The sequence below is a fragment of the Labrys monachus genome, assembly GCF_030814655.1.
GTDB lineage: Bacteria > Pseudomonadota > Alphaproteobacteria > Rhizobiales > Labraceae > Labrys > Labrys monacha.
This window is the reverse complement of record NZ_JAUSVK010000001.1, coordinates 4626531-5082093: the sequence shown is the minus strand read 5'-3', so window position 1 is coordinate 5082093 and position 455563 is coordinate 4626531. Positions and strand designations below refer to the sequence as shown.

412 protein-coding genes, 2 tRNA genes and 10 pseudogenes (2 of these 424 only partly in view) are annotated in these 455563 nt (G+C 66.5%); 254 read left to right on the top strand and 170 right to left on the bottom strand.

Annotated features, from left to right (window positions below):
- The 8 genes from araD1 to J3R73_RS23230 form a co-directional block, all read left to right on the top strand.
- On the top strand, window positions 1-488 hold the 3' end of the coding sequence (gene araD1, locus J3R73_RS23265; RefSeq protein ID WP_307432742.1) for an AraD1 family protein. Its footprint begins 508 nt before the window's first position; the window shows 488 of its 996 coding nt (coding positions 509-996); its start codon lies off the left edge, out of view; its stop codon occupies window positions 486-488.
- A gap of 72 nt (window positions 489-560) precedes the next feature.
- Window positions 561-2624 carry a hydantoinase/oxoprolinase family protein gene (locus J3R73_RS23260; protein ID WP_307432738.1) on the top strand — a complete coding sequence of 688 codons (2064 nt, stop codon included), beginning with the start codon at window positions 561-563 and terminating at the stop codon, window positions 2622-2624.
- A 12-nt stretch (window positions 2625-2636) separates the two neighbouring features.
- Window positions 2637-4400, top strand: a complete 1764-nt coding sequence (locus J3R73_RS23255) for a hydantoinase B/oxoprolinase family protein (protein ID WP_307432735.1) — start codon at window positions 2637-2639, stop codon at window positions 4398-4400.
- Window positions 4401-4577: 177 nt separating this feature from the next.
- The gene (locus J3R73_RS23250; RefSeq protein WP_307432732.1) at window positions 4578-4916 is read left to right on the top strand and encodes a hypothetical protein; all 339 of its coding nucleotides are present in this window, start codon (window positions 4578-4580) and stop codon (window positions 4914-4916) included.
- Between the two features lie 115 nt (window positions 4917-5031).
- Window positions 5032-6498, top strand: coding sequence for a multicopper oxidase family protein (locus tag J3R73_RS23245; RefSeq protein ID WP_307432728.1), 1467 nt, complete (start codon window positions 5032-5034; stop codon window positions 6496-6498).
- A gap of 678 nt (window positions 6499-7176) precedes the next feature.
- On the top strand, window positions 7177-7794 hold the full coding sequence (locus J3R73_RS23240) for a Spy/CpxP family protein refolding chaperone (protein WP_307432724.1): 618 nt from the start codon (window positions 7177-7179) through the stop codon (window positions 7792-7794).
- Between the two features lie 214 nt (window positions 7795-8008).
- Window positions 8009-10231, top strand: a complete 2223-nt coding sequence (locus tag J3R73_RS23235) for a copper-transporting P-type ATPase (RefSeq protein ID WP_370879988.1) — start codon at window positions 8009-8011, stop codon at window positions 10229-10231.
- Between the two features lie 9 nt (window positions 10232-10240).
- A complete protein-coding gene (locus J3R73_RS23230) occupies window positions 10241-10372 on the top strand; it encodes a hypothetical protein (protein ID WP_307432721.1) in 132 nt (43 codons plus the stop codon).
- 27 nt (window positions 10373-10399) lie between these two features.
- Here the strand turns inward: J3R73_RS23230 and J3R73_RS23225 are convergent, their stop codons facing one another.
- On the bottom strand, window positions 10400-11305 hold the full coding sequence (locus tag J3R73_RS23225; RefSeq protein WP_307432718.1) for a LysR family transcriptional regulator: 906 nt from the start codon (window positions 11303-11305) through the stop codon (window positions 10400-10402).
- Between the two features lie 118 nt (window positions 11306-11423).
- Here J3R73_RS23225 and J3R73_RS23220 point away from each other — a divergent pair, with 118 nt between their 5' ends.
- The 7 genes from J3R73_RS23220 to J3R73_RS23190 all read left to right on the top strand — a co-directional run bounded on the left by J3R73_RS23220 (window position 11424) and on the right by J3R73_RS23190 (window position 17774).
- A complete protein-coding gene (locus J3R73_RS23220) occupies window positions 11424-12266 on the top strand; it encodes an oxidoreductase (protein WP_307432716.1) in 843 nt (280 codons plus the stop codon).
- Window positions 12263-13039, top strand: a complete 777-nt coding sequence (locus tag J3R73_RS23215; protein ID WP_307432712.1) for an SDR family oxidoreductase — start codon at window positions 12263-12265, stop codon at window positions 13037-13039. Before J3R73_RS23220 ends, J3R73_RS23215 begins: the two co-directional genes overlap by 4 nt.
- Before the next feature lie 467 nt (window positions 13040-13506).
- Window positions 13507-13980: a MarR family winged helix-turn-helix transcriptional regulator gene (locus J3R73_RS23210; protein WP_307432709.1), complete on the top strand. Its 474-nt coding sequence runs from the start codon at window positions 13507-13509 to the stop codon at window positions 13978-13980.
- Window positions 13977-16046 (top strand): FUSC family protein, encoded by a 2070-nt coding sequence (locus J3R73_RS23205; protein WP_307432706.1) that lies wholly within the window; start codon window positions 13977-13979, stop codon window positions 16044-16046. Before J3R73_RS23210 ends, J3R73_RS23205 begins: the two co-directional genes overlap by 4 nt.
- A gap of 9 nt (window positions 16047-16055) precedes the next feature.
- Window positions 16056-16265, top strand: a complete 210-nt coding sequence (locus J3R73_RS23200; protein ID WP_307432702.1) for a DUF1656 domain-containing protein — start codon at window positions 16056-16058, stop codon at window positions 16263-16265.
- The gene (locus tag J3R73_RS23195; protein ID WP_307432700.1) at window positions 16262-17152 is read left to right on the top strand and encodes an efflux RND transporter periplasmic adaptor subunit; all 891 of its coding nucleotides are present in this window, start codon (window positions 16262-16264) and stop codon (window positions 17150-17152) included. Before J3R73_RS23200 ends, J3R73_RS23195 begins: the two co-directional genes overlap by 4 nt.
- A gap of 148 nt (window positions 17153-17300) precedes the next feature.
- Window positions 17301-17774 carry an NUDIX hydrolase gene (locus tag J3R73_RS23190; RefSeq protein ID WP_307432697.1) on the top strand — a complete coding sequence of 158 codons (474 nt, stop codon included), beginning with the start codon at window positions 17301-17303 and terminating at the stop codon, window positions 17772-17774.
- A 14-nt stretch (window positions 17775-17788) separates the two neighbouring features.
- On the opposite strand, the gene J3R73_RS23185 is transcribed toward J3R73_RS23190, so the two are convergent.
- From J3R73_RS23185 to J3R73_RS23170, 4 genes are all read right to left on the bottom strand, one after another.
- Window positions 17789-18409: a uracil-DNA glycosylase family protein gene (locus tag J3R73_RS23185; protein WP_307432692.1), complete on the bottom strand. Its 621-nt coding sequence runs from the start codon at window positions 18407-18409 to the stop codon at window positions 17789-17791.
- Between the two features lie 121 nt (window positions 18410-18530).
- On the bottom strand, window positions 18531-19487 hold the full coding sequence (locus tag J3R73_RS23180) for a serine hydrolase domain-containing protein (RefSeq protein WP_307432688.1): 957 nt from the start codon (window positions 19485-19487) through the stop codon (window positions 18531-18533).
- 185 nt (window positions 19488-19672) lie between these two features.
- Complete coding sequence (locus J3R73_RS23175; RefSeq protein ID WP_307432686.1) at window positions 19673-20095, bottom strand: VOC family protein; 423 nt, start codon at window positions 20093-20095, stop codon at window positions 19673-19675.
- Between the two features lie 25 nt (window positions 20096-20120).
- Window positions 20121-20567, bottom strand: coding sequence for an EF-hand domain-containing protein (locus J3R73_RS23170; RefSeq protein WP_307432683.1), 447 nt, complete (start codon window positions 20565-20567; stop codon window positions 20121-20123).
- A 192-nt stretch (window positions 20568-20759) separates the two neighbouring features.
- Between J3R73_RS23170 and J3R73_RS23165 the strand changes: the two genes are divergently transcribed.
- From J3R73_RS23165 to J3R73_RS23150, 4 genes are all read left to right on the top strand, one after another.
- Window positions 20760-21488: a response regulator gene (locus J3R73_RS23165; protein WP_307432680.1), complete on the top strand. Its 729-nt coding sequence runs from the start codon at window positions 20760-20762 to the stop codon at window positions 21486-21488.
- Window positions 21489-22835 (top strand): ATP-binding protein, encoded by a 1347-nt coding sequence (locus J3R73_RS23160; RefSeq protein ID WP_307432677.1) that lies wholly within the window; start codon window positions 21489-21491, stop codon window positions 22833-22835. It abuts the gene before it with no gap.
- A gap of 115 nt (window positions 22836-22950) precedes the next feature.
- Complete coding sequence (locus tag J3R73_RS23155) at window positions 22951-23256, top strand: hypothetical protein (RefSeq protein WP_307432672.1); 306 nt, start codon at window positions 22951-22953, stop codon at window positions 23254-23256.
- A gap of 1650 nt (window positions 23257-24906) precedes the next feature.
- The gene (locus tag J3R73_RS23150) at window positions 24907-25206 is read left to right on the top strand and encodes a helix-turn-helix domain-containing protein (RefSeq protein WP_307432668.1); all 300 of its coding nucleotides are present in this window, start codon (window positions 24907-24909) and stop codon (window positions 25204-25206) included.
- A 243-nt stretch (window positions 25207-25449) separates the two neighbouring features.
- Here J3R73_RS23150 and J3R73_RS23145 read toward each other — a convergent pair whose 3' ends face one another.
- Window positions 25450-25899 (bottom strand): translation initiation factor 2, encoded by a 450-nt coding sequence (locus J3R73_RS23145; protein ID WP_307432662.1) that lies wholly within the window; start codon window positions 25897-25899, stop codon window positions 25450-25452.
- Window positions 25900-26375: 476 nt separating this feature from the next.
- The gene (locus tag J3R73_RS23140) at window positions 26376-27200 is read right to left on the bottom strand and encodes a DeoR/GlpR family DNA-binding transcription regulator (protein WP_307432659.1); all 825 of its coding nucleotides are present in this window, start codon (window positions 27198-27200) and stop codon (window positions 26376-26378) included.
- Window positions 27201-27647: 447 nt separating this feature from the next.
- Here J3R73_RS23140 and J3R73_RS23135 point away from each other — a divergent pair, with 447 nt between their 5' ends.
- The 4 genes from J3R73_RS23135 to J3R73_RS23120 all read left to right on the top strand — a co-directional run bounded on the left by J3R73_RS23135 (window position 27648) and on the right by J3R73_RS23120 (window position 31564).
- Window positions 27648-28640: a sugar ABC transporter substrate-binding protein gene (locus J3R73_RS23135; RefSeq protein WP_307432656.1), complete on the top strand. Its 993-nt coding sequence runs from the start codon at window positions 27648-27650 to the stop codon at window positions 28638-28640.
- Between the two features lie 80 nt (window positions 28641-28720).
- Complete coding sequence (locus J3R73_RS23130; protein WP_370879986.1) at window positions 28721-29635, top strand: ABC transporter permease; 915 nt, start codon at window positions 28721-28723, stop codon at window positions 29633-29635.
- A complete protein-coding gene (locus J3R73_RS23125; protein ID WP_307432649.1) occupies window positions 29632-30417 on the top strand; it encodes an ATP-binding cassette domain-containing protein in 786 nt (261 codons plus the stop codon). The genes J3R73_RS23130 and J3R73_RS23125 overlap by 4 nt, the downstream gene beginning before the upstream one ends.
- A 67-nt stretch (window positions 30418-30484) precedes the next feature.
- Complete coding sequence (locus tag J3R73_RS23120) at window positions 30485-31564, top strand: Gfo/Idh/MocA family protein (protein ID WP_307432647.1); 1080 nt, start codon at window positions 30485-30487, stop codon at window positions 31562-31564.
- 144 nt (window positions 31565-31708) lie between these two features.
- Here J3R73_RS23120 and J3R73_RS23115 read toward each other — a convergent pair whose 3' ends face one another.
- Entirely contained in the window at window positions 31709-32953 is a 1245-nt protein-coding gene (locus tag J3R73_RS23115; RefSeq protein ID WP_307432644.1) for a M24 family metallopeptidase, read from the bottom strand.
- Between the two features lie 20 nt (window positions 32954-32973).
- Entirely contained in the window at window positions 32974-33270 is a 297-nt protein-coding gene (locus tag J3R73_RS23110) for a hypothetical protein (RefSeq protein ID WP_307432641.1), read from the bottom strand.
- Between the two features lie 99 nt (window positions 33271-33369).
- On the opposite strand from J3R73_RS23110, the gene J3R73_RS23105 reads away from it, so the two are divergent.
- Window positions 33370-34122 carry a TetR/AcrR family transcriptional regulator gene (locus tag J3R73_RS23105; RefSeq protein ID WP_307432638.1) on the top strand — a complete coding sequence of 251 codons (753 nt, stop codon included), beginning with the start codon at window positions 33370-33372 and terminating at the stop codon, window positions 34120-34122.
- A 170-nt stretch (window positions 34123-34292) separates the two neighbouring features.
- Here J3R73_RS23105 and J3R73_RS23100 read toward each other — a convergent pair whose 3' ends face one another.
- Together J3R73_RS23100 and J3R73_RS23095 are read right to left on the bottom strand one after the other, a co-directional pair.
- Window positions 34293-34637, bottom strand: a complete 345-nt coding sequence (locus J3R73_RS23100; protein ID WP_307432636.1) for a HigA family addiction module antitoxin — start codon at window positions 34635-34637, stop codon at window positions 34293-34295.
- Window positions 34603-34890, bottom strand: a complete 288-nt coding sequence (locus J3R73_RS23095) for a type II toxin-antitoxin system RelE/ParE family toxin (RefSeq protein ID WP_307432633.1) — start codon at window positions 34888-34890, stop codon at window positions 34603-34605. Before J3R73_RS23095 ends, J3R73_RS23100 begins: the two co-directional genes overlap by 35 nt.
- 357 nt (window positions 34891-35247) lie before the next feature.
- Here J3R73_RS23095 and J3R73_RS23090 point away from each other — a divergent pair, with 357 nt between their 5' ends.
- Window positions 35248-35655 (top strand): hypothetical protein, encoded by a 408-nt coding sequence (locus tag J3R73_RS23090; RefSeq protein ID WP_307432630.1) that lies wholly within the window; start codon window positions 35248-35250, stop codon window positions 35653-35655.
- Here the strand turns inward: J3R73_RS23090 and J3R73_RS23085 are convergent.
- The 4 genes from J3R73_RS23085 to ertD form a co-directional block, all read right to left on the bottom strand.
- A complete protein-coding gene (locus J3R73_RS23085; protein ID WP_307432627.1) occupies window positions 35650-36441 on the bottom strand; it encodes a class I SAM-dependent methyltransferase in 792 nt (263 codons plus the stop codon). The genes J3R73_RS23090 and J3R73_RS23085 overlap by 6 nt on opposite strands.
- A gap of 541 nt (window positions 36442-36982) precedes the next feature.
- Entirely contained in the window at window positions 36983-38344 is a 1362-nt protein-coding gene (locus J3R73_RS23080) for a UbiD family decarboxylase (protein ID WP_307437638.1), read from the bottom strand.
- 5 nt (window positions 38345-38349) lie between these two features.
- The gene (locus tag J3R73_RS23075) at window positions 38350-39852 is read right to left on the bottom strand and encodes an aromatic amino acid lyase (protein WP_307432624.1); all 1503 of its coding nucleotides are present in this window, start codon (window positions 39850-39852) and stop codon (window positions 38350-38352) included.
- On the bottom strand, window positions 39849-41219 hold the full coding sequence (gene ertD / locus J3R73_RS23070; RefSeq protein ID WP_307432622.1) for a hydantoin-5-propionate amidohydrolase: 1371 nt from the start codon (window positions 41217-41219) through the stop codon (window positions 39849-39851). The genes J3R73_RS23075 and ertD overlap by 4 nt, the downstream gene beginning before the upstream one ends.
- Window positions 41220-41339: 120 nt before the next feature.
- Between ertD and J3R73_RS23065 the strand changes: the two genes are divergently transcribed.
- The 4 genes from J3R73_RS23065 (at window position 41340) to J3R73_RS23050 (ending at window position 46225) form a co-directional block, all read left to right on the top strand.
- Window positions 41340-42533 (top strand): LysR family transcriptional regulator, encoded by a 1194-nt coding sequence (locus J3R73_RS23065; RefSeq protein ID WP_307432619.1) that lies wholly within the window; start codon window positions 41340-41342, stop codon window positions 42531-42533.
- A gap of 53 nt (window positions 42534-42586) precedes the next feature.
- Window positions 42587-42829, top strand: coding sequence for a hypothetical protein (locus J3R73_RS23060; RefSeq protein ID WP_307432615.1), 243 nt, complete (start codon window positions 42587-42589; stop codon window positions 42827-42829).
- A gap of 522 nt (window positions 42830-43351) precedes the next feature.
- Window positions 43352-44719, top strand: coding sequence for a group II intron reverse transcriptase/maturase (gene ltrA, locus J3R73_RS23055; RefSeq protein ID WP_307424710.1), 1368 nt, complete (start codon window positions 43352-43354; stop codon window positions 44717-44719).
- Between the two features lie 1215 nt (window positions 44720-45934).
- Window positions 45935-46225 (top strand): GNAT family N-acetyltransferase, encoded by a 291-nt coding sequence (locus J3R73_RS23050; RefSeq protein WP_370880110.1) that lies wholly within the window; start codon window positions 45935-45937, stop codon window positions 46223-46225.
- A gap of 16 nt (window positions 46226-46241) precedes the next feature.
- Here the strand turns inward: J3R73_RS23050 and J3R73_RS23045 are convergent, their stop codons facing one another.
- Both J3R73_RS23045 and J3R73_RS23040 read right to left on the bottom strand, forming a co-directional pair.
- Window positions 46242-46646: a DUF1801 domain-containing protein gene (locus tag J3R73_RS23045; RefSeq protein ID WP_307432609.1), complete on the bottom strand. Its 405-nt coding sequence runs from the start codon at window positions 46644-46646 to the stop codon at window positions 46242-46244.
- Between the two features lie 369 nt (window positions 46647-47015).
- A pseudogene (locus J3R73_RS23040) lies at window positions 47016-47246 on the bottom strand (transposase); the annotation flags it as partial.
- Between the two features lie 557 nt (window positions 47247-47803).
- Between J3R73_RS23040 and ltrA (J3R73_RS23035) the strand changes: the two are divergent.
- A complete protein-coding gene (gene ltrA / locus J3R73_RS23035; protein ID WP_307437198.1) occupies window positions 47804-49123 on the top strand; it encodes a group II intron reverse transcriptase/maturase in 1320 nt (439 codons plus the stop codon).
- A gap of 610 nt (window positions 49124-49733) precedes the next feature.
- Window positions 49734-51101, top strand: coding sequence for a group II intron reverse transcriptase/maturase (ltrA, locus tag J3R73_RS23030; RefSeq protein ID WP_307432607.1), 1368 nt, complete (start codon window positions 49734-49736; stop codon window positions 51099-51101).
- A 36-nt stretch (window positions 51102-51137) separates the two neighbouring features.
- Here ltrA (J3R73_RS23030) and J3R73_RS23025 read toward each other — a convergent pair whose 3' ends face one another.
- Window positions 51138-51938: an AraC family transcriptional regulator gene (locus J3R73_RS23025; RefSeq protein WP_307432604.1), complete on the bottom strand. Its 801-nt coding sequence runs from the start codon at window positions 51936-51938 to the stop codon at window positions 51138-51140.
- Between the two features lie 217 nt (window positions 51939-52155).
- Here J3R73_RS23025 and J3R73_RS23020 point away from each other — a divergent pair, with 217 nt between their 5' ends.
- Both J3R73_RS23020 and J3R73_RS23015 read left to right on the top strand, forming a co-directional pair.
- Window positions 52156-52902, top strand: a complete 747-nt coding sequence (locus tag J3R73_RS23020; protein ID WP_307432601.1) for a siderophore-interacting protein — start codon at window positions 52156-52158, stop codon at window positions 52900-52902.
- 44 nt (window positions 52903-52946) lie between these two features.
- Window positions 52947-53116, top strand: a pseudogene (locus J3R73_RS23015) (transposase); the annotation flags it as partial.
- A 116-nt stretch (window positions 53117-53232) separates the two neighbouring features.
- On the opposite strand, the gene J3R73_RS23010 reads toward J3R73_RS23015, so the two are convergent.
- From J3R73_RS23010 to J3R73_RS23000, 3 genes are all read right to left on the bottom strand, one after another.
- Window positions 53233-53649, bottom strand: a complete 417-nt coding sequence (locus J3R73_RS23010) for an SRPBCC family protein (RefSeq protein WP_307432597.1) — start codon at window positions 53647-53649, stop codon at window positions 53233-53235.
- A complete protein-coding gene (locus J3R73_RS23005; protein ID WP_307432595.1) occupies window positions 53646-53969 on the bottom strand; it encodes an ArsR/SmtB family transcription factor in 324 nt (107 codons plus the stop codon). Before J3R73_RS23005 ends, J3R73_RS23010 begins: the two co-directional genes overlap by 4 nt.
- A gap of 82 nt (window positions 53970-54051) precedes the next feature.
- Entirely contained in the window at window positions 54052-55221 is a 1170-nt protein-coding gene (locus J3R73_RS23000; RefSeq protein WP_307432592.1) for an alanine racemase, read from the bottom strand.
- Between the two features lie 147 nt (window positions 55222-55368).
- On the opposite strand from J3R73_RS23000, the gene J3R73_RS22995 reads away from it, so the two are divergent.
- The 8 genes from J3R73_RS22995 (at window position 55369) to J3R73_RS22960 (ending at window position 64886) form a co-directional block, all read left to right on the top strand.
- Window positions 55369-56916, top strand: coding sequence for an ABC transporter substrate-binding protein (locus J3R73_RS22995; protein ID WP_307432589.1), 1548 nt, complete (start codon window positions 55369-55371; stop codon window positions 56914-56916).
- A gap of 301 nt (window positions 56917-57217) precedes the next feature.
- A complete protein-coding gene (locus tag J3R73_RS22990; protein WP_307432586.1) occupies window positions 57218-58159 on the top strand; it encodes an ABC transporter permease in 942 nt (313 codons plus the stop codon).
- 3 nt (window positions 58160-58162) lie between these two features.
- Window positions 58163-59050 carry an ABC transporter permease gene (locus tag J3R73_RS22985; RefSeq protein WP_307432583.1) on the top strand — a complete coding sequence of 296 codons (888 nt, stop codon included), beginning with the start codon at window positions 58163-58165 and terminating at the stop codon, window positions 59048-59050.
- Entirely contained in the window at window positions 59047-60063 is a 1017-nt protein-coding gene (locus J3R73_RS22980; RefSeq protein ID WP_307432580.1) for an ABC transporter ATP-binding protein, read from the top strand. Before J3R73_RS22985 ends, J3R73_RS22980 begins: the two co-directional genes overlap by 4 nt.
- A complete protein-coding gene (locus J3R73_RS22975) occupies window positions 60060-61091 on the top strand; it encodes an ABC transporter ATP-binding protein (RefSeq protein WP_307432578.1) in 1032 nt (343 codons plus the stop codon). The genes J3R73_RS22980 and J3R73_RS22975 overlap by 4 nt, the downstream gene beginning before the upstream one ends.
- A 21-nt stretch (window positions 61092-61112) precedes the next feature.
- On the top strand, window positions 61113-62420 hold the full coding sequence (locus J3R73_RS22970; protein ID WP_307432575.1) for a peptidase C69 family protein: 1308 nt from the start codon (window positions 61113-61115) through the stop codon (window positions 62418-62420).
- A 31-nt stretch (window positions 62421-62451) separates the two neighbouring features.
- Window positions 62452-63126: a helix-turn-helix domain-containing protein gene (locus tag J3R73_RS22965; protein ID WP_307432572.1), complete on the top strand. Its 675-nt coding sequence runs from the start codon at window positions 62452-62454 to the stop codon at window positions 63124-63126.
- Window positions 63127-63326: 200 nt separating this feature from the next.
- Window positions 63327-64886, top strand: a complete 1560-nt coding sequence (locus J3R73_RS22960; RefSeq protein WP_307432568.1) for a D-aminopeptidase — start codon at window positions 63327-63329, stop codon at window positions 64884-64886.
- A 10-nt stretch (window positions 64887-64896) separates the two neighbouring features.
- On the opposite strand, the gene J3R73_RS22955 is transcribed toward J3R73_RS22960, so the two are convergent.
- Window positions 64897-66387, bottom strand: a complete 1491-nt coding sequence (locus J3R73_RS22955) for a lysozyme inhibitor LprI family protein (RefSeq protein WP_307432565.1) — start codon at window positions 66385-66387, stop codon at window positions 64897-64899.
- Between the two features lie 321 nt (window positions 66388-66708).
- Here J3R73_RS22955 and J3R73_RS22950 point away from each other — a divergent pair, with 321 nt between their 5' ends.
- Window positions 66709-67830: an N-acetylglucosamine-6-phosphate deacetylase gene (locus J3R73_RS22950; protein ID WP_307432562.1), complete on the top strand. Its 1122-nt coding sequence runs from the start codon at window positions 66709-66711 to the stop codon at window positions 67828-67830.
- Between the two features lie 19 nt (window positions 67831-67849).
- On the opposite strand, the gene J3R73_RS22945 is transcribed toward J3R73_RS22950, so the two are convergent.
- The 3 genes from J3R73_RS22945 to J3R73_RS22935 all read right to left on the bottom strand — a co-directional run bounded on the left by J3R73_RS22945 (window position 67850) and on the right by J3R73_RS22935 (window position 70858).
- Window positions 67850-68803: a bifunctional helix-turn-helix transcriptional regulator/GNAT family N-acetyltransferase gene (locus J3R73_RS22945; protein WP_307432559.1), complete on the bottom strand. Its 954-nt coding sequence runs from the start codon at window positions 68801-68803 to the stop codon at window positions 67850-67852.
- 509 nt (window positions 68804-69312) lie between these two features.
- On the bottom strand, window positions 69313-69639 hold the full coding sequence (locus J3R73_RS22940) for a hypothetical protein (protein ID WP_307432556.1): 327 nt from the start codon (window positions 69637-69639) through the stop codon (window positions 69313-69315).
- Between the two features lie 247 nt (window positions 69640-69886).
- Window positions 69887-70858 carry a GlxA family transcriptional regulator gene (locus tag J3R73_RS22935; RefSeq protein ID WP_307432551.1) on the bottom strand — a complete coding sequence of 324 codons (972 nt, stop codon included), beginning with the start codon at window positions 70856-70858 and terminating at the stop codon, window positions 69887-69889.
- 75 nt (window positions 70859-70933) lie between these two features.
- Between J3R73_RS22935 and J3R73_RS22930 the strand changes: the two genes are divergently transcribed.
- The 31 genes and pseudogenes from J3R73_RS22930 (at window position 70934) to J3R73_RS22775 (ending at window position 106762) form a co-directional block, all read left to right on the top strand.
- Window positions 70934-71617 carry a DJ-1/PfpI family protein gene (locus J3R73_RS22930; protein WP_307432548.1) on the top strand — a complete coding sequence of 228 codons (684 nt, stop codon included), beginning with the start codon at window positions 70934-70936 and terminating at the stop codon, window positions 71615-71617.
- A 236-nt stretch (window positions 71618-71853) separates the two neighbouring features.
- On the top strand, window positions 71854-72864 hold the full coding sequence (locus tag J3R73_RS22925) for a substrate-binding domain-containing protein (RefSeq protein WP_307432546.1): 1011 nt from the start codon (window positions 71854-71856) through the stop codon (window positions 72862-72864).
- Window positions 72865-73400: 536 nt separating this feature from the next.
- Window positions 73401-74921 (top strand): sugar ABC transporter ATP-binding protein, encoded by a 1521-nt coding sequence (locus tag J3R73_RS22920; RefSeq protein ID WP_307432543.1) that lies wholly within the window; start codon window positions 73401-73403, stop codon window positions 74919-74921.
- A complete protein-coding gene (locus J3R73_RS22915; protein ID WP_307432541.1) occupies window positions 74918-75874 on the top strand; it encodes an ABC transporter permease in 957 nt (318 codons plus the stop codon). Before J3R73_RS22920 ends, J3R73_RS22915 begins: the two co-directional genes overlap by 4 nt.
- Before the next feature lie 33 nt (window positions 75875-75907).
- Window positions 75908-76873 (top strand): ABC transporter permease, encoded by a 966-nt coding sequence (locus J3R73_RS22910; RefSeq protein WP_307432538.1) that lies wholly within the window; start codon window positions 75908-75910, stop codon window positions 76871-76873.
- Window positions 76874-76927: 54 nt separating this feature from the next.
- Window positions 76928-77734 carry a 5-deoxy-glucuronate isomerase gene (gene iolB, locus J3R73_RS22905; RefSeq protein ID WP_307432535.1) on the top strand — a complete coding sequence of 269 codons (807 nt, stop codon included), beginning with the start codon at window positions 76928-76930 and terminating at the stop codon, window positions 77732-77734.
- A 44-nt stretch (window positions 77735-77778) separates the two neighbouring features.
- Window positions 77779-78807, top strand: a complete 1029-nt coding sequence (locus tag J3R73_RS22900; RefSeq protein WP_307432532.1) for a LacI family DNA-binding transcriptional regulator — start codon at window positions 77779-77781, stop codon at window positions 78805-78807.
- A 554-nt stretch (window positions 78808-79361) separates the two neighbouring features.
- Window positions 79362-79901: a transcription termination/antitermination protein NusG gene (gene nusG, locus J3R73_RS22895; protein ID WP_307432528.1), complete on the top strand. Its 540-nt coding sequence runs from the start codon at window positions 79362-79364 to the stop codon at window positions 79899-79901.
- Window positions 79902-80087: 186 nt separating this feature from the next.
- Window positions 80088-81146: a UDP-glucose 4-epimerase GalE gene (gene galE / locus J3R73_RS22890; protein WP_307437635.1), complete on the top strand. Its 1059-nt coding sequence runs from the start codon at window positions 80088-80090 to the stop codon at window positions 81144-81146.
- Between the two features lies 1 nt (window position 81147).
- Window positions 81148-82047: an ABC transporter permease gene (locus J3R73_RS22885; RefSeq protein WP_307432525.1), complete on the top strand. Its 900-nt coding sequence runs from the start codon at window positions 81148-81150 to the stop codon at window positions 82045-82047.
- A gap of 10 nt (window positions 82048-82057) precedes the next feature.
- Window positions 82058-83365, top strand: coding sequence for an ABC transporter ATP-binding protein (locus J3R73_RS22880; RefSeq protein WP_307432522.1), 1308 nt, complete (start codon window positions 82058-82060; stop codon window positions 83363-83365).
- A gap of 176 nt (window positions 83366-83541) precedes the next feature.
- Entirely contained in the window at window positions 83542-84399 is an 858-nt protein-coding gene (locus J3R73_RS22875) for an FkbM family methyltransferase (protein WP_307432519.1), read from the top strand.
- Between the two features lie 300 nt (window positions 84400-84699).
- Window positions 84700-85655 (top strand): IS630 family transposase gene (locus J3R73_RS22870; protein WP_370879838.1). Its coding sequence is split into 2 segments (ribosomal slippage): window positions 84700-85048 and window positions 85048-85655, totalling 957 coding nucleotides; the frame shifts between segments, so codons are not numbered across the junction.
- 687 nt (window positions 85656-86342) lie between these two features.
- Entirely contained in the window at window positions 86343-87473 is a 1131-nt protein-coding gene (locus J3R73_RS31580; protein ID WP_370879984.1) for a glycosyltransferase, read from the top strand.
- Between the two features lie 879 nt (window positions 87474-88352).
- Entirely contained in the window at window positions 88353-89417 is a 1065-nt protein-coding gene (locus tag J3R73_RS22855; RefSeq protein WP_307432513.1) for a glycosyltransferase family 2 protein, read from the top strand.
- Window positions 89418-89459: 42 nt separating this feature from the next.
- Entirely contained in the window at window positions 89460-90620 is a 1161-nt protein-coding gene (locus J3R73_RS22850; protein WP_307432509.1) for a glycosyltransferase, read from the top strand.
- A gap of 34 nt (window positions 90621-90654) precedes the next feature.
- Window positions 90655-91485, top strand: a complete 831-nt coding sequence (locus J3R73_RS22845; RefSeq protein WP_307432506.1) for an FkbM family methyltransferase — start codon at window positions 90655-90657, stop codon at window positions 91483-91485.
- Window positions 91482-92702, top strand: coding sequence for a glycosyltransferase family 4 protein (locus tag J3R73_RS22840; RefSeq protein WP_307432503.1), 1221 nt, complete (start codon window positions 91482-91484; stop codon window positions 92700-92702). The genes J3R73_RS22845 and J3R73_RS22840 overlap by 4 nt, the downstream gene beginning before the upstream one ends.
- Window positions 92699-93877, top strand: coding sequence for a glycosyltransferase family protein (locus tag J3R73_RS22835; RefSeq protein ID WP_307432499.1), 1179 nt, complete (start codon window positions 92699-92701; stop codon window positions 93875-93877). Before J3R73_RS22840 ends, J3R73_RS22835 begins: the two co-directional genes overlap by 4 nt.
- Complete coding sequence (locus tag J3R73_RS22830) at window positions 93874-94599, top strand: class I SAM-dependent methyltransferase (RefSeq protein WP_307432494.1); 726 nt, start codon at window positions 93874-93876, stop codon at window positions 94597-94599. Before J3R73_RS22835 ends, J3R73_RS22830 begins: the two co-directional genes overlap by 4 nt.
- 153 nt (window positions 94600-94752) lie before the next feature.
- Entirely contained in the window at window positions 94753-95982 is a 1230-nt protein-coding gene (locus J3R73_RS22825; RefSeq protein WP_307432491.1) for a glycosyltransferase family 4 protein, read from the top strand.
- A 176-nt stretch (window positions 95983-96158) separates the two neighbouring features.
- Complete coding sequence (locus tag J3R73_RS22820; RefSeq protein ID WP_307432488.1) at window positions 96159-97541, top strand: hypothetical protein; 1383 nt, start codon at window positions 96159-96161, stop codon at window positions 97539-97541.
- A 31-nt stretch (window positions 97542-97572) separates the two neighbouring features.
- Entirely contained in the window at window positions 97573-98877 is a 1305-nt protein-coding gene (locus J3R73_RS22815) for a glycosyltransferase (protein WP_307432485.1), read from the top strand.
- 12 nt (window positions 98878-98889) lie between these two features.
- Entirely contained in the window at window positions 98890-100068 is a 1179-nt protein-coding gene (locus J3R73_RS22810; protein ID WP_307432482.1) for a glycosyltransferase, read from the top strand.
- Between the two features lie 40 nt (window positions 100069-100108).
- Window positions 100109-100744 carry an LbetaH domain-containing protein gene (locus tag J3R73_RS22805; protein WP_307432480.1) on the top strand — a complete coding sequence of 212 codons (636 nt, stop codon included), beginning with the start codon at window positions 100109-100111 and terminating at the stop codon, window positions 100742-100744.
- Window positions 100741-101622 (top strand): glycosyltransferase family 2 protein, encoded by an 882-nt coding sequence (locus J3R73_RS22800; RefSeq protein WP_307432477.1) that lies wholly within the window; start codon window positions 100741-100743, stop codon window positions 101620-101622. The genes J3R73_RS22805 and J3R73_RS22800 overlap by 4 nt, the downstream gene beginning before the upstream one ends.
- Window positions 101623-101650: 28 nt before the next feature.
- On the top strand, window positions 101651-102634 hold the full coding sequence (locus tag J3R73_RS22795; protein ID WP_307432474.1) for a UDP-glucuronic acid decarboxylase family protein: 984 nt from the start codon (window positions 101651-101653) through the stop codon (window positions 102632-102634).
- 483 nt (window positions 102635-103117) lie between these two features.
- Complete coding sequence (locus J3R73_RS31610) at window positions 103118-104356, top strand: hypothetical protein (RefSeq protein ID WP_307432471.1); 1239 nt, start codon at window positions 103118-103120, stop codon at window positions 104354-104356.
- Between the two features lie 410 nt (window positions 104357-104766).
- A pseudogene (locus J3R73_RS22785) lies at window positions 104767-105291 on the top strand (transposase); the annotation flags it as partial.
- A gap of 244 nt (window positions 105292-105535) precedes the next feature.
- Window positions 105536-105743: pseudogene (locus J3R73_RS22780) on the top strand (integrase core domain-containing protein); the annotation flags it as partial.
- Window positions 105744-105937: 194 nt separating this feature from the next.
- A complete protein-coding gene (locus J3R73_RS22775) occupies window positions 105938-106762 on the top strand; it encodes an IS5 family transposase (RefSeq protein ID WP_307432469.1) in 825 nt (274 codons plus the stop codon).
- Between the two features lie 30 nt (window positions 106763-106792).
- Here J3R73_RS22775 and J3R73_RS22770 read toward each other — a convergent pair whose 3' ends face one another.
- Window positions 106793-107503, bottom strand: coding sequence for an FkbM family methyltransferase (locus J3R73_RS22770; RefSeq protein WP_307432467.1), 711 nt, complete (start codon window positions 107501-107503; stop codon window positions 106793-106795).
- 1294 nt (window positions 107504-108797) lie between these two features.
- On the opposite strand from J3R73_RS22770, the gene J3R73_RS22765 reads away from it, so the two are divergent.
- A complete protein-coding gene (locus J3R73_RS22765; protein ID WP_307432464.1) occupies window positions 108798-110384 on the top strand; it encodes a hypothetical protein in 1587 nt (528 codons plus the stop codon).
- Window positions 110385-110421: 37 nt separating this feature from the next.
- Here J3R73_RS22765 and J3R73_RS22760 read toward each other — a convergent pair.
- Window positions 110422-111182, bottom strand: a protein-coding gene (locus tag J3R73_RS22760) for an IS5 family transposase (protein ID WP_307432460.1) whose coding sequence is annotated in 2 segments (ribosomal slippage) — window positions 110422-110867 and window positions 110867-111182 — 762 coding nt in all. Because the reading frame shifts where the segments join, the coding sequence is not laid out codon by codon here.
- A 195-nt stretch (window positions 111183-111377) separates the two neighbouring features.
- Window positions 111378-111560: pseudogene (locus J3R73_RS22755) on the bottom strand (IS3 family transposase); the annotation flags it as partial.
- Window positions 111561-111607: 47 nt separating this feature from the next.
- Between J3R73_RS22755 and J3R73_RS22750 the strand changes: the two are divergent.
- The 7 genes and pseudogenes from J3R73_RS22750 to J3R73_RS22725 form a co-directional block, all read left to right on the top strand.
- A pseudogene (locus tag J3R73_RS22750) lies at window positions 111608-111991 on the top strand (transposase); the annotation flags it as partial.
- Between the two features lie 202 nt (window positions 111992-112193).
- Window positions 112194-113375, top strand: coding sequence for an acyltransferase family protein (locus J3R73_RS22745; RefSeq protein ID WP_307432457.1), 1182 nt, complete (start codon window positions 112194-112196; stop codon window positions 113373-113375).
- Between the two features lie 90 nt (window positions 113376-113465).
- Window positions 113466-114092 (top strand): class I SAM-dependent methyltransferase, encoded by a 627-nt coding sequence (locus tag J3R73_RS22740; protein WP_307432454.1) that lies wholly within the window; start codon window positions 113466-113468, stop codon window positions 114090-114092.
- 227 nt (window positions 114093-114319) lie between these two features.
- Window positions 114320-114859 carry a DUF1269 domain-containing protein gene (locus J3R73_RS22735; RefSeq protein ID WP_307432452.1) on the top strand — a complete coding sequence of 180 codons (540 nt, stop codon included), beginning with the start codon at window positions 114320-114322 and terminating at the stop codon, window positions 114857-114859.
- 68 nt (window positions 114860-114927) lie between these two features.
- Window positions 114928-115746 carry a CDP-diacylglycerol diphosphatase gene (locus J3R73_RS22730; RefSeq protein WP_307432449.1) on the top strand — a complete coding sequence of 273 codons (819 nt, stop codon included), beginning with the start codon at window positions 114928-114930 and terminating at the stop codon, window positions 115744-115746.
- Window positions 115747-115821: 75 nt separating this feature from the next.
- Window positions 115822-115977: pseudogene (locus J3R73_RS31570) on the top strand (putative DNA modification/repair radical SAM protein); the annotation flags it as partial.
- Window positions 115965-116138, top strand: a pseudogene (locus J3R73_RS22725) (UdgX family uracil-DNA binding protein); the annotation flags it as partial. The pseudogenes J3R73_RS31570 and J3R73_RS22725, both read left to right, overlap by 13 nt.
- 180 nt (window positions 116139-116318) lie before the next feature.
- Here J3R73_RS22725 and J3R73_RS22720 read toward each other — a convergent pair.
- From J3R73_RS22720 to J3R73_RS22680, 9 genes are all read right to left on the bottom strand, one after another.
- Window positions 116319-117158 carry an amidohydrolase family protein gene (locus J3R73_RS22720; RefSeq protein ID WP_307432445.1) on the bottom strand — a complete coding sequence of 280 codons (840 nt, stop codon included), beginning with the start codon at window positions 117156-117158 and terminating at the stop codon, window positions 116319-116321.
- 100 nt (window positions 117159-117258) lie between these two features.
- On the bottom strand, window positions 117259-118410 hold the full coding sequence (locus J3R73_RS22715; RefSeq protein ID WP_307432441.1) for an ABC transporter substrate-binding protein: 1152 nt from the start codon (window positions 118408-118410) through the stop codon (window positions 117259-117261).
- Window positions 118410-118865 (bottom strand): MaoC family dehydratase, encoded by a 456-nt coding sequence (locus J3R73_RS22710; protein WP_307432438.1) that lies wholly within the window; start codon window positions 118863-118865, stop codon window positions 118410-118412. Before J3R73_RS22710 ends, J3R73_RS22715 begins: the two co-directional genes overlap by 1 nt.
- A 297-nt stretch (window positions 118866-119162) precedes the next feature.
- A complete protein-coding gene (locus tag J3R73_RS22705; protein WP_307432435.1) occupies window positions 119163-120122 on the bottom strand; it encodes an ABC transporter permease in 960 nt (319 codons plus the stop codon).
- Window positions 120119-121102 carry an ABC transporter permease gene (locus J3R73_RS22700; protein ID WP_307432432.1) on the bottom strand — a complete coding sequence of 328 codons (984 nt, stop codon included), beginning with the start codon at window positions 121100-121102 and terminating at the stop codon, window positions 120119-120121. The genes J3R73_RS22705 and J3R73_RS22700 overlap by 4 nt, the downstream gene beginning before the upstream one ends.
- Complete coding sequence (locus J3R73_RS22695; RefSeq protein ID WP_307432429.1) at window positions 121099-121860, bottom strand: ATP-binding cassette domain-containing protein; 762 nt, start codon at window positions 121858-121860, stop codon at window positions 121099-121101. The genes J3R73_RS22700 and J3R73_RS22695 overlap by 4 nt, the downstream gene beginning before the upstream one ends.
- The gene (locus J3R73_RS22690; RefSeq protein WP_307432426.1) at window positions 121850-122590 is read right to left on the bottom strand and encodes an ATP-binding cassette domain-containing protein; all 741 of its coding nucleotides are present in this window, start codon (window positions 122588-122590) and stop codon (window positions 121850-121852) included. Before J3R73_RS22690 ends, J3R73_RS22695 begins: the two co-directional genes overlap by 11 nt.
- A gap of 155 nt (window positions 122591-122745) precedes the next feature.
- On the bottom strand, window positions 122746-123948 hold the full coding sequence (locus tag J3R73_RS22685) for a substrate-binding domain-containing protein (RefSeq protein ID WP_307432423.1): 1203 nt from the start codon (window positions 123946-123948) through the stop codon (window positions 122746-122748).
- Window positions 123949-124041: 93 nt separating this feature from the next.
- Complete coding sequence (locus tag J3R73_RS22680) at window positions 124042-125232, bottom strand: CaiB/BaiF CoA transferase family protein (RefSeq protein ID WP_370880108.1); 1191 nt, start codon at window positions 125230-125232, stop codon at window positions 124042-124044.
- Between the two features lie 95 nt (window positions 125233-125327).
- On the opposite strand from J3R73_RS22680, the gene J3R73_RS22675 reads away from it, so the two are divergent.
- The gene (locus J3R73_RS22675; RefSeq protein ID WP_307432417.1) at window positions 125328-126134 is read left to right on the top strand and encodes an IclR family transcriptional regulator; all 807 of its coding nucleotides are present in this window, start codon (window positions 125328-125330) and stop codon (window positions 126132-126134) included.
- A gap of 42 nt (window positions 126135-126176) precedes the next feature.
- Here the strand turns inward: J3R73_RS22675 and J3R73_RS22670 are convergent, their stop codons facing one another.
- Window positions 126177-126749, bottom strand: coding sequence for a TetR/AcrR family transcriptional regulator (locus J3R73_RS22670; RefSeq protein ID WP_307432413.1), 573 nt, complete (start codon window positions 126747-126749; stop codon window positions 126177-126179).
- Window positions 126750-126846: 97 nt separating this feature from the next.
- On the opposite strand from J3R73_RS22670, the gene J3R73_RS22665 reads away from it, so the two are divergent.
- The 4 genes from J3R73_RS22665 to J3R73_RS22650 all read left to right on the top strand — a co-directional run bounded on the left by J3R73_RS22665 (window position 126847) and on the right by J3R73_RS22650 (window position 130043).
- Entirely contained in the window at window positions 126847-127317 is a 471-nt protein-coding gene (locus J3R73_RS22665) for an SDR family NAD(P)-dependent oxidoreductase (protein ID WP_307432410.1), read from the top strand.
- 189 nt (window positions 127318-127506) lie between these two features.
- On the top strand, window positions 127507-128385 hold the full coding sequence (locus J3R73_RS22660) for an aldo/keto reductase (RefSeq protein ID WP_307432409.1): 879 nt from the start codon (window positions 127507-127509) through the stop codon (window positions 128383-128385).
- A 324-nt stretch (window positions 128386-128709) separates the two neighbouring features.
- Complete coding sequence (locus J3R73_RS22655; protein ID WP_307432403.1) at window positions 128710-129237, top strand: sigma-70 family RNA polymerase sigma factor; 528 nt, start codon at window positions 128710-128712, stop codon at window positions 129235-129237.
- Window positions 129234-130043, top strand: a complete 810-nt coding sequence (locus J3R73_RS22650) for an anti-sigma factor family protein (RefSeq protein ID WP_307432399.1) — start codon at window positions 129234-129236, stop codon at window positions 130041-130043. The genes J3R73_RS22655 and J3R73_RS22650 overlap by 4 nt, the downstream gene beginning before the upstream one ends.
- A gap of 90 nt (window positions 130044-130133) precedes the next feature.
- Here J3R73_RS22650 and J3R73_RS22645 read toward each other — a convergent pair whose 3' ends face one another.
- The 4 genes from J3R73_RS22645 to J3R73_RS22630 form a co-directional block, all read right to left on the bottom strand.
- Complete coding sequence (locus J3R73_RS22645) at window positions 130134-130391, bottom strand: BrnA antitoxin family protein (RefSeq protein ID WP_307432396.1); 258 nt, start codon at window positions 130389-130391, stop codon at window positions 130134-130136.
- Complete coding sequence (locus J3R73_RS22640) at window positions 130388-130567, bottom strand: BrnT family toxin (RefSeq protein ID WP_307432391.1); 180 nt, start codon at window positions 130565-130567, stop codon at window positions 130388-130390. Before J3R73_RS22640 ends, J3R73_RS22645 begins: the two co-directional genes overlap by 4 nt.
- A gap of 331 nt (window positions 130568-130898) precedes the next feature.
- Window positions 130899-133289 (bottom strand): glucan 1,4-alpha-glucosidase, encoded by a 2391-nt coding sequence (locus J3R73_RS22635; RefSeq protein WP_307432388.1) that lies wholly within the window; start codon window positions 133287-133289, stop codon window positions 130899-130901.
- Window positions 133286-134047 (bottom strand): ROK family protein, encoded by a 762-nt coding sequence (locus J3R73_RS22630; RefSeq protein ID WP_307432385.1) that lies wholly within the window; start codon window positions 134045-134047, stop codon window positions 133286-133288. The genes J3R73_RS22635 and J3R73_RS22630 overlap by 4 nt, the downstream gene beginning before the upstream one ends.
- 338 nt (window positions 134048-134385) lie before the next feature.
- Between J3R73_RS22630 and J3R73_RS22625 the strand changes: the two genes are divergently transcribed.
- Window positions 134386-134550 carry a DUF1127 domain-containing protein gene (locus tag J3R73_RS22625; protein ID WP_307432382.1) on the top strand — a complete coding sequence of 55 codons (165 nt, stop codon included), beginning with the start codon at window positions 134386-134388 and terminating at the stop codon, window positions 134548-134550.
- Window positions 134551-134610: 60 nt separating this feature from the next.
- Here J3R73_RS22625 and J3R73_RS22620 read toward each other — a convergent pair whose 3' ends face one another.
- The 3 genes from J3R73_RS22620 to J3R73_RS22610 all read right to left on the bottom strand — a co-directional run bounded on the left by J3R73_RS22620 (window position 134611) and on the right by J3R73_RS22610 (window position 137987).
- A complete protein-coding gene (locus tag J3R73_RS22620) occupies window positions 134611-136089 on the bottom strand; it encodes an MFS transporter (RefSeq protein WP_307432378.1) in 1479 nt (492 codons plus the stop codon).
- An 85-nt stretch (window positions 136090-136174) separates the two neighbouring features.
- Window positions 136175-136729, bottom strand: coding sequence for a YIP1 family protein (locus J3R73_RS22615; protein ID WP_307432374.1), 555 nt, complete (start codon window positions 136727-136729; stop codon window positions 136175-136177).
- Between the two features lie 94 nt (window positions 136730-136823).
- Window positions 136824-137987, bottom strand: a complete 1164-nt coding sequence (locus J3R73_RS22610) for a dihydrodipicolinate synthase family protein (RefSeq protein ID WP_307432369.1) — start codon at window positions 137985-137987, stop codon at window positions 136824-136826.
- A 230-nt stretch (window positions 137988-138217) separates the two neighbouring features.
- Here J3R73_RS22610 and J3R73_RS22605 point away from each other — a divergent pair, with 230 nt between their 5' ends.
- From J3R73_RS22605 to J3R73_RS22525, 17 genes are all read left to right on the top strand, one after another.
- On the top strand, window positions 138218-139273 hold the full coding sequence (locus J3R73_RS22605; protein ID WP_307432364.1) for a LacI family DNA-binding transcriptional regulator: 1056 nt from the start codon (window positions 138218-138220) through the stop codon (window positions 139271-139273).
- Window positions 139273-140283, top strand: a complete 1011-nt coding sequence (locus J3R73_RS22600) for a Gfo/Idh/MocA family protein (protein ID WP_307437628.1) — start codon at window positions 139273-139275, stop codon at window positions 140281-140283. Before J3R73_RS22605 ends, J3R73_RS22600 begins: the two co-directional genes overlap by 1 nt.
- A 1-nt stretch (window position 140284) precedes the next feature.
- A complete protein-coding gene (locus J3R73_RS22595; RefSeq protein WP_307432362.1) occupies window positions 140285-141874 on the top strand; it encodes an acyl CoA:acetate/3-ketoacid CoA transferase in 1590 nt (529 codons plus the stop codon).
- 483 nt (window positions 141875-142357) lie between these two features.
- On the top strand, window positions 142358-143131 hold the full coding sequence (locus J3R73_RS22590) for an enoyl-CoA hydratase/isomerase family protein (RefSeq protein ID WP_307432358.1): 774 nt from the start codon (window positions 142358-142360) through the stop codon (window positions 143129-143131).
- 20 nt (window positions 143132-143151) lie between these two features.
- On the top strand, window positions 143152-144657 hold the full coding sequence (locus J3R73_RS22585; RefSeq protein WP_307437625.1) for an aldehyde dehydrogenase family protein: 1506 nt from the start codon (window positions 143152-143154) through the stop codon (window positions 144655-144657).
- Between the two features lie 52 nt (window positions 144658-144709).
- The gene (locus J3R73_RS22580; RefSeq protein ID WP_307432354.1) at window positions 144710-145990 is read left to right on the top strand and encodes an ABC transporter substrate-binding protein; all 1281 of its coding nucleotides are present in this window, start codon (window positions 144710-144712) and stop codon (window positions 145988-145990) included.
- Window positions 145991-146194: 204 nt separating this feature from the next.
- Window positions 146195-147148 carry a carbohydrate ABC transporter permease gene (locus J3R73_RS22575; protein WP_307432351.1) on the top strand — a complete coding sequence of 318 codons (954 nt, stop codon included), beginning with the start codon at window positions 146195-146197 and terminating at the stop codon, window positions 147146-147148.
- Entirely contained in the window at window positions 147145-148083 is a 939-nt protein-coding gene (locus tag J3R73_RS22570) for a carbohydrate ABC transporter permease (RefSeq protein ID WP_307432348.1), read from the top strand. Before J3R73_RS22575 ends, J3R73_RS22570 begins: the two co-directional genes overlap by 4 nt.
- A 6-nt stretch (window positions 148084-148089) precedes the next feature.
- Window positions 148090-149202, top strand: a complete 1113-nt coding sequence (locus J3R73_RS22565) for an ABC transporter ATP-binding protein (protein ID WP_307432345.1) — start codon at window positions 148090-148092, stop codon at window positions 149200-149202.
- A 273-nt stretch (window positions 149203-149475) separates the two neighbouring features.
- Window positions 149476-150963 (top strand): FAD-dependent oxidoreductase, encoded by a 1488-nt coding sequence (locus J3R73_RS22560; RefSeq protein WP_307432342.1) that lies wholly within the window; start codon window positions 149476-149478, stop codon window positions 150961-150963.
- A complete protein-coding gene (locus tag J3R73_RS22555; protein WP_307432339.1) occupies window positions 150960-151721 on the top strand; it encodes a 3-ketoacyl-ACP reductase in 762 nt (253 codons plus the stop codon). The genes J3R73_RS22560 and J3R73_RS22555 overlap by 4 nt, the downstream gene beginning before the upstream one ends.
- A 259-nt stretch (window positions 151722-151980) precedes the next feature.
- The gene (locus tag J3R73_RS22550) at window positions 151981-153591 is read left to right on the top strand and encodes a GMC family oxidoreductase (RefSeq protein WP_307432336.1); all 1611 of its coding nucleotides are present in this window, start codon (window positions 151981-151983) and stop codon (window positions 153589-153591) included.
- Window positions 153592-153613: 22 nt separating this feature from the next.
- Entirely contained in the window at window positions 153614-153922 is a 309-nt protein-coding gene (locus tag J3R73_RS22545) for a Dabb family protein (protein ID WP_307432333.1), read from the top strand.
- 255 nt (window positions 153923-154177) lie between these two features.
- Window positions 154178-154885: a TetR/AcrR family transcriptional regulator gene (locus tag J3R73_RS22540; protein WP_307432330.1), complete on the top strand. Its 708-nt coding sequence runs from the start codon at window positions 154178-154180 to the stop codon at window positions 154883-154885.
- Window positions 154872-156206 carry an efflux RND transporter periplasmic adaptor subunit gene (locus J3R73_RS22535; RefSeq protein WP_307432327.1) on the top strand — a complete coding sequence of 445 codons (1335 nt, stop codon included), beginning with the start codon at window positions 154872-154874 and terminating at the stop codon, window positions 156204-156206. The genes J3R73_RS22540 and J3R73_RS22535 overlap by 14 nt, the downstream gene beginning before the upstream one ends.
- An 11-nt stretch (window positions 156207-156217) precedes the next feature.
- Window positions 156218-159370, top strand: a complete 3153-nt coding sequence (locus tag J3R73_RS22530; protein ID WP_307432324.1) for an efflux RND transporter permease subunit — start codon at window positions 156218-156220, stop codon at window positions 159368-159370.
- Window positions 159371-159378: 8 nt separating this feature from the next.
- Entirely contained in the window at window positions 159379-159663 is a 285-nt protein-coding gene (locus J3R73_RS22525) for a hypothetical protein (protein ID WP_307432322.1), read from the top strand.
- Window positions 159664-159726: 63 nt separating this feature from the next.
- On the opposite strand, the gene J3R73_RS22520 is transcribed toward J3R73_RS22525, so the two are convergent.
- Both J3R73_RS22520 and J3R73_RS22515 read right to left on the bottom strand, forming a co-directional pair.
- Complete coding sequence (locus tag J3R73_RS22520; protein WP_307432318.1) at window positions 159727-160482, bottom strand: metallophosphoesterase family protein; 756 nt, start codon at window positions 160480-160482, stop codon at window positions 159727-159729.
- The gene (locus J3R73_RS22515) at window positions 160479-162290 is read right to left on the bottom strand and encodes an ABC-F family ATP-binding cassette domain-containing protein (RefSeq protein ID WP_307432315.1); all 1812 of its coding nucleotides are present in this window, start codon (window positions 162288-162290) and stop codon (window positions 160479-160481) included. Before J3R73_RS22515 ends, J3R73_RS22520 begins: the two co-directional genes overlap by 4 nt.
- 184 nt (window positions 162291-162474) lie before the next feature.
- Here J3R73_RS22515 and J3R73_RS22510 point away from each other — a divergent pair, with 184 nt between their 5' ends.
- From J3R73_RS22510 to dhaK, 9 genes are all read left to right on the top strand, one after another.
- Window positions 162475-163230: a L,D-transpeptidase gene (locus J3R73_RS22510; RefSeq protein WP_307432312.1), complete on the top strand. Its 756-nt coding sequence runs from the start codon at window positions 162475-162477 to the stop codon at window positions 163228-163230.
- A gap of 189 nt (window positions 163231-163419) precedes the next feature.
- Window positions 163420-164478, top strand: coding sequence for a sugar phosphate isomerase/epimerase family protein (locus tag J3R73_RS22505; RefSeq protein ID WP_307432310.1), 1059 nt, complete (start codon window positions 163420-163422; stop codon window positions 164476-164478).
- Window positions 164479-164556: 78 nt separating this feature from the next.
- Window positions 164557-165729, top strand: a complete 1173-nt coding sequence (locus J3R73_RS22500) for a Gfo/Idh/MocA family protein (RefSeq protein WP_307432307.1) — start codon at window positions 164557-164559, stop codon at window positions 165727-165729.
- A gap of 385 nt (window positions 165730-166114) precedes the next feature.
- Complete coding sequence (gene dhaL, locus J3R73_RS22495; RefSeq protein ID WP_307432304.1) at window positions 166115-166726, top strand: dihydroxyacetone kinase subunit DhaL; 612 nt, start codon at window positions 166115-166117, stop codon at window positions 166724-166726.
- A 124-nt stretch (window positions 166727-166850) separates the two neighbouring features.
- Window positions 166851-167234: a dihydroxyacetone kinase phosphoryl donor subunit DhaM gene (gene dhaM / locus J3R73_RS22490; RefSeq protein WP_307432301.1), complete on the top strand. Its 384-nt coding sequence runs from the start codon at window positions 166851-166853 to the stop codon at window positions 167232-167234.
- Between the two features lie 11 nt (window positions 167235-167245).
- On the top strand, window positions 167246-167536 hold the full coding sequence (locus J3R73_RS22485; protein WP_307432299.1) for an HPr family phosphocarrier protein: 291 nt from the start codon (window positions 167246-167248) through the stop codon (window positions 167534-167536).
- A gap of 39 nt (window positions 167537-167575) precedes the next feature.
- On the top strand, window positions 167576-169198 hold the full coding sequence (locus J3R73_RS22480) for a putative PEP-binding protein (protein ID WP_307432293.1): 1623 nt from the start codon (window positions 167576-167578) through the stop codon (window positions 169196-169198).
- Window positions 169191-169637, top strand: coding sequence for a hypothetical protein (locus J3R73_RS22475; RefSeq protein ID WP_307432289.1), 447 nt, complete (start codon window positions 169191-169193; stop codon window positions 169635-169637). The genes J3R73_RS22480 and J3R73_RS22475 overlap by 8 nt, the downstream gene beginning before the upstream one ends.
- A gap of 78 nt (window positions 169638-169715) precedes the next feature.
- Window positions 169716-170705: a dihydroxyacetone kinase subunit DhaK gene (dhaK, locus tag J3R73_RS22470; RefSeq protein WP_307432287.1), complete on the top strand. Its 990-nt coding sequence runs from the start codon at window positions 169716-169718 to the stop codon at window positions 170703-170705.
- A 111-nt stretch (window positions 170706-170816) separates the two neighbouring features.
- On the opposite strand, the gene J3R73_RS22465 is transcribed toward dhaK, so the two are convergent.
- Entirely contained in the window at window positions 170817-171419 is a 603-nt protein-coding gene (locus J3R73_RS22465; RefSeq protein WP_307432284.1) for a TetR/AcrR family transcriptional regulator, read from the bottom strand.
- Between the two features lie 76 nt (window positions 171420-171495).
- Here J3R73_RS22465 and J3R73_RS22460 point away from each other — a divergent pair, with 76 nt between their 5' ends.
- On the top strand, window positions 171496-172767 hold the full coding sequence (locus J3R73_RS22460; RefSeq protein WP_307432282.1) for an MFS transporter: 1272 nt from the start codon (window positions 171496-171498) through the stop codon (window positions 172765-172767).
- Window positions 172768-172886: 119 nt separating this feature from the next.
- Window positions 172887-174332 carry an aldehyde dehydrogenase family protein gene (locus J3R73_RS22455; protein ID WP_307432279.1) on the top strand — a complete coding sequence of 482 codons (1446 nt, stop codon included), beginning with the start codon at window positions 172887-172889 and terminating at the stop codon, window positions 174330-174332.
- Window positions 174333-174383: 51 nt separating this feature from the next.
- On the opposite strand, the gene J3R73_RS22450 is transcribed toward J3R73_RS22455, so the two are convergent.
- Window positions 174384-175415, bottom strand: a complete 1032-nt coding sequence (locus tag J3R73_RS22450; RefSeq protein WP_307432276.1) for an extensin-like domain-containing protein — start codon at window positions 175413-175415, stop codon at window positions 174384-174386.
- A 155-nt stretch (window positions 175416-175570) separates the two neighbouring features.
- Here J3R73_RS22450 and J3R73_RS22445 point away from each other — a divergent pair, with 155 nt between their 5' ends.
- Window positions 175571-176179, top strand: a complete 609-nt coding sequence (locus tag J3R73_RS22445) for a nucleotidyltransferase family protein (RefSeq protein ID WP_307432274.1) — start codon at window positions 175571-175573, stop codon at window positions 176177-176179.
- A gap of 356 nt (window positions 176180-176535) precedes the next feature.
- Complete coding sequence (locus tag J3R73_RS22440) at window positions 176536-177711, top strand: fumarylacetoacetate hydrolase family protein (protein ID WP_307432271.1); 1176 nt, start codon at window positions 176536-176538, stop codon at window positions 177709-177711.
- Between the two features lie 159 nt (window positions 177712-177870).
- On the opposite strand, the gene J3R73_RS22435 is transcribed toward J3R73_RS22440, so the two are convergent.
- Window positions 177871-178776 carry a metallophosphoesterase family protein gene (locus J3R73_RS22435; RefSeq protein WP_307432267.1) on the bottom strand — a complete coding sequence of 302 codons (906 nt, stop codon included), beginning with the start codon at window positions 178774-178776 and terminating at the stop codon, window positions 177871-177873.
- A 553-nt stretch (window positions 178777-179329) separates the two neighbouring features.
- Here J3R73_RS22435 and J3R73_RS22430 point away from each other — a divergent pair.
- Window positions 179330-179770: an NUDIX domain-containing protein gene (locus J3R73_RS22430; protein ID WP_307437621.1), complete on the top strand. Its 441-nt coding sequence runs from the start codon at window positions 179330-179332 to the stop codon at window positions 179768-179770.
- Between the two features lie 167 nt (window positions 179771-179937).
- The gene (locus J3R73_RS22425; protein WP_307432264.1) at window positions 179938-180435 is read left to right on the top strand and encodes a GNAT family N-acetyltransferase; all 498 of its coding nucleotides are present in this window, start codon (window positions 179938-179940) and stop codon (window positions 180433-180435) included.
- Window positions 180436-180476: 41 nt separating this feature from the next.
- Here the strand turns inward: J3R73_RS22425 and J3R73_RS22420 are convergent, their stop codons facing one another.
- The 4 genes from J3R73_RS22420 to J3R73_RS22405 all read right to left on the bottom strand — a co-directional run bounded on the left by J3R73_RS22420 (window position 180477) and on the right by J3R73_RS22405 (window position 183464).
- Window positions 180477-181688: a CCA tRNA nucleotidyltransferase gene (locus J3R73_RS22420; RefSeq protein ID WP_307432261.1), complete on the bottom strand. Its 1212-nt coding sequence runs from the start codon at window positions 181686-181688 to the stop codon at window positions 180477-180479.
- Window positions 181689-181690: 2 nt separating this feature from the next.
- The gene (locus J3R73_RS22415) at window positions 181691-181948 is read right to left on the bottom strand and encodes a DUF6111 family protein (protein WP_307432258.1); all 258 of its coding nucleotides are present in this window, start codon (window positions 181946-181948) and stop codon (window positions 181691-181693) included.
- 274 nt (window positions 181949-182222) lie between these two features.
- On the bottom strand, window positions 182223-182891 hold the full coding sequence (locus J3R73_RS22410) for a CoA pyrophosphatase (protein WP_307432255.1): 669 nt from the start codon (window positions 182889-182891) through the stop codon (window positions 182223-182225).
- A gap of 3 nt (window positions 182892-182894) precedes the next feature.
- Window positions 182895-183464 carry a DUF1285 domain-containing protein gene (locus J3R73_RS22405; RefSeq protein ID WP_307432252.1) on the bottom strand — a complete coding sequence of 190 codons (570 nt, stop codon included), beginning with the start codon at window positions 183462-183464 and terminating at the stop codon, window positions 182895-182897.
- Window positions 183465-183648: 184 nt separating this feature from the next.
- Between J3R73_RS22405 and J3R73_RS22400 the strand changes: the two genes are divergently transcribed.
- From J3R73_RS22400 to J3R73_RS22385, 4 genes are read left to right on the top strand one after another with little or no spacing between them, the layout of a single operon-like run.
- Window positions 183649-184650 (top strand): AAA family ATPase, encoded by a 1002-nt coding sequence (locus tag J3R73_RS22400; protein WP_307432249.1) that lies wholly within the window; start codon window positions 183649-183651, stop codon window positions 184648-184650.
- Window positions 184651-184652: 2 nt separating this feature from the next.
- On the top strand, window positions 184653-185576 hold the full coding sequence (locus tag J3R73_RS22395) for a DUF58 domain-containing protein (protein WP_307432246.1): 924 nt from the start codon (window positions 184653-184655) through the stop codon (window positions 185574-185576).
- Window positions 185573-188389, top strand: a complete 2817-nt coding sequence (locus J3R73_RS22390; RefSeq protein WP_307432243.1) for a DUF4159 domain-containing protein — start codon at window positions 185573-185575, stop codon at window positions 188387-188389. The genes J3R73_RS22395 and J3R73_RS22390 overlap by 4 nt, the downstream gene beginning before the upstream one ends.
- Window positions 188389-190461 (top strand): hypothetical protein, encoded by a 2073-nt coding sequence (locus tag J3R73_RS22385; protein WP_307432241.1) that lies wholly within the window; start codon window positions 188389-188391, stop codon window positions 190459-190461. The genes J3R73_RS22390 and J3R73_RS22385 overlap by 1 nt, the downstream gene beginning before the upstream one ends.
- Before the next feature lie 89 nt (window positions 190462-190550).
- Here the strand turns inward: J3R73_RS22385 and J3R73_RS22380 are convergent, their stop codons facing one another.
- Entirely contained in the window at window positions 190551-191108 is a 558-nt protein-coding gene (locus J3R73_RS22380; protein WP_307432238.1) for an NADPH-dependent FMN reductase, read from the bottom strand.
- Between the two features lie 232 nt (window positions 191109-191340).
- Here J3R73_RS22380 and J3R73_RS22375 point away from each other — a divergent pair, with 232 nt between their 5' ends.
- Window positions 191341-191583 carry a hypothetical protein gene (locus J3R73_RS22375; protein ID WP_307432234.1) on the top strand — a complete coding sequence of 81 codons (243 nt, stop codon included), beginning with the start codon at window positions 191341-191343 and terminating at the stop codon, window positions 191581-191583.
- 121 nt (window positions 191584-191704) lie between these two features.
- Here the strand turns inward: J3R73_RS22375 and J3R73_RS22370 are convergent, their stop codons facing one another.
- The 4 genes from J3R73_RS22370 to J3R73_RS22355 form a co-directional block, all read right to left on the bottom strand.
- Window positions 191705-192265 (bottom strand): sugar O-acetyltransferase, encoded by a 561-nt coding sequence (locus tag J3R73_RS22370; protein ID WP_307432231.1) that lies wholly within the window; start codon window positions 192263-192265, stop codon window positions 191705-191707.
- Window positions 192266-192347: 82 nt separating this feature from the next.
- Window positions 192348-192971, bottom strand: a complete 624-nt coding sequence (locus J3R73_RS22365) for a glutathione S-transferase family protein (protein WP_307432228.1) — start codon at window positions 192969-192971, stop codon at window positions 192348-192350.
- A 40-nt stretch (window positions 192972-193011) separates the two neighbouring features.
- The gene (hemF, locus tag J3R73_RS22360; protein ID WP_307432225.1) at window positions 193012-193944 is read right to left on the bottom strand and encodes an oxygen-dependent coproporphyrinogen oxidase; all 933 of its coding nucleotides are present in this window, start codon (window positions 193942-193944) and stop codon (window positions 193012-193014) included.
- A 31-nt stretch (window positions 193945-193975) separates the two neighbouring features.
- Window positions 193976-194455, bottom strand: a complete 480-nt coding sequence (locus tag J3R73_RS22355; protein WP_307432222.1) for a tRNA (cytidine(34)-2'-O)-methyltransferase — start codon at window positions 194453-194455, stop codon at window positions 193976-193978.
- A gap of 275 nt (window positions 194456-194730) precedes the next feature.
- On the opposite strand from J3R73_RS22355, the gene petA reads away from it, so the two are divergent.
- The 7 genes and pseudogenes from petA to J3R73_RS22320 all read left to right on the top strand — a co-directional run bounded on the left by petA (window position 194731) and on the right by J3R73_RS22320 (window position 202164).
- Window positions 194731-195312 carry a ubiquinol-cytochrome c reductase iron-sulfur subunit gene (petA, locus tag J3R73_RS22350; protein WP_307432219.1) on the top strand — a complete coding sequence of 194 codons (582 nt, stop codon included), beginning with the start codon at window positions 194731-194733 and terminating at the stop codon, window positions 195310-195312.
- Window positions 195313-195322: 10 nt separating this feature from the next.
- Window positions 195323-197529, top strand: a pseudogene (locus tag J3R73_RS22345) (cytochrome c1).
- A gap of 139 nt (window positions 197530-197668) precedes the next feature.
- Window positions 197669-198214: an adenine phosphoribosyltransferase gene (locus tag J3R73_RS22340; RefSeq protein ID WP_307432215.1), complete on the top strand. Its 546-nt coding sequence runs from the start codon at window positions 197669-197671 to the stop codon at window positions 198212-198214.
- 180 nt (window positions 198215-198394) lie between these two features.
- Window positions 198395-199069 carry a 50S ribosomal protein L25/general stress protein Ctc gene (locus J3R73_RS22335; RefSeq protein ID WP_307432212.1) on the top strand — a complete coding sequence of 225 codons (675 nt, stop codon included), beginning with the start codon at window positions 198395-198397 and terminating at the stop codon, window positions 199067-199069.
- An 85-nt stretch (window positions 199070-199154) separates the two neighbouring features.
- Window positions 199155-199763 (top strand): aminoacyl-tRNA hydrolase, encoded by a 609-nt coding sequence (gene pth / locus J3R73_RS22330; RefSeq protein WP_307432210.1) that lies wholly within the window; start codon window positions 199155-199157, stop codon window positions 199761-199763.
- A gap of 115 nt (window positions 199764-199878) precedes the next feature.
- On the top strand, window positions 199879-200976 hold the full coding sequence (gene ychF, locus J3R73_RS22325) for a redox-regulated ATPase YchF (RefSeq protein ID WP_307432207.1): 1098 nt from the start codon (window positions 199879-199881) through the stop codon (window positions 200974-200976).
- A 147-nt stretch (window positions 200977-201123) separates the two neighbouring features.
- Window positions 201124-202164 carry a LacI family DNA-binding transcriptional regulator gene (locus tag J3R73_RS22320; protein WP_307432204.1) on the top strand — a complete coding sequence of 347 codons (1041 nt, stop codon included), beginning with the start codon at window positions 201124-201126 and terminating at the stop codon, window positions 202162-202164.
- A gap of 16 nt (window positions 202165-202180) precedes the next feature.
- Here the strand turns inward: J3R73_RS22320 and phnN are convergent, their stop codons facing one another.
- From phnN to phnG, 9 genes are all read right to left on the bottom strand, one after another.
- Window positions 202181-202786, bottom strand: a complete 606-nt coding sequence (gene phnN, locus J3R73_RS22315) for a phosphonate metabolism protein/1,5-bisphosphokinase (PRPP-forming) PhnN (protein ID WP_307432200.1) — start codon at window positions 202784-202786, stop codon at window positions 202181-202183.
- Window positions 202783-203934: an alpha-D-ribose 1-methylphosphonate 5-triphosphate diphosphatase gene (locus J3R73_RS22310; protein ID WP_307432197.1), complete on the bottom strand. Its 1152-nt coding sequence runs from the start codon at window positions 203932-203934 to the stop codon at window positions 202783-202785. Before J3R73_RS22310 ends, phnN begins: the two co-directional genes overlap by 4 nt.
- A gap of 17 nt (window positions 203935-203951) precedes the next feature.
- Window positions 203952-204665, bottom strand: a complete 714-nt coding sequence (gene phnL / locus J3R73_RS22305) for a phosphonate C-P lyase system protein PhnL (protein ID WP_307432194.1) — start codon at window positions 204663-204665, stop codon at window positions 203952-203954.
- On the bottom strand, window positions 204662-205438 hold the full coding sequence (phnK, locus tag J3R73_RS22300; RefSeq protein WP_307437618.1) for a phosphonate C-P lyase system protein PhnK: 777 nt from the start codon (window positions 205436-205438) through the stop codon (window positions 204662-204664). Before phnK ends, phnL begins: the two co-directional genes overlap by 4 nt.
- A gap of 2 nt (window positions 205439-205440) precedes the next feature.
- A complete protein-coding gene (locus J3R73_RS22295) occupies window positions 205441-205917 on the bottom strand; it encodes a GNAT family N-acetyltransferase (RefSeq protein ID WP_307432191.1) in 477 nt (158 codons plus the stop codon).
- Window positions 205918-206254: 337 nt separating this feature from the next.
- Entirely contained in the window at window positions 206255-207178 is a 924-nt protein-coding gene (locus J3R73_RS22290) for an alpha-D-ribose 1-methylphosphonate 5-phosphate C-P-lyase PhnJ (RefSeq protein WP_307432189.1), read from the bottom strand.
- Complete coding sequence (locus J3R73_RS22285) at window positions 207175-208269, bottom strand: carbon-phosphorus lyase complex subunit (protein WP_307432186.1); 1095 nt, start codon at window positions 208267-208269, stop codon at window positions 207175-207177. Before J3R73_RS22285 ends, J3R73_RS22290 begins: the two co-directional genes overlap by 4 nt.
- Window positions 208270-208271: 2 nt before the next feature.
- Window positions 208272-208874 carry a phosphonate C-P lyase system protein PhnH gene (gene phnH, locus J3R73_RS22280; protein WP_307432183.1) on the bottom strand — a complete coding sequence of 201 codons (603 nt, stop codon included), beginning with the start codon at window positions 208872-208874 and terminating at the stop codon, window positions 208272-208274.
- Window positions 208874-209311 (bottom strand): phosphonate C-P lyase system protein PhnG, encoded by a 438-nt coding sequence (phnG, locus tag J3R73_RS22275; protein WP_307437615.1) that lies wholly within the window; start codon window positions 209309-209311, stop codon window positions 208874-208876. Before phnG ends, phnH begins: the two co-directional genes overlap by 1 nt.
- Before the next feature lie 111 nt (window positions 209312-209422).
- On the opposite strand from phnG, the gene phnF reads away from it, so the two are divergent.
- Window positions 209423-210175 (top strand): phosphonate metabolism transcriptional regulator PhnF, encoded by a 753-nt coding sequence (phnF, locus tag J3R73_RS22270; protein ID WP_307432179.1) that lies wholly within the window; start codon window positions 209423-209425, stop codon window positions 210173-210175.
- Window positions 210176-210202: 27 nt separating this feature from the next.
- Here phnF and J3R73_RS22265 read toward each other — a convergent pair whose 3' ends face one another.
- Window positions 210203-211249 carry a lysine-2,3-aminomutase-like protein gene (locus J3R73_RS22265; protein ID WP_307432174.1) on the bottom strand — a complete coding sequence of 349 codons (1047 nt, stop codon included), beginning with the start codon at window positions 211247-211249 and terminating at the stop codon, window positions 210203-210205.
- Window positions 211250-211441: 192 nt separating this feature from the next.
- On the opposite strand from J3R73_RS22265, the gene J3R73_RS22260 reads away from it, so the two are divergent.
- Window positions 211442-211687: a hypothetical protein gene (locus tag J3R73_RS22260; RefSeq protein WP_307432171.1), complete on the top strand. Its 246-nt coding sequence runs from the start codon at window positions 211442-211444 to the stop codon at window positions 211685-211687.
- 24 nt (window positions 211688-211711) lie between these two features.
- Here the strand turns inward: J3R73_RS22260 and phnE (J3R73_RS22255) are convergent, their stop codons facing one another.
- From phnE (J3R73_RS22255) to phnC, 4 genes are all read right to left on the bottom strand, one after another.
- Window positions 211712-212581, bottom strand: coding sequence for a phosphonate ABC transporter, permease protein PhnE (gene phnE / locus J3R73_RS22255; RefSeq protein WP_307432168.1), 870 nt, complete (start codon window positions 212579-212581; stop codon window positions 211712-211714).
- A complete protein-coding gene (gene phnE / locus J3R73_RS22250; RefSeq protein WP_442358291.1) occupies window positions 212578-213513 on the bottom strand; it encodes a phosphonate ABC transporter, permease protein PhnE in 936 nt (311 codons plus the stop codon). Before phnE (J3R73_RS22250) ends, phnE (J3R73_RS22255) begins: the two co-directional genes overlap by 4 nt.
- A 94-nt stretch (window positions 213514-213607) precedes the next feature.
- Window positions 213608-214543 (bottom strand): phosphonate ABC transporter substrate-binding protein, encoded by a 936-nt coding sequence (phnD, locus tag J3R73_RS22245; protein WP_307432162.1) that lies wholly within the window; start codon window positions 214541-214543, stop codon window positions 213608-213610.
- Between the two features lie 66 nt (window positions 214544-214609).
- Window positions 214610-215431: a phosphonate ABC transporter ATP-binding protein gene (gene phnC / locus J3R73_RS22240; protein WP_307432159.1), complete on the bottom strand. Its 822-nt coding sequence runs from the start codon at window positions 215429-215431 to the stop codon at window positions 214610-214612.
- Between the two features lie 371 nt (window positions 215432-215802).
- Between phnC and J3R73_RS22235 the strand changes: the two genes are divergently transcribed.
- The gene (locus J3R73_RS22235) at window positions 215803-216258 is read left to right on the top strand and encodes a MaoC family dehydratase (protein WP_307432156.1); all 456 of its coding nucleotides are present in this window, start codon (window positions 215803-215805) and stop codon (window positions 216256-216258) included.
- Window positions 216255-216737, top strand: coding sequence for a MaoC family dehydratase (locus J3R73_RS22230; protein WP_307432154.1), 483 nt, complete (start codon window positions 216255-216257; stop codon window positions 216735-216737). Before J3R73_RS22235 ends, J3R73_RS22230 begins: the two co-directional genes overlap by 4 nt.
- Window positions 216738-216985: 248 nt before the next feature.
- On the opposite strand, the gene J3R73_RS22225 is transcribed toward J3R73_RS22230, so the two are convergent.
- The gene (locus J3R73_RS22225) at window positions 216986-217654 is read right to left on the bottom strand and encodes a class I SAM-dependent methyltransferase (RefSeq protein WP_307432150.1); all 669 of its coding nucleotides are present in this window, start codon (window positions 217652-217654) and stop codon (window positions 216986-216988) included.
- Window positions 217651-218928 carry a BtaA family protein gene (locus tag J3R73_RS22220; protein WP_370879983.1) on the bottom strand — a complete coding sequence of 426 codons (1278 nt, stop codon included), beginning with the start codon at window positions 218926-218928 and terminating at the stop codon, window positions 217651-217653. The genes J3R73_RS22225 and J3R73_RS22220 overlap by 4 nt, the downstream gene beginning before the upstream one ends.
- Window positions 218929-219094: 166 nt before the next feature.
- On the opposite strand from J3R73_RS22220, the gene J3R73_RS22215 reads away from it, so the two are divergent.
- Both J3R73_RS22215 and J3R73_RS22210 read left to right on the top strand, forming a co-directional pair.
- On the top strand, window positions 219095-220168 hold the full coding sequence (locus J3R73_RS22215) for a succinylglutamate desuccinylase/aspartoacylase family protein (RefSeq protein WP_307432148.1): 1074 nt from the start codon (window positions 219095-219097) through the stop codon (window positions 220166-220168).
- The gene (locus J3R73_RS22210) at window positions 220165-221118 is read left to right on the top strand and encodes a threonine ammonia-lyase (protein WP_307432145.1); all 954 of its coding nucleotides are present in this window, start codon (window positions 220165-220167) and stop codon (window positions 221116-221118) included. The genes J3R73_RS22215 and J3R73_RS22210 overlap by 4 nt, the downstream gene beginning before the upstream one ends.
- Before the next feature lie 88 nt (window positions 221119-221206).
- On the opposite strand, the gene J3R73_RS22205 is transcribed toward J3R73_RS22210, so the two are convergent.
- The 4 genes from J3R73_RS22205 to pgeF all read right to left on the bottom strand — a co-directional run bounded on the left by J3R73_RS22205 (window position 221207) and on the right by pgeF (window position 225022).
- On the bottom strand, window positions 221207-222175 hold the full coding sequence (locus J3R73_RS22205; protein WP_307432143.1) for a ribose-phosphate pyrophosphokinase: 969 nt from the start codon (window positions 222173-222175) through the stop codon (window positions 221207-221209).
- 269 nt (window positions 222176-222444) lie between these two features.
- Window positions 222445-223593, bottom strand: a complete 1149-nt coding sequence (locus J3R73_RS22200) for a M24 family metallopeptidase (RefSeq protein WP_307432140.1) — start codon at window positions 223591-223593, stop codon at window positions 222445-222447.
- Between the two features lie 29 nt (window positions 223594-223622).
- On the bottom strand, window positions 223623-223874 hold the full coding sequence (locus J3R73_RS22195; protein WP_307432137.1) for a tyrosine-protein phosphatase: 252 nt from the start codon (window positions 223872-223874) through the stop codon (window positions 223623-223625).
- 356 nt (window positions 223875-224230) lie between these two features.
- Window positions 224231-225022 (bottom strand): peptidoglycan editing factor PgeF, encoded by a 792-nt coding sequence (gene pgeF / locus J3R73_RS22190; RefSeq protein WP_307432134.1) that lies wholly within the window; start codon window positions 225020-225022, stop codon window positions 224231-224233.
- A gap of 172 nt (window positions 225023-225194) precedes the next feature.
- Here pgeF and J3R73_RS22185 point away from each other — a divergent pair, with 172 nt between their 5' ends.
- Window positions 225195-225851: a DUF992 domain-containing protein gene (locus tag J3R73_RS22185; protein ID WP_307432131.1), complete on the top strand. Its 657-nt coding sequence runs from the start codon at window positions 225195-225197 to the stop codon at window positions 225849-225851.
- A gap of 164 nt (window positions 225852-226015) precedes the next feature.
- Here the strand turns inward: J3R73_RS22185 and J3R73_RS22180 are convergent, their stop codons facing one another.
- Entirely contained in the window at window positions 226016-227086 is a 1071-nt protein-coding gene (locus tag J3R73_RS22180; protein WP_307432128.1) for a class I SAM-dependent methyltransferase, read from the bottom strand.
- Entirely contained in the window at window positions 227083-227901 is an 819-nt protein-coding gene (gene lgt, locus J3R73_RS22175) for a prolipoprotein diacylglyceryl transferase (protein WP_307432126.1), read from the bottom strand. Before lgt ends, J3R73_RS22180 begins: the two co-directional genes overlap by 4 nt.
- Before the next feature lie 105 nt (window positions 227902-228006).
- Here lgt and J3R73_RS22170 point away from each other — a divergent pair, with 105 nt between their 5' ends.
- The 3 genes from J3R73_RS22170 (at window position 228007) to proC (ending at window position 229782) form a co-directional block, all read left to right on the top strand.
- Entirely contained in the window at window positions 228007-228261 is a 255-nt protein-coding gene (locus tag J3R73_RS22170; protein ID WP_307432123.1) for an accessory factor UbiK family protein, read from the top strand.
- 139 nt (window positions 228262-228400) lie between these two features.
- Window positions 228401-228901 carry a type III secretion system chaperone family protein gene (locus J3R73_RS22165; RefSeq protein WP_307432120.1) on the top strand — a complete coding sequence of 167 codons (501 nt, stop codon included), beginning with the start codon at window positions 228401-228403 and terminating at the stop codon, window positions 228899-228901.
- Between the two features lie 53 nt (window positions 228902-228954).
- Window positions 228955-229782, top strand: a complete 828-nt coding sequence (gene proC, locus J3R73_RS22160; protein ID WP_307432115.1) for a pyrroline-5-carboxylate reductase — start codon at window positions 228955-228957, stop codon at window positions 229780-229782.
- A gap of 18 nt (window positions 229783-229800) precedes the next feature.
- On the opposite strand, the gene J3R73_RS22155 is transcribed toward proC, so the two are convergent.
- The 3 genes from J3R73_RS22155 to J3R73_RS22145 form a co-directional block, all read right to left on the bottom strand.
- Entirely contained in the window at window positions 229801-230181 is a 381-nt protein-coding gene (locus tag J3R73_RS22155) for a COG4315 family predicted lipoprotein (protein WP_307437611.1), read from the bottom strand.
- Between the two features lie 151 nt (window positions 230182-230332).
- Window positions 230333-231745, bottom strand: a complete 1413-nt coding sequence (locus J3R73_RS22150) for a YncE family protein (RefSeq protein ID WP_307437609.1) — start codon at window positions 231743-231745, stop codon at window positions 230333-230335.
- A gap of 56 nt (window positions 231746-231801) precedes the next feature.
- Window positions 231802-232278, bottom strand: a complete 477-nt coding sequence (locus J3R73_RS22145; protein WP_307432110.1) for a DUF305 domain-containing protein — start codon at window positions 232276-232278, stop codon at window positions 231802-231804.
- A gap of 241 nt (window positions 232279-232519) precedes the next feature.
- Between J3R73_RS22145 and J3R73_RS22140 the strand changes: the two genes are divergently transcribed.
- Entirely contained in the window at window positions 232520-233272 is a 753-nt protein-coding gene (locus J3R73_RS22140; RefSeq protein WP_307432108.1) for a TetR/AcrR family transcriptional regulator, read from the top strand.
- A gap of 3 nt (window positions 233273-233275) precedes the next feature.
- Window positions 233276-233635: a tRNA-binding protein gene (locus tag J3R73_RS22135; RefSeq protein WP_307432106.1), complete on the top strand. Its 360-nt coding sequence runs from the start codon at window positions 233276-233278 to the stop codon at window positions 233633-233635.
- Between the two features lie 62 nt (window positions 233636-233697).
- Here the strand turns inward: J3R73_RS22135 and J3R73_RS22130 are convergent, their stop codons facing one another.
- Window positions 233698-234186, bottom strand: coding sequence for a MarR family winged helix-turn-helix transcriptional regulator (locus tag J3R73_RS22130; protein WP_307432104.1), 489 nt, complete (start codon window positions 234184-234186; stop codon window positions 233698-233700).
- A 60-nt stretch (window positions 234187-234246) separates the two neighbouring features.
- Between J3R73_RS22130 and J3R73_RS22125 the strand changes: the two genes are divergently transcribed.
- Both J3R73_RS22125 and J3R73_RS22120 read left to right on the top strand, forming a co-directional pair.
- Window positions 234247-235206, top strand: coding sequence for a quinone oxidoreductase family protein (locus J3R73_RS22125; RefSeq protein ID WP_307432102.1), 960 nt, complete (start codon window positions 234247-234249; stop codon window positions 235204-235206).
- Window positions 235207-235612: 406 nt separating this feature from the next.
- Entirely contained in the window at window positions 235613-237379 is a 1767-nt protein-coding gene (locus J3R73_RS22120; RefSeq protein WP_307432099.1) for a M23 family metallopeptidase, read from the top strand.
- Between the two features lie 99 nt (window positions 237380-237478).
- On the opposite strand, the gene J3R73_RS22115 is transcribed toward J3R73_RS22120, so the two are convergent.
- The 3 genes from J3R73_RS22115 to J3R73_RS22105 form a co-directional block, all read right to left on the bottom strand.
- A complete protein-coding gene (locus J3R73_RS22115; protein ID WP_307437606.1) occupies window positions 237479-238822 on the bottom strand; it encodes an ATP-binding protein in 1344 nt (447 codons plus the stop codon).
- 65 nt (window positions 238823-238887) lie between these two features.
- Window positions 238888-239601, bottom strand: a complete 714-nt coding sequence (locus J3R73_RS22110) for a response regulator (protein WP_307432096.1) — start codon at window positions 239599-239601, stop codon at window positions 238888-238890.
- On the bottom strand, window positions 239598-240140 hold the full coding sequence (locus J3R73_RS22105; RefSeq protein ID WP_307432092.1) for a MarR family winged helix-turn-helix transcriptional regulator: 543 nt from the start codon (window positions 240138-240140) through the stop codon (window positions 239598-239600). Before J3R73_RS22105 ends, J3R73_RS22110 begins: the two co-directional genes overlap by 4 nt.
- Before the next feature lie 286 nt (window positions 240141-240426).
- On the opposite strand from J3R73_RS22105, the gene J3R73_RS22100 reads away from it, so the two are divergent.
- Both J3R73_RS22100 and J3R73_RS22095 read left to right on the top strand, forming a co-directional pair.
- A complete protein-coding gene (locus J3R73_RS22100) occupies window positions 240427-241323 on the top strand; it encodes a branched-chain amino acid aminotransferase (RefSeq protein WP_307432089.1) in 897 nt (298 codons plus the stop codon).
- A gap of 124 nt (window positions 241324-241447) precedes the next feature.
- Window positions 241448-241882 (top strand): cupin domain-containing protein, encoded by a 435-nt coding sequence (locus tag J3R73_RS22095; protein ID WP_307432085.1) that lies wholly within the window; start codon window positions 241448-241450, stop codon window positions 241880-241882.
- A gap of 78 nt (window positions 241883-241960) precedes the next feature.
- Here the strand turns inward: J3R73_RS22095 and J3R73_RS22090 are convergent, their stop codons facing one another.
- Complete coding sequence (locus J3R73_RS22090) at window positions 241961-242266, bottom strand: YciI family protein (RefSeq protein WP_307432082.1); 306 nt, start codon at window positions 242264-242266, stop codon at window positions 241961-241963.
- An 85-nt stretch (window positions 242267-242351) separates the two neighbouring features.
- On the opposite strand from J3R73_RS22090, the gene J3R73_RS22085 reads away from it, so the two are divergent.
- Window positions 242352-243257, top strand: coding sequence for a LysR family transcriptional regulator (locus tag J3R73_RS22085; protein ID WP_307432078.1), 906 nt, complete (start codon window positions 242352-242354; stop codon window positions 243255-243257).
- Window positions 243258-243399: 142 nt separating this feature from the next.
- Here the strand turns inward: J3R73_RS22085 and J3R73_RS22080 are convergent, their stop codons facing one another.
- Window positions 243400-245658: a heavy metal translocating P-type ATPase gene (locus J3R73_RS22080; RefSeq protein ID WP_307432075.1), complete on the bottom strand. Its 2259-nt coding sequence runs from the start codon at window positions 245656-245658 to the stop codon at window positions 243400-243402.
- 71 nt (window positions 245659-245729) lie between these two features.
- Between J3R73_RS22080 and J3R73_RS22075 the strand changes: the two genes are divergently transcribed.
- Window positions 245730-246158, top strand: coding sequence for a MerR family transcriptional regulator (locus tag J3R73_RS22075; protein WP_307432071.1), 429 nt, complete (start codon window positions 245730-245732; stop codon window positions 246156-246158).
- Window positions 246159-246175: 17 nt separating this feature from the next.
- Here the strand turns inward: J3R73_RS22075 and J3R73_RS22070 are convergent, their stop codons facing one another.
- Window positions 246176-247390 carry a type III PLP-dependent enzyme domain-containing protein gene (locus J3R73_RS22070; protein ID WP_307437603.1) on the bottom strand — a complete coding sequence of 405 codons (1215 nt, stop codon included), beginning with the start codon at window positions 247388-247390 and terminating at the stop codon, window positions 246176-246178.
- Window positions 247391-247649: 259 nt separating this feature from the next.
- Between J3R73_RS22070 and J3R73_RS22065 the strand changes: the two genes are divergently transcribed.
- The 5 genes from J3R73_RS22065 (at window position 247650) to J3R73_RS22045 (ending at window position 251443) form a co-directional block, all read left to right on the top strand.
- Entirely contained in the window at window positions 247650-248093 is a 444-nt protein-coding gene (locus J3R73_RS22065; RefSeq protein ID WP_307432067.1) for a hypothetical protein, read from the top strand.
- Between the two features lie 25 nt (window positions 248094-248118).
- Window positions 248119-248469: a cupin domain-containing protein gene (locus tag J3R73_RS22060; protein ID WP_307432064.1), complete on the top strand. Its 351-nt coding sequence runs from the start codon at window positions 248119-248121 to the stop codon at window positions 248467-248469.
- Window positions 248470-248549: 80 nt separating this feature from the next.
- Window positions 248550-249746: a low temperature requirement protein A gene (locus tag J3R73_RS22055; protein ID WP_307432062.1), complete on the top strand. Its 1197-nt coding sequence runs from the start codon at window positions 248550-248552 to the stop codon at window positions 249744-249746.
- The gene (locus J3R73_RS22050; protein ID WP_307432059.1) at window positions 249743-250609 is read left to right on the top strand and encodes a 23S rRNA (adenine(2030)-N(6))-methyltransferase RlmJ; all 867 of its coding nucleotides are present in this window, start codon (window positions 249743-249745) and stop codon (window positions 250607-250609) included. The genes J3R73_RS22055 and J3R73_RS22050 overlap by 4 nt, the downstream gene beginning before the upstream one ends.
- A 222-nt stretch (window positions 250610-250831) precedes the next feature.
- Complete coding sequence (locus J3R73_RS22045) at window positions 250832-251443, top strand: biotin transporter BioY (RefSeq protein ID WP_307432056.1); 612 nt, start codon at window positions 250832-250834, stop codon at window positions 251441-251443.
- 88 nt (window positions 251444-251531) lie between these two features.
- Here the strand turns inward: J3R73_RS22045 and J3R73_RS22040 are convergent, their stop codons facing one another.
- From J3R73_RS22040 to J3R73_RS22015, 6 genes are all read right to left on the bottom strand, one after another.
- Complete coding sequence (locus tag J3R73_RS22040) at window positions 251532-252344, bottom strand: ATP-binding cassette domain-containing protein (protein WP_307432053.1); 813 nt, start codon at window positions 252342-252344, stop codon at window positions 251532-251534.
- Window positions 252341-253426 carry an ABC transporter permease gene (locus J3R73_RS22035; protein WP_307432050.1) on the bottom strand — a complete coding sequence of 362 codons (1086 nt, stop codon included), beginning with the start codon at window positions 253424-253426 and terminating at the stop codon, window positions 252341-252343. Before J3R73_RS22035 ends, J3R73_RS22040 begins: the two co-directional genes overlap by 4 nt.
- Before the next feature lie 126 nt (window positions 253427-253552).
- The gene (locus J3R73_RS22030; protein ID WP_307432047.1) at window positions 253553-254575 is read right to left on the bottom strand and encodes a sugar ABC transporter substrate-binding protein; all 1023 of its coding nucleotides are present in this window, start codon (window positions 254573-254575) and stop codon (window positions 253553-253555) included.
- Between the two features lie 167 nt (window positions 254576-254742).
- Entirely contained in the window at window positions 254743-255996 is a 1254-nt protein-coding gene (locus J3R73_RS22025) for an ROK family protein (RefSeq protein WP_307432045.1), read from the bottom strand.
- Between the two features lie 471 nt (window positions 255997-256467).
- Window positions 256468-256941 carry a hypothetical protein gene (locus J3R73_RS22020; RefSeq protein ID WP_307432042.1) on the bottom strand — a complete coding sequence of 158 codons (474 nt, stop codon included), beginning with the start codon at window positions 256939-256941 and terminating at the stop codon, window positions 256468-256470.
- 214 nt (window positions 256942-257155) lie between these two features.
- A complete protein-coding gene (locus J3R73_RS22015; RefSeq protein WP_307432039.1) occupies window positions 257156-257872 on the bottom strand; it encodes an outer membrane protein in 717 nt (238 codons plus the stop codon).
- 1239 nt (window positions 257873-259111) lie between these two features.
- Here J3R73_RS22015 and J3R73_RS22010 point away from each other — a divergent pair.
- A complete protein-coding gene (locus tag J3R73_RS22010) occupies window positions 259112-259378 on the top strand; it encodes a type II toxin-antitoxin system HicB family antitoxin (RefSeq protein ID WP_307432037.1) in 267 nt (88 codons plus the stop codon).
- A 146-nt stretch (window positions 259379-259524) separates the two neighbouring features.
- On the opposite strand, the gene J3R73_RS22005 is transcribed toward J3R73_RS22010, so the two are convergent.
- The 3 genes from J3R73_RS22005 to J3R73_RS21995 all read right to left on the bottom strand — a co-directional run bounded on the left by J3R73_RS22005 (window position 259525) and on the right by J3R73_RS21995 (window position 261106).
- Entirely contained in the window at window positions 259525-259851 is a 327-nt protein-coding gene (locus J3R73_RS22005; RefSeq protein ID WP_307432034.1) for a hypothetical protein, read from the bottom strand.
- A 410-nt stretch (window positions 259852-260261) separates the two neighbouring features.
- Window positions 260262-260738: a ferritin-like domain-containing protein gene (locus J3R73_RS22000; RefSeq protein ID WP_307432031.1), complete on the bottom strand. Its 477-nt coding sequence runs from the start codon at window positions 260736-260738 to the stop codon at window positions 260262-260264.
- Window positions 260739-261029: 291 nt separating this feature from the next.
- Window positions 261030-261106: transfer RNA gene (locus J3R73_RS21995), tRNA-Pro, on the bottom strand.
- 129 nt (window positions 261107-261235) lie between these two features.
- On the opposite strand from J3R73_RS21995, the gene J3R73_RS21990 reads away from it, so the two are divergent.
- From J3R73_RS21990 to J3R73_RS21980, 3 genes are all read left to right on the top strand, one after another.
- Window positions 261236-261310 (top strand) — tRNA-Gln (locus J3R73_RS21990).
- A gap of 209 nt (window positions 261311-261519) precedes the next feature.
- A complete protein-coding gene (locus tag J3R73_RS21985; protein WP_307432027.1) occupies window positions 261520-261813 on the top strand; it encodes a hypothetical protein in 294 nt (97 codons plus the stop codon).
- 1319 nt (window positions 261814-263132) lie between these two features.
- Window positions 263133-263669, top strand: coding sequence for a Ros/MucR family transcriptional regulator (locus J3R73_RS21980; protein WP_307432024.1), 537 nt, complete (start codon window positions 263133-263135; stop codon window positions 263667-263669).
- Between the two features lie 299 nt (window positions 263670-263968).
- Here the strand turns inward: J3R73_RS21980 and J3R73_RS21975 are convergent, their stop codons facing one another.
- Entirely contained in the window at window positions 263969-264430 is a 462-nt protein-coding gene (locus J3R73_RS21975) for a Ros/MucR family transcriptional regulator (protein WP_307432021.1), read from the bottom strand.
- An 899-nt stretch (window positions 264431-265329) separates the two neighbouring features.
- On the opposite strand from J3R73_RS21975, the gene J3R73_RS21970 reads away from it, so the two are divergent.
- Window positions 265330-266271, top strand: coding sequence for a sulfotransferase family protein (locus tag J3R73_RS21970; RefSeq protein ID WP_307432018.1), 942 nt, complete (start codon window positions 265330-265332; stop codon window positions 266269-266271).
- Between the two features lie 60 nt (window positions 266272-266331).
- Here the strand turns inward: J3R73_RS21970 and J3R73_RS21965 are convergent, their stop codons facing one another.
- Window positions 266332-266835 (bottom strand): acyloxyacyl hydrolase, encoded by a 504-nt coding sequence (locus tag J3R73_RS21965; RefSeq protein ID WP_307432015.1) that lies wholly within the window; start codon window positions 266833-266835, stop codon window positions 266332-266334.
- A 165-nt stretch (window positions 266836-267000) separates the two neighbouring features.
- Window positions 267001-268287, bottom strand: coding sequence for a hemolysin family protein (locus J3R73_RS21960; protein ID WP_307432012.1), 1287 nt, complete (start codon window positions 268285-268287; stop codon window positions 267001-267003).
- A 177-nt stretch (window positions 268288-268464) separates the two neighbouring features.
- On the opposite strand from J3R73_RS21960, the gene J3R73_RS21955 reads away from it, so the two are divergent.
- Window positions 268465-269793: an NAD(P)/FAD-dependent oxidoreductase gene (locus J3R73_RS21955; protein WP_307432008.1), complete on the top strand. Its 1329-nt coding sequence runs from the start codon at window positions 268465-268467 to the stop codon at window positions 269791-269793.
- 256 nt (window positions 269794-270049) lie between these two features.
- On the opposite strand, the gene J3R73_RS21950 is transcribed toward J3R73_RS21955, so the two are convergent.
- The 4 genes from J3R73_RS21950 to hutI are packed head-to-tail and all read right to left on the bottom strand — an operon-like array spanning window position 270050 to window position 274270.
- Window positions 270050-270637: a HutD/Ves family protein gene (locus J3R73_RS21950; protein WP_370879982.1), complete on the bottom strand. Its 588-nt coding sequence runs from the start codon at window positions 270635-270637 to the stop codon at window positions 270050-270052.
- Window positions 270637-271479: an N-formylglutamate deformylase gene (hutG, locus tag J3R73_RS21945; RefSeq protein WP_307432005.1), complete on the bottom strand. Its 843-nt coding sequence runs from the start codon at window positions 271477-271479 to the stop codon at window positions 270637-270639. The genes J3R73_RS21950 and hutG overlap by 1 nt, the downstream gene beginning before the upstream one ends.
- Window positions 271476-273026, bottom strand: coding sequence for a histidine ammonia-lyase (gene hutH / locus J3R73_RS21940; protein WP_307437594.1), 1551 nt, complete (start codon window positions 273024-273026; stop codon window positions 271476-271478). Before hutH ends, hutG begins: the two co-directional genes overlap by 4 nt.
- A 2-nt stretch (window positions 273027-273028) precedes the next feature.
- Window positions 273029-274270 (bottom strand): imidazolonepropionase, encoded by a 1242-nt coding sequence (hutI, locus tag J3R73_RS21935; protein ID WP_307432003.1) that lies wholly within the window; start codon window positions 274268-274270, stop codon window positions 273029-273031.
- 105 nt (window positions 274271-274375) lie between these two features.
- Between hutI and hutC the strand changes: the two genes are divergently transcribed.
- From hutC to J3R73_RS21905, 6 genes are all read left to right on the top strand, one after another.
- Window positions 274376-275113: a histidine utilization transcriptional repressor HutC gene (gene hutC / locus J3R73_RS21930; protein ID WP_307432000.1), complete on the top strand. Its 738-nt coding sequence runs from the start codon at window positions 274376-274378 to the stop codon at window positions 275111-275113.
- A gap of 126 nt (window positions 275114-275239) precedes the next feature.
- Entirely contained in the window at window positions 275240-275410 is a 171-nt protein-coding gene (locus J3R73_RS21925) for a DUF3311 domain-containing protein (protein WP_307431996.1), read from the top strand.
- A complete protein-coding gene (mctP, locus tag J3R73_RS21920) occupies window positions 275407-276954 on the top strand; it encodes a monocarboxylate uptake permease MctP (protein WP_307431992.1) in 1548 nt (515 codons plus the stop codon). Before J3R73_RS21925 ends, mctP begins: the two co-directional genes overlap by 4 nt.
- Before the next feature lie 201 nt (window positions 276955-277155).
- Window positions 277156-278184 (top strand): L-glyceraldehyde 3-phosphate reductase, encoded by a 1029-nt coding sequence (gene mgrA, locus J3R73_RS21915; RefSeq protein ID WP_307431988.1) that lies wholly within the window; start codon window positions 277156-277158, stop codon window positions 278182-278184.
- 168 nt (window positions 278185-278352) lie between these two features.
- The gene (locus J3R73_RS21910) at window positions 278353-278721 is read left to right on the top strand and encodes a YnfA family protein (protein ID WP_370879981.1); all 369 of its coding nucleotides are present in this window, start codon (window positions 278353-278355) and stop codon (window positions 278719-278721) included.
- Between the two features lie 22 nt (window positions 278722-278743).
- The gene (locus J3R73_RS21905; protein ID WP_307431985.1) at window positions 278744-279490 is read left to right on the top strand and encodes a copper homeostasis protein CutC; all 747 of its coding nucleotides are present in this window, start codon (window positions 278744-278746) and stop codon (window positions 279488-279490) included.
- A 70-nt stretch (window positions 279491-279560) separates the two neighbouring features.
- Here J3R73_RS21905 and J3R73_RS21900 read toward each other — a convergent pair whose 3' ends face one another.
- From J3R73_RS21900 to J3R73_RS21875, 6 genes are all read right to left on the bottom strand, one after another.
- Entirely contained in the window at window positions 279561-280553 is a 993-nt protein-coding gene (locus tag J3R73_RS21900; RefSeq protein WP_307431981.1) for an ABC transporter permease, read from the bottom strand.
- Window positions 280554-280557: 4 nt separating this feature from the next.
- The gene (locus J3R73_RS21895) at window positions 280558-281538 is read right to left on the bottom strand and encodes an ABC transporter permease (protein ID WP_307431978.1); all 981 of its coding nucleotides are present in this window, start codon (window positions 281536-281538) and stop codon (window positions 280558-280560) included.
- The gene (locus J3R73_RS21890) at window positions 281535-283085 is read right to left on the bottom strand and encodes a sugar ABC transporter ATP-binding protein (RefSeq protein ID WP_307431975.1); all 1551 of its coding nucleotides are present in this window, start codon (window positions 283083-283085) and stop codon (window positions 281535-281537) included. The genes J3R73_RS21895 and J3R73_RS21890 overlap by 4 nt, the downstream gene beginning before the upstream one ends.
- A 355-nt stretch (window positions 283086-283440) precedes the next feature.
- Window positions 283441-284559, bottom strand: coding sequence for a sugar ABC transporter substrate-binding protein (locus tag J3R73_RS21885; protein ID WP_307431972.1), 1119 nt, complete (start codon window positions 284557-284559; stop codon window positions 283441-283443).
- Between the two features lie 464 nt (window positions 284560-285023).
- Window positions 285024-286169, bottom strand: coding sequence for an N-acetylglucosamine-6-phosphate deacetylase (gene nagA, locus J3R73_RS21880; protein WP_307431969.1), 1146 nt, complete (start codon window positions 286167-286169; stop codon window positions 285024-285026).
- A 58-nt stretch (window positions 286170-286227) separates the two neighbouring features.
- Window positions 286228-287112 (bottom strand): glucosamine kinase nucleotide-binding domain-containing protein, encoded by an 885-nt coding sequence (locus tag J3R73_RS21875; RefSeq protein WP_307431964.1) that lies wholly within the window; start codon window positions 287110-287112, stop codon window positions 286228-286230.
- On the opposite strand from J3R73_RS21875, the gene J3R73_RS21870 reads away from it, so the two are divergent.
- The 6 genes from J3R73_RS21870 to J3R73_RS21845 all read left to right on the top strand — a co-directional run bounded on the left by J3R73_RS21870 (window position 287111) and on the right by J3R73_RS21845 (window position 297123).
- Complete coding sequence (locus tag J3R73_RS21870; protein WP_307431960.1) at window positions 287111-287311, top strand: hypothetical protein; 201 nt, start codon at window positions 287111-287113, stop codon at window positions 287309-287311. The two genes, J3R73_RS21875 and J3R73_RS21870, sit on opposite strands and share 2 nt — an antisense overlap.
- Window positions 287312-287408: 97 nt before the next feature.
- Window positions 287409-289919, top strand: coding sequence for a glycogen/starch/alpha-glucan phosphorylase (locus tag J3R73_RS21865; RefSeq protein ID WP_307431957.1), 2511 nt, complete (start codon window positions 287409-287411; stop codon window positions 289917-289919).
- A gap of 411 nt (window positions 289920-290330) precedes the next feature.
- Window positions 290331-292481 (top strand): 1,4-alpha-glucan branching protein GlgB, encoded by a 2151-nt coding sequence (gene glgB, locus J3R73_RS21860; RefSeq protein ID WP_307437589.1) that lies wholly within the window; start codon window positions 290331-290333, stop codon window positions 292479-292481.
- Between the two features lie 110 nt (window positions 292482-292591).
- Window positions 292592-293863, top strand: a complete 1272-nt coding sequence (glgC, locus tag J3R73_RS21855) for a glucose-1-phosphate adenylyltransferase (protein WP_307431954.1) — start codon at window positions 292592-292594, stop codon at window positions 293861-293863.
- A gap of 128 nt (window positions 293864-293991) precedes the next feature.
- Complete coding sequence (gene glgA, locus J3R73_RS21850; RefSeq protein ID WP_307437586.1) at window positions 293992-295425, top strand: glycogen synthase GlgA; 1434 nt, start codon at window positions 293992-293994, stop codon at window positions 295423-295425.
- 69 nt (window positions 295426-295494) lie between these two features.
- Window positions 295495-297123 (top strand): alpha-D-glucose phosphate-specific phosphoglucomutase, encoded by a 1629-nt coding sequence (locus J3R73_RS21845; protein ID WP_307431951.1) that lies wholly within the window; start codon window positions 295495-295497, stop codon window positions 297121-297123.
- Here J3R73_RS21845 and J3R73_RS21840 read toward each other — a convergent pair.
- Window positions 297050-298003, bottom strand: a complete 954-nt coding sequence (locus J3R73_RS21840) for a lysophospholipid acyltransferase family protein (protein WP_307431948.1) — start codon at window positions 298001-298003, stop codon at window positions 297050-297052. The genes J3R73_RS21845 and J3R73_RS21840 overlap by 74 nt on opposite strands.
- 198 nt (window positions 298004-298201) lie before the next feature.
- Between J3R73_RS21840 and glgX the strand changes: the two genes are divergently transcribed.
- On the top strand, window positions 298202-302053 hold the full coding sequence (gene glgX, locus J3R73_RS21835) for a glycogen debranching protein GlgX (RefSeq protein ID WP_307431945.1): 3852 nt from the start codon (window positions 298202-298204) through the stop codon (window positions 302051-302053).
- A 110-nt stretch (window positions 302054-302163) separates the two neighbouring features.
- Window positions 302164-302973, top strand: a complete 810-nt coding sequence (locus tag J3R73_RS21830) for a class I SAM-dependent methyltransferase (RefSeq protein ID WP_307431942.1) — start codon at window positions 302164-302166, stop codon at window positions 302971-302973.
- 48 nt (window positions 302974-303021) lie between these two features.
- Here J3R73_RS21830 and gbd read toward each other — a convergent pair whose 3' ends face one another.
- On the bottom strand, window positions 303022-304158 hold the full coding sequence (gene gbd / locus J3R73_RS21825) for a 4-hydroxybutyrate dehydrogenase (protein WP_307431937.1): 1137 nt from the start codon (window positions 304156-304158) through the stop codon (window positions 303022-303024).
- A 254-nt stretch (window positions 304159-304412) separates the two neighbouring features.
- Here gbd and J3R73_RS21820 point away from each other — a divergent pair, with 254 nt between their 5' ends.
- The 5 genes from J3R73_RS21820 to J3R73_RS21800 all read left to right on the top strand — a co-directional run bounded on the left by J3R73_RS21820 (window position 304413) and on the right by J3R73_RS21800 (window position 307970).
- A complete protein-coding gene (locus J3R73_RS21820) occupies window positions 304413-305030 on the top strand; it encodes a CDP-alcohol phosphatidyltransferase family protein (protein WP_307431934.1) in 618 nt (205 codons plus the stop codon).
- Window positions 305031-305086: 56 nt separating this feature from the next.
- Window positions 305087-305272 (top strand): hypothetical protein, encoded by a 186-nt coding sequence (locus J3R73_RS21815; RefSeq protein ID WP_307431930.1) that lies wholly within the window; start codon window positions 305087-305089, stop codon window positions 305270-305272.
- Complete coding sequence (locus J3R73_RS21810; protein ID WP_370879980.1) at window positions 305272-305937, top strand: lysophospholipid acyltransferase family protein; 666 nt, start codon at window positions 305272-305274, stop codon at window positions 305935-305937. Before J3R73_RS21815 ends, J3R73_RS21810 begins: the two co-directional genes overlap by 1 nt.
- Window positions 305937-306875 carry a phosphatidate cytidylyltransferase gene (locus J3R73_RS21805; RefSeq protein ID WP_307431925.1) on the top strand — a complete coding sequence of 313 codons (939 nt, stop codon included), beginning with the start codon at window positions 305937-305939 and terminating at the stop codon, window positions 306873-306875. The genes J3R73_RS21810 and J3R73_RS21805 overlap by 1 nt, the downstream gene beginning before the upstream one ends.
- A 78-nt stretch (window positions 306876-306953) precedes the next feature.
- A complete protein-coding gene (locus tag J3R73_RS21800) occupies window positions 306954-307970 on the top strand; it encodes an aldose epimerase family protein (RefSeq protein WP_307431922.1) in 1017 nt (338 codons plus the stop codon).
- 118 nt (window positions 307971-308088) lie between these two features.
- Here J3R73_RS21800 and J3R73_RS21795 read toward each other — a convergent pair whose 3' ends face one another.
- Entirely contained in the window at window positions 308089-309093 is a 1005-nt protein-coding gene (locus J3R73_RS21795; protein WP_307431919.1) for an asparaginase, read from the bottom strand.
- Between the two features lie 181 nt (window positions 309094-309274).
- Between J3R73_RS21795 and J3R73_RS21790 the strand changes: the two genes are divergently transcribed.
- Both J3R73_RS21790 and J3R73_RS21785 read left to right on the top strand, forming a co-directional pair.
- Entirely contained in the window at window positions 309275-310738 is a 1464-nt protein-coding gene (locus J3R73_RS21790) for an NAD-dependent succinate-semialdehyde dehydrogenase (protein WP_307431915.1), read from the top strand.
- Between the two features lie 215 nt (window positions 310739-310953).
- Window positions 310954-311994, top strand: coding sequence for an alpha/beta hydrolase (locus J3R73_RS21785; RefSeq protein ID WP_307431912.1), 1041 nt, complete (start codon window positions 310954-310956; stop codon window positions 311992-311994).
- A gap of 150 nt (window positions 311995-312144) precedes the next feature.
- Here J3R73_RS21785 and J3R73_RS21780 read toward each other — a convergent pair whose 3' ends face one another.
- Complete coding sequence (locus J3R73_RS21780) at window positions 312145-312537, bottom strand: DUF2780 domain-containing protein (protein ID WP_307431907.1); 393 nt, start codon at window positions 312535-312537, stop codon at window positions 312145-312147.
- A 239-nt stretch (window positions 312538-312776) separates the two neighbouring features.
- On the opposite strand from J3R73_RS21780, the gene J3R73_RS21775 reads away from it, so the two are divergent.
- From J3R73_RS21775 to J3R73_RS21760, 4 genes are all read left to right on the top strand, one after another.
- Window positions 312777-314249: a helicase HerA-like domain-containing protein gene (locus tag J3R73_RS21775; protein WP_307431904.1), complete on the top strand. Its 1473-nt coding sequence runs from the start codon at window positions 312777-312779 to the stop codon at window positions 314247-314249.
- A gap of 196 nt (window positions 314250-314445) precedes the next feature.
- Window positions 314446-314904, top strand: a complete 459-nt coding sequence (locus tag J3R73_RS21770; protein ID WP_307431901.1) for a DNA-binding transcriptional response regulator — start codon at window positions 314446-314448, stop codon at window positions 314902-314904.
- Between the two features lie 245 nt (window positions 314905-315149).
- Window positions 315150-316535, top strand: coding sequence for a dipeptidase (locus tag J3R73_RS21765; protein ID WP_307431897.1), 1386 nt, complete (start codon window positions 315150-315152; stop codon window positions 316533-316535).
- Window positions 316536-316551: 16 nt separating this feature from the next.
- Window positions 316552-317592, top strand: coding sequence for a zinc-dependent alcohol dehydrogenase family protein (locus tag J3R73_RS21760; protein WP_307431894.1), 1041 nt, complete (start codon window positions 316552-316554; stop codon window positions 317590-317592).
- A 33-nt stretch (window positions 317593-317625) separates the two neighbouring features.
- Here the strand turns inward: J3R73_RS21760 and murJ are convergent, their stop codons facing one another.
- From murJ to msrB, 4 genes are all read right to left on the bottom strand, one after another.
- Window positions 317626-319146 carry a murein biosynthesis integral membrane protein MurJ gene (gene murJ, locus J3R73_RS21755; RefSeq protein ID WP_307431890.1) on the bottom strand — a complete coding sequence of 507 codons (1521 nt, stop codon included), beginning with the start codon at window positions 319144-319146 and terminating at the stop codon, window positions 317626-317628.
- 587 nt (window positions 319147-319733) lie between these two features.
- The gene (locus J3R73_RS21750; protein WP_307431886.1) at window positions 319734-320333 is read right to left on the bottom strand and encodes a superoxide dismutase; all 600 of its coding nucleotides are present in this window, start codon (window positions 320331-320333) and stop codon (window positions 319734-319736) included.
- Between the two features lie 307 nt (window positions 320334-320640).
- Window positions 320641-322752, bottom strand: a complete 2112-nt coding sequence (locus J3R73_RS21745; protein WP_307431883.1) for a S9 family peptidase — start codon at window positions 322750-322752, stop codon at window positions 320641-320643.
- 157 nt (window positions 322753-322909) lie between these two features.
- Window positions 322910-323317, bottom strand: coding sequence for a peptide-methionine (R)-S-oxide reductase MsrB (gene msrB / locus J3R73_RS21740; RefSeq protein ID WP_370879978.1), 408 nt, complete (start codon window positions 323315-323317; stop codon window positions 322910-322912).
- A gap of 649 nt (window positions 323318-323966) precedes the next feature.
- Between msrB and J3R73_RS21735 the strand changes: the two genes are divergently transcribed.
- Window positions 323967-324386, top strand: a complete 420-nt coding sequence (locus J3R73_RS21735) for a Ros/MucR family transcriptional regulator (protein ID WP_307431880.1) — start codon at window positions 323967-323969, stop codon at window positions 324384-324386.
- Between the two features lie 191 nt (window positions 324387-324577).
- On the opposite strand, the gene J3R73_RS21730 is transcribed toward J3R73_RS21735, so the two are convergent.
- Both J3R73_RS21730 and J3R73_RS21725 read right to left on the bottom strand, forming a co-directional pair.
- A complete protein-coding gene (locus J3R73_RS21730) occupies window positions 324578-325012 on the bottom strand; it encodes a SufE family protein (protein ID WP_307431876.1) in 435 nt (144 codons plus the stop codon).
- A gap of 74 nt (window positions 325013-325086) precedes the next feature.
- Window positions 325087-325383 (bottom strand): hypothetical protein, encoded by a 297-nt coding sequence (locus tag J3R73_RS21725; protein ID WP_307431873.1) that lies wholly within the window; start codon window positions 325381-325383, stop codon window positions 325087-325089.
- A 365-nt stretch (window positions 325384-325748) separates the two neighbouring features.
- Here J3R73_RS21725 and J3R73_RS21720 point away from each other — a divergent pair, with 365 nt between their 5' ends.
- The 9 genes from J3R73_RS21720 (at window position 325749) to J3R73_RS21685 (ending at window position 337142) form a co-directional block, all read left to right on the top strand.
- The gene (locus J3R73_RS21720) at window positions 325749-327539 is read left to right on the top strand and encodes a sensor histidine kinase (protein ID WP_307431870.1); all 1791 of its coding nucleotides are present in this window, start codon (window positions 325749-325751) and stop codon (window positions 327537-327539) included.
- Window positions 327532-328353: a peptidoglycan-binding domain-containing protein gene (locus tag J3R73_RS21715; protein WP_307431867.1), complete on the top strand. Its 822-nt coding sequence runs from the start codon at window positions 327532-327534 to the stop codon at window positions 328351-328353. Before J3R73_RS21720 ends, J3R73_RS21715 begins: the two co-directional genes overlap by 8 nt.
- Window positions 328350-328697 (top strand): DUF1491 family protein, encoded by a 348-nt coding sequence (locus J3R73_RS21710; protein ID WP_307431864.1) that lies wholly within the window; start codon window positions 328350-328352, stop codon window positions 328695-328697. Before J3R73_RS21715 ends, J3R73_RS21710 begins: the two co-directional genes overlap by 4 nt.
- Before the next feature lie 124 nt (window positions 328698-328821).
- Window positions 328822-329073 carry a hypothetical protein gene (locus J3R73_RS21705; RefSeq protein ID WP_307431862.1) on the top strand — a complete coding sequence of 84 codons (252 nt, stop codon included), beginning with the start codon at window positions 328822-328824 and terminating at the stop codon, window positions 329071-329073.
- An 809-nt stretch (window positions 329074-329882) separates the two neighbouring features.
- On the top strand, window positions 329883-330431 hold the full coding sequence (locus J3R73_RS21700) for a DUF995 domain-containing protein (RefSeq protein WP_307431858.1): 549 nt from the start codon (window positions 329883-329885) through the stop codon (window positions 330429-330431).
- Between the two features lie 1528 nt (window positions 330432-331959).
- A complete protein-coding gene (locus tag J3R73_RS31565) occupies window positions 331960-332424 on the top strand; it encodes a PqqD family protein (protein ID WP_370879977.1) in 465 nt (154 codons plus the stop codon).
- Between the two features lie 10 nt (window positions 332425-332434).
- Complete coding sequence (locus tag J3R73_RS21695) at window positions 332435-333517, top strand: ATP-grasp domain-containing protein (RefSeq protein WP_307431855.1); 1083 nt, start codon at window positions 332435-332437, stop codon at window positions 333515-333517.
- Complete coding sequence (locus tag J3R73_RS21690; RefSeq protein ID WP_307431853.1) at window positions 333514-334938, top strand: alanine racemase; 1425 nt, start codon at window positions 333514-333516, stop codon at window positions 334936-334938. The genes J3R73_RS21695 and J3R73_RS21690 overlap by 4 nt, the downstream gene beginning before the upstream one ends.
- Entirely contained in the window at window positions 334938-337142 is a 2205-nt protein-coding gene (locus tag J3R73_RS21685) for an urea transporter (protein WP_307431851.1), read from the top strand. The genes J3R73_RS21690 and J3R73_RS21685 overlap by 1 nt, the downstream gene beginning before the upstream one ends.
- A gap of 69 nt (window positions 337143-337211) precedes the next feature.
- On the opposite strand, the gene J3R73_RS21680 is transcribed toward J3R73_RS21685, so the two are convergent.
- The 3 genes from J3R73_RS21680 to J3R73_RS21670 are packed head-to-tail and all read right to left on the bottom strand — an operon-like array spanning window position 337212 to window position 340524.
- Complete coding sequence (locus J3R73_RS21680; protein ID WP_307431845.1) at window positions 337212-337754, bottom strand: DUF1254 domain-containing protein; 543 nt, start codon at window positions 337752-337754, stop codon at window positions 337212-337214.
- The gene (locus J3R73_RS21675) at window positions 337751-338353 is read right to left on the bottom strand and encodes a DUF1214 domain-containing protein (protein WP_307431839.1); all 603 of its coding nucleotides are present in this window, start codon (window positions 338351-338353) and stop codon (window positions 337751-337753) included. Before J3R73_RS21675 ends, J3R73_RS21680 begins: the two co-directional genes overlap by 4 nt.
- The gene (locus J3R73_RS21670) at window positions 338350-340524 is read right to left on the bottom strand and encodes a transglycosylase domain-containing protein (protein WP_307431837.1); all 2175 of its coding nucleotides are present in this window, start codon (window positions 340522-340524) and stop codon (window positions 338350-338352) included. Before J3R73_RS21670 ends, J3R73_RS21675 begins: the two co-directional genes overlap by 4 nt.
- Before the next feature lie 229 nt (window positions 340525-340753).
- On the opposite strand from J3R73_RS21670, the gene guaD reads away from it, so the two are divergent.
- Complete coding sequence (gene guaD / locus J3R73_RS21665) at window positions 340754-342097, top strand: guanine deaminase (protein WP_307431835.1); 1344 nt, start codon at window positions 340754-340756, stop codon at window positions 342095-342097.
- Window positions 342094-342588, top strand: a complete 495-nt coding sequence (locus tag J3R73_RS21660) for a YcgN family cysteine cluster protein (protein WP_307431832.1) — start codon at window positions 342094-342096, stop codon at window positions 342586-342588. The genes guaD and J3R73_RS21660 overlap by 4 nt, the downstream gene beginning before the upstream one ends.
- Window positions 342589-342622: 34 nt before the next feature.
- On the opposite strand, the gene J3R73_RS21655 is transcribed toward J3R73_RS21660, so the two are convergent.
- Window positions 342623-343420 carry a S1 family peptidase gene (locus J3R73_RS21655; RefSeq protein WP_307431828.1) on the bottom strand — a complete coding sequence of 266 codons (798 nt, stop codon included), beginning with the start codon at window positions 343418-343420 and terminating at the stop codon, window positions 342623-342625.
- Window positions 343421-343487: 67 nt separating this feature from the next.
- Window positions 343488-344219: a S1 family peptidase gene (locus J3R73_RS21650; protein WP_307437580.1), complete on the bottom strand. Its 732-nt coding sequence runs from the start codon at window positions 344217-344219 to the stop codon at window positions 343488-343490.
- A gap of 200 nt (window positions 344220-344419) precedes the next feature.
- Between J3R73_RS21650 and J3R73_RS21645 the strand changes: the two genes are divergently transcribed.
- From J3R73_RS21645 to J3R73_RS21610, 8 genes are all read left to right on the top strand, one after another.
- Window positions 344420-344749 (top strand): PepSY domain-containing protein, encoded by a 330-nt coding sequence (locus J3R73_RS21645; protein ID WP_307431825.1) that lies wholly within the window; start codon window positions 344420-344422, stop codon window positions 344747-344749.
- 8 nt (window positions 344750-344757) lie between these two features.
- Window positions 344758-345432 carry a response regulator transcription factor gene (locus J3R73_RS21640; RefSeq protein ID WP_307431822.1) on the top strand — a complete coding sequence of 225 codons (675 nt, stop codon included), beginning with the start codon at window positions 344758-344760 and terminating at the stop codon, window positions 345430-345432.
- Entirely contained in the window at window positions 345429-346817 is a 1389-nt protein-coding gene (locus J3R73_RS21635; protein WP_307431818.1) for an ATP-binding protein, read from the top strand. Before J3R73_RS21640 ends, J3R73_RS21635 begins: the two co-directional genes overlap by 4 nt.
- A gap of 116 nt (window positions 346818-346933) precedes the next feature.
- Window positions 346934-347308 carry an RT0821/Lpp0805 family surface protein gene (locus J3R73_RS21630; RefSeq protein WP_307431804.1) on the top strand — a complete coding sequence of 125 codons (375 nt, stop codon included), beginning with the start codon at window positions 346934-346936 and terminating at the stop codon, window positions 347306-347308.
- Between the two features lie 135 nt (window positions 347309-347443).
- Window positions 347444-348559, top strand: coding sequence for a c-type cytochrome biogenesis protein CcmI (gene ccmI, locus J3R73_RS21625; RefSeq protein ID WP_307431794.1), 1116 nt, complete (start codon window positions 347444-347446; stop codon window positions 348557-348559).
- A complete protein-coding gene (ccmE, locus tag J3R73_RS21620; RefSeq protein WP_307431788.1) occupies window positions 348556-349011 on the top strand; it encodes a cytochrome c maturation protein CcmE in 456 nt (151 codons plus the stop codon). The genes ccmI and ccmE overlap by 4 nt, the downstream gene beginning before the upstream one ends.
- Entirely contained in the window at window positions 349008-350996 is a 1989-nt protein-coding gene (locus J3R73_RS21615) for a heme lyase CcmF/NrfE family subunit (RefSeq protein ID WP_307431784.1), read from the top strand. Before ccmE ends, J3R73_RS21615 begins: the two co-directional genes overlap by 4 nt.
- A gap of 2 nt (window positions 350997-350998) precedes the next feature.
- The gene (locus tag J3R73_RS21610) at window positions 350999-351457 is read left to right on the top strand and encodes a cytochrome c-type biogenesis protein (protein ID WP_307431777.1); all 459 of its coding nucleotides are present in this window, start codon (window positions 350999-351001) and stop codon (window positions 351455-351457) included.
- A gap of 144 nt (window positions 351458-351601) precedes the next feature.
- On the opposite strand, the gene J3R73_RS21605 is transcribed toward J3R73_RS21610, so the two are convergent.
- Entirely contained in the window at window positions 351602-352111 is a 510-nt protein-coding gene (locus J3R73_RS21605) for a Dps family protein (protein ID WP_307431768.1), read from the bottom strand.
- A 331-nt stretch (window positions 352112-352442) separates the two neighbouring features.
- Here J3R73_RS21605 and J3R73_RS21600 point away from each other — a divergent pair, with 331 nt between their 5' ends.
- The 3 genes from J3R73_RS21600 to J3R73_RS21590 all read left to right on the top strand — a co-directional run bounded on the left by J3R73_RS21600 (window position 352443) and on the right by J3R73_RS21590 (window position 356221).
- On the top strand, window positions 352443-353975 hold the full coding sequence (locus J3R73_RS21600; protein WP_307431760.1) for a Do family serine endopeptidase: 1533 nt from the start codon (window positions 352443-352445) through the stop codon (window positions 353973-353975).
- A gap of 193 nt (window positions 353976-354168) precedes the next feature.
- Window positions 354169-354849 carry a response regulator transcription factor gene (locus tag J3R73_RS21595; protein ID WP_307431757.1) on the top strand — a complete coding sequence of 227 codons (681 nt, stop codon included), beginning with the start codon at window positions 354169-354171 and terminating at the stop codon, window positions 354847-354849.
- Entirely contained in the window at window positions 354833-356221 is a 1389-nt protein-coding gene (locus J3R73_RS21590; protein ID WP_307431753.1) for a sensor histidine kinase, read from the top strand. Before J3R73_RS21595 ends, J3R73_RS21590 begins: the two co-directional genes overlap by 17 nt.
- A gap of 20 nt (window positions 356222-356241) precedes the next feature.
- On the opposite strand, the gene J3R73_RS21585 is transcribed toward J3R73_RS21590, so the two are convergent.
- Entirely contained in the window at window positions 356242-356859 is a 618-nt protein-coding gene (locus J3R73_RS21585; protein ID WP_307431751.1) for a glutathionylspermidine synthase preATP-grasp family protein, read from the bottom strand.
- A gap of 35 nt (window positions 356860-356894) precedes the next feature.
- On the opposite strand from J3R73_RS21585, the gene J3R73_RS21580 reads away from it, so the two are divergent.
- Together J3R73_RS21580 and clpS are read left to right on the top strand one after the other, a co-directional pair.
- Window positions 356895-359825 carry a bifunctional [glutamine synthetase] adenylyltransferase/[glutamine synthetase]-adenylyl-L-tyrosine phosphorylase gene (locus J3R73_RS21580; protein ID WP_307431746.1) on the top strand — a complete coding sequence of 977 codons (2931 nt, stop codon included), beginning with the start codon at window positions 356895-356897 and terminating at the stop codon, window positions 359823-359825.
- A gap of 118 nt (window positions 359826-359943) precedes the next feature.
- Window positions 359944-360249 (top strand): ATP-dependent Clp protease adapter ClpS, encoded by a 306-nt coding sequence (gene clpS / locus J3R73_RS21575; protein ID WP_307431742.1) that lies wholly within the window; start codon window positions 359944-359946, stop codon window positions 360247-360249.
- A 37-nt stretch (window positions 360250-360286) separates the two neighbouring features.
- On the opposite strand, the gene J3R73_RS21570 is transcribed toward clpS, so the two are convergent.
- Window positions 360287-362479 carry a PAS domain-containing sensor histidine kinase gene (locus J3R73_RS21570; protein ID WP_307431737.1) on the bottom strand — a complete coding sequence of 731 codons (2193 nt, stop codon included), beginning with the start codon at window positions 362477-362479 and terminating at the stop codon, window positions 360287-360289.
- A gap of 527 nt (window positions 362480-363006) precedes the next feature.
- On the bottom strand, window positions 363007-365628 hold the full coding sequence (gene pepN / locus J3R73_RS21565; RefSeq protein ID WP_307431732.1) for an aminopeptidase N: 2622 nt from the start codon (window positions 365626-365628) through the stop codon (window positions 363007-363009).
- A gap of 218 nt (window positions 365629-365846) precedes the next feature.
- Between pepN and J3R73_RS21560 the strand changes: the two genes are divergently transcribed.
- A complete protein-coding gene (locus J3R73_RS21560; protein WP_307431727.1) occupies window positions 365847-367241 on the top strand; it encodes a glycerophosphodiester phosphodiesterase family protein in 1395 nt (464 codons plus the stop codon).
- A 129-nt stretch (window positions 367242-367370) separates the two neighbouring features.
- Here J3R73_RS21560 and J3R73_RS21555 read toward each other — a convergent pair whose 3' ends face one another.
- The 4 genes from J3R73_RS21555 to J3R73_RS21540 all read right to left on the bottom strand — a co-directional run bounded on the left by J3R73_RS21555 (window position 367371) and on the right by J3R73_RS21540 (window position 369318).
- On the bottom strand, window positions 367371-368183 hold the full coding sequence (locus tag J3R73_RS21555) for a transglutaminase-like domain-containing protein (protein ID WP_307431724.1): 813 nt from the start codon (window positions 368181-368183) through the stop codon (window positions 367371-367373).
- A gap of 220 nt (window positions 368184-368403) precedes the next feature.
- A complete protein-coding gene (locus tag J3R73_RS21550) occupies window positions 368404-368646 on the bottom strand; it encodes an RNA-binding protein (protein WP_307431722.1) in 243 nt (80 codons plus the stop codon).
- A gap of 112 nt (window positions 368647-368758) precedes the next feature.
- A complete protein-coding gene (locus J3R73_RS21545) occupies window positions 368759-369058 on the bottom strand; it encodes a hypothetical protein (RefSeq protein WP_307431719.1) in 300 nt (99 codons plus the stop codon).
- Window positions 369055-369318 carry a hypothetical protein gene (locus J3R73_RS21540; RefSeq protein ID WP_307431717.1) on the bottom strand — a complete coding sequence of 88 codons (264 nt, stop codon included), beginning with the start codon at window positions 369316-369318 and terminating at the stop codon, window positions 369055-369057. Before J3R73_RS21540 ends, J3R73_RS21545 begins: the two co-directional genes overlap by 4 nt.
- A gap of 510 nt (window positions 369319-369828) precedes the next feature.
- Between J3R73_RS21540 and J3R73_RS21535 the strand changes: the two genes are divergently transcribed.
- Window positions 369829-370143 (top strand): co-chaperone GroES, encoded by a 315-nt coding sequence (locus tag J3R73_RS21535; RefSeq protein ID WP_307431713.1) that lies wholly within the window; start codon window positions 369829-369831, stop codon window positions 370141-370143.
- A gap of 47 nt (window positions 370144-370190) precedes the next feature.
- Entirely contained in the window at window positions 370191-371825 is a 1635-nt protein-coding gene (groL, locus tag J3R73_RS21530; protein ID WP_307431708.1) for a chaperonin GroEL, read from the top strand.
- An 84-nt stretch (window positions 371826-371909) separates the two neighbouring features.
- Here the strand turns inward: groL and J3R73_RS21525 are convergent, their stop codons facing one another.
- Window positions 371910-373703, bottom strand: a complete 1794-nt coding sequence (locus tag J3R73_RS21525) for a thiamine pyrophosphate-requiring protein (protein WP_307431705.1) — start codon at window positions 373701-373703, stop codon at window positions 371910-371912.
- 981 nt (window positions 373704-374684) lie between these two features.
- Here J3R73_RS21525 and J3R73_RS21520 point away from each other — a divergent pair.
- Together J3R73_RS21520 and J3R73_RS21515 are read left to right on the top strand one after the other, a co-directional pair.
- Window positions 374685-375215 carry a Ros/MucR family transcriptional regulator gene (locus J3R73_RS21520; RefSeq protein ID WP_307431703.1) on the top strand — a complete coding sequence of 177 codons (531 nt, stop codon included), beginning with the start codon at window positions 374685-374687 and terminating at the stop codon, window positions 375213-375215.
- 313 nt (window positions 375216-375528) lie between these two features.
- Complete coding sequence (locus J3R73_RS21515; RefSeq protein ID WP_307431696.1) at window positions 375529-375690, top strand: hypothetical protein; 162 nt, start codon at window positions 375529-375531, stop codon at window positions 375688-375690.
- A 33-nt stretch (window positions 375691-375723) separates the two neighbouring features.
- Here the strand turns inward: J3R73_RS21515 and J3R73_RS21510 are convergent, their stop codons facing one another.
- From J3R73_RS21510 to recQ, 3 genes are all read right to left on the bottom strand, one after another.
- Window positions 375724-376302 (bottom strand): TetR/AcrR family transcriptional regulator, encoded by a 579-nt coding sequence (locus tag J3R73_RS21510; protein WP_307431694.1) that lies wholly within the window; start codon window positions 376300-376302, stop codon window positions 375724-375726.
- Window positions 376295-379813, bottom strand: coding sequence for an acyl-[ACP]--phospholipid O-acyltransferase (locus J3R73_RS21505; RefSeq protein WP_307431692.1), 3519 nt, complete (start codon window positions 379811-379813; stop codon window positions 376295-376297). Before J3R73_RS21505 ends, J3R73_RS21510 begins: the two co-directional genes overlap by 8 nt.
- A gap of 203 nt (window positions 379814-380016) precedes the next feature.
- Window positions 380017-381900 carry a DNA helicase RecQ gene (gene recQ / locus J3R73_RS21500; protein WP_307431688.1) on the bottom strand — a complete coding sequence of 628 codons (1884 nt, stop codon included), beginning with the start codon at window positions 381898-381900 and terminating at the stop codon, window positions 380017-380019.
- A 335-nt stretch (window positions 381901-382235) separates the two neighbouring features.
- Between recQ and tal the strand changes: the two genes are divergently transcribed.
- Both tal and J3R73_RS21490 read left to right on the top strand, forming a co-directional pair.
- Window positions 382236-383210, top strand: coding sequence for a transaldolase (tal, locus tag J3R73_RS21495; RefSeq protein ID WP_307431684.1), 975 nt, complete (start codon window positions 382236-382238; stop codon window positions 383208-383210).
- The gene (locus tag J3R73_RS21490; RefSeq protein ID WP_307431681.1) at window positions 383207-383719 is read left to right on the top strand and encodes a GreA/GreB family elongation factor; all 513 of its coding nucleotides are present in this window, start codon (window positions 383207-383209) and stop codon (window positions 383717-383719) included. The genes tal and J3R73_RS21490 overlap by 4 nt, the downstream gene beginning before the upstream one ends.
- Here J3R73_RS21490 and J3R73_RS21485 read toward each other — a convergent pair.
- Entirely contained in the window at window positions 383709-384770 is a 1062-nt protein-coding gene (locus J3R73_RS21485; RefSeq protein WP_307431678.1) for an SDR family oxidoreductase, read from the bottom strand. The two genes, J3R73_RS21490 and J3R73_RS21485, sit on opposite strands and share 11 nt — an antisense overlap.
- Window positions 384771-384874: 104 nt before the next feature.
- Here J3R73_RS21485 and J3R73_RS21480 point away from each other — a divergent pair, with 104 nt between their 5' ends.
- A complete protein-coding gene (locus J3R73_RS21480) occupies window positions 384875-385246 on the top strand; it encodes a winged helix-turn-helix transcriptional regulator (protein ID WP_307431674.1) in 372 nt (123 codons plus the stop codon).
- Window positions 385247-385294: 48 nt separating this feature from the next.
- Here J3R73_RS21480 and bfr read toward each other — a convergent pair whose 3' ends face one another.
- Window positions 385295-385777, bottom strand: coding sequence for a bacterioferritin (bfr, locus tag J3R73_RS21475; protein WP_307431671.1), 483 nt, complete (start codon window positions 385775-385777; stop codon window positions 385295-385297).
- Between the two features lie 311 nt (window positions 385778-386088).
- Between bfr and J3R73_RS21470 the strand changes: the two genes are divergently transcribed.
- The 6 genes from J3R73_RS21470 to J3R73_RS21445 all read left to right on the top strand — a co-directional run bounded on the left by J3R73_RS21470 (window position 386089) and on the right by J3R73_RS21445 (window position 391566).
- Window positions 386089-386352: a (2Fe-2S)-binding protein gene (locus J3R73_RS21470; protein ID WP_307431667.1), complete on the top strand. Its 264-nt coding sequence runs from the start codon at window positions 386089-386091 to the stop codon at window positions 386350-386352.
- 103 nt (window positions 386353-386455) lie between these two features.
- On the top strand, window positions 386456-386959 hold the full coding sequence (locus J3R73_RS21465) for an RNA polymerase sigma factor (RefSeq protein ID WP_307431664.1): 504 nt from the start codon (window positions 386456-386458) through the stop codon (window positions 386957-386959).
- Between the two features lie 26 nt (window positions 386960-386985).
- Window positions 386986-387816, top strand: a complete 831-nt coding sequence (locus J3R73_RS21460) for an anti-sigma factor family protein (RefSeq protein WP_307431662.1) — start codon at window positions 386986-386988, stop codon at window positions 387814-387816.
- Between the two features lie 269 nt (window positions 387817-388085).
- Window positions 388086-389441 carry an NAD(P)-dependent oxidoreductase gene (locus J3R73_RS21455; RefSeq protein WP_307431659.1) on the top strand — a complete coding sequence of 452 codons (1356 nt, stop codon included), beginning with the start codon at window positions 388086-388088 and terminating at the stop codon, window positions 389439-389441.
- 12 nt (window positions 389442-389453) lie between these two features.
- Complete coding sequence (gene preA / locus J3R73_RS21450) at window positions 389454-390773, top strand: NAD-dependent dihydropyrimidine dehydrogenase subunit PreA (protein WP_307431656.1); 1320 nt, start codon at window positions 389454-389456, stop codon at window positions 390771-390773.
- Window positions 390774-390897: 124 nt separating this feature from the next.
- A complete protein-coding gene (locus J3R73_RS21445) occupies window positions 390898-391566 on the top strand; it encodes a hypothetical protein (protein ID WP_307431652.1) in 669 nt (222 codons plus the stop codon).
- 80 nt (window positions 391567-391646) lie between these two features.
- Here J3R73_RS21445 and J3R73_RS21440 read toward each other — a convergent pair whose 3' ends face one another.
- The 3 genes from J3R73_RS21440 to J3R73_RS21430 form a co-directional block, all read right to left on the bottom strand.
- Entirely contained in the window at window positions 391647-392699 is a 1053-nt protein-coding gene (locus J3R73_RS21440; protein WP_307430101.1) for an IS110 family RNA-guided transposase, read from the bottom strand.
- Between the two features lie 291 nt (window positions 392700-392990).
- A complete protein-coding gene (gene rutR, locus J3R73_RS21435; protein ID WP_307431648.1) occupies window positions 392991-393659 on the bottom strand; it encodes an HTH-type transcriptional regulator RutR in 669 nt (222 codons plus the stop codon).
- 37 nt (window positions 393660-393696) lie between these two features.
- Complete coding sequence (locus J3R73_RS21430) at window positions 393697-394248, bottom strand: cupin domain-containing protein (RefSeq protein WP_307431645.1); 552 nt, start codon at window positions 394246-394248, stop codon at window positions 393697-393699.
- 288 nt (window positions 394249-394536) lie between these two features.
- On the opposite strand from J3R73_RS21430, the gene aptA reads away from it, so the two are divergent.
- The 7 genes from aptA to J3R73_RS21395 all read left to right on the top strand — a co-directional run bounded on the left by aptA (window position 394537) and on the right by J3R73_RS21395 (window position 403443).
- On the top strand, window positions 394537-395862 hold the full coding sequence (gene aptA / locus J3R73_RS21425) for an omega-aminotransferase AptA (RefSeq protein ID WP_307431642.1): 1326 nt from the start codon (window positions 394537-394539) through the stop codon (window positions 395860-395862).
- A 29-nt stretch (window positions 395863-395891) separates the two neighbouring features.
- Window positions 395892-397388 (top strand): CoA-acylating methylmalonate-semialdehyde dehydrogenase, encoded by a 1497-nt coding sequence (locus tag J3R73_RS21420; protein WP_307431639.1) that lies wholly within the window; start codon window positions 395892-395894, stop codon window positions 397386-397388.
- A 603-nt stretch (window positions 397389-397991) separates the two neighbouring features.
- Complete coding sequence (locus tag J3R73_RS21415) at window positions 397992-398828, top strand: ABC transporter ATP-binding protein (protein ID WP_307431636.1); 837 nt, start codon at window positions 397992-397994, stop codon at window positions 398826-398828.
- Window positions 398818-399747 carry an ABC transporter permease gene (locus J3R73_RS21410; protein WP_307431632.1) on the top strand — a complete coding sequence of 310 codons (930 nt, stop codon included), beginning with the start codon at window positions 398818-398820 and terminating at the stop codon, window positions 399745-399747. The genes J3R73_RS21415 and J3R73_RS21410 overlap by 11 nt, the downstream gene beginning before the upstream one ends.
- Window positions 399744-400856 carry an ABC transporter permease gene (locus tag J3R73_RS21405; protein WP_307431629.1) on the top strand — a complete coding sequence of 371 codons (1113 nt, stop codon included), beginning with the start codon at window positions 399744-399746 and terminating at the stop codon, window positions 400854-400856. The genes J3R73_RS21410 and J3R73_RS21405 overlap by 4 nt, the downstream gene beginning before the upstream one ends.
- 33 nt (window positions 400857-400889) lie before the next feature.
- Complete coding sequence (locus tag J3R73_RS21400) at window positions 400890-401885, top strand: ABC transporter substrate-binding protein (protein ID WP_307431626.1); 996 nt, start codon at window positions 400890-400892, stop codon at window positions 401883-401885.
- Between the two features lie 316 nt (window positions 401886-402201).
- On the top strand, window positions 402202-403443 hold the full coding sequence (locus tag J3R73_RS21395) for a Zn-dependent hydrolase (protein ID WP_307431623.1): 1242 nt from the start codon (window positions 402202-402204) through the stop codon (window positions 403441-403443).
- Between the two features lie 159 nt (window positions 403444-403602).
- Here the strand turns inward: J3R73_RS21395 and J3R73_RS21390 are convergent, their stop codons facing one another.
- The 7 genes from J3R73_RS21390 to J3R73_RS21360 all read right to left on the bottom strand — a co-directional run bounded on the left by J3R73_RS21390 (window position 403603) and on the right by J3R73_RS21360 (window position 411137).
- The gene (locus tag J3R73_RS21390) at window positions 403603-404433 is read right to left on the bottom strand and encodes an ABC transporter permease (protein WP_307431620.1); all 831 of its coding nucleotides are present in this window, start codon (window positions 404431-404433) and stop codon (window positions 403603-403605) included.
- Between the two features lie 4 nt (window positions 404434-404437).
- A complete protein-coding gene (locus tag J3R73_RS21385) occupies window positions 404438-405331 on the bottom strand; it encodes an ABC transporter permease (protein ID WP_307431618.1) in 894 nt (297 codons plus the stop codon).
- Window positions 405332-405338: 7 nt separating this feature from the next.
- Entirely contained in the window at window positions 405339-406409 is a 1071-nt protein-coding gene (locus J3R73_RS21380; protein ID WP_307431615.1) for an ABC transporter ATP-binding protein, read from the bottom strand.
- Window positions 406410-406680: 271 nt separating this feature from the next.
- Window positions 406681-407868, bottom strand: coding sequence for an extracellular solute-binding protein (locus J3R73_RS21375; protein WP_307431612.1), 1188 nt, complete (start codon window positions 407866-407868; stop codon window positions 406681-406683).
- 39 nt (window positions 407869-407907) lie between these two features.
- Window positions 407908-408672 (bottom strand): glucosamine-6-phosphate deaminase, encoded by a 765-nt coding sequence (locus J3R73_RS21370; RefSeq protein WP_307431609.1) that lies wholly within the window; start codon window positions 408670-408672, stop codon window positions 407908-407910.
- 2 nt (window positions 408673-408674) lie between these two features.
- Window positions 408675-409700, bottom strand: coding sequence for a LacI family DNA-binding transcriptional regulator (locus J3R73_RS21365; RefSeq protein WP_370879973.1), 1026 nt, complete (start codon window positions 409698-409700; stop codon window positions 408675-408677).
- A 276-nt stretch (window positions 409701-409976) separates the two neighbouring features.
- Complete coding sequence (locus tag J3R73_RS21360) at window positions 409977-411137, bottom strand: M20 aminoacylase family protein (RefSeq protein ID WP_307431603.1); 1161 nt, start codon at window positions 411135-411137, stop codon at window positions 409977-409979.
- A 123-nt stretch (window positions 411138-411260) separates the two neighbouring features.
- Between J3R73_RS21360 and pgi the strand changes: the two genes are divergently transcribed.
- Window positions 411261-412916, top strand: coding sequence for a glucose-6-phosphate isomerase (gene pgi, locus J3R73_RS21355; RefSeq protein ID WP_370879972.1), 1656 nt, complete (start codon window positions 411261-411263; stop codon window positions 412914-412916).
- Window positions 412917-413287: 371 nt separating this feature from the next.
- Window positions 413288-415657 carry a patatin-like phospholipase family protein gene (locus J3R73_RS21350; RefSeq protein ID WP_307431598.1) on the top strand — a complete coding sequence of 790 codons (2370 nt, stop codon included), beginning with the start codon at window positions 413288-413290 and terminating at the stop codon, window positions 415655-415657.
- A 479-nt stretch (window positions 415658-416136) separates the two neighbouring features.
- On the opposite strand, the gene J3R73_RS21345 is transcribed toward J3R73_RS21350, so the two are convergent.
- The 5 genes from J3R73_RS21345 to J3R73_RS21325 form a co-directional block, all read right to left on the bottom strand.
- Window positions 416137-416850 carry a carbonic anhydrase gene (locus J3R73_RS21345; protein WP_307431595.1) on the bottom strand — a complete coding sequence of 238 codons (714 nt, stop codon included), beginning with the start codon at window positions 416848-416850 and terminating at the stop codon, window positions 416137-416139.
- A 96-nt stretch (window positions 416851-416946) separates the two neighbouring features.
- Complete coding sequence (locus tag J3R73_RS21340; protein WP_307431592.1) at window positions 416947-417246, bottom strand: hypothetical protein; 300 nt, start codon at window positions 417244-417246, stop codon at window positions 416947-416949.
- Between the two features lie 10 nt (window positions 417247-417256).
- Complete coding sequence (locus tag J3R73_RS21335) at window positions 417257-420472, bottom strand: error-prone DNA polymerase (protein WP_307431588.1); 3216 nt, start codon at window positions 420470-420472, stop codon at window positions 417257-417259.
- Complete coding sequence (locus J3R73_RS21330) at window positions 420469-422256, bottom strand: Y-family DNA polymerase (protein ID WP_307431585.1); 1788 nt, start codon at window positions 422254-422256, stop codon at window positions 420469-420471. The genes J3R73_RS21335 and J3R73_RS21330 overlap by 4 nt, the downstream gene beginning before the upstream one ends.
- Window positions 422171-422959 (bottom strand): ImuA family protein, encoded by a 789-nt coding sequence (locus J3R73_RS21325; protein WP_307431582.1) that lies wholly within the window; start codon window positions 422957-422959, stop codon window positions 422171-422173. The genes J3R73_RS21330 and J3R73_RS21325 overlap by 86 nt, the downstream gene beginning before the upstream one ends.
- Window positions 422960-423081: 122 nt before the next feature.
- Between J3R73_RS21325 and J3R73_RS21320 the strand changes: the two are divergent.
- Together J3R73_RS21320 and J3R73_RS21315 are read left to right on the top strand one after the other, a co-directional pair.
- Window positions 423082-423442, top strand: a pseudogene (locus tag J3R73_RS21320) (type II toxin-antitoxin system RelE/ParE family toxin).
- Complete coding sequence (locus J3R73_RS21315) at window positions 423432-423752, top strand: helix-turn-helix domain-containing protein (RefSeq protein ID WP_307431579.1); 321 nt, start codon at window positions 423432-423434, stop codon at window positions 423750-423752. Before J3R73_RS21320 ends, J3R73_RS21315 begins: the two are co-directional and overlap by 11 nt.
- Before the next feature lie 368 nt (window positions 423753-424120).
- On the opposite strand, the gene J3R73_RS21310 is transcribed toward J3R73_RS21315, so the two are convergent.
- From J3R73_RS21310 to J3R73_RS21280, 7 genes are all read right to left on the bottom strand, one after another.
- The gene (locus J3R73_RS21310; protein ID WP_307431575.1) at window positions 424121-425803 is read right to left on the bottom strand and encodes an ABC transporter ATP-binding protein; all 1683 of its coding nucleotides are present in this window, start codon (window positions 425801-425803) and stop codon (window positions 424121-424123) included.
- Window positions 425800-426744, bottom strand: a complete 945-nt coding sequence (locus J3R73_RS21305) for an acetamidase/formamidase family protein (RefSeq protein WP_307431572.1) — start codon at window positions 426742-426744, stop codon at window positions 425800-425802. Before J3R73_RS21305 ends, J3R73_RS21310 begins: the two co-directional genes overlap by 4 nt.
- A gap of 227 nt (window positions 426745-426971) precedes the next feature.
- A complete protein-coding gene (locus tag J3R73_RS21300; protein ID WP_307431569.1) occupies window positions 426972-428591 on the bottom strand; it encodes an ABC transporter substrate-binding protein in 1620 nt (539 codons plus the stop codon).
- 29 nt (window positions 428592-428620) lie between these two features.
- Window positions 428621-429541 carry an ABC transporter permease gene (locus tag J3R73_RS21295; protein WP_307431566.1) on the bottom strand — a complete coding sequence of 307 codons (921 nt, stop codon included), beginning with the start codon at window positions 429539-429541 and terminating at the stop codon, window positions 428621-428623.
- Between the two features lies 1 nt (window position 429542).
- Complete coding sequence (locus J3R73_RS21290) at window positions 429543-430391, bottom strand: ABC transporter permease (RefSeq protein WP_307431563.1); 849 nt, start codon at window positions 430389-430391, stop codon at window positions 429543-429545.
- The gene (locus J3R73_RS21285) at window positions 430391-430975 is read right to left on the bottom strand and encodes an ANTAR domain-containing response regulator (protein ID WP_307431561.1); all 585 of its coding nucleotides are present in this window, start codon (window positions 430973-430975) and stop codon (window positions 430391-430393) included. Before J3R73_RS21285 ends, J3R73_RS21290 begins: the two co-directional genes overlap by 1 nt.
- Window positions 430972-432111 (bottom strand): transporter substrate-binding protein, encoded by a 1140-nt coding sequence (locus tag J3R73_RS21280; protein WP_307431558.1) that lies wholly within the window; start codon window positions 432109-432111, stop codon window positions 430972-430974. The genes J3R73_RS21285 and J3R73_RS21280 overlap by 4 nt, the downstream gene beginning before the upstream one ends.
- Window positions 432112-432426: 315 nt before the next feature.
- On the opposite strand from J3R73_RS21280, the gene J3R73_RS21275 reads away from it, so the two are divergent.
- Entirely contained in the window at window positions 432427-433362 is a 936-nt protein-coding gene (locus J3R73_RS21275) for a 3-hydroxyacyl-CoA dehydrogenase NAD-binding domain-containing protein (protein ID WP_307431553.1), read from the top strand.
- A complete protein-coding gene (locus J3R73_RS21270) occupies window positions 433349-434074 on the top strand; it encodes an aspartate/glutamate racemase family protein (RefSeq protein WP_307431550.1) in 726 nt (241 codons plus the stop codon). The genes J3R73_RS21275 and J3R73_RS21270 overlap by 14 nt, the downstream gene beginning before the upstream one ends.
- Window positions 434075-434108: 34 nt before the next feature.
- Here the strand turns inward: J3R73_RS21270 and J3R73_RS21265 are convergent, their stop codons facing one another.
- Window positions 434109-434819 carry a 2OG-Fe(II) oxygenase gene (locus J3R73_RS21265; RefSeq protein ID WP_307437577.1) on the bottom strand — a complete coding sequence of 237 codons (711 nt, stop codon included), beginning with the start codon at window positions 434817-434819 and terminating at the stop codon, window positions 434109-434111.
- A gap of 217 nt (window positions 434820-435036) precedes the next feature.
- Window positions 435037-435510, bottom strand: a complete 474-nt coding sequence (locus J3R73_RS21260) for an ester cyclase (RefSeq protein WP_307431547.1) — start codon at window positions 435508-435510, stop codon at window positions 435037-435039.
- 232 nt (window positions 435511-435742) lie between these two features.
- Between J3R73_RS21260 and J3R73_RS21255 the strand changes: the two genes are divergently transcribed.
- The 3 genes from J3R73_RS21255 (at window position 435743) to J3R73_RS21245 (ending at window position 438605) form a co-directional block, all read left to right on the top strand.
- On the top strand, window positions 435743-436564 hold the full coding sequence (locus J3R73_RS21255; protein WP_307431544.1) for a carbon-nitrogen hydrolase family protein: 822 nt from the start codon (window positions 435743-435745) through the stop codon (window positions 436562-436564).
- A 181-nt stretch (window positions 436565-436745) separates the two neighbouring features.
- Window positions 436746-437405, top strand: coding sequence for a peroxiredoxin (locus J3R73_RS21250; RefSeq protein WP_307431541.1), 660 nt, complete (start codon window positions 436746-436748; stop codon window positions 437403-437405).
- Window positions 437406-437717: 312 nt separating this feature from the next.
- Complete coding sequence (locus tag J3R73_RS21245) at window positions 437718-438605, top strand: polysaccharide deacetylase family protein (RefSeq protein WP_307431538.1); 888 nt, start codon at window positions 437718-437720, stop codon at window positions 438603-438605.
- A 61-nt stretch (window positions 438606-438666) separates the two neighbouring features.
- On the opposite strand, the gene J3R73_RS21240 is transcribed toward J3R73_RS21245, so the two are convergent.
- Window positions 438667-439980 (bottom strand): type I glutamate--ammonia ligase, encoded by a 1314-nt coding sequence (locus tag J3R73_RS21240; protein ID WP_307431535.1) that lies wholly within the window; start codon window positions 439978-439980, stop codon window positions 438667-438669.
- Window positions 439970-440824, bottom strand: a complete 855-nt coding sequence (locus J3R73_RS21235) for a MurR/RpiR family transcriptional regulator (RefSeq protein WP_307431532.1) — start codon at window positions 440822-440824, stop codon at window positions 439970-439972. The genes J3R73_RS21240 and J3R73_RS21235 overlap by 11 nt, the downstream gene beginning before the upstream one ends.
- A gap of 171 nt (window positions 440825-440995) precedes the next feature.
- Here J3R73_RS21235 and J3R73_RS21230 point away from each other — a divergent pair, with 171 nt between their 5' ends.
- From J3R73_RS21230 to J3R73_RS21190, 9 genes are all read left to right on the top strand, one after another.
- The gene (locus tag J3R73_RS21230) at window positions 440996-441799 is read left to right on the top strand and encodes an N-formylglutamate amidohydrolase (RefSeq protein ID WP_307431528.1); all 804 of its coding nucleotides are present in this window, start codon (window positions 440996-440998) and stop codon (window positions 441797-441799) included.
- Entirely contained in the window at window positions 441796-442443 is a 648-nt protein-coding gene (locus J3R73_RS21225) for a cysteine hydrolase family protein (RefSeq protein ID WP_307431525.1), read from the top strand. The genes J3R73_RS21230 and J3R73_RS21225 overlap by 4 nt, the downstream gene beginning before the upstream one ends.
- Window positions 442440-443750: a M20 family metallopeptidase gene (locus J3R73_RS21220; RefSeq protein ID WP_307431522.1), complete on the top strand. Its 1311-nt coding sequence runs from the start codon at window positions 442440-442442 to the stop codon at window positions 443748-443750. The genes J3R73_RS21225 and J3R73_RS21220 overlap by 4 nt, the downstream gene beginning before the upstream one ends.
- 33 nt (window positions 443751-443783) lie before the next feature.
- Entirely contained in the window at window positions 443784-445019 is a 1236-nt protein-coding gene (locus J3R73_RS21215; RefSeq protein ID WP_307431519.1) for an ABC transporter substrate-binding protein, read from the top strand.
- Between the two features lie 193 nt (window positions 445020-445212).
- The gene (locus J3R73_RS21210; protein WP_307431516.1) at window positions 445213-445947 is read left to right on the top strand and encodes an ABC transporter ATP-binding protein; all 735 of its coding nucleotides are present in this window, start codon (window positions 445213-445215) and stop codon (window positions 445945-445947) included.
- A gap of 10 nt (window positions 445948-445957) precedes the next feature.
- Window positions 445958-446680, top strand: a complete 723-nt coding sequence (locus J3R73_RS21205) for an ABC transporter ATP-binding protein (protein WP_307431514.1) — start codon at window positions 445958-445960, stop codon at window positions 446678-446680.
- Entirely contained in the window at window positions 446680-447543 is an 864-nt protein-coding gene (locus tag J3R73_RS21200) for a branched-chain amino acid ABC transporter permease (RefSeq protein ID WP_307431512.1), read from the top strand. Before J3R73_RS21205 ends, J3R73_RS21200 begins: the two co-directional genes overlap by 1 nt.
- The gene (locus J3R73_RS21195; protein ID WP_307431509.1) at window positions 447543-448502 is read left to right on the top strand and encodes a branched-chain amino acid ABC transporter permease; all 960 of its coding nucleotides are present in this window, start codon (window positions 447543-447545) and stop codon (window positions 448500-448502) included. Before J3R73_RS21200 ends, J3R73_RS21195 begins: the two co-directional genes overlap by 1 nt.
- Window positions 448503-448719: 217 nt before the next feature.
- Window positions 448720-448974, top strand: coding sequence for a hypothetical protein (locus J3R73_RS21190; RefSeq protein WP_307431507.1), 255 nt, complete (start codon window positions 448720-448722; stop codon window positions 448972-448974).
- Window positions 448975-449077: 103 nt separating this feature from the next.
- On the opposite strand, the gene J3R73_RS21185 is transcribed toward J3R73_RS21190, so the two are convergent.
- Entirely contained in the window at window positions 449078-450121 is a 1044-nt protein-coding gene (locus tag J3R73_RS21185) for an aldo/keto reductase (RefSeq protein ID WP_307431504.1), read from the bottom strand.
- Window positions 450122-450245: 124 nt separating this feature from the next.
- Between J3R73_RS21185 and J3R73_RS21180 the strand changes: the two genes are divergently transcribed.
- The 5 genes from J3R73_RS21180 to J3R73_RS21160 all read left to right on the top strand — a co-directional run bounded on the left by J3R73_RS21180 (window position 450246) and on the right by J3R73_RS21160 (window position 454851).
- On the top strand, window positions 450246-451145 hold the full coding sequence (locus J3R73_RS21180; protein ID WP_307431501.1) for a LysR family transcriptional regulator: 900 nt from the start codon (window positions 450246-450248) through the stop codon (window positions 451143-451145).
- Between the two features lie 86 nt (window positions 451146-451231).
- Window positions 451232-452503, top strand: a complete 1272-nt coding sequence (locus tag J3R73_RS21175) for a cation:proton antiporter (protein WP_307431498.1) — start codon at window positions 451232-451234, stop codon at window positions 452501-452503.
- Between the two features lie 95 nt (window positions 452504-452598).
- Entirely contained in the window at window positions 452599-453978 is a 1380-nt protein-coding gene (locus tag J3R73_RS21170; protein ID WP_307431495.1) for an FAD-binding oxidoreductase, read from the top strand.
- A 298-nt stretch (window positions 453979-454276) separates the two neighbouring features.
- A complete protein-coding gene (locus tag J3R73_RS21165) occupies window positions 454277-454486 on the top strand; it encodes a cold-shock protein (protein WP_307431491.1) in 210 nt (69 codons plus the stop codon).
- Between the two features lie 119 nt (window positions 454487-454605).
- Window positions 454606-454851: a hypothetical protein gene (locus tag J3R73_RS21160; RefSeq protein WP_307431488.1), complete on the top strand. Its 246-nt coding sequence runs from the start codon at window positions 454606-454608 to the stop codon at window positions 454849-454851.
- 1 nt (window position 454852) lies between these two features.
- Here the strand turns inward: J3R73_RS21160 and J3R73_RS21155 are convergent, their stop codons facing one another.
- Window positions 454853-455563 carry the end of a hybrid sensor histidine kinase/response regulator gene (locus J3R73_RS21155; RefSeq protein ID WP_307431485.1) on the bottom strand. It continues 1305 nt past the right edge of the window, so only the last 711 of its 2016 coding nucleotides appear in the window; the start codon falls outside the window, past its right edge; the stop codon is at window positions 454853-454855.

Genomic DNA, 455563 nt, shown 5'->3' with positions numbered 1-455563 from the left:
CCGAGATCGTCGGCCTTTATCTGATCGGTCCCGACGGCAACCCGTGGCGGCTCGGCTTCGCGCTCGGCAACGAGTTCTCCGACCAGGTCACCGAAGCGCTCAACTATCTCTATCTCGCCCATTCGAAGCTGCGCGATTGCTCGATCGGGCCGGAACTGCTGGTCGGCGACCTGCCCGACGACACCCGGGGCGCGATCCGCGTCGTCCGTGACGGCCGGATGCTGTGGGAAGGCGAATTCCTCAGCGGCGAACGCAATATGTCGCATTCCGTCCGCAACCTCGAACATTACCATTTCCGCTATGACATGTTCCGCCGGCCCGGCGACCTGCATGCCTATTTCTTCGGTGCGCCGCTCCTGAGCTGCGCCAACGGGATCGAGACGCAAGCGGGCGATCGCTTCGAGATCGACGTCCCCGCTTTCGGCAGGCCGCTGCGCAACCGCATGGTCGCCGCCCCGGCGCCGGACTTCGTCGTGCGTTCGCTCTAAGACCGAGGGGCGTCGGTCTCCAGTCCGGACCTTCGCTCCGCCGCGCCTTCCCCTGCATTCTGGAACCGAACCATGGGCCTTCGCTTCGCCGTCGATACGGGCGGCACATTCACCGACCTGATGGTCGCCACCGACGATGGCGTGCTCAGCATGCACAAGGCGTCGACGACCCCCTCCGACCCGGTCGCCGGCGTCATCGACAGCCTGCGCATCGCGGCCGAGGCGGCCGGCGAGGACCTGAAGGCCTATCTCGGCCGCGGCGAGATCCTCGTCCACGGCACGACGCATGCGATCAACGCCATCGTCACCGGCTCGACGGCGCGCACCGCCTTCCTGACCACGCAGGGCCATCCCGATACGCTCGTCTTCCGCGAGGGCGGGCGCATCGAGCCCTTCAACTTCACCGTGCCCTATACCGAACCTTATGTTCCGCGCGCGCTCACCTATGAGGTGCCGGAGCGCATCACCGTCAGCGGCGCCGTCCGCACGCCCCTGGACGAGGCTGCGGTCATCGCCATCCTCGACCGGATCGAGGCCGCGGGTGTCGAGGCGATCGGCGTGTCGTTCCTGTGGTCGGTGGTCAATCCCGCGCATGAGCTCGCGGTCGGCGCGCTCATCGAAAAGCGCCTGCCCGGCCTTCCCTACACGCTGTCGCACCGGATCAACCCGTCGATCCGCGAATATCGCCGGGCCTCCTCGACCTGCATCGACGCGTCGCTCAAGCCGGTCATGGGCGCCTATATGCATGGGCTGGAGCGGCGCCTGCGCGAGGCCGGCTTCCATGGCCGCGTGCTGGTCGTGACCTCGCAGGGCGGTGTGATGGATGCCTCGCGCGTCGCCGAGGCGCCGGTCCATCTGATCAATTCCGGGCCCAGCATGGCGCCGGTGGCGGCCAAGGCCTATGGCGCGGCGGATCCGGCCGAGACGCTGATCGTCGGCGATACCGGCGGCACCACCTTCGACGTCTCGCTGGTGCGGCGCGGCCGCATTCCGCGGAGCCGCGAGACCTGGCTCGGCCAGCCCTTCCGCAGCCACATGACGGGCATGCCCTCCGTCGACGTGAAGAGCATCGGCGCCGGCGGCGGCTCCATCGCCTGGGTCGATGCCGGCGGCCTGCTGCATGTCGGCCCCAAGAGCGCGGGCGCCGTGCCCGGCCCGGTCTGCTACGGCCGCGGCGGCAGGCGGCCGACCCTGACCGACGCCGCCGTCGCGCTCGGCTTCATCGATGCGCAATTCTTCCTCGGCGGCAAGATGGCGCTGGACAAGGCCGGCGCGCTCGACGCCATCCGCACCGACGTCGCCGCGCCGCTCGGCAAGACCGTCGAGGCAGCCGCCGAAGCGATCGTGGCGCTCGCGACCGAGCACATGGTGCAGGCGATCATGGACATCACCGTGAACCAGGGCATCGACCCGACCCGCGCGACCTTCGTCGCCGGCGGCGGCGCGGCCGGCCTCAACTGCGTCGCCATCGCGCGGCGCCTCGGCTGCAGGCGGGTGCTGGTCACCGAAGCCGGTGCGGCGTTGTCGGCCTCAGGCGCGCTGATCTCCGATCTCACCTCGCATCAGCAGGCGATGTTCCATTCGCGCAGCGATGCCTTCGACATCGACGGCGTCAATGGCGTGCTCGCCGGCCTGAAGGCGTCCTGCGACGCGTTCGCCGCCGGTCCCGGCGCCGGCGCGAAGGCGGTCGAGATCGACTGGTCGACCGAGGCGCGCTACATGGACCAGGCCTGGGAGATCGAGGTTCCGCTGCGGGTGCCGGCCTTTGCCGGCGACGGCGACGTGCGGGCGCTGGTCGCCGATTTCCACCAGATGCACCAGGACATCTTCGCCGTCAGCGACGAGGGCGCCGACATCGAGACGGTGAGCTGGAACGCGGAGGTGCGCTGCCGCATCGGCTCGGGCACGCCGGGGCGCCTCGCCGCCGACGGCCGTCCCGCCAGGCTGATGTCCCGTCCCGTGCATTTCCTCGGCGCCGGCTGGATCGACGCCGATGTCTGGCGGCTGGAATCGATCCCCGAAGGCCAGGTCATCACCGAGCCGGCGATCGTCGAATCCGATTTCACCTCGATCGTCATCGATCCCGGCGCGAAGGCCTGGCGCGATGCGTCCGGCAACCTCGTCATCGAAGTTTGAGCGGAGAGACCCATGTCCGACGTCAAAACCATGGACGGCTCGACCCTCGCCGTGCTGACCGCCCGTTTCGAAGGCATCGCCCGCAAGATGGCGAACACGCTGCACCGGACCGGGCGCTCCGGCATCCTCACCATCGCGCGCGACTTTTCCTGCGTGGTGCTGACCGCGAAGCACGAATTGCTCGCCACCGCCGAAAGCCTGCCGAACCATGTCCTGCGCGGGCCCGACATCATGTCGCGCACCATGACGGACAATCACCCCGTGCTGAAGCGCGGCGACGCCTTCCTGCACAATTCGCCCTATCACGGCTGCACCCATCCGGCCGACCATTCGATCCTGATCCCCATCATCGACGAGGAGGGCGTGCATCGCTTCACCGTGCTCGCCAAGGCGCACCAGGCCGATTGCGGCAATTCGCTGCCGACGACCTATATGGGCGCCGCCGTCGACGTCTATAACGAGGGCGCGCTGATCTTTCCGGCCGTCAAGGTCCAGGACGATTACCAGCATGTGATGGACGTCATCCGCATGTGCCGCATGCGCATCCGCGTGCCCGACCAATGGTGGGGCGACTACCTGGCGACGCTGGGCGCCGCCCGCGTCGGCGAGCGCGAGATCCTGGCGCTCGGCACCGAGATCGGCTGGGACCGGCTGGAAGACTATTCCCGCCAATGGTTCGACTACAGCGAGAAGCGCATGATCGAGGTGATCCGCGCGCTGCCCCGCGGCCGGGTGACCCGCACCAGCACGCATGACGCCTTTCCCGGCACGCCGGCCGAAGGCGTGACGATCAAGGCGACGGTCGAGGTCAAGCCGGAGGAGGCGATGATCGAGGTCGACATGACCGACAATCCCGACTCGATGCCGAACGGCCTCAACCTCTCCGAGGCCTGCTCGCTGTCGGCGCCGATGATCGGCATCTTCAATTCGATCGATCATACCGTGCCGAAGAACGAGGGCAGCTTCCGCCGCATCAGGATCCATCTGCGCGAGGGCTGCGTCGTCGGCCGGCCGCGCCATCCGACGTCCTGCTCGGTGGCGACCACCAACATCGCCGACCGCGTCGCCAATCCCGTCCAGGCCGCCATGGCCGAACTCGCCGACGGGCTCGGACAGGCCGAGACCGGCGCGCTGATCCCGCCCTCCTGCGGCGTGGTCTCCGGCGTGCATGACGGCAAGCCCTTCGTGAACGAGGTCTATCTCGGCTGCACCGGCGGTGCCGGCACGCCGTGGACGGATGGCTGGCTGACCATCCTGCATGTCGGCAATGCCGGCATGTGCTACCAGGATTCGATCGAGATCGACGAATTGCGGCACCCGATCTTCGTGCATGCCCGCCGGCTCATCCCGGACTCCGAAGGCGCCGGCCGCTTCCGCGGTGCGCTCGGTGCCTATTCCGAATTCGCGCCGGTCGATTGCGCCATGACGGTCGCCTATGTCAGCGATGGCAACGTCAATCCGGCGCTCGGCACGCGCGGCGGGCTGGCCGGCGCCCGTTCGGCGCAGTTCCGGCGCCTCGCCGACGGATCGCTCGAGCCTGTGCCGGCCTGCGCCGAGGTGGTGATCGGCCCCGACGAGACCATGGTGTCGATCAGCGGCGGGGGCGGGGGCTATGGCCATCCCCATGAGCGCGATCCGGCCCGCGTCGTCCATGACGTCCGCGAGGGCTGGATCAGCCGCGAGCGGGCCGAAGCGGTGTATGGCGTCGTCCTGACCGAAGACGGCCGCCTGGACGAGGAGGAGACCGCCCGGGCGCGGCGCGCCGCCGCGGTTTAGCGCGAGTCCCGTCCGGAAACCGTCCTGCCATCCCCTCGCCGCCGAACAGACGTCGCATCGATCGGCCATGCGGTGTATGGATGGATGTCGCCGGCCGCTTGCCGGCACGCCTGGGGACGGAAGCACGGTGAACGGCATATGAGGGCAAACGGGCCGGCGGATCGATGGGCAAGGGCGTTGCTGGCCTTCGTGGTCGCGATCGCGCTGCTCCTTGCCCCCCTCGGCGTCGCCGGTGCCGCGCCGTGCCCCCCTCGCGCCGGCCCCTGCGCGGTCCTGTCGGAACATCCCGCCGGCGCCGCGGCGCATCATCATGACGGGTCCCGCGACAGCGGCGGCATGGCCGATCACAAAGCCTGCTGCGGAAGCGCCTGCGGCCTGTGCTGCGCGGCCATCGCCGCGGAGAGCGCCGTGCCTGCCCGTCTCGCCACCGGCAGCCGGCGCCTGGTCTGGCACCATCGGATCGTCGAGGGCGTGGCGTTCCCGCCCGCGCTCGATCCGCCCCGTCCCATGGTCTGACGAACCGGTCTGCCGCCCCCATCGGCGGCGGACTGCCGTTTCGTGCGCGCCCTCCGAGGCGCGCGCGCCAGACCGATGCGTCGGCACCGCCGACACGGGAACGAGGACCGATCCCATGAATCGTCGCGATTTTCTCAACACCCTGATGGCCGGCGCCGCGGCGCTCGGCACATCCGCCGCGCTCCGCCCGGGCCATGCGCGCGCGCAGGCCGGCAGCAGCGTCCTGAGAGCGCTTGCCATCCGCAACCGCATCCTCGATATCGACGGCAAGGCCGCGCGCGTCTTCGGGCTGGCCCAGCCCGACGGCACGCCGGGCCTGACCCTGGAAGCCGGAACCGGCTTCGACGTCATGCTCGCCAACGATATCGACACGCCCACCCTGGTGCATTGGCACGGCCTGACGCCGCCCTGGGCGATGGACGGCGTGCCCGGCAATCCGGCCGCGCCGCTGCAGCCGGCCGAAACCCGCCGCTACACCTTCCCGATCGATGCCGGCGGCACGCATTGGATGCATGCCCACACCCTGCAGGAGCAGAACCTGCTGGCGGCTCCGCTGATCCTGCGCACCGCCGGGGACCTGCAGCGGGACGAGCAGGAGGTCGTCATCCTGCTGCACGATTTCTCCTTCACCCCGGCGGAAGAACTGCTCGCCCGGCTGAGGGGACGCGCCCCGGCCGCCGCCATGCCCATGGACCACGGCGCGATGGATCACGCGGCGATGGCGCCCGGAGCGATGGGGCATGGCGACATGATGGGCGGCATGATGAGCGGCATGGGGCCGATGGACCTCAACGACATCGATTATGACGCCTATCTCGCCAATGACCGCACGCTCGGCGACCCCGAGATCGTCAGGGTCGAGAGCGGGGGCCGCGTCCGCCTGCGCATCATCAACGGCGCGGCCGCCACCGCCTTCACCATCGCCACGGGGAGGCTTTCGGGAGAACTGGTCTCCGTCGACGGGCAGGCCGTCCGGCCGGTCGGGGGCCGGGCCTTCCCGATCGCCATGGGCCAGCGGTTGGACATCCGCCTGTCCCTGCCGAAAGGCGGCGGCGCCTATCCGATTCTCGCCTTGCGCGAGGGCGCCCGCGAGCGGACCGGCATCGTCCTGGCGACCGCCGGCGCGAGGATCGGCCGGATTCCCGCGCTCGGTCGAGGCAAAGGCCCCGTTCTCGGGCTCGATCTCGAACAGCGGCTGCGCGCGGCCGCCCCTCTCGCCGAGCGGCCGGCCGACCGCCGCTTCGCGCTGACGCTGGCCGGGGACATGGCCGGCTACAGCTGGCGCATCGAGGGCGGCGACGCACTTCGCGCCAGGCGCGGCGAGCGGATCGAGATCGCCTTCCGCAACATGTCGATGATGGCGCATCCGATGCATCTGCACGGGCACCGCTTCCAGGTGATAGGCATCGCCGGCGCCAAGCTTGCCGGCGCGGTGCGCGACACCGTCCTGGTTCCGCCGATGGCGAGCGTCACCGTCGCCTTCGACGCCGACAATGCCGGGCGGTGGCCGCTGCATTGCCACCACCTCTATCACATGGCGACCGGCATGATGGCCTATGTCGCCTATGAAGGCATCGGCTGAAGCGGCACCGCACGAACCGTCGCGCCTCTTGACGTGCATCAAGGCCCGCCGGCCGCAGGCGTGGCTCCATGCGCCGGTAGGAGGCAGGAGGGCGAAGACGATGTGGATCGGCGCGACCAGTCTCTTCAGGGCGGCGGCGGCAGGGCTGATCCTGCTCGCCGTGCTCGTTCTGAGCGTGACGTCGGCGCAGGCCTGCAGTGACGATCGCGAAGCTGACGCCATGGTCCCCGGCGGCATCGGGAGTTCGATGCTTCGTCCGGCCGGTGCCGCCGTCGCGACGGCGGCCGCGGTCGCTGCCGAGCCTGTCGGATGGCAGGACATGGACGGCGCCGGCGATCCGAAGGGATGCCGCACCGGGCATTGTCCCTGCTGCAGTTCGCACGGACCGGGCAGCGCGAGCGGCATCGTTTCTCCGCTGGCGGCAGACTTCCCCTCTCCCTGTGCTTCTTCTCCTCCACGGGCTGCATTCGATTCCCCTCGTTGTGGGTTGCCCGTATCGCCCGGTGAGCGGCCTCCGCGCCTGACTTGACCGGCGTCGCGGCGCTGCCCGATTTCGGCGGCGCCGTCATCGCGCGCTCCTCGCCGGAAAGCGCATCCGGATCAGGCCCTTCAATGAATTCACATCACAGTGCGGCACGCGCTTCGCGACACCGCACGCGACCTCAAGGAACTTCCGCTATGTCGATCATCCGTCGTTTTTCCATTCCCGCCCTTCTCCTCGCCTCGGCCGTCGCCGCCTGGCCGGCCGCCGTCGTCGCCCAGACCATGCCCTCGCCCGGCCAGTCGGACGAGGAGCACGACACCGGCCGTCCCGGCCCCTGCGCCGCCGGGCCGCTCGCCGATTCGCCCTCCGGCGGAATGCCCGGCACCATGATGGGGAAGGGGCAGGCCCGCATGATGAACGGCGACATGATGCAGATGATGTCGATGATGCGCGGCATGATGACGATGATGAGCGCCGAAAGCGGCATGATGTCGTCCCACGTCGAAGGCCGGATCGCCTCCCTGAGATCCGACCTCGGCATCACCGGCGCCCAGTCGCCGCTGTGGGACCGCTTCGCCGAGGCCCTCCGCGCGACGGCGAAATCCATGAACGGCATGTATGGCCAGATGATGCACGCCAAGGGCGCGTCGACCCTGCCGGCACGGCTTGAGGCGCAGAAGGGCATGCTCTCCGCCCACCTCGCCGCGATCGCGGCGCTGAAGGACGCGCTGGATCCGCTCTATGCCTCCTTCAGCGACGAACAGAAGAGGCGCGCCGACGGGCTGATGATCGGCCCCATGGGTATGATGTGACGGGCGGAGGCCGCCCGGCTTCGTTCCGGCGCCGGCGTGTGGGAGTGTGGATGCCATGCCTCTCGGGGCTGGCTCCCGTCCCGTATCCGGCCGGATGCCGGACCGGCGGCCGCGCTCACCCTCCGATGGGGCGCTCGGTGTTCCGGCGGCGGGCGGCACACCCGGCGCGCGGGATTTCTCTTTCTGGTGGCGGCCGATCCGCCGGAGTTCATCCATGAACATGTCCGACCATCACGAGCACGATCACAGCCATCACCACGCCGGCCCGGCGGCGGCGGCGGCTGCGAAGCCGCAGGGCGCCGCTCCGCAGCCGGGATCGCCGCAAGGCGTGATCTATACCTGCCCGATGCATCCGCAGATCCGCCAGGTCGGACCCGGCCATTGCCCGATCTGCGGCATGGCGCTGGAGCCGGCGGTCACCACGGCCGAGACCGGTCCGAGCGCCGAACTCGCCGACATGACGCGGCGGTTCTGGATCGGGCTCGCTTTGGCCCTGCCGGTCTTCGTGCTCGAGATGGGCGGCCATCTCGCCGATCTTCACGGGCTGATCGGCGCCCCTCTGTCGAACTGGATCCAGCTCGTCCTCGCGACGCCGGTGGTGCTGTGGGCGGGAGCCCCCTTCTTCGAGCGGGCCTGGGTCTCGCTCGTCAACCGCAGCCTCAACATGTTCACGCTGATCGCGATGGGGACCGGCGTCGCCTGGACCTACAGCCTCGTCGCGACGGTGGCGCCGGGCCTCTTTCCGGAGACGTTCCGCACTGCCGACGGGTCGGTGGAGATCTATTTCGAGGCGGCGGCGGTCATCACCGTGCTCGTGCTGCTCGGCCAAGTGCTGGAATTGCGGGCGCGGGAGCAGACCGGCGGCGCCATCCGCTCCTTGCTCGATCTCGCGCCCAAGACGGCGCGCCGCGTGCGAGACGACGGCTCGGACGAGGATGTCGGCCTCGATGCCGTCGGGGTCGGCGATCGCCTGCGCGTGCGTCCCGGCGAGAAGGTGCCGGTCGACGGCGAGCTGACGGAGGGCCGCAGCGCCATCGACGAATCGATGATCACCGGCGAATCGATGCCGGTCACCAAGGAGGCCGGCGCCAAGGTGATCGGCGGCACGCTCAACCGCAGCGGCAGCTTCGTCATGCGGGCCGGCAGGGTCGGGCGCGACACCATGCTGGCGCAGATCGTGCGGATGGTGGCCGAGGCCCAGCGCTCGCGGGCGCCGATCCAGCGCCTCGCCGACCAGGTGTCGGGCTGGTTCGTGCCGGTGATCATCGCCATCGCGGCCCTGGCCTTCGCGGCCTGGAGCCTGTGGGGGCCGGAGCCGCGCTTCGCCCATGGCCTCGTCGCCGCCGTCGCGGTCCTGATCATCGCCTGTCCCTGCGCGCTCGGCCTGGCGACGCCGATGTCGATCATGGTCGGCGTCGGCCGCGGCGCCCGCCTCGGCGTGCTGATCAGGAATGCCGAGGCGCTGGAGCGCTTCGAGAAGATCGACACCCTCGTCGTCGACAAGACCGGCACGCTGACCGAAGGCAGGCCCAAGGTCACCGCGCTGAAGGCAGTGGGCGGCTTCGGCGAGGACGAACTGCTGAGGCTCGCCGCCAGCGTCGAGCGGGCCAGCGAGCACCCGCTCGCCGCGGCGATCGTCGCGGCCGCCGGGGAGCGCAATCTTCCGCTCGGCGAAGTGCGGGATTTCGACAGCCCGGTCGGCAAGGGCGTGGTCGGTACGGTCGAGGGCCGCAGGCTCGTCATCGGCGGCCCTCGCATCCTGGCGGAAGCGGGTATCGATGTCTCCGCTCTTGCCGCGGAGGCCGAGACCCTCCGCGAGGGCGCGACCGTCATCCATGTCGCCGTCGACGGCAAGGTCGCGGGCCTCATCGCCATCGCCGACCCGATCAAGCCGACGACGCCGGCGGCGGTCCAGGCCCTCCGCCAGGCGGGCGTCCGCGTCGTCATGCTGACCGGCGACAACAGGATCACTGCCGAGGCGGTGGCGCGCCGGCTCGGCATCGACGACGTCGAAGCCGAGATCCTGCCCGAGGACAAGGCCAGGGTCGTCGCAAGGCTGCGCAAGGAGGGGCGCATCGTCGCCATGGCGGGGGACGGCGTCAACGATGCGCCGGCGCTCGCCGCCGCCGATGTCGGCATCGCCATGGGCACCGGCACGGACGTCGCCATCGAGAGCGCGGGGGTGACGCTGCTCAAGGGCGATCTCCAGGGCATCGTGCGGGCGCGCCGGCTCAGCCGCGCGACGATGGGCAACATCCGCCAGAACCTGTTCTTCGCCTTCGTCTACAACGCGGCCGGCGTGCCGATCGCGGCCGGCGTCCTCTATCCGGCCTTCGGCCTGCTGCTCTCCCCGGTCATCGCCGCCGCAGCCATGGCGCTGTCGTCGGTGAGCGTCATCGCCAATTCACTGCGGCTTCGCCGCATCTCGCTGGAATAGGAGCAAGCCATGGTCGGAGACGGTGGAATGATGGGCGTCGGCGGTCTGGGCATGGGCGGCATGGGCGTGCTCGGCCTGCTGTTCCTCGTCCTGGTCGGGCTCGGCATCGCTGCGCTGGTCAAATATCTGCGCAGCCCGTAGCCAGACGCCGCCGGCTGGCGAACGCGGTCATGATAGCCGCAAGGTCCGGCGCAGCGTGTCGATGAAGGCCCTGAGCTTCGGAACGCCGGACGAATTTCGTGGGAAATACAAAAAGAGGCCCGGCTCCTCGATGCTCGCGGCCGGCAGCACGCGGCGCAGGCGGCCGGCGCTGAGATCCTCGCGGACCAGCGGCTCGAAGACATAGGCGATGCCGACGCCCTGCAAGGCGAGCTCGCGGGCATAGAGGGAATCGGTCACCCGCACGCTGCCGCTCACGGCGACGGAGACCGCGCGGCCGTCTTCGTCCTGCAGGTCCCAGGCATAGGCGGCGCCGGACGAGATCAGGCGGTAGCCGATACAATTGTGGCCGGCCAGATCGGCGATCGCGTCCGGCACGCCCCGTTCTTCGAGATAGGACGGCGCGGCCACCGTCACCGCCTGGAAGGGTGGCGTCAGCCGCACGGCGATCATGTCCTGCGCGATCATCTCGCCGAGGCGGATGCCGGCGTCATAGCCGTCGGCGACGATGTCGACGAGGCTCTCATCCGCGGTGATCTCGATGGTGAGGTCCGGATAGAGGCGGCTCATCGCCACGATGGCCGGCGTGATCGCCAGCGGCAGGGCGAGGCGCGGCATGTTCAGCCGCAACAGGCCGGCGACCTGTCCCTTGGCGGAGCGGACCCGCTCGACGCTTTCCTCGACCGTCGCCAGCGCCGGGCCGACCGAGGCGACGAAGCTCGCTCCCGCCTCGGTGAGCGCGACGCTGCGTGTCGTGCGGACGAACAGAGGCTGGCCGAGGCGGTCCTCGACGGCCTTCACCGCATGGCTCACCGCCGAGGGGCTCATGTTGAGCGCGGCGGCGGCCGAGGCAAAGCCGCCCCGGCGCGCGACGGTCAGCACGATGGGCAGATGCGCGAGGAGGTCTCGGTCCATTGATGCACCCTATCGAAAGGCTACCTCGATTTGAACCGTCTAGTGTGGGAATGAGCGGTCGGCCAGACTGTGCAGGCGTTCATTTCGACCATCCGGTCACGGCAGAGGAGACAATCCCATGACCGCCAAAACCTGGTTCATCACCGGCTCTTCCTCCGGCTTCGGCCGCGCCTTCGCCGACCATGCGCTCGCCCGCGGCGACACTGTGGTGGCGACCGCCCGCCGGGCCTCGGCCCTCGCCGATCTCGCCGAGGCGGCGCCGGAACGCCTCCTCGCCCTCGCGCTCGACGTGACGCGCCCCGCCGATGCCGAGGATGCGCTGGCGGCGGCCGTCGCCCGCTTCGGCCGCATCGACATCCTCGTCAACAATGCGGGCTATGGCGTCGTCGGCGCGTTCGAGGAGACGCCGGACGCCGAGTTGCGGGCGCTGATGGAGACCAATTTCTTCGGCGCGATGAATGTCACCCGCGCGGCGCTGCCGATCCTGCGTGGGCAGAGGAGCGGCGCGATCGTCAACATATCGAGCCTCGGCGGGCAATTGTCCTTCGCCGGCTTCAGCGCCTATTCGGCGACGAAATTCGCCCTGGAGGGCGTGAGCGAGGCCCTGGCCCTGGAGGTCGCGCCCTTCGGCATCAAGGTGCTGATCGTCGAGCCCGGCCAGTTCCGCACCAATCTCGCAGGCCCGAGCATGCGCCACATGCCGGTGATCGACGCTTATCGCGACGTCGTCGGAGGCACGCGCGCCTTCGCCCACGATATGAACGGCACGCAGGACGGCGATCCGCGCAAGGCGGCAGCCGCGATCGCCGCGGCCCTGGACGCGCCGGACACGCCGCTGCGGCTCCAGCTCGGCGCCGACGCGGTCGAGGCCGTCCGCAGCCACGGCGAAGCGCTGCTCCGGGACCTCGCGGCCTGGGAAACGCTCGCGCGGGACACGGCTTTCGACCGGAAGACGGCGTGAACGGCTTCGAGAGACGGGAGATCCGCGCCATGGCATCGGGCAGATTGGAGGGTCGGGTCGCACTCGTGGCGGGCGCCTCCTCGGGCATCGGCGAGGCCACCGCGCTGGCGCTCGCGGGCGAGGGCGCGAGGGTTGCGATCGCCGCGCGGCGCCTGTCGCGGCTGGAGGGCGTCGCAGCCCGGATACGCGCCGCCGGCGGCGAGGCGCTGGCGATCCGGGCGGATGTGGCGGACGAGGCGCAGGCTTCGGGGATGGTCGAAGCCGTCCTGCGCGACTATGGACGGCTCGACATGCTGCTCTGCGTCGCCGGCGTCGGGGTGGCCGCGCCGTTCCGGAACACCACGACCGAAGAGTATCGCCGCATGGTCGACGTCAATATTCTCGGCGTCCTCTACGCGATCCATGCCGCTTTGCCGGCGATGACGCGGCAAAGGGAGGGGCACATCGTCGTCGTCTCGTCCGGGACCGGCCGCTATATCCATCCCTCGACGGTCTATTCGGGCACCAAGCATGCGGTCGGCGCCATCGCCGAATCGCTGCGCCGCGAGGTCGGCAAGGACGGCATCCGCGTCACCAGCATCGAGCCCGGCGCGGTGCGGACGGAATTCACCGCGCAGATGCGCGCGGAGGTCCGGGAGAGCGTGGAGCGGCGCCTGGGTGACATGGAGCAGCTTGAGAGCGAGGATGTGGCCAATGCCATCCTCTACGCCGTGACGCAGCCGCGGCGCGTGAACGTCAACATCCTCACCCTGTATCCGACCGGGCAGGCATAGCTCGTCCCCGCGACGGGCCTTATGGGCCACGACAGCAGGAAGAGGCCCAGTATTGTCCTATCCGGGGCTGGTCCCGGGTATCCAGACTCCGTCCGGAAGGAGGGACGGCGGCCCGGCCATATGCGCTAACATAAGGGAAATACCCGCCTTCTCCCTGTTCGGGAGAAGGTCCCGGCAGGGGGATGAGGGTCTAAACTTCAACGCAGATAGCTCAAGGGTCGCGCTGGAATTGCAGAAGTCCAGACCCTCATCCGGCGCTTCGCGCCACCTTCTCCCGCATGGGAGAAGGAAAATCGCGCTATGGTCGGCAAAGTTAGCGCATATGGGCGGCCCGGCTGGATTGCCGGGACAAGCCCGGCAATGACAAATCCCGAACCGTTGGAGGCCATAGGCGCCTTGTCCGGCACAGGGGAACGCCCTCGCCAATTAGATTGCATGCTATTAATTCGTATGCTATCCAATAAGCCATGAACGATCTCGACATCCTTCGCCGCACGGTCACCACCACGACCAACCAGATCGGCCGTCACTGGCGGCGGCTGGCGCACGACATCGTCGTCGCGCATGGCGTTTCGGATGCCGCGGCCCTGCCGCTCATCACCATGAGCCGCCTCGGCGACGGCGTCCGGCAGGGCGCCCTCGCCGAAGCCGTCGGCCTGGAGGGGCCGTCCCTGGTCAGGGTGCTCGACCAGCTCTGCGCCGACGGCCTGGTGGAGCGCCGCGAAGATCCGCTCGACCGCCGCGCCAGGATGCTCTTCCTCACCAGGGAAGGGCGCCGGGTCACCACGCTGATCGAGCAGGAACTGATCAGGCTGCGTGCCCAGGTGCTCGGCGGCGTCAGCCGCGAGGACCTGGAGGCGACGCTGAGGGTGTTCCAGGTGATCGAGGAGGCGGCGGCCCGGGCCGAAGCGCCGTCGGTGCCGGTCGGGGCGGAACCATGAGCCGCCTGATCCTGCCTGCTTCCTGGCCCGCCTGGCTGTTCTCGGCCAAGACGTTCCTCGCCTCGATGCTCGCCCTCTATGTCGCGCTCGCCGCCGGCTTCGAGCGTCCGTATTGGGCGATGGCGGCCGTCTATGTCGTCGCCAATCCGCTCTCCGGCGCCACCACCTCCAAGGCGCTCTATCGTGCCCTCGGCACGCTGCTCGGCGCGGCCGGCTCGGTCCTGCTGATGCCGCTCTTTTCCGATTCGCCCGAACTGCTCTGCCTGGCCATGGCGCTGTGGACCGGCGTCTTCCTGTTCGTCTCGCTGCTCGACCGCAGCCCGCGCAGCTATGTCTTCATGCTCGCGGGCTACAGCCTGCCGCTGATCGCGCTGCCGGCCGTCACCGCGCCCGGCACCATCTTCGACGTCGCGCTGGCGCGCACCGAGGAGATCACGCTCGGCATCGTCTGCGCGAGCCTGGTGCATGCCCTGGTGTTTCCGGTGCGCATCGGCCCGGCGCTCGGCGCGCAGGCGGCCGGATGGCTGCGCGATGCCGGCCTGTGGGCCGGCGCGATCCTGCGCGGGGAGACGGATGCGCGGGCGACCCTGGAGCGCCAGCGCCTTGCCGCCGACATCCGCGCCATGGACATGCTGATCAGCCAGCTCGCCTATGACACCGCGGTCGCCGGCACGACCCGGCTCGCCCGGGAACTCCGGGGCCGCATGGCCTTGCTGCTGCCGCTGCTGCCGTCGCTGGCGGACAGGATCGAGGCCGTTCGCGCCGCCGGCCGCGAGCCGGACGGCTTCGAGGCTCTCCGCCGGGACGTCCTCGCCTGGATCGAGGCGGGACCCGGCGCCGACGCTTCGGCCGCAGACCGGCTCAAGGCCGCCATCGCCGCGCTCGAGCCGCAGGGGGCCGAGGCGGAGCATTGGGACGGCCTCGTGCTGTCGAGCGCGCTGGAGCGCCTCGGCGAGATCGTCGACGTCTGGCAGGATTGCCGCGCGCTGCAGGCGCAGATCGCCCTCGGCGACACGGCGAAGCCGTGGAAGCCGGTCTTCCGCCAGCGCCGCGTGGTGGCACCGGCCCGCCACTATGATTTCGCCCTCCTGGCCTTTTCGGTCACGTCCGTGGTGCTGGCGATCCTCGCCGCCTGCGCCATCTGGATCGCCACCGGCTGGGCGGAGGGCGCCGGCTGCGTGATCATGACCGCCGTCGGCTGCTCCTTCTTCGCCGCCCTCGACGATCCCGCCCCGCAGATCCGCGGCTTCACGGTGTGGATGCTGGTGTCGGCCGCCGTCTCCGGCGTCTATCTCTTCGCCATCCTGCCGCTCGTGCATGATTTCCTCGGCCTTGTCCTCGTCTTCGCGGTTCCCTTCCTGCTGGCCGGCCGGCTGGTCGCCCGGCCGCAATTCACCATGCTCGCCATGCTGCTGGCGGTGAACACGGCGTCCTTCGTCGGCCTCCAGGCCAGTTACAGCGCCGATTTCGCGGGCTTCGTGAACGGCAACATGGCCTCGGTGGCGGGCGGCGCCTTCGCGCTCGCCTGGACCCTGCTCACCCGCCCGTTCGGCGCGGCCTTGGCTGCACGCCGGCTCGTGCATGCCGGCTGGGCGGATCTTGCCGCCACCGCCCGGGGCAGGCGCAACGACAATGCCGAGCATTTCGCCGGGCGGGTGCTCGACCGGCTCGGCCAGCTCGTGCCGCGCCTCGCCCAGGGCGTCGCCGACGACGTCGCGGCCGCCGACCTGCTGGCGGAGCTGCGCATCGGCATGAACATCCTCGACCTGCAGCGGGCGCGGCCGGGGCTGCCGCCGGCGCTGCGCGCCTCGATCGAACCGGTGCTCGAAGCCGTCGCCGCGACCTTCGGCGAGCGTGCGGCCGCGGGGAAGGCAGGCGCGCCGGTCCCCCGGCTGATGGGCTCGATCGACCGCGCCCTGCAGACGCTGGCTGCAGTGCCGGACCATGCGTCGATGCGGCCGGCCCTGCAGGGGCTCGTCGGCCTCAGGCGGGCCTTCTTTCCGGGGGAGCCGGCGCCTTCGGGGCTGGCGCAGGCCCGCTTCCGGCCGGCGATCGCGGCGGAATAGGAGGCGGCAATGGTCATCGATCTCGATCTTTTCGGCGTCTACCTGCCCGGCCTGCTGGTCCTGGCGGTCGCCGCCTTCGTGCTGGTCCACATCGTGCATCGGGCTCTCGCCACGGCCGGCCTCTATCGCCTGGTCTGGCACCCCGCTCTGTTCGACGTCTGCCTGTTCGTGATTTTTCTCGGCGGCCTCACGGCGCTGAGTGAAAGGCTTTTATCGTGAAATCCTTTTTCGGATCTCTGGGGCGCATCGGCGTCACCCTCGTCGTTCTCGTCGTCGCCGCCGGTTTCGGCTGGCGCCTGTGGGACTATTACATGAACGCGCCCTGGACGCGCGACGGCCATGTGCGGGCCGATATCATCGGCGTCACGCCGGACGTGTCGGGCCTCGTCCAGGACGTGCTCGTCCATGACAACCAGGCCGTCCGCAAGGGCGATCTCCTGCTGCGCGTCGACCAGAAGCGCTTCACCCTGGCGCTGCAGCAGGCCGACGCCGCCGTCGCGGGCGACAAGGCCTCGATGGAGCAGGCCGAGCGCGACAGGCTGCGCTACCAGAAGCTCGGCAAGGACGTCGCCTCGCAGCAGAAGATCGAGCAGGCGCAGCTGGCCGAATCCGTCGCCGAAGCCGCCTACCGGCAGGCCCTCGCCAATCGCGACGTGGCCAGGCTCAACCTCGAACGTTCGGAGATCAGGGCCTCCGCCAACGGCGTCATCACCAATATGGCGCTCAATCCGGGCGACTATGTCAGCGCCGGCAAGCCGGTGATGGCGCTGGTCGACAGCGACAGCCTCCATATCGAAGGCTATTTCGAGGAGACCAAACTGCCGGGCATCCGGCCGGGCGCCCCGGCCGAGATCCGCCTGATGGGCCAGCCCGCGGCGATCCGCGGCCATGTCGAAAGCATTGCCGGCGGCATCGAGGACCGCGAAAGGGGGGCCGGCTCCAACCTGCTCGCCGACATCAACCCGACCTTCAGCTGGGTCCGCCTCGCCCAGCGCATTCCGATCCGCATCGCCCTCGACAGCGTGCCGGACGGCGTGCGGCTGGTTCCCGGCCAGACGGCGACCGTGATGGTGAAGCCGGATACGACCGTCGCCGACCTGCGATAGCAGTGCATTTGGAGGGGCGATCACCGATCGCCCATCTCTGCGACGCAGAGCCTGCCGGAGAGGAAGAGGCCGATCGGTGATCGACCGTCCATCCTGCGCTCATCCCGGCCGGGTTGCGGAACAAGCGCGCCGGCCGCAGGATGCCCGTATGTCGAAGCGAAGCGCCGGCCTGCTGATCCACCGCGAGACGAAGGACGGCGTCGAGATCCTGCTCGTCCATCCCGGCGGCCCGTTCTGGGCGCGCAGGGACGAGGGCGCCTGGTCGATCCCCAAGGGGCTGGTCGAGCCGGGCGAGGACGAACTCGCCGCCGCCCGCCGGGAAGCGAGGGAGGAGCTCGGCGTCGCGGTCGAGGGGCGGTTCGAGCCGCTCGGGGACTATCGCCAGCCCGGCGGCAAGGTCGTCGTCGCCTGGGCGGTCGAAGCCGATCCCCTCTTCGATGCGGCGGCCGTCGCCGGCAACACCTTCTCCATGGAATGGCCGCCGAAGTCCGGCGTGATCCGGGAGTTCCCCGAGGTCGACCGCGCGGCCTGGTTCGCCGTCGCCGAAGCCGGACGCCGCATCCTCAAGGGCCAGGCCGCCATCCTCGGGGACTTTTTGGCGCGGCGGGTGCGCGATGGCTGACGGGCCGGCCCGGCTCAGGCGAGAAGGCGCCGCATCTCCGCCTGCAGGATCGGGACGACATCCGCCTCGAACCAGGGATGGCGCTTCAGCCACCCGGTGTTGCGCCAGGACGGGTGGGGCAGCGGCAGCATCCGCGGCCTGGCCTGCGCATCATAGATCTCGCGCCATCGTTCCACCGTCGCGGTGACCCCGCCGGCCGCCCGCCGGCCGAGATGCCATTTCTGGGCGTATTGCCCGACGAGGAGCAGCAGTTCGATGTCCTGCAGCGGTGCGAGGAGGCGCTCGCGCCAGGTCTCGGCGCATTCGCGGCGCGGCGGCAGGTCGCCGCCCTTGGCGTCGAGCCCGGGAAAGCAGCAGCCCATCGCCACGATGGCGATCCGGTTGGGATCGTAGAAGGCCTCCTCGCCGATGCCGAGCCAGCCGCGCAGCCGGACGCCGGAGGCGTCGGTATAGGGGCGGCCGGAGGCGTGGGCGCGCGCGCCCGGCGCCTGGCCGGCGATGCAAATGCGGGCCGTGCCCGCGGCCTGGATCACCGGGCGCGGCTCATGCGGCAGCGGCGGCCCGTAGCGCGGCGCATCCCGGCACAGCCGGCAGGCCCGCAGTTCGGCGATCACCAGGTCGAGGGCTGTTTCCAAGCGGGGTGCCTTCTGCCGGATCGAAAGGACGAGGCCCAGCCTATACGCGCCGGCCGCGATGTTCATCAAGGCCGCGGGGGCTGCGGGGCACGAACGGCGGCGATTGGGCAGCGCGGGCCTCTCATCGGGACGGGCCGCCCGAAGCCGCCCGGACGATGATGCGGCGGGCGGCGCGGATATCCTTTTCGACCAGCGGCAGGCGGCGCTGCATGAAGAAGAGGCCGTAGAGATCGTGCCGGCGGTCGATCCAGGGATAGGTTCCGAAGGCGCCGGGGCTGGAGACGACGCTGCATCGGCTGCCGGCCTCCACGACTTCGCACCAATTGCCGAGGCCGTATTGCAGGCCGGCCGCCGTGGCGCCGGCGGGAACGAAGGCGATCCTGGCCCCGCGTGTCTGGACGCTTTCCATCCGGGCGACGGACGCCGCCGACAGGATGCGCCGTCCGGCATGGCGGCCGCCCGCGTCGAGCATGGTGAGGAACCTGCCGTAATCCTCGGCTGTCGTGACGAGGCCTCCCTGCAGGTTGGGATTGTGGATGTCGGCGGGCGGCATGTCGGGCCACAGCGGGCTTCCCCATGTCGTGTGCGCCAGCCCGAGCGGCCGGCCCAGCCTCTCCTCGAACAGGCGGGCCCAGCTCTTGCCGGTCGCCTGCTCGACCAGCGCCCCGGCGACCTGCAGGGCCGGGCTGCCATATCGGAAGACCGCGCCGGGCTTGTCCTCCAGCGGGCGACGGGCGATCGCGCGGGCGGATTCGGCGAGCGACAGGCCGGGGTCCTGGCGCAGGTCCACCAGGCCCGCCAGGCTGCCCTGTCCCGAGGTGAAGGACAGGATCTGCCTGAGCGTGATCCCGGCCGCCGCGCCGGTGAAGGCGGGAAGGCGCCGGCCGATCGGTTCGTCGAGCGAGAGCAGGCCGTCGTCGACCACGCTCATCACCAGCGCCGCCGTCAGCCATTTGGAAGCCGACGCGACGGGAAGCCGGGCATCCCGTGCGATGTCGCCGGCGTCGACGCGATAGAGCAGATGGCCGTGCCTGAAGACGAGCACGGTGACGCCTCGCGCACCATCCTTCGTGACCATTCGATCCAGAACGGTTTGCAGTCCCGCCGGGGCCTGCGGCGGCGCAGAACAGGCCACGGCCGGCGAGAAGATCGCGGCGGCGACGCCGAGAACGATCAGGGGCAAGGGGCGGCGTCCGCGCGACGGCGAGGGGCGCCGTCCGGAGGCATCGGAACATCGGAAGAGCGCGAGCATGGTTCGATCCCCTATGAAGCGATGCCGCCCCAGTCCTCGGGCGCCACATCCGCGATCGACTGCGAGAACGTCCAGACATGGCCGCCGACATCGCGGCAGGAATATTGGCGCTCGCCATAGGGATAGTCGGCCGGTGGACGCAGGAGCCGCGCTCCTTCCCGCATCGCCTGCTCGAAGTGGCGGTCGAGATCGTCGACCCGCACCGTCACGGCGAAGGACCGTTCGATCGCCGGCGGGCATGCGCCGTCCCACGCCGGCGTTTCCCTGGCGATGACGGTGCCCGCGCCCCGGACGAGCTGGACGCGATGGCCGGGTATCCTGAGCCGCACCGTGAAGCCGAAGGCGGCGCAGAGCCATTGCGCGGCCTCGTCGACGTTCCGGTAGCCGAGCTCGGGGATGATGGTGCTGGCCGGCATCGAGCGGTTGGATCGCATGGCGCCTCTCCTTCGCAGGCCTGGGTCACGACGCCCCGCGTGCCGCGACCGCGGCGCGGAAGGCCGCCAGTTCCCGTGCATCGATCACGCCGTCATGGTCGGTGTCCGCACGGTCGAACAGCAGGCCGGGACCGGCGACGAACTCGTCCCGGCTGATGCGGCCGTCGCCGTTCTTGTCGAGCAGCGCGATCGCTTGCGCGAGCCCGCCTTCCCGGCCGCCGATCCGGGCGGCAAACCGGCCGGGCACGTCGTCGCTGCCGAGATAGCCGTCGCCGTTCCTGTCCAGCCGGGCGAACAGCTTGCGCCGAGCGTCGGCATATTCGGCGCAGGTGACGACGCCGTCGCCGTTCTCGTCGGCGTTCTGCAGCATGCGGGCGAGGTCCGGCTTGCGGCCGGACATCGCGCCGAGGGCGGTGGTCGCGCAGCCGGCGGCTGCCAGAGCGAGGAGGGGAGCGAGGACGACGAGGCGCATGGATCCATCCGATCATGAGAGGAGGCGCTGGGCCGGATCGTCGATCGCCGCGATCGGCGACCTCCGCAGCCCGCATCTCCTCCTGCGCCGCTGCCGTATGCGCAGCATCTGCCGCCGGTGACCGTCTGTAACAAAATGTATCGCCGGCGCTTTTGCGCTTTTCCGGCGCCCCGGCCTCTGGGATCCTGGGGCATGAACCCGCCAACGCTCATCGCCGTCGTCGAGGACGATCCGGAGATCCGCTCCCTGGTCGGCAGTCTGCTGTCGCGGGAGGGGTTCGAGGTGGTGCTCTGCGGCAGCGGCGCCGATCTCGACCGCGCGATCGAGCGCCGCCGGGTCGACCTCGTCGTGCTCGATCTCATGCTGCCGGGCGAGGACGGGCTTTCCATCTGCCGGCGCCTCCGGAGCACCCCGACGAGCACGCCGGTGCTGATGGTCACCGCCAAGGGCGACGACCTCGACCGCATCATCGGGCTGGAGGTCGGCGCCGACGACTATCTGCCCAAGCCCTTCAATCCCCGCGAGCTGGTGGCGCGCGTCCGGGCGATCCTGCGCCGCACCCGCGGCGTGCATCACGTCGCCTCCACCCCGCCGTCGGAGGTCTACCGCTTCGCGGGATGGAGCCTCGATGCCGCCTCGCGCGAACTGCACGACCCGGAAGGCCGCGCCGTCGACCTGACGGGCGGCGAATACGACCTCCTGATCGCGCTGCTCACCCATCCGCAGCGCGTGCTGAACCGCGACCAGCTGCTCGACTGGACGCGCGGCCGCAGCGCGGCGCCCTTCGACCGCACCATCGACGTCCAGCTCAGCCGGCTGCGGCGCAAGCTCGGCGACGATTCCCGGCCGCCGAGCGTCATCAAGACGGTGCGCGGCGGCGGCTACCTGTTCGCGCCCGCCGTCGAGCGCGGGCGCGCCTGAATGCGGCACATCCTCGGCAGCCTCGTCGTCCGCGTCGTCCTCGTCTTCCTCGCCGGCCTCGTCCTGCTCCTGCTCGCCATCGCCGTCGCGATCATCGGCCCCGACGGGCGCTTCGGCGTGCTGCGGCTGGTGTCGCCGCGCGAGGCGGCGGCGGTGGCGCGCGCGCTCGAGGCGACGTCGGCGCAGCAGCAGGCGCTGGTCGTCGCGGCGCTGGATGCCGGGCCGCTCATCGTCCGTCTCCAGCCCGGCTTCCCGCCGGCTCCCGACGGCGACGCCGCCTGGAGGGCGCCCTATCTGGAACGGCTCCATGCCGACTATGCCGCGGCGCTCGAAGGGCGGCCCTTCCGCATGGAGGCGCGCGGCGCGGGCGCTGAGGAGGCGCGGGACCGGATCCCCGGCGGCGTGCGGCTGCTCGTCGGGCTGCGGACCGGCGAGGTGCTGGCCATCGAGCGGGCGCCGGTGCTGCTCGAGCGGCTGGCGGCGCGCTTCGCCCTCGTCGGCGGGGCGGCCGGGCTCATCCTGCTGCTGGTGATGCTGTTCTGCATCCACCAGATGGTGCTGCCGGCACGGCGGCTGGCGCGGGCCTCGCATCGGCTCGCCGCCGATATCGGCATGCCCGATCTGCCGGCGAGCGGACCGGCGGAGATGCGGATGCTGGCCTCGGCCTTCAACGAGATGAAGCACATGATCCGCGGCTTGATGGACGAGCGCACGCGCATCCTCGCCGCGATCGCCCATGATCTCAGAACCTATCTCACCCGGCTGCGCCTGCGCGCCGACTTCATCGGCGATGCCGACCAGCAGGCGCGCGCCGTCCGAGACCTCGACGAGATGAGCCTGCTGCTCGACGACACCATGCTGTTCGCCCGGCAGGCGACGGCGCCGGCGCTCGGCGGGACGGAGACGGTCGACCTCGGCCGCGAGATCGAGGCCTTCGTCCGGATGCGCCGCGAGATCGGCGATCCCGTCGACTGGCAGGGGACCGACGGGCCGCTGGCGGTGCGTTGCGCCCCGCTCGCCTTGCGCCGCATGCTGGCGAACCTCACCGACAATGCCGTGCGCTACGGCAAGGCGGCGCATCTCGCCGCGGGCCGGACGGACGGGGTGGTCGAAATCATCGTCGAGGACGAGGGCCCCGGCATCCCCGCCGACGCCATCGCCGGCCTGATGCAGCCGTTCCGGCGCCTCGAACCCTCCCGCGGCCGCCAGACCGGCGGCGCCGGGCTCGGCCTCGCCATCGTCCAGGCGCTGGCCCGGGGGCAGGGCGGCGACCTCGCCGTCGAGAACCGCCCCGGCGGCGGCCTGAGGGCGAGGATCCGGCTGCCCGCCGCCGACAAGGGGCCCTGATACGGTCCGTTACGCTTTGATCCCATGCGGACACGCCGGGGCAACCGGCGGCCTCCAGGCTCCTCCCATCGCGCGTCCCGGACGGATGCGCATGGATGCCTTGAAGGAGACCCCCATGAAATTCGCCATCGCCACCACCTTTGCCACCGTCCTGTCGCTCGCCGCGGCCTCCGACGCCGGCGCCTGGACCCGCAGCGGGTCCGTCACGACGCAGAACGGCACCTATTCCCGCACGGTGGACGGCAGTTGCGGCGGGCACAGCTGCTCGCGCTCGTCCACGGTGACCGGCCCCAACGGCCACACCGCCACCCGCTCGGGAAGCATCACCCGCACCGGGCCCTACCGCTACGGCTATTCCCGCACCACCACCGGCCCGCGCGGCAACAGCGTCACGCGCCGGGGCTGGTTCCGCCGCTGGTAGGGATGCTGGTCATATTCGCGCTCGGCATCTTTCCTGGGAGCGCGGGCGTCTCGCCCGCCCTGGAAACGCCGCGCTCGAAGGTTGAGACGTGGCGCTTGGGTCGGCGAGAGCGGGCGAGACGCCCATATGCGCTAACATAACAGAAATACCCGCCTTCTCCCGGTTCGGGACACCGCATTTCCTTTGGAAATGCTTGGGGTCCCGGTAGGGGGATGAGGGTCTAAACGTCAACGCAGATAGCTCAATAGTCGCGCTGGAATTGCACAAGTCCAGACCCTCATCCGGCGCTTCGCGCCACCCCCAGCATTTCCGCAGGAAATGCGAAGTCCCGCATGGGAGAAGGAAAGTCGCGCTATTGTCGGCAAAGTTAGCGCATATGGGCGAGACGCCCGCGGTCCCAGGGAAGAACACCAAACCGGCGGCGACGCCGTAGTCATCCCGGACGCGGTGCTGTCATCCGTGATGCATCGCAGATCCGGGATCGCGCGTAGAAGGAACCTCATCCTGCACGCGGTCCCGTGTCTGCACCGCACCCCTGCGGGGTGCCGTGCGCACGGGATGACGGTGATGGCTCTGCAGACATGCGTCTTCGTCGCCGCGCCCTGAACGGGCCGGATTGTGCAAGGGAAGATCGGGGCGACGACGGCTGTTCTCGTGTCAGCCGTGGTGCAGTATAGGATCGTGGTCGTGAGGAATCGTGGCCTCGCATGTTGTGCAAGGCCGCCGTCGCCCCTTTCCCGCCGGGCCGGGACGCGCCAACAGGCAACGCGCCGGGGCTCGGCTCTTTCCCATCGATCCGGATCAAGCCTGCGACCTGAACCGGATTGCCGGATGGGAGGCATCGCCGGCGCCGGAGGGCACGGTTCCCTCCATCACCAGCCACGCCGGACAGGCCACGCACCCCGACACGGCTTCCAGGCCAGGGAAGCCAGTCGGGACGCAGGCCTCACCCACGGAACGGGCGGGACAGGGGCCTTGGCGGACGGCTTATGTCTTCGCCGCACCCCGCCGGCCGGGCAGCCGGGTCCCCGTGCTGCCGCGGCCGCGGACGCTGCGGGCCGGGTTTGCCGGCCGCCGGCGTCCGACAAGGCGATCCGGCCTGGATATGCCCGCTGTCCCATCCTCGCGGACGGTTCGGCCGGCGGCCGGCGCCTCTCCTGTCTCGCGCGGGATCGAGGGCAGGCCCGAAGGCGGCCCGATCCCGGCAAGTTCCTCATCGAGCCCCGTGTGCAGACCTGACGGCCGGGTGATCGCACACCCGGCGCTACCGGATGTCGGCGGTCCCGGCATCGCGCCTGAAGAAGACGCAATGGGGCGGTCTGCAACGATCCCTCTCGGCGCCGGCCCCGTCCTGGTTTCCAAGCCAGGACGAAATTGGACAGGCGCGTCGATGCGGCTGGCGCGCCGCAGGCGAACCGGGATCGGCCGGAGTGGGTGGAAGGCACGGGGCGGTATCGCGAACCTTGGCCCCGCCGCGCTTCGTTTCTGAGGGAAATTAGGCCATGGGAAAGGGCGTTTGTCAAGGTTTGTGCGTGTTTTGTTCCGGGCGCCCCTTCTTTGGAGAACAAGATCCTTGGCATAGCCGGCTTGGTGGAGTTTCGGGAGGATGCCAAGTAAATGCACCGGTACTGTAATTCCCAAGGAGGTCGGATGACCAGGATGAAAGATCTTCATACCGAGTGGATGAAGGATGCCGATTATCGGAAAGCCTATGACGCCCTCGAAGACGAATTCGTCCTGGCCGAGGCAGTGATCAAGGCTCGGCTGAACGCAGGGTTGACGCAGGAAGAGCTGGCGCAGCGCATGGACACGTCTCAGAGTGCCATAGCCCGTCTCGAAAGCGGGAAGATCAAGCCCTCCGCCAGAACGCTGGAGCGCTTCGCCAAGGCGACGGGAACGCATTTGCGTATTACGTTCGAGCCAGCAGGAACCATCGGCTCCACGCGTTAGAAGATTGAACCATTCTCAAGCTTAGTTGCGATAACGGTCGCAGTTATGAGAGCAAAGATGGCTTTTGTCGGGGTCTATCGAGTGATGGAAACTTGGAGGGGATAGCTCCGCTATCCCCTCAATGCCGAGCAAAGGTGATGAACAATTTACCCGTGACGCCGTGACAGGGCGGACGCGTCTTCCCTGCGGCCTGCAAGGCCTTCTTCGCCATCCGAAACCTGATGGCGCAAGGAAGACACAGGGTCAGGACGACGGCGCAGGCTTCTTCGATCGCGAATCAAGCCTCTTCTTCGCCGGCTCGTTTTGCGGCAAAGGAACCAGCGTAGCAGCCACCGGGTTCGGGTAATGATCCAGAGTTGCACCGGTAGCTGCATCCGCGACGATGCCAACCACGCCCCCAAGAATAATATTTCCTGCCATGCCGGCCGCGCCGCCACCTGAGACCTTGGTGGATACGGGAATATCGAGGCGCTGATATCCTTCCTTCTCGAAGCTCGCGATGAACTCCATCTTACGTGACATTTCGATTGAACACGGCGTTGCTGTGCATGTGATGCCGGCGGTTGTCGTTACCTGCGCACCCGCCGGCACTGAAACAAACTGTACGTGTTCGGTTGTACCTCGGGTCACACTTGCGCAGCCGGCAAGCATTATTGCCCCCGCCATTGCGAGCGCGGTCTGTCTTAACTTCATTGAGTTGCCCCCTGGCCTCCATGACCATTGCATTGAGCAACATATTGGGTTACCACGACATGTCCAGCGGCTAATCTTAATTTGCACACCGTAAAACCACTCTTCGTTTGCCGCTGAGATTCCTACTTTTTTCATTAAAATTACGAGAGATTTTTCTCGGTTCTAGATTTTAAGGCCAGAGTATTGTATAATTGTCACATCAGGTGGGTGAAATGAGATTTATTTTCACAAAGTTTAAGTTATTAATACAATTTAGATCCCTTGTTTTGTAATTTTCGCCTAATTTTTAAAGTATAATTCCTTCAGAGGCGGAAATGAATGCGCAATTTTGTGAATTATAATCAGGTATTGTGATAGATAAACGGTGACCCGGTATTCTATTCTGGCATAACAGCCCGTCACCGTTATTCGTATTTCACACGTTCCCGATGCGGAGCACCCGGCCAGGGCGGCGCAAAACCAGGCCGGTATGGCTCTCACGCCGGGCAGACCAGCACCTGCACGCCGGCCCGGCTCAGGGCGGCGCCGATGTCGTCGGGGGGCTCCCGGTCGGTGACCAGATGATGGATGCGATCGAAGGACGTCACGGTGGCGAAGGCGCTGACGTTGAACTTGCTGCTGTCGATCAGGGCGATGGTTCTCTTGGCGACGCCCATCATGCTCACGGCTTCGGCGGCTTCCTCCAGCCGCGCCACCGAGAGGCCGCCCGGGGACAGGCCGGTCGCGCCGATGACGGCGGTATCGACGCTGATGCCGGTGACGGAGGGAAAGCCGACCGTGCCGATGGTGACCTGCGAGGTGCCCCAATAGAGGCCGCCCAGGATGTGGATGGAGCGCACGCAGGCCTCCGGCATGATCGGCGGCAGGCGCAGATTGTTGGTGACCACGGTGAGATTGCGCCGTTCGCCCAGGGCCGCGGCGAAATAGCAGGTGGTCGAGCCGCCATTGACGATCAGCGTCTCGCTGTCGCGAACCAGTTTGGCTGCCGCCACGCCGATGCGGCGCTTGGCCTCGACATGGGCGTCCATGCGCAGGCCGAGCGTGGTATCGACCTGGACGAGGCTGCTGTTGTCGACGGCGCCGCCATGGGTGCGCACCAGAAGGCCGCGCTGCTCCAACAGGTCGAGGTCGCGGCGGATGGTGTCCCGCGACACGTCGAACAAGGCGACCAGTTCCGCCACCGTCGCCTGGCCGCGTTCCTGCAACAGGGCGACGAGCCGGCTCTGGCGCAGGGCCGGAAGCGTATTCGAATTGCTTTCCACCTCCGGCGTCGCACCGTTCGGACTATCGGTATTGGCCATCTCGACCCGCTTTTTGAAGAAGACGGTCACGATCGGCCCGACAAGCGGCCGTCATCCGTCTGCGGGGACATCTGCCCCGTCGGCGCCGCAAAATCAACGCCTGCCGTCGGCGTCGCCCGCCGTCCCGCGCACCGTCTTCGGGCAAAGGAGCGGGCCAAGGGAAGCATCCGCTTGAGATTTGATGAGAGACGGTGCGCTTAAATGCGCCGTTATCGAATTTAAAAATGCACAATGACGCATAAATGCGCGCCGGGCGGATTGACGGATTCCGGATTTTGATGCACGAATTGGGAAATCGGCGGATTGAATCCCAGGCTATTTCATAAGAAAAAATCGGTCCGGACTCGCTGGAAAACGGGCCCGAAGCCGTTGAGATCAACGAGAGAGGAACAATTAACCGGCCCGATAGACGATAAAATATCAAAAAAATCAAACAGGGAGGACAAAATGCGCTGGACGCATCTGATTATTCTGGCTTCTTCAGCCCTCGTTTCAGCCACTGCGGCCAACGCCGCCGGTTCGGATACTGTCGCCGCCGTCATCAAGGGATTGGACAATCCCTTCTTCCAATATATGCGGCAGGGCATCGACGAGCAGGCCAAGGCGCTGAATGCGAGCGTCTCCATCCAGGCGGCGGCCAATATGGGTGACGCCACCGGCCAGGCCGACAAGCTGACGGCGATGGCGATGCAGGATTACGGCTGCTACCTGGTCAACCCGATCAGCGTCAGCAATCTGGTCCAGGCGCTGGTTCCCGTCGCCCAGAAGCACAAGCCCATCGTCAACATCGACAGCACGATCGATGCCGACCAGGCCAAGGCCGCGGGCTTTGCGGTCAGCACCTATATAGGCACCGACAACGTCTCGGCCGGCGAGCTTGCCGGGCAGGAAATGCTGAAACTGGTGCCCCAGGGCGGCAAGGTGGCTCTCATCGCCGGCATCGTCGGCGATGTCGGCAGCAACGCCCGCATCAAGGGCTTCAAGCAGGCCGTCGCCGGCAAGCTCGAGGTCGTCGTGATGGTCAGCGCCGATTGGGATCGGGAGAAGGCCCTGACGGCCGCCACCGACATCCTCAGGGCGCATCCGGATCTCGCCGGCTTCTTTTCGGCGAACGACGTGATGGCGCTCGGCGTGCAGCGCGCGGTGGAGACCGCGGGGCTGCAGGACAAGGTCAAGGTCATCGGGCTCGACGGCGTCGAAGACGCCCTGAAGTCGGTCGCCGCGGGGGAGATGGCGGCCACCGTCGCCCAATACCCCTATGTGGTCGGCGCCATGGGCGTGGAAGCCTGCGTCGCCGCGGCGAAGGGCAAGACGCTTCCCGCCAACGTTCCCGCTCCCGTGCTGCTGATCACCAAGGACAATGCGGAGGCTTCGCTCAAGAATTTTCCGCGGCCGGGCGGTGACTATCCCGATCCCTTCCGCGAGATGCTGAAGCCGTGACGAACCCATCGATTTCGCCCGGAGGCGAGTCGAGCGCCGGGTCCCGGAGCCGCCCCGCGTGGCGGGCGGCTCTTTTCGACGTGTCGTTCTGGGCCGACTGGGCGTCGGTCGTCGGCCTCGCCGGCCTCGTCGTCATCTTCGGCGTGACCGAGCCGGTCTTCCTCAGCCTCGCCAACCTGCAGGCCCTGCTGCTGGCGTCGGCGATCCTGATCGTCATCGCCGTCGGCCAGACCTTCGTCGTGGCGACCTCCGGCATCGATTTGTCGATGGCCGCCTCGATCACCTTCGGCGCCGTCGTCCTCGGCAGCGTCTATGCCGCCGGATGGGGCATTCTGCCGGCTTGCGTCCTTGCTGTCGCCGTCACCAGCGCGATCGGATTCGTCAACGGGCTCATCATCACGCTGGGCCGCATTCCCGATTTCGTCGTCACGCTCGGCACGCTCTCGGCCATCACCGGCCTCGGCCTGATCCTGTCGGGCGGCGAACCGACGATGGTGTCCAGCACCTTCCTCCTGCAACTGGCCTCCCGGTCCTTCGGCCCCTTCGGCTATCCGGTCTGGGTGGCGATCGCGGTTGCGGCCTGCGCCCATATCGTCCTCTTCCATACCCGCTTCGGCGTGCATCTCCTGGCCGTCGGCGGCCAGGTCGAAAGCGCCCGGTCGCTCGGTATCCGCACCGACCGCATCAAGATCGCGGCCTATACGATTTCCGGTTTCTGCGCCGGCATCGCCGCCATTCTGCTCGTCGCACGCATCGGATCGGCCGAACCCTCGATCAATACGAGCCTGCTGCTCAATTCGGTGGCGGCGGTGGTCCTGGGCGGCGTCAGCCTCTTCGGCGGGCGGGCGAGCATCCTGGGGCCGGCGGTCGGCGCCCTGATGCTGACGGCGCTCGTCAACGGGCTGACGCTGCTGAGCGTCTCGGCCTTCTACCAGCCCCTGGCCGTCGGCATCATCGTGGTGCTCGCCGCCTTGATCATGCGGTATCAGCGATGACCGTCTCTCCCATCCTGCCGCACGCATCCGACGCGACCGATCCCGACGCCATCATCGCCTGCCGGGACCTGAGCAAGTCGTTCGGCGGCGTGCGCGCCTTTTCCGGTGTCGGGTTTTCCGCACGGCGCGGCGAGGTCACCGCCGTCATCGGCGACAATGGCGCCGGCAAGTCCACCCTCATCCGCTGCCTCGTCGGCGTCCACAGGCCGGACGGCGGGCAGGTCTATTTCGACGGACGGGCGGAGCCCTTCGCCGATCCGGACGGCGCCCGCCGGGCCGGCATCGAAACGGTGCATCAGAACCTGGCGCTGATCGACGAGCTGACCGTGGCGCAGAACCTGTTCCTCAACCGGGAGATCGTGCGCCGGCTGGGTCCGTTCGCCTTCCTCGACCGGCCCGCCATGAAGAAGCGGGCCCAGGAAATGCTGTCGCGCCTGTCGATCAACATGCCCTCGGTGACCCAGCGCGTCAGGCGCCTGTCCGGCGGCCAGCGGCAGGCCATCTCGATCTGCCGCGCCGTCGGCGCCGGCGCCAAGCTGGTGGTGATGGACGAGCCGACGGCCGCTCTCGGCGTGCAGGAGACCGCCAATGTCGAGGCCCTGATCCGGCGCCTGCACGAGCAGGCGGTCAGCGTCATCCTGGTCAGCCATAATTTCGATCAGGTCCGCCGTCTGTCCGACCAGATATGGGTGATGCGGGCAGGGCGGATGGTGGCGACGGTCCGGTCCGCCGAGACGACCGGCAACGAACTGGTCGCGCTCGTCACCGGCGCCGCCGAATAGACGATATCGATATCTTTCAGGCGGCCGTCCTGCCGGGTGTCGCGGCATCGGCCGCGAGGAGCTTGCAATGTCCGTGATCCGTGTCGGCCTTCTGGGCCTCGGCGAAGTGGCCCAGTCGATCCATCTGCCCGTCCTCAGCGACCAGCGCGACCGCTGGGAAATCGCCGGCGTCTACGATGTATCGCCGAGCCTGGTGGCGATGTGCCGCGCGCGCTATCCCACCGCCGCGGCCTTTTCGTCCGCGGAAGCGCTGATCGCCTCGCCGGATATCGATGCCGTCTTCGTATTGTCGTCCGACGACACCCATGCCCGTTTCGTGCATGCCGCGGTCCGGGCCGAAAAGCATATCCTGCTGGAAAAGCCGGCCTGCCTCACGGTCCGGGAGATCGACGAGCTCATCGCCGCGACGCAGACCTATCCGAAGACGATCTTCGTCGGCTATATGCGGCGCTACGCCCCGGCCTATCTGGCGGCAAAGGCGGAGCTGCCGGCTTTCCAGGACATCACCCATGTCCGCATCTTCGACCTGATATCGGAAGGACGGCATTTCCTCCAGAAGAGCCAGGCGATCCTCTACCCCTCCGACATCGACCCCGCCGTGCTGGCTGAGGGCGCCCGGGAGCGCGAAAGGCTGATCCGCGAGGTGGTGGGCGCCGATGCGCCGGCCGATCTCGTGCGGGCCTATCGCGGCTTGACGGCGCTGAGCTCCCACCACATCTCCGCGATGCGCGGCCTGCTGGGCGAGCCGGCGCGCGTGGCGGCGGCCCACCGCACCCATGGCGGCGCCAACACCAGCGTCGTCTTCGACTACGGGCATTTCGCCGCCAACTACGATGCCGTCGTCGACGATCTCGGCCTGTTCGACGCCATGATCGAGGTCCGGTCCAACACCCGGCGCGTGCGCATCATCTACGACACGCCCTATATCCGCAGCCTGCCGACACGGCTCGAAGTGACCGAGGCGGGCGACGGCGGACCGACGACCCGGACCTACGGCCCGCTCTATGCCGACGCCTTCTCCAACGAATTGGCGATTTTCCACCGCCATATCCACGAGGGGACCAGGCCGGCGACCGATCTGCCCGATTCCCGCCGGGATCTGGCTTTGATGGCCGATATCATCGCGGCGATGAAGAAGACGGGGTGAACGCGCGGCGGGCCGCGGACGGCCGGAGTGCCCGGCGCTCCGGTCGGCAGTCGGGACTATCGGTGACGGAGGAGATCGGCGCCGGGGCGGGTGCGCTATGCGGCCGCGTTTCCGGTGCCGGCGTCTCATCCCCTTTCCCCACCACTAGGCATGCATTAATCGGGTCGAATTGCTGTTGAGTTCGATGCCACCGTTCTCGCCGACGATGACGGTCCCGCCGAGATTGATCATGCGCCGGCCGATGCCGCAATTCGGTTCGAGTGCAAACACCGTTCCGGCTTCGAGCACCCGGTCGGTGCCCATCGACGGGAACGGAAGCACTTTGCCGTAATGGGCCATCTCAGGCAGGTCGGCGAGCCGTTCGCCAGCTCCGATCATCGTATAGGGTGTCAGCGAATGGACGAGGGGATGGACCTGCCAGCAGCCTCGATCGCGCATCGGCGCCCGCATCGCCTCGACGACATCGGAGAAGACCGTTCCGGCCTTGAGCGCCTTGACGCCTGCCTCATACGAAGCCCGCGCCAAGGCTGCGGCATCGTGGAAGTCGGCGTGGACATTGCCGACGGCGATAGCCGGCTGGTGCTGGGTTTCAAGCATGCCGAATGAAGAGAAGACTTCCGACAGGACGACATCGCCCTCCATGATGGTTCGCGGCGTCTGCGGCCGGTAGAGCCAGGCCGGTTGCCCCCATCCGACGAACTCCAGGCCTGAACCGAGCAGGATCTGCCCGCAATAGCCGACATTGCGCGCGGCGGTGTCGAGGGCCGCCGCATAGATTTCATGCTCTCCCACGCCCGGGCGGGTCGCATCGCGCATCGCCGCGCATATTTTCTCGCCGACGCCCGCCGACCATTTCAGGACGGCGATCTCCTCGGCGCTCTTGGCGGCCATGCGGGCGAAGAAGTCGCTGCCGACCATCTCGAAACACGCGTCCGGCAGATCCTCGACGATCGACTTCCAGGTGTTGTATGGCACGACGCCATCGAAATAATAGGGCGGATAAGGCTCCAGGCCGACGACGCCGATTTTGCACTTGTCGAGGCCGTGATCCTCGATGATCTCGACGACGTTCGTGCCCATTTTTCCGGCATAGATGTTCTCGGGCCTGATCCAGCTTCTGTAGCCTGTCGCCGCCGCCTGGATGTGATCCTCGATGACGGTCGTCAGAAACACGATGGCGATCGGTTCCTCGCCCTTCGGAAAGACGACGATCGAGCCGGGACGCTCATTGGTGAGCCATGTGTCCGGCGCATAGAAGGCGGGAAACGCGCCCTCTCGGTCGCCATAGACGAGCAACGCGTCGAGACTGCGTGCTTCCATCAGTTCGTTGGCGAGCGACCATCGCCGATCGCGTTCGAGGAACGAATAGGTCGGGACGACAGCAGACATGGTTTTTCCTTTCTCGGCGGTCATATCCGCACGCCTTCGATTTTCGCTGTCCCGAGCGGCAGTTTCGCCGAGGCGATCAATCGATCGTCCTCGACCCTTCCTGCGATATCGGCGTGGATGCGTCCGATCGGCGTGCTGATACGGGCCGGAAAGCGGAATTCGTTTCCATCGACACTGCCGCCGGAGAAGTCCGAGCGCCCTTTGACGTTCTCGATGGAGCCGGAAAGCGCCGAGCCTTCGGAGCGGAGTGTCAATTGCGCTTCCTGCGGTCCGAGCGGTGTCTTGACCGTGATTTTGTAGGTTCCTTCGACGGACATATCACCCACCTCGCATGCGTCCTTAAATTAATGACCTTAAGGTCATTATCTAGGTGATCGCGGGTCTCGTCAATAAGTTAGCAACCTAAAAGTCATTAAATGTTGCAGGCACCCGATCCCGATGCACGGAAGGGCGAGGGCGCGGCGCAATCCGGGGGAGGCATTGAATCGATGGGCGAGGGGGCATCCCGGGCGGCCGGCCGGCGACGGCGCAAGGAGGCACGACCGCAGGAAATCATCGCTGCGGGGGTGGCCGAATTTGCCGAACATGGCTTCGAGGCGGCTCGTCTGGAAGACGTCGCAGCCCGAGCGGGCATCGTCAAAGGCACGATCTACCGCTATTTTGAAAGCAAGGAGGCGCTCTTCGAAGCGGCTTTGTCATCGGGCGTCGCCCCCGCCTTCGAGGCATTGCCGCAGATCGTCGAGACCTATGACGGCTCGACCCTGGATCTTCTCGCCCTGTTGATCGAGCGGCTCTATACGACCTTGTTTACCCCGGAGGTCGAACTCCTGGCTCGGATCATCATTTGCGAGGGGCGGCGCTTTCCGGCAATCTCGGAACTCTACCATCGGCTTCTCGTGAGCAAGGGCCGCGACATTCTCCATCGGGCCATCGAGCGCGGCATTGCGCGCGGCGAACTGACGCCATCCCCCTTGAGCGCGACGCCGGAGGCACTGATCGGCCCCATGGTCATGGCGCTCGTCTGGCACATGCTTTTCGATCGTCTCGATCCGATCGAGCCCGCCCGGTTTCTCGAGGCGCACCTCCATATGCTGAAACAGATTCTGGCTGGGGGAAATCGTCACGACGGCATGCTGCCGGCCTCGCCCGGCGACACCGTGCAAAGCTGAGCGGAGCGACCGATCCCATCCATACGCGCGGAATAACAATGACAGGGAATAACGCCGATCATGCATTTAATTCTGTCATCGTTTACCTATTCAATGAATGCGCTCCGTGTGCATAGCGTCACCCCCATGGCCGAATGCCGGCTCCCCTCCTTTCGACTGTCTCAAGCCGATCAAGCGGCGCGCAGCGACTTCAGTTCGTCGATCGCCCGGCCCGCCGCCGCTCGCGCCGTGAGCAGGTCATAACGGGCCTGCAGGGTGAGCCAGAACTCCGGCGAGGTGCCGAGCACCTTGCCGAGCCGCAGGGCCGTATCGGCGGTGATGCCGGTCTCTTCCTTCGCGAGACGCTCGATGCGGGTGCGCGGCACACCGGCCGCGGCGGCGACCTTGCCGGCGGTCAGGCCCAGCGGCACCAGGAACTCCTCGCGCAGCATCTCGCCGGGGTGCATCGGCGGCAAGGTTGCAACGATCTCGGTCATGACATCAACCTTCATGATAATCGACGATTTCGACGTCATCGACGCCATCATCCGACCAGCGGAAGCAAATTCGGAACTGGTCGTTGATCCGGATTGAGTGCTGACCCCTGCGGTCCCGTTTCAACTCTTCAAGGCGATTGCCCGGCGGGCTGCGCAGGTCTCCCAGGACATGGGCGGCATTGACGGCTTCCAGCTTGCGCCTAGCGACCATCGCGATGTCGGCGGGGAAGCCCTTCGGCACTTGCCGGTTGAAGATCGACTCTGCCCACTTGCCCCTGAACGACCGGATCATGCCACCCCCGCGAGGATGAAAAATGTATCATCCATTGATACGGATGACAATGATTAAGTATCAGGAAATGATACATGACAAGCGAGAACGCTGGTCCGACTGATTGGCCCTAATGGCAGTCAGAAGATCCATAGGCGCCGAGACAGGCCGCTTCTGCCGGCGGCGGTTCGAGATTTGTCATTGTCGGACTCGTCCCGGCAGCCCGGCGGCGTCGGGGCCATCGAAGAGAACGGTGCATGCCGCCTTATAACAGATGGTCCAGGCTTGTCCTCCGGAGGCAGGCCGTGAATTCATAGCGCTGGCAAGATTGTTTCCACGCCGGTCGTTGGCTTCGATTGCGATAGGGAGGTGTGTTCGATGCGGCTCTTGATCGGTATCGGCGCTTCCATCGCTCTGACGTTTTCGGCGGCAGCCCAGGATCTTTCGTGCACACAGCGCGGCTGCAAGCAGATGGGCAATTGCCGGGAAGCGGTCTGGCGCTTCGATTATTGCAGCGCATCCAATCTCGACCGCGACAATGATGGCCTGCCCGGCGAAAACCTGTGCAGGACCGCCGATGATGTCAGCCAGGCGCGCGCGGCCAACGCCGCCGCGCGGCCTGAACTTCCGATCGACGGATCCGGTACCGGCGCCGGGGGAGAAAATGCGGGAGCTGACAACGGCAGCGGACATCGAGCTTTGCGGCTGAGGTGTGCTGCATCTATACTTAAAAAATATAAGTTAAAATTCCTATATGACAGAAATCGCAGTCAATATATATCATGATTTTTGAAATATAACGATATTCGGTGCGTAAGCCCAGATTGAATACGCGGGAAGGCTATTAATTAATTGACATGTTTTCCCCACGCCAGGAAAATCGTCCACGTCGTGCATCGCGATGAAGCCGTTTGCCGCGACCTTTGGAGACCATGCGCAGAAATCAAACCAAGAATTGCTGAAATCATGGACAGCATCAATAAAAAGTAACGAAATATCTCCTTTGAAATCAACCGCAGCAGAGCCAGACGGCAAACGGATATGATTTATATTGGAGATATTTCGCGTATTCCTCTCAAAAATATTGTAGTCTTCGTCCGCTCCCCCATATCCCATAAACGGGTCAACTGCATAAATCGTCTTCGAGGTTTCACTTGCGAGGTGAGCCGTCGTTACGCCTCTATAGCTTCCAATTTCGACAATATACCCGTCCACGTTTGCCGATGATAAAACCGACAATTGTAAAAGTTCGAGTTGATGTGCCGTTACAGCAGTATCAACAAGAGATTCTCCTCTATCGTATCTTCTATGTCTACTACTACGAAGTGCAGACTCATCGAATTTAAACGGAAATGTTCGAGAATTTCGTTCTAAAACTCTACTATGCAGCGTCCATATCGATCTATACGGATGCCATTTAGGAATTTTCTTAAATTCAAAAGGATCAATTTTTCCTTCTGTCGAGAATGGATGTAACATCGCATGAGAAAGAGTAAAAATATTTATCATAATTGCCCCACCCCGCTTTTTTGTCAGCCGGGACAGTATAAACCATTTTGATGTCACGCGCATGGGAAGAGAGACATATTTTTGTCAGCCCAAGATATGACGACCTTCGTTATACCGGTCACTCTGGTCATTTTTCCCGATATGAAAATTCCGGCGCAACAGTTAATTGTAAGTACAATGGGTATTAGTTTCTCTAAGTAAGTTCGTATTTTTATTTTTCATGCCTCATTTGTGCCGATTCGATGAGATTGGAGATCTCTCAGAACAGCATCGAGGATATAAAGCATATGAGTATCGGGAGATAACCGTGGGAGATCCGAATGTACGAGGCAAAAGATCTTCTGATGTAGACTGTTGAAGCCAACCCACCACTATCGTTTTTTTCAATTCGCATCGCCCGACTCGTCCGTCGCTTTTCTCAGTACCCCGGCGGAGGGCTGCCGCATGATGGGGGAGGAAGGGACATCTCAGCGTCCGACCCAAAAAATCGCGTGCTGGCAATCTGAATTTGCCGCCCCGGCATTGCCGGAGGCGGATTGTCTGGAATAGCGCGGTGGCCGCCCTCTCGCCCTGCGCGGCATCGCCGGGGCCTCGTCCTGCCCCCTCAATAGTCCCCGAGCTGCGCCCTGACCCGCGCCAGCACCTCCGCCGGGGCCGTCGCGAATTCCGAGCGGCTGCCGCGCTCGCCGTCGCCCGGGCGGGTGCAGGCGACGAGGCCGATCTTGGTGACTGTGAGGTTCTCGTGCACGGGGTCGCAGCGGTCGGCCTTCAGGCCGGGCAGGACGACGAGGTCCTCGTCGCCGCGGAAGCGGGCGGCGAGCGACCATTCGACCTGCGTGGCGTCCTCCGGGTCGATGTCGTCCTCGACGACGATCACCAGCTTGAGGAGGTTGATCTGGCCCATGGCGAGGATGACGGCGCGCTTGCCCTCGCCGAGGCGCGGGCGGTGCATGGCGATCACCGCATGCAGGCGCCCCATGCCGCCATCGGTGACGAACACGCGGCGCACCGCGGGGATGACGCGCTGCAGCGCCGCGCAGCACACCGCCTCGATGGCGAGGGCGCCGAGCAGGCAATGTTCGGGCGCATAGCCCGGCAGGATCGCCTGGTAGACCGCATCGGGGCGATGGGTGACGCAGCCGATGGTGCCGCCCGTCCCCGGCCCGTAATCGACATAGAAGCCGTGGAACTCGGAGACGGAACCCTCGGCGACGAGGTCCGCGGCGTCGATGGCGCCTTCCAGCACGATCTCCGCGCCGGCGGGCACCTCCAGCGGCACCGTCAGGCAGCGGACCAGCTGCAGGGGTTCGCCGAGCAGGGCGCCGGCGATGTCGTATTCGTCGTCGCCGAGGCCGAGATACATCTGCGAGCCGAGCAGCACGGCGGCGTGGTTGCCGATGGCGACGGCGATCGGCAGGCTCTCGCCCTGCGCCCGCGCCTTCTCGGCCAGCACATTGAGGTGATGATTCCTGGCGATGCCGACCATGACGCGCCCGCCGCCGTCGAGCCGCAGCCGGGCGATCGAGACGTTGCGCCGCCCGGTCTCCGGATCCTTGGCGACGATCACCCCGGCGGTGATGTAGGGGCCGGTCTCGTGCTCGAACCAGGTCGGCACCGGCAGGAGGCAGGCGAGGTCGAGCGGCGCGCGGTGGACGACGGCCTGGACCGGCGCGGCCTCGACGAGGACGGGCGGGACCGGCGAGGCCAGCGCTGCCAGGAGGCGGCCGGGCAGGGCGGCCTTGTCCGTCCCGAGCAGCCGGGCGACGCGCTCCCGCGCATTCATGACATTGCCGGCGATGCGCATGGCATGGCCGGCGACGGAGGCGAAGAGCTGGGCCGGCCCGTGCCGGCGCAGCGACATCACCGCGCCGAGCTCGAAGCGCGGATCGACCGTCCGGCGGACGGTGTGCAGGTCGCCGCAGGCGTCGAGACGCGCGAGCATGGTTCTGAAGCTCTGGTCCTGCATCGCCGTCACGCCTCCTCGCCGCGGGATCCGGACGTCGCCCGCACCAGCTCGACCAGCGGGCCGAGATCGAAGATCCGGCGGCCTTCCGTGCCGATCGGCAGCAGTGCCAGCATGCCCTCGGCCAGCGGCCGCACGCCCTCGCCGAGATCGGCCGCCGCCAGGCCGCGGCGATGGATGGCCCAGACGGCGCAGGCGATCTCGATGGTGACGACGTTCCAGGCCGGCACCAGCGAGCGCACGGTCTCGGCCACCGATTGCGGCGCATTGCCGGCGACGTCCTCGACGCCGTCGTCGAGCTGGCCGGAATAGTTGAGGAGCGCCGGATGGGCGGCCTGGCGCACGGCGCCGACATTGGCGCCGGCGAGATGGCCGAGATTGAGGAACTGCACGCCGCCGATGGCGCCCGGCTCGGCCGCCAGGCTGGTCGGCAGGCCGGTGAAGCCGGGCCACTGGATCTTGTGGATGCGCTGGCCGGAGGCCTCGATCACCTTGGCGAGCGCCTGGCGCAGCATGTCCATGGCGAGGCAGCAGGCCGTGGTCTCCATATTGCCGTGGGAGATGAAGGCGCCGGAAGCGGTGTCGATCAGGGGATTGTCGCAGGCGGCGGAGAGTTCCGTCTCGAAGATCGCATGGGCGAAGTCCCAGGCGGCCTCGGCCGCGCCGTGGATCTGCGGGATGCAGCGGAAGCTGAGCGGATCCTGCAGGAAGCGGGCCTCGCCGGCCTGCCACAGCCGGCTTCCGGCCAGCGCCCGGCGCAGCGCCTCGCCGCTGCGCGACTGTCCCGGCTGGCCGCGGGCCTCGTCGACCTCGCGGCGCCAGGAGCGCAGATTGCCGCGGAACCCCTCCATCGACAGGGCGCCCGCCAGCGTCGCCGCGTCGAGGAGGGCGCGGACCTCGGCCAGCGCCAGCGCGGCCTGCGCCAGCATCAGGCTGTTGGAATTGAGGAGGGAGATCGCCTCCTTGGCCGCCAGGCCCGGCAGGGGGGCGGGGCCGCCGCCGCCCGGCGCCACACCGTCCCGCCCGATGAGGGGAAGGGCGAGCTGGCTCATCGCCACGATGTCGGACGCCCCGACCGAGGAGCCGAGCCGGGCGGCCGGCAGGTCGTCGGCCTGCAGGCGGGCGAGCAGGCTTTCCACCAGCTCCAGCCGGACGCCCGAGCGCCCCCGGGCGAACAGCGAGAGCTGGATCGCCAGCGCGGCGCGCACCACCGCCGGCGAGGCGTTCGCGCCCGGCGCCATGGTGGCATGGGCGGTGATCATCAGCTCGTTGTAGCGGGCGATCGCCTCGCGGCTGACGCCGAAATCCTTCTGGCTGCCGACGCCGGTGGTGATGCCGTAGGCGGGGATCGCCTCGTCGACCAGCCGGTCGACCACGGCGCGGGCGCGGACGACCGCGTCGCGTCCGGCCTCGGAAAGGCCGATATCGGCCTCGCGGCGGGCGATCGCCGTGACGTCGCGCAGCGTCAGCGGCGCCTCGCCGAACGCGACGAGGGGGCGAGCCGTACTCATGCCGCCGCGCCGGCCCGCGGCGGGCGGACGAAGCGGCCATGGCCGGGCTCCGCCGTCACCGCCGTGCCGTCGAAGACGCGTTCGCCGCGCAGATAGGTCGCGCTGACGCGCCAGGGTATTTCGAGGCCGTTATAGGGGCTCCAGCCGACGACGTTGTGGCCGCTCGCCGCCGCGTCGTAGATCCGGGGCTCCGGCGTCAGCACGGCGATGTCGGCATCGCGCCCCGGCGTCAGCGCGCCCTTGCTGGCGTCGATGCGGAAATGCCGGGCCGGATTTTCCGCCATCAGGCGCGCCGCCGCCGTCAGCGGGATGCCGCGGGCGAGCGCCCCGGCGACGAAGAGCGGCACCATCACCTCGAGCCCCGGCACGCCCGAGGCGTTGGCGAGCATGTCGGGATCGGTCTTGCGGTCCTCCGACCAGCTGACGTGATCGGTCGAGACCAGCGTGACATTGCCGGCGGCCACCTGGCGCCACAGGCCCTCGACCTCGGCGCGCGGGCGGAGCGGCGGATTGATCTTGGCCTTGCCGCCAAGGCGGCGGACATCGTTCTCCTCGTCGAGCACGAGATAATGGATGCAGGCCTCGATGGTGGCGGCGAAGCCCTGGGCGCGGTAGGCGGCGGCGATGTCGTAGCCGCGTGAAAGCGAGCAATGCACCACATGGGCGGGGCAGCCGGTGGCGGCGCCGATCTCGTAGATCGCGAGCATGGCGAGCAGCTCGGCGATCGGCGGCCGTGACAGGCCGTGCGCCCGCCAGTCGGTGATGCCGGCCGCCCGCGTGCGGGCCGTATAGGCCTCCACCGTCTCGTGGTCCTCGTTGTGGACGCCGGCGGCGAGGCCGTGCGGCGCGATGGCGGCGAAGCAATCCATCATCAAAGGCGGGGGAATGCGGGGAAAGCGGGTCGGATGGGTGCCGAAGGTCGAGAATTTGAACGAAGAGACGCCCGCCTCGACCATTTCGCCGATGCGCGCCGCGCCCTCGGCGGGATCGACCGTGCCGTACAGCGCGAAATCCACGCGGGCGGTCGCTTCGCCATGGCTCGCCTTCGCCGCCACCGCCGCCCCGGACGACACCACCTGCCCCTCGTCATAGGGCATGTCGACGATGGTGGTGACCCCGCCGGCGGCGGCCGAGCGGGTCGACCACTGGAAATCCTCCTGGCCGCGCTGCGACAGCGAATGGACCTGGGCGTCGATCGCCCCCGGCAGGATCAGGGCCCGGCCGAGCCGGTGGCTTTCGCGCGCCGCGGGCGGATCGCCCTCGCCGACGAGCGCCACCTTGCCGCCGGACACCGCGACGAAGCCGCCCTCGACGACGCGGGACGGCAGGACGATGGTGCCTTGAAGGACGAGGTCGAAATCTCCCATCGCCGCTGTTCCCTTCGCTCCGGAGCCGACAGGCGGCCAGTCTATTGCCGGCGCCCGGCCGGCGGTATATGTCAAAAACCGGACAGCCGATGCTTCCGCCCCGCCTGCGGCAGGACGATCATGAACACCGCCACCATCGCCATGGCCCTCGCCGTCCTGCAGGAAGGGTCGGTGCGCGGCGCCGGCCGGCTGCTTGGCTGCGCCCCCTCGACCGTCGCCGACGCCCTGGAACGCTTCGAGGCGGCGGTGGCGATGACACTGGCCCACCGCGCCGAGGGCGGCCTGACCCTCACCCTCGCCGGCGAGACGCTCCTGCGCGCCTCGCCCGGCCTCCTCGCCGGCCTCGTCGCCCTGGCCGCCGCCGGCGGAGCGCCGCCGGCCGACGCGCTGGGCTGGGCCGCCCGCGATGCCGTTCCCCTCCCGGCGCTCGCCCGCTTCGGCGCGGTGGCGAAGGCCGGCAGCATCCGCCGGGCGGCGCGCACCCTCGGGCTCGGCCAGCCGCATCTGTCGCGGCAGATGTCCCGCCTGGAGGCGGCGTTCGGCTCTTCCCTGCTGCGGCGCACAAGCGAGGGCTGCGAGCCGACGCCGGCCGGCCTCAAGGTCGAGGCGGCGGCGCAGCTGCTGGTCGAGGCGATGGCGGCCCTCACGGCGCCGGCCGGGCGCCGCTTCGCGCGGGACAGGCGCAGCGTGGCCTTCGGCACCGTCGCCCCGATCGGCCATGAGAGCCGCCTGGCCGCCCGCCTCGCCACCCTCGTCTCGGACTGGCGGCGCCAGCGGGCCGGCCAGGACCTGCTCGTCAGCAGCACCACGGCCGAGGAGCTGATGGCCGGCCTGCTCGCGGGCCGCTTCGACGCGGCCCTCACCGATGCGCCGATGCGGCACAGGCGCTTCGAGAGCCGGGAGCTGTTCTCCTCCGAGCTCGTCCTCGTCGGCCCGCGGGACGTCGTCGGCACCGGCACGCCGCTGCAGGCCCTGCTCGCCGCCCGGCCGATCGCCGTGCCGAGCCTGCGCAGCGGCCTGCGCCAGCGCATCCGCGAGATCCTCGATCCCCTTACGGAACGAGGCGAAGCCGCCGCCGGCCCGATCTTCGAGATCGACGCCCTTCCGATCATCGTCAACCTCGTGCTCGACCATGGCTGCCTGACGGTGCTGCCCCTCGATTCGATCGCCTCGCTCGGGCACAAGATCGGCCATCGCCCGCTGCCCGGCGCGCCCCGCATCGGCTTCCATCTCGTCTGGCCGAGAACGATGGCGGCGAAGGCCGTCGCCGGCATCATCGAGGCCTCGCTGGCCGCGCCCGCCGCTCCGGCCTGAGGCGGCCGTTCCCCGCGATTGCAAAGGCGGCGCGCCGACGCCATGGTCGGGGCATGTCGAACGCCTGCTTCCCCATCGCGCCTGCGCGGACGCCGGACGATCTCCAGGCGGCCGCCCGGCTCTTCAGCGCCTATGCCGCCTCGCTGGACGTCGATCTGGCCTATCAGGACTTCGCCGCCGAACTGGCGGGCCTGCCGGGCAAATATGCCGCGCCGGCGGGCGAGCTGTTCCTGGACTTCAATAACGGTGACAACGGACTCTATTTGTCCAATCGGTCATGGACTGTAACCGAATAAGGTGCACTCCAGCACTGTCACCGCAATTCGTGCGCCCCGACGGTGTACATCACCAGTGGAGGAAGATTCCACCCGGACAGTTGTCGATTGATCCGGTAGCAGACGAGCGGCTTGTCCGGGTAATTGGGCGGGCCGGAGCCTCGTGACAAAGGCCGCCCTGGGCGGTTGAGCGAGCCGGTGGGCCGTAATGTGAGTAAAGCCTGAGCAGGCCTCGAAAGTCGAGATGTGAGCGCCGACCCGCCGGATTACCGGGGAAGGCCGCGCGGAGGGGGAAGCAATCGACATCTGCACCCGTCCGGTTCACCGGGGTAGTGGGCACGGCACGCCGGCAAGGTGGTGGGCGTAATCGGGGGAGACCCGTTTGGTGCGGGGGTCGCGTCCTCAACGCTGTCATTCAGGACAGCGGCATCGGGCGGGAGTCGGACAGGGGCGTAGTACTGTCGAGACCGGGTAATGCCGGTGGAGGGAAGGCCCCTGACTTGTGGTGTGCTTTCGGCAAAGATGAGGTGGAGGCGATTGACGATGCGTCTAGCAACGCCCGAACGGATCCGGATTCTTCAAAGAAAGCTGTATTGCAAGGCGAAGGCGGAGCCTGCCTTCCGCTTCTATGCACTGTACGACAAGATCTACCGTGAAGACATCCTGCACCATGCCTGGTTGCGTGCCCGTGAGAATGGGGGTGCATCGGGTGTTGACGGGATGAGCTTTGCGCAGATCGAGGCGGGCGGTGTCGAGAACTGGCTGGCGGCATTGGGTAAGGACCTCGCTTCGAAGACGTATCGGCCGCAGGCTGTACGGCGGGTGATCATCCCCAAGCCGGGAGGCGGTGAACGCCCGCTCGGCATCCCGACGATACGGGACCGGGTTGTTCAGACCGCCGCCAAGCTTGTGCTCGAGCCGATCTTCGAAGCGGACCTGGAAAGGACTGCTTACGGCTATCGTCCCCAGCAGGGCGCCGCCGAGGCGATCCGGCAGGTGCACCAGCACTTGCTTGGAGGGTATACGGATGTGGTGGATGCGGATTTGTCGAAGTACTTCGATACGATCCCGCACCCTGAACTGATGAAGTCGGTATCTCGTCGTACCTGTGACCGGCATGTGCTGCATCTGATCCGGATGTGGCTCAAAGTGCCGGTCGAGGAACAAGGCGAGGATGGAACCCGGCGCAGGATGGGTGGCAAGCGCAACCGGCTCGGCACGCCGCAGGGTGGTGTCGTCAGCCCGTTGCTGGCCAACCTCTACATGAACCGGTTCCTGAAGCACTGGCGTCTTGCTGCTTGCGGCGAGGCGTTCAGGGCGCATGTCGTCAACTACGCCGACGACTTCGTCATCCTCAGCCGCGGCCACGCGGCAGAGGCGCTGGCGTGGACGAAGGCGGTGATGACAAGGCTCGGGCTGACGATCAACGAGGCGAAAACCTCGGTGAAGGAAGCTCGAACCGAGCGCTTCGACTTCCTCGGCTACACGTTCGGTCCGCATCGTCATAGCAAGGATGGCCGCCTTTATCTCGGCGCCAGTCCGTCCGCCAGGAGCCTGCAACGGTTGAAAGGCAAGGTGAGCGATCTGCTGGTGCCCGGCAACAAGGGATCATGGCCCGACGTGCGGGATCGACTGAACAGCCTTCTGGCTGGCTGGTCGGCCTACTTCGGCTATGGCTCGCTGTCGCTGACGTATCAGGCGGCCGATCATCATGTCGTTGACCGCGTGAGGCACTTCCTCGCCAAACGACACAAGGAGCAAAACAGCGGCACATCAGCGTTCTCGCGAAGCACCATCTTCGCCGAACTCGGTGTGCGCCAGCTCAGACGCGTGCATCCTGTGTCCCGTCGTGGGCCTTACAATGAAGCCACCCGGAAAGCCGGATGCGGGAAATCCGCACGTCCGGTTTGATGAGCGGGGAAGGGAAACGGGGCGTTGCCGAATGGCTCAAGCTACCGCGCCCTTCCTCGACTCTACCGCCTGTCCGGCGTACTCTGGAAGGTAATCACTCGGGCGTCCGGTCTTTTTCAATGACCCCAGCGTGACACAAGGACTTTGTTTAAGGCAACATTGTTCACTGTGGCGGATGCACGGTAGGGTAACCTTACCGCGTAATCTGTATTCCCGGAGCGGCGCCGCCGTCGCCGATGCACGCTACTGCGTTCATGCGCTGTGCGTGGGACGCATATATTTTTGCCAACTGGCGCGATATTACAAAAAAACCTGCGGAGGACGGTGGAGATAAACCACTATGTCCCTGTGGAATCGTCTTGCGTCTGGTAATGTCGGGCTAAGGAGATGTCTGGCTCTGATTCGCGGCGCTCATGCTCGCCCATTTTTGGAACGAGCTTCGGGCCGAGCAAGTCGCCGAAGGAGCGCGGGCTTACCCCCGCTACGTTTCAAGGGAGCCAACCATGGCTGTCTGTGCGTGGCCAATGCCGGTATCCGTTCGTGAATACGACAGGTTCCGGTTTGGAAAATGGGAACATGTTCGTTCCCACTGTCGGAGCCTGCCGCGCTCGTAAGAGCAGGCAGGCCCCAAGCATGGTGTGTGGAGTACCCGTCGGCAAAACTGGCTCCCACCCAAGTCGCCGCCGTCCCCACAAGGGGCGGCGGTTTGCTTTTTGCGCCTATCGGCGCGAAACAGTCATGTGGACGAGGGGTCTACGAACGGATGGTGTCCATTCAGCTCTTCAACGGTTAACAACCCGTTAGAGTTTCGCCCGTTGTCCTCCCCGACCAACTCACTCGGTGCGTTTTCGCTTAATAGCCCCTTGACAGGGGCCGAGTGGCTTTCATTAAGAACTCTTTTACGCGCTTAATTATGCAGGTCAAGAGTCAGGGAAATTTGCCAGATTTTACAGATCTGTAGAAAACGGTCTAGACCCGTTTGCAGCAGACCTGTCTATTCGTGCTCCGCCGTCAAGTCTGCCTGCTCCTGATTCGAGCCCAATCCACTGCATTATATGGGAGGAATTTTGATTCTCCCCACTATCCACAGGCTACCATTTATGCTGACGCGGCCGACCCCATGACGTCCTCGCGCCGCAGGAGGATGCGACGGGCGTTGGTGGAGTCACGTTCCTTTCTCCGTCCGTTCTTTGCGGCCAGGAGCGAGATGTTGGAATAACGGTGACAGGTCACCGTTATTCCGAAGGCTGCTGCGAGGTGAAACGGCTCTATGTCCTCCCGCAGGCGCGCGGCCTCGGCCTCGGCAGGGCGCTCGTCGAGGCCGTCATCGCGCAGGCGCTGCGCATCGGCTATCGCGACATGCACCTGGACACGCTGCCGACGATGACCGGCGCGATCGCGCTCTATACGGCGGCAGGCTTCGCACCGATCCCGCCCTATTACGACACGCCCGTGGACGGCACGATCTTCCTCGGACGCCGGCTCGGGGAAGCTGCGCAGGGGTAGGGCGGCGGCGCGCCGGTCATTTCGCCTTTCGGGCCGACGAGCCGTTCAGGGTGACCGCGGCGCGAATGAGCGCCTTAAAGGCGGCCTCATCGATGTCGTCACCCTCGTGGAGATCGATGGCGCGCCGGGCATTGCCCTCGAGGCTGGCATTGAACAGGCCTGAGGGATCTTCGAGCGAGGCGCCCTTGGCGAAGGTCAGCTTCACCACGCCCTTATAGGTCTCGCCGGTGCAGATCAGCCCATGGTGAGACCACACGGGAACGCCTCGCCATTTCCACTCCTCGACCACGTCGGGGTCGGCCTGCCTGATGAGGGCGCGGACATGGGAAAGCATGCGGCCCCTCCAGTCGCCCAGGTCCGCGATCCTCGCATCGATCAGCCGGGAAGGGGATTCGCCGTCCGGCGCTGCGCTCTTCTTCATGCCGTTTCCTCCCTGTCCGGCTGCGGCAGGCCTCAGTCCCATATGCGTTAACCTTAGATTGTTAAGCGTGACATTTGGGGCCCCCTCCCCCTTGCGGGGAGGGAATAGAAGGGTGGGGGTCGGGACAACAATTTCTTCGAAATTACGGTGACAGTGCTGGAGTGCACCCCGTAGGTGAGACACGCTAATTTCTGTGCCAGGTTATATGCATTCTGATTTTAGGGTGTTTTGGCTAGGACGAAGTTGGTTTCAAATTCAATGGGCGTGCGGTAGCCGAGAGAGGAGTGGAGGCGCTCGGTAGATAGTGTCCCAATGCGTGGTGTAACTGATCGAGCGTCACGCCATTTCCGGCCAGAGCCGGCGGGTTGATCAGCTTGCCAAAGCGGTCAAGCTTGCGAGGGGATCATCGCCCAAAGGAGCGATGGTTTCCAGCGTCATGTAACGAGCGCGCTGAACGGCCCATTCGTCGTTCTGTTCCAACAAGATAGCACCGACGAGACGGCGAATGGCTTTCTCGTTGGGGAAGATGCCGACGACATCGATTCGACGCTTGATCTCGCCGATGGGCCGTTCGATCGGGTTGGAGGAGTGGAGCTTGGTTACAGTGACAGTGCATTTTATTAAACTGCTGCCCTGCGCCGAGGGCTATCAAATAAATGCCCTGTCATCGTGTGCGCCCTGTAGGCGTGTTTCTCTAGTGGAGGTAGGTTCCACCCGGATAATAGTCGATAGGTTCGGTAGCTGACGAGCGGCTTGGCAGGGTAATCTGCTGGGTCGGAGCCTCGTGACAAAGGCCGCCTTGGGTGGCTGAGCGATCCGACGGGCCGTAATGTGAGTGAAGCCTGAGCAGGCCTCGAAAGGTGCGATGCGGATGCCGACCCGCCACGGTGATGGGGAAGGCAGTACGGACAGGGAAGCCATCGACACGTGCACCTGTTTGATCCGCCGGGGTATTGGGCACGGCACGCCGGAAGAGAGAGACGGGTCATCAGGGGAGACCCGCTGGTCGAGGATGATACCTCGCGCCGTCGCAGGGCGGTGGACCGAGCGGGAGTCGGAGAGGGGCGTAGTACTGTCGAAACCGGGTAATTGCGGTGGAGGGAAGGCCCCTTGCTTCAGATGCGCTTGTGAAGAAGGTGAGGATAGGGTGATTGGCGATGAGCCTGGCAACACCGGATAAGATCAGGAACCTTCAGAGGAAGCTGTATTGCAAGGCGAAGGCGGAGCCTGCCTTCCGCTTCTATCTGCTCCACGACAAGATTTGTCGCGCGGACATTCTGGCTCATGCGTGGGCGTGTGCCCGTCACAATGGCGGGGCTCCGGGCGTGGATGGAGTGCACTTCGAGGACATTGAGCGGTCGGGGGTGGAGAAATGGCTGGCAGCCTTGCGGGAGGACCTTGCCTCGAAGAGGTATCGGCCCGAGCCGGTGCGGCGGGTGATGATCCCCAAGCCCGGTGGCGGGGAGAGGCCCTTGGGTATTCCCACGATCCGGGACCGGGTGGCCCAGACTGCTGCCAAGCTGGTGCTGGAACCGATCTTTGAGGCAGATCTGGAAGACAATGCCTATGGCTATAGGCCCAAACGAAGCGCGCTCGATGCCATCACGCAGACCCATCGGCTGATCCGACAGGGGTATACGGATGTCGTCGACGCCGATCTGTCGAAATACTTCGACACGATCCCGCATGCGGAGCTCCTCAAATCGGTGGCTCGCCGTATCGTTGACCGGCATGTTCTGCATCTGATCAAGATGTGGCTTCGTGCTCCGGTCGAGGAGCGGGATGGTGGTGGTATCCGGCGCATGAGTGGCGGCAAGAGCAACAAGCGAGGCACGCCGCAAGGCGGCGTTGTCAGCCCGTTGCTTGCCAACCTCTATATGAACCGGTTCCTGAAGTATTGGCGGAGGCAAGGATGCAGTCGGGCGTTCCGTGCGCATCTGGTCAACTATGCCGATGACTTCGTCATCCTCAGCCGCGGGCATGCGCCTGAGGCTCTCGCGTGGACGAGGGCAGTGATGATCAGGCTTGGGCTGAGCATCAACGAGGCGAAAACCTCGGTGAAGGATGCCGGCGCGGACAGCTTCGACTTCCTCGGCTACACGTTTGGTCCGAAGTTCCGGAAACGGGATGGCCAGAGGTATTCGGGCGCAAGTCCCTCCAGAAAGAGCGTGAAACGGATCAAGACCAAGATCGGTGACCTTCTGGTGCCAGGCAACAAGGGAGCATGGCCAGACGTGCGCGACAGGCTGAACGGTCTTCTGACTGGCTGGTCGGCGTATTTTGGCTATGGCACCCGGGCTGCGGCCTATCGGGCCATCGATCGGCACATCTGTGATCGCGTCAGACGCTTCCTCGCCAAGCGGCACAAGGAAGGTGGACGAGGAACGCGGCCCTTCCCCTGGAGAGAAATCTTCGGGACACTCGGGGTCAAGCAACTCACCACGACGCCGAAGGCAACCGCCGTGAGCCTGCAATGAAGTCTGTCGGAAAGCCGGATGCGGGAAATCCGCACGTCCGGTTTGATGAGCGGGGAAGGGAAACGGGGCGTTGCCGAACGGCACAAGCTACCGCGCCCTTCCTCGACTCTACAATTCGTGCGCCCCGACGGTGTACATCAGCAGTGGAGGAAGATTCCACCCGGACAGTTGTCGATTGATCCGGTAGCAGACGAGCGGCTTGTCCGGGTAATTGGGCGGGCCGGAGCCTCGTGACAAAGGCCGCCCTGGGCGGTTGAGCGAGCCGGTGGGCCGTAATGTGAGTAAAGCCTGAGCAGGCCTCGAAAGTCGAGATGTGAGCGCCGACCCGCCGGATTACCGGGGAAGGCCGCGCGGAGGGGGAAGCAATCGACATCTGCACCCGTCCGGTTCACCGGGGTAGTGGGCACGGCACGCCGGCAAGGTGGTGGGCGTAATCGGGGGAGACCCGTTTGGTGCGGGGGTCGCGTCCTCAACGCTGTCATTCAGGACAGCGGCATCGGGCGGGAGTCGGACAGGGGCGTAGTACTGTCGAGACCGGGTAATGCCGGTGGAGGGAAGGCCCCTGACTTGTGGTGTGCTTTCGGCAAAGATGAGGTGGAGGCGATTGACGATGCGTCTAGCAACGCCCGAACGGATCCGGATTCTTCAAAGAAAGCTGTATTGCAAGGCGAAGGCGGAGCCTGCCTTCCGCTTCTATGCACTGTACGACAAGATCTACCGTGAAGACATCCTGCACCATGCCTGGTTGCGTGCCCGTGAGAATGGGGGTGCATCGGGTGTTGACGGGATGAGCTTTGCGCAGATCGAGGCGGGCGGTGTCGAGAACTGGCTGGCGGCATTGGGTAAGGACCTCGCTTCGAAGACGTATCGGCCGCAGGCTGTACGGCGGGTGATCATCCCCAAGCCGGGAGGCGGTGAACGCCCGCTCGGCATCCCGACGATACGGGACCGGGTTGTTCAGACCGCCGCCAAGCTTGTGCTCGAGCCGATCTTCGAAGCGGACCTGGAAAGGACTGCTTACGGCTATCGTCCCCAGCGGGGCGCCGCCGAGGCGATCCGGCAGGTGCACCAGCACTTGCTTGGAGGGTATACGGATGTGGTGGATGCGGATTTGTCGAAGTACTTCGATACGATCCCGCACCCTGAACTGATGAAGTCGGTATCTCGTCGTACCTGTGACCGGCATGTGCTGCATCTGATCCGGATGTGGCTCAAAGTGCCGGTCGAGGAACAAGGCGAGGATGGAACCCGGCGCAGGGTGGGTGGCAAGCGCAACCGGCTCGGCACGCCGCAGGGTGGTGTCGTCAGCCCGTTGCTGGCCAACCTCTACATGAACCGGTTCCTGAAGCACTGGCGTCTTGCTGCTTGCGGCGAGGCGTTCAGGGCGCATGTCGTCAACTACGCCGACGACTTCGTCATTCTCAGCCGCGGCCACGCGGCAGAGGCGCTGGCGTGGACGAAGGCGGTGATGACAAGGCTCGGGCTGACGATCAACGAGGCGAAAACCTCGGTGAAGGAAGCTCGAACCGAGCGCTTCGACTTCCTCGGCTACACGTTCGGTCCGCATCGTCATAGCAAGGATGGCCGCCTTTATCTCGGCGCCAGTCCGTCCGCCAGGAGCCTGCAACGGTTGAAAGGCAAGGTGAGCGATCTGCTGGTGCCCGGCAACAAGGGATCATGGCCCGACGTGCGGGATCGACTGAACAGCCTTCTGGCTGGCTGGTCGGCCTACTTCGGCTATGGCTCGCTGTCGCTGACGTATCAGGCGGCCGATCATCATGTCGTTGACCGCGTGAGGCACTTCCTCGCCAAACGACACAAGGAGCAAAACAGCGGCACATCAGCGTTCTCGCGAAGCACCATCTTCGCCGAACTCGGTGTGCGCCAGCTCAGACGCGTGCATCCTGTGTCCCGTCGTGGGCCTTACAATGAAGCCACCCGGAAAGCCGGATGCGGGAAATCCGCACGTCCGGTTTGATGAGCGGGGAAGGGAAACGGGGCGTTGCCGAATGGCTCAAGCTACCGCGCCCTTCCTCGACTCTACCAGGCGACGCGTCGCATGATCGAGGAAGGCGGTGGGGGTCATGTTGGTGACCTGCCGGAAGGCAAAGCAAAATGCCGCCGTGCTGGCGAAACCGGCATGAACAGCCACCTGGGAGATCGCGTTTCCCGCGGAGAGCTGGTCGATAGCGAGGACGATCCGTGCCCGTTGCCGCCAGGCTTTGAAGGTGAGCCCCGTCTCGGCAGGAAACAGACGGCTGATGGTCCGAACCGAAGTGGCGGCGCGGGAAGCGAGTTCGCCGATGTCGAGTTGGCTTCGAGGATCAGCAAAAACCAGGTCGGCGACGCGCCTTCCGATCGCGCTCGCCGGCAGCGGCACGAAGGTCGGCGCATCCGGCGTCTCGGTGAGCTCGTGGAGAATCAATCTGACGACGAGTTCGGTCCTCTCGGGCGTGGCGTTCGTCCCGAACGCTGCAAAGATCAGCTCCCGTAGAAGCGGAGTGACTTTCAGGGCGAACGCGCGATTGAGGGAATCGGACGGCGCCCACTCCTGCGATGCCGAGGGATCCCAATAGATCATCCAGAGTTCGGCGTCGGAGAGCACGTCGGTCCAATGTGGAACCCCGGACGGCACCCAAACGGCAAGCTGCGGTGGAACGAGCCAGCGACCGGACTTCGTGTAGACCTGCATCGTGCCGGAAGCAGCAAAGATCAACTGCGCTTCGTCATGAGCGTGCAAAGCGACGGCTGCCCCTCGCGTCTGGGCGGCCCGCAGCGTTCGGAACAATGGATGCCCGGCTGGTTGGCGTTTCATCGATATCATTTGGCGCTACATCGTAAAGGCACCTTGCTATCTTACAGCACGTTCGGACGTACCGTGAAACAGCGAGAGACGAGCCCTGAAGACAACGGGAAACATGACACCGGCGGCCCGCTTCCGCGCACACGCGCCCGCGGCGAGCGATCGGCCGAGCGGGACCGTCTTTGCGAGGCCTCGTTCGCCGCCGCCAACCCTGCCCGAGATCAGCACCATGACTGAAACTGCATCAGAATCACGACCCGGCAGGCTTCCTGCGCATCGCGTCACCGTCACAGGGATCGAGTTCCTGACGCCCAATATGCGTCGCATAACTTTCCAGGGCGACACGCTTGCCACTGTGAGCGTGCCTTTGCCGGCCCAGTGGTTGAAAGTGGTCCTGCCCGTACCAGAAGAAAAGGGCCGGGCAAATCGGGCCTATACGATCCGGCACTTCTACCCCGGATGGCGCACGATGGACATTGACTTCGTCCTGCATGGTGATAGGGGCCCCGCTTCGGCATGGGCCCGGTGCGCTATGGTTGGCGATGTCGTGCATCTCGGAAATCCAAGGGGCGGGCACCGGATGGAGCCAGATGCTCGGTGGAGATTGCTCGCCGGCGACGAAACCGCACTGCCGGCGATTGCCAGCATTCTGGATGCACTTCCCATCGACGGGATACCGACCTGGGTGGTCATCGAAGTGCCGTCCATGGACGACGCGCAGCCGTTGCGACGCTCCGAGACGACCGAGGTCCATTGGATAGCCCGGGATGGAAATCACGGCCCGCCGGGTTGTTTGCTGGAAGACAGGATTTCCAGCCTTTCGCTTTCGGGCGAAGAGGGGCAGGTCTTCCTTGCCGGCGAGGCGGCCGCCGTCAAAAAAATAAGACGGGGCCTCGGTCGGCGCGTTCCACAGGCGATCATGGATGCGAAAGGCTACTGGCTGCAGGGACAGGCAGACCACAGGGACAAGAGCTGAATGGAGAACGAGAAGTTTTGGAGGCAAGCGGCCGACGAGCTTGTAGAGCCGGCCGCTTTACCAAATCGCGCAATGTCGGTGCCCGTCTGGGGCTGACCTCACGGCGGGACCAGTCCGGGGGGGCGATATCCTCGGGCGCATCTCCCATTGCGGCGATGGTCTGATGCGCCATTACCTTTACGAGGCGGCGGGTGTCATGCTGTTCCGCTGGCGCGGCTCGGTAGGGAAACGACGGCCTTGAGAGCAAGCTCGCGCTGCTCTGGATCAGCCTACCATGGGTAAATCGGTAGGGAAACCACCGTGCCGAAGCCGCGCAGGGCCGGAATCTCGTCAGCCCGCCAGGGGCCGCGCCAGCACCTGCTCCAGCCGGTCGAGGAAGTTCGGCCATCCCTGCCGGGCGCCCTGATAGGCCTGCTGCTGGTCGGGCCGGAAGCCCGACTGTTCCATGCGCAGGCGGGTTCCCGCACCCGTCGGGGTGAGGGTCCAGGTGACGACGCTCTCCAGGCCGTAGGCCGCCCAGGTGTAGGAAAGCCGCCTGTTCGCCTCGACGGCGACGACCCGGCAGTCGACCGTGCCCCAGTCGGCACGGAGATCGAAACGGTGGTCCAAGACGGGCTTGAAATCGTTCTTCATCAGCCATGCCTCGATCAGATGCGGCTGGGTGAGCGCGCGCCAGATCTTCTCCGGCGCAAAGGGGATCTCCCGTTCGACGACGACGCTCAGCGTCTCAGTGGCGGTGCTGCTCATTGGTCCATCCTTTTCAGCAGATCTTCGAGATCGTCGAACCGGCTCTCCCAGAACCCGGCCATCCGGCTCGTCCAGTCGATCAGCGGGGCGAGGGCGCCGAGCTGGGCCGAATAATGCGTCTGGCGGCCTTCGTGGCGGTCCCGCACCAGCCCGGCCTGCTTCAGGAGGCCGAGATGCTTGGAAACCGCCGGCTGCGAGACGCCGGCGCGGGCGGTGAGGGCGCTCACCGTCTGCTCCCCGTCGCGGCACAGCCGCTCGAAGATCGCCCGCCGGGTCGGGTCGGCGAGGGTCCTGAAGAGCATGTCGTCGGCGTCCGGCATCGCAATCGATAACTCACTGGTTATTGATTGACGTATAACCGTTCGGCTATGTATGCGTCAAGGGGGAAGCCGGCGGCGGTCCCTAGGACACGCAGGCCCGGGCGTCGACGGGCCAGGTCTCGATGCCGCCCTCGATGCCCCCTTGGCCGGCGACGACGAGGTTCCGCGCCAGGTTGACGACGGTGCAGGCGTGGTTGGGCAGGAGGCGCAGCCGCTCGCCGATGGCCGGGCGCCGGCCGCCATGGGCGACGAAGCCGTGCTCCTCCGACAGGCTCGCCACCGGCATGTCGGCGCCGTCGGCGTCGCCGAGGCGGCGCGCCACGCCATAGCCCGCCAGCCGCGTCGATCCGTGCGGGCCCCGGTCGCTGCTCATCACCTTGGAGCCGGCATCGACGATGGCATAGGTGTCGTTGCAGCTGATCACGGTGGCGAGCACGCTCAAGGCGAGGTCGTCGCGGGTGGCGACGCCGAGCGAGACCTGCGTCAGGTCCATGAAGACGTAATTGCCGGGCCGGATCTCGGAAATGCCGTCGAACCGGTCTCCGAGCCAGACCGTCGGCGTGCTGCCGACGGAGATGCAGGGCACGCCGATGCCGGCCCGGACGAGGGCGTCGGCGACGCCGAGCATGGCCTGGTGCTCCTGGCGGGCGATCACCGTCACCGCTTCCGGCGTCGGCGCCGAATAGGCATGGCCGGCATGGCTGAGGATGCCGGCGAAGCGCAAGGCGGCGTCGTCCGCGATCAGGCGGGCCAGCCGCACGGCCTCGCCGCCGGCGGGGCTGACGCCGCAGCGATGCAGCCCGACATCGATCTTGACCTGCACATCGGCCCGGACGCCCTGCGCCGCGGCCTCCGCCGCCACGGCGGCGATGCCGGCATCCGAATCGGCGATCAGGGTGAGGCGGGCGCCGCCGTCCCGTGCGGCGGCGAGCAGGCGGGCGATCTTGCGCCGGTCGACCAGCGGCTGGCCGACGGTGATGTCGCGGAAGCCGGCTTCGAGAAAGACCAGGGCCTCCGAGCCCTTGGCCACCGTGAGGCCCGCCGCGCCGGCCTCGATCTGCATCCGGGCGAGGGCGACCGATTTATGGGTCTTCACATGCGGGCGGAGCGCCACGCCGGCCGATCGCGCGCGGGCCGCGGCGGCCGCGATGTTCCGGCGCAGCAGCGCCGCATCGACGATCACCGCCGGGGTTTCGATCTCGGTGAGGATCCGGTCGGAACCCGACCAGCGGAGGGGCGCTTCGTCATGCATGCCGAATCTATAGCGCAGGAAATTTTTCTCCCAAAAGAAAATATGCGGTTGACAAGAAAAGCCGGCTGCTGCCGAATGAGCCTTGCCCATGAATTTATCAGTTCCTGAAACGCACAAAGAAGCGGCAACAGACCGAGGGGACAATCCATGAAGACCCACCTTCTTCGCAGCGCAGCGCTCGGCTTCACGGCGCTGTTCGGCATCACCGCCCTGTCCGGGGCCGAGGCCGCCGATGCGGTCCGCGGCGGTACGCTCACCATCGGCCGGCCGGACGAGCCGCTGACCTTCGATCCGTTCATCCCGTCCGACAACGGCTCGATCTACGCCATCGCGCAGGTCTGCGAGCCCCTCGTCCTCGCCGATGCGCCGGGCACCGGCCTGGAGCCGGGCCTCGCCACCGCCTGGACGGCGGCGCCGGACGGGCTGAGCTACACCTTCACCCTGCGCGAGGGCGTGACCTTCAGCGACGGCAAGCCGCTGACGCCGGACGACGTGGTGTTCTCGCTGCAGAAGGTGATGGATCCGGCGGCCGCCTACGGCTTCGCCTTCGGGCCGGTCAAGTCGGCCGAGAAGGTCGACGACAGCCACGTCAAGGTGACGCTGAAGACGCCCTACACGCCGCTGCTCTCGGCGCTCTCGCTGTTCTCCGCCTCGATCGTCGAGAAGGCGGTCTACCAGGCCGGCGCCGACGCGTTCGGCACCAAGCCCGTATGCACCGGGCCGTTCATGGTGCAGAGCTATGAGCGCGGCAGCCAGGTCGTGCTGGTGCCGAACCCGCATTACTGGGCCAAGGGCACGGACGGCAAGCCGCTGCCCTATCTCGACAAGATCGTCCTGCGCTACATGCCGGATTCCAACTCCCGCGTGCTCGGCCTGCAGAACGGCGATCTCGACGCCGCCATCGCCGTGCCGCTCAACCAGGCCGCCGCCGTCAAGGCCATGGACGGCACCGCGCTCGAAGTCACCCCGTCCTACCGCCTCGACTATGTCTATCTCAACCACGCCAAGAAGCCGTTCGACGACAAGCGCATCGCGCTCGCCGTCAACTACGCCACCAACCACGATGCGCTGATGAAGGCGGTGTATTTCGGCTATGGCGAGGTGCCGAATTCCTTCATGCCTAAGGTCAATTACTGGTCGAAGGACGTCGCGCCGATCCCCTACGACCTCGCCAAGGCCACGGCGCTGGTCAAGGAAGCCAAGTATGACGGCACGCCGATCCAGCTGATGGTCGACACCGGCAACGCCGCCTCCCGCCAGGTCGCGACCATCCTGCAGGCCGCCTGGACCAAGATCGGCCTCAAGGTCGAGATCGTCGAGTTCGACAACGGCACCGCCTTCGGCATGACGCAGAAGGGCGACTACCAGGCCTATGTCAGCTATATCACCAGCGACATCAACGACAGCGACGAGCTCGCCACGCTCGAAGGCGACCATACCGGCTCGACCAACGCCTTCTTCTCCAACTACAAGAACGACGACGTCGTCGCGCTGCTGGCCCAGGCCCGGCAGGAGAGCGACAGCGCCAAGCGCGCCGCGCTCTACGCCAAGATCCAGGATGTCGTCTATCACGACGGCTACAGCGTGCCGCTGAACTTCCTGCCCTATGTCAACGGCTACAAGACCAAGGTGCAGGGCTGGTACAACATCGCCGTCGGCTGGTGGTGGCTGAAGAACATGTGGATCAAGCCCTGAACACGCGTGAGGAAAGTGCGGTCTTCGGATCTGTTCGCGCTGCGATAGGCAGTCAAGACGCCTTCTCCCGGTTCGGGACCCCGCATTTCCCCGGGAAATGCTCGGGGTCCCGGCAGGGGGATGAGGGTCTGAACCTTGATAGAAGGCGCTCGAGTCGCAGCGCTCTGACGATCGATGGTCAGGCCCTCATCCGGCGCTGCGCGCCACCTTCTCCCGCACCGGGAGAAGGAAATCGCGCGGTCTTCTGCAAACCAGCCCCCATGAACGACCCGCTCATCCCCCGCCGGGCGGGGAGGTTGCCATGATCTATCTGCGCTATACCATCGCCCGCCTGCTGCACGCCGTTCCCGTGGTGATCGGCGTGACCCTGTTCTGCTTCCTGGCGATCCAGTTCGTGCCGGGCGATCCGATCCGGATCATGATGCATGGCCATGTCAGCGATGCGGAGGTGGCGAAGATCTACGCCCAGCTCGGCATGGACCGGCCCCTGGCCGTGCAATATGCGGGCTTCCTGGCGCGGGCCGCCGTCGGCGATCTCGGCCAGAGCATCATCCAGCACGCGCCGGTCGTCGAGCTCATCGTGGAAAAGCTCGCGCCGACGCTCTGGCTGCTCGGCACCGGCACGCTGCTTTCCATCCTCGTCGCCCTGCCGGTGGCGCTGATCGTCGCCGCCCGTCCGGATCGGCCGGTGGACCATATCGTCCGCGCCGCCAGCATGATCGGCTTCGCCATGCCGCCCTTCTGGATCGGCCTGCTGCTCATCCTCGGCTTCGGCATCGGGCTCGGCTGGCTGCCGATCTCCGGCTATGGCGAGGGCGGCCTGGACCATCTGCGCCACATGATCCTGCCGGGGCTCACCATCGCCTTCTTCCTGACGCCGATCCTGGTGCAGTCGCTGCGCGCCTCCATGCTCGATGTGCTCGCGACCGACCATATCGAAGTGGCGCGCGCCCGCGGCCTGCCGGAATGGCGCATCCTGTGCAAGCACGTCCTGCGCAACGCCCTCATCCCGACGCTGACCGTGCTGGCGGTGAACATCTCCTGGCTGGTCAGCGGGGCGGTGGTGGTGGAATCGGTGTTCGCCCTGCCGGGCCTCGGCTCGCTGCTGATCCGCTCGGTGGGCTATCGCGACTATCCGCTGATCCAGGGGCTCGCCCTCGTCTTCGCGGTGATCGTCGTCGTCGTCAACCTCCTGGCCGATCTCAGCTATGCGCTGGTCGATCGCCGCGTGATGAGGGGCTGAGCCATGGCGGCCGTCGAGCTGGAAACGCAGATGGAGGCTCGGCCGGGCCTTGCGGCGCGCATCGGCCAGGAGATCGGCTCCTGGAGCGCGACGCTGAAGATCGGCCTGGTCCTGATGGCGATCATCGTGCTGCTGGCCGTCTTCGCGCCGCTGGTGGCGCCCTTCGATCCCGACATGCAGGATTTCGACGCCATCCTCGAGCCGCCGGGGCTCGTCCACCTCTTCGGCACCGACAATCTCGGGCGCGACATCTTTTCGCGCGTGCTGTTCGGCTCGCGGCTCGATCTGCTCGCCGGCCTGATCATGACCTATGTGCCCTTCGCCTATGGCGTGATGATCGGCGCCTATTCGGGCTATCGCGGCGGCTGGGTCGACGCCGTCGTCAACACCGTCATCAACGTCGCCATCGCCTTTCCCTTCCTCGTGCTGATCATCGTCGTCGTCGCCGTGCTCGGGCCGGGCATCCACAACATCTACATCTCCGTCTTCCTGCTGGCCTGGACGATGTATGCGCGGCTGGCACGGGCGGAGATGATGGTCGAGCGCGCCAAGGACTACGTCCTCGCCGCCCGCGTGCTCGGCTTCCCGACGCGGCGGATCCTGCTGCGGCATGCGCTGCCCAACATCATCGGTTCGTCGATCGTGTTCTCGATGTCGGATTTCGTGCTCAACATCCTGCTGCTCTCCGGCCTCAGCTTCATCGGGCTCGGCATCCAGCCGCCGATCCCCGAATGGGGCGCCATGATCGCGGAGGGCAAGGAATTCATCCTGCAGGCCTGGTGGATCTGCACCATGCCGGGCCTCGCCGTCGTCCTCACGGGCACGGCGCTCAGCCTGATCGGCGACGGGCTGGCCCGGCGTCTCGGCGATCGCCATACGGGGCTGACATGACCGCCTCTGCCGCCGCATCCACGGTCCCGCTGCTCGAGGTCCAGGATCTCACCGTCAGCTTCGCGACGCGGCGAGGGCCCGTCCTCGCCAATGACGGCGTCAGCCTGTCGGTGATGCCCGGCGAGACGCTGGGCATCGTCGGCGAATCCGGCAGCGGCAAATCGGTGTTCTGCCGTGCGCTGCTGCGCCTGGCGAAGGGCGAGGTCTCGGCGCGGCGCCTCGCCTTCGAGGGGCGGGACCTGCTGGCCCTGCGCGAATCCGAGATGCGGCGCCTGCGCGGCAGCGGCATCGCCATGATCTTCCAGAGCCCGATGAGCAGCCTCGATCCGGTCTGGACCATCGGCGACCAGATCGCCGAGACGCTGCGCCTGCACCAGCGGCTCGACCGCAAGGGCGCGCGGGCCGGCGCCGTCGCTTTGCTCGACCGGGTCGGCATTCCCTCGGCGCAGCGGCGCGTCGATGAATATCCGCATCAATGGTCGGGCGGCATGCTGCAGCGCGCGGTCATCGCTCTGGCGCTCGCCGGCCGTCCGCGCCTGATGCTGGCGGACGAGCCGACCACGGCGCTCGACGTCACCATCCAGGACCAGATCCTGTCGCTGCTGCTCGGGCTGCAGCAGGAGACCGGCATGGCGCTGATCCTCGTCTCGCACGATATGGGCGTGATCGCCGAGACCTGCGACCGCGTCGCGGTGATGTATGCCGGCCGCATCGTCGAGACCGCCCCGGTGCGGCAGATCTTCGAGGCGCCGGCCCATCCCTATACCGCCGGCCTGCTCGGCTCGATGGTCTCGGCGGAGCGCGCCACCGGCCGGCTCGAACCGATCACCGGCCAGCCGCCGGACCTGACCCGCCTCGGGCCCGGATGCGCCTTCGCGCCGCGCTGCAGCCGGGCGAGGCCGGCCTGCACGCAGGGGCCCGTGCCGCTGCAGGCGCTCGCCGCCGATCACGCCGCCGCCTGCCTGTTCCCGTTCGCGGCGGGCGCGGCGCCGCAACTGGAGGCAGCCCGATGACGGATCGCACGGATGCCGGGCCGTTGCTCGACCTCCAGCCGGCGGCGGCGCCGCCGCCGCGCCTCGCCGTCGAGAACCTCACCGTCGAGTTCCGGGCGGGCCGCTCCCTGATGTCCCTCCTCGCCGGACAGCGGCCGCCCTCGGTCCGGGCGGTCGACGACGTCAGCCTGTCGATCGCCCCGGGCGAGACGCTGGGCCTCGTCGGCGAGAGCGGCAGCGGCAAGACGACCGTGGGACGGGCGCTGCTCGGCCTCAACCGGCCGTCCGCCGGCCGCCTGTGGCTCGACGGCCGCGACCTCGCCCATATCGGCGAGGAGGAGCGCCGCGCCTTGCCGCGCCAGGTCCAGATGGTGTTTCAGGACCCCTATGGCTCGCTCAATCCGCGCCTCACCGTTCGCTCGACCCTGGCCGAGGTGCTCTCCTTCCACCGGATCGTCGCGCCCCGCGAGATCGAGGCGGAGGTGCGCCGGCTGATGGACCTCGTCGGCCTCTCCGCGGCGCTCGCCGATCGCCGGCCGCGCCATCTCTCGGGCGGGCAGAGGCAGCGCGTCGGCCTGGCGCGGGCCCTGGCGGTGCGTCCCTCGGTGCTGGTGCTCGACGAGCCCGTCGCGGCGCTCGACGTCTCGATCCAGGCGCAGGTGCTCAACCTCCTGCAGGATCTGCGCCGCCAGCTCGGCCTCACCATGCTGTTCATCGCTCACGAACTCGGCGTGGTCAGGCACATCTCCGACCGCGTCGCCGTGATGTATCTCGGCCATGTCATGGAGACCGGCACGGCCGACGAGATCTTCGAAGGCGCGCGCCATCCTTATACGGCGAGCCTGCTCAAGGCGATGCCACGCCTCGTGCCGGCCAAGCGCTCGCGCCCGCCGGTGCTCCAGGGCGACGTGCCGAGCCCCTTCGCCATTCCCTCCGGATGCCGGTTCCGTACGCGCTGCCCGATGGCGCAGGCCGTCTGCGAGACGACGCCGCCGGAGATCCGGCTCTCCCCCACCCATGTGGCGGCCTGCCACTTCGCCATATCCTGACCAGCAGAGGAGACCGAGCCCATGTGCGATACGTTCGTGGCCCTACCCGGTGTGACGGCGACGGGAGGCGTCCTGCTCGCCAAGAACGCCGACACGGAAGTGAACGAGGCCCAGCATGTCCTGAAGCTGCCGCGCCGCCGTCATCCGTCCGGCGCGCAGGTGCGCCTGACCCATCTCGTCATCCCGCAGGCCGCCGAGACCTATGAGGTGATCCTCGACAAGTCGTTCTGGCTCTATGGCGGCGAGATCGGCGTCAACGAGCACGGCGTCGCCATCGGCAACGAGGCGGTGTTCTCCAACCTTGCCTCCAAGGGCGACGGCGTCATCCTGATCGACCTCCTGCGGCTGATGCTGGAGCGCTGCCGCGACCGCCACGAGGCGGCGGCCCTCGTCGCCGACATGCTGAAGACCTATGGCCAGGGCGGCAATTGCGAGATGCGCGGCAACAGCCATTTCGACGGCAGCTTCATCGTCGCCGACCGGACGGGCGCCATCGTGCTGGAGACCGCCGGTCCCGAATGGAGCTGGCGCGAAGTGAAGGATTTCGCCTCGATCTCCAACGGCTATACCATCCATGCCGACTGGACGCGCTCCTCCCTCGACAAGGGCGACAGCGTCCGGGGCGACAGCGTCCGGCCCGATTTCGGCGCCCTGGTCGGCGACCGCGACAAGACCTTCGCCTGCGGCGCGCCGGAGCGGCAGGCGGCGTCGCAGGGCTATCTCGCCCGGCATGCCGGCCACATCTCCGTCCGCACCATGGCGGACCTGCTGCGCTATACCGGCGAGGAGGCCGATTATCACCCCGTCGACGGCGACCGGCCGACGCGGGTCTGCATGCATGCGGCGCCCCATGACGCCCGCCTCTGGCAGGCGACCGGCGCGCTCATCGCCGACACGCGCGGCGACGACGTCATGGCCTGGGTGACGGCGACCTCCGGCCCCGACGTCTCGATCTTCAAGCCGGCCTTCTTCGGCGCCGACCTGCCGGACCTCGGCCCGATGCCGCGCGAGACCGACACGCCCGGCGCCTATTGGTGGCGCCACGAGCGGCTGCATCGCCGCGCCATGGCCGACTACAGCGCCGTGGTGCCGGAGATGCGCAAGGCGTTCGAGGCGATCGAGGACGGCTTCCTCGCCGCATCCGAGACGGTGCGCAAGGGATCGGCGGCCGAGAAGGCGGCCTTCGTCGCCGAGTGCTGGCGGGTGGCCGACGAGGCCGAGGCGCGCTGGCTGGAACGCCTGGAGGCGAAGAGCTACAGCATTGCCCATGAGGGCTACCGTGCTATGTGGTCGCGCTTCAACGACGCCGCTTCGCTGGAACTCGCCTGACGGCGTGGCCCCCTGTTCACGAGAGGATCGCATGGACCTGACGAGCGCCCAGATCGGTGAACGCCTGCGCGTCCTGCGCAAGGAGCGGGGCTGGACGCTGCAGGAACTCAGCCGCCGTGCCGGCGTGTCGCTCTCGGCCGTGTCGAAGATCGAGAACGCCCAGGTGGCGCCGACCTTCGACACGCTGGTGAAGGTGGCGCGCGGGCTCGGCCTGGGGTTCGACGCGCTGCTCGATCAGGTCTCGACCGGCGAGGCCAATGCGCCCGCGCGGGGCGGGGGGCGGCTTTCGGTGACGCGCAAGAACGATGCCGTCGGCTTCTCGACCGCGATGTACGAATACAACGTCCACGCCTCGGGCCTGCGCCGCAAATATATGACGCCGCTGATCATGGCGGTGAAGGCGCGGCGGGAGAGCGACGCCACCGCCTGGAGTTCGCATGAGGGCGAGGAGTTCATCTTCGTCATCAAGGGGCGCATCGCCCTCTACACCGAATTCTACGAGCCGGTGAAGCTCGACCAGGGCGACAGCGTCTATTTCGACAGCAGCATGTCGCACATGTTCCTCAATATCGGCCGCGGCGAAGCGCTGATGGCCTCGATCTGCTACTCGAACGCGATCGACCGGCCCATGCTCGCTGCCGGGACGGGCGGCCAGTCGATCCTGATTCCGGGCACGGCCGACGCCATGCTCGACGAGGAAACGTAGGAGGCGATGCCTTGCGGACGGAGCGCGGCGTCATTCCGGGGCGCCCGAAGGGCGAGCCCGGAACCCATAAACACAGTCCTGCCGAGGCCATGGTTATGGGTTCCGGCCTTCCGCTTCGCTTCAGCCGGAATGACGATCACCCGATCCATCTGAAACACCAAACTTCGATCTTCTCCCTCCTCTGCAACAGCGAGACGATGATGACGGACAAAGCTGCCTCAGCCCTCGACAAGGCGATCAAGGACCTGCCTGCGCTCCATCCGGGGCCGGGCGGAGCGGTTGCGGTGGTGCGGGACGGCGCCGTGCTGGTGCGCCATGCCTGGGGCTTCGCCGATCTCGAGAAGCGCGTGCCCTTCTCGCCGTCGACGCTGATGCCGATCTGCTCGATCACCAAGGAATTCACCTGCGCCGTGCTGCTCGACCAGGCGGGCGATCCGGCGGTGCTCGACGAGGCCGTCGCCAGCTGGCTGCCCGCGCTCAAAGGGGGGGTGCCGCGCACGGCGGACCTTTGCAACAACCAGTCCGGGCTGCGGGACTATTACGCGCTGACGGTGCTGTGCGGCGCGGCGCCGGACGGCGATTTCCGGCCCGCCGACGCCCGCAGCCTGATCGGCCGGACGCGCTCGCTGCATTTCGCGCCGGGGAGCCAGTATTCCTATTCCAACGGCAATTTCCGCATCCTCGCCGGAGCGGTCGAGGACCATGCCGGCCGCTCGATCGGCGAACTGATCGCCTCGCGCCTCTTCGGACCGGCCGGCATGGAGACGGCGAGCTTCTGTCCCGAGACAGGCGAGATGCCGGGCGACGCCGTCGGCTATGAAGGCAGCACGGCGTTCGGCTTCGTGCCGGCGGTGAACCGCATCCACTGGTCGGGCGATGCCGGCATCAGCGCCTGCCTCGACGACATGATCGCCTGGGAGGCCTTCATCGACGCGACGCGCGACGACGCCGACGGGCTCTACCGCCGCATTTCCCGGCCCGTCAGCTTCGCCGACGGCAGGCCGGCGCAATACGGCTTCGGCCTCGTCCGGTCCCGGCATGACGGCGTCGAGGTCACCGGCCATGGCGGTGCCCTGCGCGGCTGGCGCAGCCACCGCCTCCATGTCGCCTCCGAGCGGCTGTCGGTCGTCGTGCTGTTCAATCATTCGGCCGACGCCCGCGCCGCGGCGATGCACGTCCTTTCGGCCGCGCGCGGCGAGGCGCAGGCGTCGCCGGCCCGAACCTTCTTCGATCCGGCCTGGAACGGCTGGTATCACGATGTCGGCACCGGCCTCCTGCTCGGGGTCGAGGCGCAGCCCGGACGCGTCACGGCGCGGTTCGCCGGTCCGGACGTGCTCGACTGGGACGAGGACGGCGTGGCGCGGTCGGCGGCGATGATATTGCGGCGCGACGGCGACGGCCTGGCGATGGAGCGTCCGGGCGACAATCTGCGTACGCGCCTGGCGCGGGTCGACGGGGCCGCCGCGACGGATATCGACGGCGTCTACCGCTGCACCGAGCTCGATGCCGACTTCACCTGCTACGCGGCGGGAGGGGCTTATTTCGGCGCCTTCGACGGCTTCCTCGGCAAGGGCGCGCTCCACGCCATGCGGCCGGCCGGTCCGGACCTGTGGCTGCTGGCCTGCCAGCGCTCCATGGATGCCCCGGCGCCCGGCGACTGGACCGTGCATTTCCGTCGCGACGAGGCCGGCCGCATCGCCGGCGCCACCATCGGCTGCTGGCTCGCGCGGATGATTCCGTTCGAGAAGGTGCCGGGATGATCCGTCCGGCCTATCTGGACGGCGCCGCCAGCGGGAAATAGGTGCCCTCGACCGAGCCGTTGTAGCCGCAATAGCCGGGGGTCCAGCCGCGCCGGTTCTGTGGCCCGGCGGCCTCGATCTTCAGGGTCTGTCCCGTCCGGCTGAGCGTCAGCCTCGAGCCGTCGTCGACGATGTCGATATCGAGCACGTCCCCTGCAGGCTTGCCGGTGCCGCCGGTGCTGCAGACCCAGCGGGCGCAGACCGGATCGGCGGCGTCGATGGCGACGTCCAGGGTGCCGTCCTTGCTGCTCTCGACGGTGATATCCCCGGTGAGATTGCCCCAATGGCCCAGGAGGGTCGCGGGCGGGGCGACGCGGACCCGATCGAGGAACTTGATCCGCGACGTCAGCAGGCCGAGCAGGGACTCGGCAGGATCGCCATTGCCGAACCCAAAGGCGTCGTCGCGCGTTTCGAGGAAGCGTTTCTGGTCGGCGGCGAGTTCGGAAGCCGCCGCCGCGTCCAATTGGAGGCGAAGCTTGCGATAGGACTGCGCCACCGCGCTATCCGCCTCGGCGAGCGCGCTGTCGCCGCAGATCGCCTTCTCGACATCCGACACCGCCTTGGCGCAATCGAAGGAAGGCTTGACGGCAATGGTCGAAGAGCCGGCCGCCGGTGCGTCGGCCGGCGGCATCATGATCAGCGAAAACAGGTCGTGGCCGGGATCGTTCGGATCCGCCTCCAGGCCCGGCGGCGGCGCGTAGCGGCCGGCGCCGAAATGCAGCACGAAATGCTTGCCGGCGCCGGCACTGTCGATCGCCTTGCAGTCGTCGCCGACTTTCGTCGTGACTTCGTCCGTCTCGGTCTGGTCGACCAGCAGGTCGCGATAGCCCCCGGGGCCCGCATCCCCGAGCGAGACGGTGCGTTCGATCCTGCTCGACGTGCCCTGGCAATCGCCGTTGTTCTCGCCGTGCCGGCGCGAGACGACGAGGCCGTCGAGGATCCTCTCGATATGCCCCTTCTTGAAGGTATAGAGCCAGAGCGCCTGCTCGCCGGTCGGATCGACGCGGGAACTGGCCTCCTGCTCCGTGCGGACGCCGAACGCGCGCACGCCGTCGCCGATGTCGTAGCGCGCGGTGTCGAGGCTGAGGTCGCCGAAGCGGTAGGCGTCGGAATCGGCCATGCCCTTCTCCAGCCGCCGGGCGAGAGGCTTGCCGGTCGCGCTGTCGGCGACGATGATCTCGACGTCGCCGCGGACGTCATCGGGTTGGGCCGGGTCGGCTTCGACGAGCGGTACGGCGACCAGGGTCAGGCCCGGCTCGGCCGGCCAGGCCTTGCAGGCGACCGCCTCCGGGCTGATGAGCCGGGCATAATCCCCCTCGATCTTCCATCCGGCGGAACCGGCCGCGGAACTCGGATAGGCTTTCGCGAGCAGGGCATCGGCATGGTCGCACGCCGCCAGGGCCGGGGCGGACAGCGCCGCGCAGCCCATGATCGCGGTGCAGAAGGCGATGTGTGTCTTCACGAGGGGACTTCCGGTTGCATGTCGATGGATAAGGGAAGGACGCGAAGCTGAACAGCGGATAGAACATCGCGCAGGATCTCCCGTCGACGCCTGAGGCATTCGCGCGAGGCACAGCCGGCGAGGTCCGGTCGCGGAGAAGCTACCATACTACCTTGCCGGGCGGACAAAAGCCATCGGCTGTCCGTTATCGCAAGGTTCGGCCCATGGCGGCGGGCGCAGGCCTGTGCTCATCTGCGGCGGACCGCGGAGAGAGAGAAGGCGAAGGCCCGGCTCCCGTCCTCCGCAGGAAGGTCCAAGGCTCGCAAGGAAGGGATGGAAGCCATGTCTCAATCGCCGCAGACCTCGCCCACCGGCCATGTCCTGACCCCCTCCGGCTGGGTGAGAGGCCATGTCGTCGCGAGCGAGGGACGCATCGAGCGCATCGAGGGGACGCCCGTCCGCCGGCCGGACGATCCCGGCCTGCCCTACATCCTGCCCGGCTTCGTCGATCTGCATGTGCATGGCGGCGACGGCGCCGATTATGCGGGCGGCGAGGAGGGCATACGCCGGTTCATCCGCTTCCACGCCAGGAGCGGCACCGTCGCCATGGCGCCGACCACGTCGACCTCGCCGGTCGAGGTGATCGAGCGCGCGCTGGCCGACATCGAGAGGGTGCGTCTGTCGCCCGAGGCCGAGGAGCCGACCATCCTCGGCGCCCATCTCGAAGGCCCCTTCATCAATCCGGGCAAGCTCGGCGCCCAGCGCGACATGACGCTCGCCGGCGATCCGGCCCTGGCGCTCCGCTGGGCCGGCCTGTGCCGCCTGGTGGTGGCGACGGTTGCGCCGGAGATTCCCGGCGGCATCGCGGTGATCGAGGCCCTGGCGGGCAGGGGGTGCCGCGTGCAGGCCGGCCACAGCCTGGCGACGGCGGAGGAGACGGCGCTCGGCTTTGCCCGCGGCCTGTCGGGGTTCACGCATCTGTTCAACGGCATGTCGGGCCTCGACCACCGCAAGCCCGGCGTCGCCGCCTATGCCCTGGCGGAGGGGCGCTATGCCGAGCTGATCTGCGATCTGACCCATGTCCATCCGGCGCTGCTCCTCGCCGCCTACCGGGCGATCCCGCGCCTCTACGCCATCACCGATGCCACCACGGCCGCCGGCTGCCCGGACGGCACCTATCGGTTCGGCGATCACGCCATCGTCAAGGCCGGCCTCGTCATCAGGCTCGCGGGCCGTGAGACCCTGGCGGGCAGCGCCATCACCATGCTCGACGCGTTCCGCAATCTCGTCTCGCTCGGCCTGTCCATCGTCCAGGCCTCCGATCTGTGCGCCACCCGTCAGGCCGACTATCTGGGCCTCGACCATCTCGGGCGCCTCGTCCCCGGCGCGCTCGCCAGCTTCGTCGTCCTCGACGCCGGCCTGCAGCTGGAGTCGGTATGGCTGAAGGGCCGGCGCGGCCCCTGATGCCCGCGCCGCCCGCCCGTCACAGCGCGAGGTTCCAGTTCTGGCCCACCAGATCCTTGCCGAAGGCGTGGTGGCGCTCCTCGTCCGCCAGGGTGAAGCCGGCCGACTGGTAGATATGCCGGGCCGAGGCGAGGACGTCGTTCGTCCACAGCGTCAGCGTGCCGTAGCCCTTCGCGCGGGCGAAGCGGATGCATTCCTCGACCAGCCGCTTGCCGATGCCGAGCCCGCGGGCGGAGGGTTCGACATAGAGGAGGCGCAGCTTCGCCACCGCGTCGGATTGGCGCACGACGAAGACGGAGCCGACGACCTCGCCCTCGCGCTCGGCGATCCAGGACCGTTCGCGGGCCGGGTCGAACGACTTGACGAAGGCGCCGAGGATTTCGGCGACGAGAGCCTCGAAACTCTCGTCCCAGCCATATTCCTGCGCATAGAGGAGGCCCTGGCGATGCGTGATCCAGCCGATGTCGCCGACCTGCAGCGGGCGCAGGAGATAGGGAACCGCCGGCCTGGAGCCTTCGCCGAGGAGATCCTGCACCACGGCCATCGCCTTCACCAGCCTGTCGCGCGCGGCGGGCGCCAGCCTGCGGAGCAGCGCCGATGCCTGCCGGTGCGAAGCCTCGTTCAGGGGCGCGAAGGCCTCGCCCCCCGCTGCGGTCAGTGCGATCTCCGACTGCCGCGCATCGGCCGGCGAGGCCGTCCGCGCGATCAGCCCGCGCTCCTCGAATTTCCGGAGCAGCCGGCTGAGATAGCCGGCATCGAGGCCGAGATCCCGTCCGAGCTCGGCGGCCGTCGGTCCGTCGCGATGGGCGAGCTCGTACAGCACGCGGGCCTCGGTCAGCGAAAACGGGCTCGCCAGCAGGCCTTCGTCGAGCAGGCCGATCTGCCGGGTATAGAACCGGCTGAAGGCGCGGACCGCATCGACCTGGCTATCGAGATCGACCTGGCCATGGGGCGGGCTGGGAACGGTATCCATGAAGCATCTCGTCGGGCACTGTCGGAAAGAATGACAGCGTCAACGATATGGTTGATTTAGTCAAGTAGTTCCGCGCCGGTCCACCCGTGAGCGCCGACATTGGGTCCTGCAGCGCAACGTTGGCCGCCTCCCTCTCCCTTGTGGGGAAGGAATAGAAGGGGGCGACCCTGCAAGCCCGCAAGGAGGCCCGAATGTCGCGCCACCTCCCGCAGAGTCGGCGCTCATGGGCGGTCCGCCCATAGGTGCTAACGTAAGGGCAAGACCCGCCTTCTCCCGAGCCGGGACTTCGCATTTCCTTTGGAAATGCTTGGGGTCCCGGCAGGGGGATGAGGGTCTAAACGTCAACGCAGATGGCTCAATAGTCGCGCTGGAATTGCAGAAGTCCAGACCCTCATCCGGCGCTTCGCGCCACCCCCAGCATTTCCGCAGGAAATGCGAAGTCCCGCATGGGAGAAGGAAAATCGCGCTATTGTCGGCAAAGTTAGCGCCTATGGGCGGTCCACCCGCGCTCAGGAGGCGGCGTCCACGCCCAGCCGGCGTGCCTTGCGTTCGAACTCCTCGCTGATGTCATCGAGGGTCGGCAGATGCAGGTGTCGGAGCGCGGCGTGCACCTTCTTCGTCGCCGGCGACTGCAGGTCGCGCCTGAAATTGGCGACGACCTTTTCGTCGGAGTCATAGCCGCGATAGCGCTCGATCTCCGATCGCGCGATCTCCTGGACCTGCGCCAGCGTGCGGCGGTCCGCGTCGGACCTGTCCCCCATGCGGGCCTTCAGGACCGGTTCGAATGTCCTGCGGACGACGAAGTCGGCAAGTTCGTGCTTGTTGTCGGCGGCCATGGCAGCTTCTGTCTCGATTTCCTGGCGAATCGCCCAACTAACCCCGCGGTGCCCGGAAGGTTCATGCACCGGCGACCTTTTTCTGCGCCGCCTCTCCCCGCCGGCATCGCGGTCTCGCCGGCCCTCGGCCGGAGAGCGCCGGTCGGGGGACCGGCACACCACGGTGGGCGGGTCCCCGACCCGCCGCGTCCCCCTCGCGGCGCATTCCCGATCACGGTCTCCTGCGGACGGGGAGCCTCCGCCTCCGTCAGAAGCGCTCGCGATAGGCCTGCGGATGGATGCCGACGAGGCGCTGGAAGCTGCGCCGCATGGTTTCCTCCGAACCGAAGCCGCAGCGGACGCAGGTGCGGCCGACCGAGACGCCCTGTTCGAGCAGCCGGCGCGCCGCTTCGACGCGAAGGTCCTCGACCGCCCGGGCCGGAGTCCGGCCGGTGGCCCGGCGATAGTGCCGCGAGAAGCTGCGCGGGCTCATATGGACCTGTCCGGCGAGGGCCGGCAGCGACAGGTCGCCCCGGAGGTTTTCGACGATCCAGGCATGGAGGCGATCGAAGCGCGCGTCGCCGGCCTGCAGGGCGAGCGTCGCGCTGAACTGGGCCTGGCCGCCCGGCCGTTTCAGGAAGACGACGAGCTGGCGGGCGATGGCGAGGGCGAGGTCCCGTCCGAGATCGGCTTCGACCAGCGCCAGCGAGAGGTCGATGCCGGCGGTGACGCCCGCCGAGGTCCAGATGTCGCCGTCGCGGATGAAGATCGGATCGGGCTCGAGGCGGACCGAAGGGAAGCGCTGCGAGAAGTCGGGGCAGCGCTGCCAATGCGTCACGGCGCGACGGCCGTCGAGGAGGCCGGCCGTCGCCAGGAGATAGGCGCCGCTGCACACGGAGGCCGTCCGCCGCGCGCCGCCCGCCCGCGCGCGGATCCAAGCGACGAGATCGCGATCTTCGCAGGCCGCATCGACGCCCCATCCGCCGGCGACGAGCAGCGTATCCGGTGCGTCGCCCGCAGGCAGCGGCGCGGCGTCGAGCGCGAGGCCGGCCGTGCTCCGCACCCGTCCGGCGCGCGCCACCACCGAGGGTGCGTAGGGATGCGCATCGCCCGCGGCGGCCGACAATTCGTTCGCCGTGGTGAAGACCTGGAGCGGACCGGCGACGTCGAGGATCTGCACGTCGGGGAAGGCGACGATCTCGATGCGGCGGAGCGGCTTCGGCGGATGGGATTTTGGCATGAAACGAGGGGTGATTGGCGATTGCGCCAGACTCTTGTCGGGTAAGGTCCGTCCTGTCAATCACGGAGACCGGCCATGGCCCATCGTTTCGGCATTCTCGTCTTTCCCGACGTTCAGCAGCTCGACCTCACCGGTCCCTATGAAGTCTTCGCATCGGCGCGGGGGGCGGAAGTCCACCTGCTCTGGAAGGACAGGACGCCGCTCCGATCCTCGACCGGCCTGTCGCTGCAGCCGACCATGACCCTGCACGAATGCCCGCCGCTCGACGTGCTCTGCATTCCCGGCGGCAGCGGCGTCAACGCGCTGCTCGGCGACGAGACGGTGCTGGACTTCATCCGCCTCCAGGCCGGCAGGGCTCGCTACGTCACCTCCGTCTGCACCGGCGCCCTCGTGCTCGGGGCGGCGGGGCTGCTGCAGGGCAGGCGCGCGACGACACATTGGAATGCCCACGACTTCCTGGCGGATTTCGGCGCCATTCCGGTGGAGGGCCGCGTCGTGCAGGACGGCACGCTGATCACCGCGGGCGGCGTCACCGCCGGCATCGATTTCGGGTTGACGGTGGTCGCCGAACTGCTGGGGCGGGCCGAAGCCGAAGGCATCCAGCTCGCGCTGGAATATGCGCCGGCGCCGCCGTTCCGCGCGGGCACGCCCGCCGAGGCGCCGCCCGCGGTGCTGGAGGCGACGAGGACGCGCCTCGCCGGCTCGCGGGCGGAACGCGAGCGCCTGATCGCCGCATGGCGGCAAGCGGGCAGGACGTGAACCGCCCGGGCGGAATTCTGCGTCCCGCCGGAGCCCTCAATTACCATTGACGTTCGCAGGGACTTCTGCAACGTTGCTGCATGTTGCAGCGACGAATGCAAAAATGCAGGTCGCGGCAATCGTCGCCGGGAAATTCGTTTCCGGGCGGCGCTGGCACGAGACGGGATCCAAAGTCCCGCGTCGCGTTCGGGGAGAGCCGGTCAGGCCCCCCGCCATAACGAATGGAGGGAATTCCGATGGAGCGCTTGATCGCGCTGGGCGCCGCTGCGGCCGCGCTTGCATTCTTTGCACAAATTGCACCCGCGTCGGCCGAGGATGCGCCGCTGGTCGCCTTCTCGCAGGAGGGGCTCTACAACAGCTGGCGTACTGCCAACAATGACAGCATCCTCGCCGAGGCGAAGAAGGCCGGCCTCAGGATCCAGTGGGTCCAGGCCGATGGCGACCAGTCCAAGCAGGTCGCGCAGGTGCAGAACCTGCTCAAGCTGAAGCCGAAGATCCTGATCCTCGAACCCGCCGAGCAGCAGGCCGCCACCCCGATCGCCGCCATGGCCGACGAGGCCGGCGTTCCCCTCATCGTCGCCGATCGCGGCCTCGGCGTGCCGCCCGGCAAGGGCCAGTACAAGATGCTGATCGAGGTCGACTGGAACGCCGTCGGCGTGAAGCTGGGCGAGGCCGCGGTCGAGACGCTGAAGAAGAAGAAGGGTTCGCCCGCCGGCAACATCGTCGAGATCGTCGGCACCGTCGGCTCGACGCCGCAGATCGGCATGGATGCCGGCTTGAAGTCGGTCATCTCGAAATATCCCGACATCAAGGTCGTCGCCACGCAGGACGGCCACAACGAGCGCGGCCCCGGCCTGTCGATCATGGAGAACTTCCTGACCGCCTATCCCCAGGGCCAGATCGACCTCGTCTTCGCCCAGAACGACGAAATGGCCATCGGCGCGCTGAAAGCCATCCAGGCGGCGGGGCGCGACGAATTGCTCGGCGCCATCATCAGCAAGGACGGCCAGCTCGAAGCGGTGAAGGAGGTCGCGAACGGGAACTTCGCCGCCGACTGCACCAACACCCCTTATTTCGGGCCGATCCTGATGCCCTATGTGAAGGACATCCTCGACGGCAAGGCGGTTCCGGCCTCCCCGCCCAAGCCCTTCGTCTGCATCTCCAGCGTCACCGACCAGGGCAAGCAGGAAGCCCAGGCGCTCCTGAAGGAGATGCAGGACCAGAAGATGGCCTTCGCGCCGCGCTGAGCATTCCTTGGCATAGGCGTCCGGAGAGTCCCGCACTCTCCGGGTCCTGGCCATGGCGGCCGTATCTCGGCAGCGCGGGTGCCCCGCCATAAGGGCTCACTCTGCCAGGCAAGGCGCGACGATGGAGGGGCGATCACCAGATCGCCGCTCTTGGAAACGCGGAGCCAGCCGGAAAGGAAGAGGCCGATCGGTGATCGACCTCCGATCGCGGGTCTAAGTTGGCGCATAGAGGCGGCACGCCCATATGCGCTAACATAACAGAAATACTCGCCTTCTCCCGGTTCGGGAGAAGGTCCCGGCAGGGGGATGAGGGTCTAAACGTCAACGCAGATAGCTCAATAGTCGCGCTGGAATTGCACAAGTCCAGACCCTCATCCGGCGCTTCGCGCCACCCCCAGCATTTCCGCAGGGAATGCGAAGTCCCGCATAGGAGAAGGAAAATCGCGCTATTGTCGGCAAAGTTAGCGCATATGGGCGGCACGCCCGCGCTCCCAGGACCTCGGCACCCGTCATGTGTTTCAGGAAGGAGAGACGAAGTGGCGGCCTTGCTGGAAGCCAGGAACCTGACCAAGCGCTATCCGGGCACCATCGCCCTGCAGGACGTGTCGTTCGACCTGCAGCATGGCGAGGTGCATTGCCTCATGGGCGAGAACGGCGCCGGCAAGTCGACCCTGATCAAGATCCTCGCCGGGGCGACGGCGCATGATTCCGGCCAGATCCTGATCGAGGGCCGGGAGGTCGGGCACACCCAGGTCCGCCAGAGGCGGGATCTCGGCATCAGCGTGATCTACCAGGACCTCAACCTCGTGCCGCAGCTGACGGTGGCGGAGAACATCTTCCTCGGCCACGAGCCGCGCACCGCGGCAGGCATGGTCGATGCCAGGAGGATGGAGCGTCTGTCGGCCGAGCTGATCGCCATGCTCGGCGTGTCCTTCCCGGAGACCGCGAAGGTCGGCGATCTGCCGATCCCGCTGCAGCAGCTGACTGCGACGGCGCGCGCGCTGTCGCTGAACGGCAAGGTCCTGATCATGGACGAGCCCTCCACCGTGCTCAGCGGCAAGGATCTCGAGATCCTGTTCGACGTCGTCAGGCGCCTGCGCGCCGGCGGCATCGGCATCGTCTACATCTCGCACCATCTCGAGGAGGTCTTCGCGCTCGGCGACCGCGTGACGGTGCTGCGCGACGGCCATTTCGTCGCCACCAGGGCGGTTGCCGACACCTCCAAGGACGAATTGATCCGCATGATGGTCGGTCGCTCCCTCAACGACCTCAACAAGCCGATGGGCGGGCGCGCCGTGGGGGCGGAGAGGCTTCGCGTCACCGCGCTGTCCCGGGGCAAGGTCCTGAAGGACATCTCCTTTTCGCTGCATCGGGGAGAGGTGCTGGGCGTCGCCGGCCTGGTCGGCGCCGGGCGCACGGAACTCGCCCGCGCCATCGTCGGGCTCGACCGCTTCGACAGCGGCGCCATCCATCTCGACGGGCAGCCGCGGAGGATCCGCAATCCCAACCGGGCGGTCGCCCTCGGCATCAGCCTCGTGCCGGAGGACCGCAAGGCCGAGGGCCTGGTATCGGTGCTCACCATCCGCGCCAACGCCTCGCTCAGCGTCCTGCCCCGCATGACGCGGTTCGGCTTCATCCGCTTCCGCCGGCTGCGCGAGAAGATCGACGCCCTCGCCAGGACCATGGCGATCAAGGCGCCGCGGCTCGACGCCCTCGTCTCCGGCCTCAGCGGCGGCAACCAGCAGAAGGTGGTGCTGGCCAAATGCCTCGCCACCGACTGCAAGGTCCTCATCCTCGACGAGCCGACCCGCGGCGTCGACGTCGGTGCCAAGGTGGAGATCTACCGGCTGATCGACGGGCTGGTGCGCGAGGGCATGGCGATCCTGCTGATTTCCTCCGAACTGCCGGAGATCCTCACCCTGAGCGACCGCATCCTGGTGATGTCGCAGGGCCGCATCGCCGCCGAGCTCGACGCGAAAGGGGCGACGCAGGAGCAGATAATGGCCTATGCGGCCCAGAGCGCGCATCGTGCCGAACCGGCGGGAGCGACGCCATGAGACCGATCTCCGTCGCCACGGCCGGCACGGGCCGGCGTTTCGGCCTTCGGGCCGCGGCGATCGAATACAGCACCTGGCTCCTCCTCCTCGCCCTCGTCGCGGTCGGCACATGGGTGACGCCGCTGTTCCTTACCATCGGCAATTTCAACGACATCCTGCAGCAGTCCTCCATCGTCGGCGTGATGGCGATCGGCCAGTTCCTGGTGATCCTCACCGGCGGCATCGACCTCGGCGTCGGCTCGATGCTGGCGCTGTCCGCCATCGTCGGCGCGCTCGGCGTCTCGGTCGGGCCGATCGCCGGCATCGCCGGCAGCCTCGCCGTGTGCGGCGCGATCGGCGCCGCCACCGGCATCGTGGTCGCGCTCGGCCGCATGCCACCCTTCATCGTCACCTTCGGCGTGCTCGCCATCGCGCGCGGCGTGGCGCTGACCATCACCAGCGGCAAGCCGGTGAACCTGGCGCCGTCCTGGTTCCTCGACATCGGCACGGGCCTCTGGCCGCAGACGATCTGGGCCGGGGTGATCCTCATCGCCTTCCTCATCCTGGCGAAGCTTCCGACCGGCCGCCATATCTATGCCACCGGCGGCAATATCGACGCGGCACGCGTCTCCGGCATCGACACGACGGCGATCCTGGTGCTCGTCTACACGCTGTCGGCCCTCTGCGCGGCGATCGGCGGGCTGATCTTCACCGCACGCTCCACCGTCGCCCTGCCGACCTATGGCGCCGGCTATGAACTGCAGACGATCGCCGCCTGCGTGCTCGGCGGCACGGACCTGTTCGGCGGCACCGGCAAGCTGTCGGGCGTCGTGCTCGGCGTCATCATCCTCACCATGCTCAGCAACATCCTGGACCTGACCGGCGTGAACCCGTTCTGGAACTTCATCGCCGTCGGGGCGGCGCTGTGGATATCCGTCTCGTTCCGGTCGCGGCTGACGGCGTCCGGGCGTTGAGGCGAAAGGACGGACCATGAAGAGAGACAGGCGATGACCGATGTCGTGGAAGGAAGGCAATCCGGCGCCATGCCCTGTCGGAAAGTCCTCAACGCGCGCGTCCTCATCCTCGTTCTCCTGGCGGCGCTGCTGGGGGCCGCCGAGATCGCCTCGCACGGCGCCTTCATGCAGGTGCGCAACCTCGTCAACATCCTCGCCCAGAACAGCATCACGGGTACGCTCGCCGTCGGCCAGACGCTGGTCATCCTCAGCGGCGGCATCGACCTGTCGCTCGGCTCGATCACGGCGCTGAGCTCCATCGTCGCGCTGTCGCTGCAGGATTACGGCCCCGAGGTCGCCCGGCTCGGCGCCCTCGGGGTCGGCCTCGGCTGCGGGCTCGCCAACGGGCTCCTCATCGTCGTCGGCCGCGTGCCGCCCTTCATCGCCACGCTCGGCATGATGCAGGCGGCGCTCGGCCTCGCCTATGTCATCAGCAACGGCTATCCCGTCTATGAGAACGATCACGCGACGCTCCTGTTCGGCGTCGACCAGGTGGCGCATCTGCCGCTGATCATCATCCTCTGGCTGCTGGTCGCCGCCATCGCCTGGGTGCTGCTCGCCTTCACCCGCTTCGGCGCCTATGTCTATGCCATCGGCGGCAATGAACGCGCGGCGGTCGCCTCCGGCGTCCATGTCGGCGGCGTGAAGATCCTCATCTATGCCATTGCCGGCCTGTGCGCCGCCGTCGCCGGCATCATCTCGATCAACCGGCTCGGCTACAGCCAGCCGACGATCGGCGCTTCGCTGACGCTCGATTCGATCACGCCGGTCGTGCTGGGCGGCACCAGCCTGCTCGGCGGCGTCGGCGGCGTGTGGTCGACCGTCGGCGGCGTTCTCGTCGCGGGCGTCCTGAACAACCTGATGGTGCTTCTCGGCGTCAACATCTATTTCGAGCAGGTCGTGCAGGGCGCGATCATCCTGCTCTTCGTCTTCTTCTTCCTCCGGTACCAGCGCGGATAGCGGCGGCATCGGACGGCGCGCCCGCGGGCGCGACAACGCAGACCAGGGGCACGCATGACCGATCTTCTCGTCAAGCCGAACCAGCCGGACGCCGATGGGCGCATCCTCCACATCACGCCGCAATCGGCGGGCTGGGGCCATGTCGGCTTCGACCTGCATCTGCTGGCGCCGGGGCAGACGCTGCAGCGTGGGCCGGAGGCCATGCCGGGCCGCGAGATCCTCCTCGTCCTCGTCGGCGGCCTCGGCGCCGTGAGGGCCGGGGGGCTCGACCTCGCCTCGGTCGGCGGCCGGATGACGCCCTTCGACGACGCCCCCCATTCGGTCTACCTGCCGCCGGGAACGGGTTTTGCCGTGACGGCGCTGACGCCGCTCGAACTCGCCGTCTGCAGCGCGCCGGCCACCGGCCTCTATCCGCCGCGGCTGATCCGGGCGGAGGAGGTGGAGAAGCTCACCCGCGGCACCGGCACCAACACGCGCCATGTCCGCAACATCCTCCCCGAAACGGCACAGGCCGAAGCCCTGCTGGTGGTCGAATCGGTGACGCCCGGCGGCCATTGGTCGAGCTATCCGCCGCACAAGCACGATACCGACGACCTGCCGCGCGAAAGCCGGCTGGAGGAGACCTATTACCACCGCCTCAGGCCCGAGCAGGGCTACGCGCTGCAGCGCGTCTACACCGACGACCGCTCGATCGACGAGACGATGGCAGCCTATGACCGCAACGTCGTCCTCGTCCCCCGCGGTTATCATCCCGTCGCGGCGCCCTACGGGTTTGACCTTTATTATCTGAATGTTATGGCAGGTCCGGTACGGACGTGGCGCTTCCAGACGGAAGCGTCGCACGCCTTCCTCATGGCCTGAACGGGCCTTCTTGCGAACGGGAACGACATGCGGACGATGATCTGGTGGATATCGCCGCCGCGACGCGGGGTGCCTTCGCCGTGAAACGCTCAACGCCCCTGGCGGCGATCGCCGCCAGCCTGGGTCTTTCCACCTCGACGGTGTCCCGCGCCCTGCGCCGCCCCGAACTCGTCAAGCCGGAGACGCGCACCGCGATCATGATCGCCGCCAAAAAGGCCGGCTACAGCGTCGATCTCGAGCGCCAGCCGCCGAAGGCGCGCATCGGGAGCATCGGCCTCGTCGTCCCCGACATCGAGAATCCCTTTTTCTCGGTGCTGCTGAAGTCGGTGCTGCACGAATTGCGCCGCCACGGCGTGAGCCTCGTCCTGGCCGACACCAATGAGGAGCCGCTCGGCGAGAGCGAGATCATCAGCACGATGCTGCCCCGCGTCGATGGCCTGATCCTGGCCTCGTCCCGCCTCGACGAGGCCGAGATCGTCGAACTCGTCCGCAACAAGCCCCTGGTGCTGGTCAACCGCGAAGTCGAGGGCATTCCCTCCGTGGTGATCGATCCGTCTTCCGGCACCCGGCAGGCGGTCGAGCATCTCGCCGCCCTCGGGCACAAGCGGATCGTCTATGTCGAGGGGCCGGTGGCCTCGCTGTCGAACCGGCAGCGCCGGGACAGTTTCCGGGAGGCGATGCAGGCGCTCGGCCTCGATGCCGCCGGCATCGGCCCCTATGCTCCCCGTTTCGAGGGCGGCGTCCAGGCGGCGGACATCGCGGTGGCGCGCGGCTGTACCGCCATCATCGCCTATAACGACCTCATGGCCTTCGGCATCATGTCGCGGCTGGCGAGCCGGGGCGTGAAGGTGCCCGACGACATGAGCGTGATCGGTTTCGACGACGTCCCGGCCGCATCCATCTGGTCGCCGCCGCTGACATCCGTCACGGGATCGACCACCGAGACCGGCAAGATGGCGACGCAGTCGCTGATCCGCCTCATCGGCGGCAAGGCGCGCGAGCCGCATGTGTCGCGCCGCGTCCTCAGCCAGCTGGTGGTGCGCGCCTCGACCGGCGCCTGCCCCCTCGGCTAGCGGAGCGCCGGGGAGGCTGACGGCCGGGCTCGTTCGAGAAGCAGGCGGGAGGGAAGGCCGTAGGTTCCCCCGCCAGGGCGGAAAAGGCCGCGACTCCTCGTCGCATTCCGCCGGTTCGGGAACAGGGGAGGTGCGGCGCGGAACCGAAGAATATGCGCCGGAAATCTACCGTCGCAGCCGCCGACGGTACCCTATTGCTCGCTGCAAGCCGCTCGAACATTGTGTGTATAACATAATAAATATTGATCAGCGACGATAGCGCTGGCCTGTGGAAGGCCGATGCGTTATTCCGAAGACCTGAGCATGGCGATATCGAGATAAGCACCACCCGGGCGAATGCAGGACACCCTGAAATGACCTCATGCAAATGGCCTGATCGCTGTTTCTGTCCCGCTGATTCGGGAATAGACTGGATCGCGAGCCGCGGATGCGTTCTATCGTGAAGGACAGGCTGCCGTTTCGTCGTTCATATATTTGTCTTGAACGCGGTGTTTCTTTCGCATGCCAAACATGCAACTTTTAGATCGATGACCGATTCTCTTGCAACTTCTTCGATGCAGGCTCCCTCTCGCGACGGAAGCAGCCCCGCCCTGACCGGGGAGCGGCGCTGGTATGCCGTGCAGACACGGGCCTATTGCGAGGTCGGCGCCGATCAGCAGCTGCGGAGGCAGGGATTTGTGTGCTTCCTGCCGCAGGTCGCCAAGACCGTGCGCCACGCCCGCAAGCTGCGAACCGTCCGCGCGCCGTTCTTCCCGGGCTACCTGTTCGTTGGCCTCGATCTTGCTTTCGATCGCTGGCGTTCCGTCAACGGCACGTTCGGCGTGGCCCGCCTGGTGATGGTGGGCGACCGGCCGATCGCCGTGCCCGCCGGGGTGGTGGAAGCCCTGCGGGACCTGATCGACGAGACGGGCCTCGTCCGCCTCGACGGCGGGCTTCGCATCGGGCAGAAGGTGGAGGTGACCGCCGGGCCCTTCGCGCAGGCGCTGGGAGAACTCGAGCGCCTCGACGGTGCCGGCCGGGTGAGGGTGCTGCTCGACATCATGGGCGGCAAGGTGCCCGTGATCATCGACCGCGCGCAGCTGCGGGCGGCGTAAAGCCTGTCCGGGCGGTCAAGCCCGGACACTCATGGACGCTGGCAGTCCGGTGACATCCGAGTCACCCGGACTGCGGTAGCTTGGGAAAAGGCCGGTTTCGGCAGCGGTGAGACCTTTCCGCGCCGAGCCAATTCCTTCTCAGCCGGTGTGGAACTTACAGCAGTCCTGCTGTTCGGATGTGTGATGATGAATGATCGTACCGTCCTCGTCACGGGGGGCGCGGGCTATATCGGGTCCCATGCCTGCAAGGCGCTGCGCCGTGCCGGCTACCTGCCTGTGAGCTTCGACAATCTTGCCTATGGCCACGAATGGGCCGTGAAATGGGGGCCTTTGGAACGGGGCGACCTCCTGGACAAGGCGCGCCTGTCGGAGGTCATCCGGGCCTATCGGCCGCTCGGCGTCCTGCATTTCGCGGCTTTCGCCTATGTCGGCGAGTCCGTGGTGGAGCCGGCCAAATATTACCGCAACAATGTCGTGGGCTCCCTCAATCTGCTCGAGGCGATGCGCGAGGAGGGCGTCGGCACGCTGGTGTTTTCCAGCACCTGCGCCACCTACGGCATTCCCGCCGGCCTGCCGATCACCGAGGATACGCCGCGCCATCCGATCAATCCCTATGGCGCGACGAAGCTGCATGTCGAACGGATGATCGCCGATTTCGGTCCGGCCTACGGCCTGGCGAGCCTGTCGCTGCGCTACTTCAACGCGGCGGGCGCCGACCCCGAGGGCGAGATCGGCGAGGACCACGATCCGGAGACCCATCTGATCCCGCTGGTGCTCGACGCCGCGGCCGGCCGGCGGCCCGACGTCTCGGTGTTCGGCGCCGATTACGACACGCCGGACGGCACCTGCGTCCGCGACTATATCCATGTCACCGACCTCGCCGACGCCCATGTGCGGGCGCTCGACGCGTTGCGGAAGGGGGTCCCCTCGGGCGCCTATAATCTCGGCAACGGCCTCGGTTTCTCCGTCCGGGAGGTCCTGAGCACGGTCGAGCGCGTCACCGGCCGCCCGGTGCCGTTCCGGGTGAGCGAACGCCGGCCCGGCGATCCCGCCGCTTTGGTGAGCGATGCCTCCAAGGCGCGGGCCGAACTCGGATGGGAGCCGCAAATGCCCGCACTCGACGATATCGTCAGGACCGCCTGGGCCTGGCACCAGCGAGGCGCATCGGCGCCTTCCGACGCAGGGCGGGCGCCTTCGGTGCCGCACGCCCCGCTCCTCGTCAATCCCCTGCGCATCGAGGCCTGATTTGACTGCGATTGCCCCGGACATCCGGAAGCCCGTCGACCCCCCCGAGACTCCGCCGCCATTCGAAGGCGGCAACGCCGAACGCCTGCTCATCCTGGAGAAGGGCCGCGCCGAGCGGAATTACTGGTCGGACCTGTGGCATTATCGCGAGCTCTTCGCGATCCTGGCCTGGCGCGACGTGTCGATCCGCTACAAGCAGACGGTGATCGGCGTGGCCTGGGCCGTCGTCCGCCCGCTGATCACCATGGCGATCTTCACCATCGTGTTCGGACGGCTGGCGAAGCTGCCCAGCGACGGCTCGGCGCCCTACGCCATTCTGGTCTTCGCGGGCATGCTGCCCTGGTTCCTGTTCTCCAGCATCCTGACGGAGGCCTCCAACAGCCTCATCGGCAATGCGAACCTGATCAGCAAGGTCTATTTTCCCCGCATCATCGTGCCGTCGTCGGCCGGCGTGGTGGCCCTCGTCGATTTCGCCGTCAACCTCGTCATCATGTTCGGGCTGATGGCCTGGTACGGCTTCATGCCGAACCTGCGCATCCTGCTGCTGCCGGTGTTCATCGCGCTCGCGGTGTTCGCGAGCCTCGGGCCATCGCTGTTCATCACCGCGCTCAACGTCAAATACCGTGATTTCCGCTATCTCATCCCCTTCGTGGTGCAGTTCGGGCTCTATGTCTCCCCGGTCGGCTTTTCGAGTTCGGTCGTACCGGAGAAATGGCGCTTCTGGTACAGTCTCAACCCCATTGTCGGCGTGATCGACGGCTTCCGCTGGTGCCTGCTCGGCGGCGAAAGCCAGCTCTATTGGCCGGGCTTCTTCGCCAGCCTCGTCGTCGTCGTCTTCTTCATGTGGTACGGCATCCGCTATTTCCGGCGGACCGAACGCACCTTCGCCGATCTCGTCTAGAAGCAGTCCCATGAGCGATGTCGTCATCCGCGCCGAAGGCCTCGGCAAGAAATATCTGATCGGCCACCAGGCCGGCCGCGAGCGCTATACGGCGCTGCGCGACGTCATGGCCCGGACCGCAAAAGGCTTCGTGCGCTCCCTGCGCGACATGAGCCGCGGGCGCGAACTGGTCGACGGCGACGAGATCGAGGAATTCTGGGCGCTGAAGGACGTCGACTTCGAGATCCGCCGCGGTGATGTCGTCGGCATCGTCGGCCGCAACGGCGCCGGCAAGTCGACGCTGCTCAAGGTGCTCTCCCGCATCACCGAGCCGAGCGAAGGGCGCGTCGAGATCCGCGGCCGGGTGGCGAGCCTGCTGGAAGTCGGCACCGGCTTCCATCCGGAACTGACCGGCCGCGAGAACATCTATCTCAACGGCGCCATCCTCGGCATGACGCGTGCCGAGATCCGCCGCAAGTTCGACGAGATCGTCGCCTTCGCCGAAGTGGAGAAATTCCTCGACACGCCGGTGAAACGCTATTCCAGCGGCATGTATGTCCGCCTCGCTTTCGCGGTGGCCGCCCATCTGGAGCCGGAAATTCTGGTGGTTGATGAGGTGCTGGCGGTGGGGGATGCCGAGTTTCAGAAAAAATGCATAGGAAAGATGAAGGATGTGGCGGGTCATGGGAGAACCGTCTTATTCGTAAGTCACAACGTAGGAGCGATTACGGAACTTACCGATAGGTGTGTATATCTCGAATCTGGCCAAGTTAAGCGCATCGGTGAAAGCAGAGAGATTGTAGAACTCTATCTTCGTGGAGGAGACTCTCCGCAAGGGATAGTTCGTAAGAATATTGACAGTTACCGACGTGGAAGGGAGCAAACCGGCTCTTTGAAAATACAATCTGTCTTCATATATGGGTACGGCCAGGACGAAGTACCTAATATACCTATAGGTAAATCTATAGTAATTCAAATGAACGTTGAGTTGTTTCGCCAGGTTAGCTGCCATGTAAATTTGACGCTATACGACGGTCAAGGCAACGCGGTGGGCGTAATAATGTCCTTGGATCAATCTTTTATGCTTTCTGGTGATTCCGGAATGTATTCTGTCAAAATTGAAGTTGAACATCCTTGTCTGTCCCCGGGATTATACTCCGTCGACTTAGGAATTGGCCCTTCAATTCATGCCACCGCTTTCGATGTGCTCCTAAAGTACCCGTTGTTTTGTGTTGAAAACACCGGTCAGGTTGTTCACTGGCTGGAGAGGCCGTGGGGGTCAATTCATTATAACGCCATTAGATGGAAACTTCAGGTTGCGGGAGACGAAGCAGCATAATAATAGACGTGTGTCGGTCTGATAAGATGAGTTGGAAACCGACATAGAAACGCCGCCTACTTATGCGTATTCGGAAGCGGGCTCTCCCGAAATGAATGACGAAAGTGCGAGTCATGATTTAGCCCGAAGGACAGTGACCGTCCCTATCACGTCAACTTCGTGAGAAACCTAATAAGATGTATGAAAAATTCGAACTTACTTCCGAGTCTCTTGCTAGAATAGAAATACATAAGGTTTACGAGCCGCTGCAGCCGTATTTTCTCATGGAAGTGTGTCGCGCTTTCAAGGTGAGTTTATTTATCGATGTAGGAGCCAATGTTGGTCCGTATACACTTCTAATGGCGTCGCTTCCTGCGGTAAATAAAGTGCATTCGTTCGAGCCAAGTCCGAAAGCTTTTGAGCATCTCCAATCTAACATCGTGGCAAATAAACTTGTACAGCGAGTGGTTTTGCACAAGAAGGCCGCTTCCAGTAATATTCATGCAGCGAGGTTCGGAATCGCAAATGATTTATCTGGCACAAATAGTATAGTCGATACCTCGATTCACAGCCTTCAGTCATTCTCTAGCCAAATAGACGTGGATTGCGTCACCTTAGATGAGGTAGTAAAGGAATCTGGCCGAGTCATAGGGCTGAAGATAGATACGGAGGGCCACGACCTTGAGGTCCTTATGGGTGCCAAGTCGATATTAACGAATAATCGATGTATATTGCAGATCGAAGGATACGACGATACTGCTGCTGAGATCATGGAGCTTCTCCAGCCTTTGGGATATAGAAGAATAATCAAATTTGGACCTGACTATTATTTTAGCAATTTACCAGAGTTCCAGTTTCCAGAAACGGTTCTCAATTTAGTCGAAATTTCAATTTCGACAATGATAGAAGAGAGAATTTCTCAGCCTAGTGCAAAGCCGTCGTCTCCGGCAGCGCGTATGAATTTTGGCGGGATATTTACTTTAGAACTGAATGGCGCCCTCGGATCGTACGCCAGATATATTCGCTCTAGACTCCGAGGTCGTGGGGGTAAGTGAGCGACGTGGAAAGCGCGAGAGATGAGCGCCGTGCCCGCTAAGATAGATAGGACGCACGGGATGCACCCCAGCGGCAGCATAGCTGCGGAGATCTTGTGTTCATACACCCTTCGCTCGATAAAACGCCGAGCTGATGCGTCTTTCAAATTCAAGTATTGTGCCCAAGCTGCAGGAGCCATTAAGTGTCTGATCGAGAAAAAATAGGTGCTAGAGCGGAATTTGTCTGAGTGGAATCGGAAGGGATTCCACTGGATGGCTTAGTGTGATTCATAGGTTTCCGGGCTATTCCGGAGATGAAGCATGACGAAGCGTGGTGAAGCCTATTCGCAGGATTTGCGAGATCGTGTGCTTGGGGCGCTGGATAGCGGGATGTCGGCGAGCACAATCGCACCAATCTTCAGGGTGAGTGTGTCCTACATCTACAAGGCGGCCGCGCGGCGGCGCGCGACGGGGGAGGTCAGTGCCCGCCCCCAGCGCAATCATGTTCCGCTCAAGCTTGCCAAGCATGAAGAGGTTCTGCGGGCCAAGGTCGCGGCTGATCCGGATGCGCGTGTCGCGGATCTGCGGGCCTGGGCGGAGGAAGAATTGGGGGTCAGCATCAGCCATGCCCCGATGTGGCATATGCTCAAGCGGCTTGGGCTGACATATAAAAAAAGACGATCCACGCCAGCGAGCAAAAACGCCCCGATGTCGCGGCCGCTCGCCGCAAATGGCACAGCAACCAAATCTGGCTGAGGCCCTCGCGTCTGGTCTTCATTGACGAGACCTGGGCCTCGACCGCGATGGCGCGCCACTACGGCAGGTGCAAGCGCGGACAGCGCCTGATCGACTACGTGCCGCATGGCCATTGGAAAACCACGACCTTCATTGGCGCTCTGCGCAGCGGGGGATTGACAGCTCCCTGCGTGCTCGACGGCCCAGTCAACGGCGATTGCTTCAAGGCCTATGTCGCGCAGATCCTCGTTCCCACCCTCAATTACGGCGATATCGTCATCATGGACAATCTGAGCAGCCACAAAGTCCCGGGTGTGCGCCAAGCCATCGAGGCCGCAGGGGCGGAACTGCTTTACTTGCCCGCCTACTCCCCCGATCTCAATCCGATCGAGAACCTCTTCGCAAAGCTCAAAGCTCTCCTGCGCGCGGCTGCAACCCGATCCATCCACGATCTCTGGGACGAAATCGCCAAAACTCTCCCGCGCTTCTCCCCGTCCGAATGCAGAAATTACTTCTCTAATGCTGGATATTCTACAGTCTGAACAATTTCGCTCTAATGTACTGGCAGGCATAAAGCACACGCTCGTTTCCCGATTCGAACGGCTTATGGGAACGAACTTTCCAGGGACCGCAGAATATTGGGACAGGCGGTATGTCTTCGGTGGGAATTCGGGCAGCGGGTCGTATGGTAATCTCGCTGAATTTAAAGCGCGGTTCATAAATGGATTTATTGAGGAGCACAGAATTAGTTCTGTCATAGAGTTTGGTTGCGGCGACGGCAATCAACTATCGCTTATGCGTTATCCGACTTATGTCGGGATTGACGTTTCAAAGGCGGTAATAGAACACTGTCGGAAGAGGTTTTCGGGAGATTTTACAAAAGAATTCTGCCTGTCGACAGCTTGGAAGGGGCGGCGACGGTTTGAGCTGTCCCTATCTATGGACGTCATATTTCATCTGGTCGAAGACAGGATCTACCAAGACTATATGGCGAATCTGTTTGAATCGAGTTCGAAGTTTGTTGTTATATATTCAAGTAACTTACCGGAGAGTAAGTTCGAAGAATCCTATCCTGGAGTTCAATCCCCCCATGTCCATCACAGACGGTTTACAGATTGGATAGAGAGGTATCGTCCAAATTGGTCTCTCTGCCGGACAATAGAGAACCCGTTCCCATTTGATCCCGGACGTCCGGACGTAACTTCGTTTGCGCAGTTTTACGTGTTCAAATGTTCGCTATAGCCGCTCCATCATTTAACGCGCCTTCGGAGACTTTTATCCGCGATCATGTACGGCTAATTGCGCCCGGCCGAACTGTGCTGATCTGCCGAGAGGGAGGGGAGGAACTGTTCGACTGTCCTGTTCTTTCTGGCATTTCCTCCTGGTCGCCGCCTAGAACTTTGTTCGATCGTGTCACTAATGCGGCGCGGCAGCGGTGGAGCCGCTATATCGATAGGTCATTGTTCTTCGATGACCATTGTCGAGTTGTGGATTTCCTGCGTAGCAATCGTGTCGAGGTTCTGTTGGCGGAATTCCTCAATACGGGAGTCCAGTACATCCGGGCGTGCCGGGAGGCTGATGTTCGCCTGTTCGTCCATGCTCACGGTTATGATGTTAATATCCTGGCAGAGGATTGGTCCTGGCGCAGGGCATATCGACGACTGTTTCGGACAAATGCGACTATTATAGCCGGGTCACAGTTTCTCCGCAGGAAGATAATAGATCTTGGAGCTGCACCGAGCCAAGTGATCTATAGCCCCCTTGGGGTCAACCTATGTCGGGAGATGCAGCCACCATGCCCGGCCGAGCCTTTGATTCTCTGCGTGAGTAGATTGATTTTACAAAAGGGAGTGGATCTTTCGATCCGAAGTTTCAGCAGGATACTTCTCAAATACCCAAATGCTCGGCTAGAAATTGTTGGTGACGGCCCTTGCCGTTCGCAACTGGAGAAACTCGTCGCGGATTTGGGCATCGGCGGTTCCGTTATTTTTTTCGGAAGTCGTCCTCATGAGTTTGTGTTGGAGAGATTAGGCAGAGCGTCTGCTTTAGTGCAACATTGCATAACATTGCCTGGACAGGGTATTGAATCTTTTGGCTTATCGGTGGTTGAAGCCATGGGCGCGGGCTTGCCTGTCGTGGTGACGAAGCATGGTGCTTTCGCCGAGCTTATTGCCGATGGCCAGACTGGTTTCCTTGTCGGTGAGGGGGATATAGAAGCAATGACGGATCGGGTGGTCGGTCTACTGGCAGACCCCATAAGAGCTCGCGCAATCGGCGACGCTGCCCGCAAATATGTTTTGGCCCATTTCACTCAAAGGCACGCAAGCGAGAGATTGCGGTCCGTTTTGGGACTGACGTAAGGGGACCAAAGGAGAGGCGCCGTCCGGTAGGCTCTTTGTCTGGATTGTGCGCCTCCAGTTAAATGGACGCGCGGTAGGCTCCATATGAAAATGTGTGCATGTTGGTTGGAGCGAGTTTTACTTGATGGAGCTCAAGGACGGTGAGGCGAGGCGACCTGACAAGTATACCTACACCCGTAAATATGAGTCAGGCATCGAGAATGACCTGCGTTTTCTCAAGCATTGCAATCCTTCGGGTTGTCAGTTGGGCCGATGCTGCCAGGAGCCACACTGTTCATTGGTGGCGGTCTTTCGAAGTCTTGGTGAGTCTGCGGGTTCCATTGCGCTAAGTAAAGATCCTCTCGACGACCCTGCGCCTTGGCACAAGCTCGAAACCTTGTGCTGTGTCGGATCGCTTGATGATTCGATCGTCCAGTAGCTTTTGTCACCAGCGTAGCCGCCGTCGGCGGACATATGACGTAGCATGGCTGGTGCGAGCGAATTCTGGCCAGCACTCGCACAGCTCCAGCGCGGCCTTGAATACTGGCGGGCGGACGCCGCCGCCAGAGACCGACGGGCGTTGGTCAGGATATGACAATTGCGACCCTTGATTTTCTTGCCCGCCTCATAGTCGCAGGGTCGTCCGTTTTCACTGGTTTTTGCTGATGGGCTGCCAATCACATCCGCCGTGGGGACTGGGCGGTGACTCGTTGTCTCGTCTGCCTGCATGACCAGCATCCGGTTGCTCGTCAGCCACGAACCGCTGTGTCGCCGCATATAGAATTATCGTTGAGCGGCCGAAACCGACGGGAAGTCCTTCGGTCGCGTCCGCTAAGTGGCCCTGCCGGCGCAGCCGCTTAAGCTTTAGCCTTTCTGTACAGAAGCTATTATGGAATAATCATGAGACATGCCGATACCATACGCATGTGCTGGCCAGAGAATTCTGTCGGGCAATGGATGAGCGGCGAAGGAGAGAAGCATCTCGTTAGCGTAGTGCTGCCGACACATAATCGCGGAAGTCTTTTAGGAAGGGCCCTGGATTCTATCAAGGCGCAAACATATCGGCCAATACAGATTGTAGTGGTCGATGACGGCTCGGGTGACGCGACACCTTCGATAGTCGAGGAATGGATGTCATCCAATGTTGAGGTCGGGCTTACCTGCGAATTTTTTAGGCGTGACAATGGAGGCGCTCCATCGGCCCGAAATTTCGGGCTGGTTCGATCCAGAGGGGAGTTTATTCAATATATTGACTCTGACGATGTGCTTCATCCGCAAAAGATAGAAATTCATACGAAAGCACTTTTACAGAAACCGCATGTTGATTTTGTTTGGTCGGAGCATTCGACGTTTGTCGGAAACGTAGAAGACGCAAAGTTTTGCCATATTGACGTCGAGGAAAAACTGAGAGACGGTAGATTTATTGCAGAGGTTGATATATTTTCTACGACTGGAAATGTATGGTCCGGCTTATATAGGCGCGCGGCGCACGCCGCTGCTGGCCCATGGAATGAGACGTTAGCCCGTTGGCAGGACGTCGAATTTAATATCCGATTTACTGCTCTTGGGCCAAATTGCATTTATATCCCAGGATGCTTGCACAGTATGGGGCTGGATGCTGCGTCGCGGATACAGAATTTGTATAGGGAGCGTCGAGGCGTAACGGAGGGCCTTCACACTCTCAGTGTTATTGATGGTACGCTATCCAAGCTAAATCCACCGTTTGGAAGCAACGTGCGGCGTTCGATGGCAACCTTCTACCTAGGCCTCGCTAAGAAGGCACTGGAATTTGAAGATCGAGAATTAGCGTTGTCGGCGTTCTCCGGTGCATTACAGCATCGACGCGACGTGATGTTTCGACTTCGTGTAGGCGTTATACGTATACTCCTGAGAATGAAACTGAATCGGGTAGCTGCGGATCTCATGTCAGTGTATAGCAATATAAAATCAAAAAATGTGCTGTAAATGTTAATTCTAGCACTTATGCATGAGTGTATAGGATGATTCGTGGCTATTCATCTCTTCGCTGACGTCCTGTCGGGCTTCGGCGGTATCGAAACCTATCTCGATGCGCTTGCCCGCCGGCTGGCGGCCGATGGCTGGCCCGTTCGGATCGAAGTCTCGCTCAATGGGCCGGCGCCTTTTCTCGATGCCGTCGAGCAACTCGGCGTGCCCGTCTACCGGCAGCCTTATGTCCCGGGGGACCGGTGGCAGGTGAGGCAGCGCCTCCTCATCCGTCATCTGGCGCGGCGGCTGCGTCCGGGAGACTGGGTCTATTGCGTTCGCCAGCCGATGCCGGAGATCTATCTGGCGCTCGTCCGGGCCGTGCACCGGCGGGGCGCCAAGCTGGCGGCGAGCTGGATGTTCGCGCCGGAATTCCTGCCGCCGCCGCCGGGCGCCCTGGGCGAACGGTTTTGCAAGGCCGTCCGCGAGACCGATGTGCCCATCTCGGTCGCCGAATGCACCAAGGGGCAGTTCAGGGAGGTCTACGGCTATGAAAGGCCGGTCTCCGTGGTGCGCTATCACAATGTGGAGCTCTTCGACGCGCCCGTTCCCCTGCCACCTGGGCCGCCCTACCATATCGGCTATATGGGGCGCATCGCGATCGAGCAGAAGAACCTCGATACCATCCTCCAGGCGTTCAAGCGGCTGACCGCGCGCCGGGGCGACGTCATCCTCAATATGCATGGCGGCGGGCCGGACAGCGAGCGGCTCCAGGCGCTTGTCGAGGAACTCGGCCTCACGGAGCAGGTCGTCCTGCATGGCCGCTACGAACTGCGCCGGGATCTCCTCGATATCGTCAGCAGGAACCACCTCTTCATCTACACCTCGCGGTTCGAGGGGGGCCCGTGTTTCTCCCTGATCGAATTGCTGCAGGCCGGGCGGTTTGTGGTGACATCGCCGGTCGGCGGCATTCCGGATATCTATGGGGGGCGGCCGGAAATCGGAGCGATGGTGCCGCCGGACGAACCGGAAGCGATTGCCGACGGCCTCGACCGTGCCATCGATCTGATCGAGGCGCACGGAGCCGACCCGCACCGCATTCGGGCGCGCTACGTCGAAGAATTTCACGACGAGATAGCCCATCGCCAATGGCTCGCTGCACTCGGCCTGGAGCGCACTTCCTCATCTGTTGCAGTTCCGCTCGCCGACGGTTTGAGCCGTTGAAGCTGCACGCCTGGATATGTCGGATGACAAATATATGAAGCGTCTTGGCCGGAATCTAACGGCGGCGGTCCGAAAGCCGAGCCTTGGCATCGAATATGTCGGCTGGTCGCTCCAGCGCGCCCTGCGTCGCGGTGGACCGGTACGCCGGATTGGGCAGATCGAGCTGGGTAGCTTCAACGGTTTCTCGGAATATCATTCCGTCGTGCAGGGTGTGTCCGATGCGGAAAACCGCTTCATTCAAACCTACGCCTTCGGGCAGGGAGCGATTGTCGATGTCGGCGCCAATCTCGGTATCTTCAGCCTGCTGATGAGCAAGAGATTTCCCGAGCGGGTGATTCACGCATTCGAGCCGGGCCCCACGACATTCCAGGCTTTGGAGGCCAATATTGCCCGCAACCGGGCGGCCAATATACGGGCATACCGGATGGCCGTCGCCGATCGCAATGGCAGCGTATCCTTTGTTGCGCGCGAGAGCGCCCGCGCAAACTCATCGATCCAACTGGATGGAGAAGCGGTCACGCCATCCGCCGTTACGGTCAGTTGCACGACGCTCGATACATTCGCTTCAACCGCGGGCCTTGAGCGGATTGCCCTTTTGAAGGTGGATGTCGAAGGCTATGAAGACGCAGTCTTCAGGGGCGCGGCGCACCTGTTTTCCGCGTCCAGGCCTCGCATCATCTATTTTGAAGTGTGCCCGCAGCTTGCGACAGGGGCCGGGGCCGGTGCCGGCGATGCCGCGCATTTCCTGACGGAACGAGGATATGCGCTGAACCGTGTGGCCGACAATGGCTCTCTCGTGCCGGTCGATCCTGCTGATGCCCGTGACGTCGTGCTCGACAACTGGGTAGGGGTCGATATCCGTTGACACCAAGTCCTGCCCGCGCGCTTAGAATAACCTGGCTCTGTCCCGACGACAGAGGAGGGGGGGTTGTTCCTGTCGCCCAGGCCTGTTGCCGCCAAGCCGCCGCGGCGGGACACGATGTGACCCTGCTGCTGGCAACGCCTCCGACCGGCCATGCCGACGAGTTCGGCGGTTTTCGGCTCGCAAGCCTTCAGTCTCTGCCGCCCTACAGGGATATTCCGGTTCGCCTCGTCGACTGGCTCAGGCAGAATCCGCAGGATGTGCTGGTTTTCAACGCGTGCGACGAAGCGGACGCGGCCATTCCCTTCATCCCTTCCGATACGCGTATAATCTATGCGGTACATGATACGGCCGAGCGCTATTTCAGCAAGGCGCTCCAGCGTGAGGGCGAGATTGATGCGATCCTTGCCGTCTCGGACGCTGTCGCTGCCCGGTTTCGCGAGCGCATTCGCAGTCCGGCCAAGCTGAGCGTCGTATGGAACGGCACGGTGTTGCCCTTGGCGATCGATGTCGTCCTGGCATCCAAACGCGCGGACGACCTCATTTTTCTGGGAGGAGATGCCGCAGCCAAGGGGGCCTATGACGTGCTTGAATTGTGGAAGGGGCTGGCCGAGCACCGATATGCCGGCAGACTTCACTGGTTCGGGGACATGGGCGAGGCGTTCCGGGCCCGTATCGCCGCCCTCCCGGGTGCCGGCCAAATCGCCGTCTATGGCCGCCAGCCGCGCCGGGCGATATTCGAAGCGGCCAGCCGCTCAAAAGTCATGCTCATGCTGAGCCGGGTGGAGCCGTTCGGCATGGCCACAGTGGAATGTGTGGGGATGGGTTGCATTCCTGTTGCGTGGGACATCGAGACCGGCACGAAGGAGATCGTCGGCGCCGATGAAGGGCTCTTTGTTCCGCTGGGAGACTATGACGCCTTGGCAGCGTCTGTTCGGACCGCCGTGGACGTGCATTCGACCCGCTTCCGGGGTATTGCGACTCGTGTTCGTCGAGACTTCAGTGAGGAAGCGATGTGGGGCCGCTATGCTGCGATCCTCGACGGATTGTCGACGCGCCAACCTGCCATACGGCCTCTGGCAGGGCATACGCCGCCACCTTATCGGCGCCCCGTGCGACTCTATCAGTTCATCCCTGCTCGGCTCAGGAAAGGAATTCGCGTGATGATCGGAAAGTCGCCGCGCCTTGGCTACCTGCTCCGGGATTTTAGGGGGCGATGACTAAAGTGTCGTCACATCGAGGCTTCCTCGTCCTCGCTGCCAGCACGCCATGGGTGTACGCTCTCGCGCAAAGCCTCGCCGCCAGCGGGCCGGTAACGGCTGTGCGGTTTTATGACTGGGCGAATTATCGCCGCATCAAGCCGCAATGGCCGGAAACGAGGAGCGATGTGCACCGCGTCTCCGTCTGTATGCCGCAAGGCTATGCCGGCTCGTTGGAACCTGTCTTCCGACCGCTGATGCGGCGGATCATCGACCGGGAGAGAGTCAGGCTGCGCCGGATTACCGGCGCTGAGCCGGTCATCGTCTGCCCCTATCCTTATCTCGCCCCGTGGGTTCGTCATATCCGAGAAAGCGCGGTCGTCTATTACAATCTGGACGACTACGTCCTCTACGATCCCCCACGCGCCACTCGTATTACCGCACTCGAAGATGAGTTCCTGGCCCGTGCGGACCTCACTCTGTGCCTCTCGGCCCACCAGGTCGCGACGCTGCAGGCGCGGAGACCCGATCGAGCCGCTCATATCGCGCATTTTCCCCTCGGCGTCGTCGAGGACTTCCTCAATCCGGCGCCGGAGACCCCGCCTTTGCCCGACGCGGTCGGTTACGTCGGCAATCTCGGCGACCGTGTGGATTGGGCCTTCGTTGCGGCCGTCGCGGAACGTCTTTCGGCAACGAGGTTTCATATCGTCGGGAGTTTGGGGCAGAACGGCGGGGCGACGCAGTGGGAAACAGCCCGTCGGCGTGCATTGGCGCTGCCGAATGTCGTCTATGAAGGCGAGGTCCCTCAATCGCAGGTGCGTGAGCATTATTGGCGCTATGCGGTGAACTGGATGCCTTACGATCCACTTCATCCCTTCAACATCGCCGCCTGCCCGACCAAGATCATGGATGCGCTGGCCAGCGGCCGTCCCTTCCTCAGCACGGATGTCCCGGAGGTGCGGCTCTATCCGGATCGTATCGGGATCGTGCGGACGCCCGACGAAGCGGCGCAGGCGCTGCAGATATTGCTTCGCGAGGGCTCCTCCAGCGCGCGGGAGCAGGTTGCCTATGCATCCGGCCACACATGGCCTCATCGCGCCGCGCGTCTGCACGAACTGCTCGAAAATATCACCAGCATTGGGTCATCCCGGATGGATATGGCGGCATCACACCTTGCCTTGAGGGAGCAGACATGACCGACGCCGTTGCCCGCCAGCGGGCCTATTACGAGGCGACCGCTGCAAGCTATGATGCGGCCCACATGGAGCGCGAGCACCTCGTGGCGCTGCACCTGCTGTCCGCTTTCATCGAGATGGCTGGAATCCGCAGCGTTCTGGATGTGGGGGCGGGGACCGGGCGTGCCATGCGATTCCTAAAGGCCCGTTTTCCGGATCTCCTGATCAAGGGCATAGAACCGGTCGCGGGCTTGAGACGCCAGGGGCACCTGCAAGGTATTCCGGAGGAGGACCTCATCTTCGGCGACGGCGGCGCTCTTCCTTTTGAAGATGGCAGCTTCGATCTCGTATGCGAATTCGGAGTGCTGCATCATGTGCCGAGGCCGCAGGTCGTGGTGGCCGAGATGATCCGGGTGGCAGCGAAGATGGTTGCCATATCGGACTGCAACTTCATGGGACAGGGACCATCCTGGCTTCGCACCATCAAATGGATGCTGTGGCGCGCGCGACTATGGCCACTCGCGGACTGGCTTAAAACGAGAGGAAAAGGCTACACCTACAGCGAGGGTGACGGTATCGCCTACTCCTACTCCATCTTTCAGAACGTCGAGCAATTGCGCGCCACATGGAAAGAGGTCGGCGTCATCGCAACCGCTCCGAACCACGCAAAGGATGCGGGACCGATGAAAGGCGCCAGCCATGCCTTGCTGATCGCACAGTCGCGCCTCCGTGAGCCCTCATAGCAATGACGTGTAATGGGGCGGGCGGGGACCGATGTCGAGTTCGACACGCAGTTTTCCGTTGCCGCGGCAAGTCGCTCCAAATCCCGCCGGCGCCCTGAAAAACTTGCTGGGACGTATACAGCTGTGTCGAAAATCGTGTCTCAAGAGGAGATCATGCATCCCAGGCCGAACTTGCTGCCCCGCGTCCTCGTCGTGCAGATGGGTGCGAGACGGGGATATGAGCTTGCCGAGATGCTCCATAGACGAGGCGCCCTGGCGGGTCTGCTTACCGACCTGGCTTTCGTGCCGGAAAGTCCGATCCGCGCCTTGCTCTATCGGATGAAGGGGCGTCGCCCGGCTATTCAAAGGCGGACCCTGCAATCTCCGTTAAGTAGCTATCTTCGGAGCACATGGCTCCCGAACATCGCGGGTTTTCTCTTATCGAAATTCGGTATTCATACGGAGAGAAAGTACCGCATCGAAGATTATATTCTCGGCCTTAAGGGTAGAATTCATGGCCTGGGTGAAGCAAATATCATATTGAACTCCGCAGGGAATGGCGGATATGGCTTTTTGAAATGGGCGAAATCTCAAAAAGCACTGATAGCAACGGACTTTATAATTACACCTCTTCAATATGACATCGTCATGTCCGAGGCGGCCCGATGGCCAGCTTGGGGAATGGCAATTAATCCAAAAGATAAGTCTTCCTACAATAAATATGTAAAAAAAATCGTATCGATTTCCGACTTAATCATCTGCCCTTCGCAGAGAGTTTTGGAAGATCTGAAGTGTATACCCCAATTTGACCAAAGAAAAGCAATTGTACTGCCATATGGTCTTGGACGTACCGCGCCCGGCGAAAATTTCCCGGAGCCCATGAGAGTGTTTTTTGCCGGTTCGGATCCGATCCGCAAAGGACTTCCATATTTAGCGCAGGCGGCCAGCCTTCTGAAGGCGCGAAATCCGAAATATGAAATACGGGTGGCGGGTCGAATAGAGCCCCATATCATGGCCATGGAGGAGTGCAGAGACGTGATATTTCTTGGCCATCTCTCCGAGCGGGGGATGGCTGAGGAATTTTCTTCCGCCGACATCTTTTGTCTGCCCTCTCTCGCGGAGGGCTCGGCCAGTGTTGTGCTAGAGGCGTTGGCTCATGGGGTGCCTTGCGTGGTGACCCATGCAGCCGGCGCCCCGATTTCCGATGGGGTCGAGGGGAGAGTGGTGGAGGAGCGCTCTGCGTCTGCAATAGCGGATACTATCGAGAGCATCGCATCAGATCGCGTCAAGCGGGACTCTATGTCGAAAGCCGCCATCGAACTTGTGAAAGCCAACGGATGTGAGCGCCTTGGAGGCTTGCTCTATGAGAATATGTGTAAATTGCGTTTGTTTAAGGAAGTTTAGGGATTCAATCTATCGCTTGTGACAATTTGTGCAGAGGTTCTGCCGTTTTGATAACTCAGGCTTCGAATTACAGTGAGCTTGTCCCTGATGACGGTCCTGTCTTTTCTCTATTTAAGGCGCGGTAAGATGCAATCCGGGCCTTGCAGGCGTCGTGGAACAAGTCGGCGTGCTTGGTCATGATAGAGTTACCTACCTCCTATTATTTGTCGATAATGACGTTCGCCGGCCTCATGCTTTTCGGAGCCAGCCAATGGAGCCGGCCTTGGGCCCTTCCTTATATTACAGTGTTGGGGACCGTGGCGGCATGGTATTTTCTTGAACCATTCTACTTCCCGGATCTCTTCGCGTTATTCGAGAGTGAATATATAGATACTGCATATCGAACGGTTCTCATCTTTCTCATCAGTTTCGCCGTTATAACGCCATTTGCCGCAGTGCACTTGCGTCCGAAACCGGGCCTGTTGAAAAGAGACGACGCTTTCGTTTCGGCAGAACAGGTGTTCCTGGCCGTAACCTCTTTGTGGTTGTTTCTATTGGCCTACGGTACCCTACGCATGAGAGGAGATCTTCTGGGTGCTTTGTTCCCACTGGGGGGGCGTAGCGCCGGCCAGATGTGGTCCCGTGCGGCGGGGGCGGACGCGGGTTCCGACGGATTCATCATTTCGACGGCGGGATATCTCTATGGCCTATGTATTGCTGCGTTTGGTCTTCTGTATTTCTTCTTGCCGTCGGGGCGTTATCGTGCTCTGGCTATCGTTCTCATTTTAATTTCGTGGCCTTATGCTTTCCTCCAAGGATCTCGAAATATTACGCTGGCGACTGTACTCCCTGGGATTGTTTCTTATGTTCTTTTCTCCCGTCAATCTTTCTGGGTAAAGATTCCGTGCATCTGTATAGTTTTCATGGCGCTGGATCTCGCATTTAAGATCATGATTGAGTATCGCAATGTCGGGTTTGGCGACGTCAATCTGAGTGACGCTGAGGGCGCGCAGCACCAGGGATTGAATATGGCCTCGGAACTGGTATATGCAGTCAAATTTTTGAACGAGGGAACGCTCCAGTTGAATCTGGGCTCGGACTATTTTGCGGAAGTCGCAAATATTGTTCCCCGTGCCATTTGGTCAAACAAGCCTTTGATCGGGATTGACTATGCCATCGCGCGGGGCTTTGGCGGAGGCGATAGCGATATCGGTGTCTTCGCGACGATTGCATTTGGGCTGATCGGTCAGGGGGTCCAGGCCTTCGGCATTTTTTTAGGACCCATCTTCGTGGCCCTTCTGATGAGTATTTGGGTGGGAGTGCTGGCACGTTTTCGAACTCAGCACACGCCGCTGCGTCTCTCACTATATCTCATCGGCCTTGGGCTCACCTTCAATCTCGGTCGCGGCTTCACCCTGCTGGTGCTCTGGCCGTTGGTGTTCGGCTATGCCGGCGTTCGCGTGATCGAGTGGCGCGCGCGCCAAAAAGCCAGTGCCCAATCGTCTGGATTTGGTCGGCAGCGATCTGCGCGGCACGCTTCGCCGGTACGACCTGGGCAGAGAATACCCCCTCGTGACTGAGATTTGGTCGTTTCTCATGAGGGCTAAACCCATGGCGGGGGTTCATCGCGCCGCGCCGCAGCCTTGTGGAATCGATGCCGCGCCGCCGACGCCTGGCATAGTGAACCGTTCCGATCGAGATCCTTCGATCGCTGTTCTTACCCAGCAGATCTCCCATTACCACGCGGCGCGGTATCGGGCTTCCGCGGCGGGTTTTGGCCGTCTGACCGTCCTTTCGGCCATGAACGATGCGGATTTTCGCGAGTTCCTCAGCAGCGATGCCGGCGACATCGAGGCGAGCCGTCTCTTCGACGGTCGGCAGGCCTATATGGCCGCCGTCTCCTCGGGAGATGTGTGGTCCCGTACCCGGTCCGTCCTCGACAGGCTGCGTCCGGAGGTCGTCGTCATTGCGGGCTGGTCCTTTCCGGAAAGCGTCGGCGCGATCGCGTGGGCGCATGACAATGATGCCCGCATCGTCATGATGTCCGAGAGCCAGGAACAGGATGGTCCGAGGCATCGTCTGCGGGAAATCGCAAAGTCGCGTATCGTGCGGATCTGTCATGCGGCGCTCGTCGGTGGGCGTCGGCACAGCGGCTATATCACCCGCCTGGGCATGCCCGCGGAGCGCGTCTTCCACGGCTATGACGCGGTCGACAATCGCCATTTCTCGGATGGTGCCGACCGCGCCCGGGTCGATGCTGTCTTGTGGCGGCAGAAGCTGGGCCTGCCGGATCGCTATCTCCTGGCCTCCGCGCGCTTCATTCCGAAGAAGAATCTGGAAGGCCTCGTCGCGGCTTTTGCCCAGGCGGTCGCCGCTGCCGATGTGCCGCACGCCCTTGTCATCCTCGGCGATGGCGAGGGACGGGGCGCTCTCGAGGCCGCCGTCGCCGCCGCGGGCGTCCAGCACCGTGTTCTGCTCGCCGGCTTCAAGGGGTATGACAGCCTGCCGGCGTTTTACGGCCTCGCCGACGCCTTCGTGCATGTCTCGCTCGCCGAGCAATGGGGGTTGGTCATCAACGAAGCCGCCGCGGCGGGACTGCCGCTGATCGTGTCGCATCCCTGCGGTGCAGCACCGGAACTGGTTGCCCCCGGAGCCAATGGTTATCTGGTCGAGCCTGCCGATATCGGTGACATGGCCCGCGCCCTGGCGGCCTTGATGACGGCAACCGACGAGGCGCGCCACGCCATGGGCGACGAAAGTCGTCGGATCGTGGCCGACTGGGGGCCGGAGCGCTTTGCCCGAGGCCTGCGGGACGCGGCCGACGCCGCCTTGGCAAGCCCCGTCCGGTGGCTGGCGCCTTGGGACAGGATGCTCCTGCGCATGCTTTCGCGGCGCTATATCTCCACGGTATCCTGACGGGACGCTTGCGTGACGATCGACCAAACACCCCTATCAATCGGCATCGTCTGCGCGAGCCTTTCCCGCGCCGCCGGAGGCATCCTGCCGATCATGCAGGCCCATGCCAGCCAGTTCACGGCGCGCGGCAACCAGGTGGTTGCGTACGGCGTGGAGGACGCCTGCTCGGAAGCGGACCGTGCCTCCTGGGCGCCGGTCTCGCCGCGCATCGCCGCTCCCATCGTGAAGCGCTTCGCCTATGCCCCGGCGATGGCGCGGGATCTCGATCAGGCGTCCCACCATATCCTGCACCAGCATGGCCTGTGGCTCTATCCCTCCGTCGCCGTCTCGCGCTGGCGGCGGCGGACGGGGCGGCCGGTCGTGATTTCGACGCAAGGCATGCTGGAGCCCTGGGCCCTGGCGAACGCGCGCGTGAAGAAGAAGGTCGCGGCCGCCCTCTTCGAGCGGGCCAACCTGTCATCAGCGGCCTGCATCCATTGCTCGGAGGCGGAAGTGCCGGGCATCCGCGCCTTCGGCCTTCGCAATCCGGTGGCGGTGATCCCGAACGGCGCCAGCCTTCCCGACCCGACATTGCGCCGCCCCCGCCCGGCATGGCTGCCCGACGACGGGAAGCGCACGCTGCTGTTCCTCGGCCGCCTGCATCCGAAGAAGGGCATCAAGGAGAGTCTGGACGCATGGTCGGTCCTTCGGACGCAGGCTCCGCACGTCGCGGCGAACTGGCGTCTCGTCGTGGCGGGCTGGGATGACGGCGGCCACGCCGAGGCCTTCATCGCGCATGCCCGCGCTCTTGGCCTTTCCGACGTGATCTTTCCCGGCGCGGTCTTCGGCGAGGCGAAGGAAGCGGCCTTCGCCCATGCCGACGCCTTCCTGCTCGGCTCCTATTCGGAAGGCTTTCCGATGGCGGTATTGGAGGCCTGGTCCCATGGACTGCCGGTCTTCATGACGCGCGAATGCAACATACCCGAGGGATTCCAACAGGGCGCCGCGGTCGAGGTGACGACGGCTCCCGCCTCGCAGGCCCATGTGCTGGCCCAACATCTCGCGGGTCCGGACCTGCCGAAAATCGGCGCACGTGGCAGAGCGTTGGTTGCCCGGCGTTTTTCCTGGTCGTCCGTAGCGGATGAACTCCTGTCGACCTATGCATGGCTTTTGGGCGATGGGAGCCGGCCGAGCTCCGTCACGCTCGATTGAAGATGCAGTTGTCAGCTTCGGCGATGCGGAGGATCTCGGCATGAGGGTCGACGGGGGAGGGCCGGTTGCAGACCAGCCGGCGGTGCCGGGCGGCGGACCGATCGATCGCCCCGCGAGCTATGTGCTCGATATCGCGGCGAACCGGCGGGAGCGCAAATGGTCGCGTGGGGAGATGGCGCGCCGCATCCTGTGGGAGATCCTGAGAGGCCCGTTTTTCGCCTGGACGCCGCGGCCGTTCTGGGGCTGGCGGCGCGGCCTCCTGCGCCTGTTCGGTGCGCAGGTCGGACGCCATGTCTGCATTCATCCCACGGCGCGCATCGCCATTCCCTGGAACCTGCGGATCGGCGACATGGCTTCGGTGGGGGATCGCGCCATCATCTACAATCTCGGGCCGGTCGACATCGGCCGGGCTGCCACGATCTCGCAGAACGCTCATCTGTGTGCCGGCACGCACGACTATCGCCGCGCCGACATGCTGCTGCTGAAGATGCCGATCGTCATCGGCGAGGGAGCCTGGATCTGCGCCGATGCCTTTGTCGGGCCGGGAGCGACCGTCGGAGCGTTCTCCATCGTCGGCGCGCGTGCCGTCGTGCTCAAGAGCGTTCCTGACGGCGTGATCGTCGCGGGCAATCCGGCGCGGTTCGTGCGCACACGCCCTCCCATGGTCCAGTCATGAAAGCCTCCGTCCTCATCCTGACCCACAACGAGGCCGCGAACCTGCCGGCGTGTCTCGATGCGCTCTCCTGGTGCGACGACATCGTCGTCATCGATTCCGGGAGCACCGACGAGACGGTCGCGGTGGCCAGGCATCATGGCGCGCGGGTGCTGGTCCGGAGCTTCGACGACTTCGCGGGCCAGCGCAATTTCGGACTGGAGCAGGGCGATTTCCGGCATGAATGGGTCGTCCATCTCGATGCCGATGAGGTCGTCACGCCGGCGTTCGTCAGGCATCTGGAACAGCTGCGTGCCCAACCCGGCATCGACGGCTACCGCGTGCCCTCGAAGCTCATGCTGTTCGGCGGATGGCTGCGCTATGCCGGCATGTACCCGACATATCAGGTGCGGCTCGGACATCGCGACCGGCTGCGTTTCCGCCAGGTCGGCCATGGCCAGCGCGAGGATCTTCCGGCGGACAGGATCGGCGTCTTCCACGAGCCCTATCTTCACTATTCGTTCTCGCACGGCATGAAGCGGTGGCTCGAAAAGCATGTCCGTTATGCTCAGGACGAGGCGGACCTGATTTTGTCAAGACGGGCGGGCGCTGGCGGGCCCCGCATCTCGATGTTCGCCGACAACGCCACGGAGCGCCGTCGCGCGGCGAAGGCCATGGCCGGGAAGCTGCCGCTGGCGCTGCGCCCAGGCCTGCGCTTCTTCTACGTCTACTTCGTCCGTCAGGGATTTCGTGACGGACGTTCCGGATTCGCCTATGCCCTCATGATGTCGATCTATGAAGGCATGATCGCCGTGCTCGCCTACGAGAAATTGTTTCAGGAGAGACGGGGCGCTTCAAAAATATCCTCCGTCGGGGCGCAGGCCGCGCCGCCGGGAAAGTGAACGTTCTCTTGCAGCCAGGAAAGTTGGAATGAGTATTGGAAAGCGTGTTCTCGTGACGGGCGGCGCCGGCTTTCTCGGCTCGCATCTGTGCGAGCGTCTTCTGGATCGCGGCAACGAAGTCATCTGCGCGGACAACTTCTTCTCCTCGACCAGGCGCAATGTCGAGCACCTCATCGGCAACCGCCGCTTCGAGCTGATGCGGCATGACGTGACCTTCCCCCTCTATGTCGAGGTGGACGAGATCTTCAACCTCGCCTGTCCGGCATCGCCCGTGCACTACCAGTTCGATCCGGTGCAGACGACGAAGACGAGCGTGATCGGCGCCATCAACATGCTGGGGCTGGCCAAGCGGGTGAAGGCCAAGGTCCTGCAGGCATCGACATCGGAAGTCTATGGCGACCCGACGATCCATCCGCAGCCCGAATCCTATTGGGGCAATGTCAACCCCATCGGGTTTCGTTCCTGCTACGACGAGGGCAAGCGCTGCGCCGAGACGCTGTTCTTCGACTACCGGCGCCAGCACAACCTGCCCATCAAGGTGGTACGCATCTTCAACACCTACGGGCCGCGCATGCATCCCCATGACGGGCGCGTGGTGTCGAACTTCATCGTTCAGGCGTTGAAGGGGGAGGATATCACCGTCTATGGCGACGGCTCGCAGACGCGGTCGTTCTGCTACGCCGACGATCTCGTCGAGGCCATCCTGCGCATGATGGACACGCCGCACGAGGTGACCGGCCCGATCAATATCGGTAATCCCAACGAATTCACCATTCGGGAACTCGCCGAACTCGTGATCGAGCTCACCGGGTCGACATCCCGCATCATCTCCGAGCGGCTGCCGTCGGACGATCCCAAGCAGCGTAAACCCGATATCGGGCAGGCCCGCTCGGTTCTCGGCTGGGAGCCGCTCACGCAGCTCAGGGAAGGGCTCGGAAAGACCATCGCCTATTTCGATCAACTTCTCGCGGAGGGCGAGACCTTCAAGCGGAAGCGGCAAGGGGTGATGTGAGGCGGCGAAGGATTCGTCACACCGCGTCCGAGTTTCGCCGGAAGCGAGTTTGACGTTGCTGGCGCAATTGGCAGGATATGACGTTTGCCAGCGGGGGCCTCGTCGGGGCGTTCATCGACCTCTTCGATAAGGGATGAACGATAGCGAATCCATACGTCTATGGCTCCGCGCGGCTTTTCGGCAGGACGGTCAGTAAGCGATTGGCCGATATTGGTGCGAACGACCGCGCTGGCTTCGCTCCACGGCTCGCTGGGAGGTCTGCGGGGCCAATGGGTCGAACAAGATGAGATGGGCTGCGACCCTGCCTCGGCGTTTGATGGCTCCGTGGGGTCGCGTCGGTGCCGTGTTTTACTCAAGTGCTCGCTCGCGGAGTATCCGGGCGGAGCCTGATTTCGGCTATAATGTCAAGCTTTGATCCTTTGCCCCTCGATCGATGTGCAAAGGAGGGTGTTGCCGCTTCGATAGAAGATAAGGAATGGTGGAATGGTCGAGTTCGGCATCGAGAGCGGCCGTATTTCAATCAAGAAATCCCCTTATGAGCGGCTGATCGGGATTTTGGGCTATGCCTCTCTCGCCATTTACGTCGCTGCAATTTTATTGAGTCGAAAAGAATTTACATATGATGAACCGTGGTATTTAGGCACTATCGATACCTTGAGAAAATACGGTCTATCTATTCAGTTTCTGCAGAATCTTCCTGGACCCGCAGGTCCATTATACACGATTGTTCAGTGGTCCGTCAGTCCATTGACTAATTTTATTCCATTTTACGTCAGGTTGGTCAATGTTATTCTCCTGTTTGTCTCGATCTTATTTATGGCTGTCTATGCGTCTCGGCGAGGATATTCAGTAGACGTCGTTTCTTGTTTCGCGTGTCTGCCCACCGTCGGGGTGTCGGCTTGCCTTGCGTTGACGGAAATGCCCGCCGCTGTTTTTTTGTGTGGAGCAATATTGGGATTGAGCGTTCTTTATTTCGAGCGAATCCCGAGGGGCGTCGGAATAATCATCGCTGCCATATCGGGGCTCTCACTTGGATTCGCCATCCTGGGAAGGCAGCCTTATCTGACGGTACTTTTTGTTCTTCCTTTATTGTTGCGTGGAGTGAATATCGTTCTGATTACGATATTCGCTATGGCCGCTTTGATTGTGACTGTCCCTGTCTTTTATATTTGGGGTGGCCTCGTTCCTCCGTTGACTGCTTGGGCAGGGAACGGCTTTTCTCTGGAACACGGCGTGCTGAGCTTTTCTTATATGTCCATTATATGCCTAATAATATTTCCGGCCGACGTGGTTCCGAACGTCCGAATTACTTCTGCGCTCGCGGGTTTCGGCGGGCTGGCAAATGAAATATTTCACGTTGTTTCATTCACGCCGATTCAGGGACTCGCTCATTTCCTTCCAACGGATTTGAGTTACATCTTTGTACGGGTATGGTCGGATATTTCCGTTTTTTTGGCGATTCTGTTGATATATTATGTAATAAGAAGAATTTTTTCATCTGGTGTATTGTCGTTTGATGGGTTTCTATTGGCCGGCATAAGTTTGAATCTGGCTTCAGCGGCGAAAATTACGCACCAGTTTAGCTCTCGATATGTTTTTTCAGCTCTTCCCATATTGTTTTTTTATCTGACACCTCGGCTTCCGGTGGGGCTATTTCTGCTGATTCGGCTGGCTATTGCCCTCCTCGTTAGCTTGATGCAGGTTCGGGGGTACCTTTTCTAGCGGACTGCGCAAATTCACGATATCGGGGGCACCTGATCTGATTCGATGGGTAGCTTGGATAGTGGATCCGATACGGGGAGACGGACGAACAGACTGGGTCTCCTTTCAGCTATCAAAACTCTGAGTCTCTGGTGCCGACGAGCATCGCTCGGACTACGGTGTTGAGCCGATCTGCAAGATCTTGGTCCCCGCGTAGACGGGGATTACCCCTTCGACATATTGGGAGCATGCGCCCCCGCCAGGCCGATCCCGCGCAGATACCCGAGCGGGATCGGCAGGACGCGCGGCGCTGAGTGAAGAAATAGTCCGGGCCCATGTCGGAAACCTGTTGGTCTAACAGGCTGCGGAAAAAGTCTTCCTCGAAGCGTTCCATGCTGATTCACTGCTGGTGCATGAACGGGAGGGGATCGATGCGCGGAGTTGATGTTCGAACGGAGAGTCTGTTCTCGTATGTGAGCTGCGAAGCTCGGGTTCCTGCGGATCATCCGCTGCGTGCGATCCGTGCGATTGTCGACGAGGCGCTGGAGGCGCTGTCGCCGGAGTTCGACAAGCTGTATTCGCGGCATGGGCGTCCTTCGATCCCGCCGGAGAAGCTGCTGCGTGCGCTGTTGCTGCAGGCCTTCTTCACGATCCGCTCGGAGCGGCAACTGATGGAACAGATGGATTACAATCTGATGTTCCGCTGGTTTGCCGGGCTGTCGATGGATGCGCCGATCTGGGATGTGACGGTGTTCACCAAGAACCGCGAGCGCCTGCAGGAAGGCGATATCGCCGCCAAGTTCCTGGCTGCGCTGCTGTCCCAGCCGCGGGTGACGGCTTTGCTGTCGGAGGATCATTTTTCGGTGGACGGCACCCTGATCGAGGCCTGGGCGAGCATCAAGGGCTTCAAACCCAAGGCCGATAGGGCCGACAGCCCGGATAAGGGCGATGATGGCGGTTCGGGCAGCGTCCCGCCGGCTTCCGGTGCGGCTCCGGCGGCGGCCTGCAATCTGATCCGATTGCCCAAATTGATCGAAATCAAAGGATAACTGCGCCAAAATGTCGGAAAACGCATCCAAAATGCTGTTTTGGCAGCGGTCATTGCATGAAAATCGGCCACCAAAATCAAACCGAGCCCAAAAAATCAGGCCCTCAGCCAAAATATGCGGCCACGCAACGCGTTTTTCCGCAGCCTGTTAGGTCGGCAGCGTCGGCGACAGTTATGACAATCCTCTGGCCGAGACCATCAATGGCCTCTACAAGGCCGAGGTGATCCATCGCCGTTCCTCGTGGCGCACCATGCGAGGTCGAGTTGGCCACTTTCGAATGGGTCGACTGGTTTAACAATCGAAGGCTGATCGAGCCGATCGGCAACATTCCGCCGGCGGAGATTGAAGCGCGATATTGAGCGCAAGAATCCGAGTTCGCCAAAGCGGCGTGACTCAAACGAAACTGCCTCCGGCAAACCCGGCGCGGTTCAAATCCGTCGTCAATCTCGCCATAGGCCTATGCTTGATCAAATTCGTCTACGCGACCTTAGCGGCTGTTTGGAAACGCGGCGGAGGGGTTCCATTGGGGATCTGGATGTGATTCACGATAAGGATGTGGACAGCAGAGAGCCGAGGGCGAATGACCGCCATATCGAAGAAGACGAAGCGCTACCCGTCTGATCTGACGGACGAGGAATGGGAGCGGATCGCGCCGCTGATGCCCGCGCCCGGTCGGACGGGGCGTCCCCGTGAGGTGGAGTTCCGGGAGGTCGTCAACGCGGTGCGCTATCTGGTGCGCTCGGGCTGCGGCTGGCGCATGCTGCCGGTGCATTTCGGCCCTTGGCGGACGATCTACGGCTGGTTTCGCGAGCTGGCGCGCCGCTTTCTGTTTCAGACCATCCACGACGTCGAACTGATGCTCGATCGCGAGCGGAGCGGGCGCGAGGCGAGCCCCACGGCGGCGGTCGTCGACAGCCAGTCCGTCAAGGCACCTCATGCCGAAACAAGGGGTTACGACGCAGGCAAGAAGATCGTCGGGCGCAAGCGGCACATCGCGGTCGATACCGACGGACGGCTCTTGATGGTGCACTTGACGCCCGCCGACATCTCCGACAGCGCCGGGGCGCAAATGATCCTGGATGCGATCCGCAAGCGCTGGCCGTGGGTGAAGCATCTCTTCGCCGACGGCGCCTACGACCGGCTGAAGCTGATGGACAAGGCCGCCTATCTCGACTTCGTCCTGGAAATCATTCGACGCAGCCAAGAGCAGGCAGGCCTCCAGGTTCTGCCCCGCCGCTGGGTCGTCGAGCGCACCTTCGGCTGGATGATGCGCTGGCGACGCCTCGTCCGCGACTACGAACGCCGCACCGATGTCTCGATCGCCATGATCCACGTCGCTATGGGCGGCATTCTCATCAGGCGAAACGCCCATCCTTGAGTTTCCAAACGGACTCTAAGCAGGTATAATTTACCGCGCCCGAAAGGAAAGTTTCCGTCGAAATATCCTCATAAGCCCGCGGACATTTCTTATTACGAAATTCAATATAATGTAATTAAAGATTGAAATGCAATCTTTTCTAACAAATAAAACATTACCATTCCCTCTCGAAAAATTTATTCTATAGTAACCTATACGTTTCATTCGAGCAAAAAGAATGTTTATGTCATCTATCATGGAGGGATCTATAAAATCATGGAATTCTACCGAATATTGTTTAGATCTTCTTATAATATAATCTGAGGCAAAGCCAAATAATTCAATCTCTGATCCTTCGATATCAACTTTTACCAGCGAAATTTCTTTGTCGGTAATCATAGAAAAAACTCTTTCTAAAGAATATCCATCTACCGTTTCGTCCCCAAGGGACTCTTCAGTAAGCTTAAATTTCGAACTTGCGTCTGTTCCAAGCGACTTATGAATAAGAATTTCTTTTTCTTCACCGCCGACTGCCCCATGTACAACTGTAAGCCCCCTGCCAGTGGGCCGTGCATCGAACAATTCCGAGACGGGCTCAAAAGCTAACACCTGACATCGGTATAAATTCAAGACGTGCAGTGAGAATAATCCCCTGTTAAATCCAAGATCTATAACGAGGCTATCGGAATCTAAATGATCATCCAGAAATGTGTGCTCCTGTATATGTCTAAGCTGAAAGCTTCTTCTTATTCTGTTAAACATGCCATGATCGCCCTTCTTTGAGGAACAAGTGGATCTCCCGCACAATAAGGCCCCTCACGGTGACAGCCAAATGAGCTGCTTCCCCATCGTTTGGACAGTTGGCAGCTTCATCGGGCTTTTCCCCGCTTCGTTTATGTCGCCGGTACGATTGATTTTGTATCCGCGGCATACGATACGGAGCGATTTCGTCGATCGATAGGCCGCGTCCCACTGCGTCGACTCTTCGCAGAGTTCCAGGCCGGGATCAGAAGCTTGCCGATAGAAACATTCGTACTTCATCGACCGCTACTGCCGCTCGATAAAGACATAATCTATCCCGCGGAAGCCGCTTCCAGAAGCAGGAGATGCAAAAATACCGCGTCCATTGTGTTGGACAGCCGTCACGCAGATACATTGCGACCCGCCCAATCGGTTATCGCCGCCAGATACAGAAGGCCTCGACACATCCCGATATTTGTGATGTTGACGCATCAAACCTGCCCCGGCTCCAAGCACGACACTGTGCGGATAGATATTTGTTAACTGCAGGCACTAGATGGGACCCTCACGCGCAGGTTCGATCATCAGTCGCCTCCGATGCTTACGAACCGAATGCTTTCGGCAAAAATCTCCCTCGACCACAACTTAGCCGATCTTTTCAGCATCGCAATTCGCTCGCCGCTTGAGTCGCCTCCGCCTTGCCCGAAAATGTCGCCATCATCCCCTCGACCGCCTGCTTTTCCAGGCCGCGATCATTGTCTGGTGAATGCCGTGTCGCGACGCGAGTTCCGCCAACGTCAATTCCCCTCCCATCAGCTCCAACGCGACCTTCGCTTCGAACTCGACTGTGGTATCGCTTCCCCTTAACCTCGCCCCACAAAACAGTCCTTCTCTCAAGCCGGAATAGCTAGCCGACTGATAGATTTTCCGGGGCCACCTTACCAAGATTTCCCGCTGCAGACTGGATCTTGATGAGACAGGCGCTGTACGTTCATAATACCAATTTCGCAGACATTACTCAAACGTTGACCGTAGGCTCCAGATCAGGTCTATTTCAATCGGCCCATTCCGGCGGCGGCATAGCATGGGCTGATATCCACATCGCTCGCTCGGCCAATTCACCTTGATAAATCAAGTTGGATATACGGAATACAACCCCTACATTACCCAAATCTAAATGTTTTATACGCATATTGGGCGAAACGGAGTGCACATGGGAAATCTACCAATCCTCAGGTTCATAAAAATTCTTTCCGTTAACATGATAATATTGCTTATCACATGCGGGTATTTAGACGCGCGGTCGAGTAATGGTTTGCAGATCCGTCTTGGTGAACATGGACTTTCGTCGTTAATCTACGAGGGTCATGAATTTTTACTCTCGGCTCGGAGCGGAGAAATTCTGCCGGTTAATTACACGCCTCGTCTGTCGCGAGGAAATGATAGCATACAGGGATCGAGCAATCCAATATCAGTATTTGTGGACAACAAAAAATCAACGGTTAAATATACATATCCGTGGTCTACCATTATAGTGAATTACACGATAAGAGATGATAATTTATTGATAAGTATAAAAATTAAAAATACGGATAATTACTATTCAATAAGCAATTTGACGCTCGGCGTCGCTCAATTAACTTTTCTCGAGGTGCCTACTGGTAGAGTACTTGAGGCGGGCATGTGGGGAACTGGTGGTATTCTACAGCCCTTGCATATAAGGCCTCAGATGGTCGCTCCAGATCAAGCTCCACCTATTGTCGAGATCCGGACGTCAAATATAGCGGCCGTCTTTGCCAGCGACGATATCCCTACCGAGAAGCGGCTGCAATCCATAGGCATTCCATTTACGACAGATCGAATGGACAAACGATCCTATCCCCTCTGGATCACAATCAAGCCGCTGCCGCCCGGCGCGGATCTAACCGTTAATGTATCGCTTCGATTTGGATCCGCCGCTTCCGATTTGCAGAGCCTTGCCGGCGATGTACTGCAGACCTATAGAAGAAGTTATCCTTATGAGTTGACTTGGCCATCGCATGCTCCGATTGGGGCGCTGTTTTTGGCGACATCGCAGCCCCATCCACTAAAGAATCCGCGAGGCTGGTTTCTAAATGCAAAAGACGTTGACGTGACTACGCCTGCCGGCCTGCAGAATTGGCACGATCGCCTGATGGCATTTGCCGACAGAAGCATCCGTGTTCTCCAGGATATGGGTGCCCAGGGAATGATCACTTGGGATCCTGAAGGGCAGGAATTTCCCAACGCAACCTTCTACGGCGCGCCCCAACTTACATCAAAACTCGCTCCCGAGACCAACTTTGCATCTGCGGGCACACTTGAAACCATCGACGAATATTTCGCCAAATTCCGAGCGGTCGGCCTGCGGACTGGCGTGACGCTCCGGCCTCAGCGTATCGTCTTCCACCAGGGTATCCCTGTCCAGGAGTTCAGTGAAGACCCATTCTCGGAACTCCTTGAGAAGATCCGCTATGCCCGAAAGCGTTGGGGATGCACCTTATTTTACATCGATTCGACCTACGATATGTCAGGCCCTCTTTCGGCCGATATCATGAGATCCTTGCGGCAGGCGAATCCCGACGTGCTCCTTATCCCGGAAAATGAGGATTTTCGCGATTTCGCATATACGGCTCCACTCAATTCATTCAATCACTTCGGTGTCACGCAGACTCCGTCGTCGGTCCGAGAGGTATATAAAGACGCCTTCAGCGTCATTTTCGCGTCTCTACCTCAGCGAACATCGACGGCTTCAATTGAGCGTTTAGTCGACGCCGTTAGGAATGGAGATATTCTCCTGGTGGGCGGCTGGTATCCCGGGCCGCATGTCGAATATGCAAAACAAATATATAAGGAGGCTCGTGAAAAGAAGTCGAGCCACTGAATTGCAATTCCAGATTTCATTAATTTAGGTCGTCGACTCATAAATCCTTGAGCCAGATGCGGACGGAGACGAGCTTGAGAGCGGCGAGATAGTTGTCATCGAGCTTGTCGTATCGTGTAGCGATGCGCCGATAGTGCTTGATCTTGTTGAAGAAGCGTTCGACCAGATTTCTCTGGCGATATAGGTATTTGCTGAAGCAGATCGGGTCTTTGCGATTGGCCTTGGGCGGAATGTTGGCCCAGGCTCCCTGTTCGTTGACGCTCTGGCGCAGAGCATTGGCATCATAGCCCTTGTCGGCCAGAAGCATTGCTCCCTTCGGCAGATCACCGATCAGCTCTTGCGCCCGGGCGATGTCGCTTTCCTGGCCGGCGCCGAGGAGGAGGCGGATGGGGCGGCCTTTTTTGTCGACGAGGGCGTGGATCTTGGTGGTGAGGCCACCTCGGGAACGACCCACACATCGATCTCGATCCCCCTTTTTGCCGCCGCACCGTGCTGGTGGACGCGAACGATGGAGCTATCGATCATCTGGACCTGGCCGTCATGGGCCGCGACGATGGCGTCCATCAGTCGGTCCCAGATGCCGGCTTTGCGCCAACGCTGGAAGCGATTGTAGATCGTGGTCACCGGACCGTAGCGTTCGGGCAGATCCGACCAGCGCGCTCCCGAGCGCAGAATCCAGAAGATGCCGTTCAACACACGCCGATCGTCAACACGAGCAACACCCCGCACTTTATTGGGAAGGTGAGGCTTGATCGCCTCCCATTCCTTGTCCGTCAGATCGAAGCGACCCATGCTCAAACTCCAAAAGGAGCTTGAATCACACTGAAATCAGATTGAAAACCCTCAAATTTTATGAGTTTTCAACCTAGCCCTTCCAGCCCGAAGTTTTGAACTAAACGGATGGCCGCGTTCTGCTTCATATGACTGAAAATGAGAATCCCAGCGATATTTCTGGCAGCGAGACGGCTCGGCCGTGGTCGGCTCAGGCCGCTCGCCGGCATAACGCTCGGCCCGCCGGACCCAGCCGAAGCGTCTCCGCTGTGCAACCGATCTTCAGGCTATCGAACTGATTGCATCCCAGTGCGACTTGTAGTCCGACGCATGCTCTCTCACCACCCGCACCGCTCGCTTGCGCACTTCTGGTGAATAATTCGCCGTTGGCTTCTTGTCCGTCATCGCTCTACTTTCTCAAAAGTCGCAGCCTCCGGCAAACCGGGCGCAGTTCAGTCGATACCGACGGACGGTTCCTGATGGTGCACCTGACGCCCGCCGGCATCTCCGACAACGCCGGGGCGCAGATGATCCTGGATGCGATCCGCAAGCGCTGGCCGTGGGTGAAGCATCTCTTCGCCGATGGCGCCCGCGACCGGCTGAAGCTGATGGACAAGGCCGCCTATCTCGACTTCGTCCTGGAAATCATTCGACGCAGCCAAGAGCAGGCAGGCTTCCAGGTTCTGCCCCGTCGCTGGGTCGTCGAGCGCACCTTCGGCTGGATGATGCGCTGGCGACGCCTCGTCCGCGACTACGAACGCCGCACCGATGTCTCGATCGCCATGATCCACGTCGCTATGGGCGGCATTCTCATCAGGCGAAACGCCCATCCTTGAGTTTCCAAACGGACTCTCAGATCCGCGGCTTCATCGACGTCGATTCCGCCGTCTCCGCCTACAAATCAGTTAAATCGCTGAAATTTTGGAGTTGGGACGCTGGATATAGATGCAGTATTGAGGGAAGAGGTGGTTGTAGGATATGCTTTTGGATGACTCTTAAAGTCATTTTCTATGCTCGTTCATTTAGAGGTGGATTTCAATGCCAACTGCTTCCTTACCGACGAAATCACCTCAAATTGTTAGAGAATCCGCTTTGAGTGAGATTGATGTGTATCGTGGAGTTGCGGCCCTTGGAGTCGCGGCACTGCATATACGGGAGCTTACGTGGATTGGCGTACAAAAATTTTGGCACCTGCATGGAATGGAACTTAGACCAGGAGCAGTTATTGGCTACATGACATTTCCGCTGGTATGGGGATCCATTGGAGTGCCAGTATTTTTTGTTCTCAGTGGGTATTGTATTCATCAGAGGCAGGCGGTGGCTCGGAGTCAATATGGATCTTTTTGCCTGTCCCCGGGTAATTTTCTAGCAAGGCGTTTATTTAGAGTATATCCCGTTCTTATCGCTGCACTATTTCTAACTTTAATTTGTGATTACACGAGTGGCGGATTTTATCCTGGCAGTGATAAGCTGGGAGATATCGGATTTCGGTCTTTTATTGTCAATATTTTTTCTCTTCAAGGGGCGGTGGGTCGAACGTATGGCTCCAACGGGGCATTATGGACGCTTTCTGTTGAAGTTCAATTTTATATACTATATCCGTTGCTGTTGGTTGTGATGTCGCGATGTGGGATAAAAATCACAGCAATAGCACTTCTATTTGGTAATATTCTCTCATATTTCTTGTTTGAGCGTTTAGGATTCGTTGTATTTTCGTCTTATTATTTTTCATGGTACCTAGGCGTCCTGTTGGCGGAGGGGCGCGCGATCGGTTTTATGTCTAAAGAGCTTTCCTTTGTGAAGTTTAGATTTTTTGTATATACGCTCAGTGCAGTCCTTTTAGTTTCAGGATGTTTGGTGTTTTTTGTATCTCAATATATATCGTTTCAAATTTGGGCATTCTCATGCTCTATTTTTTTACTAGCGAGGTTAAATAATGAAGATATTAATTTTGGTCGATTAAAGAGAACGATGGCATGGATCGGAGCTTTTAGTTTCTCCCTCTATATTACTCATCTGCCCGTTAGCGTTCTTGTGTGTTCAATTTTATTTAGATCGGAGCGTCAAATGGACATATATCCGTTTTTCTTATGCCTGGCGATTGCTGTTTTGTTTGGGTATATATTTTTCCTCGTTTTCGAGCGGCCCGCTTTGGGTCTTTCTCGACTATTCCGGGGAGGCCAGGTCCATTCGGCTTCCGCTACACGTTGGGGGGCGTAATCGGACTATGCTCTACGTCTTGTGACGCGACCTAAGTAAGTATCTCTAGTTTCGGAGCGTGTAAGAGCGTCTCGTGGGGTGATTTTAAGAATGCAAAGCCGCAAGGAATATGGTTACAACAGCTCGGGTGAGCTCGGTCATCATCACGACTACCTCCTGCCGTCCCTTTTGAGGGCGGTAAAGGATGAGGGGCAGGGGCGGCCCACTCGAATTTTTGACCTCGGCTGCGGAAATGGATCCGTTGCGGGCGTCCTGGTCTCAAAGGGGCACCAGGTCGTTGGGGTCGATCCTTCCGAATCCGGCATTGCTGCGGCTGCCGGTCGGAGGTCCGAAGGGCTTCGGCTTGAGGTTGGATCGGCTTACGATCCACTAGCGGAGAAGTTCGGCACGTTTCCCATCGTCATCAGTCTGGAGGTGGTGGAACACGTCTATTCTCCCAGGGAGTTCGCCAAGAGCCTGTTCGATCTGGTGCAGGAAAATGGTTTGGCTGTGGTGTCCACGCCCTATCACGGTTACCTGAAGAATCTCGTCTTGGCGCTGACGGGGGCGATGGATCGTCATTTCACCGCGCTGTGGGATCATGGACATATCAAGTTCTGGTCGCCGAGAACCTTGTCGGCATTGCTTCTCGAAGCCGGCTTCAAATCGGTGGAGATCCAGCGCGTCGGCCGTGTGCCGCCTTTGGCCAAGAGCATGATCGCGTTGGCGCGGAAGTGAAGGTGGTGTCCGCCGGAGGGGGACGTGATGCCTTTTGCGAAGCCGCAACCCGCTGATGCCAGATCCCGGCGGAGAGCGAGGTCCGCTCCTCAGCACGGCAGCGGCGGCTTATTGCCCCTCCGGAAACGGGCCGATCTTCCCCCGACATATGATAGCATTCTTGGCGTGGCATGGATGACACGGCCTCGTCCGTTGCGCCAGACGCCTTCCCACCCAGGAGCACTCCCATGAGCGATCTTGTCTTTATCGCCTTTCCCACCGAGCAGAAGGCGGAGGAGGTCCGCGACCGGATTCTCGCGCTGCAGAAGGAATATCTCATCGAGCTCGCCGATGCGGTCATCGCGGTCAAGGACGACAAGGGGCGGGTGAAGCTCAACCAGATGGTCAACATGACGGCGGCAGGCGCCTTGTCCGGGGCGATCTGGGGCACGCTGGTCGGCATGATCTTCCTGGCGCCGCTGGTCGGCACCGCGCTCGGCGCCGCGTCGGGTGCCATCGGCGGCAGCTTCACCGATATCGGCATCGACGACACCTTCATGAAGGAGGCGGCGCAGGCGCTGTCGCCCGGCAATGCCGGCCTGTTCCTGCTCATCCGCAAGATGACGACCGACAAGGTCCTGGCCGATCTCGAAGGCGTCGGCGGCACGGTGATGCGGACGTCGTTCGACCAGGCGCAGGAGCAGAAATTGCGCGATGCCCTGGCCGGCCATGCCGCCGCGGCGGCGCAGCAGGCCGCGGACGGCGCCTCGGCCGACCCCGGACTCTGAAGCGCGCGCCCCCGAAAGGCGGGCCTTTTGGGGGCCGGCTCCGGCTGTCGCATCCCTGCCAGGGAAAGGTGATACGCACGTTCGGCCGGCGAGCGACCGGCACGGCGATGGGACGGGCGATGCTGCGCAGCTTGATGAATGCCGGACGGGTCTTCGTCGTCCAGGCCGCAACGGTGCTGGCTCTCCTCCAGCCGGCGTTCGCCGCGGATCCGGACGCCCTGTGGAAGATCGTCCATGGGCAATGCGTGCCGGACCAGCAGGCGAACGGCAGGCCCGCGCCCTGCGTTGCCGTCAGCCTCGAGGGTGGCTACGCCGTGCTGAAGGATATCGTCGGGGCCAGCCAGTTCCTGCTGATCCCGACGGCGCGGATCACCGGCATCGAGAGCCCGGCCGTGCTCGAGGCCGCCACGCCGAATTATTTCGCCGCCGCCTGGGCCGCGCGGTCCTGGGTCGAGACGGCGCTCCACCGTTCCCTGCCGCGTGAGGACATCGGCCTGGCGATCAACGCGGCCTCCGCCCGCAGCCAGAACCAGCTGCACATCCATATCGACTGCCTGCGGCCCGACGTCGTCGACACGCTGCGGCGTCATGCCGATGCGATCGGGGAGAACTGGTCGCGCCTGCCGGTGCCGCTCGGCCGCCATGCCTATCTCGCCCGGCGGCTGGACGAGGCGGCGCTCGCGGCCGACAGCCCCTTCCGGCTCCTCGCGGCCGGCGTGCCGGCAGCCGGCGCCGACATGGCGGACCAGACCCTCGTCGTCGCCGGCATGACGTTCGGCGGCGACAAGGCCGGCTTCGTCCTGCTCGACGGCCATGTCGATCTCCTCGCCGGCGATCTCGCCCATGGCGAGGACCTGCTGGACCATGACTGCTCGGTGGCGAAATAGGGCCGGACAAGCACTGTCCGGCCTTCCGGTTTCAGAAAGGCATTGATTTGGAACAAATAGTGAACATAATGCCCCATGGATCTTGCCCGCAAACTCGCCATCCTCGCCGATGCCGCGAAATAGGACGCCTCCTGCGCTTCCAGCGGCACGAAGCGGCGTGATTCCGTCGGCGGCCGGGGACTCGGCTCGACCGAGGGCGCGATCTCGATACGGCCATGCCGGTCGGCAGCAATCGCGGCCGGCTGATCGAACGGGGCGAAGGCAAGGCGCCCGCGCTCGTCACCGTGCACCCGTCCTATCTGCTGCGGCTGCCCGACGAGGCGGCGAAGGCGGCCGAATATGAAAAATTCGTGGGGGATCTGCGGTTGTCGCGGGCGTTCTTCGAGGCGTGACGCCGGCGCATCCGGAATACGGAGATCTTGGTTGACTGCAGTGAAATAAGAGCGATTGGAGGGTCGATCACCGATCGACCTCTTCCTTTCCGGCAGGCTCTGCGTTTCCGAGAGGGGCGATCGATGATCGCCCCTCCATCGTCGCGTCCTGCTCGGCAAATTCGGCTTCGATGGGCAGGCTCATCCCTCCGCCGCCAGCCTGTAGATCCGCGTCGCGTTGCGGCTGAGCAGCGCGATCTTCTCGTCCTCGCTGGTGCCTTCGAGCAATTGATGCGTCGCCGCCACCCATTTCGCCAGGTCGGCGGTCAGCGTGCATACCGGCCAGTCGCTGCCCCAGACGACGCGGTTCCAGCCGAAGCAGTCGATGGCGTGCTCGACGAAGGGCCTGAGGTCGTCGACCGTCCATTCGGTCCTGTGACCATAGGCGATGACGCCCGAGATCTTGCAGGCGACGTTGGGCAGGGCCGAAAGGGCCTCGATGTCGGCCCGCCACGGGTCGAGCTCGCGGTCCCGCACATTGGGCACGCCGCAATGGTCGAGCACGAACTGCACGTCGGGCGCCTGCGCGGCGAGGCGGGTGATGATCGGCAATTGCCGCGGCAGGCAGCACAGGTCGTAGGAGAGGCCGTAACGTGCCAGCAGGCGGATGTTGGCGGCGAAATCCGGCTGCTGGGGCAGGGCGTCGGGCGTGAAATGGAAGGTGCGGCGGAGGCCGCGCACCTTCGGGTTGGCGGCCAGCCTTTCGATCTGGGCCGGGAAGGTCTCGTGCTCGGGGCGGCAGCAGGCGATGGCGCCGATGACGCCGTCGCCGAGCGAGGTGACCCAGTCGGTCTCCTTCTGCTGGTCGGCCTCCGCGACGTCGACTTCCATGTGCAGCATCGCCTCGATGCCGGCCGGCTCCGCCTGCGCCTTGTACTGCGCCAGCGTGAAGCTGTGCTTGAGCGCCGGCTCGCCGTCGAGCCAGGGATAATGCAGCCGGTCGAGGTCGATCAGGTGCAGATGGGTATCGATGATCCGCATGGTGCCTCCGAGACTCGGAACGCGTGCAAACAATGGTCGTCTCTCCGTCATCCCCGGCGAGCCGCGCTCGCCGGGGATGGGGCGGTCTGCCGACAGTCTCTCAGAGCTTCGCCGCCAGGGCGATGACGGCGTCCGCGGCGGCCGTCCCGTCCGCGCCGGCCCGCAGCGCTTCGGCGACGATGCGCCCGGCGTCGCGCTGGAACTCCGGATAGCCGGGCCGGCGCGGCCGCACCCAGGCCGTCTCCATCGAGCTCAGCGCGGCGGAATAGAAGCCGTTGAAGCGCGCGTCGTTGTCGGCGCGCTGCCAGGCGGAGAGGAAGGCGGGCTGGCCGTGATGATTCGGGATGAGGCGGTCCTGCGTGTCGGCCTCCAGCATATGGGCGACGAAGGCGAGCCCCGCCTCCTTCTCCCGCGAGAAGCTCGATATTCCCATCGCTGTGCCGCCGATCATCGAGCCGGCCTCGAAGGGCGCGCTCGCCCCCGCGAAGGGGGCGAAGCCGAGCCGGCGGCGCTGGTCGGCCTCGCCATAGGTGGCGTAGCCGTAGACGATCGGACAATAGGCGACGTCGTCGCGCGCCACCATCGCCTCATGCACGTCGATCGAGTTCCAGCCGAGCGTCTCGGGCGGGCAGAAGGCGAGCAGCGCCCGCAGCCGGCCATAGGCGGTGAGGAAGGCGTTGCGGTCGATATGGAAGGGCGCCGCGACGTCAGTGTGCCAGGGGCGGCCGGCATTCGCCATCAGCGAGGCGATGACGGCGAGCGCATGCGGGGTCTCGATGCCGATGCCGAGTTTCAGTCCCCGCGGCGCCAGCCTTTCGCCGAGGGCCAGCGCCTCATCCCAGCTGCGGGGGACTTCCTCGCCGAGCGGCTGCAGCAGGTCGCGGCGCACCAGCGCATGGGGCGTGGCGGCGTCGATCGGCGCGCCCCAGACATGGCCGTGCAGCCGGTAGGTGTCGAGGCTCGGCCCGACATAGAGGGGATCGGCATTCGGGCCGAGCAGCGCCGGCAGGTGCTCGTCGAGCGGCAGGAACAGGCCGCCTTCGGCGATGTCGCCGCAGAAGGGATGGTCGAAGATGACGAGGTCGTAGCTGCGGGCGACGCCCGCCATGCCCTGGTGCTCGAAATCGCTCAAGGGACGCACCTCGACGGCGATGTCGATATCGGGGCGCTTGGCGCGGAACGTCTCCTTCGCCGCCAGCAGGGGATCGGTGGCGCGGCGGTGGCCCCACGAAATCAGGCGCAGGCCCGGCATCAGATGTCCTCCACGCCGGGACGGCGCTCGACGAGATGGAGATGCTCGCAGGTGAGCACGAGCTCGCCGGTCTGCTTGGTGACGTCGACCTTCTCGACCAGGATGCCGTGGCTCGGGCGCTTGAAGTCGCGCTTGTCGACGATGGTGGTGGTGACGCGGATGGTGTCGCCGATGAAGGTCGGCTTGATGAAGCGCAGCCGGTCATAGCCGTAGGACATGCTGCGCGGATTGATGACATTGGCGGCCATGCCGATGCCGACGCTGAAGATCAGCGTGCCATGGGCGATGCGCTGCTTGAAGGGCTGGGTGGCGCACCATTCGGCATCCATGTGGTGCGGGTAGAAATCGCCGGTCTGGCCGGCATGCAGGACGATGTCGGCCTCGGTGATGGTGCGTCCGATGCTGACGCGTTCCTCGCCGATCTCGTAGTCTTCCAGATAGCGTTCGTCGCTCATGCTTGGGTCCTAAGCTCTGATTCCAGATCGTTGTGAGTTTGCGTTCTCGGGGGGCGGACCTCTCGTCCATAGGCCACCGACACACGGAGAGGGGCTTCCTTCTCCCGGGTCGGGAGAAGGTCCCGGCAGGGGGAAGAGGGACTGAACATCGACCGGATGGCTCGACAGTCGCGTGAATTGTGGGAGTTCAGGCCCTCATCCGGCGCTTCGCGCCACCTTCTCCCGCTCGGGAGAAGGAAAATCGCGCCGTTTCTTTCAAACTCGGCGCCGCCGAAGGGTCTCGCGCCCTGTGGCATGCTAAATCGTCGTCCTGACATGCGGCTCGCGTCCGTAGAGCGAGACCAGCGCGATGATGACGAGGCCGAGCGCCGCCTGCACCAGGGCCGGCGTCAGACCGAGCCCGATGAGCAGCGTGTTGATCTCGGTGAGGACGAGGGCGCCGGCGAGCGAACCGAGGATGCCGCCGCGCCCGCCCACCAGCGTCGTGCCGCCGATCACCACCGCCGCGATCGTCTGGAACAGATAGGGCTGGCCGACATCGCCATAGGCCGAGCCGGTGAAGCCGAGGAGGAGCACGCCGGCGAGGGCTGCGAACAGGGCGCTCAGCGCATAGGCGGCGGTGCGGATCCAATGCGGGTCGATCAGCGCGAAGGGGGCTGCGGCCGGATTGCTGCCGACGGCGTAGAGGCGCCGGCCGAAGGCCGTGCGGTGCAGGACGAGGCCGATGACGACGGCGAGCATCACGAAGGACGGCACCACCCAGGGTACCGGCAGGGGGCCGGCCGTGCCGCCGATCGAGACGAACTCATTGATGGCATCCGGCGCCGAGCCGGTGGGGAAGCCGGCGGTCCACAGCAGCACGGCGCCCTGCACCGCCGTGCCCACGCCGAGGGTGATGATGAGCGGGTGGACCTGGAGGCGGGAGGACAAGGTGCCGTTGAGGGCGCCGATCGCCAGGGCCAGCACGGCGACGATGAGCGAGACAAAGAGGAACGGCATGCCCTCGCCATAGAGTTGCGCCGCCACGACATTGGCGAAGCCGATGACGAAGGGGATCGAGAGGTCGATGCCGCCGAGCAGGACGACGAGCGTCTGGCCGATCGAGGCGACGCCGAGCAGCGTCGCCAGCACCAGCATCGAGCGCACCGAGAATTCGGCGCCGTAGCCCTCGATCAGCGCCGTGCCGATGAGATGCAGCACGATGGCGATGGCGAAGGCCGAGAGGGCCCGGCTCATGCCCTTGAGGGTCCGGCTCATGACCGCGCCTCCCGGCCGCGTGCGAGGAGGGCGGGCAGCGCGTTCAGCGAGACGGAGAGCACGAGGATCACCCCATAGGCGACCTGAAGCACGAAGGGCGACAGGTTGAAGAAGGTCAGCGCGTTCTGCAGCAGGAAGATGTCGACGGCACCCAGCGCCGCCGCGAGGAAGCCGCCCCGCCCGCCGGCGAGGCTGACGCCGCCGAGCGCGACGGCGGAAATCGTCACCAGCGTATAATTGGGGCCGACATTGGGGTCGGCCGAGCCGATCAGCGCGGTGAGGGAGAGGCCCGCCACGCCGGCGAACAGGCCGCCGGTCACATAGGACAGGAACCGCACGCGCAGCACCGGCACGCCGGCGGTGTAGGCCGCCCGGTCGTCGCTGCCGACCGCCATCAGCGCATCGTGGAAGGGCAGGCGCTTGAGGGCGACCCACGCCGCGGCGACCAGGAGAATCGGCAGGATCGACCAGGTGCCGGCGAGATCCTTGATCCAGGGGGGGACGCTGCCGATGGGGGAGGGCACCAGGGTCAGCGTCAGGCCGGACAGCAGCAGATAGGTGCCGAGCGTGGCGACGATCGGCTGGATGCGCAGCATGGTGGCGACCAGGCCGTTGAAGATGCCGATGCCGATGCCGGTCAGCAGCGCGGCGGGCACGATGAGCCACGGCGTTTCGAGGCCGAGATCGAGGATGAGCACCTGCACGATCACGGCGTTGACGAAGCCCATGGCCGGGCCGACCGAGACGTCGATGCCGCCGCGCCCGCCGAGGATGGCCGGCATCGCCGCGACGGCGCCGACGACGAGCGGCGCGGCGAGGCCGATGGTGCTGCCCCAGTTCGCCGGCAGGAAGCGGGCCGGATTGAGCAGGAAGTTCAGCACCAGCAGGACGACGAGCAGTAGCACGGCGAGGCCGGTCTCGCGCCGCTCCCGGGCGAAATGCGACAGCCGGCGCGAAAGGGGGGCGGATGGCATGCTCATGCGGCCTGTCCGAACATGGCGGCGATGACGCTGTCGTTCGACATCCGGACGCCGGAAAGACGGGCCGAGACTTCGCCGTCGCGGAAGACGAGCACGCGGTCGCACAGGCGCAGCACCTCCTCGATCTCGGTGGAGAGGATGACGAGCGACAGGCCCTGCCTGCGCGCGAGGTCGCGGAACACCGCATAGAGGATCTCGCGCGTGCGCTGGTCGACGCCGCGCGTCGGATCGTTGAGCAGGAGGATGCTCGGCCCCAGCGCCAGCCAGCGCGCCAGCAGCACCTTCTGCTGGTTGCCGCCCGAAAGCGCGGTGATCGGCGCGCGCGGATCGGGGGCGACGATTTCCAGCCGCTCGCGCCAGGTCTCGTAGCGTGCCCGCTGGATATCCCGCCCGATCAGGCCGAACCGCGTGTCGCGGCGCCACGACACCATCGAGAAATTGTCGAGGATCGAGAGGGCCGGGAAGATGCCGTGCAGGCGCCGGTCGCGGGCGAGATAGGCGATGCCGTGGCGGACGGCCTGCTTGAAGCTGCCGACGGCCTCCCGCCTGTCGCCGTGGAGGGCGAACACCCGCCCGGCGGCCGGACGGCGGAGCCCGGCCAGGATTTCCAGGAACTCTTCCTGGCCGTGGCCGTCGAGGCCGGCGACGCCGACGATCTCGCCCGGCACGAGCCCGTCGTCGAGCCGCGCCGCGCCCGGGCGCACCGCCACGCCTTCGAGGAGGAGGCCGCCAGCCGCGGCCGATGCGTCAGCCGGCATGGGCGAGCTCCTTTGCGGCGGCGGGCGCCATCAGGCGCAGCAGGGCGTCTGGCGACGTGTCCCGGCGCGCCAGCGTTTCGACCAGCCTGCCGTTCCTGAGGACGCTGATGCGGGCCGCCAGGCGCATGACTTCGTCCATGCGATGGGAAATGAACAGGATCAGGCCGCCGTCGGCGGCGAATTTTTCCATGGTGCGGAACACGGCCTCCCGGTCGCCGAAATCGAGCGCGGCGGTGATCTCGTCGAGGATGAGCAGGCGCGGCCTGCGGGCGAGCGCGCGGGCGAGGACGATGAGCTGGCGGATCGCCAGCGGCAGGTCGCCGGCGGCGGCATCGAGGTCGATCGGCGTCGCGGTGATGCGGGACAGCGCCTCCGCTGCCACGTCGCGCCGCCGGCCGCGGGGAATGTTGCGCTTGAGCAGGCCGTCGCAGCCGAGGAGGATGTTGTCCGTCACCGTCCGGTCGGGCGCCAGCAGCACTTCCTGGAACACGGTCGCAAGGCCCGCCGCCTGCATGGCGGCGGGCGTGAAGGCGGTGAGCGGCCGCCCCTCGACGAGGATGCGGCCCCGGCTCGGCATCACGATGCCGGACAGAAGCTTGACGAGCGTGCTCTTTCCCGAGCCGTTCTCGCCGAGGACCGCGTGGATGGTGCCCTTCTCGAAACCGATCGACACGCCTTCGAGCGCGCGGGTCTCGCCATAGTTCTTGGACAGGTCCTGGACGTCGAGCATCGATCCGTTCCGGGGGAGGGATGGAGGGGACCGGCGGGAAACCGCTGTCATCCCTGGCGAGCGTAGCGAAGGAAGGGGATCCGTGGGTTCTCCTCCCTCTGCCTCCACCCTCGCCGAGAGCGACGGCGAGGGCGGTTTCCAGGCCGGCTGCAGGCCTATTGCGCCGCGCAGGGATCCGGCGTGTCGGCGTAGCTGTAGCCTTCGACCGGCGCCGGCTTCCTGAAATAGGCGTCCATCAGGCTATCGGGCATCGGGTCGCTCGGCGCGATCGGGAAGATCGACGTCGAGGCCGGCGTCATGCAGGAGCGGTACCATTTGCCGAGGTCGGCCTGCTTGACCACGGGCAGGGGCGTCATCATGGTGCCGACGCGCGGCTGCTGGCCCTCGAGGATGCGCACGCCGACGCGGAACAGCGTCTGGGCCATCCAGGACGGCCCGAGCGCCGTGCCGGAGAAGCGCAGGTCGGGATGCTCCTTCCAGTAGCCGAGCATGTCGCCGGTGAGCGAGCCGGTGATCAGAGGCTGCGGCCGATGGGCCTGGGCGAAGTCCTCGGCGATCACGCGCACCTCGCTGCCCGAGGTCCAGACGGCGTCGATCTTCTGCGGCGAGGTGGCGAGCGCCTGCAGGACCACGGATTTGGTGACGTTGGCCGTCCAGTTGCCGTTGACGGTGCGGACGATCTTGACGCCCGACTTGGAGAAGACGCTGTTGGCGCCCTGGCGCTCCAGCGCGTCGATCGGCTGTCCGGGAATGCCGGCGACCATGAGGACGTTGCCCTTGTTGCCGAGCTCGTCGACGATGGCCTGCGCCATGTCGGCGCCCCAGCGCACATAGTTCTGGTCGACATTGATGGCGTAGGGGCTCGTCACCGATCCCGTCTGCGTCACGAAGGGGATGCCCGCCTTGTAGGCGGCCTCGATCGCGTCGTTCAGGCCCGTCGAGGAGCCGGCGATCGAGGTGATGATCGTGCATTTCTTGTCGATGAAGGCGCGGATCTGGGCGATCTGCTGGCTGGCGTCGTTGTTCGAATTGGAGACTTCGAAGCTGGAGATGAGGCCCTTGGCCTTGTAGCCGTCGACGAGCCGCTGCAGTTCCTTGGTCACCGCCACGCGCCAGGGATTGCCCTGGTAGGATTCGGAGTGGCACCACTTCCAGGGCTTGGGAGGCAGCTTGAAGTCGTCATAGGCGGACGGCTTCAGATTGTCGGTCGAACCCGTATAGAGTTCCTGGAGGGCGGGCGGCAGCGGCTTGAGCAGGTCCTCGTTCGCCGCCCGGGCGGGCATGGCGAGCGACAGGCCGATGAGGCAGCCGGCGGCGAGAAGGCCGGGTGCGGGTCGATGATGTGCAGGCTTGTTCATATGGTTTCCTCCCTTTCAGATTGCCGCCGCTGTTCGAATGCTTGTCGGGCGGGTGGTTTTCGTCATGCCGGCGGCTGCGCCGCCGGGCCGGCTTCAGGGGGCGATCGCGTCCTCTCCCGCCGGTTCGGACAGCGCGAATTCGCGGCGGATCGCCGCCGAATGCTCGCCGAGGCGGGGAGCCGCCCGTGAAACGGGGGGCCGATGGCCGTCGACGCGGATGGGCGAGCGGGTCGTCGCGACCGCGACGCCGTCGCCGCGCTTCACCGTCTGCAGCATGTCGAGCGTCCGGAAGCCGTCATTGGCGAGCAGCTCCGGCCATTGCAGCACCGAGGCGCACCAGATGTCGGCGGGATCGAGCAGCGACAGCCAGTGCTCGGTCGTGGCGCCGGCGAGGAAGTCGGCCAGGACGCTCTTGATCTCGTCGCGATGGGTGAACCAGCTCTTGGGGTGGTCGCGATAGGCGTCGAGGGCGCGCAGGCCCAGCACGTCGGCGAGCTTGCCGATCGGCGTCATCGCCACGGCCAGATAGCCGCTCTGCGTGCGGTAGACGCCGTAGGGCGCCGCCAGATAGGCATGGGCGCTGTTGACGGCGGAGCGTTTCGGCAGCCGGTTGCCGTCGTTGAGATAGGTGGTGAGCACCTCGAACTGCACGTCGACGAGCGCTTCGAGGAGGCTTGTCTCGACATGGCTGCCCCGGCCGCTGATGCTGCGCCTGACGAGCGCGGCGAGGATGCCCTGCGCGACGGCGGCGCCCGCCAGCATGTCGCCGACGGCCAGGCCGAAGGGCACCGGCCCCTGGCCTTCGTCGCCGTTGAGCCACATCAGGCCGGACCGCGCCTGGGCCAGCAGGTCCTGGCCGGGACGTTTCACCCAGGGGCCGTCATTGCCGTAGCCGGTGATGCTCGCATAGACGAGGCGGGGGTTGATCTTCGAGGCCTCCTCGTAGGAGAGGCCGAGGCGTTCGATCACGCCCGGACGGAAATTCTGGATGAGGACGTCGGCTCGGGCGATCAATGTCTTGAGCGCCTCGATGTCCCCGGGGTTCTTGAGGTCGAGCGCCAGGCTTTCCTTGTTGCGGTTGATGGCGTGGAAGAGCGTCGAATCGCCGTCGATGTCGGTGTCCGACAGATAGAGCCGCCGGCACAGGTCGCCGCCGTCGGGACGCTCGATCTTGATGACGCGGGCGCCGAGATCGTTCAGCCGCAGCGACGCATAGGGCCCCGACAGGAACTGGCTCATGTCGACGACGACGAGACCTGCGAGAAGCCCGTCCTTGTTTGCGATGACCTGGTCTTCCACTCTGAGCCTTCCACCCTTGCCATCGGCCGCATGCCCGGAGGCGTCGTCGACTTGGATTGCATATTTGTTGTTTTAATTTTATGGGTGAAATCATGATGGCTGTCAATGAACGATCGAGCGGAACGCCGGGGCCCAGTGCGCCAGCCCTCGAAAAGGGGTTGGATCTGATCGAAGCGCTGGCGGAGGAGCCGGCCGGCCTGACGCAGAAGGCCATCGCCGACCGCATCGGCCGCTCGGTCGGCGAGATCTTCCGCATGCTCGGCGTGCTGGAGCAGCGCGGCTACGTCACCCGCGATGCGCCGAGCGGGCAGTACCGGCTGACGCTGAGGCTGTTCGAGCTCGCCCACCGGCATCCGCCGTCACGTCTCCTGCTGCAGGCGGCGCAGGGCGAGATGGACCGCCTCGCCAATGCGATCGAACATCCCTGCCATCTCGCCACCCTACACGGGGATCGCTTCATCGTCATGGCGCAGAGCCAGCCGGAACATCAGCTCGCCGGCTGGTCGGTGCGGGTCGGCGCGAGCTTCCCGCTGTCGCCCGCCTATGCATCGGCGCGCGTGGTCTGCGCCTTCCAGCGTTCCGACAGGCGCGCGGAGCTGGTGGCCAGGCTGCACGCCAACGACTCGGACGGCGCTTCGGAGGAGGAGATCGCCGCCCGGCTGGACGGCATCGCCGCGCGCGGCTTCGAGATGGCGCCGAGCCGGCTGGCGCAGGGCGTCACCGATATCAGCGTGCCGATCATCGATCATTTCGGGCAGGCGATCGCCACCGTCACCATACCGGTGATCGTCAAGCAGGACGACCGGCCCCTCGACGAGATCGTCGCCCTGGTGCGGGAGGCCGCGCGCGGCATTTCGCAGGCGATCGGCGGGGGGCAGCAGCCATAGGTCCCGCCGCGGCTGGGGGCCGGCCCCGGCCCCGCGCGATGGTCAGCGGCAGAGCAGCCGGACGGCGATCGCAATTCTCCGGGCGAAGTCCTCCCTGGACTGCGCCATATATTTCAGTCCGCCGCCGCAGCTGGAGAGCGTCTGCGCCAGGTCCAACGGCGTGAAGCCGAGCTTGCCCAGCGTCTCGGCGAGGGGCGAGGCGGCGATGGCCTCGGCCAGCCGGCCCTGGAAGGCCGCGCCGTAGTCGGTGAACATCGTGCCGAGCAGCGCGCCGTTCTTCTTCTCGAAGATGTCCGATGCGTCGCCGCTGAAGGCGCCGATATTGCGGCCGACCCATTCGTCCATCGCCCCGGCCAGCCGGGTCTCGATCGGCAGGTCCGGCGCGGCGAGCCGCGCCGTGGCGGCGCTCAGCTTGTCCTCCAGCCATTTGCGCATGGCCTCGCGGAAGAGGTCGTCCTTGCTGCCGAAATAGAAATAGAGGCCCTGCCGCGAGATGTCGGCGGCGCGGGCGACCTCGTCCATCGAGGTCTTCCGGAATCCGAAGCGCCAGAACGTCTCCTGCGCGGCGTCGAGCACGCGGCGGCGGCGTTCCGGTTCGGCTATTGACGAATCCATATCCATTGCTCATACTAGACACTGTAAATACAGTTTGTAAAGCCTGCGCAGTTGATGGTCCTGGCGGTTCCGTCCTGCTCGGATGGGGAGCATAGCAATGAAATCAGCACTCATCATCGACGTTGACAAAGGGGCCGGCCTGGCAACCGCCAAGGCCTTGGGACAATTGGGTTACAAGATCTGGATCGGCGAGCGTTCGCAGGAGCGGGGCCTCGCCGCAAAGGCCGAACTGGTCTGGGAAGGCTACGAGGCGGAATACCTGCCGCTCGACCTCGCCGACGGGGACACCATCCTGGCGGCCGCCGAGACGATCGCCGCCTCCTCGCCCTGCCTCGATATCCTCGTCAACAATGCCGGGGACCATTCGTTCCATGCGGGGACGGCGGGCGGCTTGCGCCAGGCGGCGGTCGTCGACGGCTTCGGCGCCGCCGCGGTCACCCGGGCCATGCTGCCGCTGCTGCGCCGCAGCCCCGTCGGACGCGTCGTCAACGTGTCGAGCCCCCTGGGCACCTTCGGCCTGGAAGCGAGCGAGGCCTTTCCGTGGGGGCCGCTCCTGGCGCTGTGCTGAGGCGCTCTGCGCCGCGGCAGGCTCGGAAAGCCCTTCGCCCTATCACCCCTTATCCTGCGGGGTGTCGATCCCCAATTTACCGGTACGCCGCGGCGCCGACGGGTACGCTGCGGCGAATATTGTTTCGCGCGTTCATCGCTTCATTTCGAGCCGGCGCCCGTTTCGACGCGGCGCCGCAAGGAGAATTCCATGGCAAATCTCGATGCCGGCAAGTCCGGAACCTTCAAGATCGGTGGGGACATCGAAATCAATCGGCTCGGCTTCGGCGCGATGCGCATCACCGGGCGGGGCATCTGGGGGCCTCCGGCCGACCATGACGAGGCCATCCGCACCCTGAAGCGCCTGCCGGAGATCGGCGTCGACTTCATCGACACCGCCGATTCCTACGGGCCCGACGTCTCCGAGCGCCTCATCCGCGAGGCGCTGCATCCCTATGACGACGTGGTCGTGGCGACCAAGGCGGGGCTGACGCGGTCCGGCCCCGATATCTGGGCCCCGAACGGGCGGCCGGATTATCTGCGCGGCCAGGCCAAGAAGAGCCTGGAGAAGCTCGGCGTCGAGCAGATCGACCTCTGGCAGCTGCACCGCATCGATCCCAAGGTGCCGCGCGACGAGCAGTTCGCCGCGGTGAAGTCGCTGCTCGACGACGGCACCGTCCGGCATGCCGGGCTGAGCGAGGTCTCGATCGAGGAGATCGAGGCGGCCTCGAAAGTCTTCAAGGTGGCGACGGTCCAGAACCGCTACAATCTCATCGACCGCACCAGCGAGGACGTGCTCGACTATTGCGGGCAGCACGGCATCGGCTTCATCCCCTGGTTCCCGCTTGCGGCCGGCGACCTCGCCAGGCCCGGTTCGATCCTCGACCGGATCGCCAAGGCCCATGGCGCCTCGCCGAGCCAGATCGCGCTCGCCTGGGTGCTGAAGCGCAGTCCGGTGATGCTGCCGATCCCCGGCACGTCGAAGGTGGCGCATCTGGAGGAGAACGTCGCGGCCGTCGACATCGATCTTTCGGACGAGGATTTCGCGGCGCTCGACCGCGAGGGCAAAAAGGCCTTCGGCGCTGCGTGAGGCGCCGGCCGGCCCGTGCGCTCGGGTCGATCCCCGATCGACCTCTTCCTTTCCCGCAGGCGCGGCGTTTCCGTGTCGATCGGGGATCGACACTCCACGTCTCGATCGCGGCGCGAGCGGAGGGGTCGATCACCGATCGACCTCTTCCTTTCCCGCAGGCGCGGCGTTTCCATGTCGATCGGGGATCGACACTCCACGCCTCGATCGCGGCGTTGAAGGGGCCACCGGTGCTCGCCCTTTCGCGATTTTCGTCGGTCGGCGGAATAAACCTTGGGCCGCAGCGTCCTTAGCTGCGACGGGGCAGTGGGAAACGGGACGGTATCCATGAAAGACATGATGCGCCTCGTCGAGCCGCAGATACCGGCGCTGCGCCGCTATGCGCGGGCGCTGCTCCGGGACCGCAGCGCGGCGGACGATCTCGTGCAGGACTGCCTGGAACGGGCGATCGGCCATTGGCACCAGCGCCGGCCGGACGGCGACGCCAGGACCTGGCTGTTCGCCATCCTGCACAATCTCGCCGTCAGCGGCATGCGCCGCAGGACGCGGCGCGGTGAGCACGCGTCGCTCGACGAGGTGGACGAGCGCGTGCTCGCACAGCCGCCCTCGCAGGATGGACGGCTGCTGCAGCACGATATCCTCAAGGCGCTGGAGAAACTCCCCGAGGAGCAGAGAAGCGTGCTGCTGCTCGTCTCGGTCGAGGAACTCAGCTATGCCGAGACGGCGCGTGTCCTTTCCATACCCCTCGGCACCGTGATGTCGCGCTTGGCGCGCGCCCGCGAAAAGCTGCGCGAGATGATGTCGGGCGACAATGTCGTCGCCCTCGACCGATCCCTGTTCCGGAGGCAGAAATGAGCACCCAGCGTCCGGTCACGGAAGACGATCTGCAGGCCTATGTCGACGACGTGCTGGCGCCCGCCGAGCGCCGGCGGATCGAGGCCTATCTCGATCAGCATCCCGATGTGGCGCAGCGCATCGGCGACTATGCCGGCCAGCGCGATGCCCTGCGGCAGGTGCTGGGCGGCATCGCGGCGGAACCGGTACCGCCCGAATTGAGCCTTGCGGGGCTCATCGAGGCGCATCAATTGCGGGAGCGCGAGGCGCGCAAGGCCGGTGCCGTCCGGCGCAGCGATTGGCGGCAGGCGGCGGCGGGTCTGGCGCTGCTTTTCGCCGGCGGCGGGGCAGGGTGGGCCCTCCACGGCGTCGAAGCGGCACCGACGGGCGGTGCGGCCGTCCTGGCGCAGGAGGCGGCCGACAGCTATGCGGTCTATGCGCCGGATCATGTCCGGCCGGTCGAGCTCAAGGCCGAGGCGAGCGCGGAGCTCGTGAATTGGGTGTCCGGCCGGCTCCGGCATCCCGTCTCGGTGCCCGACCTGTCGCAGGCCGGCTACCGCTTCATGGGCGGGCGCCTGGTGGCGACGGCGCATGGGCCGGCGGCCCTGTTCCTCTACGACGACGATCGCGGCACCCGCCTCGCCATGCTGGTGCGGCCGATGGCGATCGACAAGGACATGCCGATGTCGGAGCATGCCATGGGCACGACCGGCGGCGTCGCCTGGGCCGAGAAAGGCATCGGCTACAGCCTGGTCGGCTCCGCGCCGGCGAGCGCCCTGCATCCCCTGGCCGACCAGGTCCGCCGGCAGATCGACGGCGACGCGTGAGAGGCCGGCGTCGGCGCTGCCATCATCCGGTGACCCGGATCATGGAGAGACCTGGATCATTCGGAGATTTGGCCGGCGGAGATCCAGCGTTCATGCTGCGTTTTTCGATAGCCAGTCCCTCAGCGCATCGTTGATGCGGGATTGCCAGCCGGGACCTTGGGCCTTGAAGCGCTCTATGACGTCCGGGTCGAGCCGGATCGTCGTCGAGATCTTCGTCGTCTCCGACCTGGGGCGTCCGCGGCGGACTGCGGCAGCGGCGAATTTCTTCTGCCACTCGGGGGAGGAAAGGTCCGGCGCATCGTCGGGGTCAAACCAGTCGGGGGCCGTAAATGGCTTGTTCTCGCTCATTTGCCTTCCTCAAGCTGATGATGCGGCGTGCCGCGCCGCGCCGCGCAGAGTCCAGACCAAAACGACCATGCGTCCACGGAGAAAACCAACGTGATCCAGCGGGTTTCACCATAAGCCCGCCGAGTGTCTTCGACCGATAGCGGATGGCCGCCGAACACCTCGACAGCGTGGGCCATGTCGAGCCCGCGATTTTCGAGAGTGGCCTAGCGTTTCGCAGGGTCGAATTCGATCGGCATAGATTATTGTTACTACAATAAATCAGCGGCAGCAATTGTCGAGATGGAATCCGCCCCGAATGGGAGGGGGCGGAACCATGGGCCGGGATAAGCGGCGGAGGATGCGGCTCGTTCTGTCCGGGGCGGTCACGCTCATCGCATTGGCCTTCCTCGGAAGAAAGCGGCTCGGCCGGCTTGCGGAGACAGGTCGGGCGATGACAAATCTCGAAGCGTTGCGTGCGAAAAGGAACAGGCCGTTCGCCCGCAACGGCGAAAGCCTCCGTGGCGCCTCCTACCCCATCACGGTCACGCCGAAATCCGGATCCTGCCAGGGACCGCCGATCTGCGCGATGCGGAAGCGGATCTCCGTGCCGGCCGGGAGCGTCTCGGCGGGAATGTCGACATAATAAAGGGCGAGGCCCGTATCGGCGGTCGCGGTCTCGCTGGTGCCGGCCCATCCGTCGAAGCTCCAGCGCACCGCCGAGGGCTCCAGCAGCTCGATGCGGAGCACCTGGCCCGCCCGGATCGTCCGGCGTTGGTGGTTGATGCGCCAGAACCGCCGGTTGCTGACGACGCCCTGTTCGAGATAGCGCTCGACGGTCTGCGGCGGCGTGTCGAACACCTTGCCGTCGCGCAGGGAGCGCAGCAGCTTGATGTGCTCGCCATGGGCCCAGACCAGGGGCATGGCGCTGCCGGTGGGCCCGCCGAAGAACAATTCCCGGTCCGGCAGGTCCTCGCCGTCCCAGATCTGTTCGGGCAGGAGCCCGCCGGGGCCGGCCGAGGCCTCCAGCGCCTTCAGCAGGCGCCGCGCCTCGTCGGGCCGGCCCGCGGCCAGCTCGAAATGCGCGCGCTCGCCGGTCAGCAGCGGCCAGAGCCGTCCGACGCCGGTGCCGTCGAAGGCCGAGCCGTCCTCGTGCTCGCCATAGCCGTCATTGTTGTAGCGGTACCAGTAGGGGCCGTCGGGCAGGTCGCGCCTGAGCAGGTCGTCGATGGCCTTCACCGTCCCGACCATGCGCGGATCATCGGCGCTTCGCAGGCCGAAGCGGACCAGAGCGAGCGCGTCGGGGCTGAGCAGCATCTGCGCGCTGAGGGCGGCCTGCTGCGGCGAGCGATTCTTGATCGGCACCACGCTTCCCAATGCCGCCCCGTCCGGGTTGTCGCCCGGGCCGATGCGGACGTAATAGCCCGCGATGCCGAGCTTGGCCGCCAGGTCGGTGCCGGACGCGAAAGTCCAGTCGTCGAGCTCGGCATGCCAGCCATCGGCGGTCTCGCGCAGATAGGTCGCGGTCTCGGGCCGGCCGGAAGCGTCCATCGCGTCGGCCGCGGCGAGAAGGGCGGCGATCTCGACGGCGAGCGTGAACGGCGAATAGCCGGCATCCTCCTCCCAGCGGTCCTCGTCCGTCACCGGGCCCTGCCGCACCACGAAGCTGGCGGCCTTCTGCAGCATGGGGAAATAGCGTTCGTCATTGCCGTCCGCGAAGGCGCCGGCGCGGCGAAGCATGTCGTAGAGCAGGATCGGGAAGGCCGTCTCATCCATCTGGATGCCGTCCCAATAGGCGTGGCCGTCGATCCAGTTGTTCTGGGCCCAATGGCCGTCGCCTTCCTGGATGGCGGCGAGATAGTCGAGGATGCCGAGGGCGTCGGCCGTGCTTCCCGCAGCCAGGAAGCCGCCCGCCGTCTCGACGAGATCGCGCGGCCAGACGAGATGATAGCCGCCGAGGTCGTCGTCGCCCTTGTTGAAGCCCCAGGGCGTCGACAGGCTGGCGATCGCCCCGCCGGTGAAGGCGCCGGTGCGATGCACGGCCAGCACCGCGGCGCTGGTGCGGTAGCTCGTCCGCTCGGTCTCGCCGAGGTCGTCGAGACGCTCGAGCCCGGCATGCCAGCCGCGCCAGATCCGCCCGACCTCCCCGATCGCGGAGGCCGTGCCCTGCTGCAGGCTGGCGATGGCGTTGAAGGCGGCCTCCTCCGGCTTCAGGCCGAGGCCGAGCGAGAGCAGGACATGGCCCGCCGCGCTGAGGTCCAGCGTGCCGGTGAGCGCGACATTGCCGTTCTCCGCCCGGTCATAATCGGTGTTCACGCCTTCGCCGCGCCGCAGCGTCTGCCAGCCGTCCGACGTGCCGACGAAGCCGGCCGACCGCGCCAGCCAGGGCACGGAGGCGGCAAGGGCGAGGGAAACGCCGTTGGTCCCGCTCGCATGCAGAAGGCCGTAGCCCTTGTAGTCGTCGATCCATGCCGTGTTGCCGCTGCCGCGATTGACGAGATGCGGCGCGAGCAGGACATGCACGGCATAGTCGCTCCACTCCCCGTGCAGCGCCTCGAAGCGGATGTCCTGCAGCACGCTCTCGCGGAAGGGATCGGCGAGGATCGTCTTGGAGATGCGGTAACGGCCGTCGCGGGCGGTGTTGACGAGGCGGAAGATCGGAACGCCGTCCTCCGTCATGGCGAGGGCGGGGTCGGCGTCGCGCTTTTCCTCGGAGAAATAATCCGTGGCCGTGACGAGAAGGCCGAGGTCGCGCAGGCAGGCAAGGTCGATGCGCGGATAATAGACCTCGTTGAGGATGCCATGGCTGACGGCGAACCACAGCCGGCTGGAGGGCGAGCCCGACGTGCCGACGCCGCTCTTCGCGCTCGAGGTCCAGCGCGGGTCGAGGCCCGGCGCGCCCGGCGGCACCGCGCCGCTCACGGCTTCGCCCCGGCGACGCCGGCCGGCGCCTCCTCGCTGGTATGGAAGGATTTGAGCCGCCACAGGGCGGCGCCGCCGTCCAGCCCCGCATCGTTGGAGCCGACGACGACATTGTCGGGCAGATCCGCCTTGACATGCTTGGTGTTGCCGCCGCCGAGATAGAGGCGATCGTAGTGGAACAGCACGAACAGCAGCTCGGCGACGTGCTTCACCCGCTTGTTCCAGCGCTTGTTGCCGATCTTCTCCCGCGCCGCGTCGCCGATATAGTCGTCATAGGTCTTCGACTTGGAGACGGGATGATGCGCCAGTTCCATATGGGGCATCAGCTCGCCGTCGCGGAACACGCCCGTGCCCGCTCCGGTGCCCAGCGTCAGCGTGATCTCGATGCCCTTCCCCGAGATGAGGCCGAGGCCCTGGACCTCGGCATCGTTGATCAGGCGCACCGGCTTGCCGCCGAGCCGGGCAGACAGGGCCTGCCCGAGCGGAAAGTCCTCCCAGCCGTCGGGGCCGATATGCGGCGCGGTCAGGATCAGGCCGTGCCGGATCACGCCGGGAAAGCCCACCGATATGCGTCCATAGGCCGGAAGCGGAGCGACGAGATCGGCCAGCGTATCGACGAGGAGCTGGGGCGGGCAGGGATGCGGGGTCGGCACGCGGACGCGCTCGCCCTTCATCTTGCCCTCGATGTCGATAATGGCGGCCTTCAGGCCCGTGCCGCCGATGTCGATCGCCAGAATATCCGATGCGTCGCGCGCCAAAGCCGGCTCCTTACCTGTAGGGGGCGAGCCGCGGTCTTGCGGCCTGTTCCATTGCGGCACCCCGCAAGCCGCGATCGGACCGCCCGATTGTGGCGCGGATTTGTTGGCCCAGCAAAAAGGCGGGGCCGCGAGGGCGGACCGGCGCCCGCGAGGCCACTTTCCACGCAGCGCCGCCCAGAATCGCAGCGCTCTTTTGCATATTTATTAAGCGAGGCGCATTAAATCTATGCAGGGCTTGCATGGCGGGCATACGCTGGCATGCGAGCGATTTTTTACCGTTCGGTGCAACTTGGGCGTATAAACCAGACCAACAAATCACCCCCGCAGGAAGTTGTGTCATGGTTCTCTCCAGTTTCATCTCAAGCATCACCGCCCGCCTTACGGCTTATCGCAACTATCGCCGTACCCTCCAGGCCCTTTCGGCCCTGGACGATCGTGAGTTGTCGGATCTCGGTATTTACCGTGGTCGTATCGACGAGATCGCTCGCGGCGCCGCACGCTAAGTAAGTTTGCCCCAACGGGCTTCGAATAGTATGGCCGCCGGGGTTCGCCTCGGCGGTCTTTTATTTTTGCGGCTGTCCTTGCTTGCCCGGCAGCAGGGCCCATGAAATCGCGGCGCTGACGAAGGAAAGCACGGCCGTCACGCCGGAAACCGCGATAAAAGCGGCGATGAGCGCGTCCGCGCGCATCAGCCGCGCGGCCTCGCTCTGCAGGGCGAGAGGTTCGCCATAGCCGCCGGAAACCAGGGCGGGGTCGATATCGAGCCGGTAGGCGAGCGAGGCGACGACGCCGAGCCCCGCCACCGCGAAGAGGCCGGCGATTCGCGCCACGCCGTTGTTGACCCCGGAAGCCGTGCCGGCGAGAGCGTCGTCCGCCGCCGTCATCACCGTCGTGGAGAGCGGCGTCACCACCAGGCCCATGCCGATTCCCATCAGCACCATCGCCGGAACCACACCCGGCAGGAAAGCCCTGGCGCCGATTGCGGCGGCGAGCGCCAGGAAGGAAAGGCCGGTGACGGCCGAGCCGAGCGTCAGGGGCAGGCGCGGGCCGATCCTGTCGCTCAGGCCGCCGGCATAGCGGCTCATCAGCGCCATGGCGACGGTGAAGGGCAGGAAGACCGAGCCGGCCTGCGCCTCCGGCAGGCCGAGCGCTTCGATCAGCGTGATCGGCAGGAAGAACAGCGTGCCGGCAAGCGCGAAATAGAGGAAGAATGTCAGCAGGTTGGCACCGTTGAAGACGCGCAGCCGGAAGAGCTGGCGCGGCAGCATCGGCGAGGGGACCTGGCCCTCCCAGACCCAGAAGACGGCGAGCGCGAGGACGCCGAGGGCGAAGCATGCGGCGATGCGGGCGATTGGCGGAGCGGGCTCGCTCGCATAGGTCAGCCCGAGGGCGAGGCCGCCCAGCCCGACCGTCACCAGGGCGGCGCCGACGAGGTCGAGCCTGCCGCCGGCCCTGGCCGGCAGGCGCGGCGTCCATCCGTAGAGGAGGGCGAGGGTGGCCAGCCCGACCGGCAGATTGATCCAGAAGATCCAGCGCCATGCCGGCGGACCGCCGGCGTCGATGAGATAGCCGCCGAGGATCGGACCGAGCGCCGCCGCGACGCCCGACGCCATCGACCACAGGCCGATGGCGCGTCCCCGCGTGGCGGACGGAAAGGTCCGCGCGATCAGCGCCAGGCTTCCCGGTACCATGAAGGCGGCGCCGGCGCCCTGCGCGGCACGCCAGGCCAGAAGGTCGCCGGCCGAACCCGCCAGCGCGCAGCCGACGGAGGCGAGGCAGAACACCAGGATGCCGCCGGCATAGGTTTCGCGCTGGCCGAAGAGGTCGCCCGCCGCTCCGCCGACGAGGATGAGCGCCGAGAGCAGCAGCATATAGCCGTTGGACAGCCACTGGACCTGCGTGAAATCCGCACCGAGATCGACGCGGATCGCGGGAATGGCGACCGGCAACACCGAGCCGTCGATGAAGCCGAGCGATGAAGCCAGGATCGCCGCCGCAAGGACGGCGCGCGGGGCGGCAGGGGAGGCGGATGCTGGGGACATCGGGTTCTGGCCACTTTCGCGCCGTGCGAGATCGGTTCCCCGGCGGCGGAGCCGGAGCCGTTTCGTCTCCGAGAGGCGGCCTCCTTCACATGCGAAGGAAGAGATGGCGGAGGATCGCCCCGGCGATGGCCTGGACGACGACGCCCGCCACCACGACGGCGACGGTGTAGATCAGCGACCGGCTTGCCGGCGAGCGCATCAGCACGGGCGCGCCGATATAGAACAGGTAGATCGAATAGAGGCTGAGCAGCAGGCCGAAAATGCCGAGGATGGGCACGAGGGCGAAGATGCCCGCCACCCAGGCGGCCGTCATGCTGTAGGCCGTCAGCTTGAAGGCGTCGAGGAAGCCGGGCCTGCCTTCGAAGCTCGGCGCCAGCGCATTGACCACCAGCGCCATGACATAGACGACGAACAGCGAGAGGACATAGCTGGCGACGGCCCAGAACAGCGTGCCGAACACCCCGAACGGGCCCAGCAGCGACAGGCCGACGAAGCCGGCGACCGGCGGCACGGCGGCGAGATAGACGACATAGTCGCGATAGATGGTCTCGACGCTCGTCGCTTCCGACGCGATCACGGGCCATTCGGCTGCCGGCCTCAGAAGGATGTTCCTGGCTCGCTCGACGATGTCCACATCCATGCCCCATGCGCTCCGGTTGCCGACAGGCTAGCGCAAGCCGCCGTCAGCGCAAGGAGGATTGCGGTCCGACGGGGCGGCCGCCGACCGCCCCCGCCTATCCGACGCCGTTGATCCGGCAGAGGAGCTGCATGCGATGGGCCGCCTGGTCGGGGTCGGCCAGCAGTCCCGCCTGGTCGGCGAGGCGGAAGAGATCGGCATAATGGACGATGCCGCGCGCCGATTCCGCGCCGCCCACCATGCGGAAATGGTCCTGGAAGCCGTTGAGCCAGGCCAGGAACACCACGCCGCTCTTGTAGAACTGGGTGGGCGCCTCGAAGAGGCGTCGCGAGAGGGCGACGGTGGGGTCGAGGATGGCGCGGAAGCCGCCGGTGTCGCCGGCACCGAGGAGGTCCAGCGCCGCCGCGGCCGCCGGGGCGATCGGGTCGAAGATGCCGAGCAGGCCATGCGAGAAGCCCTGCTCGTCGCCCTGCATCAGCTCGGCGTAGTTGAAGTCGTCGCCGGTATACATCGCCACGCCCGCCGGCAGCAGGCGCCGCATGGCGATCTCCTTCCGGGCGTCGAGCAGGGAGATCTTGATGCCGTCGACCTTGTCCGCGTGGCTGCGGATGAGCTGCAGCACCGTGTCCATCGCCGGCTCGAAGGCGGACGAGCCCCAATAGCCCTCCAGCGCCGGGTCGAAGGCCTCGCCGAGCCAGTGCAGGATGACCTTGTCGCGGGTCTGGCCGATCAGGCGGCCATAGACCGAGAGATAGTCCTCGCTGCCTCGCGCGGCGCGGCAGAGCGCCCGGCTCGCCATCAGGATGACGCGTCCGCCATGCTTTTCGACATGGGCGATCTGCTCCTCATAGGCGGCGGCGACGTCGTCGAGCGAGGCCGGCCGGGTCGGGTCGAGCTGGTCGGTGCCGGCGCCGCAGGCGAGGTCGGCGCCGGGAACGGTGCGGGCCTCGGCGAGCGCGCGTTCGATCAGCTCGGCGGCGGCCGGCCAGTCCAGCCCGAGGCCGCGCTGGGAGGTATCCATCGCCTCGGCGATCTTGAAGCCGAGGCGCCACAGATGATGGCGGAAGCGCAGGGTGGCGTCCCAGTCGACGGCAGGCTTGCGCCAGGGATCGTCGAGGCGGAGGGGATCGGCCACGACATGGGCGGCGGCGTAGACGGTGCGCGGAAAGGACCCCGAATGTGTCATGGCATAGGGCGAAGCCGGACCCGGCACATAGGATTCCAGCCCGCCCTCGGGGGTTGGCAGCAAAAGCGCGCTCATCGCCGTCTCCTCCTTCTTCTCCCCGCATTGCGGCGCTTGACAGCGGCGCGGGGTTGCGCCACAAAACAACTGGAACGTTCCAATGTCAAGGAACTTTGGTGCAGGCGTAAGTTTTGCATAGTGTTATCAATAGGTTGCGGGAGTCGCGGCTTGGCGGTAAATAAAAATATGGGAACGTTCCAATTAGTGTCGTGAGCCGGCCCGGCAAGAGGCCGGCAGAGGAAATGCCGATGAACGGGGCGAAGCGCGGCGCGAGCCGTGCGACGACGATTATTGACATCGCGAAAGTGGCCGGCGTGTCGAAATCGACCGTTTCGCTGGTCCTCAAGGATTCGCCTCTGGTCAAGCCCGGCACGCGGCAGCGCGTGAACCAGGCCATCGAGCAGCTCGGCTATGTCTATAATCGGTCCGCCGCGAGCCTGCGCACCTCGAAGTCCAGCTTCGTCGGCATGGTGATCTCCGACCTGATGAATCCGTTCTTCGCCGAGCTCGCCGTCGGCATCGAGGACGAACTGAACGATTTCGGCTTCGTGCCGATCCTCGCCAACACCAATGAGAACGTCGACCGTCAGGCCCGCGTGCTGCAGTCGCTGCTGGAGCACGGCGTGGCGGGCGTGATCATGAGCCCCGCCAACGGCACCGATGCCTGGACGCTTGCGGCGACGCTGCCGCGCAGCCTGCCGGTCGTGCTGACCATGCGGCGCGTCGAAGGCAGTCCGTTGCCCTATGTCGGCCCGGACAACCGCACCGGCGCCTGCCGGGCGGTGCGCCATCTCATCGGCCTCGGCCACCGGCGCATCGCCTTCATCGGCGGCTTCGGAACGATGACGACGCAGAGCGAGCGCCTGTCCGGCTATTTCGATGCGCTGCAGGAAGCCGGGCTCCAGCGGGACGAGACGCTGATCTTCGACGCCGCGCCGACCCGCAATGGCGGCATGGACGCCGCCGCCCGCGCCCTGGCCCATTCCGGGCGGCCCACTGCCGCCTTCTGCTTCAACGATATCGTCGCCATCGGCGTGACTCGGGCGATCGCCCTCAGGGGACTGCGCGTCGGAGCCGACATCGCGGTCATCGGTTTCGACGACGTGGTCGGGGCCGAGCACAATCTGCCGCCTTTGACCACGGTCAGCGCCGACACGCGGCTGATGGGCGCCCGGGCGGCGCGCGGGCTGCTCGGCCTCATCGAGGGGGCCGACCCGGCGACAGCCTCCTTCACCGGCGAGACGAGGCTGGTGATACGCGAATCCTGCGGCGCACAGCAGGAGACAATCGGAGGAACGACATGATGGTGGCACGGCCCGTCAGATGGGGCATCGTCGGCGCGACGACGATCGCCCGCGAATGGATGATCGGCGCGATCCGCGAGGCCGGCGGCGACGTCGTCTCGGTGATGTCGAGCGATGCCGAGCGCGGCAGGGCCTATGCGGCCGAGAACGGCATCCCGGATGCGACGACCGATCTTTCGGCGCTGCTCGGCAAGGATCTCGACGCCGTCTACATCGCCACCACCAACGAAAAGCACAAGGACCAGACGCTGGCCGCCGCCAAGGCGGGCGTCCACGTCCTGTGCGAGAAGCCGCTCGCCCTCACCCTCGCCGATGCCCGGGAGATGGTGGCGGCCTGCCGCGCGGCGGGCGTGACGATGGGCACCAACCACCATCTGCGCAACGCCTCGACCATCCGCGCCATCCGCGATGCGGTGGCCGGCGGGCGCATCGGCAAGCCGCTGTTCGCCCGTGTCTTCCATGCCGTCTACCTGCCGGTCGGCCTGCAGGGCTGGCGCATCAAGGATGCCGGCGCCGGTTCCGGCGTGGTGATGGACATCACCGTGCACGACGCCGACACGCTGCGCTTCGTGCTCGGCGAGGAGCCTGTCTCGGTCACCGCCTTCACCCAGCAGGGCGGCATGGGCGGCGACGGCATCGAGGATGGCGTGATGGGCGTCGTCCGCTTCGGCGGCGGCCTGCTCGCCCAGTTCCACGACGCCTTCACCACGAAATACGCCACCACAGGCCTCGAGGTGCACGGCTCGGACGGCTCGGTCATCGGCATCGGCTGCATGACGCAGAAGCCGACGGGCGATGTCCTGCTCCGCGACGCCTCCGGCGAGCGCAAGCTCGAGGTGGTGCCGGAAAACCTCTATGTCCGCAGCGTCACCGCGTTCCAGAACGCCCTGCGGGGCGAAGGACGCCCGGCCGCCACGGGCGAGGACGGCGTGCGTTCGATGGCGCTGGCGCTCGCCGCCCTCGAATCCGCGCGAACGGGCCGCGAGGCCATGGTCGAGCCGGGGCTCTGAAATGGCGTTTCCGAAAGTCCTCACCGCCGACGAAGCCGCCGCGCTCATCCCCGATGGCGCGGTGGTGACGGTATCGTCCTCGTCCGGCCTCGGCTGTCCCGATTCGGTGCTGGCCGCCCTCGGCCGGCGCTTCGAGGCCTCCGGCCATCCGCGGGCGATCACCACGCTGCACCCGATCGCCGCCGGCGACATGTGGGGCGTCAAGGGGATCGACCATATCGCCCGGCCGGGCCTGCTGGCGAAGGTGCTGGCCGGATCCTATCCCTCCGGCCCGTCCTCCGCCGAGCCGCCGGCGATCTGGAAGATGATCACCGGCAACGAGATCCCGGCCTACAACATTCCCTCCGGCATCCTGTTCGACATGCACCGCGAGGCCGCCGCCAAGCGGCCCGGCGTGCTGACCAAGATCGGCATGGACACGTTCGCCGACCCCGCGCGGCAGGGCTGCGCCATGAACGCCGCCGCCGCTGCCCTGCCGATCGTGCGCCGGGTCGAGTTCGACGGCGAGGACTGGCTCTATTTCAAGGCGATCATCCCCGAGGTCGCCATCATCCGCGCCACCACGGCGGACGAGCGCGGCAACCTCTCCTACGAGCATGAAGGCGGCTATCTCGGCCCGCTCGACCAGGCCCTCGCGGTGCGCAACAATGGCGGCATCGTCATCGCGCAGGTCAAGCGCCTCGCGCAGAGCGGCACCCTCAAGCCGCAGCACGTGCTGGTTCCCGGCATTCTCGTCGACGCAATCGTCGTCGCGCCCGATCAGATGCAGACGACGCAGACCCCCTATGACCCGGCGATCTCCGGCGAGGTCTTCCGCCCGCTGTCGAGCTTCGAGGTCCCCGAATTCGGCGTCTCCAAGGTGATGGCGCGCCGGGTCGCGCAGGAATTGCGCTATGGCGACGCCGTCAATATCGGCTTCGGCATCTCGGCGAACGTGCCGCGCATCCTCATCGAGGAGGGCCGGCACGGCGACGTCACCTGGATGATCGAGCAGGGGGCCGTCGGCGGCGTGCCGCTGCTGGACTTCCAGTTCGGCTGTGCCACCAATGCCGAGGCGATCGTGTCCTCGCCCTATCAGTTCACCTATTTCCAGGGTGGCGGCTTCGACGCCTCGCTGCTGTCCTTCCTGCAGATCGACCGCGACGGCAGCGTCAACGTCTCCCGGCTCGGCGCCCGGCCGCATGTGACGGCGGGCGCCGGCGGCTTCGTCGACATCACGGCACGCGCGAGGCGGATCATCTTCTCCGGCTTCTTCACCGCCGGCGCCGGGCTCGCCATCGACAATGGCGCGCTGTCGATCACCCGGGAAGGCAAGGTGCGCAAGCTGGTGGAGACCGCCGAGCACGTCTCCTTCTCCGGCCGGCGCGCGGTCGCCCAGGGCCAGGACATCACCTATGTCACCGAGCGCTGCGTGATGAAGCTGACCGACAAGGGCCTGCTCGTCACCGAGATCGCGCCGGGCGTCGACCTGCAGCGCCACGTGCTCGACCAGGCCGAGTTCGCGCTTCTCGTCGCGCCGGACCTCAGGTTGATGGACGGCGCCCTGTTCCAGGAGGCGCCGATCGGCCTCGATATCGGGGGGCCCGCATGATGATGCATGTCCTGGGACCGCGGACGTCTCGTCCGCCCTTCCATCCCACCGCTGCGGCCTTTCCAGCAATCCTCGTGTTTCAAGAGGCGGGCGGGACGCCCATATGCGCTAACTTTGCCGACAATAGCGCGATTTTCCTTCTCCCATGCGGGACTTCGCATTTCCTGCGGAAATGCTGGGGGTGGCGCGAAGCGCCGGATGAGGGTCTGGACTTGTGCAATTCCAGCGCGACTATCGAGCTATCTGCGTTGACGTTTAGACCCTCATCCCCCTGCCGGGACCTTCTCCCGAACCGGGAGAAGGCGGGTATTTCTGTTATGTTAGCGCATATGGGCGGGACGCCCGCGGTCCCGGGAAGCGCGCCCGTCCTGGGACCGCGGACGTCCCGTCCGCTCTTCCATCCCGTCGCTGCGGCCTTTCCAGCAATCCCCGTGTTTCAAGAGGCGGGCGGGACGTCCGCGCACCCGGGAAGGGAGTACGTGCATGTCTGACCCCATCCGCCTGGAGATCGACGGCGCGGTCGCCATCGTCACGCTCGCCCGTCCCGAAAAGCTCAACGCGCTCGACGAGGCGATGATCGCCGGGCTCGCCGCGGCGGTCGAGGCCATCGAGGGCCATGGCGGCATCCGCGCCGCGATCCTCACCGGCGAGGGCAAGGGCTTCTGCGCCGGCGGCGACATCGCGGCCTGGGGCAGGCTTTCGCCGCTCGAAATGGGGCAGGGCTGGGTGCGCAACGGGCATTTGGTCTTCGACCGGCTGACCCGCCTGCGGGTGCCGCTGGTCGCGGCGCTCAACGGGCATACGCTGGGAGGCGGGCTCGAACTCGCGGCGACCGCCGATTTCAGGATCGGCGAGGTCCAGGCCAAGTTCGGCCTGCCCGAGACCGGCATCGGCATGGTGCCGGGCTGGTCGGGCACGCAGCGGCTCGTCGCCCGCTTCGGCGCCGGCGTGGTGCGGCGCCTCGCGCTCGTCGGCGAGATCGTCACCGCCGAGCGCGCGCTGCAGCTCGGCCTGATCGACGAGCTTGCCGAGACGGGCGGGGCGCTTGAGCTGGCACGCGCGCTGTGCGCGAAGATCGCCGCGCGGGGGCCGGTCGCCACCATCCTCGCCAAGCAGATGATCAATGCGGCGGAAGGCGAGGACGCCGCCGCCGCCATGGAGATTCTGGCCGGATCGCTGGTCTCCTACACCGCCGATCTCAAGGAAGGCGTCGCCAGCTTCGCCGAGAAGCGCACGCCCCAATTCAAGGGTTTCTGAGCGTGACCATCGCCATTCGCCTGAACAGGACCCGCCTCGCCGAAACGCTCGCCGGCGTGCCGAAGGCCCACGAACTCTTCATCGGCGGCCGGTTCGTGCCCGCCGGGAGCGGCCGGACCATCGAACGGACCAGCCCCGCCCATGGCGTGACGGTCTCGACCTATGCCGAGGCCGGGGCCGCCGATCTCGATGCCGCGCTGGAGGCGGCCCGCGCCGCCTTCGACCGCGGCCCGTGGCCGTCGATGACCGGCGCCGAACGCTCGCGCCTGCTGCACAAGGTCGCCGATCTCGTCGAGGCGCGCCTCGAGGTCTTCGCCACACTCGACACGCTGGAATCGGGCAAGCCGATCAGCCAGGCGCGCGGCGAGATGGCCGGCGCCGTCGACATCTGGCGCTACGCCGCCGGGCTCGCCCGCGATCTCCATGGCGAGAGCTATTCGACGCTCGGCGCCAGCAAGCTCGGCCTGGTCGTGCGCGAGCCGATCGGCGTCGTCTCGATCATCACGCCCTGGAACTTCCCCTTCCTGATCGTCAGCCAGAAACTGCCCTTCGCGCTCGCCGCCGGCTGCACGGCGGTGGTGAAGCCGAGCGAGATGACATCCGGCTCGACGCTGCTGCTCGGCTCCGTTCTCGCCGAAGCGGGGCTTCCCGAGGGCGTCGTCAACATCCTCTCGGGCTACGGGGCCGAGGTGGGCGCGCCGATGACCACCGATCCCCGTGTCGACATGGTGTCGTTCACCGGCTCGACCCGCGTCGGCAAGGCGGCGATGGCCGCCGCCGCAGCGACCCTCAAGAAGATGTCGATGGAGCTCGGCGGCAAGAATCCCCAGATCGTGTTCCCGGATGCCGATCTCGACGCCGCGCTCGATGCGGCGGTGTTCGGCGCCTATTTCAACGCGGGCGAGTGCTGCAACGCCGGCAGCCGGCTGCTGGTGCACCGCGATATCGCCGGGCAATTCGAGGCCGCCTTCGTCGAACGGTCTAAAAAGGTCGTGATCGGCGATCCGCTCGATCCGCAGACCCTTGTCGGCGCGCTGATTTCGCCCCAGCATCTCGCCCTCGTCGAAGGTCATGTCGCCCATGCGAGGACGGACGGAGCCGACATTGCGCTGGGCGGCAGCCGTCTGGACAGCGAAGCCGGCCAGTTCATGGCGGCCACGGTGGTCGCCGGGGCCTTGCCCTCGATGGCGATCGCGCGCGACGAGGTCTTCGGCCCGGTCGCCACCATCATGCGCTTTTCGTCGGCGGACGAGGCGGTGGCGATCGCCAACGGCGTCGATTACGGTCTTTCCGCCAGCGTCTGGAGCCGCGATTTCGACACCGCCGTCGGCACCGCGAAGCGTATCCGCGCCGGCACGGTGTGGACCAACACCTTCATGGACGGTGCCGCCGAACTGCCGTTCGGCGGGTTCCGGCAATCGGGCGTCGGGCGGGAACTGGGGCGCCACGCCGCTGCCGACTACACCGAGGAAAAGACTTTGCACCTTCATTGCGGACCGCGGACGGCCTGGTGGCTGCCGCGCTAGGCATTGAAACGTCGCCGGAACGTATCCGGCTGGTCACGGGAGGAAGTAAACGATGACCCTTCATATGAAACTGATCGCGGGCGTTGCGCTCGCCGCCGCCAGCGTCGGCCTGGCAGGTTTCGGCACGGTCGGCGCCGCCCAGGCGCAGACCAAGGAAGTGCAGATGCTGCATTGGTGGACGTCGGGCGGCGAGGCGGCGGCCCTCAAGGTCATCAAGGACGCCCTCGCCAAGCAGGGCTATGGCTGGAAGGACGTCCCGGTCGCCGGCGGCGGCGGCAATGCCGCCATGACCGCGCTGAAGGCCATGGTTGCCGCCGGCAACTACCCGACGGCGTCGCAGATGCTCGGCTACAACGTGCTGGACTATGCCCAGGCCGGCAAGCTCGCCGATCTCACCGAGCTCGCCAAGTCGGAAGGCTGGGACAAGGCCATTCCCGCCCCGCTGCAGAAGTTCTCGGTCTATGACGGCAAGTGGGTCGCCGTTCCCGTCAACGTGCATTCCGTCAACTGGGTCTGGCTCAACAAGGCGGTGATGGACAAGATCGGCGGCACCGAGCCGAAGACCTTCGACGACTTCCTTGCTTTGCTCGACAAGGCCAAGAAGGCCGGCGTCACCCCGCTCGCCCTCGGCGGCCAGGACTGGCAGGAAGCCATCCTGTTCGACGACGTCGTGCTGTCGACCGGCGGACCCGAGTTCTACAAGAAGGCCTTCAACGACCTCGACGAGGCGTCGCTGAAGTCCGACACCATGAAGAAGTCCTTCGACAACCTGGCCAAGCTCAAGGCCTATGTCGATCCGAACTTCTCCGGCCGCGACTGGAACCTCGCCACCGCCATGGTGATCAAGGGCGATGCGCTCGTGCAGGTGATGGGCGACTGGGCGAAGGGCGAGTTCCACAACGCCAACAAGGCGCCGGGCACCGACTTCCTCTGCTACCGCTTCCCGGGCACCGACGGCAGCGTGGCCTATAATTCGGACATGTTCGCCATGTTCGACGTCGGGGCGGACCGCAAGGACGCCCAGACCGCCCTCGCCAAGACCACCGAATCCAAGGACGTCCAGGCCGGCTTCAACATCATCAAGGGCTCGGTGCCGGCGCGCACCGACGTCTCCGATGAGGGCTTCGACGCCTGCGGCAAGAAGGGCATCGCCGACCTGAAGAAGGCGAGCGCCGACGGCAACTTCTTCGGTTCGCTGGCGCAGGGCTACGGTGCGCCGCCGGCCGTGACCAACGCCTATCTCGACGTCGTCGACAAGTTCTTCAACGGCCAGATCAAGACCTCCGACGAAGCCGTGACCCAGCTCGCCCGGGCCATCGACGACGCGAAGTAAGAAGCAAGACGGATACGACAACCGCCGGGCGCGGCCAGCCGCGCCCGGTCCATCCCATGCCGGACGGCCCGGCGCGGGTGACGGAAGGGTCTTCGGCGGGGCGCCGCCGCGGATGCTTCATCCATCGTGATAGAATATTCTTCAGGCGGACCGGTGCCCGATCGCCTCAGGCGCATTCGGAACAGCAGAAGGACGGGGAAGGCCATGGCTTTTGCGACGACCAATGCGGACCTGCCGGCGAGGAGGGCTTCATCGACGCCGACCTTGCGCGCACGGCTCCAGGATGCCCTGCCCAAGATCGTGCTGGCGCCCAGCTTCTCGATCATCCTGGTCTTCGTCTATGGTTTCATCCTGTGGACGATCTACCTGTCGTTCACCAATTCGAAGGCCTTCCCCAGCAACGAACTGACCGGGCCGCTCGCCTATCAGCGGCTGTGGAACTGGACCTTCGAGAGCGATCCGCCGTCGAGCTGGTATACCTCGATCACCAACATGGCGATCTTCGGCGTGCTCTATATCGGCTTCTGCATCCTGCTCGGGCTGTTCCTCGCCATCCTGCTCGACCAGAAGATCCGCGCCGAGGGCTTCCTGCGCACGATCTACCTCTATCCGATGGCGCTGTCCTTCATCGTCACCGGCGTCGCCTGGAAATGGTTCCTCGATCCCGGCCTCGGCCTCGAGCAGACGCTGCATCACCTCGGCTGGACCAGCTTTCATTTCGACTGGATCAAGAATGCCAACCGGGTGATCTACACCGTGGTGATCGCCGGGGTCTGGCAGGCCTCGGGCTTCGTCATGGCGATGTTCCTCGCGGGGCTGCGCGGCGTCGACGGCGAGATGCTGAAGGCGGCACAGATCGACGGCGCCTCGACCTTCCAGGTCTATTGGCGCATCGTCATTCCCATCCTGCGCCCGGTCTTCCTGTCGGCCTTCATCGTGCTCGCCCATATGGCGATCAAGTCCTATGATCTCGTCGTCGCCCTGACGTCCGGCGGCCCGGGCGGCTCGGCCTGGCTGCCCTCGAACTTCATGTATGAATACACCTTCAAGCGAAGCCAGATGGCCATCGGTTCGGCCAGCGCGGTGATCATGCTGATGGCCATCACCGCCATCATCGTGCCCTACCTCTATTCCGAGCTGCGGGAGAAGCCCCAATGAGCGCCGCCACCAGGGACGCCTCAGGGCCGGTCGGCTACAATCTCGTCAACCGCATCATCATCTACGCCCTGCTGCTGATCTTCGCCGTCGTCTATCTCGTGCCGCTCTTCGTCATGCTGGTGACCTCGTTCAAGACCATGAGCGAGATCCAGGACGGCAATATGCTGGCGCTGCCGCAGTCGCCCACCTTCGCGCCCTGGATGCGGGCCTGGGGCGGGGGGTGCGATGCCAACGGCAATTGCATCGCCGGCATCGCCGGCCATTTCTGGGCCTCGATCAAGATGGTCATCCCGGCGGTGGCGATCTCGACGCTGCTCGGTGCGCTCAACGGCTATGTGCTGACCAAATGGCGCTTTCCCGGCCACAAGCTGGTCTTCGGCATGATGCTGTTCGCCTGCTTCATCCCGTTCCAGTCCGTGCTGCTGCCGATGGCGACGCTCCTCGGCAAGTTCGGCATGTTCGGCCATTATCTGCAGAGCCTGATCGGCACCTCGCTCGGCTTCGGCTCGTCGACGGCCAACCTCGTCTTCGTGCACGTCGTCTACGGCCTCGGCTTCACCACGCTGTTCTTCCGCAACTATTACGAGGCGTTCCCCGACGAACTCGTGCGGGCGGCGATGGTGGACGGGGCCGGCTTCTTCCAGATCTTCCGGCGCATCCTCCTGCCGAGCTCGCTGCCGATCTTCGTGGTGACGGTGATCTTCCAGTTCACCAACATCTGGAACGACTTCCTGTTCGCCTCCTCCTATGCTGCAGGGGACGAGAGCCCGATCACCGTGGCCCTCAACAACACCGTCAACACCTCGACCGGCGTGGTCGAGTACAATGTCAACATGGCGGCGGCGATCATCGCGGCGCTGCCGACCCTGTTCGTTTACATCGTCGCCGGCCGCTACTTCGTGCGTGGCCTGATGGCGGGCGCAGTCAAGGGATGATGCTCCATGGCGTTTCTTGAAATATCCGGCCTGAAGAAGCGCTTCGGCGCAGTCGAAATCCTGAAGGGCATCGATCTCGACCTCGACGAAGGCGGCTTTCTCGTCCTCGTCGGCCCGTCGGGGTGCGGCAAGTCCACCTTGCTCAACACCATCGCCGGCCTCGAAACCATCTCCGAGGGCGAGATCCGGGTCGACGGCAAGTCGATCAACAATCTGCACCCCTCGCAGCGGGACATCGCGATGGTGTTCCAGAGCTACGCGCTCTATCCGAACATGACGGTCGCCGGGAACATCTCCTTCGGCATGGAGATGCGCGGCGTGCCCAAGGCGGAGCGCGAAAAGGCCATCGCGCAGGTCGCCAAGACGCTGCAGATCAGCCATCTGCTCAACCGCCGGCCCTCCCAGCTCTCCGGCGGCCAGCGCCAGCGCGTCGCCATGGGCCGGGCCCTGGTGCGCGACCCCAAGCTCTTCCTGTTCGACGAGCCGCTGTCCAACCTCGACGCCAAGCTGCGCGTCGACATGCGCATCGAGATCAAGCGCCTGCACGCGACCACCGGCAAGACCATCGTCTACGTCACCCATGACCAGATCGAGGCGATGACGCTCGCCACCAAGATCGCCGTGCTGAAGGAAGGCGAGATCCAGCAGGTCGGCACGCCCTCCGAGATCTACAACCGGCCGAACAACCTGTTCGTCGCCGACTTCATGGGCTCGCCCGCCATGAACCTGATGCAGGCCAAGGTCGCCGGCGAGAACGGGCGCACGGTGCTGAAGATCGCCAACGCCGCCGGCGCGGACATCACCCTGCCGGTGCCCACGACGATCGCCTCGGAGCCCCTCGCCATCGGCCGCGACATCATCTTCGGCATCCGTCCGGAAGCGATCACCGACCATGACAGCGCCGATCGCCATTCCAAGGCGATCGAGATGGTCGACGCCAGGGTCGACGTCGTCGAGCCGGCGGGGGCCGACACCTTCGTCGTCACCCATCTCGGCGGCAAGGAGGTCACCGCGCGTATGCGCTCCGATGCGGATGTGGCGGCCGGGCAGGTGCTGCCCTTCGCGTTCAATCTCGACAAGGCCGTGGTCTTCGATCCGGCGACCAGCAAGCGGCTCTGAGGGAAGGGGCCCTCCCTTCGAAGCGTGGCTCTGCCCCTCATCCCGGCCTTCTCCCCGCAGGCGGGGAGAAGGGGAAGCGGCACCGCGTTGCAACCGGGTCGGGCGAGACGGCGGCGCAAAAGGCCCGTCTCGACGCCGAAGTCCCCTCGCCCCGCCTTGCGGGGAGAGGACAGAGGTGAGGGGCCGTGCCATGCCCGCGGACTGCTGCGTAGGGTTCGAGCCGCGGTTCCGCCCCTCCCGATCGTTTGTTGTTTTTTCCTCCCAGGAGCCTCCATGTCCTCTCCCGACATCGTCGTCATCGGCGCCGGCATGGGCGGCGCGACGATCGCCCATGCGCTGGCGCCATCGGGGGCGGAGATCCTCATCCTCGACAAGGGCCACCAGCTTCCGGACCGGCCGGAAAACCGCGACGCGCGCGCCATCTTCCAGCGCGGCTTCTTCCGGCCGCAGGAATCCTGGTACGATTCCGCCGGCAAGCCGTTCAATCCGGGCAATTACTATTATAATGGCGGCAATTCGAAGTTCTACGGCGCCGTCCTGATGCGCTATCGGGCCGAGGACTTCGACGGCCTCGCCCATGCCGACGGCGATACGCCGCGCTGGCCCTTCCGCTATGGCGAGCTGGCGCCGTGGTACGATCGCGCCGAGGCGCTCTACCAGGTGCGGGGCGAGACGGGCACCGATCCGACAGAGCCGGCCCATGGCGGCGACTACCCCTTCGCGCCCGTCCCCGACGAACGGCCGATCGCGGAGGTGCGCGAACGCCTGCGCCGGATCGGCCTCAAGCCGTTCCCGCTGCCGCTCGGCGTCGATATCGAGCGCTGGCTCTCCCATGGCAGGACGCCGTGGGATGCCTTTCCCGATGCCCGCACCGGCAAGATGGATGCCGAGACCTGCGCGCTGCTGCCGGCGCTCACGCATGCCAATGTGCATCTGAGGAACGGCGTCGAGGTCCGGCGGCTGATCGCCGAGCCGGGCGGCGGCCGGATCGAGGCGGTGGAATATGTCGAAGGCGGCGAAACCAGGCGCGTCGCGCCGAAGCTCGTGGTGCTCGCGGCCGGCGCCGTGCGCTCGGCCGCGATCCTGCTCGCCTCCGGCGGCGTCGCCAACCGCTCGGACATGGTCGGCCGCCATTTCATGAACCACAACCTGTCGGCGATGATCGGCATCGATCCGCGCTTCCACAATGATTCGATCTACCAGAAGACCTTCGGGCTCAACGATTTCTATCTCGGCGACGGCAAGGGCGGCCCGCCGCTCGGCAATGTGCAGCTGCTCGGCCGCGTCTCCGGGGCGATCCTGAAATCGGATCTCAGGCGGGTGCCGGAATTCCTGCTCGAGGCGATGAGCCGCAAGGCAATCGATTTCCTGATCATGAGCGAGGACCTGCCCGATCCCGCCAGCCGGGTCCGCCTCGACGGCGAGCGCATCGTGCTCGAATGGCGGCGCTCGAACATGACGGCGCATGAGGGCCTGAAGCGGGTGATGCGCGCCGCCCTGAGGCAGGCGGGCTTTCCCCTGGTGCTGACCCATCTGTTCGACCGGCGCACGCCCTCCCATCAATGCGGCACCATCCGCATCGGCAGCGATCCGGCTGCGGCGCCGCTCGATCCGTTCGGCCGGGCCTTCGATCATCCCAATCTGTTCGTGGCGGACGCCTCGACGCTGGTGACCTCCGCCGCCGTCAATCCTTCGCTGACCGTCGCCGCGCTCGCGCTGCGGGCCGCCGGCCACATCCGTGAAACGGAGCTGCGCGCATGAGCCGTCCCGTCGCCCTCGTCACCGGTGCCAGGCGTGGCATCGGCCTTGCGATCGCCGTCGCCTTCGCCGAAGGCGGCTATGACATCGCCTTCACCGACATCGTCGACGACGAGGCGGTCGAGGACGCCGAACTCGCCATCGGCGAGGCCGGCGGCGCGGCCTTCTTCGTCCAGCACGACGTGGCCGATCTCGCCAGCCATGAAGGCTTGATCGGGAGCGTGCTGGAGAGCTACGGCAAGATCGATTGCTTCGTCTCCAACGCCGGCATCGCTTCGCCCGCCCGGGGCGACCTCCTCGATCTCGATCCCGCCCATTTCGACCGGGTGATGGCGATCAACCTGCGCGGCGCGATGTTCCTCAGCCAGGCCGTCGCCCGCCTGATGCTGAAGCGGCCGGCATCGCGCCGCTCGATCCTGTTCGTGACCTCGGTGAGCGCCGAGATGGCCTCGCCCGAGCGGGCCGATTACTGCGTCTCCAAGGCCGCCCTGTCGATGTGGGTGAAGAACCTCGCCCTTCGCCTCGCGCCGGAGAAGATCCCGGTGTTCGAGCTGCGGCCGGGGGTGATCCGCACCGACATGACCGCTGCGGTGGCCGAAAAATACCAGGCGCGCATCGAAGGCGGGCTGGTCCCCGCCGGCCGCTGGGGCGAGGGCGCCGATGTCGCTCGCATGGCGCTGGCGCTCGCCGGCGGCGCCTTCGATTTCGCCACCGGCAGCGCCATCGCCTGCGACGGCGCGCTTTCGATCCCGAGGCTGTGATGAGTTGGGGTAATCCTCCCGGGTGCGTGGACGTCCCGTCCGCTCTTGTGCCCGGCTGCCCCGAAAACGTCGAGAGGGGCGCTGCTCTCTGCCGAGGTCGTGTTTCAAGATGCAGGCTGGAAGCCTGCGGTCCCAGGACGCATCTTCCTCCCGGGACCGCGGACGTCCCGTCCGCCCTTCCTTTCCGCCGTCGCTTCCGTTGCAAGGGCGGACGGGACGTCCGCGCACCCGGAATTTCTCCATCCTTCAGGATGAGACCATGACCGACTACATCATCACGGGCGCCGGCCCCGCCGGCTGTGCCCTGGCGGCCCGCCTCAGCGAGGATCCGGCCGTCAAGGTCCTGCTGCTTGAGGCCGGCGGCCGCGACCGGCATCCCTTCTTCCATATGCCGGCGGGCTTCGCCAAGATGACCAAGGGCATTGCCAGCTGGGGCTGGTCCACCGTGCCCCAGAAGCATCTCGGCGGCCGCGTGCTCTGGTACACCCAGGCCAAGGTCCTCGGCGGCGGCTCCTCCATCAACGCGCAGATCTACACGCGCGGCAATGCGTCGGATTACGACCTGTGGGCCTATGAGCATCGCTGCGCGGGCTGGAGCTACGCGCAGGTGCTGCCCTATTTCAAGCGGGCGGAGGACAATCAGCGCTTCATCGACAGCTATCATGCGGCCGGCGGGCCGCTCGGCGTGTCGATCCCGATCAACCCGCTGCCGATCAACGAGGCCTTCATCCGCGCCGGCCAGGAATATGGCCTGCCCTACAATCCCGACTTCAACGGCGCCCGACAGGAGGGCGTCGGGCATTACCAGGTCACCGTCCGCGACGCCCGCCGCTGCTCGGCGGCGACGGCCTATCTGAAGCCGGTCCTCGGCCGCCCGAACCTCACCGTCCGCACGGGCGCGATGGTCACGCGCATCGTCGTCGAGCAGGGCAGGGCCGTGGGCGTCGAACTGGCGCAGGACGGCCGGGCGGAGACGATCCGCTGCGAACGGGAGGTCATCGTCTCCTCCGGCGCCATCGGCTCGCCGCGGCTGCTCATGCTCTCCGGCATCGGCCCGGCCGCGCATCTGCGCGAGGTCGGCGTCGGCGTTGTGCACGACCTGCCGGGCGTCGGCGAGAACCTGCAGGACCATCTCGACGCCTATGTCATCGCCGAATGCACCGGCGACCACACCTATGACAATTATGCCAAGCCGCACCGCACCGTCTGGGCCGGGCTGCAATATCTGCTGTTCCGCAAGGGACCGGTGGCCTCGACCCTGTTCGAGACCGGCGGCTTCGCCTATGCCGACAAGGCGGCCCGCTCGCCCGACATCCAGTTCCATCTCGGCCTGGGCTCGGGGATCGAGGCCGGCGTCGACAAGCTGAGGAATCCCGGCGTGACGCTGAATTCGGCCTTTCTCCAGCCGCGCTCGCGCGGAACGGTCAGGCTGAAATCGGCCGATCCCGCCGACCATCCGCTGATCGACCCCAATTACTGGGCCGATCCCTACGACCGCGCCATGTCCCTGCAGGGCCTGCGCATGGCCCGCGAGATCTTCCGCCAGAAGGCGCTCCAGCCCTTCATCATGGCCGAGCGCATGCCGGGGCCGGACAAGATGAGCGACGCCGAGCTCGAGGCCTACATCTTCCGCACCTGCAAGACGGATCACCATCCGGCCGGCACCTGCCGGATGGGCGTCGACGACAGGGCCGTGGTGACGCCCGACCTCAAGGTCAGGGGCCTCGAAGGCCTCAGGGTCTGCGATTCCTCGATCATGCCGGTCGTCAATTCATCGAATACCAATGCGCCGACCATCATGATCGGCGAAAAGGGGGCCGACCTGATCGCCGGCAAGCCACCGCTCGCCGCCGTCAATCTCGCGCCCTGATGCGAACCACGAGGAGGAAACCATGATCCGCCACATCGTCCTTTGCTGCCTGCGGGCAGACCTGACACCGGCTGAAACGCAGGCGCTCCTCACCGCCATCCGCGGCATGAAGGCGGAGATCCCCGGCATCCTCGCCGTTGCCATCGGGCCGGACGAGAGCCCCGAGGGGCTGGCGCGCGGCTACACCCACGGCTTCACCGTGGACTTCGCCGATAGGGCCGCCCGCGACGCCTATCTGCCCCATCCCGACCATGTGAAGGTCGCCGGAGCCCTCGTCGCCGCGACGCAGGGTGGCGCCGACGGCATCCTGGTGTTCGACTTCGAGGTGTGAGGCGGGGCGGCGAACGAGACGCCGCCGGCCTGCCGAACATAGATCTGTGCTTTCTTCCGGCCGGAAGAAGGAAGATCATGCCGCCTTCCTGAGCGTCCGGCGCCGATCCGGACCGCGCGCGGGCTGTGTTCCCGTCCGTCACCATGGCCGGCGTCCATCGGAAGGCCGCATCGCGCTTTCTTCCCTCGCGTGGCTTTGCTTTGGCCGCAACCTCTGGTAATGAGAATGAACGTTCATTCTCAGACGAGGTTTTGCGTGGTTGTGGTCGACGCCGTGATGGATCCGCATGCGGCCGCGGAGACCAAGGGGATGGGCAAGCGGCAGGAGCACATCCTCGACGCTTTCGAATTATGCATCCAGCGCGCCGGCTTCCATCGCACCACCATGCAGGATGTGGCGAGGGAAGCGGGCATGAGCGCCGGCAACCTCTATCGCTACTTCCCCTCGAAGGAGGCGCTGGTCTCCGGCATGATCGGGCGCGACCGCGAGCGCTTCGGTGCCGATTTCCGGGATGTCGCCGAATCCAGCGACATCATGGGCTCGTTCATCGCCATGGGCCGCAAGCATTTCGTCGAGACGCCGCGCGAGCGCTGCGTGCTGTTCATGGAGATCTGGGCCGAGGCGACGCGCAATCCCGACGTGGCGGCGATCTGCGCAGCCGTCGACCGCGAGGTGAACGATCTCATGATCTCCGTGCTGGAGGCGGCCAAGGATTCCGGCCAGATTCCGCAGGCCATCGACAGCAGCGCGACCATCACCGTCCTCTCCGCCATGGGCGACGGCCTGTTCACCCGGCGCGCCCTCGAGCCCGACTTCGATACCGGGGAGGGATTCCGTCTCCTCGTCAACGTCATGGCCGCCCTGCTGTCCGGCAGGGTCGATCTCGGCCGTTCCCTTTCCGACGCCGTCAATGCGACGGCTTCCGTTGCTTCTCCGGAGGAAGCCCACAATGTCCGCGGTTGAAAAGCAGCGCCGCCCCGAGCACGGGCTCGAGCCGAACGACATCTTCGGCGATGCCGGCGGAACGCCGCCGGCCGGATCGACGCTCCATGCGCCGGCGCCGCGGCGGTCGAAGGTCCGCACCGTCACGGTGACCCTGCTGGTGCTCGTGCTGGCCGCCGCCGCGGCGGCGGCAGCCTTCATGTGGCTGCGCCCGATGCTGGAGGCGCCCGCGGGCGCCGCCGTCGCCGTCGTCGCGCCGCCGCCCTCGATCACCATCGTGCATGCCGTCACCGGTCCGATCACCGAAAACACCGTCGTCACCGGCAATCTGGTGCCGCGCGAGGAGATCATGGTCTCGCCGCAGGTCGACGGCTATGCGATCGACCAGATCATGGTCGAGGAGGGCGATCGCGTCACCGAGGGCCAGGTCCTCGCCCGGCTGTCGCGGACGTCCATCGACACCTCTCTCGCGCAGAACACGGCGCAGCTCGCCCGGGCGGAGGCCTCCATCGCGCAGGCCAAGAGCTCGATCGCCGAGGCGCAGGCGAACAAGGATCAGGCGGAAAGCGCCTTTGCGCGCTCCCGCGCCCTGCAGAAGAGCGGCAACGCGACCGAGGACACGCTGGAGCAGCGTGAAGCCGCTGCCAAGATGGCCGATGCCCGCCTCGATGCGGCCCGGCACTCCCTTGCCGTCGCCGAGGCGGACCGCAATCTCGCCGTCGCCCAGCGCGACGAGATGATGGTCAGGCTGGCCCACACCCAGATCCAGGCCCCCGCCGCCGGCATCGTCAGCCGCCGGACCGCGCGGATCGGCGCGGTCGTCTCCGCCGCCGGCGAGGCGCTGTTCCGCATCATCCGCGACGGCGACATCGAGCTCGAAGCGGATGTCCCGGAAACGACCCTGGCCCGCCTGCGCGTCGGCATGAAGGCCGAGGTGATCACCGCCGCGCGCGAGCAGCCCTATGCCGCCCATGTCCGGCTGGTCGCGCCGGAGGTCAGCACCGTCACGCGGCTCGGCCGCGTCCGGCTCGCCATCGATGCCGCGCCCGGCCTGACGGTGGGTGCGTTCGGCCGCGCCAAGGTCGAGATCGCCAGCCGCACCGGCGTTCTCGTGCCGCAATCGGCCATCCTCTATTCGGAGGACGGGCCGACGGTGCAGGTCGTCCGCGACAGCGTCGTCTCCACCCGGGCGGTGACGCTCGGCCTGCGGACGGAGAGGCAGGCCGAGATCGCGCGGGGGGTGGCCTCCGGCGACGCCGTCGTCGCCACCGCGGGCACCTTCGTGCGCGACGGCGACCGCATCACGCCGATGGAAGCGACATCGCCTCCCGGCGCCGAGTGAGGGGAACGCCGATGTCCTTCAACATCTCCGCCCTCTCCATCCGCCATCCGGTGCCCTCGATCGTCCTGTTCGTGGTGCTGATGGCGCTCGGCTGGGTGTCGTTCCAGAGCCTGCCGATCACCAAATTCCCCAATATCGACGTGCCCGTGATCTCGGTCACGGTCACCCAGTCCGGCGCCGCGCCGTCCGAGCTCGAGACACAGGTGACGCGCAAGGTCGAGGATGCGGTATCCGGCGTCGCCGGCATCAAGCACATCCAGTCCAACGTCTCCGATTCCGCGTCGACCGCCCTGATCGAGTTCTGGCTGGGCACCGATACCGACCGCGCCCTCAACGACGTCAAGGACGCCATCACCAAGATACGCTCGGATCTGCCGCGCGACATCGACGAGCCGATCGTCAGCCGCGTCGACGTCGAAGGCCAGTCGATCCTGACCTATTCGGCGTCCGCGCCCGGCATGACGCTGGAGCAATTGTCCTGGCACGTCGACGACGTCGTCAAGCGCGACCTGCAGGGGCTTCGCGGCGTCGGCCGCATCGACCGCCTCGGCGGCGTCACCCGCGAGGTCCGCGTGGCGCTCGATCCCGACCGCCTGCTCTCGCTCGGCGTCACCGCCGCCGACGTCAACCGCCAGCTCAAGGCGACCACGGTCGACCTTTCCGGCGGCAAGGGCGATGTCGGCAACCAGGAGCAGTCGATCCGCACGCTCGCCGGCGCCCACACCATCGACGATCTCAAGGAGACGCGGATCATGCTGCCGGGCGGGCGGCAGGCGCGGCTCAAGGACGTCGCCTTCGTCTCCGACGCCTATGCCGATCCCCTATCCTTCGCCCGGCTCGACGGCCGGACGCCGATCGTCGCCTTCTCGATCTTCCGCGCCAAGGGTGCCAGCGACACCGAGGTGGCCGACCGGGTGGCGCAGAAGATCAGGGACCTGCACAAGGCTTATCCCGACGTCTCCTACACGCTCGTCGACGACGGCGTGAAGAACACCTACGGCAATTTCCGCTCGGCGATGCAGACCCTGATCGAGGGGGCGCTCCTCGCGGTCGTGGTCGTGCTGATCTTCCTGCGCGACTGGCGCGCCACCCTCATCGCCGCCGTGGCGCTGCCGCTGTCGGCCATCCCGACCTTCTGGGCGATGAGCGCCATGGGTTTCTCGCTCAACCTCGTCAGCCTCCTGGCGATCACGCTGGTGACGGGCATCCTCGTCGACGACGCCATCGTCGAGATCGAGAACATCGTGCGCCACATGAAGATGGGCAAGTCGCCCTATCGCGCCTCGATCGAGGCGGCGGACGAGATCGGCCTCGCGGTGATGGCGATCACCCTGACGATCATCGCGATCTTCATGCCGGTGAGCTTCATGGGCGGCATCGCCGGCCAGTATTTCAAGCAGTTCGGCCTGGTCGTCGCGGCCGCGGTGTTCTTCTCGCTGCTGGTGGCGCGGCTGATCACCCCGATGATGACCGCCTATTTCCTGCGTCCGCACGAATATCACGAGCCGCGCGACGGCATCGTCATGCGGGTCTATACGCGCTTCCTCGAATTCACCCTCGCGCGGTGGTTCTCGCCCTACCTCACCATCGCCGCCGGCTTCGCCCTGTTCGTCGTCGCCCTCAAGCTGATGGCCTTCCTGCCGCAGGGCTTCATCCCGCCCGACGATACCGGCCGCATCGTCCTGTCCGCCGAGATCCCGCCGGGCGGCCGGCTCGACGACACCATGCGCAAGACGGACGAGCTCGCCGCCGCCATCCGCCGGATACCCGAGGTGCAGCGCGTCTTCGTCATCGGCGGTTCCTCGCCCACCGGGCAGATGGAATTGCGGCGCGCCGCCGTCTATGTGGCGCTGTCCAACAAGGCGGACCGCGTGCGCCGCCAATGGAATATCGAGGACGACATCACCCGCATCGTCGCCGGCATCGCCGACATCCGGGCCTGGCGCGTCAACGATCGCGGCGATCGCGGCGTCAACCTCGCGCTGATGGGCACCGATCCCCGCGCGCTCGACGAGGCGACCGCGCGGCTGGAAGGCGCCATGCGCCATGTGCCGGGCTTTTCCAACGTCGCCGCCAGCACCGGGCTCGACCGCCCGGAGGTCCGCATCATTCCCCGCACGGACGATGCGGCGCGCTACGGCATCACCACCGAGCAGATTTCGGAGGCGGTCCGCGTGGCGACGATCGGCGACATCGACGCCAATCTCGCCAAGTTCAATGCCGGCGACCGCCTGATCCCGATCCGCGTGCAGCTGACGGAAGCCTCCCGCGCCAATCTCCACCTCATCGAGGCCCTGAACCTGACGACGTCGACGGGCGGCACCGTGCCGCTTGCGGCGGTGGCCGACGTCGAATTCGGACAGGGGCCGTCCTCGATCGCGCGCTATGACCGCGTGCGGCGCATCACCATCGGCGCCGATCTGCGCCAGGGGCTGGAGATGGGCGAGGCGCTGGCGACGGCCAAGGCCCTGCCGGAGGCGAACAACCTGCCGCCTTCCATCCATATCGCCTCCACGGGCGATGCCGAGATCATGGACGAGGTGTTCGCCGGCTTCGCCATGGCGATGGGGGCCGGCCTTCTGATGGTCGCCGGCGTGCTGGTGCTGCTGCTCGGCAGCGTCTTCCATCCGATCACCATCCTGATGTCGCTGCCGCTCTCCCTGCTCGGCGTCGTCCTCGCTTTGCTCGCCACCCACAATTCGGTGTCGATGCCGGTCGTCATCGGCATCCTCATGCTGATGGGGATCGTCACCAAGAACGCGATCATGCTGGTCGACTTCGCGGTCGAGCGGGTCAGGCACGGCATGCATCGCCACGAGGCGATCATCGACGCCGGCCGCAAGCGCGCCAGGCCGATCCTGATGACGACGATCGCGATGGTGGCCGGCATGCTGCCGACGGCGCTGGGCCATGGCGACGGCGGCGAGTTCCGCGCGCCGATGGCGATCGCGGTGATCGGCGGCCTCATCGTCTCCACTCTGCTGTCGCTGGTGTTCGTGCCCTCCTTCTATTCGGTGATGGACGACGTCACCCGGCTGTGCGTTCGCCTGTTCGGCGGGCTCGTCGGTCCCAGGGAGGAAGAGGGCGCAGAGGAGGCCTCGCCTCGATATAGGCCGGCGAGCGGCAGGGTGGCGGCCCTGCCGCCGGCCGCCGCGGCGGAGTAAGGAGCGACATGAATTTCATGCCCATCCCCGATCGAGCCCCGACACCGCGCGAAAAAGCCTATCTCGCCGCCCTCGCCGCCGGCGATCTGCGTCCGCCGATCAGCGGGCAGGCGGGGCATATGTGCCGCAAGTTCGGCTGGTGCGAAATCGTCTACCGCCTGCCCGACGGCGCGCAGATGCCGAGATCCGCCCTGCCGGCCCAGATGGACTCGATCGCCGTGGTCAAGGCCGGCTATCGCGCCATCGGCTACAGCCTCACCGCACGCGGAAGGGCCGCCCTGGCGCGGGGGTAGGCGTAGGTCGTCTTCCGGCATTCAAAGCGCTTGTCTTGAAGCGCAGCGATCCCGCAGGCGGGATCAGGTCCCCGTCGGCAGAACCGGCATCGTTCCCGTCCGCAGGGCCTTCGCCCAGTCCGGGCGGCCATGGGCCTCGGCTGCCGCTGCCGCCTTGTCCCAAGCATAGGCCACCGAGACGAATTCGACGGCGATGTCCCGGGCCTGCATGTCGATCAGCGCATAGCGGGCGTGGGGTGATCCGGCTTCGACCTTGTGGGGGTAGGGAAGGTCGTCGGCATAGGCCGGCAGGCCGACGCTTCCGGGATTGACGACCAGCCGCCCGTCACGGGTCCGGGCCATGCGTTGCAGATGGCTGTGACCGCACAGGATCAGTCGGGCGGGGTCGGCCCCGGCGCGCTCTTCGATGTCCTCCGGCGCGGCCGGCCGGAAGCCGTCCGCGTCGATCGTCTCCAGGAAATAGGCAAGATCGCTCGACGGCGTGCCGTGCACCAGGAGGACGGCGTCCGAAAGCCGCAACGTTGCCGGCAATCCGGCAAGCCAGGCCGTCTGGTCGGCCCTCAGCCGGCTGGCGGCGAACAGGTCGGATGCGCCCATCTCCGCCAGCCCGCCTGCCAGGACCTGGCGGTCGTGATTGCCGCGGATCGTCGGAAAGCCGAGAGGCATCAGCCTGTCGGCCGTCTCGGTCGGATAAAGCGGGCCGGAAACGATGTCGCCCAGGTTCACGGTCATGTCGGCGCCGCGCCTGGCGATATCGGCCAGCACGGCGTCGAGCGCGACGACATTGCCGTGGATATCGGCGATCACCGCGATCCTCATCCCTCGATTTCCTCGCGCAGCATCTCCAGTTCCAGCCATTGCTCCTCCGCGGCGGCCTTCTCGCCCTCGATGCGGACGAGATCGCCGCTGAGCTGCGCGAAGGCCTTCGAATCCTTGGCGAACAGCCCCGGGTCGGCAAGGCGCGTCTGCAGGATCGAGGCCTTCCTGGCGAGATCGTCGATCTTCTTCGGCAGGGTTTCCAGGGCGTGCTTCTCCTTGAAGGAGAGCTTGCGCTTCTGCGCGCGATCCGACGCGTCCTGCGGGCCCCCGGATCCTTCCTTCGCATTCGCCGGCCGCTCGGCGATCCGCCGGGCCACGCCGGCGCCGCGCTGGGACACCATGTCCGAATAGCCGCCGGCATATTCGGTCCAGCGCCCGTCGCCTTCGCTCATCAGGATGGAGGTGGCGACGCGGTCGAGAAAGTCGCGGTCATGGCTGATGACGATCGCCGTGCCCTGATACTCGCCTATCATCTCCTGCAGGAGGTCGAGTGTCTCGAGGTCGAGGTCGTTGGTGGGCTCGTCGAGCACCAGGAGGTTGGAGGGCTTGGCCAGCGCGCGCGCCAGCATCAGCCGTCCGCGCTCTCCGCCGGAAAGCGCGGAAACCGGCGTGCGGGCCTGTTCGGGCGAGAACAGGAAGTCGCGCATATAGCCGATGACATGCTTGCGCTCGCCGCCGACGTCGACATAGTCCGAGCCGCCGCCGGTCATGGTGTCGGCCAGGGTCGCCGCCGGATCGAGGCTCTCGCGGCGCTGGTCGAGCGTCACCATCTGCAGGCTGGCGCCGAGCTTGACCACGCCGCTGTCGGGCGGGATGACGCCGGTGAGCAGATTGAGCAGCGTCGTCTTGCCCGCGCCGTTGGGGCCGACGATGCCGATACGGTCGCCCTTGGCGACGCGGATGGAGAAGTCGCGGATGATCGGCGGCCCGCCCCAGGACTTGGCGATGTCGATCGCCTCGATGACCAGCTTGCCGCTCTCGTCGCCCTCGGTCACCGTCATCTTCACGGCCCCGGTGACCCGCCGCGCGCTGCGGCGGTCCTCGCGCAGGGTCGCCAGGTTCGCCATGCGGCGGACATTGCGCTTGCGGCGTGCCGTGACGCCGTAGCGGACCCAATGCTCCTCGGCGACGATCTTGCGGTCGAGCTTCTGGCGGTCGCGTTCCTCCTCCTCGAGGATCTGGTCGCGCCACTCCTCGAAAGAGGCGAAGCTGCGCTCCATGCGCCGCGTCCGCCCGCGATCGAGCCACACCGTCGCGCGGGACAGGTTCTCCAGGAAGCGGCGGTCATGGCTGATCAGCACGAGGGCCGACCGCAGCGAACCGATCTCCTTTTCGAGCCATTCGATCGCCGGCAGGTCGAGATGGTTGGTCGGCTCGTCGAGAAGGAGAATGTCCGGCTCGGGCGCGAGCACCCGCGCCAGCGCCGCGCGGCGGGCTTCGCCTCCCGACAGCGTCGCGGGATCCTCCTCGCCGGTGAGCCCCAGTTCGTTGAGCAGATAGGCGGCGCGATAGGGTTCGTCCCCCGGCCCGAGACCCGCCTCGACATAAGCGAGCGTGGTGGCGAAGCCGGAGAGGTCCGGCTCCTGCGGCAAATAGCGCACCGTGGCGCCGGGATGCACGAAACGCTCGCCCCGGTCGAAATCGATCAGGCCGGCCGCGATCTTCAGGAGCGTCGATTTGCCGGAGCCGTTGCGCCCGACCAGGCACAGCCTCTCGCCGGGGGCGATCGACAGATCGGCACCCTCCAGCGTCGGCGTGCCGCCGAAGGTGAGATGGATGTCGCGCAGGTAGAGAAGGGGAGGAGCCATGGCCGCCTTGTGGCGCCGCAAGGGCGCCGGGTCAAGCCTCGCTCCTTCTGCGGTAACCATAAGAACATCCCGCTCTCACAAAACCGCGAGCCAAAGAAATGTGAAACGTTGCCGTAAAACAACAGCGAAACAGGCGACTCATGCGTATTGTGAACGTGGTTTCCCCGATCCTGGCAGGATATTAATGTCGTCTCTTTCCCGTCGCGCCTTTCTGATGGGTGCTTCCGCGACCGGCGTGGCTTTCGGGCTCGCCGGCTGCGTCACCAATTCCAGCTCGATGGCGCCGCTCGTCGTTGCATCGGCCGAGCCGGCCCCGCCGCCGCCCGAGCCGGTCCAGGCGGACGGCACCTTCGACTACAAGCAGCTTTACGCTGCCGCCAAAGACGACAAGTTTCCGATTCCGGCGGTCGACCTCAAGCGCATCAACCCGGCCTTCCTGCGCGCGGAAATCGACTACGACACCAGCGAGGCGCCCGGCACCATCATCATCGATACCAAGGCCCATTATCTCTATCACGTCGGGGAAAACGGCCGCGCCATGCGCTATGGGGTCGGCGTCGGGCGCGAGGGCTTCGTCTGGGCGGGCACGGCGCAGGTTCATTCCAAGCAGGAATGGCCCGATTGGTATCCGCCGTCGGAGATGATCCAGCGCCAGCCCGAACTCAAGGCCGTGATGTCGAAGCTGCAGAGCGGCATCGGCATGCATGGCGGCCCGCGCAACCCGCTCGGCGCCCGCGCCATGTATCTGTGGCAGAACAACAAGGATACGCTGTTCCGCATCCACGGCACGATCGAGCCCTGGAGCGTCGGGCACAGCGTTTCGTCCGGCTGCATCCGCATGATCAACCAGGATGTGATGGACCTCTACCAGCGCGTCGCGGTGGGCTCCAAGGTCATCGTGCAGGGTCCTGGCATGTCGCTCGAGGACGCCGAGGGCTGAGCCGGACCCGCAGACGGATCCAGACGCAAGGCCGGGCATGCCCGGCCTTCGCTTTTTCGGGAGGGACGCCGATCGTGCGGGCTTGGTCCGTTGCGTCGCCGATCGGCTTTTGCCATGGTGCGCAAACGCCGGAGCGGCGCAAGAACGGGTCGGAGCACGGCCCGGATCAGATCTGTGGGAGATGCGTCGATGGCGGCCAACATCAAGGGACCGGCGATTTTCCTCGCCCAGTTCGCGGGCGATGCCGCGCCGTTCGATTCATGGGATTCGATCTGCGCATGGGCCGGCTCGCTGGGCTACAAGGGGGTGCAGATCCCGACCTGGGACGGCCGGCTGTTCGACCTGCGCAAGGCGGCGGATTCGAAGACCTATTGCGACGAGATCGCCGGCATCGCTCGGCGGCACGGGCTCGCCATCACGGAATTGTCGACCCATCTCCAGGGACAGCTCGTCGCCGTCCATCCCGCCTATGACGAGGCGTTCGACGCCTTCGCGCCGGCCGAGCTGCATGGCAAGCCCGCCGAAAGGCAGGCCTGGGCCGTTCAGCAGCTCAAGCATGCCGCCGCCGCCTCGCGCCATCTCGGGCTCGATGCGCATGTGACCTTCTCGGGCGCGCTCGCCTGGCCCTTCGCCTATCCCTGGCCGCAGCGCCCGGCAGGCCTGGTCGAGGAAGCCTTCACCGAGCTCGCCGCGCGCTGGAAGCCGATCCTGGACGCCTATGACGAGGTCGGCGTCGATGTCTGCTACGAGATCCATCCCGGCGAGGACCTCTTCGACGGCGCCAGCTTCGAGCGTTTCCTTGACCGGCTCGGCGGCCACCGGCGCGCCAACATCAATTACGATCCCTCGCATTTCCTGCTGCAGCAGCTCGATTATCTCGCCTTCATCGACATCTACCACGAGCGCATCAAGGCCTTTCACGTCAAGGATGCCGAGTTCAATCCCACCGGCCGGCAGGGCGTCTATTCGGGCTATGCGCCGTGGATCGACCGCGCCGGGCGCTTCCGCTCCCTCGGCGACGGGCAGGTCGACTTCTCCGGCATCTTTTCCAAGCTCGCGCAATATGATTACGGTTCCTGGGCGGTGCTGGAATGGGAATGCTGCCTCAAGCACCCCGAGGACGGGGCGCGTGAGGGTGCGCCCTTCATCGAGAGCCACATCATCCGCGTGACGGAGAAGGCCTTCGACGACTTCGCCGGCGGTGGCACAGACCGCGCCGCGGTGCGCCGCATGCTCGGGATCCAATAGCAGGCGAAGACCTTCCCGAGGAAGATTTCCCGCCGGCACCATCCCGCATGATGTTTCGCAAGGACAAGGGGAGAGAACATGGCCATCGAAGCACGCTCGGGCGGCAGGAGCGGCGGGCGGGTGCGCTACGGCATGGTCGGCGGCGGGGAGGGCGCGTTCATCGGCGCCGTGCATCGCCTCGCCGCGCGCATGGACGACGAATACGAGTTCGTCGCCGGCGCGCTTTCCTCGACCCCCGAAAAGGCAATCCGCTCGGGCCAGGCCCTCGGCCTCGATCCGGCCCGCATCTACCCGGATTTCGAGACGATGGCCCAGAAGGAAAGGCGCCGCAAGGACGGTATCGAGGCCGTCTCCATCGTCACGCCCAATCACATGCATGCGCCGGCGGCCGAAGCCTTCATCAGGGCCGGCATCCACGTCATCTGCGACAAGCCTGTGACCACGACCCTGAAGGATGCGCTGCGCCTGAAGAAGCTCGCGGAGGCCAGGGGCGTCATCTTCGCCGTGACCCACAATTACACCGGCTATCCACTGGTGCGGCACGCGCGCGAGATGGTCAGGGCCGGCGATCTCGGGGAGATCCGCCTGGTCCAGGTCGAATATCCGCAGGACTGGCTCAGCACGGACATCGAGCAGTCCGGGCAGAAGCAGGCGGGCTGGCGGACCGATCCGAGCCAGTCGGGAGCCGGCGGCTCGATCGGCGACATCGGCACCCACGCCTTCAACCTGTCGCAATTCGTGGCCGGGCTCGAGGTTTCGCAGATCCTCGCCGAGCTCACGACCTTCGTGCCGGGCCGCCGGCTCGACGACAATGTTCAGATCCTGCTGCGCTACGCCAATGGCGCGCGCGGCGCCCTGTGGGCGAGCCAGGTGGCGCCCGGCAACGAAAACGGCCTGATGCTGCGCGTCTACGGGACCAAGGCGGGTATCCATTGGCGCCAGGACAATCCGAACCTGCTGTATTTCACCCCGCTCGGCGAGGCCACCCGCATCGTCACGCGCGGATCGCCGGCCGTCGGCCCCGCCGGGGCGCGGGTGACGCGGGTTCCGGCAGGGCACCCGGAAGGCTATCTCGAAGGCTTCGCCACCCTCTACACCGAGATCGCCCGCGCCATCCGTGCGGCCCGCAGCGGAGAGAAGCCGGACGGTGCGGTCACCTTCCCCGACATCGACGACGGCATCGCCGGCATGGCCTTCATCGAGGCCGCGGTGAAATCGTCGAAGAAGGGCGGCGCATGGGTCGGACTGTAGGCCGCGGTATGCACGGCTGCCGACCACGGGACCGCACGCCTCGGCGCTACGGTTTCAGGTCGAACCGCGGAGCCCGTCATTCCGGCTGAAGCGAAGCGAAAGGCCGGACCCCCCTGACCGCAATATTGCCAGGATGGTGTTTATGGGTTCCGGGCTCGCTCTGCGTGCACCCCGGAATGACGATCACGACTCGATCTGGACGCATCACGCGCTACTCCCTGCAACTCACCGCTCATGGGCAGCTGCGATCCCCCGAAACCATCGATCCGGATTCGATGTCCGATCCGGCCCAGCGGGCTCTTGCAATGTTTAGCAAACAATGGTCAGCTAAACATGAAGGGCCGGCACTGACCCGCGCTTCAGGATTTCGGGATCAGTCGGGCCGATGGATCAGCAGACCAGGGAGCATCTCGTTCGTGGTGTGTCGGCCGTCGTGTCCGATCACGCCGAGGAACTGACGGCGCTCGACCGCGCCATCGGCGACGGCGACCACGGCATCAATCTCAAGCGCGGCTTCGATGCGGTCGCGGCGGAGCTTCCCGCTTTGGCCGCCAAGCCGCTGCCGGAGATGCTCAAGACCATCGGCACCACGCTGGTGATGAAGGTGGGCGGCGCTTCCGGCCCGCTCTTCGGCACGTTCTTCCTGGAACTGGCCAAGAACCTGCCGCCGGAGCCCGACCGCGCCGCCCTCGTGCAGGCGACGGCGAAGGCCGCCGCCGCCGTCAAGGCGCGCGGCCGTTCCGAGCCCGGCCAGAAGACCCTGCTCGACGTGCTCTTTCCCGTCCAGGCGGTGCTGGAGGCCGGCGGCTCGGGCGATGCGGTCAAGGCCGAGGCCGCCGCCGCCGCGGAACGGACGGTGCCGCTGCTGGCGACCCGCGGGCGCGCCTCCTTCCTCGGCGAGCGTTCCGTCGGCCATATGGATCCGGGCGCCCGCTCTTCCTCGCTGATCATCGCCGCCGTCGTCGATGCCTTGGCGGCGCAGGAAACACGCCGATGAGGGGGAGTGCAATGCGACCGAGCCGGGCGGCCCTGTCCGGCGCTGCGGCCCGCGTCTCGGCTTTCACCGCCTCGCCGTTCGCCGGCAATGGCGCCACGTTCATCCAGGGACGGGTCCTAAACGCATGAGCGTCAGCGTCGTCGTGGTTTCCCATTCGCCCAAGGTCGCCGAAGGCGCCGCCGACATGGCGCGCCAGATGGTCGGCGAGGGCGTGAAGCTGGCCTGGACGGGCGGCGATCCGGATGGCGGCCTCGGCACGGACGTCGCCGCCATCGTCGCGGCGATCGAGAGCGTGTGGTCGCCGGACGGCGTCGCGGTGCTGGTCGATCTCGGCGGGGCGGAGACCAATGCGGAGATGGCGATCGAGCAGATCGACGAGCACAAGCGCGACCTTGTCGTCATCTGCAACGCGCCGATCGTCGAAGGCGCGGTGATCGCGGCGACCGAGGCTTCGGGCGGTTCTTCACTCGCCGCGGTGCGCGATGCCGCGGAGGATTTCTACGGATAGGGCTGCGTCGCATGGCGGACACGGATGATGCTTTGAAGGGAACGGCCGAATTGATCAATGCGGTCGGGTTGCATGCGCGTCCGAGCGTGAAGTTCACCCAGCTCGCCAAAAGCTTCCTGTCGACGATCGAATTCTCCCTCCAGGCGGACGGCCCGTGGATCGACGCCAAGAGTCCCGCCAAAGTGATGCGGGCGAGGGTGCCCAAGGGCGCCGTCCTCCATCTCGCCGCCAGGGGCCCCGATGCCGAAGAGGCGCTCGCCGCGATGCAGGCGCTGATCGCCGCCCGGTTCGGCGAGGAGTGACAGGCTTGGCTTGGGCATGATGGACTTGGCTTGGAAGTGATGGACTTGGCTCCGGGACATGGCGGAAACGGCAGCAGCCTGCCGGTCGAGCGGCGGCTGACCGGCCGTCCGGCCTCGCCCGGGCTCGCCGCCGGTCCCGTTTTCGTCGACGGGCCGGAGATACCGGCCGCTGCGGCGCCGATCGGCGGGGACGCCGAAGCGCTGCGGCGGGCGATCGGCGCGGCGGCTGCCGAGCTCGCCGCCCTCGCTGCGGGGCTCGGCGGCGAAGAGGCCGACATTCTCGGCTTCCAGATCGCCATGCTCGAGGACGGCGCCCTCTCCGAAGGCGCCTTCGATGCGATTTCCGCCGGCATGCCCGCCGATCACGCCTGGCGTTCGGCGCTCGATGCGGAAATCCTCGATTACGAGGCGAGCGAGGATCCGACGTTCCGCGCCCGCGGCGCCGACTTCGCCGACATGCGGGATCGGGTGCTGGCGCATCTGGCCGGGACCGCCGGCCGGCGGAACGTTCCCGCCGGCTCGATCTACGTCGCCGAGGACATCGCACCTTCGCTGTTCCTGTCGGTCGACTGGAGCGGCGGCGGCATCGCCCTGGCCGCCGGTTCGCCCTTCTCCCATGTCGCGATGCTGGCGCGCAGCCGCGGCGTTCCCATGGTGACAGGGCTCGGCAGGATCGATGCGGCCGCGGCGGCCATCGTCGACGGCGCCGCCGGCGAGGTCACGCTGGATCCGGGCGCCGGCAGCCTCGCCGCCCTGGCGGAGGGCCTGGCGGCCTCCCGGCGGGCCAAGGCCGGGGAGGACGCGCTGATCCGCCGCCCGGCCCTGCTGCAGGACGGCACCCGGATCGAGGTGCTGCTCAATGTCGGCCGTCCGGAGGACCTCGAAGGCCTCGATCCGGGCGTATGCGATGGCATCGGCCTGGTCCGCACCGAGTTTCTCTTCCGGCCCGGCCATCCCCTGCCGGGCGAGGACGAGCAGCTCGCCGCCTATTCCCGCATCGCGGCCTGGGCGGAAGGAAGGCCGGTCACCATCCGCACCGTGGATGTCGGCGGCGACAAGCCGGTCGAAGGCCTGACGGCGGAGGGAGAGACCAATCCCTTTCTCGGCCTTCGCGGCCTGCGGCTGTCGCTGTCGCGGCCGGAGGCGTTCCGGGTGCAGCTGCGGGCGCTGGCCCGGGCCGGCGCGGAGCACGATATCCGGGTGATGCTGCCGATGGTGACCGTTCCCGCCGAGTTCGACCAGGCCGCCGCCCTCCTCGACGAAGAGGTCGCGGCGCTGGCCCGCCTCGGCCTGCCCCGCCGCCGGCCGCCTCTCGGCATCATGGTGGAGGTACCCGCCGCCGCCCTGGGCGCGGCCCGGTTCGGGGCGGATTTCTATTCGATCGGCTCCAACGACCTGACGCAATATACGATGGCCGCCGCCCGGGACAGCGCCGCCGTCGCCGGCCTCAACGACACGGGCGATCCGGCGGTGCTCGAACTGATGGCCCGGACCGTCGCCGCCGGCCGGACGCGCCACGTTCCCGTCTCTATATGCGGCGACGCCGCGGCCGATACCGGCCTGCTGCCGCAGCTTCTCGGCATCGGGCTGAGATGCCTTTCCGTGGCGCCGATGGCGGTCGGGCGGGTCAAGGCGGCAATCGCGGGATTGGCCCATGTTTGACTCCAAGGAGATCACCGCCCGCGCCATTGCCACCTATAAGGGCCTGCTGCGCCGGGCGCTCGACAACCGCCCGTCGGGAACCCGGCTCAAGCTCGCCGCCGCGCTCGGCACCAACAGGTCCTTCGTTTCGCAGATCACCAATCCCGGCTATCCCATCCCGATCCCGGTGCAGCACCTCGAGGTCATCTTCGACGTCTGCCGGCTGGCGCCCGCCGAGCGGGCCGAATTCCTCGAAGCCTATCATGCCGCCCATCCCGGACGGGTCGCCGGCCGGGAGCGCCAGCCTCGCACCCGCAGCCTGGCCGTCACCCTCCCGGATCTCGGCGACGAGCGGCGCAACCAGGCGATGGAGAAGGCGGTGCTCGATTTCGTCGCGAGGCTGGTCCACTATACGAGGGAACTCGACCAGAGCCCGAAGAGCGAAGACGCCGCTTCGTAGCGCCATCCGTTCCTCCGACGGCCTGGCGGGCGAGGCGGAATCGGCCGGCGGGCGGCCATCGGAAGACGAGCGCAAGCCATGAAGAAACTGATCAATGCGGTCGACGACGTCCTCGCCCAGAGCCTGGACGGCTTCGCCGCCGCCCATGCCGACATCGTCGTGCTCGGCGAGGAACGCAAATTCGTGCGCCGGCGCCACGGCCGGCCGGGCAAGGTCAGCCTGGTATCGGGCGGCGGCTCCGGGCACGAGCCGCTCCATGCCGGCTTCGTCGGGCTGGGCATGCTCGACGCCGCCTGTCCGGGGCAGGTCTTCACCTCGCCCACGCCGGACCAGATGCTGGCGGCGATGGAGGCGGTCGACGGCGGAGCCGGCACGCTTCTCATCGTCAAGAATTACGAAGGCGACGTGATGAATTTCGCCATGGCGGCGGAGATGGCGCCGGGGCCGGTGGAGAGCCTGATCCTCAACGACGACGTGGCGGTCGAGAACTCCACCTGGACGGCCGGACGCAGAGGCGTCGCCGGCACGCTGGTGGTCGAGAAGGTCGTCGGCGCCGCCGCCGAGCACGGCCAGAGCCTGAGCGAACTCAGGAAACTCGGCGAGCGTGTGAACGCCCATACGCGCTCCATGGGGGTGGCGCTGGCGCCCTGCACGGTGCCGGCCGCCGGCAAGCCGACCTTTTCGCTCGCCGAGGACGAGATGGAGATGGGCGTCGGCATCCATGGCGAGCCGGGCCGGCGGCGCGTCAAGCTCGCATCGGCCGATGCCATCGCCGACGAGATGCTCACCGCCATCGTCGCCGACCTCTCCCTCAAGGCGGCGAGCGAAGTGCTGCTCTTCGTCAACGGCTTCGGAGCCACGCCGCTGATGGAGCTCTACCTCATGGCCGACAGGGCCCGGCGGTGGCTCGACGCCAAGGGCATCAAGGCGGTGCGCTTCCTCACCGGCTCCTACGTCACCTCGCTCGACATGGCCGGCTGCTCGATCACCGTCTCGGTGCTCGACGACCATGCCCGGCGCCTGTGGGACGCCCCCGTGCACACGCCGGCTCTGCGCTGGGGCGCGTAGAGAGGGTTTGCTCCCCCCGGGGAGCGCGGACATCCTGTCCGCCTCTTGAACCACGGCGTTCCCGGTCGAAGCGGGGCGGGTTGTCGTAGATCCTGCCCCGTGCCCCGGGAATTACGCCTTCAGGCTCGCATCGATCAACATTTCCGCGATGGCGGCGATGGAACATGCCGGGCCGTGCGCGTGGAAGATCTGCCCGCTGATGAAGGCTCCCTCGATCAGGAGCAGCAGCCCGTCGCCCAGCAATGCCGGGTTCCTGGCGCCCATGCGGGCCGCCATGTCGGTGAGGCGCTCGCGCAGCAGATCCTTGCTGGCCTCCGCCACCTGGCGCGCCGGATGGTCCGGCTCGGGATATTCGACCGCGACATTGCTCATGCCGCAGCCGCGATAGTCGCTGCGGCCGGCACGCTCGCCGAGCCCCGTCAGATAAGTGAGGATGTGGCGGCGCGGGTCGTCGGGGCAATCAACCCCGGCCGCCTCGAAGCGTGTCCAGAACTCGGCGTCGTAGTCGCGCAGATAGGTCGCGGCGAGCTCGTCCTTGGACGAGAAGCAGCGATAGAGCGTCGGCTTGGTCACGCCCGCGCGGGCCACGATGGTGTCGACGCCCACGGCCCGCACGCCCTCGCGATAGAACAGATCGCGGGCGGTGGCGCGGATGCGCTCGGCCGCCCGCGGCGGCGGCGTATCGCGGGCGGCAGGGGCGTCGGAATCTGCCATGGGGATCTTTCCATTGTCGATATTCGATGTTACAGACCGGTACGTATCGCCAATGAGGTACGGACAGGTCCGTTACATGCCTATAGCAAGCCGCCGGCCTTTCGGCCAGAACTATGCCTTCGTCGTCATCGGCGTGATTTTCCTCTCGCTGCTGGTGGCGGCGGGCCTCAGGGCCGCGCCGGGCCTTCTCATCCAGCCGCTGGAACACGCCTTCGGCTGGAGCCGCGACGTCATTTCCGCCTCCGCCGCCGTCGGCATCCTGCTCTACGGCCTCGTGGGCCCGTTCGCGGCGGCGCTGATGAACAGGCTCGGCGTGCGCCAGATGCTGGTCGCCGCGCTGCTCCTGATGGCCGGCTCGATCGGTCTCAGCCTGCTGATGACCCAGTCCTGGCAGCTTTTCGCCACCTGGGGCGTGCTTTCGGGCGTCGGATCGGGCTTCGTCGCCACCGTACTCGGCGCCACGGTCGTCAACCGGTGGTTCGTCACCAATCGCGGCCTGATGATGGGGCTGCTGTCGGCCAGCACGGCGACCGGCACGCTGATCTTCCAGCCCGGCCTCGCCAAGCTCGGCGAGATCGGCGGCTGGCAGTGGATCGTGGCGGCGGTGGCGCTCGGCTGCGCGGCCCTCGTCCCGCTCGTCCTCCTGCTGGTGCCGAACCAGCCGAGCGACATCGGGCAGCGCCCCTTCGGCGCCGATCCGTCGACGCCGATCGCGCCCGTCCCCGTCCGCCCCGGCCTGTTCGACGCCTCCATCGGCGCCCTGCTGCGCGCCTCGCGCACCAAGGCGTTCTGGTATCTATTCGCCACCTTCTTCATCTGCGGCTTCACCACCAACGGCCTCGTCGGCACGCATCTCATCTCCTTCTGCGGCGACCGCGGCATCGCCGAGGTGCAGGCGGCCGGCCTGATGGCGATGATGGGGGTGTTCGACCTGTTCGGCACCACGGCCTCGGGCTGGCTGACCGACCGCTTCGATCCCCGCAAGCTGCTGTTCTTCTATTACGGCCTGCGCGGGCTGGCGCTGATCTACCTGCCTTTCACCGATTTCTCGATCTACAGCCTGTCGATCTTCGGCGTCTTCTACGGCCTCGACTGGATCGCCACCGTGCCGCCGACCCTGCGCCTGACCAACGAGGCGTTCGGCGAGCGCGATGCGCCCGTCGTGTTCGGCTGGATCGCGGCGGGCCACCAGATCGGGGCGGCCTGCGCCGCCGCGCTCGCCGGCTATCTGAGGGTGCTGCAGGGCAGCTATGTCGAGGCCTTCATCCTGTCTGGCCTCACGGGACTGGTGGCGGCGGTCATCGCCCTGCTCATCGCCCGCCGCCGCAGCGAGCCCGCCCTTGCGTGAATCCGGGGCGCCGGGGGCGCTCCACCATTTCGGCTTGCGCCGGCGCCGTGATCGACTAAGGTCCCGCCCGACCGGCGATACCGCCCTTCACCGTTCATTTGAGCATCAGGATATCGAGGATGACACTTCACGCACGAAACTTCATTGCCGGCGAGTGGGTTGCCGCTTCCGATCTCGCTCCCGACGTGAACCCATCCAACACGGCCGAGATCATCGGCCATTTCCCGCGTGCCACGAAGGCCGATACCGAAAAGGCGATCGCCGCCGCGCGGGCCGCCGCCCCGGCCTGGGGCCGCTCGACGCCGCAGGAGCGCCACGACGTGCTCCGCCGCATCAGCGACGAGATCCTCGCCCGCAAGGACGAACTCGGCGCCATTCTTTCGCGCGAGGAAGGCAAGACGCTGCCCGAGGGCATCGGCGAAGTGGTACGCGCCGGACAGATCTTCGGCTTCTTCGCCGGCGAGGCCCTGCGCCTGTCGGGCGAGCTCCTCGGATCGGTGCGCCCGGGCGTGGGCGTCGAGATCACGCGCGAGCCCGTGGGCGTCGTCGGCCTCATCACGCCGTGGAATTTCCCGGCCGCCATTCCGTCCTGGAAGATCGCGCCGGCGCTCTGCTACGGCAACACCGTCATCATCAAGCCGGCTGACCTCGTGCCCGCCACCGCCCATGCGATCGGCGAGATCATCGCGCGGTCCGGCGTGCCGGCAGGCGTCTTCAACCTCGTCATGGGCCGCGGCTCGGTTGTCGGCGAGACGCTGCTGACCTCGCCGGACGTCGATGCGATCTCCTTCACCGGATCGGTGTCGACCGGCCGCAAGATCGCGGCGACCTGCATCGCCGCCTCGCCGATGAAGAAGATCCAGCTCGAAATGGGCGGCAAGAACCCCTTCGTCGTGCTCGACGATGCCGATCTCAAGGTCGCGGTGGAAGCCTGCGCCAACGGCGCCTTCTTCTCGACCGGCCAGCGCTGCACGGCGTCTTCCCGCCTGATCGTCACCGACGGCATTCACGATGCCTTCGTCGAAGCCCTCGTCGAGCGCCTGAAGGGCCTCAAGGTCGACGATGCCATGAAGGCCGGTACCCATATCGGACCCGTCGTCGACCAGAGCCAGCTCGACCAGGACCTCTCCTACATCAAGATCGGCCGCGACGAGGGCGCGACCCTCGCCTATGGCGGCGAACTGGTCAGCCGCGACGCGCCGGGCTTCTACCTGACGCCGGCTCTCTTCACCGGCGCCACCAACGAGATGCGGATTTCACGCGAAGAAATCTTCGGCCCGGTGGCCGCGGTCGTCCGCGTCAAGGATTATGAGGAAGCGCTGGCGGCGGCCAACGATACCGAGTTCGGCCTCTCGGCCGGCATCGCCACCACCAGCCTGAAACATGCGACGCATTTCAAGCGCAACGTCCAGGCCGGCATGGTGATGGTGAACCTGCCGACCGCGGGCGTCGACTATCACGTGCCGTTCGGCGGCCGCAAGGGATCGAGCTACGGCCCGCGCGAGCAGGGCCGCTATGCGGTGGAGTTCTACACCACCGTCAAGACGGCCTATACGCTCGCCTGACGTTAAGGAAGAACGGCGGACCGGGCCCCGCAACGGCGGCTCCGGTCTGCCTTATTCGTCATCCTCGCTGCCCATCGGCTCCTGGATCGAGCCGGTGAACTCCGGCTCGGGCTGGGCCATGCCCCGGCGTTGCGCGGTGGCGACCCAGCCGGCGGGCACGCGCGGGCGGCAGATATGGACCAGCCTCGCGGCGCTGTGGCGGGCGAGGTCGAGATGAAGATGGTTCTCGTGCATCCCGTCCGAGGTGCCGGGGCCGAGCACGGTGGTGAATCTACGGCAGCCGCCATAGGCGATATCGCGCCAGAAGGCCTGCTCCTGCGGCGATCCACGCCATCCGCTGACGATCCGGGTCTCCCGCCCGTCGGCCAGCTTGAAGCCCTTGACGTCGACGGCGTTGGCGAAAGCGTGCTCCGACATGCGCCCGACGCTGCGATTGTCGCGGCGGCGGCACGAATAGCTTCCAAAAGTGGTCATCTCGACGATGGGCGAGCCGAAATTGACGAGGGCGGCCGGCTGAACGTCCTGCGCCAGCCATTGGGTGAGCGCCGGGATCATCGAGCAGGACAGGACGAGGCTGCGGTCGAGCGAGACGGAGAACGGCCCGCCATCCGCCACTTGCACGGCGCCGGGCAGGGGCTGTGCCGGGGCCGGCGAATAGGGCAGGGCGGTCGGGGCATCGCCCAGCGCGCCGGTCTGATCGGTCGGGACGGCGGCCGGCGGCAGCAGGCCCGGCTGGGCGGTCGCAGGCGGCGAATAGGGCGTGGGCATCGGGGCATAGGCCGGTGCGGGCGCCTGTCGGGAGGGCTGCTGTGGTCGCAGCGACGCGTAGGACGGACCGGAAGCACCGCCCGTGTCGAGGGCCGAGACGCGGAAGGGATGGTCGACGCCGCACACCCCCGGCCCCTCGATCGACCGGGTGATGCGGATGCCGGCGCTTTCATGGACCTCGCCCGATGCCAGGCACTGCGCCTCGACCTGGGCGCGCCAGGGCTCGCGCTCCTCCAGATCGAAGAGCGAGCCGCAACCGGCGAGGCTTCCGAGACCGATGCCCAGAACGAGGGGATACGCAACGCGACGCAACATGGTTCAAGTCTAGGCGCGATCTTCGAACGAAGCGTTAACTCGCCAGGAGCCGCTTTCGATCGCCGACGCAAGCGCCGAGTCGCCAAATCAGGAGAAAGCGTGTATTCGCGCTGATGCGCGCCGAGCCCCGTCGCCCATTCAGCGGACGTTGCGCCATGTCGGACGATGAATTGCCTTTGGCAAACTATGTGGCGGTGGTTCTGGCCGGCGGCGAAGCGCGCCGCATGGGCCGCAACAAGCTTCTCATGGAGATCTCGGCACGCCCGATGATCCGCCACGTCGTCGAGACCGTTCGCGGCGTGGTGGAGCAAGTGATCGTCGTGACCGGCTACCAGAGCGAGCGCATCGCCGAGGCGCTGGCTCGCCTGCCCGTCGATCTGGTGAGGACCGACCCGGCCCTGGGACCGCAGGCGGCGATCGTGGCCGCCTTCGCCCGCGCGGCGGTCCTTCCCGGCTGGAGGGACTGCGAGGGCGTCCTGCTTTGCGTGGGCGACCAGCCGCGCCTGACCGAACGCGAGATCGACGGCCTGATCCAGGCCTATCGGGCGGGCGACCGGCGCCGGGCGCTGGTGCCGATGCGCGGCGCACAGCGCGGCTATCCCGTGATCGTGCCGCCGGACTTCGACGTCGCCGCCGTCGATCTGTCCGCCGCCGACGTCGCCCAGCGCCATCCGGAGCGGATCGCGGTGTTCGCCACCCGCAATCCCGTCTACGATTCGAGCCTGGATACCGCGGAAGACTACCGCGCCTTCTTTGCAATATAGGAATTGCTTTTTTGCCGTCTCGCGGGACTGAATCCGGGGCTCGGGAATGGGAGCCGGCAGATATTTCCCTGGAAGGCCGCACAATGCTGAAAGCTCCGATACAATATTACCTTCATCAATTTTTCCTATGGCTCGTATACGCAGAGTTTATCGGGATATTCGATATCCGTCCGCAACAATGCCGAGCCGGGCCGTCGATTTTTTTATCATTTTGCCTAGTGACAGAAAGGGGCGGAGTTCACGTTTTCCGCATTAGAACTGTGCAGAACTTGCCTGGCTGCCGTTGCGGCGGTATGGCCAGGAGAGTCTGAAGAGCTATCATTCAATGACATTGATTATTAACGACGAGGATCACGATGCCTATTTCTCTCACGCCGGAATCGACTCTGCCTGCTGACGGCGTGGCCGGCACGTTGATCGGTCGGGTCTGGGTCCCCGAACAGGACGGGCCTTCCGTGGTGGTGGCCAAAGGCGATTCGCTGCACGACATCACCGGGAGTTTCGCGACGGTTCGCGATCTGTGCGAAGCGCGCAATCCCGCGCAGGCCGCCAAGGCGGCGCCGTCGACCGAAATCGGGACGATCGCCGAGATCCTCGGCAACACCCCCCTGCTCAGGCGGGACCCGCGCAAACCCTGGCTCCTGGCTCCGATCGATCTGCAGTCGATCAAGGCCGCCGGCGTGACGTTCGTCGTCTCGATGATCGAGCGCGTGATCGAGGAGCGGGCGCGCGGCAATCCGAGCGCTGCGGCCGCCATTCGCGCCGAGATCGTGAAGCTGGTGGGCGACGACCTTGCGCGCCTGCGCCCGGGCTCGGCCGAGGCCGCCAGGCTCAAGGAAGTCATGATCGGGCAGGGTGTCTGGTCGCAATATCTCGAGGTCGGCATCGGCCCCGACGCCGAGATCTTCACCAAGGCCCCGCCCATGGCGGCGGTGGGCACCGGCGCCGACGCCGGGCTGCATCCGGGCTCGACCTGGAACAATCCGGAGCCGGAGGTCGTGCTCGCCGTTTCCTCCACCGGCAAGATCGTCGGGGCGACGCTCGGCAACGACGTCAATCTGCGCGACTTCGAAGGCCGTTCGGCCCTGCTGCTCGCCAAGGCCAAGGACAACAACGCGTCGGCCGCCGTGGGGCCCTTCCTGCGCCTGTTCGATTCCACCTTCTCCCTCGACCATGTCCGGCGCGCTGAGGTCACGCTCGAAGTGCATGGCCCGGAGGGCTACCGGCTGGTCGATACGAGCTCGATCGCCAAGATCAGCCGCGATCCCGGCGATCTGGTGTCGCAGATGATCGGCGCCAACCACCAATATCCCGACGGCGCGGTCCTTTATCTCGGCACCATGTTCGCGCCTGTCGACGACCGCGACGAGGCGGGCAAGGGGTTCACCCACAAGATCGGCGACATCGTGACGGTTTCCTCGCCGGGCCTGGGCGCGCTGACCAACCGCATGGTGCGCAGTTCGGAGGCCGCGCCGTGGACCTATGGCGCCAGCCACCTGATGCGCAACCTCGCCAAGCGCGGGCTGCTCTGAGCCCGTAATCGGGCGGCGGACGGAGACAAGGGTCGATCCCCGATCGACCTCTTCCTTCCCGCCCGCTCGGCCTTTCCGAGTAGGGGGCGATCGGTGGCCGCCCTTCCACCCGAACGTCGCCCGCCGCTCCCGCTCCCGCTCGAAACCTCGGTGGATATCCTACCGCAGTTCCTGCGTGCGCAGCTCTTTCGGAGGGTGGCCGGCGGAGACGAAGCCACGCACGGCGAGGTTGATGCGCCACTCATCCTGCCGCTGGCTGATCGTGAAGAGATTATAGGAGGCCGGCCAGCGCGCGCGCTCCGGAGCGGCCGAAGCGGACGGCGTGCACACGACCGGGATCATGCTCTTCGGCCCGCGGACGCGATGGATGAGCCCCGAATGGATATGCCCGTGCAGGATGAGTTCGGCGCCGGTGCTGCGCAGCACGGCGCTGAGCCTGTCGGCGTCGATCAGCATGGCGGTCGGGCCGGCGTCCTGGCGGCGCACCGGGTGATGCAGCATGACGACGCGGCAATATCCCTCATGGCCGAGATGCTCCAGGATGGGGCCGAGGCGGGAAACCTGCCGCGGCCCGAGCTTGCCGGTGGCCATGAAGGGGCCGGTCGGAATGGCGCTCGACAGCCCGATCAGCGCGACCCTGCCGCGCAGCCTGACATAGGGAAAGCGCTCCTCCTCGTCGAGCGGATGGGCCCCGGCATTGTCGCCCCGCATCCACGGATCGAAGGCCGAAAGCAGCCGCAGGGCGCCGCCCTTCGTATAGGCGTCGTGATTGCCCGGAACCAGCGATACCCGGTCGGGCGGCCCGACCTTTTCGAGAAAGGCACGCGCGGCGGGATATTCGCCGGGCAGTGCCAGGTTGACGACGTCGCCGGTCAGCGCGATGTGATCGGGCGCCTGGGCGTGCAGGTCGCGAAGCAATTGCTCCAGCACGTCCATGCGATGGACGTCGCGGCGGCCGCGGTTCCAATTCAGCCATCCCAGCATGCGCTTGCCGGCAAGTTCCTGCATGTTCGCACGCGGCAGCGGTCCGATGTGCGGATCTGAAAAATGGGCAAGCGTGAACATTCAGGACAATTCAAAATTTCGTGGCGGGCGTCGGCGCAGCGTGGCGGTTCGGAGGGGAGCCTGTCAACGCAAAACGCTGCCGGCGGCCGATGACCGGAGCCGCGCGGCCGATAGGCGCCAGCGCGGCAGGGCTGCCGGCGCCACAGCGGCCGGCGGGCCTCAAGTGTTTTCGACGTAAAAGCTGCAACTTCGAAAGAGTGCTTTGTTCTTCCGCAGTTTTGAAATATCGTCCTGTTTTATTTCTCCACAATCCTGTGGGAATTGACGGTATCGAGTGCAAGAATAGTCTTGCTGCGAATTTACGGCAGCCGGCAAGGCGAAGAAGAGGTGGCGGAGGCCGTGCCGGACTGGGCACGACTTCCGTGGCCGTTGTTGGACTAGGCTTCATCGCGGCGCAGGCGCTTCGGTGCCGACGGCCCGGTCGGCCGGCCCTTCGGCGGGATTTGCGGCCGGTGAACGTTCTTGGCGCTCAAGCCACGGAAGAGAAGCGATCGACGGGTTCACGATGTCAATGTCCACGGTAACGAAGGGCCAGCGCGTCGGCCGATTCGCGATGCCCCTAGTCATGGCGCTGTCCCGTTTCACGCGCGGCATGACGCTCGGGGTGAGGGCCGCGGTCCTCGACGAGGAGGACAGGGTCTTCCTGGTCAGGCACACTTACGTGCCGGGCTGGTACCTGCCCGGCGGCGGGGTTTCGCCGGGGGAGACGATCGAGCAGGCGCTCGCCCGCGAATTGGCGGAGGAAGGGCATCTGCGCCTCGAGGCGCCGGCCTCACTGCTCGGCGTCTATCACAACAGAGACGTCAGCCGGCGCGATCACGTCGCCTTCTTCGTGGTGCGCCGCTTCGCCCAGGAGCGCCCGCGGCTGCCGGACCTGGAAATAGCGCAAGCCGGCTTCTTCCCGCTGGCCGCCCTTCCGGAAGACACGACGGATGCGACGCGCCGCCGCCTCGACGAGGTGGCCGGTCGGCGCACGGCCGACGGCGTCTGGTAGAGACCTTCCAAAATCCGGTTGTGCCGCCCGGCGTTTTCCTGTACCCGCCCGGTCATGCTGACAGCGAGCTTCCAGTTGCGACGACGAAAGGCGGTCTTTCTCCGCGCCCTTCCGTATGCCTGAACGGCTTTGCCGACAGGCGCTCCAACCGCTTGCCGGACGCAGCCATGCCTGAAATTGCCATCGACCTGACCGCCGAGACGCCCGAAGACGGCCCGGCCATCGAGAAACTGCACGAGCGCGCCTTCGGGCCGGGCCGCTTCGCCCGCACCGCCTTTCGCCTGCGCGAGGGTGTGGCTGCCTGTGCCGATCTTTCCTTCGTCGCCCGCATCGGTTCGATGATCGTCGGCTCCGTCCGGCTCACGCCCATGCATATCGGCCAGCATCCGGCGCTTCTGCTCGGCCCGCTGACCGTGGAGCCCGCCTTCCGCTCCCGCGGCATCGGCATGGCCCTCCTGCAGGCCAGCCTGGCGGCCGCTGCCAGGAAGGGCCATCGCCTGGTCCTGCTGGTCGGCGACGAGCCCTATTACGGCCGCATCGGCTTCAAGCGCATCCCGCCCGGCCGGATCGTCCTGCCCGGGCCGGTGGATCCCATGCGCTTCCTCGTCAGGGAACTGGCCGACGGTGCCTTCGACGGCGTCGAGGGCACGGCCCGCGGCGGCTGAGGCGTGCGAGGGCGGCGCGGACCGCCGATCCGCCGCGCATGCTATTCGGTCACGGCGGCGGCTTCGGCGAGGATGGTCCGGCGGATGGCGCCGTCCGACGGAAAGCCGAGATCGATCCACCGGCGCTCGGCGCAGGCGAGGATGCGGCCGACGCGTGGCCCGGCCTCGATGCCGAGACCGGCGACATCGCCGCCCCCGAAGGGATTCCTGGGTATCGTCCAGCTGGCCGCCAGCGTCAGGCAGGGGCCGAAATCCTGGTCCGGCGCATGGGCATAGGCGGCCAGCACGCCGTCCTCGAAATCGGCCCGTCCCAGGCGGTAGAGATATTCGCGCGCCCGCGCCGGGTCGGGCGGCCGCCGCAGGCTCTCGACCAGCAGCGCCATGCCGGCAAAGCGCCGCGCCTCCGCATTCGACAGGCGCAGCAGCGCGGAGAGGCGGGCGGCGTCGGCGCGGGTGAAGAGCGAGAGGACGGCGAGCCGGCGCACCGGGTCCGGAGGGATGCCGAAAGCGGCCTCGAGGCCGACGAGGCGGCGGAACGAAGGCACCCGGGCGATGCCGCCGAGGACGATCAGCAGGAAGCCGGCACCGTCGATTTCCGCCAGCACGTCGCCGGCGCGCGCCGCCGGCATCAGCTTCAGCAGCTCCGCCCGGATGCGCTCGGCCGAAAGCCTCCGCAGGCCGTCGCGGGCCCGGATGGCGGCCGTGAAGCCCTCCGGGTCGATCGGGCCGCTGCCATAGCGGGCATGGAAGCGGAACAGGCGCAGGATGCGCAGGTAATCCTCGGCGATGCGCCGGTCGGCGTCGCCGATGAAGCGGACGCGCCGCGCCGCGATGTCCTCCAGGCCGCCCGTATAATCATGCAGCACGCCGTCGCGCGACAGCGAGAGCGCGTTGATGGTGAAATCCCGGCGGAAGGCATCGGCCCGGAAATCGCGGCCGAAGCGCACCACCGCATGGCGGCCGTCGGTCTCCACGTCCTCGCGCAGGGTCGTCACCTCGAAGGGGTGGCCTTCCACCACCACCGTCACCGTGCCGTGGGCGATGCCGGTGGGGACCACCTTCCAGCCGGCGGCGCGCGCGCGCGCCATCACCGTTTCCGGCAGGGCCGTGGTGGCGATGTCCCACTCGTGGACGTCCTCGTCCAGCAGCGCATTGCGCACGGCGCCGCCGACGACGCGCGCCTCCTCGCCGTCATCGTCCAACCTTGCGAGCAGCGCCGCCAGCGCCGGCATCCGCAGCCAGGCAAACCGCATGTTCATTCGGGCTGGACCAGCTTGCCGTTTTCCATATGGGCGGGGACATAGGCGCTGCCGGCCGGCACGCCGCCGAAATGGGCGAAGAGCGCGAGCCCGACGCCCACGCAGACGACGCCGAGGGCGAGCAGGCCGAGCAGGGGCGCCCTCTCCCAGCCCTGCAGGCTGAAGCCGTTGCGCCTCCGCGCGTGCAGATAGAGCGCATAGGCGAGGAAGGGCAGGAGAAACAGCACGAACTCGTAGAAGAACGGGCGCAGCATGGTTTTTCGCCACAGAGGGAGGCCGGATCGGTAGACGAGACCAGGAAGCGCCCGGATCCATGAACGGGCGCCGTGCCATCTTAGAGAAAACCGCGCTTCCATCGAATCGGAAATTTTTCTCTAACCTATTGTCTCAACACATTTTCTTGATCGAAAAGTCGACCGGCCTTTCTGGAAAATGCTCAAGTCGAAACCCGTGCTTCCAGAAGCGGCAGGCCTCGCCCATCCCACCGGAAAGGACCGCAGGCAGCCACGGCCCGGTAGGCGGACCGGCCTAGCCATACACCGTCTCGTAGAGAACGCGCACGATCCCGGCCGTGACGCCCCAGATATAATAGCCCTGCCAGGGCATGGCGTAATAGCGTCGCATGGCGCCGCGCCATTCCCGGCTTTCCGCCACGTGATTGGCCTGGTCCATCAGGAAGGACAGCGGACATTCGAAGATGCCCGACACTTCCGCCGGATTGAGGTGCAGTTTCATCGATGCGTCGGCGAGCGCCACTACGGGCGCGATGCGGTAGCCGGAATTGCTGAGATAGAGGTCGAGATAGCCGATCGGCTGCACGAGATGGCGCGCCAGGCCGATTTCCTCCTCCGCTTCGCGCAAGGCTGCGTCGAGCGGCCCGGTATCGGCGGGATCGATCCGTCCGCCCGGAAAGGAGATCTGCCCGGAATGGTTGCGCAGCGCGCTCGATCGCTGCGTGAACAGCACGGTCGGGCCTTCCGCGCGATCGACGATGGCGATCAGCACGGCGGCCGGCTTGGCGGGTGCGCCCGAACGCTCCTGCAGGAGGCCGGGCGAAAGCCGGTGGTCGCCGTGCTGCGGCACCTGGTCGAGGTCGTGAAGGTCGTCCGGCGGGGCGGCGGCGAGCCGCGAGGCGGCCCGTTCGAGAAAGGCCGTCAGCTCGGGATGGGGCGAGGCGGTGGGGGCAGGCGAGTACATCGGCTACGACAGGGCCCCGATCTCGGCGGCGGGCGCCATCGCGAAGAAGCATCCGCCGGAGGCGACCCCGAACATGTCGATGCCGCCGACGGCGCGGACCTCGCCGAGATCGGCAAGGTCGTAGAACAGGGCGCGGCTGAGGCGGGCCCACAATCCCGCCCGCACATGGACATAGGGCTTCAGCCCGTCCGAGGCGCCGGTCTCGAAACGCATGGGATGATCGGGCCCGGCCGTGGTCCAGTCGTCGACATTGGTGCGGAAGGAGAGCGAACGCGCGCCGTCCTCGCCCTCGACGCGCATTTCGACGGCGACGAAAGGCGCGTCGTCGACCTGGATGCCGACCCGTTCCACCGGCGTGACCAGCACGTAGCGATCCTCGTCCCGCCGCAGGATGGAGGCGAACAGCTTGACGAGCTCGACGCGGCCGATGGGGCTCTTCATGTAGTGCCACGACCCGTCGGCGGCGATGCGCATGTCGATATCGCCGCAAAAGGGCGGATTCCACAGGTGAACCGGCCGCATTCCCGCCTGCTTGGCACCCTTCGTCAGACCGGCCAGGTCGCTTGCGGCCATCGCTCGCCTTTGCTCCGTTGCTGTTCCCTGCCGCTGCACCACACGGGCAATTGTTCCGCCGGCAAGGAGGCGGGCGCGAAATCGGCACGGAATCTCTCGCTCCTGCCTTAGTTGGTCTCTAATATCCTGTCATGCAAGATAACCGCGCTGGTTCCCGCTTGGGGGAACCGCCTATGAGCGAGGCATGATGACCGCCGAAACTGCGACCAATCTCGAAGAGGCCGTCATCCGATCGGCGGAACACACGGTAGAATTGATTGGGAAGGCGAGGGAAGCCGTCCATTCGGTCATTTTCGGCCAGAACGCCGTGGTCGACAGTGCGCTGATCACCCTTTTGTCCGGCGGCCACGGCCTTCTGGTCGGGGTTCCCGGGCTCGCCAAGACCAAGCTGGTCGAGACGCTGGGCATCGTGCTGGGCCTCGACGCCAAGCGCGTGCAGTTCACTCCCGATCTGATGCCCTCCGACATTCTCGGCACCGAAGTGCTGGAAGAGACCGGCACCGGCCAGCGCTCCTTCCGCTTCGTGCGCGGCCCGGTCTTCGCGCAATTGCTGATGGCCGACGAGATCAACCGCGCCTCGCCGCGCACCCAGTCGGCGCTGTTGCAGGCGATGCAGGAATATCACGTCACCATCGCCGGCGAGCGGCAGGACCTGCCCAAGCCGTTCCACGTGCTGGCGACGCAGAACCCCCTCGAGCAGGAGGGGACCTATCCGCTTCCCGAGGCGCAGCTCGACCGCTTCCTGATGCAGATCGACGTCCCCTATCCCGATCGGGAGGACGAGCGGCGCATCCTCCTCTTCACCACCGGCATCGACGAGGCGCCGGCGAAGCCGGCGATGACGGTCGACGAGCTGCTCGGCGCCCAGCGGCTGGTGCGCCGGCTGCCGGTCGGCGAATCGGTCGTCGAAGCCATCCTCGATCTCGTCCGCTCGGCGCGGCCCGGCGAGCGGGCGGAACTTGCTGGCAAGATCGCCTGGGGGCCGGGGCCGCGCGCCAGCCAGGCCCTGATGCTGGCGGTAAGGGCGAGGGCGCTGCTCGACGGCCGCTTCGCGCCGTCCATCGACGACGTCGCCGCGCTCGCCGAACCGGTGCTGAAACACCGCATGGCCCTGAGCTTCTCCGCGCGGGCCGACGGCGAGACGATCGAGGACCTGATCGGGCGCCTCGCGCGCAAGCTGGGTTGACGATGGCGACGGGCACCGGGGCCGTCTCGACGCGGCTGGTGGCGAACGGGGCGGCGGGCTCCGCCCGCCTCCAGCAGGCGGCGCTGGACCTCGCACAGGCCATGCCGCGGCTCGCGCTGGAGGCCAGGCAGGTCGCCAGCACCGCCATGCATGGCCTGCACGGGCGGCGGCGCGCCGGGCAGGGGGAGAATTTCTGGCAGTTCCGCCATTTCGTCTCCGGCGAAGCGGCTGACAGCGTCGACTGGCGCCGCTCCGCCCGGGGCGACAGCCTCTATGTGCGGGAGCATGAATGGGATGCGGCGCACACGCTGTGGCTGTGGGTGGACCGCTCGCCCTCCATGGCGCTCGTCTCCAGCCTCGCGCAGGCCTCGAAGATCGAGCGCGCGCTCGTCCTGTGCTTCGCCCTGGCGGAGCTGCTGGTGCGCGGCGGCGAACGGGTGGGCCTGATCGGCCTGGTCCGCCCGTCCGCGCAGCGGGCGATCGTCGAGAAGCTCGCGCTCGCTCTGCTGGCGAGCGAGCCGGCTGCCACCGGCCTGCCGGAGCGTCAGGCCCTGTCGCCGCGCAGCGAAGCGGTGCTGATCGGCGATTTCCTCGGCGATCCCGGCGAACTGGCGGCGACGCTCGCCGCCGTGTCCAGCCGGCACGCGCGCGGCCACCTCCTGATGATCGCCGATCCCGTCGAGGAAACCTTTCCCTTCGCCGGCCGCGCCGAACTCATCGATCCCGAGAACGGCACGAAATTCCTGGCGGGCCGCGCCCAGGACCTGAAGGCGGCCTATGAGAGCCGGCTCGCCGGCCATCGCGAGGCGGTGCGGGACGCCGCGCGCCGCCATGGCTGGAGCGTCACGCTGCACCGGACCGACAGGCCGGCCTCGCAGGCGATCCTCGCTTTGCATCCCCTTCTCCGCCAGGATGCACGCGCATGATCGCATCGCTGGCCTTCACCGCACCCTGGATGCTGGCGGCGCTCGCGGCGCTGCCGCTGCTCTGGCTCCTGCTGCGCCTCATCCCGCCGCGTCCGCAGCGATTCGATTTTCCGCCGCTGCGGCTGCTGCTCGACCTCGCGCCCCGCCGCCGCACGGCGGCGCGCGCGCCCTGGTGGCTGGTGCTGCTGCGCCTCCTGCTCGCCGCCGCGGTGATCGGCATGCTGGCGGGCCCGGTCCTGCGTCCGTCGGGTGAGGCGGCCCAGCGCGGCGGTCCGCTGCTGCTGCTCGTCGACAATGGCTGGGCGGCCGGGCCGCAATGGTCGCTGCGCAAGGACATCCTCGCCGCCGCCCTCGACAATGCGGCGCAGGCGGGCCGGCCGGTGGCGCTGGCGGCGCTGGCCGATCCCGTGGCCGACCTGTCGCTCAGCCGCCCCGAGGCGCTGCGCGAGCGCGTCTCCGCGCTCCAGCCCGAGCCCTGGCAGGCCGACAGGGGCGCCTTCGCCGGCGCCGTCGCCGCTTTCCTCAAGGCCGAACCCGGCGCCGAGATCGCCTGGTTTTCGGACGGGCTCGCGGGGCCGGGAGACGGCCCCTTCCTCGCCTTGCTCGCCGCCGCCGCCGCCCGGGAGCGGCCGGTGGCGATCTATCGGGATCCGGCGCATAGCGCGCTGGCCCTGGCCGGAGCGAACAACGCCCCCGACGGCATCGATGTCCGCGTGCTCAGGGCCGGTGACGGCGGGCCGGCGGCCGGCACCGTCCGTGCCCTCGACCTGAGGGGCCTGCCGATCGGCCATGCGGCCTTCGCCTTCGCCGCCGGCAAGGGCGAGACCTCGGCCCATTTCGACCTGCCCGTCGACCTGCGCAACGACATCGCACGGCTGGAGATCGTCGGCGAGAGCTCGGCGGGCGCCGTGCAGTTGCTCGACCGCAACTGGCGCCGACGCGTCGTCGGCGTGGTTTCGGGGCAGGACAAGGATGTCAGCCAGCCGCTGCTGTCGATGAATTATTTCCTCTCGCGCGCCCTCCAGCCCTTCGCCGATGTCAGGCTCGCCGAGGGAACCTCGCCCGGCGAGGCGATCGACCGCTTCCTCGACCAGAAGCTGCCCATGCTGATCCTCGCCGATGTCGGCAATCTCGGCGAGGCCGAGGACAAGCTGGCGGGCTGGATCGAGGGGGGCGGCATTCTCGTCCGCTTCGCCGGATCGCGCCTCGCGGCCGCCGACGACAGGCTGCTGCCGGTCAAGCTGCGGGACGGGGAGCGCACCCTGGGCGGGGCCCTGTCCTGGGAGAAGCCGCAGAAGCTCGGCAGCTTCGCCGAGAACAGTCCCTTTGCGGGCCTTGCTGTGCCCGACGACGTGAGCGTCACCCGCCAATTGCTGGCGGAGCCCGACATCGATCTTCCCGGCAAGACCTGGGCGACCCTCGCCGACGGAACCCCGCTGGTGACGGCCGAAAAGCGCGGCAAGGGCATGATCGTGCTGTTCCACGTCACGGCCGATACCACCTGGTCCAACCTCGCGCTGTCCGGCACCTTCGTCGAGATGCTGCGCCGGATCGTCGGCCTCGCCAATGCGGCGCCGCCGGCCGGCAGCGACGGGCCGGGCGCCGAGGGGCAGGCGCAGGCGACCGGCGAGGCGTCGCCGGTCTTTGTCGCGCCGAGCCGCACCCTCGATGGCTTCGGCGCCTTTTCGAGCCCGCCGGCCACGGCGCAGCCCGTCCGCGCCGACCGCCCCGGTACCGGCCGGCCGGACCATCCTCCCGGCTTCTACGGCCCGCCCGACGGGCTGATCGCCGTCAATGCCCTGGCCCCCAACGCCACGCTGAAGCCGCTCGATCTGGCGGGCGTCGGGGCGCAGTTGCAGCCCTATGCCCGGACGAGCCCCATCGTGATCGGTCCGATGCTGCTCGTCCTCGCCCTCGCGCTGCTGATGATCGATGCGCTCGCCGTGTTCGCCATGGCCGGCGGCTGGGCGAGGCTGCGCCGGCCGGGCGGCGGGGCCGCAGGGGCTGGCACCGCGGCCGCGCTCGCGCTGGTGCTGGCCTTCGCCGCTCCCCACCGGGCCGAAGCCCAGGCACGGCCGTTCGACTCGGCCCTGAAGACCCATCTCGCCTATATCGTCACCGGCGACAAGGAAACCGACGATGTCAGCCTCGCCGGGCTCAAGGGATTGTCGGCCTATATCGCCGAACGGACCGCCCTGGAGCCGGGAGCGCCGGTCGGGCTCGATCCCGCCCGTGACGAACTCGCCTTCTACGCCCTGATCTATTGGCCGGTCGTGCCCGACCTTCCGCCCCCGCCACCCGCGGCGATGGCCCGCATCGATGCCTTCATGAAGTCCGGCGGCACCATCATCTTCGACACGCGCGACGCGGTGCAGCAGGACGCCGGACAGAGCACGACGCCTGCCGGCGAAGCCCTCAAGCGGCTTTTGTCGAGCCTCGACATTCCCGAACTGGAGCCGGTGCCGCCCAAGCACGTCCTGACCAAGACGTTCTACCTCCTGGACAAATTCCCGGGCCGCTACGACAACGGCGAAACCTGGGTGCAGGCCACGCCGCAGACGCCGGAGGATAGCGACAGGCTGGTGCTCGGCGGGGACGGCGTGTCGCCGATCATCATCACCTCGAACGACCTCGCCGGCGCCTGGGCGGTCGGTCCCGACATGAATCCGATCTTTCCGGTCTCTTCCGGCAGCGAGCGCCAGAGGGAACTCGCCTATCGGGCGGGCGTCAACATGGTGATGTACGCGCTGACGGGCAACTACAAGGCCGACCAGGTCCATGTGCAGGACCTGCTCGAAAGGCTGGGGCGCTGATGGCCGATTTCTCGCTGCAATTCGCGCCTCTGCTGCCCTGGGCCGCGCTGGCCGCCGCCACCGTTCTCGCCGCGGCGGTCGCTCTGGCCGGCGTGCTCGGACGCGTCCGCGGCGCCTGGCTGCGGGTCCTGGCGCTCGGGCTTTTCGTCCTTGCCCTGTTCGGACCCGTCCTGTCGCGCGAGGACCGAAGCTTCTTGCCGAGCGTCGTCGCCCTGATCGTCGACCGTTCGGCTTCGCAGGGGCTGGCCGACCGCACGCAGCAGACGGACGCCGCCCGCGATGCGCTCGCCCGGCAGATCAAGGCCCTCGGCAATACCGAGCTCCGCGTGGTCGAGGCGGGCGCCGACAGCTCCGGTGCCGACGGCACGCAACTCTTCGGAGCCCTCTCCAGCGCCCTGTCCGACGTTCCGCCGGACCGGGTGGGCGGCGCGATCCTGCTCACCGACGGCATCGTCCACGACGTGCCAGCCAAGGCCGCCGAACTCGGCTTCAAGGCGCCGGTCCACGCCCTCATCACCGGCCGGCCGGACGAAAGGGACCGCCAGATCGACCTCGTCGAGGCGCCGCGCTTCGGGCTCGTCAAGCACGCCACCACTATCCGCTTCCGCGTCATCGACCACGGTCCCGGCATGCCGTCGACCTCGACCGTCGTCCTGCGGCGGGACGGGGAGGAGATCGCGCGCACGGAGGTGCCGGTCGGCCAGCTTTCCTCCATCGACGTGCCGATCGACCATCCGGGCGTCAACATCGTCGAGCTCGATGCCGAAGCCGTGCCGGGGGAGCTGTCGCAGGTCAACAACCGGGCCGTGCTGCAGGTCGAGGGCATTCGCGAGAAGATGCGCGTGCTGCTCATCTCCGGCGAGCCGAACGCCGGGGAGCGCACATGGCGCAACCTCCTGAAGGCGGACGCCAATGTCGACCTCGTGCATTTCACCATCCTGCGGCCGCCGCAGAAGGGGGACGGCACGCCGATCAATGAATTGTCGCTGATCCAGTTTCCGACCCACCGCCTGTTCGACGAGGAGATCAACGGCTTCGACCTGATCATCTTCGACCGCTATGCGCAGGAGGGCCTGCTGCCGCCGGCCTATTTCGACAACATGACCGAGTTCGTGCGCAATGGCGGCGCCATCCTGCTGGCGTCCGGCGCCGACTATGCCTCCGACAACAGCCTGTGGGGAACCGGGCTCGCCGACATCCTGCCGGCGGCGCCCACCGGCAACGTGATCTACCAGCCTTTCCGGCCGCAGATCACCGATCTCGGGCGGCGCCATCCGGTGACGCGCGACCTGCCCGGCGGCAACAGCAACCCGCCGGCCTGGGGCGAGTGGTTCACCACCGTGGAGACGACGCTTCGCGGCGGCACCGCCGTGATGTCGGGCGCCCATGGCGCGCCGCTGCTGGTGCTGGCGCATCAGGACAAGGGCCGCGTGGCGCTGCTGCTGTCCGACCATGCCTGGCTCTGGGCCCGCGGCTATGAAGGCGGGGGGCCGCATGTCGACCTGCTGCGCCGCCTGTCGCATTGGCTGATGAAGGAGCCCGACCTCGACGAGGAGGCGCTGCGGGCGCATGCGCAGGGCCGGGACCTGACCATCGAACGCCAGACCATGGCCGACAAGGCGCAGCCCGTCGAGCTGACCGGGCCGAACGGCGAGAAGGCGCGTCTCGTCCTGAAGCAGGAAAAGCCGGGCCTGTGGACCGGGACCTATGCTACCGGCGCGATGGGGCTGTGGCATGCCGGCGACGGCACGCTGCAGGCCATCGCCAATGTCGGCCCCGCCAATCCCCGCGAGTTCCGTGACCTGATTTCGACCGATGCCAGGCTGAAGGGGCTGGCGGCGCAGACCGGCGGAACGGTGCGGCGCCTCGCCTCGGGAACGGGACTGTCGATTCCGGTGGTGCGCGCGATCGATGACGCCGCCTCCTATGGCGGCGACGACTGGATCGGGCTCAAGCGCAGCGAGGCTTCCGTCGTACGCGGCATCTCGACCATCCCGATCTTCGCCGGCCTGATCGGTCTCGCGCTGCTGCTCGGCAGCCTCGCCATGCTCTGGACCCGGGAGGGGCGGTAGTCCCCCCTCGGGGCGTTCCCGGACGGTCGATCGGGTGATCGACCGTCCGTCGTCTCCCCCGCGGCATCGGCGCTATCCGGCCGGTTCGCTCACCCCCAGGGCTTGTGGACCCAGGTGGCGAAGGCCTTGCCGAAATTGGTGAGATAGTCGCGCGTGCCTTCGCTGGTCACCTCGCCTTCCTCGTCGACGAGCTGGGCGGAATTGCCGAGATACATTTCCGGCTGGCCGAGCGTGGGCATGTTGAGGAAGCTGAGGCATTGGCGCAGATGATGGTTGGAGCCGAAGCCGCCGACCGCGCCGATCGAGGTCGAGATCACTGCAGCGGGCTTGCCGATGAGGACGCCCTGGCCATAGGGGCGCGAGCCCACGTCGACGGCGTTCTTGAGCACGCCGGGGATGGAGCGGTTGTATTCCGGCGTCACGAACAGGATCGCGTCGCAGGCCTTGACCGCGTCGCGGAAGGAAACCCAGTCGGCCGGCGGCGTCGCTTCGAGATCCTGGTTGAAGAAGGACAGGCCGCCGAGTTCGATGATGGTGAAGGACAGGCTTTCCGGGGCGAGGGCGATCGCGGCATTCGCGACCCTGCGGCTGAAGGAGCCCTTGCGCAGGCTGCCGATGAGGACGCCGACTTTCTTGACGGAAGACATGCAGATACTCCCTTGAGCGATCTTGGCGACGCCGCGTCGGCGTTCGATGAGGCCGACGAGCGGCTGGGACCATGAGAGCACGGCCAGCGCGGCATGCCAACCGGTCCGCGGCCTTTTTGCCGCCGCCGGACGGGACCGGTATGATTCGACTCTTGCCGCGCCGCACCCTATTCTGGGACCTCGGAGACGGGATCGACCTTTCTTCCGATGGAGCCCAACCGGGGATAGCAGAATGCGCAGCGACGAGGTCCGGCCTGGGGCGCTCGCAAAGCGACATGCGGAACGGCGCGGAAACCTCTCCGCGGGCTTCCGGCGCGAGAGCTTCACCCTGCCGCGCGAGGAAGCGCGGGCCAAGGCGCGCGACGTGTTTTCACGCTACCCCAAGGCCGCCTACATGACCGAGATCGAATATTGGGAAGAACTGCCGGACGGGCGCATCTTCGTGACGATGCGCCATTTGCCGACGGCCGACTGATCTTGTCCGATTTGTTGTTTTGACGCATTTCTTCATCGACGGGGCCATGGTCAGGCCGGCAGAGGCCGGCCGATGACCTGTCGCCAGCCGAGGCTTGTTCAAACCCCGCGCGCCTCTTCCGTCAGTCGTCGCCGATCGGGCGAATGAACCGTGCCGGATTTCCTCCGACGAGGCTATTGGGGGGAACGTCCTTGGTGACGACCGAACCCGCGGCGACGACCGCGTTCTCGCCGACCGTCACGCCGCCGATGATCGTCGCGCCGGTTGCGATCCACACGTTTTTCCCGATCGCAATGGGCTTTCCGATCGTGGCGGCGCGTCGCTGCGACGGCTCGAGGGGATGGCCCGTCGTGATGAGGCTCACATTCGGCCCGATCATCACATCGTCCGCGATGTCGAGGCCGCCGAGGTCGTAGAAAGTGCAGTTCTGATTGATGAAGACGTTACGACCGACGCGGATCTCGTTCCCGCCGGCGGTGTAAAATGGAGGAATCAGCAAAAAGCTCTCGTCCACCGTCTTGCCGATGAGCTCGCTGAACAAGGCCCGAATTTCGTCGGCGTCGTCGAACGTCAGACGGTTGAGGGCGGCGGTGATCGCCATCGCTCGTTTGACGTTCGCCAGCATGGCCGCGGATTCCGGCGTCCGGCTGCGGATGATCCTGGTGCGATCGTCTTTCGGCATCGGCTGTTTTCCTTGCGCTGCGGTCGGGCGTGCGACGTGCCGATAGCCCCGCGCGGGGCCCCCGCCAGTGCCCTGCTGCCGGTCACGGCAGGCCGTTCCGACCATGCGCCAGGAAGGCCGGGCGTTCGCTGAGACGCTGGTAGTAGGCGATCACGGCCGGATAATGCGGCCGTTCCAGCGGCGTCATCAGCCAGCGGTTGACGGACAGGCCGAGCACGACATCCGCAAGCGTGAAGGTGTCGCCGGCTGCGAAGGCGCCGGTGGCGGCGAGCTGCCTGTCGAGAATGCCGATCTTGCCGTTCCATTCCCGCGTGCCGGCCTCGACCAGGGCCGGGTCGCCATAGGCGGGGTCGCGGCGCACGATGGCGTTGAACGCGTAGCGCCAGGCGACATTGAGCTCGCTCGCCTGCCAGTCCATCCATTGCTCGACGCGCGCCCGCCGGGCGGGCGCCGAGGGCAGGAGGTCCGCCCGGCCATATTCGCCGGCAAGATAGCGGCAGATGGTGTTGGATTCCCACAGGACGCCGTTGTCGTCCTCGATCACCGGCACCTGCCCGTTGGGATTCAGCGCGAGGAACGCCGGCGCATGCGTGGAGGCATAGCCGCTGCCCCAATCCTCGCGCCGATAGCGCAGGCCGATTTCATCGCAGGTCCACAGCACCTTGCGGACATTGATCGAGGACGCCTTTCCCAGGATTCTCAGCATCGGCCTTCCTTCGGCTGCGGCCTTCGGCAGGCCACGCAGCCTACGGCCATTTCACCACGGGCGGCATCGAGGAAAGGATCGAATCGACATTGCCGCCCGTCTTCAGCCCGAACAGCGTGCCACGGTCGTAGAGGAGATTGAACTCGACATAGCGACCCCGCCGCACGAGCTGCTCGTCGCGATCCGCCTCGCTCCAGGGCGTGGCGAAGTTGCGGGCGACGATCGCCGGATAGATCGCCAGGAAGGCTTCGCCGACATCGCGGGTGAAGGCGAAATCCGCCTCCCAGTCGCCGCTGGCGAGCCCGTCATAGAAGATGCCGCCGATGCCGCGCGGCTCGTTGCGGTGCTTGAGGAAGAAATAGTCGTCGCACCACGCCTTGTAGCGATCGTAGTCGGCGACGGCATGGGGCTGGCAGGCCCGGTGCATGGCGGCGTGGAAGGCGATGCTATCGGGATCGTCCTGCAGGCGGCGGCGGTCGAGGACCGGGGTGAGGTCGGCGCCGCCGCCGAACCACGCCTTGGTGGTGACGACGAAGCGGGTGTTCATGTGCACGGTCGGCACATTCGGGTTCCAGGGATGGGCGATCAGCGAGATGCCGGACGCCAGGAAGCGCGGATCCTCCGCGGCGCCCGGAATCTGCCCGCGGAACTCCGGCGGGAATTCCCCATGCACGGTCGAGCAGTGCACGCCGACCTTTTCGAACACACGGCCCTTCATGATCGCCATCACGCCGCCGCCGCCCGGGGCGCCGGTGTGGTCCGTGCGCTGCCAGGGTGTGCGCACGAAGCGGCCGGGGGCGATGCCGGCCGGCGGCATGCCCGCGGGCAACTGATCTTCCAGGGTCTCGAAGGCGAGGCAGATCCGGTCGCGCAGGGCTTCGAACCAGGCTCGCGCCGCCGCCTTGCCGGCATCGATGCGCGGGGATGTCTCGAGGGGGAATGTCTCGGTGGGGGATGTCTGCAGCGTTGTCATGATGCTTCCATAGACGTTTGGCGAGGATGCGTCAGCCCGATGAGGCAAGCGCGGCGAAGCCGCCGGTCTGCCGCAATGCTTCGCCCACTACCATGGCCGCCGCCATCGCGACGTTGAGCGAGCGCAAGGCGGGGCGCATCGGCACGAGGATACGCGCGTCCGCCGCCTCGTGCACGGCGTCCGGCACGCCCGCCGATTCCCGGCCGACGAGGAGGACGTCGTCCGGCTGGAAGGTGAAGGCGACATGGGGAATGGCGGCCCGCGTCGTCAGCAGCACCAGCCGGTGGCCGGCGCCCGACCGCCATCTTTCGAACGCCGCGAAGGACGCGTGGCGCTGGATCTCGACACGATCGAGATAGTCCATGCCGGCGCGGCGGAAGGCGCGGTCCGACACCGGAAAGTTCGCGGGCTCGATGATCGCGGCATCGACGCCCAGACAGGCGCAGAGCCGCAGCATCGTGCCGGTATTCTGGGGAATGTCGGGCTGGTAGAGGGCGAGGCGCAGGGGCATTGTCACCTTTTGGAGCGAGGGGAGCCCGTCGGCGGGGACGCCGGGCGGGGGGCGGGGCGATCATCATTCATGGGGACGGACGGCGAAGTCATGCGACATAGCGCCGTTTGCCGTTGCACGATCTAGACAACTTCGCAACAGAGTGGCATGAGCGCCTTGATGTGGTCTGCCCCAGTTTCGCCGCGATCCTGGATGGCTGCCATTTTGGCAAGAGTTCGGATGTGCGAGGCAGAGGCCGAAGCGCCTCCGTCATCCCGGCAACAGGCCGGGATGCGATGTATGAGAAGGATCGATCCGTGGCAGCTACGAACGAACACGCCGCAGAACCCACTCGTCGCGACTTCATCTACATTGCCACCGGCGCTGTCGGTGCGGTGGGTGTCGCCGGCGCCATCTGGCCTTTCATCGACCAGATGGAGCCCGACAAGGCGACGATCGCTGCCGGTGTTCCGGTCGAGGTCGATCTGACGCCGATTCCCGAAGGCCAGTCGATCAAGGTGTTCTGGCGCGGCAAGCCGATTTTCGTGCGCCACCGCACGAAGCAGGAGATCGCGGCGGCCGACAATGTCGACATATCGAGCCTGCGCGACCCGCAGTCGGACGCCGATCGCGTCAAGAAGGGTGACGAGCAGTGGCTGATCGTGATCGGCATCTGCACGCATCTGGGCTGCATTCCGCTCGTCAATGAAGGCCCGTATCATGGCTGGTTCTGCCCTTGCCACGGCTCGGTCTACGATACGTCGGGCCGTATCCGGCAGGGGCCCGCGCCGCTGAACCTGGCGGTGCCGCCCTACAGTTTCGAGGGTCAGTCCAAGATCATCATCGGCGCCGACTCTGGCTCGAACGCAAAAGCTTAAGGTTACATTCATGAGCGGATCCTCGACCTGGACCCCGAAGAGCGCCCTTGGGCGGTGGTTCGAAAGCCGCCTGCCGATCGGCGGCCTCGTCCATTCATCCTTCATCGCCTATCCGACGCCGCGTAACCTGAACTATATGTGGACGTTCGGCGCCATCCTCTCCTTCATGCTTGGGGCGCAGATCCTCACCGGCGTGGTGCTGGCGATGCATTACGTGCCGGATTCCAAGCTCGCCTTCACCTCGGTCGACCTGATTCGCCGTGACGTGAACTGGGGCTGGCTGATCCAGAAGCTGCACGCCAACGGCGCCTCGATGTTCTTCATCGCGGTTTATCTCCACATTGCGCGCGGCATCTATTACGGCTCCTACAAGGGCCCGCGCGAGGTGCTGTGGCTCCTCGGCGTGATCATCTTCCTGCTGATGATGGCGACGGGCTTCATGGGCTATGTGCTGCCCTGGGGCCAGATGTCCGGCTGGGGCGCCACCGTGATCACCAGCCTGTTCTCGGCCATTCCGGTGGTGGGCGACACCATCGTCACCTGGCTGTGGGGCGGCTATGCGGTCGGCAGCCCGACCCTCAACCGCTTCTTCTCGCTGCATTACCTGCTGCCGTTCATGATCGCCGGCGTCGTGGTGCTGCATATCTGGGCTTTGCATGTGGTCGGCCAGAACAACCCCACCGGCGTCGACATCAAGTCGCCGAAGGATTCGGTCGCCTTCACGCCCTATGCGACGCTGAAGGACGCCACGGGCATCGCCTTCTTCCTGCTTCTCTATATGTATTTCGTGTTCTACATCCCCGACTATCTGGGCGATCCCGAGAACTACAACACCTTCAATCCGGCCCAGACGCCCGCCGAGATCGTGCCGGAATGGTACTTCCTGCCCTTCTACGCCATCCTGCGCTCGATCCCGAACAAGCTGCTCGGCGTCATCATGATGTTCGGCGCCATCGCCATGCTGGCGCTGATGCCCTGGCTCGACACCTCCAAGGTGCGCTCGGCCGTGTACCGCCCGGTCTTCAAATGGGTCTTCTTCATCTTCGTGGCCGTGTGCCTCGGCCTCGGCTGGGTCGGCTCGCAGCCGCCGGAGGGCATGCTGCTGGTGGCCGGACGCGTGCTGACCTTCTTCTACTTCGCCTTCTTCATCATCGCGCTGCCGCTCCTGGGGCTGTTCGAGGAGACGAAGCCTGTGCCCGCCTCGATAGCGGATGCGATCCTGGCAAAATCGGGCAGCGGCGACGCCGTGCCGGCAAGCAACGCTTGAGGGTGGAACCGGAAATGACCCTTATGTCCAAGCCTTCCATCCGCCCGCTCTCCTCGCGCATCGCCCGCTTCGGCCTGGCGCTCGCCGCGGCGGTGGCCGTCGCCGGCTTCGCCCTGCCGGCCGCGGCCCAGGAAGCGATACCGGCCCTGAAGCCGGCGCGCGAAAGCTGGAGCTTTGCCGGCCCCTTCGGCCATTACGACCGCGAGCAGCTGCAGCGCGGCTTCAAGGTCTACAAGGAAGTCTGCTCGGCCTGCCACAGCCTGCACCGTGTGGCTTTCCGCAACCTGTCGGAGCCCGGCGGGCCGGAATTCACCGAGGGGCAGGTCAAGGCGCTGGCGGCGACCTATACGATCGCCGACTTCGACGACAAGGGACAGCCCGTCGACCGGCCGGGTCGCGCGGCCGACTATTTCCCGCTGGTGTTCCCGAACGACGACGCCGCCCGCGCCGCCAATCACGGCGCGGTGCCGCCGGACATGTCGCTGCTCGCCAAGGCGCGCGGCACCAAGTCGGGCTTTCCCTGGTTCATCTCCGACGTCGTGACCCAATATCAGGAGCAGGGGCCGGACTATATCCACGCCCTCATCACCTATGGCTATCTCGGCAAGGACGAGAAGGTGCCGGAGGTGGAGTCGCCCGATCCGAACGATCCGACCAAGACGATCAAGGAGCCCTTCAAGGTTCCGGACGGCCTGAACTACAACAAGGTGTTCCCGGCCCATTCGATCGCCATGGCCAAGCCGCTGCAGGACGGCCAGGTCGAATATACCGACGGGGCGCCGCAGACCGTCGACCAATATACCAGGGACGCCGCGGCCTTCCTGAACTGGGCGGCGGATCCTTCGCTCGAGGAGCGCAAGCGCACCGGTTTCAAGGTGCTGATCTTCCTGATCGTGCTGTCCGGCCTGCTCTATTACACCAAGAAGAAGGTCTGGGCCGAGGCGCACTGAGCCTCGCGCGCCCGAACATATCGACCGCAGAACGGCCGGAGACCATCGTCTCCGGCCGTTCGCTTTGATGGGCAAGCCGGGCTCGACTCCCGCCTCTCGGCGTGGTCTCTTCCGGCACCGCCATGATGCGAAAGACGCCATGACCGCCAAGTCCTCCAAGATCCTCAAGGATGCGATCCGCACCATTCCGGACTATCCCAAGCCGGGGATCGAATTCCGCGACATCACCACGCTGCTGGGCGATGCCTGGGCGTTCCGCCGCGCCGTCGACGAACTGGTGCAGCCCTGGGCCGGCGCCAAGATCGACAAGGTCGCCGGCATCGAAGCCCGCGGCTTCATCCTCGGCGGCGCGCTCGCCCACCAGCTTTCCGCCGGCTTCGTCCCGGTGCGCAAGAAGGGCAAGCTGCCGCATGAGACGGTGCGCATCGCCTATTCGCTCGAATATGGCCTCGACGAGATGGAGGTCCACAAGGACGCGGTGAAGCCGGGCGAGAAGGTCATCCTGGTCGACGACCTCGTCGCCACCGGCGGGACGGCGGAGGCCGCGGTCAGGCTCCTGCGCGAGATCGGCGCCGACGTGATCGCGGCGGTCTTCGTGATCGACCTTCCCGCCCTCAAGGGCGCCGACCGGATAAGGGCGCTCGGCGTGCCCGTGCACACGCTGATGGCGTTCGAGGGGCACTGAGCGGTGCGCCGGCATCCTGCCGCTTCCGGCTGCGCGAGGCGGCACGCCGCAATCATTTGCATTTTGCCGGGCTTCGGTCTATGAGCACGGCGTCCCGCGACCAGACACCCCTGGAGGCAAAGCGGGACAGCCGTAACGGCCGCGTCAGCGGCTTTTTTTGATCGTTTCAAGGAATATACCATGTCCGTCGTGAAGCAGATTTCCGCCACGGCGCGCACGCAAGTGGGCAAGGGGGCCGCGCGTGCCGTTCGTCGTGAAGGAAAAGTGCCGGCCGTCATCTACGGTGCCGGCAAGCCCCCCATCGCCATCGCGCTCGACGCCAAGGCGACGAATCTCCTCGTCTATGCCGGCCACTTCCTGACCAACGTCCTGGAGATCGACGTCGAGGGCACCAAGTCCCGCGTCATTCCGCGCGACTATGCGCTGGATCCGATCAAGGACACCGTCGAGCACGTCGACTTCCTGCGTATCGACGCGGGTTCGCGCCTGCGCGTCGAAATCCCGGTCCATGCCATCAATGCTGCGGCCTCCCCGGGCGTGAAGCGCGGCGGAACGGTCAATATCGTCGCGCATACGCTGGCCGTGCTGGCGCCGGCCGACAATATTCCCGATGCGATCGAAGTCGACGTGTCCAGCCTCGACATCAACGATTCCCTGCATATCTCGCAGGTTACCCTGCCGGCCGGCGTGTCCTTCGCGGGCCAGGGCGACGAGACGCTGGTTTCGATCGTCGCGCCCGCGGCGGACGAAGAACCGGCGGCTACGGCCGAAGCCGCCGCACCGGCTGCGGCTGCCAAGGCTCCGGCCGCGGCCGCCAAGGCTCCGGCTGCCAAGGCTCCCGCGCCGAAGAAGTAATCCGGCCTGTCGCGCCCGTCGGGGAAGGCCGGGTTCGCCCGGCCTTTTTTGCGTGGCGGATCGTCTTTCCTGAAAGGTTCCCGCCATGCGCTTGTTTGTCGGGCTCGGCAATCCCGGCGCCAAATATGCCGCCAACCGCCACAATATCGGCTTCATGGCCCTCGACGAGATCGCGCGGCGGCACCGCTTCGCCCCCTGGCGCGCGCGTTTCCAGGGCCAGGTCGGCGAAGGCGTGATCGGCGAGGAGCGGGTGATGCTGCTGAAGCCGCAGACCTTCATGAACGAGAGCGGACAGTCGGTGGGCGAGGCCATGCGCTTCTTCAAGCTCGGCCTCCGCGACATCTCCGTCTTCCACGACGAGCTCGACCTTGCGCCTGCGAAGATGCGCGTGAAGGTCGGCGGCGGCAATGCCGGGCACAACGGCCTGCGCTCGATCACGGCGCATTGCGGCAATGATTATCGCCGGGTCAGGCTCGGCATCGGCCATCCCGGCGACAAGGCGCTGGTCTATCCCTATGTATTGGGCGATTTCGCCAAGGCGGAGCGGCCCTGGGTCGAGGATCTGTGCGTGGCCTGCGCCGACGCCGCGGCGCTGCTGGCGTCCGGCGAGGATGCGAGCTTCCAGAACAAGGTGCACCTGTTCATGGAGGCCCATGGCCATGGCGCGGTCAGGCTGCCGGGCGCAAGGGACTGACATCGGCGGACTGACATCGGCTGTGGCGGCCGGCTGACGGACGGTCTATCAGCGTGTGAACAATCTTGCCGGTGGCTGCGAGCCTTCGGCGCAGCATGAATGACGAGCGAGAGCCATGGGTTTCAAATGCGGTATCGTCGGCCTGCCCAATGTCGGCAAGTCGACCCTGTTCAATGCGCTGACGCAGACGGCGGCGGCACAGGCGGCGAACTATCCCTTCTGCACCATCGAGCCGAATGTCGGCGACGTCGCGGTGCCGGATGAGCGGCTGGAGAAGCTGGCGGCGATCTCCAAATCGGCGACCATCATCCCGACCCGCCTGACCTTCGTCGACATCGCCGGCCTGGTGCGGGGCGCCTCCAAGGGCGAGGGGCTCGGCAACCAGTTCCTGGGCAATATCCGCGAATGCGATGCCATCGCCCATGTCGTGCGCTGCTTCGAGGATGGCGACGTCACCCATGTCGAAGGCAAGATCGATCCGGTCGCCGATATCGAGACCATCGAGACCGAGCTGATGATCGCCGACCTCGACAGCCTCGAGCGCCGGGTCGTCGCGCTGGAAAAGAAGGCGCGCGGCGGCGACAAGGATTCCAAGGAGACGCTCGACCTCGTCAACCGCGCTCTGGTGCTGCTGCGGGAGGGCAAGCCTGCCCGTCTCGTCGACGTGAAGCCGGAAGAGCGCCGCGCCTTCGACATGCTCCAGCTCCTTTCCGCCAAGCCGGTGCTCTATGTCTGCAATGTCGAGGAGGCCTCCGCCGACAAGGGCAACGCGCTGTCGGACAAAGTGAAGGCCCGCGCCGCCGAGGAGGGCGCCAAGGCCGTCATCGTCTCCGCCAAGATCGAGAGCGAGATCGCCGTGCTGCCGCCCGACGAGCAGAAGGACTATCTCGACGCCATCGGCCTGTCGGAGCCCGGCCTCAACCGCGTGATCCGCACGGGCTATGAGCTTCTCGACCTCGTGACCTATTTCACGGTCGGACCGAAGGAAGCGCGCGCCTGGACCATCACCAAGGGCATGCGCGCGCCCCAGGCGGCCGGCGTCATCCATTCGGATTTCGAGAAGGGCTTCATCCGCTCGGAGACCATCGCCTATGGCGACTATATCGCCCTCAACGGCGAGAGCGGCGCCAAGGAAGCCGGCAAGTTCCGCCTGGAGGGCAAGGAATACGTCGTCGCCGACGGCGACGTGCTGCATTTCCGCTTCGCGACCTGACCGCCGCCGCGGGGCAGAGGCCGGGCGCCGATCGATGCACCGATCCGGCTCGCCCTCTCGCCGCTTCCGATGCGGATTCCGCTGAGAACATCGATTTATCCATGGTATGCAGAGCCGGGGCCATCGACGGACCTCCCGGGAAGCGCCATGCCAGACCCCGATCCGGCGCGTGGAACGGCCAGTGAGCGGCCGACCATCCACGATGTCGCACGGCTCGCCAATGTTTCGCCTGCCACGGTTTCGAAGGTGCTGCGCGGCGTCGGCGCGGTGAAGGCGGACAATGCCGCCCGCATCCACCAGGCGGTGCGGGAACTCGGATTTCGCATCGATCCTCTCGCCGCCAATCTCCGGCGCTCCCGGCGTTCCATCGTCGGCCTGGTGGTGCCCGATTTCCGCAACCCCTTCTTCGGATCGATCGTCGCCGCGTTCGAGCGGCTGGCCGAGAGCAGCGGCTATCGTCTCGTCGCCGTCAGCAGTTCCGAGAAGCCCGAGCGGGAGGGCAGCCAGATCGAGGCGCTGCTCGACTGGCGCGTCGCCGGGCTGATCGTGGTGCCGATGGGGGAGACGCCGCCGGTGCAGGCCTCGATCCGCGACCAGAATGTTCCGATGGTGCTGATCGACCGCGTGCCGGACGAGACCGGCTTCGACAAGGTGGCGGTCAACAATGCCGAGGCGAGCGCGGCGGTCATCCGCCACCTCGCCGGCCTCGGGCACCGGCGCATCCTGGTGGCCTGCGCGTCGCCGGAACGCACCACCATGCGCGAACGCATGCGGGGCGTCATGGCGGCGGCCGAGGCGGCTGGGCTCGCCGGCGCCGTCGAGGTCGTCGCCTGCGGCCATGACGTCGCTTCGGCCATGGCGGCGATGGCCGAGCGCTTCGCGGCGGGGAACCTGCCGACGGCCGCCTTTGCCCTGTTCAGTCCGGCGACGCTGGCGATCCTGCGCGAGGTGGAGAGGCGGGGCCTCGCCGTGCCCCGCGACCTCTCGGTCGTCGGCTTCGACGATGTCGAGTGGATGCAGGTCACCCATCCGCCGATCGCCGCCGTCATCCAGCCGATCGAGGAGATCGCCGGCACGGCCTGGACGCAGCTGATGCACCGCCTCGCCAATCCCGGCGGGGCGCCCTGCTCGTTCGAGGTCACCTGCCGGCTGGATTTCCGCGCCTCGGTCGCGCCGCCGGGGCAATAGGCCGCGCCGACGGCTCTCACATCGGCATTCGCGGGGCTTCCGGATAGGCGGTGTCCACCAGTTCTGCCCGCAGATAGGCGACAAGCCGGTCGATCGCCGCTTCCACCGGGCCGTCATTGGTGATGATGAGATCGGGCCCGAGCGCATCCTCGCGGTCGATCCTGCGGGCGAGGCGGGCGCGGATCAGGTCGGCGCTCTCGCGTCCGCGGGCGGCGAGGCGGGCGGCGATGACCTCGGCCGGTGCGGTGACGAGGACGACGGCAACCGCCGGAAAGTTCTGGCGCGCGTCGGCGATGCTCGATCGCGACAGATTGCAGACGGCGTGGACGCCGCTGCGGACCATGTCGCGCAAGGCCAGCGGCAGGCCGTAGCCCAACCCGTGGGCATGCCAGGACAGGGAGAAGCCGCCTTCTGCCTCGGCCCTCGCGAACGCCGCATCCGAAAGCGTGTCGTGGTCCTCGGCCGCCGAGGGCGGACGGGTGACGATGCGGCGGGGGAACAGGATACGGGCATCGCCGTCGAGCCTCATGCGTGCGGCGTCGATGAGCGTATCCTTGCCGGCGCCGCTGGGGCCGACCACGGCGATCAGCTTGCCGGTGCGCGGCCTCGGCGCGATCGTCATGCCGCGATCCTTCCCTCGCGCCAGACCCGGCGCACGATCGGCGTCGAGCCGGCGCTGCCGACCCTGAGCAGATCGGCCCGGCGGCCCTTTTCGAGGCGGCCGCGGTCGTCGAGGCCGGTGGCGCGAGCCGGCGTGTCCGTCACCATGCGGATGGCGGCCGGCAGGTCGATCGCCGGCACGCGCTCGGGCAGCAGGAACGCCGCCAGCAGGAGGCTCCCCGGCACATAGTCGGAGGAGAGGATGTCGAGGACCTTTTCGCGCGCCAGGTCGGCCGCGGCGATGTTGCCGGAATGCGAGCTGCCCCGCACCACATTGGGAGCCCCCATCATCACGCGGATGCCGGCGGCATGCGAGGCCAGCGCGGCTTCCAGGGTCGTCGGGAATTCGGCGATGGCGACACCGTCCGCGACCGCTTCCTCGACATGGGTGGCGGTCGCGTCGTCATGGCTGGCGAGCACGATGCCGTGGCGGCGGGCCAGTGCTACCAGGCTGGTGCGGCTATGGGAGGCGTAGCGGGCGTGCTTGTCCAGCTTGGCGTCGATATAGGCCTGGACGTCGGCACCGTCGAGCCCGCGCTTGGGCATGTAGAACTTCATCCACTGGTCGAGATTGCGGAACTGGCGCTGCCCCGGCGTGTGGTCCATCAGCGAGAGCATGTGGATCTCGTAGGAGCCATGATAGCGCTCGAAATCGGCGAGGACGTCATGGGTCGCGAGCTCGCAGCGCAGATGGGTGCGGTGCTCGACCCGCAGATGCCCGCCCCGGCGCGCTTCCTCGAGAGCGGCGGCGAGGATGTTGCCCTCGCTCGAGATGGTGTTCTCCTCGTTCTCCGAGCCCAGCCGGATCGAATCGAACACCGTGGTGATGCCGGAGGCGGCGATCTGCGCGTCATAGGCCATCACGGCGCTCAGCGCATGCCAGCGCACGGTCGGGCGGGGGGCGTAATGGGCTTCGAGATGGTCGGTATGAAGCTCGATCAGGCCGGGGACGACATGGTCGCCGCCCATGTCGAGGCCGGGCTCGGGCGCCTCGCCTTCGCCGAGATCCACGATCATGCCCTTGTCGACGGCGAGCCAGCCATGCTCGACGATGCGGTCGACGAGGACGAGGCGGGCATTGGTCAGAAGGAATTGGTCACGGTCGGGCATGGCTGGAGTTCCGAGGTTCAGGCGGCCGGCGAAGGCGAGAAACGGGTGACGTCGACGATGCGGTCGGCGACCCGTCCGCGGACATCTTCATCGTGGAAGATGCCGACGATGGCGACGCCTTTTTGCTTCTTCTCCTGCACGAGGTCGACGACGACGGCGCGGTTGGCGGCATCGAGCGAGGCGGTCGGCTCGTCGAGCAGGAGGAGCGGACGGTCCGGGGCGAGGCCGCGCGCGATGTTGACGCGCTGCTGCTCGCCGCCGGAAAAGGTTGCCGGCGGCAGGCCCCACAGCCTTTCGGGCACGTTGAGCAGGCTCAGCAGGCGCCTGGCGCGGGCGGTCGCCTCCTCGGCGCCGAGGCCGGCCTCGCGGGCCGCGTCGGCGACGATGGCGAGCGCCGGCACGCGGGGGATGACGCGCAGGAACTGGCTGACATAGCCCATGACGTCCCGGCGCAAGGCGAGGATGCGGCGCGGCGCGGCGCTGGCGACGTCGACCTCCTCGTCGCCGTCGCGCAGGAGGATGCGGCCCTGGTCGCAGCGGTAATTGCCGTAGATCATCTTCAGGATCGAGGATTTGCCGGCGCCCGACGGGCCGCCGAGCACCACGCATTCGCCCGGCATCACCGCGAAGCCGACATCGCGCATCACGCCGATGCGCTGGCCGCCCTGCAGATGGAGGGTGAAGCTCTTGCCGACCGCCTCGAGGGCGAGGAAGGGAGGGGAATTGCTCATGCTGCCAGCACCGAGGAAACCAGAAGCTGCGTATAGGCTTCGTGCGGATCGTCCAGGACCTGGTCCGTCAGCCCGGTCTCGATCACGCGGCCCTGCTTCATCACCATGATACGATGGGATAACAGCCGTGCGACGGCAAGATCGTGGGTGACGATGACCACGGCGATGCCGAGATCGGCGACGAGGCCGCGCAGGAGGTCGAGCAGGCGGGCCTGCACCGAAACGTCGAGGCCGGAGGTCGGCTCGTCCATGAAGACGAGGCGGGGGCGGGTGACGAGATTGCGGGCGATCTGCAGGCGCTGGCGCATGCCGCCCGAGAAGCTGGTCGGCAGGTCGTCGATGCGGCCGGCCTCGATCTCGACCCGGCCGAGCCAGTCGACCGCGGCCTCGCGGATGCGGCCGTAATGGCGGGCGCCCACCGCCATCAGCCGCTCGCCGACATTGGCGCCGGCCGAAACGCCCATGCGCAGGCCGTCCCGGGCGTCCTGGCGCACGAAGCCCCAGTCGGTGCGCAGGAGGAAGCGCCGTTCCGCCTCGCTGAGCGAGAACAGGTCCCGCGTGACGCCGTCGCGCATGCGGTAATCGACGTGTCCGGCGGTCGGCTCCAGCTCGCTGGAGAGGAGGCCCAGCAGCGTCGACTTGCCTGACCCCGATTCGCCGACGACGGCGAGGACCTCGCCCTCGTGGAGGTCGAAGGAGACGTCGGCGCAGCCGAGGCGGACGCCGTAATGCTTGGTCAAGCCGCGTGCCCGGAGGAGGGGCTCTTCTTGCATCGTCATGCCGAGGGCTCCGGCAGGGGCAGGAGGAAGGAGATGCCATGCCGCTCGAAGCCGAGCGAATCATAGAAGGCATGGGCGTTGGCGGTCTTGAAGCCGGAGGACAGGGCGACCTTGTAGCACCCCTTCTCGCCGGCCATCGCGATGGCGCGGCGGAGCATGGCCTTGCCGAGGCCCTCGCCCTGCCGGCCGGATGCCACGACGACCGCCTCGATCAGCCCCGAGAAGCGGCCGCGCCGTGCGATATTGTCGATGATCATCAGGCAGAACGTGCCGACCACCGTGCCATCGCGTTCGGCGACATAGAGCGTGTAGTCCGGATAGGCGGCAAAGCGTGCCAGCTTGGCCTTGGCTTCGTCCAGCGACAGGATGTTGTCGCCATTGAAATCGGGTTGGCCGTACAGGGCGAGCACCGCCGGCAGGTCGGCTTCGCCACCGGGCCGGACGAGGAGGGAAGGGTCTGACGAGGAGCACATCTAGCTGAAATCCGATCGAAGGGAGCGATTGCCTTCCCGGGAGCGCGGACGTCCCGTCCGCCCTTCCTCGCCGCGCGGCGCAGGCGGGTGGGCGCCGACGGCCGCGGGTGGGAGGCCAAGAGGATCAAGCGCCTTCTCCCGGGCCGGGACTCCGCATTTCCTCCGGAAATGCTTGGGGTACCGGCAGGGAGATGAGGGCCTGAACTTCAGCGAAGAGAGCTCGATGGCCGTATTCGAATTGTCGAACGTCAGGCCCTCATCCGGCGCTCCGCGCCACCTTCTCCCATTCGGGAGAAGGAAGATTGCGCTCTGCATGGCGCCCATGAACGCATCCGCCTCAGCCATGGCCGCCTCCGGCGAGCGCGTCCGGCGCCTCGCCCAGCATCGCGCCCTTGTGGCCCTCGGCCCGCCGCTTCTCGCAATGATCGGTGTCCGAGCAGACGAACATGCGTCCGCCGCGATCGTCGAGCACGACTTCGTCGAGATAGACGGCCGTCGCGGCGCACAGCGCGCAGGGCTGGCTGAATTCCTGCACGGTGAAGGGATGGTCCTCGAAATCGAGGCTGCGGACGGCGGTGTGCGGCGGTACCGCATAGATGCGCTTCTCGCGGCCGGCGCCGAACAATTGCAGCGCCTCGCAGTCGTCGAGCTTGGGATTGTCGAATTTCGGCGTGGGGGAGGGATCCATCACATAGCGCCCGGCGACCTCGACCGGATAGGCGTAGGTGGTGGCGATATGGCCGTGGCGGGCGATGTCCTCATAGAGCTTGACATGCATCAGCCCGTAATCGGCGAGGGCATGCAGCTTGCGGGTCTCGGTCTCGCGCGGCTCCAGGAAGCGCAGCGGCTCGGGGATGGGCACCTGGTAGACGAGGATCTGGTCCGGCTTCAGCGCCGTCTCCGGTACGCGGTGCCGCGTCTGGATGATGGTGGCCTCGGCGGTCGAGGTCGTGGTGGCGACGCCGGCCGTCTTGGCGAAGAAGCGGCGGATCGAGACGGCATTGGTGGTGTCGTCGGCGCCCTGGTCGATGACCTTGAGCACGTCGTCCGGCCCGATCACCGCTGCCGTCACCTGCACGCCGCCGGTGCCCCAGCCATAGGGCATCGGCATCTCGCGCGAGGCGAAGGGGACCTGATAGCCGGGGATGGCGATCGCCTTGAGGATCGCCCGGCGGATCATGCGCTTGGTCTGCTCGTCGAGATAGGCGAAGTTGTAGCCCTGGGCCATGTGGCCGGGCCGGCTCGTCGGTTCGGCACTCATTCGGCGGCCTCCTTCGCGGCGTGGCGCGCGGCATGCTCGGCCCGCAGGCGCCGCACCAGGTCGAGCTCGGCCTGGAAGTCGACATAATGCGGCAGCTTGAGATGCTCGACGAAGCCGGTCGCCTGCACATTGTCGCAATGGGAGAGCACGAATTCCTCGTCCTGGGCCGGGGAGGCGACGGTCTCGCCGAAGTCGCGGGCGCGCAGCGAGCGGTCGACCAGCGCCATCGACATCGCCTTGCGCTCGGCCTGGCCGTAGACGAGGCCGTAGCCGCGCGTGAACTGCGGCGGTGCCTCGGCGGATCCGGCGAACTGGTTGACCATCTGGCATTCGGTGAGGGTGATGCTGCCCATCGGCACCGCGAAGCCGAGTTCCTCCGGCACGAATTCGACCTCGACCTCGCCGAGGCGGATCTCGCCGACGAAGGGGTGGGTGCGGCCATAGCCGCGCTGGGTCGAATAGGCGAGCGACAGCAGGAAGCCCTCGTCGCCGCGCGCCAGGGCCTGCAGGCGCAGGTCGCGATCGGCCGGAAATTCCAGCGGCTCGCGCGTCATGTCGCCGACGGCGGCGTCGGTCCGCGGCTCGGCGTTGCGCTCGATCAGGTCTTCGTCACCGAGAAGGTCGGTGACGCGCGGCACGGCGCCGCCGTCGGCCGGCTTCTCCAGCGGCCGTTCGACGTCCGCCCCGGCCGCGAGCATGAAGTCGATCAGCCGGTGGGTGTAGTCGAAGGTCGGCCCGAGGACCTGCCCGCCCGGCAGGTCCTTGAAGGTGGCGGAGATGCGCCGGCGCAGGGCCATCGCGGCGGTGTCGAGCGGCACGGAGGTGCCGAAGCGGGGCAGGGTGGTGCGGTAGGCCCGCACCAGGAAGACCGCCTCGACGAGGTCGCCCCGCGCCTGCTTGACGGCGAGCGCCGCGAGATCGCGGTCATAGAGCGAGCCCTCCGCCATGACGCGGTCGACGCCGAGGCCGAGCTGCTCGCGGATCTGTTCGGGCGTGAGGTCCGGCACGGCCTCGTCACCGCGGCGGACATGGGCGAGCAGGCGATGGGCATTGTCGATGGCTTCTTCGCCACCCTTGACGGCGACATACACGATCAGGCCTCCCCGATGAGTTTCGACGAGCGCGGCAGCGCCGCGACGATGCCGTCCGACACGAGGAAAAGGTCGATGCCGCGCGGGAAGGAGGCGTGGTTGGCCGCCAGCTCCGCCTCGAAGTCCGCCGGCAGCGGCGCCGCGGCGAGGCCCGCCCGGCCCTTGATGCCGGGGCCGGAGAAGACGAGGTCCGTGCCCGTGCTCAACCGGTCGACGGCGATGACCAGGGTGGTCGAGCGGTCGGGATATTCGTCGCTGCCGGCGGCGAAGACCGCGAAAGCCGGGCAGTGCCGCGCCTCGGCGATCAGCGCGAAGGCGGCGTCGGCCGGATCCGCCACGAAGCGCGCCCCGGTGTGGAAGGCGAGATAGCGCCGCACGGCGGGTTCCGCTGCGAGGGCGGCATCGAGCCAGAGGGGGGCTTCATGATCGGCCAGCGCCAGCGCCACCGCGGCGAGTTCGGGCGTCAGCGGCGCGGGCGGCGCCACGCCTGCGGCGAGCGGCTGCAGGGTCGCCGGCCGCGACAGCGCCGCCATGCAGGCGCGGAAGACGGCCTGCGATTCGAGGGGAGCGTCCGTGAAGCCGGACGCGAAGGCGGAATCGGGCATCAGTCGTCTCCCCGCACCATCGTGAAGAAATTGACCCTGGTCGCCGCGGTCCGGCGGGCGGTGCGGTCCGCCTCGGCGGCAAGCCGCTCGGCGACCGGCCGGAGCGCGGCCTCCACGGCCTGCCGCCGGCTGTCGTCCTGCCAGAGCGCGTCGAGGACGGCGGCGGCCGTCGCCTTCGCGAGGTCCCGGCCGAGGTGATAGGCAAAGCCGATCTCGCCGCCGGCGAGGCGGATCGTCGCCCGCGAGGCGCTGGCCTCCCCCAGGTTGAAGGGGCCCCCGTCGCCGCCGATGCGGCCCTGCAGCATGACGAGGCCGGTCTGCGGCGTCCTCAGGACGTCATGGGCCGGCACCGGCGCCAGCCGCTCCAGCGCCTGGTCGAGCTCGGCGCAGCAGGCATGGGCGCAGAGGCGCATCGCGGCCCGGCGCGCATCCGTCATGGTGATGTGAACGTTCGGTGCGATCTCAGTCACGGCCAGATCCATGTCGAGCTTTTCGCTTTAGATGTCTAATGATATAGACAACTATATGACCAACAGCGCAACACCGGTATGACAGTTTCCCGCACCGCCCAGGATTTTATCGCCGCGCCGCGCCGCGACGGCATCGCCGCCTGGCGCAAGATCGCCGATGCGCTGGAGGCGGATATCACCGGCGGCACGCTGATGGCCGGCAGCCAGCTGCCGGCCGAGACGCTGCTCGCCGAGCGCTTCGCCGTCAATCGCCATACCGTGCGCCGGGCCCTGGCCGAACTCACCGTGAAGGGCCTGGTGCGCGCCACGCAGGGCCGGGGCACCTTCGTCGAGGCCCGGCGCCTTCCTTATCCCATCGGTCCGCAGACCCGCTTCACCCAGAATGTCGCGCGGGAGGGGCGCGAGCCGGGCGCAGCGCTTCTCGCGGCGGCCCATGTCCGCGCCGACGAGCGTATCGCCTCCCTGCTGGCGCTGCGGCCCGGCGACCCCGTGCTGCGCCTCGACACGCTGCGCTCGGCCGACGGCGTGCCGCTCACGCTCGGCCTTTCCTTCGTCCCGCTGCCGCGCTTTGCCGGCCTGGAAGCGGCGCTTCGCCTGCATGGGGCGATCACCCCGGCCTTCGCCGCCTGCGGCGTCGCCGACTACCGCCGCCTGGAGACGCGGGTCGGCGCCCGCATCGCGCTGCCCGGCGAAGCCGAGCGGCTCGATCTCGCCCCGGGCCGGCCGGTGATGGTCGTCGACAGCATCAATGTCGATCTCGACGCCGTGCCGATCCAGGCGACCCGCGCCCTGTTCGCGGCGGATCGTACTGAGATCGTCGTGCAGAGCTGAGAGGAGCGGGGACGTCCGCGCTCCGGATCAGGTCGCGTCGCGGTAGGCGTGCAGCCGTCCCTGCGGGTCGGTGACGGCATAGGCGCCGTCGTCCTGCCGCTGCACATAGGCTGGGCCGATCGGAACCTTGCCGTGGCCGCCGGGAATGTCGAGGACATAGGTCGGCTGGGCAAGGCCGGTGAGCGAGCCGCGCAAGGCGCGCATCAGGTCCTGGCCCTGCGCGACCGTCGTCCGGAAATGGCGGGTGCCCTTCGCCAGGTCGCCATGATGCAGGTAGTAGGGCTTGATCCGCATGGCGACCAGCGCCCGGAACAGCGCGGAGAGATCGGCGGCCGTGTCGTTGATGCCGCGCAGCAGCACGGTCTGGCTCACCATCGGAATGCCCGCATCGACGAGACGGGCGCAGGCCTGGCGGGCCGCTGGGCTCAGTTCGCGCACATGATTGGCGTGGAGCGCCACGAAAACCGCCTTGGGGCCGGCGAGGCTCTTCACGAAATCGTCGGTGACGATCTCGGGCGCCACCACCGGCACGCGCGTATGGAAGCGGACGGCGCCGACATGCTCGATCCCGGCGAGGGCGGACATGATCTGCCGGAGCCGCCTCTGCGACAGGATGAAGGGGTCGCCTCCGGTGACGATGACCTCGAAAATATTGGCGTTGCCCGCGATATAGGCGAGCGCGGCATCCAGTTCGGACCGCGTGAGGTTCTCGCCTTCCGGCCCCACCATCTCCCGGCGGAAGCAGAAGCGGCAATAGACGGGGCAGACATGCAGCGGCTTCAGCAGCACCCGGTCGGGATAGCGGTGCACGATGCCCCGCACCGGCGTGAACGGTTCGTCGCCGATGGGGTCGTCCAGTTCCTCCGGGCTCCACAATAGTTCCTGTTCCGTCGGAACGAATTGCGCGGCGATCGGGTCCCCGGCCGGCGGCCCGGTCATCAGGTCGGCCATGCCCGGCGTCACCGCGACGGAGAAGCGGCGGGCGACCTCCTCGATCTCCTCTCGCAGCGATGCGGGAACGAGGCCGCGCCCCTCCAGATCGGATACGCTCCGGAGGCTGGCTTGCTTGTTCATCGTCAGGGTCCTTCACGGGGCCGGAATGCCGGAGACCGCCGAAAATCGATCGCGCCGCCGGAATGTCCCCGCGGCAGGCTCATAGCGGTCCGGGCCGGTTCGCGAAAGCCGGAACGTGCCAAAATGGTGCTCGACGCGCCGGATGGGCGCAGGCATCATCGATATGGGGGGACCCTATCAGGAGAATCAACCATGATCCGGCTGGTCACGATCGCGCTTGTCTCGGCCTGCTTCGCCACGAGCGCGCTGGCGGACACCACCTGCAAGAGCCAGGCGAGCGACAAGAAGCTGGCGGGGGCGGCCCTCACCAGCTTCAGCAAGAAATGCGCGCGGGATGCGGCGACGGCCTGCAACAGCCAGGCTGCGGCTAAGAAGCTCTCGGGAGCGGCCAAGACCAGTTTCGTCAAGAAATGCACCAACGACGCCGTCGGCGGATAGGCGTGGCGCGGGGCCGCCGCCGCGTCAGCTGCGCGGCGGCCGCCCGATGATGGCGAGGCGGATGCGCGACGAGATCAGATCGATGACCGCGACGGTGACCAGGATCATGAAGACGAGGATGCCGAGGGGCTGGAGGTCGAGCATGCGCACCATCTCGGCGAGATATTGGCCGACCCCGCCCGCTCCCACGATGCCGATGATCGTCGCCGAACGGACATTCGATTCGAAGAAGTAGAGCACCTGGCTCGCCATCACCGGCAGGACCTGCGGGATCAGTGCGAAACGGATGCGGTGGAGCTGGTTGCCGCCGGTCGAGATCACGCCTTCGCCCGCCCGTGCGTCGGTGGCCTCGATCGCCTCCGAGAACAGCTTGCCGAGCCCGCCGAAATCGACGCAGATGATCGCCAGCACGCCGGCGAACGGGCCGAGACCCACGACGTTGATCCAGATCAGCGCCCAGATCAGCGCGTCGACGGAGCGGATCACGTCGAGGCCGCGCCGGACGGCGAAATGCGCGAAGATGTTGGGAACGATGTTGCGCGCTGCCAGGAACGACACGGGCGCTGCCAGGATCGCAGCCGTCAGCGTCCCCGCGAAGGCGATGCCGAGCGTCTGCACGAGGGCCTCCACGAAGAACCAGAACCGTCCTTCCGAATCGGGCGGGAGCATCTGCCGGACATAGGTGCCGAGACGCAGCAGACCGGCGGCGAAGCGCTCGGGCGTGATCTCGAGCCTGACCATCGCGAGGAACAGAAGGGCGAGCATGGCCGCAGCCAGCGCGCCGACTTTCGCCCGATTCCGCCAGGACGGCCGGAAATAGGCGGGGTATCGCGCTGCCAGGGCGGCGGGATCCACGTCGCCGGGAGGGCGGTGGGGTGGATGGCCGCCGATCATCGATGGGCCTGCGCGCCCGCCAGGCGGTGGCGAAGCCGTTCGGTCAGGAGGTCGATGACGAAGACGGTGACGATGATCATCACCAGCATGGCGCTGACGTCCGAATAATAGAAGCTGCGGATGGCGACGATGAATTCCTGCCCGATGCCGCCGGCGCCGATGAAGCCCATGACGCTGGCGCTGCGGACATTGATCTCGAAGCGAAGCAGCGTGTAGGACGCGAAGCTCTGCATCACCTGCGGCACCACGGCGAAGCGTATCGTCTGGAGCCAGGAGGCGCCGGTGGCGGTGACGCCTTCGACCGGCTTCATGTCGATGTTCTCGACGACCTCGGCGAACAGCTTGCCGAGCGCGCCCATCGTGTGGACGGTGAGCGCGACGGCACCGGCCATCGGTCCCGATTTGAACGCGATCAGGAAGATCATCGCAAACACGATGTCGGGCACGGTGCGGCAGAATTCGAGCCAGCGCCGCGCCAGGGCGCGCAGGATGCGGCTGGACGTCAGGTTGGCCGACGCGGCGAAGCACAGGAGGAAGGCGCCGACGGCACCGAGAAGCGTGCCGACATAGGCCGCGAGCAGGGTGTCGCCGAGCAGAAGCAGCCACTTGCCGAAATTCCAGTACCAGCTCGCCATGTCCCCGGCGAAGTTGGACAGCGTCAGATGGGGCAGGATGCGGACGATATAGCTGGTGAAATTGTCGATATGGGCGAAGAAAGCCCCGGGCCTGACGTCGGCGGCCCGGGCCGCCAGCGCATAGAGGACGGCGACGACGACGAACCCCAGCCACGCCTTGCGCCGCTTGGCCGCAACCGCATCGCGATAGGTGTGCAGCAGCGCCCTCGACTGAGCCTCGGGCAGTTGGTGGATGGCCGGCAAGAGAGGCTCCGCGTCGAAATCCCCGAAAAGGAAGAGGGCGGACAGGGCGACCATGCGCACCGGGACAAGCGCGATGGGAGGGGCGACCACCGATCGACCCGCTCCCTTGCCGCCTGTGGACAGGGGTGTCGGCGCTCCGTGTCGAGCGTTACTGCGTCCGGCGCTGGGCGTCGTTGAACTTCACCATGTCGATGATGCCCTGGTAGTCCTTGGCGGTGATCGGGGCGAGTTCGAGGTCCTTGCCGTCCGACAGCTTGTCGAAATCGACCTTGTCGTTCTTGCTCATCTGGGTGAGCGCCGCGGTGATCTTCTGCTTGAGGTCGCCGGGCAGCGAGGAGAGGACCGCGTAGGGCCCTTCGGGCAGGAAGCCGGACTTGAAGAGGATGCGGAAGTCCGACTTCTTCATCACCGAACCGTCGTCGTTCTTGAGGATGTTGCGGCTGAGCATGCGCGTCAGGTTGGAATCGTCTTCCGAATTCCAGGCGTTCACCGCGGCGTCGGCCGTGCCCTGGGCGAGCGCCAGCACGGCATTGTCGTGGCTGCCGGCATAGACGGTCGAGCCGAAGAAGGAATCGACCTCGTATCCCTGCTGGTGAAGGTAGAAGCGGGGGGCATTGTTGCCCGAGGTCGAGTTCGGGTCGACCAGAGCGAGCTTCTTGCCCTTGAGGTCGGCGATGCTCTTATAGGGGCTCTCCGCCTTCACATAGAGCACCGAATAGTAGCCGGTGAGGCCGTTGGAATGGCGGGCGACCGCAACCGGTTCGGTGGCGACGCCGGTGATCACGGCGCGGGCATAGGACGCCGGCCCGTAATAGGCGATCTGCGCGAAGCCGGCGCGCTGCGCCTCGATCACCGCGGCATAGTCGCTGGCGACGTTGAGCTTGACGGGAACGCCGACCTGCTTGGCGAGGTAGTCGGCCAGCGGCTGGTAGCGGTCGACGGTGGTCGAGGCGTTCTCGGCCGGGATGACGGCCAGCGTCAGTTCCGGATAGGAGGCCTTCCAGTCCTGGGCGTGAGCCGGCCCCTGGGCGACGGCGGTGAAGGCGGCAGCGGCGAGGCCGAGCAGCATGCGGCGCGAAAGCATGGGCTTTCTCCTGGCGGGTTGAACGGTATCGAGGGCTCGTCGAGGACAGCCTCGACGGCTCGAATCTCAGGCGGCGGTTCGAGCGGGGCGAACCCACCCGGTTCCGGACGAGGCGGCAGCCGGCGGCGCAATTTCGGCATCCATCACCTCGCCGGCTTCGAGGCCGTAGAGCTCGCGGGCCGCCGAGGCGGTGAGGGCTTCGGGCGTGGCGTCGAACACGATCCGTCCGGCCGACATGCCGACCAGCCGGTCGCAATAGCTGCGGGCGAGGTCGAGCGAATGGAGGTTGCAGATGACCGTGATGCCGAAATGCCTGTTGATGCGCAGGAGCGCATCCATCACGACCTTGGTGTTGCGCGGATCGAGCGAGGCGATGGGCTCGTCGGCCAGGATGATCGACGGCTCCTGCATCAGGGCGCGGGCGATGGCGACACGCTGCTGCTGGCCGCCGGACAGGCTGTCGGCGCGCTGCGCGGCGAGGTTGGCGATGTCGAACTGCTCGAGCGCCGACAGGGCCATCGCCCGATCCTCGCGGCTCCACCGTTGCAGCAGGGCATTCGTCGTGGAGATCTTGTTGAGCCGGCCCATCATCACATTGGTGAGGACATCGAGGCGGCCGATCAGGTTGAACTGCTGGAAGATCATGGCACAGCGCGCACGCCAGTCCCGCAGAGCCTGGCCGCGCAGCGCCGTGACGTCGAGGCCGTCGAAGCCGATCCTGCCTTCCGATGGGTCGACCAGCCGGTTCAGCATGCGCAGGAGAGTCGATTTGCCGGCGCCCGATCGCCCGATCACGCCCACGAAGCTGCCGGCCGCGATGTCGAGATTCACGTCGGACACGGCCGACTTGCCGCTGAAACGCCGGGAAACGCCCTCGATAGCCAGCATGCCTGACCTCTCTCGCTGTTGCAGCGCGAAATCGGTACGCTTGCCAAATTACGACGCCATGTCGGTTCCATGATGTTTTGACGACGCATCGACGCCGAGCGTCTCGAACTTCAAGTTGAATCGAAGCCTCAGAAGCGCGGCGCACATCGCGTGGGCCATCAAGGGCCGGCCGCAAGTCGCTGAAAGGACTCCGGGATTGCCGACGCCAGCGCGAAGGGGCCGCCATCGCGCAGCGCGCCTCTTGCCGTCTCGCCCGCAATCGGTCCATGGTGGCGCAAACCCGGCTTCCGCGGAAACGCGGTTGCTCCTGCTCTTTGTTTCGATGCGTCCTGCGATCTGCCGATCCGTCGGATCGCAGGACGTTTGAGGCCATGACCGCCGCGATGCTCCATTTCGAAGACTTTCCCACCGGCGAGACCGTCACCTATGGCAGCTATACGCTGACGCGGGAGGCGATCCTCGAATTTGCCGGGGAATACGATCCCCAACCCTTTCATCTCGACGAGACGGCGGCGGAGACATCGCTGCTGGGAGGGCTGGCGGCCTCGGGATGGCATGCCTGCGCCATCATGATGCGCCTCAATTGCGACGGCTTCCTGCTCGACGCGACGTCGATGGGAGCCCCCGGCATCGACGAGGTCAAATGGCTCGCGCCGCTGCGCCCCGGCGCGGTGCTGAGCGTGCGGCGCACCACGCTCGATTCCCGCGCCTCGAAGAGCCGGCCGGAGATGGGGCTCGTCAAGTTCCTGTTCGAGCTTCTCGCCGATGGCGAGGCCGTGGTGATGACGCAGGCGTGCTCCATCATGTTCGGGAGGCGCGCGGCATGAATTTCTTCGAGGATGTCGCCGCCGGCGACGTGAGCGAACTCGGCTCCTTCACCTTCACCGCGGAAGGCATCAAGCGCTTTGCCCGTGCCTATGACCCGCAGCCCTTCCATGTCGACGAGGCTGCGGCCGCGGCCAGCCTCTATGGCGGCCTGATCGCTTCCGGCTGGCACGTCGCCTCGGTGTGGATGAAGCTCCAGGTCGCCTATCAGAGCGAGATGATCGCCCGCGCCAGGGCAGCCGGCGAGCCGGTGGTGACGCTCGGCCCCTCGCCGGGCTTCCGCAACATGGTCTGGGCGAAACCGGTGCGGCCCGGCGATACGCTGCGCTACCGCGTCGAGATCACCGGCAAGAAGGAGAGCGCTTCGCGGCCGGAATGGGGCATCGTCTCGATGCTCGGCTCGGCCGACAACCAGCACGGCCAGCGCGCGTTCCAGTTCGACGGCGTGGTGTTCTGGGGCAGGCGCCGCAGGGCGGCATAGCTTCCCCCAATAGCAGGCGGTTTGGAGAAGAGGAGGCGTCGCGCCGCTACGCGCCAAGATTAAGAGGAAGAGGCGCAATATTGTCCTACCCGGGCTTGTCCCGGGTATTCAGCCTTCGTCCCGACTGAGGGCAGGCGGCCCAGTGGGATTGCCGGGACAAACTCGGCAATGATAAATCCTGAACCGTCACAGGCCAAAAATCGCCTTATCTCAGCGCATAGGGGCGGGACGCCCGTGGTGCCGGGGCGCTAGCGCGGGCGTTCGAGCTCGGCATAGACGGCGTAGCCGCGATGGATCGAGCGGCAGTCGAGCCGGCAGCCATGGTGCCGGGCGAGTTCCGCCAGCGCTGCCGGCAGGGCCGCGATCGGATGGACGTGGTAGCGGGCGAGCCAGGCGAACAGCAGCCGCTTGAACCAGGCCGGCAGGCGCTCCTGCTGGCCGAAATCCACGATGAGCAGCCGGCCGCCCGGCGTCAGCCCGGCGACGGCGCGTTCCAGTACGGCCCGCCAGTCCGGGATCATCGACAGCGTGTAGGAGATGTAGATGCGCTCGAAGCCGGGCCGGCCGATCTCGCCCGCCTCGAAGCGCGTGGCGTCGGCCTGGGCGAGCGCGATGCGGGCGAGGCCGCGGCGGGCCAGGGAGCGGCGTGCCGTTTCCAGCATCGCCGTCGAGATGTCGAATCCGTAGAGCGGGGACTGCGGATAGCGCCGCGCCACCGCCACCAGATTGCGGCCGGTGCCGCAGCCGATCTCGAGGATGGCGTCATCCTTGCCCGGCTTGATCGAGGCGATCAGCCGGTCGCGGCCCAGCAGGTAGTATTTGCGCGTCAGATCGTAGATGTGGCGCTGGTACCGGTAGTTCCGGTTCATCGCCTCGGCGGCGTCCTCCGCCGCCGGGGAATGGTGGTGCGCGCTCAATGGATTGTCCGCAGCTGGTAGAGGTGGAAGCCGCCATAGATGGCCGAGCGGTCGCGTGCGGTCAGCTCGCGGCAGCGCTCGCGATCGTAGAACCAGCGGGCCAGGATGTCGTCGGGGATGCGGCCGGGGAGCAGGCTTTCCTCGGCGGCGGTGCGGAAGATGACGCGCGCACCCGGACGGGCCGTGCGGGTGATCTCGGTCCACAGCTTGGTTAGGATGACGTCGGTCATCCAGTCCTGCGCATCGAGCAGCACATAGGCGTCGAGGCTGGCCTCGGGCTGGGCCTTGAGATGGTCGATCAGATTGACGTGGCGCACCTCGATGCGGTCGGCGCGGGAGCGGATGGTTTCGAAGGCGCTCCGTTCCAGATAAGGCGGCACCGGCCCGTCGCCCTCCGGCTTGTAGCCGCGCCCGAAGGCCTGCCAGGCGAAATAGTTCTGGCGCAGGTCGAAGTCGCAGGCGAGGCGCTCGAGGCGTTCGCGCAGCACGGCGGCGATGCCCTCGCCTTCGCCCGCGGCGCTCGCCAGGGCCTCGTACTGCGCCGGCGGAATGCCGAGGCCGTAGAGCGAGGCGCGCCGGCGGGTGAGCCATTTGATGTGCGGACGGTCGAAGAGCGGGGCGATGCGTTCGTCGAACAGCACGCGCTGCTCGGCGAGGTCGCGGGCCTGCAGCAGCTCGCCGGGATCGATGCGGTGGAGCTTGCCGAGCACGTGGCCGAGGCCGATGAAGCGGCCGAGCAGCCCGTGCCGGTAGAGGTTCTTGGCGAAATAGCCGATGCGGCGGCGGCCGAGGGCGTCGCGGCCGTCCCAATAGTCCCGCGTCTCCTCGTCGAGATGATCGCGCAGGAAGGTCCGGTAGGCGGGTATGTTGGCCTTCATGCCCGCCCGGCCGAAGAAATCGTAGAAGGTGGCGTGATCGGGCAGGTGGCGGGCCGCCGCGATCTTGAGGCGGTTGAGCGCGACGTGATGGCGGTTGAGGTCGACCGCGGTGATCGAGGCCGGACCGGCGGTCAGGTAGCTCATGACGTTGCAGCCGCCCGACGCGATGGCGACGAGGCGGTCCTGAGGCCCGAGGGCCAGTGCCTCCATGTCGATGTCGGGGTCTTCCCAGATCTGCGCGTAGACGAGGCCGCTGAACGCCAGCGTGAAGAGCCGGTCCTGCAGGCCGCGCATCGACATCAGCTTGTGATGCTCGACGGCATTCTTGACATGGCCCTTGATCTTGCCTTGCCCCTCCGTCGAAGGGCGCGCCTCGGTGATCGTCACATCCGCCATCCTTGTTCGTCGCAATCAGGGAATCTGAGTTACGACCCCCAATGTCGCGGATACGACTTGCGGGTGACGGTGCTGTGACAGGCGGCATGACCGCGATGCGCATGCTTGACATCGGATGCGAAACGCCGGTCATCTCACCGGGGTCAAAAAGTGCAGGGGGAGGCCGATGCTGCGAGAGTCCGAACCGCCGTCCGAGGAGCCCTCCCGGGCAAGCAGGCCCGCGCCGCGCCGCAGCAGCGTCTTCGCCGATGTCGATCTCGGCCGCGACGGCAAGCAGGTCGGCTTCTTCTATGTCCCGCAATCGCCGCATGACGACGCCTGGGGGACCGTCCGCGTCCCGCTTGCCGTCATCAAGAACGGCACGGGGCCGACGATCCTGTTCGAGGGCGGCAATCACGGCGACGAGTATGAAGGACCGATCGCGCTCGGCGAGCTGATCCGGAGCATCGACCCCGCCACGATCCAGGGGCGGATCATCGCCATTCCCGCCATCAACCTTCCCGCGGTCACGGCGGCGCAGCGCACCTCGCCGATCGACGGCCTCAATTTCAACCGCACCTTTCCGGGCGATCCGGCCGGCACGCTCACCCGCCAGCTCGCCGCCTATGTCCATGACCGGCTGTTTCCCGAAGCGGACTATTTCGTCGACCTGCATTCGGGCGGCTCGTCGCTGATGATCATGCCGAGCACGATCATCGAGCCGGGACGCGACCCCGCCCATCACCAGCGCAATATCGAGGCGACGCTCGCCTTCGGCGCGCCGATGGCCGTCGTGGTGGACAATCTCGGCGAGGCACGCACGGCGACGGCCTCTGCGGTCGAAGCGGGCCTCACCGTCGTCGGCACGGAGATGGCCGGCGCCGGCGCGGTTTCCGCCGAGGCGCTGGCGATCTGCCGGCGAGGCATCCGCAACATCCTCGCCCATGCCGGCCTCACCGACCCGGCCACCCTCGTCCGCCCGGAACGCGAACCCCGTCTCCTCGCCGTGCCCGGAAGCGAAGCCTATGTCCTCGCCACCGAGGACGGGGTGTTCGTGCCGGCCGACGCGCTGGGGGCGTCGGTGAAGGCGGGCAGCGTCGCCGGCCACATCCACTTCCTGGCCGATCCCGGCCGCGAGCCGGTGGCGCTGCACCACCGCATCGACGGCATGCTCTTCGCCCGGCGCCAGCCGGGCCGCGTCAGGCCCGGCAATTGCTGCCTCGTCGTTGCCGTGCCCTATGACCGGGGCGCCGTGCCATGACCGGCGCTGTCTGCTTCGAGGATATCGAGCGGGCGGCGCGGCGCATTCACGGCCATGTCCGGCGCACGCCCTGTCTGCGGGCGGACCAGCTGTCGGCGCCGCTCTGCGCCGGCGACCTCTGGCTCAAGCTCGAATATCTGCAGGTCACCGGGTCCTTCAAGGCCCGGGGCTCGACCAACAAATTGCTGTCCCTGCCGGCGGAGGCGCTGGCGCGGGGCGTCGTCACGGCGTCGGGCGGCAATCACGGCCTCGCCGTGGCGCGCGCCGCCCGTCTCGCCGGCGTTCCCGCCACCGTCTTCCTGCCCGAAAATGCCGCGCCCTCGAAGATCGCCAAGCTGCGGCGCTGGGGCGCCGAGGTGCATGTCGCCGGCGCGTTCTGGGACGAGGCGCATGTCGTGGCGCTGCAGGAGGCCGAACGCAGCGGCGCCTGCTATTTCCATCCCTTCGCCGACCGCGAGATCGTCGCCGGGCAGGGCACCGTCGCCCTGGAGATCATCGAGGATCTGGGGACGGTCGACGTCTACCTCATCGCCGTCGGCGGCGGCGGCCTGATCGCCGGCATGGCGACGGCGATCAGGCGGAAGAATCCCGCCGCCCGCATCATCGGCATCGAGCCGAAGGGATCGCCGACCCTGCATGACAGCCTGCTGGCCGGCAGGGCCGTCCGCCTGCCCGCCGTCACCACGCGCGTCGCTACCATGGCCTGCGGGCAGACGGACGAGGCCATCGTCGAGAGCCTGCGCGATGCGGTCGAGCGTATCGTGCTCGTGGAGGACGAGGATCTCGAGGCCGCCGCCCGCTGGCTGTGGTTCGAGCTCGGCATCGCCGCCGATCTCAGCGGGGCGGCGAGCATCGCGGCGCTGATGACCGGGGCTGTCACCATCGAGCCCGGCGCGCGTGTCTGCGGCATCGTCTGCGGCGCGGGCCTGGAGGGCCACGCGACGCCCTGACGGTCATGGCGAGGCGCGATGCCCGGGACAAGGTCGGCGGGCCGAGGGGGGCTCTTCCCGCCATCCCGCGCCGGCGGAGGCAAGCCGCTCAGTTGAACAGGCTGGAAACGCTTTCTTCCGACGCCGTGCGGCCGATGGCTTCCCCGAGCAGCGGCGCGATCGAGATGACGCGGATGTTCTGCGCCACCCGCACCGCTTCGGTCGGCATGATCGAATCGGTGATCACCAGTTCGCGCAGCTTGGAGGAGGCGATGCGGGCGACGGCGCCGCCCGAAAGCACGCCGTGGCTGATATAGGCGAGCACGTCCCTGGCGCCGCGCTCCAGCAGCGCCTCGGCGGCGTTCACCAGCGTGCCGCCGGAATCGATGATGTCGTCGATCAGGATGCAGGTGCGGCCCGAAACGTCGCCGATGACGTTCATGACCTCGCTCTCGCCGGCCCGCTCGCGCCGTTTGTCGACGATGGCGAGCGGTGCGTCGATGCGCTTGGCGAGGGCGCGGGCGCGCACCACGCCGCCGACGTCGGGCGACACCACCATCAGCCGGCCGAGTTCCATCCTCGCCTTGATGTCGCGCTCCATCACGGGCGCCGCGAAGAGATTGTCGGTGGGGATGTCGAAGAAGCCCTGGATCTGGCCGGCATGCAGGTCGAGCGTCAGCACGCGGTCGGCGCCGGCATGGGTGATGAGGTTGGCAACCAGCTTGGCCGAGATCGGCGTGCGCCCGGAGGCGCGCCGGTCCTGCCGCGCATAGCCGAAATAGGGGATCACAGCCGTGATGCGCCGGGCCGAGGAGCGGCGCAGGGCATCGGTGATGATCAGGAGCTCCATCAGGTGGTCGTTGGTGGGAAAGGAGGTCGACTGGATGATGAAGACATCCGCGCCGCGCACATTCTCCTGGATCTCGACGAAGATCTCCATATCGGCGAAACGCCGGACCGAGCATCGCGTCAGGGGCGTCTTCAGGTAGGCGGCTATCGATTCGGCGAGCGCACGATTGGAATTTCCACAGACGAGCTTGATGTCGCCCGAGCCGTGGCCTCTGTCACCTGCCGCCATGAAGCCGGCTCCTGCTTGTGAAAATCCACCCGGCTCTTAGCAACTGCATGGCCGGGCCACAATGGGGCGTCACGAACACTTCACAAATGCATGGGTGCATTGCGCTGCCTGGAGGTCTTCTCAAGAGGGTACCCGGCCGGAAGGTCGATCACCGATCGGCCTCTTCCTCCCCGGCTGCGTCTGCATTTCCAGGAAGGGCGGTCGGTGATCGCCCCACCATGCGCCTTTCCACGGCAAATAGCGCCTCTCGCGACGAGACGCTTCCGCCGTCATCGCATGCGCAGGCTGGCATCCGCGCCGTTCAGCACTTCGCTGCCGGTTGTCGTCGTCAGGCTGGTGCGGCCGAGGCACATGGCGGTGCCGCTTTCCGAATCCATCAGGATCATGTGGGCGAACATCACCATGCCCGGCTCCAGCATCCAGTCATTGCCCTCGTAGAACATCGGCCAGTCCATCCAGGACGGCGTGAACTTGGCGCCGAGCGAATAGCCGCAGGCGGCGAGCCGGTGTGCCTCCAGCCCGTGGGCGTCCATGACGCGGGCATGGGCGGCGAACACGTCGCCGGCGGTGCGGCCGGGCCGGATCTCCGCTTCGCAGGCCAGCAGCGCCTCCCGGGCGGCGGTATAGAGCTCGCTGTGGCGGGGAGAGACGTCGCCGACCACCACCGTGCGCATCAGCGCCGCGTGATAGTGACGGTAGACGCCTGCGAATTCGAGGGTGATCTGGTCGCGCGCATCGAGCCTGCGGCGCCCGGACTTGTAGCGGCAGAGCAGGGCGTCGCGGCCGGACCCGATGATGAATTCGTTGGCCGGATAATCGCCGCCGGCCGAGAAGACCGCATTGTGCTGGGCGGCGAGGATCTCGCCCTCGTCGGCGCCGGCGTGGATCGCCGCGAGGCCGGCTTCGTCGGCGGCGTCGGACAGGCGTGCGGCCTCGCGCACGAAGGCGATTTCGGCCGGCGATTTCACCGAGCGCAGCCGGGTGACGATCTCCGAGGCATCGACGAGGTCGAACGAGCCGGCGAAGGCCGCTTCGAGCTTCCGGCCGTTGGCATGGGTCAGCCCATGCGACTCGAATTCGGCGCCGAGGCGGCCGCCGGCGATGCCGAGATCGCGGACGGTGGCGAGGAGCTGTTCGGCGGGGGTCGCATCCCTGCGGTCGGTCCACACCCGGATATCGGCCAGGATGGAGGTATGCTGCGCCTGGCGCAGGTCGGCCGAGCGGGTGAGCAGCGCGAGCCGCCCGTCGGCCCGCACGATCAGGCACTGGAAGAAGCAGAAGCCGAACGTGTCGTAGCCGGTGAGCCAATACATGCTCTCCTGGGCGAAGAGCAGCATGGCGTCGAGCCCGTGGGCGGCCATCTCGCGTTGCAGGCGTTTCAGCCGGGCCGAGAATTCGTCGTTCGAGAAATGCAGCATGGCGTTCCGTCGTGTGGTGGAGGATGTCCTCAGGCGGGCTCGATCGCCGCCCTGAGCATGGCGATGTCGGCCTTCCGCAGATAGGTCGGGATGTTGCCCCAGACGGCGTGATAGCCGTAATCGCCCCGCTTCATCTCGGCGAGCGCATCCGCCTTGCTCCAGTTCTCGTCGAGGATGCGATAGAGGGCGCAGACCAGTCCCGTCCGGTCGGCGCCGTGCTGGCAATGCAGCAGGACGGGGCCCCGGCTTCGGTGCCTGCGGATGGCGCGCAGCGCCGCCACCACCCCGTCCTCGTCGATATGCCAGGTATGGAGCGGTATGCCGGGTGAGGAGGAGGTCCTGTCCGCCGGCCAGCACGTCGTCGGCGTGAAAGGCGCGCAGGCTGACGACGCTCTTCACGCCGAGACGCCGGCTGAGGGCGGCAAAGCCTTCGCGGGTCGGCTGGGCGGAGCGGTAGAAGCCGGGGGCCACCCGGTGGAGATTGGGCACGCCGGGAAGGTCGAGAGGCTGGGCCCATTGGTCCGGCCGCGCCGCCTCGGTCGCCGTGGGAGAGCCGATCGTCATCGCAGGCCCGTCACGATGCGCGGTTGCTCGGGGCGCCTTGCATGGCAGTGGATGCGGCCCTGCCGCCCACGGATCATGCGTCCGCCAGGGCAATGGCGTTGAGGAGGCGGCCATAATCGGCCTCCTTGCGATGGGTCACGCGGCGATAGGAGAAGAAGCGCTGCTCGTCGCCATAGGTGCACAGCGCCATGTCGTCGAACCGGCCGACGCCGGCCCTGGTCAGGCGCATCCGGATATAGGCCGGCAGGTCGAACATCGCGTGGCCGGGCTTCGCTCCCGCCCTGCGGAAGAAGCGCTCATTGCCGCCGTCGGCCTCGACGAAGCGGGCGACGAATTCGGGGCCGACCTCATAGGCCGCGGCAGAGATCATCGGGCCGAGCACGGCGGTGACCTCGCTGCGCCGCGCGCCGAGCGCCTCCATCGCCTCGATCGTCGCTTCGAGCACGCCGGTGAACGCACCCTTCCAGCCGGCATGGGCCGCGCCGATGACGCCCGCGCCGCCGTCGGCGAACAGCACCGGACCGCAATCGGCGGTCGAGATCGCCAGGGCGATGCCGCGTTCCCGCGTCACCATGGCGTCGACCTTGGGGGCGCCATCGCGCGTCCAGGGCTCGGTCACCGTGACGACGTCGGGCGAGTGGACCTGGTAGCAGCTGACGAACCGCTCCGGGTTCACGCCGAGGACCTGTGCCATGCGGCGGCGGTTCTCCCTGACACTGGCGGGATCGTCGCTCGAACCCTGGCCGCCGTTGAGCGAGGCGTATAGACCGCCGGAGACCCCGCCCTGCCGGGTGAAGAAGCCGTGGCTGATCCCCGGGACGGCGAGGGCCGGATGATGAAGACGGACGGCAGGCGATTCGAGCATCGGCAGAGGATCGCGGCCGCGGCGGGAGAAGTCAAACGCCGGTCAGTCCGGAACGGACCGGCTCGCGTTTCGTTGATTGACTGGGGTGAGGTTCGGCCGGAGGATGCCGGCGGCGGCCGATCCCGCATCGGCGTCGAAGCAGAGTGAAATTGCGAGAGATTTGGGTGATATCATGAGTATGATGAAACTGTTGCCGGCCGTCGCGCTGACCGCGATGCTGCTCCCGGCCGCTGCGAGCGGGGCGCAGGCGGCCGTCCGAACCGGCACGCTTACCTGCGATGTCGCGGGAGGCGTCGGCATGGTCGTCATGTCGAGCAAGGCGGTCTCCTGCCGGTTCACCGATTTCAACGGCAACAGCGAGCTCTATGCCGGTGACGTCCGCAAATTCGGCGTCGATCTCGGCTTCACCAACGGCACCAGGGTCGTCTGGGCGGTGTTCGAGCCGGCCGTGGCGCCGGGTTCTCTCGCCGGTTCCTATGCGGGCGTCACGGCGGAAGCGACGGCCGGCCTCGGCCTGGGCGCCAATGTTCTCGTCGGCGGCGGCAATGGCGGCGTGACGCTGCAGCCCCTCTCGGTGCAGGGGCAGACCGGCCTCAACGTCGCGGCCGGCATCGGCAGCCTCGAAATCGCCCCGGTGGTGACGCCGGTCGTGGCCCGGACGGTCGGGCGCGTCCACTACCGCCATCGCCACGGCGGCTGGCATCGCCATCATGACCGGCATGGCTATTACGGTCCCCGCCATCACCATCGGCATTATCGCCACGAGGGGCGCCGCCCCCACCATGCGATGCCGCACCATCACCACCGCAAGCATCGCCCGGTGAAATAGGCCCATCTGCCCCGACAGGCCTTCGAACCGGCTCCGCGCCTGACGCATCTTCCAGAAAAGCCGATCGGCTTTTCGATCAAGAAAATGCGTCAAAACAAAAGGTTGGAGAAGAATTGCGATTCGGTGGAAGCGCAATTTGCTCCAGGCGGAGCCGGTGCCTGTGGTCAGCGTCGCGGCGAGAGCGCCATGACCTTGAACAGCGATCCCATCGCCCGGGGAGAGGGATCGGTCAGCCGCTCCAGGGCGCTGTCGATGGCCGCGGCCTGGGCGGGCGTCGCGTGCCGCTTGAGATTGGCGGCCATCTGCCGGATGCCAAGCTCTTCCAGGAAATGGCCCTGGGTGGTGAGGATGTCGACGCCCAGCCCGTGCCCGGCGGCGACGCGCGCCAGCGTCTCGAAGCAGACATGGCTGGTCAGGTCGGCCTCGCCCGGGCGGGCGAGCGGGTCGGCGAAAGCGTGGCCCGCCACCGCCTGAAGCGTATCCCCGACATCGAACTCGATATGGCCGTAATCGACGATCAGCGCCGCGCCGCCTCGGCCGACGATCCTGCGGCCGAGTTCGGCCATGACGAGCGAGCCGGCCTCCGCATATTCGACGATCGTGCCGTCGAGGGCATTCGACCGCGGCGCGGCGGGCAGGGCGATCGCTTCCGGCGCGAGGCCGAAGACGAGGTCGTCGCCGTCGAGACCGACGAGCCGCTCATGCCAGCCGCGGCCCCGATGCACGAACTGATGGATCGGCAGGGCATCGAAGAATTCGTTGGCGATGACGATCAGGGGCAGGTCGGGAAGGCCGGCGACGTCGCCATGCCAGCCGGGCTCGAAATTGCCCAGGCGGCTCGCCTGGGCCTGCCGCAACACCGGGCTGGTCTCGACGAGATGCAGCTCCAGGGCACGGCCGAAGGCCGGCGCCGCCTTGCCGACGGCACGCAGGGCATCCGCCATCAGCGTGCCCCGGCCGGGACCGAGCTCCACGAGGGCGACACGGTCCGGCGAGCCCATCGCCATCCAGCTGTGCGCCGCCCACAGCCCGATCAACTCGCCGAACATCTGGCTGATCTCGGGAGCGGTGGTGAAGTCGCCCTGCGCCCCGAGAGGATCGCGCGTCATATAGTAGCCGTGGCGGGGATGGCCGAGCGCGAGGGCCATGAAGCGAGCCACGCTGATCGGCCCCTCCAGGCGGATCAGCGTCCTGATCTCGGCCCCGAGGGGCGTATCCGGCGGCGCTCCGGTCATGCCGTCGCGGGCTTGCGCCGCCGCAAGGCGTAGAGAACGAGGCCGAGGCCGACGACCACCATCGGGATGGAATAGGCTTGCCCGATGGTCAGGGGGCCGCCGAACACCAGAGCGTCCGGCTCGCGGAAGAATTCGCAGAACGAGCGCGCGAGGGCATAGCCGATGCCGAAGGCGCCGGCGACCAGGCCGGGGCGCCTCAGCGCGCCGAACCGTGTCATCGCGAACAGCAGGACGAAGAGCAGCACGCCTTCCGTCAGCGCTTCGTAGATCTGGCTGGGGTGGCGCGGAAAGGGGCCGCCGGTGGGGAAATACATCGCCCACGGCACGTCATAGGTGACGCGGCCCCACAATTCGCCGTTGATGAAATTGGCGATGCGCACCAGGAAGATGCCCGGCGGCGCGACGGCGCTGGCGATGTCGAGATAGGACAGGATCGGGATCTTGTTGCGCCAGGCGAAGAGGATCACCGCGAGGCCGGCGCCGGCGAGGCCGCCATGGAAGGCCATGCCGCCATGCCAGACCTGCGGGATCTCCCAGGGGTTGGCGAAATAATAGGCGGGTTCGTAGAGCAGCACCTGTCCCAGGCGGCCGCCGATGACGACGCCGAGCGTGACCCAGACCAGGAGGTCGTCGAGCTGGGCCGGCGTGCCGGGCTGCACGGTCCACAGGCGGGCATTGGTGACCAGGCGCCGTGCATAATACCAGCCGCCGACCAGGCCGAAGATGTAGCCGAGGGCATACCAGCGGATGGCCAGCGGGCCGATATGGAACAGCACCGGATCGAAATTCGGGAAGGTCAGGAAATGGTCGGACATGCATGCGTTGTGTCGGGAAGATATGACAGCGTCAAGGCGGCGTGCCGACATCCGCCGTCGCATTCGGTGCCGCTCGCATGCTATGAGGCGCCAAAGGAGTTTGCCATGACCCAGACGACAGGCCGCATCTATGACGAATTCGCCAAGCTCGTGACCGACGCCGCCGGCGTCGCCCAGGGCATGCGCCGCGAGGTCGACGGCGTCATGCGGGCCCAGGCGGAGCGGATCCTGCGCGATCTCGACTATGTCCGCCGCGACGAGTTCGACGCCGTGCGCGAAATGGCGATCAAGGCACGCGATGAGAACGACCGTCTCGCCGCCCGCATCGCCGAGCTCGAGGCCCGCCTCGGCGGTAAATAATTCGCAGGGACCTTGTGGACGGAGGGAACAAGTCCTTGCCGATTCAGTGCGAATAGCCGAACTCTGCAACACGCGACTTGCGGATCGAACATCATCCGCAGCGGGAATGCACCTCCCGAAAGAGGTGCCGGGAGTTGCAATGTCCGTTATCGAGCTCCAAGGCGAGCGCGCCGGTCACCCGGTCGATCTCGTCGAACACCTGGCGAGCCTCAATGATTGGGCCTTCGACAGGTTGGGCGAAGACGAGATTTCGATCGTTGTGAAGGGCCATGGCTGCGATTACGCGGTGTCCTTCACCTGGATGGACGATATCGAATCGCTGCATCTGGCCTGTTCCTTCGATGCCAAGATTCCGAAGCGCCGTCACGCAGATCTGCTGCAGACCATCGCCATGGTTAACGAACAGCTCTGGATCGGCCATTTCGACGTCTGGAACGCCGATCAGGTGATCATGTACCGCCACGCGCTGTTCCTCGCCGGCGGGGCCGAGGTCAACCCCCGCCAGTGCGAAGCGCTGATCGAGATCGCCGTCGAAACCTGCGAGCGCTATTTCCAGGCCTTCCAATTCGTGATCTGGGCCGGCAAGACCCCGAAGGAGGCGCTGGAGGCGGTGCTGTTCGAGACGGTCGGCGAGGCTTGAGGCGCGCCGGCCGCGGGCCGCATCATGCGCCTTCTGTTCCGGGGTGAATTCCGATGACGCACTCTCTCGATATCGGCGGCAGCCTGCTGCTGCTCGGCGCCGGCAAGATGGGCGGGGCGATGCTGGAGGGCTGGCTGGCGCTCGGGCTCGCCCCCGGAAACGTCGCGGTCCTCGATCCGCATCTGCCTGCGGCGGCCGCCGCGCAACTCGCCGAAGCGGGCATTGCGGTCAATCCCAGCCTTGCTTTCCTCGGTACCCCCGCCGTCGTGCTGCTGGCGATCAAGCCGCAGGTGATGGAGGCGGCGCTACCGTCCGTGGCGCCGCTGTTCGGGCCGGATACGCTCGCCGTGTCGATCATGGCCGGCAAGACCATCGCCGGCATCGCCGCCCTGCTGCCGCCGCGGACGGCCATCGTCCGGGCGATGCCCAACACGCCGGCCGCCATCGGCCGCGGCATCACGGCGGCGGTGCCGAACGGCTTCGTCACGCCGGCTCAGAAGGAGGCCGCCGACGCGCTGCTGCGCGCGACCGGCGCGCTCGAATGGATCGACGACGAGAGCCTCATCGACGCGGTGACGGCGGTGTCCGGGTCGGGGCCGGCCTATGTCTTCCATCTCGTCGAGGCGCTGGCGGCGGCGGGAAGCGCTGCCGGCCTGCCCGCCGATCTGGCGATGCGCCTGGCGCGCGCCACCGTGGCGGGATCGGGTGAACTGCTGCACCGGTCGGACCAGCCGGCCGGCACATTGCGGCAAAACGTCACCAGCCCTGGCGGCACCACCGCCGCGGCGCTCGCCGTCCTGATGGGAGAGGGAGGGCTGGCGTCTCTGATGGAGAAGGCGGTGCTGGCCGCGAAGAAGCGGGCCGGGGAACTCGCCTCCTGATGCATCAAGGGCGGTCCGTCAGGGCCGCGCGAGATCCCACACGCCCATCACGCCGTCGCCGGTGATATCGCCCTTCCGACTGTCCTTGACCCAATAGTAGAGCGGCTTGCCGTCCTTGGCCCATTGCCTGCCGCCGTCCTTGCGCGTGACGATCGAATAGGCACCGCCGGCCACGGCGTCGGCTTTGGCGATGAAGGGCGGCCAATTCGCCGCACATTTGTCGTAGCAGTTGGAAACGTCCGCGGCATCTTTCTTGAAGGTGTAGAGGGTCATGCCGTTGTCGCCCGCCAGAACCTGGCCTTTCGCGGTATCGACGGTCGCAACGGAAGAGGCAGCGAAAGCGACGGTGGTGGTCGCGGCAATCGCCGCCAATACGGATATGAATTTCAAGGACGTCACAACGTCTCTCCTGCGGGTTCGGGCATGTGCATTTGCGATACCGATCACGAGACACGTCCAGGGGTCTTTATTCCCGTCGGAATGTCCGTTTCGGCAAGGCTTCTGATGCGTGAAAAAAGGGCCGCCTGCTGCAGGCGGCCGCACCGGCGACCTACTCGGCCTGAAACTGCACGATCGCGCCGGGCTTTCCGTCTGTCGAAGCTGCGACGACCAGATAGCGCTTCTCGTCCTCGTGCTTCGATTCCACGATCTGGCGGATGGGACCGACGGCATTGACGATCGCCGAGCCGGCCGGGTTCGTCATGAAGGTCGAGAGCAATTGCAGCCGTCCGCTTCCATCCGGCTTGTCGGAGAGAGCCAGAACGTAAGGCTTCTTTGGTTCGAGGCCGGTGACGGCGGCCTGAAGCACCTGGGTAAGACCCTGGTCGAACAGCGTTACGCTTGTCGGCGCGGACCTGCCGCTTGCCCCCTTGGCGGCGAGTTTGAGATGCGCAGCCTCGCCGGCCGTGCCGAGCGGCACCAGGTTCTGCCTGCCGTCGCCTTCGGGAACCGCGTTCGGGACATAGGCGACCGCTTGCGGCGCCTGGCCGATCGGGATGTCGCCAATCACCTTGTTGGTGAGCGTGTCGATGACCGCGAACCGGTCGGCGTTTTCGAGGCCGACATACACCCGGGTCCCGTCGCCCGACGGCCAGATGCCATGCGGGAGATTGCCGACGGGAATCGTCGCCACCTGTTCGAAATCGTCGGTTCGGAACACCTTTACCTCGTTCAGGCCGCCGACCGTCACATAGGCGAAGCTGCCGTTCCTGTTCATGACGAGATTGACGTGGTTGGTGATCGGGCCGGTGTCGAGCGTCTTGACCAGATCGAAGGGCGCCTGTCCGTTGAAGACCTGGGTCTTGCCGACATCCTTCAGCGTGAACCAGACCTGCTTGCCGTCCGCGGACGCGGCAATGTTCGGGCAGAAGGGACTGGCCTGCTTCACATGGCCGACAATCTTGTGGTCGGCAACCGAGACGACGACGGTTTCGGGGTTGAAGGACGAGCAGATGTAGCCGTATTTGCCGTCCGGCGAGAAGATCTGCATGCCGGGCCCCGCCGGCACCTTGATCTGCATCTTCTCCTCGAAGGTGTCGGCATCGATGACGGAGATATAGTCTTCGCCGCGCACGGTCACCCAGACTTCCCTGCCATCCGGCGTGAAGAAGGCTTCGTGCGGGGAACGGCCGACATAGGTGGTGTGCTTGACCGTGTTGGTCGCGGTATCGATGAAGGTCACCGAGTTGGAGCCGATGGATACGACGGCCAAGGTCTTGTGGTCCGGCGAGAACCCCATGCCGTGGACGAGGACCTGGCCCTTGTAGAGGGGACTGAGATTCCCCGGCTGCGGGTCGCCAAGCTTGATGACGCCGAGCAGCCTGTTGTCGACGGGGTCGCTGACCGAAACCGTGTTGGAGAATTGCTCGGCCGCATAGATGCGGTCCCTGTGGCTGATCGGGATATCCGGAGCCGATGCGAGCCCCGGCGCCTGGCCGGCGAAGCTTGTTGCCGGCGCCAGCATGGTGCCGGCCAGGAGGCAGAGAGACAGGAAGGTATGCTTCACGATAGGAGTCCTTTTTACTTGCCCGGCTTCATCATCATCATCTGCATGGCCGGGGCCGGGGCGTTCTCGCCGCTGCCGGGATCGCTCGACGTGCCGGCCTCGACCTGCGTCGGAGCGGCGATCGATGCCGGCAGCGGATCGCCGAGGGCGAGCCGCATGGCCGCGATTTCCTGCTGCTGATCGACGATGATTTCCTGCGCGATGCGCTTGAGCTGCTCGTTGCTGCCGTAGCGCAGATACGCCAGCGCCATGTCGATCGCGCCCTGATGGTGTGGAATCATCATCTCGACGAAATCGCGATTGACGTCGCCGGTCGGTTTGACTGCCATGCCGTTCATCATCGTCGCCATGGCGGCGTCGTTTTCGTGCAGGAAGGGTGTTTCCGCCGATGTCGGAGGGGCGGCGGCATCCTGTGCGAAGGCCTGCGCAGAACAGACAGCCAGGATCCACGTCAGCACCAGAACATGGATGCTGCGCTGAAAGGGTATCATGTTGATCTCTTATGCTCCGAGGCAGATGCATGGAGGTAGACATCGCAGGGGCGGGTTTATTCCACGGTGGCGGATCTTTTTTTCAGGCAAGGGGGGCGATGCGAGCGCGGCCACGCGCCCGACCATCGCGACGCCGAGCCGCATTTCCACCGCGGCTCCAGCTCCGTGCAGATGCGGCATTGATAGCGCCCGCAAACGGCCTATCTTGATGGCAGTGGTTTCAAGCAAGGAGGATCCCGCCATGGCCAGGAAGCCGCAAAGCGATCTGCAAAGCGAACCGCAGGCCGATCCGCGCAGGGCGGCCGTCGAGGCCCTTCTCGCCTTGGCGGCGGAGCGTCCCTGGGGGGAAATCGGCCTCGCCGATATCGCCGAAAAGGCGGATCTTTCCCTCTCGCAGCTGCGCGGGCTGTTCCCCTCCAAGGGCGCGATCCTCGCGGCCTATTCGCGTCAGGTCGACCAGGCGGTGCTCGACGGCATCGACGAGACCATGGCCGAGGAGCCGGCCCGCGAGCGCCTGTTCGACGTGCTGATGCGCCGCATCGACGTGCTTTCGCCCCGCAAGGCGGCTATTCGCGAGATCAGCAAGGCCTTCGCGCTCGATCCGCTGGCGCTCGCCGCCTGGAACCGGGTGGCGACCAACTCGATGCAATGGATGCTGGTCGCCGCCGGCATCGGGGCCGAGGGGCCGCTCGGCGCCTTGCGCGCGCAGGGCCTCGCCCTCGCCTGGTCGCGCATCGTCCGGGTCTGGCTGAGGGACGAGGACGAAGGTTCGGCCCTGACCATGAAGGAGGTCGACCGGCAATTGCGTTCCGGCGAGCGCTGGATGGAACGGGCGGACGACCTGTGCCAGATGTTCACGCCGCTCCGCCGCATGGCGGAACGCTCGCATCGGCGCCGTTCGCGCATGCGGGAGCGTCTGCGCGAGCGCTTCCACGATTTTGCCGATACAAGGCGCCGGGGCCGGGACGAGCCCGACGACGCGGAGGCCATCTGATCCATGCACGCCGGCAGCGAGGCAACGCCGACCATCAGTTTCGACGATTTCATGAAGGTCGATATCCGCATCGGGACGGTGCTGGAGGCGGCGCCGCTCGATGGCGCGCGCAAGCCGGCGATCCGCATGCGCATCGACTTTGGCGGCGATATCGGCGTGAGAGCCTCCTCGGCGCAGATCACCGTGCATTATCGGCCGGAAGATCTGGTCGGCAGGCAGGTGGCCGCGGTGGTCAATTTCCCGCCGCGCCAGATCGGCAAGTTCATGTCGCAGGTCCTGACGCTGGGCTTCGCCGATGCCGACGGCGCCATCGTCCTGGCCTCGCCCGAGCGCCCGGTGCCGAACGGCGCGCGCCTGATCTGACGGCTCGCCCGCCGGCGGGAGCGTTCCGACCGGCTCCGGCCCCGCAAGGGCCGCGCACCCTGCTATGAGCCGGCAGGCGGCTCTTCCTTCACCGCATCGGCGAACTTCCGCATCAGCCGCACCAGTTCATCGACGTCGCGCGCGTCCCATGGCGCGAGGATGGCGCGGATGATCCTTTCGCGCGCGGCATCGACGAGGTCGGTCATCGCCCGGCCTTTCGGGGTGATGGCGGCCTCGCGCACGCGCCGGTCGGCGGCGCTTCCCCGTCGTTCCACCAGACCGAGGCTTTCCAGCTTCGCGACCTGGCGGCTGACGGTGGTGTAGTCGCGCCCCACGCGATCGGCCAGATCCACCACGCCGATCGGCCCGAACCGCTCGATGCCGACGAGCAGGGGGAAGAGCGCCCGGTCGAGCCGGATTCCGGCTTCCCGGATGAGCATCTCGTCCCGCTGCGGCCGGTTGACGACCGCCACGATATCGAGAACCGCGTCGTGGAGCAGGCGGAGCTGCCGGCTTATATGTGTATTTTGCACATTGTTTGTTGACGGCATCGATATCTCCGATATATGTGCATTATGCATATAATTGGACCATCGGAAAGGAAAGCCGTCATGAAGGCCGCGATCGTCTCGGGAGCCGGGCAGACGCCCGTCTATGGGGATTTCAGGGAGCCGGTGCCGTCCGCCGGCGAAAGCCGCATCGCGGTGACGGCCGCCGCGCTCAGCCCGGTGGTCAAGAGCCGGGCCTCCGGCGCGCATTACAGCGCCTCCGCGCGGTTTCCCTTCATCGTCGGCATCGACGGTGTCGGGCGTCTCGATGATGGCAGCCGGGTCTATTTCGTCATGCCGACGGCCCCTTACGGCAGCATGGCGGAGCGAGCCGTGGTGCCGTCGTCGCACTGCCTGGCGCTGCCGGACGATCTCGACGACGTGACGGCCGCCGCCATCGCCAATCCGGGCATGTCGTCCTGGGCGGCCTGCACGGAACGCGCCCGGCTCAAGGCTGGCGAAACCGTGCTGGTCAACGGCGCCACCGGGACGGCCGGCCGCCTCGCGGTGCAGATCGCCAGGCATCTGGGGGCGAAGAAGGTGATCGCGACCGGCCGGGACGCCGACGCCCTGCGGTCGGTCGAGGCCCTCGGTGCCGACGTGACGATTCCCCTCGCTGCAGGCGGGACGAAGCTGGAGGATCGCTTCAAGGAGCAGTTCGCCGAAGGGGTGGACGTCGTCCTCGACTATCTCTGGGGAGAAAGCGCGGAGCGCCTTCTGATCGCCGGCGCCAAAGCGGGAGCCGATGCGGTGCCCATCCGGTTCGTGCAGATCGGTTCGGCGAGCGGGCCGGAGATCAGGCTGCCGAGCGCCGCTCTGCGCTCTTCCGCGATCACGTTGATGGGCAGCGGCATCGGAAGCGTCCCGCTCGATCGTCTCGTCGAATGTATCCGCGCGCTGCTGCGCGCGACCGTTGCCGGCGGCTTCAGGATCGCGGCCAGACCGGTTCCCCTATCGGACGTCGAACGGGCATGGCCTGAGGACGACAGCCGCAACCGGACCGTGTTCGTGCTCAAAGCCTGAGACTGGCAGGATCTCCGGCAGCTGGTCTGTCCGGCGGCGGCATAGGCCGGGCCTGCCGGCGGATCCGATCGGCAGCGGTGCGGCGCTGCCGTCCTTGCCGTCGTCCGCCCCTTCGCCCTTTGCATGGAGCGGCCGCTTGTCGCAATGAGAGAGCAGGCATGGCCGGCCTGACAACCGGTTCCCGACGTGATACCACTCAGGCGAATCGGGAGTTCCGGTTCCTGTTGAAAGTCAATGGTGCGATGCGGTCCTTCGCGGGCCCGCGGCCCGGCGATGTCGAATGAGCGGACGAGACAGCGGACCCATTCATGCCGAAACCCGAATCGAAGCTGCCCGCGCCCTGTCCCCGTTCCGAAGCAGACCTTCCGGTGGGTGGTGACGGGACGGCCGGCGGGATCGGCGCACGGTGAGGTATCGGCGGGCTCCCGGTCTGGGCGGTCTCGGCGACGCGCCGCCCCTCAACGTCGCCTCGCTCTCCGATCCGCGCCTGGATCGGCGCGCGATCAACCGGCGCTGGCTCGGCGCGACCGTGGCGCTGGCAGCCGCGGCGGCCTTCATGATGCTCGGCGCGCTCTATGTCGCCTTCGACCGGAAAATTCATTTCACCGCCGCCGCCGCCGTCTTCCTCCGCTCCGGCATCGCCCAGGTCCGGGAGACCGTCGACGGGCGCGGCGACCGGCTCGATCCCATTCGCCCGGTCGTCGTGGCCACGCCCTCGCAGGTCCATGTCGGTCCGCTCGACATCGCCGGCTCATCGACGCCCCTGACGCATCTCCAGGCCCGTCTCGGCCCGACGGCGCCGGTACCGACGGCCACGCAGGTGGAGCGGCGGGTGGTTCCTCCCCTGCCGGGCTTCACAGCCCCGTCGGTGCAGGCGGACGGCGCCTCGCTGCCGCCCGAAATCATCTTCGGCCGTTCGCGCGCCCTCGCTTCCATGGCCGGCCCGGAGACGCCGGCGCTGGGCTATACGGAAGCAGCGGCCTCCCATCCGCGGGGTGAACCCGTCAACATGACGGTCCTCGCCGAGGCGCCCGTCCGCCACGAGGAGATCCGCAAGATCATCGTCGCGAAGGCCGGCGACACGCTGCCGCTGATCCTGCATGCCTTCGGGACGTCGGAAGCGGATGCCGCGGCGATCGTCTCGCAGTTCGGCGGCTGGCACTGGGGCGAGGGCGGCGCCTTCGCGGGCGGGGAGAAGGTGACGGTCGTCGAAGTCACCGATGGCGACGCCGCTGCCCCGTCTCGTCCGGTCAAGGTCGTCGTCGAGAAGCCGGGGCAGGAGACGGTGGCTGTCGCCCTGTCGGACGCCGGCACCTATACGGCGATGGCCAAGCCGCCGCATCTTGAGATCATGGACGCGGACCAGCTGAACGCGGCGGCGGCCGGCGGCGCCTCGCCGCGCATCGGGCCCGAGGAAAGCCTCAGGGACAATCTCTATGCCCTGGCCGAGGCCAACAAGGTCGACAGGTCGCTCGTCGACGAGGTGATCCGCCTGTGCGACCGCGACGTCGACATGGACGAGCCGGCATCGGCCGACGACAGCGTCGACCTCGTCTACGGGCCCGACGATTCGGGGCAGCCCCAGCTCGCCTATGTCGGCCTCACCGTCGACGGCCACCTGCACCGCTACTACCGTTTCACCGCGCCGGACGACGGCGGCACCGATTATTACGATGCGGACGGCCATTCGGTGACCAAATTCCTGCTGCGCAAGCCCGTCGCCTCCGGCCGGCTCGGCGACGGTTTCGGCTGGCGCATCCACCCGGTCCTGCACGACCGGCGCTTCCACAAGGGCGTGGACTATGCCGCGCCGTTCGGGTCCCCGGTCGCCGCCGCCGGCGCCGGCGTGGTCGAAAAGATCGATCAGGAATGGGGCTACGGCAAATATATCCGCGTCCGGCACGATCAGGGCTACGAGACCACCTATGCCCATGTCTCCGGCTTTCCGAAGGGCATCAAGGTCGGCACCCGAGTCCACCAGGGCGAGACCATCGCCTATATCGGTTCCACCGGCCTCTCGACCGGGCCGCACCTCTATTACGAGGTCCGCATCAACGGCGAGAACGTCGATCCGCTGCGCATCAGGCTCGCGGCGGGGCGACTGCTGGGCGGCAGCGCGCTCACGGCCTTCCGCGAGCAGCGCGCGAAGCTCGACCAGGCCATGACGCGCTGACCCCTCCCGGGCCGCCGCCTTCTGGAGCGCGGACTTCCGGTCCGCCCCTGGCAACGCCACGCCTGCGGGAAAGAGCGGACAGGGATGTCCGCGCTCCGGTCAGACCGGGACGCGGACCGTGGCGCGCAGGCCGCCGAGCGGGCTTCGGGCGAGCGTGGCGTCGCCGCCGTGGAAGCGGGCGATGTCGCGGGCGATGGCGAGGCCGAGGCCGGTGCCGCCATGGTCCTGGTTGCGGGCCTCGTCGAGGCGCAGGAAGGGCTTGAACACGTCCTCGCGCCTGTCCTCCGGCACGCCCGGCCCGTCATCGTCGACATGCACGGTCAGATAGCGATGCTCGCGATGAGCCGAGATCACGATGGCGTCGCCGAAGCGCTGCGCATTGGAGACGAGGTTGGTCAGGCAGCGCTTGAAGGCGTCCGGACGCACCACCACGATCGGATTGCCCTGGAACGAGGTCTTGGTGTCATGCCCCTGGCGCATCGAATCGGCGCGCAATTCCTCAAGCAGGCGGGCGATGTTGGTCGGCGCCGCCTGTTCCGCGGCGTCGCCGCGCGCGAAGGCGAGATAGGCCTCCAGCATGCGGCTCATCTCGTCGACATCGTTCTGCAGCGCCTCGAATTCGGGGTTGTTCTCGTCGAGCAAGGCGAGCGAGAGCTTGAAGCGCGTCAGGATGGTGCGCAGATCGTGCGACACGCCGTTGAGCATCGTCGTGCGCTGGTCGAAGGAGCGCTCGACGCGGCGGCGCATCTCGATGAAGGCGGTGGCGGCCTGGCGCACCTCCCGCGCCCCGCGCGGCCGGAAATTCTGGACGTCGCGGCCCTTGCCGAAATCCTGCGCCGCATTGGCGAGCTGCTGGATCGGGCGGATCTGGTTGCGCAGGAACAGGATCGCCACCGTCATCAGCACCAGGGACGAGCCGGTCATCCACAGGAGGAAGATATAGCTGTTGGAGGCGTAGGTCTGGCTGCGGCGGGCGAAGACGCGCAGGACCGCGTCGTCGAGCTTGACGCGGATCTCGACGAAATCGGACCGCCCCACCGTGTCGATCCAGAACGGCTTGCCGATGCGCAGCGTGATCTCCTCGGTCAGCGCCTGGTCGAGGATGTCGAAGAAGGGCCTCGCGCCGCGCGGCGGCAGATCCTCGGGCGGACGGAACTCGACATCCAGCCCCATCTGGTTCTGGGCGATGTTCTCGAGCTTGTCCTCGGTGTCCTTGTCGTGCGGAAACTGGTCGTACAGTTCGATGATCGCCGCGATGTCCTTGGTGGTCGCGGCGGACAGGCGGGAGGTGACGCTCTGCCAGTGCTTCTCCATGAAAACATAGGCGACCACGGCCTGCAGGATGACGATCGGCGTGATGATGATGAGCAGCGAGCGGGCATAGAGGCCCTTGGGCATGCGGTCGCCCAGCGAGGCGAGCAGGCGCGCCGGCCCGACCAGCATGTCGCGCCAGCTGGGAGCCCAGCGTGCCAGGGTCTCCCGCCCCAGATGCCATGCGCGCATCGGCATCACATATCCACCATCAGCCGGTAGCCGGTCCCCCGCACCGTCTGCAGATAGACCGGGTTGCCCGGATCCCGCTCGATCTTGCGGCGCAGGCGGTTGATCTGCACGTCCACCGTCCGCTCATTGGCGCCGTCGGCGGCGTTGCCGGCCAGGGCGAGGCGGTCGACCGTCTCGCGCGGCGTCTCGACGAGGAGGCGCAGCATGTCGCGCTCGCGCTCGGTGATGCGGATGGTCTCGCCGTATTGCTGCAATTCGCCCCGCGCGACATGGAAGGTGAAGTCGCCGAAGGTGACGGCGTCCCGCACCGGCTCGGCCGGCGCCGAGGCGACGGCCCGCCGCAGGATGTTGTTGATGCGCAGCAGCAGCTCGCGCGGCTCGAAGGGTTTGGAGAGATAGTCGTCGGCGCCGGTCTCGAGCCCCTTGATGCGGTCGCCCGGATCGCCCTGCGCCGTCAGCATGAGGATGGGCACGCTCGAGTTCCGCCGGATCGAGCGCGTGAGGTCGAGGCCGTTCTCGCCCGGCATCATCACGTCGACGATGAGGAGATCGAAGGCGAGCGCCTCGATGCGGCTGCGTGCGCTGGCGGCGTGCTCGGCGGTGGTGACGCGATAGCCGTGCTCGCCGAGATAGCGCGACAGCAAGGCGCGAATGCGGTTGTCGTCGTCGACCAGGAGAATGTGGGGGGCGTCATCGGGGACGATCGCAACCTTGGTCATCGATCGCCTCCTTCCGCCGAATTGCCGCCGATGAGCCGGGCCACGGTCGCCCGCTCGCTCGGATCCACCATGGCGGACAGGAACTTCACGGCCTGGTCATGGCTGCCGGGACCAGCCTCCGCCAGCGCCACGGCGATACGCCGGGACTGGGCGACCGCGAGCTCGGCCGCCAGCTGGCGCCCCTTGGGCGTGGTCGCCAGCAGCCGCTGGCGGCGATCCTCCTCGCCTTCGCGCTGCAGAATGAAACCCTGGTCGATCAATTCCTTCAGAACTCGCGCCAGCGACTGCTTGGTGATCCTCAGAATATCCAGCAACTCGGCCACAGTAAGGTTGGGATTGCGATCGACGAAATGCAAGACCCGGTGATGCGCGCGGCCGAAGCGGTAGATCTCCAGCGCATGGTCGGCATCGGCGACGAAATCGCGATAGGCGAAGAAGAGGAGTTCGATGAGATTGTAGAGCGGCGCCGGCGGATCCGCGCAGGGCGTATCCGGACGCTGCTTGACCGGCGAGGCGGGAGAGAAATTTACGTCAGCCATATTGACATATTTTCGTCGGATCGTTACTCAAACGGGGCTCGTGGCGAAAGGATGTTCCGCCCAACGGGACTGTCGCTTTCGCGCCGAGGCGCGATGCCCTTCCCGGCACGGAACATAACGGGACTTGCCGGCCGATGCAAAAAAGCGCCGGTTCCTGCAATATGCCGCCATTTCCAGGGAGTAGTCTCAACCCGACGGGTCGTCTCCGTGAGGCGGCCTGTTGAAACAGCCCCGCAATCGCCTGGATGCGGAGTATAACAGGCGCAAGACGCTGGAGGAATTACGCATGTCGATTCTGCCCTTCGATCAACGCGACGGCTATATCTGGTTCGACGGCCATCTGGCGCCGTGGGCCGACGCCAAGCTGCATGTCCTCTCGCATGGGCTTCACTATGGCGGTGCCGTATTCGAGGGCGAACGCGCCTATGGCGGCAGCGTCTTCAAGTCGTCGGAACATTCGGCGCGCTTCAGGCGCTCGGCCGAGATCCTCGACTTCACCATTCCCTATTCGATCGAGGAGATCGATGCGGCCAAGCTGCTCGTGCTGGAAAAGAACGGCATGAAGGATGCCTATGTGCGCCCGGTGGCCTGGCGCGGCTCGGAAATGATGGCGGTCGCCGCGCAGAGCGCCACCATCCACGTCGCCATCGCGGCCTGGGAATGGCCGAGCATGTTCGACATGGCGACCAAGATGAAGGGCATTCGCCTGGACATCGCCGAATATCGCCGTCCGGATCCGCGCACGGTGCCGTCCCTGTCCAAGGCTGCCGGCCTCTATATGATCTGCACGGTGTCCAAGCATCGCGCCGAGCGGCGCGGCTATGCCGATGCGCTGATGCTCGACTGGGAGGGCCGGGTCGCCGAGTGCACCGGCGCCAATGTCTTCTTCATCCGCGACGGCCAGATCCATACCCCGCTCGCCGACTGCTTCCTCGACGGCATCACCCGCCAGACGGTGATCGGCCTCGCCAAGGCGCGCGGCATCGAGGTGATCGAGCGGCGGATCATGCCTGAGGAACTCGACGCCTTCAGCGAATGCTTCCTGACCGGCACGGCGGCGGAGGTCACCCCGGTGGCCGAGATTCTCGGCCATCATTACACGCCGGGTGCCATTACGCGCAGCCTGATCGAGGACTTCAACCAGGTTGTGCAGCCCGGCCAGGGTCGTTCGGCCGCCGCCTGATAGCGGCCTCGCCGACCAAGAGGCTTCCCATCGTCCCCGTTCCGGGTATCAATGGAACGGGGACGCCGATCGGCTGATGACGGCGATCCCCCAACGGGCCCGCGAAGGGCGAGGGGAGGCCATCGTGAAGATCCTGGTCGTGGCGCTGCTGGGTGCCGTGTCGATCGTCTCCGCCGCGCGTGCGGAAGACAGCTACAAGCCGTCCGTCGTCGTGACGCGCCTCCTGCAGACCACCACCACCTCGAGCGGCGATCCGATCCGCTATCCCTCCTTTTCCGACCCTGAGGTCCAGAGCCTCATCGTCGAGATTCCGCCGGGCGGCGAGACCGGCTGGCACCTGCACCCCGTGCCGACCTATGCCTACATCCTCTCCGGCGCGATCGAGGTCGAGGGCGAGGACGGGGCCAGGCATGTGTTCAAGGCCGGCGATTCCTTCGCCGAAATGGTCGACCGCAAGCATGACGGCCGCGTCGTCGGCAGCGATCCGGTACGCATCCTCGTGCTGGTGACCGGCGAGAAGGGCAAGCCGTTCAGCGTCCGGACCGACCCGCCGCATTGATCGCTCTTCCGAGCAACCCTGACGATGTTGGAATCAGGGGCCATTTCGATCCCCTGCCGGGGATGCGAGCCGTCCTAATTAGGCCTGCGCTCCATCGCGCAGGCCATCGGCGAAGACCTGCGTCCAGGCAAGTATGCGCCGTGAGCGACGCAGACCTGTCGGCCAGAAGGGATCTTCCCGAATGAGACTTTCAACGTGTTCGCGGTCGGCTGCCTGCACCACCCACAGACCCCCGGCGGGAGTACCATCCCCCTCTAGAAGCGGACCGGCGGCCTTGATTGTCGAAGCATTGCGCTCCAGGAAATCCATATGGGCTTTCATGTGCCGGCGACGGATTTCCTCCCCGCGACTGACCTCGTCTTCGAACAAGACGACAAAAAGCATCGGCTCCCTCCTTCTGCGTCGAGACAGCTCTACAGCGGCATAATTCCCGCTTCACGCCGAATTATTGCCGGTTTAGGCTGCAATAATGCAGGTGCTCGATTGGAATGACCTTCGTTATGTCCTCGCGCTTGCGCGCGGAGGATCTCATGCTGCCGCGGCGCGACATCTGGGGGTTGACCCGACGACGGTTGCTCGCCGCTTGCGCTCGATCGAGGCGGCCCTTGGCGCGCGCCTGTTTGAGCGCACCGTCGACGGGGCTATGAGCCTGACCCAGGCCGGCGAGGTCACGGCGAAACGGGCGGAGAATGTCGAAGAAGAAATCGGCGGCCTGCTGGAAGCCGTGCAGGGAGCCGATGCGTCCGCAAGCGGTACCGTCTGCGTGACGGCGGTTCCCATCCTGATCAACAGAATTCTGGTCCCTGCGGCCGCCGAATTGATAGCGCGGCATCCGCAGTTGCGGGTGGAACTCGTCGCGGAATCCCGCGATTTGAGCCTGACCCGGCGTGAGGCCGACATCGCGATAAGGCTGGGGAGGCCGAGCAGCGATATGGACACGCGGGTCCTTGCCAGGCGCGCCGGTATGCTCGAATACGCCGCCTATGCCGCGAGCCACATCGAAGCCGAGCCGACGAGCCTGCCCTGGCTGACTTATGAGGACGGAATGGCGCACTTGCCGCAGGCGTTCTGGATCGCGAGAGCCGCGCAAAGGAGCGGCGGGGTCTCAGCTCTTGCCGTCAACGATGCGGAAGCCCTGCTTCAAGGCGTTCAGGCCGGGCTCGGCCGCTCTCTGCTCCCCTGTATCGTAGCGGATCATGTGCCTGGCCTTGCCCGTATCCCTGCCGATGAGGTTGCGTTTCCCGCCCGTGAGATCTGGGTGCTGACACATCCGGATTTGCGCCATCTCGCGCGTATCGCGGCTGTCCTGGCATGGATAGAGACCTCGATCGGACCATCGGGCCGCCGGCCCGTGGCGGCCTCGATCAGCGAATAGGGCCGTCGATGGCAACATCCAGGGGGCACCCGTCGCCTGCGGTTCGGAGGCAGGGGAGGCGAGAGCCTTTCCCTGCTTCCTGTCAGGCCGGTTCTCCCGTAACCGGGGCCGGGAGGCGCTTGCCGGACCCGGGCGCGCGGGATCAACGCAGCAGGCGCAGGGCGTTCATCGTCACCAGCACCGTCGCCCCGGTGTCGGCGAGGATGGCCGGCCACAGGCCGGTGATGCCGGCGATGGTGGTGACCAGGAACACCGCCTTCAGTCCGAGGGCGATGGCGATGTTCTGGTGGATATTGGCCATGGTGCGCTTCGACAGGGCGATCATCGCCGCGACATCGCCGACGCGCCCGTGCAGCACCGCGGCGTCGGCCGTCTCCAGCGCGACGTCCGTCCCGCCGCCCATGGCGATGCCCACATCCGCCGCCGCCAGGGCCGGCGCGTCGTTGATGCCGTCGCCGATCTTGGCGACCGCGTGGCCCTGCCGCTGCAGGTCTCCCACGATGCGCCGCTTGTCTTCCGGCAGCAGGCCGGCATGGACCTCGATGTCGAGCGTCCGGCCGATGGCCTTCGCGGTGCGGGCATTGTCGCCGGTCAGCATCAGCGTGCGCACGCCGGCCTTGCGCAGGGCTCCGAGCCCGGCGAGCGCGTCGGCACGCGGTTCGTCGCGCATGGCGATCGCCCCGGCGACCCGGCCGCCGGCCAGCAGCACCGACACCGTCTTGCCGTCGTCGTTCAGGGCCTCGATCGCCTGCGCGACCTCGGCCGGGAGGGTAACGCGCTCGGCGGCGGCCTCGGCCGAGCCGAGGAAGAGGGAAACGCCCTCCACCGTACCGGCGACCCCCTTGCCGCCAATCGCCCGCGCGTCGCTCGCGGCGGGAAGGACGATCGCGTCCTCGGCGGCCTTGGCGAGGATGGCCGTGGCGAGGGGATGGCTCGAGCCGGCCTCCAGCGCGGCGGCAAGCCGCAGCACCTCGGCCTCGGGGCTCGCGACGGCGATGATGTCCGTCACCCGCGGCCGGCCCTCGGTGAGCGTGCCCGTCTTGTCGAAGGCGGCGGCGGTGATCCTGCCGACGCTCTCCAACACGGCGCCGCCCTTGAGCAGCAGGCCCTTGCGGGCGCCGGCCGACAGCGAGGCGGCGATGGCCGCGGGCGTCGAGATGACGAGGGCGCAGGGGCAGCCGATCAGCAGGATGGCGAGGCCCTTGTAGATCCATTCGCTCCAGGGCCCGCCGAGCAGCAGCGGCGGCACGACGGCGACGAGGGCGGCCACCGCCACCACGCCCGGCGTGTAATAGCGCGAGAAGCGGTCGATGAAGCGTTCGGTCGGCGCCTTGCTTTCCTGCGCCTCCTCGACCAGCCTGACCACGCGGGCGATGGTGTTGTCGGCCGCCGCGGCCGTCACCCGCACGCGCAGCACGCCGTCGCCGTTGACCGTGCCGGCGAAGACGGTGTCTTCCGTGCCCTTGCGGACGGGAATGCTTTCGCCCGTCAGCGGCGCTTCGTCGACGGCGCTCTCGCCCGAGAGGATGATTCCGTCGGCGGGGATGCGGTCGCCCGGCCGCACGAGGATGGTCGCCCCGACCGCGAGGGTCGCCGCGGGCACCTCCTCGGTGCCGCCGTCCCGTTCGACCAGGGCGGTTTGCGGCACCAGGGCGGTGAGCGATTGGATGCTGGCGCGGGCCTTGCCCGCCGCCACGCCCTCGAGCAGTTCGCCGACGAGGAACAGGAAGACGACCGTGGCGCCTTCCTCCCCGGCGCCGATGAAGACGGCGCCGACCGCCGCGATCGTCATCAGCATCTCGATCGAGAAGGGCGTGCCGTAGCGCGCGGCCATGAAGGCGCGCCGGGCGATCGGCACGAGGCCGACCAGCATGGCGAGGTCGAAGGCCCAGGGCGCGACCTCCGGCACCAGCTTGCCGGCCGTGAAGGCGACGAGGACGGCAAGGCCGCTGGCGATCGTCAGCCGGCCCTTGGCCGAATGCCACCACGGGCCCGCGGACGGGCCGTGATCATGGCCGTGCAGGCCGATGGGGGCGCTTTCCTGGCGATCGTGATCGTGATGGCCATGACCGTCATGGTCATGCCCGGTGTGATCGTGGTCATGGTCGTGATGCGCATGATGGTGGTGGGCATGGTCGTGCGCAGGTGCGGCAGCGTGCGAAGCCGCGAGGGCGCCTGCCGCCAGCGGCGCGACCTTGTAGCCGAGGGCCCGGACCCTGTCCTCGACGACGCCGAGGTCGCCGTCGTCACCATGATGAACGGTCATCGTGCCGGCGGCGACGGATACCGAGACATCGGCGACGCCCGGCACCCGCCGAACGGCGGTATCGATCTTCGCGGCGCAGGAGGCACAGTCCATGCCGTCGATCCTGTAGCGAGTCTGGTTCGCAGCGGTCGCCATCGCAACGTTCTTCCCTTGCATCGGACGAACGAGGCCCTACATCCTCTAGCGACTAGAGGAGCAAGCGGAAAATGACCGTTCAGGATGTGGCGATCGGCGAGGCGGCCCGGCGCAGCGGCGTCAAGGTGCCGACCATCCGCTATTATGAACAGGTGGGACTCCTGCCGGCCCCCCCGCGAAGCGAGGGCAACCGGCGGCTTTACGATGCCGCCGACATACGCCGGCTTGCCTTCATCCGCCACGCCCGCGAACTCGGCTTCGACGTCGATGCGATCCGCACGCTCCTCAGCCTGCAGGACGATCCGGCCCAGCCCTGCGCGGCGGCGGATGCGGTGGCGCGCAGCCGCCTCGTCGAGGTCGAGCAGCGCATCGCCAGCCTGCAGGCGCTGAAGACCGAGCTGGAGCGGATGGTGACGGGCTGCGCCCATGGCCGCGTCGACGAATGCCGGGTGATCGAGATCCTTGCCGATCACGACAAATGCCTGCACCACCATCATTGAGGGTGGCCGGTGCCGGCCTATTCGGCCGCCACCGGGATGCTGACGCCGGGTTCCTCGTCGAACGGGGTTTCGAGCTCGACGAAACGGTCGGGATAGAAGCCGTTGAAGCGGGTGCGCAGCCCGAGCGAATAGGCGCCGATATGGCCGATCTCGATCCAGTCGCCGGTATCCACCGTCTCGGGCAGATAGAAGGGGCGGGTCAGGATGTCGACGGAATCGCAGGTCGCGCCGCAGATGCGGAACGGCAGCATCTTGTCCGGCGAGCCGTTGCGCCGGCGCCGGGCCGGATCGGGGATGAAACGGGTCGGCAGCAGCAGTTTGCCCGTCCACGAATCCGACAGCGACGCCCACACGCCGTCATTGATATAGAGGCGCTGCCCCTTCTTGAGCAGCACCCGCACCACCACCGACAGGCAGCGCGCCACGATGACGCGGCCGGGCTCGGCCACCAGCTTGAGGTCGTCGAGGCCCCAGTCGGCGATGTCGCTGTTGATCTGGCGCATCAGCGCCTCGATGGTCGGCGTGGTGGCGTTGCTGCCCTTCTTCTTCGGATCCCGCCCGTATTGGGCCGGAAAGCCGCCGCCGATGTCGAGTTCGGCGACATCCTCCTTGACGCGCGACCGCACCCAGGCGACCGAGGCCATGGCGCGCTCATAGGTCTCGGGGTCCTCGACCTGGGAGCCGACATGGAAGGCGATGCCGGTCCTGAAGCCGATGCCGGACATGCGGTCGAGCAGTTCGACCGCATGGGTCGGCGTGGCGCCGAATTTCTTGGACAGCTCGTAGGCGGCGGCGCCCTTGGTCGCCAGCCGCAGGAACAGCGTGATCTCCTCCGGCGGGATGTCGAGGCCGCGCACGATCCGCAGGATCTTGGCGACTTCGTCCTCATGGTCGAGGGCGAGGGTGCGGATTCCATAGGTTTCGAGGGCCAGCCTGATATGCGACTGGGCCTTGACCGGATGCATGTAGAGGAGTTCGGCCGAAGGCGCGACCGCCCGCGCCGCCTCGAACTCCGCCGGGCTCGCCACGTCGAAGGCGCTGATGCCGGCGTCCGCCAGCACCTTCAGCATCATCGGCTCGCCATTGGTCTTGACCGCATAGGCCGTCTTGCCGGGAAACAGCGCCATGAACTGCCGGGCGTCGGCGGCGAGCACCTCGGGCCGGAAGCCGTAGACGGGCTCGTCCGGACGAAGCGCCAGCGCCGCTTCGCGGGCGGTGGCGAATTTCTGCATGGTCGAATCGGCACCGTCTGTCATCAGCTGTCTCTAACCCTCTTCGCGACACATGCAAAACAGCCGCATTTGTTGACGGATTTGCGACGGGCGCCTTGCGCCGCCCCCGCCATAGCCCGACATTCCTCGGCCAGTCCGCACCCGCCCGCAGTATCGTTTCGCACCGACGGCGAACGGAACCGGAAGGACACACGGATGTTGCTTGACGCGCGCTACGCCTGCGCACAGATTCTACTTGTTCGTACAAAGGGATTCGATCATGCGCATTGCCAGTCTTGCCGCAGCAGCGTTGCTGGCTGCCTCCGTCCTCCCGGCTTCGGCCGCCACGCTTCTGGAGAAGAATTTCTGGCTCTCGGGACCCAATTATGACGGCATCCTGCCGCGCTGCGACGACCCGGCGGTGACCGGCAAGATCGCCACGCGCTTCGCCGACAAGGAAGCCGACTATTGGAATTCCGCGCTGACGATCGAGCGGTTCGACCGTCACCACCAGATCGCCTATTCGCCCTGGGGCCGTTCCTTCATCCCGCGCCGCTTCTGCAGCGCGCGGGTGCTGACGTCGGACGGCCATTATCGCCGGGTGTCCTATTCGATCGCCGAGGATACCGGCTGGCTCGGCGCGACCTGGGGCGTGGAATGGTGCGTCGACGGCACCGATCGCAACCTCGCCTACGCGCCCAATTGCAAGATGGCCCGTCCGTGATCCTCGCCCCTCGCGAGGTGCGGTGATGCCCTTGTGGGTATGCTTTCCGGCCGCCGGCCTTGGCGATCCCGAAGCGGGCGGCCCTGCGCCGGAGCGTCTGCAGGCCGGAAATCCGGCCTTCCGCACCTGGAACAGCTATGAAAGCGCCGACGGCAGGACGTTCGCGGGCATCTGGGAGGCGACGCCGGGCTGCTGGCGCGTCGTCTACGAGGAATGGGAGAGCTGCACCCTTCTCGCAGGCCGCTCCGTCGTCACGCCCGACGGCGGCCCGCCCGTCGCCCTCGGCCCGGGCGACACCATGATCCTCGAGCCGGGCTTCGCCGGCACCTGGGAAGTCGTCGAGACCACGCGCAAGAGCTACGTCATCCGCCTGTGACGGAGCAGGCTCCCGCGGACGCTCTTGTCTTGCGGCGCCGTTCCCGGCGATAAAGAGACAGCGAACGGGGCGGGAGGCGCATGACGATGGATCGCAGCAGCGGCATTCTGCGCAGGAGGGACGGGCATGAGGCCCATGTCTCCTATGCCGAACTGTTCTTTGACCTCGTCTATGCCTTCGCCGTCACCCAGCTCTCCCATACGCTGCTGCACCATCTGACGATCGGCGGCGCGGTCGAGACCGTCATCCTCTGGTTCGCGGTGTGGCTGGTCTGGCAATATACCTGCTGGTTCACCAACTGGTTCGAGCCGGAAGCCATGCCGGTGCGGGCGGCGCTGTTCGCGGTGATGCTGCTCGGGCTGGTGGCCGCCGCCGCCCTGCCCGAGGCGTTCGGCGAGCGCGGCCTCGTCTTCGCCGGCTGCTATGCGGCGATGCAGGTCGGCCGCACCGCCTTCGGGCTCTTCTTCCTCGAGCGCAGCGGCGATCCGCTGGCGGCCAATTTCCGGCGCATCCTGGGATGGAGCGTCATCGCCGCCCTGTTCTGGATCGCGGGAGGATTGGCGGAAGGGGTGACCCGCGTCCTGCTCTGGATCGTCGCGGTGGCCTGCGAATATGTCTCGCCGATGTTCGGTCTCTGGCTGCCGGGCCTCGGGCGGTCGCGCACGAGCGACTGGACGGTCGAAGGCGGCCATATGGTCGAACGCTGCGCCCTCTTCGTCATCATCGCGCTGGGCGAATCGATTCTCGTCACCGGCGGCACCATCGCCGCGGCGCGGCAATGGGACCTGCCGGTGCTTGCCGCCTTCCTCGCCGCCTTCCTCGGCAGCATCGCGATGTGGTGGATGTATTTCGACACCGGCAGCAGGGCCGCGACGGCGTTCATCGTCCATTCGCGCGATCCGGGCCGGTTCGGCGCCTATATCCACTATGTGCATGTCGTCCTGATCGCCGGCATCATCGTCACGGCCGTCGGCAACGACCTGTCGATCGCGCATCCCCAGGCCGTCGTCGACAGGGCGGGCGCTGCGGTCCTCTTCGGTGGCCCGGCGATATACATTGCCGGCAATGCGCTCTACAAGCGCATCTTCTATGGCAGGATTCCGCTTTCCCACCTCGCCGGGCTCGTGCTCCTCGCCCTCGGGATTCCGCTGGCCTCCTACATGGATCTCCTGATGACCGGTCTCCTGACCACCTTTATCATGGCGCTCGTCGCCGGCTGGGAAGCCCTTTCCCGTCGTGGTTTTCCGGCGTCGGCCGGATCGCGCGAGACGGCATGAACTACCGCCACGCCTTCCACGCCGGCAATTTCGCCGATGTGCTCAAGCATGTCGTGCTCGCCCGCATCCTCACCCATCTCAAGCAGAAGGACGCTCCCTTCCGCGTCATCGACACCCATGCCGGCGTCGGCCTCTACGACCTGGAGGCCGATGAAGCACGGCGGACGGGCGAATGGCGCGACGGTGTCGGCCTGCTCGCCGGACAGGAAGCGGCCGCGCCGGCCACGGGCGCCATCGCGGATCTCCTGGCGCCCTGGCGCAGCGTCGTCGACGGGCTGATGGCGCAGCAGCCGCCGCTCTATCCGGGGTCGCCATGGCTGTCGGCGGAGCTGACGCGGGCGCAGGACCATCTCGTCTTCTGCGAGAAGCATCCGGAGGACGCACGGCTGCTGCGCCAGAATTTCGGCGGCAGCCGCCGCGTCAAGGTCATCGAGGGCGACGCCTGGGCCCTGCTGCCGGGCCTCCTGCCGCCGCCCGAGCGGCGCGGCCTCGTCTTCATCGATCCGGCCTTCGAGCAGGAGAACGAGTTCAGGACCATCGCCGAGAATGTCGGGCGCGCCCTGCAGCGCTGGGCCACCGGCGTCTACGCCATATGGTATCCGCTCAAGGGGTTGCGCGAGGCCGATGGCTTCGCGCGGCGCATGGCGGCGCTGCCCGCCGCACGGGCGCTGCGCTTCGAGATCAGCCGCTACGCCGTGCAGCGAATCGATCGCCTGAACGGCTGCGGCATGATCATCCTCAACCCGCCCTGGCGGCTCGACGAGGAATTGAGGGAGATCGGCGCCCATCTCGCCCGCCTCTTCGCCCGGGAGGGAGAGGGGGTGCTGCGCCTCGACTGGATCAGGCAGGAAGCGGACCGATAGAGCGCCTTGCGATCCGGCGGAATCGTCGGGAAGCGCAAAGACGCGTCCCGACGAAGAGCCCGAGCAAAAAGGCGTTTCGGCGGAAAGGCGTTTTGCTCCCGGGGCAAGCGATAAAAGCCTCGCCGGCCTCTTGCTCTTTGCCGCGTTTGACGCTTCTGTTGCGGCATGGCCGCCTTTCGTCCTGCTCGGGCGAGTTCGGCAGATTGGCTTTTGGAGAATTCGATGAGCGTTGCGCAACCCACGACTTCGACGCTGGCTGCCGCCCTGTGGCCGGCCAAGGCAAACCCGGCGCTGCGCGCCATTCTGCTGGTCCTCGCCGGCGTGGCGCTGCTGACGATCTCGGCCAAGGTGCAGGTGCCGTTCTGGCCCGTGCCGGTGACGCTGCAGACGCTTGCCGTGCCGCTGATCGGCGCCGCCTTCGGGGCTCGGCTGGGCGGGGCCACCGTGCTCGCCTATCTGGCCGCAGGCTTTGCCGGCGCGCCCGTCTTCGCCGGCGCAGCTGCCGGTCCCGCCTACTTCCTCGGCACGACGGGCGGCTATCTCATCGCCTATCCGATCGCGGCCTTCATCGTCGGCGCCGTCGCCGAGCGCACGGGCAACCGGGTGCTGCCGCTGTTCGCCGCCATGGTCGCCGCCGACATCCTCGTGCTGGCGCTCGGTTTCGCCTGGCTCGCCTTCCTCGCCCAGCTCGCCAGCGGCGGCATGGGTGTCGGCATCGAGCGCGCCTGGCTCGGCGGCGTGGCGCCGTTCCTGCTGGCCGATCTCGTGAAGATGGCCCTGGGCGCCGCTCTCGTCGGTGCCAGCTGGGCCGGCCTGACGAAGCTGCGCGGCTGATCTTCGTGGTCCTGCCGGCTTTCGGGCCGGCGGGCTGTCTGAATGAGAGGAAGGGGAGGCGGGCCGAAAGGTCCGCCTCTTTCGTTCGTCACTGCGCCAGCGTTTCCGGTGCCTTCATCGCTCCCGTCATGATCGCGACGGCATCGGACATGGTGTAGTCCGAAGGCCGGATCACCGCGACCCGCCGGCCGAGCCGATGGATGTGGATGCGGTCCGCCACTTCGAACACATGCGGCATGTTGTGGCTGATCAGCACGATCGGCATGCCCCTTCGGCGCACGTCGAGGATGAGTTCGAGCACCCGCCGCGATTCCTTCACGCCGAGCGCCGCCGTTGGCTCGTCCATGATGATGACCCTGCTGCCGAAGGCGGCGGCGCGCGCGACCGCCACGCCCTGACGCTGGCCGCCGGACAGGGTCTCGACCGGCTGGTTGATGTTCTGGATGGTCATCAGCCCGAGATTGGACAGCGCCTTGCGTGCCTCGACCTGCATGCCGCGCCGGTCCAGCTTGCGGAAGACCTTGCCGAGGAAGCCGGCCGAGCGTTTCTCGCGCCCGAGAAACAAGTTGTCGGCGATGCTGAGGGCAGGGGAGAGGGCGAGGTTCTGATAGACCGTCTCGATGCCGGCCTCGCGCGCCTGGATCGGCGAGCGGAACTGCACCGGCGTACCCGCGAGGCGGATCTCGCCGGCATCGGGGATGACGGCGCCCGCCAGGGCCTTGATCAGCGAGGATTTGCCGGCGCCGTTGTCGCCGATGACAGCGAGGATCTCGCCGGGCAGCAGGTCGAAGTCGGCGTGGTCCATGGCGGTGACCCGGCCATAGCGTTTCACCAGGCCGCGGGCCTGCAGGATGGGCTGTGCCGAGGCCGGGGCGGCGGCGGGATTGTTGTGCGCGCTCATGCTGACACCTTGCGGATCCACTGGTCGATGGCGACGGCGACGATGATGAGGCAGCCGACGGCGAAAACCTGCCAGAGCACGTCGAGCCCGGCGAGCTTGATGCCGCTGGAGAACAGGCCGACGATGACGGCGCCGACGAGCGTGCCGACGATCGAGCCGCGCCCGCCGAAGAGGCTGGTGCCGCCGATGACCACGGCGGTGATGGAATCGAGATTGGCGGTCTGGCTCGAATTCGGGCTGACGGCCCCGACGCGCCCGATCAGCGCCCAGCCCGCGACGGCGCAGATCAGGCCGCAGATCGTGTAGACCGCGAAGAGGGCGGCCTTGGTGCGGATGCCGGCCAGGCGCGCCGCCTCGGCGTCGTCGCCGGTCGCCAGGATGTGCCGGCCGAAGGCCGTGCGGTTGAGGACGTACCAGATCACGATGGCGACGGCGATCATCAGCACCGCGCCGAGCGTCAGGATGTCCCGGCCGCCGAAGGAGAGCGGCCAGCCCATCATGCGCAGGAACGGCGCCTTGGTCTCCAGGTCGTCCGGCCGGATGGTCTGGCTGTTGGAATACCACAGGTTGAGCGCGGCGAAGACGTTCCAGGTGCCGAGGGTGGCGATGAAGGGCGGCAGTTCGAGGAAGGTGATGAGGGCGCCGTTGACGGCGCCGCAGACGAGGCCGGTGAGGAGGCCGAGCGTGAAGGCGATGGGCACGGGCAGGCCCGCATCGATCGCCAGCTTGCCCATCACCACATGCGACAGGATCATGATGGCGCCGACCGACAGGTCGATGCCGGCCGTGAGGATCACCAGCGTCTGCGCCACGCCGAGGATGGCGATCACAGTGACCTGCTGGACCACCAGGCCGAGATTGAAGGGCGAATAGAAGCGCGGCCCGACATAGAGGCTGAATGCCGCGAAGCCGATCAGCAGGACGATGAAGGGGATCGACGTCGGATAGGAATGCAGGAAATGCTGCAGGCGGTCGAGGGGGGATTTGGCATCTTCCTCGAAGGAGGCGACATCGACGGCCGCGTTGGCGATCCCCTTCTCGAATTCGGCAGGCCCGGTCGGGTGTCTCTGCTGGTCGCTCATGGCTGTCGGTCTCTCGTGCGGATGAAATGGCGAAGGCGGACCGGGATGCCCCGGCGCAATCCGCCGACCGGCGTATCGGCGGCAGCTCCCGGCCGCCGATACCGTGTCCCGAAGGCTAGGTCGCGATCAGCCCCAGCACTTCTTCAGGCCTTCGTCGACGCTGATCGAGGGGACGCCTTCGACCGGCTTGTCGGTCACCAGCACGGCGCCGGTATCGAAGAAGTTGAGGCCGGGCGTGTTGGCCGGCTTCTTGCCGGTCTTGATGAAGGTCTCGATCGCCTCCAGGCCCATCGAGGCCATCAGCAGGGGATATTGCTGCGAGGTCGCACCGATCTTGCCGTCCTTGACGTTGGTCACGCCGGGGCAGCCGCCGTCGATGGAGACGACGAGGACGTCCTTGGTCTTGCCGGCCGCCTTCAGCGCCTCGTAGCCGCCGGCCGCCGACGGTTCGTTGATCGTGTAGACGAGATTGATCGAGGGATCCTTCTGCAGCAGGTTTTCCATGGCGGTGCGGCCGCCTTCCTCGGCGCCGGCGGTGACATCATGGCCGACGATGCGCTTGTCGTCCTCGTCGCCGTAGTGCTTGGGATCCTTGATGTCGATGCCGAAGCCCTTCATGAAGCCCTGGTCGCGCAGATAGTCGACCGTCGGCTGGTTGGCGGCGAGGTCGAGGAAGGCGATGCGGGCATCCTTGGCCTTGTCGCCCATCGTCTTGTTGGCCCACTGGCCGATCAGTTCGCCGGCCTTGAAATTGTCGGTGGCGAAGGTCGCGTCGGCGGCGTCGATCGGATCGAGCGGGGTGTCGAGCACGATGACGAAGAGGCCGTTGTCGCGCGCCTTCTTCACGGCCGGGACGATGGCCGAGGAATCGCTCGGCACGATCATGAAGCCCTTCGCCCCGGCGGCGATCAGGCTCTCGATGGCGTCGACCTGGCTGTCATTGTCGCCGTCGAACTTGCCGGCGAAGCTCTGCAGGGTGACGCCGAGTTCCTTGGCCTTGGCCTCGGCGCCTTCCTTCATCTTGACGAAATAGGGATTGTTGTTGGTCTTGGTGATGAGGCCGATGATGTCGGCGGCGGAGGCCGAACCGGCCATCAGCGCGAGGGCGGCGGCGCCCGCCAGCAGCGTCTTGATCGTTTTCCCTACCATGTAGTCCTCCCGTTTGTTCATCGCCGCTTCTGCGCCGATGTCTTGGCATCCAGGCTCCGGATCTTCGCTCCTTCGCCGGAATTTCGTCCTTGCCGGAAACCGCTTCGAGGGCTCCGCGTCATCCAGGCGCCCCGGGCCGCCGTCGCCGCGTTCCTGCAGCAGAGCTGTCAATGCGCATGGGCCTCGCCTTTCGGGGTCACGGGTCGGGCATTGTCCAGCACGGTGGCCCGCGGGGCGAAATCGATGAAGAGCGGCAGGCTCGCGGCGCCGAGCGCGTGGGCGTTGGAACCGAAGGTGCCGAGCCGCAGGACGGGCGCGCTGCGCGCCTCCGGTATCGCCGCGACGAGGGCGATGCGCAGGCGCCTGGCGATCTCCTCCATGATCGGCGTGCCGAGGTCGCCGTCGAGGACGACATTGGGCACGTCCAGCAGGGCCTGTGCCGAGAGAACCGGCCCGACGAGCGCCTCGACGCAATCGGCCAGCCATTCCTCGAACCCGTCCGGGCAGGCCTCGATGGCGGCGGGCAGGTCGGAAAGCCGGGCGACGGCATGGCCGCGCCAGGCCAGATGGCGCATCAGGGCCGCGATCGAGGCACGGGCCAGCAGGATGTCGTAGGGACCCGAGGGCGGCGGTGCGGAAGGCAGGCGTGAGGCCGGCACCGGCAGCATGGCGACGTCGCCGGCATTGCCGCCGATGCCGCGGCGATAATCGCCCGCCAGCACCACGCCGCCGCCGACAGCCGGCCCGATGAAGAAATAGACGAAATCGTCCGATTCCCGGCCGAAGCCGTAGAAGAGTTCAGCAATGGCGGCCGCCGTGCCGTCATTCTCGGCATGCACGTCGAGGCCGGTCGATGCGCGCAGCGCCGCGGCGAAGTCGAAATCGTCCCACAGCGCCAGCGTGGGGCCATCGAGATGGAGCCGGTCGAGCCAGGCGCCGAGATTATAGGGCTGGGCGAGGCCGATGCCGAGCACGCGGCCGGGGGAAAGGCTGTCGGCATGCGCATGCAGCGCCTCGACGTCGGCCGTCACCAGCGCGAGCGTCTCCTCCGGGCTCGGCAGCGCCTTGCAATGGGACCGCTTGTCGATCAGTCTTCCGCCGAGATCGACCAGCGCCGTCTCGATGCGGTTGCGGTCGATCCTGACCCCGATGCCGTAGGCTCCGGTGGGTTCCAGGCGCAGCAAGGTCGCCGGCTGGCCGCGCTGGCCCTGATAACGCTTGCCGATGACCGAGATCAGCCCCAGTCCCCGCAGGTCCGCCACGATTTCGCCGATCGCCGTGTTGGTGAGGTTGGCGGCCCGCGCCAGATCGGCCTTGGACGCTTCGCGAAGGCGGCGAAGACGCTGCAGGACGATGCGGTAATGATAGTGGCGGATGCGCGCGGACGTCAGTCCACGCTCCGCCGTGGGCCCGGATGCCATTGCCTCTCCAGATTTCCTCCAGGGTGCCGGGACGATGCCGCGGCGCCTCTTAATTCATTGATGCTGATTAAATGGGGAGATCGCAGTCAAGTCAAGAGCCCAAAATGAAGGCAGTGTGACGGTTCCGGGTGCAGGCCCCGCCTGTGCGGGGGTATCCATGATGGCAGACGAGATGGATTCGGCCCGCCTCGTCCTCGGCAGCGCCCATGGTGCGTCTGGCGGGTCGTCATGCACGGCCCGGTACCCGCGGGACAGAGGGGATGGCACCGCCCCGCCGGAGGTTCACCGCGGCAAGGGGCTGCCGGCCGAACGCTCCCGCATCCGCCCACCCTTGGCCTGCATCGCTTGGATGGAATATCCGCTGGAGAAGAATTGCGATTCGATAGGAACGCAATTCTTCTCCAACTAAGTGTTTCAAGTCATTTTCTTGGTCGAAAAGTCGATCAGCTTTTCTGGAAGACGCTATCGGCGCTACTGCGGCTGTGCAGGGATCTTTGGCTGGAGCTTCGGTTGCGCCGGATTCTTGGCGGGAGCCTGCGCCTTGGGCTGTGAATTGGGGCGAGACGGCAGTGCAGGGCTCGTTACGCCCGCATGCGGGTGGTGCAGTATCGCCAGCACGGCCGCCAGCACCGATCGGTTGCGGTGCTTGATGCAATAGCCGCGCAGATGCTCGCGCAGGATGGTGGCGTCGTTCAGTTCCTCCGGCCCGCGGGCGCCGGCCTGATGCTCGGCGGCCTCGCCGGCCTTGCCCCACCTGGTATAGCCGTCGATGAAACCGTCGGCCCAGGCGATGATGTGGCTGTCCATCGCCTCGTGGCGCTTGACGGCGAAGGCGCAACGCATGTCGCCGTAATCGACGATTCTGGTCGTCAGGGTCTTGGGTGCCGCCAAAGCCGGCGCAGACACCAGGCCGCTTGCCAGTAATGCCGCCAGGATCCGCCGCATGATCGCCTCCATTGGTTCGAGCCCGGTGCCCCCTGCAGCGATATAGCAGCCGCGGCGGCGGCGCACAGGGGTTTTCAGGACAAACGGCGGGAAAGGCGATTTGGTTGCAGGAACTCCGCCGGTTGAACCGCTGTCGGAGCGCTGCGGCGGCGAGGCCGAACGAAAGCGCCGCCCCGGAGGGCGGCGCAAAGGTCGACGGGACGGTCGGGACGGATCAGAAGCGGTAGTTCACGCCCACCGTGCCGATGTCGAACTGGTTCTTGTACTTGAGGCTGAACGGCACATTGGCGATGGAATAAGCCTGGGTGCTGTCGCCGAGGTCGACGTGGCGATATTCGAGGCGGGCCGACCAGTTGTCGGTGATCGCATATTCGATGCCGAGGCCCGCGGTCCAGCCCCACTCCGTCTTGCTCTGCGACAGCCCTTGGGGCGCGAAGACGACGTTGACGGAATTCTTCACTTCGCCGCCCGCGATGCCGCCCGTCACATAGAACAGGGCGCGATCGACGGCGAAGCCCGCACGCAGGCGGGCCGAAGCGAGCCAGCGGGAATCGGTCTTGACCCGGACGGCGTTCAGCAGGTTCAGGTCACCGGAGATGCCCGAAAAATCGCCGTCGATTTCGGCGCCGACCACGAAGGAGTTGAACTGATAATTGTAGCCGGCCTGGGCGCCGCCGACGGCGCCGTTTGACGACCAGTCTCCGACGCTCGTCGTAAACGGCGGCGGAACAGGAACGGGAACCCCCGCGGTGAGCTTGGAAGAGCCCACGCCGTAGCCGGCGTTCAAGCCGACGTAAAAACCTGTCCAGGTGAAAGGCATCGCTTCAGGAGCAGTCGGCTCCACCGGCCGGGGCGCGAGATCAGCGGCGCGAGCGGAAAGCGTTGTTGCAGCCAACAGCGAGATTACAAGGATAGACTTCTTCAGCGCCATAGTGAGCTCCCCGACATTTCATTAGACATGGTCAACCCGACCTCGGGGAAAGCTGTAACACCTGCAGAAAGTGACGCAATGGGATTGGTGAGAAAAAACGACTCCACCAAGGCTTTTCGTGGAGTCTGTGATTTTAGAGCAACAGCTTTACAGGCGGCATGTGTAAAATTAACGTTTTTTAATTTGAGTATTGATAGCTGAAAATACGAATATTTCTCGCTGTACTATGATAAAAATTTTGGCAAGCATCAGGGCGTATACGTATAGTCGATATATCTGTGACAGATTAAAGCCACATTCGTCGATCGAAATTACGATTCTTGCCTCATTTTGTCGCAGTTTTGAACGTTCGGACGGGCCATTTAAGCACTGGCCCAGGTTGGGGGGCGAGGACCAGGCGATGAAAACTCACCACGCCCCGTTTCTCGGTCGGTCCAAGGTCTGGGGAACGAACAGGTGACGTCCAGCAGGCAGGGGCGCGCTCCCGGCCCGAACGGGCGACGGGCGATCGGCGGAGCCGCGTCGCCGTGCCGGGAAGGCCATTTGATCCGATCCGGCGGGACGCGGCGTCAGAGACCCACAGCCTGCCACCGCAGCATGGCGCGAACGGATGCGGGGCCGCCGAGGCGGGGCGCCGGTGATCGGTCCCGGGCGGCTCGTCGCGGCTAGGCGCGGACGGGGAAAGGACTCTTCGAAATCCCGCCCGACGAGCTCACGCGGCGAGGAGCGGTCGGCGCGGCATCCCGCCTGATTGAGGCAGGCCTCGCCTTTTTGCGGAAAAACGGGCGAAACCCGTCTGCCCTACGCTGCGCGGCTCTTTTAATGCGGACGCGTCGCCATGCTCACGGTCTTGATCCTCTTCCTCCTCGGTGTGGCCTTCTATTATGTGGCGTTCTGAAGCGCCGGCCGGTGAAGAGTGCGCCGAACCCGCCCGCCATCAAATCGGCAAGGTTTCTCTCTATCGAAAGCGCGGGCTGGGCACACCGGCCGATCTCGGGGCCGCGCGTTCGCGGGGCGATCGAGAGGATCGGCGACGGTGTTGACGGAGGAAGATGCCGGAGTATGCTACCGCGCTTGGCCGGCCGGTCTTCGCGCCGGAGGCTGCAGCGGACGCCGCAGCCGTCCGGGCCGCTGCCCGACCCAGTTATGAATGCGTATCAGCCTTGTCCGGAAAGACTGTCCCGACACGCCGGACCGGGAGCACCCGACGCCCTATGCCAACAGACAGGGATTCGCATCATGACGAAGTTCATAGCGATCGTTGACCGGATGGAAGGTGCCTACGACGTCCATGTTCCGGACTGCCCGGGATGCGCCGCGATAGGCGAAACGGAAAACGAAGCCATTCGCAAGGCGGGCGCCGCCCTCAGCGAATGGGTGGGCCTGTCGGAGACGACGGGCCTGGAACGCCCGGCGCCGCGAACGGCAGAAGCCCTGCGCAGCGATCCCCACATCATCGGCCGTCTCGCCGAGGGGGCCGTCTTCGCCGTGCTCGAAGTGGCGTGAAACGGGCCGGCGCCCGTCGCCGGCCCCATCGCCGTTTGCCGTCCTCGGCGTCGCGATGCGCCATCGGGCGCCGACACGCGGTTCAACTCACATCGAAGGGGGAGGAGCGCCGGCCGATCAGCGGTCGGCCGGCGCAATCGCGTCCTTCACGGCTGCGTGCAGACTTTCCTCCAATGCATATGCTGGCGGAGCCGGCGGCAATCGCTGGCCGGGACAAGTCCATTGGAGGACATGCCTTCGTTGTCCGCACTGAACCAGAAACGGCGCCGGTGGTCGTGACGGATAGGATGATGCATCGCCTGGGTCGCATTGGCTTCGGCCCCTCCCATGCTGCCACCCGGATGGACCCGCATGATCGGGCCGCCGGCGTGACCGCCGAGATGGCCGCCGCCCATGCCTGCATGGCTGCCGAACGCAGCGGCGGGAGACGCAGAAATCAACGCCAGAAATAGAGAAAACACAATTCGCTTCATTATGGTTTGCCACTATCGGTATGCATCGGCACCGCTGCACACGCCTCTGGCGACCGTCCGCACCCGCCTGCTGATATTCGATGCCGATCAATGAGCGGGTGCGCCCATACGGTCGCTTCGGTGAGTGAACACCCGGCCCCTCGCCTTTATTGGCGCTCGCCTCTTCACGGCGGTTCAACTCGCCGCGATCGCTGTTCCCGGATCCGACGGCAGGGGGCACCGCGGATGGCGAGGGCAGGGCCGCGTCTTGCGACCCGGTTCTTCGCTCTGCGCGGCCCCGATCGCCCCGCGGCGCGTGCGCCGATCCGGTCGTGAACGTCTTACAGAAAAGATGATCGACTTTTCGATTGAGGAAATACGTCAGAACAAGAGGTTCGGGAAATTGTGATGCGATGGAATCACAGGCTGATCTAGCGGCTGAAGCTCATGTTCGGCACCTCTTCGCCGAGAGCGGACGCCAGATCGATCTGATGATCCTGCTCTTCCGTCAGAATCTGTCGAATCTGCTCCGCCATCGCAAATTCGCCCAGCGCTTCGCATTGCCGAACGCGGTCCCGGTAGTTGCGGACCGTCTCGTTTTCGTTGTCGAGGTCGAAGCGAAGCATGGCCCGGGCATCTTCCGAAGTCTTGACCGGCTTGGCGGTCACCGTCGGCATCTTCCCGAGATAGTCGATCTGCCTGGCTATCGTGATCGCATGCTTGAGCTCTTGATGGGCGTGCGTTTCGAGCTGCTCGGCGATGCTCATGAATTCCGCGCCCTTCAGCACCTGCGAGTACACGACATAGGCGATGATGGCCTGATATTCGCGGGACAGGTCTTCATTGAGAAGATCGGCGAGCTGTTCACGGGACACGTCCTGAACAGCGTTTTTGGCGGGATCCGGCATGAAATGATTCCTTTTGCGGTGAGGCGTCATTCAACGGTGCGCAAAAGGAGAAGTTCCGGCAGGCCCGGGACAGAAGGATTACGGCATTCCGGCGATGGGCGTGCCTGGAAGCAAAGCCGCCTCTTTGGAACATCGACGCATGAATGCACGACTTCTCGTTTCCGCGGCTAACAAGGCACACCTCAGAGAGGCGGCTATCCGTCGCCTCGGCGAACGAGGATGGATTACGGCCTCGACGGCTCGTTCCAAAGCCATCCTCGGGAAAAACGCCTCGTGCCAGGCGTTTGCAACTGGTCGGAGTGGCAGGATTTGAACCTGCGACCCCTACGTCCCGAACGTAGTGCTCTACCAGGCTGAGCCACACTCCGCCGCCAGTCGTGGCGGCTCTATAGCGAGATAGGCGGTGGGCCGCAAGCGGGAAGTGAGGGTTTTTCTCAAGGAGATTCCCGGCCGCTTCTTGCAGGGATGCGGCGAACCGGTTATTGACCCGCCCGTATTGGGGCGTAGCCAAGTGGTAAGGCAGCGGATTTTGATTCCGCCATTCGGAGGTTCGAACCCTCCCGCCCCAGCCATGATGCGTTCCGTCGGCACATTATCCAAGAAGACCAGCGCCTTGCCCCTTTTTCCGCTTGCCTGCTCCCATATCCGTATCGCCGCCGAAGTCCTTTTGCGAGATCGTCAGCGACGCCCCCGACGGTGACGGTACCCAAATACGTATTATCGATTGAATGCCGCGAAGAACTATGATCCGCTTGTGCGCATCGCGCCGGGAATAGGGCCTATGGACGGAAGTCTCGAAGACATTCATTGCCGCGGCCTTGCCGTCGCGCTCGACATCCTCAGCGAAGCCTTCGTCGATTTGGTCGGCGCCATGGCGGCCTTCGACAGCACGGCCGCCACGCAAGTGATCAGGACGCTGCACCCTTTCATGGGCGAGAGGCTGCAGAGCTTCATCGACGAGGCCCATGCGCGGGGCGTCGACGTCGAGCCGGCGGCCCGCCTGGCCGACGAGAAGCTGACGGACGTGCTGAACGAGGCATGGGGCAGGATCGGCGATCCCTCCGCCGCGAACTGAAGCCGGCTTCGTCATAAAGCGCGGCTTTCGCGGTGGGCTCGATGCCGCGGGGCTGGAAGCCCCTTTCCGAAAAGCGCAGGCCTTGCCGAGCGAAGCGCGCTTGCACAGGAGCGTCCTGTCATCGGAGAGCGAGGCCCGTCGGATCCGGTAGAACCGTCAGCGCGCGTGGGGATCGGTAAGCGGGCCGGGACCTTCCTTTCGTGGACATCCACCACCCTGTCGCCGTCAGGCGTGCTCTTGCCTGACCTGCCGCGGGCCGCCACTCGGCGATATTCGCGGGGCGAATTCTCCGAACGCGGGGGTAGAGAAGGCACGCGCCTCCCGCCGCACATTCCAGCCGGATCGCGTCCCGCCTGTCGCCGACCTGCAATGACGCCTGCCCGATTGCTCCTTTTTCCGAGCTTTGCGATTCGAGCCAGGTGCGTGGGGCTCCGAGAGAGCCGTCAACGACAGAAGCGGGCCCCGTACGAAACGGGGATCGATGGCGTGGAGCGGCTTTCGGTCCTCGGCAGCGCCGATGGAGGCCTCGAATTGTCAACAATCATATGATCCGCGACGAATCTTGATTTCGTTAGGGGAGGCCGGGATTGAAATTGATCCAGATCACGATGTATTGAAGGTGCCACGCTAAAGCTTGCCGGTCTGGCAATTTTATCAAAAAAGAGGAAGAGAGATACATGAGGGGGTCCGTTCTGAAGGTTACTGTCATTGCCGCTCTTGCAGGGATAATCATAGGGGTTCTTGTTCTCGCCGCTTGGGCCATACCGGAACGTGAAACGGACGACGTATTGCTGAACACGAGGGCCGCAAATCTGGTATAAATCGACGGATTATTGCGAAATAAGTCCGATATTTGAGCGTTTTTGCATAATTTCCGTGTATCCACATCGATATTCATCGCCGTCGACGGGACTCTGTCCTGGCCAGTCCTGCGCGACGTCCGGCGCGCGGCGGCATCCGCCGATGCCGTCCGGCGACGATCATGCGGACCGGCTGCGCTGAAGCGCAGCACGAAGATGCCGCCGGACAGTGAAATGCGGGTGCATTTCGGGTCAATGACGTTCCCGTGCCACGATCCGTCGGGGTGCCGGGAATGATTCAGCGCTCTCGGGAATTGGTGGCCGATCACCCAAGATGTCGCCAATTCTGACTGGCTGGGGCGTGCGGAGCCTGGATTCGCGCTCCCGGGGGGACGTCGGCGCAAGTAACGGCGATGGCAGGCTCTGACCCTGGAGATCGGTCGGCCAGTCCCGCGATGTTCGTGCCGGGCGTAGCGTCGAAAAGCAGCGCATCGGAGAATGCCGCCGTCACAATCGTGCATGCCGCGCCGGAACAAATCCCGCCGTGCCGGATTGAAAGGTCAAGTGGCAGAATTTCTAACCTTTCTCAGTCAGCTCAGGATCAGCACGGTGGACGACAGCAATACTACTCTCGTGGCGGAAATCGTCTCGGCCTATGTCTCGAACAATTCGGTGGCGGTCGCGGATCTCTCCCGGATCATCGGCGACGTTCACGCCGCCGTGCAGAGATTGGCGACGAACGAACCCTTCGCTGCTCCCCCCGAAGTAAAACCGGTCCCCGCCGTTCCCGTCAAAAAGTCGGTGACGCCGGATTTCATCTACTGCCTCGACGACGGAAAGAAGTTCAAGTCGCTCAAGCGCCACCTTGCAACCGCTTTCAACATGACCCCGGATGAATATCGGGCCAAATGGGATCTGCCGCCGAGCTATCCGATGGTGGCGCCGAACTACGCCGCGAGGCGCTCGGCGGTGGCGAAGGAACTGGGTCTCGGGCAATCCCGCAAGCGGGCCGTGGCCATGAAGGGCACGGCGAAATCGGTGTCCAGGAAACACTGAGCCGGGAAACACCGAGCTTGAAAACCGGGGGCGATGCGCCGGATTCGGCGTGCCGGCAGGACGGCTCGGCCATGCCCGCCGCCAGCGGTCATTCGCCTCATGACGACGATGGGATGTGCCGCGAAGGGGCGCATGCAGCGCGTCCTCGCCGCCGCGGCCCCCAAGCCTGCCGATGGAAGGGATCGCCGGTGACCGTGAAGAGTCTCTGCCCCATCATGGACGCATCAGCATCCGTCGCGCTGCCGCGCCGGCCCGTGGGGGCATCGCAATCCGGAGGCGGACGCCGGTACGCCGTCCTGCTATTCGGCGGGCGACGTATCGCTGGGCGCCGTGCGGGGCGCTCTCCCGGCGGCGGGTCTCGTGCCGCGCGCCTGGCCGAGGCCCATGTTCTTGGCGATGTCCGATCGCCGGGCGGCATAGTTCGGCGCCACCATCGGGTAATCGCCCGGCAAGTTCCATTTCGCCCGGTATTCGTCGGGCGTGAGGTTGTAGACCACGCCGAGATGCCGCTTGAGCGCCTGAAACTTCTTGCCGTCCTCGAGACAGACGATGAAGTCCGGCATCACCGATTTCTTGATGGGCACGGCCGGAACGGGCTTTGCGACCTCCGCTGCCGGAACGGAAGGCTCGATCGATCCGAGTTGCCGGATGGCGCTGTGGACGTCGCGGATGATCTTGGGGAGCTCTGCCTGTTCCACGGAATTATTGGCAACATAGGCTGCGATGATTTCTGCCACGAGCGTGGTGTAATTATCGTCCACTGTTCAAATCCCAAGCTGACTGTGAAGGGCAACGTTCCTAAGAGTAATCAGTTCCAGCGCACCATGAGCGCGTCCGGAACAGCGGCTCGACCCCTGCGTTCGCGTCGAAGGTCCGCTGCCGTGCGAGGACGTGCTACGCCCCACCTCGCTCAACTCGGCCCGCCGGCGCTCGTTCCTCTTGATTGTGCGCCGGAGCGGGATTCGGGGTTCTTTCGGCGCAGGGAGCGCGCGATCCTGGGGCTCCAACGTCTTTGGGGAACGGCGGGGCGGAGAGCGCGTGGCGGAACTTCAGCTCTCCGGGGCGACAGCCGTCTTCTCTCTCCTGCGGCAGTACAACGTCAATCTTCCATGGGGCGGGTAGATGATCGCCCTGCCTGCGTACGACATAGATCCTGCGGGTTCACTTCGTTCTTGAAATATCGACACCGTCGCCGATCGGCCGGCGCGGGATATATTTCAGATATATTCCGAACATCGGTAGAGGTGGGACGTGTTCTTTGCAAGCGCCCCATGTGTCACGCATTCGTCACAAAGAAATATTCGCCTTTGCGGTATGAGCCTCGATTTTCTTCGCTGAAGCGCTGCCCGCAAATAATGTGCACATCATTCGAGAAATATAGCTTACGGAAGCCGCCCGCCAAAGCAATATATGTCTATCGTCGGCAGGGTGCGTGCAACGGTGTGTGAGGATGCCATTTGTTAAGTTTAGTTTCTGCTTTGTAAAAACTTATATAATTTAGATTGCAGAATATTTAGGAATTAAAACTTGAAAACACCGCTTTCTTGGCCCAAGGATTGGGCAAGGAGATGAGATGACTCGGAAACTGATCCTAATTCTCGGTATGCACCGATGCGCGACGTCTGCCGTCGGAGGGGCCGTCGCCATGCTGGGAGCCGCCTTGCCGAGGCACCTCCTCGAAGCAGGCGTCTCCAATCCGAAAGGGCATTTCGAGGGGCGCCAGATCGTCTGGCTCAACGACCAGATCCTGCGTCAACTCGGCCGGAGCTGGGACGATCCGCGTCCCATACCGCAAGAGGCATTTCAGGGCGCCGCTTTCGACCTGACGGCGGACGTGGTGGCTTCCTGCATAGAGAGCGAGTTCGAAGGCGCTCCCTCGCTGATGGTCGTCAAGGATCCCCGGATCTGCCTTCTGGCGCCGATCTGGATCGAGGCGGTCAGGCGGCTGCAAGCGGAGCTCCACGTCTTTCTTCCCTTCAGGGCCCCGGCGCAGGTCGCCGCCTCGCTGATGAAGAGGGACGGCAAGGAGACCGGTCTGGCTCTGGCCTTGTGGTCCCGCTATGTCCTCGATGCGGAATATCACAGCCGGGGAATGCGGCGGGCCTTCTTCGATGCAGACGACTTCGTGAGGGACCCTGCCGCGGTGCTCCGCAGGGCCGGAGAGACGGCCGCCATGCCGTGGCCGATCCCCGGGAACGAGATCCGCAACGTCCTCGGTAATTTCGTCGAGGCCGGATTGCTGTCGAAAAGGGCCGATGGCGATACCGTGGCGGACACCGCGCAGGTCGAAATCTATCGCGAGCTGATGAAATTGAAGTCGGATCCCCACGATGCCGAGGCGCAGGCCGCCTTCGACGGGTTCCGGAGTGCGGCGACCCCGGGCATCATGCCTCCGCCGGCCGCCCCGCAAGTGGCGAAGGTCCGCGAAGGGCAGGCGGCGCCGGCCATGCCGAATGCGATGCTCACTCTGCAGAAGGTCTTGCTGAAGCTCAGCCGGCACAGGAGCTTGCCGACTGAAAGGCTGCGCAACAAGATGGGTCGCTTTGCGATCAAGCGTATCCTGAGAGGCGCCTGGAAAGGCTACGGGACGGCTTCCGGGTGATGGCGGGCAGGCGGCCGGCGCTCTCTGCGCCGGCGTCGTGCCGTTCCCGGCGCTTCGCCGTCAGAATTTGTAGCCGACACGGATGCCGTAATTCGTCAGGCCGCGATTATAGTCGCACAAACCGGCATTCGAACTGTGTTCGGCCGTCGCCATGATCCGCCAATGCTCGGTGAGGTTGTAGCCGAGCGAAGCGGATTCGCGAAAGAGGGCGTGGCAGCCGAGCGGGTTGGTGTCGTTGTGCAGGTCCTGCGTCTCGCCATTGTTCAGGCTGCCGCCGAACGAGGCTTCGACGAAGGCCCAGCTGGTGATGTTGTACTGCCAGGTGGCACCCGCATAGACGGTGCTGGTCTTGCCGTCGAAATTGATGGTGGTCCCGACATGAGGGCGCGGCAGCCACCATTCGTCCGCGGTTCCCCACGGCTTGGCAAAAAGCACTTCGGCGTTGAGATCGACACCGCCGGCTTCCGGGCTCCATGGCGCGTGGGCCATGCCGCCGAGCCGGACTTCGTCGATGAACGGCGCGTTGTCGACAGGGCTGGATGGGGGAGTGAGATCTGCCGCCAACGCGTATCCGCTGGCCGTCAGGGCGAGAATGGAAACAAATATGGATCTAAGCATCGAATCATCACCAATTCAGGCAATGTTTACCATGTGATTCGAGTTCGCCAAGGCAGCGCGACAGCCCACCATGATCGGAATCAAAAAAGGCCGGGATGCGTTGCCGAAACGTCACACCGTTGGTCGGGCAACCTTCGATACGAGGATCTTGTCGATCCGTCGGCCGTCGAGATCCAAAACCTCGAAGCGCCAGCCTTCCCGGACGAAGCTTTCGCCGATCTGCGGCAGATGATTGAGCTGCGACAGCACGAATCCTGCAGCCGTCTCGTAATTGCCCCGCACGATTGAAATGGAAAGCCTGTCGGCCAGTTCGTCCGCCTGCATCCAGCCGGAGACGAGATAGGAGCCGTCCGCGCGGACGACGATTGCGGGCTCGTCGTCCTCGTCGCTCTGGAAGGCGCCGATGATCGCTTCCAGCACGTCGTTGGCGGTGACGATGCCCTCGAAATGGCCGTATTCGTCGAAGACCAGCACCATATGCGCCTTGGAATAGCGTATCTCGCGCAACACTTCGAGCGCCTGCGTTGTCTCCATCACCGTCGGCGCCGGCTGGATATGCTCGCGCAGGGTCAGAGGCTTGCCGTCGAGCTGGCTCTGGAACAGGTCCCGTATGGTGACGACGCCGACGATGTCGTCGTCTTCCCCATCCTGCACCGGCAGCCGGTGGTGGCGGGTCGCATGCAGCTGGGCGAGGATGACGTCGGCGGGGTCGGCGATGTCGAGGACTTCGACGTCGCGGCGCGGCGTCATCAGCGAGCGCGCGCTGCGGTCGCTGAGCCGCATCACGCCGGAGATCATGTCCCTCTCGACGGCTTCGAGGACGCCGGCGCTTTCGGCTTCGGCGAGAACGGTGTGGACCTCTTCCTCGGTCACGGTCTCGTCGGCCTTGGCGTCCTGCCCGAGGAGAGCGAGGACCAGCCGGCCGGAGGCGTCCAGCAGCCATACCAGGGGCGCGGCGAGTTGCGAGAGCAGGCGCATGGCCGGCGCCATGAAGGCGGCGATCCGCTCCGGGTTGCGCAGCGCGATCTGCTTGGGCACGAGCTCGCCGATGATCAGGGAGAGGTAGGTGATCGCCACCACCACCAGGCCGACGCCGAGCGTGTCGGCGAGGGGCTGTGCCACTCCCATCTCTTCGAGCCACAGCGCCAGCCTCGCACCCAGCGTCGCGCCCGAGAAGGCGCCGGAGAGCACGCCGACGAGGGTGATGCCGATCTGGACGGTCGACAGGAAGCGGCCGGAGTTTTCCAGGAGCACCAGGGCGATCGCCGCGCCCCGGCTGCCCTGCCGGGCGAGGACGCGCAGCCGGGTCGGCCGAGAGGAGACGATGGCGAGTTCGGACATCGCAAGGACGCCGTTGAGAAGCGTCAGGATGGCGACGAAGGCGATGTCGAGAAACAAGGGGCCTCATGGGTTGCGCACCCGTGCGAAAGTCGGGCCGCCTATGAGTACCACAGAATCGCTTCGGCAAATACCGCCGGGCATGCCTGCCATGCGGGAAGGGGCATTTCTCACGAAAGGGTTGCGGAACACACGATTGCGGTTGCATGTTTCGGCAACCTCTCCGGAATGCTTCTCATGTCTCCCCCCGTCGATCGGGTTACCCCCTCCGCCAACCTGCCGGCGGCTGCCGACGTCGTCGTGATCGGCGGCGGTATTGCCGGCGTCAGCACGGCGCTCGCCCTCCTGCGCAAGGGCCATTCCGTGGTCCTGTGCGAGAAAGGCCGCATCGCCGGCGAGCAGTCGAGCCGCAATTGGGGCTGGTGCCGGGCCATGGGCCGCGACAGCCGCGAAATTCCGCTGATCCAGGAAAGCCTGCGCATCTGGAAGGGGCTGGATCGGGTGGTGGAAGCCGATGTCGGCTTCCGGCAGTGCGGCATCCTCTATCTGTGCGAGAACGAGGCCGAGATGCAGGGCTACGAGCCCTGGCTCGAGCATGCCCGCCGCCACCAGATCGGCTCGCGCCTGATCTCCGCGGACGAGACGCGCAAGGTCATGCCGGGGCTCGAGCGCCGGATCGCGGGCGCGCTCTACACCCCGACCGATGGGCGCGCCGAACCGGCGATCGCCGCCCCGGCCATCGCGCGGGCGGTGCAGGCCCTCGGCGGCACGGTGATGACCGATTGCGCCGTGCGGACGGTCGAGACGGCGGCGGGGCGGGTCAGCGGCGTCGTCACCGAGAAGGGGCCGGTCGCCTGCCAGGCGGTGGTGCTGGCGGGCGGCGCATGGTCGCGCCTGTTCTGCGGCAATCTCGGCCTGTCCCTGCCGCAGCTCAAGGTGCTGGGCTCGGTGCTGCGCACCCACAGGCTGGACGGTGCCCCTGAAACCTCGGCGGCAGGTTCCGACTTCGCCTTCCGCAAGCGGGCCGACGGCGGCTACTCCGTCGCCCATGGCGGTCTCTCGACGGCCGAGATCACGCCGGACAGCTTTCGCCTGTTCGGGGCGTTCCTGCCGGCGTTCCTCAAGGAGTGGCGCAGCGTCAGGCTGCATCTCGGCCGGCAATTCGTCGACGAGTGGCGCTGGAAGCGACGCTGGAACGCCGAGGAAGCGACACCGTTCGAGGCCGTGCGGGTGCTCGATCCCGCGCCGAACCACCGCCTGCTCGACACGGCGCTGGCCAGTCTGCGCAAGGCGCATCCGGCTTTCGCCGGCGCGGTGGAGGCGCAGCGCTGGGGCGGCCTGATCGACGTCACCCCCGACGCCGTTCCCGTCATCTCGGATGTCGCGGCGGTGCCGGGCTTCTTCCTGGCCACGGGCTTTTCCGGCCACGGCTTCGGCATCGGGCCCGGCGCGGGACGCCTGATGGCGGATCTCGTCGCGGGCGACGATCCGGTGGTCGATCCCGCTCCCTTCCGCTTCTCGCGCTTCAGCGACGGTTCCCGGGTGACGGTGGAAGCCGGTTTTTGAGCCGTTCCGCACGCCGCGCCGCGCGGCGATGGAACGGAACGGCTCTTCGCCGGTTGATGCGGTTCGAATGACGATCTATCCGGCTCCGGTCATCGGATGGCCGCGCAGGCGGATGGAAGATCTGGTTCGCGAGACCAGATCCGGCATGATGGTGACCTCCAGGCATTCATCACGGGACGGCTCGGAGCGATCCGGGCCGTCTTGTCTCTCGGAGGCGGTGCCGCGCCCCTGACCGCGCGGGATCACCCTTCCGAGGTTACCGAAGGCCCGGGCCTGAAGCCGTCAGCGAGATGATCAGCACGGGGTGGGACCCCTGGAGGCTGACCGGATTCTCCCCGGCCATCTCGATCACGTCGCCGAAAGCCATTGTGAGGGCCGCCTCGCCGACGGCCATCGGGCCGCTTCCCAGCGAGACGACCAGCCGCGTGCCGCCGGAGGGCAGGGCGGCCGGGCCGGCGCGAAGGTCGTGCCTGGCGACATGGTGGCGTATCCGGCCCCGCCGGCTCATGACGTTGAGGTCGCGGATCGGCCCGCCGATCAGCGACGCCGAGACGGGTACGTCGCCGGGGAACGGCAGCGGGTCGGATGCCGTGGTGAGCGTCAGAGGCGGCCGGCCCTCGATGGCCATCGCCAGGCCGTCGCCCTCGATCAGCGTCAGCGCGCGGTCGATGCCCGGAAACAGCGAGAACGGCCCGTCGCCGGCGACCACGGCGATCGAGACGCGCCAGTCGAAATTCTCCAGGCCGGCGCCATCGGGCGAGACGGCGATTTCGGTCGTGGTGCCGCCGCCGTTCTTCCAGGGCGTCGGCGTCAGGCTGGCGAAGCGGATGACGCGCATCGCCATCAGCGCGCCGCCCGCGCGAAGACCAGGCAGGCATGGAGAATGCTGCCCAGCGTCTCGCGGAGCGGCGCGGCATAGGCCGCGTCGAAGGGCGTCGGCCAGGTCATCTCCGAGACCGGCCCGAGCGGCTCGTCGACATAGCCGCGGCAGGCGAGCTCGATCTGCAGGGCATGGACGCCCTTGTCCGGCTCGCCGAGGCTGCGGGTGATGTAGCCGCCCTTGAAGCGGCCGTTGACGGCAGTCTCCCGTCCGCTCGACCGGCACAGCGCCTCGACCGTGCCGGCGAGCGCCGGATGGCAGCTCCGGCCGCTGTTGGTGCCGAGATTGAACACCGGCAGCGTCCCCTCGAACAGGCGGGGAATGATCGAACGGATCGAATGGCAGTCATAGACGACGAGCGTGCGGTGGCGCTGCTTCAGGCGGGCGATCTCCGCGTGCAGCGCCTGGTGGTAGGGGTCGAAATAGCGGGTCCGGCGCAGGGCGATCTCCTCGGCGTCCGGCGCCTGTCCTTCGCGGTAGAGCGGCTCGCCGTCGAAGGTGGTGGACGGGCACAGCTCCGTCGTGGCCTGGCCCGGATAGAGCGAGACGCCGGAAGGATCGCGGTTGACGTCGATCACCGTGCGCGAGATCGCGGTGCGCACGATGGTGGCGTCGAGGTCGGCGGCGAAACCGTAGAGGATGTCGATCCACCAGTCGGCATCCTTGCGCGCCAGCCAGGGCGAAGCGAGCTTCGCCTCGATGCCGTCGGGAATTTCGGTGCCGGTATGGGGAATGCTGACCACGAGCGGCGCCTGGCCGCGCCGTACCTGCAGCCAGTCGGGCGTAGCCCCGTCGCGATCCGTCATGCGGCGTCCTCCACCACGGCGGCCAGCAGCGGCAGCCCCGTGGCCGCCTGCGCATCGCCGTTCCAGATCAGGGCGGTCGCGGCTTCGATGTCCGGCGCGAAATGCCGGTCGTCCGCGAGAGGGGGCACGGCGGCGCGCAGCAGGGCGCGGGCGCGTTCGAGCGCCTCGCTCGACCGGAGCGGGGCATGGAAGTCGCATCCCTGCGCCGCCGCGAGATATTCGATGCCGACGACGGCGGCGGCATTCCGGCTCATGGCGAGCAGGCGCCGGGCGCCATGGGTCGCCATCGAGACGTGGTCCTCCTGGTTGGCGGAGGTCGGGATCGAATCGACGCTGGCCGGATAGGCGCGCTGCTTGTTCTCCGAGACCAGGGCGGCGGCCGTCACCTGCGGGATCATGAAGCCCGAATTGAGGCCGGGCTTCGGCGTGAGGAAGGCCGGCATGCCGGACAGGGCCGGGTCGACCAGCATGGCGATGCGGCGCTCGCTGATCGAGCCGATCTCGCACAAAGCGAGGGCGATCATGTCGGCGGCGAAGGCGACGGGCTCGGCGTGGAAATTGCCGCCCGAAATGACCTCGCCGGTGGCGGCGAACACCAGGGGATTGTCGGTCACGCCGTTCGCCTCGATGGCGAGCGTCGCCGCGGCCTGGCGCAGCAGGTCGAGGCAGGCGCCCATCACCTGCGGCTGGCAGCGCAGGCAGTAGGGATCCTGCACCCGCTCGTCGCCGAGGAGGTGGGAAGCGCGGATGGCGCTGCCCGCCATCAGTTCCCGCAGGCTTTCGGCGACCTCGCCTTGGCCGCGATGGCCGCGCAGCACATGGATGCGGCGGTCGAACGGGCCGTCCGATCCCCGGGCCGCATCGGTCGACAGGGCGCCGGTGACGAGGGCGCCCTGGAACACGCGTTCGGCCTGGAACAGGCCGGCAAGCGCGAGGGCGGTCGAGACCTGCGTGCCGTTGAGCAGCGCGAGGCCTTCCTTCGGGCCGAGCACGAGCGGGGCGAGGCCGGCTCGCGTCAGCGCCTCGGCGGCCGGCACCCGCTCCCCGCCCACGAAGAAGGCGCCGACGCCCATCAGGGCGGCGGTCATGTGGGCGAGCGGCGCCAGATCGCCGGACGCCCCGACCGACCCCTGTCCGGGAATGACGGGCATGAGGCCCTTCGCCAGGCAATGGCGCAGATGCTCGATCGTCGCCCATTGGACGCCCGAGGCGCCCTGGGCGAGACTCGCCAGCTTCAGGGCCATCACCAGCCTGACGATGTCGGCCGGAAGCGGGTCGCCGACGCCGGCGGCGTGGGACAGCACGATGTTGCGCTGGAGGATGGCGAGATCGGCATTCTCGATGCGCACGCTCGCCAGCTTGCCGAAGCCGGTATTGATGCCGTAGACGGGCTCGCCCTTGGCGATGATGTCCGCGATGGTGCGGGCGCTCGCCTCCACGAGGGGGCGGCAGGCCTCGTCAAGCGTGACCGGCGCGCCGTGATAGACCGCCCGCCAGCCCGCGAGGGAAACGTCGCCGGGACGCAGCAGAACGGGGTTGGGATCCAGATTCACGAACCTCTCCAGATGCGTTTGTAGAGCGGATTGAAGCCGAGGCGGTAGACGAGCTCTGCCGGGCGCTCGATGTCCCAGATGGCGAGATCGCAATATTTGCCGGGTTCGAGCGTGCCGGTCTCGTGCAGCCTGCCGAGCGCCCGCGCGGCGTTGCGGGTGAAGCCGGCGATGCACTCGTCGACCGTCATGCGGAACAGGGTGGCGGCCATGTTCATGGCGAGGAGAGGGGATGTCAGCGGCGAGGAGCCGGGATTGCAGTCGGTGGCGATCGCCAGGGCGACGCCGTGCCGGCGGAAGGCGTCGATGGGCGGGCGCTGCGTCTCGCGCAGGAAATAGAAGGCGCCGGGCAGCACCACCGCGACGGTGCCGGCGGCCGCCATGGCGGCGGCGCCCTCCTCGTCGGTATATTCGAGGTGGTCGGCCGACAGGGCGCCATGGTCCGCCGCGAGCTTCGCCCCATGCAGGTTCGACAGCTGGTCGGCATGAAGCTTGACCGGAAGGCCCGCCTCCTTTGCGGCGGCGAACACCCGGGCGATCTGCGCGGGCGAGAAGGCGATGCCTTCGCAAAAGCCGTCGACCGCATCGGCGAGCCCTTCGGCGGCGATGGCGGGCAGCATTTCCCGGCACAGGAGGTCGATATAGGCCTCCTTGTCGCCATGGGCCTCGACCGGCAGCGCATGGGCGCCGAGAAAGCTGGTGACGACACCGACCGGGCGTTCCGTCCCGAGCCTGCGTGCGGCGCGCAGCATGCTGCGCTCGGTGGCGGTGTCGAGCCCGTAGCCGGACTTGATCTCGACCGTGGTCACGCCTTCGCGCAGGAGATGGTCGAGGCGGGGCAGGGCCCCCGCCACGAGGGCGTCGTCGCTCGCCGCGCGCGTCGCGCTCACGGTGGAGACGATGCCGCCGCCGGCCCGGGCGACCTCCTCATAGCTGGCGCCGTTGAGCCTGAGCTCGAATTCGCGCGCGCGATCGCCTCCGAAGACGAGATGGGTGTGGCAATCGATCAGGCCGGGCGTGATCCAGCGGCCTTCGCAGTCGGTGCGGGTGGCGGCCTGCGCCGCGAGGCCGGCGGGAAGCTCGGCTTCCGGCCCGGCGAAGACGATGCGGGCGCCGCGGGCGGCGACAGCGCCCTTCTCGACGATGTCGAGCCCGGCGGGGGCCGGTCCGGCATGGCCTCCGGCCAGGCGGGCCAGGCGCGCATTCCGCCACAGGTGAAGATCTTCGCCGTCTTTCGACATCGCCCTCTCCGCTGCGATCGACTGCCGGAATCATGTATAGACATATAAATTGACGCGCAAGGACATTGATGGGACCCTTCCCCATCGGGCGAGGACGGGACAGCGATGAGCGAATTTCAGGCCGGAGGGGCACCTGCCGGGGCGACGACGCTGCATCAGCGCATCCTCGGGGATCTCGAAGCGCGCATCGTGTCCGGCGAATGGCCGCCCGGCCACCGCATTCCCTTCGAGGTCGAGCTGACCGAACGCTACCGCTGCTCGCGCATGACGGTCAACAAGGCCCTGACCCAGCTCGCCGCATCCGGCCTGATCGAGCGCCGCCGCAAGGCCGGCAGCTTCGTGGCGCGGCCGCGCAGCGAGGCGGCGGTCCTCGCTATCCACAGTATCGAGGCGGAGGTCGGGGCGCTCGGACTGCCCTATCGCTTCGATCTCGTCCGCCGGCAGGAACAGCCGGAGACCGCCGCCGACCGGCTGCGCCTCAGGCTCGACGACGCCTCCCGCGTCATCGCCCTGACCTGCCGCCATTTCGCCGGCGAGGCTCCGTTCTGCCTGGAGGAACGCCTCGTCAACGTCGATGCCGTCCCGCCGGCGGCGGATGCCGATTTCGCGCGCGAGCCGCCGGGCGCGTGGCTGACCAGGCATATCCCCTGGACCGTCGCAGAGCATCACATCCAGGCGGTGGCGGTCCGGGGCGAGACGGCGGCCATGCTGGGGCTCGACGGCGGCACCGCCTGCCTGGTGGTCGAACGCCGGACCTGGCGCGGCGAGCAGACGGTGACGGCCGTGCGCTTCACCTATCCCGGCGACCGGCACCAACTGGTCGCCCGCTTTTCGCCTTCGTGACCTGTCCCGGGATTTCCCCTCTGGACAGGCTCTCCCGCCCGGGGTAATAAGACGGAGGCTTCAGCGCTTCGCAGACCGGCGGGATTCGGCTTCGGCCGTCGCATGAAGCATTCCGGGGGAGATGCCATGAAATATGTCCTGTTGCTGATACCATGCGTGCTGGCTCTGTTGACGCCGCTCTATAACCGCGTCGATCCCGTGCTGTTCGGCCTGCCTTTCTTCTACTGGTATCTCCTGTTGCTGGTCCCGCTCTCCTCGCTGTTCGTCTACCTCGCATGGAAGGTCGAATCGCGATGATCGACAATCTCGACTGGACGGCGACGGCCGTCTTCGTCTTCTTCTTCGCCCTCGTCACCATCGTCGGATTCGTGGCTGCCCGCTGGCAGTCGGGCGACCTCAGCCAGCTGCACGAATGGGGCCTCGGCGGCCGGCGCTTCGGGCCGTGGATCACCTGGTTCCTGCTCGGGGGCGACCTCTATACCGCCTATACGGTGATCGCCGTGCCCGGCGTGATGTATGCCGTCGGCGCCTACGGCTTCTTCGCCGTGCCCTATACGATCCTGATCTATCCGCTGATCTTCCTGATCATGCCGAGGCTGTGGAACGTCACCCATCGCCACGGCCATTTGACCGGCGCCGACTTCATCGCCGGGCGTTACGGCAATCGCTGGCTGGAGCTGGCCGTGGCCTTCACCGGCATCCTCGCCACCATGCCCTACATCGCCCTGCAACTCGTCGGCATGGAAAAGGTCATCCAGGCGCTGGGCTTCCAGGGCAGCGGGATCGCTTCGCATCTGCCGCTGACCATCGCCTTCATCATCCTCGCCCTCTACACCTACAAGAGCGGCTTGCGGGCGCCGGCGATGATCGCCTTCGTCAAGGACATCATGATCTATGTCTTCGTCATCGCCGCCGTCATCGTGATTCCCGCCAAGCTCGGCGGCTACGGCGCGGTGTTCGACGGGGCGAAGGCGGCATTCGACGCCAAGATCGCGGCGGCGACGGCCGCGGGCAATCCGGCTCCTGCCATCGGCCTGACGCTGGCCCCTTCGCAGACCTGGCTGTTCGTCTCCCTGTCGATCGGCTCGGCCATGGCGCTGTTCATGTATCCCCATGCCATGACGGGCACGCTGGCCGCTTCGAGCCCGCATGTCATCCGCCGCAACGCCGTGACGCTGCCGGCCTATTCGCTGGTGCTCGGCCTCATCGCGCTGCTGGGGCTCATGGCGCTCGCCGCCGGCATCAAGGTCACCGATCCGCAGCAGGCCGTGCCGCTGCTGGTGCGGCAGATGTTTCCGAGCTGGTTCGCCGGCTTCTGCTTCGCCGCGATCGCCATCGGCGCCCTCGTGCCGGCGGCCGTGATGTCGATCGGCGCCGCCAACACCTTCACCCGCAACATCTGGAAGCCGTTCATCGAGCCGCGCATCTCGCCGGAAAAGGAATCCTTCCTCGCCAAGCTGATGTCGCTGATCGTCAAGCTCGGCGCGCTCGTGGTGATCATCTGGCTGCCGACGAAATTCGCCCTCGACCTGCAGCTGCTCGGCGGGGTCTGGATGCTGCAGATCTTCCCGGCGGTCGTCGCCGGCCTCTACACCCGCTGGTTCAGCGGCTGGGCGCTGCTCGCCGGCTGGGCCGCCGGCATGCTGGCCGGCAGCTATCTGTGCTGGGGGCCGACGGCGCTGGTCACGGCGGTGCCGATCTTCGGGACCACATTCTATATCGGGCTGGTCGCGCTGGCGATCAACGCCGCGGTGGCCGTGGTGATCACGGCGGTCGTGCCCGGCAGGGCCGCGGACGAGACCCGGGCCGCCGATTACGAGGATGCCGCCAGGGCACGGTGAGCGATGCTGCAAGGTAAGGGCGGGCCTCGGCCTGCCCTTACCCATGGGATCGACGGCGCCGATATGAAGGCAGATGACCGTTTATGATCTTTTTTTATCCGGGATGAAGCATTGTGATTGAAGGCGGCGCCGAAGCGGGGCATTTTCCTTCGGCTTGACGCTTCCTGACCGTCCCTCCCCATTTGCATTCTTGGAATTGCCATGACCTATGTTGCCGACAAAGATCGTTACAGCACCATGAAATACCGGCGCAGCGGCCGCTCGGGCCTCGACCTGCCCCTGATCTCGCTGGGCCTGTGGCACAATTTCGGCGGAGACGTTCCCTATGAGAATGCGAGGGCGCTGTGCCGCCGCGCCTTCGATCTCGGCATCACCCATTTCGATCTCGCCAACAATTACGGCCCGCCGCCCGGCTCGGCCGAAGAGACCTTCGGACGCATCCTCAAGACCGACTTCGCCTCCCATCGCGACGAGCTGGTGATCTCGACCAAGGCCGGCTACCGCATGTGGCCGGGCCCCTATGGCGAATGGGGAAGCCGCAAATATGTGCTGTCGAGCCTCGACCGCAGCCTGAAGCGGATGGGCATCGACACCGTCGACATCTTCTATTCCCATCGCTTCGATCCCAACACGCCGCTCGAGGAGACCATGGGGGCGCTGCACGATGCGGTCCGCCAGGGCAAGGCGCACTATGTCGGCATATCCTCCTACGGATCGGCGCGGACGGCGGAAGCCGCCGCCATCCTCCGCAGCCTGGGCACGCCCCTGCTCATCCACCAGCCGAGCTACTCCATGCTCAACCGCTGGGTGGAGGAAGATGGGCTGCTCGACCGGCTCGCCGCCGAAGGCGCCGGCTGCATCGCCTTCACCCCGCTCGCCCAGGGCGTGCTGACCAACAAATATCTCAACGGCATTCCCAAGGAGAGCCGTGCGGCGGCGGGCAAATCGCTTTCGCCCAACCAGCTCAGCGAGGACAATCTCGCCCGCCTGCGCGGCCTCGACGAGATCGCCAAGCGGCGCGGCCAGTCCCTGGCGCAGATGGCGCTCGCCTGGGTCCTGCGCGATCCGCGCATGACCTCGGCCCTGATCGGCGCCAGCCGGCCCGAGCAGATCGAGGATTGCGTGGCCGCGCTGAAGAACCTCTCCTTCGAGCCCGCCGAACTGGCGGAGATCGACGGCCATGCCCAGGACGGCAACGTCAATCTGTGGGCGGCGTCCAGCAACGCCTGATCGGCGGGGAGCGCGGACTTCCAATCCGCTTTCCCGAAACACCTCGCTCGCCGAAGGCCGTCGGGCCGCGACGCCGGCATCTCCCTTCCCCTTGCGGGGAAGGGGTGGGGATGGGGGGAGGCAGCCAACGTTGCGCTTCAATACCCTACGGCTGTGGGGCGTCCCGCGATGCTGGACCCCGCGCGGTTTGGCTGCCATCTTCGGCGCATGAAATCGCTCGGCTTCTATGCGCTTGCCGCCTTCTGTGAGATCGCCGGCTGCTACGCCTTCTGGGCCCGGATTCGACTGGGCAAGCCGGCCTGGTGGCTGGCGCCCGGCCTCGTCTTCCTCATCCTGTTCGCCTTCCTTCTGACGCAGGTCGAGAGCGACGCCGCGGGGAGGACCTATGCCGCCTATGGCGGCATCTATATCGCCGCCTCGCTGGCATGGCTCTGGTGCATCGAGGATGTCCGGCCCGACGGCTGGGATCTCGCCGGCGCCGCCTTGTGTCTTGCCGGCATGGCCGTCATCCTGTTCGGGCCGCACAAGGCGGCGTGATTCCAGCTGTGGCGGTTCGTGAATGTCCCTCTTTGAAATCTGCATCGACAGCGTCGCCGGCGTGAAGGCAGCGGTTGAAGCCGGCGCCTCCCGCGTGGAACTGTGCGCCAGTCTGATCGAAGGCGGCATCACGCCCTCCGTCGGCATGGTGCATCAGGCCGTCGCGGCTGCGGACGGCCAGTTGAAGGTCCATGTCATCATTCGCCCGCGCGGCGGCGATTTCCTCTACAGCGAGGATGAATTCGTCGCCATGCTGCGCGACATCGTGGCGGTCAAGGAAGCCGGCGCCGCCGGCGTCGTCATCGGCCTGCTCGACGCCGACGGCTTCGTCGACGAAGCGCGCACCGCCGAGCTGATCGCGGCGGCCCGGCCCCTGTCGGTGACGTTCCATCGCGCCTTCGACGTCTCGCGCGATGCCATGGCCAGCCTGGACGCGCTGATCCGCCTCGGGGTGGACCGGCTGCTGACCTCGGGCCAGGAGCCCGGCGTGGTCGAGGGCGCGCCGCTGATCCGCCGCTTGATCGAGCGCGCGGCCGGGCGGCTCGTCGTCATGCCGGGCGGCGACATCACCCCGCGCAACATCGCGCGCATCGCCGCCGACACCGGCGCGGCCGAGTTCCACTTCGCCGCCTTCGCGACGGAGCCGAGCGGCATGCGATGGCGCAACGAGGCGGTATTCATGGGAGGCGCCCTGCGCCCGCCCGAATATGACCGTCCCGCCACCACGGCGGGGGCGATCCGGGCGGTGACGACGGCGCTGGGCGGGTGAGGTCGCTCCTGTCACGCGCGGCAGGAAAGGCGGGTCGGGGGACCCGCCCGCCGCGCGATCGCCGGACGAATCACGTCCGCATGCGGGCGGAGCGGCCGTAGAGCAGCAGCATCGAGACGATGGTTACCCCGTAGATGATCTGGCGCCCGGCTTCGGGCATCTGGATGATCGACAGGATCGACTGCAGCAGCGTGATCAGGATCACGCCGGCGACGGTGCCGAGATAGGTGCCGCGGCCGCCGAGGATGGAGGTGCCCCCCAGGACCACCGCGGCGATCGCCGGCAGCAGATAGGGATCGCCCATGCCCTGATAGGCCTTGGTCGAATAGCCGGCGAGGAGCACGCCGCCGAAGGCCGCCAGCCCGCCGGAGACGACGAAGGCGAGGACGACGATGCGCTGGGTATGGACGCCCGACAGATAGGCGGCGCGCTCGCGGTTGCCGATGGCATAGAGCGAGCGACCGAACGTCGTGCGCTTGAGCAGGAAGACGACGGCGCCGCCGACGACCACCCAGATCCACACCGGATTGGGGATGCCGGCCAGGGTGCGGCCGGTGGCGACGAAATGCATCGAATCGGTGGCCATGTCCTGCGGGGCGGCGCCGCCGGTGCGCACCACCATCAGCCCCTGCGCCACGGCATTGGTGCCGAGGGTGAAGATCATCGAGGGCACGCGCAGATAGGCGACGCCGATGCCGTTGACGAGCCCGAACAGCATGCCGAAGAGGATGCCGACGGGCATGGCGATCACCGGGCCCCACGGGCCCCAGCCGGCGGCGGCCGTCGACATCATGGCGCCGACGGTGATGACCCAGGGCAGCGACAGGTCGATCTGACCGATCAGCACGACGAGCATCATGCCGGTCGCCGCCATGGCGAGGAACGAGCCGACCTGCAATTGCTGCAGCAGGTAATCGGGCGACAGGAAGCTCGACGAATAGAGGCTGCCGACCAGCAGCAGCACGACGATGCAGGCGAAGGCGGTGACGACCGCGGTATCGACACCCTGCAGGAAACCGGGCAGACGCGAGCGCAGCGAGGAGGTGGTATCGTTCCGGCTCATGGTCTCACCCGAAGAAGTCGAGGCGGTTGCGGATCTGCAGCAGGCGCACCGAGCCGAGGCAAACGGCGACGAGGAGCACCACGCCGAGGAAGAGAGGCTGCCACAGGGGATCGAGATCGAACACGAAGAGCAGGTCGTTGATGGTGCGGAAGATCAGGGCGCCGAAGATCGCCCCCACCGCGCTTCCCGTGCCGCCGAACAGCGACACCCCGCCGAGCACGACGGCGGCGATCGAGTTGAGCGTATAGGTAGAGGCGTTGGTCGAGGAGGCTTCGCCCGAATAGGTGAAGAAGGTCAGCATCAGGCCGCCCATCGCGGCGAACAGGCCGGACAGCATATAGGCCACGAACTTGGCGCGCTGCGTCGGCACGCCCGACATGTAGGCGGCGACTTCCGACGATCCGACGGCATAGACGGAACGGCCCAGCATCGAGCGCCGGAAGGGCAGCCATATCACCAGCATCACCCCGAGGAGCACGACGAGGCTGGCCGGGATGCCGCCCCACAACTGGCCCGTGAGGGCGTCCGCCAGGTCGGAATTGACGTCGCCGCCGGGGTCGGGGCGCAGCAGCAGGGCGATGCCGAAAAAGACGGCGCCCGTCGCGATGGTGGTGACGATCGGCTGCAGCCGTCCGAAGATGACGATGGCGCCGTTGATCGCGCCGCAGACGAGGCCGGCGGCCAGCACGCCGACGATGCCGAGCGCCGTCATGGCCGGGGAGCCGACGACGATCCAGGAGGCGAGGCAGTTGGTCAGGATGAAGACGGTGCCGACCGACAGGTCGATGCCGGCCGTCAGCACCACGAAGGTCTGGGCGACCGCGAGCAGGGCGAGGAGGACCCCCTTGTTGGCGGCCGTCTGCACCACATTGGCGGAGAAGCCGGCCTCGTGGTTGCCGGCGTAGATGCAGAACATCACGACGAAGACCACCGCCGCCAGGAGCGTGCTCCTGTGTTCGGCGAATTTGTAGCGAAAATCGCTCACGCAGTCACAGCCGGCTTGACCCCGGCCTCCCCGGTTTCTGAGGTGATGTTGAGGGCGCTGCCGATGAGGGCGCTTTCGGTGATCGCGTCGCCGACGAGTTCGCGCCTGACGGCGCCCTCGTAGAGCACCAGCACCCGGTCGCAGCAGCCGATGAGTTCGTCATAGTCGGTCGAATAGAGCACGATCGCCGCGCCCTTGGCCGCGAGGTCGCGCAGGAGCTGGTAGATCTCCTGCTTGGTGCCGACGTCGATGCCGCGGGTCGGATCGTTGAGGAGGATGATGCGCGGCGAGTTCATCAGCCATTTGGCGATCACCACCTTCTGCTGGTTGCCGCCCGACAGCGCGCCGACGGGAAGGTCGACTCCGGCGGTCTTGATGGCGAGCAGCTTCACCATGTCGGCGATCGCCTGGCGCTCGGCGGCCTGGTCGATCAGCCCGCCGCGGGAGATGCGGTTCAGCGAGGCGAAGGAGAGGTTGTCGCGGACCGACATCGGCAGCATCAGCCCTTCGGTCTTGCGGTCCTCGGGGATCAGCGCCATCCCGATCTCGGGCTGCTTGGCGGCGCTGGGGCTGCCGATGGAGACCGGCTTGCCCTCGATAAGGATCTCGCCCGACAGGCCGCGGAGCACGCCGAACATCGCCAGCAGGAGTTCGCGCTGGCCCTGGCCGTCGAGCCCGCCGAGGCCGACGACCTCGCCCGGGCGGACCGACAGCGAGATATCCTTGAGCCGGTCGGTCCAGGACAGATGGCGGACCTCCAGCAGCGGCGCCCCGGCCGGCGCCTGGGGTGGCTTGGGCGGGAAGACATGGCTGTATTCGCGCCCGATCATCATCTCGATGACCTCGTTGTGGGACTTGGTGCCGGCCTGGAAGGTGGCGATGTTGCGGCCGTTGCGGAACACCGTGCAGTCGTCGGCGAGCTCCTCGATCTCCTGCATGCGGTGGGAGATATAGAGGAGGGCGAGCCCCTCGGAACGCAGGCGCTTCAGCACGTCGACGATCTTGGTGACGTCCGCCGCCGTCAGCGCAGAGGTCGCCTCGTCGAGGATGAGGATGCGGGGCCGGGCGGCCAGCGCCTTGGCGATCTCGACCATCTGGCGGCGGGACAGCGGCAGGTCCTTGACCGGGGCGAGCGGGTGGATGTCCTCGGCGCCGGCGCGGGCCAGCCATTCCTCGGCGAGGCGCCGCTGTTTCCGGCGGTCGATGAGGCCGAGGCGGTTCGGCGCATCGGCGAGGAAGATGTTGTCGGCGACCGAGAGGTCGGGCACCAGCGACAATTCCTGGAAGATGCAGACAATGCCGGCCTGCTTGGCGGCGGCAGGGCCGGGGAAGCGGACGTCCCGGCCTTCGAACTGCAGCTTTCCCTCGTCCGGCTGCACGACGCCGGACATGATCTTGATCAGCGTCGACTTGCCGGCGCCGTTCTCGCCGAGAATGGCATGGATCCGGCCCGCCTGGATGGTGAGCGAGGCGCTCTCGAGCGCGCTCACCCCGCCATAGCGCTTGGAAATGCCCTCCATCCGGAACAATGGAACCGCATCAGTCATGCCGGGTACTCCAGACGGTCGACAAAAGGATATTCCACGTTGGCAAGCCACCCGCCGCCATCCTGCGGCTGCACGGACGTCCGCACATCAGCTGGATTTGCCGGAAATGGCGCGATTTTCCTCCTCCCGGGCGGGAGAAGGCGGCGTGCAGCGCCGGATGAGGGGCTATCATTCGACGAGATAAGCGCTTTCGTGTGTTTCTCGTCGGGATGCAGTCCCTCATCCCCCTGCCGGGACCTTCTCCCAAACGGGAGAAGGAGCTTCATGTCATGTTTCCGGGCCCTCGGACGGCTTGTCCGAGGGCCCGGACGGATATGCAACAGACTTGCGTCCCAGGACGATCGCAGCCTCGATCTTACTTTTCCGACTGGCCCATGATTTCCTGCGCCGTGAAGTTGATGCCGCAGGTGGGGAAGGAATTGCCGACGAAGAAGTTGTCGGTCTGCTTCGAATAGAAGTTCTCGCCGTCCTTGAAGTCGGGATCCTCGACATGGGCGAGCGGCAGCTTGATCGACTGCGGCACCACCTCGCCGTGAAGCGCCGTCAGCGCCGTCTTGATCGCCACGGCGACCTGGGCCGGGCCGGTGCCGCCGGAGGCGCATTTCAGGCCGTCGGCCGCATGGGCGGCGCACAGCTTGCGATAGCCGTTCTCCGTCTCGGCGGCGGCGGGGACGAAGGCATGGTTGGCGTCGATGAAGGCGCGCACCATGCCGGTCGATCCGCCCTGGGCGGTCATGCCGTCGAAGTGCTTGTGCACGGCGATGGCGTCGGCGGCGACCTTCTGGGCCGTGCCGTCATCCCACTTGCCGACCACTTCGACGCTGTCGAACTTCTTGCCGGATGCCTTCAGCTCCGACTGGATGCCCTCGTGGCGGTCGGTGTCGACCGAGGTGCCCGCGACGCCGCGGACTTCGAGGATGGTGCCGCCATTGGGAATGTTCTTGACCAGCCACTTGCCCCAATATTCGCCGAGGCCGCGCTGGTCGACGTTGACGTTGATGGCTTCGTCGCTGTCCACGGTGTTGTCGAAGGCGACGAGGATCACGCCGGCCTTGTTGGCGCGCTTGATCACCGACTTGAAGGCGGTCGGGTTCTGCGCGTCGATGATGACGGCGTCATAGCCCGAATCGATGAAATTGTTGACGGAGGCGATCTGCGCGGCGATGTCCTCGCCCGTCGAGACGACCTTGAATTCCTTGAGCTCGGCCTTGACCTCGGGCTGCTCGGCATAGGCCTTGGCGGTCTTGATCATCTGGATGCGCCAGGTGTTGCCGATGAAGCCGTTCGCCAGCGCGATACGGTACGGGCCCTTCTTGGCGGGGTATTTGAAGAACTTGGTCTGGTCGGTCCACGGCACGAAGCATTGCGGCTCCTTGCTCGGCCCGGCGACCACTTCCGGCCCGGCGGCATAGGCGAAGGCGGTGCTGAGCAAGAGGCCTGCGAGCGCGGCCGATGCTGTACGAAGTTTCGACATTAGATCATCCTCCCTGATATCTCCGGAGCCCACGCTCCGTATGCTTTGGCAGTCCGTGGTCTTCACCGTCCCGGGGCGGTTGTGTTCAGATCTGGCGGCCGAAGCCGGCCATGCCCGGGTTGGATGGAGAGACCGATCGCAAAGGGCGAGGGACGAGCCCAGCCCAAAGTCATCCGGCGCGACCGCCGCGGAAGCTTGCGGTCACGCTCGGCGAATCATGTGCTACGCAATGCCGTTGCAGGCGGCGCCTGCTCCGTCGTCACGTGGTGAACGGCCACTCCCCTTGCCGCCATGCAGCGGCTCGGCGCAGCCCGGCTCCGATGCGCGCCGCTCCATGAGGGGCCTGCAGTCTCGCCGTCGCTAATCCTCTCGAAAAATCTGTTGTTATTTGTCCGACTAATAAATGAAAGCCGTTGAAGTTTCAACGCCCCGGCAGCGTGTTTTTGCGCTGCCGCCGGCCGGTGTCAGACCAGCTTCTCGCCGGCGATCCACACGGCTTTCGTCGCCAGCGCATCGTCGAGATGGACGAGGTCGGCGGCGAAATGCGGGGCGATGCGGCCGCGGCGGCGGTCGAGCCGGAGGAACTGCGCGGGATAGAGGCTCGCCATCCGCAGGGCCTCGCCGAGACCGACGCCGAGATGGTCCACGGTGTAGCGGACCGCGTGGTCCATGGTGAGGTCGGAGCCGGCCAGCGTGCCGTCGTCGAGCGTGAGCACGCCGGCGCGGCGCGTCACCCTGCGGCCGTTGAGGTGGAAGACGTCGTTGTCGTCGCCGGCCGTGGGCATCGCGTCGGAGACGAGGAAGACGCGGCCTGGCCCCTTCTTGGCACGCAGGGCCATCGACAGCGCGCCGGCATGCACATGGTGACCGTCGGCGATGATCCCGGCCCAGAGCGCGCCGTGATCGAGCGCCGCCCCGGTGACGCCGGGCTTGCGGCCCTGCAGCGGCGACATCGCGTTGAAGAGATGGGTGACGCCGGTCGCGCCCGCATCGGCGGCGGCGGTCGCCGCGTCGTAATCCGCGTCGCTGTGCCCGATGCTGACGATCACGCCGCCATCGGCGAGGCGGCGGATCAGGCGGTTCGGCGCATTCTCGGGCGCGACGGTGAGCAGCACCGGAGCGATGCCGCAGCCGAGGATGAGGTCGACGTCGGCGTCGGTGAGCGGACGGATGAGCGCAGGGTCATGGGCGCCTTTGCGGGCCACGGAGAGGAAGGGGCCTTCGAGATGGATGCCGGCGATGCCCGGAACGCCCTCCCGCATCGCCGCGCGCACCGCCTCGAGGGCGCGGGGCATGCCTTCCGGCCTGTCGGTGATGAAGGTCGGCAGGAGGGCCGTCGAGCCGTGGCGCCGATGCGCGGCCGAAATGCCGGCGAGGGTGGCGACATCCGGCGTCTCGTTGAACAGGAGGCCGCCGCCGCCGTTCACCTGGGCGTCGACGAAGCCGGGCGCCAGCAGCCCGGAGGGCAAAGCGAGAACCGCCGCCTCCGGCGGGATCGCCGCGCGCGGCAGCACCGCGGCGATGCGCCCGCCCTCGATCACCACGCCGTGGTCGTCGAGGAAGGTCTCGCCGGTGAACAGTCGCGGTGCGACCAGGGCCGTCAGCGCCATCGGATCGTCTCCTTCTGCAGGATCGGCAAGAGATCGGCGGGCCGGCGATCTCCCGCCGTCACCGGCCTGCACCCGCATCGGCCTCGGCCATTCGCGCCAGCATCAGCGCGCCGTCCATCGCATCCCCTTCGGCCTCGACGAGCACGTCGTCGTAGAGGGCGGGCAGGAAGGGGCGGTAGGGAGCGGCGAGCCCGCCCATCAGCGCGATCCGCGGCGCGCCGAGGAACACCAGCCGGTCGAGCATGGCTGCGACCGAGCGGGCGGCCTCCGCGATCAGCGCGTCGGCCACGCCGTCGCGGCCCGCCCGCTCGAAGACGAGCGGGGCGAAATTGCCATAGTCGCGCGGCGTCGCCGTCCTCGCCCACAGCACGGCCTGGGCCGGGTCGTCCCCGAAGCCGGCGAGGATGGTCCGCGTGAGATCCGAAGACGGCGCGAGCGCGTCGAAGGACAGGAGGGCGGCGCGCAGGGCGGCCCGGCCGAGAATGGCACCGGAGGCGTCGTCCGACAAGGCGAAGCCCCAGCCTCCGACCGTGGTGCTGCTTCCGCCCACCAAAGCGAGGCCCTGCGATCCCGTCCCGAGGATGAGGATGGCGCCGTCGCGCCCGCCATGGGCGCCCAGACAGGCCGCCACCGCGTCCGAGGCGACGCGGAGGGAGCGGTAGCCGAAGCCGAAGCCGCGTATGGCCTCGGCGAAGGCCGGCACGTTGGCGCCTGCGAGGCCGAGGCCTGCATGGATCTGCACCGCGGCCGACCGGGGCAGGCCGGCGGCTTCCAGGGCCGCCGTTCCGGCCGCCGCGATGGCGGGTCCGGCGGTCTCGACGCCCAGCGTCAGGTTGGACGAACCGGACAGGCCCTCGCCGACCACCCGGCCCGCGGCGTCTGTCAGCCTTGCGCGGGTATTGGTGCCGCCGCCGTCGACGGCAAGATAATAGGGGCTCGTCATGCGCATCCTCCGCCATCGCCCTTACCAAGCGCAGCCGGTTTGTCCATCCTCCATTCGTCCCGGCGCCGAAAGGGCGGCGCCGTCGGACCCTGATTTCACGCACGCCCACGAAATTGATGAATATTTCATCCGTCTGCAAAGAAAATCAGCAGTTATGGACGCGACGCCTGTACATATTGTCGCAACGTTGAAAGGCTAGCATCCTGCGACCTCTTCTTTCCGCAGCGCGGCGCTCGCATGTTGACGCCAGTTGGGTTAAGCAGCATTTCGGCAGTTCAAAGATCGAGACGCAGACCATGGATGCAACCCTGCAGAACAAGCTCTATTCGGCCGATACGGCGTTGGCGGTTGCGGATGAGGCGGCGAAATTGCCCGAGGCGACCGGGGATGCGCGGGCGTTCCGCGACCTGATCCTCGCCAAGCTGACCTATGCCGTCGGCAAGGATCCGATCGTTGCCCGCGACCATGACTGGCTGCGCGCCGTCAGCCTCGCGCTGCGGGATCATATCGTCGACCGCTGGATGGCGACGACGCGCGGCGTCTACCGCATGGGCGGCAAGCGCGTCTATTATCTCTCGCTCGAATTCCTGATCGGCCGCCTGCTCAAGGACGGCCTCAACAACATGAACCTGCTCAACACGGCGCGCGAGGCGCTGGCCTCGGTCGGCGTCGATCTCGACATGATCGCCGAGATGGAGCCCGACGCCGCGCTCGGCAATGGCGGCCTCGGGCGGCTCGCCGCCTGCTTCATGGAGAGCATGGCCACCGTCGGCGTCGCCGCCTATGGCTACGGCATCCGCTACGAGAACGGCCTGTTCCGCCAGAACATCGTCGACGGCTGGCAGACCGAATCTCCGGAGAACTGGCTCGCCAACGGCAATCCCTGGGAGTTTCCGCGCCGCGAAGTCGCCTATGAGATCGGCTTCGGCGGCGCCGTGGAGGCGACCGAGGGCTGGGACGGCTCGGCCGTCCATGCCTGGAAGCCGGGAGAAACCATTCTTGGCGTCGCCCACGACACCCCGGCGGTCGGCTGGCGCGGCAACCGCGTCAACACGCTCAGGCTGTGGTCGGCGCGTTCGCTCGATCCGATCTCGCTCGACGCCTTCAATGCCGGCGATCATGTCGGCGCCCTCGCCGAGCGCAACCGCGCCGAGTCCATCTCGCGCGTGCTCTACCCCGCGGATTCGACGCCCGCCGGCCAGGAATTGCGGCTGCGGCAGGAATATTTCTTCACCTCCGCGTCCCTGCAGGACATCGTCCGCCGCCATATGCAGCAATATCGCGACATCCGGACCTTCGCGAACAAGGCGGCGATCCAGCTCAACGACACCCATCCGGCGATCGCGGTCGCCGAGCTGATGCGCATCCTCATCGACATCCATGCGCTGAGCTGGAGCGATGCCTTCACCATCACCCGCGACACCATCTCCTATACCAACCACACGCTGCTGCCCGAAGCGCTCGAAACCTGGCCGGTGCCGCTGATCGAGCGCCTGCTGCCGCGCCACATGCAGATCATCTACGCCATCAATGCGCGGGTGCTGTCGGAGGCACGGTCCAGCGGCGCCTCGGATGCGATGATCGCCGCCGTCTCCATCATCGACGAGAGCCATGGCCGGCGCGTGCGCATGGGCAATCTCGCCTTCGTCGGCTCTCACAAGGTGAACGGCGTCTCGGCGCTGCATTCCAACCTGATGAAGGAGACCGTGTTCAAGGACCTGAACACGCTGTTCCCGGGGCGGATCACCAACAAGACGAACGGCATCACGCCGCGCCGCTGGCTGATGACGGCCAATCCCGGCCTGACGACGCTCCTGCGCGAGACGATCGGCGACGGCTATCTCGACAATGCCGAGAAGCTCGTCGCGCTCGAGCGCTTCGCCAAGGACGCCGCCTTCCAGGACAGCTTCGCCACCATCAAGCATGCCAACAAGGCGCGCCTCGCCAAGCTGATCCAGCAGAGCGTCGGCCTGCGGGTCGATCCATCCGCCCTGTTCGACGTGCAGATCAAGCGCATCCATGAATATAAGCGCCAGTTGCTCAACATCCTGGAGACCGTGGCGCTCTACAACGCCATCCGCGCCCATCCCGAAAAGGACTGGGTGCCGCGCGTGAAGATCTTCGCGGGCAAGGCGGCCGCCAGCTACACCGCCGCCAAATATGTGATCAAGCTCATCAACGACGTGGCGCGCGTCGTGAACGCCGATCCGGCCGTGCGCAATTTGCTCAAGGTGGTGTTCCTGCCGAACTACAATGTCAGCCTGGCCGAGACGGTGATCCCGGCCGCCAACCTGTCGGAACAGATCTCGACGGCGGGCATGGAGGCTTCGGGCACCGGCAACATGAAGTTCGGGCTCAACGGCGCGCTCACCATCGGCACGCTCGACGGGGCCAATGTCGAAATGCTGGAGCATGTCGGGGCCGACAACATCTTCATCTTCGGGCTGAAGGCCGGGGAGGTCGAGCAGCGCCGGCAGTCGGCCCGCAATCCCGGCGACACCATCGCCGCCTCTCATGCCCTCGCCGAAGTGCTCGATGCCGTCGAATCCGGCGTGTTCTCGCCGACGGACCCCGAGCGGCACAAGGGCACGGTGCAGACCCTGCGCACCAGCGACTGGTTCCTCGTCACCGACGACTTCGACGCCTATACCGCGATGCAGCGCAAGATCGACGCGCTCTGGGTCGACGGTCCGGCCTGGAACGAGAAGGCCATCCTCAACGTCGCGCGCATGGGCTGGTTCTCCTCGGACCGCACGATCCGCGAATATTCCGACGAGATCTGGGGCGTGCCGACCCTGCCGGTCTGACCTGCCGCAGGGGCCTTCCCGGCCGCCCGGCGCCAGCGGGGCGGCGCGGACGCGCCTGTCCGACCACGTCCCGCGGCGCGCCTCCACGCGCCGCAGCCCGCCTGTTTCAACCGCGTCGCGCCGGACCTTTTGGCCGTTTCGGCCGTTGTCGATGCGTGGCTGGGGCGGTGCTGTTTGCACCGCGGGAGCGTCCTCCGCGCCACGCATGTTTAGCCGTTGACCGGTGCGGCAAAAGCCCTAGCTTGTCGTATGGGTGCAGTGTCGGTCTACGGCAACTGAAGGGATGGAAGCGGTTTGGCGGAAGAATCCAGGAACGGCACCTCTCCGGCGCGGGAGACCCCGGCGGCTCCTTCGGGCAAGCCGGTCGGCGGGCGCAGGGATGACTGGCGGCTGCCGGAGATCGAGGTCGCGATGCTTGCCGCCGGCCGCCACGGCGATCCGTTCGCGGTGCTCGGTCCGCACGAGACGTCCGGCGGCCTGGTGATACGGGCCTTCGTGCCGAATGCGCGGGAGCTGGCGGTGGTGGCGCCGGGACTGCAGGAACCGGTCGCCCTCGAGCGCCGCCACGATGACGGCGTGTTCGAAGGCCTCGTTCCCGGCGGCAGCCGCGTCTACCGTCTCCATGCCGCCAATGACGGCGGCGAGTGGGATGTCGAGGATCCCTACCGGTTCGGGCCGCTGCTCGGTCCGATGGACGACTATCTCCTTACCGAAGGCACGCATCTCAGACTGTGGGACAAGCTCGGCGCCCGCGCGCTTCGCCACGGCGATGTCGACGGCGTGCATTTCGCCGTGTGGGCGCCGCATGCGCGGCGGGTCTCGGTCGTCGGTGATTTCAACGCCTGGGACGGGCGGCGCCACACGATGCGCAAGCGCGTCGACACCGGCGTGTGGGAGATCTTCCTGCCCGGCGTCGCCGTGGGCGCCTATTACAAATACGAGATCGTCGGGCCGCAGGGCGCATTGCTGCCCCTCAAGAGCGACCCCTTCGCCTTCGCCTCGGAATTGAGGCCGGGCACCGCCTCGAAGGTGTGCTCGGTCGAGCCTTTCGCCTGGACCGACCAGCGCTGGCTCGAGGAGCGCAGCCAGCGCGATGCCCGCCATGCGCCGATGTCGATCTACGAGGTCCATCTCGGCTCCTGGAAGCGCGGCGAGAAGCAGCGTTTCCTCACCTATGACGAGTTCGCCGACCAGCTGGTCGGCTACGCCGCGCAGATGGGCTATACCCATATCGAACTGATGCCGGTGAGCGAGCATCCCCTCGATGCGTCCTGGGGCTACCAGCCGACCGGCATGTTCGCGCCGACGAGCCGCTTCGGCTCGCCCGAGGGTTTCGCCCGCTTCGTCGACCGGGCCCACGCCGCCGGCATCGGCGTCATCCTCGATTGGGTGCCGGCGCATTTTCCCACCGATGCCCACGGGCTCGCCTGGTTCGACGGCAGCGCGCTCTACGAACATCCCGATCCCAAGCGCGGCTTCCATCCGGACTGGAACACCGCGATCTATGATTTCGGCCGGGCCGAGGTCGCCAATTTCCTCATCGCCAACGCGCTATTCTGGCTCGAGCGCTTCCATGTCGATGGGCTTCGGGTCGATGCCGTCGCCTCGATGCTCTATCTCGACTATTCGCGCAAGGCGGGCGAATGGATACCCAATATCCATGGCGGCCGTGAGAATCTCGACGCGATCGCCTTCCTCCAGCGCATGAACAAGGAAGTCTACGGCGCCCATCCCGGCATCATGACGATCGCCGAGGAGTCGACCGCCTGGCCCGGCGTGTCGCAGCCCGTCCATGCCGGCGGCCTGGGATTCGGCTTCAAATGGAACATGGGCTTCATGCACGACACGCTCGCCTATATGGAGCGCGAGCCGATCTATCGCCAGTTCCACCATGACGACCTGACCTTCGGCCTCATCTATGCCTTTGCCGAGAACTTCGTGCTGCCGCTCTCCCATGACGAGGTGGTTCACGGCAAGAACTCCATCGTCAACAAGATGTCGGGCCTGGAAGGCGACAAGTTCGCGACGCTGCGCGCCTATTACACGCTGATGTGGGCCTATCCCGGCAAGAAGCTCCTCTTCATGGGCCAGGATTTCGGCCAGCGCCGCGAGTGGAACGAGAATGTCGGCCTGGACTGGGATCTGCTGCAATACGGCCCGCATCGCGGGCTGAGCGACCTCGTGCGCGACCTCAACCATCTCTACCGCGAACGGCCGGCGTTGCACGAGAGGGACTGCGAGGGCGACGGCTTCGAATGGATGGTGGTCGACGACAATTCGAATTCGGTGTTCGCCTGGGCCCGCTATGCGGCCGACGTGATGCCCGTCGTCGTCGTCGCCAACATGACGCCGGTCGCCCGTGACGGCTACGCCCTTCCTTTGCCGCTGGCGGGGGGGTGGCGGGAAATCCTCAACAGCGATTCGGAGCGCTATTTCGGGCTCAACCGCGGCAATCTCGGCGGCGTTTTCGCCCAGCCCGGCGATTGGAAGGGCAAGCCGGCCATGGCCAGGATCAACCTGCCGCCCCTCACCGCCATCTTTCTCGAATGGACGGGAAACTGAGGGGATGGTTCGGGGAGACTGGATTTCCGTGGACGATTTCATAGAAATGCAGGCAAGGACGTCCGCCCGCGCGGCGGAAATGATGTTTAGCCAGTGTGGGAGGAGTTGAAATGACGGGTCCGAGGCATTCCATAAGCGGTCCCCTGGCGCGATCGGCGATGGCTTACGTCCTGGCCGGCGGACGCGGCAGCCGCCTGATGGAACTCACCGACCGGCGGGCCAAGCCGGCGGTCTATTTCGGCGGCAAGAGCCGCATCATCGATTTCGCCCTGTCCAACGCGATCAATTCCGGCATCCGCCGCATCGGCGTCGCCACGCAGTACAAAGCCCATTCGCTGATCCGCCATTTGCAGCGCGGCTGGAACTTCCTGCGGCCGGAGCGCAATGAGAGCTTCGATATTTTGCCGGCTAGCCAGCGCATCTCCGAGGACATGTGGTACCGCGGCACGGCGGACGCCGTCTACCAGAACCTCGACATCATCGACACCGGTTCCGTCGAGTACATGGTGATCCTCGCCGGCGATCATGTCTACAAGATGGATTACGAGCACATGCTGCAGCAGCATGTGGAGCAGAATGCCGACGTCACCATCGGTTGCCTCGAAGTGCCGCGCATGGAGGCGACGGGTTTCGGCGTGATGCATGTCGACGAGACCGACCGCGTCATCGCCTTCATCGAGAAGCCCAAGGATCCGCCGGGCATACCCGACAAGCCGGAGATGGCGCTCGCCTCGATGGGCATCTACGTCTTTTCGATGAAATTCCTGTCGCAGGAACTGGTTCGCGACGCGAACGACCCGAATTCGAGCCGCGACTTCGGCAAGGACATCATTCCCTACATCGTCAAGCACGGCAAGGCGGTGGCGCATCGCTTCCCGTCGAGCTGCGTGCGGTCCGAGCATGAGAAGGAGTCCTACTGGCGCGACGTCGGCACGGTCGACGCCTATTGGGAAGCCAATATCGACCTGACGGACGTCGTCCCCGCGCTCGACCTCTACGACCAGGAATGGCCGATCTGGACCTTCGCGGAGATCACCCCGCCGGCGAAGTTCGTGCACGACATGGAAGGGCGCCGCGGCACGGCGATCTCCTCGCTGGTGTCGGGCGGCTGCGTCGTCTCCGGCGCCATGGTGCGCCGATCGCTGCTCTATACCGGTGTGCGCATCAATTCCTATGCCCACATAGAAGGCGCGGTCGTGCTGCCCTATGTCGAGATCGGCCGCTCGGCGCGCTTGCGCAACGTGGTGATCGACCGTGGAGTCGAGATCCCCGAGGGGATGGTCGTCGGCGAGGATCCGGTGCTCGACGCCCAGCGCTTCCGGCGCACGGAGAAGGGCATCTGCCTCATCACCCAGCCGATGATCGACAAGCTCAAGCTCTAGGGCGAAGGGTAATTTTTCTCTGGCTTGCCGTAACGCGTTTTCTTGATCGGAAAGCCCCTCGGTTTTTCCGGAAGATGCTCTCGGGGGCGGCGTAAGGAGCGTATCCGCATGATCAGGATCCCGGCATGATCAAGGTTCTTGCCGTCGCTTCCGAAATTTATCCGCTGGTCAAGACCGGAGGCCTTGCCGATGTCGTCGGGGCGCTGCCGGCGGCGCTGCACACGCATGACGTCGCGGTGACGACGATGGTGCCGGGCTATCCGGCCGTGCTCAACGCCTCGGAGGAATGGGCGATCGTCGCCACGCTGCCGAGCTTCTTCGGCGGGCGCACGACGATCAAGCGGGCCACCGTGGGCGGGCTCGATCTCTTCGCCCTCGACGCGCCGCATCTGTTCGACCGGCCAGGCGGGCCGTATGGCGACCTGCGCGGGCAGGATTGGCCCGACAACCCCCAGCGCTATGGCGCCCTGTCGAGCGCGGCGGCCGAATTGTGCACCGGTCTCGTCCACGATTATCTGCCCGACATCGTGCATGTCCATGACTGGCAGGCGGCGATGACGCTGGCCTATCTGCATTATTCGGGGCTGCCCCGGCCGAAATCGGTCATCACCGTGCACAACCTCGCCTTCCAGGGCCAGTATCCGCCGACGATCCTGGGCAGTCTGGCGCTGCCGCAGCGCGCCTTCGCTCTCGAGGGCATCGAATATTACGGCATGATCGGCTTCCTGAAGGCCGGGCTGTATTTCGCCGATCGCATCACCACCGTCTCGCCGCGCTACGCGTCGGAGATCAAGACCGCCGAGGCGGGCATGGGCCTGGAGGGGCTGCTGGCGGGCCGGGCGGCGAGCCTGTCGGGCATCGTCAACGGCATCGACAGCCAGGAATGGAATCCTGCCGTCGATCCGAAGCTGGCCGCCAATTTCAGCACGGGAACGCTCGGGCCCCGCGCCAGGAACCGCGAGGCGCTCGAAAAGCGCTTCGGCATCGATCACGACGCCTCGCCGCTCTTCTGCCTCGTCAGCCGGCTGACATGGCAGAAGGGCATCGACATCATGCTGGAAGCCCTGCCTCACCTCGTCGAATCCGGGGCGCGCCTGGTGCTGCTCGGCTCGGGCGACCGTGAGATGGAGGCGGCCTTCCGCCAGGCGGCGGATCTTTATCCCGGCCGCGTCGGCGTGGTGATCGGCTATGACGAGGCGCTGTCGCATCTGATGTTCGGCGGTGCCGACATGACGCTGGTGCCGTCCCGCTTCGAGCCCTGCGGTCTGACGCAGCTCTACGGGCTGCGCTATGGCTGCGTGCCGGTGGTGGCGCGGGTGGGCGGGCTTTCCGACACTCTCGTCGATGCCAACGACGCGGCGCTGACGCTGGATGCGGCGACCGGCGTGCAGTTCCATCCGGTCAACGCGCCGATGCTGCAGGACGCCATCACCCGGGCCATCGCCCTCTACCGCGACAAGCCCGTCTGGCGGGCGATGCAGAAACGCGGCATGCAACTGGATCTCTCCTGGACCTCGCGCGCCGGCGCCTATGCGCGGCTCTATCGCGAGTTGCTGGCGTGAGCGCCGCGCCCTTCCTTCTCCCTGCAAGGGGGAAGGCTCCTGCTCCCTCGACCCAACCGGAAGCCTGACATGATCCGCACCGTTCCGACCCAGCCCATCGACGGCCAGAAGCCCGGCACGTCCGGCCTCCGCAAGAAAGTGCCGGTGTTCCAGCAGCCCCATTATGTCGAGAATTTCGTCCAGTCGATCTTCGACACGCTCGAGGGCTTCGCCGGCACCACGCTCATCGTCGGCGGCGACGGGCGCTATTTCAACCGCGAGGTGGTGCAGACGATCCTGAAAATGGCGGCGGCGGCCGGGTTCGGACGCGTGCGGGTGGGGCAGGGCGGCCTGCTGTCGACCCCGGCGGTCTCCGTCGCCATCCGCAAGCACCAGGCCTTTGGCGGCATCATCCTGTCCGCCTCGCACAATCCCGGCGGCCCGGACGGCGATTTCGGCATCAAGTACAATATCGGCAATGGCGGCCCGGCGCCGGAGAAGATCACCGACGCCATCTTCGCCCGCACCCGGTCGATCAGCGAATACCGGATCGCCGATGTGCCGGACGTCGATATCGACAGCATCGGCGAGACCGTTCTCGGCGACACCGTCGTCGAGATCGTCGATCCCGTCGCCGACTATGCCGAGCTGATGCAGCAATTGTTTGATTTCGAGGCGATCAGGGCGCTGTTCGCCGGCGGCTTCACCATGCGTTTCGATGCGATGTCCGCCGTGACCGGCCCCTATGCCAAGCGCATCCTCGAAGGGCTTCTCGGGGCGGCCCCGGGGACGGTGGTCAACGACACGCCGCTGCCGGATTTCGGCGGCCATCATCCCGATCCCAACCCCGTCAACGCCAAGGACCTCTACGATCTGATGATGGGGCCGGATGCGCCCGATTTCGGCGCCGCCTCGGACGGCGACGGCGACCGCAACCTCATCATCGGCCGCGGCATCTTCGTCACGCCGTCCGACAGCCTCGCGATCCTCGCCGCGCATGCCCATCTCGCGCCCGGCTATGCCGCCGGCATCGCCGGCATCGCCCGCTCCATGCCGACGAGCCTGGCCGCCGACCATGTCGCCAAGGCGCTCGGCATCGGCATCTACGAGACGCCGACGGGCTGGAAGTTTTTCGGCAACCTGCTCGATGCCGGCCTCGCCACCATCTGCGGCGAGGAGAGCGCCGGCACCGGCTCGAATCACATCCGCGAGAAGGACGGCGTGTGGGCGGTCCTGATGTGGCTGACGCTGCTGTCCCATCGTCGCCAGCCGGCGATCGACATCGTGCGCGAGCACTGGGCGCGGTTCGGCCGCAATTATTATTCGCGCCACGATTACGAGGCGGTGCCGACGCAGGCCGCCAACGGCGTGATGGAAGCGATCCGGGCGCAGATCCCGACGCTGCCGGGGCAGGCCTTCGGTTCGCTGACCGTCAGCTCGGCCGACGATTTCTCCTATCACGATCCGGTCGACGGCTCGGATTCGAAGAACCAGGGACTGCGCATCCTGTTCGAGAACGGCTCGCGCATCGTCTACCGCCTGTCCGGCACGGGCACGGAAGGAGCGACGCTGCGCGTCTATCTCGAACGCTTCGAGGCGGACACCGCCCGCCAGGATCTCGATCCGCAGGCGGCCCTCGCCGAGGTCATAGCTTTGGCGCGCAAACTCGGGGCGGTTGTGGAGAAGACGGGGATGGCTGAGCCGAGCGTCGTGACCTGAGCGAGGCGAGCCGGCGGGCCGTGCGATCGTCGGGCAGATGGCCGGCGAGCGCATAGGTCCGCTGCATCAGGTCGAGCGCGGCGGCCTTGCGGTCGGCCGCGGCGGCGAATTCGGCGCCGTCGATGGGATCGCCGATCGCCAGCGGCAGCACCGTGCCGATACGGTCGCGCACTTCCTTGAAGATGAGCGAGAGGCGCAGGGTCTGGTTGAGATGGCTGGCGACCTGGAAGAGGCGGCTGTTCTGGCCGCCGAAGAAGATCGGCACCACCACGGCCTTCGAACGCTGGATCAGCTGCACGGTGAAGGGCTGCCAGGGAGCATCCATCGCCGGGTGGCGCCCGAGCTTGTCCGGCGAGGTCGAGACGCCGCCCGCCGGGAAGACGATGACGCAGCCGCCGGCGTCGAGCAGGCGGCGCGCTTCGGCGCGGGTGCGCAGATTGGTCTTCATCGCCTCCTCGGTCTCGGCGAAATCGACCGGCAGCAGGTAGCTGCGCGTCTCCGGCGCATGCAGGAGGACCGCATTGGTGAGAATGACGAAGTCGTGCCGGACGAGCCCGATCAGCCAGGCGATGACGACGCCGTCGAGAACGCCGTAAGGGTGGTTGGCCACGATGACGCAGGGCCCGGTCTTCGGGATCTTTTCGAGCTGGGCGCGGTTGAAGCGAACGTCCAGCTCGAGCCGCCGGACGGCGGCGGCGAAGAAATTCTCGCCCTCCACCGGATTGCGCTGGTTCTCGAGGTAAAGGCGCTTAAGCTTCGGCTGGCCGGTCACCTTCTCGATCGCGCGGATCAGCGCGCGCTTGGGAAGGGAGAAGGTCGGATCGGCATAGGTGAACTGCACTTCCCGCGCGACGGCATCATGACTTGTCTTTTGAAGCATTTGAACCCTTCAGGCGCCCATTCTCTCGTAGCGGATGCTCGCTTCGGCACGATGCTGAAGGCGGGGGCCGGCCGATGGGGCGGGGCCACGTTCTTCCTAACACTTCGCCGCGTGATCGGCATCCAGTCTTTGTCCTTTGACCGCCCAGCGTGACAGGACCGTACGACACAAATTCGACAGTCGATGCAAGAGGCGGCGATGACAACTGAAATGACCGCGCGCATGGGCGCGGCCGAACCGCTCGGCGTGAGCTGGACCCCGGAGGGCGTCAATTTCGCCGTCTATTCGGCTGACGCCGAGAGGATCGAGCTCTGCCTCTTCGCCGAAGACGGCGGCGAGACGGTGCGAATCACCCTGCCGGGCCGTACCGGCCCGGTGCATCACGGGCTCGTGCCGGGCCTGGCGGAGGGCCGGCTCTACGGGCTGCGCGCCCATGGGCCGTGGCGGCCGGAGGAGGGGCTGCGCTTCAATCCGGCAAGGCTCCTGCTCGACCCCTATGCGACCCGGATCATGCGCCCACCCGGCACGACCTCGGCGATGCATGTCAAGGGTGCCTCCGGGCTTGACGATCTGGCCTTCGACGGCACGGACACCGCCTCCCTGATGCCGAAGGGCGTGCTGGAGCGTCCTCTCCCGCGGCGGGCCCGCCCGCCGGCGCCGAGGGTGGAGCCCGGCGGCCGCATCGTCTACGAACTGCACGCCAAGGGCTTCAGCCGCACCCATCCGGACATTCCCGAGGCCATGCGGGGCACCTTCGCCGCGCTCGCCCATCCTGCCGCGATCCGGCATTTCAGCGATCTCGGCGTCACCACGCTGGAGGTGATGCCGCTGGCGGCGTGGCTCGACGAGCGCCATCTGGAGCCCCTCGGCCTGACCAATTACTGGGGCTATAATCCCGTCGGCTTCTTCGCCCCCGATCCGCGCCTAGCGCCGGGCGGCATGGCGGAGATCGCCGCCACCGTCGACGCGCTGCACCGGGCCGGCTTCGAAGTCATCCTCGACGTCGTCTTCAACCACACCGCCGAGAGCGACGAACGCGGGCAGACGCTGTCGCTGCGAGGGCTCGACAACCGTTCCTATTACCGGCTCGCCGACAATCCGCGCTTCTACGTCAACGACACCGGCTGCGGGCATACGCTCGCCCTCGACCGGCCGGTGACGATCCGCCTCGTGACCGACGCCCTGCGCCACTGGGCCGAGGAGGGCGGCTTCGACGGCTTCCGCTTCGATCTCGCCCCGGTGCTCGGCCGCACGGCGCGCGGCTTCGATGCCGAGGCGCCGCTCTTCGCGGCCATCCGGCAGGACCCGCTGCTCGGCAGCCGGCTGATGATCGCCGAACCCTGGGATATCGGGCCCGGCGGCTACCGGCTCGGCCAGTTCCCGCGGGGCTGGGGCGAATGGAACGACCGCTATCGCGACGACGTCCGGCGCTTCTGGCGCGGGGATGGCGGCATCGGCGCCCTGGCGACGCGCCTCGCCGGTTCTTCCGACCTGTTCGATCCGGCGCAGCGCCGGCCGGCGGACGGCATCAATTTCATCGCGGCGCATGACGGCTTCACCCTCGCCGATGCCGTCGCCTTCGCGACCAAGCACAACGAGGCCAATGGCGAGCAGAACCGCGACGGGCATGGCGGGGAGATCAGCTGGAACGAGGGCGTCGAGGGCGCAAGCCGGGCGCCGGAGATCATCGCCCTGCGGCACGCGCATTGCCGGGCCATGCTGGCGACGCTGCTCCTCTCGCGCGGCACCCCCATGCTCTCCATGGGGGACGAACTCGGCCGTACGCAGGGCGGCAACAACAATGCCTATGCGCAGGACAACGCCACGACCTGGATCGACTGGGCGAACGCCGACACGTCCCGCATGCAGTTCGTCGCCAGCCTCATCGCCCTGCGCAAGACACACAAGCTGATCGCCGGCGACAGCTTTCTGACCGGCGCGAAGGGCATTTCGGGCGAGCCGGACGTCGCATGGCTCGGAACCGACGGAGCCGTCCTGCAGGACCGCGACTGGAACGATCCGGGCCGCCGCAGCCTCGGCATGTCCCTGGTGGGAGCCGACGGCAGCCGCGTCGTCATCTGGTTCCATGCGGGCGGCACGCCGCTCCAGGCGCGGCTGCCGGATCTCGGTCCTGGCCAGCGCTGGCGTCTCGCCCATGTGAGCGACGAGAACCAAGCCTTCGCGCCCCAGGCCTGGTACGCTTCCTTCGACATGATGGAACTGGCACCGCGCTCGGTCGGCGTGTTCGTCGCCGAAGCCGGGCCTGGCCCCCGCAGGGACGGCGCCGCTCCCCCGGCCATGATCGACCGCCTCGCCGATCTCGCCGGCATCGCGCCGGAATGGTGGGAAGTCTCCGGCCGGCATACGCTGGTCTCCCCGGAAACCAAGCGCGCGCTGCTCGCCGCCATGGGCCTGCCCCACACCTCCCTCGCCCAGGCCCGCGAGAGCCTCGATCGCCTGCGGCTCATGCGGCAGGGGAAGGTGGCCCGGCCGGCGGGCCGGGCTTATCTTCCGCCGGTCCTGGCGGGGGGCGGCCGCCGCTTCGGCCTGTCGGCGCAGCTCTATACCCTGCGCCGGCCGGGAGACCAGGGCGTGGGCGACTTCACCACGCTGGCCGAACTGGCGCGGGCCGCCGCCGCCAAGGGGGCGGGCGTCCTGGCGCTCAATCCCTTCCATGCCTTGTTTGCCTCCGATCGCGGCCGGACCAGCCCCTACCAGCCTTCCGACCGCCGCTTCCTCGACCCCGCCATGATCGATCTCGAGGCGGTGCCGGAGGTCGATGCGGGCGCGATCGCCGCCGTCAGCGCCGACCTGCCGCGCCTGCGGGCGGCCCGGCTGATCGACTGGCCCGCGGTATGGGCGCTCAAGCGCGCGGTGCTGTCGGCAGCTTTCGCCGGGCTGGCCGCGCAGCCGGCGCGCCAAGCGGCCTTCGAAGCCTTCCGGCTGAGGGGGGGCGAGGCCCTCGCCCGCTTCGCGCATTTCCAGGCGCTGGAACAGGCCTCGGGCTCGACGGCCTTCCGCACCGGGCCGCTGCCGGACGGGGCGGGACCGGATCTCAGGGCCGAGATCGCCTTCGCCTGCTACCTGCAGTTCCTAGCCGAGGAACAGCTCGCCCGGGCCGGCGACAGCGGCCTCGAAATCGGCTTCTGCCGCGACATCGCCGTCGGTGCCGCGCCGGACGGTGCTGAGGTGTGGAGCGCCCCGGGAGCCTTCCTCAAGGGGGTGACGGTCGGCGCGCCGCCCGATCCCTTTTCGGCGGAGGGGCAGATCTGGAACATTCCGCCGCTCGATCCCATCGCCCTGCAGCAGAGCGATTTCGGCCACTACCGCGACCTCCTCGCCGCCAATATGCGCCATGCCGGCGCCCTGCGCGTCGACCACGTCATGGCGCTGACCCGGCTCTTCGTCGTGCCGGACGGAGCTCGCGCCAGCGAGGGCGCCTATCTGCGCTATCCGCTGGAGGCGATGCTCGCCGTCCTCGCCGAGGAGAGCGCGAAGGCGCGCTGCATGGTGGTGGGCGAGGACCTCGGCACCGTGCCCGAGGGCTTTCGCGAACGCCTCGACGAAGCCGCGCTCTATTCCTACCGGGTGCTGTTCTTCGAGCGCGACGGCAGGCGTTTCCGTCCGCCGGAGGCCTATCCGGCGCGGTCGCTCGCCTGCGTCGCCACGCATGACCTCGCGACGCTGCGCGGCTGGTGGAACGGAACCGATATCGAGCTGAACCGCTCGCTCGGACGCACCCTGCCCGCGGATGCCGTTGCCGGGCGGCAGGCGGACAAGGCCGCCCTCGCCGAGGCGGTCGGCGCAGCCGGCGACGAGCTGACGCCCGATTTCGTCGGCGCGGTGCACGGCTTCCTCGCCCGCGCGCCCTCGGGGCTGGTGGTGGCGCAGGTCGAGGATCTCGCCGGCGAGACCGACCCGGTCAACCTGCCGGGCACGGATACCGAATATCCGAACTGGCGCCGGCGTCTGGCCCTCGATGCGGATGCGATGCTCGAGACGGAGGAGGCCCATGCGGTCTTCGCTGCGATGAAGCGGGAGGGACGCTAGGTCCGGTGGCGCAGAAGCGTTCTTTCGCCGGACCCGGCGGGGATGCAATCTCCGCTCGCAACCGGCCGCGAGACGCGCCATGATCAGCCCTCGATGGCGGGAGGACGGTGATGAGCGACATCTCGGATTTCGTCGGCAGCATACCCCGGTTCTACGATGACTGCATGGGCCCGGTGATCTTCGTCGATTATGCCGACGATGTCGCCCGGCGGGTGGCGGCTTTCCGCCCGGCGCGCGTGCTGGAAACGGCGGCGGGAACCGGGATCGTCACACGGTGCCTGCGCGATCGCCTGCCGCCGGAGTCGCGACTGGTGGCGACGGACCTCAACGCGCCGATGCTGGAGGTCGCACAGGCCAAGTTCGGGGCCGGGGAGCCGGTCGAATTCCAGACGGTCGACGCGACGGCGCTTCCCTTCGCCGACGGCAGCTTCGACGCCGTGGTCTGCCAGTTCGGCGTGATGTTCTTCCCGGACAAGGACAAGTCGTACCGGGAGGTCCATCGCGTGCTCGCGCCGGGCGGCCGTTACATGTTCAGCATGTGGGATTCGCATCGCTGCAATCCCGTCGGCCGCATCGCGCAGGAGGTGATCGAGCGCTTCTTTCCCGAGGATCCGCCGCAGTTCCAGCGCGTGCCGTTCGGCTATGCCTTCGAGCCGGCGCGGGACTCGCTGATCGCGGCAGGCTTCGCCGATATCGAGGCCGTCGTGCTCCGGAAGGAAAAGCAGGTCCCGGACGCGGGGATTCTGGCGCGCGGGCTCATCTTCGGGAGCCCCCTGTTCGACCAGATCCGCGCCCGCGGCAGTGTCGAGCCCGAGACGGTGGCGACGGCGCTTGCGGAGGCGTTCCGCGACGCCTTCGGCGCCGGCCCGGCCCTCATCCCGCTGCAGGCCACGGTGATGTCTGCGACCAAACCGCTATAGGCGGGCGCTGCCGGATGGCGGCGCGGCCGCCTTGGTCGCGGCGCAGGCTCAGGCCGAGGCCTCCAGCATGGCCCGATAGTCCTCGGCGCTGGCCTCGCGCGGATTGGTGCGATGGGCGTGGTCGGCCAGCGCGCGCTCGATGATGCGGGGATGGAGCGCCGCTTCGACGCCCATTTCGGCCAGGCCGGCGGGAAGGCCGAGCCGCCGGTTGAGGGCCTTGATGGCATCGCCGATGCCGCCGGGATTGGTGATGCCCATGGCCTGGGCGAGGCGGGCCATGCGCCCTTCGGCCTTGACCGTCTCGGCCTCCGCGTTGAAGGCGAGCACGGCGGGCAGGAGAACGGCGTTGAGCGTGCCGTGGTGAAGCCGCGGCAGCAGCCCACCGATGGCGTGGCTCAGGCTGTGCACGCAGCCGAGGCCCTTCTGGAACGCCATGGCGCCCTGCATCGAGGCGCTCATCATGTTGAGGCGGGCATCCCGGTCCATCGGATGGCGAGTGGCCGTCTCGATATGCGCCCAGCCCCGCGTCAGCCCGTCGATGGCGATGCCGTCGGCCGGCGGGTTGAAGGCCGGGGCGAGGAAGGTCTCGATGCAATGGCAGATCGCGTCCATGCCGGTCGCGGCGGTCAGGAGCGGCGGCAGGCCGAAAGTGAGCTCGGGATCGCAGATCGCGAGCTTGGGCACCAGATGCGGCGAGAGCAGGCCGAGCTTGCGGCCGTCGTCGAGGATGATGATGGCGCCGCGGCCGACTTCGCTGCCGGTTCCGGCCGTGGTGGGGATGGCGATCACCGGCGCGACCCGGGCGGTGATGCGGGCCGTGCCGCCCTCGATCGCGGCGTAGCCGAGCAGCGGCCCGTCATGTGTCGCGGCGAGCGCGACGCCCTTGGCGAGATCGATGGGCGAGCCGCCGCCGAAGGCGACGATGCCGTTGCAGCCGGCGGCCCGGTAGGCCTCCAGGCCGGCGCGCACGGCGGCCTCGGTCGGGTTGGACGGCGTGTCCTCGAACACCGCCGCTGCGAAATCGCCCATCACGGCGAGGACGCGATCCACCAGGCCGGCGGCCCGCACGCCGCGGTCGGTGACGACGAGCGCCCGTGTGATGCCGAGGCGCTCGCATTCGCCGCGCAGGAGCGCGAGCGAGCCGAAACCGAACTGGACGGTCGTGATGTAGTTGATGATGGCCATGGGCTCGTTTCCTCGACGTGTCTGATGCTCGCGTGCCAGCATTCATACCGGAGCCTGCCGTCAAGACAATCGTGCGGTGACGATGATGCGCCGCTCGACGGGTGCAATCGCATCGGCCGTATGATCGTATCGCCATGGCGATGGCCGACTGCGCTGCGTCGTGGGGGGCTCGCCGTGCGCGAAGTCATTGCTTTTGGAGGACAGCCGCGGCCATGATCGCCGGGTCTCCCCACCTTGTCTTCCAGGGAAGCATGATGAGCCTCTATGCCCTCAAGCCGCGGTTCCAGGCCCTGCTGCGCCCCACCGTGGAGCGCATGGCCGCCCGCGGCATCACGGCCAACCGGGTGACCTTGGCGGCAGCCATGGGCTCCTTGATCGTCGGCCTCGGCGTCGCCGCGCTTGCCGATCTGCGAATCACGTATCTGCTCCTGCCGGTCTGGCTCTTCATCCGCATGGCCCTCAACGCCGTCGACGGCATGCTGGCGCGGGAGTTCGGACAGAAGAGCCTGATCGGCGCCTATCTCAACGAGATCGCCGACGTGGTTTCGGATACGGCGCTCATCCTGCCTTTCGCGGTGCTGCCGGTGTTCGGTGCGTTCTGGACCGGCGTCGTGATCGTCCTCGCCGTCATCACCGAATTTGCCGGCGTCATGGGGCCGGCGGTCGGGGCGTCCCGCCGCTATGACGGCCCGCTCGGCAAGAGCGACAGGGCCTTCGTCTTCGGTGCGCTCGGGCTCTGGATCGGTCTCGGCGCGCCCTTGCCGGGCTGGTTCGGCTGGCTGATGCCGGTGGTGGCGCTCCTGCTCGTTCTCACCGTCGCCAACCGGGTCCATAAGGGGCTGCGCGAGGTTCGCGACCGGCCGGTATCATGAAGCGTCGGTGCGAAAGCGCGCAGAGCGACGCCGAGGTCGGCGGCTAAAGGCGGGGCATGACCGAGACACAGGAAAATCCGGCGGCGGTCGCCGCCGTCCCGACGCCGCTCCCGCGGCAGGGCCGAACGCTGGAGATGCCATCGCGCGGCGTCACCATCGCCGGTGCTTTCACGGCGCTGCCGCAGCCGATCGGGCTGCTTGCCGTCGGCCTCATCCGGCTGCCGCTCGCGGAGATGCCGTGATGAGCGCAGCGCCACCGCGCAGGAGCCGTTCGCTGCCGGGGCGGGTGGTCGGGCTCATGACCATCGCGCTCGCCCGCATCGTCACCGGCGTCAGGGGCAATTGGCAGGGCTGCACGCCGTCGCCGGAACCGCGGATCTATTTTGCCAACCATGCGAGCCATGGCGACTTCATCCTGATCTGGACGGTGTTTCCCGCCGGCCTTCGGGCCAGGACGCGGCCCGTCGCCGCCAGGGACTATTGGAGCGCGGGGATCGTCAGGCGGTTCCTCGGCCGCGATGTCTTCGACGCGGTGCTGATCGACCGGGACAACGTCACCCGCAGCGCCGATCCGATCGGCCATATGGGCGCGGCGATCGAGGCGGGATCGTCGCTGATCCTGTTCCCGGAGGGCACGCGCAACACGACGGACCGGCCGCTGCTGCCGTTCAAATCGGGCCTCTACTGGCTGGCGAAACGCCGGCCCGGCGTCGATCTCGTGCCCGTCTGGATCGACAACCTCAACCGCGTCATGCCGAAGGGCGAGTTCCTGCCCGTGCCGTTCCTGTGCACGGTGACCTTCGGGACGCCGCTGCGCTTCGAACCGGGCGAGGATCGCCAGGCCTTCCTCGACCGCAGCCAGGAGGCCCTTCTCGCCTTGCGGCCCGGCGAAGGGGAGGGGCGGTGATGTCGGACCATCCGGCCATAGCCCTGTTCGGCGGCATCCTCGGCGTCCTGGTGCTGGCTTCCCTCGTGGGCTGGATTCTCGGACGGCGCGCCGGGCCGGAGGGCAGTGCGGCGATCGACAATCTGAACGCCCGCATCCGCGCCTGGTGGGTGATGGTGGTGCTGATCGGGCTGTCCTTCCTGGCCGGAAAGCCGGGGGTGATCATCCTCTTCGCCCTTGCCTCCTTCTTCGCCCTGCGGGAATTCGTCACCCTGACGCCGACGAGGCGGGGCGACCATTACAGCCTGTTCGCGATGTTCTTCGTGGTCCTGCCGGTCCAATATTATCTGATCTGGATCGACTGGTATGGCCTCTATTCGATCTTCATCCCCGTCTACGCCTTCCTGTTCATGCCCATCCTGGTCGCGTTGCGCGGCGATACCGCGCGCTTCATGACCCGCATCGCCGAGATGCAATGGGGCATGATGATCGCGATCTTCTGCCTGTCGCATGTCCCGGCCCTCATCACCCTGGACATTCCTGGCTTCGAGGGCCGCAACCTCCTGCTGATCGCCTTCCTCGTCATCGTCGTCCAGTCGAGCGACGTGCTGCAATATGTCTGGGGCAAGCTCTTCGGCCGGCACAAGGTGGCGCCGAGGCTCTCGCCGTCCAAGACCTGGGAGGGCCTGGTCGGCGGCATTGCGAGCGCTACCCTGCTCGGTGCCTGCCTGTGGTGGATCACGCCGTTCGGTTTCCTCCAGGCAGGCCTGGCGGCGCTCGTCGTCGCATTGATGGGCTTCCTCGGCGGCCTGGTGATGTCGGCGATCAAGCGCGACCGCGGCGTCAAGGATTGGGGGAGGCTGATCGAGGGCCATGGCGGCATGCTGGACCGTCTCGATTCCGTCGTGTTCGCCGCGCCGATCTTCTTTCACTTGGTGCGCTACGGGTGGACCGTATAAGAGGGAAAGGCCGTCGTCGCATGCGCGGCGGTGCGGATCTGCGTTCCCGCTCTTTCATGTCCAATCCGAGGAAGTCCCATGTCCAAGCCTGTCCTGTTCGGCACGTTCGGCGGCGCCGATGTGCTCGAGGTCACGCTGCGCTCCGACGCCGGCGCCGAAGCGAGGATCATCAGCTATGGCGGCGCGGTGCGCGACCTGCACGTCCCCTCCAAGGCCGGCCCGCAGCGCGTCGTGCTGGGATTTGAGAAATTCGAGGATTATCCCGCCTATTCGCCGCATTTCGGCGCCAATCCCGGCCGCGTCGCCAACCGCATCGGCCAGGGCCGCTTCACGCTCGATGGCGTGACCTATGACCTCTCCAAGAGCCATGGCGGGCCGCACACCCTGCATGGCGGCGCCACCGGCTTCGGCAAGCGCGTCTGGTCGCTGGCGCAATCCGACGAGCGTTCGGCCACCTTCGTCCTCGTCTCCGAGGACGGCGACATGGGCTTTCCCGGCCGCGTCGTGACCACCTGCACCTATCGCCTGCTCGAGCCGGCGACGCTGCAGGTGATCTACACCGCGACCACCGACAAGGCGACGCCCGTCAATCTCGCCCAGCATTCCTACTTCAATCTCGACGGCTCGCCGGACGTGCTCGACCAGCACATGCAGATCGAGGCCGATTTCTACACCCCGACCGATGCCGACCTCATCCCCACCGGCGAGATCCTGTCGGTCGCCGGCACGCCCTGGGATTTCCGGTCCGACCGTCCGCTGCGCCTCGACACGCCGGACGGCCCGTTCCGATATGACGGCAATCTCGTGCTGCGCAGCAGCGGCGTGCTCGCTCGCGCCGCCCGCGCCTGGTCGCCCAAGAGCGGCGTCAGCCTCGAGACCTGGACGACCCAGCCCGGCGTGCAGCTTTACGATGCCGCCAAGCTCAACGTACCGGTGCCCGGCCTCGGCGGCGCCACATACGGCGCCTACGCCGCCTTCTGCCTGGAGACGCAGAACTTTCCCGACGCGGTCAACAAGGCGCATTTCCCCTCGTCGATCGTCCGTCCCGGCGAGGTCTATCACCACGAGACGCAGTACCGCTTCAGCGTGGTTTGAGGCGGATGGAGGGTCGATCACCGATCGACCCTTGGAAACACAGAACTTGCGGCAAAGAAGAGGTCGATCGGCGATCGACCTTCCATCCGCGCCGTTCCCTCGAATGCCGCCGTCGCGCCTAACCCATCGCCCCCGCCGCCCTCAGCAGCCCGACCTCGATGCCGTTCCAGTTCTTCTGGATCGGGGCGAGGAAGGGTCGCAGCGCCTCGCTCTCGTTTTCCGACAGCGGCAGGAAGCGTGCGATCACGTTCGCCATCATCACTTCGGCGGCACGGGTGGCGCCGTCGTCGCATTTGAGGGCGACGCCGTAGCCGAGTTCCGGGAAACAGGCGCAGAACACGCCTTCCGCGCCGGTCTTCACGAACACCCGCTCGCCGAAGATCGCCATGATGGCGGTGCAGAAGCGCCCCGTCCCGGCCACGAGGAAGGGGTCGGCCGCGACGGCGCGGCGGATGCGGGCCGCCGCCCGGGCCCGCTCGGGGCCGAGATGAAGCCCGGTCCCAAGGCGCGCGAAGCCGCGTGCGATCCCTGCGAGGGGCGCCGCCTGGGTCGGAATCGAACAGCCGTCGGTGCCGACGCCGGCGCCCTCCAGGGCCGCGCCGGACATGTCGGCGACGGCGCCCATCACCGCCCGCATGACCGGATGGGACCGGCGGACATAGCCCTCCGGCTCGACGCCCTCGGCGCAGGCGAGGCAGATGAAGCCGGCATGCTTGCCCGAGCAGTTGTTGTGGAGGGCCGAGGGCTTTTGGCCGGCTCGGACCAGGGCGTCGGCGGCCTTGCGGGTGCTCGGCGCATGCACCCCGCATTCGAGCGTTCTCACGTCCCGTCCCGCCTTGGCCAGCATGGCCGTGGCGACCTCGACGTGTCGGGCTTCGCCGCCATGCGAGGATACCGCCAGTGCGATTTCCGCATCGGTGAGGCCGAGGCGGTCGGCGGCACCGGATTCGAGGAGCGGGAGCGCCTGGAAGGCCTTCACCGCCGAGCGCGGATAGATCGGCCGCGTGACGTCGCCGAGCGACAGCACCAGGCGGCCGTCGGGATCGGACACCGCGATTGCGCCGCTGTGCCGGCTTTCGACGAGATCGCCGCGCAACAATTCGGCGAGAACGGGATTGGTCATGGGATCACCTGCTGAACTTTTCGCTGTCTACCCCGAAGACCGGGGCCAGGCGAGGACGAAGAACAGCGGGGACAAGGGATGTCCCGGCAAAGAACATTGCCTGCCGCCGGCCGAATGCCTATTTGTGCAGCGCGCCGCGTGGCGGCGGCAGACCTGATCGAAACCGTGCGGGAGAGGACTCATGTTGGACAAGCAGTCGCAGAAACTCGAATTCAAACGTGAAGCCGCCTATTTCGACGGACAATGGATCGCCGCCGACAGCGGCAGGACGACCCCGGTGACCAATCCCGCCACGGGCGAACTGCTCGGCACAGTGCCGGATTGCGGCCAGGCCGAGACCGCCCGCGCCATCGCGGCAGCCGATGCCGCCTTCCCCGCCTGGCGGGCGCGCACCGCCAAGGAACGGGCGAAGATCCTGCACAGGCTGGCGGATATCGTCGAAGCCAACAGCGAGGCGCTCGGCGTGCTCCTGACGGTGGAACAGGGCAAATCCCTCGCGGAGGCGAAGGGCGAGGTGATGTTCTCGGCCGCCTATGTGCGCTGGTTCGCCGAGGAAGCCCAGCGCGTCTATGGCGACGTGATTCCCTCCCCATGGCCGGGCCGCCGCATTCTGGTGACGAAGGAGCCGGTCGGCGTCGTCGGCGCCATCACGCCGTGGAACTTTCCCTCCTCGATGATCGCGCGCAAGCTCGGCCCGGCCCTGGCGGCAGGCTGCACCATCGTCATCAAGCCGGCGGCGCAGACGCCCTATTCCGGGCTCGCCTGGGGAGCTCTGTGCGAGATGGCCGGCATTCCCGCCGGCGTCGTCAACGTGCTCACCGGCTCGGCCAGCGCCATCGGCGGCGAGCTGACCTCGAACCCCGCCGTGCGCAAGATCACCTTCACCGGCTCGACGCCGATCGGCAAGCTGCTGGTGGAGCAGTCGGCGAAGACGCTGAAGAAGGTCTCGATGGAACTCGGCGGCAACGCCCCCTTCATCGTGTTCGACGACGCCGACGTCGACCGGGCCATCGAAGGCGCGATGATCGCCAAATACCGCAATTCCGGCCAGACCTGCGTGTGCACCAACCGCTTCCTGGTGCAGTCGGGCATTCATGACCGCTTCGTCGAGAAGCTCGTCGCCGCCTCCAATGCGCTCAAGGTCGGCAACGGCCTCGATGCCGGCGTGCAGCAGGGGCCACTGATCGACGAGAAGGCGGTGGCCAAGGTCGAGGAGCATCTCGCCGACGCCATCTCCAAGGGCGCCAAGGTGGTGGCCGGCGGCAAGCGGCACAAGCTCGGCGGCACCTTCTTCGAGCCGACGGTGATGACCGGCGTGACGCCGGACATGATCGTCGCCCGCGACGAGACCTTCGGCCCGCTTTCGCCGGTGTTCAGGTTCGAGACGGAGGAAGAAGCGGTGAGGATGGCGAACGATACCGAATTCGGCCTCGCCTCCTATTTCTACACGCGGGATCTCGCCAGGGCTTTCCGCGTCTCCGAGGCGCTCAAATACGGCATGGTCGGCGTCAATGAAGGCCTGATCACCACCGAAGTCGCCCCCTTCGGCGGCGTCAAGGAATCCGGCATGGGCAAGGAAGGCTCCAAATACGGTATCGAGGATTATCTCGACAGCAAATATGTCTGCATGGGCGGACTGGCCTGACGGCCGTCCGCTGCTTCCCCGCCGGCGCGGCGCTTCCTTCCGGGCGCCGCGCTCGACGGGCGGGGATCGTGACATTTTTGCCGGGGGCCGGGAAAACGCGGCGGAAAAGCCGATTTCCTCGGCCCTGCCGGCCCGCGCCTCATTTTCGCCTGTTCACTGGCTATTCACCACTTCGGCTGCATTGAGTGCGGCGCAGCAAAGGGATTGGTCACGGAATGAGAGCCGCCTCGCTCTTCGCTTTGGTATTGTCGGCCCTGGCCCTGACGGGCTGCGTCGGCATCGATGACGACACCGGGGCGACCGACGCGCCGCTGAAGCCGGTGCTGACCACAGCCGCGGCGCCGGACAGGGCGGCTGCGACCACGCCGCTCGGCATCTGGCGGGGCGGCATCACCATGCTGATGATGACGACCCGCAAGAGCACGGGCGACGCCGAGCCCTGGTTCGATACGGGGCGGGCTTCCGAGCCGACGGCCGCGCGCCTCGTGCTCTATCCGCCCTCGAACACCCTGCTCGCCAGCGTGAACCCGATCGCCTCCTCGGACTGGTCGGTCGCCGGCGTGAGCAAGCTCGGCGGCGACCAGCCCGCCACCGCTCTGGCGACCCAGGCTGAGGGCCGCGACGTGCTCGTCTATGTGCACGGCTACAACGAGACCTTCGACAGCGCGGCGACCAGCTATGCCAAGCTGGTGGCGGGCATCAAGTTCTCCGGCGTGCCGATCCTGTTCGCCTGGCCCTCGCGCGCGGCCTTTCTCGATTACATGACCGATCGCGACAGCGCCCTGTGGTCGCGCGACGCGCTCGAAGACACGCTCACCGCCCTCGCCAAGGATCCCAAGGTGGGCCGCATCAACATCCTCGCCCATTCGATGGGCGGCATGGTGGCGCTCGAGGCGCTGCGCTCGCTGTCGGATCGCTCGGATGGCACGCTCTCGGGCCGCTTCGGGGCCATCATCCTCGCCAATCCGGACGTGGACGTCGACTTGTTCAAGCGCCAGATCAAGCGCCTGCCGCTCCTGTCGTCGAAGATGACCGTGATCGTCTCGGCCAATGACCGGGCGCTCGAATTGTCGACGAAGCTGGCAGGCGGCGTGCCCCGCGTCGGACTGAGCGACCGCGCGGAGCTCGACCAGACCGGCGTCAAGGTCGTCGACGCCACGGATTACACCTCCGGCATCATCAACCACGACATCTTCATGAGCCGCGTCGAGCTGCGCGCCGTCATCGCCCGGGCGCTCGACAACGCCGACGACTGAGCAGGCGCGGCCTTGCGGGATCGATCCCCGGTCGGCTCGCGCCCTCGCCGCAGGCGCCGGGTTTCAGAACGGGCGATCACGGGCGCCGGGACAAGGGAAGCTTTCGCACGCGACGGAGACGAGGGATCTCGGCGCTTCCCGCGTCTGCACTCAGACGAACTGCCCGAGCTCGGGGATCTCGCGGACGATCTTGCCGACCACTTCAGGGCCCGCTTCCCTTTCGGCGAAGGCGAACAATTCCCGGCCGATGGCCTGGATCTGGTTGAGGTCCAGCCCCATCGCCATCAACTGCCCGCCCAGTCCGGCGATTCCCCCGCCCACATGGCCCACCATGCCGGCCAGCATGCCCATGAAGCCGCCGCTCTGCGCATTGATCGCCTCATTGGTGATGTCGCGGGCGCCTGTGATGGAATCGACCAGCTTGGACACGGCGTCGGCGGGACCCTCGCGCTCGAGAAAGGCGAGAATGGCCCCGACCGCCTGCGTGGCGACATCCGGGCTGATGCCGACCTTGGAGGACAGTAGGGCGATCAATTCTTCCATTGCGCATTCTCCCTGACGCCGTCACACACGCGCGCACCCCGACGAACGTCACGCCGAGGCAGCTCCACCCTTGTCTTTTCGCATTTCAACGTCGAGATCAAGGCCGGAGCGGCGTCCCCGGGCAATTCAATGCCGGTGGCGCCTGTGATCGGGCCACGCCGGCTGTACACCGGTATGGTGATGGATGGCCGCCGCGTCTATGCTCACACAAGCGTTGAAACAGGGCAGGTATCGCCGAGATGGAAGACCAGACGAGGATTTTTGTCGCAAAGAGCTCCAAGCCCGAATATCTGGATCTCGCATTCGGCAACCGGCACGGCCTGATCACCGGCGCCACCGGCACCGGCAAGACCGTCACGCTGCAGGTGCTGGCGGAAGGCTTCTCGGCCCGGGGCGTTCCGGTCTTCGCGGCCGACGTCAAGGGGGATCTCGCCGGCCTGAGCCAGCCGGGCCGGGGCGAGGACTTCCTCCTCAAGCGTGCGGCGGATGTCGGCATCGCCTATCGACCCGACGAATTCCCGGTCCAGTTCTGGGACGTGTTCGGCGAGCAGGGAGCACCGATCCGGGCGACGATAACCGATCTCGGACCGCTCCTCCTGTCGCGCATGCTGCAGCTCAACGACGTGCAGGCGGGCGTGCTCAACGTCGCCTTCAGGCTGGCGGACGAGCAGGGCCTGCTGCTGCTGGACCTCAAGGACCTTCGCGCCTTGCTCGCCGACATGGCCGAACGCGCTGCCGACCTGGTGAAGACCTATGGCAACGTCTCGAAGGCGACCGTCGGCACCATCCAGCGCCAGCTCCTCGTGCTGGAGCAGCAGGGCGGCGGCAAATTCTTCGGCGAACCGGCCCTCGACCTCGCCGATATCGGCCGGATCGACCGCGAGGGCCGCGGCACGATCAACATATTGGCTGCCGACAAGCTGATGATGGCGCCGCAGCTCTATGCCACCTTTCTGCTCTGGCTGATGTCGGAACTGTTCGAGCAGCTGCCCGAGGTCGGCGACGTCGACAAGCCGCGGCTCGTCTTCTTCTTCGACGAAGCCCATCTCCTGTTCGCCGACGCGCCGCCCGCCCTGCTCCAGAAGATCGAGCAGGTCGTCCGCCTCATCCGCTCCAAGGGCATCGGCATCTACTTCATCACCCAGAATCCGCTCGATGTGCCCGATACCGTGCTGGGGCAGCTCGGCAACCGGGTGCAGCACGCCCTGCGCGCCTACACGCCGCGAGACCAGAAGGCGGTGAAGGCCGCGGCCGACACGTTCCGCCCCAATCCCGGCATCGACACGGCGCGGGCGATCTCCGAGCTCGGCAAGGGCGAGGCTCTGGTTTCCTTCCTGGAGGGCAACGGCGTCCCCGCCATGGTGCAGCGTGCGCTGGTCCTGCCGCCTTCCGCGCGCGTCGGCACGATCACGCCGGCCGAGCGGCAGACGGTGATGCAGGCCTCGCCCCTGCGCGGCAAGTATGAGCAGGCGATCGACCGCGATTCGGCCTTCGAGATGCTCCAGCGCCGCGTGGCGCAGGACGCCGCACCTGCGCCGGGGCAAAAGGGCGGCGGGATTCTCGATACCATTTTCGGCAGCGGATCGGGCGGCCGCATGACCACGACGCAGGCCGTGATCCGATCGGTTTCGCGCACGATTGCAACCACAGCCGGACGCGAGATAACGCAGGCGATCCTGCGAGGTATACTAGGCGGGAGGTCGCGTGGATGACGGTATTCCCGGATGCCGTAGGTCTAGTATATCAATATATTGCCACAATTCGTAGAGACAAAATTTGTATGACAATTACTTGAAACTTTTATGTTGCATTTCACGACAAATTAGTGGAGTAGTTCCACGATAGAGACGTCGTGGTTGCTTTCTGTCATGGGGCATCGCAGTTAAGCCATTGGAGTATCGAGATATCATGGATGGAACCTCGGTTGTACCCGTAAAGGCAGGCGGAAAGATAATTCAGCAGGCTGATATTTTACTGGTTCAGCCGAATGAAGATGTCGCGTTCAACTGGCGCGAGGCACTTCTGGATTTCGGCATGACCAAGGTGAGAGTCGCGGCTTCGCGTGCCGAGACGCTGGAGGCGGTGAGCGTGGCGGCGCCATCCTGCATCGTCATGGCGTTGCCGGCCCTCGAAGAGGCCTTCGCCCTGATGGAGGCGCTGTCCCGCGGCGGCGGCGACCAGATCCGCGACGTGCCCGTCCTTCTGGTGGCCGAGCAGCCGAGCCGGGCGGCGGAACTGATGGCGACCCATGCGGGCTTCGAAGCTGTGCTGACCGGACCGGTGTCGCCGCGGCAGATCTATCGCCGCGCGGCCTCGCTGATCCAGCGCGCCCGCCTGTCGGCCCGGACTCAGAAGGTCGCGAATTGACGGTTTACCAAGTCCGGCAGCGTGCAAGGCGGCCCTTTCCATACGCTACATCCGACCGAATGGAGCCCGTAATCCGCAATAACGGCACCACTCGGGCAGGAAAGTTGCTTTTTCGCGACGGAGCGCCCCGTTGACGGTGCGTCCGGCGTAAGGGGTCGTCGCACCATGTCTCGGGCAGGGACGGGCTTTCACTTTCGCGGATCATGTTCTAGCCTGCCGCCTCTCCGTATCCGATAGTCAGGCCCATGTCCCAGATCCAGAACGCGCTCGACGCCGCCGATACGGCGCTCGATGCAAGTCTCGACCGCTTGTTCGAGTTCCTCCGCATCCCCTCGATTTCCGCCGACAGCGCGTATGACGGCGACTGCCGCCGCGCGGCCGAATGGGCCGCATCGACGCTGCGCGAACTCGGTTTCGACGCTTCGCCGCGCGAGACGATCGGCCATCCGATGGTGGTCGGCCACCGGCGCACGGGCAGGCAGGGCGTTCCCCATGTGCTGTTCTACGGCCACTACGACGTGCAGCCGCCGGATCCGCTCGACCTGTGGACATCCAGGCCGTTCGAGCCCATCCGTGCGAGCGGGCCGCATGGCGAGATCATCGTCGGGCGCGGCGCTTCGGACGACAAGGGCCAGGTGATGACCTTCATCGAGGCTTGCCGTGCGCTCATCGCCGCCGATGGGCAATTGCCGGTCGACGTGACCATCTTCCTGGAAGGCGAGGAAGAATCGTCCTCGCGCAGTCTCGTGCCCTTCCTCACCGCCAACCGCGACGAGCTGAAGGCGGATTTCTGCCTCGTCTGCGATACCGGCATGTGGGATCGCGAGACCCCGGCCGTCACCACCATGCTGCGCGGCATCGTCTATGAGGAGGTCACCATCAAGGCGGCGAGCCGGGATCTGCATTCCGGCTCCTATGGCGGTGCGGCGCAGAACCCCATCCGCGTGCTGGCGAAGATCCTTGCCGCTCTGCACGACGACGAGGGCCGCGTCACGCTGCCCGGCTTCTATGACGGCGTCCAGGACCTTCCCGCCGACGTGAAGGCGGAATGGGATGCGCTGAACTTCGACGGGGCCGAGTTCCTCGGCGACGTCGGGCTGAAGGTGCCGGCGGGCGAAAAGGACCGGACGGTGCTCGAGCAGATCACCGTCAGGCCGACCTGCGACGTCAACGGCATCGTCGGCGGCTATACGGGCGAGGGAGCGAAGACGGTGATCCCGGCGCAGGCGTCGGCCAAGGTTTCGTTCCGCCTGGTCGGCGGGCAGGATCCGGCGCGGGTCCAGGCCGCGTTCCGGCAGTTCGTTTCCGCCCGCCTGCCCGAAGACTGCCACGCCGTCTTCCAGTCCCATGGCGCCAGCCCTGCCATCGCCGTGCCCGCCGACAGCCCGCCGCTGACGAAGGCGCGCCGGGCGCTGGCGGAGGAATGGGGCCGCACCGCGCCGGTGATCGGAGCCGGCGGTTCGATCCCGGTGGTCGGGGATCTCCAGCGCATCCTCGGCATCGATTCGCTCCTGATCGGCTTCGGCCTGGAGGACGACCAGATCCATTCGCCCAACGAGAAATACGACCTGCGCAGCTTCCACAAGGGCATCCGCTCCTGGGTGCGCATCCTCGACGCCCTCGCCCGGTGAAGACGGAAAGCCGCGCATGAAGGCCATCCTCTTCGAGCAGTTCCGCCAGACGCCGTCCGTCCGGACCGTCCCCGATCCGCAGCCATCGGCGGAAGGCGTCGTCGTCAAGGTCGAGGCGACGGGGCTGTGCCGCAGCGACTGGCACGGCTGGATGGGGCATGATGCCGACATCGTGCTGCCGCATGTGCCGGGGCATGAGCTGGCCGGCACCGTCGCGGCCGTCGGCGGCCATGTCCGGCGCTGGCGGGTCGGCGATCGCGTCACCATGCCCTTCGTGGCGGGCTGCGGCCATTGCCCCGAATGCGCATCCGGCAATCACCAGGTCTGCGAGAACCAGTTCCAGCCGGGATTCACGGCCTGGGGATCCTTCGCCGATTACGTCGCGATCGATTTCGCCGACGTCAATCTGGTGAGGCTGCCGGAGGCGCTCGATTTCGTCACCGCGGCGAGCCTCGGATGCCGCTTCGCGACGTCCTTCCGCGCCGTCGCCGATCTCGGCCGCGTCGCGCCGGGCGAATGGGTCGCGGTCCACGGCTGCGGCGGGGTCGGCCTTTCGGCCGTCATGATCGCCAGCGCCATGGGCGGCAATGTGATCGCCATCGACCTGGCCGAGGACAAGCTGGCCTTCGCGGGCTCGATCGGCGCGGTTGCGACCATCGATGCCTCCCGGACCGCCGATGTGGTGGCTGCTGTGAGGGACCTCACCGGCGGCGGCGCCCATGTCTCGATCGACGCGCTCGGCCATACGACGACCTGCTTCAACTCGATCGCCGGGCTGCGCCGTCGCGGCCGCCATGTCCAGATCGGCCTCATGCTCGGCGATCACGCCCGCCCGCCGCTGCCGATGGACAGGGTGATCGCCTATGAGCTGCAGATCCTCGGCAGTCACGGCATGCAGGCGTTCCGCTACCAGGCCATGCTCGACATGATCCAGGCCGGCAAGCTCTCGCCGCACAGGCTGGTGGGCAAGCGGATCGGCCTCGCCGACGCGCCGGCCGCGCTTATGCGGATGGACAGTTTCGACGGCATCGGCATCAGCGTCATCACCGGCTTCTGACGGCGCTGCGGCATCGGGCCGCTTTCCGCCCCGCTATCGCCGCCCGAGGCGAATGCCGAGCGCGCGGAAGAAGGCGAAGGTCGTCCCGACATAGACGACCGAGCCGACGACGCCGACCAAGGCGAGGAGCCCGACTTCCTGTCCGCGCGGCAGCCAGGCGATGAGCGGCGTCAGCCTCGATTCGGCGAAGGACATGGCGACGCCCATGAGAAGGGTGGCGACCGCGATCCCGAGCTGCATCGACCAGAAGCGCCGGTCGAGCACCATGTAGCCGCGCCGGGTGGCGAGCACGACGAGGATGCCGAGATTGATCCACGCGCCGATCGATGTCGCGAAGGCGAGACCGGCCTGCTGCAGCGGACCCATGAGCAGGACCTTGAACACCACGTTGACGGCGACGGCGCTGAGCGAGGCCCAGAGCGGCGTCTTGGTGTCTCCGCGGGAATAGAAGCTCGCCACCGCCGAGCGGATCAGCACCACGGCGGGCAGGCCGATGCCATAGGCGTAGAGGGCCGCCGCCGCGGCATCGGCCGACTGGGCGGTGAAGGCCCCCCGCATGAACAGGGCGCGCATGATGAGGTCGGGCACGGTGATGAAGCCCGCCAGGAAGGGGGCGGCCATCAGCCAGGTGAGGAATATGGTGCGCCGCTGGGCGGCATGGGCGTCGTCCGTCCGCCCGGCGGCGACGAGGCGGCTCATTTCCGGCAGCAGCACGGTGCCGGCCGCAATGCCGATGATCCCGAGCGGCAGCTGGTTGATGCGGTCGGCATAATAGAGGGCGGCGACGGCGCCGGCCGACAGGACGGATGCGATGATCGTATCGGCGAAGAGCGCGATCTGCACGCCCATCGAGCCGATGGTGGCCGGGCCGAGCGCGGAGAAGAAGCCCTTGACCGGCGCGTCGAAATGCACGGGCTCCGGCTTGGCGAGCACATGGGCGCGCTTGGCCGCCCAGAGCATGACCGCCAGCTGCAGCACGCCGGAGATCGTGACGCCCCAGGCCGCGGCATGGGCGGCCGTCGGGAACACCCAGGCGCAGGCCAGCGTGCCGATCATCGCCACGTTGAGCAGGGCCGGCGCGGCGGCCGCCGCGGTGAAGCGCCCGGAGGCGTTGAGGACGCCGCCGTAAAGCGTCGCCAGGGTGATGAGCAGCAGGTAGGGAAAGGTGATGCGGGTGAGCGTGACCGACAGAGCGAGGCGCTCGCCTTCGAAGCCGGGTGCGAGCAGCGCGACCAGCTGCGGCATGAAGAGGAGCGCGAGGCCGAGCAGGATCACCTGGGAGATCAGCAGCAGCGACACGATGCGCCCCAGGAACAGTCTCGCCGCGGCATTGCCGCTCTGCTCGTGCACTCTCGCATAGGCCGGCACGAAGGCGGCGTTGAACGCTCCCTCGCCGAAAATGGCGCGGAAGTGATTCGGGAGGCGGAAGGCGACGATGAAAGCCTCGGCGGCGGGGCCGGAACCGAGGATGGCGGCCATCATGGCGTCGCGGGCGAAGCCGGTCACGCGGGAGACCATGGTCCAGGCGCCGATGGAAAGGATGTTTTTCAGCAAGACAGCAATCCGCCAGATGATTTGCGCCCTGATACGCGGCTTTGCAGCTGCTTGACAGCCCAAAGCGCAAGCCGGGAGGCCCTCGCAGGGGGGCATGCGTCTCCTGCAGCCCCGGCGAATATGCGGGGTGGCCAGCGGCCCGGACCTGCGCTACAACCGTTCATCCGGCACGCGCCGGGGGGGCGTCCCTGAAAAAGAAAGAGGCCGCAGCTTGCGCTGCGGCCCAAGTCTAGGGAGGAAACGCCCAAGGAGGGCTATCAGACGGGGAACAAATCCGCGCCGTCTGACAAGGCTTAGTTTAGTGTGCGCCGCACAATAAACAAATGCTTAGTTTGCATGGCTGCTATCCGAGCCATGCGTAGCAGGCTTGGGCCAGGCCCTTTTCCGGCGTATTCCGGCAATCCCCGCGATCCCCCGTGCCAGAGGTACAATCCCTGCGCGATCGCCGGCCGGAGCGAGCTCTGCTCCTCGAAGGAATAATGCAGCGGCGGCTTGAAGACGTCGCCGCTCCGAAGGGCGGCGGAGACAAGACAAAGGCGGAGCCGCAGGGCCCCGCCTTCGCGGATCGGACAGAGCGGCCGCTCTGCTTATTTGGTCGCGGCGCCGTACAATTCCGCCACATACTCCCAATTGACGAGGTTCTCGACGAAGGCCTTGAGGTAGTCGGGGCGCCGGTTGCGATAATCGATGTAGTAGGAGTGCTCCCAGACGTCGACGCCGAGGATCGGCGCGGCGCCGTGCACCAGCGGGCTCTCGCCGTTCGGGGTCTTGACGACGATGACCTTGCCGTCCTTGACCGCCAGCCACGCCCAGCCGGAGCCGAACTGCGTGACGCCGGCCTGGATGAAATCTTCCTTGGCCTTCTCCACCGAACCGAACCCGTCGACGATGGCCTTTTCAAGCTCGCCCGGGATGGCGCCGCCGCCGTTCGGCTTCAGCCACTTCCAGAAATGGAGATGGTTGTAGTGCTGGCCGGCATTGTTGAAGAGGCCGGCATTCTTGCCGAACGAACCCTTGACGATCTCCTCCAGGCTCTTGCCTTCCCACTCCGTGCCTTTGATCAGGTTGTTGCCGTTGTTCACATAGGCGAGGTGATGCTTGTCGTGATGATATTCCAGCGTCTCGCGCGACATGTAGGGGGCAAGCGCATCATAGGAATAGGGCAAATCGGGAAGCGTGAAGGACATGGCGTTCCTCTTGAAGTGGCATGAGCGCCCGTAAAACGGATGGGCGGGAAGGCTGAAAGCAGCCATCGGCGGCGAAACTTAAGCGCGTTGGCCGAAGAAGGGAACCATTTTGGTGGGCTATGCGGGCGAAAAGTGGGGGGCCGACGCATGGCCCTCCCGGCTCGATCCGGGCCTGATTTTCCCAACGCGCCGGCTTCCTCGAAGTTCCCAGGCCATCGCCGGGGAGGGCGGATTTCCCGCCCGGACACGGTCCGGCGGCAGTGCGCCCGTTCTGCCCGCCACCCTCTGAGACCCCGCCGCACGGGATCTATGCCGCGTCCACGGCCTGCAGCGCGAAGGCCTGGACGAGCGCCACCTCCCGCAGGCGTTCGAACCGCCCGGAGGCGCCGCCATGGCCTGATTCCATGTTGATCCGGAAGATCACCGGATTGTCTCCCGCCTTCTTTTCCCGCAGGCGGGCGACCCATTTGGCGGGTTCCCAATAGGTCACGCGCGGATCGCTGAGGCCGGCGAGGACGAGCATCGGCGGATACGTCCGGGCGGCGACATTCTCGATCGGGCTGTAGGAGAGGATCGTCCTGAACGCCGCCTCGTCCTCGATGGGATTGCCCCATTCCTGCCATTCGGGCGGCGTCAGCGGCAGGGTGTCGTCGAGCATGGTGACGAGTACGTCGACGAAGGGCACCTCGGCGACGATCGCGCCGAAGAGATCCGGCGCCATGTTGGCGACCGCCCCCATCAGCATGCCGCCCGCCGAGCCGCCATGGGCGACGATGCGTCCGCGCGCGGTCACCTTCTCCCGGGCGAGGAATTCGCCGGCGGCGATGAAGTCGCGGAAGCTGTTCGGCTTGAGGGCGAGCTTGCCCTCCCGATACCAGCGTCGCCCCTTCTCGGTGCCGCCGCGAATATGGGCGATGGCGTAGACGAAGCCTCGATCGACCAGCGACAGCGCGTTGGTCGAGAACTGGGCCGGCATCGAAATGCCGTAGGCGCCGTAGCCGTAGAGCAGGAGCGGGGCGGATCCGTCGAGCGGCGTCGTCCGGCGGTGAAGCAGGGTGACGGGAACGGTCTCCCCGTCGGCGGCCGGCGCGAAGACGCGGCGCGTCACATAGAGGGATCTGTCGTGGCCGCTGGGCACGTCCTGGCGCTTGCGCAGGGTCCGCGTCTGCGTCGCCATGTCGTAGTCCCACGTCTCCGCCGGCGTCGTCATCGAGGAATAGACGAAGCGGATCATGTCGGTGTCGAATTCCGCGCCCGCATCGAGTGCCAGCGCATAGGCGGCCTCGTCGAAGGCGATGGCGTGCTCGGCGTCGTCGCCGAGGGCGCGGATCACGATGCGCGGCAGGCCCTCCTCCCGCTCCAGCCTGACGAGCCAGGCGGAAAAGACGGCCATGCTCAGCACCAGACGGCCCGGCTTGTGGACGATGAGATCCTTCCACCCCGCCCGCCCCGGGGAGGCGAGGGGAGCGGTGACGATCTTGAAATCCTCGGCGCCGTCCGCATTGGTGAGGATGAAGAGCCGATCCTCGCCGCCGGGCCCGGGCCGGTGCTCGACCTCATATTCGATGCCTTGTTCGCGCGGCTCGATCAGGAGGGGCTCGCCGCCCGGCGAGGCGAGGTCGATCAGCCGCGCTTCGGACGTTTCATGGTCGTGGACGGAGATCACGGCGAAGCGGCGCGACTGCGTCTGCGACAGACCCACGAACATGCCCGCATCGGGCTCGTCATAGACGAGGCGGTCCTCGCCTGCGGAGGTGCCGAGGCGATGTTCCCACACGCTGGAGGGACGATGATTGGCATCGACCCGCACATAGAGGAAGGCGGCCCCGTCGGTACGCCAGACCACGCCGCCACCCGTATCGGGCACGTCGTCGGCGAGGTTCTCGCCGGTCTGCGTGTCCAGGACGCGGGCGCGGTAGAATTCGGAGCCGGTGTCGTCGCTGCTCCAGGCGATCAGGCGATGGTCCGGCGAAGGGGCCAGGCCGCCGAGGCTGAAGAAGCTCTTTCCTTCGGCAAGCGCATCGCCGTCGAGCAGGACGACCTCCGCGTCGTCCCCGCCGCCCCGCGGGCGGCGGCAATGGATGCGGTGCTGCCCGCCCGCGCGGAAGCGCGAGTAATAGTCATAGGGCCCGTCCGGTGCCGGAACCGAGGCGTCGTCGGCCTTGATGCGGCCTTTCAGTTCCTCGAACAGAGCGGCGCGCAGCGCCGCTCCCGGCGCCAGCATCGCTTCCGCATAGCGGTTTTCCGCTTCCAGATGCTTGCGGATGTCGTCCGGCAGCGTGGTGCCGTCGCGCAGGACCTCCTGCCAATTGTCGGCCCGCAGCCAGGCATAGTCGTCCTCCAGCGCAATGCCGTGGACGACGCGGCGGGTCGGCCGCTTTTCGGCGAGGGGAGCGGGGAGCGATGTCGGAAAAGGCATGGTGCGGAATCGGTCCTGGAGTGAGTGGAGACGCGAGGCCCGGCGAGGCACCGGGAGATCCGGGCTCGTCGCCGGGCCGCAGAAGCACGGCCTGCGGGCGGGGCGGCCGTTTCGGCGATCGACCTCGTCCCGCCCGGCAGGTCTTGCCCGCCGCCGGTTACGCGGCGCCGTCGGGCGTGAAGGTCATCGAGTGGCCGTTGATGCAGTAGCGCAGCCCCGTCGGCTTCGGCCCGTCAGGAAAGACATGGCCGAGATGGGCGTCGCAGGCGGCACAGCGGATCTCGATCCGACGCATGCCGAAGGCCCGGTCCTCCAGTTCCACGACCGCATCAGGGCGAACCGGCTCGAAATAGCTCGGCCACCCGCAGCCGGAATCGAATTTCGTGTCGGAGCGGAAGAGGTCCTCCCCGCAGCAGACGCAGGAATAGGTGCCCCTGTCCTTCGAATTCCAGAAAGGCCCGGTGAAGGCCCGCTCGGTGCCGTGCTCGCGCGTGATTCGATATTGCTCCGGGCTCAGCTGCGCCCGCCACTCGGCGTCCGACTTGGTGATTTTCCTGTCCTGCACGATGGGATCCCCATATTTCGCCGCAAAGCGCTTCTACACTTCAACAAATCAGCCCCTGCGGTGATTCATGCTGTCAGCGTCCGCGGCTTTGCTGGATGTTCCTATAGATAGGGTGCCGAGGCGGCCCATACAATTCTCCGTGCGCGACAATCCCGCCGATTTTGAAAATACATTGTAATTTTGTGAAAATCACGGGCGTGTCGCAGCGGAAGCGTGCTTTTCCTTCCATCAGGATGCGTAACGGGAACCGCAGTTTTCTTCCCATAAATTACTCAAAAATCGCAGATTTTGTATCTTCTTTAGCGCCGGGGGCTGTTTAGAATCAATATTGACAAGCCCGAGGGCTGTCGAGCGCCTGTGATCCGCTCGCGAAGGGAAAAGGCGCCTCGTGACAGCTTTGTGGCTTACATAAGCGGACGATGCTTTTGCAGCAGTAAACAGGATTGTTTGAATGTGAAATTAGGCCTTGTCTTTCGAAAGACCTTGATTGATAAATCTTGGAAGCCTAGATCGGGGCTCAGTTCGGAATTCGTGATTCTAGTTTTGCGAGACGAATTATGGCACTCACTGCTGTCGAGGAATGTAGTGGTGATGCGGCCTCGGGTTCAAATTAAGTTAAATCAGACCGAGAAAGAAAGCCGATTTCCCCATGAGCGATGGATCACTCAACGCCAACTTTATCGAGCTAGCGGCAGATATCGTGTCGGCCTATGTCAGCAACAATTCAGTTGCGGCGTCGGATTTGCCCGGCTTGATCAACGAGGTGCATGGCGCTCTGCAACGTATTACCAGCGGTGTCCAGGAAATGCCGGCCGAGGCGCCGAAGCCTGCGGTTCCCGTCAAGAAGTCGGTCACGCCGGACTACATCATCTGCCTCGAGGATGGCAAGAAGTTCAAGTCGTTGAAGCGTCACCTGCGGACCCAGTATAATATCTCGCCGGAGGAATACCGGGAGAAATGGGGTCTTCCTGCAGATTATCCCATGGTCGCCCCGAATTATGCACAGGCTCGCTCGAACCTCGCCAAGCAGATGGGGCTCGGCCAGCAGCGTCGTCGGAAAGGGCGGTGAGCCGCCGCGGGCGATGACGCCATCCAAGCCGGACGCGGAGCGTTCGGCTTTTTGGCGTCGGAGAACGATGAAATCGACGCCGATGCTACCTGGAGAAGAACAGATCTCCCTCTGCAACTATAGTTTTCGGCGCGCGAGTCGACGCCAAGTCGATACGGAAAGTCTACCCTGCCGTATCTGAACCCTCGCGTCTAGGCGCCCTGGGCTTCGCCTCGCGCCAGCATCTGGCGGGCGTCGCTGCGGATGCGGTCGACGAAGGATCTGAGCCCGTTGGAGCGTTGCGGCGTCAGATGCTCCTGGAGCTGCAATTGCCGGAACACCGCGAGGGCGTCGATGTCCAGGATTTCGGAAGCGGTGTGCCCGGCATAGACCGACACGAGGATGGCGAGCAGGCCCCGCACGATATGGGCGTCGCTGTCGCAGACGAAGGAGGCGCGGCGGTCCTGCCAGCGTGTCACCAGCCAGACCTGGCTGACGCAGCCCTGCACCTTGTTGGCAGGAATGCGAGCCTCCTCGGGCAGCGGCTCCAGCGTGCGGCCGAGTTCGATCAGGTAGCGGTAGCGGTCTTCCCAATCGTCGAGGACGTCGAAGTTTTCGATGATGTCGCTAATGTCGGTCGTGCTCATGGCGATGCATATAGGGCTGTGCCGTCCCGAAGACAAAGGGGGCCGGGAACTTGTTGCCGGGGCATGCCGGCTTCTCAGGGAATGACAGGGCGAGGCGGCGGAAGGGCGATCGCCGGGGAGGGCGCCCCGTCCCGCGGCCTGGCATCGCGCTGGACCGCCTTGTCGGGCGGGGCGGCGAGCGAGCGGACCGTCTCCAGGCCCGCCATGCAGGTCTGGGCATTCGCAACGCAGTAGGAGGTCGCGGCGGCGGCCGCCTGCGACGCCAGGGCATGCACGGACAGTTCCTCCCGCCGGTCCGACGTCGTCCGCGGCGACGGCAGCACCAGCATGACGACGATCATCCAGAAGATCATGCGGAAGATGAAGAACACGCCGGACGCTCCACGGACGGGCCTGTGCCAGGATCTGCGATAACACTCAGTCTAGCATAGGCGCGCGCGTGCCCCGCCGCGGGCGCTCCCAAAGTGAAGAAATGGTTAACCGCGGGCCGTCGGCGGCGGATTTGCAGGGACGAGGGCGCCCGCATCGGCTGCGATTGAGGTTTCGTTCACCATGTTCGTGGGTTGCGGCCCACTCCGCCGCTTTTGCGGGGAGGAACGCCGTTGCGGGCCTGTTCTCTTAGGTTTCATTTAAAGAGCCCCTGCCATGGTCCCTCAGTCATGGTAGGGAGCGCGGCCCAGTAGGCCGTGCCGGGGCGTTGCGTCAGTTTGATTGGTTCATTTCTGCAAAGGCGTCCGTGGAACGGTTGGTCCACGGCTCGGCCAAGGCTGACCCCTCGACGGGGGCGCGGCACGGCGCCTTCATCGCCATGCTCCTGGCCACGGCCTTGTCCGGACTGCTCCTCGTACCGCCCTTCCTGGCGATCTATGGCGGCCCGAACATGGCGGCCGGCACGCTGATGATGCTGTCCGCGTCGCTGCTCGGCATCGTGTGGCGGCTGTCGACGACGGGGCGCCTCGACGTCGCGGCCCTGCTCGCCGCTCTCGCGCTGTGCGGCTTCTCGATCCTGACGGGATGGCAGGAGGGAGGGCATGCCGGCCTGGCGCTGGTCACGCTGATGACGGTGCCCCTCGTCGCCATGCTCACGGGAGCCCGCAACATCGTGGTGCGCGCCGCGATGCTGGCGAGCGCGGCCGCCATCGCCATCCTGCTGTCCGGCCATCCGATCCAGCCTCCCGCCTCCGCCGCCGGGCGCCTGCTCGACGGCCTCGGCGCGCTGCTGGCGATCAACGCCGCCGGCGCCATCGTGCTCGTCGAGTTGCGCCTTCGCCGCTACGACCGCCAACTCGTCAAGTCGGGCGAGGCGCGCTACACCCTGCTGGCGGAGAACATCAGCGACCTCGTGACCCGCCACGGCAAGCGCGGGCAGGTGGTCTACGCCTCGCCGGCTTCCCAGGCCCTGCTCGGCGTCGAGCCGGCCGACCTCCTCGGCCAGGGACTGTTCGACCATGTCCACATCGCCGACCGCCCGGCCTATCTCTCGGCCCTCTCCAGCGCGGAAATGGACGGGCTGGGCTCCGTCGTCGAGTTCCGGCTGCGCCGCAAGGGCGAGGGCGCGCCGACCTTCCTGTGGGTCGAGATGCGCTGCCGCCCGCTCGGCGAGGACGACGAGCGCCAGACGGTGGCGGTGATGCAGGACATCACCGACCGCAAGGCCTATGAGCACCAGCTCATCGACGCCAAGATCGAGGCGGAGAAGGCCAATGCAGCCAAGAGCCGCTTCCTGGCGACGATGAGCCATGAATTGCGCACGCCGCTGAACGCCATCATCGGCTTTTCGGAACTGATGCTCAACGAGGAGATGATGCGGCTGTCGGCCGAGCGGCGGCACGAATATGCCGGCCTGATCCACGACAGCGGCCACCATCTCCTGTCCATGGTCAACGGCATCCTCGACATGTCGAAGATCGAGAGCGGCAGTTTCGAACTGGTGGCCGAATCCTTCTCGCTGCGCGATCTCGTCGAGAACTGCCGCAACATCCTGCTGCTCAAGGCGCAGGAACTGGGCATCTCCCTCGAAATGGCCATGAACCCTGACATGCCGCCGATCATCGCCGACAAGCGGGCCTGCCGGCAGATCTACCTCAACCTGATGTCGAACGCGCTCAAATTCACCAAGCGGGGCGGGCACGTCACCATCGGCGCCCGGCAGGAAAAGCACGGTGTCGCCCTCTTCGTGGCCGATGACGGCGTCGGCGTCGCCCGGGAGGATGTTCCGCGCCTCGGCGAAGCCTTCTTCCAGTCGACCGCCGGCAAGCCGTCCAAGGATTACGAGCGCACCTATGAGGGCACGGGGCTCGGCCTCTCCGTCGTCAAGGGGTTGGCCCAGCTCCATGGCGGGCGCATGGAGGTCGAAAGCCTCGTCGGGCAGGGCACCACGGTCACCGTGCTCCTGCCGATGGATTGCGAGAACGAAGCCTCGCGCCGCGCCTTCGCGGGCGGCGCAATCATCGAGACGCTGCCGCTTCGCCCGGTGGCGCAGGATCATTTTGTTACCGTCGAAGAATTGGGGAAGAAACGTGCGTGAAGCGTTGGCCCGCTCCGATCGCGATTTTCTGCTGTCGGATACCATGGAGGAGGTGCCCTCGCGCCTCGTCGGCACCTTGCGATTCGTCCTGCAGCGTCCGGCCGAGGTCGTCGGCCTCGTCGCCATGGTGGGTTTCGGCACGGCCATTCTGGTGAACGCTCTCGCCCTGCAGACGGTCAACCATGCCTCGGCGCCGTTCCTCGCCGAGCAGCGGGCGCAGCAGCAGGGGGGCGCGGCGCCGTCCTCGCCGGCTCGCGCCGACAGCGCCGCGGCGGCCGATCAGGGGCAGGCCGCTGCGCTCGCCGATCAGCAGGCGGCGGACGGGGCATCGGTCCTGCGGAGCATCCAGGCCGCCCTGGCCGAGCGCGGACTCTATGACGGCCAGGCCGACGGCATGCTCGGGCCGAAGACCAATGCCGCCATCCGCTCCTTCCAGCAGCACAACGGCCTCGCCGTCGACGGGCAGCCGAGCGCGGATCTGCTCGCACGGATCCTCGCGCGATCCGTGCCGATCGTGCCGCCGCAGGGCGCGCTCCCCGCCGCCCGGCCCGAGCCGGCCGATCCCATCGCCGCCCTGATCAAGGGGAATGCCGCCGGAGCGGCGGCGACGTCGTCGGACAAACGCATCCTCGCTGTCGAGAAGGCGCTGGCCAAGCAGGGCTACGGCCCGCTCAAGCTGGACGGCATCCTCGGCGGCGACACCCGCAACGCCATCGGCCGCTTCGAGAAGGACCGCGGCCTGCCCGTCACCGGGCAGATCTCGCCGCGCCTGCTGCGGGAGCTCGCCCTGGTCACCGGCTCGCGGATCGAATGAGCGCCCGGCTGAAATCGAGCATCTTCGTCGCCGCCTATCTGCGGCGCGCCATGGTCGAGGGCGCCTATGCGGTCCTGCGCCATCGCGGCGCGGAGGACGCCGGAACGGTGTTCATCAAGGTCGACCATCTCGACGGCACCGCGGCGCTCTACGGCCCGGCACCGCAATCCCTCATCGGGGCGGGCGACGACGAGCGGCGCTTCATCCGCCTGACACCACCGGGCGCGACGCCGCTTGACGCGGAGACGCGGCTGCAGCGCGAGTTCCGCTTCGATCCCGACCTGTGGGTGATCGAGGCGGAGGACAAGCGGGGGCGCCATTTCCTGGACCTCGCCGAGGGCTGAGGCGGCTGCGGCCCCGGCAGGCGACGGCCCCGTGCGCAAGGGCACGCGGACAGCTCACGATCCGATGACGCCCGTTCGTGTCTGGTGCGGTTGTACACGGTGCGTTAATCTTCCTTACCTGTATATGACCGGTATCGAACGCATTCGGAGTCATCCGTTCTGGTGCAATCCGCTGGCAGGTCCCCAAATGAGCGTCATTCTGCACTTTCCGAAACAGCCGAACTCCCGACCGCAATCGGGCCGCGAAGGCCGCGAAAAGAGCGCGGAGATCCTCTTCTTCACCGGTGTCCGCATCGAGCGGCACGGCGAGGGCGAACAGGCGAGCCGGCCCCAGCGCCGCGGGTCGACGGGCGGCAAGCGCCGCGGCAAGGCCTGACCGAATGGCTCTCCGCCGGGTGGTGTCGCGCATGAGGCCGCCGCCTCTCTCGGCGAGGGCCTGCGGCAAATGCCGAAACGTCAATTCGGATGCGTTTCACGGCCTCTGGTAGCGCCGGAAGCGAGAACTCGAAGTCACCGGCAGCGTCTCCGTCACCTCGACGAAGCGGCCTGAGGGGCCGGTGCCGGATCGTCATCATTCCGTCGCGGCGCCACGCGCAGCGACCTTGATCAGGATGGTGCCGTCGCCCCTCTCGTCCGGCATCAGCGAAGCGCCGGGCGCATGCTCGAGCGGGCGGTGTGTCTGACGCACGTGAATTCCCCGGCCCGCCGCCGGGAAGCGCGAAGCCCGATGCCCTGCACGCCGCTTTTGAAAGCCACGCGATAATCGCGGCCCTTGTCGTTCCGGCCCGAGGTTGGCGCGAACAAGGCCTCTCCGGCGGGGCAGGACGACCGGCGGGATTTCGCCGACGAGATATCATCCTCCACCGACCATCATCGCCCGAGCGCGCCGAAGAGCGAGGAAGACGCCGCTCCCTTCGGCCGATGGGCCTGTCGGTCCCCTCAGGATCGCGCCGAGAAGACCGACGGCGTGGCAGCCTCGGCCGGTTGCCGAATCCGAGGCCCCCCGCGTGTCTCGGTCGGACTCGGACGAAAATTACCTGTCAGTATTTGACCGCGGACATTCGACGGCGATGCAATGTGCTATTGATTCAAATTTTGGAATTGAATAACGTCAACGCGGTATATGAGTTAGTCGGTGTTCCAGAAAAATGGAATTGATCCGACGATCAATACACAAATCCAAACATGATAGGAATGAAGGCGATATTCATGAGGGTGCTAAACTCTGCGGCTGTCCTAATTTTGGCTCTAGTGTTGCCGGGTAATGCCAGAGCTGGAACTGACTCTTCTTTTTCATCCGATATCCCCGAACTTACGAGAGAGGAGGTATTCGACAATGTTCGGGCTCTTACGCAAGAGGAAACCTTCGACATATACGCCGGAAATACGATATCCTATCCAAATGCCGTTCTCTATTTCAAATCAAACGGCGACGTCCTGGGGTATAGCAAGGACGGAAGGGGGTATGCCTTTGGGACCTGGAAGGTAAAAGACTATAAATTCTGTATGAAGAATATATGGCATTACTCCGGGGCCCTCAAGACCGAAGCCCACTGGACATGCAACGAGTGGTATTCTGACGGAGCCGCTTATTGGACCAAGGTCACGAAGAGTACGGTCGATGGATTCGTCGATCAGGTGATCAAGGGGGACGTTAATTTGGTAAGTCTGGGAGATCATGCCTCTCCTGTCGTGAATAAAATGGCGATAGAAGCGCGTGGACTGGCTCAATAGATGAGTTCCACAGTCCGATAAAATGGAATCGAGCCCGAGTTGCTCAGGCTCGTCCTCATCGCCGGCGTTCTCGGGCACGCGATTGCCGGGGATCATCGGAGACGCGCGGAGCGGCGGCGGACCAGGAAAATGGCGGGATACGCCCGAAGCTGCCCAGCTTGTTTGCGGCGTCTCGATGACGACCGGTTCAGGTCGCATGCCTTGTGATTTCGCGGGACGCGCGACGTGGACCTGACCGGCGAGGTCGGCGCCGTACCCGCCGCAGACATCGGTATCGATTCGGTGAGGTGATGTCCGAGCCGCCCGGCGGGGAAGACATAGAGTCTGGGGGCCGGCCGAGATCAGGTCGCTTCCCCATCAGAGAATCGATTGCGAAGCTCCGCTCTCCGCTTTTTTCGCACTCCGATTGAGGTCGTGCATCCCCTCTGCAAGGAACGTCTTTTGCGGCGCAGAAGAACGACTCGATTATTCCGAAGATACGCGCCGCTCTATGGTTGGAATACCCGCCTACCGGCGTCTTGGGGGGGGGCGGTGCACAAGGCTCCTGGAGCCGCCGCCGGAGAGCCCGAGGAAGTCATGGCGTGCGGAACCTGCTCGACATTCCCGGGCCGGTGCCATCTCCCGACGGACCTGCCGCAATGCCCGCCATGGGTTTCAGCGGCGAGGTCTGTCGGGTCTGTCATCGCGCGGATGCGGGAGGGAACCGATGCGGCATTCAGGAACTGCGGCACAGCGACGCGCGTGCCGCTTCTGCGGGCGGTCGACGGCGGCGGCCCGGGGGTCGGGAAGACGGCCCGTCACGAGCGCGCGCTGGATATTCCGAAATTGCCGGTGCCGCGGGATGATCGCCCTGAAAAATGTGCCATGGGCTTCGGCGGGGGACGCGCCCCGTATGTTCAAGTGCGGAAGTAATACAGAAATACAGCCGTTTAATCTGCCAGAATTGCGATACGAGCCGTAGGCTCTAAACTGGAGCTCGAAGCGAGAGGGTGCGGTGAGCGTCGTCTATCAATTACGTCGGGCGCCTCTGTCATCTACGTCGTGCGCCACCGTAGTTCACTGTGGGATTTCCTACCGGCACTGCAACGGCTCCACTATCCTGAGTACGGCTTGCCGCAAGGCGTGGGAGCCGGCAATCTTTCCGTGCAGCGTTTGCCTTTGATCCCCCTCCTGCAGTTGTCTTCGTCTTTTGGGGAACCTCTCAAAACACGCGCCCATCGGCAATTTGCCTCCGGCTCCACAGTAGCGGCAGGCCTGAAAACCAAAATTATAACAACGAGAGAGGCTTTCTGAGTCTCTCTGTGCACCGTCCTGTCATCTTTGATTTAAATCGTTGACAGAGTGGCCATTATGGAAGAAGGAGGAGGCTATAGCTGAAATTTAGCTATGCTAAATCCTTCGCGCTCGGGGGAGCGTATTTGTTGAATTGGTGGGACGTTCTGATGTATACATGGGGGTGGCCGGCGGTGAATGATGTTGTCTAACTGAAAAGGGGCAGGTTTACTGAAAAAGAGGGCAGAACTACATTATGATGCGGGAAAAAGAGACAAGACGTCGCTCGGGGGCGAGAGAAAGACAGGGGGAAAAGGTCGTCTTTGATATTCCCCCCAGCCCGGATTTTTCACATGTTCTTATAATCAAGAACAGATTTATATTTGATACTATAACCGGGAAGTTTCATCGTGCCAGCGAGACGGCGTCCTTCATACTCAGTCAACTGAAGGTAAACGCCCCAATAAACGAGATCGTGGTGCGTTATACTGAGCGGTATGGTGTCGGACGCGCCATTGCAGAGCGCGACGTCGAGCTTTTCTTGAACGACATGTCGATGGTTGGGCTGCCCGCTCGGGAAGCAAGTGGCTCCCTCAAGAGATCTGGCGCCGCACGACGCGGGAGTGCGGCGAACGGTTCGCCGCAGCGCGCCGTGCCCCGGGCGGAGGCGCCGGCTGGGGCCCGGCATGGACGAAACTCAACCGTATCGGCTGTGAATTAAGGTAGGGAAGATGCCAAAGTTTCCGGCTATTGCCGTCAGTGGCCTCCATCGCGGCGACAACCCGCAGCCGGGCTCTGCCGTCATCCGCAGCATTCGTCGTATCTATCCAGGCGCGAGGATCGTCGGCCTTTCATACGATCCGTTGGAGAGCGGCCTCTTCAGTATGGATATGGACAATGTCGACGTGGCGTTCTCGCTGCCTTTCCCGGCAGCCGGAGAAGGCGCGCTCATCGATCGCATCGATGAGATCCGACAAATCCAGCGTCTGGACATGATCATTCCCTGCCTCGACGCCGAAATTCCCAATTATTTCAAACTGGCCAAGGAGTTCTGGCGCCGCCGGATAAAAGTGACGTTGCCGACCAAGCAATCCTTCGAGCGACGTTCCAAGGAGAACCTGTCCCGGCTCGCTTCGGAGGCGGGCGTCGGCGCGCCGCGTACGATAGTCGCTCCCAGTTTGTCCGCCGCCTATTCGGCCGGCGCAGAGATAGGCTACCCCTTGTTCCTCAAAGGGCGCTTTTATGATGCACGTCGGGTCTCTTCGCCGGCAGAGGTCGCCTTCGCCTTCCATCAGCTCACCGAAGTCTGGGGCGGCCCGGTCCTGGTGCAGGAAATCATCGACGGGGAAGAATATGATGTCGCCGGGTTCGGTAACGGACAGGGGGACATCGTCGGTTCCTGCTCGATTCGCAAAATGCTCTTGACGAAGGCCGGCAAGGCTTTCTCGGGCATCGTCGTAAGCGATCCGCAGCTCAACGATACCGTGAAACGTATCATCGCGGCCCTGCGGTGGAATGGTCCTTTCGAACTCGAATTCATCAAGGGCCGGCGGGGCTATTCGTTGATCGAAATGAACCCTCGTTTTCCTGCCTGGATCGATTTTCCATCTCAGCTCGGCTGCAACCTGCCCGCCGCGCTCGTCGAGCGTGCAGCTTCGCTACCGGAGACTCCTCTGCAGACCTGCAGCGCGGGACGCATGTTCGTTCGTCATTGCGTCGATCTGGTGGGCGACATCACCGATCTCGCCGAATTGTCGGTAACCGGAACGCTCATGCGCGACCAGGCACTGGATCGCTCGGAGGCCGCGGAATGACTGCCCCATACTCCCCGCCGGTGATCACCAGCGAACTCGGCCGCTCGGGAGAGGCATCTGCTGCCCGCAATTCGCTCTCGCACGGACTGCGGACGACACATACCGACCGCATCGAAGGCGTGAGCGTCGAAGGCCTCGTCGAAAAATTCGGATCGCCGCTCTTCGTTTTCTCCGAAAGGGTGTTGCGGGACTCCGCCCGCCGCGCGCGCAAGGCCTTTGAAAGCGTCTATCCCAACACGGTCTTTGCGTGGTCGTACAAGACCAATTATCTCGGCGCGATCTGCAACGTCCTGCATGAGGAGGGATGGATCGCCGAAGTCGTTTCGGATTTCGAGTACCAGAAAGCGCGCAGGGCCGGGATCCCCGGGCGCAGCATCATCTACAACGGTCCGCACAAGCCGCGCCACAGTCTGGAGCGCGCCTTGTCCGAAGGCGCCGTCGTTCAGATTGACAATTGGGATGAGCTGGGACTCATCGAAGCCATCGTCGCCGAGAGGGCCGAGCCCGTAAACGTCGGCATTCGCATCTGGGTCGATACGGGACTCGCTCCCGTGTGGTCGAAATTTGGCTTCGCGCTCGGCAATGGCGAAGCAAGGAGAGCGGCCCAGCGGATCATCTCCAATCCCCGCCTGAAGCTGCACACGCTTCATTCCCATATCGGCACCTACATTTTGGACCCGAAGGCATATGCGGTCACCGCAGACCGTATTCTGGCGTTGAGGGACCATATCGAGGCGCAGACCGATCACCTGGTGCCGTGCATCAATCTCGGCGGCGGATTTCCCTCCAACAGCGTTCTGCATGGCCTGCCCGACTATTCGGTGCCCTCGATCGAGGCCTACGCGGCAGCGATCGCCGGGGTGCTCAACAAGCTCCCGCGCGCGCGCCGGCCCCAGTTGCGCCTGGAAAGCGGGCGCCATCTGGTGGACGAAGCGGGCTGGCTGATTACGTCCGTCGTCGCGGTCAAGGGCGCGGACCGCGCCGGCGCTACGGATCTGTCGGCGGTCAATGCCAAAGCGAGCCTCGTGCTCGGGGAACATGCCCGCGGGGGCTACGTCGTCGATGCCGGCATCAACCTGCTCTATACCGCCGCCTGGTATCGCATCGGCGTCACGCCGGCCCGTGCGAGCAATCTGCCGCCCAACGCGGTCAGATTATATGGCTGCCTGTGCATGAACATCGATGTGATCCGTGAGTCGGTGGATCTGCCTCCTCTCGAGGTTGAAGATCGGCTCGTCCTGCATCCGGTGGGTGCCTACAACGTCACCCAGTCGATGCAGTTCATCGCTTTCCGGCCCGCCGTCGTGCTGATCGGCGTCGATGGCCGCGCCGAGGTGATCCGCAAACGTGAAGAATTGGTGGATGTCGAAAGTTGCGAGATGGTTCCGACACGGCTGGTTCGACGCGAATCGTCTCTGTAATGCGCGATTGGGTACGGTTGCGGTGGCATAACGCTCGTCTGGGCTTGCCTCGCCTCGTCACCGAACGAAAAGAGAGCCGGCACCATCCGATCGAGAGACTCGGCAGCGCCTTTGGCGGCATCCTGATGATCGGAAGTCCCCGAGCGGGACTCGTCGTGCTGGCGGCAGCCGCGGTCGAGCCGGCTCACCTCATCGGGGCGCTTCTCGGTCTTTTGATGGCCGAGGCTTTTCTTCGGTCCATCGGAAGCGCAGACCCGGGGCTGCAGGGGGCGGTGCGCGCGAACGGCATCCTTGCAGGGATCGCTGCCGCGTGGCTCGTGGCGCCGATGGGGCAGCCGCTTCACGTGGCGGTGCTGTTCATCCTGCTTGCCTCCGGAGCGGCGGCGGTGGTGGCCGCGGCGCTGGCGCGGGTGCTCGTGCACGCCCCGGTGCCGCCGCTTTCCGCCGCCTTCGCCATCGTCTTCGGCATCCTCCTCACGATCCTGCCTTATTGGGCGCAGGCCGCGTCGCTGAGCGATGTCGTTTGGCCTTTTCCCATCGGAGCGACAGGTTGGCTCGACTCGTTTCTACGCTCCATGGGCATGATCCTTTTCTCGCCGCGTCCGGTCACGGGGCTGCTCGTGCTGGCGGCGATGATGCTGTGGTCTCGAACGATGGTGCTGAGCGGAATCGTCGGCTGGATCTTCACTGTCCTGACCGCCGAATTGCTCTCGGGCTTCGGTTTTCAGTGGATGTGGCTGATATCGGCCCATAATGGCTTCATCGCCGGCATGCTGTTGGGTGCGGTCATCTATCTGCCGGGATGGACGACCCTGTTCATCTCCGCCCTTGCCGGCGTGAGTGCCTCCATTCTCACGCTGGTGACGCAGACCGGATTTGGGGGGACCGGATGGGCGTTTCAGCCCCTCCCGGCCCTGATAACGATTTGGGTCGCCATCCTCGCGCTCTCGGCCCGTTCGGTGCCGCATGCCGTCGTCACCTCGCAGAGGCGGGATCTGCCGCCCGAATATGCATGGAAGCGGGCGATGCTGGCCGAGGCTCGATTCGGAGCGCCGGAACCGCTCGTCGCCGTGCCGCTGTCGGGGACGCTCATGATCGGTCAAAGCTTCGGCGGACCGCTCAGCCACCGCGGGGCATGGTCGCACGGCCTCGACTTCGAGTTCCCCCACGATGGAGGCGCACCCCACGGAATATATGGGGCGCGTGTTTATTGTCCCGTCGCCGGTGTGGTCGAGCTCATATGCGACGGCATCGACGACAACCCGATCGGCGTCAGCAATTACAGCCAGAATTGGGGCAATCACGTCGTCATTCGCATGGATCAGGGCTTCTGGCTGATGTTGGCCCATCTCGGCAGGGGATCGATCGTCGTTGGTCCCGGACAGCGCGTCGCGGTCGGCCAGGAACTCGCCTCGGTCGGGAATTCCGGCCGCAGTCCCACGCCTCACCTCCATATGCATGTGCAAGCCGGCCCGCTGGCCGGCGCGCCGACACTGCCGTTCAAGCTGGCCAATTACCTGCTGGTGGCGACCGGCCCGGATGCCTCTCCGATATGGATTCAGGGCGGCGTTCCCGAGGCGGGACAATGGGTGCGCGCCGCATTGCGCGTTCCCGCCGGTTTTAGCCTCGCTTCCGGCCTCGCCCCGGGCGTGGCGCTTTGGCGCGTCACGTCCACCGGCCGTATTCCGGCGCGTTTTGCACGATTTTCTCCCAGCGAATATCTGTCGACGACGCTGGATCCGGCCGGAAATCACTGCGTAACCGACGGACGAGGCGGCCGGCTGGTGATGCGTGCCGATGTCGACGGCCTGCGCGTGCACGAGATCGAGGGCCGTCCCGGCCTTCTGCTGCTGCTGTGGTCGATGGGCCTGCCGATCATTCCGTACTGCGCAACCCCGGGATTGACCTGGAACGATCGATACTCCCCGCCTCCGGTCACCTGGGGCGATTTCGTCGGCGCTGCAATTCTTCCCTATCTGTCGCGTGCTCCGCTCAAGCTGCAGCTCCGCTGCACGGCAATTTCGGACGACGCCTCCCGGGAGATGCTCGTTGAATCGCGCGTGATGGCGCCTGTGGATGACGGGCCGGTAAGCATCAAGGCCCGGATCGCAGCGCTGAAGGGCCCTGTCGCATGGGATGTGCAATTCAGCCGGGGTACGATCGTCGCCGAGCTCGTCGCGTTCGAACCGGGCATGCCGGCGTGAGCGACGGCCTATCCTCCCGCCAAGCAGATCGTGCCGGGCGATCGGCGGGCGTTTGCGCGCATCGGCGGTTCAGCCGCCCGCCGCCGTCGCGCAGGTCGCCGTCTCGAGCTGGCGCTCGACCTCCGGCAGCCGGCCCGGTTCGGTGACGAGGGCCCTCAGCGAGACCATGCCGTTGCCCTGCGGGGCTTCCACCCTGAGGGAGCCGGGCGTGTCGGCACCTTCGCGCGACCGCGTCTCGGCGAGCAGGGCCGGGGTGAACAGCGTGAGGTCGATCGCATCGCCCGCCGCCGCCCGGTCGGTCAGGGAATAATAGGCCAGGCCGTCCGGAGTGTAGAGCGAGACGGAGACGAAGCTCATCCCGCCCGGCACGTGCAGGCGGACGGCGCCGGCGGCGAGATCATAGCGGCAAAGCGCGGTGACGACGCCCGGATCCGGATAGGGCAGGGGCGTCTTGTCGGCCGTCAGCACCACGAAGCGGCCGAGCGGGGCCACCGCCGCCGCGCGCTGGAAGCCGGAACGCGCGCCGAGCCCCGGCAGGACGATGATGGTGATCAGGTGTACCGCCAGCCCCATGAGGAGGCCCGCCACGCTCCACAACAGCCAGCGCATCATGAAAGGCACTCGTCCCGGCGGATCTCGGGCATGCTGACATTGACGCGTTCGCTCCGCTCGCTCAGGGCCCATCCGCCGGAGATCGGGCTGTCATAGAGGCGCAGAACGAGGCGGAACGGCCCGGGAGCGCTCGGCAGCCAATTGCCCGGCTGGACGTCCGGCGCGACGGTCACCGCCGCCACGCCTCCCGGTCCGCGCAGCACGGCGGAGCTGATGAAGCCGTGGCGCGCGCTCGGATTGGCGATCGTCCGGCCGGCACCGTCATAGATGGCGAGCGTCCACCACCGCGCCGGCGGCAGGATGGGGACGATGCGGTAGCGGCAGCGACCGTCGAGGGGAACGCCGTCCGAATCGGCGAGCGCCGTGAAGGCCAGGCCCTCGCCCGGACCGAGCGGCAGGTCGCCGGAGCGGGCGATGCGCGCTCGGATGTAGCGGTCGGCGTCCTGCGGGTCGGGCAGGGGCCACGCCGTCCAGGATCCGATGCGCAGCGATCCCGGCCGGAAACGCTCGCTGGTCGTCCACCAGGTGAGGCCGAGGCCGAGGGCTGCCGCCACGATCAATGCCCAGACCAGCCCCGCGAGGTCGCGCAGAGATATCATTCCGCCACCGACCGCCGCGGCAGCGCCGCCTGGCGCGGTGCCGCGGCGCGGGCGGCATCGACGAGCGAGCCTATGTCGTGCAGCACGGCGACGGCGTTGCGCGGCAGCAGCATCGACGCGAACGGCGCGCCGGCGGCGGAAGCGCCGCCATCCGCCGTGCCGCCGGCCGCCTTCGGCTGCTGGTCGGCAGGAAAGGGCGCGACGCCGGGAATGGAGCGCAGCTCGACGCCCTGATGCGCCACGCTCATCACCTGCTGCCAGGTCATCGCCGGCAGGGAGCCGCCCGTCATCTTGTTGCTGGGCTGGAAATTGTCGTTGCCGAACCAGACGCCGCCGACGAAATTGCCGGTGAAGCCGATGAACCAGGCGTCGCGGTAGGCATTGGTGGTGCCGGTCTTGCCCGCCACCTTGATGCCAGGCAGCTGCGCCCGCCGCCCCGTGCCGTTCTCAACCACGCTGTTCAGCATGCCGTTCATTTCTTCGACGATGGGGGGGGCGATGACGACCGGGTTCTCCCGCGCCGCATCGAACGCATAGAGGAGGCCCCCCTTGGCATTGCGGATCTCCATCGCCGCGTGGGGGCGCGCCTTGTGCCCGCCGGAGGCGAAGACGCCATAGGCGCCGGTCATCTCGAGCAGGTTGACCGCCTCCACCCCGATCGGCAGCGCCCAGGACTCCTTGAGCTCCGATTCGATGCCCATCATATGCGCCGTGTCGATGATCATGCGGCGGCCGTCGACCGCATTCTTGCTGAGGGCCAGCGACAGCTTGACGGGAATGACGTTGATCGAATGGGTGAGCGCCTGCGTCAGCGTCACCGGCCCTTCGAACCGGCGCTCGAAGTTCTGCGGGCACCAGTTCTTGATGCAGACGGGCGAATCCACCACGACCGACTGCGGCGTGAAGCCGTTCATGAGGGCGGTGGTGTAGACGAAGGGCTTGAAGGAGGAGCCGGGCTGGCGCTGTGCATCGGTGGCACGGTTGAACTGGCTCTGGCTGTAGTCGCGCCCGCCGACCATGGCGCGCACCGAGCCCTCCGGATCCATGATGACGATGGCGCCCTGATGGGCTTCATAGTCCTGGCCATATTGGCGCAGCACCGATTCGAGCGTGTTCTCGGCGGCGCTCTGGACAGCGGGATCCAGCGCGGTGCGCACCACAAACACGGATTGGTCGCCGAGGTCGCCGTCGTCGGCCATGTCGGCGATCTCGCCATAGGCCCAGTCGAGATAATAGTCCGGCGCTTTCTCCCGGGCCCGGTCGACGGGCGTGGCGGGGTTGCGCCGGGCGCCGGAGACCTGCCCCTCGGTCATGAAGCCGGCATCGACCAGGTTGCTCAGCACCTGATTCGCCCGCCCGCGCGCGGCCGCCAGATTGTTGGTCGGCGCATATTTGGTCGGCGCCTTGAACAGGCCGGCGAGCATCGCCGCCTCGGCCAGCGAGACGTCGCGGACCGATTTGCCGAAATAATACTGCGAGGCCGCCTCGATGCCGAAGGCGCCGCCGCCCATATAGGCGCGGTCGAGATAGAGCTTGAGGATCTCGTCCTTGGTCAGGTGCCCTTCGAGCCACAGTGCGAGATAGGCCTCGCGGATCTTGCGCTCCACGGTGCGCTGGTTGGACAGGAACAGGTTCTTGGCGAGCTGCTGGGTGATGGAGGAGCCGCCCTGCACCACGCCGTTGGCCTGGCTGTTGACCGTCAGCGCCCGGAAGGTGCCGATGACGTCGATGCCGAAATGGTCATAGAAGCGGCGGTCCTCGGTCGCCAGCACCGCCTTGACGACGTAGTCGGGCATGTCGGCGAGCTCGACGCTGTCATTGCTGCGGATGCCGCGCTGGCCGATGACGGTGCCGTAGCGGTCCTCGAAGGTGACGGCGATGTCGGCACGCCGCAGCCAGTCCTTGCCGGTCTCCGTCATCGCCGGCATGGCGAGGATCAGCGCCGCGAACAGGATGGCGACGCCGAGGGTCAGGCTCTCGCAGCCGACCTCGACCAGCAGCCGCCGCCATCCGGTGACATGGAAGCGGTTGGAGAAGTCCGAGACCCATTCGGACGACCGGCGCAGCGACCTCAGCGTGACGAAGACGGCGTTGTCGAGCCATGAATCCAGCCTCAGGGCCTGTCGGCTCAGCCGCTCGCGGAAGGGGGATCTGGGCTCGTGGTCGGGCACGGGAGAGCTTCGGCAGGAGGCGTCTTGGCCGGCAGTGTAGCCTTCATCGCGCCGTCCCGAAAGGGTCGGCCTCGCGGCTGTCCGGGAAGCCGGTGCTATCCTTTACGATTGCTGCGCGGCCGAGAGGGTCCTCGGGCCGGGCATTGCACCGGTGCGGCCAATTTGCTGTTGTCCCCGCAAGGGCCTGCTGCCGGAGAGCAGGCATCACCACAGGCGCAGGGAGTTTGGCATGTCGGTCCGCGCGATCAGGGGCGCCGCCATCAGTTTCGTCGATGACCCCTTCCTCGTGGAACCCGAGGCGGCGCTGGCCTATCGCGACGATGCGCTTGTGGTGATCGAGGCGGGGCGGATCGTCTCCGTCGAGGATTATGATCCGGCACGGCTGCCCGCCGGCATGCCTGTCGACCATTACCCGGACGCCATCATCTGCGCCGGCTTCGTCGATACGCATGTGCATTTCCCGCAGATGGAGGTGATCGGCGCCTTCGGCACGCAATTGCTGGAATGGCTCGACCGCTACACCTTTCCGGCCGAGATGAAATTCGCCGACGAGGCCTATTCGCGCAGGGTCGCCCGGCTCTTCCTGCGCGAATTGCTGCGTGCGGGGACGACGACCGCGAGCGTGTTCTGCACCGTCCACCCGCAATCGGTCGAAGCCTTCTTCGCGGAATCGGAACGGTTCAACACCCGCATGATCGCCGGCAAGGTGCTGATGGACCGACACGCCCCCGAGGGGCTGCGGGACACGCCGGAAAGCGGCTATGCCGAATCGAAGGCACTGATCGAGCGCTGGCACGGCAGGGGACGCCAGCTCTACGCGGTGACGCCGCGCTTCGCGCCGACCTCCAGCGACGCGCAGCTCGCCGCCGCCGGCAGGCTGTGGCGCGAATATCCCGGCGTCCACATGCAGACCCACATCGCCGAGAACCGGGACGAGATCGCCTGGGTCGAAGCGCTGTTTCCCGAGCGCAAATCCTATCTCGACGTCTACGACCATGCGGGGCTGACCGGCCCCCGGGCCATCTTCGCCCACGCCGTCCATTTCGACGAGGATGATTTCTGCCTGTGCCACCGCACCGGTTCGGCCCTGGCGCATTGCCCGACGTCCAACCTCTTTCTCGGCTCCGGCCTTTTTCGCGTCTTCGACGCCAAGCAGGCCGAACGGCCGGTCCGAACCGGGCTCGGGACCGATGTCGGAGGCGGCACCAGCCTGTCGCAGCTGCAGACGCTGAACGAAGCCTACAAGGTCTCGGCGATGAACGGCACGCGGCTGACGGGGCTGCAGGGCTTCTATTTGGCGACCCGCGGCGGCGCCGAGGCCCTGCGCCTCGAAGACAGGATCGGCACGCTCGAGCCGGGGCGGGAGGCGGACATCGCCGTGCTCGACCTCAAGGCGACGCCGCTCGTCGCGTTCCGCCTCGCCGCCGCCCGGACCGTTCACGACAAGCTCTTCGCGCTCATGACCATCGGCGACGACCGCGTGGTGCGGGCGACCTATGTCGCCGGCGACAAGGTCTATGATCGCGAGGGATTTGGCGATGGGGAACAATTCCGCTATGCCCATCGGCCATGACCGACGGATCCGACAGTGACAGCCCCCTCCCGTTCTGGAAGGCGAAGGCCCTCGAAGCGCTTTCAGCCGACGAATGGGAGAGCCTGTGCGACGGCTGCGGGCGCTGCTGCCTCGTCAAGCTCGAAGAGGAGGACACCGGCAACACCTATTTCACCGATGTCGCCTGCTTCATGCTCGAATGCCAGAGCGGCCAGTGCTCCGACTATGAGAACCGCAAGCGCCACGTCCCCGATTGCGTCACGCTGACGCCGGACCTCGTGCGGACGATCGACTGGCTGCCGCCGACCTGCGCCTATCGCCTCGTCGCCGACGGCGAAGACCTGTATTGGTGGCATCCCCTCGTCTCGGGAGACCCCTCGACCGTGCACAGCGCGCAGATCTCGGTGCGCGGCAAGGTGAAGGCCAATGACAGGCAGGTAGGCGAGGGCGAATGGGAGCAGCACGTGGTGCGCTGGCCCGTGCGCGTGCCGAAGGCCGGACGCCGGAAATAGCGCAGGCCGCCGCTCGGCGGGCCGTGCCCTCTGCCTACTGGAACCGGACCGGCGCCCCCGCCGCGTCGGCCATGTGCTCGATGAAGTAGCGGTAGGAGGAGACGGCGGTCACCTCGGTCACCGCGCCGCAGTCCCGGCCCCTGCCGCCCATCACCGCCGAGATCACGCCGACCATCACATAGCCCTGGCCGTCGCGCTGGAAGACGGGACCGCCGGAATCGCCCCGGCAGATGCCGTTGTCCTGGGCCCGGCGCTTGCTCGCCTTGTGGTCGATCAGGAAGAAGAGGTGCGAGCGCGGGTCGAGTTCGTCGAGCATGTCGAAATGGCGCTCGCGCAGCTTGCCGGCCGTGCCGAGGTCGCGGTCGCGGCTCATGCCGAAGCCGGCTACCAGCACGTCGACGAAGGCGCCGTCATTGCCGATGCGCGAAGCGAGCCGCACCGGCACCAGCCATGAGGGGAAATCGTGGTCGGCGCGGATGAGCGCGACATCGTTGATCGGAGCATTGGTGCCGAGCGCGTTGACGTCGAAATCGGGATGGATCGCGACCTGCGTGCCCTCGGCGTAATGGAAGCGGAACTGCGGATCCAGCGCGCGGATGCGATAGTCGCCATGGCCGCCGAGAAAGCAGTGGGCCGCGGTCAGCACGAGACGGCGCGAGACCACCGTGCCGCTGCATTTGGAGCCGCCCGGCCCGATGATCTGCACGACATGGCGCCTGACGCCGTCGGGGGCGCTCGAAAGGCGGCCTCCCTTGATCGCCAGGGCCGGCGACGCCAGGACGAGGGCGAGGATCGTTGCCATTGCGGCGAGAGCGGCATGAAGCTTCATCATGGCTCACGTGTAGAGCATTTGGCGGCAAAGCCAACTCGCAGGCAAGGTCGGGCCGAAAAAACTGTCGCTACGGCAGGGAGATGCCCATGGCCGCGGCAGTCTCGCGGATCCAGGGCAGGGCGGTGCCTATCAGCGCGACGCCGGTCAGGCCGCCGCATCCCCTGCCGCGATTCGGACCGAGCGCGGAGGCGAGGACGCCGACGAGCCGGCCCCGGTGCAGGACGGGACCGCCCGAATCGCCCTGGCAGGAGCCGGCGACGCCCTCGGCCTCCTGCAGGCGAAGCTGGATGCGCGAGAGCGGGGCCACGCCGGGCAGCGTCGCCTCGCGCAGGACGCCGCCGGACTTGCCTTCATCCGGGGACGACAGCCCGAAACCGGCGATCCGGTAGGGCTCGCCCGCCGCGCCCGCCTCCGCGGCCAGCGGCAGCGGGACATAGCCGTCGAGCGGGGCCTCCAGGCGGACGAGGGCGATGTCGATGGTGAAGCGGCGTCTGTCATAGGCCGCGGCGTCGAATTGCGGGTGGATGGCGATCCGTCCGAGCGGGGCCAGCACCGGCCGGCCGGCCGCGTAGGTCAGCAGGCGGTAATCGGCCCCCTTGCGCACGCAATGCCCGGCGGTGAGGAGCAGGTCCGGCGCGATTACGCTGGCGGAGCAGAAGCTGCCGCGATCGCTGACGATCATCACCACATGCCGGGCCATGTCGTCGCCGGCGGGCGCGCCGCCGACGATGGCCCGGGCGGGCCAGCAGGCGAGCAGGAAGGCGAGCAGGGCCAGGGGGAAGCTGCGCGAGAGCATCATCACGCCGCTTTGGTGGTTTCACGGGATCGTGTCAATCCGTATGATGGTCCCGCCCGGACGCTCCTGCCGCCGAAGACCCGTCTCCCAAGGCCCGTCTCCTGGCGGATGGCCGCGTTCCGCGGTAGGCTTCCGGCGCCGTTCATGCCCGGTTCAGTGCCTTGGCCCGATGATGGGGCGATCTTGATCGGTGGAAAGCGCAGGTGGTTTTCTCGAGCCGCTACGGAAAGGCGACGATGGGACGGTTGGCTGCTTTGCTGGTGGCGGGGGCGCTGGGCATGGACGCGTCCGCGGCGGGAGCGGCCTGCGTCGGTCTCGGCCAGGCGCGCGCCCTCGTGCAGGCCGGAACGATCGTGCCGCTGATGTCCGCGCTCGGCGCTGCCCGGGGAGCGACCAAGGGTGAGATGATCGCCGGAAGTTTGTGTGGATCGACCGGCAACTACCGCTATGTCGTCACATTTCTCAGGACGGATGGCCGCGTTGTCAGGGTTACGATCGATGCCCGAACGGGCGAAGTCGTCAGCGTAAAATAGGTGTTTCGATGCGGCTTCTCGTGGTCGAGGACGACCAGGATCTCAACCGGCAGATCGTCAAGGCGCTCGAGGATGCCGGCTACGCCGTCGACCGCGCCTTCGACGGGGAAGAGGGGCATTTCCTCGGCGACACCGAGCCCTATGACGCGGTGATCCTCGATGTCGGCCTGCCGAAGCTCGACGGCATCGCTGTGCTCGACCGCTGGCGGCGCGGCGGCAAGGTGATGCCCGTGCTCATCCTCACGGCGCGCGACCGCTGGTCCGACAAGGTCATGGGCTTCGATTCCGGCGCGGACGACTATGTCGCCAAGCCGTTCCACATGGAGGAGGTGCTGGCCCGCCTGCGGGCCCTCATCCGGCGCACCACCGGCCATGCCACCAACGAGCTCGTCTGCGGGCCGGTGCGGCTCGATGCCCGGGCCGGCCGCGTGGTCGTCGACGGCAACCCGGTCAAGCTCACCTCCCACGAATACCGCCTGCTCGCCTACCTCATGCATTACAGCGGGCGCGTGGTCTCGCGCACGGAACTGGTGGAGCATCTCTACGACCAGGATTTCGACCGCGATTCCAACACGATCGAGGTTTTCGTCGGCCGCCTGCGCAAGAAACTTGGCGTCGACGTGATCCAGACGGTGCGCGGCATGGGCTACATCCTCACCCCGCCCGACGCCCTGCGCGTATGACGACCCGCTCGCTGGCTTTCCGCCTGTTCGTCGCGGCCGCGGCGTGGGTGGTGATCGTGCTCCTCGTCGCCGGCATCATCCTCGTCTCCTTCTACCAGCACGCCACCGAACGCGCCTTCGACGAGCGCCTCCACGTCTATCTGAAGACGCTGGTCGCCGACATCGCCGGCGCCGACATGGGGGACAGGACCGCGCCCGGTGCGCTCGGGGAGCCGCGGTTCGAGCTGCCGCTGTCGGGCTGGTATTGGCAGATCACCCGCCTCGACAAGCCGGAATCCAACGGTTCCAAGTCATTGTTCGAGGCCACGCTGCCCAGCCTGGCCGACCTCGGCGTTCCCGCCGAGCCGGGCGGCGTCCGCGAAGCCTACATCAAGGGCCCGGAAGACCTCCGGCTGCGCGCGGTGGAGCGCCTGATCGACCTCGGCGAGGACGGCCGCTTCCGCGTGATCGTGTCGGGGCCGGCGGACGAGATCGACGCCGAGATTGCCGATTTCCAATATGCCCTGTTGCTGACCTTCTCCCTGCTGGGCGTCGGGCTGGTCGCCTCGATCCTGCTGCAGGTGCGCTTCGGGCTGCGCCCGCTCACCCGCATGAGCGCCGTGCTCGCCCAGATGCGGGCCGGCCAGGCCGCCAAGCTGCCGCCGGACCTGCCGGACGAGATCGTCCCGCTCGCGCGGGAGCTCGATGCGCTGGTCGATGCCAACCGCGAGGTGGTCGAGCGGGCGCGCACCCATGTCGGCAACCTCGCCCATGCGTTGAAGACCCCGCTTTCGGTCATCGCCAACGAAGCCGCCTCGGCGCCGCCGGGGCCGTTGTCCGAGCAGGTGCGGCGCCAGGTGACGGTGATGCGCACCCAGATCGACCATCATCTCCAGCGCGCCCGCATCGCCGCGGCGGTGAGCGTGGTGGGGACGGTCACCGAGATCGCCCCGATCGTCGACGGGCTGGTGCGGGCGATGGAGAAGATCTACGCGGTCAAGCGGCTGAAGATCGCCAGCCATGTCGATCCCTCCCTGCGTTTTCGCGGCGAGAAGCAGGACATCGAGGAGATGGTCGGCAACCTCGTCGACAATGCCTGCAAATGGGCCATCGGGAGCGTCGACGTCCATGCAGAACTGTTCCAGCGCACCGGCGCGGCCTTCGTACGGCTCACCATCGACGATGACGGGCCGGGGCTGTCGGCGGAAAAACGGGTGGAAGCGGGCCAGCGCGGCACGCGGCTCGACGAGACGAAGCCGGGCACGGGCCTCGGCCTGGCCATCGTGCAGGATCTCGTCTCCCTCTATGGCGGGCATCTCATCCTCGACGAGGCGCCGCTCGGCGGGTTGAGAGCCGTCCTCGAACTGCCGGCGCTGCAGGGCGCCGTCGCCCTCGCGCAGGCGTGACGAGGTTGGCGCAGCGGCGATTTGCGTGTAAGGCTCGCGCCGATATTGTTCTCCCATCCAGGGAAGCTTAGGACATCCCCGTCCAGGAGCGCGAGGATCACATGACGAAATCGGGCATGCCTTTGATTGGTCTTGTTCTGCTTGCATTGCCGCTCGCCGGCTGCCAGACGAGCAGCGGTGCCGTCACCCCGGCATTGGCGACGGGACCGGTGCTCAGCGACAGCCCGATCCTCGCCGGTCTCGACCATTCCGACCGCGTGCGCGCCGAACAGGCGCGTCTCAGCGCCCTCGACGGCAAGGCCGGCCAGAGCGTCAACTGGACGAGCGACGAAAGCGCCCAGCGCCACGGCGCCGTGGTGGCGGGGCCGCTTTCGAACCAGAACGGCATGCCGTGCCGCCCCTATACCCAGACGGTCTATGTCGAAGGCGTGCCGAGCGTGGCGCGGGCCACGGCGTGCCGGCAGGCGGACGGCAGCTGGCGAAATTCCTGATCCCTCGTCGGGGCTGCCTGGCCGTCGGTCCGCCGCGGTCCACCGGGTGTGAATAGATACCGCCTCCGGCGGGTTTATGCGTCATGGTCCATCGCTGACGGGCGCCTGACGGCCTGCCGGCGCGAGAGAAGCTGAATGTTCTTGTGGTTCGCTCTGGCCGGCATGACCGGCATCGCCGCCCTGGCCCTGCTGTGGCCGCTCGCGCGGCGCGACGGCGGCGTGAGCGCGCAGGCCTCCGACATCGCCATCTACACGGACCAGCTCGCCGAGATCGAGCGGGACCAGGCGCGCGGGATCATCGCCCCGACGGAAGCGCAGGCCGCCCGCGTCGAGGTGTCGCGCCGGCTGATCGAGGCGGACGCCGCAGCGAAGAGCGCTCCCGCGGCCGGCGCCTTCTCGGCCCGGCGCCATCGTCTCGCCTCGCTCGTCATCCTGGTCGCCGTCCCCCTCGGCGGCCTCGGTTTCTATCTCCATCTCGGGTCGCCGGCTCTGCCGGACCAGCCTTTGACCGCCCGGCTCGCCGAACCCGTGGAAAACGCCTCGCTGGACGAGCTCGTCGCCCGCGTCGAGGCGATGCTGGCCGCGAACCCGCAGGATGGCCGCGGCTGGGAGGTGCTGGCGCCGATCTACCTGAAGGAGGGCCGGCTGCAGGACGCCCGCCAGGCCTATGCCAACGCCCTGCGGCTGCTCGGCTCCACCGCCAGGCGCGAATCCGATTTCGGCGAGGCGCTGGTGGCCGAAGCCGGCGGCATGGTCACGGACGAGGCCAAGGCGGCCTTCCAGCGGGCCCAGCGGCTCGATCCCGGCGACGACCGCGCCGGCTATTATCTCGGCCGGGCGAGGGAGCAGGACGGCGACAGGGCCGGTGCGGTCGCGGCCTGGCAGGCTTTGCTCGACGCCACGCCGCCTCCCGGCCCTGCGGCCGCCGCATTTCTGCGCAAGGAGATCGCCCGGATCGGCGGCGAGCCGCAGGCCGGGACCGGACCGTCGCCGGGCGACGTGGCGGCGGCCGAGACGATGACGCCCGCCGACCGCGCCAAAATGATCCAGGGCATGGTGTCCGGTCTCGCCTCGCGGCTGCGGTCGCAAGGTGGTACAGCCGAGGAATGGATGAGGTTGATCAAGGCCTACAACGTGCTGGGACAAAGTGATCAGGCGCGGACGGCGCTCGCGGATGCCCGCAAGGCTCTCGCCGCCTCGCCCGACGCGCTGAAGGCGCTCGACGATCTGCAGGGGGCTCTCGGGCTGTGACGCGCAAGGGCAGGCGGATGGCGATGATCGGCGCGGCGGGCGTGGTGCTCGCGGCGGCCGTGACGCTCGTGCTGGTGAGCCTGGGCAATTCCATGTCCTATTTCGCCGCGCCGAGCGACATCGTCGGCAAGGCGGTCGACCCGGCGCAGCGCTGGCGCCTCGGCGGCCTCGTCGAAAAGGGCTCGCTGGTGCATGAGGGCGCCTCCACCATCACCTTCAGCGTGACGGACACCAACAAATCGATCAAGGTGACCTATTCCGGCATCGTGCCGGACCTTTTCCGCGAGGGACAGGGCGTCGTCGCCGAAGGCGTCGTCGACGGGGCGGGGGTGTTCCGCGCCGATGTCCTCCTCGCCAAGCACGACGAGAAATACATGCCCAAGGAGGTGGCCGATGCGCTCAAGGCGCAGGGCCACTGGGACGAGGGCGGGGCCTATGGGAAGAAGCCATGATCGCCGAGGCCGGACATTACGCTCTCATCCTGGCGCTGACGCTCGCGCTCCTGCAGTCGGTGCTGCCGATCTGGGGGGCGCGGACCGGCGACCTCGGCCTGATGCGCGTCGGCACCTCGGCGGCGCTGTTCCAGCTCCTCTTCATCGGCCTGTCCTTCGCCGCGCTCGTATATGCGCACGTCACCTCGGATTTCTCGCTCGTCAACGTCGTCGAGAATTCCCATTCGGCCAAGCCGATGCTCTACAAGGTGACGGGCGTCTGGGGCAACCATGAAGGCTCGATGCTGCTGTGGGTGACGATCCTCGCCGTCTTCGGCGCGCTCGTCGCCGCCTTCGGACGCAACCTGCCGCCCTCGATGAAGGCGACGGTGCTGGCGGTGCAGGCCTGGATCAGCGTCGCCTTCCTGCTGTTCATCCTCCTCACCTCTAATCCCTTCGCCCGCCTCGATCCGGCGCCGATGCAGGGCGACGACCTCAACCCGGTGCTGCAGGACATCGGCCTCGCCATCCATCCGCCGCTGCTCTATCTGGGCTATGTCGGCTTCTCCATCGCCTTCGCCTTCGCCGCCGCCGCTTTGATCGAGGGCCGCATCGATGCCGCCTGGGCGCGCTGGGTGCGGCCCTGGATCCTGATCGCCTGGCTCTTCCTGACGCTCGGCATCGCGATGGGATCCTATTGGGCCTATTACGAGCTCGGCTGGGGCGGCTGGTGGTTCTGGGATCCGGTCGAGAACGCCTCGCTGATGCCCTGGCTCGCCGGCACCGCGCTGCTCCATTCCGCGCTGGTGATGGAGAAGCGCAACGCGCTGAAGGTGTGGACCATCCTCCTCGCCATCCTCACCTTCTCGCTGTCGCTGCTCGGCACCTTCCTGGTGCGCTCGGGCGTGCTGACCTCCGTGCACGCCTTCGCCACCGATCCCAGGCGCGGCGTCTTCATCCTCGCCATCCTCGTCCTGTTCATCGGCGGCGGCCTGTCGCTCTTCGCCTGGCGCGCGTCGACCCTGAAGCAGGGCGGCATCTTCGCCCCCGTCTCGCGCGAGGGCGCCCTCATCCTCAACAATCTCCTGCTGACGGTGAGCTGCTCGGCGGTGTTCTTCGGCACCCTCTATCCCCTCGCGCTGGAGGCGCTGACGGGCGGCAAGATTTCGGTGGGGCCCCCCTTCTTCGACCTCACCTTCGGCCCGCTGATGGCGGCGATGCTGGTGGTGATGCCGTTCGGTCCGTTCCTGGCCTGGAAACGCGGCGACCTGCAGGGCGTCGCGCAGCGTCTCGGCGTCGCGGTCGGCCTCGCCATCCTGATGGGGCTGCTGACCCTGTGGCTCGAGCGCGGCGGGCCGGCCCTCGCCCCGGTCGGCGCCGGCCTGGCCGCCTTCATCATGATCGGCGCGGTGGTCGAGCTCGCCGAGCGCGTCAAGCTGTTCCGCGAGCCGGCGGCCTCCAGCCTGCGCCGGGCGGCCGGCCTGCCGCGTTCGGCCTTCGGCACCGCCGTGGCGCATTTCGGCGTCGGCGTGACGCTGCTCGGCATCGTCGCCGCCACCGCCTGGCAATCCGAGAAGATCGTGGCGATGAAGCCGGGCGACACCGTGCCCTTCGGCCGCTACGAGGCCACCTATGTCGGTGCCAGCCCGCGGCAGGGCTCGAACTTCAGCGCCACCGTCTCGACCTTCGTGATCCGGCGCGGCGGCGTCGCCGTGGCGCAGATGGAGGCCTCCAAGCGCTTCTATCCGGCGCGCCAGACGCCGCAGACCGAAACCGGCATCAAGACCCTGTGGTTCGACCAGATCTATATCGGGCTGGGCGAGACGGCGCCCGACGGCACCATCGCCGCCCGCCTCTACGACAAGCCGCTGGTGACGCTGATCTGGCTGGGCTGCGTCGCCATGGCCTTCGGCGGCGCGTTGTCATTGTCGGACCGGCGGCTGCGCATCGGCGCCCCCAAGCCGGCGCGCCGGGCAGCCGCCCAGCGCTTGCAGCCGGCCGAATAGCCATGCTGCGCCGGCTGCTCCCCGCCTTGCTCCTCGTCCTCCTGGCGCTGCCGGCTCTCGCCGTCCAGCCGGACGAGATGCTGGCCGATCCCGCGCTGGAGGCACGGGCGCGGGCCTTGTCGGCCGAGCTGCGCTGCATGGTGTGCCAGAACGAATCGATCGACGATTCCGACGCGCCGCTCGCCAAGGACCTGCGCCTGCTGGTCCGCGACAGGATCCGGGCCGGCGAGAGCGACGCCGCGGTGAAGGCGTTCCTGGTCTCGCGCTACGGCGACTTCATCCTGCTGAAGCCGCCGCTGGAATGGCGCACGGTGGCCCTGTGGACGGCGCCCTTCCTGCTTCTCCTCGCCGGTGGGGCCGGCATCGTCATAGCCGCCCGCACCCGCCGCCCGAGCACGCCCGAAGGCCTCACCGAGGCCGAACGGGCGAGCGTGGAGGAGATCCTGAAACGGCAGGAATAATCGGAGCCGATCTTCCATCCGCGCGATGCCGCCTTCCCCAGGATCCGTCGCGACGCCGATGTCCCCTCTCCCCGCATGCGGGGAGAGGATAGAGGGGCAGCGCCCCGCTGCCAAAAAAGGGCGTTCAAACCAAACCCGGTCTGTCTACCGTCCCGCTTCGTAGAGGAACCAGGTCCGGCGTTCCGCCTCGTCGATCCAGACCTCCAGCAGGCTGGCGGTGGCGACGTCCTTGTGCTCGTCGCACAATTCGTGCGTCTCGCGCATCGAGGCCGTCAGGCGCTCATTGTCGTCCCGAAGCTCGGCGAGCATATCGGGGGCGGTGACGAAATCGGCGTCATTGTCGGCCAGGCGCTGCAGGCGGCTGATATGGCCGATCGAGCGCAGCGTCGTGCCGCCGATCTTGCGCACGCGCTCGGCGAGGGGATCGGTCATGGCGAAGATCTGGTCGCCCTGTTCGTCCAGCATGAGGTGATAGTCGCGGAAATGCGGCCCGGACATGTGCCAGTGGAAGTTCTTGGTCTTCAGGTAAAGCGTGAACACGTCGGCGAGCAGTGCGGTGAGGGCGCCGGACAGGTCCTTCGTGGCGTTCGACGACAGATTGGTCGGCGTTTGCAGCTTGGCCGTCTTCAGCGCCTTGCTTTTCTCTTTCGTCATGATCGTCAGCCCTTTCGTTCTTGGCACGAATGTCGTGTATGATCGACGGCGGATTTCGGTCCGTTTGGTGGGCGATGTCAATCCACATCCCTCGCCGGCGCCGACGGCTCGCGCCCCGTGGCGGCGGCAGGCCTGTTGCGGGTGCCCGTCCGGAGATTTCCCTCAAGCCTGCGACGTCGGCTTTACCGTTGATCTTACCAAAGAGTAATCCCCCGGAAAATGCGCCGTAATGTTGGGAGGGGCATTGTCCCCTCAACAGCGTCGATGCGCTGAGTCAATGGCCATGGATCGTTCGAGAGTTCCGGACGGTCAGCCAGTATGGAGCTTTGCAATGACTTTTGAAAACGATCCCAACCAGAAGACCGGCATTCTCTCCCGTCACCGCAACAGCCTGCTGGCCGCCGTCTTCGGCCTCGGCGTCGCCGGCGCGATGGTCGGCAATTTCGTGATTGCTCCTTCCGTCACCCCCGCCTTCGCCCAGAGCCAGCCGGCACCGGCGGTGCAGCCCTTCGGCTTTGCCGACATCGTGCAGAAGGTGCGTCCCGCCGTCGTCTCCATCAAGGTGAAGACCGAGACCAGCGCCGCAGACGATGGCAATGGCAATGGCGACCAGGGCGCCGACGGCGCGCCCGTCAATCCCTTCGAGTTCTTCTTCAACGGTCCGGGGGCCGGCAACGGCATGCACGGCCGGCCGCGCAAGCAGTTCGGCATGGCGCTCGGCTCGGGCTTCTTCATCTCGGCCGACGGCTATATCGTCACCAACAATCACGTCGTGGACCACGCCACCGAGGTGGACGTGGTGACGGATGCCGGCAAGACCTACACGGCCAAGGTGATCGGCGTCGATCCGAAGACCGACCTGGCGCTGCTCAAGGTCAAGGACGATGGCGGCAACTTCCCCTTCGTCGAGCTCGAATCGCAGCATGAGCCGCGGGTCGGCGACTGGGTCCTGGCCGTCGGCAATCCCTACGGTCTCGGCGGCACGGTGACCGCCGGCATCGTCTCGGCTCGCGGGCGCGACCTCAACAACAGCACCTACAACGACTTCCTGCAGATCGACGCGCCGGTCAACCGCGGCAATTCGGGCGGGCCGACCTTCGATCTCTCCGGCCGGGTGATCGGCGTCAACACGGCGATCTATTCCCCGTCCGGCGGCAGCATCGGCATCGGCTTCGCCATTCCGGCCGAGACCGTCGCCCGCGTCGTCTCGCAGCTCAAGGCGGACGGCAAGGTGACGCGCGGCTATATCGGCGTGCAGATCCAGCCGATCACCCCGGACATCGCGGATTCGATTGGCCTGAAGCCGGCTTCCGGCGCGCTGATCGCCGAGGTGACCAAGAACGGGCCCGCCGCCAAGGCCGGGCTCCAGACGGGCGAAGCCATCACGGCCGTCAACGGCAAGAGCGTGGCGGATCCGCGTGAACTCGCCCGCGCCATCGCCGACATCAAGCCCGGCGAGACCGCCGAGCTGACGGTCTGGAACAACGGCAAGCAGGAAAGCGTCAAGGTCGAGACCGCCAAGCTGCCCGGCGACAAGCAGATGGCCGAAGCCGACAGCACGCAGGATGACGGCGGCAGGGCCTCCGTCGCCGGGCTGGGCCTGCAGCTTGCGCCGGCCGCGACCGTGGCAGGTGCCGGCAAGGCCGGGGTGGTGGTGACGGACGTCGATCCGGACGGCGCCGCCGCCGAAACGCTGCGCCCGGGCGACGTCATCCTCGACGTGGCCGGCAAGCCGGTGAGCAACGTGCAGGAAGTGCGCCAGATCCTCTCCGAGGCGCGCGCCGACAGCAAGCGGACCGTGTTGCTGCGCATCCACAACGATGACGGCACCCACTTCGTCGCCCTTCCCGTCGGCAAGGCGTAGGCCCTCCCTTCGGGCGCCTCTTTTTCCCCCGCATCGAGGGGCGTCCGGTACTCGGCGAGGGATCGCAGGATCCCTCGCCTCTTTCGTCCGTCCCGACGCCGGGGATGGGAATGCAATTCTTTGAGGTGTCCCGAAAATGTGGCAAGTCTCGTCGGATACACCCCCGAGTTCGAATGCGACCGAGTCGTCCAGGATGCGTATTCTCATCGTCGAGGATGACCGCGACGCGGCGTCCTATCTCGTCAAGGCTTTTGCCGAGGCCGGCCATGTCGCCGACCATGCGGCGGACGGCCTGACCGGCTACGCCATGGCCAAGGACGGCCCCTATGACGTCCTCATCGTCGACCGCATGCTGCCCAAGCTCGACGGCCTGTCGATGATCAGCCGGCTGCGCCAGGAGGGGACGCAGACGCCCTCGCTCATCCTGTCCGCGCTCGGCGAGGTCGACGACCGGGTGAAGGGGCTGCGGGCGGGCGGGGACGACTACCTGCCCAAGCCCTATGCCTTTTCCGAATTGCTGGCCCGGGTGGAAGTGCTGTCGCGCCGCCATCCCGGCAAGGGCGAGGAAACGGTCTACAGGGTCGGCGACCTCGAGCTCGACCGCCTGTCGCATGTCGTCAGGCGGGCCGGGGAGGAGATCGACCTCCAGCCGCGCGAATTCCGCCTCCTCGAATATCTGATGAAGAATGCCGGCCAGGTCGTGACGCGCACCATGCTGCTCGAGCATGTCTGGGACTATCATTTCGATCCCGGCACCAATGTCATCGACGTCCATGTCTCGCGGCTGCGCGCCAAGCTCGACAAGGGCTTCGACAAGCCGCTGCTGCATACGGTCCGGGGCGCGGGATACATGATTCGTGCAGGCGCTCGGTAAGCTCGTCCGCACCACGGCCTTCAAGCTGATGGCCGCCTATCTCCTGGTGTTCACGCTGTTCGCCGCCTCGCTGCTCGGCTATTTCTTCTGGAACGCGCAGCGCCTGCTCGGGCTGCAGATCAACTCCTCGATCAACGGGGAGATCTCCAGCCTCGCCGACGAATACCAGCAGGGCGGGGTGATGCGCCTGGCCGCCACCATCGAGATGCGCGCGCGCAGGCCCGGCTCCCTCCTCTACATCGTCGCCACGCCGGACAACGAGGCCCTCGCCGGCAATGTCAGCGAATTGCCGGACGGCGTGCTCGACAAGCCCGGCTGGAGCAGCATTCCCTACAGCCGGGACGACGGGACGTCGAGCGGCGCGCGCATGGCGCTGGTGAGGGTCTTCCTGCTGCAGGGCGGCTACAAGCTGCTGGTCGGCGTCGATCTCGAAGAGCAGAGCCGCGTCCGTTCGATCATGCTCAACGCGGCGCTGTGGTCGGCCGGACTGATCGTGCTGCTGGGCGTCGCCGGCGGCTGGTTCGTGGCGCGCCGCGTGCTGCACCGGCTCGACGACATCAACGCCACGAGCCGGTCGATCATGGGGGGCGACCTGACGCGCCGGCTGAAGCTCGCCGGCACCGACGACGAAATCGACAGGCTTGCCGTCACGACCAACGCCATGCTCGACCGCATCCAGGAACTGATGGCGGGGCTGAAGGAAGTCTCGGACAATATCGCCCACGACCTCAAGACCCCGCTCACCCGGCTGCGCAACCATGCCGAGGAGGCGCTTCGCACCGCGCGCGACGAAAACACCTATCGTGTGGCCCTGGAGCGTACGATCGAGGAGTCGGACAAGCTGATCGGTACCTTCAATGCGCTCCTGATGATCGCCCGCGCCGAGGCGGGGCGCATCGAGACCTCGATGAGCGATTTCGACGTCGCGGAAGCGGCCCATTCGCTCGCCGAGCTCTACGAGCCGGTCGCCGAGGAAAACGGTGCGCGGATCCGCGTCGACGCCGTTCGGCCGCTGTCCCTGCGCGGCAACCGCGAGTTGATCAGCCAGGCCCTCGCCAATCTCGTCGACAACGCCCTCAAGCATGGTGCGCCTCCGGGCGGAGAGGGCGGCGCCGAGGTCACGATCACCGCGGCGAAAGGGGAGGGGCGCGTCGTGTTGAGCGTCGCCGACCGCGGCGAGGGCATCGCCCCTTCCGAGCGCCAGCGCGTGCTGGAGCGGTTCGTCCGGCTCGAATCGAGCCGGTCCCGCCCGGGTTCGGGGCTGGGGCTTTCGCTCGTCGCCGCCGCCGTCAAGCTGCATGGCGGCACCATCCGCCTGGAGGACAACCAGCCGGGGCTGAGGGTCGTGCTGGAGCTGCCCGACCGGCAGTGAGCCGGCGGCCCCGGGCGATCCTACAGGATCCGCCGCAGCCGCGCCTCGGCCCGCATCGAAGGCACGCGAAGCCAGCCGAGCACCGGCAGGGGCGAGGTCACCCGATAGCCGCCGTCGGTGCTCATGGGCAGGCGCAGCCGGGGCGGCGTGGCATCCTGCCACACGATCTCGACGAAGTCGCCGCCGACATCCGAGACGATGCCGACCTGCCCGTCGTCGCCCTCGTTCCCGAGCACGATGATATCGCCCTTGCGCGGGCGCTCGGTGCCGCCCTGGCGGAACTGGACCAGGCCGCGCTGCTCGTTGACGGCGCCCTGGGGCGTCTGGTCGTCGAAGAAGCTGAGCGGGCTGCCCGAGCCGACAGGCATGACATGCCCGCGTGCCCTGTAGAGATAGCGCGCGACGAACTCGGTCGGTTGCCACTTCAGGCCGAAATAAGTGCCGTCGGGCGCATAGCTGTGCCCGTGCGAGAGCGAGGCGATCGGCCCATTGTCATAGACCGGCACGCCGTCCAGCGTTTCGACCACCGTGCCCCTGGACCACGGGCTCCCGGGCCATTCGAACCCGTGCCGGAGGACGAAGGTCGCCCCCGTCCCGAGAATCACGAGAATGCCGCCGATCAGCATCCATTTGCGCATATGCGTGCTTTCGATAAGTTTGCCGGTCTGATGCTATGCGGCAGACAATAACAGATCCAAGGCGAGACATGGTTCCGATCGAAGACGAACGCCGCGCCGAGGCCCGATTCGCGGACATCCTGGACCGTCTTGACGCCGCTGCCCAGCCGGTCCTCGCCGGTGCGATTCGCGGCGGCGAACGCCATGCCGTGCTCGCGGGCATCGCGACCGGTTCGCCTTTCCTGTGGGGGCTGTGCCTCGCCGATCCCGCCCGCCTCGAGCGCATCCTCGCCGGCGAACCGGAGACGGTGCTGGCGAAGGCTTTGGCGAGCGCCGGCCACCGATGCCGCGAGGCGGCCACCGCCGCCGATGCAATGCAGGCCCTGCGCCTGCTCAAGCAGGAGGCGGCGTTGCTGATCGGCATCGCCGACCTGTCGGGAGCCTGGGACCTGACCGCAGTCACCGGTGCGCTGACCGACGTCGCCGAGGAAAGCGTGCGGCTCGCCCTCGGCTTCCTGCTGCGCGAGGCCGCCGAGGCCGGGCGCTTCGTGCCGGCCGATAACGCCCAGCCCGAGCGGAGCTGCGGCCTGGTCCTCCTCGCCATGGGCAAGATGGGCGCCCGCGAGCTGAACTATTCCTCCGACATCGATCTCATCGTGCTGTACGACGCGGAGGCTGCGACGCTCAAGGAGGGCATCGAGCCCGCCACCTTCTTCGTGCGGCTGACGCGGGCGCTGGTCCGCCTCCTGTCCGAGCGCACCGCGGACGGCTACGTCTTCCGCGTCGACCTGCGGCTGCGCCCCGATCCGGGGGCGACCGCCGTCGCGATCTCGCTGCCGGCGGCCTTCTCCTATTACGAGAGCGTCGGCCAGAACTGGGAGAGGGCGGCGATGATCAAGGCGCGTCCCTGCGCCGGCGATGTCGGCCTCGGCGAACGTTTCCTCGCCGGGCTGACACCCTTCATCTGGCGCCGCCACCTCGACTACGCGGCGATCGCCGACGTCCACGCGATGAAGCGCCAGATCCATGCCCATAGGGGCCACGAAGTCATCGCCGTCGCGGGCCACGACCTCAAGCTCGGGCGCGGCGGCATCCGCGAGATCGAGTTCTTCGTGCAGACGCAGCAATTGATCGCCGGGGGGCGCAATCCCGACCTGCGCGGGCGCGGCACCGTCGCCATGCTGTCGCGGCTGCAGGAGGCCGGATGGATCACCGAGCGGGCGCGGGCGGAACTGACCGAGGCCTATGTCTTCCTGCGCGGCCTCGAACATCGCCTGCAGATGATCGCCGACGAGCAGACCCACAGCCTTCCGAAGGACGAGCCCGCCTTGACGGGCTTCGCGCATTTCGCAGGCTATGCCGATGTGGCCGGCCTGTCGGAGGATCTGCTGGCGAGGCTGGAGACGGTGCAGAAGCACTATGCGAGGCTGTTCGAGGCCTCGCCGCCGCTCGACAGCGCCGCCGGCAGCCTGGTCTTCACCGGCAAGGACGACGATCCGGAGACGCTCGAGACCTTGAAGCGCCTCGGCTTCGCCTCGCCGCCCCAGGTCGCGGCGATGATACGCGGCTGGCATTTCGGGCGCTACCCGGCGATGCGTTCGGCCCGGGCGCGCGAGGATCTGACCGAGCTGACGCCGGCCCTGCTGGAGGCTCTGGCGCGCGAAGGCCGCCCGGACGGCGCGCTCATCGTGTTCGACGGCCTCCTGTCGCGCATGCCCTCGGGGTTCCAGCTCTTTTCCATCCTGCGCAACAACACCCGGCTGCTCGACGTCATCGTCCGCATCCTCGGCGTCGCGCCGAGGCTCGCCGACCTGCTGGTCACCCGGCCGCATGCGCTCGACGGCCTGCTCGACCACGGCGTGGAAGGCACCATCGAGAGCGGGTGGATCGGCCGGCGCCTGGCGGCGACGCTCGCCATCGGCGAGAGCTACGAGGACAAGCTCGACCTCGCCCGCATCTTCGCACGCGAGCGCCTGTTCGTCCTGGGCGCGCGCCTCCTGTCCGGCGAACTCGATCCGCTGGACTGCGGCGCCCAGATTTCCGCGCTCGCCGACGCCACGGTCGGCAGCCTGCTCGACCTCGTCGCCGCCGAACTGCGGGCGGCGCATGGCGAGCCGGCGGGGGCCCGCATCTGCGTCCTCGGCATGGGCAAGCTGGGGGGGCGCGAGATGACCGCCTCCTCGGATCTCGATCTCATCGTTCTCTATGATCACGCGCCGGATGCCGTCGAGACCGCCGGAGCGCGTCCCATCGCGCCGGCCGCCTGGTTCGCGCGGCTGACGCAGCGGCTCATCGCGGCGCTGTCGGCGCCCACCGCGCAGGGCACGCTCTTTTCCGTCGACATGCGCCTGCGCCCCTCCGGACGGATGGGACCGGTCGCCATCCATGTCGACGGCTTCCGGCATTACCAGCGCCAGGAGGCCTGGACATGGGAGCATATGGCGATGACCCGCGCGCGGCCGGTCGCCGGCGATGCGAGTCTCGGCTCGGAGGTCGAGGCGGTCATCCGCGAGGTGCTGTCGATCCGCCGGGATCCCGGCAAGGTGCGGGCCGACGTCGCCGAGATGCGCGCTCTGCTCGAAAAGGAGAAGGGCGGGCGCGGCCGGTGGGACCTGAAGAACGCGCCGGGCGGGCTGATCGACATCGAGTTCATCGCCCAGGCGCTGCAGCTCCTGCATGCAACGGATCATCCTTCGGCGCTGGATCCGAACACCGGCAGGGCGCTTGACAGGGCGTTGGCGGCCGGGGTGCTGGCCAGGAGCGACCATGCGCGCCTTTCGGAAGCCTGGCGGCTCTATACCGCCTTGTCGCAGGTGATCCGCTTCTGCGTCGGCGGCGACCTCGACCCCGAGGCGACCTCCGATGCCGGCAAGGTGCTGCTGTGCCGCATCGCCGGCTGCGCCGATTTCGACGAGCTCGGCAATGTCGTGGCGGTGAACCAGGCACGGGTGCGGGACCTGTTCCGAAGGCTCGTCGGCGGCGGATAGGCGCTGCCCCATCGCCGATCACCATCTGGTGAAGCGACGGCGCTGGACGTCGGCGGCCAGCCGTGGGAAAACTGCGTCCATGCATCCATGTCGAGCCGTCATCGGGAGTCTGCCGCCCATGAGTGACACTGCTCTCAATCCCCGCACCAAGATCCTCGCCAAGATCCAGCGTCCGCATCTTCACAAGGTCATCCTGGTGAATGACGACTACACGCCGCGGGAATTCGTGGTCCAGATCCTGAAGGGCGAGTTCAGGATGAACGAATCGCAGGCCTATCGGGTCATGCTGACGGCTCACCAGAAAGGCGTGTGCGTCGTCGCCGTCTTCGCCAAGGACATCGCCGAAACCAAGGCGACCCGCGCGACGGACGCGGCCCGAAGCCTGGGCTATCCGCTGCTGTTCACCACCGAGCCGGAAGAGTAGCCTGCGGCGGTTCCCGCGGTGTCCTCCGTGCCGTCGCTCAGTGCAGCGTGGCCGTCGCCGGTATGCGCCTCAGCCCCGCGCGCATCATCGGCTCCCGAATGTTCGGCGCCTGCCGCTGCCCGCCGAGCGCCGGCAGGACGACCATCACCACCGTGCCGACATTCACCGCCGAGCGGATATGGATCGAGCCGCCATGGAGCTCGACCAGCGACTTGGCGATCGAAAGGCCGAGACCCGATCCCTTATGGGTCTTGGTGAACTGGGTCTGGACCTGTTCGAAGGGGCGGCCGAGCTTGCCGATCGCCCCGGCGGGAATGCCGATGCCGGTATCCTCGACATAGATCGCCACCTTGCCGCTGCGCTGGCGGATGCGCAGGCCGATCTTGCCGCCCTCCGGCGTGAACTTGACCGCGTTGGACAGGAGATTGCGCAGGATCAGCCGCAAGGCCCGCCTGTCGGCGACGAGGTCGACCCCGTTCTGCCAGGCGGGGTGGACGACGAGCCTTTTGGCCTCGATGTCAGGGCGTGCGGAGCGCAGCAATTCGGCCAGCAGGCGGTCGACGGCGAAGTTCTCGCGCTGGAGCTCGACCTCGCCCGCTTCGATCTTCGACATTTCGAGGATGTCGTCGACGAAATTGAGGAGATAGCGGCCGCTGTCGTTGATGTCGCGGCAATAGCCGACATAGCGCGGCTGGCCCAGCGAGCCGAAGGTGCCGCTCTCCATCAGCTCGGAGAAGCCGATGATCGCATTGAGCGGCGTGCGCAGCTCATGGCTCATATTGGCGAGGAATTCCGACTTGGCGCGATTGGCGGATTCGGCCTTGATCTTCTCCTCGGCATATTTCTCGGCCAGCTCGGCCAGTTCCTGGGCCTGGCGTTCGAGCACCTGGCGCGAGCGCTTGAGGTCGGCGATCATGCCGATGAGGCTGCGCTCGCCGTCGAGCAGCTTGGCCTGCTGCTCCTTCAGCGAGGAGATGTCGGTGCCGACGGAGACATAGCCGCCGTCCTTGGTGCGCCGCTCGTTGATGGTGAGCCAGCGTCCGTCCTGAAGCTGCGCCTCGAAGGTGCGCGCGCCACGCTCGATCTGTCCGTCGGCCGGCATGTTGGTGCGCACCACCGGCTGGGCCCCGGTGCCGACGATGGCGCTGTAATGCGTGCCCGGCCTCGTCAGGTCGTCGGACAGGCCGTGCAGTGCCTGGAACTTGGAATTGCAGATGACGAGCCGGTTGTTGGCGTCCCACAGCACGAAGGCCTCCGAGATCGCCTCGATCGCATCGCGCAGGCGCAGGTCGGCGCGTTGGGTCTTCTCGGCGAAGCGGCGCTCCTCCGTCTCGTCGACGACGATGCCGATGAGCCTTTTGCCGCCGCGCGGGCCGAAAACCAGTTCGCCCCGCGCCCGGACGCAGATCCACTCGCCATTGGCGCAGCGCATGCGGAAGCGCCGGTCGATCAGCACGGGGGGATTCTTGGCGCGCAGCTCGGCCGAAAGCGATTGCAGCCCGCCGTCGTCGACATGGATGAGGCGGTCGATATCGTCATGGACGAGCAGATCGTCCTGCGGTTCGTAGCCGAGCAGCTGGAACATCGAATCCGACCAGAACACCCGGCCGGCGTCGAGGTCCCAGTCCCACAGGCCCGAACGGCCGCGGCTGAGCGCCGTTTCGAGCCTCTCCCGCACGGCGTTGTAGATATCGTCCGCCCGCCTCGCCCGCGACGCCTGCCAGTAATAGGCGAAGCCCAGGATGAGGAGGACGCCGCCGGTGGTGACGGTGAACAGGGTGAGCAGGGCGACGAGCGTGTACCAGCGGGCGAGGATGTCCCCGAGCGGCTCGGCGGCGATGATGCGGAAGCCTTCGCTGCTACCGATCGAGGCGAGCAGCGGATCGCCGTCGAGCGTGACGAGGGTCTGGCCGTTGGCGAGACTGCCGACGGCGCGGATGAGGTCGCCGGCATGGCCGGTCTGGTCGAGCGGCCGGCCCTGCGGCGTGACGATGGCGAGCGTGATCGATTCCGGCGCGGAGATCGCGGCCATGACAGGGGCCTTGCCGGTCCGGGCGACGATGGCGCTCAGCTTGGCGGCCGCGACGGAGACCACCAAATCGAGATTGCCGCCAGCGTCGTCGATCATGCGGCTGCGCATGTCGCGCGCCTGGATGAAGGCGGCGAGCGCCATCGTGACCAGAAAGGCGACGATGAGAATCGGCACCGTCTTGCGCAGCAGCGGTTCCATGCTGAGCAGACGGCGATATGTCGGGCAGATCAGCATTCTTGCATGGCCGCGTATGTCGGGCGCACGCGAAAATGCTCCTGTCGCGTTTGCACGCGCCATTCCTCAGCCCTTCCAGCTACTTGGAGATAGAGCGGGGCGTGGCCATCCACAGCTCCCGCGTTGGTGTCTCTATAAGAATCAACGTTGCGCTGATTTGTCCAGACCGGCCGTGAACTCTTTTTTAATTATTTGTGTCTAGCCGCGGGCAAAAAACGTGCGATTCCCGTCTATTCGGCGGCCAAACAATGTTCAACGACTAGATGTTGCAGTGCGAAGTGCTTTCGCCTCAACATATTGACGTTGCCGGCTGTCCTCTTCGAGTACCGGCAGCCGCCGCTACTGACGCCGACTATCACGACGGCATCGAGAGTATTGCACCCGAGAGCATTTGGTCATTGCAATATATTTATCGGACTCCATCGTATAAAATTGCGACGGGCGCTGGCCCTTCAAACTGAAACGGCCGGGATGATTTGCGCCTTCAGTCATCATGCCAGAGCCCTGCCGGCGATATCGGCCACGTCGCGGGATAGCGAGGGACGGGCGACGATCTCCCTAAGGGAAGCTTCAGCCAGAGCGCGCCTTCCACTTTCAAGGGCACGCCAGGCCTTGAAGGCGCCGAGCAGCCGGGCGGCGAGTTGCGGGTTCTTCGGATCGATGGTCAGCACGACGTCGCGGAGCAGGCGATAGCCTTCCCCGTCCGGCCGGTTGAACTGCGTCTGGTTGCCGCTGGAAAAGGCGCCGACGAGGGCGCGGACGCGATTGGGGTTGTGCAGCGAGAAGGCGGGGTGGCGCATCAACTCCTTCACGCGGGCGAGCGTCGATTCATGCGGGATCATGGCCTGCACGCTCAGCCATTTGTCGACCACCAGCGGATCGTCGCCGTAGCGCTCGTGGAACCGTGCCAGCGCCCGTTCGCCGGCCGCGGTGGCGGAGAAGGCCAGCGTGGTCAGCGCCGCCATCCGATCCGTCATGTTGTCGGAGCCGTCGAACTGGGCCTGCGCCCGTTCCAGCGCCGCCGTCCCGCCGCCGGCGCAGGCGAGGTCGAGCGCGACGTTGCGCAGCGAGCGCAGGCCGGCGTCGCGGGCCTGCGGCGAATAGAGGCCGTCGACCACCAGGGTCTCGACCGCGTGGGCGAGGTCGGCGGCGAGCACCCGGCTCAGGGCGGCGCGCAGGCCCTGCCGGGCGCGGTGAATGGCGTCGGGATCGACATCGCGGCCGATCTCCCGCGCGAGATCGGCCTCGCTCGGCAAGGCCAGGCACAGGGCGCCGAAGGCCGGATCGCGCCGGCCCTCCGCGAGGATCCTGCGCACCGCCTCGACGAAGCGCGGATCGAGAGGCGAGGAGGGATCGGCGACGAGCCGCAGCAGCACCCGCGTCGCATAGTTCTGGGCGGCCTGCCAGCGATTGAACGGGTCGCTGTCGCGCGCCAGGAGCGTGAGCATGTCGTCCTCGCCGAGGTCGAGCACGAGCTTCACCGGCGCCGAGAAGCCGCGCAGCAGCGAGGGGACCGGCTTTTCGGCGACATTGCCGAAGACGAATTCCTGCGCCGGTCTGCCGAAGGCGACGACGCCCTCGAACGGCCGGCCCTCGAGTGTGATCGGCAGGTCGCCTGCGCCGCCCACGAGGCCGAGGCGGATCGGGAACAGCATCGGCTCCTTCTGCGGCTGGCCGGGCGTGGGCGGCAAGGTCTGGCGCAGGGTGAGGGTATAGGTCGCGGATGCCTCGTCCCAGCGGCCTTCCGCCGCGATTTCTGGCGTGCCCGATTGCCGGTACCACAGCATGAACTGGCCGAGGTCGCGTCCGCTCGCCTCGGCGAAGCAGGCGATGAAATCCTCGATGGTGACGGCCTGGCCGTCATGACGGACGAAATAGAGATCCATGCCGGCAGCGAAGGCGGCATCGCCGACCAGGGTCTTGAGCATCCGCACGACCTCGGCGCCCTTCTCATAGACGGTGGCCGTGTAGAAATTGTTGATTTCGCTGTAGACTTCCGGCCGGACCGGATGGGCGAGAGGGCCGCCGTCCTCGGCGAATTGCTGGGCGCGCAGGGTCTTCACGTCGGCGATGCGCTTGACCGGCCGCGAACGCTGGTCGGAGGAGAATTCCTGGTCGCGGAATACGGTCAGGCCTTCCTTCAGGCAGAGCTGGAACCAGTCCCGGCAGGTGATGCGGTTGCCCGTCCAGTTGTGGAAATATTCGTGGGCGATGATCGCCTCGATATTGGCGTAGTCCTGGTCCGTGGCCGTCTCGGGCAGGGCCAGCACATATTTGTCGTTGAAGACGTTGAGGCCCTTGTTCTCCATCGCGCCCATGTTGAAGTCGGATACGGCGACGATCATGAAGATATCGAGGTCGTATTCCCGCCCGAAGGCCTCCTCGTCCCAGCGCATGGAGCGCTTCAGCGCGTCCATGGCATAGGCGCAGCGCTCCTGCTTGCCGTGCTCGACATGGATCTCCAGGGTGACCTCGCGTCCGGAGCGGGTGGTGAAGCGGTCGCGCATGACGGCGAGGTCGCCGGCCACCATGGCGAACAGATAGGACGGCTTGGGAAAGGGATCGTGCCACACCGCGAAATGGCGGCCGTCGCCGAGCACGCCCGCCTCGATGCGGTTGCCGTTGGCGAGCAGCGTCGGCGCCTCGTCGCGCCTCGCTTCGATGCGCGTCGTGTAGACGGAGAGCACGTCCGGGCGGTCGAGGAAATAGGTGATGCGCCGAAAGCCTTCCGCCTCGCATTGCGTGCAATAGCAGGCATTGGAGCGGTAGAGCCCCATCAGCTGGGTGTTGGCGGAGGGATCGAGCACCGTCTCGATGGCGAGGACGAAGGGGCCCTGCGGAGGGGCCGCCAAGGTGAAGCGCTGCGCGGAAACCGAAAAGGCCTCGGGCGGCAGGGCGCGGCCGTCCAGCGTCGCGGCGACGAAGTCGAGCCCGTCGCCGTCCAGTTCCAGGGGGGCGGGGCTGTCGGCAGCGGCATTGGGCCGCATGGCGAGGGTGGCGACGATGCGCGTCCGCGTCCTGTCGAGCCGGATGTCCAGGTGAACCGTATCGATGAGAAAGGCCGGAACGCGGTAGTCGGCGAGGCGCACGGGCTCCAGCACGGCTTCTGACATGATGTTCGGTTCCAGTTTCAGGGATGCGTTCTGAATCGTGCGAATGTGGCGCCATCATGCCGGACTCCGGCTGCCGGCTGCAATCTTATCGAGGACATCGGCCTCCCGCCGCCCGCGCCGGCCCGGCCCGTCATGCCCCCGTCAGACAGCTCGGCCATGAAGCCCGGGTGTCGGCGCCGCAGGGGCAGCCGGCGTTTACCGGATGACAAGGGGACGACATGAGCAAGTTCGGCGGATTGGGCCGTGTGCTGGCGGGGTCCACGGTGATGGTCCTGTGCCTGGCATTGCAGGCTTCGGCGCAGGATAATCCTGCACAGGCGGGTGCCGGGTCGCAGGTCAGGCCCTTCCTGACCCTGGACGGTAAGCAGCCGCTCGTCATCGGCCATCGCGGCCTGCCCGGGCTGATGCCCGAGGAGACCCAGCCCTCCTACGACACGGCGGCGGCCATCGGCACCGATGCCTTCGAGGAAGACCTGCATCTCACCAAGGATTGCGTGCTGGTCGCGCGCCACAATCCCTGGCTCAGCGACAACACCGACATCGCCGACGTCGCCAAGGCCAATCCCGAGGTCGCGGCGCGCAAGCGCACCGTGCCTGGCGTCATGGTCAAGGTGAAGTGGCCGGCGACGGCCGGCAGCGGCCCGTCCGACTATCTGACCGACCTCACCGATCCCGCCGATCCCAAATCGGTGCTCAAATCGCTGATCGTCGACGGCGAGGACCACACCAACGACTGGTCGATCACCGACTTCACCATGGCCGAACTGAAGAAATGGCTCGCCGGCACGACCTATGACGCCGCCGCCGAGCGTCCCAAGGAATTCAACGGCAAGTTCCCGATCCTGAGCTTCCAGGAGATCATCGACCTCGCCAAGGAGAAGAGCCGCCAGACCGGGCGTCCGATCGCCGTCTATCCCGAATCCAAGAACCCGACCTGGAACGACGAGCAGGCGATCGCCAATGGCTGCGGGGCGCCCGGCAGCCATCCGCTCGAAGACGCGATGATCAAGATCATCAGGGATAACGGCCTCAATTCGAAGGATGCGCCGATCTTTGTGCAGAGCTTCGAGCCGGGCAGCCTGAAATATATGCGCAGCCACGGCCTGGAGACCAGGATCGTCCAGCTGATCGACGCCTATGACGTCGATCTCAAGACCGGCAGCGTCGTCTACAACGAGATCACCGACAGCCGCCCCTATGACTGGACGCTCGCCGGCGACCCGCGCTGGTACGATGCGATGCTGACGCCGGCCGGCCTCGCCGAGATCAGGACCTATGCCGACGGCATCGGCCCGTGGAAGCCGCAGATCGTGCCGGTGAAGGTGGTGCCCTGGAAGGACAAGAACGCGGACGGCACGCCCTATACGGGCTCGACCTCCGATGCGACGGTGCAGGCCCCCACCAGCGTCATCGCCGACGCCCACAAGGCGGGGCTCTTCGTCCACGTCTTCACCTTCCGCAACGAGAAGAAGTACCTCGCCGGCTCCTATCAGGGCGACCCGCAGCAGGAATATCTGCACTTCTTCCGCCTCGGCGTGGACGGCGTCTTCACCGACTTCAGCAACACCGGCTTTGTCGCGCGGCTCGCTTATCTACGCGAACTCGGGCTCTGAGCCTTTGGCTTTGACCAAGCAGGAGCGGGCGCGGCATTCGCGCCCGCCGGAGCAAGCGCGGACAGGTGCGCCGCGCCTCGGCAGGGGGATGCATGTCGCCCTGCCGGAGCACGGCCGTCCGGCCCGCGCCTATTGCAGGTTCGGAACCTCGTAGGTCCAGACCCGAAATCCCTTCAGGACATGCGGTCCGAAGGAATTGATGAGCGGCACGTCGGCGGCATCCCGGCCGCGCGCCACCACGATCCTGCCGATCCGGGGCACGTTGTTGCGCGGATCGAACGTATGCCAGGCGCCGTCCAGAAACACCTCGATCCAGGCGCTGAAGTCCATCGGATCGACCACGGGAACGCCGATGTCGCCGAGATGGCCGTTGACGTAGCGCGCGGGGATGTTGAGGCAGCGGCAGAAGGTGACGGCGAGATGCGCAAAGTCGCGGCACACGCCGATGCGCTCGTGGAAGGATTCGAAGGCGGTGCGGGTCGATCGCGCCTGCATGTAGTCGAAGCGGATATGGTTGTGCACGAAATCGCAGATCGCCTGCACCCGGCCCCATCCGGGGGGGACCGCGCCGAAAATATCCCACGCCGTCTGGCTGAGGCGATCGGTTTCGCAATAGCGGCTGCCCATGAGATAGGTCAGGCAATCGTCGGGGAGGTCCTGCACCGGGAGTTCCCGGGCGTCGGGCAGCACCGGGTCCGGCTGACCGTTGTCCTCGATGGTGGCGTCGCCCCAGATCGTCAGGTCGCCCGCCGGCGCGACGAGCCGCCGGCATCGGTTGCCGAAGAGGTCGCGATAGGTCGATGTCGGGACGTCGGGGGTGGTGAAGACCGTTTCCGGCACTCGCATGTCTGCGGCGCGATCCTCATGGACCGACAGCAGACACACCAACGCGGTCGGCTGCTGGCAGTTCAGCGAGATCTCATAACCGTAGCGGATCAGCATGGAAAGTTCCTGGGCGCGTGGATCGGCCGCCGGAAGCCGGCGGTCGGTGGGGTGGGATGGGGGTGGCGGGAAGGCGGATTGGAGGGCGAGGGCGGCGGGATCATGAGCGGGCCGATGCGGCATGGAGCGGCAGGGCGCAGTCGGCCTTGCGGCTCCCATCTCGATTGAGGGATGGCGGCGGCATCGTGTCGTCGGCGCCCGCAGGCGTCGCGTCGGTCGTTCATGATGTCGGCTTTCCTTTCTTCGGAGGGGCGGCATCGAGGACGCCGGAATAGAGTGTCCCGCCTTCTGCGGCGGTGATCGTCATGGCGTCCGGGCGCTGCGGCATGTCGAGGGTCAGCGCCAGCCGCCGCCCAAGGTCGATCGCGTCGTCCAGGTCATGCGCTTCGTCCGTCACGCGGCCGAGCACGGCATGGGCGTCGTCGGCCTCGCGGGTACGGTAGAACTCGACGATGATCTTCATCACTTGGATGTCCGTTCCGCCGGAGCGTCATGGCCTGGGGGCGCCGGCCTGCGCCGCCGGCGGGACCCGCTGGCCCGAGGCGCCTTCAGGCCAGGGCGATGCCTTTTGCCGCCTAGCCGAACGTTCTTTCGATGAGCGCGGCGCCGCGGCCCGTCGTGGCGGCGGCGACAGCCTCCAGGCGATCCTCGGTCGTCACCCGCTCATGGCTCTCGCCGTCGCTGCGGATGCGATATTGCGGTGACGCGTTCTCGCCCGGCGGCAGCACGGCGGTGATCCGATAGAGGTCGGCGGCGCCGGACCGCGATCCGTGGCCATGCCTCAGGCGGACCAGCTGTCCGACGGCGAAGAGGTGGCTGCCGGTCGCGCGCCGGTCCGGATGGGCGCCGGAGGGGAGGGTGGTTTTTGCGGTCATGAGGGTCGGTGGTCCTTTTCGAGCGCCGCTTCGAGGTCTGCCGGAATGATCGGCACCATTTGTCGCGTCGAGGCCCGCGCGGCGATGGCGGGCAGGTGGATGAAGGCGCCGACGCGGCGCCATGCGAGCCAGGAGGCTCCTTCGATCAATTCTTCGTCGTGGTCGACGCGATAGTCTCCCGCCGGTTGCGGCGCGTCGAAACCCGTCAGCCGGAAGGCGGACGAGAAGTGGACGACGGTCTGCGTGGTACGACTGGTCATGGTCGGGATCTCCGCAGGAGCACGCGGATGCGCCTCCTGCATCGCGCCGTCGGAACCGCGACGACCCCGATGCCGCCGGTCTCTCCGGAGCGGGGATCTTCCCGGATCGGACAGGACGATGCGCGCGCCGGATCGGCGCTATGCGTTCGCTGTCGAAATTCGGTGATGAATGGCGGGTCCCGGGTCTCTGACACCGCAAAAGCCAAATCGGCCAAATCAACGACTTCAATTGATACTCCCTGATTGAGGTTCGATCAAGGCGAGAGTGTTTTTTCCACCGGTCCGGATTTATATTGTTCAAACGGTCAAATAAAAGCGGCGGTGAATTCAATGAAATAGTCGTCTGCCCCTGCGGATCGGGCGGCACCCCGGCCGAAGGAGCGGGATTATAAGTTCCAAGTATTTTTCACCCGCCAGAATATAATTTTGGCACTCCTATCATCCGAGTGCCAAAAGCCCTATGTAGGGGCTGCGGTGGCCACGAGTGCTGACCGCAGAAAGAACCTCCTGATGAAATTCCGCCCACTTCACGACCGCATCGTCATTCGGCCTGCGGAAGGCGATCTGAAATCCAAGGGCGGGATCATCATCCCCGATACGGCGAAGGAAAAGCCGCAGGAAGGCGAAGTGATCGCCGTCGGCCCGGGCCTGCGGGACGAAAGCGGCAGGCGGATTCCGCCGGACGTCAAGACCGGCGACGCCATCCTGTTCGGCAAATGGTCGGGCACCGAGATCAGGATCGACGGTGAGGTGCTCCTCATCATGAAGGAAGCCGACGTCATGGGTATCGTCGAAAAAGCCGTTCCGGCCGTCAAGGCCGGCTGAAGCCGATTTCCGATCCCCTCCTCTCGAGACCGAACTGGACCAACACCATGTCTGCCAAGGAAATCAAATTCGGCACCGATGCCCGCGACCGCATGCTCCGCGGCGTCGAGCTGCTCAACAATGCCGTCAAGGTGACGCTCGGCCCCAAGGGCCGCAACGTCATCATCGACAAGGCCTATGGCGCGCCGCGCATCACCAAGGACGGCGTCACCGTCGCCAAGGAAATCGAGCTCGTCGACAAGTTCGAGAACATGGGCGCGCAGATGGTGCGCGAGGTCGCCTCCAAGACCAACGATCTCGCCGGCGACGGCACCACCACGGCGACCGTGCTCGCCGCCTCGATCCTGCGCGAGGGCGCCAAGCTCGTCGCCGCCGGCCTCAACCCGATGGATCTCAAGCGCGGCATCGATCTCGGCATCGCCGCCGTGGTCAAGGAAATCCAGGCGCGGGCCAGGAAGGTGCAGTCCTCGGGCGAAATCGTGCAGGTCGGCACCATCGCCGCCAACGGCGATGCCACCGTCGGCGAGATGATCGCCAAGGCGATGGACAAGGTCGGCACCGAAGGCGTCATCACCGTCGAGGAGGCCAAGACCGCCGACACGGAGCTCGACGTCGTCGAGGGCATGCAGTTCGACCGCGGCTATCTCTCGCCCTATTTCATCACCAATGCCGAGAAGATGCGGGTGGAGATGGAGGATCCCTACATCCTCATCCACGAGAAGAAGCTCGGCAACCTGCAGGCGCTGCTGCCGATCCTCGAGGCCGTCGTCCAGAGCGGCAGTCCGCTCGTCATCATTTCCGAGGATGTCGAGGGCGAAGCGCTGGCGACCCTCGTGGTCAACAAGCTGCGCGGCGGCCTCAAGGTCGCCGCCGTCAAGGCCCCCGGTTTCGGCGATCGGCGCAAGGCCATGCTGGAGGACATCGCGGTCCTCACCGCCGGCCAGCTGGTCTCCGAGGATCTCGGCATCAAGCTTGAGAACGTCACGATCGAGATGCTCGGCCGCGCCAAGCGCGTGCTGATCGAGAAGGACACGACAACCATCGTCGACGGTGCCGGCGACAAGGACGCCATTTCGGCGCGCGTCCAGCAGATCAAGGGGCAGATCGAGGAGACGACCTCCGACTATGACAAGGAGAAGCTGCAGGAACGCCTGGCCAAGCTCGCCGGCGGTGTCGCGGTGATCCGTGTCGGCGGCTCGACCGAGATCGAGGTCAAGGAAAAGAAGGACCGCATCGACGATGCGCTCAACGCGACCCGCGCGGCGGTCGAGGAAGGCATCGTGCCGGGCGGCGGCGTGGCGCTGCTGCGCGCCAGGACGGTGCTGGCTTCGCTGACGGGCGATAATGCCGACGTCACCGCCGGCATTTCGATCGTGCTGCGGGCGCTGACGGCTCCGATCCGGCAGATCGTCGAGAATGCCGGCGTCGAGGGTTCGATCGTCGTGGGCAAGCTCACCGACGCCACGGATCACAACCAGGGCTTCGATGCGCAGACCGAGACCTATGTCGACATGATCAAGGCTGGCATCGTCGATCCCGCCAAGGTGGTGCGGACCGCCTTGCAGGACGCCGGCTCGATCGCGGCGCTGCTGATCACCGCCGAAGTGATGATCGCCGATGTCCCCGTCCGGGACGCCGCGCCTGCGCCCGGCAATGGCGGCATGGGCGGCATGGGATACTGAGAACGGCGTCCGGATCCGTCCGCCGGCCTGGCCGGCGCGGGATCCGGACGCCATCGACAGGGGGCGAAGCCGCGGGCGCCGACGTCAGTCCCCGCGCCCGCCGGGGAGGATCGCGCCGAGGACCTGGCGCGCCGTCTCGCGGATGACGCCGCCCTCGCGCGGATCGCCCTTGATGAGGGTTCTGGAGAAGTTCATCGCCTGCTGGAAGGTGATGTGCGGCGGCAGAGGCGGCACTTCGGGGTCCGTCTTGACTTCGAGGACCACCGGCCGGTCGGCGGCGAGGGCGTCCTCCCACGCCGGCCCCACGGCCTGCGGCCGGTCGACATAGATGCCCTTGAGCCCGATCAGCTCCGCGAAGCGGTGATAGGGCACGTTGGGAATCTGCTGGGAGGCGTCGAATTTCGGGTCTCCCTCCATCACCCGCTGCTCCCAGGTGACCTGGTTGAGATCCTCATTGTTGAAGACGCAGACGATCCAGCGCTTGTCCGGCCATTGCCGCCAATATTTGGCGACGGTGATCAGTTCGGCCATGTTGTTCATCTGCATGGCGCCGTCGCCGACGAGGGCGATCACCGGCCGGTCGGGATGGGCGAATTTGGCGGCGATCGCATAGGGCACCGCCGCCCCCATCGAGGCGAGGCCGCCTGACAGCGAGGCCATCATGCCCCGGCGGATCCTGAGATCCCGGGCGTACCAATTGGCGCAGGAACCGGAATCGCTGGTCAGGATGACGCCATCGGGCAGGCGCGGCGACAATTCCCAGGTGACGCGCTGCGGATTGACCGGCACGGCCGGCTGTATCGCGCGCTCTTCCAGCGTCTTCCACCAGTCGGCGACGTTCTTCTCGATATCTGCCCGCCAGGATTTCTCCGTCTTCTGCTCGATGAGGGGCAGGAGCGCCCTCAGCGTCTCCGCAGCGTCGCCGACGAGGTTGGCCTCCATCGGATAGCGCAGCGACAGCATATCGGGCGCGAGATCGATCTGCACGCCGCGTGCCTGGCCTTCCTTCGGCAGGAACTCCGAATAGGGAAAGCCCGAGCCCACCATCAGCAGCGTGTCGCATTCCATCATCATGGTGTAGCTCGGCTCGGTGCCGAGTAGGCCGATCGAGCCGGTGACATAGGGCAGGTCGTCCGGCACCGCGGCCTTGCCGAGCAGGGCCTTGGCGATGCCCGCACCGAGCTTGTCGGCGACGGCGATCACCGCGTCCGTCGCCCCGAGCGAGCCGGCGCCGACCAGCATCGCCACCTTCCTGCCGCTGTTGAGGATTTCGGCTGCGCGGTGGAGATCGGCGTCGTAGGGAACCGTCTTCGGCCTGCTGTAGCCGATGCCCGAATGCAGGGTGCCATGCTTGCGGCCCGGTTCATGATAGGGCTCTTCCTGCAGATCGTTGGGCAGGATGATCGCCGTGACCCGCCGTTCGCCGAGGGCGATCCGGACCGCGCGGTCGACGAGGTGGCGGACCTGCGCCGGGGCGGAGGCCTGTTGCACGAAGGCGCCGGCCACATCCTTGAACAGGCTCGGCAGGTCCACCTCCTGCTGGTAATGGCCGCCGAGGGCCGTGCGGGCCTGCTGGCCGGCGATGGCGAGGACCGGCATATGGTCGAGCCGGGCATCGTAGAGGCCGGTGACGAGATGGGATGCGCCTGGCCCGGAGGTGGCGATGCAGACGCCGAGTTCGCCGGTGAACTTGGCATAGGCAGACGCCATGAACGCCGCCATCTCCTCATGCCGGGCCTGGATGAATTCGATCTTGCCGCCTGCCCGGTTGAGGGCGCCGAACACGTCGTTGATGCCGTCGCCCGGATAGCCGAAGATCTTGCGCACGCCCCAGGCGTACAGCCGCTCGACAAGGAAGTCACCAACCGTCTGCGCCATGGATTCGGCTCCCGCATGCCCGGCGGGCAATCTCGTCCGCCATCGCTGTCCGCTCCACAAACCCCTGTGTTCGCGGTGCAGTTCCGCGCCCGGGTCAAGCGCGTGGCGCGGCGCCGAGCCGCAGCATGCGCAGAGGCGGCCGTCACGGCATGCGGGGGAGAAATATCTTGCGAGGGGCACGGCCGCGACCGGATTCCTCACCGCGTCCGGGGGAGAAACCACATTCGCCTTGCTGCCTCGTCGAAGTCGATGCGACCGCTCGCCCCGAACAGCGCGTCTTCCTCCCCCCGCCTCGGCGAGCACGTCTGCGCTCGCCGGCATCCGCACGTGAAATCATCGCGTCGGACGGGAATGACGTTGGCGGCGGCCATCCGTGACCCTGCAAGTTCCCAGCGCTACCTTCCGTTGGGGGCGCCTCGCATGCCGGCGAAATATCCGACCCACCGATCAGCCGATATTTGTACATTTTGATATTGATATATTTTGATTCCGTAGGGAAATTGAGGGGTAACAGGATAAAATTCCAAGAATTTCTTGGATGTGAGCAGACAACTATATATTGATCCATCTCGATTGGAATTAAGTCGCCCGCTCTCATCGAATTTCTATATAGTCGTCCTCACGATGTCGGGCGACTGCAACGTGATCGGCGCGCCCCGTGGACAAATCGTTGTTTTCGAGAAGAAAACTCAAGACCTGGCGCGGGTCGGCCTCCTGTCCGTGCCCTTCTTCTCGCTCCGGCCGATGGAATTCGCCAAGGGTGAATGCCGATCGAACATTCGGGCTCGTCGGTGAACTCGCCATCGCCACAGCGATCTGGACGGCCGGCCGCCTGGGCATCCATACGCAGCGGAAAGGTAGCGACGGCGCCGCACGCCGTCACCGATCTCCCGCGAGGCGACGCAGACGAAGACGGCGGCCGGGATGTCGTCGGAAGCCTCCATAAAAACCAAGTCACATAAATCGACGGGAAAACGAATTATGAAAGACCATCAAGTCGAGAGCGATCGTATCGCTGTCATACCAGAGCGTATTGCGCAAATAGCGACCAAGATCGTGGCGTCCTATGTCACGACCCACACGCTCGGGCCGGCGGAGCTTCCGCCGCTCATCCAAGGCGTGCTCGGAACCCTTCGGCGACTCGCCGCCGGTCCGCGGCCGGTGGAAACGGCGAGGGTGGTTCCGGCCGTTCCGATCGGGAAATCGGTGACGGCCGACTATATCATCTGTCTCGAAGACGGGCTGAGGTTCCAATCGCTCAAGCGGCATCTCGCAGCGAAATACGACATGACGCTCGACGAATATCGGAAGAAATGGGATCTGCCGCGCGACTATCCGGTCGTCGCCGCCAATTATCGGGCTCGCCGCTCGCAACTGGCGAAAAGGCACAGTTTCGGTACCGTCGCGCAAGAGGCGGCATCGCACAGCAGCGATGCGGACATTCCGCTTCAGGACAGCGCCGTAGCCTTCAGGCAGGAATGCCTTTCCGTTCCCGGCTCGCCGCTTCCTTGACGAGCGTCAAGGTCGGCCCGGCCTCATGCCGATATGGTTGGGGCCGTGCGAAGACCGTGCCGTCAGCCCGCGTGAGCGCGGGCGGGACGGAGGGCGCATGCGGCGAGACGCCGGGCCTTGATTCCGGGGCCCGGGCCGCCCACGGCTGCGGGGCGGGAGCGATGAAGGCGTCCAGCGGGCATCTTTTGCGCCCTCCCGGCGTTCATTCGGGAAGGCGTCCACGGACAGTCGGACGCCTTCGGAAAAGGACAGAGAAGTGCCGGCAACCTTTCCCAACGGCCTCCCCCTCGCCATTCAGCGGTCCCGAATGACGGTGTCGACCATTGCCCGCTATTCGAAGCTGAGCGAGCACGACATCGAGAGCTGGGCCTCCGGACAGGTGCGCCTTCCGGCGGAGGCGGCCCAGCGACTGGCATGCGTCCTGAAGGTGACGATCGCCGATCTGATGTACGGGCCGCCGGCCGCCTCGAATTGAGGCGCCATGAGGCTGAAGGGAACTGGTCGCATCCTACGCCGTCGCGATCCCCGCCACCGCCTTGACCGCCCGCGCGAGGTCGCCGGCGCGATCGCCGAGAGGGCCGGAGAGCCGCCCGTAAATGGTGAAGATCGCCGGCTGGGCGACGATGCCGAGGGCGAGGGCGGCGAGAAGGTCCGGTTCGCCGTCCGGAATCTCGCCGCGGCCCATGGCGGCCGCGAAGATGGCACGCACGGCCTCGACGATGTTCTTGTCCGCTTCCTCGGGCACGTCGGCGAGATGGGCGTGCTGGGAGAGCAGCAGGAAGGAGAACAAGGGCCGGTTGTCGTCGAAGAGGCGGCAGAAGATGGCGACGACCTCCTCGATGACGAGGCCGAGCGGCAGCTGCCGCGCCGCCACCGCGCCGATGTCGCCGGCGAGCGCGGCGTAGCCTTCCAGGAAAAGATGGCGCGACAAGGCGTCCTTGGAGGGAAAATGGCGGTAGAGCGCCGCTTCGGCGACCCCGACCGCGGCGGCGATATCGCGGACGGAGGTGCCCGCCACGCCCTTGTCGGCGAACAGGCGCAGAGCCTCGGTCTCGATCCGGGCCCGGGTCCTGGCGCCGTCACGCATCGGAGCGGCTGGGCTGGGCCGAATCCGGTTGGGTGACCGCCGGCGGCGCTGCCGGCTCCGGCGATGCCCGTTCCGTGTCCGGCGTGCCCGCGGCCGCCTGCGGCGCGGCCGCAGACGCCTGGCGCTCGCGCATCAGCCGCTCCAGCGCGACATAATCGGTCTTGCCGGTTCCCATCAGCGGCATGGTGTCGAGGACGATGATTTCCGACGGCATCATCAGGTCGGCCGCATGTTTCTGTTTGAGGTGCGCGACCACGTCGGAGCGGTTGGCCTGCTTGGTGGTGGTGACGAGCACGAGGCGCTCGCCCTTGCGCGGGTCCGGGGCGGCGAGCACGGCAACCGGCGTCTCCGGCCAGAGATCGGCGAGCAGGCCTTCGACCGCCGCCAGCGAGACCATCTCGCCGCCGATCTTGGCGAAGCGCTTGGCCCGGCCCTTGATCGCGACGAAGCCCTGGCTGTCGATGGCGACGATATCGCCGGTATCGTGCCAGCCGCCTTCGGGCCGCATGATCCGGCCGGGCTGGTCGGCCTTGAGATAGCCCTGCATCACATTGGGCCCGCGCACATGCAGCCGCCCGCCTTCCTCGATGCCGGGCACCGGGTCGAGCCGGGTCTCCATGCCCGGCAGCACCCGTCCCACCGTGCCGTTGCGGTTGAACATCGGCGTGTTCAGCGCGAGCACCGGCGACGTCTCGGTGACGCCGTAGCCCTCGAGGATGCGCAGGCCGAACTTCTCGTTATAGGCCCGCCGGGTCTCCACCTTCACCGGCTCGGCTCCGGCCACGACATAGCGCAGGGAGCGGAAATCGTAGGGGTTGGCCATCTTGGCATAGCCGGCGAGGAAGGTGTCGGTGCCGAACAGCGCCGTGGCGTTGGCCGAATAGACCAGTTCGGGGATGATGCGGTAATGCAGGGGCGAGGGGTAGAGATAGACCTTCACGCCGTTGACCAGCGGCAGGATGAGGCCGCCGGTCAGCCCGAAGGAATGGAACACCGGCAGCACGTTGAAGACGATGTCACCCGGGCCGAAATCGATGCGGGCGCCGATCTGGGCGATATTCGAGAGGATGTTGCGGTGGGAGAGGACGACGCCCTTCGGCGTGCCTTCCGAGCCCGAGGTGAACAGCACGGCCGCTGATGCGTCGGGCGAGATCCTGCCGTGCTGGCGTCCGGCGCCGAAATAGCCGGCGAGCTTGTCGGCGGCGGTGACGCCCTTGCGCAGGTCCTCCAGCCAGACGAACTTCACATGGGCCTCCAGCGCGGCGACCACCTCTTCAAGCCGCCCCTTCTCCACGAAGGCGCGCGAGGAGAGCACTGTGCGGATCTCGGCCGTCGTGCAGGCCGAGATCAGGTTGGCCTTGCCGGCCGAGAAGTTCAGCATGGCCGGGACGCGGCCGATCGCCTGCAGCCCGAAGAACGTCACCGCGACGGCGTTGGCGTTGGGCAGCAGCACGCCGACATGTTCGCCCGGCCCGGTGAAGCCCCGGAACTTGCGGCCGAGCACCTCGATGGCGATCAGCAGGCGCTTGTAGGTCAGCGGGCCGGTGACCGGGTCTTCGAGGATGACCCGGCTCGGCCGGAACTTGCGCGAGGCGGCGGCCAGGGCCTGGAAGAGGGTCTGGTCGGTCGAGCTCGTCTTGTAGATGAGGTCCGACATCACGTCGTAGAGCGCGGCGCCGGCGGCCTGGCGGCGCTTGCGGCCGCGCAGCGTCTCGTCGATCGCCAGCCGCTGCGGTTCCGTGAAGGTGACGACCACCTTGGGAAACCAGCGGCGCGACACCTTGCCGGGGCCGAGCCGGGTGAAATAGGTGCGTTCGAGGCCGTCGATACGCACCGGCACGATCTCGGCCTGCGACTTGTCGGCGATCAGGCCGGCGCCGTCATAGACCTTCATCAGCGAGCCGGTGACGGTGAGGCGCCCTTCGGGAAAGATCACCAGCGTGTCGCCGGCTTTCACCGCGTTGATCAGGCTGCGGGTGGCGAGCGGCTTGGTGGGGTCGAGCGGGAAGGCGCGGCAGAGCTTCAGGAACGGCTTGACCCACCAGGCCCTGGCGATGGTGTGGTCGATGGCGAAGACCGGGTCCTTGTCGAGCAGCGCCAGGATGAGCGGCGCGTCGAGGAAGCTGACATGATTGATCGCGATGATGCGGCGGGGCGTGTCGGTTTCGAGGTTCTCGATGCCCCTGACCTCGACCCGGAACAGCAGGCGGTAGATCAGCAGCGTGACGTCGCGCACCAGGCTCATCGGCAGGATGGCGAGGAAGACCAGGCCGGCGGCGACGTCGAGCACCGCGAGGCCGAGCAGCGCCATCGGCGAGGTAAGCCCGAAGCGCGACTGCAGGAGAGCGAGGCCGCCCGCGCCGACGCTCATGAACAGGGCGGAGAGCACGTTGCCGCCGGCGATCACGCGGGCCCGCTCGTCCTTGGGCGACCAGGCCTGCACGGCGGCATAGATCGGCACCACGAAGAGGCCGGCGCCGACCGCCATCACGCCGAGCGCCAGCGTCATGTGCACGCCCGAGCCGGTGTGGAGATAGTCGACGAAGGGCAGCGGCGTGGCCGAGGCGGTGGTTCCGAGCGCAATCCAGGCGACGTCGAGGCCGACGAGGCCCATCAGGATGCAACCGATCGGCGTGAGCAGCACGATGGTGCGGCCGGCCGACAGGCGGGCGGCGAGCACCGAGCCGACGGCGATGCCGATGGAGAACGATGTGGTGAACAGCGTGTTCACGGTCTCGTCGCCGCCGATCACGCTGTGGGCGAGGGACGGTGTCAGCGAAAGCATGACGATGCCGCTCATCCAGAACCAGGCGACGGCGATCGAGCCGGTCATCAGGCGCCGGTCCCGCGCGAGGAGGCCGACCAGCCCCCAGCTCGAGCGGATGACGTTCCAGTCGATCTTGAGCGTCGGCGCCGCCTCGCCGGTGGGCGGGATGCCGCGGGAGAACAGCCAGCACGCGAGCGCGACGGCGACCATGATGCCCGCGACCACGATGCTGTCGAGGTGCGGCGCGACGAAGCCGGCGCCGATGATGCCGATCAGGATCGAGAGGAAGGTGCCGGCCTCGATCAGTCCGTTGCCGGCGGGAAGCTCGTCCGGCGCCAGCTGGTCCGGCAGCATGCCGTATTTCACCGGCGTGAACAGCGTTCCCATGATGCCGAGGGTGAGCATGCTGGCGAGCAGGATCGGCGCGGAATGAACGGCGAAGCCGAAGGCGGCGATGGCGACGATGGCGATCTCGGCGAGCTTGATCGCCCGCGCCACGCGCGCCTTGTCGAAACGGTCGGCGAGCTGGCCGGCAAGGCCGGACAGGAACAGGCCGGGCAGGACGAGGAAGGCGCCCGCGATCGAGACGAAGCTGTCGCCGCCGGCCATCGGCGCGGTTTCGGCGATGCCGTAGACGGCGAGGATCGTCAGGGCCTGCTTGATGAAATTGTCGTTGAAGGCGCTGAAGAACTGGCACCAGAACAACGGTGCGAAGCGGCGGGCCGACATCAGCGATGAGAGCATGGACGGGTTCCTGGCGAGAACGTCACGACCGAAGTTAGTGAGCGAACACTAACTTGGATGGGGACATGCGTCAATATCGTGGCGAAATTGTCGCTATGCCGTGCGGCGGCGCACGGGCCGAGGCCAGATGGACCGGGGGTTCGACGCGCCTCGCCCCTTGAGCGGTGGCCCTGTTCCAGGTCGGCCTGCGAAGCGCGGATCCGTCACGCCTTGGCGAGCAAAGCGAGAAAGGCATCTCCGTAGCGTTCGAGCTTGGCCTGGCCGACGCCGGGCAGCGCGAGGAATGCCGCGCGGCTGGCGGGCCTCTCCGTCGCCATGGCGCGCAGGGTGGTGTCGGCGAACACCATATAAGGCGGGATGCCCTGTCCGCGGGCGAGGCGGGCCCGCTCGGCGCGCAGGGCCTGGAACAGTGCGGCGTCCGCCTCGGGCAGGGCTTCCTCGACACGGACAGCGCGGCGCTGCTCGGTGCTCTTGCGCGGGCGGTCCCGGCGGAAGACGACGGTCCGCTCGCCGCGGAACACGGCGCGGGCGTCCTCGCCCAGGGTCAGCGCGCCATGGGCGGTGTGGTCGACCTGGATCAGCCCGGCGGCGGTGAGCTGGCGGATGACCGACTGCCAGACCTTGGCGTCGATATCCTTGCCGGCGCCGAACACCGGCTGCTTGTCGTGGCCGAAGCGGACCGCCTTCTCCGTGGCCTTGCCGGTGAGGACGTCGATGACGTGTCCGGCGCCGAACATCTGCCCGGTGCGGTAGACGGCGGCCATCGCCTTGACGGCGGCATCGGTGCCGTCCCAGCTCGCCACCGGGGAAAGGCAGGTGTCGCAATTGCCGCACCGGCCCGGATGGCTTTCGCCGAAATGCGCCAGGATCGCCTTGCGCCGGCAGTCCGTCGTCTCGCAGATGCCGAGCAGCGCGTTGAGCTTGCCGAGTTCGACCCGCTTGACCGGATCGGGGGCGCTGCCCTCCTGGATCATGCGGCGGCGCTGGACGACATCGGCCATGCCGTAGCTCATCCAGGCCTCGGACGGCTGGCCGTCGCGGCCGGCGCGTCCCGTCTCCTGATAATACGCCTCGACCGAGGCGGGAATGTCGAGATGGGCGACGTAGCGCACGTCGGGCTTGTCGATGCCCATGCCGAAGGCGACGGTCGCCACCAGGCAGAGCCCGTCCTCGCGCAGGAAGGCATCCTGGTTGGCGCTGCGCACGGCGGCGTCGAGCCCGGCGTGATAGGGCAAGGCGCGGATGCCCTGTCCGCTCAGCCACTGGGCGGTCTCCTCCACCTTGGCGCGCGAGAGGCAATAGACGATGCCGCTGTCGCCGACATGGCGCGACAGGAAGGCCAGCAATTGCTGGCGGGCATTGTCGCGCTCGACGATGGCGTAGCTGATATTGGGCCGGTCGAAGCTGGTGGCGAACATCCGGGCATCGCCGAGCCCGAGCCGCTCGACGATGTCGGCGCGGGTCACCGGGTCGGCGGTGGCGGTGAGGGCGATGCGCGGCACCCCGGGGAACAGCTGGGTGAGCTGGCCGAGATCGCGGTATTCCGGCCGGAAATCATGGCCCCACTGGCTGACGCAATGGGCTTCGTCGATGGCGAAAAGCGCGATCTGCGTATCGGCGATCAGATTCCTGAACCCCGGCGTCGCCACCCGCTCCGGCGCGACATACAGCAGGTCGAGCCTGCCCTCGCCGAGGTCGCGGCTGGTCTTGGCCGCCTGCTCGCGCGACAGCGAGGAATTGAGCGCAGCGGCGCGCACGCCCGCCTGTTTCAGGGCCTCGACCTGGTCGCGCATCAGGGCGATCAGCGGCGAGACGACGATGCCGACGCCGGGGCGGCACAGGGCCGGGACCTGGTAGCAGACCGATTTGCCGGCACCGGTCGGGAACAGCACGACGGCATCGCCGCCCGCGGTGACGTGGCGGACGACGGCTTCCTGCTGTCCACGGAAGGCGGCATGCCCGAAGACGTCGCGCAGAACCGCGAGCGGATCCTTCAGCACGGGAGGCGAGACGGTGATGGCGAGGTTCCTCGTTTCGGCCGCCGCCTTCTTGGACCACCGCTTCGGCGCGGGCAAGCCCTTCGGCATGAGGCGGCCTCGCCGTCCCCATCGATAATGGAAATGCCCCGCCTGCAGGAAGGGAAGAGGTCGATCGGTGATCGACCTCCTCGGCTCGCGGCGATCGTCGGGGCTATGGAGTGTCGATCCCCGATCGACATGGACGCGCCGCGTTTGCGGGAAGGAAGAGGTCGATCGGTGATCGACCCTTGGCTTGCACCGCGGCCCAACTCCCGGCCAGGGAACGATCCGCCCTCCGACATTGTTTCTGCGCAGCGAAGGCGTATCGTCGCCGGTGATTAGTGGTGACGCCATCACGACGCATCGCTATGGTCCCGTCGGAACGCTCATCGAGGATATTTGCAATGCCTTCCAAACTCCAACAATTGCGGGACATGACGGTCGTCGTCGCCGATACCGGCGATTTCGACGCCATCCGCGATCTCAAGCCGATCGACTGCACGACCAATCCGAGCCTGCTGCTGAAGGCGGCGCAGATGCCGGGCTACGCGCATCTGATCGACGAAGCTCTCGCCTGGGGCAACAAGCAGGGCGGCGCCAAGGAAGCGATCGTCGCGGCGGTCGGCGACCGGCTCGCCGTGTCCTTCGGCTCCGAGCTCACCAAGATCGTGCCCGGCCGCGTTTCCACCGAGGTGGACGCGGATCTCTCCTTCGATACCGAGGGAAGCATCAAGAAGGCCCATGCGATCATCGCCGATTACCAGGCGCGCGGCGTGTCGCGCGATCGCGTCCTGATCAAGCTCGCCTCGACCTGGGAAGGCATCCGGGCCGCCGAGGTGCTGCAGAAGGAGGGCATCGACTGCAACCTCACGCTGCTGTTCTCGCTCGCCCAGGCGCTCGCCTGCGCCGATGCCGGCGTGTTCCTGATCTCGCCCTTCGTCGGCCGCATCCTCGACTGGCACGTCAAGGCTGAAGGCCGCACCTTCACCCCGGAAGAGGATCCGGGCGTGCTCTCCGTGCGCAGCATCTATGCCGCCTACAAGTCGCGCGGCGTCAAGACGGTGGTGATGGGCGCCTCCTTCCGCTCCACCGGCGAAATCGAAGCGCTCGCCGGCTGCGACCGGCTGACGATCTCGCCCGATCTCCTCAAGAAGCTCGACGCGGACCAGGGCACGCTCGTGCGCCAGCTCTCGCCGGAGAATCCCGGCCCGGCGCCGGAGATCCAGTCCTATGACGAGAAGGCCTTCCGCTGGGCCATGAACGAGGATGCGATGGCGACGGAAAAGCTTTCCGAAGGCATCCGCACCTTCGCCAAGGACCTCCACAAGCTGCGCGAGCTCATCACGCAGCGTCTCGACGGTGCGGCCAAGGCGGCTTGAGCAGGGCGTTCACCCAGGACGGCCAGGAAGGGGAGGGCGCCGGCGTCCTTCCCGAGCGGCCGGTCAGTGCCGAACGCAATCTCGTCACCGGCCGCGGGCTGGCGCTGATCGAAGCGGAGCTGCGCCATTTTCGCGCGGCGTTCGCCTCGGCGGAAGCGGCGGCGGACCGGACCGCCATGGGCAATGCCGCGCGGGACATCCGCTATTGGGCGGCGCGCCGCGCCACGGCCGAGCGCGTCGCCGCGATCGGCTCGAATGCGGGCATCCGCTTCGGCATGGCCGTGACCCTGCAGTATGGCGACGGCCGCAAGGTCGTCTGGCGCATCGTCGGCGAGGACGAGGCCGATGCCGCCGCCGGGCGAATCAGCCATGCCTCGCCCCTCGCGCGGGCGCTCTACGGCAAGGACATCGGCGAAGAGGTCCGCCTCGGGCCGCAAAAGGCCGAGATCGTCGCGATCGACACGAGCGAGGAAGATGCCGGTGCGTCCGGCGCTGCGCTCATGGAATGAGCCGGTCCGCCCGCAACCGCTCGAACAGCGCGAAGAAGGCGTCGTCGGTCGGCTGAAAGCCGGTGAAGCCGAGGCGCCGGCTCTTCGACATGTCGGTGACCACCTCGATCGGACGGCCGAGATCGGCATCCGTATGCCAGGGCGATGCCAGGCGGAGCAGGTCGGGTTCCACAAGGCCGTAACGGGCCGCGATGCCGCGCCAGATCGCGGCATCCTCTGCCATTTGCTGTTCCAGCGGGCGAACCGTTCCGTCGAACGCCTCGGCCTCGATGCCGAACCAGCCGGCGATCCTTTCCCACATCCAGCTCCAGCGGAAGACGTCGCCGTCGACGACGTTGAAAGCCTGGTCGGCGGCTCCCGGCGTGGTCGCGGCCCACAGCATGTGCCGGGCCAGCAGCTTGGCGTCCGTCATGTCCGTCAGGCTCTTCCATTGCGCTTCCACGCCCGGGAATCGGAAGGGACGGCCGGTTTCACGGCAGATCGTCGCATAGACCGCCAGCGTCGTACCCATGTTCATCGCATTGCCGACGGCCTTGCCGATGACGGTGTGGGGGCGATGGACGCTCCAGGCGAAGCCGTCGCGCGCGGCTGCGGCGAACACCTCGTCCTCCTGGGCATAGTAGAAGTTGTCGATGTCGAGCCGGCCCTGTTCCTCGCGGAACGGCGTCTGCGGCAGGCTGCCTTTGCCATAGGCCTCGAACGGGCCGAGATAGTGCTTGAGGCCGGTGACGAGCGCGACGTGGCGGACCGAGCCCGCCGGCCGCAGCGCATCCAGGAGATGGCGGACCATCGCCGCATTGACCCGGATGTTTTCCTTCTCGGTCGCCTGCCGCAGCCAGGTGGCGATGACGACGTGGGACGGTCGAAGCCCGGCCAGGGCTTCACCGACGGAGGCGGGATCGAGCAGGTCGGCACGGATCGCCGTCACGCCGGGTTGCGGAACGGGATTGCGTGCCAGTCCCGAGACCTGCCAGCCGTCCTCGCCGAAGATGTCGGCCGTCGCGCTGCCGATGATGCCGGTGACGCCTGCGATCAAAACATGTTTCGACATGGCTGCTCCTTGCCGTTCCCGAATTTGGCCCGGACCGTAGCCGTTTCGTCGATCCCGTTCTAGAAGGCACCCGAGAGGGACATAGACACCAGGGGGTAACCATCATGCAGCCCGGCACGCCGGATCACGAATGGCGCGAAGACTGCTCGCCGCGGCGGGTCCTGGCAATCTTCTCGAGCAAATGGACCAGCATGGTCCTCCACGCGCTCGATACGCGGCTCGGCGGATGCGCGCGGACGGGCGTCCTGCTGCGCAGCCTGCCCGGCATTTCCAAGAAGATGCTGACGCAGACCCTGCGCGAGATGGAGACCGCCGGCCTCCTCACGCGGCACGTCCACGGCACGGTACCCCCGGCCGTCGAGTACACGCTCACCCCGCTCGGCCGGCGCTTCGTCGAGCCGATCGAGCTGCTCTATGGATGGGCGCGCGAGAACGAGGACGCGCTGGATGCGCTGAGGTCCGGCGCAAGGCGGTGATGCACCGCCCCGCTGCCGGCCTTCCTCGACATCCCCGCGAGACGTTCTTCAGTCTTCCGGGAAGCCGCCCAGATGGCTCTGGGAGTAATTCTGGATGCCGATGCGCTCCACCAGGTCGAGCTGGGTCTCGAGGAAGTCGATATGGCCTTCCTCGTCCGTCATCAGTTCCTTGAACAGGTTCTCGGAGACGAAATCCTGCACCGAGCGGCAATATTCGGCGGCTTCCTGATAGAGAGCACGGGCCTCGCGCTCCGCCGCGAGGTCACATTCCAGGATTTCCTTCACCGTCTGGCCGATCCTCAGGGGATCGAGCGTCTGCATGTTGGGAAAGCCCTCGAGGAAGAGGATGCGCGTCGTCAGCTTGTCGGCGTGCTGCATTTCCTCGATCGACTCGGCGCGCCACTTCTTGGCAAGGCCGAGCAGGCCCCAATTATCGAAGATGCGATAATGCAGCCAATATTGGTTGATCGCCGTCAACTCGCTGCGCAGCGCCTTGTTCAGATAATCGATGACCTTCTTGTCGCCCTGCATCGGATCGCTTCTCCTGTTTCGTCGGAACTTTCAGATTAGAAGAATTCTAAAATAAGGCAAGCTGGCCACGACGAAAAGTTGAGCCGGCTGATTTTCGCCGCTGCCACGGCAGCGGGCGCGGAGGCGTGCGGAGGCCTTCCTTCAGGGATATCGCGCCGGCGCCCAGGCAAAAGCCGGGCATGGCTCCGACGCAGTTTATTTTCATTCTAAACTGCTGATTTATAACGATTCCATAGTTCGTCCGAGGCATTGACAAGCGGGCGGTGGCCGTCCAAATGAGGGCCGTTGCACGCCTCCGAACGATAGAGCCCATGATCGTTTGCTCCTGCCGCGTCCTGACAGACAAGGATTTCGCCAGCACGCTCGAAACCGAGCTGCCGGGCTGTCCGCGTTCGGCGGTCGACGCCTATCGCTGCCTGGGCTGCGGCCCGGAATGCGGGCGCTGCCTGATCACCGTCCGCCGCATCCTCGCCGATGCCCGCGCTGCCGCACGCTGCCATGACTGCGTCGAGGAATGCGCCTTGCGCGATATCGTTGAGGCGGGAGAAGCGCAGCTCCTGGACGCCGCGGAATAGGCCGGTGACCTCGCTCATTTGGGCAAGCCCCTCCTTGCAACGAAGTTGCGCGTCGCGGGAACCGTGCCACAATTAAGCCTTTCGCAGTCGGCATAGGCGCTCCATGCCTCATCCGGGTGATCATGCGGTTCGCGCCGGCCTCGCCGCCCATCTCCGGGCGCTCTGGCGCTTCGGGCTCGTGCTGTCGGGCAGCGGCCAGACGGCCGAGGAACTCGTGCAGGCGACCTGCCTGCGCGCCCTGGAGAAATCCTCGCAGTTCATTCCCGACACCCGCCTCGACCGCTGGCTGTTCGCGATCATGCGTTCGATCTGGCTCAACGACATCCGGGCCAGGAAAGTGCGCAATCCCGTGGAACTGGAGGAAGCCGAATCCGTGCTGGTTTTCGACGGCGAGCACAATTTTCAGACGAATATTCTCGCTGCCCAGGTGTTGAAGGAGGTACAGGCGCTGCCCGCTGCGCAGCGGGAGACCGTGTTTCTCGTTTATGGGGAGGGGCTGAGCTATGCAGAAGCGGCGGTGGTGCTCGACGTGCCTATCGGCACCGTCATGAGTCGCTTGGCCTCGGCGCGGGCGCGGCTTTCCCATTTGAACGAGGACGCGCCATGAGTTCGGATGAGGAGAGCGTGAACAGCATGAGCGCAGACGACGCCACCCTCGTCGCGTTCCTCGACGGCGCACTGCCGGAGGCGGAGCGCGCGCAGGTCGAGCGCCGCATTGCCGCCGAGCCGGCGCTGAAGGCGCGGCTCGACATGCTGGCGGCCGGCTCACGGCCTTTCCGCGAGGCCTATGCCGCGCTCGACGCCCATGCGCCGATGGGCAGGCTCGAGGCGATGCTGGCGGAAAGCCTGGCGGCCGAGCCCGCGCCTGCGGCCTTGCCGATGGCGGCGCCGGCCGCGGCGAACCGCAATGTCCGGCTTTTCCGTCCGGCCGCCGTCGCGGCGGGCCTCGCTCTGTTCCTGATCGGGGCGGGCGTCGGCCATTTCGTTCCGGCCGGCCTGTGGCCCTTCGCCGTCCAGAACGGCGCCCAGGAGGGCGCCGATGCCTGGCGCTCGGCGGTGGCGCAATATTGGGGCCTGACGACGTCGCAGACCCTGGTCGCCATGCAGCACGACGCGGCCGCCACCGACCGCGACCTTGCAACCGCCACCGCCAAGCTCGGCTTCCCGCTGACCCCCGACAAGGTCGCCCTGCCGGCGCAGGACCTCAAGCGCGTGGAACTCTTCCATTACGACGGCGCGCCGCTCGTCGAGATCGCCTATCTCGACGAGCTCACCGGGCCGCTCGGCTTCTGCATCTATGCCAACAAGCCGGGAACGCCGGCGCCGCCGACTCTCGAACAGCGCCGTGGCTTCAACATCGTCCACTGGTCCGACGCGCAGCGCTCCTACATGCTGATCGGCAATGGTCCGGAGGAGATCATGCAGAAGATCGCCGCGATCCTGGCCAGGCAGGTCTCCGCCTAGGGGCTGAACGACGCTTACGGGGTGCAATTCTCCCCGGAGCGCGGATGTCCTTTCGATAGGCGCCAAAACTTACAAAATGGTGTGATTTTTCTTCGCCCGGCCGGGAGAAGGCGGCTGATCCTATTTTGAAATTCCTCTTTGGCACGGATCGTGCTTGCCAAGGCGACGGGATGGGCGGATCCTCACACTGGAGCTTTTCCAAACAGGAATTGACAGACGCTGCATTCTTTGATCGACTGGTCAAAACACGACAAGAGCCAGAGGTAAAGATGACTGCACGACCTGACATCGCGCCGGGCCGGCTCGATTCCGGCACGCTGACGCGCAATTTCTCCGACCTTCATCCGGCTTTCGACCGGCACGAGGCGAGGGTGGCGGCGGAACGCTGCCTGTTCTGCTACGACGCCCCGTGCATCAAGGCCTGTCCGACCTCGATCGACATTCCCCTCTTCATCCGCGAGATCATGACCGGCAACACGGTCGGCGCGGCGCGCACTATCCTCGATGCCAATATTTTCGGCGGCATGTGCGCCCGCGTGTGCCCGACCGAGACGCTGTGCGAGGAGGCCTGCGTCCGCGAGGCGTCAGAAGGGCGCGCGGTGGAGATCGGCAACCTCCAGCGCTACGCCACGGACGATCTCTTCGCCCGCGGGCGGCAGCTGTTCAAGCGGGGCGCGCCGACCGGCCGCCGGGTGGCGGTGGTCGGGGCAGGGCCGGCGGGCCTGTCCTGCGCGCATCGGCTCGCCACGCTCGGCCATGAGGTCGTGGTCTACGAGGCGCGGGAGAAATCCGGCGGCCTCAACGAGTTCGGCATCGCCGCCTATAAGAGCACCGAGGATTTCGCGCAGCGCGAGATCGACTATATCCTCGCCGTCGGCGGCATCACCGTCGAATATGGCAAGCGCCTCGGCCGCGACGTTCAGCTCGAGGACCTCGTCGCCGGCTTCGACGCCGTCTTCCTCGGTATGGGGCTGGGCGACACCAACGAGCTCGGCCTGGACGAGGAGATCGAGGGCGTCGTCGAGGCGGTGGACTACATCGCCGGGCTCCGCCAGGCGGAGGACCTCGCAATGCTGCCCGTCGGCCGGCGGATCGTGGTGATCGGCGGCGGCATGACCGCGATCGACATCGCCTCGCAGACCAAGCGCCTCGGTGCGGAGAACGTCACCATCGTCTACCGCCGCGGCCAGGCGCAGATGAACGCCTCGGAGTACGAGCAGGAAGTGGCGCAGACCGACGGCGTCCTCATCCGCCATTGGCTCCGCCCCTCGCGCCTGGTCGCCGAGGACGGACAACTCGTCGGGATCGAGCTCGAATATACCAGCGAGGAGGGCGGCAGGCTGATCGGCACGGGCGAGACGCTGGTGCTGGAATGCGACCAGCTCTTCACCGCCATCGGCCAGGCCTTCCTGCCCCAGGAGGTCGGCGGCATCGCTCTCGCCTTCGAGAAGGGACGGCTTGCCGTCGATGCCGAGCGGCGCACATCCGTGCCCGGCATCTGGGCGGGCGGCGACTGCGTCGCCGGCGGGCAGGATCTCACCGTGGCCGCCGTCGAGGACGGCAAGCAGGCCGCGTTGTCGATCGACCGCGCCCTGAAGGCGAAGATCGTGACGGCAGCGGCGTGAGGGAATAATCAGATGGCCGATCTCAGCACCAATTTCCTCGGTATCAAGTCACCCAACCCGTTCTGGCTCGCTTCGGCGCCGCCGACCGACAAGGAATACAACGTCGTCCGCGCCTTCAAGGCCGGATGGGGCGGCGTGGTCTGGAAGACGCTCGGCGAGCAGGGCCCGCCTGTCGTCAACGTCAACGGGCCGCGCTACGGCGCCTGGCACAGCCAGGACCGCCGCGTCATGGGCTTCAACAATATCGAGCTGATCACCGACCGCCCGCTCGAGGTCAATCTGCGCGAGATCAAGCAGGTCAAGCGCGACTGGAAGGACCGCGCCCTGATCGTCTCGCTGATGGTCCCCTGCGAGGAGCAGGCCTGGAGGTCGATCCTGCCCTTCATCGAGGACACCGAGGCTGACGGCATCGAGCTCAATTTTGGCTGTCCGCACGGCATGTCCGAGCGCGGCATGGGCTCGGCGGTCGGCCAGGTGCCGGAATATGTCGAGATGGTCGCGCGCTGGTGCAAGCAATATACGCGCATGCCGGTCATCGTGAAGCTGACGCCGAACATCACCGATGTCCGCAAGCCCGCCGATGCCGCCAGACGCGGCGGCGCCGATGCCGTCTCGCTGATCAACACCATCAACTCGATCGTGTCGGTCGACATCGACAACATGCGTCCCTGGCCCAACACCGACGGCTACGGCACCCATGGCGGCTATTGCGGCGCGGCGGTGAAGCCGATCGCGCTCAACATGGTCTCCGAGATCGCCCGGGCCGAGGCAACGCGCGGCATGCCGATCTCCGGCATCGGCGGCGTCGAGACCTGGCGCGACGCGGTGGAATATATGGCGCTCGGCTGCGGTACGGTGCAGGTGTGCACCGCGGCCATGGTCTACGGCTTCAAGATCGTGCAGGAGATGATCTCGGGCCTGTCCGACTGGATGGACGAGAAGGGCTACGCGTCCGTCGATCAGATCGTCGGCCGCGCGGTTCCGCGCGTCACCGACTGGCAGAACCTCAACCTCGATTATATCGTCAAGGCGCAGATCGACCAGGACCTGTGCATCAAATGCGGCCGCTGCCACATCGCCTGCGAGGACACCTCGCACCAGGCGATCACCAACATGGTCGACGGCGTGCGCAAGTTCGAGGTGATCGACGAGGAGTGCGTCGGCTGCAATCTGTGCGCCGTGGTCTGCCCGATCGAGAACTGCATCACCCTGCAGCCCCTCACCAGCGGCGTCGATCCGCGCACCGGCAAGCCGGTCGGCGGCCATATGACCTGGAAGGAGCATCCCAACAATCCGGCGGTGTGGGCGAAGGTCGCCGAGCCCGCGGAGTGAGGCCGCCCGTCATCGTCATTCCGGGGCGTCCGCAGGGCGCGCCCGGAACCCATGAACGCCATCTTCGCAAGGTCATGGATGTGGGTTGCGGTCCTCCGCTGCGCTCCGGCCGGAATGATGCATCGTGAGCATCGCCGATGAGTTGGACGCCGCGGCGCAGGCCGCGGGTCTTTCGCTGCGCGGGATTTTCCACCCGGTCGCGGCGGATGGCGTTCCGGACGCGGCGGTGCAGACCCTTGTCATGCTCGGATGGATCGGCGGCGCCCAATGGCACGCTTTCGCGGCGTCGCCCGAAGCCGGCGACGGGCAGCCGCATCCGCTCGATCGCTGGTCCAGGCGCGTGATCGATGCCCTGGCCGAGGCGTTCGGGGCGGTTTCCTTCTACCCCTTCGGCGGGCCGCCCTATCTGCCGTTCCAGCGCTGGGCGCAGCGCGGCGACAATGTGTACCCGTCTCCGCTCGGCATCTTCATCCATCCCGTCCACGGCCTCTGGCACAGCTATCGCGGCGCGCTCGGCTTCCCGGCGCGGCTCGACCTGCCGCCGCGTGGGACGGGGGCCAGCCCCTGCCAGACCTGTGAAGGCCGGCCTTGTCTCTCGGCTTGCCCGGTCGGCGCCTTCACGACCGGCGGCTATGACGTCGATCGCTGCGCCGCCCATGTGAAATCCGATGCCGGCGAGCCTTGCAGGATGGGTGGATGCCTGGCGCGCCGGGCCTGTCCGGTGGGGGCGGAACGGCGCTACGGGACGGACGGAGCGTCCTTCTACATGGCGGCCTTCGTCGCGGCGCGGTGACGGTCCTGCTCCGGACGTTTGCCGACCTTGCCGTCATCCCCGGCGAGCCGCGCAGCGGCGAGGGAAGCAACCATAATCGTTCATGGTGTTTTTTCTTGCCAGGGCGAGCGTCTGGCGAGAACGGTATTTGCGTAGATGAGAAGCTTTCTGGCGCATGCGACCATGGCCTGCTTTTTGGTTTTGCCAGCAGTGATGAGGCGCTTGTAGACGGCTTTGAGTTGCGGGTTCCAAAAATGGGCAGCGGGGACGGCAGCGCCGTAGAGAGCTTTGCGGACTCTGGCCCTGCCGCCGGCAATGCGTCGTTGGCCGTGGCTGTCGCCGCTGTCGCAATCGAAGGGGGCGAGGCCGGCCAGGGCAGCGATCCGCTCGCGTGAGAGGGTTCCCAATTCGGGCATGGCGATCACAAGGGTGATTGCCGTGCGCGAGCCGATGCCGGGAATGGAGAACAGCAGTTCGTATTTCTCGGCGAGATCGGGATATTGCTTGAGGTGATCGCGCAGCCGCCGCTCCTCGACGCCGCTTTGCAGACGACAGCGGCGGATGTCGGCCTCGATCATGCGTCGGACACGCTTGTCCTTGCAGTGCTCGAGGCGTGTTTTATGGCGCGCCTCGTCCGCCTCGATCTGCTCCAGATGCACCAGCGTGTCCCACAAGGCGGTCAGGCGGGGATCCGGCTTGTGGGTTCGCCCGCCCAGAATCGCGGTGAAGGCTGCGATCAGAACCGCGTCGATGCGATCATTCTTGGCCCGCTGCAGCCGGGCCTTGGCGAAAGCCCGCATCTGGATAGGCTGATGCAGGATCACCTCGAAGCCCGCCTGGCGCAGAGCCTGGGCGATGCCCCGCTCATAGCCGCCGCTGGCCTCCATGCCGACGCGTGTCACGCCCTGGGCCTTGAAGCGCTCCACCACGGCTTGCCAGCCGGCCGCATCGTTTTCATCCGCCCACACGCCACTCTGATTGTGAATGGCGCTGTCCAGCTTGGCCTTGCCGACATCGATGCCGGCTGAGCGGCCGGCGTCTTTGACGGGGGCGGCCGCCGCCGGCTCGGAGCGTTCGATGCCTCCTTTTTTGACGGAGCCAGCTTTTACCGTGCTGGCCTGACTGATTTTGGACTTTGTGCTAAGTTTGCCCATCTTCGTCTCCCCAACCTTGCTACGCGAACCCGAGGTTCGATCAACCACACGGGGTGAAGGAAGAGGCGATCACGATCCAGCTTCCCCACAGCCCCAGGGCTTCGGGAATCACGATCCGATGATCGCCGCCGGGCCTGGGGTGGCCACCCCAGGCCCGGCGCCTCTACAAGGCGAGACAATTTTGGCAGATTTTGATTATACAAGGGGATCCATGGGCCAGAACGCGACCGCTCTACGCCATGGATCCCCTTCCCTCGCCGCTGCGCGGCTCGCCGGGGATGACGATCCGGCTCAGTCCGAAGCGGCCTGGAGCCCGGCCGCCTCGGACAGCACGCCGCGCAGGATCGTCTCCGTCAGCGAGCGCCGCGTATCCTCATAGAAGGCCTCGTCCGAAAGGTCCTTGCCGGTGATGGCGCTGATCTGGACGGCGAAGTCGGCGTAATGCTGGGTCGTCGCCCAGATCATGAACAGGAGATGATGCGGCTCGATCGGGCGCAGCCGGCCGTCGGCGATCCAGCCGCGGATGATCGCCACCTTGTCTTCGACGACCTCGGTCAATTCGGTGGCGAGCACCTGCTTGAGATGCGGGGCGCCCTGCATGATCTCGATGGCGAACAGGCGCGAGGCATCGGGATAGCGGCGGGAGCAGTCGAGCTTCTGCCCGATATAGGCGGTGAGGGCGCTGGCGGGATCGCGGACGGCGTCGAGTTCGGCGAGCGGGCTGAGCCACACCGACAGCGTGCGGGTCAGCACCGCCGCATAGAGCGCTTCCTTGCTGCGGAAATAATAGAGAAGGTTGGTCTTCGACATCCCGGCGCCCTCGGCGATCTGCTCGATGCGGGTGCCGCGCAATCCGTGCCGGGCGAAGGCTGAGAGGGCGCTGTCGAGGATCTTGTCGATATTGGCCGCGCCCGCTTTGGTCTTATGACGTTGTCCGGCGGCTGCTTCACCTGTCGCCATCATGTCGTTCCATTCTCTGCATGAAATATATACATGCTCAGAAAGAAGGCGGCGTGCAAGCCGTAACCAGTTCGCAGGGCTCCTCGCCGATATTGCGGAAGCGGTGCGGCTCGCGGCTGTCGAAGTAATAGGCGTCGCCGGGGCGCAGGACCGTCTTGTCCTCGCCGACAGTGACCTCCAGTTCGCCGCGCAGGACGATGCCGCATTCCTCGCCCTGGTGGTGGAGCAGGACCTTGCCCGAATCCGCGCCCGGCGCGTAGCGCTCGGCCAGCATTTGCAGCGCGCGTCCCCTGAGATCCGAGCCGACCTGGCGGTAGGAGACGCGACCGCGCCCGATCTCCATCAACTCGTCGCTGCGATAGAACACCTTCCGCCCCGGATTGGCTTCGAGCGCGAAGAATTCGGCGAGGCCAATCGGCACGGCGTCCAGCACGCGCTTGAGCGCGCCGACCGAGGGGTTCACCGCATTGGATTCCATCAGGGAGATCGTCGCGTTGGAGATGCCGGCCAGCTTGGCGAGCTGGCGCTGCGACAGGCCGCGCGCTTCGCGCACGCGGCGCAGCAGGGACCCGACATCGACGTTCTGCATGGACGGCTTTCCGGCGGAGGCTGTTTAGACTGTTTAATATCCTGAACGGAATTGGCAATTCCGTTTTACATTCAAGCGGGTGCCGCTCGGGAAGAAAACGTCTGTTTTCAGGCGGCGGAGAGGGCTAGAAGTAGGGGTACAGGCTGGCCGCGGCGAAGGCCGCGCCGCAGACCGTCGCGCCGCCGCGAGGATATGGCGCGGCATGCCGATTCGAGACAGAGCTGGAGCAGCTCGAGGAGCCGGGCTCCCGTCAGGGGACGGGGCGCGGCAGATCCCGGAGGACGACACATGAATGCCCCGACGCGCGTGCCCAACAACCTCGAAGCCTTCTGGATGCCGTACACGGCGAACCGGCAGTTCAAGTCCAATCCGCGCATGTTCGTCGCGGCCAAGGACATGCATTACACCACCTCCGACGGCAGGCAGGTGCTCGACGGCACCGCGGGCCTGTGGTGCTGCAATGCCGGCCATTCGCGGCCGAAGATCGTGGAAGCCATCCAGAGCCAGGTCGCCGAACTCGACTATGCGCCGGCCTTCCAGATGGGCCATCCCAAGGCCTTCGAGCTCGCCTCGCGCCTTGTGCAACTGACGCCCCAGGGCATGGACCATGTCTTCTTCACCAATTCGGGCTCCGAGGCGGTCGACACCGCCCTCAAGACGGCGCTGGCCTATCACCGCGTGCGCGGCGAGGGATCGCGCTTCCGCCTGATCGGCCGCGAGCGCGGCTATCACGGCGTCGGCTTCGGCGGCATCTCCGTCGGCGGCATCGTCGCCAACCGCAAGATGTTCGGCACCATGCTGACCGGCGTCGACCACATCCGCCATACGCACGACCTCAGCCGCAACGCCTTCTCGCGCGAGCAGCCCGAATTCGGCGCCGAATATGCCGAGGACCTGGAGCGCGTGATCCAGCTGCACGACGCCTCCACCATCGCCGCCGTCATCGTCGAGCCGGTCGCCGGATCGACCGGCGTGCTGATCCCGCCCAAGGGCTATCTGGAGCGCATCCGCGCCATCTGCGACAAATACGGCATCCTGCTGATCTTCGACGAGGTGATCACCGGCTTCGGCCGCCTGGGCACGCCGTTCGCCGCCGACTATTTCGGCGTCACGCCCGATTTGATGACCGTCGCCAAGGGCATCACCTCGGGCGTCATCCCGATGGGCGCGGTGTTCGTCAAGAAGGAGATCTACGACGCCTTCATGCAGGGCCCGGAGCATCTCATCGAGTTCTTCCACGGCTATACCTATTCGGCCAATCCGGTCGCCTGCGCCGCGGCGCTCGGCACGCTCGACACCTATCACGAGGAAGGCCTGCTCACCCGCGCCGCCGACCTCGCCGCCTATTGGGCGGATGCGGTGCATTCCTTCAAGGGCCTGCCGCATGTCATCGACACCCGCAATCTCGGCCTGATCGGTGCGATCGAGCTCGAGTCGATCGCCGGCCAGCCGACGAAGCGGGCCTTCACGGCCTTCCTGAACGCCTATGAAAAGGGCCTGCTGATCCGCACCACCGGTGATATCATCGCGCTGTCGCCGCCGCTCATCGTCTCGAAGGCCCAGATCGACGAACTGGCCGGCATCCTGACGGATGTGCTGAAGACGCTCGATTGACAGAAGACGTCGGGAACGCAGAGGAAACCATGTCACGTATCGGCAACCTGGTCGGCGGCAAGTCCGTCGACCCCACCAGCGGGCGCTTCGCGCCCGTCTTCAACCCGGCAACCGGCGAGCAGAGCGCGGAACTCGGCCTGTCCTCCGTCGCCGACGTCGACCTCGCCGTGCAGGCGGCCAAGAAGGCCTTCCCGGCCTGGTCGACCATGGCGCCGCTGAAGCGCGCCCGCTTCATGTTCAAGTTCAAGGAACTGCTCGAAGCCAATGCCGACGCTGTCGCCGCGGCGATTTCGAGCGAGCACGGCAAGACCCATTCGGACGCGCTCGGCGAAGTGCAGCGCGGCATCGAGGTGGTCGAATTCGCCTGCGGCATCCCGCACCTGCTCGCCGGCGAGTTCAGCCGCAATGTCGGCCCGGCCATCGACACCTATAATGACCGCCAGGCGCTCGGCGTCGTCGCCGGCATCACGCCGTTCAACTTCCCGGCCATGGTGCCGCTGTGGATGTATCCGGTGGCGATCGCCTGCGGCAACACCTTCGTGCTGAAGCCCTCCGAGCGCGACCCGTCCGCGGCGATGCTGGTCGCCGGCTTCCTGCTGCAGGCCGGCCTGCCCGAGGGCGTACTCAACGTCGTCAACGGCGACAAGGTCGCGGTCGACGCGCTGCTCCACCATCCCGACGTCAAGGCGGTGAGCTTCGTCGGCTCGACGCCGATCGCCCAGTACATCTATGCGACCGCTGCGGCGAACGGCAAGCGCTGCCAGGCGCTCGGCGGCGCCAAGAACCATATGGTGGTGATGCCGGACGCCGACATGGAGCAGGCGGCGGACGCCCTCGTCTCGGCCGGCTACGGCTCGGCGGGTGAGCGCTGCATGGCGATCTCCGTCGCCGTCCCGATCGGCGACAAGACCGCCGACGCCCTGGTCGACCTGCTGCTGCCGCGGATCCAGAAGCTCAAGGTCGGCCCCGCCACCGACGCCCAGGCCGAGATGGGGCCGCTCGTCACCCGGCAGCACAAGGAGAAGGTGCTCGGCTATATCGACGCCGGCGTGAAGGAAGGCGCCGACCTGGTCGTCGACGGCCGCGGCCTCAGCCTGCAGGGCTATGAGAACGGCTATTTCGTCGGGCCGACGCTGTTCGACCGCGTCACCGAGGACATGTCGATCTACAAGGAGGAGATCTTCGGGCCGGTGCTCTCGGTGGTGCGCGCCAGGGATTACGGCCACGCCACCAAGATGATCAACGAGCACGAATATGGCAACGGCACGGCGATCTTCACCCGCGACGGCGACGCCGCCCGCGCCTTCGCCGATTCGATCGAGGTCGGCATGGTCGGCATCAACGTGCCCCTGCCGGTGCCGGTCGCCTATCATTCCTTCGGCGGCTGGAAGCGGTCGCTGTTCGGCGACCATTCGATCTACGGCATGGAGGGCGTGCGCTTCTACACGCGGCTGAAGACGGTAACCTCGCGCTGGCCGACCGGCATCCGCTCGGGCGTCAACCTCAACTTCCCCAGCACGAACTAGGAAGCTTCTTTGGCTGGTGCGGACATTCTGTTCGCTTTTCCTGGCCGGATAAGCTGCCTTCTCCCGAGTCGGGAGAAGGTCCCGGCAGGGGGATGAGGGTCTGAGCTTCGACAGAGATAGCTCGACAGTCGTGCTTGAATTGTCAAAGTTCAGACCCTCATCCGGCGCTCCGCGCCACCTTCTCCCGACCCGGGAGAAGGAAAATCGCGCCATTTCCCGCAAACTTGATGCCTCCAGAGCGCCATTCGCTCCTTTTGCATCGGCGAAGCGATGCCGGATACGTTGCAGCCCCACGGCGCGGTCACGGACCGGCATATCGACGGACGCATCTCGACGAAAAATGGTTGCCTAAAATTTGTCCATACGGTCAATATTGTTGCGGGCACCCAAGGAGGGGTGGCTTTCGAAAGCTGTCTCGCCGCGAGGCGGTCCCTTTGCATTTCATGCCGGACGGTGACTTATCGCCGCTTTGAAAATGGTCTAACGAGGGTATGACAGCCCGTCCGGCGCAAGATCGGCGGGTGGAGGCCGCGGGCCCGACATGGCACGATCATTGCTGTGGTCCGGACGGTCCGATGGCGACGATCCAGGGATAAGGCGGGCATGCAGGTTGAGGGCGTGGAGCGGAATGCGAGCGGGAGACAGGGATCGTCACCGGCCGGCCAGCCCGTGATCTCGGTCGAGGACCTGTCCCTCACCTTCAACACCGGCGACGGCCCGGTCTACGCGCTCTCCAAGGTCGACCTCACCGTCGACGAGGGCGACTTCGTCTCCTTCATCGGCCCTTCCGGCTGCGGCAAGACCACGCTTCTGCGCGTGATCGCCGACCTCGAGCGGCAGACTTCGGGCTCGATCCGGGTCAACGGCCTCAGTCCGGAGCAGGCCCGCCTCGGCCGGCAATATGGCTATGTCTTCCAGGCGCCCGCGCTCTATCCCTGGCGCACGATCGAGCGCAACGTGATGCTGCCGCTGGAGGTGATGGGCTTTTCCGCGGCCGAACGGAAGGAACGCGCGGCGCGCAACCTCGAACTCGTCAACCTCAAGGGCTTCGAGAAGAAGTTTCCCTGGCAATTGTCGGGGGGCATGCAGCAGCGCGCCTCGATCGCCCGGGCGCTGTCCTTCGACCCCAAGCTGATGCTGATGGACGAGCCCTTCGGCGCGCTCGACGAGATCGTGCGCGACAAGCTCAATGACCAACTGCTGCATCTGTGGCGCACGACGCGCAAGACGGTCGTCTTCGTCACCCATTCGATCCCCGAGGCGGTCTATCTGTCTACCCGCATCGTGGTGATGTCGCCGCGGCCGGGGCGCATCATCGACATCATCGACTGCAATTTCCCGCGTGACCGGACGCTCGACATCCGCGAGACGCCCGAGTTCCTCGCCGTCGCCCATCGTGTGCGCGACGGCCTCAGGGCGGGGCACTCCTATGACGACTGAGGCGCTGGCGCTGCCGGCGGGGCGCTCGCCCCGGGGCCGGCTGATGCGGGGGCAGGCGGGGCCGGTCGCCGTCGTCGTGCTGGCGATCGTCGCCGCCTGGTATCTCGCCTGCCTGCCGATGAACTGGGACGCGCTGCAGCGCGCCATGCCCGACGCGGCGAGCCGGACGCTCGCCGAGCAGTTCGTCGCCGCGATCAACCTTCCGGACGGCAAGATCGCCGCGCCGCACCAGATCGTGGCGGCGATGGTGCAGGGCCTCTTTTTCGAGCCCCCCTTCGGACGGCGCAGCCTCGTCTACCATTCCATGATCACGCTCTCCTCGGCTCTGTCGGGCTTCGTCCTCGGCGCGGTGCTGGGTATCATCCTCGCGGTGCTGATCGTGCATTACCGCTCGATGCGCAAGAGCCTGATGCCCTGGGTCATCATCTCGCAGACCATCCCGATCCTCGCGCTGGTGCCCCTGCTCAATGCGGTGCTCGGCCAGCTCGACTTGCCGATCATCGTGCCCAAGGCGCTGATCGCGACCTATCTGTGCTTCTTCCCGGTGACGGTCGGCATGGTCAAGGGGCTGACCTCGCCGGACCCGATGCAACTCGACCTGATGCGCACCTACGACGCCTCGAAGGCGCAGACCTTCTGGAAACTGCGCTGGCCGGCGGCGACACCCTATCTCTTCGCCAGCCTGAAGATCGCCATCGCCGGCTGCATCGTCGGCGCCATCGTGGCGGAAATGCCGACCGGCGCCCAGGGCGGGCTCGGCTCGCGCCTCCTCGCCGGCTACCAGTACAACAATCTGCGGCTCGTGCTGTGGGCGGCGCTGTTCACCGCCGCGCTGCTGTCGGCCGGCCTAATCAGCCTGATCGCCCTAGCCGAGCGGCGCGTGCTTGCCTCCATGGGCGTGGCGGGAGGCGGCCGATGACGGCGTTCCAGTCGCGCGGATGGCTGCTGTCCGGCGTTCTCATCCTCCTCAGCGCCTTCTTCCCGCTCGCGGATGCCGCCGCGCCCGGCTTCGCGCCGCAGGCGGTCCTCTATGCCGCGGCCCTCGTTTTCCTCCTCGTCGGCGGCCGGCGTCGCCCCGGCGGTGCCAGCTTCGCCGCCGCGCTGGTGCTCCTCGTCGCCTCCGCGGCGGCGCTGACGGCGATCGTCCATCGGCCCGACGTGGCGGGCGGCGCCTCATGGGGCTTCTGGCTGAAGGCCGTCGGCCTGTGGCTGGCGTCCTGGATGGCGGTCGACGGCATCGCCGACGGCGAGAAGGCTGGCGCGTCGCGCTGGCACGATCTCGCGCCTGCCGTGCTCTTCGGCGCCACTCTGCTGGCGCTGTGGGAGTGGATCGTCGCCGGCTTCGGCATCCAGCCCATCAACCTGCTGGCCCCCTCCGCCATCGGCGCGGCCGTCGGCTATTATGCGCAGACGCTGGTGCAGGACTTCGTGTGGACCTTCCTGCGCGAGGTGCTGCTCGGCTGGCTCGTCGGCTCCGGCGCGGGCTTTGCCGTCGCGCTCGTCGCCGACCGCATCCCCTTCCTGCGCCGGGGTCTGCTGCCGCTCGGCAACATCGTCTCGGCGCTGCCGATCGTCGGCATCGCGCCGGTCATGATCTGGTGGTTCAGCTATGAGTGGCCGTCCAAGACCGCCGTCGTCATCGCCATGACCTTCTTTCCCATGCTGGTCAACACGGTGGCCGGGCTCGCCGCCACCGGCAGCCTGGAGCGCGACCTGATGCGCTCCTATGGCGCGACCTACTGGCCGACCCTGGTGCGCCTGCGGCTGCCCGCGGCGATGCCCTTCATCTTCAACGGCCTGAAGATCAACTCGACCCTTGCGATGATCGGTGCGATCGTCGCCGAATATTTCGACGGCCCGACCATGGGCATGGGCTTTCGAATCAACACCCGCGCGGCGCTTTCCGACAGCGGCATCGTCTGGGCGGAGATCGCCGTGGCGATGGTGGCGGGTTCGCTGTTCTACGGCATCATCGCGCTCGTCGAGCGGGCCGTGACGTTTTGGCATCCCTCTTACCGGCGCGCGTGACGGCGGATGAAGGGCAACAGAGGAGTGGACGACATGAAGAAGGCACTTTTGGCGGGCGTCGCTTTCGCGATCGGCCTCGGCCTCGTCGCGGCACACGCCGCGGACAAGGTGACGATCCAGCTCAAATGGGTCGCCGACGGCCAGTTCGCCGGCTATTACGTCGCCAAGGACAAGGGCTTCTACAAGGATGCCGGCCTCGACGTCACGGTGGCGCCCGGCGGCCCCGACATCGCGCCCGAGCAGGTGATCGCCAACGGCCGCGCCGACGTCATCGTCGACTGGATGCCGGCGGCGCTCGCGGCGCGCGAGAAGGGCGTCCCGCTGGTCAACATCGCCCAGCCCTTCAAGCGCTCCGGCCTGGAACTCACCTGCCGCAACGAATCCGGCATCAAGTCCCCGGCCGACTTCAAGGGCAAGACGCTGGGCGTCTGGTTCTACGGCAACGAATATCCCTTCCTCGCCTGGATGGCCAAGCTCGGCCTGAAGACGGATGGCTCTCCGGACGGCATCAAGGTGATCAAGCAGGGCTTCAACGTCGATCCGCTGCTGCAGAAGCAGGCCGACTGCATCTCGACCATGACCTACAACGAATATTGGCAGGTGATCGAGGCCGGCGTGAAGCCCGAGGACCTCACCGTCTTCAACTATACCGACCAGGGCGTCGCCACCCTCGAGGACGGTCTCTATGTCCTTGAAGGCAAGCTGAAGGATCCGAAATTCGTCGAGACGATGGCCAAGTTCGTCAAGGCCTCGATGAAGGGCTGGGACTATACGCGGGCGCATCCGGACGAGGCCGTGAAGATCGTGCTGGACAACGATGCCTCGGGTGCCCAGACCGAGCAGCACCAGATCCACATGGTGGCCGACGTCAACAAGCTGACCGAAGGCTCCGACGGCACGCTCGACACCGCGGCGGCCGACAATACGGTGAAGACGCTGCTCTCCAGCGGCGGCGACAGCCCGGTCATCACCAAGCCCCCGGTCGGCGCCTGGACCTCCGCCGTCACGGACGCCGCCAAGAAGCTGTAAAACGTCCGTGAGGCTTCTGTCGGCTTTGATGGTGGACGCCGGGCTCGACGGAAATGACGCGACGATCCTTCTCCCGGTTGGGAGAAGGTGCCCCGATAGGGGCGGATGAGGGGCTAACGCTCGACCAGCCCGGGAGTGCCAGCGCGTTCCCTCTGTCGAAGTTGAGGCCCTCATCCCCCTGCCGGGACCTTCTCCCGACTGGGAGAAGGCGTTCCATCGATCCGACATGACTCAGCGACAGCCGCTCCGGTCGGCATCGTGCAAGGCGGGAAACGGGCGGCCACGCCAGCCAGCATTTATTTTTGGAATCAGCATCATGCTCACCAATCTCAACATCAATCCGCAGCGCCTGTGGGACAGCCTGATGGAGACCGCCAAGTTCGGCGGTACCGCCAAGGGCGGCATCCGGCGCCTGACCCTGTCGGACGAGGACAAGCAAGTCCGCGACTGGTTCAAGGCGCAGTGCGAGGCCATCGGCTGCACGGTGAGCATCGACGAGATCGGCAACATGTTCGCCCGCCGCCCGGGCCGCGACAACGGCCTGCCGCCGATCGCCATGGGATCGCATCTCGACACCCAGCCGACCGGCGGCAAGTTCGACGGCGTGCTCGGCGTGCTCGGCGCCCTGGAGGCGATGCGCACCCTGCACGAGCAGGGCTACGAGACCAATGCGCCGGTCGAGATCGTCAACTGGACCAACGAGGAAGGCTCGCGTTTCGCCCCCGCCATGCTCGCTTCCGGGGTCTTCGCCGGCGCCTTCACGGCGCAATACGCCAATGAGCGCACCGACCGTGATGGCAAGAGCTTCGGCGAGGAGCTGGAGCGCATCGGCTATCGCGGCGAGGAGAAGGTCGGGGCCCACAAATTCGGGGCGATGTTCGAGCTCCATATCGAGCAGGGGCCGATCCTCGAGGACGAGAAGAAGATGATCGGCGTCGTCACCGGCGTGCAGGGCATGCGCTGGTACGAGGTGACGGTGACCGGGCAGGATGCCCACACGGGCGCCACGCCGATGTATCTGCGCAAGAATGCGCTGGTGGGCGCGGCCCGCATCATCGAGGCGGTCGACGCCATCGGCCACAGGCACCAGCCGGGCGTCGCCACCGTGGGCCTGATCGAGAACAAGCCTAACAGCCGCAACGTCGTGCCGGGCGAGGTGTTCTTCACCATCGACCTGCGCCACCCCGACGAACAGGCGCTCGACGCGATGGAGAAAGAATTCCGCGCCGCCTTGGAGGTGACGCTGCCCCCGATGAAGCTCGCCTATGAGGAGAAGCTGATCTGGAACTCGCCGGCGGTGAAATTCGCCCCCGAACTGATCGCCTGCGTCCGGCACGGCGCAGAGACGGCGGGCTACGCCATGCGCGAGATGGTGTCCGGCGCCGGCCATGACGCCGCCTATATCGCCCGCGTCGCCCCGACCACGATGATCTTCGTGCCCTGCGAGGGCGGCCTCAGCCACAACGAGGCGGAATCGACCAGCTTCGACGAGTGCGCCGCCGGCGCGCAGGTCTTGCTCAACGCCGTGATCGAGCACGACCGGCGCCTGGCGGGATAGGCGAGGGCGCGATTGGAGGGGCGATCACCGATCGACCTTTTCCTTTCCTGCAAGCTCGGTGTTGCCAAGAAGGGCGATCTGGTGATCGCCCTTCCATGCGCTCTTCTTTCCATCGGGCGCGACACCTGAGAAAGAGCGGCCAGGATGTCCGCGCTCCGATTATCGTGAGCTGCGCCCGACGATCTGCGTCGGGTTGACGAAGCGCAGCGCGATCAGCAGCCAGACCAGCGTGGTCGCCGTGTAGATCACCGCCATGGCGTCGATCGACTGCACGGCCCGCACGCCGGCCGCGAACACCGAATAGTAGAGCGCGACCACCAGGGTCTGGCTGGTCGGGCCCGCCGTGAGGAAGGTGAGTTCGAACATCGCGATGGTCCTGACCAGGACGAGCAGCAGGGCCGCCAGCACCGCCGGCATCAGCATCGGCACCAGCACATGGCGGAAGAGCTGGAACGTGTTGGCGCCGAACACGCGGGCGGCGGATTCGACCTTGGGGTCGATCTGCTCGATGAACGGGATCATCACCACCACGACGAAGGGTACGGACGGCACGAGATTGGCGAGCACCACGCCCCAGAAGGTGCCGCCGAGGCCGCTCTGGTAGAGCACGGTGGCGAGCGGGATGCCGAACGTCATCGGCGGCACCAGGAGCGGCAGGAGGAAGACCAGCAGCACCAGCCGCTTGGCCGGAAAATTCCGCCGCGCCAGGGCGTAGGCCGCCGGCACGCCGAGCAGCCCCGACAGCGCCACCACGGTGAAGACGATCTGGAACGTCACCGTGAGCAGGTCGCCCAGCTGGAATTCGTGCCAGGCCGAAACATACCAGCGTGTGGTGAAGGCCTCCGGCAGCCAGGCGCGCAGCCACCGCGTCGAGAAGGAGCTGGTGACGACGGTCGCCATCATCGCCGCGATGTTGAGGACGAAGAAGCCCGTGAAGACCCAGACGGCGGTGGCCCACAGCTTCGCGCCGATCGTCGTGTCGCGTATCATGCGCTCATCCTTTCCCGCCGCTGGCGGAGCCGCGATAGAACAGCCGCCGCCCGGCGAGGGCCAGCACGACCACGGCGAGCTGGACGACGGCCATGATGATGGCGATGGCCGATCCCATCGAATAGTCGAAACGCTCGAAGGCGGCCTGATAGGCGGCGATCGAGATGACGCGCGTTTCCCCGGCCGGGGCGCCGAGCAGCACGGCGGAGGGAAACACCGAGAAGTTCTGCACGAAGGACAGGCAGAAATTGATGGCGAGGCCCGGCACCAGCAGCGGCAGGAACACATGCAGGAAGCGCCGCCGCGCATCCGCGCCCAGCGTCGCCGCCGCCTGTTCGAGCGCCGGATCGATGCCGGAGACGTAGGAGAGCGTCAGCAGGAAGGTGAAGGGAAAGCCGGTGATCAGCAACGAGGCGAACACGCCCCAGTAATTGTGCAGCAGCCGGACAGGATGGCCGATGACGCCGAGCCAGAGCAAGGTGCGGTTGAACCAGCCCTGCGGCCCGAGATAGTTGAGGAGCCCTTCGGCGACGAGCACCGTGCCGAGCGTCACCGGGATGACCAGGATCGTCGTCAGCAGGCGCTGGCGCCGCATCAGGCGGACGCGGAACGCCACCGGCAAGGCGATGACGAGGCTGACCAGCGTGACGGGGACCGCGATGTTCAGCGTCGCGCCGATGGTATCGTAGAGATAGGGATCGGAGAAGAAGGCGCTGTAATTGGCCAGCCATCCGCCTTCCTTGGGCTGGAAGGAAAGGACGAGGCCATAGGCGAAGGGATAGACGAAGAGCAGCACGATGAGGAGGAGCGCCGGCAGCACGAGCAGCGTGACGCCGTCGAGACCGCGCAGCGCCAGCTGCTGGCGCAGGCCTGGCGGGGTGTTCGAAGGCAAAGCCATCTGCGCCTCACTTTGCCGGAAAGATCAGGACGCGCGCCGGATCGGGAACGAGGCCGACGCGCTCGCCGATGCCCACCGGCCCTTCCGAGCGGAAGATCAGCGACAGGCCGTCGGCCATCCGTGCCGTGCCGACATATTCGCGGCCGCGATATTCGATCGCCTCCACCGTCGCCGCGAGGCCGGGAGCGCCGTCGGTCCGGACCGCGATGTCGTCCGGCCGGAAGACGGCCACCGCGGCGGCGCCTTCCGCCAGCGCGCCGCGGGCGATGCCCTCCACCACGGCGTCGCCCGCCCCGAGCCGCGCGCGCTTGCCCTCCCGCGCCAGGCACGTGCCGGAAAGCTGGTTGCGGAAGCCCATGAATTCGGCGACGTCGCGGTCGGCCGGGCTCTCATAGAGCTCGTGCGGGGTGCCGACCTGCCGGATCGTGCCGTCCTTCAGCACGACGATGCGGTCGGCCAGCGACAGCGCCTCGTCCTGGTCGTGGGTGACGTAGATGGTCGTGCCGCCGAACTCGTTGTGGATGCGGCGGATCTCGGCGCGCATCTCCAGCCGGAGCTTGGCGTCGAGGTTGGAGAGCGGCTCGTCCATCAGCACCAGCGGCGGCTCGATCACCACCGCCCGCGCGATGGCGACACGCTGCTGCTGGCCGCCCGAAAGCTGGCCGGGGAGCTTGGCTTCCTGGCCCTGCAGCCGCACCAGGCGGATGGCCTCGTCGACGCGGCGGGCGGTCTCGGCCCGGGCGACGCCGCGCATCTTCAGGCCGAAGCCGATATTCTGGCGCACCGTCAGATGCGGGAACAGCGCATAGTTCTGGAACACCATGCCGAAGCCGCGCTCTTCCGGGCGCAGCGTGTCGATGCGCTTGCCGTCGAGCAGGATGCGGCCGCCGCTGATGGCGAGCAGGCCGGCGATGCAGTTCAGCGTCGTCGACTTGCCGCAGCCGGAAGGGCCGAGCAAAGCGACGAATTCGCCGCGCCTGATCGTGAGGTCGACGCCATGCAGGGCGTTGAGCGTGCCGAAGCTGCGCCCGACGCCCTCGAGCGTCAGAGTATTGAAACGCGACGAGGCTGATGGCATCGAAATTCCCGGCTCGGATGGATCTTGGAGTGTCGATCGCCGATCGACATGGAAACGCCGCGCATCCCGGAAGGGAAGAGGGCGATCGGTGATCGCCCCTCCAGGCGTGTCCGGAGTGTCGATCACCGATCGACATGGAACCGCCGTGCGGCCCGGAAGGGAAGAGGGCGATCGGTGATCGCCCCCTCCACGGCGTGCCCGGAGTGTCGATTACCGATCGACATGGAACCGCTGCGCGGCCCGGATGGCAAGAAGGCCACCCCTCCCGGCGTCACTTCTTCAGCTTGGCGCCGCCGATCTCGCGGTCCCATTTGTCGAACATCGCGACCAGCGGCTTGGCGTCAAGCGGAGGCTCGACCGGATTGTCGGCGATCATGGCGGTATATTCCGGCCGCCCGAAGCGCTTGAAGGTATCCTGGCTCTCCTGGGGCGCCATGTCGATGGTCACGCCGTTGATCGCGGGGCCCGGATACATATAGCCGTGATCATACATGAAGGCCTGCTGCTCAGGCTTCAGCATATAGGCGATCAACTGCAGCAGGACGCCCATCTTCTCGTCGGAGACGCCCTTGGGAATCGCGACATAGTTGGCGTCGCCCACCCAGTGGAAGCCCTTCAGCGTGCCGACCTTGTACTCTTCGGGCACGATGCCGAGATAGCGCGGATTGACGTCCCACCCGGTGGTGGTGGCGATGATGTCGCGCGTGCCTTCGCCGAGCTCCTTCATGGTCGCCGTCGTGCCGGCCGGATAATATTCGATGCAGCCGTCGAGGTCCTTGAGATAGGCCCAGGTCTTGTCCCAGCCATGGACGGGATCCATCGGGTCCTTGTCGCCGAGGAGATAGGGCAGGCCCATGACGAAGGTGCGGCCCGGCCCGGAATTCGCCGGCCGCGCATACATGAACTTGCCCGGATTGGCCTTGCACCAAGCGAGCAGCTTCTCGGCGGTGTCGGGCAGGTCCTTCACCCGGTCAGGCGCATATTCGAGGAGCGGGCCGGAAGGATACCAGTCGTCGACGAAAGCCTGGCCGCGGGCCATCTTCTGCATGGCGTAGGCGCCGGGCAGATAGAGTTTTTCGAGGTCGGGAAATTTGTCGGCATATTTGGGCAGGATCTCGGTCCACAGGCCCTGCTCCATGCCGGCGGCGAGCGCGTCGTTGCCGGTCAGCACGAAGTCGATGTCGACCCGCCCCGCCGCCTGCTGGGCCTGGAGCTTGCCGGCGAGTTCGGGCGCCGTCGCCTGGGTGTAGACGAATTTCGAGACCAGGTCCGGATGGGTCTCGGCGAATTTGTCGAGCGCCGGCTGGCTGAGCTGGAGGTCGCCGGCGACGTCGATCACGCTGATGACCAGCGGCTGCTTGGGCTTGGGAAAATCCTGGGCCGAGGCGAGGGCCGGAAGGATCGCGGTGGCGATTCCGGCGGCCAGGACGCTGAGGATGGCATTGCGTCGCGTCTTCATGATGTCCCTCTGGTTGAAGTCTTGCTTATCGATGGCCGGTCACGCGCCGGCGTTGCTTGGCATCTGCTGCAGCAGGGCAGCGGATTCTGGATCGAGGAAGAGGTGGCAGGCGGGGTGCCGCTGCAGGATGCTGGCCGGCACCAGCGGTGTGATCGGCCCTTCCAGCGTGTCGCGCACCGCCTCGGCCTTGCGGCGGTCGGGCACGGCGAGGATGACGAGGGCGCTCTTCACGATCTGCGGGATGGTCATGGTGATCGCCTCGTGCGGCACGGCGTCGAGAGTCGGGAACCAGCCTTCGCCGAATTGCTGCCGGCGGCAGCGCTCCTCGAGCTGGACCACGCGGAAGGGCTCGGCGGCCTCGAAGTCGGCCGGCGGATCGTTGAAGGCGAGATGGGCGTTCTCGCCGATGCCGGCGAAGGTGACGTCGATCGGGTGCTGCTCGATCAGGCGGTTGACGCGCGCGATCTCGCCGTCGAGGTCCGGAGCGTCGCCGATGATGAAGTGAAAGGCGCCGAGTGTCGGCAGGAAGGACGTGAAGCGCTCCTTCAGATAGCGCCGGAAGCTTGCCGGATGCGTCTCGGGCATGCCGATATATTCGTCGAGGTGGAAGGCGGTGACGCGCGACCAGTCGACGTCGCCATGCTTCACCAGGGCTTCGATCAGTTCGAACTGGCTCGCGCCGGTGGCGACGACGATATTGGCCGAGCCGCGCGCTTCGATCGCCGACCGGATCGTCTGGGCGCCGAGATCGGCGGCGGCCTGGCCGAGGGCGGTCTTGCCGGGCTCGAGGTGGATCTGGATCATCGTCACTCCGTGGTTGCGGCGGCGCGGCCGCGATGATGCGGATCGTCGTGCTGCCTGGATGGGAGAAGGGGAGGTTCGACCGGCCGGGACGCGCCGGGCGGCGCCGTCGTCTGGCGGATGATCAGTTCGGTCGGGAGGCGGAGGCCGGCATGGGGCGGCGCGGCGCCGCGCAGCACCTCGAAGAGCAGGGCGACCGCCTGGGTGCCCGCGGCGAAGCAATGCGTCTCGACCGAGGTCAGCGGCGGATAGGTCGTGGTGGCGAGGACGCCGTCGCAGCCGACCAGGCTGAAGTCGCGGGGGACGGCGAGCCCGCGGCCCGCGAGGCCGGCCATGATGCCCTGCGCCATCACGTCGTCGAAGGCGAGGGCCGCCGTCACGCCGGCCGCGATCAACTCGCCGGCGCAGGCCTGTCCGGCCTCGAAGCTTGGCCTCGAGGTCTCGATCCGCACCAGGCCGATGCCGAGCCGGCGGGCCGTCGCCTCGACGGCCGCATGGCGCTCGCGGTTCGACCAGGACAGCGTCGGGCCGGCGACATAGGCGAGGGAGCGATGGCCGAGCCCGGCGAGGTGCTCGACGGCCTGGGCATAGCTCGGCCCGGTATCGATGAGAAGATGGGGTAGCTGCGCCACGTCGCGGTTGATCAGCACGAAGGGCCGCCGCTTGGCGTGTTCGAGGATGCTCTCCTCGGACAGGCGGGAGGAGACGAGGATGAAGCCGTCGACCTGGGCGGCGAGTTTGGTCAGCAGCATGTCCTCGACGTCCGGCATCTCGTCGGAATCGCCCAGAAACGTCGCATAGCCCTCGTCGCGCGCCTTGGCCTGGGCCCCGCGCATGAGCGCGGCGAAGAAGGAATTGGTGATGTCGGGCACCACCAGCGCGATATTGCCGGCCCGGCCGGTGCTGAGGGCGCGGGCCGTATGGTTCGGAACATAGCCGAGGCGCCGGGCGACGCCGAGCACGAGCTCCACCGTGTCGCGGCTGAGCAGATGGGGCTGGCCGAAGGCGCGGGAGACCGTCGCACGCGACACGCCGGCCTCGTCCGCGACGTGGCTTATCGTCGGCGAGGAACGCACATCACGGGGAGTTCGGACGACCATGCTGCCCCAACCTGCTCTGCAACCGGTTTCATGAAACCGGTTGCAGAAGGCGTTGTCAAGGCTTTTTATCCGACGGGACGGCCCTGCAATGCGTGCAAAATGTGCAAAAAGCGGCGATTTCCCTTCTCTCGAAGGGGAGAAGGCGGCTCTCCGCGTCAGCGACCTCGGCGCGGCAGGCTCGACGCCCGCAGACCTCCCAGGCCCTCGCTATTGCGCCAGCCGCGCCTCGGCCAGGCGGGTCCAATAGCTGATGCCGGCCGGGAGGATGGCGTCGTTGAAATCATAGGAGGGGTTGTGCAGCCCGGCCGTGTTGCCGTTGCCGATGAAGATGAAGGCGCCGGGGCGGGCTTCGAGCATGAAGGAGAAATCCTCCGCGCCCATCACCGGTACCGTCTCGGTATCGACATTGTCGAAGCCGGCGACGCGGCGGGCGACCTCGGCGCAGAACTTCGTCTGGCTGGCATGGTTGCGGGTGACGGGATAATTGCGCTTGTAGACCGCCTTCGCCGAGGCGCCCAGCGCCTGCGCGGTGAGTTCGGAAACCTCGACCAGCCGCTTTTCCAGGAGATCGCGCATGTCAGGGGTCAGCGCCCGGCAGGTGCCCTGCAGGCGGGCGCTGCCGGGAATGACGTTGTAGGTCTCGCCGGCGCGGATCGAGGTCACCGAGATCACGGCGCTGTCGAGCGGGTCGGCGTTGCGCGACACGACGCTCTGCAGCGAGGTGACGATGTGCGCGGCCACCAGGATGGGATCGATGCCGTTGTGGGGGCTCGCCGCATGGGCGCCCTTGCCGGTGATCTCGATGTCGAAGACGTCGCTCGATGCCATCAGCGGGCCGGGGCGAAGGGCGAAATGGCCCGGGGCGATGCCCGGCATGTTGTGCATGCCGTAGACCTCCTCGATGGCGAAGCGGTCCATCAATCCGTCGTCCAGCATCGCCTTGCCGCCGGCGCCGCCTTCTTCGGCCGGCTGGAAGATCACCACCGCATCGCCGGTGAAATTGCGCGTGCGCGCCAGGTTCTTCGCCGCGCCGAGCAGCATCGCGGTATGCCCATCATGGCCGCAGGCATGCATCTTGCCCCGCACGGTCGAGGCATAAGCGAGGCCGGTCGCCTCCTCGATCGGCAGGGCGTCCATGTCGGCGCGCATGCCGATGGCGCGCGGGCCCGGACGCCCGTGGATGACGCCGACCACCCCGGTGCGCCCGATCCCTTCCACCACCTCGTCGCAGCCGAACTGCCGCAGCAGATCCGCGACCAGGCCCGCCGTGCGATGGACGTCATACTGAAGTTCGGGATGACGGTGTATGTCGCGTCGCCACGCGGCGACCTCGGGAGCCATGGCCTGAATGCTGTCGGAAATCGTCATGGGTAATCAGTTCCGGTTTGTGAAAAGCGCTGATATCAATGCGCCATTGATTTCTTGTTCCGGCACGCGCGACAAGAAAGCTGGACGGTTTCGGTCAGCGTCAATCTGGCATGACTTACGAGGATGAGGAAGGGAGCGACCATGGATCATTCACAAGCCGCGAAGGTTTGGCAGGATCTCGAAGCCCACAGGCAGTCCCTGGGACAGACGACCACCCGCGACCTCTTCGCCGCCGATCCCGACCGGTTCGCCAGGTTCTCCTTCAGGCTGGACGACGTTCTGGTCGATCTGTCCAAGAATTGCGTGAGCGCCGACACGCTGGCGCTGCTGCTGTCCCTCGCCCGCGCGCATAATCTGGAGATGCGCCGCGACGAAATGCTCCGGGGCGATCCCATCAACACGACAGAGGGCAGAGCCGTCCTGCACACGGCCCTCCGGGCGCCCGCCGATGCGGATATCCGCGTCGACGGCAAGAACGTCGTGCCGGACGTGCACGAGGAACTCGCCCGCTGCTACGCCTTCGCCGACAAGATCCGCTCCGGCGTGCTGCGCGGCGCTACGGGCGACAGGATCACCGACGTGGTCAATATCGGCATCGGCGGCTCGGATCTCGGCCCGGCCATGGGCGCGCGCGCCCTGTCCCCCTATGCGGACGGGCCGCGCGCGCATTTCGTCTCCAATGTCGACGGCGCCGACATGGCCGATACGCTGGCCCGTCTCGATCCCTCGCGCACGCTGTTCCTGGTGTCGTCGAAGACCTTCACCACCATCGAGACGATGACCAACGCCCAGTCGGCCCGCGCCTGGATCGCCGGCTCGCTCGGCGAGACGGCGGTGGGCGATCATTTCGCCGCGATCTCCACCAACATCGTCGCCGTCGAGGCCTTCGGCATCTCGAAGGACCGCATGTTCCGCTTCTGGGACTGGGTCGGCGGGCGCTATTCGATGTGGTCGGCCATCGGCCTCGGCCTGATGATCGCCATCGGGCCGGAGAATTTTGCCGCCTTCCTGGCCGGCGGGCACGAAATGGACCGGCATTTCGCCACCACGCCGCTGGAGAAGAACATTCCGGTGCTGATGGGCCTCGTCGGCATCTGGCACCGCAATTTCCTCGGCTATGCCGCCCATGCGGTGCTGCCCTATGACCAGCGCCTCGGCCGTTTCCCGGCCTATCTGCAGCAGCTCGACATGGAGTCCAACGGCAAGCGCGTCCATCTCGACGGAACGCCGGTGACGAGCGACACCGGACCGCTGGTGTGGGGCGAGCCGGGCACCAACGGCCAGCATGCCTTCTACCAGCTCATCCACCAGGGCACGAATGTGATCCCGGCGGATTTCCTCATCGCGGCCGAGGCGCATGAGGCGAATATGGGCGACCACCACGCCATCCTGGTCGCCAACTGCCTCGCCCAGACCGAGGCGCTCATGCATGGCCGCAGCCTCGACGAGGCCAGGGCCGTGCTGGCGGCGCAGGACATGCCGGAGAAGAAGGTCGAGCTGCTGGCGCCGCACAAGGTGTTCCCCGGCAACCGGCCGACCACCACCATCGCCTATCGCAAGCTCGACCCGCGCATGCTCGGCCGCCTCGTCGCGCTCTACGAGCACAAGGTGTTCACGCAGGGCGTCATCTGGGGCATCAACTCCTTCGACCAGTGGGGCGTCGAACTCGGCAAGGAACTCGCCTCGCGCCTGCTGCCGGTGGTCAAGGGCTCCAATGTCGAAGGCCTCGATGCCTCCACCAAGGGACTGGTGGCCCATCTGAGATCCCTACGGGTATAAGACTTCGAAAAATTCGAAGGGTGCAAGGAAATCACCTTGCAACCGGAAAATAAGAGAGCAGGATGGCGAGGAAATGCTTGCCATCCTGCCTGTCTCGTATTTCCTGCGGTCCAGAAAGTCCCTGAGCCGTCCCGAATTGGAATAGAGAGAGCGGCAAGTCTCGAAGAATAGCCTGATTGGATGGATCTTTCATCTTTTCGGAGATTGCCGTGACTGTCGAGCGCAAGACCTTCGATAATATCCTCGGTGAAGAAATAAAGGCCATCGAGGAAAGGCGTGATTTCCTTTCAGGTCAACCCGCGCCGGGCGAGCCGCTGCCCGATGCCGCTTTCTCGGCTAAGCTTGCGATGGGAGGCGCTGGACGGTCTCCGTTGAGGAACGATATCGTCAAGCGATCAGCCGGAAAGGATGAACGCGGCGACGACATTCCCCAGCTCGCAAGCGATCTTCCGATTTCCGGCTTGGCGCTGTCGGGCGGCGGCATCAGGTCGGCGGCGTTCTCGCTGGGGGTCATGCAGGGGCTCGAAGCCGTCCGCGGCGATTTCCTCGACAATCTCGATTACATGTCGACGGTTTCCGGCGGCGGCTATATGGGCGGCTCGGTCATCGCCGGCCTGCTGCAGAAGGGCAAGTTTCCCTATCCGAGCCTGCTCGGCAAGCAGGAGACGGTGGGGACCAAGCATATCCGCGACTATGCCAGCTATCTCAATCCTCATGGCTTCGGCGATGTGCTGGCCGGGCTGATCACGCTCGCCCGCGGGCTGCTGATCAATGCCGTCATCTTTTCGGGCGTGATCCTGACCCTCGTGGCCGCGACGGTTCTGTTGAAGCCGACGAAAGACTCGCTTGCCGATCCGCTCTTTCCGGCGCCGTCCTGCCTGAGCGGCTTGGGATGGTTTCCCTGGACGGTCGTTGCCTTCGCTTTCTTCTTCGCCGTCCAGCTTGCCTATACCCTGATCGCCCTGCGTTCGGGGAGCGGCCGCATGGCCGAGATCAGGCTGACGACGCGCGAAGGCTCCGACCGGCTGTTCACCTGGTTCCTCCGCGCGTGTTTCCTGATCTTCGCGCTCGAATGCCAGCCCTATGTGCTCCTGGCCATGGTCACCGTCGCGGACTGGCCGGACAAGTTGGCTGTGGCGGCAGGCAAGGCGATCGAGCCCAAGCATGTCAATGCGCTCGCCGATCTGCTGCATTGGCTCGGTTTCGGCGGCCCGGTGACCTTTACGGTTCTGCTCGGCGTGGCCACGACGCTGGCGGCCTTCAGCAAGAAACTGCTGGCGATCCTGGGGACGACGGCTGGGGATGCGAGCTGGTCGGGCTCGATGAAACGCTGGGCGAGCAAGGCAGGCCTCTATCTCGTCGCCCTCATCGTGCCGTTTCTGCTCTGGCTGGTCTATCTCCGCCTGTGTTTCGCCGCGCTGCATGCCACCCCGCCGTCGAACGCCGGGGTCTTCGTCCTGCTTGCCCTCGTCCTGATCGCCCTCGCGCTTTTCGTCTCCCCGAACGCCAATTCGCTGCATCGCTATTTTCGCGACCGCCTGAGCCGGGCCTTCATCTGGGACGGGCACGCGCTGGGGCCGGACGATCCGAGCATCGGCTTTCCCTCGCCGACGTCCCGCCTGCCCAAAGGCACCGATCTCGACAGGCTGAAGCTGAGCCATCTGACGAAGGCCGGAGCCCCGGCCGCCTGGCACGACGCCTGGAAAAGGGGCCCCTATCTCCTCGTCAATACGTCGGTCAATCTGGAAGGGTCCCACTACCTCAACCAGCGCGGCCGCAATGCGGATTCGTTTTTCTTCAGCCCGCTGTTCTCCGGCTCCAGCGCCACCGGCTATGCGAGCACGAGGCAGCTGGAGCAGATCCATCCCGACCTGGATCTTCCCACCGCCATTGCCATTTCGGGTGCCGCGGCCTCGGCCAATATGGGTGCCAGCACCATCCCGGCGCTGACCTTCAGCCTCGCCGTCCTCAATATACGGCTCGGCTACTGGCTGCCCAATCCCCTGTTCGCCGGGGTCTGGAAGCAGAAGAGCCTGGTGGCCAGTATCGGGCCGTTCTACTACGCCATGGAAGTCGTGGGAAAGCTCAGGGAGACGACACGCAACGTCTACCTCACCGATGGCGGGCATTTCGACAATCTCGGCGTCTACGAGCTTCTGCGGCGGCATTGCAAGGTCATCGTCGTGGCCGATGCGGAGGCCGATCCCGCCATGACCTTTGATTCGCTGGTTCGCCTGCAGCGCTATGCCCGCATCGATCGGGGCATCCTGATCGACCTGCCCTGGCCGGCGATCTGCGCCGCGAGCAAGGCGGTCACGCCCACCTCGACCCGTGGCGCCGCCGGCGATCCCTCGCTCTGCCATGGCCCGCATGTCGCGGTCGGGCGCGTCGACTACGGTCTGGACACACAGGGCAAGCGCGAATATGGCGTGCTCATCTATCTCAAATCGTCGCTCACCGGCGACGAGAGCGACCTGATCCGCGATTATCTGCGCCGCAACGCCGCCTTCCCGCACGAGACGACGCTGGACCAGTTCTTCTCCGAGGAGCAGTTCGAGGTCTACCGGGCGCTCGGCTTCCACATTGCCAACAATTTCTTCGCCGGCCGCGACAAGGCGGCGATGCTGCCGGCCGACACGCTGGACGATTGGCCCGAACAGGTCGGCCACGCCCTGCGCCGCCTGCAACTGTCGGCCGCGGCCGTCAAGCGCATCGTGGATCGGCAGAAGGCGGCGGCATAGGTTGATCGTCGGGAAGCCCGATCCGCGATGGACGTGTCGGTCCGGCTGTTCCTGCGACGTCCTGCTCTCGACCGGCGTGCCGTCTCGCGGATACCGGCGAAGGGGATCGGCAGCGGAGAATGCGTGCACAAGGGCCGACCGGGCCGCTTCATCAGCCGGCGCATCTGATGGAGATCGTGCGCACCGCATGAGCGCGGCATGCGTTCCCGCATGTGGGAATGCGCTCCGGCGTCCGGCACCGGCGGCCGGCGAGCGGGTAAACAAGCCCCCGCCAATTGCCGGGGTGGCTTCTGGCTGTGACGAGGTATTGCCTGGTCGATCGTGCCGCAGGCGGCCGCGGTGGCGTCGGCTCGGCCACTGGCCGTGTCGGCCGGCATGGTGACTCGACGTGTTCGATCACGTCGGACACAATCGACTTCGCCCTCAGATCGGGGCGGGCGCGACACGCCCGCCCCCTCGACTTTCGCCGCCCGGGCCGATCAGCCGAGGAAGTCCACCGCGCCGGTGTCGAGGTCATAGCGGGCATAGACAACCTTGAGCTTGCCGGCGTGGACGAGTTCCGTGACGATTTCGCTCTCCGCACTGATTTTGAGCGCATTGCGACGGGCATTTTCGCAGACGACGTTGTTGACGAAGTCTCCGGGCTTGCCTTTCTGCGATTGCGCGGCGGGAACGATCGCATCCACCATCGCCTTGATCGATCCCGGCAGGACGGTGTGCTTTTCCGCGACCTCGCACGCCGCTTGAACGGCGCCGCAACGGCTATGTCCCATGACGACGATCAGCGGGGAGCCGAGGTGTTCGGCGCCATACTCGATCGTGCCGAGAACGTCACTATCGACGATGTTGCCGGCATTGCGGGCGACGAAGAGTTCCCCAAGGCCGACGCCGCCGAAAACGAGTTCGGGCGAAACGCGGCTGTCCGCACAGGTCAGGATTGTCGCCCAGGGCGACTGCCCTTTTGCAACACTGGCCCGGTTTGCGGTCAAGGCAGCCTCGCAGAGCTGCGGGGCGCTGACGAATTTCTCGTTGCCTGCCTTCAATCTGGCAAGCGCCTCATCGGGCCGGATTGTCGAATTGGCGAAGCTGGGACGTATCGCGCCGTCCCACGCCAGCAGCCCCGCCGCGGCCGCCACCGTCGCCGTGAGCGACAAGAAACTACGACGGCTCAATTTCGTGCATTCAAGACACATGATAATCCCCCTCGGTACCCCCCCATGGGCGCCGGCGGAAGATGGCAGGTCTCGACAGTAGGAGTCTATAGTAAAATTCATTCGGGCGATGCCATTTTATTCTAGATCGTTGTTTGAATGAGGCTTTGAGATTCTTGAGGATTCCGTCAAATTGAAAAACGCTCCGGATAAATCAACTCGCTCAGTACCGGCGCTGAATATTGCGTACATTGTCTGCTTACGCCGGCAGACAAGCGTCGGGCTTCGACGACGATCGAAAGCGCCGTCCTCGGCGCCTGATCGCATGCCATGGGCCTCCGGCAGCCTTTGCTGCAGGGCGACGAGGCGATCATCGGGGCCGAAATCGAACGAGGCTTGATCCATGTCCGCGATCGCTGCTGCTTGTCGGTCGGCCATGGCGATCGCCTCAGTGGAAATCGCGGCTCTTGAACAGGCCGAGTTCGAGCTGGGCCGGCGGCGGGCCGTCCCTGTCGCGCAGGCGCGAGATTTCGGCGCTGAGGTCGACGAGGTCCTCCGCGATCACATGCACCACGATGCCGGCGCGCTGCAGCCGGCCCCGTATGGCGACCAGCCGCGACGTCATGACGATGCGGCGATAGCGTTCGAACACCTTCGGCCAGACGATGATGTTGCTGATGTCGGTCTCGTCCTCGATCGTCATGAACACGACGCCGCTGGCCGTGCCGGGGCGCTGGCGCGTCAGCACCAGCCCGGCCACCACGACGATGCTGTCCTGCGCCAGCACCTCGCTGCGATGCTCGCGGTTGGTGATGGCGCCGCGGCGTGCGAGATCCGGCCGCAGGAAAGCGCAGGGATGGGCTTTCAGCGAGAGGCTGGTGGCGTGATAGTCCTCCAGCACATGCTCGCCCAGGGCCATGGCCGGCAGGCGGATCCCGGGCTCCGGGAAGAGGTCGTCGTCGAGATGCGGCGCGAGGAGCGGGAGGTCCCGTCCCGTCTTCTGCAGGCCGATGCCGATGGTGGCGAAGCGGCGCACCGCCCACAGCGCCGAGCGCCGGTCGAGCCCGAGCGAGCGGAAGGCATCGGCCTCGGCCAGCCTTTCGAGGGCGGTATGGGAAAGCCCTCCCGCCGAGGCGAGCCTTTCGAGGCTGCCATAGCCGTTGCCGCGTCGGCCGAGCATGGTGACGAAATCGGCCTGCTTCACGCCTTTCACCAGCCGAAAGCCGAGCCTCACGGCGAACCGGTGCGGGCTCTCCGGCGAGGCCGGTTCGAGCGTGCAGTCCCAATCGCTGGAATTGACGTCGACTTCCCTGACCTCGACGCCATGCTTCACCGCATCGCGCACCAGCTGCGCCGGCTGGTAGAAGCCCATGGGCTGGCTGTTGAGGATGGCGGCGCAGAAGACGTCGGGATAGTGGCATTTGATATAGGCGGAGACATAGACCAGCACGGCGAAGCTCGCCGCATGGCTCTCCGGGAAGCCATATTCGCCGAAGCCCTCGATCTGGCTGAAGCAGCGCTCGGCGAAGGCCCGCTCATAGCCGCGACCGACCATGCCCTCGATGAACATCGCCTTGTATTTGCCGATCGTGCCGTTGTGGCGGAACGTCGCCATGGCGCGGCGCAGCCCGTCGGCATCGTCCGGCGTGAAGCCGGCCGCCCGGATGGCGATCTCCATGGCCTGCTCCTGGAAGAGGGGCACGCCGAGCGTTCTTCCCAAAACCTCCTCCAGCTCGTTCTTCGAGCCGCCGCGCGGAAAGGGAAGCTCCGGCTTCTCGATGCCGTCCCGCCGGCGCAGATAGGGATGGACCATGTCGCCCTGGATCGGCCCCGGCCTGACGATCGCCACCTCGATGACGAGATCGTAGAATTTCTGAGGCCTGAGACGCGGCAGCATCGACATCTGAGCCCGGCTCTCGACCTGGAACACGCCGACGGAATCCGCTTCGCACAGCATGTCATAGGTGGGCTTGTCCTTGCGCGGCAAGGCGGCGATGGCGCCGAGATTGCGGTCGTAATGCTGCCTCAGAAGATCGAGCCCGCGCCGGATGCAGCTCAGCATGCCCAAGGCGAGCACGTCGACCTTCATCAGGCCGAGCGTGTCGATGTCGTCCTTGTCCCATTCGATGAAGGTGCGTTCCTCCATCGTGGCGTTGCAGACCGGCACCGTGTCGTTCAGTCTCTCGCGGGTGAGCACGAAGCCGCCGACATGCTGGGAGAGATGGCGGGGGAAGCCGGTCAGCTCGGCGGTGAAATGGAGCGCCTGCCGAATGACGGGATTGCCGGGGTCGAGCCCGGCCTGGCGGACGCGCTCATGCGTCCATTTCTGGGTGCCCATGCCCCACACCGTCTTCGACAGGGCGGCGGTGACGTCGGGCGTCAGGCCCAGCACCTTGCCGACCTCGCCGACGGCCCGGCGCGAGCGGTAATGGATCACGGTGGCGCAAATCGCGGCGCGGTGCCGGCCATAGCGCGCATAGATATACTGGATGACCTCCTCGCGCCGTTCATGCTCGAAATCGACGTCGATATCCGGCGGCTCGCCGCGCTTTTCCGAAATGAAGCGCGAGAACAGGAGATCGGTTTCGTCCGGGTTCACCTCGGTGATGCCCAGGCAGTAGCACACGGCGCTGTTGGCGGCGGAGCCGCGCCCCTGGCAGAGGATCTTCAAGTCGTTGCGGGCATAGGCGACGATGTCGTGCACGGTGAGGAAATAGGGCGCGAAGGCGAGCTTGGCGATCAGGGCGAGTTCGGCCCGCACGAGCCGGGAGACCTTCTCCGGCACGCCGCCGGGATAGCGAAGCTGCGCGCCTTCCCAGGCGAGGTCCTCGAGATGCCCCTGCGCGGACTTGCCGGGCGGGATCGGTTCGTCGGGATATTCGTAGCGCAGGTCCCTCAGGTCGAAGCTGCACGCCTTGACGACGTCCAGCGTGCGCGCCAGCGCTTCGGGAAAGGCGGCGAAGAGCCGGGCCATCTCGCCGGCCGGCTTGAGATGGCGCTCGCGGTTGATCTCGAGCTTGTGGCCGGCTTCCGCCAGCGTGCATTTCTCGCGGATGCAGGTGAGGATGTCGGCGAGCGCCTGGCGGTCCGGCTCGTGATAGAGCACGTCGTTGACGGCGATCATCGGGGCGCCCAGCCGGTCGCCCAGTTCGGCGAGGAGGCCGAGCCGGCGCGGCTCGTCGCCGCGGTGGCGGTGGCAGCCGGCGAGATAGGCGCGGCCCGGCGCGGCCTCGGCGAGGGCGGCGAGCTTGGGGATGAAATCCGCCGTCGGCACGTCCGGCGGCATGGCGATCAGCATCTGGCCTTCGCTGGCGCCGAGGATGGCCTCGAAGCCGAACCGGCACTCGCCCTTCTGGCGCGGGATGCGCTCGTTGTTCTCGCTCAGCAGGCGGCAGAGCCGGCCATAGGCCGCCCGGTCGGTGGGATAGGCGATCGCCTCGAAGCCGTCGGTGGTGACGAGGCGTACGCCGGGCAGATAGCGCAGCGCCGGATGTTTCCGGGCTTCCGCCAGCGCGCGCACCACGCCGGCGAAGCTGTTGCGGTCGGCGATGCCGATGCCGGTAAGGCCGTAGACCTGCGCCTGCTTCACCATCTCCTGCGGGAAGGAGGCCCCGCGCAGGAAGGAGAAATTGGTGGTGACGGCGAGCTCGGCATAGGCGCTCATGCGAACAGGCCCCGCATGAACCAGGTCTGCTGCCGGGGCGGGCGTTCCGGCCCCTCGCAGCAGAGCCAGAAGCGCTGGCCGGCCTGCGTCTCGGCGACGTAATAATCGTGCTGCGGCGGGGCGGCGAAGGTGGGACGCGGCGTGCGTTCCGCCTCCGTATTCTCGAACTGGCTGCGCTTGACGCTTCTCGGGCTTTCGCTGTCCGGAAGCTTCGGCCTCGCCTGCGCCGCTGCCTTGCCGCTCCCTCCCTTGTCGCCTTTGGGCTTGCCCCAGCCGAACGCCTCCTCCGAGGGGCCGGTCGGCAGCGGCGGCGCCGTCTCTTCCCACCACGGGCCGGCGATGCGCTCCGGCCCCTGCAGGTCGACGATGCGATGGGGCGTGCCGCGCCAGCGGAAATGGCCGGGCAGGCCGTCCGGTCCCGTCGCCAGGATCTGCAGGGGTTCGGGGCGCTCCAGGAAGAGCGGCGGCCGCAGGCGGGCGGGATCGGCCTGCGGCCAGGCCGGCGGCGTCGTGCCGGCCTCGACGGCGGCCTCGGCAAAGGCCGGATCGTGCCGCGCCACGGGCTGGATCTGCCGCACGGCTTGCGGCCCGAGGCGCTGGCGCAGCGCGTCGATCAGTTCGGACTGCCGCTCGGCGAGGTCGAGCACGGGGGCCTGCATCGTGCCGTCGCGCAGGGTGAGCCGCGCCTGGCGGCTGCCGATCTTCTCGGTCGTGGTCACCGTCAGGCTGACGGTCTCGAAGCCGAAGCCGGCATCGATGGTCTCCCCCAGCCGCTCCAGGTCGAGCTCGACCAGCCGGGCGACATGGGCGGGATCGCGCGTGGCGGCGGCGAGGCCGATATGGATGGTGCGCACTTCGCCGTCGACGCGGAAGAGCCGCAGCCTGAGGGTGCGTGCGCCCAGCCCCTCCTGCGCGAGGGCCGGCACCAGGTCCTTCATCAGCCGGCTCGCGACATGCACCACCGCCGGCTGGCTGACGATGGGGTCCAGCAATTGGCGGCTGCGATGATGGAGGGGCGGCGGCTCCAGGACGATCAGGGCTTCCTCCCGCCGGCCCATCGCCTGGTCGAGGCGCTTGAGCAGGACGGGTTCGAAGCGCGCCGCGAAGGGGGCGCGTTCCTTGCCGAGAAGGTCGCCGATACGCCGGAAGCCGAGCCGCTGCAGGGTCAGGCAGAGGTCGTCCGGCAGGCGCAGGCCGGCCATCGGCAGGCAGGCGAGGGCACCGGCGGGATCGTCGCCGGCGGGCAGGACGACAGCGGCCTGCGCATGGCAGCGCGACAGCGCCCAGGCCGCGCCGGGCGTATCGGCGAGGGCGGTGCGAGCCCCCAGCGAGAACGGCCGCAGGCGCCTGACGATATCGGCGAGCAGGGCTGCTTCGCCGCCGGCCAGATGGCTGGCGCCGGTGATGTCGAGGAAGAGGCCGTCAGCCCCGTCGGCTTGGCGATAGGCGGCGACGGAGGGCGTATAGCGCATCGCCCACAGGCCGAGGCGATGCAGCGCCGCGCTGTCGGCCTCGCGGTCGAGCGGACGGGTCTGCAGGCCCGGCGCCCTGGCGCGCGCATCGGCGACGAGCCCGCCGACGGCCAGCCCTTCGGCTTCGGCGGCCTTGTTGGCGGCGCCGATGCGCGGGCCGCCCGACGCCTCGACCGTGAGGACGAAGGGCCGCCGGGCGTCGACGGCCTCGGGCGAAGCCGGGCGGTCAGGCGACCCGGACCTGCCGGCCTGCGCTCTCAGGAAGCGCTGGATCGGCCAGCGCGGCAGCCAGACCGAGACGATGCGTGGCATGGTCGAACTCCATGAGCCAGGATCCGTTCTGCCCGTTGCGGCTGCGTTCGAGCTGAACGCGCCAGCGCCAGGCGGTGAGCAGGCCGAACCGATCGCGCGGGCCGGGCGCCGAGCCGATGCGCCAGCGCGTGACGGCGGCGGTCGCGGCCGCGGCCAAAGGCGGGCGCAGCAGGAAGAGCGGGCAGGGCGCGGCGGCGGCGGCGAGCTGCAGGCGGCGGCTCATGGCGGCCTCGAGGCCGCCGCCGGTCAGCCCCGCCACGGCCCCGGCCGCGCCGGAGCGCAGGATCTCCTCCATCGCCCAGGCCGCGCGTGTCTCGTCCGCCGCGGTGACGAGGACGAGACGAGCCGGATCGAGGCCGAGCGCCCTCAGCCCGTGGCCGTATGGCCACCCCATGCCGGACAGGCCGCGCGGCGAGACGACCAGCCAGAGCGTGCCCGCATTCGTGTCCTGGCGCTGGACCAGCCGCGAGATCAGGAAGCCGAAGGCGCCGGCGCTGTCGAAGATGGTCTGCGGCGCGATCTCGTGCAGGGCGTCGAGGGCGAGCCCGCCGCCCGGCAATTTACGGTCGACGGCCTCGATGCCGAAGGGCAGCGTGCCCGCATCGGCATGCATATGCTCCAGCTTCGGCAGGAGAAGGCGCAGCCCGGCCAGTTTCTCGGCGCGGCGTTCGCGGTCGAAGACGAGGGGAGCGGGCGAAGGCATGGGCGAAATCCGTTTCACCCAGACTAGAACAAAACGGGAACATTTCAAGCGGAGTCTGCGCAGGCCGATGCCACGCCGCATTCATCTTGAAAAATCATAGCACCAAGTGCTACCTTTCAATCATGGCCTCCCCCCGAACATTCAAAACCGCATGGTTCGCCAAAGCTGCACGCAAGGCACGGATATCGGACACGGAATTGTGCAAGGCGATCAGGCAGGTCGCATCCGGGCAGGCGGATGATCTAGGAGGAGGGTCTTCAAGAAACGCCTGAAAGACAATATGTACAGATCGATCATTTTGGCGAAGAGCGGAGAGTTTTGGATTTATGTCTATTTGTTCGCGAAAAAGATAGACCAAACATAACCGACGCCGAATTGGCGGAATTCCGCAAACTGGCGGGGCTCTACCAACGAAAGACATCCGCAGATGTCGCAGCTGAACTGGAAATCGGAGCTATCGTGGAGATCTGTCATGCCGCATAAGAAATTCAAAAGCGATGCCTTCGAAGCGGTCTATACTTCGGTCGAGGATATGTATCGGGCCGGAACGATCGATAAGGAGACGCTCCGAAGCTTTGACGACGCTTGCCTGGCTGTTCCAGCGGAACTTGGACCTCAGGACATCAAGGCCCTCCGCGAAGGTAACCATGTGAGCCAGCCTATTTTTGCGCGCTATCTCAACACAAGTGTGTCCACCGTGCAAAAGTGGGAATCTGGAGCAAAACGACCCAGCGGAATGGCCTTGAAGCTCCTGACCCTTATTCAAAAGCATGGGCTGCAAGTGCTGGGCTGAGAGGCCCGGCGCCATGTGCCCGATCTACATCGTGGCAAAATCAGCCTCTCAAACGGGCCCTCACCCGAGAGGAGCGGAAAGCGCGTCGTGCGCATCTCGCTGAGGTCAGATGGTCGATGAAAGCTGCTACAAAATAGCCTTTTGACGCCAAGTTTGCAGAATATAGCGCGTTTTTCCTTCTCCCGGGTCGGGAGAAGGTGGCGCGGAAGCGCCGGATGAGGGTCTGAACTTCGACAATTGAAGCGCGATTTTGAGCGATCTGCGTCGAAGTTCAGGCCCTCATCCCCCTGCCGGGACCTTCTCCCGGGTCGGGAGAAGGCAGCTCATTTTCTTAGCGTCCGCCCCTCTCGCCGGGACAGGGGCCTGATCTACCGATACAGCCCCGGATCCGGAATCGGTACGGCGGCGATCAGGTCGCGCGTATAGGCCTCGCGCGGGCTGTCGAAGATCTCGCGCCGCGTGCCGGCCTCGACGATGCGCCCGTGCCGCATCACCGCGACATGGTGGCTCATGCGCTCGACCACGGCCATGTCGTGGGAGATGAAGAGATAGGCGAGGCCCATCGTCTCCTGCAGTTCCAGCATCAGGTCGAGCACGCGCCCGCGCACCGAGACGTCGAGCGCGGCGACGCTCTCGTCGGCGACGATCAGCCCGGGTTCGAGCGCGAGCGCCCGGGCGATGCAGATGCGCTGGCGCTGGCCGCCGGAGAATTCGTGCGGATAGCGCGAGGCGAGGTCGGGCGACAGGCCGACCCGGCGCAGGAGGTCGGCGACCCGCTCCCTGCGCTCGGCCGGCGTGCCGATGCCGTGGATCAGCATCGGCTCGGCGATGGCGGCCCCGACCGTCATGCGCGGGTCCAGCGAGGCATAGGGGTCCTGGAAGATCATCTGCGCCTTGCGGCGGACCGGCTTCATCGCACGGTTGGACAGGCCCTGGAGGGGCGAGCCGGCGATCGTCACCTCGCCCGAGAAGGGAATCAGCCCCAGCACCGCCTTGCCGGTCGTCGACTTGCCCGAGCCGCTCTCGCCGACGAGGCCGAGGGTCTGGCCGGGGCGGATCTCGAAACTGACGTCGGTGACCGCCGCCTGCGGCTTGCCGGCCCGGAACAGGCCGCCGGGCTTGCCGTAGCTCACTTCCAGCCCGCGCACGAAGAGGATCGGCCCGGTGCGCGGCGGCATCTCCAGGGGCGGTGCATCGGTGACGCGCGGCGGGCCGTCGCTGTCCCGGAAGGCGCCGAGCCTGGGCACGGCGGCGAGCAGTTCCTGCGTATAGGGTTGGCGGGGCGCGGCGAAGATCGCCTCGACCGGTCCGGTCTCGACGAGCCGGCCGTGCTGCATCACGGCGACGCGGTCCGCCATCTGCGCCACCACGCCCATGTCATGGGTGATCAAGACGATGGCAGTGCCGAATTCGCGCTTGAGCTCGCGCATCAGCGACAGGATCTGCGCCTGCACGGTGACGTCGAGCGCCGTCGTCGGCTCGTCGGCGAGCAGCAGCTTGGGCCGGCAGGACAGCGCCATGGCGATCATCACGCGCTGGCGCATGCCGCCGGAAAGCTCGTGGGGGTATTGCAGCAGCCGGCGCGGCGCCTCGCCGATATGGACGACGTCCAGCATGGCGATGGCGCGGCTCTTCACGCTGGCGCCCTCTGCCGCCTGGTGCTGGCGGATCGCCTCGAACAGCTGCGCGCCGATGGTCATCACCGGGTTGAGCGAGGTCATCGGCTCCTGGAAGATCATGGCGATCTCGCCGCCGCGCACCTCGCGCATGGCGCGTTCGGACAGGCGCGTGAGGTCGCGCCCGTCGAGGCGGATGGCGCCGGAGGCGATGCGCAGCGAGCCCGGCGGCAGCAGGCGCATGACGGAGAGGGCGGTCACCGACTTGCCGGAGCCGGACTCGCCGGCGATGCACAGGGTCTCGCGCGGGGCGACCGTGAGGCTCACGGTGTCGATCACCCGCCTGGCGCCCTCCGGCGTCAGGGCATCGACGCAGAGATCGTCGATCTCGAGGACCGGCCGTTCGGGCGCTCCGGCATCCGTTCCTGCGATCATGCGAACACGATCCGCGGGAAGTAGAACGACACCACCCAGTTCGGCATGTCGACGATCTCGCTGATCCGCAGGTCGCCGCAGACGGAGCAGAGCATGTAGGCGTCGACCGGCGACAGCCCGTGCTCGGCGGTCAGCAGGTCGATCATGCGCATGACGCTCTCGCGGGCGCCGGTCATCAGATCGGGGCCGATACCGGTGGTGACTTCGTAGCCGGCGGCGTCGAGATGGCGCGTCACCGGCCCGGGGGTGGTGAAGCGGGGCGATTGCAGCGGCGTGTCCTTGACGAGGTCGAGGGTGACGTCGACGTCCATGCGGCTCTCGATCGCCGTGCCGCAGACTTCGCCGTCGCCCTGTGCGGCATGGGTGTCGCCGATCGAGAACAGAGCGCCCGGCACCTCGACGGGCAGATAGAGCGTCACGCCGGCCGTGAGGTCGCGGATGTCGAGATTGCCGCCGACGCGGCGGGGCGGCACCACCGAATGCAGGCCGGGCTCGGCCGGCGCGACGCCGATGGTGCCGGCGAAGGGCTTCAGCGGCACCTTGCCGCCCGGCCCGAACAGGGACGGCGCCATCGAGGCCGGGTCATATTTCCAGATATGGATGGCGGGCTCGATGAACTGGTCCGCCAGCAGGCCGAAGCCCGGAATGTTGGCGGTCCAGCCGAGCCCGGACGGGGCGAAATGCCGGATCGTGACCTTGAGCACGTCGCCGGGTTCGGCGCCCTCGACATAGACGGGCCCGGTCACCGGATTGACCCGGGAGAAATCCATGGTCTTGACGGTCTCGGCGGTGGAATCGGCATCGAACTGGCCGCCGGACGAATCCAGGCACTCGAAATGGATGGTCTTGCCCGGCATGGCGGTGAGCACCGGCTCGAAGTCGCGGTTCCAGCCGAGATGGTGGTTCTTGCGATGGATGGTGTAGTCGCATGCCACGCACATGATGGGACCTTTCCTGCCTTGGGAGATGGGATTTTGCAGGGCGCGCAGGTGATGCGTTCGGTCGAAAGTTTCACCCTCCCCTGGAGGGGGAGGGTCGACACGAAGTGTCGGGGTGGGGTGATTCCCTTGCGGGAAATCTTGGCCTCACCCTGATCTCGAACGTTGCGTTTTCACCCCACCCCGGCCTTGCAGGCCGACCCTCCCCCTCCAGGGGAGGGTGGTCGCGTTTATGGCTTCACATAGATCGCGTCGTAGTCGATGACGCGGGTCGGGTCGATGTAGACCTCGTCCGGGCCGCCCATGCGCTTCGACTTCGCCACGACGCGGCGCTCGTTGAACACCGGGATCCAGGGCGCGTCCTTGGACTGGATCTCGGTGAAGATCTGCGCCCACACCGCATTGCGCTCGGCCGCCTTGGCGGGAACCGGCATCGCGTCAGCCGCCTGCGCCCGGGGCTCGATGTCCTTGTTGCAGTACCAGGACCAGTTCCAGCCGCCCGCGACCGCGCTGCCGCAGGCCAGGATCGGTCCGTAGAAGTCGGAGGGATCCGGGAAGTCGGCGATCCAGCCGAGGCCGCCCGACCACACCATCGGCGCCTGGCCCTGCGTACCGCCGGCGGCGATCACGTTGGGATTGGCGAGCGCCTTGATCTCGGCCTTGACGCCGACCGCGGCGAGATCCTGCTGGATCGCCTGGGCGATGCGCGGCTGCGGATCGGTGTTGGAGGTATAGAGCTGGGTCGAGAAGCCGTCCGGCAGCCCCGCCTCGGCGAGCAGGGCCTTGGCCTTGGCGACGTCATAGGCATAGCCCTTGTAGTCCTTGTCGTAGCCCGGCATCAGCGGCGGCAGCACCTGGTTGGCGGGCGTGGCGCGCCCGTTGATGATGCGCACGATGCGGTCCTTGTTGATCGCCATGTTGAGGGCCTGGCGCACCTTGGGATTGTCGAGGGGCTTGACCTGCGTGTTCAGCGTCACATAGCTGGTTTCGAGCTGGTCGCGGTCGACGATCATGCCGGCGAAATCGGGCGACTTCTTCATCTCCAGATATTTGGCCGGCGGAATACCGTCGCCGGCGATGTCGACCTCGCCCTTCTGGAGGCGCAGCAGGGCGACGAGCGGCTCCTGGCCGATCTCGATGGTGAAGCCGTCGATATAGGGACGCTCCTTGACGAAATAGTCCGGGTTGCGCTGGAACACCAGGCGCTGGCCCACCGTCCATTCCTTCAGCATGAAGGCGCCCGAGCCGACCGGATGCTTGCCGAAATCGCCGTTCGCCGCCTCGACCGCTTCCTTCGGCACGACTGACGCGAAGTTGAGGGCGAGCACGTTGAGGAAGGTCGCGTCGGGCTGGACGAGGTCGAAGCGCACTGTGTGGTCGTCGACCGCGACGATGCCGTCCATCGCCTGGGCGGTGCCGGCCGTCAGCTTGTCGGCGCCGACGATCGAATGGAAGAAGCCGGCCCCGGGCCCCTGGGTCTTCGGATTGACGGCGCGCTCGATCGAATATTTCACGTCCGCGGCGGTGATCTCGCGCCCGTTGGTGAACTTGACGCCGGGATGCAGCTTGAAGGTGTAGCTCTTGCCGTCCGGCGAGACGGTGTAGGAATCGGCCAGCGACGGGCCGAGCACGGTCGAGCCCGGCTTGTAGTCGACAAGGCGCGAGAACAGGCCGTTGATCATCGACCAGTTCTGCCAGTCATAGCCGATGGCCGGATCGAGGGTCGCGATGTCGTCCTTGAACGTCACGGTGATGGTGCCGCCGCGGTTCGGCGTCTCCGCTTGGGCGGCGGCGGGAGCAAGGGCGAGCACCGTCGCCAACGCCGTATATTTGAGCAAATTCTTCAGCATGCTGTTCTCCTCTGAGATCTCTGGGCCTGCTATTGCGCGCGGATGCGCGGGTCGACGAAGGGGGCGATGAAGTCGGCGACGAGGTTGCCGAGCACGATGGCGAGCGCGGACACCAGCGTCACGCCCATGATGATGGGCACGTCCACCTGCTGGATCGCCTGCCAGGCGAGCTGGCCGATGCCGGGCCAGCCATAGACGGCCTCGACGACGACGACACCGCCCATGAACTGGCCGATATCGATGCCGATCATCGCGATGATCGGCAGGAGGGCGTTCGGCAGGGCATGGCGCAGCACCACCCTTGCGGCGGGGACGCCCTTGGCGCGCGCCGTGCGGACGTAATCCTGGCGCAGCACCTCGATCATCGCCGAGCGCACCATGCGCGCATACCAGCCGGCGCCGAGCACGCCGAGCGTGAGGGCGGGCAGCACGACATGGGCCGGCGTGCCGAAGCCCGACATCGGGAACCAGCCGAGCGTCGCCGCGAAGACATAGAGCAGCAGCAGCGCCACCACGAATTGCGGCGAAGACACGCCGACGAAGGAGAGCATCATCACGACGCGGTCGGTCAGGCCGTCGCGGCGTACCGCGGCGATGATGCCGAAGGTCAGCCCGAGCGCGACCTCGACGAGGATGCCGGCCGCCATCAGCACCAGGGTCGCCGGCAGCCGCGCCAGGATCAGCGGCGCCACCGCCGTCTTCTGCGTGTAGGAGCGGCCGAGGTCGCCATGCAGCAGGCCGTCGAGATAGTGCAGGAACTGCAGGATCAGCGGTTGGTCGAGCCCGAGCTCGTGGCGGATGGCGGCGACCATCGGCGGCGTGGCGCTGCGTCCGGCGATCAGCACCGCCGGGTCCGCCGGTAGGCAATAGAGCAGGACGAAGGTGATGGCGGCGACGCCGAGGAGGATGAAGGCCGCCTGCAGCAGGCGCCGGGCCAGGAACAATGCCATGTCAGCCCCTGCCGCGCTGCGTCGGATCGAGGATGTCGCGCAGCGCATCGCCGATCAGGTTGAAGGAGAGGGCGGTCGCCAGGATCACCGCGCCGGGGATGAACACCAGCCAGGGCGCATCCTGGAAATAGCTCTGGCTCTCATAGATGATGTTGCCCCAGGAGGGTTGCGGCGGCTGGACGCCGATGCCGAGGAAGCTGAGCGTGGCTTCGAGCAGCACTGTGGTGGCGATGCCGAGCGTGCCCCACACGATGGCCGTCGGCATCAGATGCGGCAGGATGTGGAAGAACAGGATGCGGCCGTGCCCGGCCCCGAGCGAGCGCTCGGCGGTGATGAAGTCGCGCTCCGCCAGGCCGCGCGTCTCGGTGTAGACGATGCGCGCCACCTGCACCCAGTTCACCAGCGCGATCACCAGCGCCACGATCCACAGGCTCGGCCTCAGCAGCGCCGCCAGCGCGATCGCCAGCAGCAGCGCCGGAAACGCCATCATCAGGTCGGTGAAGCGCATCAGCATGTTGCCGAACATCCCGCGCGTGTAGCCGGCGACGATGCCGACCAGGAGGCCGATCGCCACCGCCGTGCCGTTGGCGACGAGGCCGATGACGAGCGAGGTGCGCGCCCCGAACAGCAGGCGGGAAAGCAGGTCGCGGCCGAGCGTGTCGGTGCCGAGCAGGTAATGGGCGCTCGGCGGCAGCGGCGCGCCGTCGAGCGACAATCCGTCGAACATCTGGTCGTCGGGCGAGAAGGGCGCGAGCCAGGGCGCCAGCAGCGCGCCGACCACGACCAGCCCGACGATGACGAGCCCGACCATCGCGGCCGGGCGGCGCAGGAGCGCGAGCATCACCCGCATCAGACCGCCTCCGGCACGGGTTCCTGCCCGGCGACGATGCCGGCGGCGATCTGCTCGATCGTCAGCCGCCGCCGCATGGCGGTGCAGCGCAGGAGGCTGTAGGCGGCGCTTTCGTCGACCAGCCGGGCCGCCATGATGGCGTGCACGGCGCCATGGACCAGCGGCCTCAGGCGCATGCGTTCCTCGAGGTCGGCGCAGCGTTTGGCCATGGCCAGACGCTGCGCATGCATGTGGACGGCCATGACGAGGGAGGGGTAGACGGCGGAGGAAGCGACCGGCTTGGCGATCAGCGCGCCGGCGCCATGCTCCATCGCCCAGGCGATGCGCCCTGGCGCCTCGGAGCCGAGCAGCGCGACGAGCGGCATCGGCGCGGCGCCGGCCTGCCAGGGCAGCAGGCCGTCCCAGCCCTGGTCGGCATCCACCAGCACGATGTCGGGATTGATGCGGGCGAGGTCGAGCGGGGCCCATTGCACGGTGACGGCGAGGCCGAGCCGTTCGAGCTGCCGGCCCAGCCGCTCGATGCCGTCGTCCAGGCGGTGCAGCACCGCGGCATGCCAGCCGTTGAAGCTCGGTGTGGTGCTCATCGGACCAGCCTCAGATGCGGAGCGGCGCGGCGGGTCCGGTCGCCGATCAGATAGGGGTCGGCGGCGATCGCCGGCTTCGAGGCGAGGATGTCGAAGCCACCCTCCCGGTTGATGCGCCCGAGATGGAAGGGCAGCGCGGCGTGGTTGGTGCGCGGATCGACGGCGAGGGGGCCGAGCACGGTCTCGGCCGGACCGGCATGCAGCCTGCCGCGGATCGCTGCCGGGTCGTCGCCGCCGGCGGCCAGGATGGTCTCGGCGCAGAGCCGGACGGCGGTGTAGGCGCCGGCGAAGAAGCTGGAGACCCGGCGGTGCGGCCCGAACCGGGCGGCGACCCGGCGCTTGAAGGCGAGGTTGCGAGGCGTGGCGAGACTGTCGAAATAGGAGGCCGTCGCCAATTGGCCGATCGCGGCACCGTCCGCGATCTCGCCGAGTTCGCATTCGGTGAGGTCGCAGCTCACCACGGGGCGGCGCTCCGGAGCGAAGGACGGGTCGCGGTCGGCGAGGCGCCGGATCGCGGCCAGGAAGGCATAGCTCGCCGGGCCGATCAGATTGTTGAGGATGAAGTCCGGCCGGCGCTGCTCGATGTCAGCGATCAGGCGGTCGACATGCGTCTCCTCCAACGGAAGGCATCGCTCGCCGACGACCTCGCCGCCGGCCTGCGCCACCAGTTCGCGCGCCAGCCGGTTCATCTCCCAGCCCCAGACGTAATTCGCGCCGGCGAGATAGACGCGCGAGCCGTGGCGGGGCAGCAAATGGTCGAACAGCGGCAGGAGATGCTGGTTCGGGCAGGCGCCGGTGTAGATCACGCTCTCATTGGCCTCGAAGCCCTCATAGGGGCACATGTACCAGAGCAGCCCGTCATGCTTTTCGATGAGGGGGATGACGTCCTTGCGCGCCAGCGAGGTCACCGTGCCGACGATGTGCCGGCAGCCCTGGTCGCGCAGCATGGCGCGCGCGAGGTCGAGATAGAGCGGCGCCTGGCCTTTCGGGTCGCCGAAGACGGGCTCGATGCCGACATCCGCATGCTCCGCCCGCAGGTCCTCGACGGCGAGCTCGGCGCCGTCGCGGCAGTCCCGCCCCAGGGCCGCATAGGGCCCTTCGGTCGAATAGAGGATACCGATGCGAAACCTGCTCATGGAGCCCAAAACAAAAAGCCCCACGCTATCCCATGGATGTCATGAGATGCCGTGGGGCGAAACTGCCCGATGGCCGCTGAAGGCCGATGTGGCGGAAACTGCCTTCCGCTTAATCATGATTACAAAGCAAGCAGGGCGGCGCTTGTCAACAGGTTTGAGCCGCGGCTTCCATCCGGCCGGGGAAAATTCGGCAGAGAGGCGCCGCCTTGCCGCGGCCGCCGCCTTGGCCCGGCGGTGCGAACGTTGCGAAAACGCTTTCGAAGGCAGCGCCGGGCGTGGCAGGCTGGCGCGAATCCGCAGGCAGGAGGAGCCAACATGGCGCAAGGGCCGGAAACGATCGCGATCATCGGCTGCGGCCTGATCGGGGAGAGCTGGTCGGCCCTCTTCACCGCCCATGGCCACGACGTCGCCGTGTGGGATCCGGCGTCGCCGGCGGCGGAGCCTCTCCTCGAGCGCGTCGAAGGGGCGCGGCGCCAGGTCCGCCGCATCGAGGGGCGGGGCACGGAGCGGGACGGGCGCCTTCTCGTCGCCCGCACGCTGGAGGAGGCGGTGGCCGCCGCCACCTGGATCCAGGAGAACGCCCCCGAATCGGTGCCGCTCAAGCGCGAACTCTATGGCCGGATCGAAGGCGCCGCGCCGCCGGATGCCGTCATCGCCAGCAGCACCTCCTCGCTGACCTGGTCGGAGCTGGCGCGCGACATGCGCCATCCCGGCCGCTTCGTCACCGCCCATCCTTTCAACCCGCCGCACATCATGCCGCTCGTCGAGATCTATGCGCGCGATGCCGCCTTGCGCGAGCGCGCCGCCGGTTTCTACCGGTCGCTCGGGCGCGAGGCGGTCGTCCTCAACCGCGACGCCGTCGGCCATGTCGCCAACCGCCTGGCCTCCGCCCTCTGGCGCGAGGCGGTCAACATCGTCGCCGAGGGCATCGCCGACGTCGCCACCGTCGATGCGGCGCTGGTCAACGGCCCGGGCCTGCGCTGGTCGGCGGTCGGCGCCCACATGGCCTATCATCTCGGCGGCGGCGGCGAGGGCATCGCCCATTACCTCGAACATCTCGGGCCGAGCCAGGAACGGCGCTGGGCGACGCTGGGCTCGCCGAGCCTGACGCCGGAGATCTGCGCCATGCTGGTCGAAGGGGTGGCGGCCGAGGCGGCGGGACGTTCGATCGCCGAACTCGAAGCGGCCCGCGACGAGGCGATCACCCGCATCCTCGCCGCGCGGAAGGAGGCCCGCCATGCCGGCGAGTGACGCCGTCGCGCGCATCGCGATGATCCATGCGCTCGAGGAATCGGTCGCGCCGGCCCGCGAGGCCTTCGCGCAAGGCTGGCCGGAAGCCTTCGCCTATGACCTGCTCGACACCTCGCTGGCCGTCGACCGCGCCGATGCCGGCCGGCTCGACGACGGCATGGTCGCCCGCTTCCACACCCTCGCCGACTATGTTGCCGCGCATGGCGGCAGGGGCGGGCGCACGGCGGGCATCCTCTTCACCTGCTCCGCCTTCGGGCCGGCGATCGACGCCGTCAAGGCCCGCGCCGCGATTCCCGTGCTGAGGCCGAACGAGGCCGCCTTCGAGACCGCCCTCCGCGCCGGCGACCGCATCGGCCTCGTCGTCTCCTTCGAGCCCTCCCGGCTTTCGCTGGAGCAGGAGCTGCATGCCATGGCGGCCGCGCAAGGCCGCGAGGTCACTGTCGTCTCGGCCGTGGCCGCGGGAGCGCTCGAGGCGCTCAAGGCCGGCGACGGCGAGCGGCACGACGCCCTGGTCGCCGAGGCGGCCGCCGGCCTCGGCGAGGTCGATGCCGTCGTCCTCGGCCAGTTCTCGCTCGCCCGCGCCCATGGCCGCACGGCGCTGGCGACGGCGGCCCCCGTCATCACCACGCCCGGCAGCGCCGTCGCGGCCCTCAGGGCGGCGGTACTGGCCCGGCGCGCGCTGCCGGAAGGCCAGGATCCGCACCGGGCGTGAGGCCGCGACGGGACCGGCGCCGGTCGGCCTCGATCTATGTCGCGTCGTGGAAGATGATGCCGACGGTGTGGCGCCTGCCGGAGCGCAGGCGGCTGACGCCATGCCGGAGATTGACGCGATAGTAGCCTTTCGTTCCTTTCACGGGCCGGTCGTGCACCGCGAAGGCCACGGCGTCGCCCTGGCGGAGCGGCACCACCTCGGCCCGGCTCTGCATGCGCGGTCGCTGTTCGGTGAGGACGAACTCGCCGCCGGTGAAGTCCCTGCCGGGCTCGGACAGGAGGATCGCGACCTGCAGGGGAAAAGCGAGGTCTCCGTAAAGGTCCTGGTGCAGGCAGTTGAAGTCGCCCGGACCATATTGCAGCAGCAGCGGCGTCGGCCGGGTCTGGTCCTGCTCGTGACATTGCCCGAGGAAATCGGCGTGCCGGTCGGGGTAGCGCTGCGCCATGCCCATGCGCTCGTTCCAGGCATTGGCGATGGCGGCCAGGGGTGGATAGAGCGCGCTGCGCAGGCCGCCGAGGAGATCGGGAAGGGGATATCTGAAATAGCGATATTCGCCTTTCCCGAAACCGTGCCGCGCCATGTGCACATGGCTGCGGAAATGGGCCTCCTGCGGATAGAGACCGGCGATGGCGCGGCATTCCCCGGGCGAGAGGAGTTTTTCGATCACGGCGCAGCCGAAGCCGTCGAGCTCCTCCGCCAGCCTGTGCCAGTCGAGGCCCGAAACCCGCGCCTCCACGGACGGCATCGCGGCAGCCGGGGCAGCGGTGGGATCGGGCCTCTCCTCGGCAGATGCCGCGTCTCCCGTGATGCGTGTCATATCGATTGCTCCTTCATGGTCGTCACCGTCGAAAGTACAGGCGCATCGCGCGGCGCTCACTCCGGTGCTTGCTTTCGAATGCGATGGCGTTCGCCGGCCTCAGGCCGAAAGGGGAGGCCCGCAGGCGAGCCTCCCCGCGACCGCATCAGCGCGTCGCCTGCTGCGGCTGCGGACAGGCCGCGATGAGGCCGAGTTGGGTGAGCGCCGTGACGCCATCGTCGAGGCCGATTTCCTCGACGATCCGGCCGCCGACGACCTTCAGGACGGTGGTGCCGGTGAAGTGCATCGTCCGGCCGGTCGCGGCGGGCAGCGAGCCGATCAGAAAGTCCGCGAAGGCCGGGCCCGTATGGGTGCCGCCGCCTTCCCACTGGCCGACGACATAGTCGCCTTCGGCGATCAGCGCCGCCGTCCCCCGGAATCCGAGGTCGGGGAACGCCGCGCGGAAATCGGTCATGAAGGCCTTGATGTCGTCACGGCCGCGGCGCGGTTCGTGAAGCGAATATTTCAGCAGCATGTCCGGCGCGGCGACGGCGTCGACGACGGACAGGTTGCAGCTTTCTCCCCAGAACTCGGTGAACCACCGCATGACGACGGCCTTGTTGTCATCCTCTTTGCTCATTCCAGCTTCCTTTCGATTGATCCGGGATGCCGGCATCCGCCGGCGGCCCGAACGGAGGAGTAGGCGCAGCGCAGCCGCGCCAAACTCCGATTCTTGCCTTTCAATCGCAGGGATTGCAGCCCGTCCCGCGGCGAGCGGAGGACCGGACATGCCGCCGGATGATGTTGCCCGCCCGGTTTGGTTCGTGCGAGGGCTCTTCGATGTATGGACCGGATGATTCGCAGGATCGGACATGTCGAAGCTGGTGACCCTTGCTGTGGCCCAGGTGCCCTCCGTCCTCGGTGACGTCGAGGCCAATCTGGAGGCGCTGACCGGCTACATGGCCGACGCCGCGGCGAGAGGGGCGCGGCTCGTCGTCTTCCCGGAATGTTTCCTGTCGGGATATATGTTCGAGGATCGCGAAAGCGCCTGGCGCAGCGCCATTGCCGCGGACGACGCGCCTATGCAGCGGATTGCCGCCGAATGCGCCCGGCTCGACATCGAGATCGTGGTCGGCTTCCTCGAGCGGCGGGGCGGGCGGCTCCACAATTCGGCGGCGCTGCTCGGCCCGCAGGGCATCATCGGCATCCATCGCAAGCAGCATCTGCCCTTCCTCGGCGGCGACCGTTTCGTCGACGAGCCCGAGGAGGCCGGCCTTTCCCTCTTCGACACCCGCGCCGGCCGCCTCGGCATCGCCATCTGCTACGAGATCCGCTTTCCCGAGGTGATGCGCACGCTGGCGCTCGAAGGCGCCGACCTCGTCGCGCTCCCGACGAACTGGCCGGTCCAGTCCGTCCTGCTGGCGGAATATTTCACCCGGGTGCGCGCCGCCGAGAATTTCGTCTACCTGCTGGTCGCCAACCGCGCCGACCGCGAAGGCGGGGCCGAATTCCTCGGGCAGAGCCAGATCGTCGATCCCTCGGGGACGGTGCTTCACAATGCCGGCCGCGACGAAGGGCTGACGGTGGCGAGCGTCGATCTCGATCGCGCCCGCGACAAGTCGATCATCATCGAAGCCGGGCGGTTCGAGCTCCATCCCTGGAAGGACAGGCGGCCGGCGAGCTATCGCCTGTAGATCGCATGCGGCAAGCGCCGCATGACAGGGCGGGGCGGGCCTGGGAGGCGGATCGGGACGGCGGCGTTCCCGCTTTATTTCCTCTAATTCTCTTGAATTTATAGACGGATTGAATCACACATTTCCGCCGCCCTCGATCGCTACGACAGACGGCCTCCAACCCACAGGACAGGAGCACAGGATGAGCCTTCGCATCAACGACGTCGCGCCGGACTTCACCGCCGAGACGACCCAGGGACCGATCCATTTCCATGACTGGATCGGGAGCGGCTATGCCGTTCTGTTCTCCCATCCCAAGGATTTCACCCCCGTCTGCACCACCGAGCTCGGCACCATGGCCGGCCTGGAAGACGAGTTCGCCCGCCGCAACGCCAAGATCATCGGCATCTCGGTCGATCCGGTCGAAAGCCACAACAAGTGGAAGGCCGACATCGCCAAGGCGACCGGCCACGAGGTCCATTATCCGATGATCGGAGACCGCGACCTCAAGGTCGCCAAGCTCTACGACATGCTGCCCGCCGCCGCCGGCGACACCTCGGAAGGCCGCACGCCCGCCGACAACCAGACGGTGCGGTCCGTCTTCGTCGTCGGCCCGGACAAGAAGGTCAAGCTGATCCTGACCTATCCGATGTCGACCGGCCGCAATTTTGCGGAGATCCTGCGCGCCATCGATTCGATCCAGCTCACCGCCAAGCACCAGGTCGCCACGCCGGCCGACTGGAAGCAGGGCGACGACGTGATCATCATGGCTTCCGTGTCCGACGAGGACGCCAAGAAGCGCTTCGGCAGCTACGAGTCCATCCTGCCCTATATCCGCAAGACCAAGCAGCCCTCCGCCTGATCAGGAGCGCGGACATCCCTGTCCGCTCTTTGCTACAGGCGTAGCGTTCCCAGTGCGGACTCGGGCTCGATTGGAGGGTCGATCACCCGATCGACCTCTTCCTTTCCCGCAGGCTGTGCGGTTCCAGAAAGGGCGATCGGTGATCGCCCCTCCATCGTTGCGCCTTTCCCGGCCAACTTGCCGACGCGGCGGGCAGGCGCGCGATGGCGCCGATGCCGAGCGAACCGCCTTCGGGCGGGAGGGCGGATGCCGCGGCCTTGCCTTGGGGCCGTCTTGAGGGTTCAATCCGCTCCCCCGCATACAGGTGCCGCCATGACCGATCCGCTTTCCGTCTGCCTGACTTTCGATCTCGACGCGATGTCTGCCTGGATCGGCTCGATGGGGAGCCGCAATCCCAGCATGATCTCGCGGGGCGAGTTCGCCCTGGTCGCCGTTCCCCGGCTTTTGGAGCTTCTCGCCCGGCACGAGGTCTCCGCGACCTTCTGCGTTCCCGGCCACACCGTCTGCGCGTTTCCCGACCTGATCCGCTCGATCAAGGATGCGGGCCACGAATTCGGCCATCACGGCTGGGTCCACGAAAACCCCGCCAAGTTCGACCGGGACGGCGAGAAGCGCATTCTCGAACTCGGCCTGAAAGCCTTCGAGCGGGTCGGCGTGCGGCCGCTGGGCTACCGCTCGCCGGCCTGGGACTTCAGCGAGAATACCGTCGAACTGCTGGAAGAGTTCGGATTCCTCTATGATTCCAGCTGCATGGGGCATGATTTCTACCCCTATTACCTACGCAAGCGGGACCAGTGGACGCTCGACGACCCCTATGTCTTCGGGCCGACGACCGGTCTCGTCGAACTGCCGGTGACCTGGGGCCTCGACGATTATCCGGCCTTCGAATACGTCCCCGGCGTCAACACGGGCTATTCCAATCCCGCCGACGTCGAGGCGATCTGGTGGGCGGATTTCGACTATGCGCTGAAGAACTGCCCGGGCGGCGTCTACACGCTGACCATGCACCCCGAATTCATCGGCCGCGCCCATCGCCTGGTTATGCTGGACCGGCTGGTCGGCCGCATGAAGGAACAGGCGGGCGTGCGCTTCACGACGCTGGGCGCCTATGCCGGGGCCTGGAAGGCGGCGAACCCGGTGGATGCGTGGAAGGCGAAGAACCCGCTGCGGACCGGGGCGGGCGCCATCGCCAGCCTTTGATCGGGAGCGCGGACTTCCGGTCCGCATCTTCCTGTAAGCGCCGGTGGGCTCCCGGGAGGCTTCAATACACCGCTTCATAGGCCGCGCAGCGGGCGGCCGCGTCCATCGCAGCGACGTGGCGCAATTCGCACAGCTTGTGGTCTCGGTAGATCTCGCAGAAGCGGGCGGGAAACCAGCCGCGGACAATGTCGTTCGCCATCATGCGGGCGAGCGCCTCGTCGAGCCCCTGCGGCAGGCGGGTATAGCCGCGCGCGGCCAGGGCGGCGGCGTCGAGCAGCGACAGGTCTTCCTGCGTCGCGGGCGGAGCCGGCAGGCCTTCCTCGATGCCCTGGGCACCGGCGAAGGCGATCGCCGCCAAAGCGAGGTGCGGGGAGGCGGCGCCGTCGGCGGCGCGGTATTCGATGTTGAACTGGCGGGCGATCGAATCGACGTCCCTCGCCGTGGTCGGGCAGATACGGACGGATGCCTCGCGGTCGCGCACGCCGAGATTGTTGAAGGCGGCGCTCCAGCGGTGCGGCGTCAGCCGCAGATAGGAGATCGCCGATGGCGCCGTGAACGCCACGATGGCGTCGAGATATTTGAGGATGCCGGCGACGAAGGAGGCCGTCTTCGGCGCCATGCCGTGCGTCCCCTGCGGATCATAGGTCGCGGGCCTGCCGTCGGCGCCCTCGAAGCTGAAATGGATGTGGACGCCGTTGCCGACGCCGTCCGGGTGGCGGATCGGCGTGAAGCTCGCAGCCTCGCCGTAGCGCCTGGCCGTGGCATGGATCATCTCGCGCAGGATCACGCTGGCGTCGGCGGCGGCGACGCCGCGGCTCGGGCCGATCGTCACCTCATACTGGTCGGGGCCGAACTCTTTCATGAAGGTGTCCGCCTCGAGCCCGGCGGCGTCGAGGGCGGCCATCAGCGTGCTGCCGAAGGCCGAGCGGTCGCGATAGCCGGCGAGGCTGTAGGAGGGGCGGCTGGCGCCGGCCGGTCCCTTCAGGTGGAATTCGTGCTCGAAGGCGCCGACCAGGCGCAAGCCGCCGACCGCCTTCAGCCGGGCGAGCGCCGATTTTAGGATCGAGCGCGTGCAGCACTCCCAGGGATCCCCCTCCAGCGTGACGATGTCGCCGAGCATGAAGTCCTCCGGCGGCGTCCCGTCCTCGAAGTCGACATGGACATGGGCGGCCGGATCCGGCACCAGGAGGAGGTCGCCCAGGGCGCCATAGGGACTGTCGCCGATGCTGTCGAAGCAGGTGATCTGGACGTTGGTCGGCGTCCAGCCGACGCCGCGGCGCAGCCGTTTCTCCAGCATCGCCGCCGGAAACGACTTGCCGCGCACCTGGCCGGCAATGTCGGAGGTGGCGGCGAAAATCATCTTCTCAGCGATCATCTTGCTTTATCCCCATGCGAAGGCGGACCTCGTCCCAGGCTTCGATGCGCTTGCGGGTCGCATCCCAGTCGAGCTCGGAGACGCGGGCGGTCACCGCGTCCAGCACGGCGAGGGCGCCGACATAGGTGTCCCAGGCGGTGTCGTTCTCGACCGGCAGCGCCAGCACCTCGGTGGCGGAGGTGGCGATCGGCGAGATCCAGCGGTCGGTCACCAGGATGATGCCGACGCCGCGTTCCTGGCTCGCCGTCTTCGCCAGTTCGTCCAGCATGCGCTGGTAGCGGCGGAAATCGACCATCACCAGCAGGTCGCGCGGACGCATGCGCAGCAGATATTCCGGCCACGCCTCCGGATCCGGCGGCAGGTGGAAGACATTGCGGCGGACCTGGCGCAGATGGCGCAGGAAATGCTGGGCGATCGGGTCGCTGATGCGGCCGCCGATAATGTAGATCGAGCGCTTCTCGTCGCCGAGGAGGGCGGATATGCGCTCGAACTGCGCTTCCGTCACCACATCCGTGGCGGCGCGCAGCGTGCCGGCGGTGCGCGCCAGGAAGTGGCGCAGGAAGCCGTCCTCGACCGGGCCGGAGGGCTGGCGGAGATCGACCGGCGAGCGTCGGCCATCCTTGAGCTCGCCGATCAGCCGGCGCTGGAATTCCTGATAGCCGTTGCAGCCGAGCTTCTGCACGAAGCGGGCGATCGACGGCGCCGAGACGTCCGTGCGCCGGGCGAGACTCTGGATCGTATCGAGCCCGGCGAAGGGATAATCGGAAAGCAGCACCGCCGCGAGCTTGCGCTCGGCCGGTGTCAGCGTCTCCGACATGGACTGGATTTCGTCGCGCAGGTCCAAGCTCGATCCCCACAAATGTGAATCAGCTTTGTCACACTGGATTTTTTTCGTCAATTTGTAACATCGGATTGACAATGAAGAATTTTATTCATCATCATGAGGTATGCACATGACGTTTGATGCCCCACCGATCAATCCTGCAAGACCGTCCGCCGGCACTGCGAATGCCGCGTGCATCCCTGGCACGGCAGGTCGGGCGCGATGATCCTGGCGGCCGATCGCATCCTGCTGCAGCCCGGCGATCCCGAGCCGGTCGAACTCGTCAATGCGGACAGCCGCCACCCGCTCGTCATCGTCTGCGAGCATGCCGGGCGCGCCGTCCCGGCCGCTCTCGCCGGGCTCGGCCTGCGGCCGGCGGACATGGACAAGCATGTGGCCTACGACATCGGCGCCGCCAGCGTCGCCCGCAAGCTGGCGGCTGCCTTCGGCGCGCCGCTCGTCATGCAGCGCTACAGCCGGCTCGTCATCGACTGCAACCGCCCGGACGACGCGCGGGACCTCATCCCCGAGGTCAGCGACGGCATCACGGTGCCCGGCAATTGCGGTCTCGGCCCGCAGGATCGGTGCCGGCGCATCGCCGAGATCTTCCTGCCCTATCGCGAGGCGCTGGATCGCATCCTCGACGCCGCGCCCCGCCGCATCGCGATTGCGATCCACAGCTTCACGCCCGTGCTCGCCGGCATTTCCCGGCCGTGGGACATCGGCTTCCTGTTCCGCAAGGACGTCGCCACCTCGCACGCCTTGGCGAGGGCGCTCTCGCGGCGCCGGCCCGACCTGCAGGTCGGCATGAACCAGCCCTATGCCATCGACGACATGTCGGACTGGTTCGTCCCCCAGCACGGCGAGCGCCGGAACCTGCCGCACAGCCTCATCGAGATCCGCAACGACCACCTCCTGACCGAGGAGGGATGCGACCGCTGGGCCGGTCTGCTGGCGGCATGTCTCGGCGAGTTAATCGAGGATCACCTTTCATGACGTTGACGCGCGAAGTCCCGCTCGAGCCGGGCCAGTCGGCCCTGCTCTTCATCGACGTGCAGAACTTCGCGGCCCATCGCAAGGGCGCCGAGTTCGCCGGCCTGTCGGAAGCCGAGTTCGAGAGCCGATATGGCTGGTATTTCCGCGAACTGGAAACCAGGGTGATCCCCAATATGCAGCGCCTCCAGGCCGCCTGCCGCAAGGCCGGGGTGGAGGTGCTCTACACCACGATCGAGAGCCTGACCAAGGACGGGCGCGACCGCAGCCTCGACTACAAGATCACCGGCTTCCACGTGCCGAAGGGTTCGTGGGACGGCCGGGTGCTCGACGAACTCGCCCCGGCCGACGACGAGATCTGGCTGCCGAAGACCTCCTCGTCGGTCTTCGTCTCCACCCATATCGACTATCTCCTGCGCAATCTCGGCGTGCGCCAGCTGGTGATCAGCGGCCTGATCACCGACCAATGCGTCGAAAGCGCCATCCGCGACGCCTGCGACCTCGGTTATCTCGTCACCCAGGTCACCGACGCCTGCGCGACCTATTCGCAGGAGCGCCACGACCACTCCCTGAGGACGATCAGGGGCTATTGCCGGCAGGTCACGACCGACGGCCTCGTCGAGGAATTGAGGGGAACCGCAGCATGAACGATGCGATCAAGGCGGCCTGGGCCGCCATCGATGCCGATCCGGACCATGTCGTCAGCCTGACGTCGGACCTCGTCCGCATACCCTCCGTCAATCCGAAGTTCCAGCAGGACGCCGCACTGAACCGCGAAGCCGCGGTGCAGGATCTCGTCGAGGCGCGCCTGCACGCCGACGGCTTCGGCACCGAGCGCTGGGATGTCTTTCCCGGCCGTCCGAACGTCGTGGCGAACTGGCCGGGCTCGGAGGAGAAGAGCTTCATCCTGTGCGGCCATGTCGACGTGGTGCCGGCGGGCGATGCCAAGGCCTGGAAGCGCGAGCCGTTCAGCGGCGAAGTCGCCGACGGCCGCGTCTGGGGACGCGGAGCGGTCGACATGAAGGGCGGTGTGGCCGCCTGCATCGCCGCGGCCCATGCCGTCCGCAAGGCCGGCATCGAACTCGAAGGCCGCCTGTCGATCCACACCGTGGTCGACGAGGAGGCCGGCGGCTTCGGGGCGATGGACGCCGTGAAGCGCGGCAAGCTCGCCAGGCGGGCGCTGATCGCCGAACCGACCTGGGGCAATGTCGTGCCGGCCGAGGGCGGCCTCACCTGGGTGCGCGTCACCATCTTCGGCAAGGCGGCCCATGCGGGCTGGCGCTTCAATTCGATCTATCCGCAGCCCCATGTCGCCGGCCGCCTGGAGCCGGGCGTCAACGCCATCGAGCTCGCCGCCCGCTTCCTCCATGCCCTCAGGGACTTCGAAGCCTCGCGCGGCCGCGACAACTGGCATCCGCTGCTGCCGCCGGGCCTTGCCACCATCAATCCGGGCGTCATCCGCGGCGGCGCCGGCATGGGCCCCGACGGCACCCCGCTGATCATGACCAATGCCGCCATCATCCCGGACGTCGTCACCCTCGATCTCGACTTCAAATTCATGCCCGACGAGCGCTTCGAGGACGTGAAGGCGGAGTTCGAGACCTTCGTCCACCATTTCGCCGCCGCCGACGCCTGGATGCGCGACAACCCGCCGAAGATCCTGTGGGATCTGTTCGACCTCAACTTCCCGCCGGTGAACACGCCGGTCGACCATCCGCTGGTGCGCTCCCTCGTGCAGCGCGCCGGCGAGGTGCAGGCGAGGGCGCCGGAGGTGAAGGGCTTCGAGGCGGTGACGGATGCCGCCCACTACGCCGGGGCCGGCGTCGTGCCGGTGATCTACGGTCCGAGCGGCGACGGCTTCCACGGCAATGACGAATGCGTCGATATCGCCAGCCTGGTGGAAACGACGAAGGTGATCGCGGCAGCCATCATCGACAATTGCGGCACTCGCTGAAAAACCAGAGACCGTCAGAAGGGGAACTATCCGATGATCGCAAGGAAGATACTGGGTGCTCTCGCGCTCGGCGTTTCGATATATGGCATCCTGGTCGGCGCCGCGCAGGCCGACATCATCAAGCTCGGCGTGCTCGCGCCCGTCACCGGCAAGGCGGCCTCCGACGGTGAGGACGCAGTGCGCGGCGTGAAGATGGCGGTGGACGACCTCAACAAGGCCGGCGGCATCGGCGGCAACACGTTCGAAGTGGTGGTCGGCGATGTCGGCGAAGCCAGCTCCGACGCCGTCGCCACCGCCGCCGAGCGCCTGCTGGGCGACCGGGCGATGGGCGCCATCTTCGCCAATTATGCCTCCGGCACCAATTTCGAGATCGAGATGATGGCCGAGCAGGACATGATCTACATGGTCTCCGCCAATTCGCAGCAGACCAAGGACATCATCAGTCCGAAGCCGCAGGATTTCGGCACCGTCTGGTCGCTCACGCCGTCCTATGACGGCTACAACACCGAGATCGTGCCCGTCATCGACAGCCTCGTGGCAGCCGGCAAGCTGAAGCTGCCGAACAAGAAGGTGGCGATGATCGCCTCGGACAATCCCTATTCGAAGGGCATCGCCGAGGGCATGGTCAAGGCGTTCAAGGCGGCGGGCTGGCAGATCACGCAGGACGACCTGCTGCCCTTCGGCGAGATCAACGACTGGCGCTCCTTCCTCGCCAAGGTGCGGCAGGACCCGCCGGCCCTGCTGATCAACACCGACTATGTCTCCTCCAATGCCGCGACCTTCATGACTCAGTTCATGGAGAACCCGACGGACAGCCTCGTCTTCATCCAATATGCGCCGTCCGTTCCCGAATTCCTCAAGCTCACCAAGGAGAAGTCCTCCGGCATCGTCTACAACATGCTCGGCGGCATGCTGCCGCCCGCGAGCAATCCGCGCGCCGACGAACTCGTGAAGAAATACGAGGGGACCTATCATAACGAGCCGGGCAGCGCCGCCGTCATGCTCTACGAGCAGGTGATGATCTATGCCGATGCGCTCAGGAAGGTCGGCGATGCCACCAAGCATGACGATATCGGTGCCGCCATCGCCAAGACCGACAAGATGACCGCCGTCGGCCGCGTCGCCTTCGATCCGGCGACCCATCTGACCGTGCAGGACAACGAGCACGTGCCGATCCAGTTCTACCAGATCCAGGACGGCAAGCGCGTGATGTTCTATCCGCCGCAATACAGGACGGGCGACTTCGCCCAGCCTTCCTGGATGAAGTGACGGTCCGTCCTCCCAGCCTTCCGAGTGTCCGTCATGTCGGGCGAGCCGCGTCGCGGCGAGGGAAGGGGGGCCATGGGCCGGGACGCCGCTCCATGCCATGATCCTCTTCCCCCGCCTGACATGACCGCATGGAATTCAAACAGGTTTTGACACCTCTCCCGCCGCGTTCCCCCGCAGGCCCGATCGGAGCACGATGACCACACCCATCCTCAGCGCGACGAACGTCTCCAAATCCTTCGGCGGGCTCAGGGCCGTCCGGGACGTGTCGTTCGAGGTCCGCCCCGGCGAGATGTTCGGCATCGCCGGGCCGAACGGTTCGGGCAAGAGCACGCTCTTCAACATCATCACCGGCATTCCCTTCGGACCGACGTCCGGCGAGGTGCGTTTCAAGGGCGAGCGCATCGACGGCAGGCCGGCCTATGCCATCGCGCGGGCGGGCCTGTGCCGCACCTTCCAGAAGGACGCCGAGTTTCCCGATCTCAGCGCGGCCGATTCGCTGGAGATCAGCGCCGTCTACAACGGCCGCGTCGACCGCCGCACCGCCGCGAGGCGGGCGGACGAGGCCTTCGCTCTCGTCGCCTTCGACGGCGGCCGCCGCGACATGCTCTCCTCCGAATTGTCGGTGTTCGAGAAGAAGCAGCTGATGATCGCCTCGGCCCTGGTGTCGCGCCCGGCGGTGCTGATGCTGGACGAGCCCGCCTCGGGGCTGACGCGGCCGGAGATCGAGCAGCTGGACGCGCTGCTCCGCAACGTCAATGCGTCGGGGGTGACGATCCTCCTCATCGAGCATGTGCTCGCCCTGCTGCTGTCGGTGTCGCAGCGCCTGTTGATCCTCAACCAGGGCGAGGTGCTGGCCGAAGGCGAGCCCTCGGCCGTGGTGCGGCGCCCCGACGTCGTCGAAGCCTATCTCGGCAAGAGGTCGCAATGACGAGGTCGCAATGACACCGCTCCTGACCGTCGAGAATGTCGGCGCCGGCTATGGCGCCATCACCGTGCTGCGGGGGCTCTCCCTCCATGTCGGGCCACATGAATCCATCGGCCTGTTCGGTCCCAACGGGCATGGCAAGACGACGCTGCTGCGCGCGATCTCCGGGCTGCTGAAGGTCTCCACCGGCCGCATCACCTTCGCCGGCGCCGACATCACCAACCAGCGCCCGGTGAGGACGGTCGATGCCGGCCTCATCCATTCCCCGCAGGGCAACACGCTGTTCGGGGACATGGCGATCGGCGAGACGCTGGAGCTCGCCGCCTTCGGCCCGCGCGTGCGTCCGGGCCGCAGCGAGCGCCTCGACCAGGTCCTGACGCTGTTTCCCCGGCTGGCGGAACGCCGCCGGCAGCTCGCCCGGACGCTCTCGGGCGGCGAGCGGCAGATGCTGTCCATCGGCTGCGCGCTGATGTGCGCGCCGCGCCTCCTGATGCTGGACGAGCCGACGCTCGGCCTTTCGCCGCGGCTGAAGCAGGAACTCGCCGAAGCCATCGGCAAGATCGCGCAGGCCGGCGTGCCGCTCGTCGTCGTCGAGCAGGACGTGGAGTTCCTGCTGTCGCTGACGGACCGTCTCTACATGATCGAGCATGGCAGCGTGGCGCGCGAGATCGACCGTGCCCACCCGATCGACCATGACGAGGTGATGCAGCTTTACTTCGGCGGAGAGGCGCACTGATGGCATCCATGGCGGCGATCCTCGTCTCGGGCGTCCTGCTCGGCTCGCTCTATGCCCTGATGGCCAGCGGCCTCAGCGTGGTATGGACGACGCTCGGCGTCTTCAACTTCGCCCATGGCGCCCTGATGATGATCGGCGCCTATGTCGCCTGGACGGTCAGCGAGCCTGCGGGGCTCGGGCTGATCCCCGGCATCGTCGCCGGCACGGCTGCTGCGGCCCTTTGCGGCGTGCTCATCGAATATCTCCTGGTGCGGCCATTCTACGGCAGCCGGCACATGCTGCTCGCCACCTGCATGACGACGCTTGCCGGCATGATCGTGCTGGAGAAGGGCGCGCAGATCGTCTGGGGCGCGCGGCTGAAGCAGCTGCCGCGCCTGGTCGGCGGCGACGTCTCGATCTTCGGCGCCACCATCTCCGCGCATGAGGCGCTGATCGTCGTGCTCGCCCCCGTCGTGCTCCTCGCCTTGTGGCGCTTCACCGTGGTGACCAACCGGGGCCGCAGCCTGCGTGCCGTCGGGCAGAACCAGGATGCCGCCGCCCTGATCGGCATCGACGTGCCCGTCGCCTTCGCCACCGCCTTCGGGCTCTCGGCGGCCCTGGCCGGGCTGACGGGGGCGCTGCTCGGGTCCATCCGCTTCATCACGCCGGAGATGGGGTCCGGGCCCCTGGTCAAGGCGATGATCGTCGTCATCTTCGGCGGGCTCGGCAGCCTCGGCGCGACGGCGGGCGCCGCCTATGTGATCGGGCTCCTGGAAGCGGTCCTGGTGTTCTGGGTCGGCCTCTACTGGACCCCCTTCATCCTGTTCGTGCTGATGATCGTCGTTCTCGTCTTTCGGCCGAACGGCCTGTTCGGGAGGTCATGATGCCGCGCGCCGTCCGTCTCCTGCTGCCGCTCGCCGTGCTGCTCGCGCTGGCCCTGGCGCCGCTCGTCGCCACCGACAGCTATACGCGGCATCTGTTCATCGTCGCCTTCGTGTTCGCCGTCGTCGCGTCGAACTGGAATCTCAGCCTCGGCTATTGCGGCGTGTTCAATTTCGGCCATCTCACCTTCTTCGGCGTCGGCGTCTACACGGCCGCGATCGGTGCCAAGACCTTCGGCATCGATCCTTGGCTCGCCATCCCCTGCGGCGGCGTCACCGCGGCGGTGACCGCCTTCCTGATCGCCACGCCGGTCGCCCGTCTCAAGGGCATCTATGTGGTGCTCGTCACCTTCGCCTTCAGCCAGCTCGCCCTGCAGCTGGTGCTGAGCCAGTCGCAGATCACCGGCGGCGGCGAAGGCATGGTGCGCATTCCCTTCCTGCAGCTCGGCGGCTACAGCTTCATCCGCGACTTCAAGCTCGGCTACTATTATGTCGCGCTCGCCCTGCTGGTGCTGTCGACCCTGTTCCTGCGCGCCGTCACCGCCTCGCCCTTCGGCAAGTCGCTGAAGGCGGTGCGCGACGCCCAGGACTATTCGGCCGCGCGCGGCATTTCGGTTCCCCGCCAGCGCGTCATGGCGCTCGTCCTCAGCGCCATCTTCACCGGCATCGCGGGCGGCTTCTATGCGATCTATCTGCGGGTGGCCTCGCCCGACGTCTTCGGCTTCGGCACGACCTCGCTGGTGCTGTCGATGGTGTTGCTGGGCGGGGCCGGCAACCTTTACGGCCCGATCGCGGCCGCTCTGGCGCTGACTTTCGTGACGGAGACGCTCGCCGGCTTCCAGGGCTTCGAGGAAGCGCGGTTCATCGTCGTCGCGGTCGTCATCGTACTCATCCTGCGCCTTGCCCCGGGCGGCATCCTCACTCTGCTCGACCGCAGCCAGCGCCGCGGCCTGCAGCGATAGCGGCATCGCGGCCGCCTCATGAAGGATTTATGACCGCTCGCGCCGATTCGCCGGCCTGTGGAAAGGCGGGGGATAGCGGGTATAAAAGTTAATTTTCCATGACGCGCCGCGCATGTCGCCTGTATCATGGAACCGTCGCGCTGGCAGGGCCTCCACGAAAGGAACGCTTCGTCGAAGCCACTCTTATTTTACGTCGCGTCCGGGGAATTACGTACAGATGAAAGTCACTATCAGGCAAAAGAAAGAGCTGCAGCTTGAAGCCAAGCTCGAAACTGTCGTATCGGATGAATTTATAAGATTTTATTACTCGAATCCGAACGCCTTGTTGAAATATATCGAGGAAGAGCGGGAAGATTTGTTGATGGTGGCCGATTGGGGCGCCCGGACGAAACTTCCCGTCGAAACCCTCTGCGAGAGCGAGCGCTATCAGCTCGTGGTGGCGGGAGAGCCGGTGCGCAGGCGCTTCGGCTAGCCGTCGCCGCCGCCGCATGCGTCATGTTGCCTCATCCGCCGGACGGCGGACGGGGCGGACGCGCTGCGACGGCAACGGCTACGCCCTCACGCGGCCTCTTCCCTCACGCGTCGGCCTTCTTGGCGGGGGCGGGCACGCGCCCGGCGCCCTGGCGTTCGAGCATCCAGCCGGGATATTCGGACGGCAGCGCGCTGACGCTGTCGAGGCGCTCCATTTCCTCCGCCGTGAGGTCGACGCGGATCGCCGCCAGATTGTCGTCGAGCTGCTCCGTCGTCTTGGCCCCGATGATCACCGACATGACGAAGGGCTTGGCGAGCACATAGGCGAGGGCGATGCGGGCGACCGAAACGCCGTGAGCGTCCGCGATCTCCCGCATGGCATCGACGCAGTCGAAGGCCCGCGCGCGATTCACCGGCGGGAAGTCGAACGAGGCACGGCGGGCGCCGTCCGGGCCCTCGCCGTCGCGGCTGTATTTGCCGGAGAGCAGCCCGCCGGCGAGCGGGCTCCAGACCATCAGGCCGAGCTTTTCAGCCAGGAGCAGGGGCGCGATCTCGCGTTCCAGGTCGCGGCCCGCGATCGTATAATAGGCTTGGAGCGTGACGGGACGCGTCCAGCCTTTGCTGTCGGCGATGCCGAGCGCCTTCATGATCGTCCAGGCGGACCAGTTGGACACGCCGACATAGCGCACATGTCCCTGGCGCACGAGATCGTCCAGCGCCTGCACCGTTTCCTCGATCGGGGTCAGCGGATCGAAGCCATGGATCTGGTAGAGGTCGATATAGTCGGTTCCCAGCCGCTTCAGGCTCGCCTTCACGCCTGCCATGATGTGCCCGCGCGAGGCGCCCCGGTCGTTGGGGCCGGCGCCGGTCGGGCCGTAGACCTTGGTCGCCAGGACGATGTCGGCGCGCCCGCGTCCCGAATTGGCGATGGCACGCCCGGTGATCTCCTCCGACAGCCCTTCCGAATAGACGTCGGCGGTGTCGATGAAGTTGACGCCGGCGTCGAGCGCCCGGGCGACGATGTCGTCGGCCACCCCCTGGTCGAGGCTGCCGATGGCGGTCCAGAAGCCCTTGCCGCCGAAGGTCATGGTGCCCAGGCAGATCTCCGAGACGAGAAGCCCCGTGCCGCCGAGTGTCTTGTAGCGCATATGTCCGCTCCTGTGGATGGTCGCATCCCTTAGCTAGGCACCCCGTTTGTTCAGGATAAGCGAGGCTGCGTTCCATACCGTGTTCAGCCACGCTATATTATCGCGCTCTCGCAGCGGGAACAGCATGGCGCGCACCGATCCCTTCGACGGCCTTTCCGAATTCCTGGCGATCGCCCGCTGCGGCAGCTTCCGCCGCGCGGCCGCCGAGCTCGGGGTCACGCCGGGCGCCGTGAGCCAGGCGCTGCAGGGCCTGGAGGCGCGGCTCGGCCTGCCGCTTTTCCATCGCACGACGCGCTCGGTCGCGCTGACCGAAGCGGGGGAGCGCCTGCTCGGACAGATCGGCCAGCCCGCCGAGACCATCACCGCCTCCCTCGACGATCTCGTGCAGCTCGGCGTGAAGCCGGCCGGCACGTTGCGCCTGCTCGTGCATCGGATCGCACTGCCGCATGTCCTCGAGCCGGTGCTGCCCGGCTTCCGGCAGGCCTATCCGGACGTGAAGGTCGAGATCACCGTCGACGACACCCATGCGCCGATCGTCGCCGGCGGCTACGATGCCGGCATCCGTATCGGGGAATATATCGACCGCGACATGCTCGCCGTCCGCGTCACCCCGCCCTTCGCCTGGGTGGTGCTCGGCGCGCCGGGCTATTTCGAGAGGCGCGGACGGCCGTATCTGCCCGAGGATATCGCGCGGCACGACTGCATCCGCTACCGGCGCCCGGATGTCGGCGACGTCTATCGCTGGGAATTCCAACGCGACGGCCAGGCGCTGTCCATCGAGCCGCCCGGCGGCGTCGAGGTCAACGATGCGGGCCTGCTCAGGGCCCTTGCCCGGCAGGGCATGGGCCTCGCCTACACATCGAGCCTGCAGGCGCAGGCCGAACTCGCCGAGGGCACGCTGGAGCCCGTCCTCCAGGCCTTCGCTCCCGCCCGGGACAGCCTGTTCATCTGCTTTCCGAGGGCCAGCCGTCGCCAGCCGAAGCTGCGCGCCTTCGTCGCCGCCTGCCTGCGCGCTACGCGCTGAGGCGATGTGGACACCCGGCGGGCTTTCCGCATTGTGTCCCGTCGCCACCGTCTATCCCGATTCCCGTGGCCAGCTTGCGAGGCTCCATGTCGGCACTTTCCCTCATCGCCATCCTGCTCTGCCTCGCCTCCGTCTTCGGCTTCGTCAATTACCGATTCCTGCGGCTGCCGAGTTCCATCGGCCTCATGATCGTCGCCCTGTTCGCCTCGCTGTGCGTCGTCTGCCTCGACATCCTGCTCCCGGCCCTGGACTTGCGAAGCTGGTCGCAGCAGGTGCTCGGCATCAAGGACCTGCCGAATACCTTCCTCAACGGCGCGCTGTCCTTCCTCCTCTTCGCGGGCGCGCTGCAGGTGGACATGGCTGCGCTCTGGAACCGCAAGCTCACCGTGTTCTTGCTGGCGACCTTCGGCGTCGTCATCGCCACCGTGCTGTTCGGCGTCGGCATGTGGCTCGTCTTCGGGCTCGTCGGAGCGGCGGTGCCGCTGTCCTGGTGCATCGTTCTCGGCGCCATTCTGGCGCCGACCGATCCGATCGCGGTCGCCGGCGTGCTGGCCAGGATCGGACTGCCGAAATATCTGCAGGCGGTGATGGCCGGCGAAAGCCTGTTCAACGACGGGATCGGGGTCGTGCTGTTCACCGGCGCGCTGGCGGTCGCCTCGAAGGGCGAGCTGATCTCGCCGGCCGGCATAGAGCTCGATTTCGCCCGGGAGATCGGCGGCGGGCTGGCGATCGGGGCGGTCACCGGCTGGATCGCCTATCAGGCCATGCGCCGCATCGACGAATACATTCTCGAGATCACCATCTCGCTCGCCCTCACGGCCAGCACCTATGCACTGGCGAACGCCCTCGGCGCCTCCGGCCCGATCGCGGTCGTGGTCGCAGGCCTGCTGATCGGGAGCAGGGCGCGGCGCCGTGCGATGAGCGAGACCACGAGGCAGAACCTCACCTTGTTCTGGTCGGTGATCGAGGAAATCCTCAACGCGCTGCTGTTCCTCCTGCTGGGCTTCGAAGTGCTCGGCCTGCGTTTCGAGCCCTATTCCCTGCTCGCGGCGGTCCTGGCGGTGCCGCTGGCGCTGGCGGTTCGGGCCGTGAGCGTGATCGTTCCCATCTACTGGCTGCATGCCCGCAATCCGAACCGCTGGCCGGGCGTCGCTGTGCTCACCTGGGGCGGACTGCGCGGCGGCATCTCCGTCGCCCTTGCGCTCAGCCTCCCATCCGTCGCATGGCAGGCCGACATCCTGTTCGTTTGCTACGGCGTGGTGCTCTTCACGATCCTGGTTCAGGGCCTCACGATCGAGCGCGTGATCGGCTACCTCTATCCGGAGCCTCGCAGCTCCGGCGCCCATGACGATCGATGACGTCGGCGGAGGACCGAAAGCGGCGGGTCCGCCGGAGCGGATCGCCGGCGCGAGATGCGACAGGAATTGGAACGAATGACGTCGACGGAGCATCCATGACAGATATCACCGCTTCGCTTCGCGGCATCGTCGGAGCGCGGCATGTCCGCACGGGGGACGACATCCCCGCGCGCAGCCGAGCCGACGCCGCGGAGATTCCTCCCTGCCCGCCGCGGGCGGTCGTCCTGCCGGCCGACACCGGCGAGGTCGCCGAGGTCCTGCGACTCTGCCATGCGCTGGGGCAGCCGGTGGTCGTCCAGGGCGGCATGACCGGCCTGGCCGGCGGCGCGCAGCCGAGACCGGGCGAGATCGCGCTTTCGCTGGAGCGCCTCGACGGGGTGGAGGATGTCGATGTCGTCGGCCGGACGATGCTGGTGCGTGCGGGAACGCCGCTCTCCACGGTGCAGGCGGCGGCCGCTGAGGCCGGCCTGTTCTACGGCGTCGATCTGGGCGCTCGCGGCAGCTGCACCATCGGCGGCAACGTCGCCACCAATGCCGGCGGGATTCAGGTCCTGCGTTACGGCATGACCCGCCGCAACGTGCTCGGCCTCGAAGCCGTCCTCGCCGACGGCACGGTCGTCACCGGCCTCAACACCCTGCCCAAGAACAATACCGGCTATGACTGGACGCAGCTGATGATCGGCAGCGAGGGCACGCTCGGCGTGGTCACGCGGGTCTCGCTCGCGCTGCAGCTCCAGCCGGCGCCGCCGCAGGCTGCCCTGTGCGCATGCGCGAGCGTCGATCACGCCTATGCCGTGCTGGATGCGATCGACCGCCGCTTTCCCGGGCGGCTGATGGCCTTCGAGGCGATGTGGCGCGAATATATGGATGTCACCCTGCGCATGGCGACGCAGCGCAGGCCGTTCGCGGAAACACCCGAGATCACGGTGCTGGTCGAAGTGGCCCTCGGCGAGGGCGACGCCGCGCAGGCGGCCTTTTCCGACGCCCTGGGCGAGCTTGCCGAGGCGGGATCGATCGGCGACGCGCTGATCGCCCAGTCCCTGCGGGACCGGCAGGATTTCTGGGCCTATCGCGAGGCGAATTACGAATTCCATCGCTTCATGCCGAAGGCCACGCATTTCGACATCAGTGTCGCGCCCGGGCGCATGGCGGCAGCGATCGACATGCTGCGGTCGAGGCTGGAGGCCGCTCGCCCCGGCACCATCCTCGTCGCCTTCGGCCACCTCGCCGACTGCAACCTGCATCTGGCGGTCTATCCGCCCGACGAGCATCAGGAGGCTGAAATCGCCGGGATCGTCTACGGCATCGTCGGCGACCTCCGCGGCAGCATCTCGGCCGAGCACGGCATCGGCGTCCTCAAGCGGCGTTATCTGGGGCTCAGCCGGTCGCCCGCCGAACTCGACCTGATGCGCCTCCTCAAGCGCGCGCTCGACCCCGCCGACATCCTCAACCGCGAACGCGTCCTGCCCCCGTGACGGGCGGCCGAGGCGGGCGGTTCCGACAGGCCCCGGCGCATGATGGCGCTGCGGGGCGGATTCGGACGATTGCGGCGCGGATGCCTTTCGCGCCCGCGCGGGCCCATGCCTGCCGGCCTGCCCGAAAGGCGCCTTGTTTCCAACACGGTTCCCGGATAGAAGTAAAATATCGATCTTGCTGGTTGAACTTTGTCTCAGTGCCGCGGCGCCTTGGCGATCTTTCCTCTCAAAATCGACTGAATGTCTGCTGTGCCGAGTATGGCCGACACATTTCTATCAGCGGTTGAAGGGAATCGTCATGAATACGGGAACCGTAAAGTTCTTCAATTCCACCAGGGGTTTTGGCTTCATTCAGCCGGACAGCGGTGCGTCGGATGTCTTCGTGCATATCTCCGCCGTCGAAAGGGCTGGCATGAGCACGATCGTCGAGGGGCAGAAGCTGAGCTTTGACATCGTCAAGGATAATCGTTCCGGCAAGACCACCGCGGAGAATCTCCAGGCGGCCTGAGTTCTCGTCTTTTCTTCGACCCGTGACACCGGATGGACCGGCACAGATTGTAGGATCGGCAGAGGGCCGGGCTGTGGCCCGGCTTTTTCTTTGAGTGTTCGCAAGGAGATCGATGCAACATGACCGGCGGTATCGTTACGGAAAATCCGGTTCGTACCACACGCACCAAGTCGGAAGCCAAGGCGCAGATCACCGACAGCGCCGCCCGCGAGATCGTCAAGGCGGAGGTTGACCGCCGGGAGCTCAAGACGCGCCAGCTCAGGGAGGCCCGCCTGCTGCTGGAAGCCCAGCAGGTCGAGGAGGCTCCGCCGAAACGCCGTGTGAAGAGCACCGCGCGCATGGCCGGCAGCCGCGCCGGCCGCTGATTCATCGCGTGATCGCGGCGACGGCCCGGGCGAGATCCTGCTGCGAGAAGGGTTTTGCCAGCCGTCCCGCAAAACCGGTGCTTCCCTCCGGAAGGTCGGCATAGCCCGTCACGATGATCACCGGCAGGCCGGGGCGGCGCTGCCCGATCACGGCGCTCATCTGCACACCCGTCATCTTCGGCATGCCCTGATCGGAGATGACGAGGTCGATGCTCGGATCCGTGTCGATGATGGCCAGCGCCTCTTCAGCCGAGATCGCGTCGCGCACCTTGTGGCCCATGTCTTCCAGCATGGCGACGGTGTTCATCAGCACGAGGCTGTCGTCGTCGACTGCAAGGATGACCAGCTGGTTTTGGGCGGACGCGGTCTGGGTCTCGTCCGACCGGGCGCCGTCCGCGCCTTGCGCGGGGCCGTCCTCGGCGACGGGCAGCCAGAGCCTCACCGTCGTTCCCTCGCCGAGCCGGCTTTCGATCTGCAGCTTGCCGCCGGACTGCGCGACGAGGCCGTCCGCCATCGACAGGCCGAGGCCGGTGCCCTTGCCGATGTCCTTCGTCGTGAAGAACGGCTCGGTGACCCTGGCGAGCGTGGCTTCATCCATGCCGTGGCCCGTATCGCCGACTTGCAGGCAGCAATAGACGCCAGGGTGCAGTCCTGTCGGATGATCGACGCCGATGCTCTCCTGATGCGCCGAGATGGTGATGGTACCGCCTTT

Coding starts and splice junctions, on each gene's coding strand:
- J3R73_RS21730 (WP_307431876.1), bottom strand. CDS start 325,012: ATGAGCACGACCGACATTAGCGACATCATCGAAAACTTCGACGTCCTC.
- J3R73_RS22380 (WP_307432238.1), bottom strand. CDS start 191,108: ATGTCTTCCGTCAAGAAAGTCGGCGTCCTCATCGGCAGCCTGCGCAAG.
- J3R73_RS21200 (WP_307431512.1), top strand. CDS start 446,680: ATGGCATCCATGGCGGCGATCCTCGTCTCGGGCGTCCTGCTCGGCTCG.
- pgeF (WP_307432134.1), bottom strand. CDS start 225,022: ATGCTCGAATCGCCTGCCGTCCGTCTTCATCATCCGGCCCTCGCCGTC.
- J3R73_RS22675 (WP_307432417.1), top strand. CDS start 125,328: ATGGGTGAAATCATGATGGCTGTCAATGAACGATCGAGCGGAACGCCG.
- J3R73_RS21270 (WP_307431550.1), top strand. CDS start 433,349: ATGCCGGCGAGTGACGCCGTCGCGCGCATCGCGATGATCCATGCGCTC.
- J3R73_RS22210 (WP_307432145.1), top strand. CDS start 220,165: ATGACCGGCGCTGTCTGCTTCGAGGATATCGAGCGGGCGGCGCGGCGC.
- J3R73_RS23170 (WP_307432683.1), bottom strand. CDS start 20,567: ATGCGCCTCGTCGTCCTCGCTCCCCTCCTCGCTCTGGCAGCCGCCGGC.
- J3R73_RS22260 (WP_307432171.1), top strand. CDS start 211,442: ATGATCCGGCTGGTCACGATCGCGCTTGTCTCGGCCTGCTTCGCCACG.
- J3R73_RS22600 (WP_307437628.1), top strand. CDS start 139,273: ATGGTGGCACGGCCCGTCAGATGGGGCATCGTCGGCGCGACGACGATC.
- J3R73_RS22980 (WP_307432580.1), top strand. CDS start 59,047: ATGACCGCCTCTGCCGCCGCATCCACGGTCCCGCTGCTCGAGGTCCAG.
- J3R73_RS21785 (WP_307431912.1), top strand. CDS start 310,954: ATGAGAGCCGCCTCGCTCTTCGCTTTGGTATTGTCGGCCCTGGCCCTG.
- J3R73_RS21470 (WP_307431667.1), top strand. CDS start 386,089: ATGATCGTTTGCTCCTGCCGCGTCCTGACAGACAAGGATTTCGCCAGC.
- J3R73_RS23220 (WP_307432716.1), top strand. CDS start 11,424: ATGACCGCCAAAACCTGGTTCATCACCGGCTCTTCCTCCGGCTTCGGC.
- J3R73_RS23085 (WP_307432627.1), bottom strand. CDS start 36,441: ATGCGCGTGACATCAAAATGGTTTATACTGTCCCGGCTGACAAAAAAG.
- J3R73_RS22525 (WP_307432322.1), top strand. CDS start 159,379: ATGAATTTCATGCCCATCCCCGATCGAGCCCCGACACCGCGCGAAAAA.
- dhaM (WP_307432301.1), top strand. CDS start 166,851: ATGAGCGTCAGCGTCGTCGTGGTTTCCCATTCGCCCAAGGTCGCCGAA.
- J3R73_RS22070 (WP_307437603.1), bottom strand. CDS start 247,390: ATGCAGAAATTCGCCACCGCCCGCGAAGCGGCGCTGGCGCTTCGTCCG.
- clpS (WP_307431742.1), top strand. CDS start 359,944: ATGAGTGACACTGCTCTCAATCCCCGCACCAAGATCCTCGCCAAGATC.
- J3R73_RS21815 (WP_307431930.1), top strand. CDS start 305,087: ATGACCGAGACACAGGAAAATCCGGCGGCGGTCGCCGCCGTCCCGACG.
- J3R73_RS22710 (WP_307432438.1), bottom strand. CDS start 118,865: ATGAGCGACGAACGCTATCTGGAAGACTACGAGATCGGCGAGGAACGC.
- J3R73_RS22800 (WP_307432477.1), top strand. CDS start 100,741: ATGAAAGCCTCCGTCCTCATCCTGACCCACAACGAGGCCGCGAACCTG.
- groL (WP_307431708.1), top strand. CDS start 370,191: ATGTCTGCCAAGGAAATCAAATTCGGCACCGATGCCCGCGACCGCATG.
- J3R73_RS22170 (WP_307432123.1), top strand. CDS start 228,007: ATGACCCAGACGACAGGCCGCATCTATGACGAATTCGCCAAGCTCGTG.
- J3R73_RS21760 (WP_307431894.1), top strand. CDS start 316,552: ATGAAGGCCATCCTCTTCGAGCAGTTCCGCCAGACGCCGTCCGTCCGG.
- J3R73_RS22180 (WP_307432128.1), bottom strand. CDS start 227,086: ATGACCGGAGCGCCGCCGGATACGCCCCTCGGGGCCGAGATCAGGACG.
- J3R73_RS22700 (WP_307432432.1), bottom strand. CDS start 121,102: ATGAGCATGCCATCCGCCCCCCTTTCGCGCCGGCTGTCGCATTTCGCC.
- J3R73_RS21870 (WP_307431960.1), top strand. CDS start 287,111: ATGCGCATCCTCCGCCATCGCCCTTACCAAGCGCAGCCGGTTTGTCCA.
- J3R73_RS22435 (WP_307432267.1), bottom strand. CDS start 178,776: ATGTTCACGCTTGCCCATTTTTCAGATCCGCACATCGGACCGCTGCCG.
- J3R73_RS22455 (WP_307432279.1), top strand. CDS start 172,887: ATGACACTTCACGCACGAAACTTCATTGCCGGCGAGTGGGTTGCCGCT.
- J3R73_RS23115 (WP_307432644.1), bottom strand. CDS start 32,953: ATGTCTGCTGTCGTCCCGACCTATTCGTTCCTCGAACGCGATCGGCGA.
- lgt (WP_307432126.1), bottom strand. CDS start 227,901: ATGTCCGACCATTTCCTGACCTTCCCGAATTTCGATCCGGTGCTGTTC.
- J3R73_RS23200 (WP_307432702.1), top strand. CDS start 16,056: ATGGTCATCGATCTCGATCTTTTCGGCGTCTACCTGCCCGGCCTGCTG.
- J3R73_RS22520 (WP_307432318.1), bottom strand. CDS start 160,482: ATGAGGATCGCGGTGATCGCCGATATCCACGGCAATGTCGTCGCGCTC.
- J3R73_RS21700 (WP_307431858.1), top strand. CDS start 329,883: ATGATAGGAATGAAGGCGATATTCATGAGGGTGCTAAACTCTGCGGCT.
- J3R73_RS21480 (WP_307431674.1), top strand. CDS start 384,875: ATGCAGCCCGGCACGCCGGATCACGAATGGCGCGAAGACTGCTCGCCG.
- preA (WP_307431656.1), top strand. CDS start 389,454: ATGGCCGATCTCAGCACCAATTTCCTCGGTATCAAGTCACCCAACCCG.
- J3R73_RS22185 (WP_307432131.1), top strand. CDS start 225,195: ATGAGTATGATGAAACTGTTGCCGGCCGTCGCGCTGACCGCGATGCTG.
- J3R73_RS22835 (WP_307432499.1), top strand. CDS start 92,699: ATGACTAAAGTGTCGTCACATCGAGGCTTCCTCGTCCTCGCTGCCAGC.
- dhaK (WP_307432287.1), top strand. CDS start 169,716: ATGAAGAAACTGATCAATGCGGTCGACGACGTCCTCGCCCAGAGCCTG.
- J3R73_RS22460 (WP_307432282.1), top strand. CDS start 171,496: ATGCCTATAGCAAGCCGCCGGCCTTTCGGCCAGAACTATGCCTTCGTC.
- J3R73_RS21705 (WP_307431862.1), top strand. CDS start 328,822: ATGACCGGTATCGAACGCATTCGGAGTCATCCGTTCTGGTGCAATCCG.
- J3R73_RS22370 (WP_307432231.1), bottom strand. CDS start 192,265: ATGCCGAAAGACGATCGCACCAGGATCATCCGCAGCCGGACGCCGGAA.
- J3R73_RS21260 (WP_307431547.1), bottom strand. CDS start 435,510: ATGAGCAAAGAGGATGACAACAAGGCCGTCGTCATGCGGTGGTTCACC.
- J3R73_RS22320 (WP_307432204.1), top strand. CDS start 201,124: ATGCCAGACCCCGATCCGGCGCGTGGAACGGCCAGTGAGCGGCCGACC.
- J3R73_RS21420 (WP_307431639.1), top strand. CDS start 395,892: ATGTCACGTATCGGCAACCTGGTCGGCGGCAAGTCCGTCGACCCCACC.
- J3R73_RS21820 (WP_307431934.1), top strand. CDS start 304,413: ATGAGCCTCTATGCCCTCAAGCCGCGGTTCCAGGCCCTGCTGCGCCCC.
- J3R73_RS22055 (WP_307432062.1), top strand. CDS start 248,550: ATGACGATGGATCGCAGCAGCGGCATTCTGCGCAGGAGGGACGGGCAT.
- J3R73_RS21505 (WP_307431692.1), bottom strand. CDS start 379,813: ATGCTCTCATCGCTGATGTCGGCCCGCCGCTTCGCACCGTTGTTCTGG.
- J3R73_RS22815 (WP_307432485.1), top strand. CDS start 97,573: ATGGCGGGGGTTCATCGCGCCGCGCCGCAGCCTTGTGGAATCGATGCC.
- J3R73_RS21185 (WP_307431504.1), bottom strand. CDS start 450,121: ATGCGCTACAAGACACTCGGCGGCACGGGGCTTCTCGTCTCGGAGATC.
- J3R73_RS21950 (WP_370879982.1), bottom strand. CDS start 270,637: ATGGCGATGCGCGTCATCCGCTTCGCCAGCCTGACGCCGACGCCCTGG.
- J3R73_RS21205 (WP_307431514.1), top strand. CDS start 445,958: ATGACACCGCTCCTGACCGTCGAGAATGTCGGCGCCGGCTATGGCGCC.
- J3R73_RS21985 (WP_307432027.1), top strand. CDS start 261,520: ATGGACGGAAGTCTCGAAGACATTCATTGCCGCGGCCTTGCCGTCGCG.
- J3R73_RS22060 (WP_307432064.1), top strand. CDS start 248,119: ATGCCCTTGTGGGTATGCTTTCCGGCCGCCGGCCTTGGCGATCCCGAA.
- J3R73_RS22230 (WP_307432154.1), top strand. CDS start 216,255: ATGAATTTCTTCGAGGATGTCGCCGCCGGCGACGTGAGCGAACTCGGC.
- J3R73_RS21745 (WP_307431883.1), bottom strand. CDS start 322,752: ATGCCTTTTCCGACATCGCTCCCCGCTCCCCTCGCCGAAAAGCGGCCG.
- J3R73_RS22740 (WP_307432454.1), top strand. CDS start 113,466: ATGCAAAGCCGCAAGGAATATGGTTACAACAGCTCGGGTGAGCTCGGT.
- J3R73_RS21250 (WP_307431541.1), top strand. CDS start 436,746: ATGAGCCTTCGCATCAACGACGTCGCGCCGGACTTCACCGCCGAGACG.
- J3R73_RS21900 (WP_307431981.1), bottom strand. CDS start 280,553: ATGAGCCGGAACGATACCACCTCCTCGCTGCGCTCGCGTCTGCCCGGT.
- ychF (WP_307432207.1), top strand. CDS start 199,879: ATGGGTTTCAAATGCGGTATCGTCGGCCTGCCCAATGTCGGCAAGTCG.
- J3R73_RS21460 (WP_307431662.1), top strand. CDS start 386,986: ATGAGCGCAGACGACGCCACCCTCGTCGCGTTCCTCGACGGCGCACTG.
- J3R73_RS21910 (WP_370879981.1), top strand. CDS start 278,353: ATGCTGGACCCCGCGCGGTTTGGCTGCCATCTTCGGCGCATGAAATCG.
- J3R73_RS23145 (WP_307432662.1), bottom strand. CDS start 25,899: ATGAAGTTAAGACAGACCGCGCTCGCAATGGCGGGGGCAATAATGCTT.
- J3R73_RS22040 (WP_307432053.1), bottom strand. CDS start 252,344: ATGAGCGCGCACAACAATCCCGCCGCCGCCCCGGCCTCGGCACAGCCC.
- J3R73_RS22570 (WP_307432348.1), top strand. CDS start 147,145: ATGAGCGCCGCCACCAGGGACGCCTCAGGGCCGGTCGGCTACAATCTC.
- J3R73_RS23140 (WP_307432659.1), bottom strand. CDS start 27,200: ATGGCCAATACCGATAGTCCGAACGGTGCGACGCCGGAGGTGGAAAGC.
- J3R73_RS22150 (WP_307437609.1), bottom strand. CDS start 231,745: ATGCTGGCGCCGGCAACAAGCTTCGCCGGCCAGGCGCCGGGGCTCGCA.
- J3R73_RS22235 (WP_307432156.1), top strand. CDS start 215,803: ATGACCGCCGCGATGCTCCATTTCGAAGACTTTCCCACCGGCGAGACC.
- glgB (WP_307437589.1), top strand. CDS start 290,331: ATGCTTGCCGCCGGCCGCCACGGCGATCCGTTCGCGGTGCTCGGTCCG.
- J3R73_RS21315 (WP_307431579.1), top strand. CDS start 423,432: ATGCCGCATAAGAAATTCAAAAGCGATGCCTTCGAAGCGGTCTATACT.
- J3R73_RS22065 (WP_307432067.1), top strand. CDS start 247,650: ATGCGCATTGCCAGTCTTGCCGCAGCAGCGTTGCTGGCTGCCTCCGTC.
- J3R73_RS21925 (WP_307431996.1), top strand. CDS start 275,240: ATGAAATATGTCCTGTTGCTGATACCATGCGTGCTGGCTCTGTTGACG.
- J3R73_RS23150 (WP_307432668.1), top strand. CDS start 24,907: ATGACCAGGATGAAAGATCTTCATACCGAGTGGATGAAGGATGCCGAT.
- J3R73_RS22340 (WP_307432215.1), top strand. CDS start 197,669: ATGACCGCCAAGTCCTCCAAGATCCTCAAGGATGCGATCCGCACCATT.
- J3R73_RS21330 (WP_307431585.1), bottom strand. CDS start 422,256: ATGCCACGCATCGTCTCGGTCTGGCTGCCGCGCTGGCCGATCCAGCGC.
- J3R73_RS22090 (WP_307432082.1), bottom strand. CDS start 242,266: ATGCTTTTTGTCGTCTTGTTCGAAGACGAGGTCAGTCGCGGGGAGGAA.
- J3R73_RS22130 (WP_307432104.1), bottom strand. CDS start 234,186: ATGCCGTCAACAAACAATGTGCAAAATACACATATAAGCCGGCAGCTC.
- iolB (WP_307432535.1), top strand. CDS start 76,928: ATGACCGATCTTCTCGTCAAGCCGAACCAGCCGGACGCCGATGGGCGC.
- J3R73_RS21345 (WP_307431595.1), bottom strand. CDS start 416,850: ATGTGTCTTGAATGCACGAAATTGAGCCGTCGTAGTTTCTTGTCGCTC.
- J3R73_RS23155 (WP_307432672.1), top strand. CDS start 22,951: ATGAAATTCGCCATCGCCACCACCTTTGCCACCGTCCTGTCGCTCGCC.
- J3R73_RS22695 (WP_307432429.1), bottom strand. CDS start 121,860: ATGCCGGCTGACGCATCGGCCGCGGCTGGCGGCCTCCTCCTCGAAGGC.
- J3R73_RS22035 (WP_307432050.1), bottom strand. CDS start 253,426: ATGAGCGACCAGCAGAGACACCCGACCGGGCCTGCCGAATTCGAGAAG.
- hutG (WP_307432005.1), bottom strand. CDS start 271,479: ATGACGGATCGCGACGGGGCTACGCCCGACTGGCTGCAGGTACGGCGC.
- J3R73_RS21395 (WP_307431623.1), top strand. CDS start 402,202: ATGCTCACCAATCTCAACATCAATCCGCAGCGCCTGTGGGACAGCCTG.
- J3R73_RS22335 (WP_307432212.1), top strand. CDS start 198,395: ATGTCCGTCGTGAAGCAGATTTCCGCCACGGCGCGCACGCAAGTGGGC.
- J3R73_RS21380 (WP_307431615.1), bottom strand. CDS start 406,409: ATGCCATCAGCCTCGTCGCGTTTCAATACTCTGACGCTCGAGGGCGTC.
- J3R73_RS22720 (WP_307432445.1), bottom strand. CDS start 117,158: ATGCGGATCATCGATACCCATCTGCACCTGATCGACCTCGACCGGCTG.
- hemF (WP_307432225.1), bottom strand. CDS start 193,944: ATGACAACGCTGCAGACATCCCCCACCGAGACATTCCCCCTCGAGACA.
- J3R73_RS22500 (WP_307432307.1), top strand. CDS start 164,557: ATGGCCATCGAAGCACGCTCGGGCGGCAGGAGCGGCGGGCGGGTGCGC.
- J3R73_RS22145 (WP_307432110.1), bottom strand. CDS start 232,278: ATGATACCCTTTCAGCGCAGCATCCATGTTCTGGTGCTGACGTGGATC.
- J3R73_RS21695 (WP_307431855.1), top strand. CDS start 332,435: ATGCCAAAGTTTCCGGCTATTGCCGTCAGTGGCCTCCATCGCGGCGAC.
- J3R73_RS22690 (WP_307432426.1), bottom strand. CDS start 122,590: ATGCTCGACGTCCAGGACCTGTCCAAGAACTATGGCGAGACCCGCGCG.
- J3R73_RS21635 (WP_307431818.1), top strand. CDS start 345,429: ATGACGACCCGCTCGCTGGCTTTCCGCCTGTTCGTCGCGGCCGCGGCG.
- J3R73_RS22410 (WP_307432255.1), bottom strand. CDS start 182,891: ATGTACTCGCCTGCCCCCACCGCCTCGCCCCATCCCGAGCTGACGGCC.
- J3R73_RS23230 (WP_307432721.1), top strand. CDS start 10,241: ATGGTCGGAGACGGTGGAATGATGGGCGTCGGCGGTCTGGGCATGGGC.
- J3R73_RS22220 (WP_370879983.1), bottom strand. CDS start 218,928: ATGGCGGATGTGACGATCACCGAGGCGCGCCCTTCGACGGAGGGGCAA.
- J3R73_RS22795 (WP_307432474.1), top strand. CDS start 101,651: ATGAGTATTGGAAAGCGTGTTCTCGTGACGGGCGGCGCCGGCTTTCTC.
- J3R73_RS22620 (WP_307432378.1), bottom strand. CDS start 136,089: ATGTCCCCAGCATCCGCCTCCCCTGCCGCCCCGCGCGCCGTCCTTGCG.
- J3R73_RS22545 (WP_307432333.1), top strand. CDS start 153,614: ATGATCCGCCACATCGTCCTTTGCTGCCTGCGGGCAGACCTGACACCG.
- J3R73_RS21845 (WP_307431951.1), top strand. CDS start 295,495: ATGATCCGCACCGTTCCGACCCAGCCCATCGACGGCCAGAAGCCCGGC.
- J3R73_RS21540 (WP_307431717.1), bottom strand. CDS start 369,318: ATGACCAGTCGTACCACGCAGACCGTCGTCCACTTCTCGTCCGCCTTC.
- J3R73_RS22560 (WP_307432342.1), top strand. CDS start 149,476: ATGTCCTCTCCCGACATCGTCGTCATCGGCGCCGGCATGGGCGGCGCG.
- J3R73_RS22830 (WP_307432494.1), top strand. CDS start 93,874: ATGACCGACGCCGTTGCCCGCCAGCGGGCCTATTACGAGGCGACCGCT.
- J3R73_RS22965 (WP_307432572.1), top strand. CDS start 62,452: ATGGACCTGACGAGCGCCCAGATCGGTGAACGCCTGCGCGTCCTGCGC.
- J3R73_RS23010 (WP_307432597.1), bottom strand. CDS start 53,649: ATGAGCAGCACCGCCACTGAGACGCTGAGCGTCGTCGTCGAACGGGAG.
- J3R73_RS21285 (WP_307431561.1), bottom strand. CDS start 430,975: ATGAGCACCACACCGAGCTTCAACGGCTGGCATGCCGCGGTGCTGCAC.
- J3R73_RS21600 (WP_307431760.1), top strand. CDS start 352,443: ATGACTTTTGAAAACGATCCCAACCAGAAGACCGGCATTCTCTCCCGT.
- J3R73_RS21890 (WP_307431975.1), bottom strand. CDS start 283,085: ATGACTGATGCGGTTCCATTGTTCCGGATGGAGGGCATTTCCAAGCGC.
- J3R73_RS31580 (WP_370879984.1), top strand. CDS start 86,343: ATGTTCGCTATAGCCGCTCCATCATTTAACGCGCCTTCGGAGACTTTT.
- J3R73_RS21610 (WP_307431777.1), top strand. CDS start 350,999: ATGCTGCGCCGGCTGCTCCCCGCCTTGCTCCTCGTCCTCCTGGCGCTG.
- J3R73_RS22075 (WP_307432071.1), top strand. CDS start 245,730: ATGACCGTTCAGGATGTGGCGATCGGCGAGGCGGCCCGGCGCAGCGGC.
- J3R73_RS21400 (WP_307431626.1), top strand. CDS start 400,890: ATGAAGAAGGCACTTTTGGCGGGCGTCGCTTTCGCGATCGGCCTCGGC.
- J3R73_RS21215 (WP_307431519.1), top strand. CDS start 443,784: ATGATCGCAAGGAAGATACTGGGTGCTCTCGCGCTCGGCGTTTCGATA.
- J3R73_RS22960 (WP_307432568.1), top strand. CDS start 63,327: ATGACGGACAAAGCTGCCTCAGCCCTCGACAAGGCGATCAAGGACCTG.
- J3R73_RS22925 (WP_307432546.1), top strand. CDS start 71,854: ATGGAGCGCTTGATCGCGCTGGGCGCCGCTGCGGCCGCGCTTGCATTC.
- J3R73_RS22935 (WP_307432551.1), bottom strand. CDS start 70,858: ATGCCAAAATCCCATCCGCCGAAGCCGCTCCGCCGCATCGAGATCGTC.
- J3R73_RS21220 (WP_307431522.1), top strand. CDS start 442,440: ATGAACGATGCGATCAAGGCGGCCTGGGCCGCCATCGATGCCGATCCG.
- J3R73_RS21465 (WP_307431664.1), top strand. CDS start 386,456: ATGCCTCATCCGGGTGATCATGCGGTTCGCGCCGGCCTCGCCGCCCAT.
- J3R73_RS22385 (WP_307432241.1), top strand. CDS start 188,389: ATGGCCGATTTCTCGCTGCAATTCGCGCCTCTGCTGCCCTGGGCCGCG.
- J3R73_RS21680 (WP_307431845.1), bottom strand. CDS start 337,754: ATGATGCGCTGGCTGTTGTGGAGCGTGGCGGGCCTCCTCATGGGGCTG.
- glgX (WP_307431945.1), top strand. CDS start 298,202: ATGACAACTGAAATGACCGCGCGCATGGGCGCGGCCGAACCGCTCGGC.
- J3R73_RS22290 (WP_307432189.1), bottom strand. CDS start 207,178: ATGAGTGCCGAACCGACGAGCCGGCCCGGCCACATGGCCCAGGGCTAC.
- J3R73_RS22140 (WP_307432108.1), top strand. CDS start 232,520: ATGGCCAGGAAGCCGCAAAGCGATCTGCAAAGCGAACCGCAGGCCGAT.
- J3R73_RS23090 (WP_307432630.1), top strand. CDS start 35,248: ATGCGGCTCTTGATCGGTATCGGCGCTTCCATCGCTCTGACGTTTTCG.
- J3R73_RS22615 (WP_307432374.1), bottom strand. CDS start 136,729: ATGGATGTGGACATCGTCGAGCGAGCCAGGAACATCCTTCTGAGGCCG.
- J3R73_RS21430 (WP_307431645.1), bottom strand. CDS start 394,248: ATGCAGAACGTCGATGTCGGGTCCCTGCTGCGCCGCGTGCGCGAAGCG.
- J3R73_RS21710 (WP_307431864.1), top strand. CDS start 328,350: ATGAGCGCCCGGCTGAAATCGAGCATCTTCGTCGCCGCCTATCTGCGG.
- J3R73_RS21585 (WP_307431751.1), bottom strand. CDS start 356,859: ATGCGCAAATGGATGCTGATCGGCGGCATTCTCGTGATTCTCGGGACG.
- J3R73_RS21390 (WP_307431620.1), bottom strand. CDS start 404,433: ATGATACGCGACACGACGATCGGCGCGAAGCTGTGGGCCACCGCCGTC.
- J3R73_RS21405 (WP_307431629.1), top strand. CDS start 399,744: ATGACGGCGTTCCAGTCGCGCGGATGGCTGCTGTCCGGCGTTCTCATC.
- J3R73_RS21335 (WP_307431588.1), bottom strand. CDS start 420,472: ATGAGCGCCTATGCCGAGCTCGCCGTCACCACCAATTTCTCCTTCCTG.
- pepN (WP_307431732.1), bottom strand. CDS start 365,628: ATGTCAGAAGCCGTGCTGGAGCCCGTGCGCCTCGCCGACTACCGCGTT.
- J3R73_RS22665 (WP_307432410.1), top strand. CDS start 126,847: ATGAAATCAGCACTCATCATCGACGTTGACAAAGGGGCCGGCCTGGCA.
- J3R73_RS21190 (WP_307431507.1), top strand. CDS start 448,720: ATGAAAGTCACTATCAGGCAAAAGAAAGAGCTGCAGCTTGAAGCCAAG.
- J3R73_RS23020 (WP_307432601.1), top strand. CDS start 52,156: ATGACTGAAACTGCATCAGAATCACGACCCGGCAGGCTTCCTGCGCAT.
- pgi (WP_370879972.1), top strand. CDS start 411,261: ATGAGGAAGGGAGCGACCATGGATCATTCACAAGCCGCGAAGGTTTGG.
- phnE (WP_307432168.1), bottom strand. CDS start 212,581: ATGATCGGCGGCCATCCACCCCACCGCCCTCCCGGCGACGTGGATCCC.
- J3R73_RS22485 (WP_307432299.1), top strand. CDS start 167,246: ATGGCGGACACGGATGATGCTTTGAAGGGAACGGCCGAATTGATCAAT.
- J3R73_RS21735 (WP_307431880.1), top strand. CDS start 323,967: ATGAGCGATGGATCACTCAACGCCAACTTTATCGAGCTAGCGGCAGAT.
- J3R73_RS22625 (WP_307432382.1), top strand. CDS start 134,386: ATGGTTCTCTCCAGTTTCATCTCAAGCATCACCGCCCGCCTTACGGCT.
- galE (WP_307437635.1), top strand. CDS start 80,088: ATGAATGATCGTACCGTCCTCGTCACGGGGGGCGCGGGCTATATCGGG.
- J3R73_RS21810 (WP_370879980.1), top strand. CDS start 305,272: ATGAGCGCAGCGCCACCGCGCAGGAGCCGTTCGCTGCCGGGGCGGGTG.
- J3R73_RS21560 (WP_307431727.1), top strand. CDS start 365,847: ATGAGCAAGTTCGGCGGATTGGGCCGTGTGCTGGCGGGGTCCACGGTG.
- J3R73_RS22880 (WP_307432522.1), top strand. CDS start 82,058: ATGAGCGATGTCGTCATCCGCGCCGAAGGCCTCGGCAAGAAATATCTG.
- J3R73_RS22510 (WP_307432312.1), top strand. CDS start 162,475: ATGTCGTCTCTTTCCCGTCGCGCCTTTCTGATGGGTGCTTCCGCGACC.
- J3R73_RS21790 (WP_307431915.1), top strand. CDS start 309,275: ATGTTGGACAAGCAGTCGCAGAAACTCGAATTCAAACGTGAAGCCGCC.
- pth (WP_307432210.1), top strand. CDS start 199,155: ATGCGCTTGTTTGTCGGGCTCGGCAATCCCGGCGCCAAATATGCCGCC.
- J3R73_RS22640 (WP_307432391.1), bottom strand. CDS start 130,567: ATGGCCCACGCTGTCGAGGTGTTCGGCGGCCATCCGCTATCGGTCGAA.
- J3R73_RS22030 (WP_307432047.1), bottom strand. CDS start 254,575: ATGGTAGGGAAAACGATCAAGACGCTGCTGGCGGGCGCCGCCGCCCTC.
- J3R73_RS21225 (WP_307431525.1), top strand. CDS start 441,796: ATGACGTTGACGCGCGAAGTCCCGCTCGAGCCGGGCCAGTCGGCCCTG.
- J3R73_RS22505 (WP_307432310.1), top strand. CDS start 163,420: ATGGCGGCCAACATCAAGGGACCGGCGATTTTCCTCGCCCAGTTCGCG.
- J3R73_RS22425 (WP_307432264.1), top strand. CDS start 179,938: ATGCCTGAAATTGCCATCGACCTGACCGCCGAGACGCCCGAAGACGGC.
- J3R73_RS22645 (WP_307432396.1), bottom strand. CDS start 130,391: ATGAGCGAGAACAAGCCATTTACGGCCCCCGACTGGTTTGACCCCGAC.
- J3R73_RS21765 (WP_307431897.1), top strand. CDS start 315,150: ATGTCCCAGATCCAGAACGCGCTCGACGCCGCCGATACGGCGCTCGAT.
- J3R73_RS22125 (WP_307432102.1), top strand. CDS start 234,247: ATGAAGGCCGCGATCGTCTCGGGAGCCGGGCAGACGCCCGTCTATGGG.
- J3R73_RS22445 (WP_307432274.1), top strand. CDS start 175,571: ATGTCGGACGATGAATTGCCTTTGGCAAACTATGTGGCGGTGGTTCTG.
- J3R73_RS22020 (WP_307432042.1), bottom strand. CDS start 256,941: ATGCGGCGGATCCTGGCGGCATTACTGGCAAGCGGCCTGGTGTCTGCG.
- J3R73_RS22110 (WP_307432096.1), bottom strand. CDS start 239,601: ATGACCAAGGTTGCGATCGTCCCCGATGACGCCCCCCACATTCTCCTG.
- J3R73_RS21750 (WP_307431886.1), bottom strand. CDS start 320,333: ATGTCCTTCACGCTTCCCGATTTGCCCTATTCCTATGATGCGCTTGCC.
- J3R73_RS22990 (WP_307432586.1), top strand. CDS start 57,218: ATGATCTATCTGCGCTATACCATCGCCCGCCTGCTGCACGCCGTTCCC.
- J3R73_RS21805 (WP_307431925.1), top strand. CDS start 305,937: ATGTCGGACCATCCGGCCATAGCCCTGTTCGGCGGCATCCTCGGCGTC.
- J3R73_RS23025 (WP_307432604.1), bottom strand. CDS start 51,938: ATGAAACGCCAACCAGCCGGGCATCCATTGTTCCGAACGCTGCGGGCC.
- J3R73_RS23210 (WP_307432709.1), top strand. CDS start 13,507: ATGAACGATCTCGACATCCTTCGCCGCACGGTCACCACCACGACCAAC.
- phnG (WP_307437615.1), bottom strand. CDS start 209,311: ATGACGGATGCGCGCCGGGCCGCGATGCGCCTCTGCGCCCATGCCTGC.
- J3R73_RS21240 (WP_307431535.1), bottom strand. CDS start 439,980: ATGATCGCTGAGAAGATGATTTTCGCCGCCACCTCCGACATTGCCGGC.
- phnH (WP_307432183.1), bottom strand. CDS start 208,874: ATGCCCGATTCCGCCTTCGCGTCCGGCTTCACGGACGCTCCCCTCGAA.
- J3R73_RS23245 (WP_307432728.1), top strand. CDS start 5,032: ATGAATCGTCGCGATTTTCTCAACACCCTGATGGCCGGCGCCGCGGCG.
- J3R73_RS21160 (WP_307431488.1), top strand. CDS start 454,606: ATGACCGGCGGTATCGTTACGGAAAATCCGGTTCGTACCACACGCACC.
- J3R73_RS22080 (WP_307432075.1), bottom strand. CDS start 245,658: ATGGCGACCGCTGCGAACCAGACTCGCTACAGGATCGACGGCATGGAC.
- J3R73_RS22670 (WP_307432413.1), bottom strand. CDS start 126,749: ATGGATTCGTCAATAGCCGAACCGGAACGCCGCCGCCGCGTGCTCGAC.
- aptA (WP_307431642.1), top strand. CDS start 394,537: ATGAATGCCCCGACGCGCGTGCCCAACAACCTCGAAGCCTTCTGGATG.
- J3R73_RS21295 (WP_307431566.1), bottom strand. CDS start 429,541: ATGGCATTGTTCCTGGCCCGGCGCCTGCTGCAGGCGGCCTTCATCCTC.
- J3R73_RS23005 (WP_307432595.1), bottom strand. CDS start 53,969: ATGCCGGACGCCGACGACATGCTCTTCAGGACCCTCGCCGACCCGACC.
- J3R73_RS21800 (WP_307431922.1), top strand. CDS start 306,954: ATGTCCAAGCCTGTCCTGTTCGGCACGTTCGGCGGCGCCGATGTGCTC.
- J3R73_RS21545 (WP_307431719.1), bottom strand. CDS start 369,058: ATGACCGCAAAAACCACCCTCCCCTCCGGCGCCCATCCGGACCGGCGC.
- J3R73_RS22100 (WP_307432089.1), top strand. CDS start 240,427: ATGTCGATTCTGCCCTTCGATCAACGCGACGGCTATATCTGGTTCGAC.
- J3R73_RS21605 (WP_307431768.1), bottom strand. CDS start 352,111: ATGACGAAAGAGAAAAGCAAGGCGCTGAAGACGGCCAAGCTGCAAACG.
- J3R73_RS22135 (WP_307432106.1), top strand. CDS start 233,276: ATGCACGCCGGCAGCGAGGCAACGCCGACCATCAGTTTCGACGATTTC.
- J3R73_RS22400 (WP_307432249.1), top strand. CDS start 183,649: ATGATGACCGCCGAAACTGCGACCAATCTCGAAGAGGCCGTCATCCGA.
- J3R73_RS22465 (WP_307432284.1), bottom strand. CDS start 171,419: ATGGCAGATTCCGACGCCCCTGCCGCCCGCGATACGCCGCCGCCGCGG.
- J3R73_RS22000 (WP_307432031.1), bottom strand. CDS start 260,738: ATGCCGGATCCCGCCAAAAACGCTGTTCAGGACGTGTCCCGTGAACAG.
- J3R73_RS21780 (WP_307431907.1), bottom strand. CDS start 312,537: ATGGAAGAATTGATCGCCCTACTGTCCTCCAAGGTCGGCATCAGCCCG.
- J3R73_RS22010 (WP_307432037.1), top strand. CDS start 259,112: ATGACGAAGTTCATAGCGATCGTTGACCGGATGGAAGGTGCCTACGAC.
- phnE (WP_442358291.1), bottom strand. CDS start 213,513: ATGGTCGCCCTGTCCGCCCTCTTCCTTTTCGGGGATTTCGACGCGGAG.
- J3R73_RS21875 (WP_307431964.1), bottom strand. CDS start 287,112: ATGACGAGCCCCTATTATCTTGCCGTCGACGGCGGCGGCACCAATACC.
- J3R73_RS23105 (WP_307432638.1), top strand. CDS start 33,370: ATGTTGCAGGCACCCGATCCCGATGCACGGAAGGGCGAGGGCGCGGCG.
- J3R73_RS21210 (WP_307431516.1), top strand. CDS start 445,213: ATGACCACACCCATCCTCAGCGCGACGAACGTCTCCAAATCCTTCGGC.
- J3R73_RS21310 (WP_307431575.1), bottom strand. CDS start 425,803: ATGATCGCAGGAACGGATGCCGGAGCGCCCGAACGGCCGGTCCTCGAG.
- J3R73_RS22365 (WP_307432228.1), bottom strand. CDS start 192,971: ATGCTGAGAATCCTGGGAAAGGCGTCCTCGATCAATGTCCGCAAGGTG.
- proC (WP_307432115.1), top strand. CDS start 228,955: ATGACGCACTCTCTCGATATCGGCGGCAGCCTGCTGCTGCTCGGCGCC.
- J3R73_RS22715 (WP_307432441.1), bottom strand. CDS start 118,410: ATGCCGGGCCTGCGCCTGATTTCGTGGGGCCACCGCCGCGCCACCGAT.
- gbd (WP_307431937.1), bottom strand. CDS start 304,158: ATGGCCATCATCAACTACATCACGACCGTCCAGTTCGGTTTCGGCTCG.
- phnL (WP_307432194.1), bottom strand. CDS start 204,665: ATGAGCAATTCCCCTCCCTTCCTCGCCCTCGAGGCGGTCGGCAAGAGC.
- J3R73_RS22265 (WP_307432174.1), bottom strand. CDS start 211,249: ATGAACAAGCAAGCCAGCCTCCGGAGCGTATCCGATCTGGAGGGGCGC.
- J3R73_RS22845 (WP_307432506.1), top strand. CDS start 90,655: ATGAAGCGTCTTGGCCGGAATCTAACGGCGGCGGTCCGAAAGCCGAGC.
- J3R73_RS22650 (WP_307432399.1), top strand. CDS start 129,234: ATGAGCACCCAGCGTCCGGTCACGGAAGACGATCTGCAGGCCTATGTC.
- J3R73_RS21290 (WP_307431563.1), bottom strand. CDS start 430,391: ATGCGGGTGATGCTCGCGCTCCTGCGCCGCCCGGCCGCGATGGTCGGG.
- J3R73_RS21375 (WP_307431612.1), bottom strand. CDS start 407,868: ATGAAGACGCGACGCAATGCCATCCTCAGCGTCCTGGCCGCCGGAATC.
- J3R73_RS21180 (WP_307431501.1), top strand. CDS start 450,246: ATGGCGCGCACCGATCCCTTCGACGGCCTTTCCGAATTCCTGGCGATC.
- J3R73_RS22535 (WP_307432327.1), top strand. CDS start 154,872: ATGTCCGCGGTTGAAAAGCAGCGCCGCCCCGAGCACGGGCTCGAGCCG.
- phnC (WP_307432159.1), bottom strand. CDS start 215,431: ATGCTGGCTATCGAGGGCGTTTCCCGGCGTTTCAGCGGCAAGTCGGCC.
- phnK (WP_307437618.1), bottom strand. CDS start 205,438: ATGCAAGAAGAGCCCCTCCTCCGGGCACGCGGCTTGACCAAGCATTAC.
- nusG (WP_307432528.1), top strand. CDS start 79,362: ATGCAGGCTCCCTCTCGCGACGGAAGCAGCCCCGCCCTGACCGGGGAG.
- guaD (WP_307431835.1), top strand. CDS start 340,754: ATGTCGGTCCGCGCGATCAGGGGCGCCGCCATCAGTTTCGTCGATGAC.
- J3R73_RS22310 (WP_307432197.1), bottom strand. CDS start 203,934: ATGCCCGACCGTGACCAATTCCTTCTGACCAATGCCCGCCTCGTCCTC.
- J3R73_RS23235 (WP_370879988.1), top strand. CDS start 8,009: ATGAACATGTCCGACCATCACGAGCACGATCACAGCCATCACCACGCC.
- J3R73_RS22770 (WP_307432467.1), bottom strand. CDS start 107,503: ATGTTTAACAGAATAAGAAGAAGCTTTCAGCTTAGACATATACAGGAG.
- J3R73_RS21255 (WP_307431544.1), top strand. CDS start 435,743: ATGTCGAAGCTGGTGACCCTTGCTGTGGCCCAGGTGCCCTCCGTCCTC.
- J3R73_RS21415 (WP_307431636.1), top strand. CDS start 397,992: ATGCAGGTTGAGGGCGTGGAGCGGAATGCGAGCGGGAGACAGGGATCG.
- J3R73_RS22660 (WP_307432409.1), top strand. CDS start 127,507: ATGGCAAATCTCGATGCCGGCAAGTCCGGAACCTTCAAGATCGGTGGG.
- J3R73_RS22515 (WP_307432315.1), bottom strand. CDS start 162,290: ATGGCTCCTCCCCTTCTCTACCTGCGCGACATCCATCTCACCTTCGGC.
- J3R73_RS22050 (WP_307432059.1), top strand. CDS start 249,743: ATGAACTACCGCCACGCCTTCCACGCCGGCAATTTCGCCGATGTGCTC.
- J3R73_RS23190 (WP_307432697.1), top strand. CDS start 17,301: ATGTCGAAGCGAAGCGCCGGCCTGCTGATCCACCGCGAGACGAAGGAC.
- phnD (WP_307432162.1), bottom strand. CDS start 214,543: ATGCTTTCGCGCCGCATGCTGCTCGGCCTCGCCGCTGCCGCCTTCACC.
- J3R73_RS21570 (WP_307431737.1), bottom strand. CDS start 362,479: ATGGAACCGCTGCTGCGCAAGACGGTGCCGATTCTCATCGTCGCCTTT.
- J3R73_RS21550 (WP_307431722.1), bottom strand. CDS start 368,646: ATGAAGATCATCGTCGAGTTCTACCGTACCCGCGAGGCCGACGACGCC.
- J3R73_RS22575 (WP_307432351.1), top strand. CDS start 146,195: ATGGCTTTTGCGACGACCAATGCGGACCTGCCGGCGAGGAGGGCTTCA.
- J3R73_RS23160 (WP_307432677.1), top strand. CDS start 21,489: ATGCGGCACATCCTCGGCAGCCTCGTCGTCCGCGTCGTCCTCGTCTTC.
- petA (WP_307432219.1), top strand. CDS start 194,731: ATGTATGAGAAGGATCGATCCGTGGCAGCTACGAACGAACACGCCGCA.
- J3R73_RS21775 (WP_307431904.1), top strand. CDS start 312,777: ATGGAAGACCAGACGAGGATTTTTGTCGCAAAGAGCTCCAAGCCCGAA.
- J3R73_RS21305 (WP_307431572.1), bottom strand. CDS start 426,744: ATGTGCGTGGCATGCGACTACACCATCCATCGCAAGAACCACCATCTC.
- J3R73_RS22105 (WP_307432092.1), bottom strand. CDS start 240,140: ATGGCTGACGTAAATTTCTCTCCCGCCTCGCCGGTCAAGCAGCGTCCG.
- J3R73_RS21980 (WP_307432024.1), top strand. CDS start 263,133: ATGCCGCGCCGGAACAAATCCCGCCGTGCCGGATTGAAAGGTCAAGTG.
- J3R73_RS21275 (WP_307431553.1), top strand. CDS start 432,427: ATGGCGCAAGGGCCGGAAACGATCGCGATCATCGGCTGCGGCCTGATC.
- J3R73_RS21410 (WP_307431632.1), top strand. CDS start 398,818: ATGACGACTGAGGCGCTGGCGCTGCCGGCGGGGCGCTCGCCCCGGGGC.
- J3R73_RS22015 (WP_307432039.1), bottom strand. CDS start 257,872: ATGGCGCTGAAGAAGTCTATCCTTGTAATCTCGCTGTTGGCTGCAACA.
- J3R73_RS21455 (WP_307431659.1), top strand. CDS start 388,086: ATGACTGCACGACCTGACATCGCGCCGGGCCGGCTCGATTCCGGCACG.
- J3R73_RS22580 (WP_307432354.1), top strand. CDS start 144,710: ATGACCCTTCATATGAAACTGATCGCGGGCGTTGCGCTCGCCGCCGCC.
- J3R73_RS22025 (WP_307432045.1), bottom strand. CDS start 255,996: ATGGCATCCGGGCCCACGGCGGAGCGTGGACTGACGTCCGCGCGCATC.
- J3R73_RS21555 (WP_307431724.1), bottom strand. CDS start 368,183: ATGCTGATCCGCTACGGTTATGAGATCTCGCTGAACTGCCAGCAGCCG.
- J3R73_RS22805 (WP_307432480.1), top strand. CDS start 100,109: ATGAGGGTCGACGGGGGAGGGCCGGTTGCAGACCAGCCGGCGGTGCCG.
- J3R73_RS21360 (WP_307431603.1), bottom strand. CDS start 411,137: ATGACGATTTCCGACAGCATTCAGGCCATGGCTCCCGAGGTCGCCGCG.
- J3R73_RS23095 (WP_307432633.1), bottom strand. CDS start 34,890: ATGATCCGGTCGTTCAGGGGCAAGTGGGCAGAGTCGATCTTCAACCGG.
- mctP (WP_307431992.1), top strand. CDS start 275,407: ATGATCGACAATCTCGACTGGACGGCGACGGCCGTCTTCGTCTTCTTC.
- J3R73_RS22565 (WP_307432345.1), top strand. CDS start 148,090: ATGGCGTTTCTTGAAATATCCGGCCTGAAGAAGCGCTTCGGCGCAGTC.
- J3R73_RS21905 (WP_307431985.1), top strand. CDS start 278,744: ATGTCCCTCTTTGAAATCTGCATCGACAGCGTCGCCGGCGTGAAGGCA.
- J3R73_RS21325 (WP_307431582.1), bottom strand. CDS start 422,959: ATGCCTTCGCCCGCTCCCCTCGTCTTCGACCGCGAACGCCGCGCCGAG.
- J3R73_RS22975 (WP_307432578.1), top strand. CDS start 60,060: ATGACGGATCGCACGGATGCCGGGCCGTTGCTCGACCTCCAGCCGGCG.
- J3R73_RS22215 (WP_307432148.1), top strand. CDS start 219,095: ATGCTGCGAGAGTCCGAACCGCCGTCCGAGGAGCCCTCCCGGGCAAGC.
- J3R73_RS23080 (WP_307437638.1), bottom strand. CDS start 38,344: ATGCAGGACCAGAGCTTCAGAACCATGCTCGCGCGTCTCGACGCCTGC.
- J3R73_RS22200 (WP_307432140.1), bottom strand. CDS start 223,593: ATGCTGCATTTCTCGAACGACGAATTCTCGGCCCGGCTGAAACGCCTG.
- J3R73_RS22945 (WP_307432559.1), bottom strand. CDS start 68,803: ATGGATACCGTTCCCAGCCCGCCCCATGGCCAGGTCGATCTCGATAGC.
- bfr (WP_307431671.1), bottom strand. CDS start 385,777: ATGCAGGGCGACAAGAAGGTCATCGATTATCTGAACAAGGCGCTGCGC.
- J3R73_RS22395 (WP_307432246.1), top strand. CDS start 184,653: ATGGCGACGGGCACCGGGGCCGTCTCGACGCGGCTGGTGGCGAACGGG.
- J3R73_RS22375 (WP_307432234.1), top strand. CDS start 191,341: ATGCGCAGCGACGAGGTCCGGCCTGGGGCGCTCGCAAAGCGACATGCG.
- J3R73_RS21595 (WP_307431757.1), top strand. CDS start 354,169: ATGCGTATTCTCATCGTCGAGGATGACCGCGACGCGGCGTCCTATCTC.
- J3R73_RS21440 (WP_307430101.1), bottom strand. CDS start 392,699: ATGGGCAAACTTAGCACAAAGTCCAAAATCAGTCAGGCCAGCACGGTA.
- mgrA (WP_307431988.1), top strand. CDS start 277,156: ATGACCTATGTTGCCGACAAAGATCGTTACAGCACCATGAAATACCGG.
- J3R73_RS23135 (WP_307432656.1), top strand. CDS start 27,648: ATGCGCTGGACGCATCTGATTATTCTGGCTTCTTCAGCCCTCGTTTCA.
- J3R73_RS22550 (WP_307432336.1), top strand. CDS start 151,981: ATGACCGACTACATCATCACGGGCGCCGGCCCCGCCGGCTGTGCCCTG.
- J3R73_RS23205 (WP_307432706.1), top strand. CDS start 13,977: ATGAGCCGCCTGATCCTGCCTGCTTCCTGGCCCGCCTGGCTGTTCTCG.
- J3R73_RS22875 (WP_307432519.1), top strand. CDS start 83,542: ATGTATGAAAAATTCGAACTTACTTCCGAGTCTCTTGCTAGAATAGAA.
- J3R73_RS21265 (WP_307437577.1), bottom strand. CDS start 434,819: ATGCCGTCCGTGGAGGCGCGGGTTTCGGGCCTCGACTGGCACAGGCTG.
- phnF (WP_307432179.1), top strand. CDS start 209,423: ATGACAGTTTCCCGCACCGCCCAGGATTTTATCGCCGCGCCGCGCCGC.
- J3R73_RS22775 (WP_307432469.1), top strand. CDS start 105,938: ATGTGGACAGCAGAGAGCCGAGGGCGAATGACCGCCATATCGAAGAAG.
- nagA (WP_307431969.1), bottom strand. CDS start 286,169: ATGGCGCTGACGGCCCTGGTCGCACCGCGACTGTTCACCGGCGAGACC.
- ertD (WP_307432622.1), bottom strand. CDS start 41,219: ATGGGAGATTTCGACCTCGTCCTTCAAGGCACCATCGTCCTGCCGTCC.
- J3R73_RS22970 (WP_307432575.1), top strand. CDS start 61,113: ATGTGCGATACGTTCGTGGCCCTACCCGGTGTGACGGCGACGGGAGGC.
- J3R73_RS21615 (WP_307431784.1), top strand. CDS start 349,008: ATGATCGCCGAGGCCGGACATTACGCTCTCATCCTGGCGCTGACGCTC.
- J3R73_RS23045 (WP_307432609.1), bottom strand. CDS start 46,646: ATGAAGAAGAGCGCAGCGCCGGACGGCGAATCCCCTTCCCGGCTGATC.
- J3R73_RS21245 (WP_307431538.1), top strand. CDS start 437,718: ATGACCGATCCGCTTTCCGTCTGCCTGACTTTCGATCTCGACGCGATG.
- J3R73_RS22820 (WP_307432488.1), top strand. CDS start 96,159: ATGATAGAGTTACCTACCTCCTATTATTTGTCGATAATGACGTTCGCC.
- J3R73_RS23175 (WP_307432686.1), bottom strand. CDS start 20,095: ATGCGATCCAACCGCTCGATGCCGGCCAGCACCATCATCCCCGAGCTC.
- J3R73_RS21165 (WP_307431491.1), top strand. CDS start 454,277: ATGAATACGGGAACCGTAAAGTTCTTCAATTCCACCAGGGGTTTTGGC.
- J3R73_RS21675 (WP_307431839.1), bottom strand. CDS start 338,353: ATGATATCTCTGCGCGACCTCGCGGGGCTGGTCTGGGCATTGATCGTG.
- J3R73_RS22440 (WP_307432271.1), top strand. CDS start 176,536: ATGCCTATTTCTCTCACGCCGGAATCGACTCTGCCTGCTGACGGCGTG.
- J3R73_RS22930 (WP_307432548.1), top strand. CDS start 70,934: ATGGCCCATCGTTTCGGCATTCTCGTCTTTCCCGACGTTCAGCAGCTC.
- J3R73_RS22045 (WP_307432056.1), top strand. CDS start 250,832: ATGAGCGTTGCGCAACCCACGACTTCGACGCTGGCTGCCGCCCTGTGG.
- tal (WP_307431684.1), top strand. CDS start 382,236: ATGCCTTCCAAACTCCAACAATTGCGGGACATGACGGTCGTCGTCGCC.
- J3R73_RS23060 (WP_307432615.1), top strand. CDS start 42,587: ATGTCGAACGCCTGCTTCCCCATCGCGCCTGCGCGGACGCCGGACGAT.
- J3R73_RS22735 (WP_307432452.1), top strand. CDS start 114,320: ATGAGCGATCTTGTCTTTATCGCCTTTCCCACCGAGCAGAAGGCGGAG.
- ltrA (WP_307432607.1), top strand. CDS start 49,734: ATGCGTCTAGCAACGCCCGAACGGATCCGGATTCTTCAAAGAAAGCTG.
- hutI (WP_307432003.1), bottom strand. CDS start 274,270: ATGTCGAAAGACGGCGAAGATCTTCACCTGTGGCGGAATGCGCGCCTG.
- J3R73_RS22985 (WP_307432583.1), top strand. CDS start 58,163: ATGGCGGCCGTCGAGCTGGAAACGCAGATGGAGGCTCGGCCGGGCCTT.
- J3R73_RS21385 (WP_307431618.1), bottom strand. CDS start 405,331: ATGGCTTTGCCTTCGAACACCCCGCCAGGCCTGCGCCAGCAGCTGGCG.
- J3R73_RS22910 (WP_307432538.1), top strand. CDS start 75,908: ATGACCGATGTCGTGGAAGGAAGGCAATCCGGCGCCATGCCCTGTCGG.
- J3R73_RS21195 (WP_307431509.1), top strand. CDS start 447,543: ATGCCGCGCGCCGTCCGTCTCCTGCTGCCGCTCGCCGTGCTGCTCGCG.
- J3R73_RS22590 (WP_307432358.1), top strand. CDS start 142,358: ATGTCTGACCCCATCCGCCTGGAGATCGACGGCGCGGTCGCCATCGTC.
- J3R73_RS21795 (WP_307431919.1), bottom strand. CDS start 309,093: ATGACCAATCCCGTTCTCGCCGAATTGTTGCGCGGCGATCTCGTCGAA.
- ltrA (WP_307424710.1), top strand. CDS start 43,352: ATGCGTCTAGCAACGCCCGAACGGATCCGGATTCTTCAAAGAAAGCTG.
- dhaL (WP_307432304.1), top strand. CDS start 166,115: ATGGATCAGCAGACCAGGGAGCATCTCGTTCGTGGTGTGTCGGCCGTC.
- ccmI (WP_307431794.1), top strand. CDS start 347,444: ATGTTCTTGTGGTTCGCTCTGGCCGGCATGACCGGCATCGCCGCCCTG.
- J3R73_RS23240 (WP_307432724.1), top strand. CDS start 7,177: ATGTCGATCATCCGTCGTTTTTCCATTCCCGCCCTTCTCCTCGCCTCG.
- J3R73_RS23260 (WP_307432738.1), top strand. CDS start 561: ATGGGCCTTCGCTTCGCCGTCGATACGGGCGGCACATTCACCGACCTG.
- J3R73_RS21650 (WP_307437580.1), bottom strand. CDS start 344,219: ATGATGCTCTCGCGCAGCTTCCCCCTGGCCCTGCTCGCCTTCCTGCTC.
- J3R73_RS23165 (WP_307432680.1), top strand. CDS start 20,760: ATGAACCCGCCAACGCTCATCGCCGTCGTCGAGGACGATCCGGAGATC.
- J3R73_RS23100 (WP_307432636.1), bottom strand. CDS start 34,637: ATGACGTCGAAATCGTCGATTATCATGAAGGTTGATGTCATGACCGAG.
- phnN (WP_307432200.1), bottom strand. CDS start 202,786: ATGACGATCGCGCCGAGGCCGCGCACCGGCAAGCTGATCGCCGTGGTC.
- J3R73_RS21510 (WP_307431694.1), bottom strand. CDS start 376,302: ATGCGTGACGGCGCCAGGACCCGGGCCCGGATCGAGACCGAGGCTCTG.
- J3R73_RS23180 (WP_307432688.1), bottom strand. CDS start 19,487: ATGGTCACGAAGGATGGTGCGCGAGGCGTCACCGTGCTCGTCTTCAGG.
- J3R73_RS21520 (WP_307431703.1), top strand. CDS start 374,685: ATGAAAGACCATCAAGTCGAGAGCGATCGTATCGCTGTCATACCAGAG.
- J3R73_RS22295 (WP_307432191.1), bottom strand. CDS start 205,917: ATGTGCTCCTCGTCAGACCCTTCCCTCCTCGTCCGGCCCGGTGGCGAA.
- J3R73_RS21660 (WP_307431832.1), top strand. CDS start 342,094: ATGACCGACGGATCCGACAGTGACAGCCCCCTCCCGTTCTGGAAGGCG.
- J3R73_RS22685 (WP_307432423.1), bottom strand. CDS start 123,948: ATGAACAAGCCTGCACATCATCGACCCGCACCCGGCCTTCTCGCCGCC.
- J3R73_RS23075 (WP_307432624.1), bottom strand. CDS start 39,852: ATGAGTACGGCTCGCCCCCTCGTCGCGTTCGGCGAGGCGCCGCTGACG.
- J3R73_RS21370 (WP_307431609.1), bottom strand. CDS start 408,672: ATGATCCAGATCCACCTCGAGCCCGGCAAGACCGCCCTCGGCCAGGCC.
- rutR (WP_307431648.1), bottom strand. CDS start 393,659: ATGGCGACAGGTGAAGCAGCCGCCGGACAACGTCATAAGACCAAAGCG.
- J3R73_RS23000 (WP_307432592.1), bottom strand. CDS start 55,221: ATGCATGACGAAGCGCCCCTCCGCTGGTCGGGTTCCGACCGGATCCTC.
- J3R73_RS22475 (WP_307432289.1), top strand. CDS start 169,191: ATGTTTGACTCCAAGGAGATCACCGCCCGCGCCATTGCCACCTATAAG.
- J3R73_RS21535 (WP_307431713.1), top strand. CDS start 369,829: ATGAAATTCCGCCCACTTCACGACCGCATCGTCATTCGGCCTGCGGAA.
- J3R73_RS21280 (WP_307431558.1), bottom strand. CDS start 432,111: ATGAGCAGGTTTCGCATCGGTATCCTCTATTCGACCGAAGGGCCCTAT.
- J3R73_RS22430 (WP_307437621.1), top strand. CDS start 179,330: ATGCCCCTAGTCATGGCGCTGTCCCGTTTCACGCGCGGCATGACGCTC.
- J3R73_RS21300 (WP_307431569.1), bottom strand. CDS start 428,591: ATGCTGAAGAATTTGCTCAAATATACGGCGTTGGCGACGGTGCTCGCC.
- J3R73_RS22420 (WP_307432261.1), bottom strand. CDS start 181,688: ATGCGGTTTGCCTGGCTGCGGATGCCGGCGCTGGCGGCGCTGCTCGCA.
- J3R73_RS21955 (WP_307432008.1), top strand. CDS start 268,465: ATGTCTCCCCCCGTCGATCGGGTTACCCCCTCCGCCAACCTGCCGGCG.
- J3R73_RS22115 (WP_307437606.1), bottom strand. CDS start 238,822: ATGCTGGTCGGGCCGGCGCGCCTGCTCGCCTCGCTGGGCGACCGCATG.
- J3R73_RS22085 (WP_307432078.1), top strand. CDS start 242,352: ATGCAGGTGCTCGATTGGAATGACCTTCGTTATGTCCTCGCGCTTGCG.
- J3R73_RS21580 (WP_307431746.1), top strand. CDS start 356,895: ATGCGGCAGACAATAACAGATCCAAGGCGAGACATGGTTCCGATCGAA.
- J3R73_RS23110 (WP_307432641.1), bottom strand. CDS start 33,270: ATGTCCGTCGAAGGAACCTACAAAATCACGGTCAAGACACCGCTCGGA.
- J3R73_RS22995 (WP_307432589.1), top strand. CDS start 55,369: ATGAAGACCCACCTTCTTCGCAGCGCAGCGCTCGGCTTCACGGCGCTG.
- J3R73_RS21690 (WP_307431853.1), top strand. CDS start 333,514: ATGACTGCCCCATACTCCCCGCCGGTGATCACCAGCGAACTCGGCCGC.
- J3R73_RS21175 (WP_307431498.1), top strand. CDS start 451,232: ATGTCGGCACTTTCCCTCATCGCCATCCTGCTCTGCCTCGCCTCCGTC.
- J3R73_RS22480 (WP_307432293.1), top strand. CDS start 167,576: ATGGACTTGGCTCCGGGACATGGCGGAAACGGCAGCAGCCTGCCGGTC.
- J3R73_RS22950 (WP_307432562.1), top strand. CDS start 66,709: ATGTCTCAATCGCCGCAGACCTCGCCCACCGGCCATGTCCTGACCCCC.
- J3R73_RS22825 (WP_307432491.1), top strand. CDS start 94,753: ATGCATCCCAGGCCGAACTTGCTGCCCCGCGTCCTCGTCGTGCAGATG.
- J3R73_RS22405 (WP_307432252.1), bottom strand. CDS start 183,464: ATGGCCGCAAGCGACCTGGCCGGTCTGACGAAGGGTGCCAAGCAGGCG.
- J3R73_RS22915 (WP_307432541.1), top strand. CDS start 74,918: ATGAGACCGATCTCCGTCGCCACGGCCGGCACGGGCCGGCGTTTCGGC.
- J3R73_RS22165 (WP_307432120.1), top strand. CDS start 228,401: ATGTCCGTTATCGAGCTCCAAGGCGAGCGCGCCGGTCACCCGGTCGAT.
- J3R73_RS21770 (WP_307431901.1), top strand. CDS start 314,446: ATGGATGGAACCTCGGTTGTACCCGTAAAGGCAGGCGGAAAGATAATT.
- J3R73_RS21865 (WP_307431957.1), top strand. CDS start 287,409: ATGGATGCAACCCTGCAGAACAAGCTCTATTCGGCCGATACGGCGTTG.
- J3R73_RS22355 (WP_307432222.1), bottom strand. CDS start 194,455: ATGCCCCTGCGCCTCGCCCTCTACCAGCCCGACATTCCCCAGAATACC.
- J3R73_RS22655 (WP_307432403.1), top strand. CDS start 128,710: ATGAAAGACATGATGCGCCTCGTCGAGCCGCAGATACCGGCGCTGCGC.
- J3R73_RS23120 (WP_307432647.1), top strand. CDS start 30,485: ATGTCCGTGATCCGTGTCGGCCTTCTGGGCCTCGGCGAAGTGGCCCAG.
- J3R73_RS22555 (WP_307432339.1), top strand. CDS start 150,960: ATGAGCCGTCCCGTCGCCCTCGTCACCGGTGCCAGGCGTGGCATCGGC.
- recQ (WP_307431688.1), bottom strand. CDS start 381,900: ATGCCGAAGGGCTTGCCCGCGCCGAAGCGGTGGTCCAAGAAGGCGGCG.
- J3R73_RS21685 (WP_307431851.1), top strand. CDS start 334,938: ATGCGCGATTGGGTACGGTTGCGGTGGCATAACGCTCGTCTGGGCTTG.
- J3R73_RS21525 (WP_307431705.1), bottom strand. CDS start 373,703: ATGGCGCAGACGGTTGGTGACTTCCTTGTCGAGCGGCTGTACGCCTGG.
- J3R73_RS21340 (WP_307431592.1), bottom strand. CDS start 417,246: ATGGCCGACCGACAAGCAGCAGCGATCGCGGACATGGATCAAGCCTCG.
- J3R73_RS22605 (WP_307432364.1), top strand. CDS start 138,218: ATGAACGGGGCGAAGCGCGGCGCGAGCCGTGCGACGACGATTATTGAC.
- J3R73_RS22205 (WP_307432143.1), bottom strand. CDS start 222,175: ATGGCGGCAGGTGACAGAGGCCACGGCTCGGGCGACATCAAGCTCGTC.
- J3R73_RS22595 (WP_307432362.1), top strand. CDS start 140,285: ATGGCGTTTCCGAAAGTCCTCACCGCCGACGAAGCCGCCGCGCTCATC.
- J3R73_RS21640 (WP_307431822.1), top strand. CDS start 344,758: ATGCGGCTTCTCGTGGTCGAGGACGACCAGGATCTCAACCGGCAGATC.
- J3R73_RS21840 (WP_307431948.1), bottom strand. CDS start 298,003: ATGCTTCAAAAGACAAGTCATGATGCCGTCGCGCGGGAAGTGCAGTTC.
- J3R73_RS22390 (WP_307432243.1), top strand. CDS start 185,573: ATGATCGCATCGCTGGCCTTCACCGCACCCTGGATGCTGGCGGCGCTC.
- ltrA (WP_307437198.1), top strand. CDS start 47,804: ATGAGCCTGGCAACACCGGATAAGATCAGGAACCTTCAGAGGAAGCTG.
- J3R73_RS21885 (WP_307431972.1), bottom strand. CDS start 284,559: ATGTCGAAACTTCGTACAGCATCGGCCGCGCTCGCAGGCCTCTTGCTC.
- J3R73_RS22855 (WP_307432513.1), top strand. CDS start 88,353: ATGAGACATGCCGATACCATACGCATGTGCTGGCCAGAGAATTCTGTC.
- J3R73_RS23225 (WP_307432718.1), bottom strand. CDS start 11,305: ATGGACCGAGACCTCCTCGCGCATCTGCCCATCGTGCTGACCGTCGCG.
- J3R73_RS22610 (WP_307432369.1), bottom strand. CDS start 137,987: ATGAGCGCGCTTTTGCTGCCAACCCCCGAGGGCGGGCTGGAATCCTAT.
- J3R73_RS21170 (WP_307431495.1), top strand. CDS start 452,599: ATGACAGATATCACCGCTTCGCTTCGCGGCATCGTCGGAGCGCGGCAT.
- glgC (WP_307431954.1), top strand. CDS start 292,592: ATGACGGGTCCGAGGCATTCCATAAGCGGTCCCCTGGCGCGATCGGCG.
- J3R73_RS31610 (WP_307432471.1), top strand. CDS start 103,118: ATGGTCGAGTTCGGCATCGAGAGCGGCCGTATTTCAATCAAGAAATCC.
- J3R73_RS23065 (WP_307432619.1), top strand. CDS start 41,340: ATGAACACCGCCACCATCGCCATGGCCCTCGCCGTCCTGCAGGAAGGG.
- J3R73_RS31565 (WP_370879977.1), top strand. CDS start 331,960: ATGATGCGGGAAAAAGAGACAAGACGTCGCTCGGGGGCGAGAGAAAGA.
- hutC (WP_307432000.1), top strand. CDS start 274,376: ATGAGCGAATTTCAGGCCGGAGGGGCACCTGCCGGGGCGACGACGCTG.
- J3R73_RS22415 (WP_307432258.1), bottom strand. CDS start 181,948: ATGCTGCGCCCGTTCTTCTACGAGTTCGTGCTGTTTCTCCTGCCCTTC.
- J3R73_RS23125 (WP_307432649.1), top strand. CDS start 29,632: ATGACCGTCTCTCCCATCCTGCCGCACGCATCCGACGCGACCGATCCC.
- J3R73_RS21830 (WP_307431942.1), top strand. CDS start 302,164: ATGAGCGACATCTCGGATTTCGTCGGCAGCATACCCCGGTTCTACGAT.
- J3R73_RS22005 (WP_307432034.1), bottom strand. CDS start 259,851: ATGAAGCGAATTGTGTTTTCTCTATTTCTGGCGTTGATTTCTGCGTCT.
- J3R73_RS21630 (WP_307431804.1), top strand. CDS start 346,934: ATGCCTTTGATTGGTCTTGTTCTGCTTGCATTGCCGCTCGCCGGCTGC.
- J3R73_RS23255 (WP_307432735.1), top strand. CDS start 2,637: ATGTCCGACGTCAAAACCATGGACGGCTCGACCCTCGCCGTGCTGACC.
- J3R73_RS22940 (WP_307432556.1), bottom strand. CDS start 69,639: ATGGCCGCCGACAACAAGCACGAACTTGCCGACTTCGTCGTCCGCAGG.
- J3R73_RS22705 (WP_307432435.1), bottom strand. CDS start 120,122: ATGAGCCGGACCCTCAAGGGCATGAGCCGGGCCCTCTCGGCCTTCGCC.
- J3R73_RS22450 (WP_307432276.1), bottom strand. CDS start 175,415: ATGTTGCGTCGCGTTGCGTATCCCCTCGTTCTGGGCATCGGTCTCGGA.
- J3R73_RS21485 (WP_307431678.1), bottom strand. CDS start 384,770: ATGTCGAAACATGTTTTGATCGCAGGCGTCACCGGCATCATCGGCAGC.
- J3R73_RS22530 (WP_307432324.1), top strand. CDS start 156,218: ATGTCCTTCAACATCTCCGCCCTCTCCATCCGCCATCCGGTGCCCTCG.
- J3R73_RS22745 (WP_307432457.1), top strand. CDS start 112,194: ATGCCAACTGCTTCCTTACCGACGAAATCACCTCAAATTGTTAGAGAA.
- J3R73_RS21655 (WP_307431828.1), bottom strand. CDS start 343,420: ATGATGAAGCTTCATGCCGCTCTCGCCGCAATGGCAACGATCCTCGCC.